Source organism: Allobosea sp. BH3 (assembly GCF_025499465.1).
Lineage (GTDB): Bacteria > Pseudomonadota > Alphaproteobacteria > Rhizobiales > Beijerinckiaceae > Allobosea.
Map to the genome: position 1 here is coordinate 165900 of NZ_JAIMCA010000001.1, position 448235 is coordinate 614134.

General features: G+C 66.3%; 429 protein-coding genes, 3 tRNA genes and 1 pseudogene (2 of these 433 cut by a window edge). 213 read left to right on the top strand and 220 right to left on the bottom strand.

What is annotated here, in order from left to right; all coding sequences use genetic code 11:
- From BoBH3_RS00815 to BoBH3_RS00845, 7 genes are all read right to left on the bottom strand, one after another.
- Positions 1–283 carry the 5' portion of a TRAP transporter small permease gene (locus BoBH3_RS00815; protein WP_262328853.1) on the bottom strand. It extends 218 nt beyond the left edge of the window, so only the first 283 of its 501 coding nucleotides appear in the window; the start codon lies at positions 281–283; its stop codon lies off the left edge, out of view.
- 153 nt (positions 284–436) lie between these two features.
- Positions 437–1429 carry a sialic acid TRAP transporter substrate-binding protein SiaP gene (locus BoBH3_RS00820; protein WP_262328854.1) on the bottom strand — a complete coding sequence of 331 codons (993 nt, stop codon included), beginning with the start codon at positions 1427–1429 and terminating at the stop codon, positions 437–439.
- A gap of 106 nt (positions 1430–1535) precedes the next feature.
- Complete coding sequence (locus tag BoBH3_RS00825) at positions 1536–2213, bottom strand: GntR family transcriptional regulator (RefSeq protein WP_262328855.1); 678 nt, start codon at positions 2211–2213, stop codon at positions 1536–1538.
- A 21-nt stretch (positions 2214–2234) separates the two neighbouring features.
- Complete coding sequence (locus BoBH3_RS00830; protein WP_262328856.1) at positions 2235–3131, bottom strand: dihydrodipicolinate synthase family protein; 897 nt, start codon at positions 3129–3131, stop codon at positions 2235–2237.
- Positions 3132–3219: 88 nt separating this feature from the next.
- Positions 3220–4038, bottom strand: coding sequence for a carbohydrate ABC transporter permease (locus BoBH3_RS00835; protein WP_262328857.1), 819 nt, complete (start codon positions 4036–4038; stop codon positions 3220–3222).
- Complete coding sequence (locus BoBH3_RS00840; protein WP_262328858.1) at positions 4038–4964, bottom strand: carbohydrate ABC transporter permease; 927 nt, start codon at positions 4962–4964, stop codon at positions 4038–4040. Before BoBH3_RS00840 ends, BoBH3_RS00835 begins: the two co-directional genes overlap by 1 nt.
- Positions 4965–5112: 148 nt before the next feature.
- The gene (locus BoBH3_RS00845) at positions 5113–6450 is read right to left on the bottom strand and encodes an ABC transporter substrate-binding protein (protein ID WP_262328859.1); all 1338 of its coding nucleotides are present in this window, start codon (positions 6448–6450) and stop codon (positions 5113–5115) included.
- Positions 6451–6662: 212 nt separating this feature from the next.
- On the opposite strand from BoBH3_RS00845, the gene BoBH3_RS00850 reads away from it, so the two are divergent.
- Together BoBH3_RS00850 and BoBH3_RS00855 are read left to right on the top strand one after the other, a co-directional pair.
- Positions 6663–7538 (top strand): amidohydrolase family protein, encoded by an 876-nt coding sequence (locus BoBH3_RS00850; RefSeq protein WP_262328860.1) that lies wholly within the window; start codon positions 6663–6665, stop codon positions 7536–7538.
- On the top strand, positions 7532–7987 hold the full coding sequence (locus BoBH3_RS00855) for an RbsD/FucU family protein (protein ID WP_262328861.1): 456 nt from the start codon (positions 7532–7534) through the stop codon (positions 7985–7987). The genes BoBH3_RS00850 and BoBH3_RS00855 overlap by 7 nt, the downstream gene beginning before the upstream one ends.
- 10 nt (positions 7988–7997) lie before the next feature.
- On the opposite strand, the gene BoBH3_RS00860 is transcribed toward BoBH3_RS00855, so the two are convergent.
- Both BoBH3_RS00860 and BoBH3_RS00865 read right to left on the bottom strand, forming a co-directional pair.
- Positions 7998–8258: a hypothetical protein gene (locus BoBH3_RS00860; RefSeq protein WP_262328862.1), complete on the bottom strand. Its 261-nt coding sequence runs from the start codon at positions 8256–8258 to the stop codon at positions 7998–8000.
- A gap of 86 nt (positions 8259–8344) precedes the next feature.
- Positions 8345–9274 carry a hypothetical protein gene (locus tag BoBH3_RS00865; protein ID WP_262328863.1) on the bottom strand — a complete coding sequence of 310 codons (930 nt, stop codon included), beginning with the start codon at positions 9272–9274 and terminating at the stop codon, positions 8345–8347.
- Positions 9275–9633: 359 nt separating this feature from the next.
- Between BoBH3_RS00865 and BoBH3_RS00870 the strand changes: the two genes are divergently transcribed.
- The gene (locus tag BoBH3_RS00870) at positions 9634–9879 is read left to right on the top strand and encodes a hypothetical protein (protein WP_262328864.1); all 246 of its coding nucleotides are present in this window, start codon (positions 9634–9636) and stop codon (positions 9877–9879) included.
- Between the two features lie 745 nt (positions 9880–10624).
- On the opposite strand, the gene BoBH3_RS00875 is transcribed toward BoBH3_RS00870, so the two are convergent.
- Positions 10625–10999, bottom strand: a complete 375-nt coding sequence (locus tag BoBH3_RS00875; protein WP_262328865.1) for an endonuclease domain-containing protein — start codon at positions 10997–10999, stop codon at positions 10625–10627.
- A gap of 350 nt (positions 11000–11349) precedes the next feature.
- Here BoBH3_RS00875 and BoBH3_RS00880 point away from each other — a divergent pair, with 350 nt between their 5' ends.
- The 6 genes from BoBH3_RS00880 (at position 11350) to bla (ending at position 17016) form a co-directional block, all read left to right on the top strand.
- Positions 11350–11985 (top strand): DUF5343 domain-containing protein, encoded by a 636-nt coding sequence (locus BoBH3_RS00880; RefSeq protein WP_262328866.1) that lies wholly within the window; start codon positions 11350–11352, stop codon positions 11983–11985.
- A gap of 31 nt (positions 11986–12016) precedes the next feature.
- Positions 12017–12571: a Swt1 family HEPN domain-containing protein gene (locus BoBH3_RS00885; protein WP_262328867.1), complete on the top strand. Its 555-nt coding sequence runs from the start codon at positions 12017–12019 to the stop codon at positions 12569–12571.
- 117 nt (positions 12572–12688) lie between these two features.
- On the top strand, positions 12689–13867 hold the full coding sequence (locus BoBH3_RS00890; RefSeq protein WP_262328868.1) for a phosphoserine transaminase: 1179 nt from the start codon (positions 12689–12691) through the stop codon (positions 13865–13867).
- Between the two features lie 168 nt (positions 13868–14035).
- On the top strand, positions 14036–15625 hold the full coding sequence (gene serA, locus BoBH3_RS00895; RefSeq protein WP_262328869.1) for a phosphoglycerate dehydrogenase: 1590 nt from the start codon (positions 14036–14038) through the stop codon (positions 15623–15625).
- An 8-nt stretch (positions 15626–15633) separates the two neighbouring features.
- A complete protein-coding gene (locus BoBH3_RS00900; RefSeq protein ID WP_262328870.1) occupies positions 15634–15912 on the top strand; it encodes a DUF1902 domain-containing protein in 279 nt (92 codons plus the stop codon).
- 105 nt (positions 15913–16017) lie between these two features.
- Positions 16018–17016 carry a class A beta-lactamase gene (bla, locus tag BoBH3_RS00905; protein WP_262328871.1) on the top strand — a complete coding sequence of 333 codons (999 nt, stop codon included), beginning with the start codon at positions 16018–16020 and terminating at the stop codon, positions 17014–17016.
- A gap of 136 nt (positions 17017–17152) precedes the next feature.
- Here the strand turns inward: bla and BoBH3_RS00910 are convergent, their stop codons facing one another.
- Entirely contained in the window at positions 17153–18076 is a 924-nt protein-coding gene (locus BoBH3_RS00910) for a DMT family transporter (protein ID WP_262328872.1), read from the bottom strand.
- A gap of 115 nt (positions 18077–18191) precedes the next feature.
- On the opposite strand from BoBH3_RS00910, the gene BoBH3_RS00915 reads away from it, so the two are divergent.
- Positions 18192–19073 carry a type 1 glutamine amidotransferase gene (locus BoBH3_RS00915; RefSeq protein WP_262328873.1) on the top strand — a complete coding sequence of 294 codons (882 nt, stop codon included), beginning with the start codon at positions 18192–18194 and terminating at the stop codon, positions 19071–19073.
- 25 nt (positions 19074–19098) lie between these two features.
- Here the strand turns inward: BoBH3_RS00915 and BoBH3_RS00920 are convergent, their stop codons facing one another.
- The gene (locus tag BoBH3_RS00920; protein WP_262328874.1) at positions 19099–20298 is read right to left on the bottom strand and encodes a hypothetical protein; all 1200 of its coding nucleotides are present in this window, start codon (positions 20296–20298) and stop codon (positions 19099–19101) included.
- 262 nt (positions 20299–20560) lie between these two features.
- On the opposite strand from BoBH3_RS00920, the gene BoBH3_RS00925 reads away from it, so the two are divergent.
- The 8 genes from BoBH3_RS00925 to BoBH3_RS00960 all read left to right on the top strand — a co-directional run bounded on the left by BoBH3_RS00925 (position 20561) and on the right by BoBH3_RS00960 (position 24683).
- Complete coding sequence (locus tag BoBH3_RS00925) at positions 20561–20770, top strand: cold-shock protein (RefSeq protein WP_262328875.1); 210 nt, start codon at positions 20561–20563, stop codon at positions 20768–20770.
- Between the two features lie 150 nt (positions 20771–20920).
- The gene (gene rpsU, locus BoBH3_RS00930; protein ID WP_262328876.1) at positions 20921–21184 is read left to right on the top strand and encodes a 30S ribosomal protein S21; all 264 of its coding nucleotides are present in this window, start codon (positions 20921–20923) and stop codon (positions 21182–21184) included.
- Positions 21185–21202: 18 nt separating this feature from the next.
- Complete coding sequence (locus tag BoBH3_RS00935; protein ID WP_262328877.1) at positions 21203–21574, top strand: DUF6481 family protein; 372 nt, start codon at positions 21203–21205, stop codon at positions 21572–21574.
- Positions 21575–21611: 37 nt separating this feature from the next.
- Entirely contained in the window at positions 21612–21875 is a 264-nt protein-coding gene (locus tag BoBH3_RS00940; protein WP_262328878.1) for a hypothetical protein, read from the top strand.
- A gap of 21 nt (positions 21876–21896) precedes the next feature.
- A complete protein-coding gene (locus BoBH3_RS00945; RefSeq protein ID WP_262328879.1) occupies positions 21897–22154 on the top strand; it encodes a hypothetical protein in 258 nt (85 codons plus the stop codon).
- Positions 22155–22429: 275 nt separating this feature from the next.
- Positions 22430–22588 (top strand): hypothetical protein, encoded by a 159-nt coding sequence (locus BoBH3_RS00950; RefSeq protein ID WP_262328880.1) that lies wholly within the window; start codon positions 22430–22432, stop codon positions 22586–22588.
- A 10-nt stretch (positions 22589–22598) separates the two neighbouring features.
- Entirely contained in the window at positions 22599–22811 is a 213-nt protein-coding gene (locus tag BoBH3_RS00955; protein ID WP_262328881.1) for a DUF4167 domain-containing protein, read from the top strand.
- 150 nt (positions 22812–22961) lie between these two features.
- The gene (locus BoBH3_RS00960) at positions 22962–24683 is read left to right on the top strand and encodes a mucoidy inhibitor MuiA family protein (protein WP_262328882.1); all 1722 of its coding nucleotides are present in this window, start codon (positions 22962–22964) and stop codon (positions 24681–24683) included.
- A gap of 128 nt (positions 24684–24811) precedes the next feature.
- On the opposite strand, the gene BoBH3_RS00965 is transcribed toward BoBH3_RS00960, so the two are convergent.
- Both BoBH3_RS00965 and BoBH3_RS00970 read right to left on the bottom strand, forming a co-directional pair.
- Positions 24812–25390 carry a tyrosine phosphatase family protein gene (locus tag BoBH3_RS00965; RefSeq protein WP_262328883.1) on the bottom strand — a complete coding sequence of 193 codons (579 nt, stop codon included), beginning with the start codon at positions 25388–25390 and terminating at the stop codon, positions 24812–24814.
- A 138-nt stretch (positions 25391–25528) separates the two neighbouring features.
- Entirely contained in the window at positions 25529–26740 is a 1212-nt protein-coding gene (locus BoBH3_RS00970; protein WP_262328884.1) for a M20 aminoacylase family protein, read from the bottom strand.
- A gap of 293 nt (positions 26741–27033) precedes the next feature.
- Here BoBH3_RS00970 and BoBH3_RS00975 point away from each other — a divergent pair, with 293 nt between their 5' ends.
- A complete protein-coding gene (locus BoBH3_RS00975) occupies positions 27034–28326 on the top strand; it encodes an adenylosuccinate synthase (protein WP_262328885.1) in 1293 nt (430 codons plus the stop codon).
- Positions 28327–28397: 71 nt separating this feature from the next.
- Positions 28398–29645 carry a histidine kinase gene (locus BoBH3_RS00980; protein ID WP_262328886.1) on the top strand — a complete coding sequence of 416 codons (1248 nt, stop codon included), beginning with the start codon at positions 28398–28400 and terminating at the stop codon, positions 29643–29645.
- Here BoBH3_RS00980 and BoBH3_RS00985 read toward each other — a convergent pair whose 3' ends face one another.
- Positions 29646–30593 carry a polyprenyl synthetase family protein gene (locus BoBH3_RS00985; RefSeq protein ID WP_262328887.1) on the bottom strand — a complete coding sequence of 316 codons (948 nt, stop codon included), beginning with the start codon at positions 30591–30593 and terminating at the stop codon, positions 29646–29648.
- Between the two features lie 71 nt (positions 30594–30664).
- On the opposite strand from BoBH3_RS00985, the gene mtgA reads away from it, so the two are divergent.
- Both mtgA and rpmF read left to right on the top strand, forming a co-directional pair.
- Positions 30665–31372, top strand: a complete 708-nt coding sequence (mtgA, locus tag BoBH3_RS00990; protein ID WP_262328888.1) for a monofunctional biosynthetic peptidoglycan transglycosylase — start codon at positions 30665–30667, stop codon at positions 31370–31372.
- Between the two features lie 177 nt (positions 31373–31549).
- Positions 31550–31735, top strand: coding sequence for a 50S ribosomal protein L32 (gene rpmF, locus BoBH3_RS00995; protein WP_262328889.1), 186 nt, complete (start codon positions 31550–31552; stop codon positions 31733–31735).
- A 131-nt stretch (positions 31736–31866) separates the two neighbouring features.
- Here rpmF and BoBH3_RS01000 read toward each other — a convergent pair whose 3' ends face one another.
- Entirely contained in the window at positions 31867–32058 is a 192-nt protein-coding gene (locus BoBH3_RS01000; protein WP_262328890.1) for a hypothetical protein, read from the bottom strand.
- Positions 32059–32224: 166 nt separating this feature from the next.
- Between BoBH3_RS01000 and BoBH3_RS01005 the strand changes: the two genes are divergently transcribed.
- Positions 32225–33916: an EAL domain-containing protein gene (locus tag BoBH3_RS01005; protein ID WP_262328891.1), complete on the top strand. Its 1692-nt coding sequence runs from the start codon at positions 32225–32227 to the stop codon at positions 33914–33916.
- Between the two features lie 187 nt (positions 33917–34103).
- Positions 34104–35336: a GGDEF domain-containing protein gene (locus tag BoBH3_RS01010; protein ID WP_262328892.1), complete on the top strand. Its 1233-nt coding sequence runs from the start codon at positions 34104–34106 to the stop codon at positions 35334–35336.
- Positions 35337–35465: 129 nt separating this feature from the next.
- Here the strand turns inward: BoBH3_RS01010 and phaR are convergent, their stop codons facing one another.
- A complete protein-coding gene (gene phaR / locus BoBH3_RS01015) occupies positions 35466–36074 on the bottom strand; it encodes a polyhydroxyalkanoate synthesis repressor PhaR (RefSeq protein ID WP_262328893.1) in 609 nt (202 codons plus the stop codon).
- Positions 36075–36383: 309 nt separating this feature from the next.
- On the opposite strand from phaR, the gene BoBH3_RS01020 reads away from it, so the two are divergent.
- Both BoBH3_RS01020 and phbB read left to right on the top strand, forming a co-directional pair.
- On the top strand, positions 36384–37562 hold the full coding sequence (locus BoBH3_RS01020; RefSeq protein WP_262328894.1) for an acetyl-CoA C-acetyltransferase: 1179 nt from the start codon (positions 36384–36386) through the stop codon (positions 37560–37562).
- Positions 37563–37725: 163 nt separating this feature from the next.
- Positions 37726–38448, top strand: coding sequence for an acetoacetyl-CoA reductase (phbB, locus tag BoBH3_RS01025; protein ID WP_262328895.1), 723 nt, complete (start codon positions 37726–37728; stop codon positions 38446–38448).
- 42 nt (positions 38449–38490) lie between these two features.
- Here phbB and BoBH3_RS01030 read toward each other — a convergent pair whose 3' ends face one another.
- The gene (locus BoBH3_RS01030) at positions 38491–39729 is read right to left on the bottom strand and encodes an MFS transporter (protein WP_262328896.1); all 1239 of its coding nucleotides are present in this window, start codon (positions 39727–39729) and stop codon (positions 38491–38493) included.
- 172 nt (positions 39730–39901) lie between these two features.
- Complete coding sequence (locus BoBH3_RS01035) at positions 39902–41101, bottom strand: MFS transporter (RefSeq protein WP_262328897.1); 1200 nt, start codon at positions 41099–41101, stop codon at positions 39902–39904.
- A gap of 265 nt (positions 41102–41366) precedes the next feature.
- On the opposite strand from BoBH3_RS01035, the gene yddG reads away from it, so the two are divergent.
- Positions 41367–42224 carry an aromatic amino acid exporter YddG gene (gene yddG, locus BoBH3_RS01040; RefSeq protein WP_262328898.1) on the top strand — a complete coding sequence of 286 codons (858 nt, stop codon included), beginning with the start codon at positions 41367–41369 and terminating at the stop codon, positions 42222–42224.
- Positions 42225–42267: 43 nt separating this feature from the next.
- Here yddG and BoBH3_RS01045 read toward each other — a convergent pair whose 3' ends face one another.
- From BoBH3_RS01045 to argH, 4 genes are all read right to left on the bottom strand, one after another.
- Positions 42268–45003 (bottom strand): TIGR02302 family protein, encoded by a 2736-nt coding sequence (locus tag BoBH3_RS01045; protein WP_262328899.1) that lies wholly within the window; start codon positions 45001–45003, stop codon positions 42268–42270.
- Between the two features lie 227 nt (positions 45004–45230).
- Positions 45231–46520 (bottom strand): diaminopimelate decarboxylase, encoded by a 1290-nt coding sequence (gene lysA, locus BoBH3_RS01050; RefSeq protein WP_262328900.1) that lies wholly within the window; start codon positions 46518–46520, stop codon positions 45231–45233.
- A 131-nt stretch (positions 46521–46651) separates the two neighbouring features.
- On the bottom strand, positions 46652–46915 hold the full coding sequence (gene lptM, locus BoBH3_RS01055) for an LPS translocon maturation chaperone LptM (protein ID WP_262328901.1): 264 nt from the start codon (positions 46913–46915) through the stop codon (positions 46652–46654).
- Between the two features lie 150 nt (positions 46916–47065).
- Positions 47066–48448 (bottom strand): argininosuccinate lyase, encoded by a 1383-nt coding sequence (argH, locus tag BoBH3_RS01060; protein WP_262328902.1) that lies wholly within the window; start codon positions 48446–48448, stop codon positions 47066–47068.
- Positions 48449–48478: 30 nt separating this feature from the next.
- Between argH and tlpA the strand changes: the two genes are divergently transcribed.
- Entirely contained in the window at positions 48479–49105 is a 627-nt protein-coding gene (tlpA, locus tag BoBH3_RS01065) for a thiol:disulfide interchange protein TlpA (RefSeq protein ID WP_262328903.1), read from the top strand.
- A 105-nt stretch (positions 49106–49210) separates the two neighbouring features.
- Positions 49211–49459 (top strand): DUF1272 domain-containing protein, encoded by a 249-nt coding sequence (locus BoBH3_RS01070; RefSeq protein WP_262328904.1) that lies wholly within the window; start codon positions 49211–49213, stop codon positions 49457–49459.
- 31 nt (positions 49460–49490) lie between these two features.
- Here the strand turns inward: BoBH3_RS01070 and grxD are convergent, their stop codons facing one another.
- The 7 genes from grxD to galU all read right to left on the bottom strand — a co-directional run bounded on the left by grxD (position 49491) and on the right by galU (position 54897).
- Positions 49491–49826 (bottom strand): Grx4 family monothiol glutaredoxin, encoded by a 336-nt coding sequence (gene grxD / locus BoBH3_RS01075; RefSeq protein ID WP_262328905.1) that lies wholly within the window; start codon positions 49824–49826, stop codon positions 49491–49493.
- Between the two features lie 47 nt (positions 49827–49873).
- Positions 49874–50110 (bottom strand): BolA/IbaG family iron-sulfur metabolism protein, encoded by a 237-nt coding sequence (locus BoBH3_RS01080; RefSeq protein ID WP_113254903.1) that lies wholly within the window; start codon positions 50108–50110, stop codon positions 49874–49876.
- Between the two features lie 12 nt (positions 50111–50122).
- Positions 50123–52333: a phosphoribosylformylglycinamidine synthase subunit PurL gene (gene purL / locus BoBH3_RS01085; protein WP_262328906.1), complete on the bottom strand. Its 2211-nt coding sequence runs from the start codon at positions 52331–52333 to the stop codon at positions 50123–50125.
- 95 nt (positions 52334–52428) lie between these two features.
- A complete protein-coding gene (locus BoBH3_RS01090) occupies positions 52429–52866 on the bottom strand; it encodes an acyl-CoA thioesterase (RefSeq protein ID WP_262328907.1) in 438 nt (145 codons plus the stop codon).
- Positions 52859–53110: a hypothetical protein gene (locus tag BoBH3_RS01095; RefSeq protein ID WP_262328908.1), complete on the bottom strand. Its 252-nt coding sequence runs from the start codon at positions 53108–53110 to the stop codon at positions 52859–52861. The genes BoBH3_RS01090 and BoBH3_RS01095 overlap by 8 nt, the downstream gene beginning before the upstream one ends.
- Positions 53107–53988 carry a methyltransferase domain-containing protein gene (locus BoBH3_RS01100; RefSeq protein WP_262328909.1) on the bottom strand — a complete coding sequence of 294 codons (882 nt, stop codon included), beginning with the start codon at positions 53986–53988 and terminating at the stop codon, positions 53107–53109. The genes BoBH3_RS01095 and BoBH3_RS01100 overlap by 4 nt, the downstream gene beginning before the upstream one ends.
- 27 nt (positions 53989–54015) lie before the next feature.
- Positions 54016–54897: a UTP--glucose-1-phosphate uridylyltransferase GalU gene (gene galU, locus BoBH3_RS01105; RefSeq protein WP_262328910.1), complete on the bottom strand. Its 882-nt coding sequence runs from the start codon at positions 54895–54897 to the stop codon at positions 54016–54018.
- Between the two features lie 173 nt (positions 54898–55070).
- Between galU and galE the strand changes: the two genes are divergently transcribed.
- Complete coding sequence (gene galE / locus BoBH3_RS01110; protein WP_262328911.1) at positions 55071–56060, top strand: UDP-glucose 4-epimerase GalE; 990 nt, start codon at positions 55071–55073, stop codon at positions 56058–56060.
- 225 nt (positions 56061–56285) lie between these two features.
- Here the strand turns inward: galE and rnk are convergent, their stop codons facing one another.
- Positions 56286–56714, bottom strand: a complete 429-nt coding sequence (gene rnk, locus BoBH3_RS01115; RefSeq protein WP_262328912.1) for a nucleoside diphosphate kinase regulator — start codon at positions 56712–56714, stop codon at positions 56286–56288.
- 338 nt (positions 56715–57052) lie between these two features.
- Here rnk and BoBH3_RS01120 point away from each other — a divergent pair, with 338 nt between their 5' ends.
- Both BoBH3_RS01120 and BoBH3_RS01125 read left to right on the top strand, forming a co-directional pair.
- Entirely contained in the window at positions 57053–58300 is a 1248-nt protein-coding gene (locus tag BoBH3_RS01120; protein ID WP_262328913.1) for a lytic murein transglycosylase, read from the top strand.
- 58 nt (positions 58301–58358) lie between these two features.
- Positions 58359–59639 carry an SGNH/GDSL hydrolase family protein gene (locus BoBH3_RS01125; protein WP_262328914.1) on the top strand — a complete coding sequence of 427 codons (1281 nt, stop codon included), beginning with the start codon at positions 58359–58361 and terminating at the stop codon, positions 59637–59639.
- Between the two features lie 7 nt (positions 59640–59646).
- Here the strand turns inward: BoBH3_RS01125 and BoBH3_RS01130 are convergent, their stop codons facing one another.
- From BoBH3_RS01130 to gltB, 4 genes are all read right to left on the bottom strand, one after another.
- Positions 59647–60672, bottom strand: coding sequence for a helix-turn-helix domain-containing protein (locus tag BoBH3_RS01130; protein ID WP_262328915.1), 1026 nt, complete (start codon positions 60670–60672; stop codon positions 59647–59649).
- 241 nt (positions 60673–60913) lie between these two features.
- Positions 60914–62428, bottom strand: a complete 1515-nt coding sequence (locus tag BoBH3_RS01135) for an ATP-binding cassette domain-containing protein (RefSeq protein ID WP_262328916.1) — start codon at positions 62426–62428, stop codon at positions 60914–60916.
- Between the two features lie 253 nt (positions 62429–62681).
- Entirely contained in the window at positions 62682–64106 is a 1425-nt protein-coding gene (locus BoBH3_RS01140) for a glutamate synthase subunit beta (RefSeq protein WP_262328917.1), read from the bottom strand.
- A gap of 110 nt (positions 64107–64216) precedes the next feature.
- Positions 64217–68959: a glutamate synthase large subunit gene (gene gltB, locus BoBH3_RS01145; RefSeq protein ID WP_262328918.1), complete on the bottom strand. Its 4743-nt coding sequence runs from the start codon at positions 68957–68959 to the stop codon at positions 64217–64219.
- 642 nt (positions 68960–69601) lie between these two features.
- On the opposite strand from gltB, the gene BoBH3_RS01150 reads away from it, so the two are divergent.
- Both BoBH3_RS01150 and BoBH3_RS01155 read left to right on the top strand, forming a co-directional pair.
- Complete coding sequence (locus BoBH3_RS01150) at positions 69602–70657, top strand: threonine aldolase family protein (RefSeq protein WP_262328919.1); 1056 nt, start codon at positions 69602–69604, stop codon at positions 70655–70657.
- A gap of 93 nt (positions 70658–70750) precedes the next feature.
- On the top strand, positions 70751–71533 hold the full coding sequence (locus tag BoBH3_RS01155; RefSeq protein WP_262328920.1) for a hypothetical protein: 783 nt from the start codon (positions 70751–70753) through the stop codon (positions 71531–71533).
- A 190-nt stretch (positions 71534–71723) separates the two neighbouring features.
- On the opposite strand, the gene BoBH3_RS01160 is transcribed toward BoBH3_RS01155, so the two are convergent.
- Positions 71724–72185, bottom strand: coding sequence for an Hsp20 family protein (locus BoBH3_RS01160; protein WP_262328921.1), 462 nt, complete (start codon positions 72183–72185; stop codon positions 71724–71726).
- Between the two features lie 198 nt (positions 72186–72383).
- On the opposite strand from BoBH3_RS01160, the gene BoBH3_RS01165 reads away from it, so the two are divergent.
- On the top strand, positions 72384–73439 hold the full coding sequence (locus BoBH3_RS01165; RefSeq protein WP_262328922.1) for an alpha/beta hydrolase: 1056 nt from the start codon (positions 72384–72386) through the stop codon (positions 73437–73439).
- Here BoBH3_RS01165 and hisN read toward each other — a convergent pair.
- On the bottom strand, positions 73344–74126 hold the full coding sequence (hisN, locus tag BoBH3_RS01170; RefSeq protein WP_262328923.1) for a histidinol-phosphatase: 783 nt from the start codon (positions 74124–74126) through the stop codon (positions 73344–73346). The genes BoBH3_RS01165 and hisN overlap by 96 nt on opposite strands.
- A gap of 371 nt (positions 74127–74497) precedes the next feature.
- A complete protein-coding gene (locus tag BoBH3_RS01175; RefSeq protein ID WP_410050552.1) occupies positions 74498–75418 on the bottom strand; it encodes an N-formylglutamate amidohydrolase in 921 nt (306 codons plus the stop codon).
- Between the two features lie 197 nt (positions 75419–75615).
- On the opposite strand from BoBH3_RS01175, the gene cpdR reads away from it, so the two are divergent.
- Positions 75616–75975, top strand: a complete 360-nt coding sequence (gene cpdR / locus BoBH3_RS01180; protein ID WP_112579544.1) for a cell cycle two-component system response regulator CpdR — start codon at positions 75616–75618, stop codon at positions 75973–75975.
- Between the two features lie 122 nt (positions 75976–76097).
- Positions 76098–76172, top strand: a tRNA-Val gene (locus tag BoBH3_RS01185).
- Positions 76173–76310: 138 nt separating this feature from the next.
- Here the strand turns inward: BoBH3_RS01185 and BoBH3_RS01190 are convergent.
- Both BoBH3_RS01190 and BoBH3_RS01195 read right to left on the bottom strand, forming a co-directional pair.
- Positions 76311–78521 carry a putative bifunctional diguanylate cyclase/phosphodiesterase gene (locus BoBH3_RS01190; RefSeq protein WP_262328925.1) on the bottom strand — a complete coding sequence of 737 codons (2211 nt, stop codon included), beginning with the start codon at positions 78519–78521 and terminating at the stop codon, positions 76311–76313.
- 325 nt (positions 78522–78846) lie between these two features.
- Positions 78847–79755, bottom strand: a complete 909-nt coding sequence (locus BoBH3_RS01195) for a LysR family transcriptional regulator (RefSeq protein ID WP_262328926.1) — start codon at positions 79753–79755, stop codon at positions 78847–78849.
- A 109-nt stretch (positions 79756–79864) separates the two neighbouring features.
- Here BoBH3_RS01195 and BoBH3_RS01200 point away from each other — a divergent pair, with 109 nt between their 5' ends.
- The 14 genes from BoBH3_RS01200 (at position 79865) to BoBH3_RS01265 (ending at position 94926) form a co-directional block, all read left to right on the top strand.
- Positions 79865–80845 carry a dihydrodipicolinate synthase family protein gene (locus BoBH3_RS01200; RefSeq protein WP_262328927.1) on the top strand — a complete coding sequence of 327 codons (981 nt, stop codon included), beginning with the start codon at positions 79865–79867 and terminating at the stop codon, positions 80843–80845.
- 32 nt (positions 80846–80877) lie between these two features.
- Entirely contained in the window at positions 80878–81429 is a 552-nt protein-coding gene (locus BoBH3_RS01205) for a 3-hydroxyanthranilate 3,4-dioxygenase (protein ID WP_262328928.1), read from the top strand.
- 214 nt (positions 81430–81643) lie between these two features.
- Positions 81644–82807 carry an ABC transporter substrate-binding protein gene (locus tag BoBH3_RS01210; RefSeq protein WP_262328929.1) on the top strand — a complete coding sequence of 388 codons (1164 nt, stop codon included), beginning with the start codon at positions 81644–81646 and terminating at the stop codon, positions 82805–82807.
- Between the two features lie 166 nt (positions 82808–82973).
- A complete protein-coding gene (locus tag BoBH3_RS01215; protein WP_262328930.1) occupies positions 82974–83888 on the top strand; it encodes a branched-chain amino acid ABC transporter permease in 915 nt (304 codons plus the stop codon).
- On the top strand, positions 83881–84906 hold the full coding sequence (locus BoBH3_RS01220; RefSeq protein WP_262328931.1) for a branched-chain amino acid ABC transporter permease: 1026 nt from the start codon (positions 83881–83883) through the stop codon (positions 84904–84906). The genes BoBH3_RS01215 and BoBH3_RS01220 overlap by 8 nt, the downstream gene beginning before the upstream one ends.
- 11 nt (positions 84907–84917) lie before the next feature.
- Positions 84918–85670, top strand: coding sequence for an ABC transporter ATP-binding protein (locus BoBH3_RS01225; protein ID WP_262329646.1), 753 nt, complete (start codon positions 84918–84920; stop codon positions 85668–85670).
- Complete coding sequence (locus tag BoBH3_RS01230; RefSeq protein WP_262328932.1) at positions 85670–86371, top strand: ABC transporter ATP-binding protein; 702 nt, start codon at positions 85670–85672, stop codon at positions 86369–86371. The genes BoBH3_RS01225 and BoBH3_RS01230 overlap by 1 nt, the downstream gene beginning before the upstream one ends.
- Positions 86358–87467, top strand: coding sequence for an alpha/beta hydrolase (locus BoBH3_RS01235; RefSeq protein ID WP_262328933.1), 1110 nt, complete (start codon positions 86358–86360; stop codon positions 87465–87467). The genes BoBH3_RS01230 and BoBH3_RS01235 overlap by 14 nt, the downstream gene beginning before the upstream one ends.
- 147 nt (positions 87468–87614) lie before the next feature.
- Positions 87615–89048 (top strand): NAD-dependent succinate-semialdehyde dehydrogenase, encoded by a 1434-nt coding sequence (locus tag BoBH3_RS01240; protein ID WP_262328934.1) that lies wholly within the window; start codon positions 87615–87617, stop codon positions 89046–89048.
- A 62-nt stretch (positions 89049–89110) separates the two neighbouring features.
- Positions 89111–89794, top strand: a complete 684-nt coding sequence (locus BoBH3_RS01245; RefSeq protein ID WP_262328935.1) for a cysteine hydrolase — start codon at positions 89111–89113, stop codon at positions 89792–89794.
- 151 nt (positions 89795–89945) lie between these two features.
- Entirely contained in the window at positions 89946–91394 is a 1449-nt protein-coding gene (locus tag BoBH3_RS01250; protein ID WP_262328936.1) for an efflux transporter outer membrane subunit, read from the top strand.
- A complete protein-coding gene (locus BoBH3_RS01255) occupies positions 91391–92599 on the top strand; it encodes an efflux RND transporter periplasmic adaptor subunit (protein ID WP_262328937.1) in 1209 nt (402 codons plus the stop codon). The genes BoBH3_RS01250 and BoBH3_RS01255 overlap by 4 nt, the downstream gene beginning before the upstream one ends.
- Before the next feature lie 2 nt (positions 92600–92601).
- Positions 92602–94557 (top strand): MacB family efflux pump subunit, encoded by a 1956-nt coding sequence (locus tag BoBH3_RS01260; protein WP_262328938.1) that lies wholly within the window; start codon positions 92602–92604, stop codon positions 94555–94557.
- Positions 94558–94686: 129 nt separating this feature from the next.
- Positions 94687–94926 (top strand): DUF2934 domain-containing protein, encoded by a 240-nt coding sequence (locus tag BoBH3_RS01265; protein ID WP_262328939.1) that lies wholly within the window; start codon positions 94687–94689, stop codon positions 94924–94926.
- Positions 94927–94951: 25 nt separating this feature from the next.
- Here BoBH3_RS01265 and BoBH3_RS01270 read toward each other — a convergent pair whose 3' ends face one another.
- The 14 genes from BoBH3_RS01270 to BoBH3_RS01335 all read right to left on the bottom strand — a co-directional run bounded on the left by BoBH3_RS01270 (position 94952) and on the right by BoBH3_RS01335 (position 113184).
- Positions 94952–95275 (bottom strand): hypothetical protein, encoded by a 324-nt coding sequence (locus tag BoBH3_RS01270; protein ID WP_262328940.1) that lies wholly within the window; start codon positions 95273–95275, stop codon positions 94952–94954.
- A gap of 88 nt (positions 95276–95363) precedes the next feature.
- The gene (locus tag BoBH3_RS01275) at positions 95364–96227 is read right to left on the bottom strand and encodes a glycosyltransferase family 2 protein (RefSeq protein ID WP_262328941.1); all 864 of its coding nucleotides are present in this window, start codon (positions 96225–96227) and stop codon (positions 95364–95366) included.
- A 20-nt stretch (positions 96228–96247) separates the two neighbouring features.
- Positions 96248–97705, bottom strand: coding sequence for a polysaccharide pyruvyl transferase family protein (locus BoBH3_RS01280; RefSeq protein ID WP_262328942.1), 1458 nt, complete (start codon positions 97703–97705; stop codon positions 96248–96250).
- A complete protein-coding gene (locus tag BoBH3_RS01285; RefSeq protein ID WP_262328943.1) occupies positions 97702–98892 on the bottom strand; it encodes a hypothetical protein in 1191 nt (396 codons plus the stop codon). The genes BoBH3_RS01280 and BoBH3_RS01285 overlap by 4 nt, the downstream gene beginning before the upstream one ends.
- Complete coding sequence (locus BoBH3_RS01290; protein ID WP_262328944.1) at positions 98889–100070, bottom strand: polysaccharide pyruvyl transferase family protein; 1182 nt, start codon at positions 100068–100070, stop codon at positions 98889–98891. The genes BoBH3_RS01285 and BoBH3_RS01290 overlap by 4 nt, the downstream gene beginning before the upstream one ends.
- A 26-nt stretch (positions 100071–100096) precedes the next feature.
- On the bottom strand, positions 100097–101401 hold the full coding sequence (locus BoBH3_RS01295) for a glycosyltransferase family 4 protein (protein ID WP_262328945.1): 1305 nt from the start codon (positions 101399–101401) through the stop codon (positions 100097–100099).
- A 3-nt stretch (positions 101402–101404) separates the two neighbouring features.
- The gene (locus BoBH3_RS01300; protein WP_262328946.1) at positions 101405–103591 is read right to left on the bottom strand and encodes a glycosyltransferase family 2 protein; all 2187 of its coding nucleotides are present in this window, start codon (positions 103589–103591) and stop codon (positions 101405–101407) included.
- A gap of 4 nt (positions 103592–103595) precedes the next feature.
- Positions 103596–104345, bottom strand: coding sequence for a hypothetical protein (locus tag BoBH3_RS01305; protein ID WP_262328947.1), 750 nt, complete (start codon positions 104343–104345; stop codon positions 103596–103598).
- On the bottom strand, positions 104342–105589 hold the full coding sequence (locus BoBH3_RS01310) for a glycosyltransferase family 4 protein (protein ID WP_262328948.1): 1248 nt from the start codon (positions 105587–105589) through the stop codon (positions 104342–104344). Before BoBH3_RS01310 ends, BoBH3_RS01305 begins: the two co-directional genes overlap by 4 nt.
- On the bottom strand, positions 105586–106440 hold the full coding sequence (locus tag BoBH3_RS01315; protein ID WP_262328949.1) for a class I SAM-dependent methyltransferase: 855 nt from the start codon (positions 106438–106440) through the stop codon (positions 105586–105588). The genes BoBH3_RS01310 and BoBH3_RS01315 overlap by 4 nt, the downstream gene beginning before the upstream one ends.
- Positions 106437–108743 (bottom strand): glycosyltransferase, encoded by a 2307-nt coding sequence (locus BoBH3_RS01320; protein WP_262328950.1) that lies wholly within the window; start codon positions 108741–108743, stop codon positions 106437–106439. Before BoBH3_RS01320 ends, BoBH3_RS01315 begins: the two co-directional genes overlap by 4 nt.
- Before the next feature lie 214 nt (positions 108744–108957).
- Complete coding sequence (locus BoBH3_RS01325; protein ID WP_262329647.1) at positions 108958–109752, bottom strand: calcium-binding protein; 795 nt, start codon at positions 109750–109752, stop codon at positions 108958–108960.
- Positions 109753–110050: 298 nt separating this feature from the next.
- Positions 110051–111406, bottom strand: a complete 1356-nt coding sequence (locus BoBH3_RS01330; RefSeq protein WP_262328951.1) for an HlyD family type I secretion periplasmic adaptor subunit — start codon at positions 111404–111406, stop codon at positions 110051–110053.
- Complete coding sequence (locus BoBH3_RS01335) at positions 111403–113184, bottom strand: type I secretion system permease/ATPase (protein WP_262328952.1); 1782 nt, start codon at positions 113182–113184, stop codon at positions 111403–111405. Before BoBH3_RS01335 ends, BoBH3_RS01330 begins: the two co-directional genes overlap by 4 nt.
- 320 nt (positions 113185–113504) lie before the next feature.
- Here BoBH3_RS01335 and BoBH3_RS01340 point away from each other — a divergent pair, with 320 nt between their 5' ends.
- Together BoBH3_RS01340 and BoBH3_RS01345 are read left to right on the top strand one after the other, a co-directional pair.
- The gene (locus BoBH3_RS01340; protein ID WP_262328953.1) at positions 113505–114119 is read left to right on the top strand and encodes a MarR family transcriptional regulator; all 615 of its coding nucleotides are present in this window, start codon (positions 113505–113507) and stop codon (positions 114117–114119) included.
- Positions 114068–115291, top strand: coding sequence for a glycosyltransferase (locus tag BoBH3_RS01345; RefSeq protein WP_262328954.1), 1224 nt, complete (start codon positions 114068–114070; stop codon positions 115289–115291). The genes BoBH3_RS01340 and BoBH3_RS01345 overlap by 52 nt, the downstream gene beginning before the upstream one ends.
- 29 nt (positions 115292–115320) lie before the next feature.
- On the opposite strand, the gene BoBH3_RS01350 is transcribed toward BoBH3_RS01345, so the two are convergent.
- Together BoBH3_RS01350 and BoBH3_RS01355 are read right to left on the bottom strand one after the other, a co-directional pair.
- A complete protein-coding gene (locus tag BoBH3_RS01350; protein WP_262328955.1) occupies positions 115321–116511 on the bottom strand; it encodes an OmpA family protein in 1191 nt (396 codons plus the stop codon).
- Between the two features lie 78 nt (positions 116512–116589).
- The gene (locus BoBH3_RS01355) at positions 116590–118080 is read right to left on the bottom strand and encodes a caspase family protein (RefSeq protein ID WP_262328956.1); all 1491 of its coding nucleotides are present in this window, start codon (positions 118078–118080) and stop codon (positions 116590–116592) included.
- A gap of 154 nt (positions 118081–118234) precedes the next feature.
- Between BoBH3_RS01355 and BoBH3_RS01360 the strand changes: the two genes are divergently transcribed.
- The 3 genes from BoBH3_RS01360 (at position 118235) to BoBH3_RS01370 (ending at position 121780) form a co-directional block, all read left to right on the top strand.
- Positions 118235–119518 carry a DUF4399 domain-containing protein gene (locus BoBH3_RS01360; RefSeq protein ID WP_262328957.1) on the top strand — a complete coding sequence of 428 codons (1284 nt, stop codon included), beginning with the start codon at positions 118235–118237 and terminating at the stop codon, positions 119516–119518.
- 53 nt (positions 119519–119571) lie between these two features.
- The gene (locus tag BoBH3_RS01365; protein ID WP_262328958.1) at positions 119572–119988 is read left to right on the top strand and encodes a DUF4399 domain-containing protein; all 417 of its coding nucleotides are present in this window, start codon (positions 119572–119574) and stop codon (positions 119986–119988) included.
- A 70-nt stretch (positions 119989–120058) separates the two neighbouring features.
- A complete protein-coding gene (locus BoBH3_RS01370; RefSeq protein WP_262328959.1) occupies positions 120059–121780 on the top strand; it encodes an SUMF1/EgtB/PvdO family nonheme iron enzyme in 1722 nt (573 codons plus the stop codon).
- 140 nt (positions 121781–121920) lie between these two features.
- Here the strand turns inward: BoBH3_RS01370 and BoBH3_RS01375 are convergent, their stop codons facing one another.
- The 7 genes from BoBH3_RS01375 to BoBH3_RS01405 all read right to left on the bottom strand — a co-directional run bounded on the left by BoBH3_RS01375 (position 121921) and on the right by BoBH3_RS01405 (position 129999).
- Positions 121921–122220 carry a hypothetical protein gene (locus tag BoBH3_RS01375; RefSeq protein ID WP_262328960.1) on the bottom strand — a complete coding sequence of 100 codons (300 nt, stop codon included), beginning with the start codon at positions 122218–122220 and terminating at the stop codon, positions 121921–121923.
- Between the two features lie 314 nt (positions 122221–122534).
- On the bottom strand, positions 122535–125057 hold the full coding sequence (gene ligD, locus BoBH3_RS01380; protein ID WP_262328961.1) for a DNA ligase D: 2523 nt from the start codon (positions 125055–125057) through the stop codon (positions 122535–122537).
- Positions 125058–125088: 31 nt separating this feature from the next.
- Positions 125089–125949, bottom strand: coding sequence for a non-homologous end joining protein Ku (gene ku, locus BoBH3_RS01385; protein WP_262328962.1), 861 nt, complete (start codon positions 125947–125949; stop codon positions 125089–125091).
- A gap of 117 nt (positions 125950–126066) precedes the next feature.
- A complete protein-coding gene (locus BoBH3_RS01390) occupies positions 126067–127473 on the bottom strand; it encodes an AtzE family amidohydrolase (RefSeq protein ID WP_262328963.1) in 1407 nt (468 codons plus the stop codon).
- A complete protein-coding gene (locus BoBH3_RS01395; RefSeq protein WP_262328964.1) occupies positions 127470–127688 on the bottom strand; it encodes a DUF4089 domain-containing protein in 219 nt (72 codons plus the stop codon). The genes BoBH3_RS01390 and BoBH3_RS01395 overlap by 4 nt, the downstream gene beginning before the upstream one ends.
- Entirely contained in the window at positions 127685–129295 is a 1611-nt protein-coding gene (locus tag BoBH3_RS01400) for a regulator (RefSeq protein ID WP_262328965.1), read from the bottom strand. The genes BoBH3_RS01395 and BoBH3_RS01400 overlap by 4 nt, the downstream gene beginning before the upstream one ends.
- 17 nt (positions 129296–129312) lie before the next feature.
- Positions 129313–129999 carry a cysteine hydrolase family protein gene (locus tag BoBH3_RS01405; RefSeq protein WP_262328966.1) on the bottom strand — a complete coding sequence of 229 codons (687 nt, stop codon included), beginning with the start codon at positions 129997–129999 and terminating at the stop codon, positions 129313–129315.
- Between the two features lie 325 nt (positions 130000–130324).
- Here BoBH3_RS01405 and atzF point away from each other — a divergent pair, with 325 nt between their 5' ends.
- Positions 130325–132130 carry an allophanate hydrolase gene (atzF, locus tag BoBH3_RS01410; protein WP_262328967.1) on the top strand — a complete coding sequence of 602 codons (1806 nt, stop codon included), beginning with the start codon at positions 130325–130327 and terminating at the stop codon, positions 132128–132130.
- Here atzF and BoBH3_RS01415 read toward each other — a convergent pair.
- The 6 genes from BoBH3_RS01415 to BoBH3_RS01440 form a co-directional block, all read right to left on the bottom strand.
- Positions 132112–132822: a GntR family transcriptional regulator gene (locus BoBH3_RS01415; protein WP_262328968.1), complete on the bottom strand. Its 711-nt coding sequence runs from the start codon at positions 132820–132822 to the stop codon at positions 132112–132114. The two genes, atzF and BoBH3_RS01415, sit on opposite strands and share 19 nt — an antisense overlap.
- Positions 132823–132881: 59 nt before the next feature.
- A complete protein-coding gene (hpxZ, locus tag BoBH3_RS01420) occupies positions 132882–133277 on the bottom strand; it encodes an oxalurate catabolism protein HpxZ (protein WP_262328969.1) in 396 nt (131 codons plus the stop codon).
- 155 nt (positions 133278–133432) lie between these two features.
- Positions 133433–135136, bottom strand: coding sequence for a dipeptide ABC transporter ATP-binding protein (locus BoBH3_RS01425; RefSeq protein ID WP_262328970.1), 1704 nt, complete (start codon positions 135134–135136; stop codon positions 133433–133435).
- Between the two features lie 2 nt (positions 135137–135138).
- The gene (locus tag BoBH3_RS01430; protein WP_262329648.1) at positions 135139–136044 is read right to left on the bottom strand and encodes an ABC transporter permease; all 906 of its coding nucleotides are present in this window, start codon (positions 136042–136044) and stop codon (positions 135139–135141) included.
- Between the two features lie 14 nt (positions 136045–136058).
- Positions 136059–137072 (bottom strand): ABC transporter permease, encoded by a 1014-nt coding sequence (locus BoBH3_RS01435; RefSeq protein ID WP_262328971.1) that lies wholly within the window; start codon positions 137070–137072, stop codon positions 136059–136061.
- Positions 137073–137208: 136 nt separating this feature from the next.
- A complete protein-coding gene (locus tag BoBH3_RS01440) occupies positions 137209–138798 on the bottom strand; it encodes an ABC transporter substrate-binding protein (RefSeq protein WP_262328972.1) in 1590 nt (529 codons plus the stop codon).
- Positions 138799–139152: 354 nt separating this feature from the next.
- Between BoBH3_RS01440 and BoBH3_RS01445 the strand changes: the two genes are divergently transcribed.
- Positions 139153–139539 (top strand): hypothetical protein, encoded by a 387-nt coding sequence (locus BoBH3_RS01445; RefSeq protein ID WP_262328973.1) that lies wholly within the window; start codon positions 139153–139155, stop codon positions 139537–139539.
- Positions 139540–139557: 18 nt separating this feature from the next.
- Here BoBH3_RS01445 and BoBH3_RS01450 read toward each other — a convergent pair whose 3' ends face one another.
- From BoBH3_RS01450 to BoBH3_RS01460, 3 genes are read right to left on the bottom strand one after another with little or no spacing between them, the layout of a single operon-like run.
- Positions 139558–140184, bottom strand: coding sequence for an Isoquinoline 1-oxidoreductase subunit (locus BoBH3_RS01450; RefSeq protein WP_262328974.1), 627 nt, complete (start codon positions 140182–140184; stop codon positions 139558–139560).
- Positions 140184–142364, bottom strand: a complete 2181-nt coding sequence (locus BoBH3_RS01455; RefSeq protein WP_262328975.1) for a xanthine dehydrogenase family protein molybdopterin-binding subunit — start codon at positions 142362–142364, stop codon at positions 140184–140186. Before BoBH3_RS01455 ends, BoBH3_RS01450 begins: the two co-directional genes overlap by 1 nt.
- A gap of 2 nt (positions 142365–142366) precedes the next feature.
- Complete coding sequence (locus tag BoBH3_RS01460) at positions 142367–142825, bottom strand: (2Fe-2S)-binding protein (protein WP_262328976.1); 459 nt, start codon at positions 142823–142825, stop codon at positions 142367–142369.
- Between the two features lie 200 nt (positions 142826–143025).
- Here BoBH3_RS01460 and BoBH3_RS01465 point away from each other — a divergent pair, with 200 nt between their 5' ends.
- Positions 143026–143646 (top strand): TetR/AcrR family transcriptional regulator, encoded by a 621-nt coding sequence (locus tag BoBH3_RS01465; RefSeq protein WP_262328977.1) that lies wholly within the window; start codon positions 143026–143028, stop codon positions 143644–143646.
- Positions 143647–143693: 47 nt separating this feature from the next.
- Here the strand turns inward: BoBH3_RS01465 and BoBH3_RS01470 are convergent, their stop codons facing one another.
- The gene (locus BoBH3_RS01470; RefSeq protein WP_262328978.1) at positions 143694–145244 is read right to left on the bottom strand and encodes a bifunctional aminoglycoside phosphotransferase/ATP-binding protein; all 1551 of its coding nucleotides are present in this window, start codon (positions 145242–145244) and stop codon (positions 143694–143696) included.
- A 175-nt stretch (positions 145245–145419) separates the two neighbouring features.
- On the opposite strand from BoBH3_RS01470, the gene BoBH3_RS01475 reads away from it, so the two are divergent.
- Entirely contained in the window at positions 145420–145584 is a 165-nt protein-coding gene (locus BoBH3_RS01475) for a hypothetical protein (protein ID WP_262328979.1), read from the top strand.
- A gap of 41 nt (positions 145585–145625) precedes the next feature.
- Here BoBH3_RS01475 and BoBH3_RS01480 read toward each other — a convergent pair whose 3' ends face one another.
- The 3 genes from BoBH3_RS01480 to BoBH3_RS01490 form a co-directional block, all read right to left on the bottom strand.
- Entirely contained in the window at positions 145626–147164 is a 1539-nt protein-coding gene (locus BoBH3_RS01480; protein WP_262328980.1) for an ABC transporter substrate-binding protein, read from the bottom strand.
- Positions 147165–147233: 69 nt separating this feature from the next.
- Positions 147234–148112, bottom strand: a complete 879-nt coding sequence (locus BoBH3_RS01485) for an ABC transporter permease (RefSeq protein WP_262329649.1) — start codon at positions 148110–148112, stop codon at positions 147234–147236.
- Between the two features lie 13 nt (positions 148113–148125).
- Entirely contained in the window at positions 148126–149067 is a 942-nt protein-coding gene (locus BoBH3_RS01490) for an ABC transporter permease (protein ID WP_262328981.1), read from the bottom strand.
- A 196-nt stretch (positions 149068–149263) separates the two neighbouring features.
- On the opposite strand from BoBH3_RS01490, the gene BoBH3_RS01495 reads away from it, so the two are divergent.
- The 10 genes from BoBH3_RS01495 to BoBH3_RS01540 all read left to right on the top strand — a co-directional run bounded on the left by BoBH3_RS01495 (position 149264) and on the right by BoBH3_RS01540 (position 157051).
- Positions 149264–150310, top strand: coding sequence for a LacI family DNA-binding transcriptional regulator (locus BoBH3_RS01495; protein WP_262328982.1), 1047 nt, complete (start codon positions 149264–149266; stop codon positions 150308–150310).
- Complete coding sequence (locus BoBH3_RS01500) at positions 150300–151706, top strand: amidase (protein WP_262328983.1); 1407 nt, start codon at positions 150300–150302, stop codon at positions 151704–151706. Before BoBH3_RS01495 ends, BoBH3_RS01500 begins: the two co-directional genes overlap by 11 nt.
- 99 nt (positions 151707–151805) lie before the next feature.
- Positions 151806–152123 carry a hypothetical protein gene (locus BoBH3_RS01505; RefSeq protein WP_262328984.1) on the top strand — a complete coding sequence of 106 codons (318 nt, stop codon included), beginning with the start codon at positions 151806–151808 and terminating at the stop codon, positions 152121–152123.
- A gap of 45 nt (positions 152124–152168) precedes the next feature.
- Positions 152169–152423 (top strand): DUF982 domain-containing protein, encoded by a 255-nt coding sequence (locus tag BoBH3_RS01510; RefSeq protein WP_262328985.1) that lies wholly within the window; start codon positions 152169–152171, stop codon positions 152421–152423.
- Between the two features lie 222 nt (positions 152424–152645).
- Positions 152646–153941: a bifunctional sulfur transferase/dioxygenase Blh gene (gene blh / locus BoBH3_RS01515; protein ID WP_262328986.1), complete on the top strand. Its 1296-nt coding sequence runs from the start codon at positions 152646–152648 to the stop codon at positions 153939–153941.
- A complete protein-coding gene (gene bigR, locus BoBH3_RS01520) occupies positions 153941–154273 on the top strand; it encodes a sulfite-sensing transcriptional repressor BigR (protein ID WP_262328987.1) in 333 nt (110 codons plus the stop codon). The genes blh and bigR overlap by 1 nt, the downstream gene beginning before the upstream one ends.
- Positions 154270–154677 (top strand): YeeE/YedE family protein, encoded by a 408-nt coding sequence (locus BoBH3_RS01525; protein WP_262328988.1) that lies wholly within the window; start codon positions 154270–154272, stop codon positions 154675–154677. Before bigR ends, BoBH3_RS01525 begins: the two co-directional genes overlap by 4 nt.
- Positions 154674–155117 (top strand): YeeE/YedE family protein, encoded by a 444-nt coding sequence (locus tag BoBH3_RS01530; RefSeq protein WP_262328989.1) that lies wholly within the window; start codon positions 154674–154676, stop codon positions 155115–155117. Before BoBH3_RS01525 ends, BoBH3_RS01530 begins: the two co-directional genes overlap by 4 nt.
- Positions 155114–155884: a sulfite exporter TauE/SafE family protein gene (locus BoBH3_RS01535; RefSeq protein ID WP_262328990.1), complete on the top strand. Its 771-nt coding sequence runs from the start codon at positions 155114–155116 to the stop codon at positions 155882–155884. Before BoBH3_RS01530 ends, BoBH3_RS01535 begins: the two co-directional genes overlap by 4 nt.
- Positions 155885–156388: 504 nt before the next feature.
- Complete coding sequence (locus BoBH3_RS01540) at positions 156389–157051, top strand: hypothetical protein (RefSeq protein ID WP_262328991.1); 663 nt, start codon at positions 156389–156391, stop codon at positions 157049–157051.
- A 39-nt stretch (positions 157052–157090) separates the two neighbouring features.
- Here BoBH3_RS01540 and BoBH3_RS01545 read toward each other — a convergent pair whose 3' ends face one another.
- The 8 genes from BoBH3_RS01545 to BoBH3_RS01580 all read right to left on the bottom strand — a co-directional run bounded on the left by BoBH3_RS01545 (position 157091) and on the right by BoBH3_RS01580 (position 167075).
- Positions 157091–158731, bottom strand: coding sequence for a hypothetical protein (locus tag BoBH3_RS01545; RefSeq protein ID WP_262328992.1), 1641 nt, complete (start codon positions 158729–158731; stop codon positions 157091–157093).
- A 142-nt stretch (positions 158732–158873) separates the two neighbouring features.
- Positions 158874–159380: a hypothetical protein gene (locus BoBH3_RS01550; RefSeq protein ID WP_262328993.1), complete on the bottom strand. Its 507-nt coding sequence runs from the start codon at positions 159378–159380 to the stop codon at positions 158874–158876.
- Positions 159381–159705: 325 nt separating this feature from the next.
- Complete coding sequence (locus BoBH3_RS01555; RefSeq protein WP_262328994.1) at positions 159706–160788, bottom strand: hypothetical protein; 1083 nt, start codon at positions 160786–160788, stop codon at positions 159706–159708.
- A 1-nt stretch (position 160789) separates the two neighbouring features.
- On the bottom strand, positions 160790–162328 hold the full coding sequence (locus BoBH3_RS01560) for an AMP-binding protein (protein ID WP_410050536.1): 1539 nt from the start codon (positions 162326–162328) through the stop codon (positions 160790–160792).
- Positions 162325–164091 carry an ABC transporter permease subunit gene (locus tag BoBH3_RS01565; RefSeq protein ID WP_262328996.1) on the bottom strand — a complete coding sequence of 589 codons (1767 nt, stop codon included), beginning with the start codon at positions 164089–164091 and terminating at the stop codon, positions 162325–162327. Before BoBH3_RS01565 ends, BoBH3_RS01560 begins: the two co-directional genes overlap by 4 nt.
- Positions 164088–165164, bottom strand: coding sequence for an ABC transporter ATP-binding protein (locus BoBH3_RS01570; RefSeq protein WP_262328997.1), 1077 nt, complete (start codon positions 165162–165164; stop codon positions 164088–164090). Before BoBH3_RS01570 ends, BoBH3_RS01565 begins: the two co-directional genes overlap by 4 nt.
- Positions 165165–165187: 23 nt before the next feature.
- On the bottom strand, positions 165188–166249 hold the full coding sequence (locus BoBH3_RS01575; RefSeq protein WP_262328998.1) for an ABC transporter substrate-binding protein: 1062 nt from the start codon (positions 166247–166249) through the stop codon (positions 165188–165190).
- Positions 166250–166301: 52 nt separating this feature from the next.
- A complete protein-coding gene (locus tag BoBH3_RS01580) occupies positions 166302–167075 on the bottom strand; it encodes an enoyl-CoA hydratase/isomerase family protein (RefSeq protein ID WP_262328999.1) in 774 nt (257 codons plus the stop codon).
- A gap of 121 nt (positions 167076–167196) precedes the next feature.
- On the opposite strand from BoBH3_RS01580, the gene BoBH3_RS01585 reads away from it, so the two are divergent.
- The 4 genes from BoBH3_RS01585 (at position 167197) to BoBH3_RS01600 (ending at position 170926) form a co-directional block, all read left to right on the top strand.
- Positions 167197–168021, top strand: coding sequence for an IclR family transcriptional regulator (locus BoBH3_RS01585; RefSeq protein ID WP_262329000.1), 825 nt, complete (start codon positions 167197–167199; stop codon positions 168019–168021).
- A gap of 88 nt (positions 168022–168109) precedes the next feature.
- Positions 168110–168418 (top strand): (2Fe-2S)-binding protein, encoded by a 309-nt coding sequence (locus BoBH3_RS01590; protein WP_262329001.1) that lies wholly within the window; start codon positions 168110–168112, stop codon positions 168416–168418.
- Positions 168411–169775, top strand: a complete 1365-nt coding sequence (locus tag BoBH3_RS01595) for an FAD/NAD(P)-dependent oxidoreductase (RefSeq protein WP_262329002.1) — start codon at positions 168411–168413, stop codon at positions 169773–169775. Before BoBH3_RS01590 ends, BoBH3_RS01595 begins: the two co-directional genes overlap by 8 nt.
- The gene (locus BoBH3_RS01600; RefSeq protein WP_262329003.1) at positions 169772–170926 is read left to right on the top strand and encodes an NAD(P)/FAD-dependent oxidoreductase; all 1155 of its coding nucleotides are present in this window, start codon (positions 169772–169774) and stop codon (positions 170924–170926) included. Before BoBH3_RS01595 ends, BoBH3_RS01600 begins: the two co-directional genes overlap by 4 nt.
- Positions 170927–170956: 30 nt before the next feature.
- On the opposite strand, the gene BoBH3_RS01605 is transcribed toward BoBH3_RS01600, so the two are convergent.
- On the bottom strand, positions 170957–171805 hold the full coding sequence (locus BoBH3_RS01605; protein WP_262329004.1) for a hypothetical protein: 849 nt from the start codon (positions 171803–171805) through the stop codon (positions 170957–170959).
- 78 nt (positions 171806–171883) lie between these two features.
- Between BoBH3_RS01605 and BoBH3_RS01610 the strand changes: the two genes are divergently transcribed.
- Positions 171884–172042, top strand: coding sequence for a hypothetical protein (locus tag BoBH3_RS01610; protein ID WP_262329005.1), 159 nt, complete (start codon positions 171884–171886; stop codon positions 172040–172042).
- 897 nt (positions 172043–172939) lie between these two features.
- Here the strand turns inward: BoBH3_RS01610 and BoBH3_RS01615 are convergent.
- Entirely contained in the window at positions 172940–173698 is a 759-nt protein-coding gene (locus tag BoBH3_RS01615) for a siderophore-interacting protein (protein WP_262329006.1), read from the bottom strand.
- A 180-nt stretch (positions 173699–173878) separates the two neighbouring features.
- Here BoBH3_RS01615 and BoBH3_RS01620 point away from each other — a divergent pair, with 180 nt between their 5' ends.
- The 7 genes from BoBH3_RS01620 to BoBH3_RS01650 all read left to right on the top strand — a co-directional run bounded on the left by BoBH3_RS01620 (position 173879) and on the right by BoBH3_RS01650 (position 181657).
- Positions 173879–174370, top strand: coding sequence for an RNA polymerase sigma factor (locus BoBH3_RS01620; RefSeq protein ID WP_262329007.1), 492 nt, complete (start codon positions 173879–173881; stop codon positions 174368–174370).
- A 29-nt stretch (positions 174371–174399) separates the two neighbouring features.
- Positions 174400–175392, top strand: coding sequence for a FecR family protein (locus BoBH3_RS01625; RefSeq protein ID WP_262329008.1), 993 nt, complete (start codon positions 174400–174402; stop codon positions 175390–175392).
- A 124-nt stretch (positions 175393–175516) separates the two neighbouring features.
- On the top strand, positions 175517–177934 hold the full coding sequence (locus BoBH3_RS01630) for a TonB-dependent receptor (RefSeq protein WP_262329009.1): 2418 nt from the start codon (positions 175517–175519) through the stop codon (positions 177932–177934).
- Between the two features lie 63 nt (positions 177935–177997).
- A complete protein-coding gene (locus BoBH3_RS01635) occupies positions 177998–178864 on the top strand; it encodes an ABC transporter substrate-binding protein (protein ID WP_262329010.1) in 867 nt (288 codons plus the stop codon).
- The gene (locus BoBH3_RS01640; protein ID WP_262329011.1) at positions 178861–179847 is read left to right on the top strand and encodes a FecCD family ABC transporter permease; all 987 of its coding nucleotides are present in this window, start codon (positions 178861–178863) and stop codon (positions 179845–179847) included. Before BoBH3_RS01635 ends, BoBH3_RS01640 begins: the two co-directional genes overlap by 4 nt.
- Before the next feature lie 17 nt (positions 179848–179864).
- Positions 179865–180854: a FecCD family ABC transporter permease gene (locus BoBH3_RS01645; protein ID WP_262329012.1), complete on the top strand. Its 990-nt coding sequence runs from the start codon at positions 179865–179867 to the stop codon at positions 180852–180854.
- Between the two features lie 56 nt (positions 180855–180910).
- On the top strand, positions 180911–181657 hold the full coding sequence (locus tag BoBH3_RS01650; RefSeq protein ID WP_262329650.1) for an ABC transporter ATP-binding protein: 747 nt from the start codon (positions 180911–180913) through the stop codon (positions 181655–181657).
- 568 nt (positions 181658–182225) lie between these two features.
- Here the strand turns inward: BoBH3_RS01650 and BoBH3_RS01655 are convergent.
- On the bottom strand, positions 182226–182912 hold the full coding sequence (locus BoBH3_RS01655) for a GntR family transcriptional regulator (protein ID WP_262329013.1): 687 nt from the start codon (positions 182910–182912) through the stop codon (positions 182226–182228).
- Positions 182913–183173: 261 nt separating this feature from the next.
- Between BoBH3_RS01655 and BoBH3_RS01660 the strand changes: the two genes are divergently transcribed.
- The 6 genes from BoBH3_RS01660 to BoBH3_RS01685 all read left to right on the top strand — a co-directional run bounded on the left by BoBH3_RS01660 (position 183174) and on the right by BoBH3_RS01685 (position 190930).
- The gene (locus tag BoBH3_RS01660) at positions 183174–184556 is read left to right on the top strand and encodes an aminotransferase class III-fold pyridoxal phosphate-dependent enzyme (protein WP_262329014.1); all 1383 of its coding nucleotides are present in this window, start codon (positions 183174–183176) and stop codon (positions 184554–184556) included.
- Positions 184557–184684: 128 nt separating this feature from the next.
- Positions 184685–185626 carry an aminotransferase class IV gene (locus BoBH3_RS01665; protein WP_262329015.1) on the top strand — a complete coding sequence of 314 codons (942 nt, stop codon included), beginning with the start codon at positions 184685–184687 and terminating at the stop codon, positions 185624–185626.
- A gap of 50 nt (positions 185627–185676) precedes the next feature.
- Entirely contained in the window at positions 185677–186723 is a 1047-nt protein-coding gene (locus tag BoBH3_RS01670; protein WP_262329016.1) for an amino acid ABC transporter substrate-binding protein, read from the top strand.
- Between the two features lie 10 nt (positions 186724–186733).
- On the top strand, positions 186734–187885 hold the full coding sequence (locus BoBH3_RS01675; RefSeq protein ID WP_262329017.1) for an amino acid ABC transporter permease: 1152 nt from the start codon (positions 186734–186736) through the stop codon (positions 187883–187885).
- 8 nt (positions 187886–187893) lie between these two features.
- On the top strand, positions 187894–189012 hold the full coding sequence (locus BoBH3_RS01680; RefSeq protein ID WP_262329018.1) for an amino acid ABC transporter permease: 1119 nt from the start codon (positions 187894–187896) through the stop codon (positions 189010–189012).
- 427 nt (positions 189013–189439) lie between these two features.
- Positions 189440–190930 (top strand): ABC transporter substrate-binding protein, encoded by a 1491-nt coding sequence (locus BoBH3_RS01685; protein ID WP_262329019.1) that lies wholly within the window; start codon positions 189440–189442, stop codon positions 190928–190930.
- A gap of 286 nt (positions 190931–191216) precedes the next feature.
- On the opposite strand, the gene BoBH3_RS01690 is transcribed toward BoBH3_RS01685, so the two are convergent.
- From BoBH3_RS01690 to BoBH3_RS01700, 3 genes are all read right to left on the bottom strand, one after another.
- Positions 191217–191534, bottom strand: a complete 318-nt coding sequence (locus tag BoBH3_RS01690) for a hypothetical protein (protein ID WP_262329020.1) — start codon at positions 191532–191534, stop codon at positions 191217–191219.
- 88 nt (positions 191535–191622) lie between these two features.
- Positions 191623–192006 (bottom strand): hypothetical protein, encoded by a 384-nt coding sequence (locus BoBH3_RS01695; RefSeq protein WP_262329021.1) that lies wholly within the window; start codon positions 192004–192006, stop codon positions 191623–191625.
- Complete coding sequence (locus tag BoBH3_RS01700) at positions 191955–192539, bottom strand: hypothetical protein (RefSeq protein ID WP_262329022.1); 585 nt, start codon at positions 192537–192539, stop codon at positions 191955–191957. Before BoBH3_RS01700 ends, BoBH3_RS01695 begins: the two co-directional genes overlap by 52 nt.
- Before the next feature lie 625 nt (positions 192540–193164).
- Here BoBH3_RS01700 and BoBH3_RS01705 point away from each other — a divergent pair.
- Both BoBH3_RS01705 and BoBH3_RS01710 read left to right on the top strand, forming a co-directional pair.
- Entirely contained in the window at positions 193165–193668 is a 504-nt protein-coding gene (locus tag BoBH3_RS01705) for a helix-turn-helix domain-containing protein (RefSeq protein WP_262329023.1), read from the top strand.
- Between the two features lie 251 nt (positions 193669–193919).
- Positions 193920–195227, top strand: coding sequence for an adenylate/guanylate cyclase domain-containing protein (locus BoBH3_RS01710; RefSeq protein ID WP_262329024.1), 1308 nt, complete (start codon positions 193920–193922; stop codon positions 195225–195227).
- Positions 195228–195462: 235 nt separating this feature from the next.
- Here the strand turns inward: BoBH3_RS01710 and BoBH3_RS01715 are convergent, their stop codons facing one another.
- The 5 genes from BoBH3_RS01715 to BoBH3_RS01735 are packed head-to-tail and all read right to left on the bottom strand — an operon-like array spanning position 195463 to position 200657.
- On the bottom strand, positions 195463–196290 hold the full coding sequence (locus BoBH3_RS01715) for an ABC transporter permease (protein ID WP_262329025.1): 828 nt from the start codon (positions 196288–196290) through the stop codon (positions 195463–195465).
- Positions 196287–197150 carry an ABC transporter permease gene (locus tag BoBH3_RS01720; RefSeq protein ID WP_262329026.1) on the bottom strand — a complete coding sequence of 288 codons (864 nt, stop codon included), beginning with the start codon at positions 197148–197150 and terminating at the stop codon, positions 196287–196289. Before BoBH3_RS01720 ends, BoBH3_RS01715 begins: the two co-directional genes overlap by 4 nt.
- A 1-nt stretch (position 197151) precedes the next feature.
- On the bottom strand, positions 197152–198279 hold the full coding sequence (locus tag BoBH3_RS01725; RefSeq protein ID WP_262329027.1) for an ABC transporter ATP-binding protein: 1128 nt from the start codon (positions 198277–198279) through the stop codon (positions 197152–197154).
- Positions 198240–199313 carry an ABC transporter substrate-binding protein gene (locus BoBH3_RS01730; protein WP_262329028.1) on the bottom strand — a complete coding sequence of 358 codons (1074 nt, stop codon included), beginning with the start codon at positions 199311–199313 and terminating at the stop codon, positions 198240–198242. Before BoBH3_RS01730 ends, BoBH3_RS01725 begins: the two co-directional genes overlap by 40 nt.
- Positions 199314–199361: 48 nt before the next feature.
- Positions 199362–200657: an NAD(P)/FAD-dependent oxidoreductase gene (locus BoBH3_RS01735; RefSeq protein WP_262329029.1), complete on the bottom strand. Its 1296-nt coding sequence runs from the start codon at positions 200655–200657 to the stop codon at positions 199362–199364.
- Between the two features lie 123 nt (positions 200658–200780).
- On the opposite strand from BoBH3_RS01735, the gene BoBH3_RS01740 reads away from it, so the two are divergent.
- Complete coding sequence (locus tag BoBH3_RS01740; RefSeq protein ID WP_262329030.1) at positions 200781–201563, top strand: FadR/GntR family transcriptional regulator; 783 nt, start codon at positions 200781–200783, stop codon at positions 201561–201563.
- Positions 201564–201932: 369 nt separating this feature from the next.
- Here the strand turns inward: BoBH3_RS01740 and BoBH3_RS01745 are convergent.
- Positions 201933–202022, bottom strand: a tRNA-Ser gene (locus BoBH3_RS01745).
- Between the two features lie 297 nt (positions 202023–202319).
- Between BoBH3_RS01745 and rplU the strand changes: the two genes are divergently transcribed.
- The 4 genes from rplU (at position 202320) to BoBH3_RS01765 (ending at position 205186) form a co-directional block, all read left to right on the top strand.
- A complete protein-coding gene (gene rplU / locus BoBH3_RS01750; protein ID WP_262329031.1) occupies positions 202320–202805 on the top strand; it encodes a 50S ribosomal protein L21 in 486 nt (161 codons plus the stop codon).
- Between the two features lie 169 nt (positions 202806–202974).
- Positions 202975–203241: a 50S ribosomal protein L27 gene (rpmA, locus tag BoBH3_RS01755; RefSeq protein WP_262329032.1), complete on the top strand. Its 267-nt coding sequence runs from the start codon at positions 202975–202977 to the stop codon at positions 203239–203241.
- A 153-nt stretch (positions 203242–203394) separates the two neighbouring features.
- The gene (locus BoBH3_RS01760) at positions 203395–204075 is read left to right on the top strand and encodes a GNAT family N-acetyltransferase (protein WP_262329033.1); all 681 of its coding nucleotides are present in this window, start codon (positions 203395–203397) and stop codon (positions 204073–204075) included.
- A gap of 193 nt (positions 204076–204268) precedes the next feature.
- Positions 204269–205186 (top strand): GGDEF domain-containing protein, encoded by a 918-nt coding sequence (locus BoBH3_RS01765; RefSeq protein ID WP_262329034.1) that lies wholly within the window; start codon positions 204269–204271, stop codon positions 205184–205186.
- Positions 205187–205253: 67 nt separating this feature from the next.
- Here BoBH3_RS01765 and denD read toward each other — a convergent pair whose 3' ends face one another.
- The 6 genes from denD to BoBH3_RS01795 all read right to left on the bottom strand — a co-directional run bounded on the left by denD (position 205254) and on the right by BoBH3_RS01795 (position 211466).
- A complete protein-coding gene (gene denD, locus BoBH3_RS01770) occupies positions 205254–206237 on the bottom strand; it encodes a D-erythronate dehydrogenase (protein ID WP_262329035.1) in 984 nt (327 codons plus the stop codon).
- 31 nt (positions 206238–206268) lie between these two features.
- Positions 206269–207015, bottom strand: coding sequence for an SDR family oxidoreductase (locus BoBH3_RS01775; RefSeq protein WP_262329036.1), 747 nt, complete (start codon positions 207013–207015; stop codon positions 206269–206271).
- 14 nt (positions 207016–207029) lie between these two features.
- Entirely contained in the window at positions 207030–208160 is a 1131-nt protein-coding gene (locus tag BoBH3_RS01780) for a GNAT family N-acetyltransferase (RefSeq protein ID WP_262329037.1), read from the bottom strand.
- Positions 208157–208483: a hypothetical protein gene (locus BoBH3_RS01785; protein WP_262329038.1), complete on the bottom strand. Its 327-nt coding sequence runs from the start codon at positions 208481–208483 to the stop codon at positions 208157–208159. The genes BoBH3_RS01780 and BoBH3_RS01785 overlap by 4 nt, the downstream gene beginning before the upstream one ends.
- Positions 208480–209319: an isocitrate lyase/PEP mutase family protein gene (locus tag BoBH3_RS01790; protein ID WP_262329039.1), complete on the bottom strand. Its 840-nt coding sequence runs from the start codon at positions 209317–209319 to the stop codon at positions 208480–208482. The genes BoBH3_RS01785 and BoBH3_RS01790 overlap by 4 nt, the downstream gene beginning before the upstream one ends.
- A gap of 326 nt (positions 209320–209645) precedes the next feature.
- Entirely contained in the window at positions 209646–211466 is a 1821-nt protein-coding gene (locus BoBH3_RS01795; RefSeq protein WP_262329040.1) for an IlvD/Edd family dehydratase, read from the bottom strand.
- A 264-nt stretch (positions 211467–211730) separates the two neighbouring features.
- Here BoBH3_RS01795 and BoBH3_RS01800 point away from each other — a divergent pair, with 264 nt between their 5' ends.
- The 3 genes from BoBH3_RS01800 to BoBH3_RS01810 are packed head-to-tail and all read left to right on the top strand — an operon-like array spanning position 211731 to position 213633.
- Complete coding sequence (locus BoBH3_RS01800; protein WP_262329041.1) at positions 211731–212915, top strand: pyridoxal phosphate-dependent aminotransferase; 1185 nt, start codon at positions 211731–211733, stop codon at positions 212913–212915.
- A gap of 2 nt (positions 212916–212917) precedes the next feature.
- On the top strand, positions 212918–213268 hold the full coding sequence (locus BoBH3_RS01805; RefSeq protein WP_262329042.1) for an NIPSNAP family protein: 351 nt from the start codon (positions 212918–212920) through the stop codon (positions 213266–213268).
- Between the two features lie 35 nt (positions 213269–213303).
- On the top strand, positions 213304–213633 hold the full coding sequence (locus BoBH3_RS01810) for an SMR family transporter (protein WP_262329043.1): 330 nt from the start codon (positions 213304–213306) through the stop codon (positions 213631–213633).
- Positions 213634–213742: 109 nt separating this feature from the next.
- Here the strand turns inward: BoBH3_RS01810 and BoBH3_RS01815 are convergent, their stop codons facing one another.
- Complete coding sequence (locus BoBH3_RS01815) at positions 213743–214552, bottom strand: DUF3108 domain-containing protein (RefSeq protein ID WP_262329044.1); 810 nt, start codon at positions 214550–214552, stop codon at positions 213743–213745.
- 320 nt (positions 214553–214872) lie between these two features.
- On the opposite strand from BoBH3_RS01815, the gene rpmB reads away from it, so the two are divergent.
- On the top strand, positions 214873–215160 hold the full coding sequence (gene rpmB, locus BoBH3_RS01820) for a 50S ribosomal protein L28 (protein ID WP_262329045.1): 288 nt from the start codon (positions 214873–214875) through the stop codon (positions 215158–215160).
- A gap of 164 nt (positions 215161–215324) precedes the next feature.
- Here the strand turns inward: rpmB and BoBH3_RS01825 are convergent, their stop codons facing one another.
- The 11 genes from BoBH3_RS01825 to BoBH3_RS01875 all read right to left on the bottom strand — a co-directional run bounded on the left by BoBH3_RS01825 (position 215325) and on the right by BoBH3_RS01875 (position 228253).
- Positions 215325–216314 carry an esterase-like activity of phytase family protein gene (locus BoBH3_RS01825; RefSeq protein ID WP_262329046.1) on the bottom strand — a complete coding sequence of 330 codons (990 nt, stop codon included), beginning with the start codon at positions 216312–216314 and terminating at the stop codon, positions 215325–215327.
- Positions 216314–218209 carry a cobaltochelatase subunit CobT gene (cobT, locus tag BoBH3_RS01830; protein ID WP_262329047.1) on the bottom strand — a complete coding sequence of 632 codons (1896 nt, stop codon included), beginning with the start codon at positions 218207–218209 and terminating at the stop codon, positions 216314–216316. The genes BoBH3_RS01825 and cobT overlap by 1 nt, the downstream gene beginning before the upstream one ends.
- A complete protein-coding gene (locus tag BoBH3_RS01835; protein WP_262329048.1) occupies positions 218206–218622 on the bottom strand; it encodes a GNAT family N-acetyltransferase in 417 nt (138 codons plus the stop codon). Before BoBH3_RS01835 ends, cobT begins: the two co-directional genes overlap by 4 nt.
- An 8-nt stretch (positions 218623–218630) precedes the next feature.
- Positions 218631–218981 carry a GFA family protein gene (locus BoBH3_RS01840; protein WP_262329049.1) on the bottom strand — a complete coding sequence of 117 codons (351 nt, stop codon included), beginning with the start codon at positions 218979–218981 and terminating at the stop codon, positions 218631–218633.
- Positions 218982–218995: 14 nt separating this feature from the next.
- Positions 218996–219982, bottom strand: a complete 987-nt coding sequence (gene cobS, locus BoBH3_RS01845; RefSeq protein WP_410050537.1) for a cobaltochelatase subunit CobS — start codon at positions 219980–219982, stop codon at positions 218996–218998.
- A gap of 165 nt (positions 219983–220147) precedes the next feature.
- Positions 220148–221293, bottom strand: a complete 1146-nt coding sequence (locus BoBH3_RS01850; RefSeq protein ID WP_262329051.1) for a glycosyltransferase family protein — start codon at positions 221291–221293, stop codon at positions 220148–220150.
- Positions 221290–222543 (bottom strand): glycosyltransferase family 4 protein, encoded by a 1254-nt coding sequence (locus BoBH3_RS01855; RefSeq protein ID WP_262329052.1) that lies wholly within the window; start codon positions 222541–222543, stop codon positions 221290–221292. Before BoBH3_RS01855 ends, BoBH3_RS01850 begins: the two co-directional genes overlap by 4 nt.
- Positions 222540–223202, bottom strand: coding sequence for a class I SAM-dependent methyltransferase (locus BoBH3_RS01860; protein WP_262329053.1), 663 nt, complete (start codon positions 223200–223202; stop codon positions 222540–222542). Before BoBH3_RS01860 ends, BoBH3_RS01855 begins: the two co-directional genes overlap by 4 nt.
- Before the next feature lie 63 nt (positions 223203–223265).
- A complete protein-coding gene (locus tag BoBH3_RS01865) occupies positions 223266–225041 on the bottom strand; it encodes an adenylate/guanylate cyclase domain-containing protein (RefSeq protein ID WP_262329054.1) in 1776 nt (591 codons plus the stop codon).
- Between the two features lie 13 nt (positions 225042–225054).
- Positions 225055–225504, bottom strand: coding sequence for a Crp/Fnr family transcriptional regulator (locus BoBH3_RS01870; RefSeq protein WP_262329055.1), 450 nt, complete (start codon positions 225502–225504; stop codon positions 225055–225057).
- 13 nt (positions 225505–225517) lie between these two features.
- Positions 225518–228253, bottom strand: coding sequence for an ABC transporter ATP-binding protein/permease (locus tag BoBH3_RS01875; protein ID WP_262329056.1), 2736 nt, complete (start codon positions 228251–228253; stop codon positions 225518–225520).
- 264 nt (positions 228254–228517) lie between these two features.
- Here BoBH3_RS01875 and BoBH3_RS01880 point away from each other — a divergent pair, with 264 nt between their 5' ends.
- From BoBH3_RS01880 to BoBH3_RS01950, 15 genes are all read left to right on the top strand, one after another.
- On the top strand, positions 228518–230395 hold the full coding sequence (locus BoBH3_RS01880; RefSeq protein ID WP_262329057.1) for an ABC transporter ATP-binding protein: 1878 nt from the start codon (positions 228518–228520) through the stop codon (positions 230393–230395).
- Complete coding sequence (locus BoBH3_RS01885) at positions 230392–232347, top strand: ABC transporter substrate-binding protein (RefSeq protein ID WP_262329058.1); 1956 nt, start codon at positions 230392–230394, stop codon at positions 232345–232347. Before BoBH3_RS01880 ends, BoBH3_RS01885 begins: the two co-directional genes overlap by 4 nt.
- 39 nt (positions 232348–232386) lie before the next feature.
- Positions 232387–233352: an ABC transporter permease gene (locus BoBH3_RS01890; RefSeq protein ID WP_410050553.1), complete on the top strand. Its 966-nt coding sequence runs from the start codon at positions 232387–232389 to the stop codon at positions 233350–233352.
- Positions 233349–234536 carry an ABC transporter permease gene (locus tag BoBH3_RS01895; RefSeq protein ID WP_262329060.1) on the top strand — a complete coding sequence of 396 codons (1188 nt, stop codon included), beginning with the start codon at positions 233349–233351 and terminating at the stop codon, positions 234534–234536. The genes BoBH3_RS01890 and BoBH3_RS01895 overlap by 4 nt, the downstream gene beginning before the upstream one ends.
- Before the next feature lie 18 nt (positions 234537–234554).
- Positions 234555–235697 carry a glycosyltransferase family 4 protein gene (locus BoBH3_RS01900; RefSeq protein WP_262329061.1) on the top strand — a complete coding sequence of 381 codons (1143 nt, stop codon included), beginning with the start codon at positions 234555–234557 and terminating at the stop codon, positions 235695–235697.
- Positions 235694–236473, top strand: coding sequence for a polysaccharide deacetylase family protein (locus BoBH3_RS01905; protein ID WP_262329062.1), 780 nt, complete (start codon positions 235694–235696; stop codon positions 236471–236473). The genes BoBH3_RS01900 and BoBH3_RS01905 overlap by 4 nt, the downstream gene beginning before the upstream one ends.
- A gap of 130 nt (positions 236474–236603) precedes the next feature.
- Positions 236604–237884 (top strand): glycosyltransferase family protein, encoded by a 1281-nt coding sequence (locus BoBH3_RS01910; protein WP_262329063.1) that lies wholly within the window; start codon positions 236604–236606, stop codon positions 237882–237884.
- Between the two features lie 73 nt (positions 237885–237957).
- The gene (locus BoBH3_RS01915; RefSeq protein ID WP_262329064.1) at positions 237958–238146 is read left to right on the top strand and encodes a twin transmembrane helix small protein; all 189 of its coding nucleotides are present in this window, start codon (positions 237958–237960) and stop codon (positions 238144–238146) included.
- 240 nt (positions 238147–238386) lie between these two features.
- Positions 238387–238998, top strand: coding sequence for an acyloxyacyl hydrolase (locus BoBH3_RS01920; protein ID WP_262329065.1), 612 nt, complete (start codon positions 238387–238389; stop codon positions 238996–238998).
- Positions 238999–239056: 58 nt separating this feature from the next.
- Positions 239057–239638 carry a cob(I)yrinic acid a,c-diamide adenosyltransferase gene (locus BoBH3_RS01925; protein ID WP_262329066.1) on the top strand — a complete coding sequence of 194 codons (582 nt, stop codon included), beginning with the start codon at positions 239057–239059 and terminating at the stop codon, positions 239636–239638.
- Positions 239639–239646: 8 nt separating this feature from the next.
- Positions 239647–240345 carry a rhomboid family intramembrane serine protease gene (locus tag BoBH3_RS01930; RefSeq protein WP_262329067.1) on the top strand — a complete coding sequence of 233 codons (699 nt, stop codon included), beginning with the start codon at positions 239647–239649 and terminating at the stop codon, positions 240343–240345.
- A gap of 166 nt (positions 240346–240511) precedes the next feature.
- Complete coding sequence (locus BoBH3_RS01935) at positions 240512–241258, top strand: electron transfer flavoprotein subunit beta/FixA family protein (protein WP_262329068.1); 747 nt, start codon at positions 240512–240514, stop codon at positions 241256–241258.
- On the top strand, positions 241258–242202 hold the full coding sequence (locus tag BoBH3_RS01940; protein WP_262329069.1) for an electron transfer flavoprotein subunit alpha/FixB family protein: 945 nt from the start codon (positions 241258–241260) through the stop codon (positions 242200–242202). The genes BoBH3_RS01935 and BoBH3_RS01940 overlap by 1 nt, the downstream gene beginning before the upstream one ends.
- Before the next feature lie 84 nt (positions 242203–242286).
- Entirely contained in the window at positions 242287–243171 is an 885-nt protein-coding gene (locus BoBH3_RS01945) for a 3-hydroxybutyryl-CoA dehydrogenase (protein WP_262329070.1), read from the top strand.
- 232 nt (positions 243172–243403) lie between these two features.
- A complete protein-coding gene (locus BoBH3_RS01950; protein ID WP_262329071.1) occupies positions 243404–243961 on the top strand; it encodes an HNH endonuclease in 558 nt (185 codons plus the stop codon).
- Between the two features lie 3 nt (positions 243962–243964).
- Here the strand turns inward: BoBH3_RS01950 and BoBH3_RS01955 are convergent, their stop codons facing one another.
- Both BoBH3_RS01955 and BoBH3_RS01960 read right to left on the bottom strand, forming a co-directional pair.
- Positions 243965–244486, bottom strand: coding sequence for a disulfide bond formation protein B (locus BoBH3_RS01955; protein WP_262329072.1), 522 nt, complete (start codon positions 244484–244486; stop codon positions 243965–243967).
- Positions 244487–244496: 10 nt separating this feature from the next.
- Complete coding sequence (locus BoBH3_RS01960; protein WP_262329073.1) at positions 244497–245108, bottom strand: YqaA family protein; 612 nt, start codon at positions 245106–245108, stop codon at positions 244497–244499.
- Positions 245109–245300: 192 nt separating this feature from the next.
- On the opposite strand from BoBH3_RS01960, the gene BoBH3_RS01965 reads away from it, so the two are divergent.
- A tRNA-Leu gene (locus tag BoBH3_RS01965) sits at positions 245301–245385 on the top strand.
- A 174-nt stretch (positions 245386–245559) separates the two neighbouring features.
- Here BoBH3_RS01965 and BoBH3_RS01970 read toward each other — a convergent pair.
- The 8 genes from BoBH3_RS01970 to msuE are packed head-to-tail and all read right to left on the bottom strand — an operon-like array spanning position 245560 to position 253416.
- Positions 245560–247143 carry a copper resistance CopC/CopD family protein gene (locus tag BoBH3_RS01970; RefSeq protein WP_262329074.1) on the bottom strand — a complete coding sequence of 528 codons (1584 nt, stop codon included), beginning with the start codon at positions 247141–247143 and terminating at the stop codon, positions 245560–245562.
- An 11-nt stretch (positions 247144–247154) separates the two neighbouring features.
- A complete protein-coding gene (locus BoBH3_RS01975; protein ID WP_262329075.1) occupies positions 247155–247676 on the bottom strand; it encodes a YcnI family copper-binding membrane protein in 522 nt (173 codons plus the stop codon).
- Positions 247677–247707: 31 nt separating this feature from the next.
- A complete protein-coding gene (locus BoBH3_RS01980; RefSeq protein ID WP_262329076.1) occupies positions 247708–248508 on the bottom strand; it encodes an ABC transporter ATP-binding protein in 801 nt (266 codons plus the stop codon).
- Positions 248502–249506: an ABC transporter permease gene (locus tag BoBH3_RS01985; RefSeq protein WP_262329077.1), complete on the bottom strand. Its 1005-nt coding sequence runs from the start codon at positions 249504–249506 to the stop codon at positions 248502–248504. The genes BoBH3_RS01980 and BoBH3_RS01985 overlap by 7 nt, the downstream gene beginning before the upstream one ends.
- An 11-nt stretch (positions 249507–249517) precedes the next feature.
- Complete coding sequence (locus tag BoBH3_RS01990; protein ID WP_262329078.1) at positions 249518–250558, bottom strand: ABC transporter substrate-binding protein; 1041 nt, start codon at positions 250556–250558, stop codon at positions 249518–249520.
- 38 nt (positions 250559–250596) lie between these two features.
- The gene (locus BoBH3_RS01995) at positions 250597–251682 is read right to left on the bottom strand and encodes an LLM class flavin-dependent oxidoreductase (RefSeq protein ID WP_262329079.1); all 1086 of its coding nucleotides are present in this window, start codon (positions 251680–251682) and stop codon (positions 250597–250599) included.
- Positions 251679–252839 carry an acyl-CoA dehydrogenase family protein gene (locus BoBH3_RS02000; RefSeq protein ID WP_262329080.1) on the bottom strand — a complete coding sequence of 387 codons (1161 nt, stop codon included), beginning with the start codon at positions 252837–252839 and terminating at the stop codon, positions 251679–251681. Before BoBH3_RS02000 ends, BoBH3_RS01995 begins: the two co-directional genes overlap by 4 nt.
- A 10-nt stretch (positions 252840–252849) precedes the next feature.
- Positions 252850–253416: an FMN reductase gene (gene msuE, locus BoBH3_RS02005; protein ID WP_262329081.1), complete on the bottom strand. Its 567-nt coding sequence runs from the start codon at positions 253414–253416 to the stop codon at positions 252850–252852.
- 427 nt (positions 253417–253843) lie between these two features.
- On the opposite strand from msuE, the gene BoBH3_RS02010 reads away from it, so the two are divergent.
- The 8 genes from BoBH3_RS02010 (at position 253844) to BoBH3_RS02045 (ending at position 260604) form a co-directional block, all read left to right on the top strand.
- On the top strand, positions 253844–254374 hold the full coding sequence (locus tag BoBH3_RS02010) for a cupin domain-containing protein (RefSeq protein ID WP_262329082.1): 531 nt from the start codon (positions 253844–253846) through the stop codon (positions 254372–254374).
- A 36-nt stretch (positions 254375–254410) separates the two neighbouring features.
- Positions 254411–254992, top strand: coding sequence for a HupE/UreJ family protein (locus BoBH3_RS02015; protein WP_262329083.1), 582 nt, complete (start codon positions 254411–254413; stop codon positions 254990–254992).
- A gap of 313 nt (positions 254993–255305) precedes the next feature.
- Entirely contained in the window at positions 255306–255980 is a 675-nt protein-coding gene (locus BoBH3_RS02020; protein ID WP_262329084.1) for a peroxiredoxin-like family protein, read from the top strand.
- 44 nt (positions 255981–256024) lie between these two features.
- Positions 256025–257002 (top strand): ABC transporter substrate-binding protein, encoded by a 978-nt coding sequence (locus BoBH3_RS02025; protein ID WP_262329085.1) that lies wholly within the window; start codon positions 256025–256027, stop codon positions 257000–257002.
- A complete protein-coding gene (locus BoBH3_RS02030; RefSeq protein WP_262329086.1) occupies positions 256999–257913 on the top strand; it encodes an ABC transporter permease subunit in 915 nt (304 codons plus the stop codon). Before BoBH3_RS02025 ends, BoBH3_RS02030 begins: the two co-directional genes overlap by 4 nt.
- A 2-nt stretch (positions 257914–257915) precedes the next feature.
- A complete protein-coding gene (locus BoBH3_RS02035) occupies positions 257916–258653 on the top strand; it encodes an ABC transporter ATP-binding protein (protein WP_262329087.1) in 738 nt (245 codons plus the stop codon).
- Positions 258650–260263: an FAD-dependent oxidoreductase gene (locus BoBH3_RS02040; protein ID WP_262329088.1), complete on the top strand. Its 1614-nt coding sequence runs from the start codon at positions 258650–258652 to the stop codon at positions 260261–260263. Before BoBH3_RS02035 ends, BoBH3_RS02040 begins: the two co-directional genes overlap by 4 nt.
- Positions 260260–260604, top strand: a complete 345-nt coding sequence (locus tag BoBH3_RS02045) for a 4Fe-4S dicluster domain-containing protein (protein WP_262329089.1) — start codon at positions 260260–260262, stop codon at positions 260602–260604. Before BoBH3_RS02040 ends, BoBH3_RS02045 begins: the two co-directional genes overlap by 4 nt.
- Before the next feature lie 176 nt (positions 260605–260780).
- Here the strand turns inward: BoBH3_RS02045 and BoBH3_RS02050 are convergent, their stop codons facing one another.
- Positions 260781–262349, bottom strand: a complete 1569-nt coding sequence (locus BoBH3_RS02050) for a winged helix-turn-helix domain-containing tetratricopeptide repeat protein (RefSeq protein WP_262329090.1) — start codon at positions 262347–262349, stop codon at positions 260781–260783.
- Positions 262350–262635: 286 nt separating this feature from the next.
- Between BoBH3_RS02050 and BoBH3_RS02055 the strand changes: the two genes are divergently transcribed.
- The 3 genes from BoBH3_RS02055 to BoBH3_RS02065 all read left to right on the top strand — a co-directional run bounded on the left by BoBH3_RS02055 (position 262636) and on the right by BoBH3_RS02065 (position 266212).
- Entirely contained in the window at positions 262636–263391 is a 756-nt protein-coding gene (locus BoBH3_RS02055) for an SDR family oxidoreductase (protein WP_262329091.1), read from the top strand.
- Positions 263361–263879: a hypothetical protein gene (locus tag BoBH3_RS02060; protein ID WP_316045075.1), complete on the top strand. Its 519-nt coding sequence runs from the start codon at positions 263361–263363 to the stop codon at positions 263877–263879. Before BoBH3_RS02055 ends, BoBH3_RS02060 begins: the two co-directional genes overlap by 31 nt.
- Before the next feature lie 314 nt (positions 263880–264193).
- Entirely contained in the window at positions 264194–266212 is a 2019-nt protein-coding gene (locus BoBH3_RS02065; RefSeq protein ID WP_262329092.1) for a putative bifunctional diguanylate cyclase/phosphodiesterase, read from the top strand.
- Positions 266213–266463: 251 nt separating this feature from the next.
- Here the strand turns inward: BoBH3_RS02065 and BoBH3_RS02070 are convergent, their stop codons facing one another.
- Positions 266464–267366 carry a LysR family transcriptional regulator gene (locus BoBH3_RS02070; RefSeq protein WP_262329093.1) on the bottom strand — a complete coding sequence of 301 codons (903 nt, stop codon included), beginning with the start codon at positions 267364–267366 and terminating at the stop codon, positions 266464–266466.
- 127 nt (positions 267367–267493) lie between these two features.
- Here BoBH3_RS02070 and BoBH3_RS02075 point away from each other — a divergent pair, with 127 nt between their 5' ends.
- From BoBH3_RS02075 to BoBH3_RS02085, 3 genes are read left to right on the top strand one after another with little or no spacing between them, the layout of a single operon-like run.
- Positions 267494–268216, top strand: coding sequence for an SDR family oxidoreductase (locus BoBH3_RS02075; RefSeq protein WP_262329094.1), 723 nt, complete (start codon positions 267494–267496; stop codon positions 268214–268216).
- 35 nt (positions 268217–268251) lie between these two features.
- Positions 268252–268563, top strand: a complete 312-nt coding sequence (locus tag BoBH3_RS02080) for an Atu4866 domain-containing protein (RefSeq protein ID WP_262329652.1) — start codon at positions 268252–268254, stop codon at positions 268561–268563.
- A 2-nt stretch (positions 268564–268565) separates the two neighbouring features.
- Entirely contained in the window at positions 268566–269171 is a 606-nt protein-coding gene (locus BoBH3_RS02085; protein ID WP_262329095.1) for a nuclear transport factor 2 family protein, read from the top strand.
- Between the two features lie 403 nt (positions 269172–269574).
- On the opposite strand, the gene BoBH3_RS02090 is transcribed toward BoBH3_RS02085, so the two are convergent.
- Genes BoBH3_RS02090 through BoBH3_RS02125 form a run of 8 tightly spaced genes read right to left on the bottom strand, consistent with a single transcriptional unit; the run spans position 269575 to position 276466 of the window.
- Positions 269575–270387 carry a polysaccharide deacetylase family protein gene (locus BoBH3_RS02090; protein WP_262329096.1) on the bottom strand — a complete coding sequence of 271 codons (813 nt, stop codon included), beginning with the start codon at positions 270385–270387 and terminating at the stop codon, positions 269575–269577.
- 27 nt (positions 270388–270414) lie between these two features.
- On the bottom strand, positions 270415–271170 hold the full coding sequence (locus tag BoBH3_RS02095; protein WP_262329097.1) for an SDR family NAD(P)-dependent oxidoreductase: 756 nt from the start codon (positions 271168–271170) through the stop codon (positions 270415–270417).
- Positions 271163–271939 (bottom strand): SDR family NAD(P)-dependent oxidoreductase, encoded by a 777-nt coding sequence (locus BoBH3_RS02100; RefSeq protein ID WP_262329098.1) that lies wholly within the window; start codon positions 271937–271939, stop codon positions 271163–271165. The genes BoBH3_RS02095 and BoBH3_RS02100 overlap by 8 nt, the downstream gene beginning before the upstream one ends.
- Positions 271940–271984: 45 nt before the next feature.
- A complete protein-coding gene (locus tag BoBH3_RS02105) occupies positions 271985–272701 on the bottom strand; it encodes an ABC transporter ATP-binding protein (RefSeq protein WP_262329099.1) in 717 nt (238 codons plus the stop codon).
- Positions 272688–273473 (bottom strand): ABC transporter ATP-binding protein, encoded by a 786-nt coding sequence (locus BoBH3_RS02110; RefSeq protein WP_262329100.1) that lies wholly within the window; start codon positions 273471–273473, stop codon positions 272688–272690. The genes BoBH3_RS02105 and BoBH3_RS02110 overlap by 14 nt, the downstream gene beginning before the upstream one ends.
- Entirely contained in the window at positions 273470–274402 is a 933-nt protein-coding gene (locus BoBH3_RS02115) for a branched-chain amino acid ABC transporter permease (protein WP_262329101.1), read from the bottom strand. The genes BoBH3_RS02110 and BoBH3_RS02115 overlap by 4 nt, the downstream gene beginning before the upstream one ends.
- A complete protein-coding gene (locus BoBH3_RS02120) occupies positions 274399–275289 on the bottom strand; it encodes a branched-chain amino acid ABC transporter permease (protein WP_262329102.1) in 891 nt (296 codons plus the stop codon). The genes BoBH3_RS02115 and BoBH3_RS02120 overlap by 4 nt, the downstream gene beginning before the upstream one ends.
- 25 nt (positions 275290–275314) lie before the next feature.
- Entirely contained in the window at positions 275315–276466 is a 1152-nt protein-coding gene (locus BoBH3_RS02125) for an ABC transporter substrate-binding protein (RefSeq protein ID WP_262329103.1), read from the bottom strand.
- A gap of 254 nt (positions 276467–276720) precedes the next feature.
- Here BoBH3_RS02125 and BoBH3_RS02130 point away from each other — a divergent pair, with 254 nt between their 5' ends.
- Positions 276721–279114 carry a penicillin acylase family protein gene (locus BoBH3_RS02130; RefSeq protein ID WP_262329104.1) on the top strand — a complete coding sequence of 798 codons (2394 nt, stop codon included), beginning with the start codon at positions 276721–276723 and terminating at the stop codon, positions 279112–279114.
- 16 nt (positions 279115–279130) lie between these two features.
- Here BoBH3_RS02130 and BoBH3_RS02135 read toward each other — a convergent pair whose 3' ends face one another.
- The 9 genes from BoBH3_RS02135 to BoBH3_RS02175 all read right to left on the bottom strand — a co-directional run bounded on the left by BoBH3_RS02135 (position 279131) and on the right by BoBH3_RS02175 (position 287899).
- Positions 279131–279910 carry an IclR family transcriptional regulator gene (locus tag BoBH3_RS02135; RefSeq protein WP_262329105.1) on the bottom strand — a complete coding sequence of 260 codons (780 nt, stop codon included), beginning with the start codon at positions 279908–279910 and terminating at the stop codon, positions 279131–279133.
- Positions 279911–280038: 128 nt separating this feature from the next.
- Complete coding sequence (locus BoBH3_RS02140) at positions 280039–281301, bottom strand: NAD(P)/FAD-dependent oxidoreductase (RefSeq protein ID WP_262329106.1); 1263 nt, start codon at positions 281299–281301, stop codon at positions 280039–280041.
- 81 nt (positions 281302–281382) lie between these two features.
- Positions 281383–281706 (bottom strand): 2Fe-2S iron-sulfur cluster-binding protein, encoded by a 324-nt coding sequence (locus tag BoBH3_RS02145; RefSeq protein WP_262329107.1) that lies wholly within the window; start codon positions 281704–281706, stop codon positions 281383–281385.
- A 35-nt stretch (positions 281707–281741) separates the two neighbouring features.
- Positions 281742–282965 (bottom strand): cytochrome P450, encoded by a 1224-nt coding sequence (locus BoBH3_RS02150; RefSeq protein ID WP_262329108.1) that lies wholly within the window; start codon positions 282963–282965, stop codon positions 281742–281744.
- Positions 282966–283206: 241 nt separating this feature from the next.
- Complete coding sequence (locus BoBH3_RS02155) at positions 283207–284172, bottom strand: ABC transporter substrate-binding protein (protein WP_262329109.1); 966 nt, start codon at positions 284170–284172, stop codon at positions 283207–283209.
- 269 nt (positions 284173–284441) lie between these two features.
- On the bottom strand, positions 284442–285218 hold the full coding sequence (locus BoBH3_RS02160) for an ABC transporter permease (protein WP_262329110.1): 777 nt from the start codon (positions 285216–285218) through the stop codon (positions 284442–284444).
- Positions 285215–285958 carry an ABC transporter permease gene (locus BoBH3_RS02165; RefSeq protein ID WP_262329111.1) on the bottom strand — a complete coding sequence of 248 codons (744 nt, stop codon included), beginning with the start codon at positions 285956–285958 and terminating at the stop codon, positions 285215–285217. The genes BoBH3_RS02160 and BoBH3_RS02165 overlap by 4 nt, the downstream gene beginning before the upstream one ends.
- A complete protein-coding gene (locus BoBH3_RS02170) occupies positions 285951–286751 on the bottom strand; it encodes an ABC transporter ATP-binding protein (protein WP_262329112.1) in 801 nt (266 codons plus the stop codon). The genes BoBH3_RS02165 and BoBH3_RS02170 overlap by 8 nt, the downstream gene beginning before the upstream one ends.
- Complete coding sequence (locus tag BoBH3_RS02175; RefSeq protein WP_262329113.1) at positions 286748–287899, bottom strand: Gfo/Idh/MocA family protein; 1152 nt, start codon at positions 287897–287899, stop codon at positions 286748–286750. The genes BoBH3_RS02170 and BoBH3_RS02175 overlap by 4 nt, the downstream gene beginning before the upstream one ends.
- 221 nt (positions 287900–288120) lie before the next feature.
- Here BoBH3_RS02175 and BoBH3_RS02180 point away from each other — a divergent pair, with 221 nt between their 5' ends.
- From BoBH3_RS02180 to BoBH3_RS02190, 3 genes are read left to right on the top strand one after another with little or no spacing between them, the layout of a single operon-like run.
- Complete coding sequence (locus BoBH3_RS02180; protein WP_262329114.1) at positions 288121–288825, top strand: GntR family transcriptional regulator; 705 nt, start codon at positions 288121–288123, stop codon at positions 288823–288825.
- A gap of 42 nt (positions 288826–288867) precedes the next feature.
- Entirely contained in the window at positions 288868–290109 is a 1242-nt protein-coding gene (locus BoBH3_RS02185) for an LVIVD repeat-containing protein (RefSeq protein ID WP_262329115.1), read from the top strand.
- Between the two features lie 6 nt (positions 290110–290115).
- On the top strand, positions 290116–291135 hold the full coding sequence (locus BoBH3_RS02190; protein ID WP_262329116.1) for a CobW family GTP-binding protein: 1020 nt from the start codon (positions 290116–290118) through the stop codon (positions 291133–291135).
- 190 nt (positions 291136–291325) lie between these two features.
- Here the strand turns inward: BoBH3_RS02190 and BoBH3_RS02195 are convergent, their stop codons facing one another.
- The 8 genes from BoBH3_RS02195 to BoBH3_RS02230 form a co-directional block, all read right to left on the bottom strand.
- Entirely contained in the window at positions 291326–292393 is a 1068-nt protein-coding gene (locus BoBH3_RS02195) for a hypothetical protein (RefSeq protein WP_262329117.1), read from the bottom strand.
- Between the two features lie 151 nt (positions 292394–292544).
- Positions 292545–293357, bottom strand: a complete 813-nt coding sequence (locus BoBH3_RS02200; protein ID WP_262329118.1) for an ABC transporter permease — start codon at positions 293355–293357, stop codon at positions 292545–292547.
- A 1-nt stretch (position 293358) separates the two neighbouring features.
- Positions 293359–294258 (bottom strand): ABC transporter permease, encoded by a 900-nt coding sequence (locus BoBH3_RS02205; RefSeq protein WP_262329119.1) that lies wholly within the window; start codon positions 294256–294258, stop codon positions 293359–293361.
- Positions 294255–295394, bottom strand: a complete 1140-nt coding sequence (locus tag BoBH3_RS02210; protein WP_262329120.1) for an ABC transporter ATP-binding protein — start codon at positions 295392–295394, stop codon at positions 294255–294257. Before BoBH3_RS02210 ends, BoBH3_RS02205 begins: the two co-directional genes overlap by 4 nt.
- On the bottom strand, positions 295391–296443 hold the full coding sequence (locus tag BoBH3_RS02215; protein WP_262329121.1) for an ABC transporter substrate-binding protein: 1053 nt from the start codon (positions 296441–296443) through the stop codon (positions 295391–295393). The genes BoBH3_RS02210 and BoBH3_RS02215 overlap by 4 nt, the downstream gene beginning before the upstream one ends.
- Positions 296444–296650: 207 nt before the next feature.
- The gene (locus tag BoBH3_RS02220) at positions 296651–297949 is read right to left on the bottom strand and encodes an NAD(P)/FAD-dependent oxidoreductase (RefSeq protein ID WP_262329122.1); all 1299 of its coding nucleotides are present in this window, start codon (positions 297947–297949) and stop codon (positions 296651–296653) included.
- Between the two features lie 21 nt (positions 297950–297970).
- A complete protein-coding gene (locus tag BoBH3_RS02225; protein ID WP_262329123.1) occupies positions 297971–299464 on the bottom strand; it encodes an aldehyde dehydrogenase family protein in 1494 nt (497 codons plus the stop codon).
- Complete coding sequence (locus BoBH3_RS02230) at positions 299461–300567, bottom strand: mandelate racemase/muconate lactonizing enzyme family protein (protein WP_262329124.1); 1107 nt, start codon at positions 300565–300567, stop codon at positions 299461–299463. Before BoBH3_RS02230 ends, BoBH3_RS02225 begins: the two co-directional genes overlap by 4 nt.
- A 143-nt stretch (positions 300568–300710) precedes the next feature.
- Here BoBH3_RS02230 and pdxR point away from each other — a divergent pair, with 143 nt between their 5' ends.
- From pdxR to BoBH3_RS02245, 3 genes are all read left to right on the top strand, one after another.
- The gene (pdxR, locus tag BoBH3_RS02235; RefSeq protein WP_262329125.1) at positions 300711–302252 is read left to right on the top strand and encodes a MocR-like pyridoxine biosynthesis transcription factor PdxR; all 1542 of its coding nucleotides are present in this window, start codon (positions 300711–300713) and stop codon (positions 302250–302252) included.
- Between the two features lie 52 nt (positions 302253–302304).
- Positions 302305–303936, top strand: coding sequence for a GMC family oxidoreductase (locus tag BoBH3_RS02240; RefSeq protein WP_262329126.1), 1632 nt, complete (start codon positions 302305–302307; stop codon positions 303934–303936).
- 353 nt (positions 303937–304289) lie between these two features.
- Positions 304290–304799: a L,D-transpeptidase gene (locus BoBH3_RS02245; RefSeq protein ID WP_262329653.1), complete on the top strand. Its 510-nt coding sequence runs from the start codon at positions 304290–304292 to the stop codon at positions 304797–304799.
- A gap of 46 nt (positions 304800–304845) precedes the next feature.
- Here BoBH3_RS02245 and BoBH3_RS02250 read toward each other — a convergent pair whose 3' ends face one another.
- The 3 genes from BoBH3_RS02250 to BoBH3_RS02260 all read right to left on the bottom strand — a co-directional run bounded on the left by BoBH3_RS02250 (position 304846) and on the right by BoBH3_RS02260 (position 307844).
- Positions 304846–305523 (bottom strand): DUF2459 domain-containing protein, encoded by a 678-nt coding sequence (locus tag BoBH3_RS02250; protein WP_262329127.1) that lies wholly within the window; start codon positions 305521–305523, stop codon positions 304846–304848.
- 495 nt (positions 305524–306018) lie between these two features.
- Entirely contained in the window at positions 306019–306621 is a 603-nt protein-coding gene (locus BoBH3_RS02255; RefSeq protein WP_262329128.1) for a protein-S-isoprenylcysteine O-methyltransferase, read from the bottom strand.
- Positions 306618–307844: a hypothetical protein gene (locus BoBH3_RS02260; protein ID WP_262329129.1), complete on the bottom strand. Its 1227-nt coding sequence runs from the start codon at positions 307842–307844 to the stop codon at positions 306618–306620. Before BoBH3_RS02260 ends, BoBH3_RS02255 begins: the two co-directional genes overlap by 4 nt.
- Positions 307845–308293: 449 nt before the next feature.
- Here BoBH3_RS02260 and BoBH3_RS02265 point away from each other — a divergent pair, with 449 nt between their 5' ends.
- Genes BoBH3_RS02265 through phnX form a run of 3 tightly spaced genes read left to right on the top strand, consistent with a single transcriptional unit; the run spans position 308294 to position 310972 of the window.
- The gene (locus BoBH3_RS02265; RefSeq protein ID WP_262329130.1) at positions 308294–309043 is read left to right on the top strand and encodes an SDR family oxidoreductase; all 750 of its coding nucleotides are present in this window, start codon (positions 308294–308296) and stop codon (positions 309041–309043) included.
- Positions 309043–310167, top strand: coding sequence for a TIGR03364 family FAD-dependent oxidoreductase (locus tag BoBH3_RS02270; RefSeq protein WP_262329131.1), 1125 nt, complete (start codon positions 309043–309045; stop codon positions 310165–310167). The genes BoBH3_RS02265 and BoBH3_RS02270 overlap by 1 nt, the downstream gene beginning before the upstream one ends.
- 19 nt (positions 310168–310186) lie before the next feature.
- Positions 310187–310972, top strand: a complete 786-nt coding sequence (gene phnX / locus BoBH3_RS02275; protein WP_262329132.1) for a phosphonoacetaldehyde hydrolase — start codon at positions 310187–310189, stop codon at positions 310970–310972.
- Between the two features lie 15 nt (positions 310973–310987).
- Here phnX and BoBH3_RS02280 read toward each other — a convergent pair whose 3' ends face one another.
- On the bottom strand, positions 310988–311293 hold the full coding sequence (locus BoBH3_RS02280; protein WP_262329133.1) for a hypothetical protein: 306 nt from the start codon (positions 311291–311293) through the stop codon (positions 310988–310990).
- A 150-nt stretch (positions 311294–311443) separates the two neighbouring features.
- Between BoBH3_RS02280 and BoBH3_RS02285 the strand changes: the two genes are divergently transcribed.
- Complete coding sequence (locus BoBH3_RS02285) at positions 311444–312187, top strand: aspartate/glutamate racemase family protein (protein ID WP_262329134.1); 744 nt, start codon at positions 311444–311446, stop codon at positions 312185–312187.
- Between the two features lie 50 nt (positions 312188–312237).
- On the opposite strand, the gene BoBH3_RS02290 is transcribed toward BoBH3_RS02285, so the two are convergent.
- Positions 312238–313149, bottom strand: a complete 912-nt coding sequence (locus BoBH3_RS02290) for an NAD(P)-dependent oxidoreductase (RefSeq protein WP_262329135.1) — start codon at positions 313147–313149, stop codon at positions 312238–312240.
- Positions 313150–313301: 152 nt separating this feature from the next.
- Between BoBH3_RS02290 and BoBH3_RS02295 the strand changes: the two genes are divergently transcribed.
- A complete protein-coding gene (locus BoBH3_RS02295) occupies positions 313302–314330 on the top strand; it encodes a LacI family DNA-binding transcriptional regulator (RefSeq protein ID WP_262329136.1) in 1029 nt (342 codons plus the stop codon).
- Between the two features lie 7 nt (positions 314331–314337).
- Here the strand turns inward: BoBH3_RS02295 and BoBH3_RS02300 are convergent, their stop codons facing one another.
- From BoBH3_RS02300 to BoBH3_RS02320, 5 genes are all read right to left on the bottom strand, one after another.
- The gene (locus tag BoBH3_RS02300) at positions 314338–315243 is read right to left on the bottom strand and encodes an NAD(P)-dependent oxidoreductase (protein ID WP_262329137.1); all 906 of its coding nucleotides are present in this window, start codon (positions 315241–315243) and stop codon (positions 314338–314340) included.
- 76 nt (positions 315244–315319) lie between these two features.
- Entirely contained in the window at positions 315320–316222 is a 903-nt protein-coding gene (locus BoBH3_RS02305; protein ID WP_262329138.1) for a carbohydrate ABC transporter permease, read from the bottom strand.
- Positions 316215–317171, bottom strand: a complete 957-nt coding sequence (locus tag BoBH3_RS02310; protein ID WP_262329139.1) for a carbohydrate ABC transporter permease — start codon at positions 317169–317171, stop codon at positions 316215–316217. Before BoBH3_RS02310 ends, BoBH3_RS02305 begins: the two co-directional genes overlap by 8 nt.
- A gap of 68 nt (positions 317172–317239) precedes the next feature.
- On the bottom strand, positions 317240–318541 hold the full coding sequence (locus BoBH3_RS02315) for an ABC transporter substrate-binding protein (RefSeq protein WP_262329140.1): 1302 nt from the start codon (positions 318539–318541) through the stop codon (positions 317240–317242).
- Positions 318542–318647: 106 nt separating this feature from the next.
- A complete protein-coding gene (locus BoBH3_RS02320) occupies positions 318648–319700 on the bottom strand; it encodes an ABC transporter ATP-binding protein (protein WP_262329141.1) in 1053 nt (350 codons plus the stop codon).
- A gap of 229 nt (positions 319701–319929) precedes the next feature.
- On the opposite strand from BoBH3_RS02320, the gene BoBH3_RS02325 reads away from it, so the two are divergent.
- From BoBH3_RS02325 to BoBH3_RS02355, 7 genes are all read left to right on the top strand, one after another.
- A complete protein-coding gene (locus BoBH3_RS02325; protein WP_262329142.1) occupies positions 319930–320706 on the top strand; it encodes a FadR/GntR family transcriptional regulator in 777 nt (258 codons plus the stop codon).
- 146 nt (positions 320707–320852) lie between these two features.
- Positions 320853–321827 carry a 2-hydroxyacid dehydrogenase gene (locus tag BoBH3_RS02330; RefSeq protein WP_410050538.1) on the top strand — a complete coding sequence of 325 codons (975 nt, stop codon included), beginning with the start codon at positions 320853–320855 and terminating at the stop codon, positions 321825–321827.
- Positions 321824–322609 (top strand): protease inhibitor Inh/omp19 family protein, encoded by a 786-nt coding sequence (locus BoBH3_RS02335; protein ID WP_262329143.1) that lies wholly within the window; start codon positions 321824–321826, stop codon positions 322607–322609. The genes BoBH3_RS02330 and BoBH3_RS02335 overlap by 4 nt, the downstream gene beginning before the upstream one ends.
- Before the next feature lie 176 nt (positions 322610–322785).
- Entirely contained in the window at positions 322786–323670 is an 885-nt protein-coding gene (locus BoBH3_RS02340; RefSeq protein WP_262329144.1) for a tellurite resistance TerB family protein, read from the top strand.
- Positions 323671–323901: 231 nt separating this feature from the next.
- The gene (locus tag BoBH3_RS02345) at positions 323902–324792 is read left to right on the top strand and encodes a UbiA family prenyltransferase (RefSeq protein WP_262329145.1); all 891 of its coding nucleotides are present in this window, start codon (positions 323902–323904) and stop codon (positions 324790–324792) included.
- Positions 324789–326114, top strand: a complete 1326-nt coding sequence (locus tag BoBH3_RS02350; protein WP_262329146.1) for an FAD-binding oxidoreductase — start codon at positions 324789–324791, stop codon at positions 326112–326114. Before BoBH3_RS02345 ends, BoBH3_RS02350 begins: the two co-directional genes overlap by 4 nt.
- A gap of 106 nt (positions 326115–326220) precedes the next feature.
- Positions 326221–326520: a hypothetical protein gene (locus BoBH3_RS02355; protein WP_262329147.1), complete on the top strand. Its 300-nt coding sequence runs from the start codon at positions 326221–326223 to the stop codon at positions 326518–326520.
- Between the two features lie 126 nt (positions 326521–326646).
- On the opposite strand, the gene BoBH3_RS02360 is transcribed toward BoBH3_RS02355, so the two are convergent.
- From BoBH3_RS02360 to BoBH3_RS02375, 4 genes are read right to left on the bottom strand one after another with little or no spacing between them, the layout of a single operon-like run.
- On the bottom strand, positions 326647–328095 hold the full coding sequence (locus BoBH3_RS02360; RefSeq protein WP_262329148.1) for an aspartate aminotransferase family protein: 1449 nt from the start codon (positions 328093–328095) through the stop codon (positions 326647–326649).
- Complete coding sequence (locus BoBH3_RS02365; RefSeq protein ID WP_262329149.1) at positions 328092–329096, bottom strand: NAD-dependent epimerase/dehydratase family protein; 1005 nt, start codon at positions 329094–329096, stop codon at positions 328092–328094. The genes BoBH3_RS02360 and BoBH3_RS02365 overlap by 4 nt, the downstream gene beginning before the upstream one ends.
- A gap of 4 nt (positions 329097–329100) precedes the next feature.
- Complete coding sequence (locus BoBH3_RS02370; RefSeq protein WP_262329150.1) at positions 329101–329226, bottom strand: hypothetical protein; 126 nt, start codon at positions 329224–329226, stop codon at positions 329101–329103.
- A gap of 9 nt (positions 329227–329235) precedes the next feature.
- Positions 329236–329604 carry an EamA family transporter gene (locus BoBH3_RS02375; protein WP_262329151.1) on the bottom strand — a complete coding sequence of 123 codons (369 nt, stop codon included), beginning with the start codon at positions 329602–329604 and terminating at the stop codon, positions 329236–329238.
- Positions 329605–329830: 226 nt separating this feature from the next.
- Here BoBH3_RS02375 and BoBH3_RS02380 point away from each other — a divergent pair, with 226 nt between their 5' ends.
- From BoBH3_RS02380 to BoBH3_RS02390, 3 genes are all read left to right on the top strand, one after another.
- Positions 329831–330451: a hypothetical protein gene (locus BoBH3_RS02380; RefSeq protein WP_262329152.1), complete on the top strand. Its 621-nt coding sequence runs from the start codon at positions 329831–329833 to the stop codon at positions 330449–330451.
- Positions 330452–330720: 269 nt separating this feature from the next.
- Positions 330721–331689 carry an ABC transporter ATP-binding protein gene (locus BoBH3_RS02385; RefSeq protein WP_262329655.1) on the top strand — a complete coding sequence of 323 codons (969 nt, stop codon included), beginning with the start codon at positions 330721–330723 and terminating at the stop codon, positions 331687–331689.
- 5 nt (positions 331690–331694) lie between these two features.
- A complete protein-coding gene (locus BoBH3_RS02390; protein WP_410050554.1) occupies positions 331695–332462 on the top strand; it encodes an ABC transporter permease in 768 nt (255 codons plus the stop codon).
- A 21-nt stretch (positions 332463–332483) separates the two neighbouring features.
- Here BoBH3_RS02390 and BoBH3_RS02395 read toward each other — a convergent pair whose 3' ends face one another.
- Positions 332484–333332 (bottom strand): class I SAM-dependent methyltransferase, encoded by an 849-nt coding sequence (locus tag BoBH3_RS02395; RefSeq protein WP_262329154.1) that lies wholly within the window; start codon positions 333330–333332, stop codon positions 332484–332486.
- A gap of 26 nt (positions 333333–333358) precedes the next feature.
- Positions 333359–334729 carry an APC family permease gene (locus BoBH3_RS02400; protein ID WP_262329155.1) on the bottom strand — a complete coding sequence of 457 codons (1371 nt, stop codon included), beginning with the start codon at positions 334727–334729 and terminating at the stop codon, positions 333359–333361.
- A gap of 203 nt (positions 334730–334932) precedes the next feature.
- Between BoBH3_RS02400 and BoBH3_RS02405 the strand changes: the two genes are divergently transcribed.
- Entirely contained in the window at positions 334933–336555 is a 1623-nt protein-coding gene (locus BoBH3_RS02405; RefSeq protein ID WP_262329156.1) for a peptide chain release factor 3, read from the top strand.
- Between the two features lie 157 nt (positions 336556–336712).
- Complete coding sequence (locus BoBH3_RS02410; protein ID WP_262329656.1) at positions 336713–337399, top strand: OmpW/AlkL family protein; 687 nt, start codon at positions 336713–336715, stop codon at positions 337397–337399.
- 77 nt (positions 337400–337476) lie between these two features.
- On the opposite strand, the gene BoBH3_RS02415 is transcribed toward BoBH3_RS02410, so the two are convergent.
- A complete protein-coding gene (locus BoBH3_RS02415; protein WP_262329157.1) occupies positions 337477–337950 on the bottom strand; it encodes an Lrp/AsnC family transcriptional regulator in 474 nt (157 codons plus the stop codon).
- Between the two features lie 185 nt (positions 337951–338135).
- On the opposite strand from BoBH3_RS02415, the gene BoBH3_RS02420 reads away from it, so the two are divergent.
- Positions 338136–338708, top strand: a complete 573-nt coding sequence (locus BoBH3_RS02420; RefSeq protein ID WP_262329158.1) for a cysteine dioxygenase — start codon at positions 338136–338138, stop codon at positions 338706–338708.
- 65 nt (positions 338709–338773) lie between these two features.
- Positions 338774–339364: a glycoside hydrolase family 19 protein gene (locus BoBH3_RS02425; RefSeq protein ID WP_262329159.1), complete on the top strand. Its 591-nt coding sequence runs from the start codon at positions 338774–338776 to the stop codon at positions 339362–339364.
- A gap of 80 nt (positions 339365–339444) precedes the next feature.
- Here BoBH3_RS02425 and BoBH3_RS02430 read toward each other — a convergent pair whose 3' ends face one another.
- A complete protein-coding gene (locus BoBH3_RS02430) occupies positions 339445–340599 on the bottom strand; it encodes a trans-sulfuration enzyme family protein (RefSeq protein ID WP_262329160.1) in 1155 nt (384 codons plus the stop codon).
- Positions 340600–340737: 138 nt separating this feature from the next.
- Here BoBH3_RS02430 and BoBH3_RS02435 point away from each other — a divergent pair, with 138 nt between their 5' ends.
- Together BoBH3_RS02435 and BoBH3_RS02440 are read left to right on the top strand one after the other, a co-directional pair.
- Entirely contained in the window at positions 340738–341202 is a 465-nt protein-coding gene (locus tag BoBH3_RS02435; protein ID WP_262329161.1) for an Lrp/AsnC family transcriptional regulator, read from the top strand.
- Positions 341203–341318: 116 nt separating this feature from the next.
- Positions 341319–341828 (top strand): TspO/MBR family protein, encoded by a 510-nt coding sequence (locus BoBH3_RS02440; protein WP_262329162.1) that lies wholly within the window; start codon positions 341319–341321, stop codon positions 341826–341828.
- A 105-nt stretch (positions 341829–341933) separates the two neighbouring features.
- Here BoBH3_RS02440 and BoBH3_RS02445 read toward each other — a convergent pair whose 3' ends face one another.
- From BoBH3_RS02445 to BoBH3_RS02455, 3 genes are all read right to left on the bottom strand, one after another.
- Complete coding sequence (locus BoBH3_RS02445) at positions 341934–342308, bottom strand: response regulator (RefSeq protein ID WP_262329163.1); 375 nt, start codon at positions 342306–342308, stop codon at positions 341934–341936.
- Between the two features lie 97 nt (positions 342309–342405).
- Positions 342406–342963 carry a hypoxanthine phosphoribosyltransferase gene (hpt, locus tag BoBH3_RS02450; protein WP_262329164.1) on the bottom strand — a complete coding sequence of 186 codons (558 nt, stop codon included), beginning with the start codon at positions 342961–342963 and terminating at the stop codon, positions 342406–342408.
- Between the two features lie 58 nt (positions 342964–343021).
- A complete protein-coding gene (locus tag BoBH3_RS02455; protein ID WP_262329165.1) occupies positions 343022–343891 on the bottom strand; it encodes an MJ0042-type zinc finger domain-containing protein in 870 nt (289 codons plus the stop codon).
- A gap of 164 nt (positions 343892–344055) precedes the next feature.
- Between BoBH3_RS02455 and ftsE the strand changes: the two genes are divergently transcribed.
- The 5 genes from ftsE to BoBH3_RS02480 all read left to right on the top strand — a co-directional run bounded on the left by ftsE (position 344056) and on the right by BoBH3_RS02480 (position 347946).
- The gene (gene ftsE / locus BoBH3_RS02460; protein ID WP_262329166.1) at positions 344056–344715 is read left to right on the top strand and encodes a cell division ATP-binding protein FtsE; all 660 of its coding nucleotides are present in this window, start codon (positions 344056–344058) and stop codon (positions 344713–344715) included.
- Positions 344702–345664 carry a cell division protein FtsX gene (locus tag BoBH3_RS02465; RefSeq protein ID WP_262329167.1) on the top strand — a complete coding sequence of 321 codons (963 nt, stop codon included), beginning with the start codon at positions 344702–344704 and terminating at the stop codon, positions 345662–345664. Before ftsE ends, BoBH3_RS02465 begins: the two co-directional genes overlap by 14 nt.
- A gap of 106 nt (positions 345665–345770) precedes the next feature.
- Complete coding sequence (locus BoBH3_RS02470) at positions 345771–346571, top strand: YdcF family protein (RefSeq protein ID WP_262329168.1); 801 nt, start codon at positions 345771–345773, stop codon at positions 346569–346571.
- 114 nt (positions 346572–346685) lie between these two features.
- On the top strand, positions 346686–347447 hold the full coding sequence (locus BoBH3_RS02475; protein WP_262329169.1) for a lysophospholipid acyltransferase family protein: 762 nt from the start codon (positions 346686–346688) through the stop codon (positions 347445–347447).
- Between the two features lie 106 nt (positions 347448–347553).
- Entirely contained in the window at positions 347554–347946 is a 393-nt protein-coding gene (locus tag BoBH3_RS02480) for a hypothetical protein (RefSeq protein WP_262329170.1), read from the top strand.
- Between the two features lie 6 nt (positions 347947–347952).
- Here the strand turns inward: BoBH3_RS02480 and BoBH3_RS02485 are convergent, their stop codons facing one another.
- Positions 347953–348522: a gamma-glutamylcyclotransferase gene (locus BoBH3_RS02485; protein ID WP_262329171.1), complete on the bottom strand. Its 570-nt coding sequence runs from the start codon at positions 348520–348522 to the stop codon at positions 347953–347955.
- Between the two features lie 149 nt (positions 348523–348671).
- Between BoBH3_RS02485 and BoBH3_RS02490 the strand changes: the two genes are divergently transcribed.
- Positions 348672–349712 (top strand): DUF2125 domain-containing protein, encoded by a 1041-nt coding sequence (locus BoBH3_RS02490; RefSeq protein ID WP_262329172.1) that lies wholly within the window; start codon positions 348672–348674, stop codon positions 349710–349712.
- 105 nt (positions 349713–349817) lie between these two features.
- Here the strand turns inward: BoBH3_RS02490 and rpoH are convergent, their stop codons facing one another.
- The 4 genes from rpoH to BoBH3_RS02510 all read right to left on the bottom strand — a co-directional run bounded on the left by rpoH (position 349818) and on the right by BoBH3_RS02510 (position 355589).
- Complete coding sequence (gene rpoH / locus BoBH3_RS02495; RefSeq protein ID WP_262329173.1) at positions 349818–350714, bottom strand: RNA polymerase sigma factor RpoH; 897 nt, start codon at positions 350712–350714, stop codon at positions 349818–349820.
- 219 nt (positions 350715–350933) lie between these two features.
- Positions 350934–351959, bottom strand: coding sequence for an RluA family pseudouridine synthase (locus BoBH3_RS02500; protein WP_262329174.1), 1026 nt, complete (start codon positions 351957–351959; stop codon positions 350934–350936).
- Between the two features lie 50 nt (positions 351960–352009).
- Positions 352010–353707 (bottom strand): heme biosynthesis protein HemY, encoded by a 1698-nt coding sequence (locus BoBH3_RS02505; RefSeq protein ID WP_262329175.1) that lies wholly within the window; start codon positions 353705–353707, stop codon positions 352010–352012.
- Positions 353708–353720: 13 nt separating this feature from the next.
- Complete coding sequence (locus BoBH3_RS02510) at positions 353721–355589, bottom strand: uroporphyrinogen-III synthase (protein WP_262329176.1); 1869 nt, start codon at positions 355587–355589, stop codon at positions 353721–353723.
- Between the two features lie 277 nt (positions 355590–355866).
- Here BoBH3_RS02510 and tsaD point away from each other — a divergent pair, with 277 nt between their 5' ends.
- From tsaD to BoBH3_RS02540, 6 genes are all read left to right on the top strand, one after another.
- Complete coding sequence (gene tsaD, locus BoBH3_RS02515; protein WP_262329177.1) at positions 355867–356937, top strand: tRNA (adenosine(37)-N6)-threonylcarbamoyltransferase complex transferase subunit TsaD; 1071 nt, start codon at positions 355867–355869, stop codon at positions 356935–356937.
- Between the two features lie 5 nt (positions 356938–356942).
- Positions 356943–357932, top strand: a complete 990-nt coding sequence (locus tag BoBH3_RS02520) for an NAD(P)H-dependent glycerol-3-phosphate dehydrogenase (RefSeq protein WP_262329657.1) — start codon at positions 356943–356945, stop codon at positions 357930–357932.
- Between the two features lie 9 nt (positions 357933–357941).
- Positions 357942–358259, top strand: a complete 318-nt coding sequence (locus BoBH3_RS02525) for a hypothetical protein (protein WP_262329178.1) — start codon at positions 357942–357944, stop codon at positions 358257–358259.
- Positions 358259–358666, top strand: a complete 408-nt coding sequence (locus BoBH3_RS02530; RefSeq protein WP_262329179.1) for an EVE domain-containing protein — start codon at positions 358259–358261, stop codon at positions 358664–358666. Before BoBH3_RS02525 ends, BoBH3_RS02530 begins: the two co-directional genes overlap by 1 nt.
- A gap of 137 nt (positions 358667–358803) precedes the next feature.
- Entirely contained in the window at positions 358804–360756 is a 1953-nt protein-coding gene (gene acs, locus BoBH3_RS02535; protein WP_262329180.1) for an acetate--CoA ligase, read from the top strand.
- Between the two features lie 229 nt (positions 360757–360985).
- Positions 360986–361705 (top strand): AprI/Inh family metalloprotease inhibitor, encoded by a 720-nt coding sequence (locus BoBH3_RS02540; protein WP_410050539.1) that lies wholly within the window; start codon positions 360986–360988, stop codon positions 361703–361705.
- 168 nt (positions 361706–361873) lie between these two features.
- On the opposite strand, the gene BoBH3_RS02545 is transcribed toward BoBH3_RS02540, so the two are convergent.
- Positions 361874–362488, bottom strand: coding sequence for a GNAT family N-acetyltransferase (locus BoBH3_RS02545; protein WP_262329181.1), 615 nt, complete (start codon positions 362486–362488; stop codon positions 361874–361876).
- A gap of 325 nt (positions 362489–362813) precedes the next feature.
- Between BoBH3_RS02545 and BoBH3_RS24470 the strand changes: the two genes are divergently transcribed.
- Together BoBH3_RS24470 and BoBH3_RS02560 are read left to right on the top strand one after the other, a co-directional pair.
- Positions 362814–363494, top strand: coding sequence for a cold-shock protein (locus tag BoBH3_RS24470; protein ID WP_316045076.1), 681 nt, complete (start codon positions 362814–362816; stop codon positions 363492–363494).
- 118 nt (positions 363495–363612) lie between these two features.
- On the top strand, positions 363613–363774 hold the full coding sequence (locus BoBH3_RS02560; RefSeq protein WP_262329182.1) for a hypothetical protein: 162 nt from the start codon (positions 363613–363615) through the stop codon (positions 363772–363774).
- A 31-nt stretch (positions 363775–363805) separates the two neighbouring features.
- Here the strand turns inward: BoBH3_RS02560 and bfr are convergent, their stop codons facing one another.
- The 5 genes from bfr to BoBH3_RS02585 form a co-directional block, all read right to left on the bottom strand.
- On the bottom strand, positions 363806–364300 hold the full coding sequence (gene bfr / locus BoBH3_RS02565; protein WP_262329183.1) for a bacterioferritin: 495 nt from the start codon (positions 364298–364300) through the stop codon (positions 363806–363808).
- Positions 364301–364405: 105 nt separating this feature from the next.
- The gene (locus BoBH3_RS02570; protein ID WP_262329184.1) at positions 364406–364702 is read right to left on the bottom strand and encodes a (2Fe-2S)-binding protein; all 297 of its coding nucleotides are present in this window, start codon (positions 364700–364702) and stop codon (positions 364406–364408) included.
- Positions 364699–365232 carry an iron response transcriptional regulator IrrA gene (gene irrA, locus BoBH3_RS02575; RefSeq protein WP_262329185.1) on the bottom strand — a complete coding sequence of 178 codons (534 nt, stop codon included), beginning with the start codon at positions 365230–365232 and terminating at the stop codon, positions 364699–364701. The genes BoBH3_RS02570 and irrA overlap by 4 nt, the downstream gene beginning before the upstream one ends.
- Before the next feature lie 184 nt (positions 365233–365416).
- Positions 365417–367003 carry a DHA2 family efflux MFS transporter permease subunit gene (locus BoBH3_RS02580; RefSeq protein ID WP_410050540.1) on the bottom strand — a complete coding sequence of 529 codons (1587 nt, stop codon included), beginning with the start codon at positions 367001–367003 and terminating at the stop codon, positions 365417–365419.
- Positions 367004–367024: 21 nt separating this feature from the next.
- Positions 367025–368251, bottom strand: a complete 1227-nt coding sequence (locus BoBH3_RS02585) for an HlyD family secretion protein (protein WP_262329186.1) — start codon at positions 368249–368251, stop codon at positions 367025–367027.
- 148 nt (positions 368252–368399) lie between these two features.
- Between BoBH3_RS02585 and BoBH3_RS02590 the strand changes: the two genes are divergently transcribed.
- Positions 368400–369068, top strand: a complete 669-nt coding sequence (locus tag BoBH3_RS02590) for a TetR/AcrR family transcriptional regulator (RefSeq protein ID WP_262329187.1) — start codon at positions 368400–368402, stop codon at positions 369066–369068.
- 63 nt (positions 369069–369131) lie between these two features.
- Here BoBH3_RS02590 and BoBH3_RS02595 read toward each other — a convergent pair whose 3' ends face one another.
- Entirely contained in the window at positions 369132–370061 is a 930-nt protein-coding gene (locus BoBH3_RS02595) for a DMT family transporter (RefSeq protein ID WP_262329188.1), read from the bottom strand.
- Positions 370062–370384: 323 nt separating this feature from the next.
- Positions 370385–371419, bottom strand: coding sequence for an aspartate-semialdehyde dehydrogenase (locus BoBH3_RS02600; protein WP_262329189.1), 1035 nt, complete (start codon positions 371417–371419; stop codon positions 370385–370387).
- Positions 371420–371866: 447 nt separating this feature from the next.
- On the opposite strand from BoBH3_RS02600, the gene BoBH3_RS02605 reads away from it, so the two are divergent.
- Positions 371867–372979, top strand: a complete 1113-nt coding sequence (locus BoBH3_RS02605) for a hypothetical protein (RefSeq protein ID WP_262329190.1) — start codon at positions 371867–371869, stop codon at positions 372977–372979.
- Between the two features lie 116 nt (positions 372980–373095).
- Positions 373096–373401 (top strand): hypothetical protein, encoded by a 306-nt coding sequence (locus BoBH3_RS02610; protein ID WP_262329191.1) that lies wholly within the window; start codon positions 373096–373098, stop codon positions 373399–373401.
- A 140-nt stretch (positions 373402–373541) separates the two neighbouring features.
- On the opposite strand, the gene BoBH3_RS02615 is transcribed toward BoBH3_RS02610, so the two are convergent.
- The gene (locus BoBH3_RS02615) at positions 373542–375941 is read right to left on the bottom strand and encodes a transketolase-like TK C-terminal-containing protein (protein ID WP_262329192.1); all 2400 of its coding nucleotides are present in this window, start codon (positions 375939–375941) and stop codon (positions 373542–373544) included.
- A 432-nt stretch (positions 375942–376373) separates the two neighbouring features.
- On the opposite strand from BoBH3_RS02615, the gene BoBH3_RS02620 reads away from it, so the two are divergent.
- Together BoBH3_RS02620 and BoBH3_RS02625 are read left to right on the top strand one after the other, a co-directional pair.
- Entirely contained in the window at positions 376374–377795 is a 1422-nt protein-coding gene (locus tag BoBH3_RS02620) for a M20 family metallopeptidase (protein ID WP_262329193.1), read from the top strand.
- Between the two features lie 40 nt (positions 377796–377835).
- Positions 377836–379080, top strand: a complete 1245-nt coding sequence (locus BoBH3_RS02625) for a Zn-dependent hydrolase (RefSeq protein ID WP_262329194.1) — start codon at positions 377836–377838, stop codon at positions 379078–379080.
- Positions 379081–379090: 10 nt separating this feature from the next.
- Here BoBH3_RS02625 and BoBH3_RS02630 read toward each other — a convergent pair whose 3' ends face one another.
- The 6 genes from BoBH3_RS02630 to BoBH3_RS02655 form a co-directional block, all read right to left on the bottom strand.
- Positions 379091–379402 carry a DUF6522 family protein gene (locus BoBH3_RS02630; RefSeq protein ID WP_262329195.1) on the bottom strand — a complete coding sequence of 104 codons (312 nt, stop codon included), beginning with the start codon at positions 379400–379402 and terminating at the stop codon, positions 379091–379093.
- Positions 379403–379428: 26 nt separating this feature from the next.
- Positions 379429–380562, bottom strand: a complete 1134-nt coding sequence (locus BoBH3_RS02635) for an AGE family epimerase/isomerase (protein WP_262329196.1) — start codon at positions 380560–380562, stop codon at positions 379429–379431.
- 70 nt (positions 380563–380632) lie between these two features.
- Positions 380633–381451 (bottom strand): transporter substrate-binding domain-containing protein, encoded by an 819-nt coding sequence (locus tag BoBH3_RS02640; protein WP_262329197.1) that lies wholly within the window; start codon positions 381449–381451, stop codon positions 380633–380635.
- 45 nt (positions 381452–381496) lie between these two features.
- Positions 381497–382147 carry an amino acid ABC transporter permease gene (locus tag BoBH3_RS02645; protein ID WP_262329198.1) on the bottom strand — a complete coding sequence of 217 codons (651 nt, stop codon included), beginning with the start codon at positions 382145–382147 and terminating at the stop codon, positions 381497–381499.
- A gap of 9 nt (positions 382148–382156) precedes the next feature.
- The gene (locus tag BoBH3_RS02650; protein WP_262329661.1) at positions 382157–382828 is read right to left on the bottom strand and encodes an amino acid ABC transporter permease; all 672 of its coding nucleotides are present in this window, start codon (positions 382826–382828) and stop codon (positions 382157–382159) included.
- 297 nt (positions 382829–383125) lie between these two features.
- Positions 383126–384058, bottom strand: coding sequence for a LysR family transcriptional regulator (locus BoBH3_RS02655; protein WP_410050541.1), 933 nt, complete (start codon positions 384056–384058; stop codon positions 383126–383128).
- Positions 384059–384145: 87 nt separating this feature from the next.
- Between BoBH3_RS02655 and BoBH3_RS02660 the strand changes: the two genes are divergently transcribed.
- A complete protein-coding gene (locus tag BoBH3_RS02660) occupies positions 384146–385456 on the top strand; it encodes an aspartate aminotransferase family protein (RefSeq protein WP_262329200.1) in 1311 nt (436 codons plus the stop codon).
- A 65-nt stretch (positions 385457–385521) separates the two neighbouring features.
- On the opposite strand, the gene katG is transcribed toward BoBH3_RS02660, so the two are convergent.
- Positions 385522–387702 carry a catalase/peroxidase HPI gene (gene katG / locus BoBH3_RS02665; RefSeq protein WP_262329201.1) on the bottom strand — a complete coding sequence of 727 codons (2181 nt, stop codon included), beginning with the start codon at positions 387700–387702 and terminating at the stop codon, positions 385522–385524.
- 153 nt (positions 387703–387855) lie between these two features.
- On the opposite strand from katG, the gene BoBH3_RS02670 reads away from it, so the two are divergent.
- Positions 387856–388791, top strand: coding sequence for a hydrogen peroxide-inducible genes activator (locus BoBH3_RS02670; protein WP_262329202.1), 936 nt, complete (start codon positions 387856–387858; stop codon positions 388789–388791).
- Between the two features lie 592 nt (positions 388792–389383).
- Here the strand turns inward: BoBH3_RS02670 and BoBH3_RS02675 are convergent.
- Positions 389384–389647 (bottom strand): DksA/TraR family C4-type zinc finger protein, encoded by a 264-nt coding sequence (locus BoBH3_RS02675; RefSeq protein WP_262329203.1) that lies wholly within the window; start codon positions 389645–389647, stop codon positions 389384–389386.
- A 202-nt stretch (positions 389648–389849) separates the two neighbouring features.
- Here BoBH3_RS02675 and BoBH3_RS02680 point away from each other — a divergent pair, with 202 nt between their 5' ends.
- The 7 genes from BoBH3_RS02680 (at position 389850) to fabI (ending at position 396440) form a co-directional block, all read left to right on the top strand.
- Entirely contained in the window at positions 389850–390098 is a 249-nt protein-coding gene (locus tag BoBH3_RS02680) for a hypothetical protein (RefSeq protein WP_410050542.1), read from the top strand.
- 189 nt (positions 390099–390287) lie between these two features.
- A complete protein-coding gene (locus BoBH3_RS02685; RefSeq protein WP_262329204.1) occupies positions 390288–390551 on the top strand; it encodes a hypothetical protein in 264 nt (87 codons plus the stop codon).
- Positions 390552–390594: 43 nt separating this feature from the next.
- Positions 390595–390966, top strand: coding sequence for a SpoIIAA family protein (locus BoBH3_RS02690; RefSeq protein ID WP_262329205.1), 372 nt, complete (start codon positions 390595–390597; stop codon positions 390964–390966).
- 295 nt (positions 390967–391261) lie between these two features.
- Positions 391262–393466 (top strand): DUF3141 domain-containing protein, encoded by a 2205-nt coding sequence (locus BoBH3_RS02695; RefSeq protein WP_262329206.1) that lies wholly within the window; start codon positions 391262–391264, stop codon positions 393464–393466.
- 1 nt (position 393467) lies between these two features.
- Entirely contained in the window at positions 393468–394445 is a 978-nt protein-coding gene (locus tag BoBH3_RS02700; RefSeq protein ID WP_262329207.1) for a phosphate acetyltransferase, read from the top strand.
- A gap of 14 nt (positions 394446–394459) precedes the next feature.
- Complete coding sequence (locus tag BoBH3_RS02705) at positions 394460–395641, top strand: acetate/propionate family kinase (RefSeq protein WP_262329663.1); 1182 nt, start codon at positions 394460–394462, stop codon at positions 395639–395641.
- A gap of 13 nt (positions 395642–395654) precedes the next feature.
- The gene (gene fabI / locus BoBH3_RS02710; protein WP_262329208.1) at positions 395655–396440 is read left to right on the top strand and encodes an enoyl-ACP reductase FabI; all 786 of its coding nucleotides are present in this window, start codon (positions 395655–395657) and stop codon (positions 396438–396440) included.
- Positions 396441–396535: 95 nt separating this feature from the next.
- Here fabI and BoBH3_RS02715 read toward each other — a convergent pair whose 3' ends face one another.
- The 5 genes from BoBH3_RS02715 to BoBH3_RS02735 form a co-directional block, all read right to left on the bottom strand.
- Positions 396536–397702 carry a mandelate racemase/muconate lactonizing enzyme family protein gene (locus BoBH3_RS02715; protein ID WP_262329209.1) on the bottom strand — a complete coding sequence of 389 codons (1167 nt, stop codon included), beginning with the start codon at positions 397700–397702 and terminating at the stop codon, positions 396536–396538.
- Between the two features lie 86 nt (positions 397703–397788).
- The gene (locus BoBH3_RS02720; protein ID WP_316045077.1) at positions 397789–398553 is read right to left on the bottom strand and encodes an amino acid ABC transporter ATP-binding protein; all 765 of its coding nucleotides are present in this window, start codon (positions 398551–398553) and stop codon (positions 397789–397791) included.
- Positions 398543–399211: a GntR family transcriptional regulator gene (locus tag BoBH3_RS02725; protein ID WP_262329210.1), complete on the bottom strand. Its 669-nt coding sequence runs from the start codon at positions 399209–399211 to the stop codon at positions 398543–398545. Before BoBH3_RS02725 ends, BoBH3_RS02720 begins: the two co-directional genes overlap by 11 nt.
- Before the next feature lie 31 nt (positions 399212–399242).
- Positions 399243–399941, bottom strand: coding sequence for an amino acid ABC transporter permease (locus BoBH3_RS02730; RefSeq protein ID WP_262329211.1), 699 nt, complete (start codon positions 399939–399941; stop codon positions 399243–399245).
- 40 nt (positions 399942–399981) lie between these two features.
- The gene (locus tag BoBH3_RS02735; RefSeq protein WP_262329212.1) at positions 399982–400812 is read right to left on the bottom strand and encodes a transporter substrate-binding domain-containing protein; all 831 of its coding nucleotides are present in this window, start codon (positions 400810–400812) and stop codon (positions 399982–399984) included.
- A 373-nt stretch (positions 400813–401185) separates the two neighbouring features.
- Between BoBH3_RS02735 and BoBH3_RS02740 the strand changes: the two genes are divergently transcribed.
- From BoBH3_RS02740 to BoBH3_RS02765, 6 genes are all read left to right on the top strand, one after another.
- Positions 401186–402166 (top strand): LysR family transcriptional regulator, encoded by a 981-nt coding sequence (locus tag BoBH3_RS02740; RefSeq protein ID WP_262329213.1) that lies wholly within the window; start codon positions 401186–401188, stop codon positions 402164–402166.
- Between the two features lie 149 nt (positions 402167–402315).
- Positions 402316–403380, top strand: coding sequence for a TRAP transporter substrate-binding protein (locus tag BoBH3_RS02745; RefSeq protein ID WP_262329214.1), 1065 nt, complete (start codon positions 402316–402318; stop codon positions 403378–403380).
- Complete coding sequence (locus tag BoBH3_RS02750; RefSeq protein WP_262329215.1) at positions 403377–404015, top strand: TRAP transporter small permease subunit; 639 nt, start codon at positions 403377–403379, stop codon at positions 404013–404015. Before BoBH3_RS02745 ends, BoBH3_RS02750 begins: the two co-directional genes overlap by 4 nt.
- Entirely contained in the window at positions 404012–405370 is a 1359-nt protein-coding gene (locus BoBH3_RS02755; protein WP_262329216.1) for a TRAP transporter large permease, read from the top strand. Before BoBH3_RS02750 ends, BoBH3_RS02755 begins: the two co-directional genes overlap by 4 nt.
- 47 nt (positions 405371–405417) lie before the next feature.
- Positions 405418–407469: a hydantoinase/oxoprolinase family protein gene (locus tag BoBH3_RS02760; protein WP_262329217.1), complete on the top strand. Its 2052-nt coding sequence runs from the start codon at positions 405418–405420 to the stop codon at positions 407467–407469.
- Positions 407470–407481: 12 nt separating this feature from the next.
- The gene (locus tag BoBH3_RS02765) at positions 407482–409140 is read left to right on the top strand and encodes a hydantoinase B/oxoprolinase family protein (protein ID WP_262329218.1); all 1659 of its coding nucleotides are present in this window, start codon (positions 407482–407484) and stop codon (positions 409138–409140) included.
- 75 nt (positions 409141–409215) lie between these two features.
- Here BoBH3_RS02765 and BoBH3_RS02770 read toward each other — a convergent pair.
- Together BoBH3_RS02770 and BoBH3_RS02775 are read right to left on the bottom strand one after the other, a co-directional pair.
- Positions 409216–409866, bottom strand: a pseudogene (locus tag BoBH3_RS02770) (ABC transporter substrate-binding protein); the annotation flags it as partial.
- Between the two features lie 28 nt (positions 409867–409894).
- The gene (locus BoBH3_RS02775; RefSeq protein ID WP_262329219.1) at positions 409895–410146 is read right to left on the bottom strand and encodes a hypothetical protein; all 252 of its coding nucleotides are present in this window, start codon (positions 410144–410146) and stop codon (positions 409895–409897) included.
- A 155-nt stretch (positions 410147–410301) separates the two neighbouring features.
- Here BoBH3_RS02775 and BoBH3_RS02780 point away from each other — a divergent pair, with 155 nt between their 5' ends.
- From BoBH3_RS02780 to BoBH3_RS02825, 10 genes are all read left to right on the top strand, one after another.
- Positions 410302–411918 (top strand): sensor histidine kinase, encoded by a 1617-nt coding sequence (locus BoBH3_RS02780; protein ID WP_262329220.1) that lies wholly within the window; start codon positions 410302–410304, stop codon positions 411916–411918.
- A complete protein-coding gene (locus BoBH3_RS02785) occupies positions 411915–412547 on the top strand; it encodes a response regulator transcription factor (protein ID WP_262329221.1) in 633 nt (210 codons plus the stop codon). The genes BoBH3_RS02780 and BoBH3_RS02785 overlap by 4 nt, the downstream gene beginning before the upstream one ends.
- Positions 412548–412630: 83 nt before the next feature.
- Complete coding sequence (locus tag BoBH3_RS02790; RefSeq protein ID WP_262329222.1) at positions 412631–413047, top strand: response regulator transcription factor; 417 nt, start codon at positions 412631–412633, stop codon at positions 413045–413047.
- 54 nt (positions 413048–413101) lie between these two features.
- The gene (locus BoBH3_RS02795) at positions 413102–413755 is read left to right on the top strand and encodes a hydrolase (RefSeq protein WP_262329223.1); all 654 of its coding nucleotides are present in this window, start codon (positions 413102–413104) and stop codon (positions 413753–413755) included.
- Positions 413756–413821: 66 nt separating this feature from the next.
- Positions 413822–414658: an alpha/beta fold hydrolase gene (locus tag BoBH3_RS02800; protein WP_262329224.1), complete on the top strand. Its 837-nt coding sequence runs from the start codon at positions 413822–413824 to the stop codon at positions 414656–414658.
- A 336-nt stretch (positions 414659–414994) separates the two neighbouring features.
- Complete coding sequence (locus BoBH3_RS02805) at positions 414995–415273, top strand: XapX domain-containing protein (protein WP_262329225.1); 279 nt, start codon at positions 414995–414997, stop codon at positions 415271–415273.
- Entirely contained in the window at positions 415270–417243 is a 1974-nt protein-coding gene (locus BoBH3_RS02810; protein WP_410050543.1) for an amidohydrolase, read from the top strand. The genes BoBH3_RS02805 and BoBH3_RS02810 overlap by 4 nt, the downstream gene beginning before the upstream one ends.
- Positions 417244–417245: 2 nt before the next feature.
- Positions 417246–417686, top strand: a complete 441-nt coding sequence (locus tag BoBH3_RS02815; RefSeq protein ID WP_262329226.1) for a DoxX family protein — start codon at positions 417246–417248, stop codon at positions 417684–417686.
- A complete protein-coding gene (locus BoBH3_RS02820; RefSeq protein WP_262329227.1) occupies positions 417686–419314 on the top strand; it encodes an MFS transporter in 1629 nt (542 codons plus the stop codon). Before BoBH3_RS02815 ends, BoBH3_RS02820 begins: the two co-directional genes overlap by 1 nt.
- Entirely contained in the window at positions 419311–420693 is a 1383-nt protein-coding gene (locus BoBH3_RS02825) for an alginate export family protein (RefSeq protein ID WP_262329228.1), read from the top strand. The genes BoBH3_RS02820 and BoBH3_RS02825 overlap by 4 nt, the downstream gene beginning before the upstream one ends.
- Positions 420694–420871: 178 nt before the next feature.
- Here BoBH3_RS02825 and BoBH3_RS02830 read toward each other — a convergent pair whose 3' ends face one another.
- Positions 420872–421786: a LysR family transcriptional regulator gene (locus tag BoBH3_RS02830; RefSeq protein WP_262329229.1), complete on the bottom strand. Its 915-nt coding sequence runs from the start codon at positions 421784–421786 to the stop codon at positions 420872–420874.
- A 135-nt stretch (positions 421787–421921) separates the two neighbouring features.
- Here BoBH3_RS02830 and BoBH3_RS02835 point away from each other — a divergent pair, with 135 nt between their 5' ends.
- Both BoBH3_RS02835 and BoBH3_RS02840 read left to right on the top strand, forming a co-directional pair.
- A complete protein-coding gene (locus tag BoBH3_RS02835; protein WP_262329230.1) occupies positions 421922–422890 on the top strand; it encodes an MBL fold metallo-hydrolase in 969 nt (322 codons plus the stop codon).
- A 212-nt stretch (positions 422891–423102) separates the two neighbouring features.
- A complete protein-coding gene (locus tag BoBH3_RS02840) occupies positions 423103–423780 on the top strand; it encodes an isochorismatase family protein (RefSeq protein WP_262329231.1) in 678 nt (225 codons plus the stop codon).
- Between the two features lie 301 nt (positions 423781–424081).
- Here BoBH3_RS02840 and BoBH3_RS02845 read toward each other — a convergent pair whose 3' ends face one another.
- The 6 genes from BoBH3_RS02845 to BoBH3_RS02870 form a co-directional block, all read right to left on the bottom strand.
- Entirely contained in the window at positions 424082–425275 is a 1194-nt protein-coding gene (locus BoBH3_RS02845) for a M14 family metallopeptidase (RefSeq protein ID WP_262329232.1), read from the bottom strand.
- Positions 425276–425471: 196 nt separating this feature from the next.
- On the bottom strand, positions 425472–425909 hold the full coding sequence (locus BoBH3_RS02850) for a RidA family protein (protein ID WP_262329233.1): 438 nt from the start codon (positions 425907–425909) through the stop codon (positions 425472–425474).
- A gap of 41 nt (positions 425910–425950) precedes the next feature.
- Positions 425951–426790 (bottom strand): ABC transporter permease, encoded by an 840-nt coding sequence (locus tag BoBH3_RS02855; protein WP_262329234.1) that lies wholly within the window; start codon positions 426788–426790, stop codon positions 425951–425953.
- The gene (locus tag BoBH3_RS02860; protein WP_262329235.1) at positions 426790–427602 is read right to left on the bottom strand and encodes an ABC transporter ATP-binding protein; all 813 of its coding nucleotides are present in this window, start codon (positions 427600–427602) and stop codon (positions 426790–426792) included. The genes BoBH3_RS02855 and BoBH3_RS02860 overlap by 1 nt, the downstream gene beginning before the upstream one ends.
- A 12-nt stretch (positions 427603–427614) precedes the next feature.
- The gene (locus BoBH3_RS02865; RefSeq protein WP_262329236.1) at positions 427615–428664 is read right to left on the bottom strand and encodes an ABC transporter substrate-binding protein; all 1050 of its coding nucleotides are present in this window, start codon (positions 428662–428664) and stop codon (positions 427615–427617) included.
- A 153-nt stretch (positions 428665–428817) separates the two neighbouring features.
- Positions 428818–430389: an MFS transporter gene (locus BoBH3_RS02870; RefSeq protein ID WP_262329237.1), complete on the bottom strand. Its 1572-nt coding sequence runs from the start codon at positions 430387–430389 to the stop codon at positions 428818–428820.
- 105 nt (positions 430390–430494) lie between these two features.
- Between BoBH3_RS02870 and BoBH3_RS02875 the strand changes: the two genes are divergently transcribed.
- The 4 genes from BoBH3_RS02875 (at position 430495) to BoBH3_RS02890 (ending at position 433865) form a co-directional block, all read left to right on the top strand.
- Complete coding sequence (locus BoBH3_RS02875) at positions 430495–431520, top strand: LacI family DNA-binding transcriptional regulator (protein WP_262329238.1); 1026 nt, start codon at positions 430495–430497, stop codon at positions 431518–431520.
- Positions 431521–431812: 292 nt separating this feature from the next.
- Positions 431813–432097 (top strand): c-type cytochrome, encoded by a 285-nt coding sequence (locus BoBH3_RS02880; RefSeq protein WP_262329239.1) that lies wholly within the window; start codon positions 431813–431815, stop codon positions 432095–432097.
- 17 nt (positions 432098–432114) lie between these two features.
- Complete coding sequence (locus BoBH3_RS02885; RefSeq protein WP_262329240.1) at positions 432115–433392, top strand: NAD(P)/FAD-dependent oxidoreductase; 1278 nt, start codon at positions 432115–432117, stop codon at positions 433390–433392.
- An 80-nt stretch (positions 433393–433472) separates the two neighbouring features.
- Positions 433473–433865: a c-type cytochrome gene (locus tag BoBH3_RS02890; protein ID WP_262329666.1), complete on the top strand. Its 393-nt coding sequence runs from the start codon at positions 433473–433475 to the stop codon at positions 433863–433865.
- A 7-nt stretch (positions 433866–433872) separates the two neighbouring features.
- Here the strand turns inward: BoBH3_RS02890 and soxA are convergent, their stop codons facing one another.
- The 8 genes from soxA to BoBH3_RS02930 form a co-directional block, all read right to left on the bottom strand.
- Complete coding sequence (gene soxA, locus BoBH3_RS02895) at positions 433873–434628, bottom strand: sulfur oxidation c-type cytochrome SoxA (protein ID WP_262329241.1); 756 nt, start codon at positions 434626–434628, stop codon at positions 433873–433875.
- 8 nt (positions 434629–434636) lie between these two features.
- Positions 434637–434957 carry a thiosulfate oxidation carrier complex protein SoxZ gene (gene soxZ, locus BoBH3_RS02900; RefSeq protein ID WP_262329242.1) on the bottom strand — a complete coding sequence of 107 codons (321 nt, stop codon included), beginning with the start codon at positions 434955–434957 and terminating at the stop codon, positions 434637–434639.
- Positions 434958–434960: 3 nt separating this feature from the next.
- Entirely contained in the window at positions 434961–435443 is a 483-nt protein-coding gene (locus BoBH3_RS02905) for a thiosulfate oxidation carrier protein SoxY (RefSeq protein WP_262329243.1), read from the bottom strand.
- On the bottom strand, positions 435406–435870 hold the full coding sequence (soxX, locus tag BoBH3_RS02910; RefSeq protein ID WP_262329244.1) for a sulfur oxidation c-type cytochrome SoxX: 465 nt from the start codon (positions 435868–435870) through the stop codon (positions 435406–435408). The genes BoBH3_RS02905 and soxX overlap by 38 nt, the downstream gene beginning before the upstream one ends.
- Positions 435848–438031 carry a xanthine dehydrogenase family protein molybdopterin-binding subunit gene (locus tag BoBH3_RS02915; RefSeq protein ID WP_262329245.1) on the bottom strand — a complete coding sequence of 728 codons (2184 nt, stop codon included), beginning with the start codon at positions 438029–438031 and terminating at the stop codon, positions 435848–435850. Before BoBH3_RS02915 ends, soxX begins: the two co-directional genes overlap by 23 nt.
- A 12-nt stretch (positions 438032–438043) precedes the next feature.
- A complete protein-coding gene (locus tag BoBH3_RS02920) occupies positions 438044–438511 on the bottom strand; it encodes a (2Fe-2S)-binding protein (protein ID WP_262329246.1) in 468 nt (155 codons plus the stop codon).
- A 414-nt stretch (positions 438512–438925) separates the two neighbouring features.
- A complete protein-coding gene (locus tag BoBH3_RS02925) occupies positions 438926–440281 on the bottom strand; it encodes an MFS transporter (RefSeq protein WP_262329247.1) in 1356 nt (451 codons plus the stop codon).
- 7 nt (positions 440282–440288) lie between these two features.
- Positions 440289–440567, bottom strand: coding sequence for a metal-sensing transcriptional repressor (locus BoBH3_RS02930; RefSeq protein WP_262329248.1), 279 nt, complete (start codon positions 440565–440567; stop codon positions 440289–440291).
- Between the two features lie 127 nt (positions 440568–440694).
- Here BoBH3_RS02930 and BoBH3_RS02935 point away from each other — a divergent pair, with 127 nt between their 5' ends.
- From BoBH3_RS02935 to BoBH3_RS02945, 3 genes are all read left to right on the top strand, one after another.
- Positions 440695–441054, top strand: a complete 360-nt coding sequence (locus BoBH3_RS02935) for a hypothetical protein (protein ID WP_262329249.1) — start codon at positions 440695–440697, stop codon at positions 441052–441054.
- A gap of 120 nt (positions 441055–441174) precedes the next feature.
- Positions 441175–441828 (top strand): HupE/UreJ family protein, encoded by a 654-nt coding sequence (locus BoBH3_RS02940; protein ID WP_316045082.1) that lies wholly within the window; start codon positions 441175–441177, stop codon positions 441826–441828.
- A 17-nt stretch (positions 441829–441845) separates the two neighbouring features.
- Positions 441846–442517: a transmembrane anchor protein gene (locus BoBH3_RS02945; RefSeq protein ID WP_262329251.1), complete on the top strand. Its 672-nt coding sequence runs from the start codon at positions 441846–441848 to the stop codon at positions 442515–442517.
- A gap of 314 nt (positions 442518–442831) precedes the next feature.
- On the opposite strand, the gene BoBH3_RS02950 is transcribed toward BoBH3_RS02945, so the two are convergent.
- The 4 genes from BoBH3_RS02950 to BoBH3_RS02965 form a co-directional block, all read right to left on the bottom strand.
- On the bottom strand, positions 442832–443305 hold the full coding sequence (locus BoBH3_RS02950; protein ID WP_262329252.1) for a nuclear transport factor 2 family protein: 474 nt from the start codon (positions 443303–443305) through the stop codon (positions 442832–442834).
- A gap of 126 nt (positions 443306–443431) precedes the next feature.
- Complete coding sequence (locus BoBH3_RS02955) at positions 443432–444421, bottom strand: saccharopine dehydrogenase family protein (protein ID WP_262329253.1); 990 nt, start codon at positions 444419–444421, stop codon at positions 443432–443434.
- Positions 444418–444819 (bottom strand): VOC family protein, encoded by a 402-nt coding sequence (locus BoBH3_RS02960; protein WP_262329254.1) that lies wholly within the window; start codon positions 444817–444819, stop codon positions 444418–444420. Before BoBH3_RS02960 ends, BoBH3_RS02955 begins: the two co-directional genes overlap by 4 nt.
- Before the next feature lie 11 nt (positions 444820–444830).
- A complete protein-coding gene (locus BoBH3_RS02965) occupies positions 444831–445574 on the bottom strand; it encodes an SDR family NAD(P)-dependent oxidoreductase (RefSeq protein ID WP_262329255.1) in 744 nt (247 codons plus the stop codon).
- A 135-nt stretch (positions 445575–445709) separates the two neighbouring features.
- Between BoBH3_RS02965 and BoBH3_RS02970 the strand changes: the two genes are divergently transcribed.
- The 3 genes from BoBH3_RS02970 to BoBH3_RS02980 all read left to right on the top strand — a co-directional run.
- The gene (locus BoBH3_RS02970; protein ID WP_262329256.1) at positions 445710–446597 is read left to right on the top strand and encodes an AraC family transcriptional regulator; all 888 of its coding nucleotides are present in this window, start codon (positions 445710–445712) and stop codon (positions 446595–446597) included.
- 494 nt (positions 446598–447091) lie between these two features.
- Positions 447092–448123, top strand: a complete 1032-nt coding sequence (locus tag BoBH3_RS02975) for an alpha/beta hydrolase (RefSeq protein ID WP_262329667.1) — start codon at positions 447092–447094, stop codon at positions 448121–448123.
- A gap of 55 nt (positions 448124–448178) precedes the next feature.
- On the top strand, positions 448179–448235 hold the 5' end (the start) of the coding sequence (locus tag BoBH3_RS02980; RefSeq protein WP_262329257.1) for an alpha/beta hydrolase. The gene runs 1014 nt beyond the window's last position; the window shows 57 of its 1071 coding nt (coding positions 1–57); the start codon lies at positions 448179–448181; its stop codon lies off the right edge, out of view.

The window sequence follows — 448235 nt, forward strand, 5'->3', positions numbered from 1 at the left end:
CCGCGCCCTGAAGCAGCACTTCGAGGCCGTGGCGGGCGCTCTTCGGCAGCATGTCGGCGAAGAAGGTGATGCGGATATGGACGCGCCGCCGCGAGGCGATGACCCAGCCCAGCGCCGCCGTCCAGACGAGCAGGTAGCGCGAAAGCTCGTCGGTCCAGATCAGCGGGTCGTCATAGGCCCGGGTGATCACCCCGAGCATGACGGCGGTGAGCATCGCGAGCAGGACCACGACGGCGAGCGCATCGATGGCGCGGTCGCAGAATCGGACGAGGCGATCAAGCATAAGTATGTTCCGCAAACGGGAGAGGCGGTTGCCGCGGGCACGGCGTGAGGGCGAAGAGGCTCTTCATGCTCGGGCGCGACCCGAGCATCTCGTCGGCGAGATTCTCGGGTCTCCCTGCGGTCGCCCGAGAATGACAGCGCGCCAGCGTCAGTCTCAGAGCGACTGGATGCGCTCCCAGAGGCCCTTGCCCCATTTGCTCTCGAACTTGGCCGGCAGCGACGCCAGCACCGGCTTCCGGAAGCTTTCGAGATCAGGCGTGATCACCGTCATGCCGGCCTTGCCGAGCGTATCGGCGAGCCCGCTCTCCTGGGTGATGATCTCCTTGTCCTGCCAGGCGGCCGAGGCGTCGACTGCGGCCTTGACCGCGGCCTGGTCAGCGGCGGAGAGCTTCTTCCAGGCCGCCTCGTTCACGATGACGAGCCGCGGCGTGATAATGTGGGCGCTGAGGATCAGGTATTTCTGCACCTCGCCGAGCTTTGCCGAGGCGATGGTCGGCAGCGGATTCTCCTGCCCGTCCACCGCGCCTTGCGACAGGGCGAGATAAAGCTCGGAGAAATTCAGCGGCGTCGGCCGCGCGCCCCAGGCTTCCGCCATGGCCTTGAAGGTGTCGACCTCCGGCACGCGCAGCTTGAAGCCCTTCATGTCCTCGGCGGAGCGGATCTCCTTCTTGCCGCTGGTGATGTGGCGCACGCCGTAATAGTTGACGCCGATCACGCGCATGCCGCGCTTCTCGACGAGCGCCTTGTTGAGTTCGTCCATCAACGGCGAGGAGAGTGCCCGCGTCATATGCGCCGGGTCGCGCCAGATATAGGGCGCCTCGATGATCGAGAGCTGCGGCACGAACTGCCCGAGCTGCGCCGCCCCCTCCGTCACCATCGTCAGCGCGCCGGAGGCCACAGCCTCGACCATGTCGCGCGAGGAACCGAGCTGCCCGCCGGGAAAGCTCTGGACCTCGATGCGCCCGCCCGTCTTCTCCTTCAGCTCGGCCGCAGCCCGGACTGCCGCCTGCGGCGAGGGATGCGTCACCGGCTGTCCGTCCGCCCAGCGCAGCACCGTCGCTTGCGCCCGCGCGATGGCCGGCATGAACACGGCCGTGCCGAGGGCCGCTGAGCCTTGGATGAAATCTCGCTTCGTCAGTCTCGTCATGATCGTTTCCCTCCCGTTGCGGCCGGTTATTCCGGCTCGTCATGCTGCGGTATTGCTGCGCGAAATCGCGATTCTTATTGCTCTTGCCTCTCGATAATATCGCTTCTCAGTATTGCATCGCCCGTGTGCGGGCATTGCCGATATGGGCGGCCATCGCTTCGGCGGCGCGCGCGGCGTCGCGAGACTCTATGGCGTCGATGATGGCGAGATGGTCCCGCATCACCGGCACGATGATGCTGTTGTGAATGCGCGTCTCGTATTGCCGGATCAGCCTGATCTTGAGCCAGGTCACGCGAAAGGCCTGGCTGACGATGTCGTTGTCGAGGTGATCGATGATCGCCTCGTGCATCAGCCGGTCGACATCCTCCGCGTCCTCGATCAGGCGCTCGTCACCGCCCGCCTCGGCACGCGCGACGATCGCCTCGTGCCGCGCCCGCTGCTCGGCGATCTCCTCGTCGGTGGCATTCTGGGCATAGAGCGCGGTCGCCTCCTTCTCGAGGAAGAGGCGGAACTGGAAGGCGTTGCGGATCAGGTCGAGGTCGACATGGGCGACCTGCATGCCGCGCTGCGGCACGGTCTTGATCAGCCCCTCCGCTTCCAGTCGCGGAATCAGCTCGCGGATGGCGCCGAGCGGGAAGCCCGTCATCGCGACGAGCTCGCGCTGGGTGACGAACTGGCCGGGCTTGATCTCGCGCGCCAGCAGCCGCTCGGTGAAGGAGGCATAGGCACGCTCCCTCAGCTTCAGCGGCTCGCCTTCGCGCGGTTCCTGCTCCGGCTGGCTCACATCCCCTCCTTCAGGCCGTTGTCAGGCGGCCTTGGCTTGCGTGATCGAATCGAAGGCAGCAAAGAGCTGCTTCCGCGTCGCCTCGTCTAGCGCCTCCAGCGGCGCGCGCATCGCGCCATAGCCGGTGTCGCCATGGATATGGCCGGTCAGCGCCTTGACGGCCGCCATCACCGGGTAGGAGCAGATCTCGTCGACCAGCGCGTTCACGACCGCGCTGTCCTTGCCCTCATAGACCATCGGCCGCAGCAGTTCCGGCACCAGATTGGCGACGCCGCAGATCGAGCCCTGCGCGCCGTTGCGCACCGCCTTGGCGAGCTGGCGCTCGTCCCCGACGAGGATGGCGAGTTCGCCATGCGCCTTCAGCAGCGCCTCGGTGTTGGCGTAGCTGCCGGAGGAATCCTTCACGCCGATGACGAGGCCGGGGAAGGCCGTCTTCAGCCGCTGCACCAGCCCGACGCTGATGTCGACCGCCGTCACCGACGGGATGTGGTAGAGCACGACATTGCGTGCGGCAGCGCCCAGCTTCTCGAAGAACTGCGCAAACCAGGCATAGAGCCCTTCGTCGCTGACACCCTTGAAGTAGAAGGGCGGCGCGACCAGCAACCCCTTGGCGCCCGCATCGAGCGCAAGCCGCGCCTGCTCCACCGCCTCGTGCAGCGAGGCGGCTGCGATGCCGGCATAGATCTGCTTGGCCGGATCGACCCCCGCCCCGATCAGGGCGCCCATCATCGCCCCGCGCGCCGGCAAGCCCAACGCCGCGCCCTCGCCCGTCGTGCCGAACAGCGTGACCGAGTCGCAGCCCCGCGAGAGGACATGGCGCGCATGATGGACGAGGCGATGGAGATCGACGCTGCCGCCGGGCCGCATCGGGGTCGTGATCGCGCAGGAGAGGCCGAAGCGGTTCTGATCGAGAGCCATGGTGAGCACTTTCAGGGCTGAACGGTGACTGACATGTTAGAATGAGGATAGAGATACCCGCAAGCGGAACGCCCGCATTTCAGGAGAATTAGCCGTCCTTCAGGCCTCCGGCCGAGAGCCCGGCAACGATCTGGCGCTGTGCGATGACGGTGACCAGCAGCACCGGCAGCGTCACCAGCAGCGCCGCCGCGGCCAGCGGCCCCCAGGAGATCTGCTCGAAGGTCAGCGAATTGTAGACGGCCGAGGGCAGCGTTCGGCTCGCCTTGCCGCCGAGCACCACCGAGAAGATGAAGTTGTTCCAGGAGAAGATGAAGGCGAGGATGCCGCCGACCACGATCCCCGGCTTGGCCAGCGGCAGCGCGACATGGCGGAACGCCTGCCAGCTCGTGGCGCCGTCGATGCGCGAAGCGTCCTCGAGCTCCATGGGAATGTTCTCGAAATACCCGATCATGATCCAGACGATGATCGGGATCGTGATGACGAGATGGGTGATGACGAGCGCCGTAATGGAGCCCACCAGCCCTGTGATCTGAAACAGCAGGAAGAGCGGGATCAGGTAGGACAGCGCCGGCGTCATCCGCGCCACCAGGATCAGGATCGCGAATTTGTGCGCCTTGCCGCGTGCGATGCCATAGCCCGCCGGCACGCCGACCAGCAGGCCGAGCAGCACGGCGCCGCCGGTGACGAGGATCGAGTTCCAGAGATAGAGCCCGAAATTGTTCTGCGCGAACACGTCGACATAGTTCTTCAGCGTCGGCGGATCGGGGATGAAGACCGGCGGGAAGGCGGTGTTGTCGAGCTCGTTCTTCAGCGAGAGCGAGATCATCCAGAGGAAGACCAGCACCGCGGGCGAAACCAGCACGAAGACCGAGGCCCAGAAGCCGAGCTTTTTGAGCATGCGGGTCATCACGCGTTCCACTTCGACTTCTGCCGGGCATAGAGCAGCAGCAGCGAGAGCATGATGATGATGACGAAGAAGATCACCACGACGGCCGAGGCGTAACCAATCTTGTAGAACTGGAAGGCCTGCAGATAGAGGAAGATGTTGAGCGTCTCCGACGCCGTGCCCGGCCCGCCCTGCGTGATCACGAAGATCGTGTCGAAGGCCTTCAGCGCATCGATGGTGCGGATCACGATCGCCACCATGATGAAGGGCCAGACCAGCGGCAGCGTGATGTGCCGGAACATGTGCCAGTCATTGGCGCCGTCGATCAGCGCCGATTCATAGGGTTCGCGCGGCAGCCCGGCGAGGCCACCGAGCACGATCAGCATGACCAGCGGCGTCCAGTGCCAGACCTCGACCATGACGAGCGTCGGGATCACCGTGCCGGGATCGTAGACCCAGGCCGAAGGGCCGATGCCGACGAGCGAGAGCAGGTAGTTCAGCACGCCGAGCTGCGGATGGAACATCATCGTCCAGACCAGCGCGACCGCCACCGGCGTCGCCATCATCGGCATGACGAAGATCGTGCGCAGCAGCCCGCGGAACGGGAATTCGCGATGGAACACCAGCGCCGCCGCCGTGCCAAAGACAATGGGGAGCACCACTGCCAGGATGGTGAAATAGGCTGTGTGCCCCATCGACTCGATGAAGCGCCGGTCCTTCACGATCTCCGCGAAGTTGCCCAGGCCGACGAACTCGACGTCGCCGCCGATCTTCCAGTCGTGACCGGACATGTAGAGCGTGAACAGCCAGGGGAAGACGATCACCGCCGCGATCACCAGCACGGCCGGCAGCGAGAACAGCCAATAGCGCGGCGTGAAATCCTGCGAAACCGCAGGAGCCACGGGCGCCTTGGTGGATATGCTGGCAGGTAGGGTCGTGCTGGTCATTTGCTGCGCTTCACTGGAAACCCGCCGTCATGCTCGCCCTTGTGGCGAGCATCCACGTCTTGAACTCAGCCCTCCGGCCAGCAAAGACATGGATGGCCGGGACGAGCCCGACCATGACGCCCTTTGCCGAAGGCCGAGGTCCTTGCCCTCAGCCCTGCTCGCTCTTCGCCAGCACCGGCGCGAAGGTCTCGGTCGCCTTCTTCAGCTCGGTTGCCACATCGGCGCCACCGATCGCATTGGTCAGCCCCACGCCGAAGACGTCGCGGAACTCGGTGACCGGCACGATCTGCGGCAGGCCCGCCCGCGCGATCTTGGCCGAGCCCAGCAGGCACTCGAAATACTGCTTGCCGAACTTCGAACTCGCGATCGTCTCGGTGTCGAGATAGGCCGAGGAGCGGCCCGGCGCGCCCGCGCCGGCCTTGAGCATGGCGATCTGGTTCTTCTTGTTGGTCATGAACTGGATGTAGAGCCAGGCCGCCTCCTTCTTGGAGGAGCCGCGCGAGATGCCCATGCCGTCGGCGAACATGCCGGCATGATGCGCTTTCGGCCCCGGCGGCGTGATGCCGTAACCGACCTTGCCGACGATGCGGGACTTGCTCGGGTCCTCCAGCGGCGTGGCGAAGCCGATACCGTCAAGCCACATGGCAGCTCGGCCCTGCATAAATGTGGTCTGGCACTCGTTCCAGTTGAAGCCGACAGCGCCCTGCGGGCCGGTGTCCTTGTTGAGCTTCTTGTAGAGCTCGCCCGCCCAGATCGCCTCGGGCGTATCGGTAAGCAGCTTGCCCTCCGGCGAGGTCGTCTCCATGCCCTGGCCGAGCAGCAGCGAGGTCCACACCGGCACGTTGGCATTCTTCAGCCCGCGCGAGACGAAGCCGGCGATGCCCTTGGCCGGATCGTGCAGCTTCGCCGCGACGCTCGCCATCTCCTCCATCGTCTTCGGGAAGGCCACGCCCTTCGCCTCGAAGAGCTCCTTGTTGTAGTAGACCATCCAGTAATCGACGAAGAACGGGATCGTATCGAGCGAGCCGTCGGCCTGCCGCGCATAGGCGACCGGGCCAGCGCCGAAATCGGCGAAGTCGAACTCTGGCGCCGTCAGCGAGGCGTTCTTGATGTAGGGGTCGAGGTTCTCGAACCACTTGCCCTTCGCCGCCATGCGCTTCTGCACATGCAGCGAGATGCCGCTCACGTCGAAGCTTGGCTTGCCCGAGGCGAACTCGATCACCGCCTTCTGGCGCTGCTGCTGCTCCGGCACCTGCTCGGCCGAGACCTTGATGCCGGTCAGCTCGGTGAATTCCTTCTCGGCCTGCTGCATCAGGTCCGAACGCGGGTTCTTGACGAGCAGCACGTCGATCGACTGGCCGGCGAAGCGCTTCCAGTTGAAGGCGGCCTGCGCGCGCGCCTCGCCTAGCACGAACGGCGAGGCGATTGCGGCCGCAGCGCCACCGAGCAGCACGCGACGGGTCGGCTTGAGAATCTGATCGGTCATCGGCGTCCTCCCCAGGACATTGCATCGAAAGACGGGGCCAATCGGCCACGGATCTCTTGCCCTTTGCGGGCTTTGGTCGCACGGGTTTGCTCCCGCGATCGAGCCGGACGCTAATCCGCTTTCAAGCCGGTTGCAAGCTAACATGTTGGGGTGCACATAGTGTCTTCACGACCAGCCGGACCGCCCCCTCAGACCTCGCGCGAGAGCCCGCCGTGAAGAGCCCGCCCCGCATCGATTCCCACCAGCATCTCTGGCAGCTCGCCCGCGGCGACTATGGCTGGCTGACGCCCGTGCTCGCCCCCCTCTACCGCGACTTCGGCCCCGACGACCTGAGCCCCCTCCTCGCCCAGAACGACATCGCATCCACCATCCTCGTCCAGGCCGCGCCGACCGAGGCCGAGACGCGCTTCCTGCTCGAAACCGCCGCCGCCACGCCCTTCGTCGCCGGCGTCGTCGGCTGGGCCGATTTCGAGGCGCCGGACGCCGCGGATCGCATCGCCGCGCTGGCAGCCGACCCGCTGCTCGTCGGCTTGCGCCCCATGGTGCAGGACATTCCCGATCCGGACTGGCTCGCCCGGCCCGATCTCGCCCCCGCCTTTGCCGCGCTTGAACGCCACGGCCTCGTCTTCGACGCGCTGGTGAAGCCGCCGCAGATCCCGGCGCTGCTCAGGCTGCTCGACCGCGAAACCGAGCTTCCCGTCGTCATCGACCACGGCGCCAAGCCGGACCTCACCACGGCCGACCTCAATATTTGGCGCGACAGCATCGCGGCGCTGGCCGCCCGGCCGAACACGTCTTGCAAGCTCTCCGGCCTCGTCACCGAGGCCGCCGCCGGCTGGACCGACGCGACGCTCTCGCCGGTCGTCATCCACCTCCTCGCCTGCTTCGGGCCGCAGCGCCTGCTCTGGGGCAGCGACTGGCCCGTGGTGACGCTGCGCGCCTCCTACGAGCGCTGGTTCGAGACGGCCCGCAACCTCACCGCAACGCTCTCCGAGAGCGACCGCGCCGCGATCTTCGGCGGCAATGCCGCCCGCATCTACCTTTCCAAGAGGGGCAGAAGCCCCGCAGCAGGAAAACCGCCATGCTGAAGAACCTCGACACCGTGCTCTCGGCCGACCTGCTCTGGGTGCTCGCCGCGATGGGCCATGGCGACGACCTCGCCCTCGTCGACGCCAACCACCCGGCCGAAACGATCGCGCGCGCCACCACAAGCGGCCGGCTGATCCGCCTGCCGGGGCTGACGCTGGAGCGCGCCGCCCGCGCCATCCTCTCCGTGCTGCCGATCGACGATTTCGAGCCCGATCCGCTGCGGCGCATGGAGGTGGTAGGCGATCCCGCGGCAGTGCCGCCGGTGCAGCGCGCCGTGCAGGCCGAGATCGACGCCGCGCTCGGCCGCCCGACCAAGCTGGCGAGCATCGACCGCTTCGCCTTTTACGACGCCGCCAAGGCGTCTTTCGCGGTCGTGCAGGCCGGCGATCCGCGCCCCTATGGCTGCTTCCTGCTGCGCAAGGGCGTCATCGCCGGCGAGCCGGGCTGAGGCCTTAGCCTCACGCCCCCTTGGCCACGGCCTGCTTCAACCGCGCGACGGCCTCCGCCGCTCCGGACTTCACCGAGACGTCCAGCGTCTCGCCTTCGCGCTCGATCAGCGCGATCAGCGTCTCGGCGGTGATCTCCTCCCGCGCCACGGTGAGCTTCAGCACCGCATTGGCGAGGATGTTGGGCCAGAACGCCGCCCCGCCCTTGGCCAGCCCCTTGGCCTTGCGGCCCTCGAATTCACGGGTGAGCTGTTCGGGGGTCTTCTTGGCCATCAGGTCGGCTCCGTGGATCGCATCTGTCGACGCGGCTTAACCCATCTGCCACCGGTCTCAAACCGCCGGCGCGCAGACAGCGCCGCCTACTTCGCCGTCTGCTTGCGGAATTTCGCCGCGCACTCGATGTAATAATCCCGCCGCACGCGGGGCGGCTTTGAAGCGCGGTGCATATAGAAGTCCCCCGGATTGGCGTATCCCGCCTGCTTCTCCAGGTTCTGGAACAGCAGCAGCCGCTCCCGCTTGGTGAGCTTCTTTCCGTAGTCGATGCCCTTGAGCAGGCCGACGATATAGGCCGCTTGAAAATTCTTCCGCTGCTCCGGGTAGACCGAATTGTAGTCCTTGGAATTATCCGTGAACTGCTCCCGGATGAACGTGATCTTCTCGCCAGCCGCGCCGAGCACAATGCCCTGCGTGATGCCGCTCAGCGCCTTGTCCTTCTTGATCTCGTTGAGCGCGCCCAGATGCGGGCCGCCCAGCGCCAACCCCACCCCGACGATCGCCAGCGCGGGCCCCAGAAGATCCAGCGCCAGCCCGACGGCGCCGAGCTCCACCGCGCCGATCGCGAGCCCGGTCATCAGGAAGTCGGACACGTTCAGCGCGAAGCCGAGATAGTCATAGATCGCGCCGGACTGGTCGGCCGCCTGCAGCGCCTTGCCGAGATCGGTGCCGCTGCCGACATTCTCGTTGAACTCGTCGATGCCGTCCTTGAAGACGATGGGCTTGGGCGTCGGCCGATAGATCCGCCCCGGCTTGTCGCTGGAGCTGAATTCGTAGTTGCGCCGGTCCTTCGTCTCCTTCGTGCAGCCGACATTCCGCTGCAGATACCAGTTCACCTCATCGGGATTGTTCGTCTGGAAATTGAACCAGACCAGATACTCGACATTGATGAACCACCTGGCAGCCAGCGACTTCCAGCTTTCGCCATCCTTGACGTCGTGGGCGATGCCGCCCGGGGGGATATATCCCTTCGGCAGGGGGTGAGGACCGCCTCTGGGAGGCTTCGCGATGGCCATGGCACGGCATCCGTTATGGTTGCGATACGGCGTCTCAAGGCTAAGGCAGGCTTGGGCCCTCGGAAGTGATCCAGCGCACCGTCATCGCGGCGGCAGCGTGCAGCAGGGCAGGCAAGCACTCAGTTGGATTGTTCTACTCCGCTGCCCCCCTGTGACGCATCGTTCGAACCGAGGAGCGAAGGGCCTCGGCGCAGCGGCGCGGCGACGGATAACGCCAACCCCTGACTGCCCCCTCTCCGCCCGAACTGCCCTGCCCACACAGCGGGGCCGCGACAATCGCATTTGCATGGGGCCGCGACGCAGGGCAGGAGCGCCGCTCGAGGCAGGCCTGCGATGCGGCTGCCCATCAGGACCAGACGATGCCCCGCCCTTTCCGCGCCCTCCTCGCCCGCATGCTCCTCGCCGTCTGCGCTGTGCTCCTCCTCGCCGCCCCGGCCGCCGCCCGCATCACCGACCGGGAGCTGAGCTGCGCCGACTGGCTGAAATCCGGCGCGCACCGCAAGAGCGAATACGCCGCCCCTGTCGCGAACAAGATCAGGGCCTTCTGCGCCGCCAATCCGAAGATGAAGGCGATCGACGCCGAGATGACGATGACGGGGGATTGAGGGGCGGGAACCACAACGCCTCTTTCCTTCTCCCGGATGGGAGAAGGTGGCGCGGAGCGCCGGATGAGGGAGTGCCCTTGCTGCAGAAGGCGCAGCGGCGGCCGGCTTGCCCTGACAATCAGCGGCAGTCCCTCATCCCTGCCCTTCTCCCACACGGGAGAAGGGTTCCCCGCGTTTCCCGCGCACGCCCAAACCCCGCCCGCGCTTCCACGCGGCGGCTGTGATCGAGGGGCAGCGGAGCGCCGCGAGGCGCGGTGGATATAGAGCCGCTTCCATTGAGCCAGGAAACGGCGCGGATGGATTGAGCCACCATCCGCACGCCCCGTGGCGCTCCGCTTCCGGCGTTCTTAAGTCTCCGGGCCGCGCTTATACGGCTGGGCAGATCAGGAGATGCGGGCTTGGACGCCAGTTCGGCTCATCGCCTCGTCGCGTCCTCGCTTACGCAATCCGTCACCGGCCGAGCCTTCCAGCGAGCTCCTCGCACAGGGGCCGTAGTACCCCCAGGGCGGTGCCCCGAAGCCTCCCGAGTCTGGCTTGTGAGTCCAGCCGCAGGCGCCGCCCTCGCCCCCACCAACGGCACACCTCCGGATGGCTGCCCCTCGGGGATGAGGTGGGGTGAGGATAAGCGGGTGAGAACGGGCGGGGATAAATTTCGCGCCACCTTTGTCGGCAGGCGCGGGAAACCCCTCTCCCGAATGGGAGAGGGGTAGGGGTGAGGGCCTGCGGTTGCAGATGAGGGCGCGACCTATCCGCCGATCGCCTTGCGAATAGCGGCGATGACGGCATCCCTGTCATCCACGACATCCGCGTTACTGAAGCGCACGACCCTGAACCCGTGCCGCTCAATCTCCGCCGTCCGTGCCTCATCATAGCCCGCCTCCCAACCATGCTGGCGGCCATCGATCTCGACGATCAGCTTTCGATCGATACAGATGAAATCCACCGTGTATCCGAGCAAGGGGACCTGCCGACGGAACTTCAGCCCGTCGAGCCGGCGGTTTCGCAGCAGCGACCACAGCACGTCTTCCGGCTCGGTTGCGCGCTGCCGGAGTTGTCGGGCGAATTGGCACCGCTCGCTTGTCATCGGGAGGATGTCGAGCGCGCTTGCCTTTGTGATCAACGGCGGTCCCTCACCCCTGCCCCTCTCCCATCCGGGAGAGGGGTTCCCCGCGCACCGTCGGCTTCAGCCCGGCATTGGCGAGGATGTTGGCCAGTACGTCGCCCCGCCCTTGGCCTTAGGGCCATCGAGCTCACGGGCGAGGTGTTTGGGGTTTCGCCCGGCGTGGAGATTATCCGTGGATCGCCGATGAACTAATTGGATCAGGCGCCCAGCCTCATCCAAAGTTGGGCCACGGCCATAGTACCAACTAGAACCAAAGCGGCAGGAACATGCCCCGTTATAGACGGCTTGCAGAATCGGGGATATCGCGTAGGTTTAATCGAATTTTAAGTGACAATATTGGGGTTCAGATGGCGCAACTTCCGTACGTAACCTCTCCAGGTAATATCGATAAAGCCTTGAACGGCATTAAATCTGCGGCTGTTCCAGATCGCGTAAGCTTGGATTTCGTAAAAACGATACTGAAAATCCCCGGCGGCTCCGGCGATCAGATGACTAGTTATTTGAAGAAAATTGGATTTGTTAATCCAGACGGCACCCCAAGCGACGCGTATAAAAAATTTAGAAACCCCAGCTTATCGGGGGAAGCCGTAGCATCAGTCATAAAAATTGGATACGCGCCTCTGTATGTTAGAAACGAATACATGCATGAACTAAATGACTCCGCGTTAATCGGATTGATAACGGAAGAAACCGGCCAACCACACGATTCAAATACAGTAAAATTGACTTTTACATGCATTAAACATCTCAAATTTTTCGCAGACTTCAAGAAGAAAGATGTCGCACTGGACCTCCCACAACGCGAAACGGATGTGCAGCCGCTTACCCCGCCGCCTGCTTCAGCGGGTAGGCAACAAGGTACAATTGGGCTAAATTTGGGATACACAATAAATCTAAATCTACCCGCCACGTCCGATCCAGAAGTATTCGATGCTATATTTAAAAGTCTGAAAAGCCACCTTTTGAGCAGCGACGATGCCTAAACGACCTGACGGGTTGATCCGAGCCTTTGGCATGTCAGGCCTGCAGATAGCATCTGGCATGTCGCGCATTGAAAAACAATTCGGAATCGAACTTGGGCACCTCCCAAAAAAAGAAAGAAGTAGAAAAACGACTGAATATGAGCAGTTTGAGGCCTCATTGCGCACAGAATCATTACGCATGTCAGAGTTCTATGAAATATTCTATTGCCTGGAAAACTCAATACGACGCCTAGTCGCTGATATAATTCTGGAGTCCGAGGGCCCCTCTTGGTGGGAAAGTAGCAGAATTGACGAGAAACGCATCAAGGAACCTGTGGCTCAGAGACGAAAGAAAGAAATAGATTCCGGAATAACGCCAAGATCAGACAAATTAATTGACTACACTACATTCGGAGAATTATCACAAATTATAACTGATAACTGGGATTTATTCGAAACGGTCTTTAATTCAAAGGTGGCAGTAAGCAACATATCAAACCAACTTAATCTTTTGAGAGGACCTATTGCGCATTGCAATCCGACCGACGAATTGGAGCAAGAGCGATTAAATCTTGCAGTGAGATCGTGGTTCCGAATTATGTCTTGAGCACCGCGAGCTTGCCGAGCTAACGCCGCTTGACTCCCCACCCCTCCCCATCCTACCCCCATCGACGGGACACGCCCCCCCAACGGGGCGCGCCCATCTGTAAGGATGGAGACATCGATGGCGAATACCGCACCGAGCACGCGCCCGCGCGTGCCTAATTTCTCGTCCGGCCCCTGCGCCAAGCGCCCCGGCTGGAACCTCAAAGCCCTCTCAGACGCCCCGCTCGGCCGCTCGCATCGCGCCAAGATCGGCAAGGACAAGCTCAAGCTCGCGATCGACCTGACGCGCGAGGTTCTGCAGGCCCCGGCCGATTACCGCATCGGCATCGTGCCGGCCTCCGACACCGGCGCCGTCGAGATGGCGCTGTGGTCTCTGCTCGGCGCCCGCGGCGTCGACATGCTCAGCTGGGAGAGCTTCGGCGCCGGCTGGGTCACCGATGTCGTCAAGCAGCTCAAGCTGGCCGATGTCCGCACTTTTGAGGCGCCCTATGGCGAGCTGCCGAACCTGAAGAAGGTCGACACCAAGAACCGCGACGTCGTCTTCACCTGGAACGGCACCACCTCCGGCGTGCGCGTCGTCGACGCCAGCTGGATCGCGGATGACCGCGAGGGGCTGACCATCTGCGACGCCACCTCGGCTGCCTTCGCCCAGCGCCTCGATTGGCAGAAGCTCGATGTCGTCACCTTCTCCTGGCAGAAGGTGCTCGGCGGCGAGGCTGCGCATGGCATGATCGTGCTCTCGCCCCGCGCGGTTGAGCGGCTCCTCACCTACAAGCCGGCCTGGCCGCTGCCGAAGATCTTCCGCATGACCTCGGGCGGCAAGCTGATCGAGGGCATCTTCTCGGGCGAGACGATCAACACGCCCTCCATGCTCGCGGTCGAGGATTATATCGACGCGCTGAACTGGGCGAAGAAGGTCGGCGGGCTCGACGGGCTGGTGAAGCGCGCCGACGGCAATGCCCGCGCCATCGCCAAATTCGTGAAAGAGAACGACTGGATCGACTTCCTGGCCGTGAAGCCGAAGACGCGCTCCAACACGAGCGTGTGTCTGAAGTTCACCGACCCGGCCGTCACCGCCCTGCCAGCGGACGCGCAGGCGGCCTTCGCCAAGCAGGTCGCCTCGATCATCGAGAAGGCCGGCGCGGGCTACGACCTCGGCCATTACCGCGACGCCCCTCCCGGCCTGCGCATCTGGTGCGGCGCGACCGTCCAGTCGCGCGACGTCAAGGCGCTGCTGCCCTGGATCGAATACGCCTTCGCCGAAGCCAAGGCGGGGCTCGGCAAGAAGGCGGCCTGATCAGGCCGTCATGGTCGGGCTTGACCCGACCATCTCTTTCAAGAAGAGGCGCCACTTTGCGCCTTCGCGTCCCGAGATGGCCGGGTCAAGCCCGGCCATGACGCCCTTTCCCTCAGATATGCGCGCCAGACCGCTCCCCGTGCAGCGCGGCGCAGCCGGAGCCATCCCATGACCAAGCCCCGCGTCCTCATCTCCGACGCCCTCTCCCCCGCCGCCGTGCAGATCTTCAAGGATCGCGGCATCGACGTGACGTTCGATCCCAACCTCGGCAAGGACAAGGACAAGCTCGCCGCCATCATCGGCGAGTATGACGGCCTCGCCATCCGCTCCGCCACCAAGGCCACCGCCAAGCTGCTGGAGCAGGCGACGAAGCTGAAGGTCATCGGCCGCGCCGGCATCGGCGTCGACAATGTCGAGATCCCCGCCGCGACCTCGCGCGGCGTGATCGTGATGAACACGCCCTTCGGCAACTCGATCACCACCGCCGAGCATGCCATCGCCATGATGTTCGCGCTCGCCCGCCAGATCCCGGCCGCCGACCTCTCCACCCAGGCCGGCAAGTGGGAGAAGAACCGCTTCATGGGCGTCGAGATCACGGCCAAGACGCTCGGCCTGATCGGCGCCGGCAATATCGGCTCCATCGTCGCCGAGCGCGCCATCGGCCTGAAGATGCGCGTCATCGCCTTCGACCCCTATCTCTCGGCCGAGCGCGCCGTGCAGCTGGGCGTGGAGAAGGTCGAGCTCGACGATCTGCTGAAGCGCGCCGATTTCATCACGCTGCACGTCCCGATGACCGAGAAGACGAAGAACATCCTCTCGGCCGAGAACCTCGCCAAGACCAAGAAGGGCGTGCGCATCATCAACTGCGCCCGCGGCGGCCTCGTCGACGAGCAGGCGCTGGCGGACCTCATCAAGTCCGGCCATGTCGCGGGCGCCGCCTTCGACGTGTTCTCGGTGGAGCCGGCGGAAACAAACCCGCTCTTCGGGCTTGAGAACGTGGTCTGCACGCCGCATCTCGGCGCCTCCACCAACGAGGCGCAGGAGAATGTCGCGCTGCAGGTCGCCGAGCAGATGAGCGACTACCTGCTCAAGGGCGCGATCACCAACGCGGTCAACTTCCCCTCGATCTCGGCCGAGGAAGCGCCCCGCATCAAGCCCTTCGTCGATCTCGCGGAGAAGCTCGGCTCCTTCCTCGGCCAGCTCACCGAGGCGCCGGTCAAGGGCATCCGCATCGAATATGAGGGCGCGGTCGCGAGCCTGAACCTCAAGGCGATCTCGGCCGCCGCGATCACCGGCGTGCTGCGCCCCTTCCTGCCCGAGATCAACATGGTCAATTCGGCCATGGTGGCGAAGGAGAAGGGCATCGTCGTCGAGGAGCTGACCCGCGATGTCGCCGGCAACCTCGAAAGCGTCATCCGCATCGTCGTCGAGGCCGAGGACATGCCGCGCCACGCCTCCGGCACGGTATTCCAGGACGGCAAGCCGCGCATCGTCGAGATCCGCGACATCGCGGTCGATGCCGAGTTCGCGCCGCATATGCTCTATGTCCGCAACGCAGACAAGCCGGGCTTCATCGGCGCCTTCGGCTCGCTGCTGGGCGAGGCTGGCGTCAATGTCGCGACTTTTTCGCTCGGCCGCGACAAGCCGGGCGGCGACGCGATCTGCTACGTCTCCATTGACGAGCCGATCTCGGACGAGCTACTGGCCCGCATCCACGAGATCCCGATGGTCAAGCGGGCTCGGCGTTTGAGGTTCTGACTCCGAAAATGCGTTTCAACACCCTGCGCTCCATCGTCGCCTCCCGCCCGGAGGCGCCGCTGGAGCCGATCAAGTTCGAGGTCCGCCGCGATGAAGCAGCGGACCTCTGGTACGCGGTCGACACCGGCGACCTCGGCATCGTCACGGAAGCCAACACGCTCGAAGAGCTGCGCGAGCGGCTGCAGCAGGCCCTGCCCGAATGCTTCGGCATCGAGGGCTGCCCGGTCGAGCTCGAGCTGTGCGAAGCGGAGGACGAAGCGGGCCCGGAACAGATCGCAGCCGACTGACCCGGGAGCGCTCTCCGGAGCCGGGGCGGGCGCACATCGCCAAGCCGCCCCATCCCTGCCGCAATGCCCGCGTTCCTCTCGGCTCCCTGCCGGAGAGAGCCGTCCATGCCTGCCCGCCTTTGCCTCGCCACCGCCTTCGCCTGCCTCGCCGCCCTGCCCGCCTACGCCGACTGGGACCGTGCGAAACTCGATCAGGGCATCGCCGCCATCGAGCAGAAGTCAAAGGGCCGGCTCGGCGTCGCGCTCCTCGATCTGAAGGATCGCCAGCAATGGTCCCATCGCGGGGCTGAGACCTTCCCGATGCAGAGCGTCTTCAAGCTGCCGCTGGCGGTCGCGGTGCTGCAGGCGGTCGAAGCCGGCAAGTTCAAGCTGGACCAGAAGATCACCGTCACCCGCCGGGACCTCTCGCTCTTCCACAGCCCGCTCGCCAAGGCCTTCAAGGGCGAGCGCAACGAGTATCCGCTGCGCGAGCTGATCCGCCTCGTCGCCGGCGAAAGCGACAACACCGCCGCCGACCTGCTGATGCGCGAGATCGGCGGCCCGCAGGTGGTCACGAAGATGCTGCGCGACGGCGGCATCACCGGCATCTCGGTCGACCGCTATGAGCGCCAGTTCCAGCCCGAGATCTACGGCCTTAAGGGCTTTAGCTGGGACGAGATCGCTGACGAGCAGAAGTTGCGCGCCGATCTGAAGGCGCTTGACCCGCAAAAGCGCATCGCTGCGCTCTCCCAGGCGCTAAAGGACAAGCGCGACGCCGCGACGCCCGAAGCCAGCGCGCTCTTCCTCGAAGGCTGGGCGAAGGGCAACTGGCTGCGCGACCCGGCGCACACAGCCTTCCTCGACAGGATCATCACCGAGACAAAGATCGGCGCCGATCGCATCAAGGCCGGCCTGCCGGAAGGCTCCCGTCTCGCCCATCGCACAGGCGCCGGTCTGACGACGGACGGCATCAACCACGCCACCAATGATATCGGCATCGTCACGCTGCCGAACGGACGCCGCTTCGTCATCGCAATCTATCTGACCGGCTCGCGTGCCGGCGCCCCCGAGCGCGAGGCGGTTCACGCCGCGATGGCCAGGCTTGCGGTCTCGGCGCTGCGCTGATCGCCGTCCCGACAACAGGCGCCACGCGTCATGCTCGCCCTTGTGGCGAGCATCCACGTCTTGAACACGGCCTTCGACCGGCGAAGACGTGGATGGTCGGGACAAGCCCGACCATGACGGACAGGCTCGCCGAGTCCTACCGCCGCCCGAGCCGCTCGGCGATGAAGATGCCGCCGAGCACCAGCGCCAGCGCAACGGCGTGGTAGAGGCCGAAGGGCTCGCCGAGGATCAGCACGGCAAGGATCGGCGCGAAGACCGGCACGAGGTTGACGAACACGCCCGCCCGGCCCGGCCCGATCAGCTCGATCGCCCGCATGAAGGAGAGCTGTGACATAATCGAGGGGCCGATCACGGTGAAGGCGAGAATAGCCCAGCCGGCGAGCGTCGGCATATGGAAGCGGCCGAACGCGATCTCGGCCGCCAGCAGCGGCAGCGAGGACAGGCAGGCGAAGGCGGCGGCGATTGTGAAGAAGACGAGTTGCGGCATCGGCGGCCGGTTGCGGACCGCGACGGTGAAGCCCGCATAGAAGAAGCAGGCGAGGATCATCAGCAGGTCGCCGGGGACGAAGCGCAGCGTCGCGAGCACATCGATATCGCCGCGGCTCGCGGTCACGGCCACGCCGAGCAGGGTGACCAGTACGCCGAGCGCCTGCATCGCGCCGATCGGCGTGCGATAGGCGATGAAGGCGCCAAGCAGCACGAAGATCGGGATCGAGCCCTGCAGAATGCCGAGGTTGATCGCCGAGGTGGAATAGGCCGCGACATACATCAGCGTATTGAAGGCGGTGAAGCCGGTGATGCCGAGCAGGGCGATATAGACCCAATGTGCCTTGATCTGGGGAAGATTTTCCGCGATCTGCCGCCGCAGCAGGATGGGCATGATCAGGCACACGCCGATCCAGCGGAATGCGGTCAGCGCCATCGGCGTGATGTTGTCGACGGCGAGCCGGCTGGCAACGGCGTTGCCGCCCCAGATCAGCGTCGTCACGATCATCAGCAGGTAGGCGTTGTTCCAAGCCGCCCGCGGCCAGCTCAGCGTCGAAGTCCGGTCTGGGTCCACGTTTCCGCCCTGTCGCGAGGAAGGGGCCATGCAATAGCCTTGCGCGGCGCCTGTCTCATATGACATTGCGCGCACACCCGCCCGTCGCCCGACGCATCCCGAACGGAAACGCCCGATGATCGAGACCCCCTCCCGCCCGCTGCGCCTGCTCTTCGTCGACGGCAACATCCGCGAGCAACGCGACGGGCTGAAGGCGGCCTATGGCCAGGCTTTCGGGGAATCCTACGCGGCCGAGATCGCGGCCTTCGCGCCCGACATCGTCTCCGACATCTGCCTGCCGGCCGACGAGGGCGCCAATCTGCCCGACGGAGCGGGGCTCGAATCCTACGACGGCATCTTCCTCACCGGCTCGACGCTCCACATCTACGAGCCCGACCCGGCCGTGACCCGGCAGGTCGAGCTGATGCGAGCGATCTATGCCAGCGGCACGCCCTGCTTCGGCTCCTGCTGGGGCATCCAGATCGGTTCGGTCGCGGCGGGCGGCACCGTCACCACCAATCCGAAGGGCCGCGAGGTCGGCTTTGCCCGCCGGATCGCGCCGACCGAGGCCGGCCGCAACCACCCGCTGCTGAAGAGCCGCCCGGCCGCCTACGACGCGCCGGCGATCCATCTCGACGCCGTCGCCCTGCCCCCGCATGGCACGACCATCCTCGCCTCCAACGCCTATGCCCAGATCCAGGCCGCCGAGATCAAGCACGATGGCGGCTGCTTCTGGGGCGTGCAGTACCATCCCGAATTCCCGCTGAAGCAGGTCGCCTCCATCCTCGGCCGCATGGTGCCGACACTGATCGCGGAAGGCTTCCGCAAGGACGAGGTCTCGGCGGAGGCCTGGCTGGAGGATCTGCGAGTGCTCGACGCCGAGCCAGGGCGGCAGGACCTTGCCTGGGCGCATGGCCTCGACCGCGAGGTGCTGGAGACCGAGCGCCGCGTCACGGAACTCCGCAACTTCGTCGAGCACCGGGTGAAGCCCCACGCCAGCGAGCGCGGCCGGGCCTGAGGCGCGGCGTCAGAGCCGGCCCTGGTCAGGCGCTCCTGGGCAAGCCGGCTGCCGCGAGCAGCCGCTTCTGGCGCGGCGACACGTCGAGGGGGCTCCATTGGAAATGCAGGCGGTGGACATAGATCCACCCCAGCTTCATCGGGGTGTGCCGGCGCAGCCGCGATAGCCACGGCGTCGCGTCATGGTCAGTCACCACGCTGCCGCCGCCCATCATCGAATAATATCGCCCGAGCGTGCGGCCATACTGTGCATTGTCCCGCTGCGCGCTCGGCAGGGTCAGCGCGTAGGCGCGATCGACATGGTCGAAGACCTTCGTCCCCGGATTGCGCAGCCAATGGCCGACCTCATGCGCCGCAGCGATCTGGCCGGTCTGGCCGCTGACGCCGCGGGCGCGTCCGGCCGTAAAGCGGTTGAACGCGAAGAGCACGCTTTCATCCGTGATGCGCGTCATGCGGTCCCGGAACGTGTCGCCCGGATTGGCGAGGTGGGCGACCTCGATGATGGCATGAGCGTCCGCGCCGGGCGGTTGCAAGTCGACCTCGAGCACGCCTGCGACATGCGCCGGCATGCGCGGATTGCCGATCAAAAGCCTGAAGTCGGCATCGCTCAGGCTGTCGCCGCTTTCGACGGGGAGGAACACCATCTGGTTGTTCCATGAGTTCTGCACCGTGTGCTTGAAGCGCGAAGTGAAGGCCCGCCATTCGCTGGCGAGCCAACTGCGGCAGGGCACGGGGTTGCTGCTCGCATCAAGCACGCTGCCTCGTTTGATGGCGGCCTCGTTGGCCGCCAGATGCGAGGGCGGCATCGGCCCCGTCGGCGCGCCCGGCAGCTTGGAGGAATGCCCCGCTCGGGCCCAGGCCGTAGAGGGATCGAGGGGAATGAGCGTGACCTTCAGCCTGATGCGCAGCTGCGCAGCCTGTCCGGGCCCGCCAGGATCGAAGAATGAATCGTAATTCGGCTCGAGGATGGAAGCACGGATCGCCATTCGATCACCTGTCGTCCTGAACAAGCACACCAGAGCGGAAAGGCTCCCCGCCCAGGCAGGGCCGTATGCTCCCAGGGCAGCAGCCGGCCACGGGCACCGCCCGAGAAACTGGCCAGCCGCACCGGCATCGTCTGTGACGGCCCGCACAGAGGAACTCGGCTCGGGGATGCAGCTTGAGCATCGGCGATCCAGCGGTTTCCCGGCTCGGGCGCTGAAGCCTCCTTTGAATACAGGACGCAACGGTCGAACGCCGGAGGTATCGAGCGCAAATCGCGTAAACGCGCCTGCTGGCGCACTACAAATTCCAGAAAGTCTTTCTTCCGTTTCCCGCGATCATCCGCGAAGTTTGACAAAGTCCTGTACGACGCCCATATTGACCTGATCGATACAGGCCGAACGAATTGGCCCGCGCATCAACGCGCATTGCTGACGAAATTCCTGCTCACATCGAAACACGCGCGGCGTCCGCTGCGTGTGGAGGCTCGCTTTACAGGAGGTCAGCATGGCCAGCGGCACAGTCAAATGGTTCAACCCCGAGAAGGGCTTCGGCTTCATCCAGCCCGACGATGGCGGGCAGGACGCTTTCGTTCATATCAGCGCCGTCGAGCGCGCCGGCATGCGCACTCTCACGGAAGGCCAGAAGCTTTCCTATGAGCTGGTGCAGGACAAGCGCTCCGGAAAAACCTCCGCCGACAATCTTCAGGCGGAGTGAGCCGAGACACCGCCCGGCGAGGCGATCGAGATCAGGGCGACCGTGGATGTAGCGGCGCCCGGTTTCGCTTGAACGCCGGACGGTCACGGAGGGTCGGGCACAACCCGGCCCTTTTTCTTTCAGAGCGTCTCGAAGAAACAGGGATTCCGAATGCAGGTTCTCGTCCGCGATAACAATGTCGACCAGGCGCTTCGCGTTCTCAAGAAGAAGCTCCAGCGCGAAGGCGTGTTTCGCGAAATGAAGATGCGCCGCTCCTATGAGAAGCCGTCCGAGCGGCGTGCTCGCGAAAAGGCGGAGGCCATCCGACGCAGCCGCAAGATGGCGCGCAAGCAGGCCCAGCGCGAAGGCTTGCTCCCCGCGCCGAAGCGTGTCGAGCGGCCGGCCCGGCCGCCCCGTCCCGCAGCGCTGGCCTGATAAGCCGGAGGACCGCGCTTGAACGTCAGCCCGCAGAGCTTCCCGGATCGCCGAGCTGCCTCGGCCCATGACCGGAAGGCCCTGCTGGAGCGGTTCAAGGCGCGGCCCAGGCTCGACGATCCCGCCGTGATCGAATGCCGGGCGGAGCGGGAGGCTCTGGCCAGTGTCCGCTCCCGGCGGGAATTCGAGAAGGCAGGCATCCGCGCCGAGGCACAGCGCCCCGCGGCAGTGGAGCAGGCCCGGGTCTTGGCCGAAAGGCACCTTCAGAAGCTCGCCCGCGAGGCGGCCCTGAAGGCCGGGCAAGCCCGCACGGAGGCCGAGCGCATGCGCCAGGTGAGGCTGGAATCCGCTCGCTACATGCAGATGCGTTCCAGTCGCAAGAAAAGCTGAAGATCCGGCAGGTGGTCCGGGTCGAGGAGTTCCGTCCATGTCGACCAAGCCAACCTCGTCGCCCGAAGCCTTGCTGAGAGTACAGAGCAAGGCGGCCCTGGCGCAGCAGCGCCGCGTCGAGGCCGAAACCGCGCTCGAAGCGGCGCGTGCCGAGCAGGTTGCCGTCAGGGAGCGGACGGCCCGGCTACGGGCCCTGCGGCTGGCGAAGGAGGCGGCTGACGAAGCCGCGGCGCTGGCGGAGAAGAAGGCGCCGCGGACCGCCGCGAAGCGCGTCAGCAAAAAGGTCTCCAGCGCCCGCTAGAACCGGCAAGGAGGAGACATCATGGATACGACCGTGCGGCCGGCCCTGACCAACCGATGGGGCGTAACCGACCTCCTGGAACGTTCCGTCTGCGCGATCGTCTGCGATCCGGATCGCCAGTTCTGGATCGTCATGACCGCCGACGAGCTTCCGCGCATGCAGGATGTGCGGCGCGGCCCGTTCAAGGTGGTCGAGGCCGCGATGGAGGCCATCGAGAAGAACCTGCACGGCCCCTGCAGGCACGGCATCGCCGTGGCGCCCGCGGATTATTTTCCCTGAGGCGATGGCGACAGGCGGCAGGGCAACCTCAATCCGCCACAATCAGCCGTTAGTAACGACGCATCGACCGATATATTCGGCTGGCCAGATCGGCTCCATGAGCCCTTGTCGCGCACAAGCGACCGGCCCGAACTCCGTTTCAATCGACATTCGATGGCCGCTCTGCGGCCCCATCGTCGCGGCATCCCGCCCGACGATTCACATGAGCGCATGGCTGCAGCATCGCCCCGCATGTCGGGACGACGATGGCGCCAGCCTGCGATTTCGGAATCTGCATGAAGAACAAGACACAGCATCAACAGGCGAAGGCACAGTGGGACGACGCCGCCGCGCGCCGGGCACTACCGCCCAAATCGCCGCCGAACTGGGCACCGCAGCCCTGCGGACTGTCCCGCGAGGAACTCCGCGAGATCGTCGCCGAGATGATGGGATGAGGAGACCGCGATGGACCGGACCAGACCTCGCCTGACGGCCGGCCGCTCGGCCCGGCCCGGAGGGCACCCGCCCACCCGCCCCGCAACCTCCGATATGCGGGCGCGCTGCGAGCATTACATGCGCCTCGCACAGGCCCAGGAGGCCGCGGGCGACCGCATCGAGGCCGAGCGCTGCTACCAGCAGGCCGACCACTACCGTCGCCTGATCAACGAGGCCGCCTGACGCGCTGCGTCGCAGCTTCGTCATGATACCCCTCCCGCGAATGCAGGACGTAACGTCATCCGCATTCCGGCCCAATTCGGCCTTGGACCCGTCGAAATCGGCAGGACCTTATCACGGCCTCGCTCACGCGATTTGGAGGGGACGATTTCGATGAAGAGCCATCTTGCCGCCGCGGCGCTGATCCTGGCGCCCGGCCTCGCCGCGGCCGCCGAGACCGAGCTGTCGAGCCGCATCGACCGCGTCACGGTCTATCCCGATGGAGCCGTGGTGACGCGGCTCGGCAAGGCCGAGCTGATGCAGGGCGCCTCGCAGATCGTGCTGCGCGGCCTCCCGTCGGCGATCGACCCCGCCTCGATCCGTGTCGAGGCCAAGGGTGGCGGCAGCTTCGCCGTCGGCGCCGTCGATGTGCGCGCAACCCCTGGGGAGGCAAAGCCCGTGCTCGACGCAGCCATGGAAGAGAAGCTCAAGGTACTGCGCGAGGACAAGGACAAGCTCGAAGGCGGCATCGCCGCGATCGAGGCCAAGCGCGCCACCATCGAGCGCTTTGCGCAGACCGGCCCCGACAAGCTCGGTCCCGACGGCAAGGCACTGCCCGTCACCGACTGGCCGGCGGTGTTCGACGCGATCGGCACCGCGCTGGTCAAGGTGCAGGACGAGCTACGCGGCCAACGCAACCGCCTCGCCGATGTCGAGGCGGAGATCGCCGCGCTGGAGCGCGCCCGTCCGCAGCCCGGCCGCCCCGGCGCGCCCAAGCGCGACGTCGCCATCGCCGTTGAGGCGCCGCAGCCCGTCGCAGCCGAATTCACCGTGAGCTACCGCGTCTCCGGTGCGAACTGGACGCCGAACTACGAAGCGAAGCTCACGACTGTCACCGACAAGCCCGAGATCGCGCTGACGCGCCGCGCGGAGATTCGCCAGCGCACCGGCGAAAGCTGGGACGATGTCGCGCTGACCCTCTCGACGACGCGCTCAGCCGGCGGCACCCGCGCGCCCGAGCTCCAGCCGATGCAGGTCGCCTTCTTCGAGCCGCCCTCCGTCTATGAAAGCCGCCCGCGCACCACTGCGGCGCCCGCCCCGATGGTGGCGGCACGCGCCAAGGCGGAAGCGGAGGCCGACGCCGTGGCACAGATGAAGGCACAGGAATCGCAGCGCGCGGCCCGCCCGGCCGAGGTCCAGGTCGCCCAGATCGAGGCCGGCGCCTATCAGGCGAACTTCCAGGTGCCCGGCCGCGCCTCGATCCCGCAGGACGGCTCGGCCAAGACCGTGGTGCTGACGCAGCGCAAGGCGGAAGCCACGCTCGCCGCCCGCACCGTGCCGGAGCTGGAGCAGAAGGCCTTTCTGGAAGCGGGCTTCACCCATGAGGAGGAGGCCCCGCTCCTGCCCGGCCGCGTCGCCCTGCATCGCGACGGCACCTATATCGGCATGGGCCAGTTCGGGCTGGTCGCACCCGGCGACAAGGTCGAGCTCGGCTTCGGCGCCGACGACCGCATCAAGGTGACCTTCGCGCCCGTCCGCCGCCGCGAGAACGAGCCGGGCTGGCTCGGCCAGAGCCGCACCGACCTGCGCGAGTTCCGCACCGTGGTGAAGAGCCTGCATGCCCGGCCGGTCAAGGTCACGGTGCTGCAGCGCATGCCCTTCTCGGAGAACAGCGCGATCACGGTCGAGACCATTGCCGCCCAGACCACGCCGCCGACCGAGAAGCAGCTCGGCGACAAGCGCGGCGTCTCCGCCTGGACCTTCGACCTTGCTTCGGGCGCGGAGAAGGAGATCAAGCTGGCCTATCGTATCAAATGGCCGGGCGACCGGGAGCTCACCTTCGAGCAGCAGCCGCTGCCGGGCCCCTCGCCCGTGCCGCTGCCGATGCCGCGGTGAGCGAAGCTCCTGCCGTCATTCTCGGGCGAAGCGCAGCGCAGAAGCGAGAATCTCGGCCCGGAGGAGGTATAGGAGCCTCCGTCTGCAAGAGATGCCCGGGTCAAGCCCGGGCATGACGCTCAATGGCGTCAGAGCGCCATCTCGAGTTCGCGCTTGCGGCCGAGATCGTTCATCCAGACGCGGAATTTCGGCTGCGCCTCGATCTGGTGGGCGTAGTGGCGGCGCAGCGCTTCGGTCAGCCGGCCTTGCCAGCCGAGCTGCGCGTCTGCGAAGCCGATCATCACCGAATTGGGCCAGGCCTGCGGGCGGATCTCCCGCAGGCGGGCGAAGAGCGCGTCCTCGCCCTCGGCCGGATCGGCCTGCGCCATCAGGGCCATCATCGCCGCGGTCGAGCGCGAGATGCCCATATGGCAATGCACCAGCAGATGGCCGGCCTTGCGCCCGGTTGCCGTCTCCCGCAGCCCCTCGCCGAAGCGCAGGATCTCTTCGACATGCCCCGCCGCCGGCATGATCTGGCCGGGCCGCGGATCGATGATGTCGTGGAAGCGCAGCGTGACGCGATGATGCTCGCCATAGGCACCGAAAGCATCGAGCTCGGCCCTGTCGGGGTCGAGCACCGAGAGCACATGCGTGACTTCGCGTGCGCTGTTGCCCGGCAGCTCGTCGATGCCGCAGATGGTCAGGGTCGAGATGGCGAGGGTCTTCATGGGTTCTCGTTCCAGCTACCAGCCGTCATGCTCGGGCTTGCCCCGAGCATCTCAAGCAGAAGAAAGCTCCTGAGCCTCACCGGCGGGAGATTCTCGGGTCGCCGCTCCGCGGCGTCCGAGAATGACGCTTCCTCTTCCTCACTCCGCCGCGATGGCCTGCCAGCCCTGCCCGAGCTCCTGCTCGACGAGGCCGATCCAGTAGCGCGCGCCGGTCGGGATGATCGCGTCGTTGAAGTCGTAGAGCGGCGTGTGCAGGCCGACGAAGGAGCCGTCCGGATTGACGCCGTTGCCGATGCGCATGAAGGCGCCCGGACGCACCAGCATCATCTCGGCGAAGTCCTCGCCGCCCGTGCCGGGGCGCAGCTGGCCGTTGACATGCTCAGCGCCAACCGCAGACGAAGCCGCCGCGACCGCGACCCTGACCTGCTCGGCCTCGTTCACCAGCGGGCTGGTGCCGCGGTGATAATAGGCTTCCGCCTTGCAGCCCCAGGCCAACGCCGTGGCGGAAGCGAGCTCGGCGATGCGCCGCTCCACAATGTCGCGGACCTCCTGCGAATAGGTGCGCGCCGTGCCGCCGATGACGAGCTCGGAGGGAATGACGTTCGAGGCGTTGACGTCGCCGCCATGGATATAGCCGACGCTGATCACGGCCGTGTCGAGCGGCGCGACGTTGCGGCCGACGATGCCCTGCAGCCCCAGCACGAAATGCGCCTGCGCATAGGTGATGTCGGTGGAGCGGTGCGGCTGCGAGCCGCCATGGCCGCCGACGCCATGGAAGGTGACCTTCCAGGAATCCGCCGCCGCGAGGAACGGCCCGACAGTGGTGCCGAAGGAGCCCGTCGGCATGCCGGGCGTGTTGTGCAGCCCGTAGATGGCGTCGCAGGGGAAGCGGTCGAACAGGCCATCGGCGAGCATGGCGTTCGCGCCGCCGCGGCCTTCCTCGGCCGGCTGGAAGATCAGGTTGACGGTGCCGGCGAAGTCGCGGTTCTCGGCGAGATACTTCGCCGCGGTGAGCAGCATGGTGGTGTGGCCATCATGGCCGCAGGCATGCATCCGGCCGTGGTTCTTGGAGGAATAGGGAAGGTTGGTCGTCTCCTCCAGCGCCAGGCAGTCCATGTCGGCGCGAAAGCCGACGGCCCGGTCGCCGGGCTTGTTGCCGCGGATCACGCCGACGACGCCGGTCTGCCCGACATTCTCGGTGACCTCGACGCCCCATTCGCGCAGCTTGTCAGCGACGAGCTTGGCGGTGCGGTGCTCTTCCAAACCGAGTTCGGGATGGGCGTGGATGTCGCGGCGGATCGCCGTGAACTCCGCGTGGTGCCGGTCGAGCCAGTCGTCGAGCTTCGTCATGATCGGTGCGTTCCCCTTGTTCTGGCGCCGGCAAGCACGATCCCTGCCATGGCGCTCAATCTACCCCTTACGCCCGATTGTGGCAGCATCACTGCGCCGATCCTGCAGACCGGCCATGCTCCGCCCGTTTGCCGGCGCGCGCCCCGCTTTCCCTAGGGAAAACTTGACCTAGCGGCCGCATTGGCCCATGAGGGCTTGCAAGGACCTGCCCCGAACCCCGGCCTTTGCGTCGGGGTTCTGCATTTGCGCGGGCGCTTGCGCCAAAACGCGAAACAAGCAGGGACACCTCGCTCATGGCGAATGTTGTGGTGGTCGGCGCCCAGTGGGGCGACGAGGGCAAGGGCAAGATCGTCGACTGGCTGTCCAGCCAGGCCGATGTGGTGGTGCGCTTTCAGGGCGGGCACAATGCCGGCCATACCCTCGTCATCGACGGCGTCACCTACAAGCTCTCGCTGCTGCCGTCGGGCATCGTGCGCCCGGGCAAGCTCTCGGTCATCGGCAACGGCGTCGTCGTCGACCCCTGGCACCTTGTCGAGGAGATCGCCAAGCTGCGCGCCCAGGGCGTCGCGATCACGCCGGACAATTTGCGCATCGCCGACAATGCGACGCTGATCCTGCCGCTGCATCGCGAGCTCGACCATTTCCGCGAGACCTCGAATGCCGGCATGAAGATCGGCACGACCAAGCGCGGCATCGGCCCGGCCTATGAGGACAAGGTGGGCCGCCGCGCCATCCGCGTCATCGACCTGAAGGACGAGGCCCTGCTCGAGGCCAAGATCGAGCGCCTCCTCGCCCATCACAACGCTTTGCGCCGTGGCCTCGGCATCGGCGAGGTCGACGCCAGGGACCTGCTCGGGCAGCTCAAGGCGATCGCTTCCGAGGTGCTGCCCTATGCCACGTCGGTCTGGGCGCTGCTCGACGCCGAGCGCCGCGCCGGCCGCCGCATCCTGTTCGAGGGGGCGCAGGGCGCGCTGCTCGACGTCGACCACGGCACCTATCCCTTCGTGACGTCGTCAAACATCGTCGCCGGCCAGGCCGCGACCGGCTCCGGAATGGGCCCCTCGGCGGTCGGCTATGTGCTCGGCATCGCCAAGGCCTATACGACCCGCGTCGGCGAAGGCCCCTTCCCGACCGAGCTCTTCGACGAGATCGGCGAGCTGATCGGCACCAAGGGCAAGGAATTCGGCGTCGTCACCGGCCGCAAGCGCCGCTGCGGCTGGTTCGACGCCTGCCTCGTGCGCCAGACGGTGAAGACCTCCGGCATCGACGGCATCGCGCTGACCAAGCTCGACATCCTCGACGGCTTCGACGAGATCAAGGTCTGCACCGGCTACAAGCTCGACGGGCAGGTGCTGGAGCATCTGCCGGCCGGTCAGAGCGACCAGGCCCGCGTCGAGCCGATCTACGAGACGATTCCCGGCTGGGAAGGCTCGACCGCGAATGCCCGGTCATGGGCCGATCTGCCGGCGCAGGCGATCAAATATGTCCGCCGCATCGAGGAATTGATCGGCGCCACCGTCGCCGTACTCTCGACCAGCCCGGAGCGTGACGACACCATCCTCGTCCATAATCCGTTCGAAGGATGACGCCGACGATCGGGGGATGCCCCTGACCTTCGAGGGTTGACGCAAGCCGCCATCAGCGACAAGTGAGGCCAATGGCCGACTTCCATCCGATCCTGGCGCGTGCCGTTGCCGGGCTGTCAGACAACTCCCCCGAGGCACGCCGCGCGATCTATGAGCGAGCGAGGGCGGCGCTGCTCGCGCAGCTTCGCGGCCTCGACCCGCCGCTCAGCGAGGCCGAGATCATGCGCGAGCGCCTGGCGCTCGACGAGGCGGTCGCGCGGATCGAAGCGGATTACGAGGAAGAGCCCGATCTTCAGCCGGTCGCGGGTGGGCCGATGATCCGCCCGGCAGAGCCCGTCTCGGCTCCCGCCTGGCAACCCGAGCCGAGGAAGCAGCCGGAATTCGCCCCGCTGCCGCCCGCCGCCGGGGAAGAGGACCATGGCGAGCCCCTGCCGGAGCCGATCGAGCCTCAGGCGGCCCGGCCCCGCCTGCTGCCGCCGCGCGAATCGCGCGTCAATCCCAGCCACATCCGCTCGGCCGTGGTCGGCATCGTCGTGGCTGTCGCGGTCGCGGCGATCGCGGCCACCGCGATCTATGTCCACAAGCTGAGGCCGCAGGAGGCCGCGCGCCAGAACGGCGAGACGACGGCTCAGGGCCAGCAGCCCGCCCAGCCCGAGAGCGGTGGCAAGATCACCGACCGCATCGGCGAATCCGGAACGCCTCCGCAGAACCGCCCCGGCGGCAACACGGCTGGCCTCTCGCCCGGGATTCCGGTGCCGCAGCCCGGCGGCGAGATCGCCGTCGCCCAGCGCGCCATCCTCTATACCGAGTCGCCCGACAATCCGCAGCAGCCGCAGGCCGTCACCGGCCGTGTCTTCTGGCGCCTCGACAGCGAGAGCGCCGGCCAGGGCCGCCCGGTCGAAACCATCGTGCGCGCGACGATCGAGATCCCGGATGCCGGCATGAATCTCGACTTCACCATTCGCCGCAACACCGACAGCGCCTTCCCCGCCTCGCACATCATCGGCCTGCGCTTCACCATCTCCGGCGACCCGGCGACACAGGCGATCAAGGAAATCGGCGTGCCGCAGTTCAAGACCGAGGAAGGCGAGCGCGGCGCGCCGCTCTCGGCGATCAATTCGGCGCTCGGCGACAATCTCTTCGTCGCAGCCCTGTCCAATGTGCCCGTGGAGGTCGAGCGCAACATCGACCTGATCCTGAACCGGAACTGGATCGACGTGCCCGTCCGCTTCGCCTCGGGCCGGCGCGGCATCATCACCTTCGAGAAGGGCATCTCGGGCGGCCAGACCCTGGCCGATGCCTTCGGCCGCTGGCGGTAGCTAGCTCTTCCGCTGCGCCGCGAACCGCGCCGCAGCCCTGAGCACGTCGGCCTCCGAGCCGAAGCCGGAGAGCGCCGTCACGGCCTCCCCGCTCAGCCTGTCGCGCTCGCGTTTGGCGCCATCCAGGCCGAGTGCGCCGATCAGCGTCCCCTTGCCCTTGTCGGCATCCTTGGCCGTGGCCTTGCCCATCTGCGCCGCATCCGACTCGACGTCCAGAATGTCGTCAGCGATCTGGAAGGTCGCGCCCAGCGCCCGGCCGTAACGGCCGAGCCCAGCGAGCGCCGCCGCATCCGCACCGCCGAGCCGGGCGCCGATCTCGACGCTCGCCGCCAGCAGCGCGCCGGTCTTCATCGCCTGAAGCTGGCGGATCGCGGCCTCCGACAGCGCGTCGCGCGGCTCCTCGAAGCGCCCTTCCGCCGCCAGGTCCAGCATCTGCCCGCCGACCATGCCGCCAAGCCCCGAGGCACGCGCGAGGCACGCCACCACGGCTGCCCGGACCGCGCCGTCGGGATGCGTCGCCTCGTCGGCGAGCACCGCGAAAGCCAGCGTCAGCAGCGCGTCGCCCGCGAGGATCGCCGTCGCCTCGTCGAAGGCTTTGTGCACCGTCGGCCGGCCGCGGCGCAGGTCGTCGTCGTCCATGGCGGGCAGATCGTCATGGACCAGAGAGTAGCAATGCAGCAGCTCGACGGCTGCGCCCGCCCGCAGCGCCTGCTCCGGCGGCACGCCGAAGAGCAGCGCCGTCTCCACCGTCAGGAACGGCCGCAGGCGCTTGCCGCCGCCGAGAGCGCCGTGCCGCATTGCCGCGACCAGACGCGGCGGGCGAACGATCTCGCCGGGCTCTGTTGCGTTCGAGAGCAGCGTGTCGAGCAGCCGCTCGATCGCCTCGGCCGTCTGCACGAGGCGCTGGCCGAGATCGCTCTCGCCGGCGGATGACGATGGGGAACTCATGGAGGGATCTCGCGTTCGCTGCCGGACGGGGCCTTGCCGGAGCTTTGTCACACCGTCAAGGTGCGGGGACCATGGTGAGCGTTTCGACGGAACGACAGGTGCGAGGCAACCCGCTGGGCCGGTTTCTGGGATTTTGCGTCCGGCTTGCCTTCTGGCTTCTGCTCGCCCTCCTGGCGGCGATCCTCCTCTATCGCTTCGTGCCCGTGCCCTCGACACTCATGCTAGGCCGCTGGCTGACCTTGCAGCCTGTGGAGCGCGAATGGGTGCCGCTCGAACAGGTCTCTCCCCATCTGATCCGCGCCGTCATCGCCTCGGAGGACCAACGCTTCTGCAGCCACAACGGTGTCGACTGGATCGAGCTCAGCGCCGTGCTGGAGGATGAGGACGGGCCGAGCCGCGGCGCCTCGACGCTGACCATGCAGACCGCCAAGAACGTCTTCCTCTGGCCCGGCCGCTCCTATGTCCGCAAGGGGTTGGAGATCCCGTTGGCGCTGGCGATCGACCTCGCCTGGGGCAAGCAGCGCACCATGGAGGTCTATCTCAACGTCGCAGAATGGGGCGAAGGGCTGTTCGGGGCCGAGGCCGCCGCGCAGCGTTACTTCGGCAAGCCTGCGTCGAAGCTCACCCCGGCCGAGGCCGCGCGGCTTGCCGGCGCGCTGCCGAACCCGCTGCTGCGCAACCCGGCGCGGCCAAACCGGGCCCTGCAATCGGCCGCCGGCCGCTCGCTGCGCCGCCTCGGCCAGTTGGGGCCGCTGGGCGACTGCGCGGTGCCGGACTGATTGGCCGGACGGACTGGCCGGGATGTTTCACCGCTTTGGGGAAGAAATCCGGATTCGGTACTAGCCATCCCGCGCCCGAGCGTGTATGGGCAACGCCTCACGAGATTGATCCGTCGCCGTGACGGAGGCGTGGCTTTGAAGCCAGCGCATCCTGACGGCGGCACGATGGAGAGTACCATGGCCGTTCCGAAGAGAAAGACGTCGCCGTCGAAGCGTGGCATGCGCCGCTCGGCCGACGCGCTGAAGCAGCCCACCTATATCGAAGACAAGAACTCCGGCGAGCTGCGCCGTCCGCACCATGTCGACCTGAAGACCGGCATGTATCGCGGCCGCCAGGTCCTGAAGGTCAAGACCGACGCCTGAGCCCAATCGGCTCAAGCACGAAGACGACGGGAACCGGCCGCGAGGCCGGTTTTTCTTTGGGCGCGCCAACGCCCCTCATCCGTTCCGGGCTCCTTGCTGCATAAAGCCCCGGAATGACGGCGTGGCGCCGCTCAAGACCGCGCTGCCGCCTCCGCGATCAATCGCGCCGCTGTCAGATACCTCCCGGCGGCGGCCTGCGGCGTCGCCCGCCCCTGCCGTGCGAAGGGGCCGATCTCGGCCCGTGCCGCAGCGGCCTGCAACAGCAGGAGGGCCGACGCGCTCGCGCTGCGCGCGCTCCCCTCGCTTCCGACAGCTTCGGACATGTCCCGCTCCGACACGAATGGCCTGTGACGGAAGGGAAGGCTGCAAACCGGCGGCCAGCCTTAACGGCGCGTTAAGCAAGCCGACGTATCGTTTCGAGGCACTCCCATCACCCGACGGGGCGAAGAAGCTGCCAAGCCAAAGCGCAGCGTCCAACGAGGCCGCACGATGCCCAGCCCATCGATCTTCCGGTTCCAGAACGGCAGCCCGGTCGATCCCCGCAGCGTCCTCTCGTCGATCGGAGAGGTGGTCTATGGCTGGGACATCCAGGCCGACGCCCTGAGCTGGGGGCCGAACGTCGGCGAAGTGCTCGGTCCCATTCCGGAACAGACGCTGGCGCGCGGCCTCTCCTTCGCCGGGCTGGTCGAGCCCGGCAGCGGCCCGAGCCGTTACGACGCGATCTTCTGCTCCAGCGAAGCCGACCAGGGCGACGGCGTGGTCTACCGCACCCGCTACGCGCTCGAACTCGCCGGCCGCAAGATGTGGGCGGAAGACACCGGCCGCTGGTTCGCCGGCACCGATGGCCGCCCAGCCAGCGCGCGCGGCGTGCTGCGCATCGAGCGCGCGGCGAGGCCCGAGGAACTGTCACAGCCCGGCAGCGAGCTCTGCGACCGCTCCGCACTGGTCGAGCGCATCGAGCTGGCCCTCAAGGAGCATCTGCCGGCGGAGCGGCCGGTCGTGGTCCTCGTCGCCGCGATCGACGAACTCGCCCGCCTCAATGACGATTTCGGCCATGAGGCCACCGACGAGATCATCGACACCGTCCATGAGCGGCTGCGCTCGGTGACGCGCCGGCGCGACCATCTCGTCCGCTATGCCGGCAACAGCTTCGCCATCCTGCTGGTCGGCTGCCCGCAGGACCAGATCGAATCGGCGGCCCGCCGCTTCATCAAGGTCGTCGCCCATTCCGCCATCGAGACGGCGCGCGGCATCGCTCTGGTGCGGCTGCGCGTCGGCGCCGCCAGCTCGCCCGAGCTCGGCCACCGCGGCCCCGAGGTCCTGACGGCCGCCGAGGGCGCGCTCGCCAGCGCGCGCGCCGGCGCCGCCGACGGCGCGGTCGTCGCCAAGCCCCGGATTCGGCGCGCCGCCGGCGAGGACCCGGTCGGCTTCGACGTGCAGGCCATCGCCGCGCTGAACGAGCGCCGCGTGCGCCTCGCCCTCCAACCGATCGTGCGGACGACGAATCGCGAGATCGCCTTCCACGAGGCACTGCTGCGCGTCGGCCAGGGTGAGGCCGGCCTCTATTTCGCCTCGGCCGAACTCATCCCGATGCTGGAGCGGCGCGGGCTGGTGCGGCTCTTCGACCATCGCGTGCTCGAACTCGCCATGGAAATGCTGAAGGCCGATCCGAGGCTGGTGCTCTCGATCAACGTCTCTCCGCGCTCGCTCGGCGACCCCGAATGGTTCGATGCCTTCCACGCCTGCACCGAGATGGCCGGCGACAAGGCCAATCGCCTGATCGTCGAGATCACCGAGACGGCGACGATCGAGAACCCCGCCCGCGTGGCGAAGCTGCTTGGCCGGATCAAGGAACAGGGCGCGCGCATCGCCATCGACGATTTCGGCGCCGGGCATTCCTCTTTGCGGCACCTGCGCGCCTTCCCGGTCGACATCCTGAAGATCGACGGCGCCTTCACGCAGAACCTGCGGCGCTCCACCGATGACCGCTTCTATGTCCGCACGCTGGTCGATCTCGCCGGCCATCTCGGCGTCGAGACGGTGGCGGAATGGGTCGATGACGAGCTTCAGGCCGGCATGCTGCGCGACTGGGGCGTCACCTATCTGCAGGGCCACCTCGTCGGACGCGCAGAACTACACGAGCCCAACCGGCCGGCACGCATAAAGGCAGCCACCGGCTGACACAGCGCTGAGCTGGGCATATTGCGTCATGAGAACGATTAGTGCGGTGTCTGACACCGTGCTGCGGTCGCAGAGCACCGGCTGCGGGCTCTTGGGGTTCTGCCAAAATGCGCGGTAACCCCGCGTTCATTCGCGTTTGCTGATCTCTCGAAGAGATTCTCCCCAGGCGAATGGCAACGCGATCAGCATGACTCGACCTTCATTCGAATCTATCCGCGAGCAGGGCCGGCTCGAGGCGCTGCAACGCTACGACGTACTCGATACGCCGGAGGAAGAGGGCTTCGACCGCATCATCCGCCTCGTCCGGCATCTGATGAGAGTCCCGATGGCGACGGTGACCTTCGTCGACGGACATCGCCAGTGGTTCAAAGCACGCCAGGGCTTGGAGGCTTGCGAGGGCGAACGCCGCCACGCCTTTTGCGACATCACCATCCGGCAGGCCGCCACCCTGATCGTGCCGGACACGCATCTCGACAGCCGCCTCGCCGATAACCCTCTCGTCACCGGCGCCCCGCATCTGCGATTTTATGCCGGCGTGCCGCTGATCACCGGCGACGGCCACGCCATCGGCACGCTCTGCGCACTTGATACTGTGCCCCATCATCCGTTGCCAGATGAGATCGCGGCCATGACGGATCTCGCGCAGGTCACGATGGACCAGCTTGAGTTGCGCCAGGTTGCTCTCACCGATCTGATGACAGGCGCGCTCTCGCGGCGCGCCTTCCGGGACGAACTGGCCCGCATGCTCGGCCTTGCCAAACGTCATCAGCACGAGTTGAGCCTGATCGCCTTCGATCTCGATCACTTCAAGGCGGTCAACGACACGCATGGTCATCAGGCCGGGGATCGGGTCCTCGCCGAAAGCGTAGCGGCATGCCGCCGGCAGTTGCGCCAGAGCGATCTGATCGGCCGGCTGGGTGGAGAGGAATTCGCGGTTCTCTTGCCGCTGACTGGCCGACAGGCTGCGCTCGGCGTTGCGGAGAAGTTGCGTCAGGCGATCGCCGCCCTCAGCTTCGAGGGGGCCGGCGGCGGCCTGTTCTCCGTCACCGCCAGCCTTGGTCTCGCAGCGCTCGATGGCGACAGCACAGACCCCGAGAACCTGCTGCGCGCGGCCGACGAGGCTCTCTATGCCGCCAAGGCCACCGGCCGCGATCGCTGCGTCGCCAGCCAGCTAGGCACCGGCAGCGGAGGCATGGCAGGCAAGCGCGTGCTGAAGGCCGGCAGGATCGTCTTCAACGCTGGCCAGTCCGTGATCGATTGCACGGTACGGCGCCTGTCGGAGCGGGGTGCCAGCCTGGCCGTTACCAGCACGGCCGACGTGCCCAGCCGCTTCAAGCTCGCGATCGAGGCCGACTCGTTTTCGCGGCTCTGCGAGACCACACGCAAGGCGGGATCGGAGATCGAGGTCGCCTTCGCATAAGCACTGCAGCAGCCGAGACGCCGGCGTTTCGGCCCAGCCGATGCCCCCGACCGCACCAGCGCCCTGTTGCCCAACGAAAAGCCGCGCCCCCGTTTCGCGAGGGCGCGGCTCAAAATCGATAGAAAGGGCTCACCGCCCGCGCGACAGCTTGTCCAGCCGCTCGCGCATCTCGTTGAGTTCGCGCTTGAGGTCGCTGAGCTCGGCGCCGCTCGATTCCCCGGCCGGCTTGGCAGGGGCGGGCTCGGGCACGGTGCCACCGGCCTTCGCTGCAGCCGCGAACGGATTGAACAGGCGGAAGGCCTCGGTGAACATCTGCATGTTCGCGCGGGTCTGCGCCTGGATGGCATCGAGCGGGTTGCCGCCGAAGCTCTGCCCGCCGAACGCCTTGGCCATCTGCTCGCGGAACTTGCTCTGCTCCTGCGTGAAATTCTCCATCGAGAATTCGAGGTAGCGCGGCACCACCGCCTGCATGCTGTCGCCGTAGAACCGGATGAGCTGGCGCAGGAAGGCGATCGGCAGCATGTTCTGCCCGTCCTTGGCTTCCTCGTCGAAGATGATCTGGGCCAGGACGGAGCGGGTGATATCCTCGCCCGACTTCGCGTCATAGACCACGAAATCTTCGCCCGATCTCACGAGGCCGGCGAGATCTTCCAACGTGACGTAAGAGCTGGTGCCCGTATGGTAGAGACGCCGGTTGGCGTATTTCTTGATGACGGTCGGTTCTTTGTCGTTGGCCATCAGGTCCTGCTGCGTTTCATCCGCGGCCACCGGTAAACTCGGCATGCTCTACGGATCGACCTCCCCACGGGTCTTCACCCAGCGTCGACGATAGCCTGTCGGTGCTGCACTGCAAGCTCTTTGCGTGGGCGGTGCAAAAAATCGCCGCAGCATGGTTGATCTGGCTCATTGCGGCGGCCATGGCCGGGCGCTCTTGTCGGATTGACCTTCCGTCCGGCTTGACGCCGCAGCATGAGGCTTCGAAGGTGGCGGCGAAGGCGCACCCGGCGGGAGCGGCGTGCGTCATAACGACAAGCAAGGAACCCTCTCATGGCAGATACGGATATCGTGATCGTCGGCGCGGCCCGCACGGCGGTCGGCGCCTTCAACGGCGCTTTTGCCAACACTCCCGCCCACGAGCTGGGCGCCGCCGCGATCAAGGAGGCGCTGAAGCGCGCCAAGGTCGACCCCGCCGATGTCGACGAGGTCATCATGGGTCAGATCCTGACCGCCGGCCAGGGCCAGAACCCGGCCCGCCAGGCGGCGATGGCCGCCGGTATCCCGCAGGAGAAGACGGCCTGGGGCCTCAACCAGCTCTGCGGCTCGGGCCTGCGCACCGTCGCCATCGGCCTGCAGCAGATCGCCAATGGCGACGCCGACATCATCGTCGCCGGCGGCATGGAGTCGATGTCGATGTCGCAGCATGCGTCCCATCTGCGCAACGGCACCAAGATGGGCGACACCAAGTTCATCGACACCATGATCAAGGACGGCCTCTGGGACGCCTTCCACGGCTATCACATGGGCACCACGGCCGAGAACGTCGCGACCAAATGGCAAATCAGCCGTGAGGAGCAGGACGCCTTCGCCGCCAAGTCGCAGAACAAGGCCGAGGCCGCGCAGAAGGCCGGCAGGTTCAAGGACGAGATCGTTCCCTTCACCGTCTCGACCCGCAAGGGCGACATCGTCGTCGACACGGACGAATATCCCCGCCACGGCGCGACGGTGGAGGGCATGGCGAAGCTCAAGCCCGCCTTCTCCAAGGACGGCACGGTGACCGCCGGCAACGCCTCGGGCATCAATGACGGCGCCGCCGCGCTCGTCATCATGACCGCCAAGGAGGCGGCGAAGCGCGGTCTTAAGCCGCTGGCGACCATCAAGGCCTGGGCAACCGCGGGCGTCGACCCCGCGATCATGGGCTCGGGCCCGATCCCCGCGACCCGCAAGGCACTGGAGAAGGCCGGCTGGAAGGTCGGCGACCTCGACCTCGTCGAGGCCAACGAGGCCTTTGCGGCGCAGGCCATCGCGGTCAACAAGGACCTCGGCTGGAACACCGACATCGTCAACGTCAATGGCGGCGCCATCGCCATCGGCCATCCGATCGGTGCTTCCGGCGCGCGCGTCCTCGTGACGCTGCTGCACGAGATGGCCAAGCGCGACGCCAAGAAGGGCCTCGCCACGCTCTGCATCGGCGGCGGCATGGGCGTCGCCATGGCGATCGAGCGCTGAGTCACCCGCCGGCCGCTGCTCATTCTGACGCGGCACAAGGCCGGCCGGCCCCCGATCGGGCCAGTCTCAAGGGAGCGGACGCACCTTCTCGTCCGCTCCCGAATCGTCTCAACAATAAGGCGGCGAGCCGCCGGGGAACGAAACGACCAAGGGGAGAGCGACGATGACGAAGGTGGCGCTGGTTACGGGAGGTACGCGCGGCATCGGCGCGGCGATCTGCAAGGCCCTGCAGGAAGCGGGCTACAAGGTCGCCGCCAGCTATGCCGGCAATGACGAGGCTGCCGCGAAGTTCAAGGCCGAGACGGGCATCCCGGTCTACAAATGGGATGTCGGCGACTACGACGCCTGCGCTGCCGGCATCGCCCAGGTCGAGGCCGAGAACGGCCCCGTCGAAATTCTCGTCAACAATGCCGGCATCACGAAGGACGGGTTCTTCCACAAGATGAGCAAGGACCAGTGGTCCGCCGTCATCCGCACCAATCTCGATTCGCTGTTCAACATGACCCGCCCGGTGATCGAAGGCATGCGCGGGCGCGGCTTCGGCCGTATCATCGTGATCTCCTCGATCAACGGCCAGAAGGGCCAGATGGGCCAGGTGAACTATTCCGCCGCCAAGGCCGGCGACATCGGCTTCGTTAAGGCGCTGGCGCAGGAGAACGCCAACAAGGGCATCACGGTCAACGCGATCACGCCCGGCTATATCGGCACGGACATGGTCTCCGCCATGCCCGAGGAGGCGCTAAAGCGCGTCGTCGCCGGCATTCCGGCCGGCCGGCTCGGCAAGCCCGAGGAGATCGCCGCCATGGTGGTGTTCCTCGCATCCGAGCACGGCGCCTTCGCCACCGGCGCGACCTTCGCCGTCAATGGCGGGCAGTACATGGCCTGAGCGGTCACGCCGCCCGAACACGGGCGGCGGCCTTCCCCGCGGTCAGGCCATGACAGGGCGCGGTGTCCCGTTCGCGGCGGTTGCCTCCGGCTCCTGCGTGATCGGCGCATTGAGCGGCGCGATGATGTCGAAGGGCCGCTCGACCTTCTCCGGCGCCTCCCGCATCCGGATCCGCAGACCCGCGAACCCCGCCAGCGTGAGCGCGATGGCGGCCATGAAATAGAGCAGCCCGTCGATGTCGAAGCGCGCCATGATGCCGGCGCCGACCAGCGGCCCCAGCGCCGATCCGAAGCCGCTGACGAGGATCAGCCGCCCGCTCACCGCCACCACCCGGTCGGCCGGCATGCGGTCGAGCGCATGCGCGACGCAGACCGGATAGAGCGTCGACATGAAGCCGCCGAGCAGCGCCGCGACGGGGAGCACCGCCCAGAGCGAACGCGGCATCGCGACCAATACGACGACGGCGGCGGCGAAGCCGATCGCCAGCCCCGCCAGCACGAGCCGGCGGTCCTGGCGGTCCGACAGGCGTCCGACCGGAACCTGGAAGGCCAGCCCGCCCAGCACCGCGACGAGCATGAACAGCGCGATGGTTTGCTGCGAGACGCCGTTGCTCAGCATCCAGGCCGGCACCAGCGCGTAGAAGGCGCTGGTGATGACGCCGCTGATCACGCAGCCCGCCACCGAGATCGGCGCCTGGCGGCTAAGCTCGCCATAGGGCAGCGAAGCCTCCGGCGCGAGCCCCGGCGCCTCGGCCCGCGTCGTGCTGACCATCACCAGCGCAAGCGCAAAGAGCCCGATGACGACGTGGAACGGACCGCCCGACTGGATCGTCAGCCACGCAATCGCGAGCTGGCCTATCGCCAGCGCCAGGAAGGTGCCGACCATATAGGTCGAGAACACGCGCCCGCGCTGGTCCGGCAGTGCCTTGGAGTTCAGCCAGCTTTCGGTCGTGACGAAGAGCCCGACGCAGCCGATGCCGATGACCACCCGGCAGGCCGCCCAGGCGAGCGGCGTCGCCAGCAAAGCCATCGCCGCCGTCGCGACGACGACGAGACCCGCGAAGGCGGTATAGGCGCGGATATGGCCGATGCGCTGGATCACGCCGCCGCAAGCGACGGCGCCGATGGTAAAGCCGACGAAATAGGCGCTGAGCACGATGCCCGTCGCGGCCGGTCCGAAATCCTCGATCGTCAGCCGCAGCGAGAGGAAGGTGTTGAAGAAGCCATTGGCGAGCTGCACCAGGCTGGTCGCGGCAATAAGCGTCCCGATCTGTACGAGCATCGGCCAATCCCTGCGGCAACGGCCATGAACGCTCGCACCGGATTGGTGCGGTGCGGCAGGCCAACAAGGGGCCCAACGCGGCGACAGGCGCTTATGATCCCGGGCAAGGCTCGGCAGGCATGATGGCCAGAGCATGACGACGCGGCGTCGTCATGCCCGATACGCGCGAAAGCTAGCGCGTGGTCTTAGGCAGCAGGAAGGTCAGCAGGCCCAATGCCGGCAGCCATGAGCAGAGCTTGAACACGGCGACGATGCCGATCCAATCCGCCAGCGCGCCGATACCCGCCGCCGCCACCCCGCCGAGCCCGAAGGAGAGCCCGTAGAACAGCCCGCCGACAAGGCCGACCCGGTGCGGCACGAGGTCGATCGCGTAGATCAGGATGGCCGAGAAAGCGCTCGACATGATGAAGCTGACGACCACGCTGAGTACGCCTGTCCAGAATAGGTCGGCATGGGGCAGCAGCAGCGCGAAGGGCAGCGAGCCCAGGATCGACAGCCAGATCACGCGGTCGCGGCCGATCCGGTCACCGATCATGCCGCCGACGATCACGCCGATCGCGCCGACGACGAGATAGAGGAACAGCATGATCTGCGAGAGCTGGATCTCGATGCCGAAGCGCGTGATCAGGAAGAAGGTGTAGTAGGAGGTGAAGGCCGCCGTGTAGCCGTTCTTGGAGATCAGCAGCACGACCAGAACGGCCATCGCCAGCAGCACGCGCCCGCGCGGCAGGCCGTGGCTCGCGCTCTCCTCGACATGGTCCTTCGAGGCCTTCTGGTCGCGCCGCAGCGCCGAGTAGCGCGCGCCGAGCCAGCCCATCACCAGCATCGCCACCAGCACGACGACGGAAAACCAGGACAGGCTCTCCTGCCCGCGCGGCATGACGATCGCCGCCGCCAGCAGCGGCCCGATCGAATAACCGATATGGCCGCCGACCTGGAACACGCCCTGCGCCAGGCCCTGACGGCCGGCCGCGGCATGGCGCGCCATCCGCGTCGCCTCCGGGTGGAACACGGCCGAGCCGAGCCCGATCAGACCGGCCGCGAGCAGGACCATGGCATAGCTATGGGCGAAGGAGAGCATCAGCAGGCCCGCCAGCGTCGAGCACATGCCGGCGACCATCGCATAGGGCCAGGGCCTGCGATCGGTCACGAAACCGAGCAGCGGCTGCAGCAGCGATGACGTCACCTGGAAGGCGAGCGTGATCAGCCCGATCTGCACGAAATCGAGCTGATAGTTCTCCTTGAAGAGCGGATAGAGCGCCGGGATCATCGACTGGACGAGGTCGTTCAGCAGATGCGCGAGGCTGAGCGCCGCCAGAACCGGCATCAGCGGGCGGCGAGCAGCAGCGGATGGCAGCGGGATCGTGGTCATAAATCAGGCAATGGGCCGCTCTGCGCCGGCGGTCAACAGGGCCGCACGGCGCCCGGAGCATGGCGCCCATGGCCGCTGTGCCGAGCTGCGCTGCAGCATGCCATGGCGTCATGCTCGAGCTTGCCCCAGCATCTCGTAAACCAGCGACCTCCGGTCATGATTCTCGGGTCAAGCCTGAGAATGACGCCGGGAGACCCGCCCCGCGCTATCGGCAAGCCCCGCGAAACCTGCTATCGCCGCCGGTCTCGAAGCCCGGCTTCTCCCAATGACATCCCGCACAGCGACATTCATCGGCTTCGGCGCCATCCTGCTCTGGTCCACGCTCGCCCTGTTCACGGCGATGACCGGGCGCGTGCCGCCGCTGCAGCTCGTCGTCATGACCTTCGCGATCGGCGGGCTGCTGATCCTGACCATCGCCATCCTGCGCGGCCAGGTTTCCCGTATCAGGCCGACGCCAGCCTCCTTCGCGCTGGGGTTCTACGGCCTCTTCGGCGATACGGCGTTGTACTACGCTGCGGTCAAGACGGCCCCGGCCGCCGAGGCAAACCTGATCCACTATCTCTGGCCGCTCCTGATCGTGCTCTTCGCTGCGTTGTTGCCCGGCGGCAAGCTGAAGCCGCGCCATCTCATCGGCGCGCTGATCGGCCTCCTCGCCACGGCTCTGCTGGTCTCGGGCGGGCTCGGCGCGGGAGGCGGGCTCGCGCTCGGGCATGTACTGGCGATCCTCGGCGCCTTCGTCTGGGCGAGCTATTCGGTGATGTCTCGCCGCTTCGCCACGGTGCCGTCCGAGAGCCTCGGCATTACCGTGCTCGGCTGCGCCCTGCCGGCGCTCGCGCTGCATCTCGTCTTCGAGACCACGCTCTGGTCGTTGACGGCGACAGAATGGACGGGCGTGCTAGGCCTCGGCCTCGGCTCGATGGGTCTCGCCTTCGCGGTCTGGGATATCGGCATGAAGAAGGGCGACGTCGCCCTGCTCGGCGTCGCCTCCTATGCCGCGCCGGTGCTCTCGACGCTGACGCTGGTGATCTTCGGCTATGCCCAGGCGAGCTGGCTGCTCGCGGCATCCTGCACGCTGATCGTAATCGGGGCTCTGGTGGCGAGTTGGGGCGGACGGAAGGGCTGAGCGGGCGTCATGCTCGGGCTTGACCCGAGAATGACGCCAGCCCTCAGTTCCGCCGGAGCAGCCGCTCCAGATATTCCAGCTCCTCGGTCGGCCGCAGCGGATCGCTGAGGCGCTGGCGCAGCTCCTCGAGGATGCGCCGCGCCCGCTGCGTCGCGCTCTCATCGGCGCCGGGCACCCGCACGCGGCCATCGGCCCAGTCGCGCTGACGCTGGGGCCGGCCAAGCGGGTCTTCGCTGCCGCGCTGCTGTGCGGAAGGACGGCCGGCGGGGCGCCCATCGGGCTCGCCATAGGCTCCCTCGGTGCCGTCGCCCTCTCCGGGCTGGCCCTGCATCTGCTGAGCGAGGTTCTGGCCGCCGCGGCGCAGAGCCTCGAGCGCGCGGCCCTGCGCATCGAGCGCGCCTTCGCCCTGCCCCTGGCCGAGCTGCCCTTCGGCCTCGCGCATCGCGTCCTCGGCCTCGTCGAGCTCGCCGCTCTGCGGCGCGCCCATGCCGCGCATCCGCCGTTGCAGCTCCTGCAGCCGCTCGCGCAGGGCCTGCTGGCGGTCCGAAAGGCCGCCCTGGCCGTTCTGGCCCTGCATGCCCTCGCCGCCTTCGCCGTCCTCACCCTGCTCGCCGGGCTGCTGGCCCGGTTGCTGACCGCGCTGTCCCTGCTGTCCGCGTTGCCCCTGCTGGCCTTGCTGACCCTGCTGGCGCTGGCCCGGCCGCGCCTGTTGCTGCTGGCCCGGCCGCTGGCCACGCTGGGTCTGGCCCTGCCGGCGCTGCTCGTTCTGATAGGTCTCGTCGCGCAGGTTCTGCTGGTCGCGCGTCATCCGGTCGAGATCGCCCAGAGCCTGGTTCATCTGGTTCTGGCGCTGGTCGCCGCGCTGGCCGGGCTTCGCCATCTGCAGATTGTTGAGCATCCGGTTGAGCTCTTCCATCAGGCGCTGCGCCTCGGCCATGTCGCCGCGCTTGGACAGCTCCTCAATGCGATCGAGCATGTTCTGTAGGTCGCGCGGCGTCACCGTCCGGAAATTCTCCGGAAGCTGCGACATCTGGTTCTGGTCGCCGTTCTGCTGCTGCCGCTGCATCTGCTCGGCGAGCTGACGCATGAAATTGTCCATCGCCCGCCGCATCTCCTCGGTGAGCTTCTTGATCTCCTCCTCGGAGGCGCCGCGCTCCAGCGCCTGCTGGAGGTTCTCCTGCGCCTGCCGGAGCGCCCGCTCGGCATCGGACATGTCGCCGTCCTCAAGCTGCAGGGCCATCGCCCACATCAGCTCGGAAACCTCGCGCAACTCGTCGTCGCTGCCGGACCTGCGCAGCCGCTCGGACAGCATCCGCATGCCGAGATAGACACCCGTCTCCTTCATGAAGAACTCGGGTTCGATCATCAGCGCGTCCATCGCAAGCTGCACCCGCGAGCGGTCGTCGACATTCATCACGAGCTTGCGCCGCTGCTCGACGAGCGCCTTGGCCAGCGGCTTGATGAAGGTGCGCTGCGGCAGCACGACCTCGACCGGCTCGCTGCGGCCCTCCTGCCCGGCTTCGTCCTTGGCGATCAGCACCATACGGACCTTGGCGCCGGCCCAGGGATGGGCCGAGAAATCGACATTGCTCTTCATCTCCTCCTCGGCGCCGGAGGACGGCGGCACGGCGAGATTCTGCTTCGGCGGCTCGACCAGAGAGCGTCCATTGCCGCCATCCGGCCGCGAGACCGTCGCTTCGACGGAGGTGATCCCGTAATCGTCCTTGGCGCGGTAGGTCAGGCTGAGCGCCCCGGTCTGCGCGCCGGTAACGGGCTTCGGCGGATCGGCGAAGCGGATCTGCGGCGGCTGGTCCGCGATGGCAACGATGTTGAGCGTGGTGCCCGGCGCGCCGCTGCCGGTGAGCCTCAGCGTGCCATTGCCGGCGAGCGTATAGCGCTTCTCCAGCACGGCCTGCTGCGGATTGGCGGGCTGTGCCGGCCTCGCGGGAGCCGCGTTCTGCGCCGCACCGTTCTGGCCCTGCGCGTCCTTCGCATCGGGCTGCACCGGATCGAGACGGCCCGTCGTCGCGACGTCCATCCTGGTCTTGCCGGCGATGCGGACGACGATCACCGACTTCTCGGGGGCGCTGAGGTTCGGGCTCGTGAGCTTGGCGAAATCGATCAGGATCGGCGGCAGCCGCGTATAGGCGGGTGGGTCGATCCAGGCGTCGATTCGGGTCGAGGGCGCGATGCCGGGCGGCCCCTTCCAGTCGAAGGCGGCGGAGAGGCGCTGCGTTGCCTCGGGGCCGGCGACAAAGAGGGCCGTGATGGCGGCGAGCAGCGGAACGGCCCGGAGCGCGCGGCGATCGCGCACGGCCATCAGCGGCTGCGGCAGCGCGATGCTGAGGCCAGCGACCTGCCGGCTCTGCCGCTCGACATGCAGCTTCCACAGCGCCTGCGAGACCGGATCGGCCGAACCGACGGCGAGGCTGTCCCCCAAGGTCGAGGCCGGGCGATGCCCGCCCGGGAAGGACCGGTCGAGACGGGCCAGCGCGTCGCGATGCGTCGGCAGCACGAGGCGGGCGACATGCCAGAGGCTGCCGGCGAGCACCACAGCGAAGACGAGCACGCCGGCGATCCGCCCATACCAGGGCAGATGCGTCCAGAGCCCGAACCACGAAACGGCGAAGAAGCTGAGCACGACCGCGAGCGGCAGCCACAGCCGCGGCCACAGCCGCTCCCAGCCGAGCGAGAGGCGCGAGGCCACCGCAAGGCGGGACAGCCGCTTGCGGATGCCATCGATCGTATCGGGCGCCCTGCGGCGCTCTGCCTCGCTCATACCATCGCTCCGGGCAGCCCCCACCTTCCGAGATCATCCAGAAGGGTCAAGCTAACACGGGAATGTGGCATTGCCAGCGCGAAGACGCCGCGGTGCACAACGCTCCGGTTTTCGTGAACGGCAGATGCCGTCATGCTCGGGCTTGACCCGAGCATCTCGCAAACCAATGCCTTCTCGCCTCGAGATTCTCGGGTCTCCCTTCGGTCGCCCGAGAATGACGGCTCTGCTCAGCCGAACCAGCCCGGCAGCCTGTCCGCCCCGATCAGTTCCTCGTAGCTCTGGCGCGGGCGCGTCACGGCATAGGCATCGCCCTTGACCATGACCTCGGCGACCAGCAGGCGCTGGTTGTAGGTCGAGGACATCGAGGCACCGTAGGCGCCCGCCGTCATCAGCGCGATCAGATCGTCCTGCTTCAGCTTCGGCAGGATGCGGCCGGTGGTGAAGGTGTCGCCCGATTCGCAGATCGGCCCGACCACGTCATAGGCGACGGTCGCGGCGTCGGAGGCCGTCTCCGTCACGGGCCAGATCTCGTGATAGGCCTCATACATCGCCGGACGCATCAGGTCGTTCATCGCGGCGTCGACGACCAGGAACTGCTTGGTCGGGCGCGGATTGAGATGCAGCACCCGCGTCAGCAGGAGGCCGGCATTCCCGACGATCAGCCGCCCCGGTTCGAAGCCGAGTTCGACGTCGAGCCCCTTCGTCACCCGCCCGACCATCTCGGCATAGGCCTCGATCAGACCCGGCCCGTAGTCGAATTCCTTGGGGATATCGTAGGGGATGCCGAGCCCGCCGCCGAGATCGAGGCGCTCGACGCCGTGCCCTTCGCCCTTCAGCTCGCCGACGAGCCCGACCATCTTGGCATAGGCCGCCTCGAAGGCGTCTATCTCTTGGATCTGGCTGCCGATGTGCACGGCGAGCCCCATGATCCGCACGCCCGGCATGTTGGCGGCCCGCGCATAGAGCCGGTGGACCTCCTCGAAGGAGACACCGAACTTGTTCTCGGAGGAGCCGGTGGTGATCTTGGCATGGCCGCCGGCGCCGATGTCCGGATTGACGCGGAACACGGCCTCCTGCCGCTTGCCGAGCGAGGCGGAGACCTTCGAGAGCAGGTCGAGCTCGCTCTCGCTCTCGATATTGACCTGGTAGATCCCGGCCTCGACAGCGAAGCGCAGTTCCTGCTCACTCTTGCCGACGCCGGAAAAGACGATCTTCTCAGGCGGGATGCCGGCGGCGAGCGCCTTGCGCACCTCGCCCTCCGAAACCGTGTCGATGCCGGCCCCGAGCGCCCCCAGCGTCTTGAGCACGCCGAGATTGCCATTCGCCTTCATGGCATAGAAGACATGGGCCTTGCCTGCCGGCGCGGCCTTCTTCACCGCCGCCGCGAAGAGCTGGTAGTGCCGCTCGATCGTCGCCGTCGAATAGACATAGACCGGCGTGCCGACCTCGGCCGCGATGCGCTTGAGATCGACGCCCTCGGCATGAAGCGAGCCGTCGCGATAGGCGAAATGATGCATGGTTTCAGCTCGCAGTGATAATGGCCGCGCCCGCCGTCATTCTCGGGCGAAGCGCAGCGGAGACCCGAGAATCTCGTTCAGGCGGTGCTCGGGTCAAGCCCGAGCATGACGCGTGCGATCGACGGTGAGGATCACATCAACGGGTCGAGCAGGAAGGGCTTTTCCGGCACGGTGATCGCCCTGCTGGCCTTGGCGGGCTTTGCCAGCACCGAAGCCGAGTTCAGCGAGGCCGGATCGTTCTCCTTCGCGCCGATCTGGTCATCGGGCAGGTCGATCGCGCCGGTTGCGTTCGGCGGGGGCTCCAGCGGTCCTTTGCGCCCGCAGGCGCCGAGCGCAACGGCAAGCAGGCCGACGACCAGCAAGGTGCGGCCGAGTTTCAGGCGGGAATCAGGCACGAAAACGAACCCTCGAACGAAGCGTGGCGGGACCTTAGCGGAGGATGCGGCGGAGCGCGAGGCTCCCTGACGCGTCATTCTCGGGCAAGCGCAGCGCCGACCCGAGAATCTCTTGCAGGAGATGCCCGGGTCAGGCCCGAGCATGACGCCCTATTTCGCGAGCTGCTTGAGCCAGCGCCGCGCCTGCTTGCGGACATTGGCCGGGGCTGTGCCACCGTAGCTGACGCGGCTCTTCACCGACTGGTCGACGCCAAGCACGGCGAAGACGGCTTCGGTGATCTTCGGCTCCACCGCCTGCATCTCGGCAAGCGAGAGCTTCTCCAGCCCGACCTTCTTCTCCGATGCGATGCCGACCAGCCGGCCGGTGACGTGATGCGCGTCGCGGAACGGCATCTTGAGGACCCGCACCAGCCAGTCGGCGAGGTCGGTCGCGGTGGCATAGCCGAGGCCGGCTGCCTTCTTCATCACCTTGAGGTCGGGCTGCAGGTCACGAACCATGCCGGCGGTGGCGGCAAGGCAAAGCGAGAGGGTCTGAAGCGCGTCGAACGTGCCTTCCTTGTCCTCCTGCATGTCCTTGGAATAGGTCAGCGGCAGGCCCTTCATCATGGTCAGCATCGCCTGCAGCGCGCCGAAGACGCGCCCGGCCTTGCCGCGCACCAGCTCGGCCGCATCGGGATTGCGCTTCTGCGGCATGATCGAGGAGCCGGTCGAAAAGGCGTCCGAGAGCTTGACGAAGCCGAATTGCGGCGTCGCCCAGAGCACGATCTCCTCGGCCAGCCGCGAGAGGTGCATGGCGCAGATCGAGGCGGTCGAAAGCGTCTCCAGCACGAAATCTCGGTCCGAAACCGAATCGAGCGAGTTCGCCGTCGGCCGGTCGAAGCCGAGCGCCTTCGCCGTCATGTGCCGGTCGATCGGGAAGGAGGTGCCGGCGAGCGCGGCCGCGCCCAGCGGGCATTCGTTCAGGCGGGCGCGGGCGTCGCGGATGCGGCCCCGGTCGCGACCGAGCATCTCGACATAGGCAAGCAGGTGATGACCGAAGGTGACGGGCTGCGCCGATTGGAGATGGGTGAAGCCCGGCATCACGGCACCGGCATAGGTGTCGGCCTTCTCGGCCAGAGCGAGCTGGAGATCGGCCATCTGCGCGTCCAGCTCGTCGAGCGTATCGCGAACCCAAAGCCGCATATCGGTCGCGACCTGGTCGTTGCGCGAGCGGGCGGTGTGCAGCCGACCGGCGGCAAGGCCGATCTTGTCCTTGAGGTTCGACTCGACATTCATGTGCACGTCTTCGAGCGCGCGCGAGAACGTGAAGGACCCGCCCTCGATCTCGCCCTCGACCTGCCTGAGTCCGGCGATGATCGTCGCGACATCGTCCTTCGTCAGGATGCCCGTTTCGGCCAGCATCGCGGCATGGGCGAGCGAGCCGCGGATATCCTGTCGCCACAGCTTCTTGTCGAAATCGATGGAGGCGTTGATCTCCTCCATGATGACGTCGGGACCTGTGGCGAAACGCCCACCCCACATGCGATTGCTCACGACGGTCTTTCCTGCTTTTGAGGACGCACGATGACGTCTGGAAAAAAGATCGGACTGGCCCTCGGGGTCGTGGCGGCGCTCGGCCTCGCTGGCGTTGCGGCCTTCTACTCCGTGATGGGCGATGCCGGCAACGGATCATGCAGCGCGGCCGCCAAGACCGCCGCGCGCATGGCGCCGCTCGTGAAGGGCGAGGTGGCGGCTGTCGAGATTCGCAAGCGCCCGCAGGCGGCGCCGGAGCTCGCCTTCACCGGGCCGGACGGGCAGCCGATGACGCTCGCCTCCCTCAAGGGCAAGACCCTGCTCGTCAATCTCTGGGCGACCTGGTGCGCGCCCTGCCTGAAGGAGATGCCGTCGCTCGACGCGCTGCAGAAGGAGATGGGCGGGCCGGATTTCGCGGTGGTCGCGATCAACATCGACACACGCAATCTCGACAAGCCCAAGACCTGGCTCGCCGACAACAAGGTTACGGCCCTGCCCTATTATGCTGACCCGCAGGCCGGCGTGTTCCAGGCGCTGCGCGCGGCCCACAAGGTCGAGGGCATGCCGGTGAGCCTGATCGTCGACAAGTCCGGCTGCGAGCTCGGCATCATCCAGGGCCCGGCCGACTGGGCCAGCGCCGATTCGAAGGCGCTGATGGCGGCGGCGATCGGCCGCTGAGAATGCGGCACCGGGCGATCAGCGCCTATGATCCCGCACATCAGGAAAATACGTTAGGCGGGAAGCCGATCTGACAGCATCCTGCGCAGGGAGGATCGACCAGCCATGCTTCAACTGCGCCCGAACTGTGAATGCTGCGATCGCGATTTGCCGCCGGATGCGCGCGACGCCCTGATCTGCAGCTTCGAATGCACCTTCTGCGCCGATTGCGCGGACCAGCGCTTCAAAGGCGCCTGCCCCAATTGCGGCGGCGAACTCGTGCGGCGGCCGATCCGCCCTGCGGACAAGCTCGCAAAAAACCCGCCCCTTGCGGAGCGGGTTCGAAAGCCTCATCCGGAATGCGCAGCCGCCTGACGGAACGTCTTGCGGCCGGCAAGCCTGAGCCTCAGCTCGCCTGCTTCACCACGATGCCCTTCTCCTCGAAGAGCTGCTGCAGCTCGCCGGCCTGGAACATCTCGCGGGTGATGTCGCAGCCGCCGACGAACTCGCCCTTGACGTAGAGCTGCGGGATCGTCGGCCAGTTGGAATAGGCCTTGATGCCCTCGCGGATCTCCTGATCCTCCAGCACGTTCACGCCCTTGAAGGGCACGCCGACATAGTTGAGGATCTGCACGACCTGGCCGGAGAAGCCGCACATCGGAAACTGCGGCGTGCCCTTCATGAAGAGCACGACGTCCTCGGACTTCACCTCCGCATCGATGCGGGCATTCACGTCGCTCATGGTCAAATCTCCCAGGGCGGGTTCAAGGCCCGCAGGATGGATATCGTCTAATCTTGGGGAACGCTCGTCGTGAGCGCAAGGGCGTGCAGCACGCCGCCCATGTTCCCCTGGAGCGCGGCATAGACCATCTGGTGCTGCTGCACGCGGGTCTTGCCCTTGAAGGCGGCCGAAGTGACGGTCGCGGCATAGTGGTCGCCGTCGCCGGCCAGATCCTTGATCTCGACCGCCGCATCCGGCAGCGCCGCCTTGATCATCCGCTCGATCTCGTGAGCGTCCATCGCCATGGTCTTGTCTCCTCAGGCTGCCTTGCCGGCCATGTAGGACGGCAGCCAGTCTTCATGGATCTTGCGCAGCTCGGCGATGGCCAGCGCCGGCTCGCCCGGCAGGACGAGCGCCGCGCCGCCGGTGCGGCCGAGCTTCAGCGCCGGCACGCCGGCAGCCTTGGCCTCGGCCAGCACCGCATCGGCCTGAGCGGCCGGCACCGTGACGAGATAGCGCGCCTGATCCTCGCCGAAGAGCGCGGCATGGGCCGGGCCGGCGGGCAGCGTCTCGATGGTGGCGCCGATGCCCTTGGCCATCGCCATCTCGGCGAGAGCGACGGCGAGCCCGCCATCAGACAGGTCATGGCAGGTGGTGACGCGGCCAGCGGTGATCAGCCCGCGCACGAGATCGCCGTTGCGGCGCTCGATGGCGAGATCGACCGGCGGAGGAGCGCCCTCCTCACGGCCGCAGACCGTGGCGAGATAGGCGCTCTGGCCGAGCCATCCCTGCGTATCGCCGATCAGGATGATCGCTTCGCCCTCGGCCTTGAAGGCCACGGTCGCATGCTTCGTGACATCGGCCATGACGCCGACGCCGCCGATGGTCGGGGTCGGCAGGATCGAGACGCCGTTGGTCTCGTTATAAAGCGAGACGTTGCCGGAGACGACCGGGAAGTCGAGCGCCTTGCAGGCCTCGCCGATGCCGCGGACACAGCCGACAAGCTGGCCCATGACTTCCGGCTTCTCGGGATTGCCGAAGTTGAGGTTATCGGTGATCGCGAGCGGGGTCGCGCCCACGGCCGTGAGGTTGCGCCAGGCCTCGGCCACAGCCTGCTTGCCGCCCTCGAACGGGTCGGCCTCGCAATAGCGCGGCGTCACGTCGGCGGTCATGGCGAGGCCCTTCGGCCCGTCCTCGATGCGGATCACGCCGGCGTCGCCGCCGGGCGTCACCGCCGAATTGCCGAGGATTAGCGTGTCATACTGCTCCCAGATCCAGCGCTTCGAGGACAGGTCCGGCGAGCCGATCAGCGTCTTCAGCGCCTCGGCATTGCCGCAGGGCGGCGCCACGTTCTCGGCCGCGATGCGCTGCTGCAGCGGAGTCTCGATCCAGGGCCGATCATATTCCGGAGCCTCGTCGCCGAGCTCCTTGATCGGCAGGTCGGCCATCGTCTCGCCCTGGTGCTTCACGACGAAGCGCAGCGTGTCGGTGGTGTGGCCGATGACGGCGAAGTCGAGCCCCCATTTCTTGAAGATCGCCTCGGCGGCGTCCTCATGGCCGGGCTTGATCACCATGAGCATGCGCTCCTGGCTCTCCGACAGCATCATCTCATAGGCGCTCATGCCCTCTTCGCGGCACGGCACCTTGTCGAGGTCGAGCTCGACGCCGAGATCGCCCTTGGCGCCCATCTCGACGGCCGAGCAGGTGAGGCCCGCCGCGCCCATGTCCTGGATCGCATCGACATGGCCGGCGGCCATGATCTCGAGGCAGGCTTCGAGCAGCAGCTTCTCGGCGAAGGGGTCACCGACCTGCACGGTCGGGCGCTTCTCCTCCGACTTGTCGTCGAATTCGGCCGAGGCCATGGTCGCGCCATGGATGCCGTCGCGGCCGGTCTTTGAGCCGAGATAGACGATCGCCTTACCGACGCCGCTCGCCTTGGCGTAGAAGATCTCGTCGGCCTTCGCGATGCCGACAGCCATCGCGTTGACGAGGATGTTGCCGTCATACCGCGTGTGGAAGCCGGTGGCGCCGCCGACATTCGGCACGCCGAAGGAATTGCCGTAGCCACCGATGCCGGCGACAACACCCGAGACGAGATGGCGGGTCTTCGGGTGATCAGGATCACCAAAGCGCAGCGCGTCGAGCACCGCGATCGGCCGCGCGCCCATGGTGAAGACGTCGCGCAGGATGCCGCCCACGCCCGTCGTCGCGCCCTGATAGGGCTCGATGAAGGACGGATGGTTGTGGCTCTCCATCTTGAAGACGATGGCCGTGCCGTCGCCAATGTCGATGACGCCGGCATTCTCGCCCGGCCCCTGGATCACCCAGGGGGCCTTGGTCGGCAGGGTTTTCAAGTGGATTTTGGACGATTTGTAGGAGCAGTGCTCGTTCCACATCGCCGAGACGATGCCGAGCTCCGTGATCGTCGGCTCACGGCCGATCAGATGCAGGAAGCGCTGATATTCGTCGGGCTTCAGGCCGTGCTCGGCGACGAGCTGCGGGGTGATCTTGGTGTCGTTCGGAATCACGGGCTCGGGGTTCCTGGCGGTCCGGCGAGGGGGATGGAGGCGACATAGCTTGCCTGCGCCCGCGATACAACGCATTCCCGCCCTGCGCGCCGCCCTCAGCCCTGGATGGAAGCCAGCGCTGCCCTCAACGCCTCCGGAATCGGCACGGGCCTTTGCTCCGCGCGCTGCACATAGACATGGGTGAAGCGGCCCTGCGCTGCGGCCTGGTCGCCGCCCTGCCGGAAGATGCCGATGCGATAGGTGACGGAGCTGTTGCCGAGCCGCTCGACCGCGATGCCCGCCTCGACTGTCTCGGGGAATGCCACGCTTTCGAAATAGGTGCAGCCCGTCTCGACCACGAGCCCGACGATCTCGCTCGTCGCCGGATCGAGAAAGCCGTTCTCGATCAGCCAGGCATTCACCGCCGTGTCGAACCAGCCATAATAGACGACGTTGTTGACATGGCCGAAGATGTCGTTGTCGTGCCAGCGCGTCGGGATGTCGCGGAAGACGCGGAAATCGCCGCGCGTCAGGCGGGCAGTACGTTCAACCATCACGACCTTCACTGGCATCGGGCGGCAACGGCTTCGGGATTTGATCGGGTTTTGGAAAGCCGTCCAGAATCCCTCTGATCGTGCCGATCAACATACAGGCGGCAACCGACACCGTCACGAAGGCGACAAGCACCCCGATGGGATTACGGTCTTTGAAAACATAGAGCAGCGCGACAATCACCCCTACGGTGCCGAGCTCAACCGCCAGCTCTAAGCGTAACGAGAACGGCCGTCTTAGCTTCATCGCCCTGCCTTTTCCCCCGCCCCCTTCTCCGGCACGCCCAGCGCATCGGCCAGCCGGGCCTTGGCAGACCCCGGGCGCAGCGGCTTCTGCTGGCTTTCATGCGGCGACCAGCCCGAGACCCAGACGAACTCGAAGGTGGCAGGCAGCCGCCCATCGGGGTCGGCGAAGCGCTCGGCATAGAGCGCCGCGGCCCGCAGCAGCGTCTCGCGCCGCAACGGAGCCTTGCGCCGCGCCACCAGCGCATTGGCCCAGCCCATCGCCTTGAGGTCACGGAACAGGCCGAAGGCATCACGGTAACGCACCGTCACGACCTCGCTGTCCACGACGGGCAATGCGAAGCCGGCACGTTGCAGCAAACTGCCGAGATCGCGCAGATCGGCAAAAGGCGCGACACGCGGGCTGACGCCGCCGGTCGTCTCGCTTTCGGCTTCGAGCAGGGCCTGCCGCAGCTCCTGCAGCGTGCGTCCGCCGAGCAGACAGCCCATGAACAGCCCGTCCGGCCGAAGCGCCCGCCTGATCTGGACGAACGCGCCCGGCAGGTCGTTGACGCCATGCAAAGCAAGCAGCGAGACGGCGAGATCGAGCGAGTCGGCCGCTAGCGGCAAGGCTTCCAGATCGCCGACAAGATCGGCACCAGTACCCTCCGCTTCGGCCATGCGCAGGGCCGCCTTGGCCTTGGCTGCGATGACAGGGAGGGCGACCGGCAGCGGCGTGCCGAGATCGGCAGCCAGCACGAATTCGCGCAGCACGGCACTGAGGCGCTCTTCCAGATCGCCCGCCGCGCGTTGCAGCAGGAAATCGGGATAATCCCCGGCGACCGCGCGCTTGAGCCGCGAACGGCCGAGCGTGCGGTCGAAGACCAGGCTCTGATCGCTCAACCGCGTCTCCTTGACGCTATGTCCGACTCAGCGCTCCAGCAGGCGCTCGATCTCGGCGCGAAGGTCCGGGCCAAGATCGTCACGGTCGAGCGCATAAGCGATGTTCGCCGTGAGGAAGCCGATCTTCGAGCCGGTGTCGTAGATTTCGCCGTCGAAGCGCACGGCATGGAACGGCTCCTGCCGCGACAGCGCGATCATCGAATCGGTGAGCTGGATCTCGCCGCCGGCGCCCTTCTCCTGATGGGCGAGCAGGTTGAAGATCGTCGGCTGCAGGATGTAGCGGCCGGTGATGTGAAGATTGGACGGAGCCGTGCCCCGCGCCGGCTTCTCGACCATCTTGGTGATCTTCGAGACCTTGGCGTTGACGTCCTGGACGCCGACGATGCCGTATTGGTGCGTCTGGTCCTCAGGCACCGGGGCCACGGCGATATGGTTGCCGCCATGCTGCTTGAAGGCGTCGATCATCTCGGCGAGGCAGCCCTTGCTGCCCATGCTGTAGTGCAGCATGTCGGGCAGCAGCAGCGCGAAGGGCTCGTCGCCGACGATCTCGCGCGCGCACCAGACCGCATGGCCAAGACCGAGCGGCGCCTGCTGGCGGGTGAAGCTGGTCGCGCCGGCCACCGGAAGATCGGCCTTCAGCGCCTCGAGTTCCTTGACCTTGTTGCGCTTCGCCAGCGTGTCGTCGAGCTCGTAGGACATGTCGAAATGGTCTTCGATCACCGCCTTGTTGCGGCCGGTGACGAAAATGAAATGCTCGATGCCGGCGGCCCGCGCCTCGTCCACCACATGCTGCACGACCGGGCGGTCGACGATGGTGAGCATCTCCTTCGGGATCGCCTTGGTCGCGGGCAGGAAGCGTGTGCCGAGTCCGGCGACGGGGAGAACGGCCTTGCGGATGCGATTCGTCATGAAAAATCCATTGGGCACGGTAGCCTGTGTCGCAGGCAGGCAGTGGCGGGCGTCGCCGGTACGATTGTCATCGAAACCGGCGCAAGGAAGTTATTAGCTGACAAGCCTTGAAAACCCGTCAACGATTCTCGGGAATAAGCAGGCTTCCCGACAAAGATGAGGCAAGGATCACGATGGCGGTATTGGTTTCCGGCGGGGCCGGCTACATCGGCAGCCACATGGTGCTCGAGCTGCTCGATCGGGGCGAGAAGGTCGTGGTGCTCGACAACCTCTCCACCGGCTTCTGGTGGGCGGTGCCGCCCGAGGCGGTCTTCGTCCAGGGCGATGTCGGCGACCAGGAACTGGTCGAGAAGATCATCGCCGAGCACGGGGTGACGGAGCTGGCGCATTTCGCGGCCCGGATCGTGGTCCCTGAATCGGTCAGCGATCCTTTGGGCTATTATTTCAACAACACCGTGAAGACGCGCGCGCTGATCGAGAGCGCCGTGCGCGGCGGCGTGAAGCACGTCATCTTCTCCTCCACCGCGGCGGTCTATGGCGAGCCGGACGTCTCGCCGGTGCCGGAGGAGATCACCCTCAACCCGATCAATCCCTATGGCCGCTCCAAGCTGATGAGCGAGTGGATGCTGCAGGATGCGGCGAAGGCGCACGGCTTCACCTATGTCGCGCTGCGCTATTTCAACGTCGCCGGCGCCGATCCGAAGCTGCGCTCCGGCCAGTCCTCGCCGAACGCGACCCATCTCATCAAGGTGGCGAGCCAGGCGGCGCTGGGCCAGCGCGATGGCCTCACCGTCTTCGGCACCGACTATGCGACGCCGGACGGCACCTGCGTGCGGGACTATATCCACGTCACCGACCTCGCCCGCGCCCATCTCTCCGCGCTCGATCATCTCCGCAGCGGCGGAGCCAGCACGACGCTGAACTGCGGCTATGGCCGCGGCTATTCGGTGAAGCAGGTCGTCGAGGTGGTGAAGAAGGTGTCGGGTATCGATTTCCCGGTGACCCTCGCCGGCCGGCGCGCCGGCGATCCGGGCTCGCTGGTCGCCAAGGCGGACCGCATCCGCGAGCTGGGCTGGCAGCCGGAGCACGACGACCTCGAGGAGATCGTCGGGCAGGCACTCGCCTGGGAAGAAAAGCTCAGGATGCGGAACGCCTCGACCTGATGGAGTCGCGGCGGGGCCACTGACGCATTGCGAGCACCGCTCTGCATAGCGACTACGGCTTCAAGTCTTGAGCACAACGGGACCACGCTCGTCATTGCGAGCCCCCGGGTCTTGCCTTCGGCAAGCCCGAGGACAGGCTCCGCGAAGCAATCCAGGGGCGGCAGAGCTCCACGTCCCCCTGGATTGCCTCGTCGCTGACGCTCCTCGCAATGACGGCGCGAGGCGTCAGAGGCTCACCGCCTCCCCGGCCGGCTCGCCCACCGCGATCACGGTCAGGCGCCTGACCTCGCCGGAGCGCGTCGTCCAGTCGATCGAGCGCTCCGCGGCCATGCCGATCAGGGCGACGCCGATCGGCGTCATCACCGAGACGCGGTTCTTCTCGATATCGGCGTCCTGCGGCCAGACCAGCGTGACGGCGGTCTCCCGTCCCGTGCTTTCGTCGCGATAGACGATCTCGCTGCCGATGCGGGCGTGGTCCGCCGAAACGCGGGAGCCCGGCAGGATGCGGGCACGGTCGAGCTCATGGGTCAGCTCGGCTGCGAGGTCCGGCATGGTGTTCGCCGCCCCGGCGGCGATCCGGCTCAACATGGCGTGATCGGCGGCGGTGACGGTGATGGCGGGACGCGACGGCGTCCGAGTGGTGGCGATGGCCATTGCTTGATCTTTCGTCGAAAGGCCCGAACACGGCCGGCGGACGCGCCGCGGCAGCCGTCAGGCAGGGGCCTGAATGGTGTTCTGCGAAGGTGAAGGCGCTCCCCGAGCCGGAGGCGCCAAGCGCGACAGGCCCGGGGCTAGAAGCCCGCGATGACGTTGCCCGAGCGGTGCAGACCGCGGCAGAAGGACAAGGCGCTGTGCATCGGACAAGCCTCGGGCAATGGCTCGGGCTTGTCAATCACAGCCCATTCTAGCGGCTCCCGGCAGATTTAACCTTGGGTTAACCTTGTTCGGGCGCTTTGGAGATGCTTCCATCAAACCCTCTTCCGGGAGATTCCATGCGCCTGTCCGTCGTCACAGCCTCGATCCTGATCGGCCTCGCGCCCGCGCTGGCGCAGACAACCGGCTCGATCAATGTGACGGGCGCCCATGCCCGGACCGCACAGCCTGCCGGCACATCGGCGACGCCGGCGAGCGCCTCCTTCGACATCTTCGTGCAGCGGCTCTGGCCGCTCGCCCAGGCCCGCGGCATCTCGCGCGCGACTTTCGACCTCGCCTTCCGCGGCGTGACGCCCGATCCCTCCATCGTCGCGCTGACAAAGAAGCAGGCCGAGTTCAGCGCACCGATCTGGAGCTATCTGCAGAGCGCCGTCGGCGGCGGACGCATCGACCGCGGCCGCGAGGCGGCAGAGCAGCACGCCGCTGTTCTGGCCCAGGTCGAGTCACGCTATGGCGTGCCAAAGGAGATCGTCCTCGGCGTCTGGGGCATGGAAACCAATTACGGCTCCTTCAAGGGCGGCAAGGATGTCATCCGCTCGCTCGCGACGCTGGCCTCGATCGGTTATCGCGGCGACTTCTTCCGCGATGAGCTGCTGACCGCGCTGGAGCTGATCCAGAAGGGCCATGCCGAACGCGACGAGCTCAAGGGCTCCTGGGCGGGCGCCATGGGCCACACCCAGTTCATGCCGTCGAGCTACATGAAATATGCCGTCGACTGGACCGGTGACGGCCATGCCGACATCTGGACCTCGACCAGCGACGCCATCGCCTCCACCGCCAACTACCTCAAGGGCTATGGCTGGGTGCAGGGCCTGCCCTGGGGCATGGAAGTGACCCTGCCGGCAGGCTTCGACCATCGCCTGAACAAGGCGGGCTTTGCCGCCTTCAGCGCCGCTGGCGTGCGCCGCGCCGATGGCCGCGGCCTGCCCTCCTCCGGCGAGGGCCGGCTGTTCTATCCCGCAGGCCATACCGGCCCGGTGATGCTGCTGACGGCCAATTTCGACGTCATCAAGAAATACAACTCCTCCGATGCCTATGCGCTCGCCGTCGGCCATCTCGGAGACCGCATCATGGGCCGCTCCGCCATCCAGGGAGCCTGGCCGGTCAAGGCCGCCCGCCTCGACATGGCCGGAACCAAGGACCTCCAGCGCCGGCTGAAGGCGCTTGGCCTTTACGACCATGATGCCGACGGCCGCATCGGCACGGGCACACGCGAGGCCGTGCGCCGCTACCAAATCAGCGCCGGCGAGATCGCCGACGGCTACCCGACGCCAGCCCTGCTGACCCGGCTGCGCGCCAAGCGCTGACTTGTCGGGCCATCCGCCCTATACTGTCCGCGAGACTAGCCGCCGATCGGATGGGCCGATGCGTCTGCGTTCGCTCGCCATGGTTTTCTGTGCCGCCTGCCTGCTGCTGGTCACCAGCGGGCCGGCCTCGCTCGCCCAGTGGTACTGGCAGCAGCAGCCTCAGCAGCGGCAGCAGTGGTCGCAGCGACCGCCACCACCGCCGCAGCAGCGAGTTCAGCAGCAGCAGGGCGGCCTGTTCCAGTTCCTGTTCGGGCAGACGCCGCAGCAGCCGCGCGTCTATCAGCAGCCTCGCCAGCGCGTCGTCGCCCCGCCGCCGGTGCGCCGCCGGCAGGCGCCGGTCATCGTCCGCGACGATCCCGTCGTGCCGAAGGTCGATGTCGCGCACCATGTCCTGGTGATCGGGGACTCGCTCGGCAATCTCCTCGCCGACGGGCTGGACGATGCCCTCGAGGACCGGCCCGATGTCGAGGTCGTCCATAAGGCAAAAGCCGATTCCGGCCTCGTCCGCAGTGACTTCTACGACTGGCCGAAGGCCGTCTCCGAGATTCTGGCCGGTGACCAGAAGATCAGCGCCGGCGTCATGCTGATCGGCCTCAACGATCGACAGCCGCTGCGCGAGGGCGACACCGTCCATGAGCCGCTGAGCCCGCGCTGGCTCGAACTCTACCGGGAGCGCATCGACGCCATCGCGGGAGCCTTCGCCGCCCGCCGCATCCCGTTCATCTGGGTCGGCGCGCCACCGGTGCAGAACGCGCGGCTCTCGGCCGATTTCGTCACCTTCAACGATCTCTATCGCCAACGCGTCGAGAAGGCCGGTGGGCAATATGTCGACCTTTGGGATGGATTCGTCGATGCGGAGAACCGCTACACCGCGTCGGGGCCGGACGTCTCCGGCCAGCCGATGCGGCTGCGCCTCGGCGACGGCATTCATTTCACCGCGGCGGGCGCGCGCAAGGCCGCGCATTTCGTCGATCTCGTGATCCGCCGCATCATCGAGGCCGCGCCGCAGGGCAGCGTCATCGCGCTCCCTGCCCCCTCAGAGAGTGGCGCGCCCCCTGCCGCGCAACAGGGCAGCATCGAGCGCATGATCGACCTGATGGTCGCCGGCGTGCAGCCGGTGATCGGGCTCAGCCCCGCCCTGCAGGCCCGCCCGCTGGCCGGGCCGATCCAGCCGCTGACGGGAGGTCAGGCGCCCGCACTGGGGCAACCGCTGCTCGCCTCGATCGGCGAAGCGCGGGGACGCGGCGAGGCCGCCGCCCCGCTCGAACGCGCCTTCGGCCAGGGCATCGCGCCCGATCCGGTTCCCGGCCGGCTGGACGACTATCGCTGGCCGCGGTGAGACTCCGTCAGCTCCGCGCGATCTGGCCCAGCAGGTCACGCAGGCTGCACAGTTCGGGAGCGTGGCGCACGATCCCCTGGAAGGTCTTCGTCGGGACGCCCGTGAGCGCCGCGTGCATGACGTCCTTGGGCGTCAGGCCGAATTCCTTCTTGAAGGAGCGGCTGAAGCTCGATGGGTCCGGGAAGCCCAATCCCTCAGCGATGGCCGCGACCGAGCGGAAGCCGGCATTGTTCGACAGTTCGGTGAAGCAACGCTTCAGCCGCCGTCTCTGGATATAATTCTTCACGCCGCCTTCGCTTTCGAGCAGGCGATAAAGCTGCGAGCGCGACATCGCGGCTTCGCGGCACAGGAAATCGGGTCCCAGCGCGCTGCGATGCAGATTGCTGTCGACGATCCGCCGGACAGCCTCCTTGCGCGTCGCAGCCAGCGGGGCAGCTCCGAGAGCGTCGTGGTCCGGAGAAGGCGCGAGGCAGGCGAGCATCATGCCGCGGACCGCGTTCCGCAACCCTGGCAGGTCGGTCTCCGAGAAATCCGAGGCGCTGCGGGCCAGCAGGGCGAGGAACTCGGCCAGGAGCTTTCCCATCGCATCGCTCAGCGGGCGGCCCTCCGCCGCCTCGAACACGCCCGACAGTTCGGGAAAGCCATCTCGCGGCAGATAGAGCTGCAGCCGCTCATCCTCCTCCCGCAGGCTGACGATCGGCCGGCCGAACGATGCGACGAAAGGCGTGTTCGCCGGCACGTCGATCGAACCCTGCCCGCCGGTTTCACCGAAGGTCCGCTGGTGACCAATGGCAAGACCCCAGTGATCGACGGGGTTGCGCCGCACGAGGCTTGGCGTGCGCAGCGCGCGCAGCTTCGGCGCCCGGACCCGGCTCAGGCCGAAGCCGCCGAGATTCCAGGTCTGGCTGGTCGCAGCGAAACCTTGCCGCGGATCGTCGACCTCGACGTCGAAGACGCTGTCGAACCAGCCGCGCCAAGCATCGAGCTGCTCCGCTTTCGGAACACCCGCGGTCGTGAATATCGTCGGCGTCATATGACTGAACGGAAACTGAAGAGATGCGCCGCATGCATCCCACTCCGACACCGGCGTCAAGTATTTATTTGTATCCGCCGAAGGTTTGCAAAATTTTGATGCAATTCGCCTTGCCGATTCCGCTGTGATGACAACAGCGGCATTTCCCTTTTCCTCAGGGGCAGCACCAGCGAAATCCCGTAGGGTCATCGGACGGCTCCCCAGCCGGCGGTAGCCCGGCTGGGGAGCCGTCCGCGGCGATTCAGGCCGACATCAGCCTGTCGAAAACCGGCGCGGGGTCATCGATCTCGACCAGCCGCCTGTCGGCGATAACCCAGAACCGGGTTGCAGCCGCGAGGACGAAAGCGCGATCATGGCTGACCATCAGGCATGCCGCGCCCTGCTCGACGAGTTCCCGCTCCAGCATGTCCTGCCCCTCGATGTCGAGATGGTTGGTCGGTTCGTCGAGAAGGTAGAAGTTCGGCTGGGCCAGCCGCAGCAGCAACATGGCCAGCCGCGCCCTCTGTCCGCCAGAAAGCCGCGAGATCGGCGCGGCCTGGAGCTGGGCCTCGATACCGGCGCCCGCGAGCAGCGTGCGCGCCAGCTGGTCTCCGATATCGCTTGCACCCTTGACCGCATTCCATGGCGTCGGCCAGGCATCGAGCTGCGACAGCCCCTGGTCGGAGTGCCCGGCCTTCAGGCTCGCCGCCACCCGGATGTCCGGATCGGCTCCGTCGCATGCGGCCCTCAATCGCGCGACGAGGCGCGTCTTGCCGCTGCCGTTGGGCCCCAGCAGCGCGACACGATCGCCCTTCTCGATCCAGAGCGGGCCAGTGCGGAACAGCGGCCTTCCATCGAGGGCGGCGATCACCGTCTCCTTGATCGAGATCAGGGCCTTGGCGTGGGTCCCGCTGTCGGCGAGCCGGATCGCACCGGCCGAATGCTCCTTATGTGCCGGCCTGGCGCTCTCCTCCAGCTTGTCGGCGCGCTCCGACAATTGCCTGGTCTTGACCACGAGAAGGTCCGAGCCGGAATTGATGCCGATATTCTTGAGCTTGGCAGCCTGCTGTCGCAGCGCCCGGACCTTGCGCATGTCGTTCTCGAACTGACGACCGCGCGCCATATCGCGCTCCTCGAGCGCGTCGAGCGCGCGCGAATATGGCAATGCGAAATCAGCGCTATCCGCCGGCCGCAGGAACAGCGTGCGCGTGCTGAAATCGTCGAGAAAAGCACGATCGTGGCTCGCTGCGACCACCGCGCAGTCGCGCGGCAGGGCGGCGAGGAACCGCTCCAGCACGCCGATCCGTTCGAGATCGAGATGGTTGGTCGGTTCGTCGAGAAGCAGCAGATCCGGCTCGACGACCGCCGCGCGCGCCAGCAGCATCGTTCGCTGCCAGCCGCCCGATAGCGCTGCGACGGGACGATCACGCAGGCTCTCATCGACGGCCAGATCGTCCAGCAGGACGTCGACCCGCCAGCCCTCGCTCTCGGCCGTCTCCGCATCGAGCGCGCTGCACACGGCCTCGAACAGGCTCATCGGCAAAAGCGACGCGGGTGGATCCTGCGGCACGAATGCCGTGACGAGGCCACGCGCCCGCGTGATGGCGCCGGAGGTCGCATCGCCTTCGCCTGCGAGGATTCGCAACAACGACGACTTGCCGCGGCCATTGGCGGCAACGAGTCCGAGCCGGTCGCCCTTGGCGATGGAGAGGTGGAGCCCCGCGAAGAGCGGGGCGCTACGGACGAGCGAAAGGTCTTTGACGGCGATCAGGGACATCGAGATCTCATGAAGTCAGGCATGCGCGCAGGAACGCGCCGAAAAGGCTGACGATGAGACGGCGATGCGCTCCCGGTCAGCCCCGCGAAGTGAAGCGCGGGGCGCAGACAGGTCCGCGGGTGCGGCAATGGAAGCGGCGGCGCGGCGCCTGCTTCCCCTTCTGGTTAGAGTTCATGATCCGCAGCATAGCGATGTGGCGGCCGGTGAACAGACCGTCTCCGGCATGAGGGACGCGAGCGCGGCGCGGATCCCGTTACACCGGCAGGATGGTCGAGCCCATCAGCTCCTTGTCGATGGCATGCGCGGCCTGGCGGCCCTCGCGGATCGCCCAGACGACGAGCGACTGGCCGCGGCGCATATCGCCGGCGACATAGACCTTGTCGACGCTGGTCCTGTAGTCGCGGTCGTTGGCAACGACGTTGGCGCGCTTGTCCACGCCCACGCCTGACTGCGCGATCATGCCTTCGATCAACGAGCCGGCGAAGCCGATGGCGAGGAAGCAGAGGTCGGCCTGCAGAACGAACTCGGTGCCGGGAATCGGCTTGCGCTTCTCGTCGACGCGCACGCACTTCACGCCGGTCAGCCGCCCGTTGCGGCCTTCCAGCCCCAGCGTCGCCGCCTGGAACTCGCGCTCGGCGCCCTCGGCCTGCGAGGAGGAGGTCCGGAACTTCGTTGGCCAATAGGGCCAGACGGTCAGCTTGTCCTCGAGTTGCGGCGCCATCGGCCGGATGTCGAGCTGCGTTACCGAGAGCGCGCCCTGCCGGAAGGCCGTGCCGACGCAGTCCGACGCAGTGTCGCCGCCGCCGACGACCACGACATGCTTGCCCGATGCGAGAATCGGCGCCTCGCCGGAGACGTCCTCCCCGCCGACGCGCTTGTTCTGCTGGGTCAGGTAGGGCATCGCGTAATGCACGCCGGCGAGATTGGTGTCCGGCAGGCCGGGATCGCGCGGCGCCTCGGCCCCGCCCGTCATCAGGACCGCGTCATGCTCGGCCGTGAGCGTGGCGAAGGGCAGCGTGACGCCGACATTGACGTTGTAGTGAAAGATGACGCCTTCCGCCTCCATCTGCTTCACGCGGCGGTCGATGTGCTTCTTCTCCATCTTGAAGTCGGGGATGCCGTAGCGCAGCAGGCCGCCCGCACGCGCCTCGCGCTCATAGACATGCACGTCGTGCCCGACGCGCGCGAGCTGCTGGGCCGCCGCCATGCCCGCCGGGCCGGAGCCGACGATGGCGATGCGCTTGCCGGTGCGCTTGCCCGGGATCTCGGGCGCGATCCAGCCTTCCTGCCAGCCCTTGTCGGCGATGGCCTGCTCGATCGTCTTGATGGTGACCGGCATGTTCTCGAGATTCAGCGTGCAGGCCTCCTCGCAGGGCGCGGGGCAGATGCGGCCGGTGAATTCCGGGAAGTTATTGGTGGAGTGGAGGTTGCGCAGCGCATCCTCCCAGCCGCCGGAATAGACCAGCTCGTTCCAGTCCGGGATCTGGTTGTGTACCGGGCAGCCGGTCGGGCCGTGGCAGAACGGAATGCCGCAATCCATGCAGCGCGCCGCCTGCTTCTTGATATCCCGCTCCTCGAGGGGAAGCGTGAACTCGCGGAAATGCCGGATACGATCCCCGGCGAGCTGGTACTTTTGCTCCTGCCGGTCGTATTCGAGAAAGCCTGTAACCTTGCCCATGCCGTTTCTCTCGCCGTCCTGCCCGGGCCTTAGCCCGGCCGCCCCGCTGCCGGGGTGCCTGTCTTATTAGGTTCACCGGGGCCTTTCCGGCCCCGGCGGGTGGCGTATCCTTATTCAGCCGCCTGCAAGGTGCGGGCCTGCTCCATCTCGCGCAGCGCGCGGCGGTATTCGACCGGCATCACCTTGACGAACTTGGTGCGATAATCCGCCCAGTTGTCGAGGATCGTGCGAGCGCGCTGCGAGCCGGTATAGGTGAAGTGGTTCGTCAGCATCTGCATCAGGCGCTCGTCGTCATGGCCGGACATGTTGGTCATGTCGATGCGGCCCTTGGTTTCGAGGTCTCCGCCGTGATGGTGCAGGCGCTCCATCAGGTCTTCCTCCTCCTCGACGGGCTCCAGATCGACCATCGAGAGGTTGCAGCGCGATTTGAACGTGCCTTCCTCATCCAGCACATAGGCGATGCCGCCCGACATGCCGGCCGCGAAGTTGCGGCCCGTCGGGCCGATCACCGCGACCACGCCGCCGGTCATGTATTCGCAGCCATGGTCGCCCGTGCCTTCCACCACCGCGATGGCGCCGGAATTGCGCACCGCGAAGCGCTCGCCGGCAATGCCGCGGAAATAGGCCTCGCCGGCAATCGCGCCGTAGAGCACGGTGTTGCCGACGATGATCGAGCGCTCCGGCACAGCCTTCGCCGCCGGGTCCGGCTTCACGATCAGCTTGCCGCCGGAGAGGCCCTTGCCGACATAGTCATTGGCCTGGCCGGTCAGCTCCACCGTCACGCCCGCGGCCAGGAAGGCCGCGAAGCTCTGGCCGGACGTGCCCTTCAGCTTGACCGTGATGGTGTCCTCCGGCAGGCCGGCATGGCCGTACTTCTTGGCCACTGCGCCGGAGAGCATCGCACCCGTCGAACGATCGACATTGCAGATCGGCTCCTCGATCACGACCGGCGCGCCGGTCTCGATCGCGCCCTCGGCTGCGGCGATCAGCTTGCGGTCCAGCACGGTGTCGATCGGGTGCTTCTGCAATTCGACATGGCGAATGGCGATGCCGGGCAGCTCGACTTTGTGGAAGAGCTTGCTGAAATCGAGCCCCTTCGCCTTCCAGTGGGCGACGGCCTCGCGCTTGTCGAGCAGGTCCGAGCGGCCGACGAGTTCCTCGATCTTCGTGAAGCCCATCTCCGCCATGATCTGGCGGACATCCTCGGCCACGAAGAAGAAGTAGTTCACGATATGCTCGGGCAGGCCCTTGAAGCGCTTGCGCAGCACCGGATCCTGCGTCGCGACGCCGACCGGGCAGGTGTTGAGATGGCACTTGCGCATCATGATGCAGCCGGCCGCGATCAGCGGCGCGGTCGAGAAGCCGAACTCGTCGGCGCCCAGCAGCGCGCCGATGATGACGTCCCGCCCGGTGCGCAGGCCGCCATCGACCTGCAGCGCCACGCGCCCGCGCAGATGGTTCAGAACCAGCGTCTGCTGCGTCTCAGCCAGCCCGATCTCCCAGGGGGAGCCGGCATGCTTCAGTGAAGTGAGCGGGCTCGCGCCCGTGCCGCCCTCGAAGCCCGAGATGGTGATGTGGTCGGCGCGTGACTTGGCGACGCCAGCCGCCACCGTGCCGACGCCGATCTCGGAAACAAGCTTCACCGAGACATCCGCCGAAGGATTCACGTTCTTCAGGTCGAAGATCAGCTGCGCCAGATCTTCGATCGAATAGATGTCGTGATGCGGCGGCGGCGAGATCAGGCCGACGCCCGGCGTCGAATGCCGGGTCCGTGCGATCTTGGCATCGACCTTGTGGCCGGGCAGCTGGCCGCCCTCGCCGGGCTTGGCGCCCTGTGCGACCTTGATCTGCATCACGTCCGAGTTGACGAGATATTCAGCCGTCACGCCGAAGCGGCCCGATGCGATCTGCTTGATCGCCGAGCGCTTCGAGCGGCCGTCCGGCAGCGGCTTGAAGCGGATCGACTCCTCACCGCCCTCGCCCGTGTTCGACTTGCCGCCGATCTGGTTCATCGCAATGGCGAGCGTCTCATGCGCCTCGCGCGAGATCGAGCCGAAGGACATCGCGCCGGTGGCGAAGCGCTTCACGATCTCGGCTGCAGGCTCGACGCTTTCCAGCGGCACGGGCTGGCGCCCATCGTCAGTCGCCATCTTGACCTTGAACAGGCCGCGGATGGTGCTGAGCCGCTCGGCGTCGTCGTTCACCTGACTGGCGAACTCCTCGTAGCGCTCCTTCGCGTTGAGGCGCACCGCATGCTGCAGCGAGGCGACCACGTCCGGCTTCCAGACATGGTCCTCGCCACGGACGCGGTACATGTACTCGCCGCCGATATCGAGGCTGTTGCGATAGATCGGCGAGTCGCCGAAGGCGTCGCGGTGGCGCCGCAGGCTCTCCTCGGCGATCTCGTCGAGGCCCACGCCTTCGATCGCCGTGCCGGTGCCGAAGAAGTATTCGTCGACGAAGGCGCTCTTCAGCCCGACCGCGTCGAAGATCTGCGCGCCGCAATAGGACTGGTAGGTCGAGATGCCCATCTTGGACATGACCTTGAGCACGCCCTTGCCGACCGACTTGATGTAGCGCTTCACCACCTCGTCCGCGTCGACCTCCTCCGGGAAGGCGCCCTGTGCATGCTGGTCGAGGAGGGTGTCGAAGGCGAGATAGGGGTTGATCGCCTCCGCGCCGTAGCCGGCAAGGCAGCAGAAATGATGGATCTCGCGCGGCTCGCCGGATTCGACGACGAGGCCGACCGAGGTGCGCAGGCCCTTGCGGATCAGGTGATGATGCACCGCCGCCGTCGCTAGCAGCGCCGGGATCGGGATACGATCCGAGCCCACCTGCCGGTCCGACAGGATGATGATGTTGTAGCCGCCATGAACCGCGGCCTCGGCGCGCTCGCAAAGCCGCGCCACAGCGCCTTCCATACCGGCTGCGCCCTCGCGCGCCGGATAGGTGAAGTCGATGGTCTTGGTGTCGAACCGATCCTCGTAATGGCCGATGCAGCGGATCTTCTCGAGATCGTCATTGGTCAGGATCGGCGTGCGAACCTCCAGGCGCTTGCGGCGAGAGGTGCCTTCGAGGTCGAGGATGTTCGGCCGCGGCCCGATGAAGGAGAGCAGGCTCATCACCAGCTCCTCGCGGATCGGGTCGATCGGCGGGTTCGTCACCTGCGCGAAGTTCTGCTTGAAATAGGTGTAGAGCAGCTTCGACTTGTAGGAGAGCGCCGAGATCGGCGTGTCGGTGCCCATGGAGCCTACGGCCTCCTGGCCGGTGACCGCCATCGGCGCCATCAGCAGGCGGACATCCTCGGTGGTGTAGCCGAAGGCCTGCTGGCGATCGAGCAGGGGCACGTCGGTGCGCGAGGCCCGCGCCTCGACCGGCGGCAGGTCCTCAAGCACGATCTGCGTGCGCTTCAGCCAGTCCTTATAGGGGTTGGCGAGGCACAAGGACGTCTTGATCTCGTCGTCGCCGATGATGCGGCCCTCTTCGAGATCGATCAGCAGCATCTTGCCCGGCTGAAGGCGCCACTTCTCGACGATCTTCTCCTCCGGGATCGGCAGGACGCCGAACTCGGAAGCGAGCACGACGAGCCCGTCATCGGTGACGAGATAGCGCGCCGGACGCAGGCCGTTGCGGTCCAGCGTCGCGCCGATCTGACGCCCGTCGGTGAAGGCGATCGCCGCCGGCCCGTCCCAGGGCTCCATGAGCGCGGCATGATACTCGTAGAAGGCGCGCCGCTCCTCGTTCATCAGCGGGTTGCCGTTCCACGCCTCGGGCACGAGCATCATCATGGCATGGGTCAGCGAGTAGCCGCCCTGCACCAGGAATTCGAGCGCGTTGTCGAAGCAGGCGGTATCCGACTGCCCCTCATAGGAAATCGGCCAGAGCTTCGAGATGTCCGAGCCGAAGAGCTCGGAATCGACGCTCGCCTGCCGCGCCGCCATCCAGTTGACGTTGCCGCGCAGCGTGTTGATCTCGCCGTTATGCGCCACCATCCGATAGGGATGGGCGAGCCGCCAGGACGGGAAGGTGTTGGTGGCGAAGCGCTGGTGGACGAGGGCGAGCGCGCTCTCGAAGCGCTCGTCCTGCAGGTCCTTGAAGTACGAGCCGAGCTGGTTCACCAGCACCATGCCCTTGTAGACGATGGTGCGGCAGGACATCGAGACGGGGTAATACTCCGCCGTCTTGCGCTCCTGATGCTTGTAGACCTTGTTCGAGACGGACTTGCGCAGGACATAGACCTGCCGCTCGAACTCGTCCTCGTCCGCGATGTCGTCCGGGCGGCCGACGAAGAGCTGGCGATGCACCGGCTCGGTCTCCAGCACCGCCTTGCCAAGGTCGGAATTGTCGACGGGCACGTCGCGCCAGCCGAGGAAGACGAGCCCCTCCTCCTCGACGGTCTGCGCGATGATGTCCTCGCACATGGCGCGGGCCGCAGGGTCCCGCGGCATGAAGAACTGGCCGATGGCGTAGGCGCCGGGCTCCGGCAGCTCGATGCCGAGCTTGGCCGTCTCTTCCTTGAAGAAGCGATGCGGGATCTGGGTGAGGATGCCGCAGCCGTCGCCGAGCTTCGGATCAGCCCCGACCGCGCCGCGATGATCGATATTGTGCAGGATCTGCAGGCCCTGTTGCACGATGGCGTGGCTCTTGCGGTTCTTCATGTCGGCGATGAAGCCGACGCCGCAGGAATCCTTCTCGTTGGCGGGGTCATAGAGACCCTGACGGACCGGCAAGGCCGGATCGCGCACGGCCGGAAACCGCTCGAAGCTCGGAACGTGCTCGAAGCTCGGGACTTGCTCGAAGCCCGGGACTCGCTCGAAGCCCTTGGCCCCGCTCGCCTTGCTCGCTGCGCTCATCGTCAAACCCCGCTTGCCGGAACCCGCTGGCGTGACGCCGGCAGGCAGACCCACAGAAATCCATCTTTCAGCCTGATGGCGAAGCTCGCAACCCTCTCCGCGCCGGCCCGCGCGCCGGCCTTCACGGGCCGGCAGCAAGGATCGGGCCGAAACGGGTCGGCCGTTCTTCGTCGGAGGCTTGCCTGCGCTTTGGTTTCCACCGCGCCCGCGTCCTCCGCAGGCGCCTCGGGCTCGCTATCGCCCGGTCGCGCCTGTCTCAGGCCGTCGTTTTACGGACGGCGCACGTACGGTTGGCTTTGGCATCTGCAGCCCGGCCCCTCGTCATGTTCGCCTCCGTTGCGACGGCGCTCCCCAAAGCCTATGCGGGCTTCCGGGCGGCGCGATGAAAAATGGGACAGCAACACTGTCCTATCTCGATGAATTTGCCAGAATTCCAATCTGCGCACAAGCGGCGATTTGGAACGATGGCGAAATTTTATTGCAAAATGAAATCTCCGCTGGACATATCAGGAATGAAAGCAGGAGTCCGACAGCACGCTTCTTGTTTTCACGCCGGCGGTGCTTCCGACCCGGCGCGGCGCGCAGCCCCCGGTCGCATATCCGTCGCTTGGCAGCGAGGCGCCCCTCGCCTAACCGTGCGGCATGGACTTCTTCAGCGACAACACCGTCGGCGCCAGCCCCCGCGTCATGGCCGCCATCGCCGCCGCCAATGACGGCTCGCTTCTCTCCTATGGCAAGGACGATTGGACCCGCCGCGTCGAGGAGCGTTTCGCCGCCCTTTTCGAGCATGAGGTCGCGGTCTTCATGGTGCTGACGGGCACCGCGGCGAACTCGCTGGCGCTGGCCAGCATCGTCCGCCCCTGGGGCGCGATCCTTGCCCATCAGGAGGCCCATGTCTGCGAGGACGAATGCGGCGCGCCCGAATTCTTCAGCGATGGCGCCAAGCTGATCGAATTGCCGGGCGTCGGCGCCAAGGTGACGCCGGAAGCCGTCACCGCAACGCTCTCCCGCATGCATGCCGGCAGCGTCCACCAGGTCCAGCCCCAGGCGATGACCATCACCCAGGCAACCGAATGCGGCACGATCTATACCCCGGCCGAGATCGCCGCGCTGAAGCAGGCGGCCGCCTCGCGTGACCTCAGGCTGCATATGGACGGCGCCCGCTTCGCCAATGCGCTGGTGACGCTCGGCTGCACCCCGGCCGAGATGACCTGGAAGGCGGGCGTCGACGTCCTCTCCTTCGGCGGCACCAAGAACGGCGCGCTCGCGGCCGAGGCCGTGATCTTCTTCGATCCCACCCAGGCCGAGGAGATGCAGTGGCGCCGCAAGCGCGCCGGCCAGACCCTCTCGAAGGGTCGCCTGCTCGGCGCCCAGTTCGAGGGGCTGCTCGCCGACGACCACTGGCTCGACCTCGCCCGCCATGCGAATACGCAGGCGAAGCGGCTGGCCGATGCGGTGGCCAAGGGCTCGCAGGCCCGCCTCGCCTGGCCCTGCCAGGCGAACGAGGTCTTCCTTGTCCTGCCCCAGACCCTGCAGCAGCGCCTGAAGGCGGCGGGCATCGGCTATCATGAATGGTCGGTCCGCTCGCTCCCGCCGGAGGCTCCGCTCAAGGACGGCGAAATCGTGGGCCGCTTCGTGATGTCCTTCGCGACGAAGCCCGGGGATGTCGAGAAACTGATCGTTACGATCGCGGACTGAATCGGCGGCTTCCCTCCCGATTCCAGCCCCACACCTGCCGTATTCCCTAAGAAGACTGTCTAAGGCGACAGTTGAACTTCGAGGAAGGACGGCATGACGGACCATGCGACCGCGGGCCAGCGCACCGCGCTGATGGGCCTGCTGGTGGCCGGGGCGCTCGCCGCCACGGCCGGCAGCGCCAACGCCCAATATTACAGCTACTTCGACGAGGGCGATCCCTTTCCGCCCTATCGCGAGTTTCGCCAGCGCGACTACGGCTACCGCTACGCACCGCCACCGCCCTCCGTGAGGGTTGCGCCCAACGACGCGGGCCGCCACTTCGCCGCCCGCAATTACGGCCTCGCCCGGATCGACCGCTCGGTCGACCGGGGCAATATCCGCATCGTCGATGGCGTGGCATCGGACGGACGGCATCTGCGCGTGATCGTGGATGCCTATAGCGGCGACCTCTTGCGGCGCATCACCCTGCCCGGCGAACCCCGGCCCGCGCCACGCGTCGCCCGCGTCGATCCGCGCGAGGAGCATGCGCCGCCGCGCCCGAATCTCGTCCCGCAGCCGCCGGAAAGGCCGGCCGAGCTGAAGCCGCCGGCCGAGGCCAGCGCCCCCACCACGACCGCGCCGCCGCCAGCCGCGAAGCCGCCCGAGCCTTCACCCGGCCCAGCCGATCCCCGGACCGGCGCCGACAAACCGAAGCTGGTCAACCCGGACGATGTCCGCGGCATCGAGGAAGGCGAGCGCAAGCCACCTATCGCCGCCGCGCAGCCCGCTGTCCCCGCTCCGGCGCCGGCTCCGATCGAACAGCCCGCCCCGGCGGCGCCCACTCCCGTGACACCGGCGCCGGACGTGACGATCGCCCCGGTCGCGCCGCTGGAGTAGCTGTCAGAGAGCGTCATTCTCGGGCGGAGCGCAGCGCAGACCCGAGAATCTAAGGTCGGAAGAGCCCGAGAGCCTCCTTCGTCACGAGAGGCTCGGGTCGAGCCCGAGCATGACGCAGCCGAACGCACGCAACGAAAAAGGGCTCCCCTTTCGGGGAGCCCTCGTCGTCTCTGGCTTAAGCCTTCGCGGATTACGCGGCGACCTTGGCCTCCAGCACCTTGGCCGCGCCGGCGCCGATCGGAATCTGGCGCGGCTTCTTGGCCTCCGGGATCTCGCGGACGAGGTCGATATGGAGCAGGCCGTTCTCAAGGCTGGCGCCCGTCACCTGCACATAGTCCGCAAGCTGGAAGCGACGCTCGAAGGCGCGCGCTGCAATGCCCTGATGCAGGACCTCGCGCTTCTCGCCGTTCTCGGAGAGCTGCTTGTCGCCCTTGACGGAGAGCGTGTTCTCCTTCGCCTCGATGGCGAGGTCACCCTCACCGAAGCCCGCGACCGCGATGGTGATGCGGTAGGCGTTCTCGGAAGTCCGCTCGATATTGTAGGGCGGATAGGTCGGCGCGGAATCGTTGCTCGTCGCCTGGTCGAGGATCGAGAACAGGCGGTCGAAGCCAACGGTCGAGCGATAGAGGGGGGAAAGATCGAAATGACGCATGATGTGTCCTCCTGAGGAAGCGACAGTCTCATCAGCCCGCCTCGCCTGAGCGCGGGCCTGGTTTCGGTTTGCGCACCCGGTTCCGGCCTGCGCAGAAATGATCTGGGGAGGCGTTCCGGCTTTTCAAGAGCCCTTGGCAAAGGGCATAACAGGGGCCGAGTTCGTCCGGCGGCTGCAAGCCGCGACGCGGAGCCTGCCTTGTCGGAAGCTGCCCTCTTTCACGATCCCGACTATCCCGTGCCGGGCCATGGCAAGACCTGGTTCGCCACGACGCGGGACGGCGCCTCGCTGCGCTTCGCGAGCTGGCACCCGACCGTGCGACCCGTGCAGGGCACCATCGTGGTCGTGCAAGGCCGGGCCGAATTCATCGAGCGCTACAGCGAGACGATCGCCGAGCTGCGCCGCCGCGGCTTCCACGTGCTCACCTTCGACTGGCGTGGCCAGGGCGGCTCGCAACGTTTCGTCGGGCGCGGACGCAAGGGCCATGTCGGGCGGCTCAGGCATTATGAGGAGGATCTCGCCCTCGCCATGGCGGAGATGCAGGCCAAATTCCCGCCGCCCTATTTCGTCCTGGCCCATTCGATGGGCGCGGCGCTCTGCCTCGATGCGGCCCGCCGCGACGCGCTGCCGGTCTCTCGCCTCGTCGCCATGGCGCCGATGCTGGGGCTGACCCTCATCGAGCGACCGCAGGCAGCCAGCCGCCTGGCGAGCGTGCTGTACTGGCTCGGCTTCGGCCGCTCCTTCGTACCGGGCGGCGGCGACACCGCCATCGCGACCAAGCCCTTCGAGGGCAACCGACTGACCAGCGATCCCGCCCGCTACGCCCGCAACGCCGCGCTCTCGGCCGCCGCGCGCCATCTCAGCATCGGCGACCCGACCATCGGCTGGGTGCGGGCCGCCTTCCGGCTTATGGCGCGGCTCTCGACGCCCTCGGCCGCGCTGGAGGTCAAGGTGCCGACGCTCGTCATCGCGGCCGGGCAGGACCCGGTGGTTTCAACACCGGCGATCGAGCGCTTCGCCGCGCGGCTGAAGACAGGCGCGGCGCTCGTCCTGCCGATGGCGCGTCACGAGATCCTGATGGAGAACGACGCCATCCGCGCCCGCTTCTGGGCCGCCTTCGACGCCTTCATCCCCGGCGAGGACCAGGGCGCTTCCAGCTCACCCCGCGAGCAGGCTGAGGGCGGCCTCATGCAGCGCCTTGCTGCCGGCCGCGACGACCCGGCCACCGCCGGCGGCGCTGCCACCGTCCCATGAGGTAACGACCCCGCCCGCGCCCTCGATGATCGGGATCAGCGCGACGATGTCGTAGGGCTTGAGACCGCTCTCGATGACGAGGTCGACATGGCCGGCGGCCAGCATGCAATAGGCATAGCAGTCGCAGCCATAGCGCGAGAGCCTCACCTGGCTCTCGACACGGCCGAACGCGTCGGCCTCCTCGCCCGCGAACAGGGCCGGCGACGTCGTCATCAGCGTCGCCGACGCCAGCGACGTCACAGGGCGGGTGCGCAACCTGCGCGGTCCGCCCGGCCCCTCGTAGCGCGCCTGCCGCCCATCGCCGGAATAGCGCTCGCCCGAGAAGGGCTGGTGCATCATGCCGTAAACCGGCACTCCTTTGCGCGTCAGCCCGATCAGCGTGCCCCAGACCGGAATGCCGGAGATGAAGGCGCGCGTTCCGTCGATCGGATCCAGCACCCAGACATATTCGGCCTCGATGTTCTCGTTCCCGAATTCCTCGCCGAGCACGCCATGGGCCGGGAACTGCCGCTTGATGAGATGGCGCATCACCGTTTCGCCGGCACGATCCGCCTCGGTCACCGGGTCGAAGACCCCGCCCTGCGACTTGTCCTCGGTGGCGTGATGCGCGCGGAAGAAGGGCAGAATCGCCTGCCCCGACTGCGACGCCAGCTCCGCGACGAAAGCGCCGAAATCGACTGCGCCCATGAACATCTCTCCATTTTGCTGCTGCGCAGCATGAACGCCGTCACATCAAGGAGTTGAGAATCACCCGAACTCCACGGATCTACGAAATTTCCCGGAAAAGTTGAATAAGCGGGGCCTCGCCATGCGCAGAATGCATGCCCACCCCGACTTATGCCATTTCCGCTTGCGTTTTGCAGTGCACCCTCATATTGTGCATTGCGAAGGCGAGATGATCTCAAACCTTCGTTGCCCTCCTTGGGCGTTTCCTCCCTAGACTTGGGCCGCCACGCTTGTGTGCGGCCCTTTTTTCTTGTCCGCGCCACGCCTTGCGGCGCGGCCGCGATTCGCTCCGGGTTATGCCTGCAGCCTGGCCCGCGGCCAATGGCGGCGCGCTATTCGGCCGCCTCGCTCCATTCGTCGAGCCAGCCGCTCCAGCGCGCGAAGCACTCCGCCATGGCGCTGCTGATCGCCTGCTCGATCGCGCCGAAGCCGGCATGCGGCTCCAGCGTCGTCTCGCTCATGTAGAGGGCGCGGTTCACCTCGATCTGCAGCGCGTGCACGCCGGCGGCGGGGGCCCCGTAATGCTCCGTGATGAAGCCCCCCGCATAGGGCCGGTTGCGGGTGACGCTGAAGCCCAGCCGCGTGAAAGCCTGCTCGGCGATGTCGATGATGTAGCCCGACGCGCTGGTGCCGAAGCGGTCACCCAGGATGATGTCGGACTTCGCCAGCCCATCCCGATCGAGCCCGGCCGAAGGCATGGAATGGGCATCGACCAGGATGCAGGTGCCGAAGCTGGCATGGGTTCGCTGGACGAGGCCGCGCAACCCGGCATGGTAGGGTCTGTAGAGCTCGTCGATCCGGGCGAGCCCTTCATGGATCGGGATACGGCCGAAATAAATCTCCTGCGCGTCGCCGACGATGCGCGGGATGGTGCCGAGCCCGCCGGCGACCCGCATCGAGCGCGTATTGGCGAAGGGCGGCAGCCTCCCCTCGAACATGCGCGGATCGAGCTCGTAGGGCTCGCGGTTGACGTCGAGATAGGCGCGCGGAAACTCCGCCACCAGCAGCGGCGCGCCCAGCGCCACGCTCTGCGAGAAGAGCTTGTCGACGAAGGCATCCTCCGAGCGCCGGAGGCTGCGCAGAGGCAACCGCGCGCCCTCGACGAAGCCGCGCGGATAGCGCCTGCCCGCATGCGGCACGTCGACCACCACCGGCACGAGCTGGAGCGCCGGCTGATAGAGGCTGAACGGCCGCTCGATCTCGGCGACGACATCGTCGGGCGCAGGCGGAAACGGGGCGGAGGAGAAGGTCATCTGCGGCGAGAAAAGCACACAAATCCGGCTTGTTGAAGCGATGTCACGGGGAGTTGCGATTCGCGCATTGCGTTCACGCGTTGTTTACCACGATGGCGCCTTATAGAACGGCACGGTTCCCACTGCGCTGACGGGTCTTTACTCAGCCCCTCGAGGCGCAAAGAAACGCAGGCCTCACGGACGGACATAACAGGCCCATGACGAAGATACTGCTCGCGGAAGACGACAACGACATGCGTCGCTTCCTGGTCAAAGCCCTGCAGAACGCAGGCTACGACGTCGCCTCGTTCGACAATGGCCTGTCGGCCTATAATCGCCTGCGCGAGGAGCCTTTCGAGCTCCTGCTCACCGACATCGTCATGCCGGAGATGGACGGCATCGAGCTGGCGCGCCGCGCCACCGAGCTCGACCCGGACATCAAGGTGATGTTCATCACCGGCTTCGCCGCCGTGGCGCTCAACCCCGATTCGCAGGCTCCCAAGGATGCCAAGGTGCTCTCCAAGCCCTTCCATCTGCGCGAGCTCGTCAACGAGGTCGAGAAGCTTCTCGCCGCCTGACGATTTTATCCGGCAAACGCCTTGCAAGCCGCGAAGCGAGCCGTTATAGCCCCCTCACCTCGCAGCGTGACCGCGGCCCTTGCGGCCAGGACACGCTTCCGAAGCCGCCTCGATGCGGCAACGGGCGCGTAGCTCAGCGGGAGAGCACTACGTTGACATCGTAGGGGTCACAGGTTCGATCCCTGTCGCGCCCACCATACAAGCCCTTGAAATACAGGGACGAAAGGCCGCCCCATCCGGGCGGCCTTTTTGCTTTCGGAAGCGCGACGCCCCTGCGCGGGCCGAGTCGTTCGTCCTCATTCCCGACACGCCGATGCGGCCTGCCCCCCCGCTCTTCAGGCCGTCGCGCGCCGGACCGCGGACCTGTTCAGCTCTTCGACGATGGCGGCGTCCCGGGCGCTTGGCTTGGGCGCGCCATGGAGGAACCCCTGCACTTCCGTGCAGCCTTCCTTGCGCATCCGCCGCAGCTGCGCTTCGGTCTCGACGCCCTCGGCCACGGTGGTCACGCCCAGGCGCTTGCCGATCTGGGCCACGGCCCTGACGACGGCGGCGCAGTCCGGCCGGCGGAGCGCGTCGCGCACGAAGCTGCCGTCGATCTTGATCTTGTCGAAGGGAAAGGCCCTCAGATGGGCCAGTGACGAATAGCCGGTTCCGAAATCGTCGAGCGCGACACGCACGCCCAACCCCCGCAACTGCCGCAGATCCGCGATGGCGTCGCGCTCGTCCTCGAGCAGGGCGGTTTCGGTCACCTCGACCTCGAGCCGGCTCGGCGACAGACCGGAGCTGACGAGAGCGGCGAGCACCACGGAGGGGATCGTGCCCTTGCCGAGCTGAACCGCCGAAATGTTCACCGCCACGCGGACGTCGTCCTGCCATTCGAGGGCGTCGCGGCAGGCGCGGTTGAGCACGAACTCGCCAAGCAGGTCGATCAAGCCGCTCTGCTCCGCGACGGGGATGAACTCGCGTGGCGAAATCCAGCCATGCTCAGGGTGATGCCAGCGCACCAGCGCCTCGCGGGCCGTTATCCTGTTCGTCTGGACGTCCACGATCGGCTGGTAGAAGACGAACAGGCCTTCATTGGCCTGAAGTGCGGCGTGCAGCCTGGCCTCGAGGCGCACGCGCTCCTGGACCCGCGCCTCCATCTCTTCCGAGAACAGCCTGTAGGTGCCCTTGCCGGCGGCCTTGGCGGCATAGAGCGCCATATCCGCCCGGGCCAGCAGCGCTTCCCCGGAAACTCCGTGCATCGGCGTCAGCGCGATGCCGACCGAGGCGCCGATCTGGACCTGATGCACATGCTCCAGCGCGTAGGGCGCCGAAATCGCCTTGATGATTCGGGCGGCGAGTTGCTCGGCAGCGGCTGCGCCATCGCAGGGGGCCAGGACCGCGAACTCGTCGCCGCCGAGCCTGCCGATCATCATCTCATCATCGTCGCACACCTCGCACAGGCGCTGGGCGACCTTCCGCAACAGCTCGTCGCCGACGCGATGGCCCTTGCTGTCGTTGACGAGCTTGAAGCCGTCGAGATCGATGAACAGCACCTCGACCGGATTGCCCGGGATGGCGATCCGCTCCTCCAGCCTCTCGCGGAAGGTGATGCGGTTGGCGAGGCCGGTGAGCGCGTCGTAATGGGCAAGCTGGCGAATGCGCGCCTGGATCTCGACCTCCTTGGTCACGATCGCCCAGCTCAGCATCGGGCCAAGATAGCTGCCGTCGGCGCCCATCACCGCCGAGACCTTCAACTCGATCACTTCCGACCCAAGCGTGATGCGCGCATTGTGGGGCAAGTTGGCCGGATCGCTCAGAAGCCGGCGCTGGTGCTCCGGGTGCTTGTGGAACACGTCGATGCACGTGCCCACCAGCTCGTCGGCCTTGATCGGCAGCAGGTGCTCGATGCTCCTCATCAAGGTCTTGGACGTCTCGTTGGCGTAGTTGATGCGGAAGGTTTCCGGCTCCACCGTCATGACGGCGACGGGCATGTCGTCGATCATGTGCAGGAGGCGGGCCTGCGCTTCCTCCTTGCGGCGCGCCTCGGTCCGCGCATTCACCATCCGCGCGAAATCGCGGTAGTTGATCGACAGGATCGCCAGCATGGCGATGGAGACCAGCGCGATGTTGATCGCGATGGCAATGAATGTCGGCTCGCCGGTCGATGCGAAGAAGGCGATGAAGGCGCCGTTGACGATGACGGTCACCATCAGCGCGGCCGAGCGCAGATGCATCAGGCAGAAGATGCAGGCGATCACCGTGATCGCCATGTAGAAGGCCACATGCGATCGGCTGTAGGCATCGCCGTAAGGGAAGAGCAGCAGCGACCAGCCGGTGAAGGCAACGGCGATGACGATCGCCAGACGGTTGGTGCGGAGCAGCGCGCGATGCGCTTCCTGCGGCGAAGGGTCGACATCTCGCAGCTTCCACCAATAGACGACGCGCGTCACCGCGACGAGCGTAAAGAGAAGCGGAATCCCGACCGTCATCCAGAGCGGCGCGTCATGCAGATGGGTGGCGGCCAAAGCCCATGTGCTGGTCAACAGGATGGGATACATCATCGGCATTTGCCGAGAGAACGCGCGATACTGCTCTCTGAGAAGCTCAGGGTTGCTCTGCGAGACCGCAAAAAGACCAAAAATTCTGTCAGATATCATCGACATACTGATCTTCAAAGCTTCCGACATCGCGAGACGGCGCTGGTGTCCCCGAAGAAAGAGAGATTTTTACCTCTCGTAGCCAGGCTATTGATATAGCATCGTTTCCGAGCGCCTATCTTAATAGGCACCATGCCCTTGCGATAAGGGGCAATATTTTAAAATGAATTAAGGGTAGAAGCGGACTTCCAAGGTGTGAACGCTGTTCGGCACCGCCTGCAGCGACTGTTCATCCCGCTTCGCTCGGCGCAAGCTGGCGCACGAACCGGCGCAGCAGCGTCTCGAAGGCCGAAAGCGCCGGCGACACCGACCGCCCGCTGGGGCGGATCATGACGATGTCACGCGCGATCGAGGGCTCGGCCAGCGGCCGCGACAGCACCGAGGCCGGCGCCACCGCGCGTGCATAGGTCGGCAGCACCGCGATGCCGAGCCCGGCCTCGACCAGCGCGAGTGCCGTGGTGATCTGCGCCACCTCAAAGGCCGGCTTCAGTATGATCTGCGCGCTCTCGTAGCCGACCTCGACGAGCAGGCGGATGCCGCTGTCGCGCGTCAGCGTGACCAGTGGCTCCTCGGCGAGATCGCCCCAGCGCACCGTCTGCAGCGCGGCAAAGCGACTGCCGCTGGCGCAGAACAGCATCAGGCTGTCGCGGGCCAGCGGCAGCCGCTCGATATTGTCTTCCAGCGCCGAAAACGTGCCCACGCCGCAATCGGCCTTGCCGAAGCGCACGGCCTCGACGACGAGATCGTTGCGCGCATCGATGATCGAGACCTGCAGCCCGGGATGACGCTCCTGCAGCGCCACGATGGCCGGCGGCATGATCACGGCGGCCAGTAGCGGCGGCACCGCCACGACGATCCGCCCGCGTCGGCGCTCGGCCAGCCCATTGGCGTTCTGAACCGCCGTGTCGAGGTCCTGCACGATCTTCAGCGCCGCGCCATGGAATTCGCGCCCGCCCTCGGTCAGCTCGACCCGGCGCGTCGTGCGGTCCAGCACACGGATGCCGAGCTCCCTTTCCAGCTCCCTGACGAGCTGTGAGAGCGCCGGTTGCGCCATATGCAGCCGCTCGGCCGCCTTGGTGAAGGTGCCCTGCTCGGCAACGGCGAGGAAGGCTTGCATCTGGCGCAGCGTGACCGCCATGGACGTCCCGATTTATAAGGAGAGCTTCCGAATTCATACGAATGTTATGAGTTGCCGTATAGCCCGGCTCTCATCATCCTGATCGCAGCCAAATGCGAGGGTCAGGGCCATGAAATACGCCAGGAAGGACGCCAAGGCCTATGCCCGCGCCCATATGAAGGGCATCTGGGCGGCGGCGCTGACCCCCTTCGCGAGCGACCTCGCCATCGACGCGGACGGCTTCCGCGGCAATATCCGCCACTGGCTGGACGATCTGAAGATCGACGGGCTGTTCATCGCCGGCAAGCAGGGCGAGTTCTTCTCGATGTCGGTCGAGGAGCGCAAGCGCTCCTTCGAGCTGGCGGTCGAGGCCTCGGCCGGGCGCGGCCAGACCATCATGTCCTGCTCCGACCAGAACATGGACGTGGTGATCGATCTGGCCCGCCACGCCCAGAAGATCGGCGCCGATTACATCGTCGTCCACGCACCGATCCTGCATTTCTTCAAGGCGCAGGACGAGACGGTCTACGAATATTACCGGACCATCGCCGAGAAGGTCGATATCGGCATCGCGCTCTGGAGCCACCCGGATTCGGGCTACCTGCTCTCGCCGCAGCTCTGCAACCGGCTCGCCGACATCGAGAACGTCGTCGCGATCAAATACAGCGTGCCACGGCCGATGTATGCGGAGCTGACAAGGCTCGCCTCCGATCGCATCCTGGTCAGCACCGCCTCCGAGGAAGAATGGCTCGACAACATCCTCGAGCTCGGCTGGCAGCTCTATCTCTGTTCCTCGCCGCCCTATCTGCTCCAGACCGCGAATGACCTGCGCATGCGCGAATACACCGACCTCGCCTTCGCGGGCCAGGCCGAGAAGGCCCGCGCCGTCCGCGACAGCCTGAACCCGGTGCGCGAGGCGCTGCGCGGTACGCGTCCGGCCGAGAAGCCGCATGCCCACCAGAAATACTGGCAGGATCTGCTCGGCCAGACCGGCGGGCGCGTCCGGCCGCCGATGCTTGAGCTGACCGAGGCCGAGAAGGCCGCGACGCGGGCCGCTTTCGAGGCCTGCGGGCTGAAAGCCGGCGCAGCGCCGCTCGCCAAGGCCGGCTGATCGATCACTAAAGACAACGGGAGAGGTGGATCATGGCGACCGAAGGACGGCTGAAGGCCTTCAACTTCAAGAAGTGGATCGACGAGCACGAACACCTGCTCAAGCCGCCGGTCGGCAACAAGAAGGTGTTCGACGATGGCGAGATGACGGTGATGGTGGTCGGCGGGCCGAACCAGCGCGCCGATTTCCATGACGACCCGGTGGAAGAGTTCTTCTACCAGCTCAAGGGCGACATGATGCTGAAGGTCGTCGACAACGGGAAGCACTACGACGTGACGATCCGCGAGGGCGAGGTCTTCCTGCTGCCGCCGCATGTGCGCCACTCGCCGCAGCGCCCCCAGGAAGGCTCGATCGGGCTCGTGGTCGAGCCGGCGCGCCATGGCGATCAGGTCGATGGCTTCGAGTGGTATTGCTTCGAATGCAACGAGCTGGTGCACCGCATCGAGCTCAAGGTGAAGGACCTCGTCAAGGACCTGCCGCCGCTCTACGAGGCCTTCTTCTCGGACGAGAAGGCCCGCACCTGCAAGCATTGCGGCGCCCTCCACCCTGGCAAGAAGCCGCCTGCGGGCTGGGTTGCCCTCTGAAGGCGCCGCGCCGAAAGGCGGACTTCTCTTTTCTTGTGAGGCGGTGCTGAAATGATGAGCAGCACCGCCTTGCATCCGGAAGAAAGCGCAGCAATCCTGCGGCCTCTTCCGGGGCGGCGTCCGGATCCGAATAAGAACACGCATAAGCGCGGCGGCGCAGAAACGCCGCGTCGAACCATTTCAGAGGCAAGAACGGAACGACTGGAGTCCATCAATGAAACTGCGCGGATTGCTCCTCGGCATCGCGGCGACGCTGGCGGCCTCGACCGCCTTCGCCCAGGCGCCGGTCAAGATCGGCATGATCACCACGCTCTCAGGTCCCGGCGGCTATCTCGGCCAGGACATCCGCGACGCCTTCAAGCTCGCGATCGACATGGAAGGCGGCAAGCTCGGCGGCGTCCCCGTCGAGCTGATGGTCGAGGATGACGGCCTCAAGCCCGGCCAGGGCAAGCAGATCGCCGAGAAGATGCTGAAGACCGACGGCATCAAGATCATGACCGGCATCGTCTTCTCGAACGTCGCCGGCGCCACCGTGCCGGACATCGTCGATTCCGGCGCGCTCTATGTCAGCCCCAACGCCGCACCGTCGAACTTCGCCGGCAAGGAGTGCAACGAGAATTATTTCGTCGTGTCATGGCAGAACGACAGCCTGCATGAGAGCGCCGGGCAGCACGCGACCAATCTCGGCTACAAGAAGGCCTTCATCCTCGCCCCGAACTACCAGGCCGGCAAGGACGCGCTGACGGGCTTCAAGCGACTGTTCAAGGGCGAGGTCGTCGGCGAGGTCTATACCCGTCTCGACCAGACCGACTTCGCCCCCGAAATGGCGCAGATCCGCTCGGCCAATCCGGACGTCGTCTTCCAGTTCCATCCGGGCGGCCTCGGCATCGCCTTCATGCGCCAGTACCAGCAGGCCGGCCTGCTCGGTAAGGTGCCGATGGTCCTGGCCGCGCCCTCGGCCGACGCGACCACGCTGAAGGCGGTCGGCGACGCCGCGCTCGGCGTCGACGTCACCAGCCACTGGAACACGGACTTCGACAACCCGGCCAACAAGAAGTTCGTGGAGGCCTGGACCAAGGCCTACAACCGGACGCCGACCTACTACGCCAGCCAGGGCTACGACACGGCGCTCGCCATCGCCTCCGCCCTCAAGGCCACCGGCGGCAAGACCGACGTCGCTGCGCTCCGCACGGCCCTCGCCAAGGCTGATTTCCAGTCGGTGCGCGGCGCCTTCAAATTCGGCAAGAACCAGCACCCGGTGCAGGACTGGTACGCGCTCAAGACCGAGAAGGGTCCGGACGGCGCGCCGATCCTCAAGACCGTCGGCAAGGTCCTGAGCAACCACGGCGACGTCTACGCCAAGGACTGCAAGCTCTGAAGCGGCCGACGCCGGTTCACAGCCACACTTTACGACGCATCCGTCATGGTCGGGCTTGTCCCGACCATCCATGTCTTCGCTGGTCGAAGGCCGTGTTCAAGACGTGGATGCTCGCCACAAGGGCGAGAATGACGATGGTGCCTTCGTCCCAAACCAGCATGCGGCAATGACGCTCGTTCTCGAACAATTGCTCAACGGCCTGCAGTTCGGCGTGATGCTGTTCCTGCTCGCTGCCGGGCTCACCCTGATCTTCGGCATCATGGGCGTGATCAACCTCGCCCATGGCTCGCTCTACATGGTCGGCGCCTACGCCTCGGCCTTCGTCGCGGCGCAGACCGGCTCGGTGTGGCTCGCGCTGCTGGGGGGCCTCGCGGCTGCCGCCATCATCGGCATGGTGATGGAGCTCGTCGTGCTGCGCAGGCTCTATGCGCGCGACCATCTCGACCAGGTGCTGGCGACCTTCGCCCTGATCCTGATCTTCAACCAGAGCGTGACCCTTCTCTTCGGCCGCCAGCCGCTCTTCGTCTCGGTGCCGCCGGCCCTCAACGGCTCGGTCCAGCTCCTGCCCGGGCTGACTTACCCGGTCTATCGCCTCGCCATCATCGCGGTCGGCCTTCTGGTGGCGCTCGGCCTTTATTTGCTCATCAACCGCACCCGCATCGGCATGCTGGTGCGCGCCGGCGCGACCCATCGCGAGATGGTCCGCGCGCTCGGCGTCGATATCCGCCTGCTCTACACCGCCGTCTTCGGGCTCGGCGCCCTGCTCGCGGGCCTCGCCGGGCTCATGGCCGGGCCGATCCTCGCCGTGCAGGTCGGCATGGGCGAGCAGATCCTGATCATGACCTTCGTGGTGGTCGTCATCGGCGGCGTCGGCTCGATCCGCGGCGCCTTCTTCGGCGCGCTGATCGTCGGGCTCGTCGACACGAGCTTACGCGCCTTCATGCCCGGCCTGCTGCGGCAGGTTATGGCCGGCCCGGAGGCCGATGCGCTCGGCGCCGGCCTCGCCTCGATGGGAATCTATCTGCTGATGGCGATCGTGCTGCTCGTGCGGCCCAAGGGACTTTTCCCCGCCCATGTCTGACAACGCCATTCCCCGGACGCGCGCCGCGACGCCCGCGCTGGGCCGCGCCATCGGGTTGCTCCTGCTCGCCGCCGCGCTCATCGCCCTGCCCTTCATCGTCAAGGCTATCGGCCAGCCGGCCCTGGTGCCGCTGGCGACGCGCGTGCTGATCTACGCCATCGCCGCCGCCAGCCTGAACCTCGCGCTCGGCTTCGGTGGCATGGTCTCGTTCGGCCACGCCGCCTTCTTCGGCATTGGCGGCTATGCCGTCGGCATCCTCTACCGGACCTTCGCGGATGACGCGCTTTTCCTCGGCTTCATCCCCGGCACGGATCAGCTCCTGATCACGCTGCCTGCCGCGATCCTCGTCGCGGGGCTCTTCGCCTGCATCATCGGCGCGCTGAGCCTGCGCACGAGCGGCGTGCAGTTCATCATGATCACGCTCGCCTTCGCGCAAATGCTGTTCTTCTTCTTCGTCTCGCTGAAGGCCTATGGCGGCGATGACGGCATGACGATCCGCCGCCGCAACGCACTCTTTGATCTCAACACGCGCGACGACGTGACCTTCTATTTCATCTGCCTCGCCCTCACCGCGCTGGTCTTCCTCGTGCTCTGGCGCATTGTGGGCTCGCGCTTCGGCATGGTGCTGGCCGGCATCCGCCAGAACGAGCGGCGCATGGCCGCGATCGGCATCGCGCCCTATCGCTACAAGCTCGCCGCCTTCGTCATTTCGGGCATGGGCGCCGGCCTCGCGGGCGCGCTGATGGCGAACTACCTGCGCTTCGTCAGCCCGGACATGCTGCACTGGACCAAGTCGGGCGAACTGATGATCATGGTCATCCTCGGCGGCGTCGGCACGCTGCTCGGCCCGCTGCTCGGCGCCGGCGCCCTCGTCATCCTCGAGACGGTGCTGACGGGCTGGACCGAGCACTGGCAGATCGTGCTCGGGCCGATCCTGCTGCTGGTCGTGCTCTTCACGCAGGGCGGACTGAGCGGGTTGCTGGCCCGGCTCGGCCTCGGCGGCAGGAGCGCGCCATGACAGAGCGCACCATGACCGGGACGCTGCTGTCCGTGCGCGGCCTGCGCAAACGCTTCGGCGGGCTCATCGCCACCGACGGCGTCGATCTCGACGTGCTCGATGGCGAGATCCATGCCCTGATCGGCCCCAACGGCGCCGGCAAGACTACGCTGATCACCCAGCTCTTCGGCGAACTGACCCATGACGAGGGCGCGATCAGCCTGGAGGGCGAGGAGATCGGCGGGCTGACCACGGTGCAGCGCGTGCGCCGCGGCCTCGGACGCACCTTCCAGATCAACCAGCTCCTGCCCGACTTCACCATGCTCGACAATGTCGCGCTCGCCGTGCAGGCGCATGAGGGGCACAGCTTCCGCTTCTTCGCCAACGCCCGTCGCGACGAAGGCCTGCGCGCCCGCGCCCGCCAGCATCTCGCCACGGCGGGCCTGAGCCACCGCGCCGAGGTCAAGGTCGCCGACCTCTCCCATGGCGAGCAGAAGCAGCTCGAATTCGCCATCGCGCTCGCCAGCGAGCCACGCCTGCTACTGCTCGATGAGCCGATGGCCGGCCTAGGCCATGCCGAGAGCGAGCAGATGGTCGCGATGCTGTTGGCGCTGAAGGGCCGCGTCACCATGCTGCTGGTCGAGCACGATATGGACGCCGTCTTCGCGCTGGCGGACCGCATCTCCGTGCTGGTCTATGGCCGCGTCATCGCGACCGGCACCGCCGCCGAGATTCGCGACAACCCGGAGGTTCGCACCGCCTATCTCGGCGAGGGAGACGCCTGATGCTGAGCGTGCGCAGCCTGCAATCGGCCTATGGCAGGAGCCAGGTCCTGTTCGATGTCGCGCTCGACATCGCGGAGGGCGAGGTCGTGACGCTGCTCGGCCGCAACGGCATGGGCAAGACCACGACCGTCCGCTCGATCATGGGGCTGCTCGCACCGAAAGGCGGGGAGATCAGCTTCGAGGGCCGGGCCGTGGCCGGCATCGCGCCCGAGAAGATCGCCCGCTGCGGCATCGGCCTGGTGCCGGAAGGCCGGCAGGTCTTCCCGACGCTGAGCGTACGCGAGAACCTCGTCGCCACCGCCTCCAACCGGCTGAAGCGCTCCTCGCCCTGGACGCTAAGCCAAGTCTACGCACTCTTTCCCCGCCTCGAGGAGCGCGCCGGCCAGTCCGCCCGTACCCTCTCCGGTGGCGAGCAGCAGATGCTCGCGGTCGGCCGCGCCCTGATGACCAACCCCAAGCTCCTCATCCTCGACGAAGCGACCGAGGGGCTGGCGCCCGTCATCCGCGCAGAGATCTGGGGCTGCATCGAGGCACTGAAGGCGCAGGGCCAGTCGATCCTGCTGATCGACAAGAACATCAACGTGCTGAAGCGCATCGCCGACCGGCACTACATCATCGAGAAGGGCCGCACGGTCTGGTCGGGGTCGAGCGCCGATCTCGCGGAGAATGCGGAGCTGGTGCATCGCTATGTCGGAGTCTGAGATTGTCGCCCACAGCGCCGCGGGCGATCCCGTCGAGGCCCTGCGCGATGCGTTGAGCGACATACTCGCCGGGTTGATCGCCGCCGGTTGCGGCCCACATCATCTTCGGGAGATGCTCTGGGAGACCGACAGCCCTGAGGCTTTCAATCTCTCGCGCCACACGGTCGAGCTTGCCTATCGAGAGGTCTTCGCCGGCTTCCGCCCGCCGATCGCGCTCAAGCCGGCGGCAGAGCCCGGCCTCACGATCCGCGCCCGCCATGCCGCCGCGCAGCCGCTGCCGGACGTCACCGTCGACGGCTACCCCCTGCGCGAGCTCGGCCGGCAATACAGCCCCCGCCTGCAGGCCGACATGAAGGCACTGTTCCGGCAATGGAGCCGCGACGGCGCAGCGTTCCAGGCCGACCATGCCGGGCTCGATCTCGCCTATGGCCCAAGCCGTTTCGAGACGCTTGATCTCTACCGCCCCGCGGGCAAGGCACGCGCACCGATCCTCGTCTTCATCCATGGCGGTTACTGGCAGGCCTCCGACAAGCTGCAGCACGCCCAGTTCTCGCAGGGCCTGCTCGATGCCGGCTATGCCGTCGCCATGCCGAATTACGGGCTGGCTCCCGAGACCCCGTTGGAAGCGAGCCTCGCCCAGAGCGTCGCAGCGCTGAACTTTCTCGTCCGCGAGGCGGACGCGCTCGGCCTCGATGCCACGCGCCTGCATCTCTCCGGCCATTCGGCGGGCGGCCATCTCGCAGCCATGGTTCTCTGCGCGGACGAAGCACCGCCGATCGCCTCGGCCCTGCTCCTCTCCGGCCTCTATGACCTGAAGCCGCTCGGGCACCTTCCGCTCGGCCGCCTGCTCGGCCTCGACAACGAGGCCCGCGCCACCCGCCTCAGCCCCATCGCCCGGCCGCGCCCACCGGCCACACGCATCGCGCTCGCGGTCGGCGAGGCCGAGAGCGACGCCTTCAAGGCACAGTCGGCTGCATTGGCCGCGACCTGGCAGACACCAGCACCACTCATCTGCCCGGGCCACCATTTCAGCATGCTCGAAGGGCTGAACGGCGGGGCGCTGCTGAAGCTGGCGTTACGGACGGCCGAGGGCTGATCGAATTCAAGCTCGGACAGCGCGGCGAGCCCTTGCGACCCATAATAAAAACAATCTGAATTTATCTGATTTATCCAGCTAGATCGCAGAATGCGCCGCCTCCTATCGTCAGCCTGAAACACGGCGAAGCCGAGCCCCGAGGCCTTCATGACGACCTACCCCGATCTCAAGCTCTATATCGGCGGCGCCTGGCGGAAGACGGCCGAGGAGCAGCCCGTGCTGAACCCGGCGGACGAGAGCATCATCGGCGCGGTTCCACTCGCCTCCCATGCCGATCTTGACGACGCGCTCGCCGCCGCCGCCGAGGGCTTCAAGGTCTGGAGCCGCACCGCCCCCCGCACCCGCGCCGAGATCATGCTGAAGGCCGCCGCCCTGATGCGCGAGCGGGCCGAGGAGATCGCTCACTCCATCACGCTGGAGCACGGCAAGCCGCTGGCGCAGGCGCGCCTCGAGGTGGTTCGCGGCGCCGAGTTCTTCGAATGGGATGCGGGCGAGGGACAGCGCGCCTATGGCCGCATCGTCCCGAGCGAGCCCGGCATCCGCTATCTCGTGATGCATCAGCCGGTCGGGACGGTCGCCGCCTTCTCGCCCTGGAACTTCCCGATGAGTCAGCCTTGCCGCAAGATCGCGGGCGCGCTCGCCGCCGGCTGCTCGATCATCATCAAGGCCGCAGAGGAAACGCCTGCCGGCGCGCTCCACATCGCCCGCGCCCTGCACGATGCCGGCGTGCCGCCCGGCGTCTTCAACCTCGTCTTCGGCGTGCCGGCGAAAATCTCCGAGTACCTGATCCCCAAGGCGCAGACCCGCCTCGTCGCCTTCACCGGCTCGACCGCGGTGGGCAAGCATCTCTCGGAACTCGCGGCACGACACATGACGCCGGTGCTGATGGAGCTCGGGGGCCATGCCCCGGTCATCGTCTGCGACGATGTAGACCCCGTCGCAGCGGCCCACCTCTCGGCCACCCGAAAGGTCCGCAACGCAGGCCAGGTCTGCACTTCACCGACCCGCTTCTTCGTCCAGCAGGACATCTACGAGCAGTTCACGCGGGCCTTCGTCGAGAAGGCCCGGGCCGTGACGGTGGGAAACGGGCTCGACGCAAACACCGAGATGGGCCCCGTCGCCAATCACCGTCGCATCGAGGCGCTGGAAGCGCTGACTTCAGATGCACGGGCCCGAGGCGGGCGCGTGCTGACCGGCGGCGAGCGCATCGGCAATCGCGGCTATTTCTTCCCTCCGACCGTTCTGACCGACTTGCCGGACGATGCCCGCGCTCTGCGCGAGGAGCCTTTCGGCCCGATGGCGATCATCAACCCGGTCCGCTCCGTCGAGGAGGCGATCGAGAAGGCCAATTCGCTGCCCTTCGGGCTCGCGGCCTACGCATTCACCCATTCGGCCGCCCGTGCCGACCTGCTGGCGGAGAGCATCGAGGCCGGCAATGTCTCGATCAACACGCTGGAGGCCTCTGTCGCAGAGGTGCCCTTCGGCGGCGTCAAGGACAGCGGCTATGGCCGCGAGGGCGGCGCCGAGGGCCTGCACCACTACATGACTGTGAAGACCCTGTCTCACCGTATGGTCATTTGAGGCACGCCGGGCGAGCCTGCTCGGCGACACCGGTTGCGGTTCGGGTGAACGAGGATACGGCGATGCATGGCGTAACGATCAGGCAGGAGATCATCGACCGGGTGATGGCGCGGCGCGGCCGGCTGCATCCGTTCGACAGCCTCGATCCCGCCCGTAGCGCGCTCATCGTCATCGACATGCAGAATACGTTCTGCGAACCCGGTGCCCCGGCCGAGGTCGCCGCCTCACGCGGCATCGTGGCCCCCATCAACAAGCTCGCCGCTGCGCTGCGGCCGCTGGGCGTGCCGGTGATGTGGGTGCTTCATGCCAACAACCAGAGCGCCGGGCGATCCGACTGGGAGCTGTTCTTCAACGGCTTCGTCGCCAATGAAGTCCGCGCGCGGACGATCGAAAGCCTCGGAGCGGAACGCCAGAGCGTCTGGAAGGAGCTCGAAGTCGATCCTGCCGACAGGATCGTGTTGAAGAACCGCTATAGCGCCATGATCGCCGGCTCCTCGCAGCTGGAACGCATCCTGCGCAGCATGGGTATCGACACGCTGCTCATCGCAGGGACCAAGACGAATATCTGCTGCGAGTCGACATTGCGCGACGCCATGATGCTCGATTTCAGAGGGGTCATGGTCGAGGATTGCTGCGCGGCGCTGTCCGACGACGAGCATCGCTCGGCGCTCGAGAACGTCATCCAGCAATTCGGAGACGTGATGACCAGTGACGAGGTCGTCGCACGCATGCGCGCCGCGACATGACGGACCCTGTCTGACAGATCGGTAATCTGATAGCCATCTCCCGGCCATTCTGCCAAGGGCAGAGTTCGACGACTGGCTATAGGGACTGAATCTTGCGTATGGATGCGGCTGAGAGGTGCCGGGCACGGGTTTTCCCGGCATTCTGGCCGCGATGATTCGCTCCGCAACCATGGCCGCGTTGGCGCTGGGCCTCGGCGCCTGCGCCGTGGGGCCGGACTATGTGCCGCCCGCGCTCGAACTGCCGCAGCGCTGGAGCGCTGCATCAAGCGGACCCAAGGCAGCCAAACCGTCCGAATGGTGGCGCGGTTTCCGCGACCCCACCCTCAACGCGCTGATCGACGAGGCCATCGCCGGCAATCTCGATGTCGCGCAGGCCAAGGCGCGTATCCGCGAGGCCCGGGCCACCCGCGAGCAGGCCGTTGGCGCTCTTTTCCCGCAGGTCGACGGCGGCGCGACCGCCACCCGCTCCCGTTCCCAGATCGTGACGCGCAACAGCTTCCGCGCCGGCTTCGACGCCTCCTGGGAGATCGACCTCTTCGGCGCGCGTGATCGCGCCGTCGAGGCCGCGACCTACGGCACTGACGCAGCCTTCGACAATCTCGATACCGCGATGCTGACGCTGATCGGCGACGTCGCCTCCACCTATGTCGAGGCGCGTGGGCTGCAGGCCCGCATCGCGCTCGCCCGCTCAACGGCACGCACCCAGCGCGAGACCGAGGAGCTGACCCGCACGCGCTTCCGTGCCGGCGACATCTCCGCCATCGATACCTCCCGCGCGACCGCCCAGGCAGCCAGCACCGAGGCGCAGATTCCGGCGCTGGAAGCCTCGCTCGCCCAAGCCCAGCATCGGCTGGCCGTGCTGGCCGGCCGGCCGCCCGCCGCCATGGCGCGCTTCTTCGCCCGCGCCGCCGCCGTGCCGGCCACGCCCGCCCCGCCGCGCGCCGGCATCCCGGCCGATGTGCTGCGCCGCCGGCCGGATGTGCGCTCCGCCGAGCGCCAGCTCGCCCAGGCGACGGCCCAGATCGGGCAGGCGGAGGCCAACCGCTATCCTTCGATCTCGCTGACCGGCAGCATTTCGACCTCGGCTCTGAAGCTGGGCGACCTCGCCAAGAACAGCGCCATCGGCTGGTCCTTCGGCCCGACACTGAGCGTGCCGATCTTCAACGGCGGCGAACTGGCCGCCGCGGTCGATGCCGCGCGCGCCAGCCGCGACCAGCAGGATGCGGCGCTTCGCCTGGCAGTTCTGACCGCGCTTCAGGATGTCGAGGACGGACTGGTCGGCCTGCGCCAGGAGCGCCTCAGGATCGCGAGCCTCACTGAGGCCGCCACCGCTTCGAAAGAGGCAGAGCGGCTCTCACGCGCGCTCTACACCTCCGGCAATGCGAGCTTCCTCGACGTGCTGGAGGCGCAGCGCACGAGCTACTCCGCCGAGCAATCGCTGATCGACAGCCGCGTCACGCTCGCCACCCAGTTCATCGCGCTCAACAAGGCGCTCGGCGGCGGCTGGCTCAAGCCCGTCAATGTCGAGGTGCCGGCCGTCGTCGACGGGCAGACCGGCCCGCGCCTGCGCATCCTTCCCGTGGAGGCCCCGCAACCATGAGGCTGCGCCGCCTTGTCCTGCCCGTCATGATCCTCGCCGCAGCCGGCGGCGGCTACTACTGGTGGCAGTCGCGCCAGCAGGCGCAGACGGAGACCGTCGCCCTGCCGAGCGTCGAGGCCACGACCGGTAATGTCGAGGAGGCGGTGCTGGCCTCCGGCTCGCTCGAGCCGATCCGGCAGGTCAATGTCGGCGCTCAGGCCACGGGCCGAATTATCTCGCTCAAGGTCAAGCTCGGCGACAATGTGAAGGCGGGCGACCTCGTCGCCGAGATCGACGGCATCCCGCAGCAGAACGCGCTGCGCTCGGCCGAGGCCGACCTGACCGCGCTCAGGGCCCAGCGCGCCGAACGCACTGCCAGCCTGGCCTATGCGGAATCCGTGCTCGTCCGGCAGAGGCAGATGGTCGGCCAGAACGCCGTCTCGCGTGACGCCTACGAAAACGCCGAGATGACCGTGAACACCACCCGCGCCCAGATCGAGTCGCTCGACGCGCAGATCGTCTCGAGCCAGGTCAAGGTCGAGAACGCCCGCACCAATCTCGGCTACACCAAGATCACCGCCCCCAGCGCCGGCACCGTGCTCGCCCTCGTCGCGCAGGAGGGCCAGACGGTGAACGCGACGCAGACCGCCCCTACCATCGTGGTGCTCGGCGACGTCTCGACCATGACGGTCAAGGCCAAGATCTCGGAGGCAGACGTACTGCGCGTGAAGGCCGGGCAGGAGGTCTATTTCAGCGTGCTCGGCGCGCCGGACCAGCGCTTCCCAGGCAAGATCTCCTTCGTCGAGCCTGCCCCCGACACGCTGAAGACTCAGAACACCACCAGTTCCTCGACTGCGAGCAGTTCCTCCTCCTCGTCCAGCACCAGCGCCGTCTACTACAACGCCCTCTTCGAGGTGCCGAACCCGGAAGGGCGGCTCATGACCTCGATGACGGCCCAGGTCACGGTGATCGTCGGCCGGGCGCAGAACGTCGTCACCATCCCCTCGACCGCCATCCGCCGCCGCGGCCCCAATACCTTCGTCGACGTGCTGGACGCCGACGGCAAGCCGACGTCGCGCCGCGTCACGGTCGGCCTCGACAACAAGATCGTGGCGGAGATCAAGGACGGGCTGAAGGCCGGGGAGCGCGTCGTCACCACCCGCGCCTCCGGCGGCCCCGACGCCACGCGCGCCCCGCGTGCGCGCCGGTCTCCGTTCGGATTCTGACGGTGGGCGTTCCGCTCATCCGGCTCAGCGGCGTCAGGCGCGATTTCGGCGAGGGCGAGGCTGCGGTCGCAGCGCTGGACGGCGCCGATCTCGTCATCGAGGCCGGCGAGATGGTCGCCATCGTCGGGCAATCGGGCTCCGGCAAATCGACGCTGATGAACATCATCGGCTGCCTCGACCGGCCGACCGGCGGCAGCTACGAGATCGACGGCCGCCCGACGCGGGAGCTCGAGCCGGACGAGCTGGCGCGGCTCCGGCGCGAATATTTCGGCTTTGTCTTCCAGCGCTACCACCTGCTCTCGGAGCTGACGGCACTCGCCAATGTCGAGGTGCCGGCGATCTATGCCGGCATCCCGCCGGGCCCGCGCCAGAGCCGGGCCGCGCTGCTGCTGGAGCGGCTCGGCCTCGGCCCGCGCATGACGCACCGACCCTCCGAGCTTTCCGGCGGCCAGCAGCAGCGCGTCTCGGTTGCCCGCGCCCTGATGAACGGCGCGCGCGTGCTGCTCGCCGACGAGCCGACCGGCGCCCTCGACCGCAAGAGCGGCGAGGAGATGCTCGCCCTGATCGAGGAGCTCAACCGCGAGGGCCACACCGTCATCCTCGTCACCCACGACATGAACGTGGCGGCGAAGGCCCGCCGCATCATCGAACTCAGCGACGGCCGGATCATCGCCGATCGGGTGACAGCGCCGCCTTCGGAGAAGGTCCCGCCGCCCTCCCCGGTCCCGCCGCCGCCGTCCGGCCGGCTGCGCGCGGCCTTCGGGCGGCTCAAAGAGGCCTTCGGCATGGCGGTGCGCGCCATGACCGCACACAAGCTGCGTACCACGCTGACCATGCTCGGCATCGTCATCGGCATCGCCGCCGTGGTCAGCGTCGTCGCGCTTGGCGAGGGGGCGAGGCAGCGTGTGCTGCAGAACATCTCGGGCCTCGGCACCAACACGCTGGAGATCTTCCCCGGCGCCGGCTTCGGCGACACCCGCTCCACCAGGGTGCGCACGCTGACCGTGCTCGATGCACAGGTCCTCGCAGGTCAGCCCTATGCCGCGAGCGTAACGCCGACCGTGACGACGAGCAGCACAATCCGCCTCGGCAACGTCGAGGCGAACGCCCTCGTGAATGGCGTCGGCGAAAGCTATTTCGACGTGCGCGGCAGCGTGCTCCTGCGCGGCTCCTTCTTCGATGCCAATGACATTCGCGCGCTGGCGCAGGACGTGGTGATCGACGAGAACGCTCAGGGCGTTCTCTTCCCACAGGGCACGGTGAACCCGATCGGCACGGTGATCCTCGTCGGTTCGGTGCCCTGCCGCATCGTCGGCGTGATGCGCCAGCAGCAGGGCGGTTTCGGCGGCAGCCAGAATCCGCAGGTCTTCCTGCCCTACACCACCGTGCAGGGCCGCTTCCTGGGCGATCTCTCGCTGCGCAGCATCATGTTGCGCATCGACGATGAGACGCCGATGGCGGCAGCGCAGGAGGCGGTGACGGAGCTCCTCACCCACCGCCATCGCGCCAAGGACTTTTTCATTTTCAATCAGGATGAGATCCGCAACGCCATCACCAGCACGACGCAGACCATGACGCTGATGATCTCGTCGATCGCGGTCATCTCGCTTCTGGTCGGCGGCATCGGCGTGATGAACATCATGCTGGTCTCGGTGATCGAACGCACCGGCGAAATCGGCCTGCGCATGGCGGTCGGCGCACGACGCAGCGACATCATGCAGCAATTCCTGATCGAGGCCTCGCTGGTCTGCTTCATCGGCGGCGGGCTCGGCATCCTGCTGGCGCTGGCGGTCGGCTTCGCCTTCGAGGTCTCGGGCTCACAGATGAGCTTCATCTACTCGGGCGAGGCCTTCGCCGTCGCCATCGCCTGCTCGACGCTGATCGGCCTGACATTCGGCTTCCTGCCGGCCCGCAACGCCGCAAAGCTCGACCCTGTCACGGCATTGGCGCGGGATTAAGATTTAAGCGGAACACCTCGCCCCTTCGCCGGTTGATATCTTTGCACGGCAGAGCCGTGGCCTCTCCGAAACCGGGTGCCCGTAGCGCCAGCATGATCATGGCCGCGGGCACGATCATGGAGGCTGAACATGCAGCAGCGGGATATGCTGGACGAGAAGTCCCAGCGCGAGATCAGGAAGATCGCCCATGAGTTGTGGGAAAAGGACGGCCGGCCCGAGGGGCGCGACCGCGAGCACTGGGATGCCGCCAAGGAGCTCTGGGCCTATCGCAGCCACAACCACGTCCTGCCCGACGATACCGAGGGCAGGGACGGCAGACGCCAACAGGCTGCAGATACTGGCACCAAGATGAGAACGCCGCAGCACTGAATCCGCGCGTCACGCCCTGACGGCGTCAGGGGCAGACATAGCCGCCCGGATCGGGCAAGCAGCGCGCGCCCGTGGGCAACACGAGCGCGCCATTGGCGTCGCGCGCGACATAATCGCCATTCGGAAGGGTGAATCCGCCGCGGGCATCTGTGGGAACGCGCGTCCCATCGGGAAGAACGAGTTCGTTGCCGTCGCGCACGATCCGCTTGCCCGGTGCGATCTGCGTCGCCGGCATGGACTGCGGCGGCGGAGCCGGGGGCACCTCCATCGACAGCCTGCCGCAGCCGGCCAGCAGTGTGCCCGCCATCAGCAGCCCAGCCACACCCGCGGTTTTCGCGATTCGGTTCATGCGCGCATTTTTGCAGTGCCGGAGCCGAACACGCAACCCTGATGAAGAAGTTAGCCGGCTCACGCCCAAAAACCCCCTCGGAATCCACCTAGAACAGCGCGCGGAAGCTCTCGGGTAGGCGGAACACCTCGCGACCTGCGATATCGAGCGGGGCGACGTACATCGTCCCGACATCGCCGCCTCTCTCTGAGGGTCGGACGCGGTCGAGGAACGTCTGGCAATGCTGCTCGATCGCCCCGTCCTCCCAATCCGTTCGCTCCAGATCGCCGAAGGAGCGATAGAGGTTGACCAGCGCGAGATCGCTGCTGCGCTGGTGGTGGCCCTGATCCGCCTGGGCGAAATCGAGGCCGCGGGTCAGCGCCTGCCGGCGCATGCGCTCGCCAAGATCGGCATATTTGAGGTGGAAGAGGTAGCCGCCGTTGAAATGTGGCGGCTGGTTGGCGTGGTGGAAGCCGCCGCCCCAGCGGATCGGCTTGCGCACGACCAGCGTCTTGCACATCGGCGAAACAAAGCGGACATGGCCCCGCTGCTGCAGGACGTCCTGCCCGTCCAGCAGGACGGCATTCTCTTCCCCCAGCATCGTCATGACGTTGAATCCGACGCAGGTCGAGTACTCGAAGTCAGTACCGTCGAGCCAGTCGCCGAAGCTGGCGAAGCGGCGCGGATCGTGGCTGACGAACTCGTCGCAATCGGAATAGATCACCGTCTCATAGAGCTCGAGCAGTGCCGAGACGAATTTCGAGACGAAGCGCGCGCGCTCCTGGTCGTCCAGCGCCGAGCGCGGATAGCGCACCACGCTGACGCCCTCGAGCGCCTCCCGAACCTCCTCGTCGCTATCGTGGTCGACGACATAGAGGTTCTCCCGGCCGACGAGCCGGGCGTAATAATCGATCCAGCGCGAGACGTAGAACGCCTCGTTGTACTGCATCGTCACCACGGCAACCTTTTTCATGCGCAGGCCTTTCCCGGCAGCTACATCCGGTGCGGCACGCCGTTGCGGTCGAGGAAGCCTCTCATCCGGTCGTAGGAGGCGGCATAGGACGTCGCGAGCCCCTTGAGCGCGGTCTCCTTGTAGACCGCGCGCCAGCCGCCCTCGGCCAGCGCCGACTCCGGCACGACGGGTATCTTCAGCGTCTCGGCCAGTTCCTGGCTGCGCGTGTCATAGGCGACGAGCACGCCTGGCACGCCATGGGCAACCGCCGGCAGCACGCCATGGACGCGATAGCCGACCGCAAGATCGAGCCCCTGTGAGAAGTGGTCGTAATGCTCGACATCGAAGAAGGAGAAGAGCTGCTTCTCGTAGATGCGCCGCATCGCGGCATCGTCCGGCCCATTCCACCAGCCGGTATGGACGAACTCGGCGACCGCCTTCTCCTTGGCAGCCTCGTCGCGCAGGAAGAAGGCTTTCTCCTCCTGCTCGCCATGGGAGGACATCACCATCTCGCTTTGGCTGTCGACCTTCAGCAACGCCGCGCGCTGGTTGCGCAGATAAGCCTCAGGGTCGGCCGTATAGCTCCTGTCGGCCTCGCGACGCAGGCTGAACGCGACCTTGCGGATGTCACGCTGGTCCGGCACGCGGATATGGAGATCGCGGTTGCGGGTGCGGAAGATCGAGGGGCAGCCGACCACCTCGACATTGCCGATGCCGTTGCGCCGGAGCGTCTCGGCGCTGAAGGCGCCTCGCACGCCGATAGCGGCCGAGCGATCCGCCACGATCTGCCAGAAGCGCTTCGAACTCTCCGACAACTCGATGTCGCGATTCTGGCTCGCCTGCGCCCCGACGCCGATGGCGTAGACCGGCAGCTTCACCTTCTCCAGAACCTCGATAGCCCGGAACCACTCCATCTTCTCGTGGATGAAGTTCGAGCCGCGCACGAAGACGAAGTCGAACTCCTCGGCATAGCGCGCGATATCGGCGTCGGTGGGGTTCATGATCTTCATCGGCTCGAGATGCGCGTAGCGCAGCAGCTTGAGCGTCGAGTCGAAGACGATCATGTCGCCGATGTTGAAGTAGTCGGAGAGCAGCTTCTCCATCGGCGCGCGATACCAGCGCACCTTGTCGTGCTCATAGACCTCGCCGGCCGGATAGATCACCAGCGCGCGCAGGTTCCGCGCGGTCGCGACCGGGCGCAGCAGCGAGCCCGGCGCCAGCGCTCCCGTGCGCGCATCGGCGACCGCGATCGCACGCAGCCGCCCCTCCGGCAGCGCCGGCAGCGGGATCGCGATCTCGGCGACTGTCGCATCCCCCTCGATCAGGCTGCCGGGATGGATCGTGGCGTAATCCTGCCCGTCGATCAGCAGTTGCAGGGAGGGCCAGCCGGCGCCCGCCTCGCGGACGACCAGCACGACGACCTCCTGCGTGGTGGCGCGCAGGATCTTCATGGGCTGCACCGCCTGCCCGGCGGAGAATTGATGCAAGGGCGCGTTCATGGCGTCTCTTTCACGATACGGAGCTTGATCCGGACGAGGTCGCGCTGTGGGCCCATCTTGCAGTCGGCCACATGCATCTTCGTCATGAAGAGGTAAGGCTCGTCGCCGGTCGTCTCGAAGTTGCGGGAGGGCGAGCCCGGGTCGGCGACGGCGCCGTAGGAGTAGCGCACGCTGTCGCCGCAATCCTTGCTCCACATCGTCGGATGGGTGAGCAGGGTCTGCAGCGGCGACCAGTCGATCAGGTCCTTCGACCAGCTATAGGCGACGCGGCCGCCTTCGATGCCCTGCTTCGGATCCGGCCCGAGATGGAAGATCGCGAGCCAGAGCCCGCTCGCCTCATGCCGTGTGACCGAACCCACCACCGTCGGCATCACCTTGAGCGGCTGGCAGGGCTGCGCCTGGGCCGTGTCCTCGCGATAGGGGTCCACGGCGCGGATGGTGAAGTCCTTGCCATCGAAAGCGCGCCAGCCCTGCGGATCCTTGATGTCGGTCGTCCGATAGAGGCAGGTGCCGCCCTTCTGACCTTCACCGCCGGTCGTCGCGATCAGCGCATACCAGGCGCCGTCCTTCTCGACGATGTTGGAAGGGTTGAAGAAGCCGCGATGCCGCCCCTGCCCCACATCCTGCTTGAAGGTCGGCGCGGCGACCAGAACCGGCGGTTCGTCAGAGGTGAAGCTGCGGCCGCCGTCGCGCGAGCGGGCTTCCGTCACGACATTGTACCAGCAGCTCATGCCGTCCTTGAAGCGGCAGGCGCCGGGATGCCGGTCGGCATGATACTCATGATGCATCAGCGCGAAGACATCGCGGCCGTTCGGCGTCCAGGTCGCAGCGATCCAGCTCATGTCGCTGAACTCGCTCGGCTCCGGGCTATTCTTGGCCTCGAAGGAGATCGAGCAGGTCGTGGCGATCCGGTCGAGCGCCGCACCGATCAGCGGCCGGTTCCGGTGGTGGCTGGCAAAGGCCACGACCTCGCCCTTGTCGTCCCGGAAGGCACGCAGCGGCGCATCCGGGATGTGCCATTCCTCGCAGCGCTCCTTCGACCAGGCGTAGACGGTTTCCTCCTGCGCGGCGGGCGCCAGCTCCAGCCGATAGCCCGGCTTCTTCGCCGCGGCCGCGAAGGTGGCCGACAGCAGCAGCGTCGCGAGAAGCGACGCTGCGCCGACCCAGCTCCTGCGGGCCACCCTCATGCCACCTTCCGCGCCGGCTCCGCCGCCGCGCGGCCCGCCATCTTGTTGTCGACGCGGTTTTCGACGAGGAAGTCCCGCATCTGCCCGTAGACGCGGGCATAGGCTGCGTTGAAGCGGTCGAAGCGGGACTGCTCCCAGTAATCTTCCAGTCGGAAATCCTGGCCGCCGAAGACGTCGACGCTCGGGATCTGGAAGGTGTCCGCGAACTCCACCGTGCGGCTGTCATAGGTGAAGTAGATCGAGGGCGTGCCGTTGGCGAGCGCCATCAGGTTGCCGTGCAGCCGATAGCCGAGCACGAGGTCGAGCCCGCGCACCAGCCGCTCATATTCCGCGACCACGTCGGAATAGAACATGCGGCTCTGGTAAAGGCCCTCGACCTGCTCATCGAGATACCAGTCGCGCGCCCAGGCGTTGTCGCGCAAAGCCGCCATGGCCTGCGCCTTCTGCTCGGGTGTTCCGAGCGCGAGCTTCTTTTCCTCGACTTCGCCCTGCGACATCAGCGTGACCTCGAAGCGGTCCGCCATCGCCTTCACCAGCGAGCGGTGGAAGGTGAGATAGCGCTTGATGTCCTGCGCATAGGTCTTGGACACCTCGCGCCGCAGCGTCACGCCCGCCGTCTTCACCTGCTCAAGCGGCGGCAGGCGGATGGCGAGGTCGGGATTGTTGTTCCGGAACGCGGTCGGGCAGCCGATGATGCGGACATTGCGGATGCCGAGATCGTTCAGCACCTCGGCCGAGTAGGTGCCGCGCACGCCGAGCGAGGCGGTGGAATCCGAGATCAGCTTCAGGACCGTCTTGGTCTCCTCGCTGAGCTCCAGCTTGCCGCTGACCGGCGCCTGCGCACCGATGCCGAAGGCGATGACCGGCAGCTTCAACCGGCGCAGCACATCGGCCGCCTTCGACCAGTTCATCTGCGCGTGGATATAGTTCGAGCCGCGCAGGAAGACGTAGTCGTACTCGGCGTTGAGCCGGTCGATCATGGCCGGATCGATATGGGCGATCGGCAGCTCGTCGAGCTTCTCGAAATTGAGCAGCTTCAGCGAGGAATCGAAGACGAAGGCGTCGCCGATGTTGTGGTAGTGGTCGATATGGCTGGCGAGATCGGCGTAGCGATACCAGCGCACATTGTCGTGGTCATAGACCTCCCCGGAGGGGCTGATGACGAGGATGCGGGCCATAGTCTGGTCTCCCCTGTTGTTATGGTTCAGGCGCTCATCGCCGCGGCGTCGCGCCGTGCCGGCTGAGCTTGTCGGCGTTCGGCGATCAGCCGGCGGTAGAGTTCGAGATGGGTCTGTGCGCATTCGACATGGCTCATCGGGCGCTTGATGCCGTCACGCAGCCGGTCCCATAGCTTTGGCTCGGTCAGCGCCCTGACCATGCAGTCGACGAGATCCTCCGGGCTGCCGGAGCGGAAATGCAGCCCATCGACCTCGTCGGTGATCTTCTCGGCCATGCCGCCGAGATTGCTCGCCAGGATCGGCCTGCCGTGGAAGAAGGCCTCCTGGATCACGATCGGCGAGTTCTCCCACCAGACCGAGGGCATCACCACCCAGTCCACGGAGCGCATGAGGTTCGGCATCTCGTGGTTCTGGAAGGCGCCGCAGAAGCGCACCCGGCGCCCTGCCCGCTCGACCAGTTCCGCGAACTTGTCCTGATAGGCCTGAGGCTGGCGCTCGAGATTGCCGCCATAGACCAGCAGGATCGAATCCTCGCCCCAGACAGAATCGGGAATGCGCGTCACCGCGTCGATCAGCACGTCGGCGCCCTTGTAGGGCGTCAACTGGCCGAAATAGGCGAAGCGCGAGCGCCGTGCCTTGGCGTCCGGCAGCGGCCGCGGCGGAGCGGCCTCGGCCACGTCGATGCCGTTCTCGATCATCGAGAAGCGCTCGGCGCTCAAGCCCCAGTCGACATAGCGACTGGTGAGGAAATGGCTCGGCGAGACAAAATGATCTGCCAGCCCCAGCATGCCGCGCACGAAGGTCTCGCGCGCGAGGAAACGCGCCGGCGAAATGTCCGGGAAGCAGCCGTTGCAATCGGTCGGCGAGGCCCGGTAGCAGAGCTTGAAGGCGCCGGTCTTCACCATCTGGCCGTGGTGGTGACAGATCGAGAGATACTCATGGAAGGTCACGACGATCCGCGCCTCCGGCAGCGCGTCGCGCACCGTGAAGAGGCATTCCAGGCCGAGCCCGATGAAATGGTGGAAATGCACCACGTCGGGCTTCAGGTCCTGCAACACGCGCAGGAAGTCGCGGTCGATCTCCTCCGTCGCGCGGTTCGAGATCAGGAAGTGGTCGTATTCCTCGGCGTAGTAGAGCAGCTCGCCGCCGCGCTGGCGCAGGCTCATCAGCGCCGTCCCGGCATGGCGCTGCGTCGGCGCACCGACGCGGGCGAGGTAGTGGGTGTCGATGCCCTCGCAGGCCTGCAACCCCTTGTGCAGGTTGTATGAGGCGACTTCGGCCCCGCCCAGCGAGAGCGACGGATGGCCATGGGATATGACGAGAACGCGCATTCCTCAGCCCTTCATGTTGGAAATGGCGAGCGCCCAGCGCCGGTCGAAGCTGGTCCGGTCGGCGAATTGCGCAAGCGCAGCGACGGGAGCGGCAGCCGCCTCCCCGTCATCGACCGCGTAGACCTCGACCTCCGGCACCCAGATCGAGGGCGCGCCCTGCATCCTGAGCTTGAGGCAAAGGTCGAGCCCCTTTTCGGCGGTCGTGAAGTAGTTGCGTGCGAAGCCGCCGGCCTCGATGAAGGCCGCGCGCGAGAGCACGCAGCATTCGCTGGCGCCGGCCGCGACTTCCATCGGCCCGAGATTGCCGATCGCATCGAGTGGATAGCCGACGAAACGATTGGCGATGCGCCGGTTCTGCCCCTCGCCTTCCAGCCAGGCACCTGCCCAGCGGATGGAATTGTCCTCGAAGAGGAGCGTCGGGCTGGCTACGCATTGGCCACCACGAGCGCGATAGGCCCGCTCCAGGCGGCCGAGCCAACCCGGCATGCGGATCTGCGTCACACCGGACAGCAGCGCCACGGTCTGGAAGCGGCAGGCCCTGACGCCCGCCTCCATCGCATCGCAGGCATCCTCGACGCCTTCGACAGCGACGAGCCTGACCGACAGCCGATAGAAGCGAGCGAGCCGCCGCGCCTCTGCCCCGACCCGGTCGAAGCTCTCGGATGGCGCGGCCAGCACGATCGGCAATGGCCGGACCTCCGGGTCCATCGCCAGCAAGGCGAAGAGTGCCGAGAGCTCGCGGGGCCGATGGTCGAGGCCGATAACGAGGCCCAGCGGGGCCTCCGCCTCGAAGGCGCCGACATCGACGGTTTCGGCCGCTCGCGGTGGCGCGATCTCCGCCGCCTGCAACGCCGGCGCGATCTGACGCTCGACGACGGCGCTCGCGGTCGCCGAGCGCGGATCGAGCAGGCCGAGGATACGCTCGAGGCTGCGCCGCGCCTGGCCACGATTGGCTTCGAGCGGCAGGAACGCAGGCCCCGTGCCCTGAACATCGAAGGTGAGGTAAAGCGGCTGGCCGGCCTCCGGCACGAGCTTCGGTGCGAAAACAATGAAGCCATGGCTGTTCCGGCGCGACGCCAGAGCCGGGCCGAAACGCGGATCCTCCATGAAGGCCGCGGTCACGTCCGGCCGCTGCACCCGCGTCCAGAGGCGGTCAATGGCGCAGGATTGGCTGCCACTGCGCAGCGTCACCGCATCGACCTTGCGCTCGGGATCGAACAGCCAGCCAATGATCAGCACGCCGGTATCGTCGACGATGGTCGCGGCGTCAATGCCGGCGCGCACCGGCTCATTCAGCAGACAGACCGTGTCGCGCCCGTCGAAACGCTGCGAGGCGCGGCGCAGCTTGTCGCTGGTCGCCTGCGGGGCGCTGCCGCGCTTCAGCCCGTCGCGCAGATGCCCCGGAACCGTGATCGGCTCCAGCAGCACATAGCGCTCGTAGACCTCCAGCGCCCGCCAACCGTCGCTGCCGCGGAAATAGAGGCGCTCAAGCTCGCTCGGATGCTGGGCACGGCAATCCTCGAGCAGGCCGAAAAAGCCGCGCGCGCCCTCGCCGAGATCGTCCCGCTCGAAGGTCCCGGCTTCGAGATGGGCCGATGAGAGCCCGCCATGGGCGATCAGCAGGCTGACGCGCCCGGCGGCGAAATGGGAAGTCCAGCCCTGCAGGAAGATGCCGTCGCCATCGAGCGAGCCCATCACCTCGACGAAGCCGCCCGGTCGCGCCACCGTCTGCAGCAGCATCGACACGGCCCGCAGCCGCCGCGGATTCGGCGCGCCGCTGAGCAGCACTTCGAGCAGCCCGTCGACCACGCTCGGGAAGGCCTGCCCTGCCTCCTCGGCGAGTTCCGACAGGAAGGCCTGCAACGGCAGCGGCTTGGGCGCGAGAATGAGCCGGAGCGGCCGGCCGGGGCGCCCGATCAGCAGCGCACCACTGCCGGCTCTGTCAGCCGAGGGCGCGGGCGCGAGGCACAGGAATCCCGTTGCGACGGAAGCCTCGGCTCCCGCTCGGCGCCAGCTCAGCACCATCGTCTGGGCGCGGTTGCGCGGATTGCCGTCGACCGCGACCGGCACCTTGGCCGGGATGGCGTCGCAGGCGCTCATGATCAGGATCGCGTTCTCGCCGAGCGGCGTCCAGGCCACGGTCGGCGCAGGGCTGATCGCCGTCATCTCCGGAACGATGACCTGGCTCATGTCGCTAGCTCCACAGCGTCACGGCGAGCGTGACGAAGGACATCGCCGCCGCGAGCCCGGAGAGGAAACCGAGGATGAGCGTCACCTGCCTGAGCGGGGCGCGCGCCTCCTTGCGCATCAGGACGAGCCGCTCGTCGAAGGCGCGCAGCGTGCCGTCGAAACGAAGCTGGAAGACGTCGAGCTCTCCGAGACGCCGCGCGATCTCGCTCGTCTGCTCGGCATCCATCTTCGCCGCCTCGGCGAGGGCATGATTGTCCTCCAGCCGCGCGGCGATCCGGTCGAGCTTCTCGCTGAGTTCCTTCTGCGCCAGCTGGCCGCGTCGATTGAGCGCGATCAGCACCTCGACCTTGTCGAAGAAGCGCGCGAGCGGCACCGCGATCGCCGCCTCCGCCGCGAGCTCGTCCGCCGCCGGCAGGCGCAGCTCGAGTTCCGCGCCGGTCTCCGGCGAGACACCGATGACCGTGAGCCGGCCGCGGGCCGCCAGCAGCGCCTCGTCGAGCTCCATGGAAAAGGCGTGCCGGCCGTCGCCGATGCCATTGCGGCGCAGGTCGATGCGGCTCTGATCCGCTTTGGTCTCGCCGACGAGCTCGCCGTCGCGATAGAGCTTCACCGCCATAGCCTGGTCGGGACGCGTCTCGTCCCAGATCCAGCCATGCAGGCGGCTGCCGTCGATGGCATCGACGCGGCCGTTCAGCCGAGACGGATTGACGTTCGGCAGGCGGATTGCAGTTTCCTGCTGTTGGGCTGTCGTCATGCGGCCTCCCTGAGCCTGAGGCTATCGAAGAGGGTGAGATGCCGGCCGGCGCATTCCGCCAGCGACGGCTGTTCGGCGATGCCATGGACGAGGCGCTGCCAGAGCCCGGCCTCGTCCATGGCGCGACGCATCGCGCGGGCGAGCGCGGCGGGGTCGCCCGGCCGGACATGCAGCCCATCGACCTCGTCGCGGACCATCTCGGCCATGCCGCCGATATTGCTGACGATCAGCGGGCGGCGATGCTGGAAGGCTTCCTGGATGACCAGCGGCGCGTTTTCCCACCAGATCGAGGGCATCACCACCCAATCGACCTCCGCCATCAGCGCCGGCACATCCTCGCGGGAATAGGGGCCGCTATGGCTGACATGGCCGCTGGCTGTCGCGAGCGCAGCGTCGAGCGCCGTGGTGAAGCTCTCGGCCTGGAACGGCGCGCCGCCATGGATGCGCAGCGAGAAATCCTCCTCGCCGGAGGCCGCGAGCAGCTTAGCCGCCTGCAGCAGCGGCAGCACGCCCTTCCACGGGTTGAGATTGCCGAAATAGCCGAAGCGGCCGCGCCGACCGCTCGCCGGCCGGTGAGCCACCGCCTCCCGCGCCGGGCGGGCGTTTGAGATGACCTCGATCCTCTCCGCCGGGAGGCCCCAGTCGACATAGCGCTGGCGCAGGAACCGGCTCGGCGAGACGAAACGATCGACCACCGCCAGATGCGTCTTCAGGAAGCGCTCGCGCAGCAGGAAGCGGTCCGAGCCGATCTCGGGGAAGCAGCCATGGCAGGCGCCGGGCGAGGCACCCGTGCAGCGCTGTCGGTCGCCCGGCCGCACCATCAGCCCGTCATGATGGCAGATCGAATAGTAGTCGTGCAGCGTCATCACGATCGAGACGTCCGGCAGGAGCCGGCGCGCCAGCGTCAGGAACTCGGCGCCGATCAGCACGAGATGATGGATATGGATCACATCCGGCCGGAACTCGGACAGCAGCGTCCCGAGATCCTGCAGCGTGCCGTAATGATCGATCTGGCTGAGATGGAAGCGGTCGAAATGCCCGCTCCAGAGCAGCACGTCGTCGCCCGCCGCTTGCAGCGCCGTGCCCGGATGGGGCTGGCGATGGATCGCATTGGTCGCACCGAGAAAGAGCACCTCGCAGCCCTGCTCGCGATAGGCGCCCGCGAGATCATGCGCGAAGATCTCGGTGCCGCCGGGATGCAGCTCAGGATGATTATGGGCAACGACGAGGATGCGGCGCGTCATCGGGCGCCCCCCGGCTTCACGGCCAGCAGCACGTCCTGATAGTGCGCCGCGCTGATGCCGCGCCAATGGCCCGGACGCAGCGCCTCGACGGCAAGTCCGGCCTCGGTCGCCTGCTCCAGCAGGAAGGTGGAGTCGATGCCGGCCGCGGCGAGCGGCGCCTCGTCGATGGCATACCAACCCGGCCCGTCCTGCCAGCGCTTGAAGGAAAGACGCTCCTGCCCGGTCTTCTGATCGATGGCGAAGGCGGTGAGGAAGAGCCGTCCGCCCGGCGCGAGCAGGCGCGAAGCCTCCTGCAGATAGACGACGAGCTCATCCGGCGGCAGATGCGTCGCCACCGAGGTCATGGTGATGAAATCGAAGCTGCCATTGGCGAAACCGAAGCGGACTTCGATGCCGGGCAGCGAACCCTGCGGATTGTAGAGCGGGTGCGCGATGTCGAGCCGCTGGAAGCGGAAACGCGGATAGGCCGGCGTGATGGTCTGGGCGCACCAGAGGATGCCGTCCATCACGGGGTCGACGCCATCATAGCTGCCACGCGCGGGATCCAGATACTGCGTCAGCGGCACCGCCATGCGGCCGATGCCGCAGCCGATGTCGAAGACGCGCTCATGCCGCTGCAGCCGCCCGATGCGGACGAAATGGCCGAGGAACTCGGCGCCGATCGCGCGATAGTCGCCATCGCCGACGAAGATCGAATCCGGGGGCGGATGCGGCATGAATCGGTTGGTCTGGACCGCCGCAAGGAGCCAGTCGAAATCCGGCCCCGGCGGCGCGAGCGGCGGGGGCGCCGGCACGGGCTGCGGTGCGGCCTGTCTCGGGGCTGTCATGTCGATGGCCGTCATGGCGCTCATGCCGCGGTCGCCCTTCCGAAGTTGAAGCGGGGAATGGGGTTGGCCTCCTCGGACGCGGGCGCTTCCAGCGCCGGCTCCGTCGCAGCGGAGGTCTCGAAAGCCAGCATCAGCGCGTCGATCTGGGCATCCCAGCGCTTCGTCTGCAGCCAGGAATTATGCTGGGAGGCGGCACCGCGCATGTAATCCGCGCTGCGAGAGATCGATTGCCGTTCGAGATGATAGAGCGAAACCTCCGGCGCGTAGATGATGCCGAAGCCCGCACGCCGGACCTTGAGGCAGAGGTCACTGTCCTCGTAGTCGCCGATCACATAGGTCTCGTCGAAGCCGCCGAGATCGTGGAACAGCGCGCGCGGCATCACGATGCAGGCGCCCGTGACGCCCGGCACCGGCCGCTCGACATTGGCCGGCGCATAGCTGGAAGGCATGCCCTTGAAGTAATGATGGTTGAGCCAGGTGCCTTTACTGTCGCGCTTGAAGAACAGCCCGGCATGCTGCAGCGAGCCATCGTCATAAACGAGCTTGGGACCGACGGCGCCGACGCGACCGCGTCTGTCCAACCTCGCGATCAACGCACCGAGCCAGCCATTCTCGGACGGGATCACGTCCGAATTGACCATCGCCAGAACCAGTCCGCGTGCCTGCCGCGCGCCAGCATTGCAGGCAGCCGAGAAGCCGCCATTGCGGCGCATCACCGCCAGCCGCATCGGCAGTCCGTAGGCGAGATAGAGCCCGCCAAGCAGATGCGCGACCTCGGCCGCGTGCTCGGGGGAATCGAGCACATAGATCAGCTCGGCATTCTCGACGAACCACGGGTCGCCGGCGAAGGCCGCGACCTGCACCCGCAGAAAATCGTAGACGCGGTAGAGCGGGATCACGACCGAGACTTTCGGTCGCGCGGGCCTGCGCCCATAATCCTTTACCTCGGGCTCGGAGCGGTTCTCGCGCAGCTCTTCCTGGCAGGCGGCCAGCACCGGGGCGAGCGTCGTCTCCAGCATCTGGGCGGTGAGATACTGCGGCGGGATCGCCGAGAGCGCCCGCGCCCGGATGGTGGACGCGTCGGCCGGCTGAACGCCGGGGCGCAGCGTCAGCGTCGTGCCGGATTTGAGCCTGATCTCGCAGCGCGGCTGCAGCACCGGGGCGCCGGCCGCGTAGTCCGGCGCGAGCGCCGCGAAGCCCGTGGCGGCCCGCGTCTCGCCGTCCTCGCCCGTGGGCAGTCGTACAGGGAAGCGCTGCAGCCTGGCCAGCATCGGCACGGGCTCGCCCTGCCCCCGGTGCAGCAGCACTTCCTCCAGCAGATCATCGGGATCACGCAGCCACCCACCGATCAGCAGGCCGGCGCGATTGCACAGCGCCATGTCGAGTTCCGCGGCCGGGAGATCGTCCTTGCGGCGCACATGCTGGACCGCGAGCGGCACGCGCCGTTGCATCTCGATAGCCAACAGGCGGCCCTGGTCGGACAGGCTCGCGAGCTGTTCGACGAGCCAGTTGCGCAGACCGTCGCGACTCGCGGCCTTGCCCGCCCACCAGCGGCCAAGCGAAGGCGCGCCCTGCCGTCCCGGCAGCGTACGAAGGACGAGCCCGCGCTCGCCCTGCAGGATCAGGAGGCCGCCGCCGCGCGCCGGCGGCGCGTCCAATACGACATGAAGCTCGCGTTTGCCGCTGCGGTCCGCCTGGCCGAGCCTTGCCGGCGCATTCAGGCGAGACAGGCCCGCCGCATCGAGGCGCGTGGCTGCACGAAAGGAGCCGAAATCGGCAGGAGCGATGGTCTCGAACAGCCAGCGGCCTTCGACGAGGGCCGCCGCCGGCTGCATCGCGCCCGGCTTCGGGAAGAGCGCCAGCAGGAACTGGCGCAGAAACGAGAGATAGCTCGGAATGGCGCCGAGTCCGAACAGGGGCGGCCACGAGCCCAGCAGCGCATTCGCCAGCGTCAGCCGCGCCTCGGGCGCCAGCTCCCGCAGAATCTCGGTCGGATCCGCCGCGCCGTGAACGAGGGTCGGGTCAAAGCTCGCCGTGACGTTGCCCTGCGGAGCATGCTCCGCCAGTGCCGCCGTGATCATGTCCCCCGAGGAACGGAAGGCGACGGCGAGCCGCTCGCGCCCGTCGCGCAATCGCAGCGAAACCGAAGCCGCCGCGAGGCGACGCCCGCCGCCGGTCAGCGCGATCGAAGGCTTGCCGAAGGGCGAGGCCTCCAGCGTCCAGCACAGCAGGAAGACCGAGCCGCCGAGGCGGTGCAGCTCGAGCTGGGCCGGCGGCTGCTGGGCAGAGGCGGCGGCCGCCATGGTGGCGGGGGCGGGTGCGAACATCCGTATTCCTTCGGGCGTTGTCTGCGGACGATCCCGCTTCGCGGGCGTCCTTCCGGCATTTCGAAGGAGTGGCGCCGGCCGATAGCGGGCCGGCGCCCCCTGGCGCGCGCTCGACGGGTGGGCGGGGGATGAGCGCACCCCAAGGGTCTTGGCTTTCGGCCTGCTCCACCCTCCGGCCGCTTGCGGCGCGGCGGATGGAGCCGGCTTAGAGCGATCAGGCCACCGTGAAGTAGCTGTTCGGATCGGCCTGGATGTCTTCGGCCGTCACGCCGACGAGGGTCAGCGTGTCGCCATTGCCGAGATCCACGACCGCGTTGCCGCCGACGTTGGACGCACGCGCGGCGACGTCCTCGGCCGAGGCCACGCCCGTGCCGTTGATGTCGGACGAGATCTGCAGCAGGTCCGAGCCCGCCTCGAAATCGAGCACGACGTCGTTGCCGCCGCCACCGGTGAAGACGAAGGTGTCGGCGCCGCCGCCACCCTGCAGGATGTCGTCGCCAGCGCCACCGAAGAGCATGTCATCGCCCGCGCCGCCCTGGAGGACATCGGCTCCGGCGCCGCCCTGAAGGATGTCGGCACCGTCGCCGCCCTGCAGGATGTCGTCGCCAGCGCCGCCCTGGAGGATGTCATCACCCGGGCCACCCTGGAGGATGTCGTTACCCTCGCCGCCGATGAGGATGTCATCCCCGGCATTGCCGCGCAGGATGTCGTCACCGAGGCCGCCGGTCAGGACATCGTTGCCCTCGCCGCCGAACAGGGCGTCGTCACCCTCATCGCCGGAGAGCACATCGTCGCCCAGCCCGCCGAACAGGGCGTCGTCGCCTTCGCCACCGAAGAGGGCATCGTTGCCCCCATCGCCATAGAGGAGATCGTCACCCTCCTCGCCGAACAGCGAATCGACCTGATCGCCACCGCGGACGATGTCGTCCCCCGCGCCGGCGAGAATCACGTCACTGAAGCGACTTCCAATCAAAAAGTCGTCGAATGCACTTCCTTCGATTGTCGCCATGAACACCTCCTTGCGATCTGATGAACCCGGAGCCCTCCGACGGCGCAGCCGCGGAATCAAAAATCCAGGAACGGTTCCGACAGCATTACAGAGAATGATGCCGCTCGACATCGCTAGAATTACTCAGTTAGTGCGGCGCAGCAAGATATTTATTGTGATGATTTTGCGATGCAACACAATTTAGTCTTTATTTCAAAAGGCTATTCTATTGATATTCGGACGAATGTATTTTCAAAATCGAAGTATTGGATCAAACGGTGCGATCTCACCGCAAACGACGCGCTACCGACGGGCTTCCTCAATCCTCGCGGAAGGCGCGGTTGAAGCTGTCGGTGAACGGGGCGAGGAGATAGTCGACCGCCCGGCGCGCGCCATTGACGATCATGACCTCGGCCGTCATGCCGGCATGGAGCGTGACCTTGTAATCGCGCAGGCTCGCCGGATCGATCTCGGCGCGCACCACGAAATAGGGAATGCCCGTCTTCTCGTCGACGAGCTGGTCCGGCGCGACATAGGTCACCTTCGCCTCCAGCGGAGGCAGCAGCCTGGTGTTGAAGGCGGTGAGCCGCACACGCGTGCCGGCGCCGACCCGCACCACGTCGATGTCGCGCGGATCGACTTTCGCCTCGACCACCAGCGGCTCGTTCTCCGGCACGATGTCGAGGATCGCCTCGCCCGCCGCGATCACGCTTCCGGCGGTCCTCATCCGGATATTGGCGACGATGCCCTCCTGCGGCGAGACGACGACGAGTCGGCGCAGGACATCCTGCGCCTGCACGATGCGCTCGCGAACTTCGGAGAGCATGAGCTGCGATTCCTGGATGTCGCCCGCGATCTCGCTCTGCCGCTCCAGGCCGATCGACAGGATCTCCAGATTGGCGGCAGCGACGGACTGTTCGGCCTTGGCCTTGCGCGCGGCGAACTCCCCGGCCCGGCCGGACAATTCGCTCTGCTTGGTCTGCAGCTCGACGAGCTGGCTGCGCTTGGCGTAGCGCTTCTCGTAGAGGTCGGCGAGGATTTTGACCTCGTCGTCGATCAGCGAGCGCTGCCGCTGTGTGGCCTCGATCTGTGCCGCCAGCGCGTCGGACTCCGCCTTGTTCTGCTCGATGACGTGCTGCTGGATCTGGACCTTCCCGCCCTGAACCTCGGCGCGGGACTTGAACAGCGTGCGCTCCGCACGCAGTACGGCGCGCACGATCGCCGTCTCGCCCCGCTCGATATCGTCAGGAAAATCGACCTCCTTCGCGCTGGACTGCTCGGCCCAGAGGCGAGCCAGCTTCGCCTCGAGTCCGACGCGCTTGGCCTGAAGCTGCTGAAGCTCGGCGCGGGCGCGCGCATCTTCCAGCTGCAGGAGCGGCTCGTCCTTGGCGACGCGCTCGCCCTCGGCCTTCAACAGCGTCTTGAGGATACCGCCCTCGAGATGGCTGACGGTCTTGCGCTTGCTGTCGACCGCAATGGTGCCGCTGGCCACCGCCGCATTGTCGAGCCGGGCCGTGACCGCCCAGGCGCCGAAGCCGCCGAAGCCGACGCCGATCGCCGCGACACCCGCCAGCACCAGGCTGCGCAGGCTCGGAGTCCGCTCCTCCTGCTCCATCGGCTCGTGCAGGACGACGAGCGCCTGCTCCGGTCGCTTGATGAGGGAACGCCCGGTCATGCGGCACCTCCGCGAAGCTGCGCCGCAGCGGACATGGGCTTGCCTCCGGTCGACCCGGCCGCCTCGGCAGCCGCCGGCTCGATCTCGACCCGCCCGCTCGGCGTGATCATCCCTGCGATCGCCGCACGCGGCCCGAATTGCTGGACGCGGCCATCGCGCAGCACGAGAAGCTTGTCGACGACCTGCATCACCGAAGGCCGATGCGCGATCAGCACCACGATCGCCCCGGTCTCGCGGGCCGCCGCGACGGCGCGAATCAGGCTCTGCTCGCCCTCGGCATCGAGATTGGCGTTCGGCTCGTCGAGGACGATCAGGCGCGGCATGCCATAAAGCGCCCGCGCCAAGCCGATGCGCTGCCTCTGCCCGCCCGAGAGCTTGAAGTCGCCGTCATTGACATTGGTGTCGTAGCCGAGCGGCAGCCGGCCGATCAGCTCGTGCACGCCGGCGATGCGCGCCGCTTCCAGGATGGCGTGGGGATCGGGGTCCCGCATGCGGGCGATGTTCTCAGCGATGGTGCCGTTCAGCAGCGAGACCGATTGCGGCAGGTAACCGACCATCGCGCCGAAGGAGCCGCGCTCCCACAGGAAGGTGCTGTGGCCATCGAGATAGACGCCGCCGACATTGGGCTTGAGGACACCGACGAGCAGCCGCGCCAGTGTCGACTTGCCCGCGCCCGAGGGGCCGACGACGCCGAGCACATCGCCGGGCTCCAGAGAGAACGAGACGCTCTTGATGACGGTCTGCTCCTGGCCCGGCGGCGCGAAGACCACCCGGTCCACCACGAGGTCGCCCTGACAGGGTGGCGTCGGCACGGTCTGGCGCTGGGAGCTCCGGGCGAGCACGAGCTCGCGCACACGCTTCCAGGCGGTGGCGGCCAGGATCCACTGCCGCCAGTCGCCGATCATCGAATCGAACGGCGCGAGCAGGCGCCCGAGCAGGATGCTCGCCGCCATCAGCGAGCCGGCAGACACCTCGTTGCGGATGATCAGCACTGCGCCGGTCGAGTAGACGGCAAGCTGCATCGTCATGCGCGAGGAACGCGTCAGCGCCGCAATGAACTTGCCGCGGCGCGTGCCCATGTCGAGTTGCTCGATCATCGCGAGCTGCTGCCCGCGCCAGCGCCGCGCCAGCGCCGGCAGCATACCCATGGCCTCGATCGTCTCGGCATGGCGCAGGCTCGCGCCGACCTCGTTGATGCTGGCGACGCCGGCCTCGTTGGCCTCCTTCAAGACACGCCGGGTCAGCATGTCCGAGAGCGCACCGAGGAGCAGCAGGATGATCAACGAGACGACACCGACGAGCCCATAGACCGGGTGCAGCGCGAAGAGGACCGCCAGGAAGATCGGCGACCAGGCCGCCTCGAGCGGCGTCGCGATGGCGGAGCTCGCGATGAAATAGCGGATGTCGTTGAGGTCCCGGATCGCCTGCGTCGCCTGGCCGGAACCCTGTTCGAGCGAGGCACTGACCGCAGCCTGAAGGGCCGGCAGGTTGAGCCGGCGCGCGAAGATGCTCGCCATGGTCTGGAAGGTCAGGGAGCGGATGAACTCGATCGTGCCATAGAGCGCCAGCGCCCCCAGCCCGATGACGAGCAGCATCGTCAGCGTGTCCAGGCTGTGGCTGACGATGACCCTGTCCTGCACCTGCATCATGAACAGCGGAACCGTCAGCAGCAGCAGGTTCACGCACAGGCTGAGGAAAGCCGCGTAGCCGAGGCCGCCGACGAAAGATCGCTGCAGATCCCGGATCAATACGTCGGACGCAGGCTTAACTGCCTTCATTCAGGCCTCCGAGGGTGAGATCGCTTGCGTAGGAGGTGCCGTAACGGCACCAAAAACCTGTACGCACTGGCATGAAGAAGGTGACATATCTGGAGTGTCAAGATTATGACAGATTAGAATGATAGATCACTTCTTCGGATCGAAGCAAATGAGGCAGAAATATGAGCTATTTTGAATTTCGAAACAATTCTAGATAATTTGGGGATTGCTACAATCTTATACATGAGTCAATTTTGTTGGCATGTGCTTTGCCTATAGGCTCAATGTAGAGAAGGGTATCAGGGGTGATTTGGCTAATTTTCGACCAGGCGGGGTAGAGGATGCACTTCAAATTGCATGGCGGCGAGCAATTCACAGGCGAATCCCTGAATGGCCATCATCGAGCCAATGGAGCCGGCGAGATCGACGACACCCCGGATCGAAGGGTCTCGCCGTTCGATCTGGCGCGCGTGATCGAACGGGTGAGCCGGCGCTTTCTGGACTATCTGCGGCTCGAACTCGGGAAGCTCGGCATCGACGACATCTCACCGTCCCAGGTGATGGTCCTGCTCACGATCGGGCAGGGCGAGATCGCGGTCCGGGACCTCCTGGACCGCGGACATTATGGCGGCTCCAACGCGTCCTATAACCTCAAGCAGCTCGTCGAGAGCGGCTATCTGGAGCGCAGCGCGTCGCCGCGGGATCGCCGGCTGGCGCGCATCTCGCTCTCCCTCAAGGGCCAGATGCTCTGCGAGAAGCTGCGCCTGCTCGACGAGACGAGCCACTTCGGCCCCCGCGCCGAAAACGGCCATGAGGCCGATCTGCTGACGACGCACGACACGCTGCGTCGGCTCGAACTCTGGTGGAACGATTCGCTGCGCTACGGCGGGATCGTGGTTGCATCATGCATGTCCTATTCGTTCATCGCGCAGGATCTGGTCAATTCGCTGCTCTGATCGGGGGCCTCGTCGCCCAGGGTGACGAGGTCACGTTGATCACCGAGCGTCCGGCGCCGGAACAGCCGGGGGTGCGGCAGCTCGCCTATGCGGTGGCCGAACCTTCGACGCAGCATCCGGCGCTGGCCGCGACCGACTATCACCTGCGCACGGCCGAAGCCGTCGCGCGCCAGATGGCGCAGCTGCGCACCAGCGATCCGCCCGACGTCGTGCTCGGGCATATCGGCTGGGGCGGGCTCACCTTCGCGCGCGATGCGCTGCCCGACGCCGCACTGATCGGCTACTGCGAATATTACTATCGCAGCGTCGGCTCCGACCTGGATTTCGGCCTTTCCGCGCCGGTGCCCGATGCCGAGCGCCAGCGCATCCGCATGCGCAATGCCGCGCAGCTTCTCGCGCTCGACACGCTCGACGCGGCCTATGCCCCGACGCATTGGCAGCGCCAGCAATATCCTCCGCCTTACCGCCCGCGCATTGCGGTCTGCCATGACGGAATCGATACCGATTTCTGCCGCCCCGACCCGCAGGCGAGCTTCACCCTGCCCGACGGCCGCAGGCTCACCCCGCGCTCACCCGTCATCACCTTCGCGGCGCGCGATCTCGACCCCTATCGCGGCTATCCGCAGTTCATGCGGGCGGCAGCCATCCTTGCGGCGCGCCATCCGGAGCTGATCTTCGTTGCGGTCGGCGGGGACGGGCCAGGCTATGGTCGCCCGCGGGAGGACGGGCGCGGCTGGCGCGAAGCCATGTTGGCCGAGACCGGCTTCGGCGAGGCCGGGCTGGCGGATCGCCTCGTCCATATTCCCTGGCTCGCCCATGACGACCTGATTCGCCTGTTCCAGGTCTCGGCCGCCCATGTCTATCTCAGCGTGCCCTTCGTGCTGTCCTGGTCGATGCTGGAGGCGATGGCATGCGGCTGCCTCATCGTCGGCTCGGATACGGCACCGGTCAGGGAGGTGATTCGCGATGGGCTCAATGGGCTGCTCGCACCCTTCCATGACGAGGCCGCACTGGCGCGCCGGATCGAGGAAGCCTATCGCCATGGCCCGCGCCTTCGCTCCCTCCGTGAGGCCGCGCGGGAGACCGTGATGGCCAACTACGACAGCGCCCGCTGCGTCGACCGACAGATGAGCTGGATCGCCCGGCTGGGTTATCGGGAGAACGCGGCCTAGGCAGGGCGTCCGTTAGGACGCGCGGCGCTCTAGCAGCCGATCACCTTAAACTCCACGCGTCGGTCGAGCGCGTCGCTGGCGTCGTCCTTGCCGGTTCCGACGAGGTTCTCCTTGAAGCCCCGGCCGGTCGCGAGCATGCGGCCGCGGTTCTCCGGAGCGCCGATCAGCAGCAGGTCCATGATGAACTGCGCCCGCAGCACCGAGAGCCGCTCATTCACATGAGGCAGGCCGGTGCGCGAGGTGTGGCCGACGATCTCCATGCAGGAGCCTTTCTGCCGGGCGCGCGTGGCGATCTGGCTGAGCCACATCGGATAGGGCTCGGTGATCTGCGCATTGTCGATGAATTGCGTCGTGCCGGGCTTGAACAGCAGCTTCACCATCAGCTCGTTGTTCTGCAGCCCGTACTCGACGAGGTCGCCGAAGGCGTCGACCGTATCGTCGCGGCGGCTGAGCTTGCTGGCGGCGAGATAGGTGCCGATCCTGACGCGGTGCTGCTCGCCGCCGGGCAGCTTCCGGGCGGCTCGGTAAAACGCCAGCGCTTCGCGGAAATGGCTGCTCTCATAGGCAAGGATGCCGTCATTGATGAGCGCCGCCGCGGTCAGTCGCTCGACATAGACCGGGTCGAGCGCTTCCCCCAGCTTCGTGCCCTGGCAGGTCTTGATGTAAGCATCCGTGGAGGCATCCTTCGACCAGAGCGGCGAGTCCCGGTAGTAGAGCGTCGGCGTCGCGTCGACGCCCTCGATCTGCGCCCGTGCCACGCCCTTGGAGACGACGCTGTTCGACTTCAGATCAGCCAGTGTGAGGCAGATGCGGTAGGCGTCGCGGGCCCCATCCGCCACGCCCTGGTTGTTCACGGCCGTGAAGGTGCCGACCAGCACTACGGGCTTCCGCGACAGCGCCTCGCTGTCGAAGGGCAGAACGGTGAAGCGCGGATAGGATGAACGGACGATCTCCATCAGCCGCTGCTGCATCGAGCGCGTCGCGGTCGACTGCGCGCCGGAGGCCGCGTCGATCAACGGGTCGATCACGATCTCGACCTGCTCGCCCTGGACCGCCGCCTTGCTGAACAGGTCGTCCGCCGCCTTCTTGAGGGCTTCCGCGAAGGGGACGGGCGTCGGCGGCGCCGGCTGCTGCGCTTCCGCAACGCCGCCGCCGGCCAGCAGGCCGAGCGCAACCAGGGTGCCCATGAGCATGCCGCCGGGGCGGAAAAAGATCGCCATGCCTCACCTCTCCATTCCGGAAGCCGCCGTCCGTTCAGGCCGACGCCGCGCTTCCCTGATCCAACGACGGTGCCGCCTTCAGCGGCAAGACTGCAATTGCTCGCGAGCCGCGGCGGTCAGGTCCCCGAGCTGCGCGCGCACCAGAAGCTCGGCGCATTCGGCCGCAAGCCTTGCCTTCGCCTGCGCGCTGGCCGGAGCCGGGCGAGGCTCAGGGTGCGGGCGCGCTGTCTCAACAACGGGAGCGTTCGGCATCGCCGACCTGTCGATCTGCGGCAAAGCCACGAGGCCGAGCCTGGCCGCCATGGCCTGCTCGACCGTTTGCCGCTCCTCGGCGAGACGCCGTTTCTCGGTCTCGATCGCGGCAAGCTCGGTCTCGCGCCGGGCGAGTTCGTCGGCGAGCCGGGCACGTTCCGCCTTGTCCTCGGCGCGGGGCTGTCGGGCGGTCGGCGCGATCGCCAGCGACGGAGCACGCCCCGGGACCGGCGCAGGCGCAGGCGCCACGGCGGCGGCAGTGGGCGCTGCGCTGTTGTCCTTGCGTGCGAGATCGTCGGCCGCCTGGCGGCGGCCCTGCTCGGCCCGCTCGAGGCGCTCGATCAGCGCCCGCTCACGATCCGCGAATTCGCGGGCGAGCCGATCGCGCTCGCCGAGCTCCTGCGAGCGTCGCTCGATCAGGTCGAGCCGGGTGCGCGCATCGATGGTGAAGAAGCTGGCGGGATAACGCTGGATGAAGTCCTTGAGAGCCGCCGGTTCGTCGCTGGCCCTGATGCGGCCCCAGACATCGGCGTCAGTCTCCTCGCGGTTGAGATAGAAATCGCCGAGCAGGGAGAGCGAGAGCTCCGGCGTCTGTTTGCCGGAGGTCTCGTCATAGACGCTCTTCTGGACACGGCGGAACAGCGCCGCCACTTCGAGCCCGGGCTGGGCGATCTCACGCACCAGAGCGGCGGTGAAGGGGCTGTTGCGGCCGGCCCCATCGGCGGCGACGTCATTCGCCTGCGTCGCATAGGCGATAACCATGCCTTGCGCCCGCTGGACCGGCGCGAGGCCGGAGCCGACGGAGAAGCCGCGCGTCGCCTGCCGCTTGGCCAGCAGGCCGACGAAAGGGTTGTTGCGGCAGGCGTCGAGCACCATGATCTTGACGCCCTTGGCGTAGCTCAGTGCCGTGACGACATCGTTGAGACGCGTCGTCTCGTACTGGACGCCGACCTCGTCTTCGACCCGCGCCTCGACCGGAACGAGATAGTTCTCGCCGTTGAACTGGAAGCCGTGGCCCGCATAATAGAACATCGCCGCATCGGCATCCTGCGCCAGCCGGGCGAAACGCGTCAGCGCGCTGTCCATGCCGCGTTTGTCGAGGTCGACGCCGTCCACCACCTCGAAGCCGACCCTGCGCAGCGCCACGACCATGTCGCGCGCATCGTTGACGGTGTTCGGAAGCGCGGGGGCATGGCGATAGCTGGAATTGCCGATGACGAGCGCGACTCGACGCTCTGGCGCCGGAGCCGCTACGGCCGTGGCCAGGCTCGACAGCATCAGCATGATCAGCCCGCAAAGTCTGGCGACGACGATCATGAGCCCCTTCTTCCCAACGTCATGTTAGCGCATGACCATGCTTAGCTCCAGAACAAACGCGATTCCGTGCATTATAGCAGGCGGCGTTTTGCTTGAAGCCCGGCGATTGCACTGGTAGCGTCCAGCATATCGTCTCGTCAAAGGGGGCACGCAGATGGTCAAGGCGGCGCTTCGCTTCGTGCCGGCGATGCTGATGAGGGCGCGCCTGGCTGCGATCCTGACGGCGTGCCTGCCGGCAGCGTTGGCGCTCGTTGTGGCCGGTGTCGCCTCCGCGCAGCAACGCACCCCGGCGCCGCGCACTGCCAAGCTCTCCTTCGTCGGCCTTGCCGACAATGCGCGCGTACCAGGCAAATTCATGGTGCGCTTCGCGATCACGGAGATGGAGGTCGTTCCGGCGGGTCAGGTTGGGCGCAATGTCGGCCACCACCACCTCCTGATCGACACCGAGCTGCCGCCGCTCGATCAGCCGATTCCGGCCGATTTCAACCACATCCATTTCGGCAGCGGCCAGACAGAAGCCGAGATCGCGCTCACGCCGGGCAAGCACACGCTCCAGCTTCTCTTCGCCGATCACAATCATGTGCCTCACAACCCGCCCGTGATGTCCGAGCGCATCACCGTCGAGGTCGCGGCAGACCCGGCGGATAATCCGCGCTCCGCCGCCGCGCCGGGCGCGAAGGTCTTCTTCATCGATCTCGCAGACGGCGCCACCATCACCTCCCGGGCGAAGATCCGCTTTGGCATCGAAGGCATCGGCATCAGCCCGGCCGGGACGGTGAGTGCCAATGGCGGGCATCACCATCTGCTCGTCGACACCGAGCTGCCGCCGCTCGACCGCGAGATCCCCAGCGACTTCAACCACCTGCATTTCGGCCGCGGGCAGACGGAAACCGAGATCAGCCTGCCGCCGGGCGAGCACACGCTGCAGCTCCTGCTGGGTGACCACGACCATGTCCCGCACGATCCTCCGGTGATGTCCGAGCGCATCCGGGTGCGCGTCGTGGCGGCGCAGGGCGATGCGGCTGCGCCGGCGCCCGCCACCACGGCCCGCACGCGCCAAGCTTCTCCGAACGATGCCACCGTCTACTTCATCTATCCGAAGGATGGCGACACGATCTTCCCGAGCTCGACGATCCGCTTCGGCCTGCGCAACATGGGCGTGGCGCCGGCCGGCATCGCCAAGCCCAATACCGGCCACCACCATCTGCTCGTCGACGTGCCGACACCGGCGCTCGATGAGCCCATCCCCGCCGATCTCAACCACATCCATCTCGGCGGCGGCCAGACGGAGCAGCGCATCACCCTGCCGCCCGGGCAGCACACCTTCCAGCTGCTGCTGGCCGACGAAAACCACGTGCCGCACGATCCACCGGTCATGTCGGAGCGCATCACGGTCACCGTGATGCCGGGCGGACGCAAAGCGAGGAGGGGCCGGTGACATCCTTCCCCGAGACATTCTCCGGCATCGCATCCAGGCGGAGCCTGCCGCTCATGCTCGCAGCCCTCGTGACCTGCGTCGCGGCCTCATCCGAAGCCATAGCGCAGACCGCCGGGCGCCAGAGGGCTCCGGCCGGCGCGCTGGTCTATTTTCACTACCCGCTCGACGGGTTGCGCGTGCCGGAGCGCTTCACCGTCCGCATCGGACTGCGCAACATGGGCGTGGCGCCCGCAGGCGTCGATCAGGCGCAGACGGGCCATCACCACCTGTTGATCGACACCGACCCCGGCCCGCCGGACCAGCCGATTCCGGCCGATTACAACAATATCCACCTCGGCAATGGTCAGACGGAGGTCGTCGTCACCTTGCCCAGGGGAAAGCACACGCTTCAGTTACTAGTTGGCGATCACAATCACATTCCGCACAATCCGCCCGTGATGTCGCCGAAGATCACCGTCTACGTCCGCTGAGTTCGTAGCAACCGAGACAAGATGATGCGCGCGGGAGGGAAGCGCGTCTCAGGAGGAGACGATCCGTAGCATGGCCTGGTTGCTGTCCCTCGTGCTTGCTGTCGCGCTGCAGGCGCTTCTTCCCATGTCGGCTTCCGCACAGCAGGCGGCGGAACCGGGGCGCGTTGCGCTGGTCATCGCCAACGGCTCCTATCCCGAGGCCGGAATTCCCGGCGCGCTGACGGATGGCCGCGCCGTCGCATCTGCCCTGCGCGACGGCGGCTTCGACGTGGTTGCGGTGGAGGACGCTGACCGGGCCGCATTGCTGCGGGCCCTCGCCACCTTCACCGGCAAGCTCCGCCGCGGCGCCGAAGCCATCGTCTTCTATTCCGGCCACGCCGTGCAGCAGCGCGGCCGCAATTTCCTGGTGCCCCTGCCGCCGCAGAATGCGGAGCAGGATACCATCGATCTCGACGCGCTGATCGATGCGCTGATCCTCGCCCGGCCGGTCAGCTCCTTCGTCTTCATCGACGCCAGCCGCAACAATCCCTGGCAACCCGCCGGCAAAGGGCTCCTGGCCGTCGAACCGCTGGAGCGGATCGCGGTGATGTTCTCCGCCGCGCCGGGCAGGACGGTGACGGATAGCGGCGCGCGTGCAAGCCAGACCGTCGAGGAATGGCTGAAGGCGATCCGCACGCCGAACCTCGACATGGGGGCAGCCGCCAAGCGCACGCAGGACGCTGTCGCCCGTCTGACCCGCCGCGCCCAGCTGCCCTGGCTCTCTTCCGATCCGCCGGCGGGGCTCGTCGTCACGCGGCCCGTCGCCGTCGCGCAGAACAACCGCGCGGTGATCCCGCCACTCGAAGGCACGAGCGCGCCGCCCGACGCCTATGAGCTGGCCTTCTGGGAGACGATCCGCAACAGCGAGAGCGCAGCCGAGTACAAGGCTTATCTCGACGCCTATCCGAACGGCCGCTTCGCAGCGCTCGCCCGCGCCCGTGAGCAGCTTTACCGCGGCAAGCCGCCCGCCCCCGCTGCATCCGCTGCCGTCGCGCCGCCTGCTCCGCCCCCCGCGGCCGCGGCCCCGGCCGCACCCGTGGCGGCCGGCCCGCAGCGCGACTGCACCGGCTGCCCGGAGCTTGCGGCAATCCCGGCCGGCACCTTCCAGATGGGCTCCAACGATCTCTACGAATTCGAGAAGCCGGTGCATCCTGTCACGGTGAAGGCCTTCCTCCTCGGCACGCGCGAGGTGAGCTACGAGGAGTGGGACCTCTGCGTCGACCAGGGCGGGTGCAACCACCGGCCGGACGATCGCGGCCTCGGTCGCGGCAAGCGCCCGGTCACCGACATCCACTGGAACGACGCCAACGCCTATCTGAGCTGGCTTTCGGCGCGGACCGGCAAGCGCTATCGCCTGCCCACCGAGAGCGAGTGGGAATACGCCGCGCGCGCCGGAACGGCCACCACCTATGCCTGGGGCCAGACGATGGTGAAGGAGCGGGCGAACTGCAACGGCTGCAACGACCAGCCTCGCCGCAGCGCCATTGCCGTCGGCCAGTTCCCGCCCAACAGCTTCGGGCTCTACGACATGGCTGGCAACGCCGCGGAATGGGTCGCGGATTGCTGGAGCGAGAGCTATCGGAGCACCCCGCGGGACGGCAGCGCCTACACCGTTCCGGCCTGCCGCGAGCGCGTGCTGCGCGGCGGCTCCTTCAACAACGACCCGCGCTACCTGCGCTCGGCCGCCCGCTTCAAATACGACGCCGACGTCCGCTTCTATACCAACGGATTCCGCGTCGCGCGGGAGCCTTGAAGCCGCCAAATCGTCGGATGCCCGCCGTCATGCTCGGGCTCGCCCCGAGCATCTCTTGCCGAAGCTGGCTGGAGTGCCTTTCCGTCCAGACATTCTCGGATCTGCGCTTCGCTACGCCCGAGCGTTACGAGGCATCCGCCTCAGGCGGCGTCATGATCCCGTGTCGCCTGCTCTTCGGCGAATTGCAGGCGCGTCTCGGCCGTGTTGGGCAGGTTCCGCCGCGACAGCCAGTCTAGGAACCTGGCCGGCCGGATCGTGACAATCTGCAGGGCGCGGCCGCGTGCGAGCCAGGTGTTGACGACGGACATCGCATCACGATGCCAGATGTCATAATCGGACGGCATCGCATTGCGGTCGTCAGCGAGTTCCCAAAGCTTCGCGAAGTCCTCGCGCTCGTACCAGGGAATGGCGACGGTATAGGCTTCGACTGTGGGTTTCATCGCCAAGCCGATCTTCCGCGCCGCGCGGATTCGAGATTGTCGGCCGTCTCGTGAAAAGCCAGCCTGACGCCAGTAGCGCCCATCTCGCTCGCCATTGTCAACTCAGGCGAAATGCCGATGCCGACGACCGAATCTCCGGCAGAGCGCCGCTCGGATGCGGCGGCATCAGGAGGACGACGCCCGCAACGATGGCGACAGCGCCGATCACGGCAAGCCACAACCAGAAGTCGAGCGGCGGGCGTTTTCTACGACGGTCCATGATCTAGCAATGCGGCGTTCCCGGCGAAGTTCCGTCGCCGGCGGCCGCAGACACGTCACCGCGACGCCCCTTTCGTCAGAGCTCGGGCTGGCTCGAAGAAGCCGCGCCATTCCTCGGGCAACGCCAGCCTTTCGGCATCACCGACCTTTATGCCGTTCGGCGCGATGCGATCGAGGTCGGCCCAAGCGATCGGGCATGCGATCGACGCGCCCTCCCGTGCCCGCGTCGAGAATGGCGCAATGGCGGTCGCGCCACGCCCGTTGCGCAGATAGTCGATGAAGATGCGTCCGCGCCGCGCCTTCTTCGATAGCGTGGCGGTGTAGAGCTTGGGCTCGGCCTGGGCCATCGCCTTCGCGAAATCGCGAGCGAAATCCTTGACGCGCTCCCAGCCCGCCTTCGGCTTGAGCGGCAGGACGACATGATAGCCTTTCCCGCCGGAGACCTTGAGCAGGCTCTCGAAGCCGAGCTCCTTCAGATGCGCCCTCACGGTAAGCGCGGCCTCCCGGACGCGCTCCAGCGGCACCCCTTCATCGGGATCGAGGTCGAAGATGATCTGGTCCGGCGTCTCGACGGCGGCGACGGTCGCACCCCAGAGATGGATTTCGACGGTCCCCAGTTGCACCAGCGCCGCGAGCCCGTCGAAATCATGGATGTGGATCAGTTCCTCGCCGTCGGTGTCCTTCGTCCGCCGCACGGCCTCGGGCGTGCCCGGCCCGGCATGCTTCTGGAAAAATCGCTGCCCCTCGATGCCGTCCGGGGCGCGCACAAGGCTCAGCGGCCGGTCGATGACGAAGGGTTGCATCAGCGGCCAGACGCGCTCGTAATACGCCAGCAGCCCCTGCTTGCTCAGGCCGACATCCGGCCAGAGGACCTTGTCCGGGTTGCTCAGCTTCACGCTCGTCTTCACCGCGACCACCTTCCTTGCCTGGGAAGGGCCAGCCTTCGCCTTCCGCTCCGGCTCGGGCTTCGCGCCCGCCTCGGCGACAACCTCGCGCGCCGGCTTGTCCTCGCGCAGGCCCAGGAAGGAAGCATGGCGCAAGGTCTTCGATGCCGTCCAGGCGCGAAACTCGACTTCGGCAAGGAGTTCCGGCTTCACCCAGACCACGCCGCGCTCGCGGCCGGCCTTGCCCGCGAAGGGCGAGACATCGCTCTTCAGCGCGTCGAGCTTCTTCTTGAGCGCGGCTGCAGATCTGGCGTTGAAGCCGGTGCCGACACGTCCAGCCGGTTGGAGTTCGCCATCCTCGTAATAGCCGGCGACGATCGAGCGCAGCGTTCTCCCCGCGGCCGCCGAAGGGACATAGCCGGCGATCACGAACTCCTGCCGCTGCGTGCATTTCGACTTGATCCAGCTCCGCCCGCGTCCGCTGCGATAGGGCGCATCCGCCCGTTTCGAAATGACGCCCTCCAGCCCCATGCGGCAGGCATGGCTCAACATGGTCTGGCCAGGCTCGATGAAATGCTCGCTGTAGCGCAGGGGCCCCTCCGCCGGCACGGTCTGCAGCAGCGCCTCCAGCCGTTCCTTGCGGGCGATCAGCGGCTCGGACCTCAGATCCTCGCCGTCGAGATGCAGCAGGTCGAAGGCGAAATAGACCAGGCCGCTCGCCTTTCCCTCCGAGAGCGCCTCCTGCAGCGCGGAGAACGATGAAATACCCGCCTCGCCCAGCACCACGACCTCGCCATCGACCAGCGCGGTCTCGCAGGGCAGCGCGGCGAGCGCCGCGGCGAGCCCCTTGCCGAAGCGCGCCGTCCAGTCGAGGCCCGAGCGGGTGAGCAGCTTCACCGCGCCGTGGTCGATGCGGGCCTGCAGCCGGTAGCCGTCGAACTTGACCTCGTGCAGCCAGCCCTCCCCGACCGGCGGCTTCGCTTCGAGCGTGGCGAGGCAGGGCTCGACGAAGCCCGGCAGCGCCGGGGCCTCCGCCTGCCGCCTCGCCTTTCGCGGGAGCGCGACGGCAGACCCGGCCCGCTTGGGCGGCTTGGTCGTGGCCCAGACTTTGCCATTGGCCTCGTCAGTTCCGATCGCCTCGACGGAGAGGCCGGACTTCACCGAGTCCGGCTCCGCTTCGAGGATATCCTCATCCGTGCGGGCGAATTCATCCTCGGACTTGATCAACAGCCAATTGTCGCGCTTCTCCCCCCGGCGCGGCTTCAGCCGGATCAGGTGCCAGCTTCCATGAAGCTTGTGGCCCTCCAGCGTAAAGGCGATGTGGCCCTTCTTCATGCCTGCGACGGGGTCTCCCTCCGGCTGCCAGCGGCCCTCGTCCCAGATGATGACGGAGCCGGCCCCGTACTGCCCGGCCGGAATCGTTCCCTCGAAGCCGCCATACTCGATCGGGTGATCTTCGACATGGACCGCGAGCCGCTTCTCCGCCGGGTCGAGGCTCGGCCCCCGCGTCACCGCCCAGGACCAGAGGACGCCGCCATGCTCGAGCCTCAGATCGTAATGCAGGCGCCTGGCGGCATGCTTGTGAATGACGAAGGCGCCCGCACCTGCCTTCGCCGCTCGGCGTCCCTGCGCGCCCTTCGGCTCGCGCGTACGGGTGAAGTCGCGCTTGGCGCGGTAGAGATCGAGCGTCGACATCCGCGATCCTCTCGAATGCGATCAGCGCCGTTCAGGCGCGCTTGCGAGCCTTGCTGGGTGCACGCTTCGCCGCCGCTGATTTCGACTTCTTTCCTGATGGTTCGTCGGAACCGCCCTCCCCGGCGAGACTCTTCTTCAACGCGTCGAACAGATTCACCACATTGGCCGGCCGCTCGGCCGCCTGGACCACAGGCGGCTTGCGCCCCTTCCGCTTGGCCTGGATCAGTTCCAGTAGGGCGTCCTCATAGCGATCGTCGAAATTGGAGGGATCGAAGGCGGCCTGCTTCTTCTCGATGATGTGCGTGGCGAGCTCGATCAATTCCGGATCGCTCTTCCGCTTGCCGAGCCCATCGAAGACCTCCTCCGGCTTGCGGACGGTCTTGTCGTATCGCAGCGTCGTCAGCAGCAGCCCTTCCTCGAAGGGTTCGATCATGACCGGCCGCTCGCGCCGATAAAGCACGATGCGCGCGATGCCGGCCTTCTTCTGCCGCGCCATCGCCTCCCGGATCACGGCGAAGGCCTCCTCCGAGACCTCGTCGGCCGGCGTCACGTAATAGGGCGTATCGAAATAGATCTGCGGGATTTCCGCCCGGTCCACGAAGCTTTCGATCGAGAGCGTATGCGAGGACTCGATCTGGACCGACTCGATCTCGTCCTCTTCGATCAGCAGATATTCGTCGTCGCCGATCTCGTAGCCCTTGACCTCGTCCTCGTCCTGAACGGGCTTGCCGGTGGCACTGTCCACATATTGCCGGCGCACCGTGTTGCCGGTCTTGCGGTTGATGATGCGGAACGAGACCTTCTCACTTTGACTGGTGGCGCCCGTCAGTTCGACGGCGCAGGCGACAAGCGAGAGCTTGAGATAGCCCTTCCAGGCCGGACGCGGCGCCATCACGCCAGCCCTCCGGCATGACGGATGCAGAACCTGCAGCTGCTTCCGCGATCGATCATCGCCCTTCTCCTGTCGTTCAGACCGAAGAACGGCGATGCGGGCGGAGGGTTCCGGCCCTTACGCGATCGAAGCAGGCCCCTTCGGTTCTGCGGCCGTCGAGACACCTGCCGACTGCAGGGCATAGGCCGCCCGGAGGCACAGATCCTCGCGCCAGGGCGGGGCGATGAGCTGCACGCCGATCGGCAGGGCCCCGCCGGCGACGGGCGCCAGCGCGACGGGCAGGCCGATGCAGGAGATCGGCTGGGTGAACAGCCCGAGGCTCGGCCGCAGCGGCAGCGTCTCGCCCCTGATCTCCAGCGTCTTCTGCCCGATCAGCGGGGCGGGACAGGGCGTTGCGGGCGCGACGATCAGGTCGACATCCGCGAAGAGCTTCATCATCTCGTCGTGGAACCAGCGCCGCGCGCGCTGGGCCTGGACATACCAACCCGCCGGCAGCATGGCGCCCGCGAGGAAGCGGTCGCGCGTATCGGGGTCGAAATCGTCTGGCCGCTCGCGCAGCCGCTCGAGATGGAAGGCGGAGCTCTCGCTGTTGGTGATGAGGAAGGCAGCGGCGCGCGCGATCGCGGCGCCCGCGATGTCGCACTTGTCTTTCGCGCCGAGCGCCTGCGCGACGGCGGCGACCGCGGCCGTCGCCTCGGGCATGCCCTCCGTCTCGAAATAGCCGCCGGCAACGACGATGCGCAGATCGGCGATCCCGTCCTGCAGCCGCGCCAGCACAGGCTCGACCGGCCGCTGCGCGCAGGCATGGTCCTCTGCATCCGGCCCCTGCATCAGGTCATAGGCCAAAGCGAGATCGGTGACGTTGCGCGCGAAGGGGCCGAGATGATCGAGCGAATCGCAGAAAGGGAAGCTGCGCGTGCGCGGCAGCCGGCCATAGGTGGGCTTGAGCCCGAAGACACCGCAGAGCGAGCCCGGCACGCGGATCGAGCCATTGGTGTCGGAGCCGAGCGAGATCGGAGCCATCCCCGCCGCCGTCGCAGCGCCGGAGCCGGAAGACGAGCCGCCGGCCATGCGCGCGAGGTCGTGCGGATTGCGGCAGGGGCCGTCATGAGCGTTCTCGCCCGTGAAGTCGTAGGCGTATTCGCCCATGTTGAGCCCGCCCAGCAGCACCGCGCCGGCCGCGCCCAGCCGCTCGATCAGGATGGCGTCGCGGGCGGATGGCGGCCGCTCGCGGTTGATCTTAGAGCCGGCTCGCGTCGGCAGCCCGGCAATGTCGAACAGGTTCTTGGCCGCGAAGGGCACGCCGGCCAGCGGCCCAAGCGGCCGGCCGGCGGCGCGCTCCCGGTCGATGTGCTGCGCCTGCTCACGCGCCCAATCGGCGGTGACGTCGGTAAAGGCGTTGATGCTCGGGTTCAACGCAGCGATACGGGCAAGGAAGGCCTCGGTCACCGCCTCCGCGCTCACCTCCCCGCCGATCACCCGGCTCGCCAGCACATGGGCCGGCGCAAAGACGTCGATGCTCACGAGGCGTCGCCCCCGGCACCGCCCGGCCGGAACACCGGCGCGAGATCGAGGGCGGCATCGTCGAGCGGGCAGGTCGCGGCAATCTGCGCCATGCGCTGGGCGATGGCGAGGAACTGCATTACGCCCGGCCTCTGCTCGGCCGTGATCGTCAGGCCGAGCAGAGGCGCCATCGCGTCTAGATGGCGCTGGGGGTCGAAATCGGCGGCTCCACTCATTCGGCCGGCTCCAATTTGGCGTGCGGCTCCGTGGTCATGGTCTTCGTCGCCGGGTCCAGCGCGAGCGTGCGGGCGCAGTAGTAGAGGAAGCCCGCGACCATCGCGTAGGCCAGGCTGATCGAAGGCGTGACGCCGAGCCCCTTGCCGATCCCGATCGCCTCGCCATGCATCAGACCGAAATAGGTGAGGACAGCTCCTGCAGCCGCAAAGGCAGCCGCCTTCGCGAACTCCTTCTCGATGACGAAGACCGCAATCGCGCCGAGCACGAGGCCGGAGAGGATCGCCCCGCCGCCCATCAGCTCGAGCCCGTGATAAAGCACGCCCATATTGGCCATCTTGTCGATGCCGACCGCGGCGGCATTCGTGCCGGCGGCGCCCAGCGCGCCGTCGATCAACACCTTGGCCCAGGCTGCGAGATGCGGCGTGATGGCGAGCACGATCGCCGGGGCATGGCTCGTCGGCGTGGTCTGGAAAGCCTGCGCCCCGATCAGCATGCCGATATAAAGAAGGATCGGCGAGATCGCGACGATGGGCACCAGCGCCAGCAGCAGCGCCACGATGCCGAACCAGCACAACACAATCACCATCAGCCCCGTAGCAGCTGAATAGCCGATCCGCCCGCCCATCGCCTTCCAGCCGGGATGGCCGATATAGACCGCGTTGATGAAGGGGTTGCCCATCAGGCAGCCGATCAGGCTGACGACGCCGTCTGCGGTCAGCACCCGCGTCGTCGGGTAGTGGTCGCCGGCCGCTTCCGCGCTCTCGACATTGTCCATGGCTTCGACGAGATCGTAGATGCCGAACGGGATGGCGGTGACGAGAATGACCCCGAGATAGCTGAAGCCGGAGAAGACGTGGTCTACCGCCGGCAGCGGCAACGAAAAGCCGAAATTGCTGAAGGCCGCGCCGAGCTTGGCGACCGAGAGCCCGCCGACATCCAGCCCGAACAACGTCGAGCCCCAGGCGATGACCATGCCGAAGGCGATGGCGACGAGCCCTGCCGGAATGCCCTTGGGATAGCGCAGCCCGCCGAACCAGCTCACCAGGATGATCGCAAGGCAGGTCAGGCCGATGGCGGGCGTCAGGAAGATCTCCAGCGCCGGGCGCATCGAGATGAAGGCGATGGAGACGCCGGCCAGCGTGCCGAGGAGCGCTGCGCGCGGCGTGATGTGGCGGATATAGGGGGCGATGAAGCCGCCGATCATCAGGATGAAGCTCTGGAAGAACACCCAGACGAGGCCCGCCTCCCAGCCCTTGATCGGATCGCCCGTCGCGCTTGCGATCGGCAGCATGATGACGAAGGTGACGACGAACATGTGCGGCACGCTGATGCCGGAGGGCAGCGCGCAGACGTCGCTGCGTCCGGTCGCCTTCGCCAGCTTGTAGGCGAGCCAGGCATAATAGCCGGTGGAAAGCGCCATCATCAGCCCGAGTGCCGGCAGGATGCGTCCAAACACGATGTCCGATGGCATCTTGAGGACGAACTGGAGCAGGCCGGTCAGAACCAGCAGATTGACCAGGATATTCGTGCCGAAGCCGAACAGGGCGTTCCAGTCCCCCGGCGTCCAGAGCTTCGGTGAGGTCGTCGTCACAGCACCCGTCGCCATATCCCCCTCCTTCGTTGTCAGGCTGCGCGCTCGGCGGCGGAGAGCGCCGCGAGAACTTCGCCCGTCGTGGAAACCCAGCCGAAGATGCCGCCCTGAGCCGCGATCATGCGCAGGCCCACCGCGTGGAACTCCGGAAAGTAGGAAGCGCAGGCATCGCTGAGCACGAGGCAGCGATAGCCCCGGTCATTCGCCTCCCGCACCGTGGTGTGGACGCAGACCTCGGTGGTGACGCCCGCCACCAGCAACGTGTCGATGCCGCGGTTGCGCAGCATCAGGTCGAGATCGGTCTGGTAGAACGCGCCCTTGCCAGGCTTGTCGAGCACCGGCTCGCCATGGATGGGCGCTAGCTCGGCAATGATCTCGTGGCCGGGCTCGCCGCGCACGAGGATGCGCCCCATCGGCCCGCAGGCGCCGATGCGCTTGTCCGGCGGGCCGCGCAGCACCTTGGCCGGCGGCGCATCGGTGAGGTCCGGCCGATGCCCCTCGCGAGTATGGATCACGAGCAGCCCTGCCGCCCGCGCACCTTCCAGCATGGCGCGGCATGGACCCACGGCGCTGCGCAGCCGTGAGACGTCGTTGCCCAGCGCAGCGCCGAAGCCGCCGGGCTCCAGGAAGTCCCGCTGCATGTCGATAATGACGAGCGCCGTGCGCGCGAAATCGATCTCGAACGGAAAAGGCTCGGCTGGAATTGGCGACCGGCTCATGATCCGCACTCCCCTTCGCGGGCGAACGGAACGAGCTTTGCAAAGCATGTGCCTGACAGCCTGCCGGAACGGAAAGCGCTCGGCCCGAAATCGTTAAGATGCGAGTAAGAAACTGAAACAACTCATGAATCAGACAGAAGCGACATCGCGAATTTGGCTGATGGAACGCCTGGTCCGAATGCAAGGGGGCTGCTGGCGGAATTGCTTGCATAATCTTTGTATGCAATCCGCGATCAATTGCCGATCTGGTAGGCAAAATATCGAAGTGCCTTGCTGAGTCGCAGATTCGTCGCCAGCCTGTCCCAAAGCCCAGTTGGAGAACCCCGTGCCGACCCTCGCTAGCATCCTCGCCGACCATCTCTCCGGCCACACGGCGATCACTGAGACGGTGGCAGCCTGCTATGCCCGCCTGCGCGCCCATGGCGACGAGGCGATCTTCATTGCGCTTCGCCCCGAGGCCGAGGTCCTGTCGGAAGCCGAGCGCCTGCAGCGGGAAGGGCCGCAGGGGCGCCGTCTCTGGGGCGTCCCCGTAGCGGTAAAGGACAATATCGATGTCGCCGGCCTGCCGACCACCGCAGCCTGCCCGGCCTTTGCCTATGAACCGGCGGCCGACTCCAGCGTCGTCGCGCGGCTGAAACGCGAAGGCGCGCTCGTCATCGGCAAGACCAATCTCGACCAGTTCGCCACGGGGCTGAACGGCACGCGCTCGCCCTATGGCACGCCGCGCAACGCGATGCGCGCCGATCTCGTGCCGGGCGGTTCCAGCTCCGGCTCGGCGAGCGCGGTGGCGGCCGGCATCGTCCCGGTCGCGCTCGGCACGGACACGGCGGGCTCAGGCCGCGTACCGGCGGGCCTGCAGAACATCGTCGGCCTGAAGCCGAGCCTCGGGCTGATCCCGAATGCCGGCGTGGTGCCCGCCTGCCGCACGCTCGACAGCGTCTCCGTCTTCGCGCTGACGGTCGAGGATGCCTGGGCCGTGCTGGAGGCCGTCGCGGGCCTCGACGCGGCCGACGCGTTTTCGCGCCCCCTCCCCCTCGGCCGCCCGGGCGCCAGCCCGCCGCGCATCCGGCTCGGCGTCCCGCGGCCGGAAGATCGCGACTTCGCCGGCGACAAGGCCGCAGAGGCAAGTTACGAGGCCGCGCTCGAACGCGCGGTGCAGCTCGGCGCCCAGATCATCCCGCTCGACTTCTCGCCCTTCTACGAAATCGCGAAGCTGCTCTATGACGGCCCCTGGGTAGCGGAGCGCTGGCTGGCGATCCGCGATCTCCATGATCGCGATCCCGAGGCGATCCTGCCCGTAATCCGGCAGATCATCGCCGGCAAGCCGCTGCCGGATGCCGCCGCCGCCTTCGCCGCGCGCTATCGGCTGGCGGAGCTGGCGCTGGCGACCAAGGCCGCGATGAAGGCGGTCGACGCGTTGATGGTGCCGACCGCGCCACGCCCCGCGACGCTCTCCGAAATGGCCGCGGACCCCATCGGCGCGAATTCCATGCTCGGCCGCTACACCAATTTCGTGAACCTGCTCGATCTTTGCGCGCTGGCGCTGCCGGCGAGCCTCGCTGCGGACGGCACGGCAGCCGGCATCACCCTGATCGCGCCGGCCGGACAGGATGCGGCGCTTGCCGGTTTCGGCCGCGCGCTCCATGCAGCCGCTGGCCTGCCGCTCGGCGCAACCGGGCTCACCATGCCGGAGGCGCCGGACTGGCCGGCCGCCGCGAAGCCGGGCGAGATCGAGATCGCCGTGGTCGGGGCGCATCTCTCCGGGATGCCTCTCAACGGTGAACTGACGGCACTGGGCGGCAGCTTCGTCCGGGCGACGACGACGACGCCCGACTACAAGCTCTACGCGCTGCCGGGCGGGCCCCCGGCAAGGCCGGGGCTGGTGCGCGTTGCTGCGGATGGCGCAGCCATCGCGCTCGAAGTCTGGTCGCTTCCCGCCGAAGGCTTCGGCCGTTTCGTCTCCGGCATTCCGTCGCCGCTCGGCATCGGCACGCTCGCGCTCGCCGACGGAACGAAGGTCAAGGGCTTTCTCTGCGAGGCAATCGCGACCGAAGGTGCCCGCGATGTTACGGACTTCGGCGGCTGGCGGGCCTTCGTCGCGTCGCAGGCGCCTCAGCGCGCTTCGGCGTAGGAGTGGAAGGCGGCGCGGACGATGTCGATATGGGCGCGCATCGCGTCCGCCGCCGCATGCCGGTCGCCGCGCAGGATCGCCTGGACGATCAGGTCATGCTCCTGCCATGAGCCGCCGAGCCGGCCCGTCGTGCGGAACTGCGCGCGGCGGAAGGGCGCGACGCGACGCCGTGTCATCAGCGTGAGCTCCGCCAGATAACCGTTATGCGTGCCGTCGTAGATCGCGGTGTGGAAGGCCTCGTTGCACTCATGGTAGCGCAGCGGATCGCCCTCCCGGACGAGTCCGCGCAGCTCGTCGTGGATCGCTTCCAGCGCCCGCCGCTCCAGCGCCGTCATGTTGCGAGCGGAAAGCCCCGCGCAGAGCGCCTCCAGCTCCGCCATCGCCTCGAACATGTCGTCGAGCTGCACCGGCGTCGGCAGCGCCACGACCGCGCCGCGATGCGGCCTGACCTGCACGAGCCCGGATGCCGAGAGCTGGCGGATCGCCTCCCGAACCGGTGTGCGCGAGACACCGAAACGCTGAGCGAGCTCCTGCTCGTCCAGAGGCTGTCCGGGCGCGAGCGCACCGGAGACGATCTCATCGGCGAGCTGCAGACGCAGGCTCTCGGTGCGCGTGCGCGACTCCGTCTTGGCCGGCGCCGCGGCCCCGGGAAGCGCCGCCTTGACGACGGTCTGTATTGCACTGCGCGGCATGGCGGTCGGTCGCAAAATCGTGGGCTCGTCACCTGGTCCAGCCGGCGGACCCCGTTCGATCATGAGGCGCCGACAGGCTCGGGGATCAAGCTGACATGGGCAGCGACGACGCGCCAGCCCTCGGGAAATTTCACCCAGCTCTGGCTCTGCCGGCCGACCTTGCCGGGCTGGCTCTCGCGGCGGAACAGCGTGTTCGCTGTGGCGAAGCTGTCGCCATAGCTGGTGATCCAGGTGCGCTCAAGCGCCCGCGTCAGCCCCGCCGGCGAGCGCGCCGAGCGGAAGGCCGCGATCTCGACATAGCCATACAAGTTCTCGCCCGCGCCATAGCGCAGCGTTTCCGGCGCATTGCGGAACAGCCGGTCGAGCGTTTCGACATCGTTCGTGACCAGCGCCTCCTCATATTCGGCGAAGGCAGCCTCGACTTCCGCCAGCACGGCGGGATCGTTGATCTTCATTCTGTCTTCTCCGGCCCCCTCGTCATTCCGGGGCTCGCGCAGCGAGAACCCGGAACCCACGACGGGGTGAGCGATGGCGGCAGGACAGGGTTGGCGCCCCTGCCCGTGGATTCCGGGCTCTTCGCTTCGCGAAGCCCCCGAATGACGGAGGATCACTACAAGGGCGGATGCGGGATCGCATTGAGCAGTTCCTTCGTATACTCCGCTCGCGGCGCGCCGAGCACCTCCTCGGCCGTGCCTTGCTCGACGATTTGACCGGTCTTCATCACGATCACCCGGTCGCAGAGCAGGCGCACGACATTGAGATCATGCGAGACGAAGATGTAGCTCATGCCGAGCCGCTGCTTCAGCTCCTCGAGCAGGTTGAGCACCACCGCCTGCACCGAGACATCGAGCGCCGCGGTCGGCTCGTCCAGGATGACAAGATCGGGGTCGAGCGCGATGGCGCGCGCGATGCCGACACGCGCCTTCTGCCCGCCGGAAAGCTGGTGCGGGAAACGGTCGATCAGCTCGATGGGCAGGCCGACGAGCTGCGCCAGCTCCTCGCAACGCGCCCGAAGCGCATCGCGGCCGCGGATCTTGCCCATGCGCAGGATCGGATCGACGATCGCCCGCTCGGCAGTGAACCGCGGATTGAGGCTGTCGGTTGGGTCCTGGAACACCATCTGGATGCGGCGCCGGAAGGCCGAGGTGGCGAACTGCCTCGCCGGAATCGCGCCGATGTCCTGCCCGTCGAAGACGATGCGCCCGGAGGTCGGATCGAGCAGGCGGTTGACCATCATCGAGGTCGTCGACTTGCCGCAGCCGGATTCGCCGACGAGCCCCAATGTCTCGCCGCGCCGGACCGTGAAGCCTATGCCGTCGACGGCGCGGAAGGCAGGCTTCTCGGGCTCGCCCTTGCCGATCAGTTTAGCAAGGAAAGAGCCGGTGACCGGCCGGGGATATTCCTTGACGAGGTTCTCGACGATAAGCAGCGGGGGCTCGCTGGCGGTCGCGAGCGCCGCGGCGGTCTTGGCAGGCGCCGACCGCTTCGGCTGGTCGTCGGGCAGCAGATCGGTCAGGCTCGATCCCACCCGCGGCGTCGCCTTCATCAGCTTGCGCGTATAGGGGTGCTGCGGGTTGCGGAAGATTTCCTTGGCATCGGCCGTCTCCACGACGCGGCCCTTCTCCATCACCACGACCTTGTCGCAGTAGGCGGCGGCGAGACCGAGATCATGGGTGATCAGGATCGTCGACATGCCGCGTTCGCGCGTAAGCTCCACGATCAGGTCCATCACCGCCTTCTGGGTGGTGACGTCGAGGCCCGTCGTCGGCTCGTCCGCGATCAGCAACTGCGGCTGGCAGGCGAGCGCGAGCGCGATGACGACACGCTGGCACATGCCGCCCGAGAGTTCGAACGGATAGGCGTCATAGCGCTCCTGCGGCCGGGCGATCTTGACCTTCTCCAGCGCCTCGATCGCCTTCTCGCGCGCCGTCGCCCGCGTCGCCTGGACATGCTGGAGCAGCACGTCCTCGATCTGCTTGCCCACCTTGCGGATCGGGTTCAGCGCGGCGCGCGGGTTCTGGAAGATCATCGAGATCTCGCGTCCGCGCAGATCCCGCATCTGCGCTTCGGAGGCGGCGACGAGATCGACGCCGGAGAACGAGATCGAACCCTCCGCGACCTTGCCCGCGCGATCGAGGATGCGGACCACGGCATAGGAGGTCACGGACTTGCCGGAGCCGGATTCGCCGACGATAGCGACTGTCTGGCCCTTGCCGACGCTGACGTCGATCGCCTTGACCGCCTGCACCGTGCCGCGGCGCGTGGCGAATTCAACGGTGAGGTTGCGGATGTCGAGAAGCGGGGGGCTGCTCATCCTCAGTTCCTCCGCTGCGGGTCGACGAGGTCGCGCACGCCATCGCCGAGCAGGTTGAAGCAGAACACCGCCGTCATCAGCGCGAGCCCCGGAAAGAATGCGACCCACCATTCGCCGGAAACAATGAAGCTCGCCCCCTCCGCGACCATGATGCCCCACTCCGGCGTCGGCGGGCGGACACCTAGGCCGATGAAGGAGAGCCCCGCCGCGTTGAGGATGGCGTAGCCCATCGTCAGCGACATCTGCACGGCCATGATCGGCATGATGTTCGGGACGATCTGCGTCAGCAGCAGCCGCCACTCCGAATTGCCCGAGAGCCGCGCCGCCTGCACGAAGCCGGCATCGCGGCGCACATTCGCCTCGGCGCGGGCGACGCGGGCGTAGAGCGGGAAATTGATGATCGCTGTGGCGATGACGATGTTGGTCACCGTGTTGCCGAGCGCGGCCACGATGCCCATCGCCAGCACGAAGAGCGGGAAGGCCATGATCGTATCGGCGATGCGTCCGACCACCGTATCGACCCAGCCGCCGAAGAATCCGGCCATGACCCCGGCGAGCCCGCCGAGCAAGAAGACGAGGGCGACCGATGCGACCGCAATCGAGAAATCGAGCCGCGTCGCCACGATGACGCGGCTGAAGATGTCGCGGCCGAGCTGGTCGGTGCCGAACCAGTGCGCCGCACTCGGGCCATGCAGCGCCACGCTCGTATTCGAGGCCAGCGGATCATAGGGCACGATCCAGGGTCCGAAGACGGCCGCCAGCAGGATCAGCGCGAACAGCGCGAAGGCGAAGCCGGTGACCGGGTTCTCCGCGACGATGTGGCGGGCATGGGCGATGAGCGAGGTCGAGGGCGGCGCCTCAAAACGCAGGGGCTGCGCACCATCGGCAGCAACGGGTGGCTGGCTCATGTCGTTCATCGGCATCAGCCCTCCAGCCTGACGCGCGGATCGATCACGCCGTAGAGGATGTCGATCATCAGGTTCAGCGCGACGTAAAGGATCGCCATGGTCAGGACGAAGCCCTGGATCGGCGCATAGTCCGAGGCGAGCAGGGCTTCGACCGCATAGGAGCCGACGCCCGGCCAGGCGAAGACCTTCTCGACCAGCACATTGGCGCCGAGCAGGAACGAGAAGACCATGCCGAGCGTGGTCACCACCGGCAGCATCGCGTTCCGGAAGGCATAGGTTCCGATGACCTTGCCGCCGGAGAGGCCGCTGGCCCGCGCGGTACGGACGAAATCGGCGCCGAGTACCGCCAGCATCGAGGCGCGCGTCATGCGCGTGATCGGTGCGAGCGAGAAGATCGCCAGCGTCAGCGCCGGCAGCAGGATCTGGGTGAACGCCGCGCGGAAAGTGTCGAGGTCTCGTGCGATCAGCGAATCGATCAACACGAAGCCGGTGACGCGCGGCGGCTCCGAGAAGAACACATCGATCCGCCCGAGCGGCGCCGGCGCCCATCCGAGGATGAAATAGAAGACATAGACCAGCAGCAGCCCGGTGAAGAACACCGGCAGCGAGACGCCCGCCGTCGCCACGATGCGGCAGAGATGGTCGATCCAGGAGCCTTGCTTGACCGCCGCCAGCACCCCGAGCGGCAGCGCGATCGCCATCGAGAGCAACAGCCCGAAAAGAGTCAGTTCGCCCGAGGCCGGCAGGCGCTGCGCGAGATCAGCCGTGACGGGCTGGCCCGTGGTGAGCGACGTGCCGAGATCGCCCTTCACCAGCGCCATGACATAGGAGACGAACTGCACCGGCAGCGGCTGGTCGAGACCGAGCTCGCTGCGGATCTGCGCGATGGCCTCGTTCGAGGCCGCCGGCCCCGCGAAGTAAGCCGCCGTATCGCCCGGCAGCACGCGCGTCAGCAGGAAAGTGACGATGATGACCCCAATCACCGACGGGATCGTCGTCTTAAGCCGGGCGGCGATCATGCGAAGCATGGCGGGTTTCCCTTGGAGCTCGACGCCGTCATTCTCGGGCAAAGCGGAGCGCAGACCCTGGAATCTCTGTCAGGAGACGCTCGGGTCGAGCCCGAGCATGATGGGCGGGCGCCGGAGCGCCCGCCCGCAAAGGCGATTACGCCTTGGTCAGGTAGCGGAAGTCCGGCTCGCGGCAGGGCTGGAACTGGTAGCCGCCGATGCTCTTCTGCAGCGCGACGTCATGCGTCGGCTGGTTGATCGGCACCATCGGCACCTCGGCATTCACCAGCTTGATGAAGTCGACGACATTGGCGTCGTAGGAGGCCTTGTCCGGCGCGAAGCGGGCGGCGTCGACGAGCTTGTCCAGCGCCGGGTTCTGGTAGGCGGCGATGTTGAAGATCGAATTGTTGCCGTGCATCGTCCAGAACAGGTAGTAATCGGGATAGTCGAGCCAGCCCGCGAAGCGGTTGAGCACCATCGGGTTGGTCTTCTTGGCGATCTCGGTGCGGAAATTGGCGCCAGGAACCTTGTTGATCTCGACCGTGATCCCGATCGTCGCCAGCGCTTCCTTCATCAGCACGGCCATCGGCTCGGCGACGGTCGCGTTGCCTGCGTCGAAGTAGAGCGTCGTCGAGAACGGGCCACCGGCCGCATCGACCAGTGCCTTCGCCTTGGCGACATCGGAGCTGTAGGGGAAGGGCTGCGGCCAGGCGACCTTCGGCGTCGTGCCGCCGTCCATCGAGACGCCGCGGCCGAACAGCGCCGCCTGCTTGATCTTCTCATAGGGCATCACCCAGGCCACGGCCTGGCGCAGGCGCACATCCTTGAACGGGCCGACCTGCGTGTTGAGATAGCAGCCCCAGACGCCGTTCGGGATCGGCACGCCGACGACGTTGATCTTGCCGCCGTCGAGCAGGTCCTTGAAGTCCTTCGGCGGCAGCCCGTAGGACACGTCGGCATCCCCGCGCTCGATCAGGGCGCGGCGGGTCGAGGGCGAGGCGATGTCGCGCGCGATGATGCGGCGCAGCTGCGGCAGCTTTCCGCAGGCCCAGGCATCGTTGCGGACATAGATCGTCTCGACGCCGGGCTTCCAGCTCTCGACCTTGTAGGCGCCCGAGCCGGCGATGTTGTTCTTGAGATACTCCTTGGCGTGCGGATCACCACCGGAATTCGCGATCGCCAGCTCGGAATCGAACACGAAGGGGATGGTCACGGCCAGGTTCGGCAACGTCATCTTGTCCTTGCGGACGAAGTCGACGCGGAAGGTCTTGTCGTCGACGACGACGAACTGCTCGGGCTTCTCCAGCGAGCCGGCATTCATCTGCGTCGTGGCGAAGCCGCCGATCGTGCAGGCGCGGTCGAGAGACCACTTCACGTCCTTCGCCGTGACCGGGCGGCCCGAATGGAACTTGGCGTCGCGCAGCTTGAAGGTGCAGCTCATGCCGTCGGAGGCGACCTGCCAGCTTTCCGCCAGCTCGCCCTCGAGCTCGCCCATCGCGATCGTGTTGCCGCCGCCGCCCGGGATCGGCACCGGCTTGAAGCGCAGCAGCCGGTCATAGCAGTTCAGCGCGACACCGTTCACCGGCTGCGAGGAGCCGATGCCCTGCATGTCCAGGCTGTTGGGGCCGTATTCCTGCACCAGCAGCAGCGTCTCGTTGCGGGTGGGAGCCTGCGCGCCGGCGCGGCCGGTCATCAGGAACGGGGCGGCGAGCCCTCCGGCAATGGCGGTGCGACGCGTGATGGCCATGATGCTCTCCCGAGATTGCCGGCACCGATCGACGGGCCGGACGCTAACATTCGGAAGGCTCAATGCAGGGACCGTGCCGACCCGCAGCTCACCGGGCGGACGTCGGATGTCGGCGCTTTTAGATCATTTTTGGCCGGCGCTACGCCCGGGTTGGGCAAAAGGCGCACATCGACATTGCATACAACATCGCAAAATATGATTAAATTATAGGCAAGATTAATCTCATGGCAGTTTGAGAGGAGGCGTACTTTCCCGTCACTCCGACAGCCGGCTGCCCCTGATCGACAACGGCACCGAAAAAACCGAAACTCCTATCGACCGCCGCGTAAAGGCCTGACCGCCCGTGAGCTTCGGATGCTGAAACTCTGCCTCGCCTCGGCTCTCCTGCCCCTGCTGTCGAGCTTCGCCGCGGCAACCGAGCTGACCGGCCGCTACGGCTTCCTAGGCGAATGGGAAATCGAGGCTTCGCTGACCGAACGACCGGCCGAGGGCCGGGGCCGCGAATTCGCAGGCGACCTGACGATGCGGCACACGGCGGTCTGCGGGCCGGGCGAGAAGCCGGTCAAGGCCGGGAACATCACGCTCGCGGTCAGGCGGGATCGCTATTCCGCGAAGCTGCGGTTGGAAGATGCCGAATGCCGGTTCGACGGCACGCTCTCCGACGAGAAGGTCGTCTTCATCAAATGCGGAGGGGAGCAGTCGATCCCCATCCGCCTCTGGTGGAAGGACGGCGCGAAGTAAGCGCCGCCTTGAGGACGCTTACGAAGCCGGGCAGGCAGCGCCTGTATCGGCCCAGGCCTGCATCAGCGCGCCGAACTCGGCCGCCGTGCCCGGCGCAGGCTGGCGCCCCTTGCCCGGTTTCCAGCCCCAGAGCACCAGCGTGTCGGTCGTGACATGCTTCACCAGCGCGGCGAGGTCGCGGCTGCCGTTGCGGTTCTGGTCCTTGAGCTGCTCGCAGATCTGGGCGACCGTCTTGCCCTCCCAGGCCATCGAGGCCGGCGCGAGCGCCCAGTGCCCGTCACCCGGAATGCCGGCGGGATCGTAGTTCTGCTTGCCATGGCAGGTCGTGCAATGGAGGCCCGGCGCGCCGTGCCCGTCCTTGCCGCGCACCACCAGCGGCTCGTGCGGCTTGCGGATGTCGCCCTGGCGCGGCCGGTCCGACACCGGATGGCAGTTCATGCAGCGCGGATGCGTCAGCACCTTGCCCATCTCGTTGAACAGCGCGACCGAGCGGTCGCGCTGGTTGGCGATGTTGGAGAAGCTCGCGGCGGGACGCAGAGTCGCCCCGCCCGGCTGGGCCTGGTTTGCGCTCTGAGCCAGCGTCAGCGCCGTGCCGGCAAGGCAGAGCGCGAGGCCTGCAGCGGCGGAGAGAAGGAGGGGCCGCATCAGACGGTCCCTCCCTTGACCGGCAGCTGCCGCGGGCGGCCATGGCCGAGCGCGGCGAGCGCATTGGCGACTGCGGGCCCGATCGGCGGCACGCCCGGCTCACCCACGCCGGTCGGCGAGGCGGTGGAGGCAATGATCTTCACCTCCACCTCCGGCATCTCGTGGATGCGCAGCGAGCGGTATTCGTGGAAATTGGTCTGGACCGGCCGGCCCTGGTCGAGCGTGATCTCGCCATAGAGCGCATGCCCCAGCCCGAAGCCGATGCCGCCTTCCATCTGCGCCCTGATGATGTCCGGGTTGACCGCGACGCCGCAATCGACCGCGCACCAGACCTTGTGGACCTTGGGCTCGCCATCGGGGCCCATCGAGACCTCGGCGATCTGCGCCACGAAGGACGAGAAGCTCTCGACCACCGCCACGCCACGCGCCCGCCCGTCGACCGGGCCGGCGCCCTTCCAGTTCGCCATCTCGCCGACCGCACGCAACACGGCGGCGGCCCGCGCATGCTTGTCGCCCATCATGGCGAGCCGCCCCTGCAGCGGGTCCTGCCCCGCCGCCTGCAGCAATTCGTCGATGAAGCACTCGACGGCATAGCCGGTATGGGTGTGCCCGACCGAGCGCCACCACAAGGTCGGCACGCCGACCTTGGGATTGTGGACCTCGCAGCGGAAGTCCGGCACCTCGTAGAAGATCTCGTTCGCACCCTCGACCGAGGTGGCGTCGATGCCGTTCTTCACCACCATCGCCTCGAAGGGCGTGCCGAGGAAGAAGGACTGGCCGACGATGTGGTTGGCCCACGCGACGATCTTGCCGTCCTTCACCGCGCCGCGCAGGCGATGGACGAAGAGTGGCCGATAGTAACCGCCGGCCAGATCGTCCTCGCGGGTCCAGACTACCTTGACCGGCCGGTTCGGGCCGATGGCCTTGGCAACCATCGCAAGTTCCGCCGCCAGATGCTGGCTGACCTGCGCGCGCCGCCCGAAGCTGCCGCCGGCCATCATCGTCTCCAGCGAGACCTTCTCCGGCGGCAGGCCGAGGATGGTGGCGATGGTCTGGTGCTCCGTGGTCTGGAACTGGCTGCCGAAGCGGGCGAGCGCCTGCTGCCCGTCCCATTCCAGATAGCCGTCGAGCGGCTCCATCGGCGCATGCGCCAGATAGGGGAAGACGAACTCTGCCTCGATCACCTTGTCAGCCTTGGCGAGCACGGCTTCCGCATCGCCGTGGGTGCCGGCCACGGTGCCCGGCTGGCGGGCGAGCTTGCGATACTCGGCGATCAGCTCGGCGCTGCCGCGCTTTTCGGCCGCGCTCTCGTCCCAGGTCACCTTCAGCACCTCGCGCCCCTTGAGCGCCGGCCACATGCCATTGGCATAGACCGCGACGCCGGTGCCGATCTGCTTGACGTCGACCACGCCCTTGATCTTGAGGGTCTCGGCCGCGTCGAAGCTCGCGACCTTACCGCCGAACCGCGGCGGACGCGCCACGACGACCGTCAGCATGTTCGGCGCGTGTATATCGATCGTGAACTGCGCCTTGCCGCGTGACTTGTCAGCGCTGTCGAGGCGCGTCACCGCACCTTCCTTGCCGATCAGCTTGTAGGCCGAGGCCGGCTTCAGCGGCGGATTTTCCGGCACTGGCTGCTTCGCGGCCGCCTCTGCGAATTCGCCGAACGAGCCCTTCTTGCCGGAGCTGTGACCAATGACGCCGTCGGAGACGGTGATCTCGCTTGCCGGCACTTTCCAGGCGCTGGCCGCAGCCTGCACCAGCATGACGCGCGCCGCCGCACCGGCCTTGCGCATCTGCTCCCAGCTATTGGCGATGGCGGTCGAGCCGCCTGTGCCCTGCACGCCGAAGGCGAGGTTGGCGTAGAGCTTGACGTCGGCCGGTGAATGCTCCGCCCGCATCTGGCTCCAGGCGGCATCCATCTCTTCGGCCGCGAGCGTCGCCAGCCCGGTGAAGGGCCCCTGCCCGAACTCGATATGCTTGACCAGTACGGTCACGGTGGAGTCGGGCGCCACGCGGATGAAGGCGTTCGGCGCGAAGGTCGCGTTGCCGCCGGGCCGGTAGGCCGCGCCGGCGCCGGACTGCGCCTTGGCGGCACGCGGCAGGTGGAAGCCGATGACGAGGGCGCCTGCGCCGGCCAGCAGGGAGCGGCGCGAAAGCTTCGGATCATGCACGGTCATGGTCAGATCTCCAGCGCGCGGGCCGCGTCATGGATCGCGGCGCGGATGCGGACGTAAGTGGCGCAGCGGCAGATGTTGCCGTTCATCGCGAGATCGATGTCGCGGTCGGTCGGCTTCCGGTTTTCCTTCAGCAGAGCGATGGCGCTCATCACCTGACCGGACTGGCAATAGCCGCATTGCGGCACGTCGCGCGCGATCCAGGCTGCCTGCACGGCCTCCGCCTCCTTGCCCGCGAGGCCCTCGATCGTGGTGATGTCGCTGCCGTCCACCGCCGAGACGGGCGTGACACAGGAGCGCACGGGCTGCCCGTCTACATAGACGGTGCAGGCCCCGCACTGCGCGACGCCGCAACCGAACTTGGTGCCGGTGAGGCCGAGATTGTCGCGGATCGCCCAGAGCAGAGGCGTATCGTCGTCGACATCGACGTTTTGCGAGGTTCCGTTGACTTTGAGAGAGACCATGGCCGCCTCCGATGCTGGCATGACGCAGCGCGGCACAATGGTGCGGATCGAGGCTTAACCTCGCAGGCCCGATCTGACATACCAGATGGCGGGCGATGGATCCGTAGCCCTGGGTCGCGCGACTGGACTAGTTAGACGATTTGAGTCTAACTAGGATGGTCGCGCGCAGTTTGGATTTTGTCAAGACTGCTGAAGCCGCAATGCAGGACGAACGCGAAAGTTCCGGTCCCGATTCTGTCGACGAGGCCAATGCCCGCGTCGACCAGATCGCTGATTCAGCGCTGCGCCTCTTCGCCCGCTACGGCTACAAGCGCAGCTCGATGGACGACATCGCTAAGGAGGCTGGGCTCGCCAAGGCGACCCTCTATCTCCACTTCAAGGGCAAGGACGATGTCTTCCGTGCGATGCTGCGCCTGCTCGCCCGCCGCGTCGAAGCACGTTGCCGTGAGGTCGTCGCGGCGAAGGGGACTTTCGCGGATCGGCTCGGCGCGCTGCTCCTGGCCCATCATGGCCAGGCCTATGCCAGCTTCGGCACGGGCGAGCATCTCGTCGAACTGAAGGCGGTAATGAACACCGTCGCCGCGGATGAATTGCAGGTCTTCGAGAGGATTTTCTTCGACTTCGCGCATGAGCTGCTGAAACAGGCCGAGGCCAGTGGCGAGGCCGCTCCCTCACGCATGCCCATCGGCGCGAAGGACTGGATCGCCGGCATGATGTTCGCGTCGGCCGGCGCCAAGCTCGGCACCCCGCCGACGAGCGAGGAATATGCGCGCCGGCTCAAGGCCATCGCCTCGGTCTTTGCCGCCGCCGTAACGCCTTAGCGGCGCCCGGCGATTCAGCCGGCGGCTCTTGCCCTGCTGCGTGCCGATTACACGGAAGGCACCAGGACCCGCCGATCCGCCGGCCTGCCGATGGCGGCAAGGGCAGCAGTCACGACGAGGCCTGGCTCCATTCGGCTGGGCAGCCGCGTCCAATCGCTCGGGTCGCCCTGCCGCGCCAACTGGCTTCTGACGATATCCGGCGTGGCATCCGATGGGTCGCCCCGGCGCGCGGAGACACGCTCCACCAGCACCTGCTCCGGGGCCTCTAGCCAGAGCCCCCGGAACGGCACCCCGGCAGCCAGCGCCACGGCCTCGATCCGTTCGCGCTCGGAACGGCGGTCGAACACGGCGTCGGCAATGGCGGCATGCCCCTGCGCCAGCGCATTCCCGGCGATCACCGCCATCTCGGCATAGGTCCGGCCCGAGACCTCGTCGCTGTAGCCCTCTTGCGGCAACCGGGTCTCGGGAGAGACGCCGCAGAGCCGCTTGCGGATGCGGTCGCTCGCGGCGATACGCGCCCCCGGTGCGGGGCCGAGAGCCGGCGCTATGGCCGCCGCGACCGTCGACTTCCCGGAGCCGGAATAGCCGCCGACCGCGACGAGCATCGGCCGCCGGGCCGCCAGAAGATCATGCGCGAGCCTGAGATAGGCCTGCGCCTCCGCGACACGCTCGAGCTCCGGCCGCCCGCTATCCGCCGCCGTGACATGGGCGCGCACGACCGCACGGATCGCCATGAAGAACGGCAGCAGACGTAAGCCCGCCTCATCGCCGGTCGCGTCGAGGTAGCGGTTGAACAGAATGTTCGCGAGGGCGGCAAGCCCGCGACGCCAGAGGTCCATCAGCACGAAGGCGAGATCGTAGAGGATGTCCGTCGTCGCGAGATCTTCGTCGAACTCAAGGCAGTCGAAGAGCAGCGGCTTTCCGTCGATCCGGCAGATGTTGCGCAGGTGCAGGTCGCCATGGCCGCGCCGGACCTTCCCGTCGCGGGCGCGCCGGTCCAGCAGCTCGGCATGCCGGGCAAGTGTCGCCCGGCACACCGCATTGATATGCTCGACATCCTCCACAGGCAGGAGGTCCGCGGCGGCAAAGGCACGCTCGTTGACGTCGAGAACGCGCTCGACGCGCCCCGCACCATGCGCGTCCGTCGAGACGGCTGCGACGCCGTGCAGCTCGGCCAGCGCCGCGGCGAGCCCGGCCATGTCGGCCGGCGTCAGGCGCTGCAGCTGCGCCTGCTTGTCGAACAGTTGCTCGTCGTCGAAGCGTTGCATCTCCAGCGCCGCATCGACGAGTTCACCCTCGCCATTGAGGGCTAGGCTGCCGTTGTGTCCACGCGTGATGCGATGGACCGCTCGATAGATCTGCGGTGCCGTCCGGCGGTTGAGCTTCAGTTCGCGCTCGCACATCGCCAGCCGCAGCTCCGGCGTCGAGAGATCGATATAGGGCAGCCTGACCGCGCGCTTGAGCTTGAGCGCACGCGCGCCCAGCAGGAGAACGGTGGAGATATGCGTCGAGACGATCTTCGCCGTCTCTCGCTCGGCGCCAAAGGCCTGCGGCGAGCCAAGAAAGCAGATGGTCTCGTTCTGATCGCTGGCCTGCATGAAGGCTCGCTCCCATCTCTGCCTCTACTCATCGGCATAACGCGGATGATGTCCTTGATTTCCATCAAGGCGCCCTGATCCAGGCAGAATCTCGACTTTGCCGGCCGCCAATCGACCTGTGCAGCGCAGCATGCGGCGCGATGGACGCTCAAACCGCCGAAGCGTAGCAGCGCGCATGGTGCCGCGCTCGAGAGATGGCTTTGCCGATGCGGCAAGGACCATGTGCCGCGCGCGTGTCGGCCCGCCGCTGCATCTTTCGGTTCTCCGGAAGAACCTCGAAAAATTCGCTCACTGCGATGTCTTCGTCGAAGGATTGAAAAAGGCCGGCGTGCCCGAATAACGAGCGACGCCGGCCTCCCCCCAGCACGGCTTCTAGCGGTATCAGCGGGCTTTCGAGACGTTCCAGTAGACCGGGAGGCCGGGCGAAAGCAGCCCGTTGAGGCTCGTCTGCTGGCCACGCACGAGCCAGAACTGCCCGACGGGAACATAAGGCACCGTCTCGACCGCACGCTCCTGGATCTTCCGCGCGATCGCCTTGCGGCCCTCCAGATCGGGCGTCATCGTGAACTCGGCGCGCAGCTTCTCGATCGTCTCGTCGCAGGGCCAGCCGAACCACGCGTTTTCGCAGTTCGAGCGCAGCCCGAGATGGCCGACCGGCTCGGTCATGTCCGGCGCTGCCGGCCCCGACGCGAAGGTCGACCAGCCACCCTGCTCAACCGGGTTCTTGCTGGTGCGCCGGCTCGACAGCGTGCCCCAGTCCATCGCCTGGTAATCGACATTGAGGCCGGCGTCGCGCAGCAGCTGCGAAACGACGAGGGTCTGCGGGCTGAGCGCCGTCTCGGTGGCGTCGAGCACGACGATCTTCTCACCCTTGTAGCCGCTCTCCGCGATCAGCTTCTTGGCTGCCGCCACATCCGGCTTCGGCCAGGACGCGTCGGTGAAATAGGGCGAGTCGCACATGTAGAAGGACGGGCAGACGGTGTAGAGCGTCTTGTCGTCGACATAGGCGCGCACCGCCTGTTCCTGATCGACGAGCTTCAGGATCGCCTGGCGCAGCTTCACGTTGTTGAAGGGCGGCTGCGACTGGTTCATCCGGAAGACGCCCTGCAGCGCGGAGAGCTTCGAGACCTTGATCTTCGCATTGCCCTTCACCAGCGAGATCATGTCCGGCGGCATCTCCTCGAAGATGTCGATCTCGCCGGCCTGCAGCGCGTTCAGCGCCGTCTGCGCGTCGGGCATGATCAGCCATTCGACACGGTCGACATTCGCGACCTTGGCGCCCGCGAGACCGTCCGGCGCTTCCTTGCGCGGCTGATAGGTCGGCGCCTTGGCGTAGACGATCTTCGAGCCCGGCGACCATTGCTCCCTGACCAGCATGAAGGGGCCGGAGCCGGTCGCATCAGTGATGTTCTGGTTCGAGGGCGTGGCGGCGATGCGCGCCGGCATGATGACCGGCAGCATCGAGCTCGGTTTGCCGAGCGCATCGAGCACGAGGCCCCAGCGATCCTTGAGCACGAGCGTGATCGTCTTGGGGTCGGTCGCCGTCAGCGAGGCGGTATGGGCCGTGAGCTGCTGGCCGAGGCCGTCGCGCTCGCCCCAGCGCTTCAGCGACGCGACCACGTCCGCGCTCGTCACCGGCGTGTTGTCATGGAACTTCAGCCCATCACGGAGCACGAAGGTCCAGGTCAGCCCGTCCGGCGAGGTGGTGTAGCTCTCCACCATCTGCGGCTTGATCAGGCCCTTGGCGTCCTGCGCGAAGAGCGTGTCGTAGACCATGTAGGCGTGGTTGCGGACCATGTAGTCCGAAGTCGTCATCGGATCGAGCGTGCGCAAATCGCCGAAGGGGCGCACCTTCAGCACGGTCTGCGCGGCGGCAGGCAGTGCTGCCAGCGACAGCGCAAGACCGGCGGCCAGAGCCATTCGTCTCGTCAGTTTTCTCATTCTTCCCTCCCTGTGACTGTCTCGCGATTCTTGTTCTTGTTGCCGGTTTCAGACACGCAGCTTGCGGGCGAGCCGGGGATCGATGGCGTCGCGCAGTGCGTCGCCTAGAACATTGACGGTCAGCACCAGCATCGCCAGCGCCACGCCAGGAAAGGCGATCATCCAGGGCGCGCGCTGCATGAAGGGCCGCGCCTCGGCCAGCATGTTGCCCCAGCTCGGGATCGTCGGCGGCGTGCCTGCGCCGAGGAAGGACAGGATCGATTCCACGATCATCGCCGAGGCGAAGACATAGGTCGCCTGCACGATCACGGGCGCAGCCGCATTGGGCAGGATGTGGCGCAGCAGCATCCGCGCCAGCCCCGTGCCGTTGGTGATCGCCGCCTCGACATAGGTCTGCTCGCGCAGCACCAGCACGGAGGAGCGCACGACGCGGGCCATGCGTGGGATTTCGGCGATGCTGATCGCGATCACCACGTTCTGGACGCTCGACCCGAACAGCGACATCAGCGCGATGGCGAGCAGGATGCCGGGGATCGCCATCAGCCCATCCATGATCCGCATCACCGTGCCGTCGAGCCAGCGCACATAACCGGCGACGAGGCCGATCAGCAGGCCGAACGAAACGCTCAGCACCGTGACGAGCGCGCCGATCGTCAGCGAGATGCGGGTGCCGTTCAGCGTGCGCGACAGGGTGGAGCGGCCGAGCTGATCGGTGCCGAACCAGTGCTCGCTGCCTGGCGGCCGCAGGCGCTGGATCGGGTTCACCCGCACCGGGTCCGGCAGGATGAAAGGCGCGATCAATGCGACGAAAGTGAAGGCCGCCAGAACCGCAAGGCCGATGAGGATCGTCGGGTTGGCCCGCAGGAAACCGCGCAGGATCTCGAAGAGGCCAGGCGTCTTCCGCGCGACGGAGCCGGTCACGGTCATCGTCACGGCGCCCTCAATAGCGGATGCGCGGATCGAACAGCACGTAGCTGAGATCGACCAGCAGGTTGACGGTGACGTAGACGAGCGAGAAGACGAGGATGAGCCCCTGCACCACGGGATAGTCCCGCCGCAGGATGGCGTCCGTCGTCAGCCGGCCGAGGCCCGGGATGTTGAACACCGTCTCGGTCACCACCACGCCGCCGAGCAGCGCGGCGATGCCGACGCCGACGACGGTGACGACCGGAATCGCGCAGTTCTTCAGCGCATGGCGCAGCACGACGCGCCCGGGCTTCATGCCCTTGGCGTGGGCGGTGCGGACATAGTCCTCCGACAGCACCTCCAGCAGGCTCGCCCGCGTGACCCGCGCCAGCAGCGCCGCGTAGAGCATGGCGAGCGCGAGCCCCGGAAGAATAAGGCTGTTCAGGCAGGGCAGCAGCCCCTGCGAGAGCGGCACATAGCCCTGCGTCGGGAACCAGCCGAGCGACAGCGCGAAGACATAGACCAGCAGGAAAGCGACGACGAAGACCGGGGACGAGAAGCCGACCATGGCGAAGGCCATCACGGCCCGGTCCGTCCGGCTGCCGGCCTTGAGCGCGCTGAGCGTTCCGAGCGGCAGCGCGATGGCGAGCGCCATCAGGATCGCGACCAGCGCCAGCATCGCCGTCGGCTCGATGCGCATGCCGATCAGCCGCGTCACCTCCATGTCGGAGAAGACCGAACGGCCGAGATCGCCCTGCGCGAGCTGCCCCGCCCAGGCCAGCAGTTGCTGCGCCAGCGGCCTGTCGAAGCCGAGCTGGGTACGGATTGCCGCGATCTGCTGCGTCGTGGCCTGGTCGCCCGCGATCAGGATCGCCGGATCGCCAGGCGTCAGCCGCAGCAGGAAAAATACGAAGAGGCCGACGAAGGCCAGCACCGGAACGGTCGCGGCCAGCCGGCGCAGCACATAGGAGATCATGGCAGCGCGCGGGCGCCCGCGGCGAAAAGATGCACGCCCATCATCTGGTTTCCCCACTCGTTTTTGTAACGTTTCAATCAGGCTCTCACAGACCGATTGAAGTGGCAAGCGGCTTTATTCGCGACACTGAGGCTTGCGGAATGCGATCCGATCCGCAAAGCTTAGAAAAAATTTGAACCGTTTCACCGAGGGATGGATGGCGACGATTCGGGACGTGGCGCGCTTGGCCGATGTATCCGTGGCGACAGTTTCGAACGTGCTCAACAGTGCCGATCGTGTCAGCCCGGAGCTTGCGGCGCGGGTTCGCGCCGCGATGGAGAAGCTGAGCTTCACGCCCCATGCCGGGGCGCGCTCGCTGCGCAAGCGCTCGAGCGGATTGATCGGCCTCGTCGTCGGCGACATCACCAACCCCTTCTTCTCCGATCTGTTCGAGGCCGTGGAGGATGCCGCCGCGGCCTGCGGCTATCTGGTGCTGCTGTGCAATTCGAACGAGCGCAGCGAACGCGAGGAAGCGCATCTGCGCATGCTGCGCACGCAGCGCATCGACGGGCTGATCCTCGCCCCGACCGGCGCCGTCTCGATGAACCGCGCCTCGCTGCTGGCGCAGCTCGAAGTACCGGTCGTGCTGGTCGACCGCGCCATGGAAGGGCTCGGTTACGATGCGGTCGTCCTCGACAACCGGCGGGCAGGCTTCGAGGCGACGCAGCAGCTGATCGCCTGCGGCCACCGCCGGATCGGCCTCGTCAACGGACCGGACGTGCTGCGCACCGCGGCCGAGCGTCTCGCCGGCTACCGCGAGGCGCTGCTGGCCGCGGGGCTGTCCTTCGATCCGGCGCTCGTCCGCGATGCCGGCTTCCGCCAGCAGCCGGCCGAGCAGGCGATGGCAGAGCTTCTGGCACTGCCGGAGCCGCCGACTGCAATCTTCGCCACCAACAACCTGATGACGATCGGCGTCGCGAAGGCTGTGGCCGATCGAGGGCTCGCCTGTCCGCAGGACATCTCGCTGATCGGCATCGACGACCTCCCTTGGGCCGCGGCGGTCTCGCCCCAGCTCAGCGCCATCGCCCAGCCTGTCCGCGCCATGGGCGAGGCCGCGCTCGCACTCCTGATCCGCCGGCTTGCCGGCACCCTGAGCGGCCCCGGAACGACCATCGTCATGGAGCCACGCCTCGTCATTCGCCGCTCCTGCGGCGCACCTGCCCAAGAACTGTCTGCCGCCGGAAAGCCCGCCCATGTCGACTGAATTGACGAAGCTCGGCGCGCTCGCCGTGCGCGATCTCCTCATCTCCGGGGAGGTCAGCTCGGCCGAACTGGTCGAGGCCGCCGCAGCCCGCCTCGCCGTTGTCGAGCCTGAGCTCAATGCCGTGCCGACGCTCTGTCTCGACCGGGCGCGGGAACAGGCCCGCACGGCCGATGCGGCGCGCCGGGCGGGGCGCACGAGCCTGCTTGGCGGGCTCCCCATCGTCGTCAAGGACAACAACGACGTCGAAGGCGTGCGCAACACCGGCGGCACCGCGATCTTCCGCGACCGCATTTCGACCGAGTCGGACCGCACCGTGGCGCTGATGGAAGCCAACGGCGCGATCACGCTCGGCAAGTCGAACCTGTCCGAGCTCGGCGGCGCGCAGACCACCAACAGCGTCCATGGCGCGACGCGCAACCCTTACGACCGGCGTCTGACCTGCGGCGGCTCATCGGGCGGCGCTGCAGTCGCGCTCGCGACCGGCGAGGCCTGGCTCGCCCATGGCAACGATTATGGCGGCAGCCTGCGCATCCCGGCGGCGTTCTGCAATGTGACGGGCCTACGGCCGACGCCGGGCCGCGTGCCACGCAAGCGGCTCTCCGACCCCTTCGACACCATCGCCGTCGAGGGGCCGATGGCACGCGACGTCGCCGACCTGGCCCTCTTCTTCGACGCGATGACCGGCTACGACCCCGGCGACATCCTGACCGCGCCGACCGGCGAACCGCCCTTCCTCGAAGCCGCGCTGGCGCCCCTCAAGCCTGCGAAGGTCGCCATCTCGGCCGCTCTCGGCCTCCTGCCGGTCGAGGCGCCGATCCGGCTCGCTCTCGAGGACCTCTCCGCCATGCTGGGCAGGGCGGGCGTCGCGGTGGCGCACGGATCGCCGGACGTCACCGGCGCGATGGACGCCTTCCGCGTGCTGCGGGGCGAAGGATTCTACGCGAATTTCGAGCCGCTCTTCGACACGCATCGCGAGCTGTTCCCGGCTCCTGTCCTGGCCGACCTGCTGCGTGGCCGCGACCAGCCGGGCCACGCCATCGTCACGGCCAATCGCCAGCGCAGCGAACTCTACCGCCGGGCGGTCGATTTCCTCGATCAGCACGACTTCCTGATCTGCCCGGCGACGCAGGCGATGCCGTTTGCCGTGGAGACGCTGTTCCCGACATCCCTCGCGGGTCAGCCGATGCAGGATTATGTCGACTGGATCTCGATCACGGCGATCTGGTCACTGACGGGCCTGCCCGCCATCGCCATCCCCATTGGCTTCTCCCGCGACGGCCTGCCGATCGGCGTCCAGATCCTGTCCCATGCCCGGCGCGAGGCTGATCTCTTCCGGCTGGCCGCCTGGATCGAGCGGGAGCTGGCACTGCCGAAGACACCGATCGACCCACGATGATGTTATGCCTCGCCGGGATGTCGGGTTCGATCACCTCTGGACCGATGGGCTGGAGCGGTTAAGTTTCGCTGATCGGGACCAAAGGGGTGGGGGCAGACGATGCGCCAATGGGCGTGGGCGACGATCTGTATTGCGGCACTGCCGATAGGTGCCAGCGGCGCCGAGCCGCAGAAAGGTGAATTCCTCCAAGACTACATCACCTGCGAGCTCTGGTTGAAGCGCCAGGCGATCGACGCCGAGATGCACGCGACGATCGGGCGCTGGGTCGTCGACGCCTTGCGCCAGCACTCTCCGTCCCGGTTGGGGAGGTTCGGCGACGCAGACATCGTCGCAGCCGTCGAACGGCATTGCGAGGCACAACCCAAGCATACTCTTACGGTCGCCACCTTCCTGGCCGGGCTGCGGCTGCCGGAATAAGACCGCTCCATCGGAACGATCGGGGGCGGCTCGCGTATTTACGCCATGCCCCTGCATTGGTTCACGCCTCCCGTCTATGTCGAAACCGAACGACCCGGCGAGCGCTATGCCGTGACCAATATCGAGCGTGCGGCCGAGTTCCTGCTGTTGTGGCGCAAGCATTGCCCCGGCGATGAGTGGCATAGAGCGGTCCAGGCCTGCATGGCGGCCATCAAGGGCCAGGGCTCGGTCGATGAGGCGCGGGAGACCTTCGGCACCGCAGCACGCGCTTGCGGGCGATCCGTCACAGAACCCGTCTGAATCGCCCGTCGCTGGCGGGCCAGCCGGGCGTCGGCGCTAAGCTTGCGCGAACAACGCGCGAAAATCTGGAAATGGGGCGCGCAACCCGCATTCGCATGCAAGCGGCGTGAACTCCCCTCCGCTGAAAGAGGCGCGTTCCGGCACGTCGCAAGAGCAACTTGCAATCAATCAATATACATTATATTAAATCGTATATTGATTGACACCGAGAGGATGCTCGCGATGACCGCCGTGAAGATCGACCACCGGCTGACGGTCGCCAGCCAGCCCAGGCAGGAGGCGCTCGCCACGCTGGCGGCTGCCGGTTTCGCCACTATCATCAACAACCGGCCCGACGGCGAGGAGCCGGGGCAGCCCGGCAGCGCTGCCGAGAAGGCAGCGCTGGAGCGGGCCGGCCTTGACTATCGCTTCATCCCCGTGACGGCGGCGACGATCACCGAGGCCGATATCCGCGCCTTTCAGGAGGCGGTGTCCGGGGCCAAAGGACCCGTCTACGCCCATTGCCGCAGCGGCACGCGCTCAGTGACCCTGTACGTGCTGGGCGAAGTGCTGGCGGGGCGGATGAACCCCGGCGAGATCGACGCCTTCGGCCGCGCGCACGGCTTCGATCTGTCGGGCGCGGTGCAGTGGCTCGCCCGCAACGCCGCCCGGGCGCCGCAGGTGAAGGGCTTCTACGAGCCGCGCAGCGGCAGCATCCAGTATGTCGTCGCCGATCCGAAGACGAGGCGCTGCGCGATCATCGATCCAGTCCTTGATTTCGATGAGAAGTCCGGGGCGACCGCTACCCATCAGGCCGACGAGATCCTCGCCTATGTGGCGCGCGAGGGGCTGACGGTCGAATGGATACTCGACACCCATCCTCATGCCGATCATTTCTCGGCCGCTCACTATTTCAAGCAGAAGACAGGCGCTCCGACGGCCATCGGCGCGCGCGTCACGGATGTTCAGAAGCTCTGGCAGGGCTTCTACAACTGGCCGGAACTGGCGACCGACGGCTCGCAATGGGACCGGCTCTTCGCCGAGGGCGACAGCTTCAAGGTGGGCGAGCTCTCCGGGCGAGTGATGTTCTCGCCCGGCCACACCCTTGCCTCCGTGACCTATGTCATCGGCGATGCGGCATTCGTGCACGACACGATCTTCACGCCGGATTCCGGCACGGCGCGGGCCGATTTTCCGGGCGGCAGCGCCAAGGCCCTGTGGGCGTCGATCCAGGCAATCCTGGCTTTGCCGGACGATACGCGCCTCTTCACCGGGCACGATTACGAGCCCGGCGGGCGCGCCGCCAAATGGGAGAGCACGGTGGGCGAGCAGAAGCGCGCGAACCCGCACCTCGCCGGCATGACGGAAGAACGCTTCGTCGCGCTGCGGGAGGCGCGCGACCGCACCCTGCCGATGCCGAAGCTGATCCTGCACGCGCTGCAGGTCAACATCCGCGGCGGCCGGCTGCCGGAGCCCGAAGCCAACGGCAAGCGCTATCTCAAATTCCCGCTCGATGCGCTCGTGGGGGCCGCGTGGTGATGGACGCCAAGACGACTCACACCATGCCGCCGGCGGAGATGGAGGCGCGTGCCGGCGAGGTCGCGGCCCTGCTCAAGACCTTGTCGCATCCGGCGCGTCTCAGACTCGCCTGCACGCTCGCCGAGGGCGAATACGCCGTCGGTGAGCTCGAGGAGCGGCTCGGCATCCGCCAGCCGACACTGTCGCAGCAGCTCGGCGCGCTTCGGGAAGCCGGCGTCGTCACGACACGCCGAGAGGCCAAGCAGATCTTCTATCGCCTGAGCGAGGAGAAGGCCGCGCGCCTGATCGAAGCCCTCTACGCGATCTTCTGCGAACCGGAGCAACACCCATGAGTGCCTACTGGCCTTCCCTGATCGGCGGCATGCTGCTCGGCCTCTCGGCCGTTGCGCTGCTGCTGCTCAACGGACGGATCGCCGGCATCAGCGGCATCGTCGGCCGCTTGCTCGGCGGCGGGCAGATCCCCCTGAACGCAGCTTTCGTCATCGGGCTGATGAGCGGCCCGCCGCTCTACGCGCTGGCCTTCGGAAGTTTTCCGCCCGTCACGATCGCCGCCTCCTGGCCCCTCGTCCTCGTGGCCGGGCTCGCCGTCGGAATCGGCACGCGCATGGGCTCGGGCTGCACCTCCGGCCACGGCATCCTCGGCCTCGCCCGCTTTTCGAAACGCTCGTTCGCCGCGACTGCGACCTTCCTCCTCGCGGGGGTCGCCGCAGCGACCTTGATGGAGTTCCTGCGGTGAACCGTCTCGCACCCTTGCGTATCGGCGTTGCGCTCCTCGCCGGCGCGCTCTTCGGCTTCGGCCTGTCGCTCTCCGGAATGCTGGATCCGGCCCGCGTCCTCGGCTTCCTAAATCTCGCCAGCGGGCATTGGGACCCGAGCCTGGCCTTCGTGCTCGGTGGAGCGGTGCTCATCGCGCTACCGGGCGTCATGCTGCAGAAGCGGCTGCAGCGCCCCGTGCTCGACGACAGCTTCCACCTGCCGGAAAAGACCGACATCGATGGGCGGCTGGTGGCAGGATCGGCACTGTTCGGAATCGGATGGGGGCTCGCCGGCTTTTGCCCCGGTCCCGCCGTCTCGGCCCTGTCGATGGGACTAGCCCCGGTCCTACTGTTCGTCGCAGCGATGGCGGCCGGGATGATGCTGCACGACCGCGTGATCGCAGGGATGCTTCCGCGATGACCACAACCCTTTTGCCCGCGCTCACATCCGGCAGCCTCGTTGGCTTCAGCCTCGGCCTGGTCGGCGGTGGTGGCTCGATCCTGGCGACGCCGCTGCTCCTTTATGTCGTCGGCGTCGCCAGCCCGCATGTCGCGATCGGCACCAGCGCGCTGGCGGTCTCGATCAACGCCTATGCCAACCTGCTCGCCCACGCCCGGAAGGGCCATGTCCGCTGGCTCTGTGCGGCCGTCTTCGCAGCGGTGGGCACGCTCGGCGCGCTTCTGGGCTCCAGTCTCGGCCTCGTCGTTGACGGAACGCGCCTTCTCCTGCTCTTCGGCGCGCTGATGGTCGTCGTCGGTCTGCTGATGCTGCGGCCGCGCGGCGTCGGGCGCGGCGAGGATCGGCCGGTCGATCGGCGCATGTGCGCGCTCACTGCCGCCGCAGCGCTGGCGACAAGCGGGGCCTCCGGCTTTTTCGGCATCGGCGGCGGCTTCCTGATCGTGCCGGCGCTGATCTTCGCCACCGGCATGCCGATGATCAATGCCATCGGCTCCTCGCTGCTCGCGGTGGGAACCTTCGGGCTGGCGACGGCCCTGAACTATGCCCGCAGTGGCCAGGTCGACTGGGTCATCGCGGCGCAGTTCATCTCGGGCGGCATCCTGGGCGGCATTCTCGGGATGCTGCTGGCCACCCGCCTCTCAACAGGCAAGGCCACATTGAACCGCGTCTTCACAGCCCTCATCCTGACGGTCGCGGCCTATGTGATTTTCAAGAACGCGGTCCACTAGCGCCTCAGCAAGGCCAGCTATCTCGGCACTCTGGCGCAGAGAACAGGCGTCAAGTATCTTATGATGCCTCATCTGCGCCGCCCATTGCCGCTGGACTGCAGGGAGCCGTCGAGTTTCAGGGCGCCTCTCTGACGGACCAAGACAACGGGGGGTGGCGCAGGGCGGCGGGCATACCGGCAATGTCGTCGTGGGAACCGATCTCGCAAGCATGAGACTCCCCGCGAAATAGGAGCAAACACTCGGTTCGAGCGGCCAACGATACAAAAAATGGGGGATTCGATGCCGTCCTGGACGCATATTGCTACGCTTTGCGGAGCGATCGCCCTCGCCTTTCCGGTCGTTGCAGCCGATTTACCGACGGCCTCGCAGACACGACCTGCCCCTCCCGCTTTTCTGCCGGAATGGACCTTTCGGGTGACGCCCTATGGCTGGCTGACCTCGCTCAACGGGTCGCAAACGGTCCGTGGCCGCGGCGCGAATGTGAATGCGAGCTTCATCGACATCATGGACAGCACCATCGGCGAGGGCGGCTCGCTCGTGGCGCTGATGCTCGACATGGAGGCACGTAACGGCCGCCTCGCGCTGTTTGCCGATATCATCGGCGAGAAGATCACCATCGAGCGGTCCGCGCTCAGGGCCAGGGCCGTTGCGCCCGGAGTCGCTGGCGCGGTTGGTGCCGCTGCGGACCTTCAATTCCAGATGGCGATCGTCGAGGCCGGGGCGGCCTACGAAGTCGGGACGATCGGGACCGTTGCGTTCGATGTGCTGGCCGGGGCGCGATACTGGTATCAAAAGATGGATCTGGGCATCGATCTCGCCGGCACGGTCGATCTCGGAGACCTCGCCATCGGTCGCGGAAGGGCGATTGCCCGTTCGGGATCTGTCGACTGGATCGACGCCTTTGCGGGCGTGCGGGCGCGGGTGTCGCTGGCCCCCAATCATCATCTGGAACTGCGCGGCGATCTCGGCGCGGGCGGCAGCCGGTTCACCTGGCAGGCCTTGGCGGCCTATGCCTACGACTTCAAGACCACGAACGGCGTAACCTATTCTGCCGTCATCGGGTACAAGGCGCTCTACGTCGACTACGTCCAGGGCTCAGGCCGCTCGCGCTATGAGTTCGACATGCTGCAGCACGGACCCGTGATCGGGATGAGCGTGCGCTTCTGATCGCCGGGGTCCGCGCCACCCGATTGCGATAGGTCGTTTTTAGCGCGACTTGACGATCTCAAAGCCACTCTGCGCACGCCGCAGCAATTCCGTGCGCGAGCGCGGGCCTGCGAGAGCGTAGCACAAGGACGGTTCAGCCATCTTGCCGGTGATATCAAACTCCGGCCGCTCGAAAATCGCATTCACACGGCATCCGATGCCGACATCGTATCGGCAGTGGAAGCCGTCTGCGGTCTTCTCGCAAGCGTGGAGCACCACGTCGTTGAGAGACAGCCTGACCGTGGGAGGCGTGACCACCCGATCGGTCCCGCCCAGGACTCCCTTCATGTAGTCGTCGAGCCAATCCATGTGCTTCCGTTCCACGGAATTCATGCTGGCAGCGAAGGTGCAGCGAAAGAACACTTCCGGAATCTTCAGGTCGCGGTTGTCGGAGCAGCGGAAGCGTGAGGAGAGGTCCGCCTTCAATGCGGCGATGATGTCGCTCTCGCGCGGAGGCCGGATGGCCTCCGCCGCCGCGATGTCGGTGCGGGCAGCGGCGAGTTGTTCGGCGGAGGCGAGGTCGTGGCGCGCCACCACCTCGATGACGTCGGCGCAACCGAATTCGAAAAGGTCGTCGAGCCTGCGCTGCGAGCGATGAATCTTGATGGCTGCGTAGAGCGGCATCTGCTCTCCTGCACGGCACTGCGACAGCGCTGCGAGCCATGCCTCGCGGAAGGCGGGCGTGCCTTGGGCCTGCCCCGTGCAACTGGCCAGTTCCTTCACACGGTCTTGGCTGTTGCGCGCACAGGTCGCGTCCGAGCCCAGTCCGCGGGCAAGGAAAATCTTGTCGACATTGGCGCAATCGAGGGCCGGGTATCGGCGCCAACTCGGAGCCTGCAAGGGGAAGTTGCGGTTGACCAGCCCCCTGAATGCGCCGGCAAAGGCCTCGCAGCTTGCGTATTCCTGCGCGAAGCTCGTGACCGTAGCTTTCCATCGACCGAGGGCCGCCAGCCCGGAATAGCATTCGGGCGCCTTGACCGGATCGATGGCCTGGTAGGCGAATTCACAAGCCTTGATCAACGCAGGGTTCGCGAAGCGTCCCGGCTGCCTCGAAGAGCCCCCGATCTTCGGAGCGTAGCGCTCCTTATCGGCACAATCGCTACGAGCGCCGGGCGTCGGAAGGGCATCGCAGTCCGGCGGGCTGGTGCTGTCGTCATCACGCCCGCGTGCAGCGCCCTTCGGCTCGAGGCCGGGTTTCGACGAAGGCTGTAACTGAACTGTGTCGACTCGCCCCTTGTAAGCAAGGTCGATCGCGCCGCAGCGCACATTGTCGATCGACCCCGAAAGGCGTTGCCCGTCGGGCGAACGACGGACCTTGAAGGCGAGCGGGGGATATCCCCTCGCCTGCACCATCCACCGTCCCGGCGACACAAGAAACTCACCGGTCGGCGATGTCTGGGCCGTCACGACGAACCGTCCGATCGGCGGGCCGGCATTGCTGGGGCCGAGGAACGAGAACTCGCCCCGGACGCGCCCGTCAGCCTCATCCGCGAAAATGACTGTGGCGCTCCGCGGCAGCCCGTTGCAGACGAATTCTCCGCTCCATTCGCCGAGCAGTGCGCGGCCGTCGTCCGCTGCAACAGCGGAGGGGCCCGGTGCGAACGCCGCAACTGCCAAGGCGATGATCCATGTTGCACGCATCGATCACTCCGGGTCCGAGGTCGTTGCAGTCAGGGCCTTTCAGCGATGGCGGCTTGCGGCACGCCCTTCAGACAAATCCGGCCGGACGAGCGCCGGCGCGCTTCTCCGATCGCGACAGCAGGCAAACCTCGTCTACCTGCCGTCACAGGCGACAAACGCGGCGCATCAATTGCGCGGCCTCCTCAGCCCCTCTCAGGTTGAACTCGGCCAGTTTTCTTCCTGCGCGATCGGAGATCGTCAGCAGCCCGCCGGTCTCAAAGGCGTTCAGGAACTCCGGCGATAGAGGCTGCTCGCTCGGCCAGGAATCTCCCGGCGCCTCATATTTCATTCTCGTCTTGAAGGTCTGGGTGCCGAAGCCACCCGTGACCGCGAAGACCATCGTCATCCGGCGGCCATCGACGCGGGGCAAACCGGGGGGATTCAGCAGCGTCATCCAGAGGCCGGGGCTGAGAAGGGCGGTAGCACAAGCGCCGCTCAAACGGGCCGGACCCGCTATGGCACGCGCCTCGATGCTGACTCCATGCGGATTGGTATCGATCTTTGCCGTCCATACCGGGCTTGCGGCCTGGGCCAGCACGAAGCGTGTCTCGGCAGCGCTGACCCGGTCGGTCATCGCCATAGCGGAGCCAGCCAGGAACAGAAGCGCCATCGCAGAGCGCGAGCATTGACGAGCGAAGAGGGCATTGGCTCGGGCGAATGTCTGCGTTTCGGAGCATCGTGACAATGCTCTGGCGCCGCACCAAATCGACCTCGCCTCCACGGCGCTCATCGCAGCCTCCAGCGTCGTCGCATTCTCCAACGAACGAGGCGGGATGGCCTCCGACCTCAGTCAAGGTAGGCAAGCCCAGGTACATTACCTTGCGTTATGCGCGAACATCAAGGAGCGGCGAAGCCATCGATCCTGCGCAGCAGCCGGCATGCCCGGGACGCGTCGGCGAAGGATCGCGGATATCGGCGCGATCAGACATCACCGATCAGGGTCGCCCCATCAGCTCCGAGCGCAGTTCAAGCAACTGCTCGCAGACGGCTTCCAGCTCGCCCGCAGCGAAGCCCGCTCTCAGGCTCGGCCGATACTGCCCCATCTTCTCCAGCAGCACACCGGTGAAGGCGATGTGGCCATCCGGCGCGACAACCATTCCGTTCGCGGCTTCGAAGGAGGCGTTCCAGGAGACGGCCTCCTCCTGCGAGACGCCGTCCGGCAGGTCCAGCGCCAGCTCTCCGCCCGAAAGCCGCACCGGATAGCCGCCCGGCAGGCCGTTCGGTCCGGGCACGTGTCCGCGCCACTCGCGTCCGAGCGCCATGGCCAGCAGCATGGGAACGCCGCTCGCCCCGGAAATCTCGATCACCGGCTCCGGCGTCAGCTGGATATCGGCGAAGGTCCCGAAGACATCCGCGACCTCCTCGCCATCGATCCAGACGCGCGGCGCCCGCCCTTCACGCTCCTGTGGCCGTTTCCGCCAGGCTGCGAGGTTCTGATAATGCGCGAGAACCTTGACCTCGGCCCCCGCCGGCGTCGCGGCCGAGCCGCCAAAGACGTTCGACAGGATCGCGACGTTGCCCATGCCGCAGGCGACCTTGTGGCCGAGCGCCATGATGATGCCGTTGACGACATCCGGGAAACCGCAGTTGACCAGGGTTACGGGCCGGCCGCGCCGGGTGATGGCGGCGGCGACGCGCGAAGACAGCAGGGCCTGGAACACGGCGGTGGCGCTCAGGCCGCCTTCGGCGACAAGGCGCGTCCAGGCGTTGCCGCTCTGAGCGATGACCTGCGACGTCTGGATCGAGGCGGCCTGGGCCACGACCTTCGGATCGGTAGCCTCCAGCATGCCGTCCGAGGCACCCGGCAACAGCAGATCGACGCTGTGGGTCGTGAAGCGTGCCGGAGTACCGAAGAGCCGGGCACGAGCGTTGGCAGCCGTGCGCAGCCAGTCGAGCCGCTGCGCGTTCCGGCCGGCGATGACGACCGAGACAGGGGCCGGCGCGGTCGCCGCGATGTCGAAGGCGATGCGGGCGGCAAAGCCGCCGGTGCCCGAGATCAGGATGTCGCAGCCGCTCATCTCAGCGCCCTCCGCCCGCCATGCGATCCCAGCAGTCGTCCAGTCGCGGCGAGAGCTTATGCTTCATGATCCTCTGGCTCGCCGTTCGTTCGAACTCGTCGACGACGGCGATGTAGCGAGGGTTCTGATAGGGCGCGAGCCGGCTGCCCAGCCACGATGACAGCAGGACGGGATCGACCGAAGCGCCGTCCCGCGCCTTCACGAAGAGCTTGATGTCCTGCTCGCCGACATCGGCTGCGACGCCGATCATCGCGCAATCCTCGATCGCCTCATGCTCGGCCGCGACGTGCTCGACCTCCCAGGCCGAGACGTTCTCGCCCTTGCAGCGCACGCTGTCCGTCATGCGGCCGTGGAAATAGAGATTGCCCTCGGCGTCGTAGGAGCCGAGGTCCCCGGTATGCATCGCACCGACACGCAGCGCCCTCGCCGTCGCCTCGGGATTATCGAGATAGCCGGGGAAGATCGCGCCCGGCAGGCTGGTGTCGATCACGATCTCGCCGCGCTCGCCCACCGGCACGTCCGAGCCGTCAGGAGCGAGAAGCCTGACCTCGAACCAGGGCATCGGCCGGCCGACCGAGCCTACGGTGCCGCTGTCGTTGAAGGTCGTGATGCTGGAGGCCTCGGTCATGCCGTAGCATTCGCGGATCTCGACGCCGAAGCGATCGCGGAACTGCGGCCAGATGTCCGGCGGACAGCCGCCGCCCCAGGCGATGCGCACGCCATGCTCCCGGTCCAGCGGCGAAGGCGGCTGCTTCAGCAGGATCTGCAGGATGCCGCCGAGATAGTGGATATGGCTCGCGCCCTCGGTCTTGACCTGGCTCCAGAAGCGGCTCGCGCTGAACCGATCGACCATCGCGAGCGTGACGTCGCGGATCATCGGCAGCGGCAGGAGCTGGGCGCCGCCGATGTGATAGAGCGGCTCCCAGACGAAGAGTACCTCGCCGGCGCGGGCGGCCGAGACCAACGCCACGCCCTCGGCGGCAAGCCGCAGCATGCGGTGGGAGACCAGGACGCCCTTCGGCCGCCCGGTCGTCCCGGAGGTGTACATCACGGCGAAGATATCGTCCGGCGCCGGCACCCGCTCGGAGAAGCTCGCGGTTCCGGCCAGGATCGCATCAAGCGCGCCACCGGCCTCATGGATCAGCAGCGGCGCCCCGCCTTCCGGCATAGCCCCAGCAATCTCCGGCGCGAGGTCGACATCCACGACCACGAGCTTCGGATCGGGATGGGTCAGCAGATAGCGCAGCCCGTCGCCGCGCTGCTGCGCATTGACGGGGACCCAGGCGATGCCCGCGCGAGCCAGACCGAACACGACGGCGATGGCCGCCACCGAGTTGCGCATCATCACCGCGACGCGATCGCCGGGCTTCAACCCGCGCTCGCGCAGATGCGCTGCGAAGGCAGCCGCGCGCCGATCGAGCTCGCCATAGCTCAGAGGTTCGCCGCAGAAGCGCGCATAGATGCAATCGGGTTCGGTCCGGGCGCGCGCGGTCAGGAGCTCGACGAAACCGTCGGCGAAATCAGGGGTCATGACTGTCATGTGGAGTGCGAGGAGGAGCGGAACCGTTCGGCCAGAAGCAGCATCACCGTGACGACCACCAGCACGACCACCGAAACGGCGGCCAGCGTCGGGTTCAGTTGCAGAATCATGTCGTCCCACATCTGCTTCGGCAGTGTGGTCTTGATGCCGCCGCTGACGAAGATGGCGATCGTCAGTTCATCGAAGGAGGTGATGAAGGCAAACAGGAAGGCGGCCACGAGACCGCCCTGCACGAGCGGGATGGTGACGCCGGTCAGAGTGCGGATGCGGTTGGCGCCCAGCGTCGCCGCCGCCTGGTCGAGCCTCTGGTCATAGGTCTTCAGCACGGCCGCGATGGTGACCAGCGTGAAGGGGATGGCCAGCACCGTATGGCCGATGATGAGGCCGAGATCGGTGGCGATCAGCCCGATGCGGGCGAAGAGATAGAACAGGCCGACGGCGATCACGATGCGCGGCACGATCATCGGTGCGAGGAAGAAGGCGAAGATCACCCCGCTCCAGCGCGTCCGGCTGTTGGCGAGCGCCAGCGCCGCGAAGCCTCCGATCGCCGTCGCCAGTAGCGCCGTCGCGAAGGCCACGCCGAAGGAGCGAAATGTCGCCTGGATCCAGAGCGGCGAGTCGAAATAGGTCCGGAACCAAGAGAGGCTGTAGCCCGGCGGCGGGAATTCGAGGAACTGCGAGGAGGTGAAGGCCAGCGGGATGACGAGCAGCGTCGGCAGCACCAGGAAGCCGATCACGATCCAGCAGAACACCGGCAGCAGGCTCGCGCAGATCCGTTTGCCGAGGATCGCGTTGGCTGCGCCGGACAGCTTCGCGGCCGCCGCGGCGACAACGCCGAGCACGGCGAGGCCGAGATCGCGCAGACGGCCCTTGCTGCTCTGGGCGGAGCCGCCGGCGATCGTCGAGATGCCGAAGAGCCGGTCATAGGCCCAGCAGGAGATCAGCGCGGCTGCCAGCATCATCGCCGCGAGCGCGCCTGCGAAGGACCAGTTCAGCAGTTCCTGGACCTGCACGATGATGAGCTGCGCCAGCATCGTCTGCTGCCGGCCGCCCAGGAAGGCCGGGACGATGAAGAAGCCGAGCGACGAGATAAAGACCAGCAGCCCCGCCGCCGCCACGCCCGGCAAGGACAGCTTGAAATAGACCAGCCAGAAAGCCCGCGCCGGCGAGGCGCCGAGCGTCTGCGCGGCCTGCACCAACCGGCGGTCGATGCCGGTCATCACCGGGAGCATGGTCATCACGGCAAGCGGAACCATGGCGTGAACCATGCCGACCATGACGCCGAACTCGTTGTGCAGCAGGGGCAGCGGCTGGTCGACGAGGCCGGAGCCCGTCGCCAGCGAGTTGATGATGCCGCTGCGCCCGAGCACGATCATCCAGGCGAAGGTCTTGACGAGATAGCTCGTCCAGAACGGCACCATGACGAAGAGCAGCATCCGGCCGCGAAAGAAGTCCGGCATCCGGGCGACCCAATAGGCCAGCGGATAGCCGATCATAAGCGACCAGAACGCCGTCCATCCTGCGATGCGGAAGGTGATGCCGAGGACGCGGACATAGACGTCCGTCGCCGCGATGCGCTGATAGGTGCCAACCGAGAACGCGCCGGTCTCATTGTCGACGACGCTCAGGCCCAGGAGCTGCGCGACCGGCCAGGCGAAGAACACGGCAAGGAACAGCAGGCCGGGAACGGCAAGCCAGAGCGCTCCGAAGCGAAGCCTCGGGCGCGATGCGCCGGCCGCTGGCGTCGCCGTCACCGCGCTCATGCGACCAGCACCGCCTTGTCGCGGGCCCAGCCGGCGACGATGATCTCGTCGATCCGGGGAACCGCCTCGTCCGGCCCCAGCCGCAGCACGAGCGGGGTCCCGTCAGCGAGCGTCGCGATGACGCGCGTTTCCGATCCGGCATAGACGATCTCGCTGACCTTGCCGGAGATGGCATTGCCGTCGCGCGCGCCAATGTGGAGGTGCTCAGGCCGGACAACGAGCGCGTTCTCCGCCTGCTCGGGGGCCGCGCCGGCCGGCAGGTTGAAGCGGCCATGCGCAGTCTCGATCGCGCCGTTGCCGTCCCAGCGGCCGCGGAAGATGTTGGAGATGCCGATGAAATCCGCCGCGAAGGCGGTCCGCGGCTTCTCGTAGATCTCGCGCGGCGCGCCCAGTTGCTCGATTTTGGCGTGGTTCATCAGGCAGATGCGGTCGGACATCGCGAGCGCCTCCTCCTGGTCGTGGGTGACGTAGACGATGGTGGCGCCGCTCTCGCGATGCAGCCGCTTGATCTCGATCTGCATGTGCTCGCGCAGCTTCTTGTCGAGGGCGCCGAGCGGCTCGTCCATCAGGATGATCGAGGGCTGGTAGACGAAGCAGCGCGCCAGGGCGACGCGCTGCTGCTGGCCGCCCGAAAGCTCGCGCGGAAAGCGGTTCGCGAGATGGCCGAGATGCACCATCTCGAGCGTGGCAGTGACGCGGCTTTCGATCTCGGAGGCCGGGCGCCCCCGCATCTTGAGCGGAAACGAGATGTTCTCTGCGACAGTGAGATGCGGAAAGAGCGCGTAATGCTGGAAGACGAGGCCGATGTCGCGCTGATGCACGGGCATGTTCGACTGGTCACGCCCGTCGATCACCACCCTGCCCTCACTCGCCTCGACGAGCCCGCAGATGAGCTGCAGCAAGGTCGTCTTGCCGGAGCCCGAAGGCCCCAGCAAGGTCAGGAATTCGCCTTCGGCGACGCTGAGCGAGCTCGGCTCGAGGGCTGTGGTCGCGCCATAGCGCTTGCCAAGTCCTTCGATGACAAGCTTGCCCTCGACGACGAGCTTGGCCGGTTTGGGTGCGGTTGCTGTCATTCCGGCGCTCGTCGCCATCGGCATCAGGTCAGGAGCCAGGCGTTGAAACGCTCGGTCACCTTGGCGCGGTTGGCGCTCCACCAATCCTCGTTGGCGATCGCCATCAGCTTCAGGTTCTCCGGCGAGGTCGGCAGCACCTTGGCGCGCTCGGCGGGAATGGTCTGGTAGGCGTCGAGATTGGTCGGGCCATAGGCCAGCACCTCGGTGAAGATCGCCTGCTGCTTCGGGTCCGAGCAGAAGCGCACGAACTGGCGGGCGACATCGGCCTTCGGGCCGCCCTTCGGAAGGGCCCAGCCTTCGATCGAATAGAGCCCCTGGTTCCAGACGATCTTAGCCGGCGCACCGCCATCGATAGCCGCCTGCAGGCGCGCATTCCAACCCGGCAGCATGTCGACTTCGCCGCTCTGCAGCAGCTGGGTCGACTGCGCGCCGCCCGTCCACCAAACGGCGACATGCGGCTTGATCTTGTCAAGAACCTTGAAGGCGCGGTCGACGTCGAGCGGATAGAGCTTGTCGAGCGGCACGCCGTCGGCGAGCAGCGCCTGCTCGATCGTGTCGATGGGGTTCTTGCGCAGTGCGCGGCGGCCCGGGAACTTCTCGACGTTGAAGAAGTCCGTCCAGCTCGCCGGAGCGTTCTTCACCTTGTCGGTCCGATAGGCGAAGACGGTCGAATACACGTCCGTGCCCATGAACTCGGGCGAGATCGCCTGCGGCATCAGCTTCGGCACATCGGCATGCGAGAAGCCGATAGGATCGAGCAGCCCCTGCCCCTTCAGGATGTCGCGCGCAGACAACGTCAGCGTGCAGACGTCCCAGGTGTAGGACTTGGTCTCGACCATCGCCTTGAACTGGGCGGTCGGCTCGGCCTCGCGGGCGACGTTGACGACCTTGTTGCCGGTCGCCTTCTCGAAGGGATCGTAGAACGCCTTGCGGAAGGCGGGGCCGAACGGCCCGCCGGGGTCGGCCACGGTGATCTGGGTGGCCGCGCCGGCGCGGCCGATGAAGGCCGGCATCGCCAGCGCTGCGGACGCACCGCCCGCAAGCTGGAGCAGCCGCCTGCGGCTGGTCTCGAACGTCTTCGTCATCACACTCTCCCTTGCTGCGGTTTTCCGCGATTTCCCCGGGTGAACTCGAAATTCAGGCGCTTTTCCTGGCGGCCCGCTTGGCGAGGAACTCCTCCATCATGCGGGCGGGTTCGCCGGTGGCGTAGGCCTCGCGCTGGTTCCGGATGCCGGCGGCCAGGCACTCGCGGAAGCTCGCCTCGGTGACCTCGCGGAACCGCGCCTTGTTCAGGCGCATCGCGACAGGCGGCTTGCCGGCGAGTTCGGTGGCGAGATCGAGCGAAGCCTTCATCACCTCTTCCCGCGGCACGATCCGGTTGATCAGGCCGATGCGGAAGCACTCCTCGGCTTCCATCATCCGCCCCGTCAGGGTCAGGTCGATGGTGCGGGCGATGCCGATCATCTCGCGCATGATCCAGGGGCCGGTCACCGAGGCGATGCCGGAATTGATCTCCGGCTGGCCCATGGTGACGCCGTCATGGCCGATGCGCAGGTCGCAGAGCAGCGAGACCTGGAAAGCCGACCCCGCGGCGACGCCGTTCAGCGCGGCGATGATCGGCTTCGAGAGCGAGCGGATGCGGTCGTAGAGGCGCTCCCATTCACCCATCCAGACCTCGGCGCGATCGGCGTCGAAGGTCTTGGTCTCGTTGAGGTCCTGGCCGGCGCCGAAGGCGCGCTCGCCCGCCCCGGTGAGGATGATGGCGCGCACCGCCTCATTCGCCTCGAGTTCGTCCAGGGCTTCGACCAGACGCGCCCGCATGGGCGCGTTCCAGGCGTTCAGCTTGTCGGGGCGGTTCAGCGTCAGGATGCCGACCGGGCCGCGGATCTCACTGAGAACGGAATCCTTCACGCCTGTCTCCTGTTGATGTTTTATCGCTATGAGATAATTCTTATTGTATTCTCGACATGGGCCATTCGCCTTGTCAAGTTGCAGTGCGCCAGCCATTCAGACGGTGAGGAGACAGCCACCGATGTCGATGTCCGAGACACCCCCGCGCAGCCGCCGCCGCGCCGCGCCGGAGGAGGCGCAACAGACGCGCAAGGAAGACGCGCTGATGGTGAATTCGGTCGAGAAGGCTTTCCGCGTGCTTTCGGCCTTCGGCCGACAGCACCAGACGCTCAGCCTCTCGCAGGTCGCATCCGAGACCGGCATGGACATCAGCTCGGCCCAGCGCTTCACACACACGCTCAACAAGCTCGGCTACCTGCGCAAGGATGCGCAGACGAAGCGCTTCGAACTGACCGCGCGGACGCTCGACCTCGGCTATCACTTCGTGCGCAGCAGTCGCCTGGTCGACCGGGCGATGCCCTACCTGATGCATCTCAGCAAGGAGACCGAGGAGACCATCAACCTGACGGTGCGCGACGGCACGGAGATCATCTTCGTCTCGCGCTTCCTCAGCCGGAACGTCCTCAACACGGACGTCATCATCGGCACGCGCATGCCGGTCTATTGCACGGCCCCCGGCATCGCCATGCTGTCCCGCCTGCCGGAGGACGAGGCGATGGCGGTCATCGATGCCAGCGACCTCAAGCCCTACACCGCATCGACGGTCTGGCAGCGCGACGCCCTGCGGGAAAAGATCCGCCAAGCGGCCGCGCAGGGCTACGCGACAGCGTTCGAGGAGGTCTATCTCAGCGACGCCTCCATCGCAGCGCCGATCCTCGACCATCGCGGACAGCCCGAGGCGGCCGTCAACATCGCGGTGTCCTGCTCGCGCTACAGCCGCGAGGAGGTCGTTTCCCGCTTTTCCTCCCTGGTCGTCGCCACCGCACACGCCGTCTCTCGGATCTGAAACCACGCAGCCGGCTTGACAGGGCACGGGCGCCTTCTATCAATATTCGAACAATTCTATTGCATTGAAATAAAATGAGGCTCCAAGGATGGGCGGAGGCAGCGCTCAGTTGTTTCGCGTCGCGAAGCGCGACGGCGCACGCGTCACGCTCACCCTCGATGGCGAAACGATCGACGCGACCGCAGGGGACAGCGTGCTTGCCGCGCTGCTGAGCCATGGCTCGGTTCTGCGCCGGCTTGAATTCGGCGGCGAGCCGCGTGCGGGCTTCTGCCTGATGGGCGCCTGTCAGGATTGCTGGGTCTGGAGCGATGCCGGCGGCCGGATCCGCGCCTGCACGACGCCGGTGGCGAACGGAATGCGGCTCTTCACCGAAGCTCAGGTGCAGACACTTGGCTGAGATCGTCATCGTCGGCGCCGGGCCTGCAGGCATCGCGGCGGCAGAGGTTCTCGTCGCCCGCGGACAGCGCGTCATCCTGCTCGACGAGACGATGCAGGCCGGCGGACAGGGCTACCGGCGGCCGTCACCCGGTCTCGCCATCGACATGCCGCGCCTCATGGGAAGCGAGGCAGGCAAATATGCGCGGCTGCATGCCCGCTTTGAACGCCTGCGTCCGCAATTGGACTACCGGCCCGGCACCCTGGTCTGGGCGATGGACGGCGACCGGTTGCATGTCCTCGCCGACGGTCGCGCCGGGACCGTCCGGTTCGACATGCTGATGCTCGCCACAGGCGCGATGGACCGCATCGCGCCGCTGCCGGGCTGGACCCTGCCGGGGGTCTTCACGCTCGGCGGCGCACAGGTCGTGCTCAAGGACCAGGGCTGCCTGATCGGCCGGCGCGTCGCCTTTCTCGGCTCCTCGCCGCTGTTGACGCTCGCCGCCAAGCAGTATCGGGCGATGGGCGGCGAGGTCGTCGTCATCGCCGACACGACGCCCCTGGCCGCCAAGATCGCGGCCTCGCCAGCACTGCTCCGCGCACCGCGCACCTTGCTGCGCGGCCTCGCCTACACGGCGCAGGCCATGCTGGCCGGCACGCCGCTGCTGAACGGCGTCACGCCGGTCGCCGTCGCGGGAGACGAGCGCGTCGAGGCGCTGGTCCTGCGCGATGCCTCCGGCCGCGAGCGTCGCTTCGCCTGCGATGCCGTGGCGCTCGGCTACGGGCTGAAGCCGGAGACTCAGCTTGCCGACCTGGCTGGCGCCGAATTCGCTTATGACAGCGACTTCCGCCTGTTCCTGCCGAAGGCGGACGCGTTCGGCAGGGTTCGCCGCGGCCTTTATCTCGCCGGCGATGGAGCCCGCATCGGCGGAGCCGACGCGGCAGAGGCAAGCGGCGCGCTCGCCGCCCATGCCGTGCTGGCCGATCTCGGCCTACAGCAAGAGATCGCTGCGATCCGGCCTCTCGCACGCAGGGTCCAGCGGCTGCGAGGCTTCCAGCGCGGGCTGGCGCGCGCCTTCGCCTGGCCGTCGCGACAGATCGGGGAACTGCCGGACGAGACCGTGCTCTGCCGCTGCGAGCGGGTCACGGTCGGAGAGGTTCGCGGGGCCATGACGAAAGGCCTCGGCCCGGTCGAAGTCAATCGCGTCAAGGCGATGACCCGCTGCGGCATGGGCCGCTGCCAGGGGCGTGTCTGCGGGCCGGCCCTGCAGGAGGTGGTGGCCGCTGCCGCCGGTCATGACGTCGCGAAGGGCGGCCGTCTGCGTGGGCAGGCCCCGGTCAAGCCGATAGCCCTCGCCGCCGCCGAGGAAACGCCGTGAGCGCCGCGACGACCGATGTTGCGATCGTCGGCGGTGGGCTGATCGGCGCCTGGACGGCGTTCTTCCTGGCGCGGCGCGGCCAGCGCGTGACCCTGATCGAAAAGGGCGTGGTCGGGGCACAGTCGAGCGGCGTGAATTTCGGCAATCTGCGGCTGCAGGGCCGCTATCCGGCACAATATCCGCTGTCGCTGCGCGCTCAGGCGCTGTGGGAGGAACTCGAAGCGCTGATCGGCGAGGACTGCGAATTCGAACAGACCGGACATCTTTATCTCGCCTATCACGAGGAGGAGAGCGGCAAGCTCGAAGGCTATGCCAAGGTCTCCGAGTCCTATGGCCTGAACATCGAGCGCGTCGGCCCTGCCGAACTCCGGCGTCGCTGGCCATGGCTTGGCGAGCGCACCGTCGCGGCGACCTTCTCGGCGCGGGATGCAACCGCCAATCCGCGACTGGTGACGCCGGCCGTGGCTCGGGCCGCGCTGGCCCGCGGCGTCGAGGTTCGGGAAAACATGCGCGTCGACGAAGTCGCCCGCCAGGGCGAGGGCTTCCTGCTGACGATGGCGGACGGTTCGCGGCTGAGCTGCGGCTCGCTGGTCAACTGCGCGGGCGCCTGGGCGCTGGAGATCGCCGAACGCTTCGGAGAGACCGCGCCGGTCTTTCCGGCCGGGCCACCGCAATTCGTCACCGAGCCCGTGCCTTACCAGATCGAACCTTCCGTTCAGGCGATCGACGGTTCAGTGATCTTCCGCCAGATCCCGCGCGGCAACATCATCCTGGCCGGCTATCCCCGGACGGCAGCCGACCCGGTCATGAACCGCGCGCCGGTGCCGCCCGGCAAGACGCTGGCGGCGATGCGGGCGCTGGCGCGCGTCGCGCCCATGCTGGCGCATTGCCATGTCATCCGCGTCTGGTCCGGCATCGAAGCCTATCTGCCGGACATGATCCCCGTCATCGGCCCGAGCCTGACGCAACCCGGCCTCTTCCACGCCTTCGGCTTCTGCGGCCACGGTTTCCAGATCGGCCCCGGCGTCGGCCTCTGCCTCAGCGAGATGATTCTCGACGGCGCCACGCCGACGCCGCTCGACGCCTTCTCGATCGGCCGGTTCCAGGGCGAAGCAACGATCAGCGAGAAATTCCGCAAGGAGTTCGATTGAGCGGCAGGCGGCGTATCTCTCCGGAACCCGTCAATCGAACTTGATGGCCGGCCCGATGATGGCGTCAGTCGATGAGTGGATCGCCCATGCCAGCTTGTCGATGAACTCGAACTCGAACAGAGCTTCCGGATCTTCGCCGAAGTGATAGCGAGTGTTCCGCAGGAAGGCGAAGCCCTTGTCCCGCAGTTGGTCTTTCCACGACGGCTTCTGTGTTCCAGCATAAGCATACCCGATGTCGACGGCATAATTCTCGGTCGCTTCGGCGAGCTTGAATATATCGCCCAGCTTCAGCATCCCGGCCGCATCGCCCATGCCCTGGAGGCGGAAGCTCGACACGCGGTTCTTGGAGTTGGCGTCGAGTTCGGCTTCCGTCCAGCGCATGACACCGGCGGCGACGCCGCGGGCGAAGCCTTCCTTGATGAACTTCACCTGGATGTTCTGGAGCGCCGCCTTCGCCGCCGCGCGGTCAGCGAATTTGAGGATGACGTCCGGAATCATGGAGGCGATGCTGGCCGCCGAGAACGCTCCCTTCAGCCCTGCCTTGAACATCGCGCCTCGCGTCGGGGCGCCAGTCGCCGGCGAGATCGAGACCTTTGGCTTGGTCGCTTTCCCGCCGCCGTGCACCGCGACATGCATCCTGGGCTTAAGCGCGACCGGTTCGAAACGCATCGCATTGACCCCCTGCAACCGCATTCTGGCGATGTCCCTGGTGTTCTGGCTCAGAAGGACGGGATTTCTGATATTCCTGACCTGTGCGCTGGCGCGGACATGGGCCACCATCTTGGCATCCCCGGGCCCGAGCCCTGCGGCGGCGGCCTGGTCGGTCCACGCACGGACCTGGGCGAGAGGGACCTTCGCGGTCAAGGTGTCGACCTCCATGCCGAAGCGCTGGAGGAAGGCCTGACGGTTCGCCAGGTTCCGCGCACCCTGCGGCGAGTGGAGAAACTCGGTCTCGACATGCTTGGGAAGAAGCATCTTGAAGCCGTCCCTATGCATGCGGGCCAGCTCGTCGGCGCCGCCCCTGAGCGCGCCGGACTCGATGTCGATGAGAAGGCTGGTGTCGAACCAAACAACGGTACTCACGGCGAAAACCCTCCTGATTACAACCGGCTTTGAGGCATGTCGGCGTCAGGCCGCCCTGCAGTCGTCAATCTCGAGGGCTTCGCGGGGCACGCTCAGACGCGCAAGTCGCAGTCCTTTGTCGCGGCTGAGGGACGATGCGTTCAAAAGCTTCGTCGGAAATGCTCGGTCGGGGCCTCCGCATCGCAGACGCCATCAGGCGGATGAATCCCCACCGGGATGCGCTGCTATGCGACGGCGACAGGAGCGAATAACCGCAATGCCCGGGAACCGGCACCCGAAGCTGAGTCGGTCACGACATCTTTCCTGTCGTATCCCAAGCCCTGCTTCCGGCGCATTCATTGCGCACCACTCGGGCGTCGGCAAACTCTGGATTTGCCTAGCCTCTGTGGAAAATCAGTCCCTTGGCGGGATGATGGCGGAGAGGGAGCCCGTCGAACTGCATTTCGCCGCAGGTCGAAAAAGATCGGTTCAGGGCAAAAATGTAGCCGTTGGTTACACGTTCCGAGCGAAATGGAGTTGGCGATCCAAACCCGAGGCATTGTGGCGGTGAAAGAACGGACAATCGCAGAAAGGACCATTGTAACGATGATCGCTGCAAGCAGTCCGCATATGAACTGGCCGATAAGGTAGCCCATGATATCCGATCCCCAGCCCACGCAACCTTAGCGCGAATGTTGCCGGGGTGAAGGGAGCTGAAGGTCGCGAAGCGGGAAGGAGCGCTCATCGAGGCCGGTCCAGTAACGTCCGCTTCCCGACAGGGTGCCAATGTCCGCAGTTGGCGCGGTTCTAACGTTCGGACATGCGCGGGCCACCGCTCCTCAAGGATTTTGATCTACCGAGGCGGCGAGACTTAATTCTTCCCCGGTACCTTTCCGAGGCGAGGACATGAGTGCGCTCAGTCGATGGAGTCCGCGGTCATCGCTCGACGCCTCAGTCTTTGGCCCGGCTCCAGTATGAAACCAGCTTCTGCCTGTCGGCGAAACAGCCGAGGGACTCCGCCTGGCTGCGCAATGCGCGCACGACGCTCTTTTCGGCCGCCACCCAGAGATAGCCGCCATCCATCTCCGTCGAGAGCGTGGGAAGGACGTCAAGGAGCTTGCTTTGTGCGGGGCGGCCGGCTTCACCGCATAGCCAGACGACCGGTGCACAGGGGCCTGTGACCAACTCCTGTCGGTCTGCCTCGTCGTCGATCTCGATGAAAATACGGCTCTCGATATCCGCCGGGCAGGTTTCGAGAATGCGGGCGATGGCCGGCAGCCCTGTCGCATCCCCGATCAGCACCTGCCAGCGCAGATCCGGCGGAGGCTTATAGAGACCGCGCGGATTGTTGATGACGATCCGGTCGCCCGCCCGCGCGCCGCAGGCCCAGTCGCTGGCGCGGCCGCCGGCATGGACGACGAGGTCGATGTCGAGTTCACACCGGGCCTGGTCGAAGCGACGCACCGTATAGGTCGAGTAGTGGACGCGATGGCGCTCCGCCGGAAAGATCCAGCGGCCGTCGCCATCAATCTCCGGCAGGACGAGTTCACCAGTCTCGGGATCGGGAAAGAACAGCCGGACATACTCGTCCGCGATGCCGGTCGAGCGGAAGGCTGAAAGGCCCTCGCCGTTGAAGGTGAGCCGGACCATCCCCCGCGTCAGCTGCTGCCGTCGGAGAACCGTCGCCTCGTGGAAGGGCCGTGCCGTCATTTCCCTGCCGCCTGCCGAAATTCAGTGGTCGCGAGCGGGCTTGTTTCATGGCGGGCACTGCAGCACAAGCTTCTTAAGCTTTGATTTGTTTAGATTATTTCTAAAATTGCGGCGTTGTGAGTGCGCTCCCGGGCTGTTATGCGAGATCAGCGTGCCTATCCATCCGGAGCCCAAAGGGTCATGTCGACGCGTATCGAAGATGTCGGCGACCTCTATGCCACGGAGCAGCGCCGACTCGAGCGCCGGGCCGCACGGCGCGTCGGCGCCGCTCATGCCGCCGACGTGGTGCAGGATGTCTTCGTTGCGCTCTGGACGCGGGCGCGCGGCCATGTCGGGAACCCGTCCGCCTATCTGACCCGCGCCATCGACTACGCGGCGATCAGCCATGTCCGTGCCGAGCGCCGGCGCGCGAGCCTTCCCCAGCGGATCACCGAAGAACAGTACGCCGCGCCCGCGGTCTTGCCGGATCAGGTGGTCGCCGCCCGCCAGGACACGGCATTATTGGCTCGGACCATCGCGGCGTTGCCGGAGCGCACCCGCCACGTCTTCCTCCTTAACCGCATGCATGATTGCAGCTATGACGAGATCGCGGCCGGACTCGGGCTGTCCTACAGCACGGTCGAAAGAGAGATCGCCCGCGCGTTGCTGGCCTGTCGCAACGCACTGCGCTAGCAAGGCCGGGCGAAAGCCCGGATCGGGAGATGACGGTCGAAGACGAGGCGAAACCCGAGGAACAGCTGGAGAAGCAGGCAATCGCCTGGTTCACCCGCATGAACGGGCGCCCTTCCCCTGCAGAACGTGCCGACTTCGAAACCTGGCTTGGCGCTTCGGATGCTCATGCCCGGCAGTACCGCGCGGTCGAGGCAACCTGGACCGACCTTGGCGCGCTCGCGGGCGCACTGGACCGTGAACAGTCGGCATCCTTGACCGCCGCGCTCGACCGCGTGAGGCAGGCAAAGCGCGCTCGACGGCGAGGGAGCGTGGCGGCCGGGGTGGCTCTGAGCCTTGCCCTGCTGCTGGGCACCGGCTGGCTCTGGCTCGAGCGTCCACACCTGCTGCAGGATTGGCGGGCCGATCTCGCGACAGCCCGCGGCGAGCAGAGGACGATTGCTCTGGCTGACGGTTCGACGGTGCAACTCGATGCCGACACGGCGATCGCGATCGAATTCACACCCCGCTCGCGGCAGGTCAGGCTGCTGCGGGGCACGGCCTTCTTCGAGGTGGTGCGCAGCGAAAGGCCGTTCGTCGTGGCCGCGCAGGAGGGCGAGGCGATGGTTCTCGGCACCAGCTTCGAAGTCGCGACGCGCGAAGATGGTGCGGTAGCGGTCACCTTGGTCGGGGGCAGCCTCGAGGTTCGCCTTCCGGCGAGCCGTCAGGCCGAGATCCTCAAGCCCGGCGAGAGCGTCGCCTACGATGCTGCCGGCCTCGGCAGGGTCCAGGCGGTCGATGCCGCCGCAGCCGCCTCGTGGCGCGCGGGGCGGGTGGTTTTTGACGATATCCCGCTCGAGACCGTGCTGCAGAGGATCGGGCGATATCGCCATGGCCGCATCGTGCTGCTCAGCCCATCGCTTGGTCAGCGCCGGGTCACCGGCAATCTCAGCCTGCGCGATACCGATGCAGCGCTTGCCGCCCTGCAGTCCTCGGTCGGCTTCAGCCTCTCCTCCCTCGGCCGGGTCACTTTCGTCAGCCCCTGACGGCCCTCCCCGGCCCTCAACAAAAAATGCGCGAGGCTTGAGGGTGAAGCCGCGGCCCGGACGACAAGAGGGTAGAGGCCGGGCCGAAGACCGGCTCGCCTCGCTGTTCGGGAAGGGCTGAGTTATGAGCAAGGCAAGGCTGGGTGGGGCGACGATTCTGCTCGCGACGACGTTCCTGGCCACGGGGTTCGGCACAACCGGCTGGCAGCCCGCCATCGCGCAGTCGCAGACGCTCTATCGCTTCGATATCCAGGCCAAGCCTATCCGGGCGGCCATGAACGACATCGCCCGGGTTACGGGCATCGATGTCGCCTTCGCGGAAACGCCGGCCGCCTCACGCATCGGCCGGCCGGTCAGAGGCTCGATGAGCACCGCCCAGGCCGTCGCGGCCTTGCTCGACGGCTCAGGACTGTCCTATCGCTTCAGCAATGCCACCACGGTCCAGATCCTGGATCCGGCACGCGCTTCGGCCACGACGGGGGCGAGCGCAGGCGCGATCGAGCTCGAGACGATCGACGTCATCGGCTCGGGCGTGCCGGGTCTCGCGCCGGCCTATGCGGGCGGCCAGGTTGCGACCGGCGGCCAGCTCGGGGTGCTCGGGCAGCGCTCGGTAATGGATACGCCGTTTTCGGTGACGAACTACACTGCGAAACTGATCCAGGATCAGGCGGCGCAGTCGGTGGCCGACGTCGTGAAGAACGACTCCTCGATCCGCAACGTCGAGCCCACGAATGTCGGGAATGCGAACTATTTCGTCATTCGCGGCATCCAGATCGGCAATGCCGCGGTCGGTTTCGGCGGCCTCTTCGGCATCGCGCCCAACGCGCAGTCGACATTGGCCGGCATCGAGCGCGTCGAGATCCTGAAGGGCCCCGGCGCCTTCCTCGGCGGGCTTTCGCCGAGCGGCGTCGGCGGCGTGATCAATCTGGTGCCGAAGCGTGCCGGCGACGAGCCTTTGACCCGGTTCACGACCACCTGGATCAGCAATTCGCAGTTCGGCGGGCATCTCGACGTCGGCCGTCGCTTCGGCGACCGCAAGGAGTTCGGCGTTCGCGCAAACCTGCTTTACCGCGATGGCGGCACGCCGATCAGCCAGCAGTCGCAATTGCTCGCCAACGGCACGATCGGCCTCGACTACCGGAACGACGATCTGCGCATCTCGTTCGATGGCGGCTACCAGGTCCTCAATACGGACCGCATGAACAACACGGTGACGCCATTGGCGGGCGAGATGATCCCGCGGCCGATCAAGCCGAACAAGAGCTATGTCTCGCCCTGGAACTACAGCAAGTTCGCCGATAGCTACGGTATGCTGCAGGCTGAATACGACGTCACCAAGGACGTGACGGTCTATGCCAAGGGCGGCATCAGCCACATGGACTGGGACCAGGCCGTCGAAGCCGGCACGGGGCTGCGCCGCAACGGCAACTTCACCGCCAACGGCGCCCGCTATCTGATCGACATCAACCGCTATTCCGCCGAGACCGGCATCCGCGGCAGGTTCAACACAGGTCCGTTCGAGCATGAGGTCGTGATTTCGGCCAACACCTTCTACCAGGCCCGCGCGTCGGGCCTGCCGGCGACGATCTCAGTGACGCCATCGAATATCTACAACCCGACTTTCTCTGCGAATCCCGTCCTGCCGCCGGCACGACGCTACCGCCAGAACGACAACACCTTCTCCAGCTTCTCGATCTCTGACACGATCTCGACGCTCGACAAGCGGGTGCAACTGACGCTCGGCCTGCGCAAGCAGTTCGTCGACATCAACAACTACACCCTGGCGACCGGCGTGCTCGCCTCTCGCAACGAGAGCGACGCGCTGACCCCCATCGCCGCGATCGTGGTCAAGCCGTGGCAGAACGTCTCGGTCTATGCGAGCTACATCGAAGGGCTGACGGCCGGAACCGTGGTCGGCAACACCTTCGTCAATGCCGGGCAGGTGCTTCCGCCCTTCGTCACGAAACAATACGAGGCGGGCGTCAAGGTCGACTGGGGCAAGCTGATGACCTCGGTCGCCTTCTTCCACTCGACGCAGGCCTCGGGCATCGCCAACACGGCGACCAACACCTTCAACGACAATGGCGAGACGCGCTATCAGGGCGTCGAGTTCAGCGTTGCCGGCGAGGTGGTCCAGGGCCTGCGCGCACTCGGCGGCGTCACCCTGCTCGACGCCGAGATGACCAAAACCGCCAACAGCACCTTCGACGGCAAGACCGCGCCGGGCGCGCCGCGCACCCAGGCCAATCTCGGCCTCGAATGGGATCCGGATTTCGTGCCGAACCTGACCTTGTTCGGACGGGTCAACTATACCGGGTCCAACTACGTCGATGCAGCCAATCTGCAGAAGCTCAAGGCCTGGACGACAGTCGATCTCGGCGCCCGCTACCGGATCGAGCGCCCGGGTGCCAAGCCGATCACGCTGCAGGCCAATGTGACCAACCTGTTCAACAAGGGCTACTGGACCACCTATCCCGGGTTCAGTCTGCTGTACCCGAGCGAGCCACGCACGGTCTCGCTGTCCTCGACCTTCGAGTTTTGAGCTCAGGTCGGCGTGTCCGCATCACCTTCAAGACGCGGTTTCGCAGCGGGCGGAGCGGCCATCATGGCCGGCTCCGCCTTCGGCGTTTCGGCGGCGCGGGCGGCAGGTACGCCGATCGCCGGAAACACGATCCCGTCCGCCCCCCGGCGCGTCGTGGCAGTCGATTCCCGCATCAGCCTGGAGATGGCGCTGGCGCTGGAGCTGCCGCTCGTCGGCTACAGCCACAGCAGGGCCCGGCCCTGGGTTCCCGTTCCCGCCGAGGTGCCGTTCCTGGCGGCTCCGCCCGATCCGGAACAGATCCTGGCGCTGGCGCCTGACCTCATCCTCTGCCCCGACACGGCGCCGCAATCCGAATGGTGGCCGCTCGAGAAGATGCGGCGCATAGCGCCAGTGCTGACCAGCGATCACCGCAGCCACTGGCGCGACAACATCGAGCGCCTTGCGGCTGCGCTCGGTCGCTCTGGATTGCTGGCGCCGCTCCTGGCGGAGCACGCCGGGCGGATCGACACCATCCGTCGACGCCACGCCCAAGCGATCTCGGCCCACCTCGTCGTCGCGGCGAGTTACGATCCGCTCAAGCGGCGCCTCAATGTGCGCAGCGGCGGCACGGGCTACGGTTTCGTCATGCCCGCGCAGGTCCTGACGGATTTGCGCGGACATGCGGTCGGCGCCGATAAATTGGGATTCTATGGCGAGGTGGCGCTCGAATCCTTCGGCAGCGTGCTCGGAGATGTCGACGGTATCCTGCTGATCGACATGGGTGGCAGCGCGCTGGCGGCGCTGGCGCGCGAGCCGCTGTGGCAGCGCCTTCCGGCGGTCTCGGCCGGCCGGGTCGAGATCGTGGCCGGCAACTGCGTCTTCGGCTCATTCTATACGGCGCGCTATCTCGCCTATGCTTGGGAGGCGCTGTTCACGCGGCTGAACTCATGACGCGACGGTTGCTGGCCGTGGCGATCGGGCTGCTAGTGCTGGGTTGCGCCTGCCTCGCAGCGCTGCTGCTCGGCGCGAGGACACTGAGCCTCGATGACTTGCTGGCGACGATGCGAGGCGAGCAGAGCGAAGCCGCCATCATCATCCTGCAACTTCGCCTGCCGCGGCTGCTGGTAGGGTTGTCGGTCGGGGCGGCGCTCGGGCTTGCAGGGGCCATCATCCAATTGATCACGCGCAATCCGCTGGGCGATCCCGGCCTGCTCGGCATCAATGCGGGGGCGAGCCTTGCGGTCCTGCTCGCAGCGGCTTGTTTCGAGGCGGTTGAACCGCGCCTGATCATCGCGCTCGCGGCCGCGGGTGCGGCTCTGGCGGCGGTCGCGGTTCAGGCGCTGGCGGGCAGGCAAGGTGGCGAGGCTGGCCCGATCCGCCTGGTTCTGGCCGGCGTTGCGGTCACCGCGTTCTGCATCGGCATCGGCCAGGCTATCGCGCTCTCGGATCCGGACAGGCTTGATCTCGCACGGAACTGGCGGGTGGGCTCACTATCGGGCGATGGCGGGACGATCCTGCCCGGCATATTGGCCGCAATCGGGGTCGGCGGGGTGCTGGCCCTGCTGCTTGCGCCGGGGCTCGACCTGCTCGCGCTTGGCGAAGAACGGGCCACCACACTCGGCGCTGCCATCGCCCCGATCCGGATCGGGGCTTTGCTGGCTGTGGTTCTTCTGGCAGGCGGAGCGGTGGCTGCGGCCGGCCCGATCGCCTTCGTCGGGCTGGCGGCACCCCATATCGCGCGGCGCCTCGGCGAAACGGCGGCGCGGACGCTGCTGCCATTGGCAGCGCTGATCGGCGCCAGCCTCGTTCTCGTGGCGGATGTGATCGGCCGGATTGCCGCGCCACCGGCGGAAATCCCGGTCGGCATCGTCGCGGGTGTGCTCGGCGCACCGCTTCTGTTGCTGCTGGCGCGGCACAGGAGGAACCTCGCGTGACCCCGGATCGCGGATCGATGTCGGCGCGCAGCCTGGCCTGTCATCTCGGCCTCGCCATCGGCTGCCTCGGGCTCGCCATCGCCGCACTCGGTCTCGGCAGGACCGCTTTCGCTCCTGCGGCGATCTTGCAGGCGCTGGCCGGCGAGAGCCCGGCTGCAACTCGTCTCGTCGTCGTCGAATGGCGTCTGCCGCGTGTCGCGGCCGCTCTCTGCGCCGGAGCGGCGCTGGGCATGGCCGGCGCATTGTTCCAGACCCTGCTCCGTAATCCGCTCGGCAGCCCGGACGTCATCGGCTGCGATGCCGGCGCTTTCTTCGGCGCAATCCTGGCCCTGCTCGCGGGCGGCTCCGTTGCGGTCGTGGCCGCAGGAGCCTTCAGCGGTGGGCTCGCTGCCGGCCTCCTCGTCTATGTAGCCGCCGGCTCCGCCCGCACCGCACCGTCGCGGCTGATCTTGATCGGCATCGCCGTCGGCGCTGGCCTCAGCGCGCTCAATGACTGGCTGATCATGGTCGCGCCGCTCGACACCGCTCTCGTCGCGGCCAGCTGGAGACAGGGCGCGCTCGCCGGGGTCGATCCGGCGCGGCTCGTCCTGGGAATAGCTCTGCTGGCCCCACTCCTGTTGCTGGGACTTGCCGGCTCGCGCAGCCTGCGCACGCTGGAACTCGGCGACGACAAGGCTCTTTCCCTCGGCGAGCCTGCGGGACGGTCGCGGTTGCGGCTGGGGCTGCTCGGGCTTGGCCTCACCGCGACAGCGACCCTGATCGCAGGCCCTGTCGGCTTCGTCGCATTGATCGCGCCGCAGGCCGCGCGGCGCCTGCTCGGCTCCCCCGGCCTGCCGCTGACAGCCTCGGCCCTGTTCGGCGCGCTGTTCCTGCTGGCGAGCGACTGCGTGGCCCGCCTTGCATTCGCGCCGCGGGTCTTGCCTGTCGGCGCAGTGACAGCTTGCCTCGGCGGCATCTGTTTCGTGCTGCTTCTGCTTGGGATTCGACGCCGGGAGGCTACACCGTGACCTCTACAAAGCGTCTGGAGGTGCAGGGTGTTTGGGTACGGCGCGGCGCGCGAGACATCTTGCGCGGCCTCGACATCGCCTTTCCGGCCGGCAGCTTCACGATCATCGTCGGCCCCAACGCCTGCGGGAAATCCACCCTGCTACGCAGTCTTGCCCGTCTTCAGGACACCATCCGCGGCACCGTGCTGCTCGAGGGCCGGCCGATCGCATCGTTCGGGCATCGCGAGCGGGCGCGGCTGCTCGGTGTCCTGCCGCAATCGTCAGAAGCGCCCGAAGGCGTCACGGTGGCGGATCTCGTCGCTCGAGGACGCCATCCCCATACGAGCCTGCTCAGGCCACGTTCATCGACGGACTATGCGGCCGTTCGCTCAGCGATGGAGCTCGCAGGTGTGGCCGAGCTCGCCGACAGGCGCCTCGGCGAGCTTTCCGGCGGTCAACGACAGAAGGCCTGGATCGCCATGGCCCTGGCGCAGGAGACCGAACTCCTGTTGCTCGACGAGCCGACGACATACCTTGATATCGCGCATCAGATCGAGATCATGGAGCTCTGCCGGCGGTTGCATAGAGCCGGGCGCACGATCGTGGCCGTGCTGCACGATCTGAACCATGCCTGCCGGTACGCGGGCCGGATCGTGGCGATGCGCGATGGCGAGATCCTGGCACAGGGACCACCCCAGGACGTCGTGACTGCGGAACTGGTCGAGGCCGTCTTCGGGATTGCCTGCACGATAATCGCGGACCCGGTCACAGGGGCACCCATGGTCGTGCCGGGCAGACGGGAAAACGGCGCAGCCGCCGTTTGACCCGACCGCCTGCGCAGCGAATGCCCGCGCCCCGAGACCATTTTCTCGTCTAGCCTAACCGCGGCTGAGAATGTCCGATTTCAGGCAAGGAGCCAGTGTCCGCTTGTGGCGCTCCGCTGCCTCGGCCCAGTTCGATACGCCACAGCAAATACCGGAGGTCAACTTCAGATCGGTCCGCGGCAGAACGATCTGGATCAGCTTGACCTCCCGGGCGTGCTCACGGTGGCCGGCGTGTCCTGTTAGGTCGGATTAACCTAACCGACTGTCCAAAGAACTGGCAGCAGGTCGCAGCCCGCAGTTTGATCGCCGTCGCATGTGCGATTGTCAGGTCGCCCGCTATCGCCGCCCGGGAGCGAGCTACGTGTGAGCCCAGCCTACCTCAGTGCGCTTTCTCGTGAGTTCTTTCGCGATCGCTGGGGCCAGATCGGTCCGCCCCGCATAGGCTTAAGGCCCCTAGCAGACGCATTCTCGGAGATGAGTGCGGGCAGGCTGACCTGCATCGCGAGCTCAAACCGAGCCCGTCATCGATAAAAGCCAAAGCTGCTGGTTGAAATGGAGGGCTATGCGGTCACTCCAGTTTCCAGCCGAGCCGGGCATAGAGGTAACGCTGATAGGTCAGGATATCGACGCGACGCAGGTCTCGGACGCGGCCGGGGTCGCGCGTGCGGACCGCCAGCGCGAGTTCCTCCATGATATGCGTCGAGAACTCCATGAAGACGGGCTCATCCGGGACATCAGCGCTCAGGGCCAGCGCTATGATCGGTGCGTTGCGCACCCGCAGCCGCCGGATCAGTGCCGCCAGCATGGGCGAGCCGCAGCGCTCGGCAATGAAGAAGGACCAATCCTGGAAGGCGAGCATGTGCTCGCTGACATTGCCTCCACGATAGGCGCGGCGGACCGCTTCCGTGAGACCTTGCAGCGAATGGAAATCCGCCTCCGGCGCATGCTGAGCGAAAAGCGCCGCGGCCTCGCCCTCAGTCAGCGAGCGCAGCAGCCAGATGCCATCGCAGACTGTCCGGTCAAGCGGCGGCACCTGGATCACGCGCGCCGGCGTGATCTCGAGAGCTTCCTCCGCCACCAGAGAGGATACGGCGTCGCGAACGGGCTGCATGCTGGTGCCGAATCCCGTCGCTAGCGAGCGCAGCGAGAGCTTGGCCCCGGGATAGAGTTCGCCGGCGAGCATCCTCTGGCAAAGCGATTCATACACCTGAACCGACAGGGTGCTGGCGCTCTTTGCGCCATCTCTCTCGATCAAGCCCCGCCCTCCAGTTCCAACTCGGGATCAGCTTCTGCCGGAGGATGTCGCAGGCGAGGCCAAACTGTCACGAAAAGGGCTCTCCTTCTTAGGCTGACGTCATGTGATCACAGACGGCCTGCAGCGCAGCGAACATAAAACAGGCTCTGCATAAATCGCGCCCAATCATCGCATATTTTATCACCCTACGCGCGATTGACGGCTTTCGTCATTGCCATATAGTCGCCCCCTGTCAACTGTGATCACAGGTAGGTGCATGTCATGAACATCGCCGCACGCCTTTCCAACCGTCACTCCGACATGCTCCTGCTGCCCTTTTCGAACCTGAAGAAGCTGCGCGAGGATCGACCGCTGGTCTTCACGCGCGGCAAGGGCGTCTTCACATATGACGAGGACGGCAAGGACTATATCGAGGCCGTCTCGACCTTCTATTGCGTCGGCCTCGGCTTCAGCGACGATGAGCTGATCGAGGCCGCGATCACGCAGCTTCGCGCCCTGCCGATGTACCCTTCGGGCATTCACAGGACGGTGCCCGTCGTCATGGAGCTCGCCGAACGCCTGACCCGCGCCGTGCCGATCCCGAATGCTCATGTCATGTTCGCGACGACGGGCTCCGAAGCGAATGACCAGCTCGTCAAATTCACCTGGTACGCCAACCGCGTGGCCGGTGAACCGAAGCGGCGCAAGCTGATTTCGCGGCGCGCGAGCTATCATGGCGGGACCATCTTCACCACGGCGCTGGGCGGCGGCGGCCCCGTTCAGGAGGCGTTCGGCATCCCGACCGACGACGTCATCCACGTCACGCATCCGACCTGGCCAGTGGGCGCCCTGCCCGGCGAGACAGAGGATGAATACGCCGACCGCCTTGTCGCCGAGATCCACGACGCCATTGAAGAGGCCGGACCGGAGACCGTTGCGGCCTTCATCGCTGAACCGCTTTCCGTCTCCTCCGGCATGTTCCCGCCTCCGCGCGGCTATTTCCAGAAGATCAAGGCGCTGCTCGACGGCTACGGCATCCGGATGTACTCCGACGAGGTCGTGACCGGCTTCGGCCGTACCGGCGCGATGTGGGGCTGCCAGAGCTTCGATTTCCAGCCGGACTGTCTCAGCACAGCCAAGCAGCTGTCCGGCGCCTACCAGCCGATCTCGGCCGTGGTGATGTCGGACGAATTCTACAGTCGGCTGGAGGCCGGGTCGGAGGCGGCCGGCATCTTCAATCACGGTTCGACCTATGGCGCGCATCCCGTCGCCGCCGCGGTGGCGCTGAAGGTGCTCGACATTTTCGAGCGGCGCGACATTCTCGGCCATATCGGCTCCGTTTCGCCCGTCTTCGCGAGGGGGCTCAAGGCGCTCGAAGACCACCCGCTCGTCACGACCACCCGCGCCTTCGGCCTCGCCGGTGCGATCCAGGTCGCGCTGCCGGGCGCGGGCGACGGTGCCGATGCCGCGCCTTCGCTGGTGCCAGGTGGTATTGCGACGCAGGTCTACGACGCAGCGCTCGCCGCCGGAGTGGTCCTGCGACCGCTCAAGGGCTGTCTCGTGCTGTCGCCCCCGCTGATCATCACCGAAGCGGAGCTCGACGAGATGTTCCGCCGTATACGCGTCGGCCTCGACGCCGTACTCTCCGAGCTGCCGCCCGGCTGACCATCGCTGCCGTGTCCGGACGCGGATGCGGCGCGAATCTTGCCTGACATGACCACCGGCCCTCGGCGTGCGACCGAGGGATGCCGCTGGCTGACCGTGATCCTAAAACCGCGACGAAGGGGTCCAGGATGAACGTCACCGCATCGATTCCGTCATCGACAGACGCCGCCCGATGGGCGAGCGGCGCAGCCTTCATCGACGGCGCCTATATGCCGATCGCCGAGGCCCGCATCCCGATCACCGACTGGGGCTTCCGCCGCTCGGACGTGACCTATGACGTCGTCAGCGTCTGGGACGGGGCCTTCTTCAGGCTCGACGATCATCTCAAGCGCTTCCGCGCCTCGATGGAGTCGATGCGACTGATCCCCGCCGAAAGCGACGAGGATATCCGCGCCATCCTGCATCGGCTCGTCTCGCTTGCAGGGCTGCGAGAAGCCTATGTCGCCATGGACTGCCTGCGCGGCCGCCCCCTCCCCGGCACGCAATACCACCCCAAGAATGCCCGGCCCTATCTCAGCGCCTACGCGATTCCTTATGTCTGGCTGATGAAGCCGGAAGTGATCGAGCGCGGCGCTCATATGATCGTCGCCTCGACCCCGCGCATTCCCGAGGCTTCGGTCAACGCCCGCGCCAAGAACTTCCACTGGGCCGACATGACGGCGGCCCTGTTCGAAGCGGATGAGAAGGGTGCGGACAACCCGATCCTGCTCGATGCCGCCGGCAACGTCACGGAGGGTCCGGGCTACAACGTCTTCTGCATCACCGATGGCATTGTATCGACGCCGGACCGCAATGTGCTGGGCGGTATCACGCGCCTCTCCGTCATCGAGCTCTGCGCCGAGCTCGGCCTGCCCTGCGAGGTCCGGGACGTCCCGCTCGAAGAGCTACGCAACGCCGATGAGATCCTCGTCTCCTCGACCGCAGGCGGCCCGATCGGGGTCAGCCGCCTCGATGGGCGCATTCTCAATAACGATCGCCCCGGCCCCGTCACCCAGAAGCTGCGCGAGACCTACTGGGCCAAGCGCAAGTCCGGCTGGCACGCCGAGCCGGTTCGATACGAAGCAGCCTGACCGTTTCCTCCAGCCCCGAGCCGCCTGACCGCAGAAGAAGGATCGTCACCGTGACCAGATCAGACCGGACCCTCTTCAGAACCATTCTGTCCGCCCTTGGCGCCGCCCTGCTTGGCACTGCCGCCTCCGCCCAGACACTGCCGGCCCCGGGGCCGACGGTGGAAGCCATCAAGAAGCGCGGCGAGCTCGTCTGTGGCGTCGACAGCGGCATTCCGGGCTTCGCCTATCAGGACTCCAGCGGCGCCTGGAAGGGTTTCGACGTCGACTACTGCCAGGCACTGGCCGCGGCGGTGCTGGGTGACCCGAAGAAGGTCAAGTATGTCGGCACGACCGCCAAGGTGCGCTTCACGGTGCTGCAGTCGGGCGAGATCGACGTGCTGATCCGCGACTCGACGTTGACCTTCTCGCGCGACATCGGGCTCGGCCTGACCGAGGTCGGCGTCAATTTCTACGCCGGTCAGGGCTTCATGGTCCGCAAGAGCCTGAATGTGAAGACCGCGGCCGAGCTGAACGGCGCGACCATATGTATGCTGACCGGCGCGACGCTCGAACTCAACATCGCGGACTTCGCCCGCTCGAAGGGCACGAAGATCGACTCGCTGCTCTTCGAGAAATCCGAGGAAGCTTTCGCCGCTGCGGAAGCGGGCCGTTGTGACGGCTATTCGGACGATACGGGCTCGCTCGCCGCGGCCCGCTCCACCATGAAGGTGCCGAACGACTGGATCATCATGCCCGAGGTCATCTCGAAGGAGCCACTCGGCATCCACACGCGCGATGGCGACTATCGCTGGTCCGACATCGTCTTCTGGGTCGACACAGCACTCAAGACGGCCGAGGAGTTCGGCATCACCAAGGCCAATGTCGATGAGAAGAAGAAGTCCGAGGATCCGTTCGTGCGCCGCCTGCTCGGGCTGGAGGGCGATTTCGGCAAGCAGCTCGGCATCGACAATGAAGGCTTCTACAAGGCCATCAAGGCCGTCGGGAGCTACGGCGAGATCTACGACGCCCATTTCGGGCCCAAGGCGCTCGGCCTGCCGCGCGGCCTGAACAATCTCTGGTCGCAGGGCGGCCTGCACTATCCGCTGCCGTTCCGGTGAGATCAGCGGCATGGCTCGGATGAAGACCACGTCCGGCAACGCCGCGCTCTGGCCCATGAAACCCGCTCACGCCCTGCTCTGGCAGGGCGTGGTGGTGGCTTGCGCGCTCACCGTCCTGATCTGGTTCGGACACAATGCGGCGAGCCACCTCGCCCGTCGCAGCATGGAGCTGGACTTCAGCTTCCTGTGGCGCCCGGCCGGCTTCGCCATGCCATTCCAGATCACCACCTTCAAGCCGACCGACAGCTACGCCATGGCGCTAGTCGCGGCCTTCTCGAACACGCTGCTCGTCTCCGCGCTCGGCGTGGTTACGGCGACCATTCTTGGCCTCGCACTCGGGGTGATGCGGCTTTCGAACAGCTGGCTGATGCGCAACGCCTCGGGCGCCCTCGTCGAGCTGGTCCGCAATACGCCGCAGCTCCTGCAGATCGTGTTCTGGTATGTCGGCGTGCTGCAACTGCTGCCTCAGGCCCGCCAGAGCCTGTCACTGGGCGGACTGTTCCATCTCAACATCCGCGGCCTGTTCGTGCCATATCCGCTGGCGGGGGATTGGACGACGATACTCGCCCTGCTGCTGGCGCTAAGCCTCGTCTTGGTGCCGCTGCTGCGCCGCTTCCTGCCGATGCGGCGGCGGGGCACGCGCTGGCTCTGGCTGGTGCCGGCCGTGTTGCTCGTAGTCCTCGTCGAGAGCCTTTCGGGCTGGAGCGTACCGGCGCTCAAGGGCTTCAACTTCGCAGGCGGCATGGTGATGCCGCCGGAACTGGTAGCGCTCTGGGCGGGACTCTCGCTCTACAGCGCCGCCTTCATCGCCGAGATCGTCAGGGGCTCGGTCGAAGGTGTCGCCAAGGGCCAGCGTGAGGCCGCCTACAGCCTCGGTTTGAGGCCCTGGCCGACGCTCCGGCTCGTCGTGCTGCCCCAGGCGCTGCGGGTGATGATCCCGCAGATGACCAACCAATATCTCAACCTCATCAAGAGCTCCTCGCTCGGCGCGGCCATCGCCTATCCGGAGATCGTCCAGATCTTCGCAGGAACTGTGCTCAACCAGTCCGGCCGGGCGATCGAGGTGATGGTCATCCTCATGGGCGTCTTCCTATCGGTCAATCTCCTGGCCTCAGCGGGGCTCGCCCGGCTGAACGCCCGGTTCGCGCTTAAGGAACGCTAGGAGCAGCGATGTCCAGCACCGACGCCGCCCCTGTTGCCGCCGCTGTCCCCAGGGAACCCAGCCCTCAGCTCGTCTCGGCGACGGCCATCATTCGCCGCTGGGTCCAGACGAACCTCTTCGGCTCCATGCGCGCGGGGCTGGTGACGCTGCTCACGGTAGCGTTGCTCGTCGTGCTGGTGCCGCCGCTGTTTCGCTGGCTCGTCACCGATGCCGTCTTCCACGGCCAGAGCCGCGCGGTCTGCGGCGCGGGCGCCTGCTGGGCCTTCGTCACCGACCGCATCGACATGTTCCTCTATGGCCGCTACCCCGCGCCCGAGCGCTGGCGCGTCAAGCTCGCCGGTCTCGTGCTGGCGACCTTCGTCATCGCCGCCGCCTGGCCGCGAAACCCTCGTCAGCCGCTTTGCATCCTGCTGCTGGTGACGCTGTGCCCGCTTATCGCGAGTACGCTGCTGCTCGGCGGCGTCTTCGGCCTGCCCTTCGTCCCGACCGACCAGTGGGGCGGCCTCTCGCTGAACATTCTCCTGACCTACGCGACGATCGTCATCGCGCTGCCGCTGGGGATCATTCTCGCGCTGGGCCGGCGTTCGAGCCTGCCCGCCATCAGCTGGCTATGCACCGGATTCATCGAGCTGCTTCGCGGTGTGCCGCTGCTCGCGGTGCTGTTCATGGCGATGGTGATGCTGCCAATGTTCCTGCCAGAAGGCACAGGCTTCGACCGGTTGCTGCGCGCTATCGTTGGGCTATCGCTCTTCGTCGCGGCTTATCTCGCCGAGATCGTCAGGGCCGGCGTGCAGGGCATCGACAAGGGGCAGTACGAGGCTTCAGCCTCGCTCGGGCTGAGCTACTGGAACGCACACCGCCTCATCGTGCTGCCGCAGGCCTTCCGACTGACCGTTCCCGGCATCGTCAACACCGTGATCGACCTGTTCAAGGACACCACGCTCGTCTCGATCATCGGCTTGTTCGATTTGCTCGGCATCATCGGCCAAGCGCTCAAAGACCCGAACTGGCTGGGGCTTGGTCGCGAGGGCTACGTCTTCGCCGCGATCGTCTTCTTCATCTGCTGCTATGCCATGTCGCTCTACAGCCGCAGCATCGAGCGCCGCATCGCGCAAGCTCGGCACTAGGCGTCAATGAAGAGATGCAATCGTCAAGTGCGATAGCTGGTCTCTGCTATGGATGCGTCGCGAACCGGGATCTGGTGAAGCCCCGCAAGTGGTGGTCCTGCTCGGCAATCCCATAGGTCTGTTGCCTATCTCATGAAAAAAGTAGGGAGAACGATGGGCCTTTTGCGCGGCCGCCGTCAGGTTCTCACCTCCGCGCCTGTGCAGTAGCATGAGGTCCAGCTCTCGCAATTTGGCCAAAGCGCTGTTTTCGCGAGCGAATTGTTCTCCTTTGGCCGATCAGAAGAGAATTGTGAGACGACCGCGATGGCCTATCATTTGCTCAGCTTGATCGGATGGCTCGGCTGACGTTTGCGAGCGCGATGGTTCTAATGAGCGATTCGCGCCAAGACTTAAGTTGCTGTCCCCGCGGCAAACGGAAGGAAGAGTGATGCGCAAATCGTTCCCCTGGCTCATTGCCGCCGCTATCGCCGTAGCGACACCCGCCATCGCCGGCGCAGATCGCTTCGTCGTCGATCTCGCAGCCGAGCCCTCCACACTCGACCCTCAGCTCCAGTGGAATCCCGACAGCTACTACGTCTACCGCAACATCTTCGACAACCTTGTCACCCGCGACGACAAAGGCGAGATCGTCCCGCAGCTAGCCACGGCGTGGCGCAACGTGTCCGACACGGAGGTTGTCTTCGCGCTCCGGCCCGACGTGACCTTCCACGACGGTTCGAAGCTTACGGCGGATGATGTCGCGTTCAGCATCGAGCGCGTCACCGACAAGAGCTTCGCCAGCCCGCAGCGTGGCCAGTTCAACAAGATTGTGCAGGCCGTCCCGCTTTCCCCGACAGAGATTAAACTCATCACAGATGGGCCCTATCCGGCCCTGCTCGCACAGCTCGTCAAGCTCTCCATCGTCCCCAAGAAGGTCATCGAGGCGGTGGGCAAGGATGCCTTCAACCTAAAGCCAGTCGGGAGCGGGCCTTACAAGTTCGAGGCTTGGCAGCGCGGCGTCGCCGTGACGCTGAGCCGCAACGATACTTATTGGGGAACCAAAGGGCCGTTTCCGGTCGCGCTTTTCCGTGCGGTGCCGGACAGCGCAACGCGTCTCGCCAATCTGCAGGCCGGCGCCTCCGATCTCGTGGTCGGCCTCGACAGCGACCAACTCGCCCAGCTCAAGAGTTCACAACGCGCCAAGCCGCTTACGACGCTGACCGAGCGGCTCGCCTATCTACGTCTGAACCCAAACCGCGCTCCCTTCGACAATCCCAAGATTCGTGAGGCGATTGCCCGAGCCGTCGACAAGCAGGGGATCATTGACGGCATCCTCGGCGGACAGGAGAAGCCGATCGCGCAGATGTTGACGCCCGCACATTTCGGCTGGGCCGAGGGTATCGCAGGCCTGGCCTACGATCCGGCCCGTGCGAAGGTGCTCATTGCCGAGGCGGGCTCTGCCGGCAAAGCTGCTATCTCGCTCACGACCGCGCCCTTCTTCGATCAGCGTGTCGTCCAGGCGATCCAGCAGCAGCTGCGCGATGTTGGGCTCGACGTATCGATTGAGCTAATCGATACACCAAGCTTCTTGCAGCGCACCCAGCGCGGCCCCGTCGAAGCCCCGGTCCTGGCGATCAGCCGCTCGTCGTGCGCCTGTCAGGATGCGGACGGCGCGCTGTACGAGCTCTTCCATGCCGGCAGTGGTTGGACGATCGTCGAGAACAAGGAGGTTGACGGCCTGCTCGACCGCGCACGCTCCGCCCTCGACCCGGCGGCGCGGCTGGCCGACTACCGCAAGGTGCACGAGATCATCGCCACCTCGCTTCCGGTCGTTCCGCTTTACCAAACCGTCGCCGGATATGGCGCGGCCAAGTCTGTGCAGTTCACGCCAACGCCGAACGAGAGCCTGTTCCTGAACCGGATTCGTTGGATCGACTGAAGACGTTACGACATAAATGTGCGCCCCGACAGCCGGCTCTGTGCACCACGAATGTCCGCTTCTCGCCCTGACCCTATGTCCGGAACTGGCGCTTGGGAGATGTTGGGAAGGTCTGCTCATCGGCGCGCGAGCTAAAACAGAATGACCGCTTCTGAACAGCGCGGCGCGCAACGCGCGTCCGATAACAACACACTGCGCGAGGAGTCGAGGCGCCACATCCTCCTGACGTGCATTAGCATGCCCCGTATTCCTGTGGAATAAGCTCGCGGCCGCCCGCCGGCAGGCGCTACTCCGGGAGACGCTGGCTGGCTAAAAACGTGGCTACCGTCAGCGTTTGCTCCGGCTGCGCTTCACAATGGCGCTGAACAGCTACAACGATGTCATCGTCGGCATAGCTGGCGAGACGCGAGGGCGAATGCCCTCGCATCGCATCGACCACCCATCTCCCGATCGTATCGCGCAGCAACATATCGGTCGCATCGTGCTTCATCCAAAGTTGGTACGTCAGGTAGTCCTGAAGGAAGTCGCCCTTGCGCGGCTGGGCTCCCCCGATGCCGATCGGAAAAACGGCAAAGCAAAACGCCACAATCCCCCACCGGCGCATTGTCCCATCCTATTGCGTCAGCCAGGAGGGCTGTACCTTGAGTAAAGAATTCGCTTCGAGAGGCGCGCGCGTGGCAGTGACGCGACCTTCAATGGCTGTCTGCTGGCTTCTTTCCCGAAGGGGTGCCGTCCGGGTTCATGCCGTAGCGGCGATAGAGCGCCTGCTCGTCCCGCTTCAGCTGAGCGTCCATGCGCGCGTCGGCACTCCTCGCCAACGCGTTTCGAGCCGCAAGCGCGACAGGCGCTTTGGCAAAGCTGGATGTTCCCGTGGGATCGGCGGATGCAGCTATGGTGCTCGCGCCTTGAGCAGCTCCAAAGGCAGTCGATTCCATATTGAGCTGCCCTTCCAAAGCTCGGGTTTCGTCAGAAAAATTCACTCCTTGAAAATTCGAAGAAGGACTCTGGCATGCACTCATAAACGTCACCGCAAGTGATGCGAGAGTGATGCGGATGATCGACTTTTCATAAAACATGATCTTGTAAATTCCTTGGAGATATATTGCGCGGGCAGGTCAGGAGTCTCGTAGTAACAAGCGACGCTAAATTCACTTTGACCTTTCGCTGCCAGGCCGGCTGCCGGAGCCAGAGCGCGAGCGGCCAACGCACCGCCTGGGCCGGCAAAACCAACCGCGGTCATTGCGCCGCTTGTCGCCATGTTTGCCGCCTGAGTTGCTCGAATATGCGTCTGAAGCTGATCGATGCACGATTGTGCAGAGGCATAGCCCCTTGCGCGTTCCTTATCTTCCGGCGTGGCATCAGGACGGCTGGCTGCCATCTCGGCCGCGACCTGTCGGCTGGCCATATCCGCGCGCAACGCACTCATCCGGACGTCGCTGCTGCAGCCTGCAGCCAGTAGGCAGAACGCGATGCTGGAGAGCCATCTGACCTTCATGACTGCAGCAATCCGGTTCGGGTCCCGGCGGCGCAGATGACGGCGAACCGCGCAGGCAATTTGGCTGCAGTCAGGATCTGGCTGCTGCATAAGAACTCCAACTGCGTTCGGCACGGCAAAGCTCCGACAACGACAGACGCGGCTCGCGCCCACAGGACGAAGGCAGTTCTGCCGTCTGGCGCCTGGCCCGCCACTGGTTTCGAATTTCCACAAGCCAACCGAGCGCTAGCTTTCGGGCGGCGAGAGCACGCTTCGCGAACGAAAACGAACGTGACCGAGCAATAGCGATCCGCGCCGGAAGGCCGAAGAGGCAATTAGCTACAATTCTTCGGCTATTTTCTGCGCTCGCCTGCGCCACACGGAGTGATGATTTTCTCCTCGGCGGAAGGCTCCAATCCAGCTGCTGCGTTAGGTCTCGTTCGCTTCGTCGCAGCTCGAAAGAACTGCGTGCGTGGCCAGATGGCTCGACTTAAGCGGGGGCTAATCACCGTGCGCAGTTCGGCTACAGGATCCCGCCCGCGGCGCTCGCCGTGGCGAGTGAGGGGCCTTCTGCTACCGCCGGGCCTGCGCCTTGGAGCCATGGCGGACATGCCCCCAGACCGTACCCAACGCGAATTTTTGCTTTTCGTGCTCGGCTGCCGTTAGTGTTGCAAGGCTTGAAAAACGCGCAGCGGGTTTCCGGTCATTCAGCGGAAAACAAGAATAAATACTAGGATTACTGCAATTGGAATTTGTTTAGATGAACAATAACGGCCATCCGATATCATCAAATGGCACTCTCGATTCCGCGCTTCTGATCAATAACCACGACAAAGTCGATCTCGATCCTGAGCAACGCGCCTTGTTGGCGTCCGATGTGTCTTGGCTTGAGTACAGGGCCGAATTTCGTCGGCAGATGATAAAAGATGGTTTTCTAAAGCATCGTTGGCGCAGCATATTCGAAGCGGATATGATTTTTACTTTGATCGGGCACAAATGGCTTGAGGGCGAAATATTGACGGTGAAGCAGGTCGCGACTTATTTCGAATCCTTCACCAGCGATGTTACGATTACGCGCCATATCGACGATATGGTCGCTGCCGGAACCCTGGTCCGAACACCGGATTCAAAAGATCGCCGACGCTTGCTGCTGATACCCACGCAGCGGCTTTTTGAGATCGGGCGGATCTTCCTAAAGGCCCGCCAGGAAATCGCCCGCAAGCATGGTTTCGTCTACGATCCCTCACGATCGGGCGCAAGATGACAGGCCTCGGAGCGACCTATCGGTAACTTGGGAGAGGATGCTCCCACCGCAAGCGATGGTTCGCTATCTTCCGGCAGCCAATGCGTAACGAACGTTTGCTTTTGGCAAAGGGCAAACTTCGCCTTCTCGCGCTGCGTACCCCTGCGCCTCTTCATGGTCTCAATTGATTAGGGCTGAGCGTGAAGCGATTGACCTGCGAGGTCGAGCGGGATCACTTTCACGAACCGCCTGAGAATGATCGGGAGGCCGGGATGCAACCTGAGACGTGTTACGCACGGAGCGGCGAGGTCCGCATCGCGTATCAAATTCTGGGAAACGGACCGATCGATCTCGTTTTCGTGCCCGGATTTATCTCGAATCTCGACCACTACTGGGACGAACCGACACTGGCGCACTTCCTCATGCGTCTCGGGAGCTTCAGCCGTCTGATCCTCTTCGATAAGCGCGGCACGGGCCTGTCGGACAGGGTCGGGACCCTGCCCACTCTCGAGGAAAGGATGGACGACGTTCGTGCCGTCATGGATGCAGCTGGAAGCAAGCGGGCCGCACTTTTCGGGGTGTCTGAAGGAGGCGCGATGAGCTTGCTGTTTGCGGCGACTTATCCAGAACGGTGCGCCGCTTTGGCCCTCTATGGCACCTATGCCCACTTCTTCTCGTATGTTCTTCCGCCCGAGCGGTTTGAGGCATTCGTTGCCCGGATCGACGAGCGCTGGGGCTCGGGTGCAAGCCTCGAAGCCTTTGCGCCGAGCAAAGTAGGCGACCGGCGCTTCACTGCTTGGTGGGCTCGCTTTGAGCGACTAGGCGCTAGTCCAACGGCCGTGATCTCTTTGATGCGGATGAATACCGAGATCGATGTGCGTCATGTTCTTCCCGCTATCCGCACGCCGACCCTAATTCTGCATCGTGTCGGCGACACGCGTGTAAACGTCGAGGGTGGGAGGAACATTGCCCGCGGGGTCAGTGGATCCCAATACGTCGAATTGCCGGGAAATGACCATGTGCTCTGGGCCGGCGATGTCGATGCTGCGACGAACGCCATCGAAGAGTTTCTGACGGGTTCGCGATCTCACTTCGAAAGCGACCGCGTTCTAACGACAGTCCTCTTCACCGACATTGTCGATTCCACTCGGCGCATTACGGAGCTGGGCGATCATGCCTGGAAGGGCCTGCTGGAGCGGCACGATCATATCGTTCGCCAAGAGCTGGTTCGCTATCGGGGGCGCGAGGTGAAAACGCTCGGAGACGGCTTTGTCGCGACGTTCGATGGCCCGGCTCGTGCAGTGCGTTGCGCAAGCGCGATCACCGATGGCGTCCGATCGCTCGGGTTGGACGTGCGCAGTGGCATGCACACCGGGGAGATCGAGATCAAGGGCGATGACATTGCGGGAATCGCTGTGAATACAGCGGCGAGAGTATCATCGCTTGCAGGTCCGGGCGAAGTGCTCGTGTCGAGCACCGTTCGGGATCTGGTCGCGGGTTCCGGCATCGGGTTTGCAGAACTCGGCTTCCGCTCCCTGAAAGGGCTTCAAGAAAAAGTCCGCGTTTTTCGCGTAGCTTAAGCCGGTTCGCAGCCATTCGACGCGCCGGCAGATATGAAAATTTTGGGGAACGCCCGTCGAGCCTAGGCCCCGGGCACGAAGCGAACGCGTAGCCAAGTCGATGCAGGCGTGAGGAAATTTCGAGATTCACGCCGAGCCTGCGAGCCAATCCACCAAAAATATGGGGGAGTTGGAACGACGGTACATCGAACATGCGGCGGAGCCCTTTGCTTCGGCGAGTCGATATCCTTCGTAACTATCTGCGCGCGCCCGATCCCGGCATGACGATGTCGAGACCCGTCACCTTCCGCATGGCGACGACGAAACCGGCCGACAGCAGCAGCACGATCGTGGAAATTGCGAGCACGGTGGGGTCGTAGTCGAACTGAAGCGTCTGGAAGATCTCGATCGGCAATGGTGCCGTGCCGCCGCTGACCAGGAAGACGCTGACCGGCACGTCGCCGAAGGACACGATGAAGGCGAAGAAGAAGCCGGAGAACAATCCGGGCTTCAGCGCCGGGACGGTGATACGCCGGAACACCCGCCATTCCGTGGCGCCGGCTATGCGCGCGGCGTTCTCGTTGCGGTCGAGATCGGCGGTGATGACGGAGCCGACCGCACCCAGGGCGTAGGGAATGCAGAAGAAGAGATGGGCGATCACGAGGCCCCCGAAGCGGCCGACGAGATCCAGACCCGTCGCCTCCGCCACGACATTGTAGAATTGCAGGAAGACCACACCGGTGACCACGAAGGGGATCTGCAGCGGCAGGTTGAACCAGGTGGTCAGCCAGGCGTTGCCCCGGGCCGAACCGCGGGCGATGCCGAGAGCGGCCAGCGTGCCGAGCAGCGTCGAGAGCGAGGCCGCCGAGAACGCGAGCACGAAGCTCAGCGTCAGCGACAGCCAATATTTCTGCGGGATCGCCAGATACCAACGCAGTGACAGGCTCTCGGGCGGAAAGCGGATATAGGCCGAGGCGCTGCCATCGAGCGAGGCGGCAGCGATGACCAGGAGCGGCGCGACCATAAACAGGTAAGTCGCGCTGGCGATGGCGCCGAGAAGGAGGCGGCTGGCGCGTCCGCTCATGCCGTTGCTCTCCGCATGCGGGACGCGCCGGTCGGCGAGCGCCGCAGCGTCGCGACCCCGACATTGATGCCGAAGACACCCAGCGAGAGCAGGACGGCGAGCGCGGCCGCGACCGGATAGTCGACGTCCAGCACGATCTTGCGCTGGATCAGCACCGGCACGGTCAGCACATTGCCGCCCCCGAGCAGCACCGCGGAAGTGAAGGCGCCCATGTTCATGTTGAAGGCGATCAGCCCCGCCGTGATCATACCGTTGAAAGACAGCGGCAGCAGGACGCGGCGCATCAGCCGCCAGTCGCTCGCGCCGCCGACTGCGGCCGCCTCTTCCAGCGAGCGCGGGATGGTCTGGATCACGCCGAAGAGCAGCATTACGAGCAGCGGCAGGCTGTATTGGACGAGGCCGACGGCAACCGCGAACTCATTGTGCAGCATTGAGGCCGAGGAGCCCGTGAGCGAGCGAAGCAGGGTGGCGATCGGCCCCTGCGATCCCATCAGCACGGTCAACCCCAGCACCTTGACGATGATGCTGACGAAGGCGGTGATCAGCAGGAGCACGATCAACCCGCGCACGAAGCTCGAACGGCTGCGCGCCAACACATAGGCGGTCGGATAGGCGATGCACAGGCCGATGAGCGCAGCGACGGCCGAGAGCCGCGTCGTGCGCCAGAAGACGCCGAGATAGAACGGGTCGGTCAGGATGTCGGCATAGTTGCGCAGCGACGGCGTGTCGCCGACCAGACCCATGCCGAGATTTTCATAGAAGCTCTGCCGCAGAAAGAAGAACAGCGGCAGAACGAACAGGACGAGCGAGACCAGCAGAGCCGCCAGCAGCGCCAGATCGTAGGAGCGACGATTGCCCATCTCAGCCGGTGCGCGCGCTGGCAGGGAAGCAGGTAACGTCGCCCTGCGCGAAGCCGAGCGTCAGCCTGCCGTCCTCGGGCAGCGTGGCGAGGTCGGCCCGCCCGGCCTTGAGGATGATCTCGTCCCGGCCGTCCAGCTCGAGCATGACGTCGACGCTGTCACCGAGGAAGCTGCGGCGCAGGACGCGCGCCTCCACCGCGTTGTCGAGGTCGGCCCGGCCGGCACGCAGATTCTCGGGCCGCACGACGCAGATCACCTTGTCCTTGGCGGCGACCTCCGCAGGAACAGCGGTGCGGATCAGGGCCCCACCGTCGAGCCTGATCTGCGCCTCGCCGCCCTCCAGCCGTTCGACCACCCCCTGGAACTTGTTCGAGCGGCCGATGAAATCGGCGATGAACAGGCTGGCCGGGCGATTGTAGAGCGCCTCGGCCGTGCCCGCCTGCTCGATGACGCCGCCATTCATCACCACGATTCTGTCGGCCAGCATCATCGCCTCCTGCTGGTCATGGGTGACGAAGATGGTGGTGATGCCGACGCTGCGCTGGATACGAGCGAATTCGCGCTGCATCTCCTCACGCAGCTTCTGGTCGAGCGCGCCGAGCGGCTCGTCCATCAGCAGCACGGCCGGCTCATAGGCCAGCGCGCGGGCGAGCGCCACGCGCTGCTGCTGGCCGCCCGAGAGCTCAGAAGGATAGCGCCCGGCCAGATGTTCCATGTGGATCATCGCCAGCATCGCCTCCACCCGGGCGGTGCGCTGCGCCGCCGGCACGCGCCTCTCCTCCAGGCCGAAGGCGATATTGCCGGAGACCGTCATGTTGGGGAACAGCGCATAGTCCTGGAAGACCATGCCGAGATTGCGCAGGCGCGGCGGCTTGCGGTTCACAACCTCGGCGCCCATGCGGATCTCGCCGGCGCTCGGCTCGATGAAGCCCGCGATCATCCGGAGCGTCGTGGTCTTGCCGCAGCCGGAGGGGCCGAGAAGGACGACGAGCTCGCCCTCCTCGATCGCGAGGTCGACGCCGCGCACGACATCGACCTGCCCGTATCGCTTCACCACCTTGTCGAGCGTGACGCTGGTCATCTTGTCGATCAGCCGCGCGCGATGTCCCGCGCCCAGGCGTTGCGCCATTCCGCGAGCTTCACCTTGGCGAAATCGACGACGAAGAGGTTGTCGAGTTCGGCGTCGCCGAGCATCAGCACGCCCTTGTTCTCGGGATCGTCGACCATGCCCTTGATGGCAGCCCGGCTGATGGGGAGGACACCCGTCGCCTTCGCATGGGCGAGCTGGGTCTCCGGGTCGAGATAGGCGTTCACGAAAGTCTCGGCCAGCGCCTCGTTCTTGGTGCCGCGCACGATGTGGTGCAACACCGGCCAGAGCGAGCCCTTCTTGCTGCCGAAGCTCGGATAGCTGATCGAGAGCGGCACCTTGTTGCGGCGCAACCGCACGACGAAGCCGGCATGCCACGGCGCTGCCCAGACCTCACCCGCCGCCATCTTGGTCGAGAGCTCGGTCGAGGCCGAGTAGAAATAGGCCGGCTTGATCTTGTTGACGAGCGGGATCGCCTTCAGCAGGTCGGCCTCGGACGCGCCCGCCTCATAGGCGAGGCCGGCGACGGCGTTCCAGTGCTGGGTGTGGGTGATGTCCGGGAAGGCAACCTTGCCGGCGAGCCTCGGATTGCCGAGGTCGCTATAGGTCTTGGGCGGCTCGAGCCCCAGTTCCTTGAACTTCTCGTGGTTGTAGACGATGCCGTCCATGCTGCCGAGCGTCATCACGTAGTTCTTCGCCTTGGCAAAGTCGGGCAGCGCCTTGGCGTTCGGCAGCTTGTCGTAGTTAAGGTCCGCGACGAAGCGGTCGGCCGCCATCAGCTGCACCAGCTCGAGCCCGCTCTCCATCGTGTCGAAGGGCAGGTTGCCGCCGCGAGCGGCGACGAGCTTGGCGAGGTTGCCTTGCGGGGTGTCGACGACATAGTCGACGCTGCCGCCGGCCTTGCGGACGCTCTCTCCGACGAGCTTGTCCAGCGAGTCGCGCCAGGAGCCGCCCCAGGTTGCGACCTTGATCGCGCCCGCAGCTTGCGCCCGCGCGAGCTCGGCCGGGCCGACCGCGGCGAAAGCTCCGGCCGCGAGCAGCAGGCTGCGGCGGTCTATCCGATTCAACCTGTCCATGATTCCGTTCTCCCCTGTATTGTTGACGGACGGTTCGGGCGCCGCGACCTAGAGGGCCTTCTTGGCGCTGTGGACGATGCCCTCGGCGAAGCGCGAGAGCCGGAAGGGCGAGAGGTCGATCGAGGGACGGCCATCGGCGATCCATTCGCTGAGCTGCTTGCCGAGCGAAGGCCCCAGCGCAAAGCCATGGCCGCTGAAGCCCGCTGCGATGAACAGGCCTGACACCGACGCAGAACGATCGATGATCGGGATCGCATCAGGCGTAAGGTCGAGCCGCCCGGCCCAGCTCTTCTCGAGCCCGACGCCGCCGAGATGCGGGAAGAGTTCGTTGAGGCGCGTGAGATTGTGCGCGACCTTGCGACTGTTGACAGCGGGTTCAGGTAACGCCTGCACCGAAGCCTCGCGGCTGAGCTTCGCCCGGAGCTGATGGATGAAATCCGGGCCGATGGTCAGCCGCATCAACCGCCAGTTGAGGCGGTAGGCCGGCAGGAAATGGCGCATGCTGCGCAGTGAATCGATGGTGAGTTCGTAGTCGACGCCAACGCCGCGATAGCCGTTGCCGATGACGAAGCTGCCGTCGCCGCGCGGGCGGAAGGCAACGCGCGGCGTCCACATCGCGACCTGCGTGAAGGGCGCGCTGGACAGTGTCTGGCCGACGGAGGACTTCACGATCTGGATCGGCAGTTCGAGCCCAAGCTGGGACGCCAGAGCCGGAGCGCCGATGCCATTGGCAAGCAGAACGACCGGAGCCTTCCAGGTGCCTGCCCTGGTGACGACCCCGCTGACCGAGCCCGCGCTCGTTTCGACGGCCAGAACCGGCGTGTTCTCGTGAATGGCGGCGCCGGCCGCCTTTGCGGCAGCCGCGATGGTCCGGGTCGCGAGAGCCGGCTCACCATGGGCGTCGGCGGCCGTGTAGAGCGCACTGCGCCATTGGCCGGAGAATTCCGGCACGATTTCGCGGATTCCCGCAGCATTCAGAATGCGGCTGTTGAGCCCATATTTCGCGGCCGTCTCATGACCGGCAACGACGACGCGCTCCTCATCGGCTTCCGTCTCGGCCGGAACCAGAATGCCGCCGCGGGTAAAGCCGGTGGCAGGCTGGCCGTGCAGCGCAGTCAGTTCGGTCCATAGGCCGTTGGCCTCCGCCGCGAGCGGCACCTCGGCCTCGTGGCGGCCCTGCTGCCGGATGAAGCCCCAGGCGCGGCTCGACTGTTCCGAAGCGATCGCTCCGCGCTCGAACACCGCGACCTTGACGCCACGCTGGGCGAGCCGCAGCGCCGTCGCCGCCCCCATGATGCCGCCACCGACAATCGCTACGTCAACCGAATTCGCGCCACCAGACATCGGCATTCCAGACTGAACCATTTAGACCATTCTAATTCTGCACGGCTCGAACTGGCTTGCAAGAACCGTTTTTCAGTCTAGATTTGATGGTGACTTGGGCTGATTGGTGCAAAAAGGGGCAGCATGACGGCGACGGATGGATCTGCCATGCCGGGAATTTGGACGACGCTGAACACGGTCGGAGTCGACAAGCGTCAGATCACCGCCGCAATAGAGGCTGCGATTCGAGACGGAAGCCTTCCGGCTGGCGAGCGGCTGCCGACGGAGCGCGCCATTGCCGATGCGTCAGGGCTTGCCCGCAATACGGTGCGCGATGCGCTGGCGCGGCTGGTCGATCGCGGCCTAATCGCGCGCCAGGTCGGGCGTGGCACATTTGTCGTTGGACCGGCCACAGCCACAACGGCTGGGCAGGGTGGGGTGATCGGGGCCGAGTTCGGCAAGGTCGTCCCGTCTCCGCGGGAACTCGTCGAATTTCGCAGCGAATGCGAACCGGTGCTCGCCTCGCTGATTGTCATGAACGCCTCTGACAGCGAGTTGGCGGAAATCGAAGGGCTTGCGCTGGCAGGGCGCCGCGCGACACTCTGGCAGGATTGCGAGGCCGTCGATTCCGAGTTCCACGGGGCCCTTTACGCGGCCACTCGCAACCCGGTTTTCCAGGAGATCGGCCGCTACATGGTTGCGGCCCGGCGCAGTCAGGCGTGGCTCTCGCTGAAACAGCAGACCTTCAATCTCGATCGCTGGCAACGATACCAGACCGAGCACGAGCAGATCATTGCGCTGCTTCTGCGCCGCGACGCGCGTACGGCGCAGGATGCGCTAAGAGCACATCTCGGCCGGGTTCAGGGCTGGGTCGCCGACCGCTCAGATGTCGATCTGGGGCGCGGTGACGTCGGAACTACGGGATGACGGCGATAGAAAACGCTCGCCGGCAACAAGCCAGCGAACTTCGGGCTTCCCTTGTCCTGACTCTGCTGAGCTAAGCCAGCAGGGCACTGCATCTCCAGAGTCGGGTGCGTACGGTAGCAGGCTGCGGCTATAGGGCTCGGTTAGGAGCTCAACGACCGAAGATCTGCAACGGCAGCCAAGTCCGCTTCCGGACAGTGGCCCAATGTCTGGAATTGGCGCGAATCGGAGGCGCCTTGCTCGATGAACCATCGGAACCTCGCGCCAACAAGGGATTTGCGAGCGGGAAGAGATGTTGGGGTGATCGTTGGGGCTTCGAGCGCACGAAACGCCTGATTCTTCAACAAAATCAAACGCCTAGAGCAGGAAAAATGGCGGACAGGGAGGGATTTGAACCCCCGATACCCTTGCAGGTATGCCGCATTTCGAGTGCGGTGCATTCAACCACTCTGCCACCTGTCCGCGGTCGCTCTCGGTCGAAGCAGGCTGCCTACTACACAAGCCGCCGCCGGGAAACAAGCACCTGGCGTGCAGAAATCCACCCTCGCCCCTGCGCTTTCGCTTGACCTCCCAGGAGAGCGCGACTATCGAGCACCGTCCGGCGCGGGGAAACCCGCGCCCGATCTCTTTTGGCCTGTGCGATGCGTCGCAGTCCGACGAGAGCAAACCGAACACGCAACCGACTGCCAAAAAGCCGTCCCGCATGCGCGCCCCGAGAAGGGTAGCCATGACAGGGCGGGGCCGAACATGGAGGATAAAATGTTCGCAGTCATCAAGACCGGCGGGAAGCAGTTCCGCGTCGCCACCAACGACAAGATCACCGTTGCCAAGATCGAGGGCAACCCGGGCGACACCGTCGCTCTCGATACCGTGCTGCTCCTCACTGAAGGCGAGAAGACCACGCTGGACGCCAAGGCGCTCTCGCAGATCACGGTCGCCGCCGAGATCGTCGAGCAGGCCCGTGGCGAGAAGGTCATCGCCTTCAAGAAGCGCCGCCGCCAGAATTCCAAGCGCAAGCGCGGCTTCCGCGCCGAGCTGACCGTCATTCGCATCACCGACATCCTCACCGGCGGCAAGAAGCCGGAGATGAAGAAGGGCGCCGTCGCCGCCGATGCGGTCGCGGAAAAGGCCGCCAAGCCGGCGAAGGTCGCCAAGGCCGCGAAGGCTGAGGCCGCCGACGAGGCCGCTGCGCCGAAGAAGGCCGCGGCCAAGAAGGCTGCGAAGGACGAGGCCTCCGAGGCCTGAGACCGGGCAACCGGCGTCGATATTCGCGCCGCGGCACGACCCCGGAGGGCCTAGCCCTCCGCCTGTCGCTCCTGACAGGATCGTGCTGCGGCATTTCGTATCCGAAGCGGGTGGCTTTCGCCGTCGTTTCGGGTTAGAGAGACACAACAGTTTTTCGAGGTAGGGCGTTATGGCTCACAAAAAGGCAGGCGGCTCGTCCCGCAACGGTCGCGACTCTGAAAGCAAGCGTCTGGGCGTGAAGCGCTTCGGCGACCAGGTCGTTGTCCCCGGCAACATCATTATTCGTCAGCGCGGCACGAAGTGGCATGCCGGCGCGAACGTTGGCATGGGCAAAGACCATACCCTCTTTGCGACGACGAATGGCCGAGTCCGATTCACGACGAAACTCGGCCGAGCTTTCGTGAACGTAGTGCCGGCCCAAGAGGCCGCAGAGTAAAAGGCGGATAGGGAAATCTCTCGATCCGCCGGTTCCATCGAACCGAACGGATCAAGGGTAAAAGGCCCGAAACGGGTCTCCCGAAGGTCAGCGAAGGGGAGATGGGATCGAAGTCCCAGCTCCCTTTTTTCGTTTGCGCCGACGGAGAGACAGATGTTCCCCGAATTGACCCGCGACGATGTCTTCCGGCTCGAGACCCGGCGTCTCTGGCTGCGCTGGCCCCGCATGGCCGACACTGCTGCCATCCTCCGCCTCGCGGGCGAGAAGGCCGTGGCGGAGATGACGGCATCGATCCCGCACCCTTACCCGACCCAGGCGGCCGAGCCCTTCATCTTCGCGACCCGCAAGGGCAATGCGCTGGGCGAGCATCTCGTGCTGGCGATCACACCGCGTTCCAAGCCGAACGAGCTGATCGGCATGATCGGTGCTCACAAGCAGGCATCGGGCACGCCGTTCATCGGCTACTGGCTCGGTACGCCGCACTGGAACAAGGGCTACGCAACCGAGGCCGTCCAGGGGCTGATCGACACGATGTTCTCGCTCGTCGACGTGCCGGCGATCGAGGCCGACACCCGCGTCATCAACCCGGCCTCGCGGCGGGTGCTGGAGAAGTCCGGCTTCCGGCCGGAAGGCTCCTTCCTGAAGTCGCTGCCGGCGCGCGGCGGACTGTTCCCCTGCGAGCAGTTCCGGCTCGACCGCTCGACCTGGGCGGCGCTCAAGAGCTGGAGCAGCAGCGGCTGGAAGCCGATGTCGGACAGTGACGAGCCCGCGGAAACGCTGGCCGAAGCTGATGTGCGCGTTCAGCAGGCGCAGGGCGAGCCCTGCCCAGCCTGAATTCTGCCTTCAGCCACGAGGTTTGGGCGAGAAAGCGCCCCCTTGAGGTCCATGGCGAGGAATAGCGGCCTGTGCCGTCATTCCTCGCCCAGACGCCCGGCCAAGACTCGTTAAAATGCGAACGAAACCGCTTACCTTCACTAGAATGGCGGCTGCTAGCCATTTTACGATCTGAAGGAAGCGGAATGGAACTGTGAGAAACCTGCCTAAAACGATCCGAACGTATCTAAGCTCTTCTTTGCTAACTCAGGCTTTCGCCGGCTGCTTTGTCGCTACGCACGTCCCGATCATCGCGGTCATTGCCTATGTAGCCTCCGGAGCGGACATCAGCGCACAGGCGCTCCTCGTCATCACACTTCTGGCTACGATCGTCGGAACCGCATTCGCCTTCATCATCATGCGGCATCTGCTGCTGCCGGTCGGTGACCTGGCTCGTGGCCTCCACAGTTACAGAGTGGAGGGCAGGGTCCCTCACCTCCCCAAAACGCGAGATAACGATGTCGGCCGGTTGACCGACGAAGTCCGCGCGCTGATCGACACACTCGAAGACAAGCTGGCCCGCCTGAAACGGCAGGCCTTCTCCGATACCCTCACCGGGCTCGGTAACCGTCGCTGGCTTGCGGAAGTCGTCGGTTCGGAGGTCATGCGCGCACGGCGCGAGCAGCGGCCGCTCTCGGTCGTCGTCTTCGACCTCGACCACTTCAAGCGCATCAACGACGATTTTGGCCATGATGCCGGCGATGAGGTTCTGGTCGCCATAGCCGAGACCGCCCGACGCGTCCTGCGGCCTTACGACCTGATCGGGCGGTTAGGCGGCGAGGAATTCTGCGCCTTCCTGCCCACGACGACCCTCAAGGACGCCGTTGCCATCGCCGAGAGGCTGCGTGAAGCGATCTCTGCGCTGCGGATCGACGCGCTGCGCGGACGCAGCGTCACAGCCAGTTTCGGCGTCCATGAAGCCGATCTGGTGCGCGAGCAGTTCAGGGACATGCTGCGCATCGCCGACCAGCATCTCTACCAGGCGAAGCGGGCCGGGCGAAATCAGGTGCATACCCTGCAGGCCCGCCCCTCCGTGCTGCGGGCAGGATCGTCCGAGCACAGCCAGCCCTGACGCCCCGGCATCAGGGAGCATACAGGCATGTGAAAAGGGCGGCCTTCTCGGGCCGCCCTCAGACGTCTCACTTCACGAACGTGCCTTGCAGCTCGTCCTCGATATGCACGCGGACGATCTCCTCGAAGTTCGCCTCGGCCTTGAAGCCCAGAGCGAGCGCGCGCTGCGGATTGAAGTTGCGCGGCCAGCCGGCGACGATCCCATCGATCACCGGATCGATCTCCCGCTTGATCCGCTTCACCACGTTTTCGCCCGCGACCTTGCGCAGCGTCTCGATCTGCTCTGCGACGGTGCAGGAATAGCCCGGCATGGTCAGCGCCCGGCGCGGGCCGATCTTGGCCGTATCCATCGTCGCGGCATGGATCAGGAAGCCCACGGCCGAACGTGGGCTGGCATGCCAGTGGCGCACCTGGTCGGAGACTGGCAGCACCGCCTCCTCGCCGTTCAGCGGCTCGCGGATGATGTTGGAGAAGAAGCCGGAAGCCGCCTTATTCGGCTTGCCGGGGCGCACGCAGATCGTCGGCAGGCGGATGCCGACGCCGTCGAAGAAGCCGCGTCGCGAATAGTCGCAGAGCAGGAGCTCGCCGATCGCCTTCTGCGTGCCGTAGCTCGTCAGCGGCGTCGTGAAGAACTCGTCCTCGATCTTGTCGTGGAAGGGCGCCCCGAACACGGCCACCGACGAGGTAAAGACGACGCGTGGCTTGTAGCCGTCTCCGGCCTGGCGGATCGCCTCGAAAAGATACCGCGAGCCATCGAGGTTGATGCGGTAGCCCTTGTCGAAATCCGCCTCCGCCTCGCCGGAGACGACCGCTGCGAGATGGACGATCAGCTCCGGACGGGAGGCGATCAGCTTCTCCGCCTCTCCCGGAAGCGAGATGTCGGAGACGACCGTATCGAAGGCGAAGGGCGCCGCCGGCGGGGCGGAGGCCGCCACCACGTCCTGCGCCGTCACGCGGGTGACCGGCTTTCCGCCGAGCCCGCCGTCACGAGCCAGCCGCTCGATGAATTTGCGCCCGACCATGCCGGCGCCGCCGAGAACGAGAATGTGCATCTGTTCTGTCCTGAAACTCGCCGCTTCGCGCTCAGAGCGCGAAGCCGCCATCCGCGAGATGGATCTGGCCGGTGGTGTAGCTCGCCTCGTCGGAAGCGAGATAGACCGCGAGCCAAGCGATCTCTTCGGCCGTGCCGAGCCGGGCCATGGGCTGGCGGTCGATGAAGGCCTGGCGCGCCGCGGCCTCAGTCGTGCCGGTGGAAGCGGCGAGGTCCTTGATGCGCTGGTCGAGCGAAGGCGACTGGATCGTGCCTGGGCAGATCGCGTTGGAGCGGATGCCCTGCTTGATGAAGTCGGCCGCCACGGCCTTGGTCAGGCCGATCACCGCCGCCTTGGTCGTGCCATAGGCATAGCGGTTCGGGATACCGCGCACCGAGCCCGCGCCCGAGGCGATGTTGACGATTGAGCCCTTGCCCTGCTTCAGCATGCCGGGAACGAAGGCCTGGATCGTGCGGTGCATCGAGGTGACGTTGAGGTCGAAGGAGAAGTCCCAGGCCTTGTCGTCGGTGTTCAGCACCGTGCCGTGATGCACGAAGCCGGCGGCGTTGACGAGGATGTCGATGGTGCCGACCTTCTCGGCGAAGGCGTTGACGGCCTTGGTCGAGAGCACGTCGAGCTTGCGCTTCTTCGCCTTCGCGATGCCTTCCAGCAGCGCGACGTCCTTGTCGGTCGCCCAGACGGTGGCGCCTTCGGCCACGAAGGCTTCGGCGATGGCCCGCCCGATCCCCTGCCCTGCGGCGGTGACGACCGCGACCTTGCCCTTCAAACGTCCAGCCATGCTCGTTTCCTCTTTCAACCGGCTTTTGCGATAGGCTTGCGCATATGGGTCAGCCGCCGGTCGGCCATGTCCTCATGATGCGTGATGGCGAAGCCGAGGCGCTCGTACCAGCCGATGCGCTGGGTCAGCTTCGCGTGGGTGTAGAGATGGACGGAGTCGTAGCCGAGCGCCCGCGCACGCTCATCGGCGAAGGCCATCAGCGTCGAGCCCAGCCTGCGGCCGGCCGCCTCGGGCGAAACCGCGACGCTCCAGACGGTGAAGTCGTCAGGCTCGATTTCCAGCACGAGGGCGGCCGTAAGTCCCTTGCCGTCCTCAGCCAGCCAGACCTCGTGCTCGGCGACGACCTGCACATAGTCCGCGATGCGCGGCAGCGAGGGTACGCCGATAATGCTTTCGTTCGGCGTATAGGCGGCATTCTTAAGCGAGAGGATCGCAGGAATATCGGCGAGCCCGGCCCGGCGCAGCGGCAATTCGCCCGCCATGCCGGCGATCTGGTTGAAGGCGCCGAGCGAGAGCTTCTGACGGCCCGCCTCGTCGAAATTGCCGGGCGCGAGCCAGCGGCGGAAGGCCTGGGCCCTGACCGGCCACTCGCTGTCGAGGATCGAGAACCAGGCAGTGTCGCGGTTCTCATCCTTCACCACCATGTGCTGGCGGAACAACCCCTCATACTGGAAGCCGAAGCGCCGCGCCGCCGCCTTCGAAGGCTCGTTGCGGTTGTTGCACTTCCATTCGTAACGACGATAGCCGAGCGAGAAGCCGTATTCGCCGACGAGATAGATCGCCTCCGTCGCCGCCCGCGTGCGCTGCAGGGAGGGCGAATAGGTGATCCAGCCGACCTCGAAGACGCCATGCGCCGGCCTGATCTCCATGATCCAGAGATGCCCCTTGGCCTTGCCGTCGACATTGTCGATCACGGCGAGCGGCACGATGCCGGCCTGGGAGACCATGGACTGCAGAAGCTTGCCGTATTCCTCCTTGGTCTTCGGAGGCATGGCCGGAAGCCAGTCCCAGACCGTGTCCTGCCCGGCATTGGCTTCCCAGATGTCGTCGAGATGGCGCGCGACGTCGAGCGGCTCCAGCCGGCAATATTGCCCTTCCAGCACCTTTGCGGGCGGAAATGGCGGCGCCTTCCAGTTGAGCGTCATGACTTGTCCTTACCCCGCCAGCTCGTGAAATCCTGCCTGATGTCCCAGCCGGAGCCGAGCTCGGCCGCGATCGTCTGCACCAGCGCATGGCCTTCCGCTTCCCAGGCCAGCCGGTCCACTTCGTTGGCGAAGTCCGAGGATGCCGCATCGTCCTCGTCATAGATCGCGTCGAAGGCATCCATCCAGGCTTCGAGGCGGTCTCCGACCTCGTCCGACAGCCCGAGATCCTCCGCATCGACAGCCTTGCGTCGCCCCTTCGCATCGATTTGCCAGAGGCCGCTCAGGCCAAGCCATTCCGGTGCGATGAGGAGCGCGCCGCTCACGAGCGCGCCTCCAGGTCCTTGCGGAAGAACGGGTTGAGCGGCGCCGAAGGGCCGTTGCCGGCGAAGCCCTTGAAGCTCCCCTCCTCCGCGATCAGCCGCGTCGCCTCGATGAAGGCGGCCCAGGCCGCCCGCGCCAGCGCGCCGCCGATCGAGATGCGCCGCGCGCCCGCCGCTGCGATATCGTCGACAGTGAGCCCGAAATCGCCATAGACCAGCGCATTCACCGGCCGGCCGCCGGCCGCCGCGACGATGGTGCGGATATCCTCGGCCGTCTTCGGCCCCGGCGCATAGAGCACATCGGCACCGGCGTCGGCATAGGCCTCGATCCGGCGCACCGCCTCCTTCAGCGGCTCGGGATGACCGGTCAGGAAGCACTCGGCCCGCGCCGTCAGCAGCACGCCGGAGCCCGTCTCGTCGATCGCCTTGCGGGCGGCCTTCACCCGCTCCACCGACAGTTCGAACGCATAGAGCGGATCGGCCTCGCGCCCAGTCGCATCTTCGATCGAAAGGCCCGCAACGCCCGTCGCGACGCAGAGCTTGACGTTGGCGGCAACGCCATCCGGCGTGTCGGCATAGCCGTTCTCGAAATCGGCATTGACCGGCAGATCCGGCACCGCCTTCACCATCTCGGCGATATGGGCGAGCATCATGTCGCGCGGCACGTCTTGGTCGGCCCGGCCCTCCGTGAAGGCGAAACCCGCGCTCGTCGTCGCCAGCGCCTTGAAGCCCTGCCCGCGCAGCCAGCGCGCCGAGCCGAGATCCCAGGGGTTCGGCATGACGAAGCAGCCGGCCTCATGCAGCTTGCGGAAGCTCTCGATCTGAGGGGAATAGCTCATTTTAATCGTTTCAAGGCGAGCAGAGCGGCGGACCGGCATAGTGTCGGGCCCAGGAGTGTTTGTCAGCCCCGAAGTCGCGCGCCGACTGGAAGGGGGCGATGCGCGTTGGGAATGCCATGTCCAAGCATGGGAACCGCGACGCTTTCCCTTCTCTCGGATGGGAGAAGGTGGCGCGGAGCGCCGGATGAGGGCCTGCCCTTTCCGCAGAAGGCGCAACGGCTCCGTTGCGTCTCAACGATCAGCGGCGGTCCCTCGCCCCTGCCCCTCTCCCACCCGGGAGAGGGGTCCCCGCGCGTACCCCCACGCGAGAGCGCTGGTTGCGCCGCTCAGTGGTTGTCGCGCGGCACGCCGAACTTCTTGTGGATTTTCTGGTACTTGACCGCCGGCTTGAGGACCATGCCCTCGGAGAGCTCGCCCACGATCTTGCGCTGAATCTCCTGCCAGGGCGTCTGGCTCTTGGGGTACTTGTAGCCACCGCCCGCCTTGAACGCGGCCCTGCGTTCAGCCAGTTCCTTGTCCGAGATCAGGATGTCGGCGGTCCGCTTCTTCAGGTCGATGCGCACTTTGTCGCCGGTCTTGAGCAGCGCGAGTCCGCCGCCCGTCGCCGCTTCCGGCGAGGCGTTCAGGATCGAAGGCGAGCCCGAGGTTCCGGACTGGCGCCCATCGCCGACGCAGGCGAGCGCGGTGACACCCTTCTTGATGAGGTAATCCGGCGGCCGCATGTTCACCACCTCTGCCGCGCCCGGATAGCCGATCGGCCCGACGCCGCGGATGAACAGGACGCAGTGCTCGTCGATAGCCAGCGCCGGATCGTCGATGCGGTGGTGATAATCCTCCGGCCCGTCGAAGACGATGGCGCGGCCCTCGAACGCCATCGGGTCCTTCGGGTTCTCGAGGTAGCGCTTGCGGAATTCCGGCGTGATCACGCTGGTCTTCATGATGGCCGAGTCGAACAGGTTGCCGGAAAGGTTGAGGAACCCGGCCTCCTTCTTCATCGGCTCGTCATAGCTCTTGATGACGTTGCGGTTGATCGCGAAGAAGCCCTTGCAGTTCTCTTCATGGGTGCGGCCATTGGCGGTGATCGCCGGCTTGAGCTTGCCCTTCTCGAGCAGCTCCGCGATCACGGCGGGCAGACCGCCGGCGCGGTAATAGTCCTCGCCGAGATATTCGCCAGCCGGCTGCATGTTGACCAGCAGCGGCGTGTCGTAGCCGATCTTCGTCCAGTCCTCGTTGTCGAGCGGAACGCCGATATGCTTGGCGATGGCGTTGACGTGGATCGGCGCGTTGGTCGAGCCGCCGATCGCCGAATTGATGACGATGGTGTTCTCGAACGCCTCGCGCGTCAGGATCTTCGACGGGATCAGGTTCTCCCAGACCATCTCGACGATGCGCTTGCCGGTGAGATAGGCCATCTCGTAGCGGTCGCGATAGGGGGCCGGGATCGCCGCCGCGCCCGGCAGCGTCATGCCCATGGCCTCGGCCAGTGCATTCATCGTCGAGGCCGTACCCATGGTGTTGCAGTGGCCAGCCGACGGCGCCGAGGAGGCGACGAGGTCGACGAAGCCGCGATAGTCGATCTCGCCGGCTGCCATCATCTGGCGCGCCTTCCAGACGATCGTGCCCGAGCCCGTGCGCTCGCCGCGGAAATCGCCGTTCAGCATCGGCCCGCCCGGCAGAGCGATGGCCGGGATGTCGACGGTCGCGGCGGCCATGATCTGGGCCGGGGTGGTCTTGTCGCAGCCGGTGGTCAGCACCACGCCGTCGAGCGGGTAGCCGTAGAGGATCTCGACCAGCGAGAGGTACTGCAGGTTGCGGTCGAGCGAGGCGGTCGGCCGCTTGCAGGTCTCCTGGATCGGATGGATCGGGAACTCGAAGGGCACGCCGCCCATCTCGCGGATGCCGTCGCGAATGCGCGGCGCGAGCTCAAGGTGATGGCGGTTGCAGGGCGCGATGTCGGAGCCGGTCTGGGCGATGCCGATGATAGGCCGGCCGGACTGCAGCTCCTCGCGGGAGAGGCCGAAATTCATCGTGCGCTCGATATAGAGCGCGGTCATGTCGGCATTGGCCGGATTGTCGAACCAGGCCTTCGAACGAAGTTGCTCCGGCTTGATGCGCCGGCCGGACTTCTTACCGGGGGTCTTGGCCATCCTTGCTTCCTCTCCCTGCGCCGACTTCGGAACGAGCCGACGACGCCTTCTTCTTTAAAACGATTTGACAATTATCCGGTCCCTCTCGGCGTCCCGCAAGAGGCTCAGCGGTGATAAATCATACTATTTTCATGCGCTGTCTGCATGGCTCCGCGGGCAGCGTAAGGCAGCCTGCGACTTGCGCCCGGCGCCGCTTTGCGGCCAAGACTAGCGCCAAGGCCGCTCGCCAAGCTGGCCGCTGGAAACGATAACCCGAGGCCTGTCATGACCCTCCAAGTCGTCCCCTCCTTCGCCCGCATCGGCGAGGAAAACGCCTTCGCCGTGCTGGCGCGCGCGACCGAGCTGCAGCGGCAGGGCAAGGACATCATCAATCTCGGCATCGGCCAGCCCGATTTCGCCACGCCCGACCACATCGTCGAGGCCGCCGTGAAGGCGCTGCGCGACGGGCATCACGGCTACACCCCGGCCAACGGCATCCTGCCGCTGCGAGAGGCGGTGGCGGCCGACCTTCACAAGCGCTTCAAGGTCGAGGTCTCGCCGGAGAGCGTGATGATCGTGCCGGGCGGCAAGGTCACCATGTTCATGGCGATCCTGATGTTCGGCGAGCCCGGTGCCGAGATCATGTATCCCGACCCCGGCTTCCCCATCTATCGCTCGATGATCGAATATACGGGCGCGACCCCGATCCCGGTGCCGATCCGCGAGGAGAACGGCTTCGCCTTCTCGGCCGAGGAGACGCTGTCTCTGATCACGCCGAAGACGCGGCTCCTCATCGTCAATTCGCCCGCCAACCCGACAGGCGGCGTCACGCCAAAGAGCGAGGTCGACAAGCTTGTCGCGGGCCTCGCCAATTTCCCGGACGTGGCCATCATGTCGGACGAGATCTACGACCAGATGCTCTATGACGGCGAAGAGCATGTCTGCCTGCTGACCTATCCCGAGATCCGCGACCGGCTGATCCTGCTCAACGGCTGGTCGAAGACCTATGCGATGACGGGCTGGCGCATGGGCTATTCGGTCTGGCCGAAGCCCCTCTACGACAATGCCCGCAAGCTCGCGGTGAATTCGCATTCCTGTGTCAACGCCCCGGCGCAATGGGCCGGCCTCGCTGCCCTGACCGGACCACAAGACGCGGTCGCATCGATGCTGGCCGAATTCGACCGTCGCCTGAAGGCCGTTGTGAAGGGGCTGAACGGCTTGCCCAACATCTCCTGCATTGTGCCCAAGGGAGCATTCTACGCCTTTCCGAACGTCTCGAAGACCGGCTGGAAGGCGAAGAAGCTCGCCTCGGCGCTGCTGGAGGAAGCCGGCGTCGCGACCATCGGCGGCCCCGATTTCGGGGTCCACGGCGAGGGCTATATCCGCCTCTCCTACGCCAACTCGCTGGAGAACATCGAGAAGGCGCTGGAGCGGATAAGGACCTTCCTCGAACAGGCCAAGGCCGCCTGAGCATGATCACATGCTATCTGCGCTACATCATCGACCCCTATCAGCTTCCCGCCTTCGAAGCGTATGGCAAGCTCTGGATCAGGCTCGTCGAGAAGTTCGGCGGGGAGCATCACGGCTACTTCATGCCGTCGGAAGGAACCTCCAACGTCGCACTGGCGATGTTCAGCTTTCCGTCGCTGGCAGCCTATGAGGACTACCGCAAACGCGCGGCAACCGATCCGGAATGTCAGGCAGCCATCGCGATGAACGACAAGGATCGCTTCATCGTCAGCTATGAACGCTCGTTCTTCCGGCCTGTTTTCGAGGACGACCGGGGCGTGCGTCCCCTTCCAAGAACGCTGGACGACCGCTGAATCCGGCCGGATCCGTAGCGCCAAGGCAGGACCGTATGGGCTATCTTTACCTGGCCGTCGCCATCGTCAGCGAGGTCATCGGCACCTCGGCGTTGAAGGCCTCGAACGAGTTCACGCGGCCGGTGCCGTCGCTGATCACGGTCGTGGCCTTCGCCTGCGCCTTTTATTGCCTGTCCATAACGCTGCGGACGATCCCCGTCGGCATCGCCTATGCCATCTGGTCGGGCGTCGGCATCGTGCTGATCAGCCTGATCGCGCTCGTGCTCTTCGGGCAGAAGCTCGATCTGCCTGCGGTGATCGGCATGGGGCTGATCGTCGCCGGCGTGCTCGTCATCAACCTGTTCTCCAGGTCGGCGGCGCATTGAGAAACGCCGTCACTCACGCGAGCGAAGCGTAGACCCGAGAATCTCTGGACGAGATAGCACTGGTTAGCGGGATGCTCGGGTCAAGCCCGAGCATGACGGCTCGCGCAGTTCAGCGCCGGGCGGTCGCCGTCACACCGGGATCGACCTTGAAGCTCGAGGCCTCGATTACCGCCGTGCCGATCATGGTCTTCACCGAGATGCGGACCGGCACCATCATGTCGGTGCCTGCGACCGGCGCGAGCCAGGCGGTGATGTCGCGGTTTTCGGCCATGAACTTGGTGCTTGGCCTCAGCGCCCGGTGGCCGGCGATCGGCACATAGCGCGCCTGGCAGATCGAGACCGGGCCCTTATAGCCATCGAGTTCGACCTGGCGCGTGCCGGCGCTGCTAAGCTTGATGTCGTAACGGGCAGCCCCGTCGAAGATCGGCAGCGTGCGGTTGCAGGCGGCGTCCTTGCCCTTGCCACTGACAGGCATCAGGAAGGCGCTGAGCGGGTCGAGGACATTGCGCTGGTGGCTGCCGTTGAGCGGCACACGATCCGGCTTCGCATCGATCGGCGGCTCGATATCGACGGCCGCGACATCGCCGCCGGCCAGCGCCATCCGCACGGTCCGGCTCTCGCTGGTGCTGGCGGAACTGACGGCGAAGCTCTTCGGCGTGAGCCTGCCGCCGATGAGCGTGCCAGTCGCCACGCCTGAACCACGCCCGCCTGTCACGCCGCCGACAAGCCCCGTGAGCTTGGCCGCCATGTCGAGCTTGTAGCCGCTCCCGTCGATGCCGCCGGAGAGGCTCGCCTCGCCCAGCGAGATACCCAGCAGCGAAACATCATAACGCGCATCGAGCGACGCGGCGCCCGCCGTCCCGATCAGGGAGGCTGTAAGAAAGAGACCTGCCAGAGGCGATGCGACGGCGGGTTTCATCGATCTCCTCCGGAACGGCACGACCCCGCGCCCCATACGAATTGGGGCAACAGGAATCCTGTACGAGATGCACTCTGATTCGGTCCGAATCGTGACCTGCCGACCGGCAGCACGAAGCGGTAGCGGGTCAGAGCATCGGACCGCGATCTTTACACCCCGTTAACGCTGACGCCTATGTGAATAGGCAGCGGAGTTTTCCTTGACGCGGCCGGTGGCCTTGGCTATGGAACCCCGACTTCAATTTGACTTCCGGTGCTCGCCGGCACGTCGCGTGTCGGTTTTTTTGTTTGAGCCAGCCGGGGACGCAAGGAACGATTGCCATGGCCCGCCGTTGCGAACTGACCGGGAAAGCCACCCAGACCGGCCACCTCGTCAGCCACTCGAACCGCAAGACGAAGACCGTCTTCCGCCCGAACCTCGTGAACGTCACGCTGCAGTCGGACGCGCTGGGCCGTTCGGTGCGCCTGCGCGTTTCGGCCAACGCCCTGCGTTCGGTCGAGCATCGCGGCGGCCTCGACGCCTTCCTGCTCAAGGCTGCGGCCGGCGACCTCTCGGTCGGCGCGCTCACGCTGAAGCGCGACCTCGAGAAGAAGCTCGCCGCCAACTGAGCGGGCTGCCCTTCCGGGACTGAACGGAGCGGCCGCAAGGCCGCTTTTTTCGTTTGCGGATCAAGGCGTCATTCTCGGGCGAAGCGCAGCGTAGACCCGAGAATCTCGGGACGAGAATGCACTGGTTTCCGAGATGCTCGGGTCAAGCCCGAGCATGACGCCCCTCACAGCAACTCGAATTCCAGCAGCAGTGTCCGCTGCAGGAACGAGAAATTGTCATCGGAGATCAGGGTCAGGATCGTGCGTCCTTGCTCCAGGTGAACTGACAACCCCTCCATATTATCGATCTCGCTGCCGAGATCGGCCTCGATCAGAGAGGGGCCGTCGAGAACCGCGCCCGGCCTGAGATCGCGCCCGGCGATTCGGCGAATGCGCATGCCGACGCCGCGCAGGGGCTTGTACCAGCGTTCCAGCAGCAGCATGTCGCCCGAAGGCAGGAAGGCGAGATCGGTGATGTCGTAGCCGTCATGGCGAGCGACATTGAACAGCCCTAGCTGGGGGCCGGTCAGGATGAAGCCGAGCGTCGGCTCGTTTTCTTCGCCGGAACGTTCCGCGACCGCGACGAGTGCGCCCTTGAGCGGACCGACCGGTACGACGCTAAGCGCTTCCAGCCCGCGATTGCGCGGCAGGCGCTTCGCCTCGTGCGGCACCGGCACCGGTCGCGCCCGCGCATTCATCCCCTGGGCGGCCCAGTCGAAGCGCACGACCTCGTGCCTGCGCTCAATCCCGACATAGGCGATGCCATCGACGATGCAGAGGCTTTCGGTGTCGTAGAGCCCCGAGCGCGCCAGCGGGCGCCCCGAGGCCCCGAGGAGCGCCCCCATCTCGACCTCTTCGAGAGCGGCCGGCCGGCCGCCTTGCCGTGCGAGCCTGCCCGTCAGCCAGTCGCCACGGTCGCTGACCGCCACGATGTCGCCACCCGAGCGCGCGAGCCCGGAGAAGCCACCAAAGCGCGGATGGTTCGACGAGAGGACCAGCCCGCCCTGGAACTGAAGCGCGCCGAAGCGGCGCTTCTCCGGGCTGCGCGGCTCGAAGGCTGTGATGGGCCGCGCCGAAACCGATACAGGATAGCGGGTCTGCTCGACCGCAGCCGCGTCTCGCGGGAACGCGAGAGCGCCTAGACCGGCGAGGGCAGCGCGGCGCGTGAGGCGCATCAGTGCAGGCGGCGCGAGGCGGCCCCCCCGGCAGCAGCCCCGTCCTCCTCGAACAGTTCCGCCAGCTTCTCGGTCATCACGCCGCCGAGTTCTTCCGCATCCACGATGGTGACGGCGCGGCGATAATAGCGCGTCACGTCGTGACCGATGCCGATGGCGATGAGCTCGACCGGCGAGCGCGTCTCGATCTCGGCGATGATGTGCCGCAGATGCCGCTCGAGGTAATTGCCGGCATTGACCGAAAGCGTCGAATCGTCGACCGGCGCGCCGTCGGAGATCACCATCAGGATCTTGCGCTGCTCGGGCCGCCCCAGCAGGCGCTTATGCGCCCAGTCCAGCGCCTCGCCGTCGATGTTCTCCTTGAGCAGCCCTTCGCGCATCATCAGCCCGAGATTCTTTCGTGCCCGCCGCCAGGGCGCGTCGGCCGACTTGTAGATGATGTGGCGCAGGTCGTTGAGGCGGCCGGGATTGACCGGCTTGCCGGATTGCAGCCAGGACTCGCGCGCCAGCCCACCCTTCCAGGCACGGGTGGTGAAGCCCAGGAGCTCGACCTTGACGCCGCAGCGCTCCAGCGTCCGGGCCAGGATATCGGCGCAGGTAGCGGCGACTGTGATCGGCCTTCCGCGCATCGAGCCCGAATTGTCGATCAGCAGCGTCACCACCGTATCGCGGAAGTTCACATCCGATTCCTGCCGGAAGGACAGCGGCTGGTACGGGTCTATGATGACGCGGGTCAGGCGGGCGGGGTCGAGCGCCCCCTCCTCCAGGTCGAACTGCCAGGAGCGGTTCTGCTGAGCCATCAGCCGCCGTTGCAGCCGGTTGGCGAGACGCGCGACGACGCCCTGCAAATTCGCGAGCTGCTTGTCGAGATAGGCGCGCAGCCGGGTCAGCTCCTCGGCGTCGCAAAGCTCCTCGGCTGTGACGATCTCGTCGAACTTGGTCGTATAGGCCTTGTAGTCGGTCTGCGGACGCTCGTTGCCGCGGCCCTCGCGCGGGCGCGGCGCCTCGCCGGCCTCTTCCGATTCGGAGCTTTCGTCTTCCTCGTCCCAGTCGCCGGCCGGAGCGTCGCTGGCCTCGGAGGCGCCCTCCTGCAGCTCCTCGGTCGCATCCTCGCTGACTTCGACCTCGGAGCGGTCCGAACCGCTCTCCTGCTCGGCCTCGCCTTCCTGCTGCTGCTGATCCTCGGAGGACTGGTCCTGATTGTCCTCGTCCTCGTCGGATTCGTCGCCCTGCGCGGACTGGTCGGCCATGTCGAGCGCGGCCAGCAGGTCGCGCACGGTGCGAGCAAATCCACGCTGGTCCTCGATCGTCTTCGACAACCGGTCGAGATCGTCGCCGGCCTTGGCCTCGATCTGCTCGCGCCAGAGTTCGACGATCTTCTCGGCAGCCTTGGGCGGCCTCAGGCCTGTCAGGCGCTCGCGCACCATCAGCGCCAGCGCATCCTCCAGCGGCGCGTCGGCGCGGTCGGTGATCTCTTCATAGCGCCCGCCGCGATGGTAGCGGTCCTCCAGCATCGCGGTGATGTTGCCCGCCATGCCGGACATCCGCCGCGAGCCGATCGATTCGACGCGCGCCTGCTCGACGGCGTCAAAGACGGCCCGCGCCGCGTCGCCCTCGGGCGCCGCGCGGCGATGGATCGTCGCGTCGTGGCAGGCAAGGCGCAGAGCCATCGAATCGGCATGGCCACGCAGGATCGCGACATCGCCGGCCGCAAGCTTGCGCGGCGGCTCGGGCAGGCGCGCCCGCTCGCCGACCAGCGAGGGCTTGTCGGCGGCGAAGACGATTTCCATTTCGGGCTTGCGCGCGATCGCCTTCATGGCGCCCGAGATCGCCCGCTTCAGCGGCTCGGCCGGGGCTTCCTTCGGCGTTCCGGGCTTGCGGTTGGAGATGCTCATAGCGCCTTCGTGAAGTAGTGCATCGTTTCACCCGCCACCGGATAGTCCTCCATCCGGCCGCATTCGCGGTAGCCGAGGCGCGGGTAGAACTCCGGCGCCTGGATGCTCATCGTCCCGAGATAGACGCCCTTGGCGCCGTGCTCCCGGGCCTCCTGCTCGGCCCTCGCCACGAGCGCCTCGCCGAAGCCGGCGCCGCGATGGGCAGCGTCGATCCAGAGCAGGTCGACATAGAGCCACTCCCATTTCAGCTCGCCGACGAGACCGCCGACGATCCTGCCGTCGTCGTCACGCAGGCTGATCGCGAGCGGCTTGGTGTTGCGCGGACCGACCTTCGCCTCGTTATGCGCGCTCAGGCCACGCAGAACCGCAGCGCGCGTCTCGTCCTGCCCGGGCTCGACCGCGATCGCAACCATCACCGCTCCTAGCGCGACCGTCCGTCGAAGGTGCCGGGAGAAAGCTCCGTCGGCTCGACGCCCTCGAGGCAGCGCACATTGACCGCGACCATCGGCGTGCCGTCCGGGCCATTGGCCTTGGCGAAGGCCTCGATCCCGCAGGTCTCACAGAACAGATGCTGGATCTTCTGCGTGTGGAAGCGGTACTCGGTCAGCGCGTCCTCGCCCTTGGTCAGCGAGAAGACGGCGGCGGGCGAGAAGGTCAGGATGGAGCCGCGGCGCTGGCAATAGGAGCAGTTGCACGTCATCGTGCGCCCGAGATCGGCCTCGACCTCGAACGCGACCCGCCCGCAATGGCAACTGCCCTCGTAGCGCGCCATGGCCCGCCTTCCCGTCAGCTCAGAACGACATTCGCCGCGCTCTCCGGCAACTCCTTGCCGAAGGAGCGCTGGAAGAACTCGGCCACCAGCGTGCGCTCCATCTCGTCGCACTTGTTCAGGAAGGTGACGCGGAAGGCGAAGCCGATATCGCCGAAGATCGCCGCGTTCTCGGCCCAGGTGATGACCGTGCGCGGGCTCATCACGGTCGAGAGGTCGCCATTCATGAAGGCGTTGCGGGTGAGATCGGCGACGCGGACCATCTTGTTGACGATGTCCTTGCCGTCCGGCGCCTTCTGGTAGTGCTTCGACTTGGCGAGAACGATCTCGACCTCGTTGTCGTGCGGCAGGTAGTTCAGCGTGGTGACGATCGACCAGCGATCCATCTGACCCTGATTGATCTGCTGCGTGCCGTGATAGAGGCCAGAGGTGTCGCCGAGGCCGACCGTGTTGGCGGTGGCGAACATGCGGAAGGCGGGGTGCGGGCGGATGACGCGCTTCTGGTCGAGGAGCGTCAGCTTGCCGGACTGCTCGAGCACGCGCTGGATCACGAACATCACGTCCGGGCGGCCGGCATCATATTCGTCGAAGACGAGCGCGATGTTGTTCTGCAGCGCCCAGGGCAGGATGCCATCCTGGAACTCGGTGACCTGCTTGCCTTCCTTGAGCACGATCGCATCCTTGCCGACGAGATCGAGGCGCGAGACGTGGCTGTCGAGGTTGACGCGGACACAGGGCCAGTTCAGCCGGGCCGCTACCTGCTCGATATGGGTCGACTTGCCGGTGCCGTGATAGCCCGAGATCATGACGCGGCGGTTATGCGCGAAGCCGGCGAGGATCGCGAGCGTCGTGTCGCGGTCGAAGCGGTAGTCCGGATCGAGATCCGGCACATGCGGATCGGTCGCGGAATAGGCCGGCACCTCGAGGTCCGAATCGATCCCGAAGGTCTGCCGCACCGAAAGCTTCATGTCGGGCAGGCCGGGCACGTTCGTCGTCGTCATCATCGTGTCTCCAGGCACGGGGCCATAAACGGCATTCTGCCGTTGCCCAGAGCCGACCAGGGAGGGAGGCGGATCGTCCCTCATTAGATCGAAAGGGCGGATGCGGCAATTCGCAAAGCTGCACCCTGGCCCACGCAAAGGGCATGCCGGCTCAGTGTCCCCCGCGCCTCACGCCCGTCTGCCGAGAAGGTCCCGCACCATTGCGGCGGCATTGCGCGCGCCGTCCAGCGCGAGGCCCGGGGCTGAGGGAATCCGTCCGATCGAGGCCGCGACCGCCGCCGTGAGCGCGACCGGCGTCACGGCTTGCGAACCCGAGAGCCGCAGGCAGAGCGCGAGCCCGGACTGCTCCATCGCCTCCGCGCGGATGGCCTGCTCGGTTTCGTTCCCGTCATCGAACGGCACCACGATGGCCGGCCGGCCGGCAGCGACGAGATCGAGCACCGTATTATAGCCGGCCTGGCTGATCGAGAGCGCGCAGCCTGCCAGCAGTGCCGGGAAATCCGGCCTGGCTCGCTCGACCGCGACATGGGCAGGCGCATCGGCCACCAGCCTCTGGAAGGCATTTTCCGCCACGCCGCGCCCGACGAGGATGCGCCAGCGCCAATCGACCGAGCCGAGGCGGGCCGCCGCGATAGCGACCCTGAAAAGCGGCAACGCCGCCGCAGAGCCACCACCGGATACGAAGATCTCTCCATTCTCGACAGCAGCACCAGGAGCCGATGTTTCCGCCAGATAGCCTGTATAGCGAAGCTTGGCCGCGAGCCCCTCCTCCACTGGCCATGAACGGTCAAGCGGCAGGAAGCTCTCATCGCCATGCACCAGAACGGCGTCGAACAGGCGCGCGATCCGCTCGTTCGCTTCAACGATGCGGCGGGGGCGCGGCCTCACCAACACGTCCCGCACCGAGGACAGCACCAGCGCCTTCGGATTAGCCGCCTTTGCCGCGGCGATCAGCGCCAGGAACTCGCCCGCCATCTGCCGGCGCCCGAAGGGAAAATGCTCGGTGACGACGACATCGGGCTTCAACTCCGCCGCCAACGCCTCCAGCAGCGCAATGCGCTCGGCCATGCGCTCGGCCGTGGCGGGCTGCCCGTGCTCGTCGAGCAAGTTGCGGAAATCGACGCCCTCCGTCCTCACCGGCGGCAACTGGACGAAAGCGAAGGGCTCGCGGTCCATCGCCCTCAACGGCATGCCACCGCTCACCAACGTTACCGAAAAGCCGTCCGCCGCCAGCGCCCGCGCGAGATTGGCGGCCCGCACCAGATGGCCGGAGCCGAGCAAATGCGTCACCGCGATGAGCGCGCGCCTGCTCATGCCGCCCCACCGCCGGCCGAGGCTCGTAACAATGCGGCGATGCGGTCCAGCCCGGCGGCGGCCGAGAAGGAGGCGTTGAGCCGTTCGAAGGCAGCTTTGCCGAGCGCGGCCCGCCTCTCCGGCGAGCGCGCGAGCTCCGCCAGCGCGGCAGCAAGCGCATCGGGATCGCCCGGCGGCACCAACAGCCCCTCGACACCCGGGCGCACGAATTCGGGAATGCCGGCGAAATCGGTCGCGACGATGGGCAGGCCCTGGCTCGCCGCCTCCATCACCACATTGGGCAAACCGTCGCGGTCGCCATTGCCGGCCTGCTTCGAGGGCAGCACGAAGAGATCAGCGTCCCGGAGCGCGGCAACGACATCGTCCTGCGCCTTCGGCCCGGCCCAGACGACCCGGTCGGAGAGGCCGAGCGCCTGCGCGCTCTCCTGAAGCGCCTTCAGCATCTCGCCGCCGCCGATATGGGTCAGCCGCCAATGCGAGTTGCAGGGCAGCCGCGACAGGGCCTCCAGCAGGTCGTCGAAGCCTTTCTTCGCCACCGCCCTCCCGATGGTGACGAAGCGCACCGGGTCAGCCGGATCGGAACCGTCCCGCAACGAGCGCGGGCCAGGCGCCGGAAAGCGCGCGAGGTCGAGCCCGTGATAGACCAGCGCCACCTGGCCCGGCCGGTCCGACAGCCGCTCGAGCTCGCGATGCCCGTCCACGGTGCAGGTCACGCCCCAGGCAGCATCAGCGATCTTCTCGCGCCGCTCCCAATCCGGCGTCGTCCAGATGTCCTTGGCATGAGCTGAAAACGACCAGCTCAGGCCCCGCAACAGCGCGGCATAGCGGATGACCGAGGCCGGCGTGTGCAGGTAGTGGACATGCAGATGCCCAATGTCCCGCGGCAATTCGCGCGCCAACACGCAGGCCTGGCCCAGGCGCCGCAAGCGGTTGCGCGTGCGGTCGCGGACGAGATCTCGCAGGAAGACCGGCAGCAGCCTGGCGATGCCCGGCTTCGCCAGCGCCGCAAGCATACCGCGCCACACCCGCCCCGGCTCGTCCCGCAGATATTCCGGGAGGTAGCGCAACGGCGCGGTGATCTGCCCATGCATCAGATGCCTCGCGCCATCCGTCGGGTGTCGCAGCGACCAAATCTCGAAGGAAAGCCCGCGCTGCTGCAACCCGAGCAGCTCCTGCGCGATGAAGGTCTCCGACAGGCGCGGATAGCCCTTCATCGCCACGGCGATGCGCGGCTGGGGCTTGTCGCTCATCGACGGCCGATCAGCATGAAGCGCGTATAGTTCTTCGTCGGCCGCGCCCCGGTGAACCAGACCTCCGAAAGCCCGGCCTGCTCGCGAAAGGCATCGAGCGAGGGCACGCAGCTGCGGTGGTCAGGCTCACGGAAATAGTCGTTCGACTGTAACACCAGCGGCAGCCCCTTGGGCAGCGTCGCGACCCATCCCGGAACATCGTCGAGGTGCTCGCAGCTCGTATTGATGACGAGCCCCGGCGCGGGCGACTGCGCAGCGAAATCCAGCGCCATCATGTCGGCGGTCATCGCGCGGAAGCGCCCGGCTGCGACATGGCGATGATTCAGCGTCTCCGCGACCGACGCGCAGGTAGCGTCGATATCGAGGCTCACAACCTCGGAAATCGACAGGCGCGGATCGTCGAGCAGCAGCGCCCCGAGCACGCCATACCAGGCGCCGAGCACCCAGACCGGGCCCCCCGGCTTCGGAAAGCTCTCGGCCAGCGCCTCGACCAGCCATTGCTTCGAGGCGATCTGCTTGTGGTTGCAGGCGATCGAGAGGTCCGGCGGCGCGCCCTTGCCGTAAAGGCGCGCCACATCGGCGACGATGCGGTTGCCCGAGAGCGTCGCCATACCGCGCAGCAGGTCGTGGAAGGACTCGATCGGCGGCTCGGGCGTCATGGTTCCGTGGCGGTCGGCAAAAAACTCGCGGACCATAGGCAGCGTCGCGGCCAAAGGCCAGCCTCACGCACCACCCTCGGGCTTCGGCTGCTCGGCCTGCGCCTCGGGCGGCACCGGGGCCGGCATCGCCGCCATCGCCGCATCCTCGCGCTTGCGCCGCGCCAGTTCGGGCGCGCTGGCAAACCCGAAAGCGGCCAGCGGCTTCTCGCGCCCTTTGATCGCGATCTTGAGCGCCGTCGTCCCGGCATAGCTGCGGCCTGTGGTTCGGATCGTGTCCTCGGAGACCACGACATCGGCCAGCACCCGCCGAGTCGCCGATTCGAGCTGGCTCGCGATCATCACGGTCTCGCCCACCGTGATCTCGCGCCGTCCGAGATTGTCGTTCTCCACCGCCCCGGTAATCGCCTCGCCAGTATGGATGCCGATGCCGATCCTGAGCGGTAGCGGTAGCGCCGGGCCGAATTCGCGGTTGAGCGCCTCGACCGCCCGTACGATGTCGGCAGCCGCGCTGATCGCCGCCTGCGCTCCGCGCGCCTGCGGCCCCTCCAGGCCGAACACCGCCATGAAGCCGTCGCCGTAGAAGGCGTCGATGCGCCCGTCATGCGCCGCGATCGCCTGGCCCATCTCGTCGAAGAAGCGGTTGATCAGCCCGATCAGTTCGCGGGGCAACTGCCGCGATGAAAGCGCAGAGAAGGCCCGCAGGTCGGCGATCAACACCGTCAGGCCCCGCTTGCCAATAGCCTCGTCCGGCTCGAAGCTCTGCACGCCGCCGGCCCTCAGCCGCGAGGCCAGCAGGATCTGCACCTGCACGTCGTCGCGCGGCCGGATCTGGCAGGCCAGCCGGACACCTTCCGGTGCCGAAATCCGCTTCAGCAGCCTCGCCTCGTTCATGCCCGGCGGCGCCAGCTTGTCGTTGCCGTCCATCACCAGGACGCGGCAGGTGGCGCAACGCGCCCGGCCGCCGCAGAGTGCGGCGTGGGGAATGCCGAAGCGCCGGAACATTTCCAGCACTGTCGGGCCCGGCGCGAGCCGCCGCGTGCCATGGCCGACGAAGCGCACCGTGATCTGACGTGTCGTCCGCACGCGCACCTCACGGATGCCGATGAAGAGCAGAAAGGCTCCGACCAACCCGTAGAAAGCGCCTTTCGCCGCCATCACGTCCCGGTCGAACATCAGGTTCTGCGCCTCGCTGGCGACTTCCGGCGGCATCCCCATGCGCTGAGCCTCGCGGGAGGCGACCGCAAAGCCGATCAGCGCGAGCAGCGGGATCAGCACGGCGGCCAGCAGGAACGGATCGCGCCAGTGGCGATAGCTGTCCCGGGAGCGCAGCATGAAGTGGATGCCGAGGATGCCGTGGCTCCAGACAAGCAGCAGGAGCAGCGATTGCATCAGCGCCCGGTTGGGCCAGAGCCGGAGCAGCACGGCGCGATAGCTCTCGTCCAGGCCAAAATACATCCCCAGCACCCGCGTGGCGATGATGTGGTCGACGAGCAGAAGCGGGATGGCGAGGCCGATCGCAATCTGAAGCATCTCGCGCAGCGGCATCTTGAAGGTGCGACGCTGCGCCACGCGCAGCAGTGCGAAGATCGGGTGGATGATGAGAGCGCCGTACAGCACGATCGTGCCCGGCCGCGAATGCCAGACGTTGTAGCGCCAGTTCTGGACGCTCTCCATCGCCTCGACGCCGAAGATGCCGACGGCATGGTTCAGGAAATGGGTCGTGGCGAAGATCAGCAGGATCACGCCGGAGATGAGGCGGACGTCGCGACTCCACGACGAGACCTGCTCCATCCCTGAGGCCATCCCCGCGCGCCTGGCGCCGGTCGTCTGGAGGCTCATGCGCGTCCCGGCTTCATGAGAACGCTTCCTCTTCGTGCAGCACCGTGCTGACCAGGCGGTAGAGGCGGCCGGCCAGGTCGCGGCAGACGGCGAGGCCGAATTCCGGTACGGTATGAAGCAGCTCGAAGAACAGGTCCTTCGGAATCCGCAGCGCCGACACCGGGCTCTTGGCCTTGACGTCGCCGAGGAAGCGATGGCCGCTCAGCAGCGAGACGTCGCCGATGATGCTGCCGCTCTCCTTCTGGAAGCGCAGCAGCTCGCTGCCGCGCTGGCGGGAGAATTCCACATCGCCGCTCAGTATGACAAAGACGCCCTCTGACCCGTCCGACTCGCTGATTATGGTCTCGCCCGGCTCGAAATGCAGCCTCTCGCCCATCAGGGCCACGAGCTTCAGCCGTGGCGCCGGCATGCCCTGGAACAAGGGAAGGGACTTCAGACAGACCAGATCGGTCTCGAGAGTCATGTCATGCCTCCTTTCACCGGGCGTCGGCCAGAGTGGCCGGCGGATCCAGCTGAACGGAGATGTCGCCCGCGTCGTTTGCAGCCGCGGGCCCCGTCTCCGCCTGGACGGTGCCGGTCGGGCCATGGAAGGCGACCCGCAACGGCACGTCCTCTACTAAATTAGCATCTCCCAGCAGAAGAAACAGGGTTCCGTCGGCACAATATTCACGCAGCCGATGCATGATCCGTTCCGGCTCCTCAGAGATCGCCAGCAAGGACGTGAGGTCGAGCACCGCGATCTGCGGCGCCTTGACCAGCGCCTGCACCAACGGAACGGCCTGCCGCAGCCGGGCGGGCAGATAGCGCCCGCGTATGCCGCTCTCGGTGTCGAGGCCGAGCCGGTAGAGCGCTTCGCCCAGCCCCGAGCGCTCCAACGCTCGCAGCACGATTTCCTCGACCTTGCGGCTGGCGTCCGGGATGCCGTAGCCGATGCGCCCGAACATCAGGTTGTCGCGCACGCTGGCGCCGAGCATCACCTTGTCCGGGTCATAGAAATCGACATCGCCGGCGGCGTCGGCCGGCAGGTGGCGATGAAAGCTCGCGCGCGCCCGCAGGATGCGCCGCTCCAGCCGCTCGTCGATCAGGTTCAACCTGTGCTTGGGCTCGCAATAGCCCAGCGCCAGCGCGACCAGGTCCCGCTCCGTCTCCTGGTCGAGCGGGCCGCGCATATCCTGCTTGGCGAGGATCTCGGCAAGCGCGTTCAGCCGCTCGAAATCGAAATGCTCGCCGAAGGAATAGCGCTCGAACAGCGCATGGCCCTGCGGCAGGCCGGCAAAAATCTCGACCACCGTCGCGACGATGCGCCCGCCCATCTCCGCCAGCGGCTCGACCAGCGCCTCGGCCTTGAGGATCGAATGGGCATAGGGCTCGAAGAGCAGTGTCGCATTGGCGAAGCGCGCCGTGGTCCGCGTGCCGAAGATCAGGTTTTCGGCCACCGTCGCATTGCGATTATAGCGGTCGAGCATGAAGGGCTCGATCAACCCGCCCTGCTTGTCTCGCTTGAGCTCGGCGGCGACAACGCCTCTGGCGGTAATGAGGCGCTCCTTGGCCTCGTCACTGACAGGCGGCATCACCTTGCCGCCGAGGCCGAGCTCGTAGACGTCCCGCGTACAGCCGAGCACGTCGAGCAGTTCGTGGATCCTCTGGGCAAGTCCGGGGCCGTCGCCCACGCCGATGCCTTCATAGTCCGTCCAGTCCGCCTCGAAGGGGAACGGCGAGTTGCCCGAGCGCAGCGACTCGATCAGGCGCCGCTGATCGCCGGCGGAGGCCTTTCCCGCACGCTTCAGATCCGGCCGGCGCCGCCGCAGCGGCAACAGGATGTTGTCACGCATCGTGCCGGCGATGATCTCGGCCTCGTCGCCCGCATAGCCGATGATGTGGCTGGCCCGTTCCACCGACATGCCGGAAAGCGCCTCCCCGTCGATCAGCACGCGGCCGGCATAATTGGTCGCCTGCCGGCCCAGGATGCGCCCGAGCACCTCCTGTCCGCCGCCATGCGGCCCGATCAGTGCCGCGACGCCCGGGCGCGCCAGGCTGAGGGAAAGCGGCGTCAGCAGCGGCTGGCCCCGGTTGTCGAGCATCTGGACGGCCTCGAGCCGGATCTCTCCCGTCGGGGCCAAGGGTGTGCAGCCATTCTCCTCGTGGAGGATCAGTGTGTCTCCGCCGTCGAACTGCGAGATGACCTGATCGTACTTGATCGTCACATCGTTGCGCTGCTGGTCCCAGTCGATCAGCTCCTTGATCGGCGGGGGCAGGTCGCGATAGGCGGCGATGACCGCGACGAGCTGGCCGATGTCGAGCCGGCCCTGCAGGGCGAAGTAGCCGCCGATGGCGTAGAAGAAGAACGGCGTGATCTGGGCCAGCAGGTTGTTGAGGAACTTGACCGCGAACTTCCGCTTGTAGAGCGCGTAGCGGATGTCGAAGAGCCGCCCGAGCCTGCCCGAGATATCGGACTGGAGATAGGCCGTCGCGCCATGGCCCTGGATCATCGGCCCGGCATCGACGATTTCGCCGATGCGCCCGGCGAGCTGGCGAGAAGCGATCTGCCGCTCACGGCCGAGCCTGAGCTGCTCGCGGCGGAGGATCGGGATGATGACCGCCTGCGCCAGCACGATCAGCAGCGCGACCGAGCCGAGCCAGACGCTCTGCGCCATGATGAAGACGAGCGCCGTCAGCGCCTGGCTGAGCAGGAAGACCGGCTGGATGAAGGCATCTCCGACGAAGCCGCCGATCGGCTCGACCTCGTCCTTGATCATGCTGGCGACCTCGGCCGGCTTGACCGAGCGGATCTCCTCCGGCCTGAAGCGCATGAGCTGGCTGAACAGGTCGTAGCGCATGCGCCTGAGCATCCGCTCGCCGAGGATGCCCTTGCGCAGGTTGATGACGTATTTGAAGGCGCCGTTGATCAGGACGAGCAGCAGGAAATAGCTCGAGAGTCCCATCAGCAGGCCGAGTTGCCCCACCTGGATGCCCTCGGAAAGCTGATGGCTGCCGCCGCCCAGCCAGGAAGGCAGCGAGATCGTGAAGTCCAGCAGCGTCGCCGTTGTCCGGCCGTCCTTGAAGGCATTGCCCTGGATGGCGTCGTTCACGATCCGTTTGGGCACGTCGAAGGACGCCCAGTTGAACGGAATCGAGACAAGGATGATCAGCAGAACGACGATCTGCTCCGCCCGGCTCTTCTGCCAGATGTAACGGAAGAGATTGGGCTCCAAAGGCGACCCCGCAACGAAGCGCCGGCAGGCGCTGCCTCATCGGAGCCTGCCCGGCTCCGAAGCGACCATATGTGGTGAGGTTGTCTCAGGTTGCAATGCAGTCCGCTCCCCACCCTGCCTCGCGTCGCTCCCCTGTCATCCGCGCCGTGCAGCTTCCCGCCGCATGGGCCAGCCGGTCGAATTCCGTTGGCAAGACGGAACTTTCGACGTCTAGTGGCGTCGGGACAATGCGGACGGTTCAGAGGGGCGGCGTCAGACAGGGTCATGGATATCCTGCGCATCAGTGATCTGCGTATCGGTTTCACCGTTCACGGATTGGCCCGCGAGGTGGTGAAGGGCGTGAGCCTGCGCGTTCCGGCCGGCAAGACCGTGGCGCTCGTCGGCGAATCGGGCTCCGGCAAGTCGGTGATCTCCCAGGCGATCATGGGGCTGCTGCCGCGCGCCGGCGCTGTCACCGATGGCGAGATCCTGTTCCGCGATCCGCTCTCGCCACGCAGCGTCGTCGACATCGCCGCCCTGCCGCCGGAAGGGGAAGGCATCCGCGAATTGCGTGGTGGCCGCATCGGCATGATCTTTCAGGAGCCGATGTCCTCGCTCTCGCCGGTTCACACCATCGGCAACCAGATCGAGGAGGCGCTGCTCCTGCACCGGCCGATGCCGAAGGCGAGCGCGCGCGGGCTGATCGAGGCCATGCTGAAGCGCGTCGGCTTCAAGAATCCGCAGCGCGCCTTCGATATGTACGCCTTCGAGCTGTCTGGCGGCCTGCGCCAGCGCGCCATGCTCGCCATGGCGCTGATCTGCCAGCCGGCGCTCCTCATCGCCGACGAGCCGACCACGGCTCTCGATGTCACGATCCAGGCGCAGGTGCTCGACCTGATGCGGGAGCTCCAGGCCGAGATGGGCATGGCGATCCTGCTCATCACCCACGATCTCGGCGTCGTCGCCAACATGGCCGACGAGGTGGTGGTGATCTTCCACGGCGAGATCATGGAGCGCGGCCCGGTCGAGGACATCTTCCGCCACCCCCGCCATCCCTATCTCAAGGCGCTGCTCAACGCCTCGCCGCATTTCGACATGCAGGAGGGCGAACGCCTCGTTGCCCTGCGCGAGGCGCGACCGCGGCCCGTGGCCACGGCACCAGCCCCGAAGCCCACGGCCGACGCCGCTCCGCTGCTCGCCGTCCGCAACCTCCAGAAGACCTATGTCACCGGCTCGCGCGGCTTCTTTGGCAAGGGCTCGCTGACGACGATCAAGGCTGTCGACAATGTGAGTTTCGACATCCGGCGCGGCGAATGCCTCGGCCTGGTCGGCGAGAGCGGTTGCGGCAAGACGACGGTCAGCAAGATCATCATGCGCGCCATCACGGCCAATGCCGGCGAGGTGATCTTCGACGACGGACGAGAGCGCGTCGACGTGCTCGGGCTGGAAGGGGAGGCGCTGCGCGCCTTCCGGCCACGCATCCAGATGATCTTCCAGGACCCGGTCTCATCGCTTTCGCCGCGCATGACGGTCATGAACATCCTGCGCGAGCCGCTGACCATCCACGACCGCGGCGAGACGGCGGAGCAGACTGACCGCGTCAAGGCGCTGATGCAGGATGTCGGGCTCGATACCCGCTTCCTGAACCGCTATCCGCATTCCTTCTCGGGCGGGCAGCGCCAGCGCATCGGCATCGCGCGGGCGCTCGCGCTCGATCCCGACTTGATCATCTGCGACGAGCCGGTCTCGGCACTCGACGTCTCGGTGCAGGCGCAGATCCTCAATCTCCTCAAGGACCTGCAGGCCGAGCGGGGGCTGACCTTCCTGTTCATCTCCCACAATCTCGCCGTGGTGAACTACATGGCAGACCGCATCGCCGTGATGGCCAATGGCCGCATTGTCGAGCTGGCGCCACGCCACACGCTCTTCACCCGCCCGGTGCATCCCTACACCAAGGCGCTGCTGCGTTCGGTCCCCTTCGCCGATCTCGACCGCAAGCTCGACTTCAAGCTCGCTGCTCCGGGTGGCGCCTCGGACGACAGCCATTGGGGCGAAGCCTTCAGGACAGGCCAGGATGCCTCGGCGCTGACGCATCTGCCCCTCGGCGACGGTCACTATGTGCTGGCACGGCCCAATGCGGATGTCCGGGAGATGGTGCCATGACCCGAGCATCGCGCCCGACGCGCCGCACGGCGCTGCTGCTGGGCACCGCCGCTCTCGCCGGGGCCGCCCTGCCGCGCAGGGCTGCCGCGCAGGCGAAGGCCGCTGCCGCAATCGACAGCCCGTTCTTCAAGGACAGCATCGGCTCGGGAGCGCTGCCGCCCGTTGCCGAAAGGCTTCCCTCCGCCCCCCGCATCGTCGAACTCGCCAAGCTCGACCGCGTGCCCGGCCATCACGGCGGCAATATGCGCATGCTCATGGGCGACCAGCGCGACATCCGCATGATGACGCTCTACGGCTACACCCGGCTGGTGGTCTATGATGACCAGCTCGAGCTGGTGCCGGACGTGCTGGAGAGCTTCGAGGTCGAAGAGGGCCGGATCTTCACCTTGCGGCTTCGCCCGGGCCATCGCTGGTCGGACGGCTCTCCCCTCACCACCGAGGATTTCCGCTACTGGTGGGAGGACATCGCCAACAACAAGCGCCTCTCGCCCGGCGGGCCGCCGCAGGCCTTGTTCTCGGGCGGCAACGTCCCCTTCTTCGAGGTACTGAGCGAAACCGAGGTACGTTATACTTGGGAGACGCCCAATCCGGTCTTCCTGCCGGCCCTGGCGGGCGCCCAACCGACCTACATCTTCATGCCCTCGCGCTACCTCAAGCAGTTCCACGAGCGGCACGCTCCCAAGCATGAGCTGGCGAAGCGCGTGAAGGAGAACCGCGTGCGCGACTGGGGCGCGCTGCATGAGCGTCTCTCGCGCATGTACCGGCCGGAGAACCCGAGCCTGCCGACGCTTGACCCCTGGCGCAACACGACCCCGCTGCCTGCGGAGCAGTTCGTCTTCGAGCGCAACCCCTATTTCCACAGGGTCGACGAGAACGGCCGGCAGCTGCCCTATGTCGACCAGGTCACCATGACGATCGGCACGAGTTCGCTGATCCCCGCCAAGACGGCCGCGGGCGAATCCGACCTCCAGTCCCGCTACCTGCGCTTCGACAATTACACCTTCCTGAAGGAAGCCTCGAAGCGGATGAACTTCGACGTGAAGCTGTGGAAGCGTGCGGAGGGCGCCTATTTCGCGCTGATGCCGAACCTGAATGCGATCGACCCCGTCTGGCGCGACCTGAACCGGGATGTTCGCTACCGCCGCGCCATCTCGGTCGCGATCAACCGCGCGGATGTGAACAAGGTCATCTTCTTCGGGCTGGCGCGTGAGAGCGGCAACACGGCCCTCCCGGAAAGCCCCCTCTTCGACGAGCGCCTGGCCAAGCTCTGGGCCCAGCACGACCCGGCGCTGGCGAACCGGCTACTCGACGAAATCGGGCTGACGAAGCGCGACGATGATGGGGTGCGCCTGCTCTCCGATGGGCGCAGGCTGGAATTTACAATCGAGACGGCCGGCGAGAACACCGAGGAAACCGACATCCTCGACCTGCTCAAGCAGGACTTCTTCCATGTCGGCATCAAGATCTACCCGCGTTCGACCCAGCGCGACGTCTTCCGCCGCCGCATCCTCGCCGGGCAGACGGTGATGTCCGCCTGGGCCGGCATGGACAATGCGCTGGTGACGGCGGACATGGAGCCCGATGCGCTCGCCCCCACCTCCAGCGCCCAGTTCCAGTGGCCGCGCTGGGGCCAGTTCTTCGAGAGCAACGGGCGCGAGGGCGAACGGCCCGCTCTGCACGAAGCGAACAAGCTCATCCGCCTCTACGAGGAATGGCGCGTCAGCTCGACACGCGCGCAGCGCCGCAGGATCTGGCAGGAGATGCTCACGATCAACGCCGAGGAGGTCTTCACCATCGGCGTCATCAACAGCACGCTACAGCCGATCGTCGTCTCGCACGACCTGCGCAACATGCCTGACAAAGGCCTTTACAGCTTCGAGCCCGGCGCCTTCATCGGTCGCTACATGCCGGACACGTTCTGGTTCGACCGGGCCGAGACGAAGAAGAGCTGAATCGTGCTCATCCGCTACATCCTCAAGCGTATCCTGATCATGATCCCGACGCTGGTGGTGACCAGCGCGCTGATTTTCACGGTGATCAACCTACCGGAAGGCGACTATTTCGAGACGCTCGCGGCCGAAATGCAGGCGCAGGGCGAGAAGGCTGATATGAGCCGCATCGAGTTCCTGAAGCAGGAATACGGCTTCGACAGGCCCCCGGTCGAACGCTACTTCTGGTGGGTCGCCGGCCTCCTGCAGGGCGACATGGGCTATTCATTCGAGTATCAGCGGCCCGTCAGGGAGATCGTCGGAGATCGCCTGCTGCTGACCATGATCGTCTCCTTCGCCACCATCGTCTTCACCTGGATCGTCGCGTTCCCGATCGGCATCTATTCCGCCACGCACCAGTACAGCTGGGGTGACTACGGGCTCACCTTCCTCGGGCTGATCGGCCTCGCCGTGCCGCACTTCCTGCTGGCGCTGGTGTTCATGTACTTCGCCAATATCTGGTTCGGCATCTCGATCGGCGGCCTCGTCGATCCGCAATATCTCAACCAGCCGATGAGCTGGGCCAAGTTCAGATCGCTGCTGGAGCACCTCTGGATCCCGGTCATCATCATCGGCGCCGGCGGCACGGCCGGCATGATCCGCGCGCTGCGCGCCAATCTGCTCGACGAGTTGCAGAAGCAGTATTACGTCACCGCCCGCGCCAAGGGGCTCCCACCCGGCAAGGCGCTGCGGAAGTACCCCCTGCGCATGTCGCTCAACTTCTTCATCTCTGATATCGGCGACATCCTGCCCTCCATCGTCTCGGGTGCCGAGGTCGTCGCCATCGTGCTTTCACTGCAGACGACAGGGCCGCTGCTGATCCGGGCGTTGCAGAGCCAGGACATGTATCTTGCCGGCTCCTTCCTGATGTTCCTGTCCTTCCTGACCGTGATCGGCGTGCTGATCTCGGACATCGCGCTCGCGCTGCTCGACCCGCGCATCCGCCTGCAGGGAGCGGCGACCAAGTGACCGCCGACGCCCTCAAGCATCTGCCGCCCGACGGCGCCCCCCTGCCCCATGCGGCATCGAATGCGCCCTTCGAGCCCTATGCCACCGAGGCGATGACGGCCGAGCAGGAGCGCGTCTATCTCGCCTCGCAATGGCAGCTGATGTGGTGGAAGTTCCGCAAGCACAAGCTTGCCGTCATCTCCGCCTTCGTGATCGTCGCGATCTACGCCATGGCGGCCTTCGCCGAGTTCCTCGCGCCCTATCACTATACGACACGCAACACGGACTTCATCCGCGCCCCGGGCCAGAGCGTCCATCTCTTCCATGAGGGCAGCTTCATCGGGCCCTTCGTCTATCCGTATACGATGCGGCTCAACATGGAGAACCTGAAACGCGAATACGAAGTCGACCGCACCAACCCGCAGAGGCTGCGCTTCTTCTGCCGTGGCGACCGCTACGAGTTCTGGGGCTTCATTCCCGGCGACCGTCACCTCGTCTGCCCGCCGGAAGGCGGCACCTTCTTCTTCCTCGGCTCGGACCGGCTCGGCCGGGATGTGCTCTCGCGCATTCTCTATGGCGGGCGCATCTCGCTCTCGATCGGCCTGCTGGGTGTCTCCGTCTCCTTCGTGCTCGGCGTCATCATCGGCGGCATCGCCGGCTATTACGGCGGCAAGATCGATCTCTTGATCCAGCGCATCATCGAGATCGTGCAGTCGCTGCCGCACATCCCGCTCTGGCTGGCCCTGGCCTCGATCATGCCTGCTTCCTGGAGCCCGCTCCTGGTCTATTTCGGCATCACCATCATCCTCGGCCTGATGGACTGGACGGGCCTCGCCCGCTCCGTCCGCTCCAAGCTGCTCTCGCTGCGCGAGGAGGACTATGTCGTCGCCGCCCAGCTCATGGGGGCGAAGCCCGCCCGCATCATCGGCCTGCATCTGGTGCCGGGATTCATGAGCCATCTCATCGCCTCGGCCACGATCACCATTCCAAAGACCATCCTGGGCGAGACGGCACTCTCCTTCCTGGGTCTCGGTCTGCGCCCCCCGATCACGAGCTGGGGCGTGATGCTGAACGAGGCGCAGAACATCAATGTGGTGGCGCTCTATCCATGGCTGCTTTATCCGGTCGTGCCCGTGATCGTGATCATCCTCGCCTTCAACTTCCTCGGCGACGGCCTGCGCGACGCAGCCGATCCCTATCGCTGATTTCTCGACCCCATTCCCTTGCACATCGCTTTCCATACCCCGCTCAATCAATTCGACGACGGCGGCGTCTCGGGTGACCGGCGGATGGCCCGCCAACTCGTCACGGCGCTGGAATCGCTCGGGCACAGCGTCGAGCCTGTGCGGTCGGAACGCGGTTATCTGCGCAGCGCCGACGCCGAGACACTCTCCCGCCACCAGCAGGAAGCTGCCCGGCTGGGCGAGGAGCTCCTGGCCGGCTATCGCACCGGCAGCCGGCCCCGGCCGAATCTCTGGTTCACCTACCACAACTACTATCGCGCGCCGGACCTCGTCGGCCCCGGCATCGCGGAAGCCCTGGGCATCCCCTATGTCACCGCCGAGGCCAGCGATGCAGAGAAACGCGCCACCGGCGAATGGGCCATCCATACGGCAATCGTCCGGCGCGGACTTGCCGCGGGCGACGTCCATTTCTATTTCACCGACCGCGACCGCGAGGGCCTCGAGCCCTGGCGCAAAGAGGGCACGGCCCTGCTGGAGCTGCCGCCCTTCATCACGATCGAAGACGATCTGCCGCGCCGTCGCGGCCATGCCGGCTCGCCGCGCCTGATCACCATCGCGATGATGCGGGAGGGCGCCAAGCTGAAAAGCTACCTGCACCTCGCCCGCGTTCTCGACCGCATCCGCCAAGAGGACTGGCATCTGACCATCATCGGAGACGGCAGCCAGCGCGGGGCGGTGGAGGCGGCCTTCGCCACACTCCCGCCTGAACGCATCGCCTGGCTCGGCCAGATGGAACGCAAGCGGGCGCTGGAGCAGCTCGCCGACCATGATGTCTTCGTCTGGCCGGGCGTGCGCGAGGCCTATGGAATGGTCTATCTCGAAGCGCAGGCGGTCGGGCTGCCGGTCGTCGCCTTTGACAGCGGCGGCATCTCCGCGATCGTCAAGGCTGGCGAGACCGCCCTCCTCTGCCCCGAGAGCGATGAGGCGGCCTTCGCCGAGGCGGTGACTGCCCTCTTGCGCGACCAGCTCCGCCGCGAGCGCATGGGCGAGGCGGCGCGCCGGTTCGTGCTAGGCGAGCGCTCGACGTCCAGCGCCGCAGCGCATCTGGCGAGCGGGCTCGCCATCGCTTGCCGCCACCGCTCCAACAAGCTGAAGGCCGCGGCCGGGCGGGCTGCTTCGTGACCGACGATCCTTGGCAGGCATTGCACAACGAACTCGACCGCTGGAGCCAGAACGGCAGGCAGCTCAGGCTATGGCTGCGGGACGACGACACCGTCGCCCCGAGTCCTGCTCTCTCCCGCCTGTCCGACCTCGCCGAACGCTTCGACGCCCCCGTTCTGCTTGCGGTCATCCCGCTGCTGGCGGAACCGGCTCTCGCTCCGGCCTTGCGCGATATGCCGCTGCTGCGGCCCTGCCAGCACGGCACCTGGCACCGCAATCATACCGCGGCCGAAGGGAAGAAATCGGAATTCGGCTCCGACCGTGAACCATCCGTCGTCGATGCCGAGATCGCGCTCGGTCGCCAACGGCTTACGGAACTGCTCGGCCCCGCGATCCTGCCCATCTTCGTGCCGCCCTGGAACCGGATCGACCCCGGCCATGCCGCGCGCCTGCCGGCGGCCGGCTTCGATGGGCTCTCCTGCTTTCGCGGCTACCGCCTGGGGGCCGACGGCGGCCCTCGTCTCATCAACACCCATGTCGACGTGATGGATTGGCAGGGCGGGCGCATCGGCCGCCGTCCGGACGCGCTCCTGGCGGAGATCGTCGCCCGGCTGGCCGCAGAGCGCGACGCCAGCCGGACGCTCGACACCCATCTCGGCCTGCTGCTGCACCATCGCGACCATGACGAGACGGTCTGGGCCTTTCTGTCCGCCTTTCTCGGCACCGTCAGCGCCCATCCGGCCGCACGCCTCGTCGATCCGGGCGCTCTGCTGAACGACGCCCCTTTCCCAGCGTAAGAACCAGCCACATGAACAAGCCGACGGACTTGGATAGCGCCGGGCGCCGGGCTATAAATCAGCAGCGCTGGTTGTTGCGGCGTTCGTCCTCGCCACGAGGTCGTTTGGCGTTTGTGGAGGGCGGCGTCCAATGATTGCCAACGTCGTCGACCTGATCGGAGCCGAACGGGCGCCGCGCAGCCCCCATGCTCCGCGCGTCCTGATCTACAGCCACGATACCTTCGGCCTGGGCCATATCCGCCGCTGCCGCGCCATCGCCAACGCGCTGATCGCGAGCTTCCCGCATATCTCCATCATCATCGTTTCGGGCTCTTCGGTCATCTCGAGCTTTCAGTTCGGCGACGGCATCGACTATGTCCGCATTCCCGGCATCGAGAAGCAGGGTGACGGCCGCTACGAGCCGCACCACCTCAATCTCGATCTCGGCGACACGCTGCGTCTGCGCACCGACCTCATCAAGCAGACCGTGCTCTCCTTCGATCCCGACGTGGTGATCGTCGACAAGGAGCCCATCGGCCTGCGCGGCGAGCTGAAGCCCTCGCTCGACATCCTGCGCCGGCGCGGTGCCCGCATCGTGCTCGGCCTGCGCGACGTGCTCGACGAGCCGGCGGTGCTGCTGGATGAATGGCGCCACAGTGGCGCCCTCGACGCACTCGACACCTTCTACGACGACATTTTCGTCTATGGGCTGGAGGACATCTACCAGCCGCTCATCGGCCTGCCCGAGCAGCATCGCTTCGCCGAGAAGACCCGCTATCTCGGCTATCTGAAGCGCGCGGTGCCGAGCCCGATGCCGCCCAACCGCTATCCGCGAATCGCCAAGCAGCCCTTCATTCTGGTGACGCCCGGCGGCGGCGGCGACGGGGCCGGCGTGATCGACTGGGTGATCTCGGCCTACGAAGCCGACCCGACGATCGAGCTGCCCGCCCTCATCGTCTTCGGCCCCTTCATGTCGCGCGAGAAGCGCAAGGACTTCGCGGAACGCATCGCGCGCATCCCGAAGCTGGAAGGTCTCGGCTTTGAGCCGCGCCTCGAACTGCTGATGAACCGCGCCCACTGCGTCGTCGCCATGGGCGGCTACAACACCTTTTGCGAGATCCTCTCCTTCGACAAACCGGCGCTGGTCATCCCGCGCGTCCGGCCCCGCCTCGAACAGGCGATCCGCGCCCGGCGCGCCGAGGAGCTCGGGCTGATCGGCATGCTCTACGATCCCTCCGAAACCGGCGAAGGCGAGCGCGACCCGCTGGTCATGGCCGCAGCCCTTCGCGCCCTGCCGAAGCGCCCCCCACCGTCCCAGGCCTTCATGCCCGATCTGCTGGACGGCCTGCCCGCCATCAGCCGGGCGCTGGCGGACGACCTGTCGACGCCGGTTCGCGGCCGCGCGCTGGCGCAGACCGCCGCGACGAGCTGACGCGGGTCACCCGAGACACCTTTCGCATGGCAGTGCTGGTCAAGCCCCGGCCACCGCTTTAGAGGCTGCGCCCATGACCCTGTCCAACACGCTCGTCTCCGTCGCGGTCGGCGCCGTCGCTGTCGTCCTGCTGCTCGGCCTGGTCAACATGCTGCGCGGGGGCAGCGCCAACACCTCGCAGAAGCTGATGCGGCTGCGCGTCATCCTGCAGTTCCTCGCCATCATCTGCATCGTCATCGTGCTTTGGTGGCGCAACGGCTGAAACACCGCCCCGAAGGCGGCAATTCCGCCTCGACAAGGCTGATGATCGATCAGCTGTCCCCGCTATCCAGTGACCTCTCTCCAGGGGCGGGCTGCGACACCGAATGCCTCTTGCGAAATCCTCCGGATCGCGAGATTAAGGTATCGTTAATGAAATCAGGGCCGGCCCGCGCCGTCATATTCCAAACATGACTCCGTGCGCTTGACTGCCCCGTCCCCGCTCCCACACCGCCGAAGGCCTATGGTTCGCGTCGCGTTGCTGCTCCTTGCCGGTTGCCTGGTCGCTTCTTCCGCGTCTGCACAGACGCGGTCGCTCTCCAGCCAACCGCTCCCCAGCAACGTCTCGAGCTACGCCCCGGCGAGCGAGCTGCCAGCCCCGGCCTGGGAAGCCCGCATCGGCGCCGGCCTTGCCAATCCCGGCGGCCGCGAAGGAGGGCTTGCGAATATCGGGGCGGAGATCATCTCGCCGCGCCTCATCCAACCGACGGACCGGATCGCCGCGGCCTTCATCCCGCGCTTCAACCTGGGCAGCAGCCTGAACGTCAATGGCACGCGCTACGCCTATGCGGGCGCGACCTGGACCTTCGACGTCACCCGGGACATTTTCGTCGAAGCGAGCCTCGCCGCCGCGTTGAACGACGGCAAGACCGGCTTTGTCGTCCCGCAGGACCGCCTGAATCTCAGCTGCAACAGCGGCACACGCGAGGCCGCAGCCGTCGGCGTCCGCCTGTCCGACCGCTGGAGCCTCGTCACCACGCTCGAGCATTTCAGCTCCGCCGGCTGCGCCAACGGCAATGGCAACTCCAGTCGCGGCCCCGCCAACATCGGCGCAAGGCTCGGCTACACGTTCTAAGTCCCTTTCCGGGCGTCTTCGCACTTCCGTCCGCCCCGGCGCACGCTATAAGCGTGACATGGTCAAGCTCAATCGCATCTACACGCGCACTGGCGACGCCGGCACGACCGGGCTGACGACCGGCTCGCGCCGGGCGAAGCACGACCTCCGGGTCACCGCCTATGGCACGGTCGACGAGACCAATGCCTGCGTCGGACTGGCGCGCCTGCATGCGGCGGCCGAGGATGCCGACATCGAGGCCATGCTCGGGCGGATCAGCAACGACCTCTTCGATCTCGGCGCCGATCTCTCGACCCCCGAAACCAGCGAGCCTCTTGCCTTCGAGCCGCTGCGGATCGTCCAGGCCCAGGTCGACCGGCTCGAGGCCGAGATCGACCAGATGAACGAAAGCCTTAGCCCCCTGCGCTCCTTCGTGCTGCCCGGTGGCACGCCGGCCGCGACCCATCTGCATCTCGCCCGCACCGTCAGCCGCAGGGCAGAGCGCCTGATGACGGAGCTCGCCGCGACAGAGGGTGAAACGGTCGGTGCGGCCGCACTGAAATACATCAACCGCCTCTCGGACCTGCTGTTCGTCGCTTCCCGCTTCCTCAACGCGAAGGCGGGCGGCGACGTGCTCTGGGTGCCGGGCGGCAATCGCTGAGGCGCGCCGTGTTCGTCCCCCTGCATGACGGCGTGCCGCTGCGCTTCATGCGGACCCCCTATGTGACCTATGGGTTGATCGCCGCCAGCGTCGCCATCTATCTCGCGCTCTGGTTCCAGCCGCAGCAGGACGGCCGACTCGCCGTCATGGCCGGCTTCGGAATGATCCCCTCCGTGCTGTTCGGCACGGCGCAATTGCCCGAGGGCCTCCTTCACCTGCCCCCCTGGCTGACCCTGTTCAGCAACATCCTGCTGCATGCCAATGTCGCGCATCTGCTCGGCAACATGCTTTTCCTCTGGGTCTTCGGCGACAATGTCGAGGATGCAATGGGTCATGCACGCTTCTTCGTCTTCTTCTTCCTCTGCGGGCTCGGCGGATCGGTCATCCATGCCGGCATGTATCCGGGATCGGAGCAGCCGCTGATCGGCGCCTCAGGCGCGATCTCTGGCGTCATCGCCTCCTATCTGATGCTCTACCCGCAGGTGCGGATCTGGGGCGTTGCCTTCAATTGGATCCCCATCCACGTTCCCGCGCTCTATGCGCTCGGCGGCTGGATCCTGCTGCAGGCGGGGTCGGCCCTGTTCCAGACGGACGGCAATGTCGGCTGGTGGGCCCATCTGGGCGGGCTTGCCACGGGCGCGGCGCTGACACCGCTCTTCATCCACCGCGATGTGCCGCTCTTCGGCCGCAAGCCCGCTCGTGGCTGAGGTCGGACCGTGCGCTTTTGCCTCTCCGTCCTGCCTTCTGACGCGTTGACAAGCGCGAAGGGCCATCGTTACGGTCCCGACGCATTCCGATGGCCGCGATGCCGCCATTCCTGCCGTCTTCGACGGCGCGGCGCGAGGCGCATCTCTTCTGAACGGTGATCTGACGATGAAGATCTTGGTGCCCGTGAAGCGGGTGGTCGACTACAATGTGAAGATCCGCGTGAAGGCGGACGGTTCGGGCGTCGAGCTCGCCAATGTGAAGATGTCGATGAACCCCTTCGACGAGATCGCCGTCGAAGAGGCGCTGCGGCTCAAGGAAGCGGGCAAGGCGACCGAAGTCATCGTCGTCTCGATCGGCCCGGCGCAGGCGGCGGAGACGATCCGCACGGGTCTTGCGATGGGCGCCGACCGCGGCATCCTGGTCAAGGTCGATGGCACGGTTGAGCCGCTCGCGGTCGCCAAGCTCCTGAAGAAGGTCGTCGAGCAGGAAAGCCCCGGCCTCGTCATCCTCGGCAAGCAGGCGATCGACGACGATTGCAACCAGACCGGCCAGATGCTCGCAGCGCTGCTGGGCTGGCCGCAGGGCACGTTTGCATCGAAGGTCGCGCTCGCCGCGGATAGCGTCGATGTCACCCGCGAGGTCGATGGCGGCCTGCAGACGGTGGCGCTCAAGCTGCCCGCGATCGTCACCACCGACCTGCGCCTGAACGAGCCGCGCTACGCTTCGCTGCCCAACATCATGAAGGCGAAGAAAAAGCCGCTCGACGAGACCACCGCCGAGACGCTCGGCGTCGACGTTGCCCCGCGCCTGAAGGTACTGAAGACGACCGAGCCGGCCGGCCGCTCCGCCGGCATCAAGGTGGCGAGCGCCGCCGAACTCGTCTCCAAGCTCAAGACTGCCGGGGTGATCTGATGACCACGCTCCTGATCGCCGAACACGACAGCACCTCGCTGAAGGACGCCACCGCCAAGGCCCTGACCGCCGCTCAGGCGCTGGGCGCGCCCGTCCACATCCTCGTCGCCGGCCAGGGCGCCAAGGCTGCCGCCGATGCGGCCGCCAAGCTCGCCGGCGTCGAGAAAGTGCTGCTGGCGGACGACGCGGCCTATGGCCACGCGCTCGCCGAGCCGCTTTCGGGCCTGATCGTCAAGCTTGCCGCCGGCTACGATGCCGTCATCGCGCCCTCGACCACCACCGGCAAGAACGTTCTGCCGCGCGTCGCCGCCCTGCTCGACGTGATGCAGGTCTCGGACGTCACCAAGGTCGTCTCGCCAGACACCTTCGAGCGCCCGGTCTATGCCGGCAACGCCATCCAGACCGTGCAGTCCGGCGAGGCGAAGAAGCTCCTCACCATCCGCACGGCCTCCTTCCCGGCTGCCGCCGAGGGCGGTTCGGCCCCGGTCGAGAGCGTCAGTGCTGCCGAGAACCCCGGCTCCTCCAGCTTCAAGGGTGAGGAAGTCGCGAAGTCCGATCGTCCCGAACTCGCCTCGGCCAAGATCATCATCTCGGGTGGCCGCGCGCTGGCTTCGGCCGAGAACTTCACCAAGGTGATCGAGCCTGTCGCCGACAAGCTCGGTGCTGCCATGGGTGCCTCGCGCGCAGCGGTCGATGCCGGCTACGCCCCCAACGACTGGCAGGTCGGCCAGACCGGTAAGGTGGTCGCGCCCGAGCTCTACATTGCGGTCGGCATTTCCGGCGCGATCCAGCATCTGGCGGGCATGAAGGACTCCAAGGTCATCGTCGCGATCAACAAGGACGAGGAGGCGCCGATCTTCCAGGTCGCCGATTACGGCCTCGTCGGCGATCTCTTCACGATCCTGCCGGAGCTCGAGCAAGAGCTCGCTAAGGCCGGCAAGTAAGCGACGGACCGCATTCCGGGCCGCCTCCAGGGCGGCCCGTTCCGCTCCTGCGGGAGCACGACAGAGATTATCCGGGATCAGACCATGGCGGACCACGCGATCAAGACGATCGGCATCATCGGGGCAGGCCAGATGGGCAACGGCATCGCCCATGTCGCGGCGGTAGCGGGCTTCGACATCAGGCTGCACGACCTCGCCGAGGATCGGATCAAGGCGGCTCTGGCCACCATCGACGGCAACATGGCCCGCCAGGTCTCCAAGGGCGCGCTCGCCGATGAAGAGCGCCGCGCGGCCGTCGGTAGGATTCTGCCGGCTGTCGATCTCGCCGATCTTGGCGCCTGCGATCTCGTGATCGAGGCCGCGACCGAGAACGAGGAGATCAAGCGCAAGATCTTCACCGCCGTCTGCCCACATCTGAGGCCCGATGCCATCCTGGCCTCCAACACCTCCTCGATCTCGATCACCCGGCTCGCCGCCGCAACGGACCGGCCCGAGCATTTCATCGGTATCCATTTCATGAACCCGGTGCCGCTGATGCAGCTCGTCGAGCTGATTCGCGGCATCGCGACCGACGACGGCACCTTCGAGCGCGCCAAGGACCTCGTCGACAAGCTGCACAAGACCGTCTCGGTCTCCGAGGACTTCCCGGCCTTCATCGTCAACCGCATCCTGCTGCCGATGATCAACGAGGCCGTCTATACCCTCTATGAGGGCGTCGGCTCCGTCGATGCGATCGACACCGCGATGCGGCTGGGCGCCAACCACCCGATGGGCCCGCTCCAGCTCGCCGATTTCATCGGCCTCGACACCTGTCTCTCGGTGATGCAGGTGCTTCATGACGGACTGGCCGATTCGAAGTACCGCCCCTGCCCGCTGCTGGTGAAATATGTCGAGGCTGGCTGGCTCGGCCGCAAGACCAAGCGGGGCTTCTACGATTATCGCGGCGAGAAGCCCGTTCCCACGCGTTGACGTTTTCACGCCGTTTTCGGGCGAGCGAAACGTAAATCCGGGCATCCGGGGCCCCGACGACGGTGGTTTCCACGATGCTCGGGCCCAGCCCGGGCATCACGGCAGGCACTCGGACGCCCGCTTGCTTTTCCCCGCTCTTCACATTCCTGTCGTCTCGCGCTTACATTCATCATCCGGCGGGATTCGTCCCGCCCGATGAAGCGGAGGTGCGACGAGTTTGACGGCGCATGTGATGCATCCGATGGCGTCGCCGGATAGTTGTCCGGCCCTCGTCCTGAACGCCGATTTCCGGCCGCTCAGTTACTATCCCTTGTCTCTCTGGAGCTGGCAGGACGCGATCAAGGCGGTCTTCATGGATCGCGTCAACATCGTCTCCGAATACGACACCGTCGTCCGCAGCCCCAGCTTCGACATGCGGCTGCCCTCCGTCGTCTCGTTGAAGTGCTATATCAAGCCCTCGCGGACGCCGGCCTTCACCCGCTTCAACGTCTTCCTGCGTGACCGATTCGCCTGCCAGTATTGCGGCGAGCGCGACGAACTGACGTTCGATCACGTCGTCCCGCGTTCAAAGGGCGGCATGACCACCTGGGAGAACGTCGTCGCCGCCTGTTCGCCCTGCAACCTGCGCAAGGGCGACAAGATGCCGGCCTCGGTCGAGATGTTCCCGGCGCAGAAGCCCTACGCACCGACGGTCAACGACCTGCACCGCAACGGCAAGCTCTTCCCGCCGAACTATCTCCACGAGAGCTGGCTCGACTATCTCTACTGGGATTCGGAACTGGAGCCGTAAGGCTCAAGCCTTCCGGGTCAGCCCGTAAGCTGCGAGCAGGAACAGCCCGGCGGAAGCCACGGCGTTCCAGCCGGCCAGCGACAGGCCGAGGAAGCGCCAGGCCGCCTCCGAGCAGGCGACAATGCGTGTCGTCTGCAGCGCCTTCATGAAATCCTGCACCCCGGCCGCAGCAGCCCCTGCCCCACCGCCGCAATCGTTCGGCCCGATGAACCAGCCCCATTCGACCCCGGCGTGGTAGACTCCGAGCCCGGTGCTCCAGGCCATCAGAACGGCCAGGCCCAGCAGCACGATCCATTGCAGCAGCGACGAGCGCGCCAGCACCAGGCCGGCCAATGCCAGGCCGATGGCGGCATAATGCGGCACGCGCTGCTCGAGGCAGAGCTTGCAGGGCGTGAGATGGATGACGAGCTCGAAGAACCAGGCGCCGCCGATCAGCGCGAGGCTCGCAAGGCCGATCAGCGCGATCAGCCTCTGCCTGCTGAGCAACGACTTCGGGGCAGAGCTGGCGAAGGCGGAAGCGGACATGGCTCGAGGCTCAGCAGGAGAACAGCTGGCCAGACCCTGCGATGAGCTTGAGGCCGAAATAAAGCAGGATCAGCACTGCCGCCCCCAGCACCGCGATCACTTTCAGGCGACGCTCGATGAAATGGCGGATGGCAGGGCCGTAGTTCCGTAGAAGCAGGGCCAGCGCGAAGAAGCGCGCGCCGCGCGCCAGCACGCAGGAGATGACGAAAAAAGTCAGGCCGATATGGACGGCGCCCGCCAGGATCGTCACCACCTTGATCGGCGGCAGATGCGCCAGACCCGAGGTCGTGAGCAGGATCAGCGTCGTGTCCGGCCCCGCACAGGCCCGCATCTGCTCGAAGGCGCCCAGCTTGCCGTAGAAGGCCAGTACCGGCTTCGCCAGCGCCTCGAAGGCGTAGTAGCCGAGCGCATAGCCGGCAATGCCGCCAAGCACGGAAAACAGCGTCGCCACGAAGGCGAAGCGCCAGGCCCGATCGGGCCGCGCCAGCGCCATCGGCACGAACAGCACATCGGCGGGGATCAGGAAGACGGAGCTCTCGACGAAGGCGACGATCGCGAGCCACAACTCCGCGCGCGGCCGGGCAGCGAGCGACAGGGTCCATTCATAGAGGCGCTTCAGCATGGCGCGCTCTAGAGCATGGCCCAGGCGAGGACGCAACGTCAGGCAGGTGCGTCTGGTTGAAAACGGAGCCGGCCCGCCTGGAGGATTCCGATGCCGAATGACAACGGGTCTCCTCGCATTCAGGATGGCACAGGGCTGATCTGCCGATTGACCGCCCTTGGCCGATCGCTATAGTCCGGCCGCCCGCAAGGGGCCCCTGTGGCGGAATTGGTAGACGCGCTCGACTCAAAATCGAGTTCCGCAAGGAGTGCTGGTTCGATCCCGGCCAGGGGCACCAAAGGCTCGTTCGCCGGCCAAATCGCTGCGTTGTCAGTTGAGCCGGGCGACCTTTCTCAGTGCCGTTCGCAGCTCGTCTGAAAGATCGTAGCGCCCCCAGCTAAACGGCCGCCAATGGCCCTTTGCAGACGTCGGGAGCGTCCGCTTTCTGCAATCTTGCTCGCGCGGCGAGCCGTCATGCCGGATCGAGCGTCAGCATGTCGCGCAGGCTCGCCTGGCGATAGTCATCGACCAGCACGTCCAGCCGGACGATCCAGATGCCATCCATGGGCAGGAACATGTCGAGAGGGGCGAATGCTCCCGAACCGTTTCGCGCGACGATCTTGCGGAAGGGCCCCAGGCCGAACGAGGGTTTCTCGACCGTCACGATCAGCTCCTTGGGGTTGATCCGAGCCGATCCGCGGCGGATCTCCTCGACGAACAGCCGGACCTTGCCGACCCGCGGCGGCCCCACGCGAAGCCGGGCGCTGAATTCCCCTTCGGCCAGCGAAAGCACGACATCGGGCATGGGCGCCGGTAGCGCGCGCGGCGGCACTGTGAAGCGCCAGAGGCCGACTGCGCCCAGGATTGCGAAGGACAGGACGGTCTCTGCCGTCACTGAGGTGGCCAGCCGGCGGCGTGCCGCTGAGTGGCCGGCAAGGGCTGTCGGCGTCAGCATCCTGTTGAAGCATGCAAGGGCCAGCACGCCCGCGAGCAGGCCGAGCTTGATCAGGAAGACCTGCCCATAGGCACTCTGCCAGAGCGCCGGGAGCGAGCCCAATTGGACGAGCGCGAGAGCAAGGCCCGATCCGAGCAGGATGGCGAGACCATAGGGGATAAACTCGCTGAAACGCCGCAGCGGAATGTCGAGCGCGTCCGGGCTCCTGCGCGAGAGGGAGGCGAGCGGTGGCAGAGCGCCGAGCCAGAGCGTCATCGCGGTCGCGTGCAGGAAAACGGCCGGCTGCATCAGCCAGCGGGGGGAAGCGAGCGCCGCGTGACCGCTCGCGGCAAAGGCGGCGCCCGACAGGCCGAGGGCTGTGAGCACGAAGGCTCTTGAGCGGGTGGCAACGCCGAAGCCGGCCGTCGCAAAGCCCAGCGCGACCAGAACTGCGCTCGTCCCCTGCGGCGTGCGCGAGAGCCCGGTCCACCAGATCGCCGGATCACCGAGGCGGGCGAGGTCCGCCCCGGCCAGGTCGAGGCCCTGAAGCCCGATGCTCGCCACCGCGCCCAATATGCCGACTGCGAGGAAACCGGCGCCGATCGCGCGCAGCCTGCCCGGCCATCGCCCGCCCGCGAGCAGCAGCACGAAGGCGGCGCTGCCGATCCCGAAGGCGGTTCCGCCGGCTACGGCAAGTCTCGCCAGCCAGAGCGCCCAGGCGACGGGCCGCGCGGTTCCGGACTCCGTGCCCGGCTCCGCCGAGACATGGCCGACCGAGAAGACGACCGCTCCGCCGATCGGATGTCCATCCTCCGAGACCGCGCGCCAGGACAGCACATGCGTGCCCTGCAGCGTGCTCCGTGGCAGCGCGAGCCGATGCGAGACGAGCCGGTCGGGCTGGGCCGCAGCGTCCCTGTGGCTTCCATCCGGCGCGGTCAGGCGCAGCGCCGTCAGCTCGGTCGCCTCGTCGAAGGTCAGGACGATCTCGCCGGGTGCCGCGTCGAGCAGCAGGCCGTCGGCAGGTTCGGACGAGATGAGCGAGCCGTGAGCACCTGCTTCACCAACCGGCAGCCATGTGAGGAACAGCGCCAGCAGGGCGATGCTGGCGCTCCGGAAGCGCATGGTGCCCGCAATCAGGACGGCTGGCCGATCAGCCGAAACGAAGGCGCAGGCGATTTGAGCGAGGCCGGCGCATTGCCGTCGGACGGGATCTCGATCCAGCGCTGGACCTTGTCTCCGCATTCCTGAACGATCGGGACATAGACCGGGCCAAGCGGCGCGGTCTTGGCCGTCGAGACCCAGAGCACGAACTCGTCGTAGCTGGCATCCCCGAGCACGCCTGTCCAGGAAACCTCCTGCGGCGCCGTCGCATCATCGTGTCCGTGCCCGCCGCCGGCAGCCGCGCCCTTGGCCGTCACCACATCGAGCGTCCAGCCGGGCTTCGGCTGCGGCTTTGCCGAGCGGAAGGCCTCGGGGATGCGCGCGCGCAGCTTGGTCGTCGCGGCGCCGGAGCAGCCATGGGGCACCCGCAGCACGAGCTTGAAGGAGGCGCCGGCGACGGCCTCCCTGTTCTCGAGGGTGACATGGGCGCTGGCCGCCGAGAGCGGCAGCAGCAACGCGACAGGGAGCAGGGCAAGGCGCGTCAGCGCGGTCATCAGCATATCTCCTTGGATCGGATGGGGCCGCTCACCAGCTCTTGGCGAGGCCGAGATGGCCGAGCGCTTCGCGGCGAAGCTCTGCCAGGCGCGGATCGCCGCGATGGCGGGGATAGGGCAGGTCGACATCGATCGTCGCGACGATCCGGGCCGGACGTGGGCCGAACACGATCACGCGCTGGCTCAGGAACAGGGCTTCCTCGACATCGTGGGTGACGAGCAGCGCGGTCAGCCCCGTGCGACGCCAGATCGCGACCAGCTCTTCCTGCATCGCGAGGCGCGTCAGCGAGTCGAGCTTGCCCAGCGGCTCGTCCAGCAGCAGCAGCCGCGGATCGTTCACCAGCGCCCGCGCCAGCGAGACGCGCTGCGCCATGCCGCCGGAAAGCTGATGCGGATACGCTGACGAGAAGCCGTCCAGCCCGACGGTGCGGATGACCTCGTCGATCCGCGCGCCGTCCGCCTTGGCGGTGCCGCGGGCCTCGGGCCCGAGCGCGACGTTGTCGCGCACGCTTCGCCAGGGAAACAGCGTCGGATCCTGGAAGACGAGGATACGCGACGGGTCCGGACGCCCGACCGGAAGATCGTCGACGAGGAGCTGCCCCTCGGACGGATGGTCGAGCCCCGCCAGCAGCCGCAGCAGTGTCGACTTCCCGCAGCCAGAGGGGCCGATCAGCGCCGTGAACGAGCCGGGCTCCACCGAGAAGCTCACCTGGTCGAGGACGGGCAGCGGCTTTCCGTCAAGGACGAAGCGATGCGAGACATCCCGGATGTCGATGCCGAAGCCGGAAGCCGTCTCGGCCTCCGGGCGGCGCAGGGCGGCAGCGGCTACCATCTGACCATCCCCTTCTGCCAGGAGAGCAGCCGGTCGCGGACCCGGAACAGCACCGTGATCAACGTCGAGCAGGCGAGCGCCATCACCAGCAGCGCGGCGTAGAGATTGGCATAGGCGCCCCAGCCCTGAGCCCAGCTCAGATACCAGCCGAGCCCGGACTTCACGCCCAGCATCTCCGCGACGACCAGCACGGCGAAGGAGGAACCGAGCCCCATGAACAGGCCGACGAAGAGATGCGGGAGCGCCGCCGGCACCGCGACCTTGAGGATCAGAAAGCGCTCGCTGGCGCCGAGCGTACGGGCGATGTCGTAATAGTCGCGGTTGACGCTGGCGATGCCCGACCATGTCAGCACCGCGACCGGGAAAGCGCTGGCTAGCGCGATCACGAAGACGCTGGCGCTGGCGCTCGTCGGGAAGACGAAGAAGATGATAGGCAGCCAGGCGGTCGCCGGCACCGGGCCGATCAGCCTCAGGACCGGGTGGATCCAGTAGCCGGCACGGCGCCACCATCCCATGGCGAGGCCGATCGAGAAGCCGGCGAGCGCCCCGAAGAAGAAGCCGCGCACCAGCAGCCAGCCTGAAGCGCCCAGGCTGTCGAGCAGACGCGGCCAATCGTCGACATAGACCTCGACGAGCGCCTGCGGTGAGGGAAAGAAGGGCAGTGGCAGGCGGCCCGTCTTGGCGGTCACGACCTCCCAGAGGCCGAGGAAGAGCCCGAGCGCGATCGCCCAGGGACCGGCATTGCGCAACCGCTGCCCGATCCGGCCCGGCGCGCCGCTGACGGCCCCGACGAGCAGGACCGCGGCGACGGCCGCGCAGATCCAGGCGAAGGCGTCGCCATAGGGCAAGGGGATGACCTCCCGCCACAGCACCGTCAGCGCCGCCACGCCCAGCCAGACGGCTGCGCCGACGAGGCCCGTTCCCCACCAGGCAGCGAACGGCCAGCGGATTCCGCTGGTCGCCCCCTCCCGTTCGAATGCGATTCCGGCGCCGCTCATGCGCTTTCCCCTCAGGCCGAGAATACGTCGGCATAGACCTTCTCGGCGAAGGTCTTCGGATCGGTGGATGCCTTGAAGACGCGCACCGCGCGCAGCTCCTCGGCGTAGAGCGCGAGCTCGCGCTTCAGCTCGTTGCCGACGGGCCGGTGGTTATGCGTCTGGCCCTTGAGGATGCCGATGATGTCCTCGGGCGTGACGTGCTTCGGCGCGAAGCGGGCGAAGGAGTGGCCGGCATCTTCCGGCTTGGCCACGGTCCAGTCATGCGCTTCCAGAACGGCCCGGTTCAGCGCCGTGGCGATCTTCGGGTCGTCGCGCACCAGGCTGCCGCGCACGCCGATGATGCAGCAGACGCGATTTTCGAAGCCGTGGTCGAGATTGGACGCGATCTGCACCCAGCCGCCGCGCTTCAACCAGAGATAGGCGTTGGGATCGCCGTCGGCGACGGCATGGACCTCGCCCTTCTCGGCCGCGATCGGCAGGGCGGCGATCGGATATTGCCGCCATTCGACGTCGCGGACCGGATCGAGCCCTTCCTTGTGGAGCAGGATGGAGAAGAAGTGCTTGCCCGGGCTGTTGAGGTCGGTGATGCCGATGGTCTTGCCCTTGAGGTCCGCGAGCGTGCGCAGATTCGTGGATTCCAGCGCGACGAGCCGCGAGCAGCCGCCGTGGGAACCGGCCGTGATCTTGACATCGAAGCCGGCTTCCAGCGCCTTGAGCCAGCGCAGCGCCATGCCGACGCCGGCATCCGCCTTGCCGGTGGCGAGCGCTTCCAGCAGGTTCTCCGTTGGGCCGCCGAAGTCGATCAGCTCCACGTCCAGCCCGTATTTTTCGTAGAGCCCCTTGTCCTTGGCGAGATAGACCGGCGACAGGCAGGGCGCGACGGAGTTGGTCGCGAATTTGATCTTGGTCAGCTTGCCCGCCGCGGGCTGGGCCCGGCTTTGGCCCGCGGCCAGGGCGCCGAGCGGGAGGGCAAGGCCGCCGAGGGCTGCCCCGCGAAGAAGCGTGCGCCTGTCGAGTCCGTGGCGATCTGTTTCGGTGGCTGCTTCGGTCATGGCTGGTCGCTCCGGTCTATGATCGTTCGGGAAAGGCTTCAGGCGACGGCGCGCTGCGCTTCGCGGGCAGCGACGAGGGCGCGCACGCGCGGGATCAGCTCCTGGCCGTACTGGACCGCGTCGGTGACCGGATCGAAGCCGCGGATCAGGATGCTGGTGACGCCGAGGTCGTAGTAGTCGAGGATCGCGTCGGCGACCTGGTCTGGCGTGCCGACGAGCGAGGTGGAGTTGCCCCGCGCGCCGGTCAGCGCCGCAAGCCCGGTCCAGAGCCGCTTGTCCAGGCGTGTGCCCTTGGCGGCCGCCTCCAGCAGCCGGCGCGAACCCTCGTTCTCCGGCCCTGCCGGCTTGCGCACGAAGCCGGTCTTCTCGATCCGCGCCTTCGCGGCTTCGAGGATGGCGTCGGCCTTCGCCCAAGCCTGCTCTTCCGTGTCGGCCAGGATCGGCCGCAGCGACAGGCTGAAGCGTGGCTTGCGCCCATGGGCAGCGGCGGCGTTGCGCACCCGGGCGATGAGTTCGCGCACCTGATCATGGGTCTCGCCCCACAGCGCGTAAATGTCGGCATGCCGGCCGGCGACCTTGATCGCGGCCTCGGAGGCGCCGCCGAAATAGACCGGGATCGAGCCCGAGAACGGCTTCACCTCCGAGAAGGCGCGGCGCAGCTTGTAGTAGGTGCCGTCATGGTCGAAGGGCTCGGGGCTCGTCCATTCGCGCCGGACGATGTCGAGATACTCGCTGGCGCGGGCATAGCGCTCGTCCTTGGTGAGGTGGTCGCCATCCTGCGCCAGCTCAGCATCGTCGCCGCCCGTGATGATATGGACCGCGACGCGCCCCTCCGTGATGTGGTCGAGCGTGGCGAGCTGGCGGGCGGCGATCGTCGGCGTCGTGAAGCCGGGGCGATGCGCGATCATCAGCTTGAGGTCGCGGGTCACCGAGGCGACATGCTGGCCGACCAGGATGCTCTCGGGCGAGGTCGAGTGGAAGGCCAGCAGGACGCGGTCGAAGCCGCCATATTCCTGCGCCTTCGCGAGCGTCTCGATATAGTTGAGGTCGACGACGGGGCCTGAACGGACGACCGTTTCCGAGGCGCGGAAATTGCCGACGAAGCCGATGAATTCGATGCTCATTGTGCTGCACCTTTCGTGTCGGGTGTGAGAGCGATGCGGCCTGCCTGCTGACGGGCGCTGTCTTCCTGGGGGGAGTGGATGCGTCCGCAGAGGACGTTGCGGTAATGCCGCTCCAGCGGATTGGAGCGGCTGACGCCGTGATTGCCGCTGAGCTTCAGCGCGATCTCGGTGGCGGCGATGGCGTTCTCGGTGACGGTGAGCTTGATCAGCGCGGCTTCGCTGGCGGAGAGGTATTCGCCGGCATCCGCCTCGGCTGCCACGGAGCGCAGCAACCGGCGATTGACGGCGAGCTTCTCCTCGATCTCCCCGACCGCTTGCTGGATGCGCGGCAGGCTCGCGAGCGTATCGCCGAGATTGCTCGGCCGGCGCGCGTTCAGGAAACCGGTCAGCCAGTTGCGGGCAGCGCGCGCCACCCCGTCGTAGATGGCCGGCACCAGCAGCGCATGGAGCACCGCCTGCGCGCCCTCTGGTGGCCCCCATCCCTGTGGCAGGCGGATATCCGCTGCATGATCGGCCGGAACCTCGACCCCGTCGAAGACGACGTCGTCGCTCGCCGTGGCGCGCATGCCGAGCTGGTCCCAGCTCGGCTCGATGCGGATGCCCCGGGCGGCCATCGGCACGAGGAAGCCGCCGACACGCGGCTCATCCTCGTCGGTGCGCGCCCAGACCCAGGCCCAGCTCAATCCCGCCGCGCCGGTAGAATAGATCTTCCGGCCGGAGATGCGCCAGCCATCCGCGGTCCGTGCGGCGGTCGTGGCCGGCAGCCCGCCGCGCAGTGGTGTGCCGAGATCGGGCTCGACCCGCAGCGCATTGATCAGCGCGCCGTCCTCGACGGCGCTCGCGACGACCTTCTCGACCAGATGCGACGGGGCGCGGCTGCGCAACAACGTCCTGAGATGGATGTACTGCATCGACAGGATGAGAGCCGTGGACGGCTCCGCCTCGGCGATCGCCCCGATGACCTGATAGACATCGAGAAAGCCGGCATCCCTTCCCCCGAGTGTCCTCGGCGCGGTCAGTGCGCTGAGCCCGGCACGATGCACCCGCGCGATGTTCTCGGCAGGGAAGGCGCCCGAGCGGTCAAGTGCGGCTGCGTTCTCCGCGATCTCCGCAGCCACCAGCCTGGCGCGTTCGAGCAGGGTCGGAACGGGGTTCACCGCAGCCGCCTCATTCCGCCGCAAGGAGTCGTGCGGTGCTTCCCGCTTCCGGCAGCAGGCGCCCGGCCTCCACGATGCTCTGGTCGATGCGCTGCCGGACCTGCGCGGACACGATGCGCCCCTCCTCGAAGTCGCGATCGGTTGCGTAGATTCCGGTCGGGGCGGTATGCGCGGCGAAGAAGCCGAACAGTGGCCGCAACTGGTGCTCGATGATCAGCGCGTGGCGGTCGCTGCCGCCCGTCGCCGTCAGGATGATCGGCTTGCCCGCCAGAGTGGTCGGATCGAGCAGGTCGATCAGATGCTTGAACAGTCCAGTATAACTGCCCTTGTAGGTCGGCGAGCCGATGACGAGCAGATCCGCTGCCAGGATCGCGTCGACGACGGCCCGCGCACCGGCGCCCAGCTCGTCGAGCCGGCGCGCCGAGCCCAGCGAGGGGGCCAGATCCTCGAGATCGTGCACGGTCGGTTCAAGCAGGAGCCGGTCGGCCGCCGCCACGGTTACCGCCTCGACGAGGGACCGCGTCCGCGAAGGCCGCGCAAGGTTTCCCGAGAATCCCGCGATCGTTCGCAGAGCCATTCCGTCACCTCCAGCACGAGCGCACCGTCTGCGGCGCGCCGTCGAAACACAGCCCGATCGGTGCCGTTTTCGACCCCTTAATGCGACGCTGTATCGTTCGTTATGTCAAACAGAATGTTCTTTTAAAGATATGGCACGACGAAGGAAGCTGTGCTGTTCCGGGTGGCGCCGATGGCATGGGCATCTAGGGATGCCGGGTATTCGGAGATCACCGATCTGAGTGTTTTAGAATATCTTTGTTCTCAGAATGCGAGGTAGAGTAATTAAATTTGCAGAATATCTGATCTGTAGCCGATAAGGTTCGTTTTCGGCCAATCTACAGATCGTGCCACCCAGTTGGTAATAGTAAAGTCCGGACATTCTTCTCAAAGCGTCCTGACATGATATGCAAAGGGCAGCGGATAAGCATTCAATTCAGGAGAACGCCATGGGCGCCGAGGACCATCACCATCATCACCACCATGGCGAGGCGCGCACTCATGACCCGGCCCCCGCCGAGCCCCGCTGGAAATATGACGGCGTGCGCGTAATCGAGGGCGACCAGCTCGATCCCAACACGGCGCAGACGCCCGGCATGTTCCGTCAGGCCGCGATCAACCACGCCCGCGTCGGCGCCCAGAAGATCTGGGCCGGCACGGTGGCGATCGAGCCAGATGCGAAGACGGGCGTCCATCATCATGGCCCGCTCGAAAGCGTGATCTATGTCGTACGTGGCCGCGCAAGGCTGCGCTGGGGCGAAAGGCTCGAATTTGTCGCGGAGGCGGGTCCGGGCGATTTCATCTACGTCCCACCCTACGTCCCGCATCAGGAGATCAACGCCAAGCCGGATGAGACGCTCGAATGTGTCCTGGTCCGTTCGGACAACGAGGCCGTGGTCGTGAACATCACCGATGTCGATCCGATCGAGAAGCCGGAATCCGTTTATTGGATCGATCCGATCCATCGTCATCCGGGCTGAACTGATCCGCTGAATGTCCTGAATGCAGAGGCTGCCATGAAGAGACTGACCCTCGCCCTGTTCCTGAGCGTCGTGGCCGCGAGCCCCGCCTTCGCCCATCTCAACCCGGCCGAGCACGGTTCCTTCGTCGCCGGCTTCTCGCATCCGCTCTTCGGCGCTGACCACATTCTGGCGATGGTCGGCGTCGGCCTCTGGGCCTTCCTCGTCGGCGGCCGAGCCGTCTGGGCGATCCCCACCGCCTTCGTCGCCACGATGATGCTCGGCTGCGCCGCGGCGCTTGCCGGCATCGGCCTGCCCTTCGTCGAGCCGGTGATCGGGGCCTCTGTGGTGGTGCTCGGCTTGCTGGCACTGATCGCGCTGCAGGTGCCGACGCCGGTCGGCATGGCGGTCGTCGGCTTCTTCGCCCTGTTCCATGGCTATGCCCATGGCGGCGAGCTCGGCGAGGCGACGAGCGCCCCCTTCATGATCGGCTTCGCGCTGGCGACGGGCCTGCTGCATGCGGTCGGTGTCGGCATCGGCTTTGCCGGCAATGCGCTCTCGCATCGTGGGCGGATCGCGGCGCGCATCGCCGGCGGGCTGACAGCACTGGGCGGGCTCTGGCTGGTGGCGGGAGCCTGAGCCGCATAAGCGCGCATGGGCCTTGCGCGCTCCCGCTGCAATCTAGGCGACTGATCCATCTCGGCCTGGAAGTTGAAACGGCCGATTTCGGCCAGTGCTTGTCAGTTGACGCGGTGGGTAGATTCCAATTTATCCGACATCGGACGCTTGGGAAAGCTTATATGTAGTAGAATACCGCTGATCTAATATTCCGCGATTCCATGTAGATCAGGATTATAATTCTTTTCGAGAACCGAAATACATAATTAAATTCTATTGACGACCTCAGACTATATGTCGAACATGATCGAATTCTAATCTAGAGATCATGGCAATGTCGTCGCTCAACGAGAAATTCCGGCAACTCGAAGCCGAGCGTGAAACGAGCTGGTCGCCTGAAGCGCTGCGGATCAATCGCGAGCAGCGCCAGAGGCTGGTGGCCGAGCTCGGCGACAGGGGCCGGGTGCAGGTCGGCGACGCGATCGGCCAGGCGGCGCTGATCGATGTGACTGACGGAGCCGTTGCGCTGGATCGGCTTCATGCTGACGGGCCGCTGGTGCTGATCTTCTTTCGCTTCGCCGGCTGCCCCGCCTGCAATATCGCCCTGCCGCATTATGACAGGGAGCTGGCGCCGGGTGTGCGCGCCCGCGGAGCGCGGCTGGTCGCGGTCAGCCCACAGGTCCCGGAGCGGCTTGTCGAGATCCGGGAGCGGCACGGGCTCTCCTTCGCAGTCGCTTCCGACCCGGGCAACGCGCTCGCGGCGCGCCTCGGCGTCACCTACGAATATGACGGGGCCTCGCGTGCAGCCGCCACCGCGGCAGGCAGGCCGATCGGCGACGTGACCGGGACCGGCACATGGGAACTGCCCATGCCGTCTGTGCTGGTCATCGACCGCGAGGGCATCGTCCGCTTCGCCGAGATCAGCCCGGGCTGGATGGACCGTACGGAGGCAGGAGCGATCCTGTCGGCGCTCGATGCGCTTGCGTCCCGAGCCCGCCAGGTCGCCTGACCCAACATCCCCGCATTGCCGACGATTTTTCAGGAGCACCGGACATGACGCTCATCACCCGCCGATCCTTCACGCTCGCCCTCGGCGCCGCTGGCGTCCTCGCTCCGGCCGTCGTGCGCGGCGCCTCGCCGGATCTTTCCAAGGTCACGTTGCGTATCGGGGATCAGGTCGGCCAGCATCGCAGCAAGTTGCAAGCGGCAGGCCTGCTCGCCGACGTGCCCTACAAGATCGAGTGGTCGGCCTATCCCGCCGCCGTTCACCTTCACGAGGCGCTGAAGGCGGAGGCGATCGACATCGGCGCCGCCAATGATTCACCCACCGTCAGCGCCATCGCCGGCGGCTCAAAGATCGCGGTCGTCGCGGCCTGGGGCAATGGCGGCAAGGGCACGCGGCTCTATGTCCCGAAGGGCAGCACAGCCCGGTCTGTGGTGGATCTCAAGGGCAAGACCATCTCGCCGACCACGCGCGGCAGCGTCGCGCATTTCCTCGTCGTCGGGGAATTGCGCAAGGCCGGCTTGAGCGAAAGCGACGTGAAGCTCGCCTTCCTGAACCCTGTCGATGCCGGCGCCGCCTTCGCCGCCGGCAGCATCGACGCCTGGGCGACCTGGGGCATCTACGGCGCCCGCATCCGCAGCACGCTCGGCGCCCGCGTCCTGTCCGATGGCGAGGACGTCAATTCAGGCCTCTTCGTCTTCAGCGCAACCCGCAGTGCCCTGCAGGACCCCGCAAAGGTAGCGGCCATCGCCGATTATGCCGACCGGATCGAGCGCAGCTATCGCTGGAGCCGCGAGAAGAAGGCGGATCATATCGCCTGGTACAAGGCTTACGCCAAGCAGGACGAGGGGACGGCGCTCGCCGTCTATGAGGACGATGTGCCCTATCGCCGGCTGAAGATCGACGAAGATTTTGCCGGCCGTCTCAAGAAGACCTTCGACACCTGGACCTCGGTCGGCGTGCTGAATGGCGAGCTCGATTTCCGCGACTATCTCTATCGCGATCTCGCGGTCGGAGCCGGATCGTGACGAGCGGAGTTGCCACCCTTTCCCGCGAGGCGCCGTCGCCGACGCTCGGCCGCGCCGTACCGAGGCTGCGGGCGGAGGCCCACCCGCATGCCTCGGTGACGGACGCGCCGGAACTCGTCCTGGTTCAGCCGGAGGCGGAGAAGCGGCGCGGCCTGCCGCGGCCGCTGCGCCGGGCGATCGGGCCGGTGCTGCTGGTTGCGATCTGGCATGTGCTGTCAGTGACGGACGTTCTGTCGCCGACAGTGCTTGCCGGCCCGGCCACCGTGCTTTCGAGCGCAGCTTCGCTTTGGGCGACGGGCGAGTTGCAGGCGGCGATCCTGGCCTCGCTTGGCCGCGCCGCTTCGGGCCTTGCGATTGGCGGCACCATCGGCGTGACGCTCGCCGTGATCTCGGGTTTGTTCCGGCTCGGCGAGGACCTGATCGATTCCACCATGCAGATGCTGCGCACGGTGCCGAACATCGCCCTGATCCCGCTCTTCATCATCTGGCTCGGCATCGGCGAGGCGCCGAAGGTCGCGCTGATCGCGCTGGCGACGGCCTTCCCGCTCTATCTCAACGTCTATGCCGGCATCCGCAACGTCGACCAGACGCTGGTCGAGGCGGCGCGCACGCTAGGGCTCTCGCGGCCGGCGATGATCCGGCACGTCATCCTGCCCGGAGCCTTGCCCAATGCGCTGGTCGGCCTGCGCTACTCGCTCGGCGTCGCCTGGCTGGCGCTTGTCTTCGGCGAGCAGGTCAACGCCACGGCCGGCGTCGGCTACCTGATGAACAATGCCCGCGAGTTCTTCCAGACGGACGTGATCGTCGTCTGCCTCGTCGTCTACGCGTTACTCGGCCTGATCGTCGACTTCATCGTCCGGCTGCTTGAGCGGGTGCTGCTTGCCTGGCGCCCCGCCTTTTCCGGAGCCTAATCATGAACGGCCGCGACAGTCACGATCTTGCCGTCCGCGTCCGCGGGCTGACCCGCCGCTTCGGCGAGCGGGCGGTCATCGACACGCTCGATCTCGATATCCGAAAAGGCGAGTTCGTGGCGTTGATCGGCGCGAGCGGCTGCGGCAAGAGCACGCTGCTGAGGATCCTCGCCGATCTCGACCATGGCATCACGGGCGAGGTCCGCGTGCCGCAGCGGCGCGCCGTGGCCTTTCAGGCCCCGCGGCTGATGCCGTGGAAGCCCGTCTGGCGCAATGTCACGCTCGGGCTGCCGGGCGGCGACCAGCGCCGACGCGCCGAAGCGGCGCTGGCCGAGGTCGGTCTCTCGCATCGTTCCGATGTTTGGCCGAAGGTCCTCTCCGGCGGCGAGGCGCAGCGCACCTCGCTTGCCCGCGCGCTCGTCCGCGACCCCGATCTGCTCCTGCTGGACGAGCCCTTCGGTGCGCTCGACGCGCTGACGCGGATCAAGGCGCAGCATCTGGTCGCGGAGCTTTGGCAGCGCCGGCGTTGCGCTGTGCTGCTCGTCACCCATGATGTCGAGGAGGCGCTGCTGCTCGCCGACCGCGTGCTGGTTATGCGCGAGGGCGTCATCGCCCGCAGCATCCCCGTCACGCTGGAGCGGCCGCGTCGACTGGACAACCCCGTCTTCGCCGCGCTGCGGGGCGAACTGCTCGACCTGCTCGGCGTCAGCGATGACGTCGCGGGCCGGAGGGCGGCATGAGTCGCGCCGACTGGGGCGAGGAAGAAGGGCTCGTCGCCGATGTGCTGGTGATCGGCGGCGGCATGGCAGGCGCCTGGGCGGCAACAGCGGCGGCGCGCGAAGGTGCCCATGTCGTCCTGGTCGAGAAGGGCTATTGCGGCACGAGCGGCGCTACGGCCGCGGCTGGCCCCGGCCATTGGTGGGCCCCGCCCGATCCACCCGAGGCGCGTGCCAACGCGATCGCCCAGCGCCAGCGTATCGCCTTCGGGCTCGGCGAGCCCGACTGGATGCGGCGTGTGCTCGACGAGACCTGGCGCCTCCTGCCGACGCTGGCGCAATACTACGAGTTTCCAAAAGACGATCAGGGCAAGGTGCGAAACTACCGCGCCCTGCGCGGCCCCGAATATATGCGCGCGCTGCGCCAGCAGATCGTCGATCTCGGCGTCGTGGTCCTCGACCATTCTCCAGCGCTCGAGCTGCTCGCCCATGCCGATGGCGCGATCGGCGGCGCCGCCGGTATTCGCACCCAGCGGGGCGGCTCTCGCTGGCGTATCGCCGCCGGGGCCGTCATCCTGGCCGCGGGCGGCACGAGCTTCCGTTCCCATCTGCTCGGCTCGCGCAACAACACCGGCGACGGCTACCTGATGGCGGCCGAGGCCGGTGCCGAGCTCTCGGGCATGGAGTTCACGGCTGCCTACACGGTCGCGCCGCAACACTCGACCATGACGCGGACGATGTCCTACGCCTTCGCTGATTACTTCGACGCCGATGGCCGCCAGATCGATGCGCCGTTCGGGCCCGATCAGACCGAGCGGCTGGCGCAGGCGTTGCTCGCAGGCCCGGTCTACTGCTCGCTGGCGCGTCTTCCCGAGGATGTGCAGCGCCATTTGCCGACGATCTCACCGAACGTGATGCTGCCCTTCGCGCGCTGGGGCATCGACCCGTTTCGGGAGCGCTTCGAGGTGACCCTCCACACCGATGGCACGATCCGCGGCATCGGCGGCGTCAGGGTCCGGAGCGAGGATTGCGGCGCCGGGATACCGGGCCTCTACGTTGCCGGGGATACGGCGAGCCGCGAGCTCGTGGCCGGTGCGAGCTCGGGCGGCGGTAACGTCAACTCCGCCTGGGCGCTCTCGTCCGGCACCTGGGCCGGGCGGGCCGCCGCCCGCAGGGCGCGCCGGGTTCCGGCCAGTTTCGGCGGGCTGAAGGCGCTTGGTGGCGCGGGGCTACGTCCCTCCGGGAGAGCGAGACCCGCCAGCGCTGCCGAGGCCGTCGCCGCCGTGCAGGCCGAGATGCACCCTTACGACAAGAACCTGTTCCGTACCGGCAAGGGCCTGGCGGCCTCGCGCCGCGCGCTGGATGCCGTCTGGTCCGATCTCGCAGCACATGCCGGAGGCGAAGGCGGAACCGCCGCGCTTGCTCTGCGCGAGGCCGCCGCTCTCGTCGCCTCCGCCCGCTGGTCGGTCGCCACGGCAGAAGCCCGCACCGAGACGCGCGGGATGCATCGACGGCTGGACCATCCCGCGCTCGACGCCGATCTCACGGTGAGGCTGATCGCCAGCGGGTTCGATACGGTCACGGTTCGACCGGAAGCCATCGCCGTCCCGAGCCCCTTCGAAAGCGTCGCATGATCGAACTCATTGTCGCCGAGCGTTGCACGGCCTGTGACCGTTGCGTCGAGGTCTGCCCGTCGAACGTCTTCGAGCCAACGGCGGCCGGCCCGCCGGTGATCGCAAGGCCTGACGATTGCCAGACCTGCTTCATGTGCGAACTCTATTGCACCGCCGATGCACTTTATGTCGGCCCCAACGCCGACCATGCCGAGTCAGCGGACCAGCTGGTCGTTCTGGCATCGGGCCTACTCGGCCAATACCGACGCGACTCGGGCTGGGACGAGTGGCGGGACCGCTATCCGAACGAGCAATGGCTCATGGAAACAGTCTTCCGGAGGGCGGCGGAGGATGCTCGATAATTTGTCGGGAGGTGCAGTGGGGGCAGCTTCGACCGATATTCATCGAGAGCACGCTGCAACCGGTCAACGCCCGGTTTGCGCCAGTAGGCAAACGTCCCCAGCTGGCGCGACGCTGACGGGTAGGCGGCATGTACGCGCGGTGGTTGAGTTGGGGTAGATGGCGGCTGACAGGCACTTCACTCCGGCAGCCCGGCTTTTTTCAAGCCCTCTGCAAAAGTGGCGAAATCTTCCGGCCGGTGGATCGGCAGCCAGTCCTTCATGTTCGAGATGCGCAGTGCCGGATCGAGCTGGCGCAGATGTTCCACGGCCCGCTGCGCTGGCTCCATCCGGCCGGCCAGCGCATGGCTCGCCGCGATGATGCAGCCCACCATCAGAAAGCTCGGCAGGTTGGTGAACGCCTTCTCGGCCCATGACGAGGCGACATCGAAGCGCCCGGCAAACAGATGCGCCACCGCCATTCCCGCCTGCATGCGATACATCTCTGGATCCAGCGGGCTGAGGCGCATGGCCTGGGCGAAATGCGCGATCGCCGCCTCCGTCTCGCCGTGCCAGACCCGCAGATAGCCGCCGAGGAACCAGGCGGCGGCCAAGTTTGGATTGAGCACGACGGCCCGGTCGAGCAAGGCGATGCCGGCGTCGAGGTCACCAGTGAGATGGGCGAGCGCATGGCCGCCCCTGGTCAGCGCCACGGCATCATCTCGGCCCAGCTCGATGGCCCTGCGGGCCAGCCGGGCGCCTTCGGCGGTCTCCTGTGCGCGATCGGTCATCCAGCCATTGACCCCGCGCCAGAAATGGCACCAGGCCGCCATGCCATAGGCCGAGGCGTAGTCCGGATCGAGCACAATGGCTTGATCGAGCAGCCGCAGCGCCTCGCCGATGGCTGCCCTGTTGCCCTGCTGCAGGTTCGCGATCCCGCGCAGGTAACAGTCATAGGCGTTGAGGCTCGTGGTGGGCGCCCGCTGCGCGCGTTCGATCTCGGCGCGCTCCAGCTGCGGTGCCACCGCGCCGACGACGCTCGCGGCGACTTGGTCCTGCAGTTCGAAGATGTCGTCGAGAGTGCCCTCGAAACGCTCGGCCCAGAGATGCGCGCCGGTCGTCGCATCGATCAATTGCCCGGTGATACGGACGAGGTTTGCGGCCTTGCGCACGCTGCCTTCGAGTATGTAGCCGACGCCGAGTTCGCGGCCGACCTGCTTCACGTCCACTGCCTGGCTCCTGTAGGTGAAGCTCGAATTGCGCGCGATGACGAAGAGCCAGCGAAGGCGTGATAGGGCAGTGATGATGTCCTCGACGACGCCATCAGCGAAGTAATCCGGCTCCGGATCGCCGCTCAGGTTCTGGAACGGCAGCACGGCGATGGAGGGCTTGTCGGGAAGAGCCAGCTGCGGTGCTGACGCGGCAGGCTCGGGCTTCGGCATGTAGCTGCCGGCCGGCGGCGTTTCCTCGACTTCGGCGACGAACCGGAAGCCCTTGCGGGCGATCGTCCGGATCAGCCGCTGCTCGTCGCCGCTATCGCCGACGGCCTTGCGCACAGCGTTGATATGACTGGTGAGCGTCGACTCGGAGACGATCCGGCCACCCCAGACCGCATCAAGCAAGTCATCCTTGCTCACGACGCGCTCGCGGTTGCGCAGGAGATGGGCGAGGAGGTCGAACACTTGCGGCCCGATCGCGATCGCCTCGCCGCCCCGCGTCAGCTCCCGCCGGTCGGGATCGAACACATGACCTTCGAACAGAAATGGCACGCCAGCGCTCCACGACCCGATGGCGGTTTGAGGCCTCCGATGCGGCTGCACGGGCCTGCCAACGAGGTAGGCCGTTGATAGCATGGCGGCCAGATCGGGGCACCACTGCCGGGGCGGCCTCTGATCAAGGAGAACCCAGCGGGACTGCGGAGCTTTTGGAGGCTCCGCCAAGGGAAATTCAACCGGGGTTCAAGGTTGCCGCAAGGTCTTTCGGCGGACGGGCAGGCATTCTCCTTTCATCGGAGCGCGATGATGCGGCCCGGTGGTCAGACAAAAGGAGAGAGCCATGAAGATCGTGGTCATCGGAGGCAGCGGCCTCATCGGAACTTATCTCGTCGGCAGGCTTCGCCAGGCCGGACATGAAGTCCTGGCGGCGTCGCCCAACTCGGGCGTCAACACCATCACCCGCGAGGGGCTGGCCGAAGCGCTCTCAGGCGCTCAGGTCGTCGTGGACGTCGCGAACTCACCGTCCTTCGAGGACAAGGCCGTGCTTGAATTCTTCGAAACATCGGGCCGCAACCTGCTTGCCGCAGAAGCAGCCGCTGGCGTGCGGCATCACATCGCGCTGTCGGTAGTCGGCACCGAGCGCAATCCCGATAGCGGCTACCTCCGTGCCAAGCTGGCCCAGGAGACCCTGATCAAGGCGTCGGGCATTCCGTACACGATCCTGCGGGCGACGCAGTTCTTCGAATTCGTCGATGCCATCGTCCAGTCGAGCGCCGATGGCGACGTGTTCCGCCTGTCGCCGGCGCTGTTCCAGCCGATCGCCGCGGCCGATGTCGCGGCCGTGCTGGCGGATATCTCGGTCGGCGCGCCGCTCAACGGCACCGTCGAGGTGGCCGGGCCCGAGCCGATCCCGATGGATGCGATCGCCCGGCAGTTCCTGACCGTCAAGGGAGACCGGCGCCAGGTGATCGCCGATGTGCGTGCCCGCTATTTCGGCGCCGAACTGAACGACAGGTCACTGACGCCCGGCGACAACCCCCGCCTTGGGCCAACCCGCTTCGGGGAGTGGCTCAGCGCGTCGCAGGCGCGGGCCTGAGCACGAGGATCGACGGCCACTCGCCCCAACGCGGAAGGATCCGAACCATGACCATCATCCATGACAACCGGACCATTGCGGCGGCAGTCGTCGCAATGGTGGCCTTTAACGCCATCTTCCTTTCGGCGAACGGCCTCTTCATGCTGGTCAATCCGCTGGCATGGTATGATCTGGTGCCGGGCGTGACCGATACCGGCTTCTTCAACCAGCATTTCATCCGCGACATCGGGATGATCCAGCTCTTCCTCGGCGCAGCCTTCGGTCTCGGCATGGCTATGCCCGAGCGTCGCGTCGGGCTCTGGGCCGCCGCGACCTTGTGGCTGAGCGCGCACGCGCTATTCCATTTCTGGGAGGTCGCGGTCGGCATTTGCTCGCCCGCGGTCATACCCAGGGATTTCCCGGCGGTGACCCTGCCGGCGATCCTTGGGATCGTGCTGACGTTCTGGGCGATCCGCCGTTCTTCCGCGGAAAAGACCGCCTCAGCCTGAGATCAGATTTATACACACCATCGTCGAAGTTTAACTAAGCGGGGACGATCTGAATGACCGGTATCGGGCGATAGCCCAACGTCCGCTTGTGGCGCTTTCGGTCCGGTGACTGTCGGTCAGGATTTTTGAGCAGATCGAAAGACAACTGGCCCGCCGGGCCTCGCCAATGGACGCCAATCCCGGCAGCTACCAGACCGAGGATTTTCAAGGTTTGTAAAAGCGACGGCCATAGCCTGATCGACGCTGGTGGCGCGAGGGACCGACGTTTGATCACTGACTGCATGAATCGATCGTTCCCAGTAGACAGCGTTCTCTTGAACGCTGTCTTGGAACATGTGGATCAGGGAATCCTGATGGTCGATGCCAACGGCTATGTCGCGGTCTGCAACCAGCGCGCGATCGATCTGCTCGGCTTGCCCTCCGATCTGATGCGGTCGAACCCCTCGTTCGAGGCGGTCAAACGTTGGCAGATGGAGCAAGGTGAATTTGGCGCCGTCACTGAACAGCTGCTCCGCGCGATCAAGTACGAAGGCATAAATGTCGAAATCCTGGACTACGAGCGCCTGCGACCGGACGGAACGGTGCTCGAAGTTCGAACAAACCGCCTCCCTAACGGCGGAATGGTGCGCACCTTCACCGATATCACTGTGCGCAAGGCGGCCGAGAACGCGATCCGGGTAAGCGAAGAACGCCTGCGCCTCGCCTTGCAGGCCAGCAGAATGGCTGCCTGGGAGCTCGACCTTGAGACAGAGTGGGTCAATCGCTCCGAGAATTCGATGGCGTTAATGGGAATTTCTTCGGGGCCGTCATCCGATTTCGTCGACCGGGTGCATGCGGAAGACCGGGAGCGCGTCACCAACTTCCGGCGCACCGTGATGTTGGAAGGGAGCGGAACGGCCGAGGTGCGCTATCTGCTGCCGACCGGCGCGCAAACATGGCTTGCCTTGCGGGCTGAGCGAAAGGACGAAAAGCGTCTCATTGGGCTCAGCTTCGACATCGCAGACCGCAAGGCGGCAGAGAGCGCCATTTGGCAAACAGCCAACCATGATCCTCTGACCGGCCTGGCTAACCGGGCACTCTTCCAGGTCCGCCTTACTGAGGCACTGGAGAATGCGGAGACCTCAGGGTCGGGTGTGGGCCTGCTGCTGCTCGACCTCGACGACTTCAAAGATGTCAACGATACGCTCGGTCATGCGGTTGGCGATCTCCTCCTCCAAGAGGCTGCCCTGCGCCTCAGGAGCTTTGCCATGGAAGCCGATACGGTGGCGCGGCTCGGCGGCGACGAGTTTGCCATCATCGTCGCGAACATTTCCGCGACGGGTGAAGCGATTGCTCGCGCGAGCGAGATTGTGGAAGCTCTCCACGCTCCGTTTCAGCACGAGGGCCGGGCCCTCTCCACCACGGTCAGCATCGGGTTAGCGATATTCCCGGAGCACCATCGGGATTCAGCCGAGTTGATGAAGGACGCCGACATAGCGCTCTACCGCGCCAAAGAGCAGGGGCGGAGCCAAGCGGTTGTGTATACGAGTGCCGCCCGCGAGACGATGGAACATCGTGTTACGATCGCACGCGATGTGCGTGCGGGGATCGCGGCTCGGCAGTTCGTGCCGTTCTACCAGCCGAAGGTATCGCTCGTGACGGGCAGCATTGTCGGCTTCGAGGCCCTGGCGCGCTGGAAGCATCCGTCAATGGGCCTCCTCACGCCCGCCTATTTCGGCTCGATGTTTGCCGAGCAGGCTATTTCGCTTGCGCTAGGGGAGCAGATGATCCGCCAGGTTGCTGGCGACATTCGATCATGGATCGATCAGGGGCTCGAATGCGGTCGCGTAGCCGTCAATTTGTCATCCGCAGAGATCTCGGATCCGCACGTCGCAAGCAGAATCCTCGGCATCCTGGAGGAGGCTGATGTGCCCACGGCCCATTTCGAGGTTGAAGTAACAGAAACGGCCTTCCTGGGGCGCCGAACCGCGACGGCTTCCTCAATCCTGAACGAGCTCCACGAGGCAGGTGTCTCCATCGCTCTCGACGATTTCGGCACAGGGTTCGCCTCGCTGCTCCACCTCAAGCAGTTCCCGGTGGATCACATTAAGATCGACCAGAGTTTCGTTCGGAACCTAATCAGTGATGACAGCGACGCGGCGATTGTTGCCGCGATTGTGAGTCTCGGTCACGCAATGAGAATGCGGATAACGGCAGAAGGGGTCGAAACCACAGAACAGGCAGCCCGCCTTCGCGAGGCAGGATGCGACTCGGCACAGGGCTATCTCTATGCAATGCCTTTGGAGGAGGCGAGGGTGCCCTCGACAATTCGGGATTGGCCACTGCCGATCTAAGCGGAGCGTTGCCGCGGCTCAGTTGGTAAGCACGGCTACCATGATCAATGGAATTGCGGCGCGCCGGCATGTCCGGAACTGGCGCAATTCAACTGGGGGACCGATGGTCTCGGATCGCGCTCGACCGTCATCCGGCACAACGTTCAGTGTGAGCAGCGATGCCGAAGGTGCCGAGTGTTGGCTGAACGCAACGCTTCTCTCGCGAACTCGGCGAGAACGGCCATGGCGGCTGATCCCAAGCCTTCTCTTCATCAAACCAGGCGTTTGCGATTGCTGCTGACGTAATCGATGAGGGCTCGCAGCTTCGGGGCCATATTCGAGCGATTTGGATAGTAGAGGAAGAAGCCTGGAAAAAAGGGGCAATATGGTTCCAGAACGCGAACGAGCTGGCCCTGCTCGATGAAAGGCCTGAAGGATTCCTCCATCCCAATGGTGATGCCTCTGCCGGCAACGGCCATCCTGATCATCAACGCCATGTCGTTGGTGGTAAATCCGGGCTTCACATCGACGGCAAAGTCCCGGCCGGCTTCGGAAAATTCCCACCGATAGGGAGCAGCCTGCGGCGCAGGGCGCCACCCGATGCAGCAGTGCAAGGGCAACTCGTTTGGATGGCTCGGCGCGTCCCGACCGGCGAGATAGGACGACGCGCAGACGGTAATCTGCCTCTGATCGTCCGAGACGGGTATCGCGATCATGTCCTGCTGGATCACCTCTCCCAATCTCACGCCTGCATCGTAACCGTGCGCGACGATGTCGATCTCGTCGTCCGTCACCAGCACATCGAGCTGCACGTCGGGACAGGCCTCCGCAAACCCCGCCAGCAACGGACCCGACAGGAACCCTTCGGCGATCGACGAGACCGCGAGCCGCAACTGCCCGCGCGGCCCCGAGCCGAGATGATGGGTGGCCGCCGTCGCCGCGCGGATGTCCGCCAGGGACTGCGCGACATCTGCGTAAAGTCGCTCACCGGCTTCCGTCAGTCCGACGCTTCGGGTGGTGCGGTGGACCAGTGCGATCCCGATCTCGTTTTCCAGCCGCCTGATGGTTTGGCTGACGGCTGAGCGCGAAACGCCGAGGCGGTCAGCCGCCGCCCGGAAATTCCGGCCCTCTGCGACGAGGGCGAATGTTGCCAGTGCATTGAGATCGAGCGCCATTGGTAAGTATGTCTAACCATAGCGTCGCCCTGTGGCCAGCTACCTGCGACGCTCGCCGGCACTCATTATCTCGTCCACGGGATCCGCATCTCGAAGCGGATCGAACCAAAGGCTCTGGAGCGGGACCATGGACAAGACTGTATTGATCACAGGTGCCTCGAGCGGCATCGGCGTTGGCATCGCCCGCGAGCTAGCAACCGCCGGCGCCCGTCTCATGCTCGGCGCCCGCCGCACGGACCGGCTCGACGCCCTGGCGACCGAACTCAGGCAGCTCGGTGCGGAGGTCGAGTATCGTGGCCTCGACGTTACCCGTCGAGACGATGTCGCAGCCTTCGCCGAAGCGGCGCGTGCGCGGTTCGGCCAGATCGACGTCATCGTCAATAATGCTGGCGTCATGCCGCTCTCGCTCATGGCCTCGCTCAAGGTCGACGAGTGGGACCGCATGGTGGACGTCAACATCAAGGGCGTTCTGTACGGGATCGCGGCGGTTCTCCCCGAGATGACGTCTCGCGGCGCGGGCCACGTCGTCAACATCGCATCGATCGGCGCGCTGAGCGTCTCGCCGACGGCGGCCGTCTACTGCGCCACCAAATACGCTGTTCGCGCGATCTCGGACGGGCTGCGCCAGGAACGGGCCGATATCAGGGTGACCTGCATCCATCCCGGCGTGGTCGAGAGCGAGCTCGCCGGCACGATTACCGATCCCGTGGCGGTCGACGCCATGAAGGCCTACCGGGCGATCGCGCTCCAGCCCGACGCCATCGGAAGGGCGGTGCGCTACGCGCTGGAGCAGCCCGAAGACGTCGACGTCAACGAGATCGTCGTTCGCCCGACGAAGGCACCTCACTGATGCGGGCCGCGGGTCTCACGCTGACAGCCGGCTTCATGGCGGCTTACGCAACTCTCCCCTCGGCAGAAACGACAATGCAGCAGGCAAATCATCCTTTTGTCGGCATGTGGGTCACCGCCGACAACACGGTCCGCCACGAACTCTTGCCCAACGGCCGCTACGTCGAAGCCCGTGGCAACCGCGAGGGTGCCTATCGCGGACGCTATGTCGTGACCGGCACCCACATTGAGTACTGGGACGACACGGGCTTCACCGCCGATGGCGACTTCGTCGAGCCCAACACCCTGCATCACGGCGGCATGGTTCTGCACCGGCGCCAGCGGCCGTCGACGCCGACCTCTCCCTGATCTTGCCGACCGTCTCGGCGGTTCCTGTCTTGGTGGCGGGCCGCTTCTTTTTCCCTTTTCGCAGAAGGAGAATCTCGATGACACTCAATACATTGCACCGGCGTGTGGCGAATGCCGCGCTCTATGGTGGGCTGATTGGGTTTGCCGCCCTGACGGTCGTTCCGATGGTCGCGACGCCGGCGCACGCCGACGCATCCGCCACGGCACGCAACGAGACGATCGTCCGCGATGCGTTTCAGCGTTGGGCTGCCGGGGAGAATGTGTTCCAGCATCTCCTGGCGCCAGACATCGTCTGGACGATTCCGGGCTCAAGCTCCGTCGCTCGTACCTATCGCGGCATGAACGATTTCGTCGAGAATGCGTCCGTGCCGCTGGTCAGCCGCCTTGCAACGCCGCTTGTCCCTCAGGTCCAGCGTATCTGGGCGGTCGAGGACCGCGTCATGATCCGTTTCAACGCGGCCGCGACGACGACCGGCGGGCACCCCTATCGCAACCAGTTCGTCTGGTTCTTCCGGATGAAGGACGGAAAGGTCGCGGAAGCCGAGGCGTTCCTCGACCTCGCTGCCTATGAACAGGTCGTCGCCAACAATACGCCGCGGGCGAAATAAGGACCCTCGCGCCGCGGAGCCCGCGGAAAGCCGCCGCTTGTATTGGGCGCGGTCACGCGCTCATCCGAGCCTCTCGAATTGGTCGTGTGCCCGCTTTCCGGTAACGTCCCAATGTCCCCTCCTGGCGCTTGCGGAACCTACCGGCCGCTTTTGGAGGTGATACTTGCTGACAAAAGACACCACCCACGCCAACCTGATCGACCGGCGCCGATAAGGACCGCACTAGCGCGCTCCGATCCAATTCTACCAATCACGTGAGTAATTTCGCGATCGCAACGCTACTTACTCGCAGCGCCGCAGATTCGGCTGACGTCGATCGCCCGAGCGGGCTCAGCGCATCTAAGTGCTGGCGCCCGCTTTCGATAAACATCGTTGCCTCAGCCAAGCCGGAGAGGAACCGGCTCTATTCGTGAGCGCTCGACCAAGCTTCGGCGACTTCGGTACCGGTCGCGAACCAGACGCCCGGGAAGGTCCGGATAAATGCGATCAGTTCGCGGATCAGCGCGATGCGGCTCGGGCGCCCGCCGAACTGCGGGTGGAAGATGATGTCGTAGAGCCCGCCCCAGCGGTAGATTTCCTGGAACTCCGCCTTGTAGATCGCGAGCAGGTGCTCATTGGTGCAGATCGTGCGCGGCGTCTTGGCCGAGAACATCGCATAGGGTGCGTCATCCAGGCTCCAGTGCCAGGGCAGTTCGATCGGCCCCTTGGAACCGTCCTCCAGCACATGGCGATAGGGGTTGATGTCATCCATCAACGAGGAATCGTAGAGGAAGCCGTGCTTCTGCAGCAGCTTGAACAGGCCGGACGAGACCTCGCCGGCCGGCGAGCGATAGCCCTTCGGCACGACGCCGACGGTACGCTTGAGGGCTTCGAGCCCCTTCTCCATCTCCTCGATCTCGCCCTCGGGGTCACCGCTGACCCATTTGTGCGAATAGGAGTGGTGGCCGACCTCGTGGCCGTCCTTGAGGATCATCTCGACGCGGTCGGTGTGGTTCTCCGCCGTCCAGCCCGGCACGAAGAAGGTCGCCTTGATCTCCTCATCGCGCAGCGTGTCGAGGATCTTGGGCACGCCGACCTTGGCGCCGTAGCGGCCCTGGCTCAGCACACCGGGGCGCACCGCGTTCTCGGGGTCACGCGAGGTCCAGAGGGTCTCGGCATCGAAGTCGAAGGTCAGCATCACGGCGCAGCGCGCACCGTTGGGCCATTTAACGCTCATGTCGTGCATCGTGGCATCCTCACGTGTTCAGATCTTGCCGTGGCGGGCAGCGAGATAGCCGCCGTCGACCGGCAGCACCACGCCGGTGACAAAGGAAGCGTCCTCCGACGCCAGGAAGGCGACCGGTCCAGCGATATCGGCGGGCTCGCCCATACGTTCGAGCGGGATCGGGTCGACCACGACCCGCATGTAGAACGGGTTCTCGCGATGGGCGACGGTCATCGGCGTCTGGATTACACCCGGCGCCACCGCATTGACCCGGATGCCGGAAGGGCCGAGCTCGCCGGACAGCTGCCGGGTGAACTGCGCCACGCCGGCCTTGGCCACCGCATAGGCGGTCGTGCCCGGATAGCCCGTCAGCCCGAAGGTCGAGGATATGTTGACGATCCGGCCGCCCGGCTGCGGCAGATGCGGGACGATGGCGCGCGTCACCCGCAGCACCGCCGAGAGGTCGGTGTCGATGATGCGGTCGATCAGCGCGTCGTCTGAATCGAGCAGTTTCTTCGAGCCGCCGATGCCGGCGTTGTTGACGAGGATGTCGATGCGGCCGAAGGCAGCAATGGCCGCCTGAGCGATCGCCTCGCCTGCTCCACGCGCGGTGACATCGCAGGTGAAGGCTGCCTGGCCGAGGCGCTTCGCGGTCTGCTCCACCTCGGGGATGAGGTCGACGAGCAGCACGCTTGCCCCATCGGCGGCGAAGCGCGCCGCGATGCCTTCGCCGATGCCGCGCGCGGCGCCGGTAACGATGACGACTTCCCCGGCGAAACGGGTCGGATCAGGCAAGGCGACCTCCATCGACAGGCAGCGCGACGCCGGTGGTGAAGCCAGCGTCGTCGCTGAGGAGATACATCACGGCGCCGGCGACCTCGTCCGGCGTACCGAAGCGGTTCATCGGGTGGCGCGATTTCTGGAAGGCGGCGCGCGCGGCCTGCGCTGCCGCGTCGCCAGCCTGCGCGATGGAGCGGTCGCTCATCGGGCTGTCGATCGTGCCGGGGCAGACGCAGTTGAAACGGATATTCTCGGTGGCGTGGTTGAGCGCGAGGCTCTTCGTCAGCAGCGTGACCGCGCCCTTGCTGGCGGAATAGACCGAAAGCACGGGCGACCCCTGCAGACCGGCCGTCGAGGAGAACAAAACGACGGAGCCGCGCCCGAACTCGCGCATCTGCGGGACGAAGGCCTTAGCCGTCAGCCAGCAGCCCTTGACGTTGACGTCGAAGACGAGGTCCCACTCGTCCTCTGTCACCTCGATCGCGATCTTGGAGGGCCCGACGAGTCCTGCGGCCGCAACCAGAAGCTCGACCGGACCGAGCTCGGCAAGCGCCATGGCCGCAGCCCTTTCGAGGTCGGCGGCCGAGGTCACGTTGCCGGTGACGCTGATCGAGCCGGGGCAAAGAGCAGCCGTCTCGGCGAGGCCCCCGGGATCGCGGTCGAAGAGCAGGAGCTTCGCGCCTTCCCGCGCCAGCGCCTTGGCGCTGGCGCGCCCGAGCGCGCCGGCCGCGCCCGTTATCGCCGCGACGCGGCCTTCGAACCGTCCGGTTCCCTGGGTGCCCATGATCGTGACCTCGCAGATGGCGGCGGGAGCGGTGTTGCCTCGCGGCTAGTGCTCGCTTCCGCCGAGGTAGAATTCCTGGAGTTCTTCCATGGCGACGCCGTCGCCGACTTCGCGCTCATAGGCGATGCGCCCGCCCCGGATGACGTAGATGTGGTCGGCGATATCGAGCGCCATGCCGACATTCTGCTCGACGAGAAGGAGTGTCAGGCCGAGATCGCGCAAGCCGAGGATCGCCTCGGCAATCTCCTCGACGATGCGCGGGGCGAGCGCAGCTGAAGGCTCGTCGAGCAGCAGCACGCTGGGGCGTGCCATCAGCGAACGGCCGATCGAAAGCATCTGGCGCTCGCCGCCGGAAAGCATGCCGGCATTGACCTTTCGGCGCTCGCGCAGGCGCTTGAAGCGAATGTATACGGCCTCGAGGTCATGGGCGATGCCGGCGCGGTCCGAGCGGCGGTGATAGGCGCCCATCAGCAGGTTCTCCTCGACGCTCATCGCGGCGAAGACCTCCTTGCCCTGCGGCACCATGGAAAGCCCGAGCGCCGAGCGCCTTTCGGCCGGCACGTCGTTGATGACCTCGCCGTTGAGCTCGACCGTGCCTTCCTGCACGTCGACGAGGCCGACGGTCGCCTTCAGGGTCGTCGACTTGCCAGTGCCGTTGCCGCCCAGCAAGGCGACGAGGCCGCCGGTCGGGACCGTGAGGCTGACCCCGTGCAGGATGCGGGTGCGGCCGTAGCCGGCGACAATGTTCTCAAGCCTGAGCACGGCGCTTCCACCCCGATCCGATATAGGCCTCCACCACGACCGGGTCCTTCACCACCACATCCGGCGCGCCCTCGGCGATCTTCTTGCCGGAATCGAGCACGACGACGCGGTCACACAGGTCCCGCACCACGCGCATCACGTGCTCGACGAGCAGGATGGAGATGCCGAACTCGTCGCGCAGGCGGCGGATCAGGGCGATCAGCTTGTCGACATTGGGCGGCGAGAGGCCGGCAGCCGGCTCGTCGAGCACGAGCAGCGTCGGCTCGCTCATCAGCCCGCGCGCGATCTCTACCATGCGCTGCTGGCCGATCGACATAGCGGTGACGGGACGGTCTGCGAACTCCTGCAGGTCGAACCAGGCGAGCAGCTCGCGCGCCTTAACGCGAGCCCGGGCGTCTTCTGCCCGGGAATCGGCGCGGCCGAAAAAGGAATCGACCACGCTCGTCTTCATGCGCATGTGGTTGGCGAGGACGAGGTTCTCCTCGACGCTGAGCGACTGGAACAGCCGCAGCATCTGGAAGGACCGGGCCATGCCGGCACGAGCCCGCCTGTGCAGCGCCATGCGCGCGATGTCGGCGCCGTTGAACGAGAGCGAGCCCTCGTCGGCCATCATCTCGCCGGTGACGAGGTTGACCATGGTCGATTTGCCGGAGCCGTTCGGGCCGATCAGCCCGAGGATCTGCCCTTTCTCGACCGCAAGGTCGACCGCATCGACCGCCACCACCCCGCCGAAGCGCTTGGTGATGCCCCTGGCCTCGATGATAGCGCTCATCGGGCAGCCCTCTTGCGCAGCCGGCCGATGACACCTTCCGGCATCAGCGTGATGGCGAGGACGAGCAGGACGCCGTAGATCAGCATCTTGTATTCGGCGAACTTGCCGAGAAGCTCCGGCACCAGCACGAGGAAGACCGCGCCGAGGATCGGGCCAATGAATGTGCCGCGCCCGCCGAGCACCATCATCGCCACCACGGTAGCGGAGATCCAGATCGTGTAGTCGTCCGGGGTGACGCCGCGCAAGGCATGCGCCGTCAGGACGCCAGCCACGCCGGCGAGCGCGGCCGAAGCGACGAAGGCGGACAGCTTGCCGCGGGTCGTGTCGATGCCGACGGCGGCGGCCAGCGTCTCGTCGTCGCGTATAGCGATCCATTCGGAGCCAATCCGGGAATGGGCGAGGCGCCAGGCGACGAGCAGGCAGATCACCGAGACCGCCAAAGTCAGCCAGTAATAGGAACGCAGCGAGCCCATCTCGATGGTGACGAAGCCGAGGTTCAGCGGCGCGGGATTGGCGAGGCTCAGGCCCACCTGCCCGCCGGTGAAGCTCGTCCATTGCGAAATCGTCAGGTAGACGATCGTCTGGAAGGCGATGGTGACGATGGCAAGGAAATGCCCTTTGAGCCGCAGCGCCGGAATGCCCAGCAGCAGCCCGAACAGCCCTGCGACGAGCGCGCCCGCCGGCAGGTTGAGCCAGATCGGGCTGCCCATGTCGCGGTTCAGAATCGCCGCCGTATAGGCGCCGAGACCGTAGAAGGCGCCGGTTGCGAAGGAGAACTGGCCGCAATAGCCGGCGACGAGATCGAGCCCGACAGCGAGGATGATGAAGAACAGCATCATCATCAGCACATTGGTCTCGTAGCCGCCCAGGAAGAACGGCGCGAAGGCGAGCGCGAGCGCGATACCGAGGCCGGTGAGATAGGGCTTCATGAGCGCTCGGCCACCTTGCCGAAGAGGCCCTGCGGCCTGAACAGCAGCATCAGGATGACGATGACGAAGCCGACGATGTCGCGCATGCCGTTGGCGAGATAGGCCGAGGTCAGCGACTCGGTGATGCCGAGCAGTAGGCCGGCGACTGCCGCACCCGCGACATTGCCCATGCCGCCGAGGATGACGACCGTGAAGGCCTTCAGCGCGATCATGTTGCCGACGACCGGATAGACGAAGAAGATCGAGGACATCAGCATGCCGGCGATGCCGGCGAGTCCCGCCCCGACCATGAAGGTCACCACCGCGACCGACTGGATGCGGACGCCACAGAGCCGCGCCACGGTGGGGTGCTGGGCCATGGCGCGTAGGCTGCGGCCTGTCCAGGTATATTTCAGGATGACATAGAGCACACCGATCAGGATCACCATGGTGAGCGGGATCAGCGTGCGCTGCTGCGGCAGGAAGACGGGCCCGAAATCGGTCGGGATCGAAGCCAGGATCGGGATCTTCGAGACGTCGAGGTTGAGCCGCTGCGGTTGCGGCCCCATCACCACCAATGCGGCGTTCTGCAGCGCGACCGCGAGCCCGAAGGAGGAGATGATCGAGTTCGTCGCGTCATGGCTCTTGAGGGGCTTGTGCAGGATCGCCTCGGCCAGCAGGCCGATGACCGCGGCGGCAAGCAGCACCACCGCGATCGCGGCGAACACCGGCAGCTTGAGCACCGTGATCGCGAGAATGCCGACATAGCCGCCGATCATGTAGAACTCGCCATGAGCGAAGTTCACCACGCCGAGGATGCCGAAGATCAGCGTCAGGCCAACGGCGACGAGCACATAGGTCGAGCCCGTCACGACGCCGTTGGCGACGTATTGAAGAAACAGATCCATGATCTTGTCCGGATGGAGGGCGGGCTCAGATGTCGAGCCGGCGCTTACCGTCCTTGATGACCGCGATGAAGTTCGGGAACTTGACGCTGCCCTTTTCGTCGAAGGCAGCGGTCGCACCCGCCGGCCCCTGCACGATCGGGAAGTCCTTCATCCCGCTCTTCAGCATCTTCTGGATCTCGAGGCCGTCCGACTTGCCAACGCGGCGCAGCGCCTCGATTGCGATGTTCGTCGAGTCGTAACCGAGCGAGGAGAAGGTATTGGCGTCGAAGTCGTGCTTCTTGCGCCAGCGCTCGGCGAAGGCCTTGCCGACCGGGTTGGGCGTTGAGGCCTCGAACAGGCTGGCGACCGCGAAGCCTTCGGAAGCAGGACCCGCAAGCTTGATGAAGTCATCCGAGAGCATGGAGCCTGAGCCGACGAACTGGGCCCTCAGACCGATCTCGGCCGCCTGGCGCAGGATGTTGGCGCCGTCGCCGGCCCAACCACCGATATAGACCGCCTCCGGACGCAGGCTGCGCAGACGCGTAAGCATCGACGAAAAGTCCTGCTCGCCCGCGTTGAACCCGTCTTTCGAGACGATCTGCCCGCCGACGCCGTTGACGACGCGCGTCACCTGCTCGGCCAGCGTGACGCCGTAATTGGTGTTGTCATGGATGATCGAGACCTTGGTCTTCTTGAACTTCTCGACGATCGCCTTCGCGGTATCCTCGCCTTGGGCGTTGCTGTCGGGCCAGGAGCGGAAGAACCACGGATCGCCGGCCGTGTTCTGGTCAGTGGCGCCGGCGCCGGTCGAGCCGCCGGAAAGCATCGGGATCTTGTATTCGGCCGCAACCTTCGAGGCCGCGATGGCGACCGCCGAGGCGTAGGTGCCGATGATGAAGGGCACCTTCTCGCGCTCGATCAGGCGGCGCACTGCGGTGACGCCCTTGGTCGAGTTGCTCTCGTCATCCTCGAGCACGAGTTCGATCTTGCGGCCGAGGACGCCGCCCTTCTCGTTCCACTCGGCGACCGCGAACTGGAGACCCTGAACGATCTGGCGGCCTTCGATGCTCGCCGGGCCGGAGAAGGGCAGCATGCCGCCGATCTTCAGCGGCTCGCCGCTCTGCGCCCGAACGATGGCGGGCGCTGCAACCGTGGCACCCATGGCAGCGAGGATTTGACGGCGGGACAACAGCGTCATGGGGAACCTCTCGAGCGCAGATCGTATCGGGCATCGATACTTCTATATCGATAGTGATCCGGCTGCGACGAGGCTGTCAAATGGCGAATGAGTTCGGCACGTAGAAAATTTTTCAACTTTGCTCAAATTGCAGGCAACGAAAGCCGGGCTTGCAAAGGCTCCTTTCGACCCTCCATAAAGGAGTAAATCGAGACGATCGTATCGTTTAACGATACGCCCACAGCCGCGTCGGATCGGACGGCAAGGAACAGCGCATGACCCAGCACAGCGAGCCCGTCCGCCATGAAGAGATTCCGGTCGAGGGACTGACGGAAGCTGCCGAAATCCTCGTCGACCGCTGGGGAATCCCGCATCTGCGCGCCGGCAACAAGACCGACCTCTTCTTCCTTCAGGGCTTCAACGCGGCGCGCGACCGGCTCTGGCAGATCGACATCTGGCGCAAGCGCGGCCTCGGCCTTCTGGCCCGCGACTTCGGGGCCGGCTATCTCGCCCAAGACCGCGCCTGCCGCGCCTTCCTTTATCGGGGGGACATGGATTGCGAATGGGCGAGCTATGGCGAGGATACGCAGGAGATCGCGACGGCCTTCGTAGCCGGCATTAATGCCTATATCGCACTGACCGAACGCGAGCCCGAGCGCCTTCCGCCCGAATTCGGCATCCTCGGCACCCGGCCCGAGCGCTGGGCGCCGGAAGACGTCGTGCGGATCCGCAGCCATGCACTGACCCGCAACGCACTCTCCGAGGTGCTGAGGGCGCAGGTCGCGCCGCGTGCGGGCGACCACAACGACTTGCTGCGCAAGTTCCTGGAGCCGGCGCACCGGCCGCAGGCGGCCGACGGCATCGACCCGGCGACGATCCCGCTCGCGGTGCTCGACCTGTTCAAGCTCGCCACCGCGCCCGTCACCTTCGAGGGCGAGCGGCTTGCGGCGCCGCTCGATCAGGCGGGTGCCTGGACCAAGATCAACGACCTGCAGTCCGTGGTGATGGATTCCGAGTGGACCGGCTCGAACAACTGGGCCGTCGCGCCTCATCGCACCGGGACCGGGCGCGCCATGATGGCCTCCGATCCGCATCGCAACCATTCCGTGCCGGCGCTGCGCTACATCGTCCACCTGACCGCCCCGGGCATCGACGCGATCGGCGCCGGCGAGCCTTGCGTGCCCGGCATCTCGGTCGGCCATAACGACAGGATCGCCTTCTCGCAGACGATTTTCGGGTCCGATCAGGAAGACATCTACGTCTATGAGCTCGACCCGGCCGATCACGGCCGCTACCGCTTCGGTGATGGCTGGAGGACCTTCGAGGCCCGCGAAGAGCGCTTCGAAGTGAAGGGAGCGCCCGAGCAAACCGCGATGCAGCTCTATTCCCATCACGGGCCCCTGCTGCACGTCGATGCCGCGCGCAACAGGGCCTACGGCATCAGGTCGATCTGGTTCGAGCCGGGGTCCTCGGCCTATCTCGCGGGGCTGCGCTCAATGCGGGCCGGTGACCTCGACCAATTCCGCGATGCGATCGCCCGCTTTGCGACCCCCTCGCTCAACCATCTCTACGCCGATGTCGACGGCACGATCGCCTGGCTTCCTTTCGGCATGACGCCGAAGCGCCGCAACTGGGACGGACTGCTGCCGGCCCCGGGCGACGGGCGCTTCGAGTGGGACGGCTTCCTCGCGCTCGACGAGATGCCTTCGAAGGTCAATCCGCCCGAAGGCTTCGTCTTCTCGGCCAACGAAGCCAACTTGCCCGCCGACTGGGACGGCAAGGACGTCGAGATCGGCTATGAATGGCTGGAGAAGAGCCGGGCGCTGCGTATCCACCAGGTTCTGAGCGGCGATGGGAAGCACGGCATCGCTGCGGGCGCCGCACTGCAGACCGACGTCTTTTCCTGGCCAGCCCTGCGCCTGCGCCCGCTGGTCGAGGCCCTGGCGCCGGCGACGGAGAGCGCGGCGAAGGCGCGAGACCTGCTGATCGCCTGGGACTGCGAACTGCATGTCGATTCAGCGGCCGGCGCGCTGAGCGAGCTCTGGTTCACCCACCATCTGAAGCCCACCCTGTTCGCGCTGCTCGTGCCGGACGCGAAGCTGCGGGCACTGCTGGCGCCGGGCGATGTCGAGGGCATCCTGACGATACTGGAGCAACCAGACCGGCGCTTCGGCGAGGCGCCCACGGCGGCGCGCGACGCCCTCCTGCTGGCGACGCTCGCCAGTGCCTGGGATGATGCTGCCAAGCGTCTGGGCGCCGATCCTGCCGCCTGGAACTGGGGCAAGCTGCACCACGGCTTTTTCGAGCACGCGGTTTCGCCGGTGGCAGGTTCCGCTCGCTCCGCTCTCGATGTCGGGCCGCTGCCCAAGGGTGGCAGCGCCTCGACCGTCATGCATGCCGCTTATCGGGCGCAGGATTTCAGGGTGACGATGGGTGCATCGGTGCGTCTGCTGATGGATGTCGGCAACTGGGACGAAAGCCTGTGTATCAACGCGCCCGGTCAGTCCGGCGACAGCCGGTCACCGCACTACCGGGATCTTTCGACACTCTGGGCCAGGGGCGAGTATGTGCCCCTGCTCTACTCGCGCACGGCCGTGGACGCCGCCGCGGGACAGCGGATCGTGCTGCGCCCCGCCGGCAAGAGCGAGTTGCTCGACGCCGCGGAATGATGTTCGCCGATGTGGCTTAGGCGCCGCTGAGCGCGCGCGCCGCCTCGACCGCGAGCGGCGCGAGCCGCTGGCGGAAATCGTCGATCGACCATTCGCTGAGCGAACCGGCGATATGCACCGCGCCGATCGGCTTGCCGTCCATGTCGAGCACCGGGGCAGCGAGCACGACCTCGCCGATCAGCGCCTCCTCGGCGTGGTGCGAATAGGAGTTGGCGCGCGCCTCGCGGATCTTCTCCCAGATCTGCGGAATCTCCGTCAGCGTCTTCGGCGTCAGCGGGATGCGCTCCGACCGGGCCAGGATGTCGTCCACCTGCGCATCGGGCAAATGCGCCAGGCAGGCCCGGCCACCCGAGGACGCGAAAGTAGGGATGCGACGGCCCGGCAGCGTCGCATAGAAGGTCTCCCGCTTGCTCTGCAGGCGGATCGCATAGATCGTGCTGGTGTCGTCGAACAGGCTCAGATCGACCCGCTCGCCGGTGCGCTTGCGCAACTCGTTCAGCATCGGCGTGGCCCGCTCGATGAGCGGGTTCGAGCGCAGATAGTCGAAGGAACGATCGAGCAGCCGCTTGCCGAGCGTCAGGCCGCCGCCTTCGCCCTTTTCGAGATAACCCCGCGCCAGCAGCGTCTGGCCGATGCGCTGGGCCGCGCTCTTGTTGAGACCCGATGCCGCCGCGATCTCGCCGAGCGACTTCGACCGGGGATTCTGTGCGAAGGCCTCAAGTACATCGAGAGCGCGCGCCACCGATTGCAGGAACAGGCGCTCGTCGATACCGGCGATCGGGACGGTCTTTTTCATGGGCTCGGAGCAGGCTCTGGCAGGGGGCGTCGCCGAAGGCGATGCGGTCACGCCGCCCTCACCTCGCCCAGTGGCACATGCCCCGTCACTAGTACAATACGCACATATTGCAAAGCGATACTCTAGTCTCAGGCCGGAACGGCTGCAGCGAGAGCCTTCAGGTCGAAGCCGGCAGCCTCGGCCTCGCCGAAGCCTAATGGCCTGGGCTTTGCCAGAATTCGCCGCACCAGCATGTTGTCGGCCGGCCGGTTGACCGATTCCGCGCCGACGAACAGCCCGTCCCGGAACGCCAGCAGCGACAGCCGGCGCTCCTCGCGCGAGCCAATCTCGACCAACCGGTCGGTCTGCGCGACGAGCCCGGCCATCTGCAGCTTGTGGCTGCCCTGATCCGACCAGAACCACGGCACCGCGCGATAGGGCTGAGACCGGCCGGCGAGCCGCGCCGCAACCGAGCGGCCCTGGTCGATGGCGTTCTGCACCGACTCGACGCGAATGCGTGCGCCGGAGAACGAGCTCGGATGGCTCGCACAGTCACCGATCGCGGAGATCGCCAGGTCCTGCGTCTGCAGCAATTCGTCGACCACGATGCCGTTATCGACCGCGAGCCCCGCCTGCGCCGCGAGATCGTCGTTGGCGACGCCGCCGATGCCCATCAGGACGAGATCGGCCGGCAGCAGCCGGCCGTCATCGAGACGCCCCCCCGTGACCTTGCCAGCATCGTCCTCGATGGCAGCAAGCCGCGCGCCGAAATGCATGGCGATGCCGGCTTCCGCGTGCCACTGCCGGAACAGCTCCGACATCGTCGGCGTCACGGAGCGCGCCATCGGCCGATCGGCGGCCTCGATGACACTGACGGCGAGCCCGGCCTTGGCGGCGACGGAGGCGAATTCCAGACCAATGAACCCAGCGCCGACGACCACCGCGCTGCGCGCCTGCCCGATCCGCCGAGCGAGCGCGGCCGCATCGGCCATGCTGCGCAGATACATGACGCCGTCGAGCGCGGCGCCAGGGCCGCTCCAGAGCCGCGCGCGCGAGCCTGTCGCCAGCACGAGATGGCCGTATCCCACGCGCCGGCCGTCGGAGAGGGCGAGTTCCTGCCGCACCCGATCGATCGTGGTCGCTCGCGCGTCGCACAGAACCTCGACTCGCAACTCGTCGAGCAGGCTGCGCGGCCGCAGGACAAGGCTTTCGGCAGATATCGTCCCCTGGAGATAGCCCTTAGAGAGCGGCGGGCGCTGATAGGGCAGCGTCGGCTCATCTCCGACTATCAGAATGGAGCCGCCGAACGCCTCCTCACGGAGAGAGAGCGCCGCCTGCAGCCCGGCCTGTCCGGCGCCGAGGATCAGGACGTCGGCGCGGCTACCAGCCGCGATCTTGGCCAATTCCGACATAGGTCTTCTAACTTCGCCCCACTTCAGCGCATCTTCTTTACGCGAACCGGTATCAACTTCGCTCGAAAATGCTCCCGCCGTTCAAATCTGCGCCTCGGGCAGTTCGAGCACCAGCCCGTCGAGCGCCTCGCTGACCGGTATCTGGCAAGACAGACGGGAATTGTCGCGCCGTTCCGTGGCGGTGGCGTCGAGGAGTTCGTCCTCGGCCGCGCTGATCGGTGGCAGGCGGTCGAGCCATTCCGGTTCGACGAAGACATGGCAGGTCGCGCAGGTCATCGAGCCGCCGCACTCCCCCAGGATCCCGGCAACCTGGCGCCCCACGGCCGCATGCATGACGGTCTCGGCGCCGCCTGCATCGAAGGCGATGCGCTCGCCATCGGGGCGAACGAAGGTGATCATCGGCATGGCCTGTTCCTGAAACTTGTCGGGCGCCGCAGCCGTCAGGCCGCCTTGACCGCGAGTGGCAGCGTCGCAAGGCTGCGGAGGTTGTTGTTGAGCGCGCGGGTCGGCTCGCCGGTCAGTTCCAGAGCTGAGACGCGCGAGACCAGCGCCTTGAGCAGGACCTCGCCTTCGAGCCGGGCGATCATCTGGCCGATGCACATATGCACGCCGTTTCCGAGCGCGAGATGGCCCATGGTCTGCCGCGTGACGTCGAAGCGATCAGGGTTCTCCCAACGCTCCGGGTCGCGATTGGCCGAGGCCAGGATGATCAGGATCTTGGAATCAAATGGCACGGTGACGCCGTCGATCTCGACCTCGCGCATCGTCTGCCGGCAGACGTTCTGGATCGGCGTCTCAAGGCGCATCGCCTCCTCGAGCGCGCCGCGCACGCGGCTCGGGTCGTCGCGCAGCAGCTGCCACTGCGCGGGATCCTTGGCGAGATACCAGAGCGCCGCCGAGATCATGCTGGACGTCGTGTCGAGGCCGCCGCGCAGGAAGGAGCGCACCAGTAGCGGCGCGACGTCTTGCTCGATCTCGCCGGCGTCGGCCGCCTGGAAGATCTTCTCGCCGAAGCCCCCCGGCACCATCGCCTCGCGCTTCATGCTGTCGAGATACCAGTCCCAGATCAGATCGGCCTTGCGCTGTGTCGCCTCATAGCGCTCGTTCTTCGGCCCCTGGCCATCGAAATTGAGGGCGCCCAGCAGGAACAGGTTCTCGCGGCGCTCAGGGGAATCCGCCAGACCCAGCGCGGCCGGAAAGGTGGTCGCGACGAAGGTTTCTGAGAAGTCCCGCACGCCGCAGAAGGAGCGCTGGGTGACGATCTCGTCAGCAAGGCGCTCGGCCTCGGCCTCGAAATCCTGGCGCCATTGCCGGATTACGGCGGGCGAGAGGATGCGCTGCAGCGCGGTGCGGACCTTAGTATGCTGCGGCGGGTCGACCTCGACGATCGGGCTGCCGGGCCGCCAGGCGCCCGGCTTGCGGATGTCGCCAAGCCCCGAGCCGCCGGTAGAGGAGAAAGTCTCCCAATCCTTGAGGGCAGGCATGATGTCCTTATGCCTGCCCATGGCATAGACGCCGTATTGCTGCAGCCAGCCAACGGGCCCTGCCGCCCGCAGTGCAGCGTGCATTTCGAACGGGCTTTCAAGCACCGCATCCGCATAGGGATCGATATCGAGGGCCGGCGCGGTCCGCCCGGCGATATCAGCAGAAGCGAGATCGGACATGAAATGCTCCTTCTCGACGCCTCCGCGGCTCTTTATCCGCAGACGTATCGTCAGACAATACGATAATATCGAGAATGATGTGGCCGCCAATCCGCACTGTCAATCGCGCATCGCGTCGAGAGCGCCCAAATTCGGAGCGTGGCTTGCACAGCGGGCAGCAGCCGCCGAGAGCGAGCCGTCGTGAAGTGACGGCTCGCTCCGAGGCGATCTGGAGGCGACCCCTGTGCGGGCCCAGATCACCTCAACCGGCAACGGCCGCCCGCTTGGCCGCCTCGGCGACGTAGCTCGTGTCGGCATAGCTCGCGACCTCGATACGCTTGGCGAGGAAGCCGAGATCATTGGTGATATCGATGGTCTTCTGGATGCCCTCGATGTCCGGCACCATGTTCGGGTCGCGGTAGTAGTCGTCCTTGGTCAGCAGGTAGCCGATCGATTCCGGGGTGCGCTTCGATTCAGCTGCGATGATGCGCAGCGCCTCGGTCTTGTTCGCCGGGTCCGACAGCCAGCGCAGGGCGCGGATGTAGTCTTCCAGCATGTCGACCACCGCCGCGCGATTGGCGGTCAGAAAGGCGGTGCGGGCGGCAAGGAAGTTGTAGACCGTCGGCCCCATCGCGTCGAAGGAGGTGAACAGCCCGCGATACTTGCCTTCCTTGACGAGCTGTTCCGCCATCGGCATCTGGATCGTCGTGGCGTCGATCTTGTCGTCCTCGATCATCGGCAGCATGTTCGAGAAGGTGACCTCGACGAAGGACACGTCGCGCTTCTCGTCCATCTTGTGCTTGCGCAGCATGGCGACGATGCTGGTGTAGCTCGCCGAGCCGATGCCGTTGACGCCGATCTTCTTGCCCTTGAGATCGGTGACGTCCTTGATCCCCGAATTGGCCTTCACATAGAGCGTCTGCGAGCGATAGCCGCCACGCCCGTCCTGCAGGCTGTCGGCGATGACCTTGATGTCGACGCGGGCGTTGGTGATCGCCAGCGCCAGCGCGGTCGGCGCAAAAACGCCGACGTCGATCTGGCTCGCGGCGAAGGCCGTGATCATCGGCGTGCTGGCCGAGAAATTCTGCGGCTCGGCGATGTAGGACTTGCCGTGGTGCTTCAGCACCGGCGTCTTGAAGATCGCCGGGACGAGATGGGTCGGCATCGTCGACCAGGCGAACCTGATCTTCACGGGCTCGGCTGCGCGCGCACCGTGGATGGCAGGCATCGCAAGGGCGCCCCCGACGAAAAGTCTCCGCGTGAGTTCGGTCATATCGCTGTTTCCCTCGTTCCAAATGGTCGCGTCTTGTTGGCAACACATGATCCGCCGCTTGAACGGCTTGTCGTTTTCGTCGGCCGGAGCCGGATCCGATCAGGTTGAATCAACCTGATCGGTGAATCCGTCTCTCACTATTTGATAGAGAACGCGTGATCCGATCGGACTGCTACGCAGTCTGATCGGCGCGTGCTCTAGAGCGCTGGGGCTCCGCTCCGACGTCAGGCAGTCGCTCCGGCCCTCCCTTCCGAGTGCCAGCACAGAAGCCGACGCCGGCCGAAGGCGACGCCGCGGATGAGGACGGTGCCGACGAATGCAATCTCGACGACGCCGGCGAAGAGGCCGGGGGAGTCAGCGTAGCGCTGCGCGTCGAGCAGCTGGCCGCCGAGCCCGCCGACGCCGGTCAGCATCTCGCTCACCAGCGTTGCGATCATGGCCGTCGGCAGCGCGATCTGAAGGCCTGTCAGGATCTGCGGCGTCGCCGCCGGCAGGATGATCTCGCGCATCAACTCGCCCGGCTTCGATCCGAGCGAGCGCGCGGCCCAGAGCAGCTGCTTGTCGACGCCGCTCGCGCCGGCATGGCTGTTGATGGCGATGATAAAGAAGGGTGAGAGCGCCGTGATCGCCACCACGGATGCGTCGTTGAGGCCGAGCCAGAGCACGATGATCGGCAGGAAGGCGATCTTCGGCGTCGGGAAGCCGACCGAGACGATGGGATCGAAGAACCAGCGCATGGCACCGGACACCGCCATCACTATGCCGAGCGAGACGCCGAGCACCGCGGCGATGCTGAAGCCGCTGAGCGCGCGCGCCGTCGTCAGCGCCATGGCCGAGGCGAGGCTGCCGCTCAGCAGATCCTCCCAGATGCGGCCAATCACTACCGAAAAGGCCGGCAGCAGGAACGGCGTCAGCAGCCCGGAGCGCGCCACACCCTCCCACATTGCGATGAGCACGAGGACGGGAGCGAGCGATACGGCGAAAGAGCGAAGCCCCGTCATGTCCGCCACCTCAGCAGATGGCCGGAGAGCCGGCGGAAGCAACGATCGGCGAGGAAGCCGAGCAGCATCACCGTGAAGGTGCAGGCGAACATCTTGGGGTACTGGCTGCCATCGCCATAGATGCGGATCAGAAAGCCGATGCCCTCGTTGGATATCAGCAACTCCGAGGAGACGAGCAGCACGAAGGTCAGCGCCAGCGCGGTGCGCACGCCTGCGAGGATGTCCGGGATCGCCGCCATCACGGCGACATCACGCAGCCGCGCCCAGCCATTCGCGCCCAGGCTCGCCGCCGACCAGATAAGCGTACGCTCGACGCCACGAACGCCGTTGAAGGTCGCGGTGCTGATCGGCAGGAAGCAACCGAGAAAGATCAGGAAGACCTTCGACGAGTCGCCGATGCCGAACCAGATGATCGTCAGTGGGATCAGGGCCGATTTCGGCAGCGGATAGAACAGCTGGACAATCGGGCCGATCGTCAGATTGACGCTACGCCAGGTCGCCATCGAGGTGCCCAGCGCGATGCCAAGCACGAGAGCCGCCGAAAGCCCGGCAAGCCCGCGCAGCACCGAGGCGACGATGTTGCGGTAATAATCCGGATCGGCCAGCAGATCGCCCCAAGCGGCGAGAATCGTCGAGAGTGGCGGCAGTGCATATTGCGAGACCACGCCGCTGCGCGAGACCAGCTCCCAGAGCAAGGCGAGGATCGCGAGCGGCGCGTAGGTCGCGGCGAACCTAGCCATGCGAGGCTCCGATCTCCGCCTTCACCTGGTTCCAGATGTATTCGACCGTATCGTCGAAGCGCTTGCCGCCGGCGAACTCACCACCCTTCTCGAAATCAGTGTCGACGATCTCCTTGATCCGGCCCGGGCGCTTCGTCATCAGCACGACCCGCTGCGACAGATAGACGGCCTCGCGAACGTCGTGGGTGACGAAGAGCACCGTCTTGCCCGTGCTGCGCCAGATCTCCAGCAGCTGCTCCTGCATGATGCTGCGCGTCTGCGCGTCGAGCGCGCCGAAGGGCTCGTCCATCAGCAGGATCGAGGGGTCGACGGCCAGCGTCCGCGCAATCGCCGCGCGCTGGCGCATGCCGCCCGAGAGCTGCGAGGGGAAGCTGTCCTCGAAGCCGGCGAGCCCCACCTCCCGGATAAGCCGCGCAGCGCGCTCGAGCCGCTCAGCCTTCGGAACACGCTGTTTCTCCATGCCGTAGAGCACGTTCTGCTGCACGGTCTTCCAGGGGAACAGGGCGAATTGCTGGAAGACCACGCCGCGATCAGGCCCCGGCCCCGCAAGCGGACGCCCCTCGACTATGATCGAGCCCTGGTTGAAGGGCACGAAGCCGCCGACGATGTAGAGCAGCGTGGACTTGCCGCAGCCGGAAGGACCCAGGATCGAGACGAACTCGCCCTTCGCAATCGACAGCTCGATGCCATCGAGCGCGCGGACCTTCTGCTGGCCGGCCGTCTCGTATTCGAAATTGAGCCCGGAGATCTCGATGGCCGCCTCGGCGGCAGCCGTAGCGGGCAAGCCGTTCACGACGACAGCTCCGGCAGGTCGACCCAGCGCCGCTCGGCATGGCTGCGGTAGCAGGCATCGACCAGCTGAAGCGCCCTCGCCCCGGAAATGAGTGGCGAAGGGAAAGGCGAGCCGTCCTGCACATGGCGCAGGAACAGCTCCCAGCCCATGCGATAGCTGTTGAGGTAGGGGTCCATCGAGGGGACCTCCTGCCATTTGGCGAGGTGGTCGTTGTCCTGGAATACATCGACATCCCAGCGCGGGCGCGGCGTCGCGGCGAGCGGCTGGAGAAAGCAGCGATGCAGCGTCGCATAGGCCGAGCCGTCGGTGCCGTCCACCTGGATCGTCAGCATGTCCTCGCGCCGCACGCGGGTAACCCAGGAGCTGGCGATCTGCACTGTCACGCCGCCATCGAGCTCGACCGTAGCGAAGGCCTCATCCTCGACATCGACGTCGTAAGGCTCGCCGCGCTCGTCGATGCGCCGCGGAATCCGCGTCGCCATGCGACAGGACACCGAGGTCATCGTCCCGAACAGCGTCTCGACGATGTAGCGCCAGTGCGGAAACATATCGAGGACGAGCCCGCCGCCCTCTGCCCGCTTGTAGTTCCAGCTCGAGCGCTGCGAGGGATGCAGCGCGCCGTCGAAGATCCACCAGCCGAAATCGAGCCGCACCGTCAGCATGCGGCCGAGCGCCCCGCTCTCGATCACCTTGCGTAGCTTCTGCAGCCCCGGCAGGTAGATCTTGTCCTGGACCACGCCGTTCCGGACGCCGGCGGCCTGCGCCCCCCGCGCGATCGCCAGCGCCTCATCACGATCGCCCGCGATCGGCTTCTCCAGATAGACGTGCTTGCCGGCCGCTATCGCCGCCAGCGCCCGCTCCCTGCGCCCCACGGTGGCGCTGACGTCGAAATAGATCTCGTTGCGCGCATCGGCGAGGCAGGCCTCGCTGTCCGTGCTCCATTCCAGCCCGCCATGTGCCACGGAAAGCTGCTTCAGCTTGTCCGGGTTGCGCCCGAGCAGCACCGGCTCCGGCATCAGCACCACGCCACCCTGGCAGCGAACGCCTCCCTCGCGCCGTATGGCAAGTAGCGAGCGGACGAGATGCTGGTTCGTTCCCAGCCGCCCGGTCACGCCATTCATGATGATGCGCAAATTCCGCGTGCTCACTGCCCTGCCCGTCCGCTCAATCTCGTCGACCGCACGAGGCCGGCCCAAGGCAGCCTCGCTCGACCTCAGCCACGTTCGCCCGCCGCGGCGGAGTTCCGAAGAACCTGTCCACCGCGGCATGGGCCGCTCTTCCCAAGCAAACTACCAACTGCTAACAGTTGCGTGTCGAACGAATTAGGACCCTTTACGCGATGGCGCGTCAAGCCTCGAGATTGCACAGCGTGCTCGAAGTTCCGTCAGTCGCCTTCTCGCCGGTCGCTGGCGAGACGCTGCCGGAGCTCGCTGCAGCGCAGATTTACCGGGCCATCATCGAAGGCCGGCAGCCGCCCGGCAGCCGGCTCTCGGAGGCTTCGATCGCCCGCGCCATGCAATTGTCGCGCGGCCCGATCCGCGAGGGTCTGCGCCTGCTGGAGCGGAAGGGCCTGTGCGAGTTCCGCGTCCGGCGCGGCTTCTTCGTCAAGATGCTGACGCCTCCCGGCATCGACGACCTCTTCGGGGTCCGGTTCGCGATGGAGCGCATGGGCATCGAGCAGGGCTTGCGGCGCGGCAGCGACGAGGCGCTGCGTTCGCTGGTCGCCTGGCGCGAGCGGCTGATGCGGGCTGACAAGCTCGGCCCGCCGCAGAGCCCTGCGACGCTGGTCGAGGAGGATCTCGCGCTTCACGGGCTGATCGTCGCGCTTTCCGGCAATTCGTCGCTCGTCGCCGCCTTCGAGGTCGTGCTGGCCGAGACGCGCCTCGCTCTCTCGCTCGTCAACCTGAAGCTCGGCCGCCTGGCACGCGTCGTTTCACACCATGGCGACCTGATCGATGCCCTGCTGGCGCGTGACGAAGCCCGGGCGCTGGCCGAGCTCGAAGGCCATCTCAATCGCAGCCGCGACCGCATCCTCAGCAAGATCGACGCGATAGATCCTGCCGAGGCGTCGTGATCGCCTCCCCTTTCCGCCAAGACCGCTGCCCGGAGCAACCGCATGACCGCCGACCCGTTCGCCAGCTCGGGCCAGATCTGGAACTTCAAATTTCTCTCGCACAATCAGCTCAATGGCTTCGGCGGCATGGGCGAAGGCATGTCGATCCAGATCGCCAAGGACGGGCGGCGGATCATGTGGCTCGCGCATGAGAGCGCGCCGAAGAATTTCACCGGCGTCGACGTCACCGATCCGCGCAATCCGAAGATTGTTGCACAGACCGATCTGCCGCACGGGCAGATGCGCTCCAACTCGCTGGAGGTCGTCGGCGACATCATGGCCGTCGCCTACCAGACGCTGAAGCCCGGCATGCAGCCGGCAGGCTTCGAGCTGTTCGACATCTCCGTACCCGAGAGCCCGCGCTCGATCAGCTTCTTCGATGCGTCGGGTCCGCGCTCGCGCGGCGTCCACCAGCTCTGGTTCGTCGATGGCCGCTACATCCACATGGCGGCCGGCGCGGCCGATTTCCTGCCGCGCAACCAGAAGGACGACCAGTGCTACCGCATCATCGACATCGGCAACCTCACGGCGCCGCGCGAGGTCGGCCGCTGGTGGATTCCCGGCATCGCCGAGGGTGACGCCGAGCCGCCGATTCCGCGGCACATTCCGCCGGCGGCGGAGGATGTCGGATTTCGCGCCCACAATACCAACGTCTATCCGCAGCGGCCGGACCGGGCCTATCTCGGCTATATCGACGGCGGCATGATCATCCTCGACATCGCCGACATGTCGCGGCCCAAGATGGTCTCGCGCTGGGACAACTCTCCCCCTTTCAAGGGCTTCACCCATACGGTGCTGCCGCTGTTCGACCGGGACCTCTTCATCGTCACCGACGAGGCCGTGCGCGAGGACGGCTCGGACCTGCCGAAGCTGACATGGATCGTAGACGGTCGCGACGAGACCAACCCCGTCCCGATCTCCACCCTCCCCGCCCCCGCGGCCGATCTCTTCGGCCGCTCCGACCGGCGCATCGGCGTGCACAACCTGCATGAGAACGTGCCGCTGCCGACCTCGTGGCAGTCGGACCAGGTAGTGATCGGCACCTTCTTCGGCGCCGGCCTGCGCGCCTTCGACATCGCCAATCCCTACCAGCCGCGCGAGATCGCGAGCTTCGTGCCGCCGGCGCCAGCGCTCTCGGACAAGGATTCGATCTCGCTCAACGACGTTTTCGTCGACGAGCGCGGCATCGTCTACACGGTCGATCGCTTCAGCGGCGGCCTCTATACGCTCGAAATGGAGTTCTGAGGCGCGATGCCGGCCGGCTCGGCCCAAGCGCCTTTCGGGCGGCCGGCGCGGGACGAGGGTGCGGGGCGCGTCCCCGTCTTCGTCGTCACGGGCTTTCTCGGTGCCGGCAAAACGACGCTGATCCGCTCCCTCCTCGACACGGCGGACGGCGAGGGCACGGCCGTCGTCGTAAACGAGTTCGGTGAGATCGGCATCGACCAGGACCTGCTGCGCAGCAGCACCGAGGCGACGGTCCTGCTCGGTAATGGCTGTGTCTGCTGCAGCATGCGCAGCGACCTTCAGGAGACACTCCGGCAGCTCTGGATCGAGCGCTCGCGCGGCGCGATCCCGGCCTTTCGCCGGGTCGTGGTCGAGACGACCGGCCTCGCCGACCCCGGGCCGATCCTGCAGACCTTCCTGACCGACCGGGCGCTCGGCGCGGAATTCTACCTGCGCAAGCTGATCTGCGTTGCGGCGCTGCCCGCGCTCGAAGAGACGCTTGCGGGCATGCCCGAGGCTGGGCGGCAACTCGCCTTGGCCGACTGCGTCGTCACCACCAAGGCCGACCTCGCCGCCCCTGACGAGGCCGAGAGCGCGATCGAGGCCACCCGCTCGGTCAATCCGCATGCACAGCTGCTGTCCGCGGCGCATGGCGAGCTCGCGCCGGAACTCTTTCTCGCATCGGCCTTGCCCGCCCGCCGCAGCGGGTTCCGAGCGGAGAGTACGGACGGTCACCTAGGCCAGATCACGAGCTTCGCCATAACGCTCAAGGAGCCGATGGAGTGGCAGGCCTTCGCGGCGGCGCTCGATCTGATCAGGAAGCTGCGCGGAGCCGACCTGCTGCGTCTGAAGGGGCTTGTCGACGTGCAGGGCAGGCCGGGGCCCGTCGTGATCCAGATCGTCGGGCACTTCGCGCACCCGCCGGTCGAACTCACCGCATGGCCGGAGGGCGAGCGTTCCTCGCGGCTCGTGGCCATCACGCGCGGCATCGCACAAAGCGATCTGCTCTCGCTGCTCGATGCTGTACATCGCCTGGGGGTTCGCTAGGCGCTGGAAGTCTTTTTCCTCACCTCGGTTCATACGCTTCGACGAGATCTGCTGACGAGCGTCTGCATACTGAGCCAAGATTAAGGCAGGTCGGCAGCTCGCTCCAGGCATTCCTGGAAATCCCGCCGCAAACGTTGTCAATTCCGAACGCATCTCAAAATGGCGGGCACCGGACATCAAAGCCTGGCAGCTATTTGGGCGGGGTCCTGTGCTGCATGGCCAGAAGCGTGCTCAACTGCGCGATCACCATCTCCATCCTCGAAAAATTCGAGTTGAGCTTCAGCTTGTCGACCATGGCCGGATTGTCGAGGATCATTCCAGCAGGATAAATTTGGAAGTTGTTCCAGATAGCCCGAAGCCCATGCCGGTCAGACAGGGCTCTCTCGACGAAATTCTTCCATGCATCTTTCGGGTCGCCCGGAGCGGCGCGATTTGTCCCGCGATTCACGTTGGCACCGCTCCAGTTCCAGTTCGTCAGAAAATGCGCGCGCGTAGGCGTCGTCGGGATGCCGCTCCATTGAAATTCAAGCGTCCCCTCGCCAAACGGAATCCGTGGCGTGACCGGAAGTCGGAAGCTCTTGAACAGTTCCTGCGCCTCCAGATCAGTATCCCCCTGATAGGCGGCTGGATCGAATACGCCGGCTCCATACACTGACTTCCCCTCGAAGATCAGCTTTCCGCCGAAGCGCCTGATTCCTTCGCGAATGATCTTGGACATTTCCTTTGTCGCAGAATGTCCGTACGCGGCATCGGTGTCGGGGTGCTTTTCATGGCCAAGTTTAATATGCGGGTATGCTTCCCAGAAGGCTTGCCTGCCGGATTTATCGGGATCAAATTTTGGTTTCTTGCCTTTCTTGTCGAATTCCATGGCGAGATGAATAAATTCCGCAATATTGAGCTTCCTATTCCGGAACAGGTCGTTATCCATGCCATAATACATGTCCATCATCTGATACCCTCCCTGGATCAGTGATGCCGTGCGCGGGCCGGGATCGTAGAACTTGAATGAGCGTCCCGCTATCCGCGAATAATGCCTGGCATGCAGCTGAGTCTGGTGCGTCCAATGCGCAGCCGCACGCGCGACGGGATTGCCCCGCCCGCCGTAATGCATCGCCTCCGGGCCAACCGTGCCGTAAATGAAGACGCTTTCGCGAAATTGCGATCTGACCGCTGCCTTTGCATAGACCTTGCTGTCTCCATGCGGCGAGTATTTCACATTGTTGAGAGCGTAGGCGAAGCGTTCCTCAAAGTTGGCCATATTCCATCTCCACGCTCTCTATACATTCGATTATCCACGGACTCCGTAGCGATATCGTCATCTGAATAGATGTCAGCGCTGCGAAACGCCACGAGAACGGCGGCCAGATCGTTCGTCTCGGCAGTGCAATCTTAAGATCTGGCCTCCACGATCAATCGCCTTTTCCGAACATCTGCGAAATCGCCAGCAGCAACGATGTCATCACGATCATGATGGTCGAGATCGCGGCGATGGTCGGGTCGATCTGGTCGCGAAGCGCCAGGAACATCATGCGCGTCAGCGTCGCGTTGTCGCCGCCGGAGACGAAGAGCGCCACCACCACCTCGTCGAAGGAGGTCAGGAAGGAGAGCACGGCGGAGGTGACGATGGCGAAGCCGATCTGCGGCGCCGTCACCATGAGGAAGGCCTGCGTCCGCGTCGCGCCGAGGCTGCGCGCGACCCGCTCCTGATCCATGTCGAAGCTCTTCAGCGCCGAGCCGACGATCATCATCACGATCGGGACGGCCAAGGTCGCATGTGCCAGCACGATGCCGAGGAAGGAATTGACCATCCTGAGCTGCACATAGGCATAGAACAGCGCGACGCCGACGAGGATGACCGGGACGATGGTGGGGGTCAGCAGAACCAGGATCGCGAGCCCGGCGAAGCGCAGCCGCGAGGCATGTAGGCCATAGGCCGCCAGCGTTCCCAGCGGGGTGGCGAGCAGCGCCGTGCAGAAGCCGGCCTTGAAGGAGGTGGCGGTCGCCGCCATCCAGGTCGATGACGAGAAATAGGCCTCGTACCAGCGCAACGACCATTCCCGCGGCGGAAACTCCAGATATTGCGACTGGGAGAACGACATCGGGATCACGATCAGCGTGGGCACGGCAAGAAAGGCGAGAATCAGCGCGCCGAGCCCATAGAGCCACAGCCGGGAGCGGTGGCTGATCTGCGTGTCGCTGGCGGGGCGGTCGAGCCAGCCCATCTCAGTGCCCGGCCCCGAACAGCCCGGTGCCGCGCGACAGCCGCGCGGCGAGAACGAGCACGACGAGCGTGATCGCCAGCAGCACGACGCCGAGCGCGCTGGCAGCACCCCAGTTGAAGAAGAGTTCGATGTCGTTGGCGATCCGGTTCGAGACCATCGTCACCTTGCCGCCGCCCAGCATGGCCGGCGTCACGTAGAAGCCGAGGCAGAGCACGAAGACGAGCGCGGAGCCCGCCGCCAGCCCCGGCAGGGAGAGCGGGAAGAACACGGTCCAGAAGCCATGAACCGGCGTCGAGCCGAGGCTCGCCGCCGCGCGCAGGAGATTGCCGTCGATCCCGCGCATCGTGCCGTAGAGCGGCAGCACCATGAAAGGCAGCATGATGTGGACCATGCCGATCAGCGTGCCGCCCACATTGTGCACGAGCTGCAGCGGCTCGCTCCACAGGCCGAGCTTGATGCCCCAGCTGTTGATCAGCCCGCTGCGCTGGAGCAGCACGAGCCAAGCGTAGGTCCGCACGAGCAGCGACGTCCAGAACGGCAGGAGCACCGCGATCATGCAAAGATTGGCGGCCCGCCGCGGCAGCTGCGAGAGGAAATAGGCCAGCGGATAACCCAGCAGGATGCAGATGAGCGTGGTGACGAAGCTGATCTCGAAGGTTGTCCGGAAGGTCCGGCCATAGGACGGTTCGGCCAGCATGCGCCTGTAATGTTCCAGGCTGGGGGCGCCGGCGTCGTCCAGGAAGGACAGGCCGAAGAGCCAGCCGACCGGGACGATCATCGTCACAGCGACCAGCAGCAGCGCCGGCGCCGCGAGGCCGGCAAGGCCAGCGCGCTCCAGCCATTGGTCGCGCCGCAACGCGGCTGCATGAAGGTCGTCGGCGAGGTCGGCGGCTGCCGTCATGGCGCGCCCTCCGCATCGCCAGCGAGCAGGACCGTGTCCGCGATCGCGATTCCGATCCGCACAGGCGCGCCGATGGCGGGCATCGCGACCTCGCCGCTGCGCGTCGTCTGCCGCAGCGTGATGGGGCTGCCGTCGCCCAGTACCGCCTGCAGCAGCAGCGTGTCGCCCTGATAGATCGCGCCGGTGACGCGAGCCTCGAAGACGTTCATCTCCTCGCCCTCGCCCGGCCCCAGCAGCCGCAGCCGCTCGGGTCGCAACGCCAGCGTGCAGGGCCCTGCGCTGGCCGGCATATGGCGCGCCCGGACGATGGAGCCCGCGGCCCGGCACTCCCCGTCCAGAATCTCGGCATCGAGGAAGGAGGATTCGCCGATGAACTCGGCGACGAACCGGCTGCCGGGCTCGTCATAGATTGCGCGGGGCGTGTCGATGCGCGCGATCCGGCCCTTGTCCAGGATGGCGATGCGATCCGACATCGTCAGAGCCTCGCGCTGGTCGTGCGTAACGTAGACGGTCGTGGTGCCGAGGCGCTCGTGGAGCTGACGCAGCTCGATCTGCATGCGCTCCCGCAACTGCTTGTCGAGCGCCGAGAGCGGCTCGTCCATCAGGATGATCCGGGGCTCGAAGACGATGGCACGCGCCAGCGCGACGCGCTGGCGCTGGCCGCCGGACAGCTGGTCGATCCCGCGTCCACCGAAGCCGCCGAGCTGGAACATCTCCAGCGCAGCCTCGACGCGGCGGGCGATCTCGTTGGCCGGAACGCGCCGCAACCGCAGCGGGAAGCCGACATTGCGAGCCACATCCATATGCGGGAACAGCGCATAGTTCTGGAAGACCATGCCGATCTCGCGCCTGTGTGGCGCGAGCCGGACGACCTCCCGCTCGCCGAAGCGGATGCTGCCGCTGTCCGGCCGCAGGAAGCCGGCGATCGCCATCAGCAGCGTCGTCTTGCCCGAGCCGGACGGGCCGAGCAGGGTCAGGAATTCGCCGGGTCTGACGTCGAGATCGATCTCGTTCAGCACCGGAACGGCGCCGTAGGCCTTGCTCAGCCGCCTGATCGTGATCGGCAGCGCCGTCTCTGACGCCGCTGCCGCGACGGCCGCATCCCGCGGCCGTGACTGGTCGTCGGCTCCCCTCATTCAGTGAGCATGTTCTGGTAGGCGGCCGACGCCGGCGCTTCGAACTTGATGTACCAGTCCAGATCGATCGGAAGCTGCTTGCTCGCATTGTCGGGATGGGACGGAAGCGTCTTGGCGTAGGCCGCATCGATCGCGCCGCCGTCATAGGCCTTCTTGTTGGTCGGGCCGTAGGTGATGTATTTCGTGAATTCGGCCTGATATTGCGGCTTGCTGATCTCTGCGATGAACTTCATCGCCAGATCCTTGTTGGGCGCGCCCTTGGCCACGGCGAAGCAATCGTAGTCGAGCAGCCCCTGATTGAAAGTGTAGGCGACCTTGGCGCCGTCCTTGGCCGCGACGTCGAAGCGGCCGTTCCAGCCGGTGACCATGTCGACCTCGCCGTCCTTCATCAGCTGGGCATGCTGCGCTCCGGAGCTCCACCAGACGGCGATATGCGGCTTCAGCTCGCGGATCTTCTTGATCGCGCGGTCGATCCCGCCGGGCTGCGACAGCACCTCGTAGACCTTTTCGGGCGGCACGCCGTCGGCCATCAGCGCCGGCTCCAGCGCGCCGGCCACGCCCTTGCGATAGGAGCGCTTGCCCGGGAACTTCTTCACGTCCCAGAAATCGGCCCAGCTCTGCGGCCCGTTCTGGCCATAGGTCTTGGTGTTCCAGGCCATGACTGTCGAGAAGACGTCGCCGCCGACGCAGTAATCCTGCGCCGTTCCGGGCAGGAAGCTCGACGTGTCGATGACCTTGTAGTCGAGCTTCTCGAGGATGCCTTCCGCACCGGCGCGCGCCGCGCTGCCGGAGCCGCTGGCGACCACGTCCCAGGTCACGGCGCCGGCCTTCACCTTGAGGCGCAGATCCGCGATGCTGCTGTAGGTCTCCTCCTTGATCTTGATGCCCAGCGCCTTGGCGGCGGGCTGGAAGAGCGCCTTGCTCTGCCCGTCCTGATAGGAGCCGCCGAAGGAGACGACAGTCAGCTCCTGCGCAAGGGCGGGGGCTGCACTCGACAGGCCCATGACCAGGGCAAGCGTAATTGATGGCAAGGTTGGCTGGCGCGGCATGTCAGTTCTCCCGATGCGGACGGTGCGTTCCCCTGGCGATATCAGTGCGCGACCTTGAGACCGGTCCGCGCGCTCCTCGCCTCATGCAGAGTTTGATGGAATTGGTCTGGCCATAAGGTCCACTCTGAGATTTCCGGGCGACCAATCCGGCGGAACCGGATCATCGGCCTTGTCCGAAAACCGCGCTCCACTTTTCGGGCCGATGATCTAGCGCGCCAGTCGGTCGCGCCAGCGGTAGTAGAAGATCGAGGGCGCGAGGAACCATGGATTGCCATTGTAGAGCGGGCGCGTCTGGAACGGCACGCTGTCGAAGGCGGTCTTCCCCTCGGCGAGGCCCAGCGCCTGCTGGCCGAGGCGCATGCCCAGATAGCTCGCCATGCCGACGCCGGAGCCGCAATAGCCCATGGCGTAATGCATGCCGTCATGGCTTCCGATATGCGCGAGCTCGTCGAAGGTGTAGGCGACGAGGCCGCACCAGGAATGGCTGATTCTGGCTTTCGCCAGCTCGGGGAAGATGCCGCTCATGGCGGCGTGGAGCAGCGGTCCGCTGCGGCGGGGATCGGTTTCGCTCAGGGAAACCCGGCCGCCGAACAGGATGCGCCGGCGATCCGGCGAGGCGCGGTAATAATAGACCACCTTGCGCGTGTCGCTGACGATGCGGTTGCGCGGAATCAGCCGGTCGACCAGCGCCGGTTCGAGTTCCTCCGTCGCGATGACATAGCTGCCGATCGGGATGACGCGGCGGCGCAGCCAACTGGTCGCCGGGCCGGTATAGCCATTGGTGGCGATGACGACATCCCGCGCACGAATCGTTCCGCGCGGTGTCTCGACCAGGAATTCTCCGCCAGTGCGGGTGATCTGCTGCGCCGGGCAGAACGGAACGATCTCGGCGCCGGCGGCCACCGCGCGCGCCATCAGGCCCTGATGGTAACGTGCCGGATCGACCGAGGCATGGCTCTCATAGACCACCCCGCCATGATAGAGATCGGAGCCGATCTCCGCGCGCTGCTCGCTGCGCGGCACGACATGGCAGGCGACTTCGAGCCCCTTCGGTTGATCGGCGACGCTGCGGGCGAGTTCCTCGTATCTGCCGGGCGAATGCGCGGCGTGGAAGCGGCCGACGACGGCGAAATCGCAGTCGATACCTTCATCGCGCACGAAATCGCCGAAGAAGCGCAGCGAATTCCGCCCCTCCTGCAGGATCGCGAAGGCTCGCTCTCGGCCGTGGCGGCGCGCGAGATCCGCGAAGCCGGGCTTCACGCTGGTCGATATCTGGCCGCCATTGCGGGTGCTGCAGCCGAAGCCAGCTGCCTCGGCATCGAGGATGACGGTATGGCGGCCGGCGCGCGCCGTCTGGAGCGCAGCATGCAAGCCGGTATAGCCGGAGCCGACCACCACGACGTCAGCCTGCTTCGGCGGCTCGGACAGCGGCAAGTTGGGCCGGGGCACCGCGTCCCACCAATAGGGAGCGGCCTTGAAGTCATTGGCGAACAGCTCGCTCGGCATATCTGGCGTCATCCCCCCGGATCAGATCCTGGCTACCACACTTTTGAGCTTGCTGTAGCTGCGCAAGCCCGCCATGCCCTTGGCGCGGCCGAAGCCGGATTTTCGGTTGCCGCCGAAGGGCATCGCGACGCCGCCGGCGAAGAACTCGTTGATGTAGACTTGGCCGGCATCGACCGCGCGTGCGAAGCGCCAGGCCCGGGCGTGGTCGCGCGTATAGATGCCAGCCACGAGCGCATAGGAGGTGGCGTTTGCCGCCGTGACCGCGGCCTCGAAATCGGGAACGACCTGGACCGTCAGCACCGGGCCGAAGATCTCCTCCTGCACCAGCGGATCATCCGCACCGCGCGCGAGCGCGATGGTCGGCCGGTAGAACCAGCCGCCGCCGCACGCCTCCGGCGGCACGATGCCGCCCCCGGTCAGGATGCGGTTGCCGGCGGCGCGCGCCCGCTCGACATGGTCTGCCACCCGCGCCAGTTGGGCCGGTGAGTTGATGGGGCCGATGCCCGCGTCGCTCAGGCCATGGCCCGGCCGCAGGGCCTCAGCGCCCGCGACGAGGCGGTCGAGCAGGGGCTGCGCAATCGCCTCCTCGACGATCAGCCGCGAGCCGGCCGAGCAGATCTGGCCGGCATTCTCGAAGATCGCTTCCATCACGCCCGCGAAGGCGGCGTCGAGATCGCAATCGGCCATCACCACCACCGGGGACTTGCCGCCGAGCTCGAGCGCGAGCCTCGTGACATGCTCAGCCGCCGCCCGCATCACCCTCTGCCCCGTGGCGACCGACCCGGTGAAGGTGATGTGGTCGATGCCGGGATGGGCGACCAGCGCGGCGCCCGCCTCGGCGCCCGTGCCAGCAACGACGTTGAGGACGCCTTCGGGCAGGCCGGCCTCGTGCAGCAGCTCCGCCAGCATCAGCGTGGTGAAGGGCGTCTGCTCGGCCGGCTTGACCACGAGCGTGCAGCCCACCGCGAGCGCAGGCGCGATGCCGCGCGCCGCCGTCGAGAGCGGATAGTTCCAGGGCACGATCTGGGCGGCGACGCCGACCGGCTCCTCGATCGTCAGGCCGACATGGTCGGGGCCGAGCGGCATGCTGTCGCCATGCAGCTTGTCGGCGGCCCCGGCATAATAGGCGAAGGCCCGCACGACGCCGGAGACATCGCCCTCGGCCTCGGCAAGCCGTTTGCCCGAATCCAGAGTTTCGACCACGGCGAAACGGGCGGCGCGTTCGGCGATCAGCTGGCTCGCCCGCATCAGGATCTCGCCGCGGGCTGCCGGGCTCAGGCCAGCCCACGGACCTGACAGGGCGGCACGAGCGGCCTCCACAGCGCGGTCGACATCCTCGGCATCGCCGGCCGCCACGCTGGCGAAGGCGACGCCCCGGCCCGGATCGAAGCTCTCCATCCGCCGTCCGGAGGCCGAAGCGACGAAGCGTCCGGCGATGAAATGCCCGTCCGGCAGGCCGGAAAGCGTGCCCGTCCTCAGCGCTTCCTCGACGAGCCGCGCGCGCTCGGCGCTCACGCGCTCACCTCGGTGACGTGGTATTCTGCCCGCTCAAGCCAGGAGGGCTCGATCTCCACGCCCCAGCCCGGTCCGTCGGGAATGGCGACCATGCCGTCGCGCGCTTGCGGCGGGTTGCGCAGCAATCCCTGCTCCCAGGGATAGTAGTCCGGCCCCTCGATCGAGAATTCGACATAGGGGCCGGCATTGGCGAGCGCACCCATGACATGCAGGGTGAACACCGTCACGAGAGACTGGTTGGCCGAATGCGGCGTCACCGGCAGGCCGGCTTCGGCCGCCCAGCGCGCCACCGTCAGCATGCGCCCGACGCCGCCGATATAGCAGATGTCGGGCTGCACGACGTCCACCACGCGCCCGTCGATCATGGCGCGCCAGACCGCGAGGTCGCAGTCCTGCTCGCCGCCGGTCACGTCGAGAGCCAGCGCCTCGCGCACCTCGCGCGTCCAGGCATGCTCCCAATACGGACAGGGCTCCTCGAAATGGACGATCCCGTGGTCCTGCAGCTGTTGTCCGACGGCAATGGCCTTGGCCGGCGAGTAGCAGCTATTGGCATCGACCAGCAGGGTCGCCTCGTCCCCGAGCGCGGCCCTGATCCCGGGCACGATCGCCTCGGTGCGTCCGGGCCATTCGTCCTGGTCCCGCCCGCATTCGCGCCCGACACGGAACTTGAAGGCGCGATAGCCATGGGCGTCGCGCAGGCGCAGGAAGCGCTCGGCCTCGGCCTCAGGCGTGATCTCGCCACGCTTCATGCTGGAGGCATAGACCGGGAAGGGGCGCGGCACGCCGCCCAGCATCTCGCAGACGCTCTTGCGCTCGATCCGCCCGCGCAGGTCCCACAGCGCGGTATCGAGCCCCGTCACGGCGCGGCAGAGATAGGAGCCGGGGAATTTGTGCTCACGCTCGCAGATCGTAGCCACGAGCTCGTCGATGGCGAAGGCATCGGCGCCGACCGCCCAACGCGCGACCTGCCGATGGAAGACGGTCGCCGTGATGTCCGCATTATAGGGCGAGAACTGCCCCCAACCCTGGCTCCCATCCTCACATGTCGCCCGAACGAACCCGACATCCTGGGTCGAGAAACTTTCGAGCCGGGTGATCTTCATCGCTGTCGCCGCCAAATCCGTGATCGCCGCCGGCCGGGAACGCCCTTGGCTCAGGCTCGAAACAGGGACTTGAATTGGTCTGACCCCAAGGTCCATTCTGGCCAAAGCGGCAGTCCAATCCCAAAGCGAGCTGAACAGGCCCCATGGTCAAACGCGAAGAGGGAGCGCTGCTCCAGTCGATCGTCCTCGACCGCGAGGGAGCGCATGGGCTCAGCGTGCAGATCTGCGCCGGGCTGAGGGAGCTTATTCTCGGCGGGGCGCTCAAGGTGGGCGAGCGGCTGCCGGCCACACGCACGCTGGCCCAGGAGTTCGGCGTCGCCCGCACGACCATCGTCGAGAGCTTCGAGCGGCTGGCGGCCGAGGGACTGATCGAGACCCGCGTGGGGTCGGGCACCTATGTCAGCGCCGCGCTTGCGAACGAGCGCCCGGCTCCGGCCGCCGCTGCCATCGCCGTGCCCACCGCGCGCGTCAAGCTGGCGCAGGCGATGGACGCTGCCGCGAAGCTGTTCGGCACGCGGCTGCCGCATCAGCCGCGTGTCTTCACCACGGCGATGCCCGCCTTCGATGCCTTTCCGATGGCGCAGTGGGCCCGGCTTTCCGGCAAGCACTGGCGCAAGGCGCGCCATCAGGTGCTCGGCTATCCCGATCCGCATGGCGAGCCGGTGCTGCGCCAGGCCATCGCCTCCCATCTGCGGCTCAACCGCGGCATCGCCTGCGAATGGCAGCAGGTCTTCGTCGTGGCGGGGGCTCAGCAGGCTTTCCAGCTCATCGCCGCGACGCTCCTCGATCCGGGCGACAAGGTCTGGTTCGAGGATCCCGGTGCGATCGGCGCGCGCAACAGTCTGATCCAGTCCGGGGCCGAGTTGGTGCCGGTCCCGGTCGACGAAGCCGGCCTCGTAGTCGAGGAAGGGCTGCGCCGCGCGCCCGAATTCAGGCTCGCCTTCGTGACGCCCGCACATCAGCAGCCGCTCGGCGCCAAGATGAGCCTGGAGCGCCGGCTGGCATTGCTGGAAGCGGCCGAGACCAGCGGAGCCTGGATCATCGAGGACGACTGGGACGGCGAATTCTCTTTCCAGGGCGCGCCCATGGCCACCTTGACGAGCATCGATCGCGGTGGCCGCGTCATCTATGTCGGGACCTTCTCGAAGACCCTTTTCCCTTCGCTGCGCCTCGGCTTCCTCGTTGCTCCACCGCATCTCGCGGAGCAGATCAGCATCTGCCTCGACGCGTTTTCGCCCGGCGTGCCGACGGCGCTGCAGGGCATCGTCGCCGACTTCATCGTCGAAGGGCATTTCGCCACCCATGTCCGCCGCATGCGCAAGCTCTACCAGGAGCGCTATCAGGCGCTCGAGGCGGCGGCGCAGGAGCATCTCGTCCCGGATCTGCAGATCGTGCCGACGCAGACCGGCATGCACACCATCGCCTTTCCGAGGGCGGGCCTGGACGCCGTCGCCATCACGCGGGCAGCGGCCCGGCGCGGGGTGACGGTCGCGCCGATCAGCCGCTTCAGCCTCGAGCCGGTGGCGCGGGACGGGCTCGTCCTCGGCTTCAGCGGCTTCACGCCTGCGGAAATCCGCGCCGGCGTGCTCGACCTCCGCCGCAGCATCGACGACCTCGCAGAAGGCGGCGACTGGACTGGCGCTTCGGCGGGAATGGCCCTTAGCGGGCAGTCCGTTTCTTCTTAGGCGTAGGATGGCAAGCCCGCGGAGGGCTTTGCACCAGAAGCGGGCGGATGTCTTGACGGAATGGGATGTCATCATCGTCGGCGCGGGATCGGCCGGCTGCGTACTGGCCGGGCAACTCGCCGAGGCGGGAAGCGGCTCGATCCTGGTGATCGAGGCCGGGCCGCGCGATCGCAGCCCGTGGATCCATCTGCCGATCGGCTACGGAAAGACCTTCTATCATCCTCGCCTGAACTGGATGTATCGGACGACGGCTCAGAGCGAGCTCGACGGCCGGGAAATCTACCAGCCGCGCGGCAAGGTGGTCGGCGGTTCGAGCTCGATCAATGCGATGGTGTATGCGCGCGGCCAGCAGGAGGACTTCGACGAATGGGAGCGGCTCGGCAATCCGGGCTGGGGCTGGGCGGAGGTGCTCGCAGCCTACCGCCGCATGGAGGATCATGCGCTCGGAACCTCTCCCTGGCACGGCGCAGGCGGCCCGCTCCACGTCACCGACATTGAGGCCCAGGCCCATCCGCTGACGGCCCTTTTCGTGAAAGCCGCGGGAGAGGCGGGGCTCGCCTTCAACCCCGATCTGAACGGGGCGACCAGCGCCGGCGCGGGCTACTACCAGATCACCACGCGCGGCGGCCGGCGCGAATCCTCGGCACGGGCCTTCCTGCATCCGGCCCGCCGGCGCGGGCGCGTCAAGCTGGAAACCGAAGCACTCGTCACGCGTATCCTGTTCGAAGGACGCCGCGCTGTCGGCCTCGAGGTCCGGCGCGGCGGCGAAACCCTGCTTTACCGGGCACGCCGGGAGATCGTCCTGGCCGGTGGCGCCTTCAACACGCCACAGCTTCTTCAGCTCTCGGGCATCGGCCCGGCCAATTTGCTGACGCGCCATGGCATCACGCCGCTGCAAGACCTGCCGGCCGTCGGCCGCAACCTGCAGGACCATCTCTGCTATGATCATGTCTACCGCTCGAAGCTGCCGAGCCTGAACGGCGCGCTGCTCTCCTGGCCGGGCCGCATCGGGATGGCGCTGAACTACCTGCTGGGCCGGCGCGGGCCGCTGTCGCTCAGCGTCAACCAGGGCGGTGGCTTCTTCCGCACCCGGCCGGAGCTCCCACGCCCGGACATGCAGCTCTATTTCTCGCCGTTGAGCTATGAACGCGCCCTCCCGGGCGTGCGCGCGCTGATGAAGCCCGACCCCTTTGCCGGCTTCAGCCTCAGCGTCTCACCATGCCGGCCGCTGAGCCGCGGCCATGTCGCGATCCGCTCGCCCGATCCCCACGCGCCGCCGGAGATCTCGCCGAACTACCTGGCCGAGCCGGAGGATGTCCGCGTGCTCATGGCTGGCGCGCGCTTCCTGCACCGCCTGGCCGCGACACCGACATTCGCATCCCTGATCGAAGCCGAAATCCGACCCGGCCCGGACGCTGTCGACGAGGAGCGGCACCTCACCGCCATCCGCCAGAACGCCTATTCGGTCTTCCACCCTTGCGGAACCTGCCGGATGGGGCCCGATCCGCGTAGTGCGGTGGTCGACGCCCGTCTTCGCGTCCACGGTATCGAGAACCTGCGCATAGCGGACGCCTCGATCTTCCCGACGATCCCGTCGGGGAACATCAATGCTCCGGCCATGATGGTGGGGCAGCGCGCAGCCGAACTGATGCGGGACTCAACCCGGGAAGCATCCGCTTCCTGACGTCCAGTGAGGATCCGCAGCGGCGCGGCATGAGCAGCATGCCCCGAACTCACGGCCCACCGACTGGCTCTACCTCGGAATAGCCGCGAAGCCATCGCCCGCCCTCGCACCAGCGACAACCTTGCCGCCTACCCCTGCCGCAATGGCCATCGACGCATCTCAACCGAAATCGCAGGCGGCAAAGCCGGGCCGCCCAGCGCTTAAACTGGCCACTTGAACAGTAGAAGCGCCCAAGGATATGTTTCAGGCAGTTCCCTTTCCCGGCTCTGGAGAATGGTGCCGGGAATGTAACGAAGTTGGATCGTTAGCCTGATCGGAAGTGTGTGTGGTTCTGACGGCGCAGGGTGGTCGAGATGCAATATGGTCCGGCGTTTGTGTTGACGATATTGTTGGCGGCCCCGCTGGCTGCAACTCCCGCGAGCGCCAGAGAGATCGTTTCTTATACGGGCAAGGAAGAACCAGGATCGATCGTGATCCGGACGAAGGACCGGCGGCTATACTTGGTTCTGGAGGATCGGACCGCCATTCGCTATCGGGTCGCGGTCGGCCGGTCATCGAAGCAGTGGCTCGGAACCGTTCAGATCGAAGGCAAGCACGTTGAGCCGGCCTGGTCCCCGCCCGAGGAAATCAAGCTGGACAACCCGAAGCTTCCGGACGTGATACCCGGCGGCTCCCCGCGAAACCCCATGGGCGCGCGCGCGATGACGCTTTCCGGCGGCGGGCAATACGCGATCCATGGCACGAACAGACCGGAATCGATCGGAACCTTCGCGTCCTACGGCTGCTTTCGCATGCTGAACGAGGACATCATCGATCTGTTCGGGCGCGTCTCGGTCGGAACACCGGTCATCGTGCTTCGATAAGCGGTCGCGATGCGCCCTTTGAGGGCGTCGCTACGGTGCGAGCGGCTCAGTCGTCCGTATGCGACGAGAAATCCACATCATAGGCCCTGCCGGCATTGATGGCGCGAAGGCTTGATATGTAATCAGCCGGATATTGCACCGTATCGGTCGGCGCCCTCATGCCCATATATCTGGCTACTTCGCCAACCCAGCGATTGCAGTTGTTCAGAACCGCATGCCACATCGTGGGCGTGCGTTGTTTACGCTTGATGAAAGCGGAAACACGCCGGTACTGGGCCTCGTCCAGCAACACACGGAAGCGATTGGAAATATACTGGTCTTCCATGTCGCCATCGCTGGGCCCGGTCTCTGCCGGAACTGGCACGACGTGCCCGACCGACCAGAGCTGAGGCCCATCGCCGGCAGGATGCAGTCCGGCGACCTGGTCAGCCGTGACCTGCCCGACCTCGCCCCTTGCGTTGAGGCGGCCATGCACCAGGAACGTGTGACCGTAGCTCAGAGCGTAGCGCGAGCGGAACTCGACAAAATATTGCGGCCGTTCGCGGGAGTAATGAAGCGGCCTTGCTGTGGCGGACGCTCGCGTCGATGAATGGGGCTGATAACCGGTATCGGGACCGACGGGATCGCGCGCGAGGACCGAACTATGCCCGAATGTCAGGAGCATGCCGGTCAGGCCGAAACCCAGGATCCAAGAGCGCATCGGAGGGTTTATCACAAACCGCATCTTAGGCCTCCCGATCAAACCTCGACGGTCAGATTGCAGAGGTCCACAATCCGAGCGTCGTATCTGCAAGTCTCGGTGAGAAAGCGGTCGAGTAATCGACCGCTTTCTTTATTGGCGATACTAACCCTTGGTTACGATGGGCGCAGCAACGGGAGGCGGAGCTTTGCCCTTCCCCTTGCCGATGGACGCGCACCCGCCGACGCCAATGAGTGCAACAGATACGGCCAACACTACGATCTTTTTCATCGGTTCGCCCTCGGTTGAACAAGCCCATTTTAAGGTCAGCGCAATCTTGATCCTAGTGCAATTGCGCCACACCGTGCCGATCAATTTTCTATGAAGACCGTCGACTGGCACAATGTCGATCATCTCAGATGCGATGTGTCATTTCAATCGACAAAAGGCCCTTTGGTTCCATCCTTGCGAGTTATGGTTGCCGAACAAAATGAACACGACCTGGGCAGCGAGCCCGGCGGCTTTTACCTTTCTGCTTCGTCAGCGCGGGGAAAGAACTTTACCCACGCGCGGGATAACGCGGCCAGTTCGGTCGATGTAGTCTCGGTATTGGTCTCCGAACGCCTCGCTCATAAGCTTTTCTTCTTCCCCGACACGAAAGAAATAAAGCGTCCCGAATCCGATGAGACCTGCAGGCCCCGCAATCCAGTTTGGAAGAAGCAGGGCTTGCGCTATGGCCCAAAGCCAGAAGGCCGAATACATCGGATGGCGCACATAGGTGTATATACCGCTCGTCACCAGCTTGTGGCTCTCGCGCAGATCCAATGAAACAGACCAATTCCGACCCAGAGCCCGATGGGTCAGGTAAAACAGGAGCAATGCCGCTGCTGCGACGACGGCCCCGGCCCAGGCCAGCGACGGCTGAAACGTGTACTTTGCGAATCGCGGAAAGCCGAATGCCACATAGGCGAACGGCAGTATTCCCAGGCCCGTCAGGGAAATACTCAGCAGGACACGTTCCCTGATACCGCGCGCCGACCGGGAAACAGGCGTTCGACGCGCTCTCCGCTCATGCGGAATGCGGATCACGTACCAGCCGATCGCTAGAATCACATAGATCGCCTTCGCGATAGCAGGAGTCATGGCTTCGCCGCTCCGACGGCCCTGTAGCCTTCCGGGGTACCCGCCTGATCGAGCAACTGCCCCTCTGCTCCGAACAAATCCATAGCCCCTCTCTCGGACCGCGCGCTGTGTTCCGCGGAAATCGGCCCGCAGGTCGCCATGAAGTAGTCATACGGAGCGCGGCGATCGTTCCCCCGTACGAACTGACAGTGCATCTTGTACCAGTTCCTGCGGATTCGCGGATAGCGCTCCGGGGCGATCATCCGCCGAATGCTGACATTGCGAACGAGCGGTGATTCGGCAGGTGGCAGGCCCAGATGCGGCAACAGCTCGGCACCGTAGAAATTCATCACGTCGGAACGGGCCCTGTAGTCCACCCAGAGCACCTTTGGATTCGCGCTGACACGCTCGATTGCGGCACGAAACCCGCGAGCGGCGCGATGCAGACCGATCTTGAGAATGGAAGAGCCCACCGAAAGGAATACGAGCTTGCGCCCTGCCCCGCGTGGCTGCGCAGCGAGCTCCATGGCGCGATCGATCAGGTCGATGGCAAGCACCGCCCCCAGACTGTGGCCGACGACCAGGATCTCGTCCGCGCTTCCCATCCGGCCATCGTCTGCGACAGCGGCGGCAACACGCTGCAGGCGATCGCTCAAGGCATCATTGCCGCGCCGGATATATTCGCGCGCGAAAATCCAGTCCTCCAGCAAGAAGCCGAGATACACCCAGCGATCAGCGGCATACAACAACGGCAACGCCGTGATGAAGAATGCCACGACGGCCGCAATGGCGCTTCCAGCCAATTTCAGAATCAAAATGGCGGATCCGACCGATACGGCAACGATCGAGAACAGCATCAGGAAGGGGTAGATAAAGAACATGGCATAGCGCCAGCTGGTGCGCAGATAAGCCGCGAAAGCTCCTGAAATCAGAAAATCGAAAAATGCGACCAGGCCAAGTCCCAGGCGGCTCCATGCGGAGCGCACGCCCGAGTCGAGGATCACGTCGTCCCACCGAACGAGATGCATCTCGGTTTCGGTCCGCCAATTGGGGCCCGAGGCCGACACATGCCATGTCGCGAGATCACGATCGACGGTGAGTTCGGAAACTGACGTGCGCACACCCCAGGCGCGTTCAAAACGTCGCAACTCTCTGGCAAAACGTTCGAACACCGCCGATGGCGGCGCCGGATCGTAACCGGCGATATGAAACACGCGACGTCTGAGCACTCGAGTTTCGGTCATTCCTGTCATCTCGCCAGCCCCATGGATGTCTGGCTCAGTCCTTGTCTGAGGCGGGGATCATCCCTTGGAATGCAAAGCTATAGCTCATCGCGCAACCGATGGGCCCGAGGGCTCAGGCTCGCTCGACGAAGAAAGTCATCACATCAGATCTTTGACCAAGGCGCCGGCTCATATCTTCTTGTGTAGGCAACGTCACGCTTGGCATTGAGGCCAACCCGATAGTGATCCGGTTCGCGGGGTCCGGGCCAGCGCAATTTGAGCCCTTCCCCAATTTTGTAGCTGCCCTGTCGACCGGATCCCACCTGCTGTCGACGCGATCTGGAGCCAGCCACGACAATTCGGTGGGGCCAGAGAAACGCAGGCGCTTCATCGGCTTGTCATCGGGGCCGGTCTTCCTGCAATGCTCAGGTCGCGAGCCTCGCTTCGGGGCCATTGCGAGGTCCACGACTATGACGAAGACGGTCCTGATCTCCGGCGCCACCGCCGGCTTCGGAGCTGCCATGGCACGACGCTTCGCGTCGGCGGGCTGGCGCGTCGTCGGCACCGGCCGCCGCGCCGAGCGGCTGGCCGAGCTGAAGACCGAGCTGGGTGACCTCTTCGAGCCCGCCGCTTTCGACATCACGGACGAGGCGGCGATGACGGCAGCGCTGGACGCACTGCCGGCACAGTTCAGGGCCGTCGACGTGCTCGTCAACAATGCCGGCCTCGCGCTGGGCACCAAGCCCGCGCCGCAGACCAACCTCTCCGACTGGCAAACGATGATCGACACCAACGTGTCCGGGCTGGTGACGCTGACTCATCACCTCCTGCCGGGGCTGATCGAGCGCAAGGGCGCCATCGTCAATATCGCCTCGGTCGCATCGAACTGGCCCTATGCCGGCGGCAACGTCTACGGCGCCACCAAGGCCTTCGTGCAGCAATTCTCGCTCGGCCTGCGCTCGGACCTGCACGGCAAGGGCGTGCGCGTCACCTCGATCGAGCCCGGCCTCTGCGAGAGCGAATTCACGCTGGTGCGCACGGGCGGCGACCAGGCCGCCTATGACAACCTCTACAAGGGCGCCAATGCGCTGCAGCCGCAGGATATCGCCGACACGATCTTCTGGGTCGCGACGCTGCCGCCGCACATCAACATCAACAGCCTCGAACTGATGCCGGTGAGCCAGTCCTTTGCCGGCTTCCAAGTCCACCGCGAGGCGTGATGGCAGCCTACGATCTCGCCATCGTCGGCGCCGGTATCCTCGGCCTGGGTCACGCGCTTGCAGCAGCGCGGCGCGGCAAGCGCATCGTCGTGATCGACCGCGACGCCCAGGCCAATGGCGCGTCCGTCCGCAATTTCGGATTCGTGACCGTGACGGGCCAGGGCGCAGGCGATTGCTGGGAGCTGGCACGGCGCGCCCGCGATGTCTGGAAGGAGATCGCAGGGCCGGCGGGAATCGACATCCTCCAACGAGGGCTCGTGCTCGCCGCCCGTCTGCCGGAGTCGGAGGCGGTGATCGACGCCTTCCTGAAGACAGGGATGGGCGAAGGCTGCGAGAAGCTGACCGCCGCACAGGCGCAACGCTTCGTGCCCTGCCTCAAGGCCGAGGCGGCGCCCGTCGCGCTCTACTCGCCGCATGAGGTCAGGGTCGAGTCACGCAGCGCCGTGCCGCTGGTCGCGCGCTATCTCGCCGAGCAGCACGACGTCGTCTTCCGCCGCTCGACCAGCGTCGTCGCCGTCGAGGCGCCACGGCTGATCACGGCGGATGGCGAGGTCATCGAAGCTGAAGCCGTCATCATCTGCCCGGGCGATGATTACACCAGCCTCTTCCCCGAGCGCATCGCCGCCTATGGCGTGACCCGCTGCAAGCTGCAGATGCTGCGCGTCACCCCGGCCCAGCCGATACCATTCCAGACTGCCGTGATGTCCGATCTCGGCCTCGGGCGTTATCTCGGTTACTCCGAATTGCCGGAGGCCACGCCGCTGAAGCGCCGGCTCGATGTCGAGATGGCGGCGGAGCGCGAGAACGGCATCCACCTCATCGTCACCCAGTCTGCGGACGGCTCGCTCGTCGTCGGCGACAGCCACCATTATGCGACGACACCCGATCCCTTCGGCGCGCAAGAGGTCGACGAACTCATCCTCCGCGAGCTCGACGCGGTGCTGGATCTGCCGGGCCGGACGGTCAGCGAGCGTTGGATTGGCACCTATGCCTCTGCCTATGGGCGCTGGCGGTTCACGGACAAGCCGTCGGATTCGGTGCGGATCGTCATCGTCACCGCCGGCTGCGGCGCCTCGACCGCCTTCGGCATCGGCGAGGAAACCATCGACGAACTCTACGGATGAGCGACAGGGAAAACGGGCGATGAGCAGGTTCAAGGCCGTCGTGTTCGACTGGGCCGGCACGGTGATCGATTTCGGCTCCTTCGCGCCGATGGGCGCCTTCGTCGAAACCTTCGCCAAGTTCGGCGTGGCCACGACGATCGCCGATGCGCGCAAGCCGATGGGCCTGCCCAAACGCTCCCACATCGCCGCGATGCTGGCCGAGCCCCATATCGCCGAAAGTTGGCGGCAGGCTCAAGGCGCGCTGCCCGGCGAAGCCGCGATCGACGAGGTCTACGCGCTCTTCGTGCCGCTCAACGAGGAGGTCGTCGCCGACTATTGCACCCTCATCCCCGGCACGCTCGAAGCCGTCCGCTATTGCCGCGAGCGCAGCATGAAGATCGGCTCGACCACCGGCTATACCCGCTCGATCATGCAGCGTGTGCTGCCGCTTGCCGCCGCGCAGGGCTATGAGCCTGATAACCTGATCTGCGCCGACGACCTGCCCTTCGGCCGGCCCACGCCGATCGGCATGTATAAATGCTTCCTCGACCTGATGGTCTGGCCTGCCTCGGCGGTGATCAAGGTCGACGACACAGAGCCCGGCATCGCCGAGGGCGTCGCAGCCGGCTGCGTCACGGTGGGGCTCACCCTCTCGGGTAACGAGGCCGGGCTGACGCCCGACCAGCTCGCCGCCCTCCCCAATGCCGAGCGGCAGGCACTGCATGCGCGCGTCGCCGAAAAGCTGCTCGCCGCCGGCGCCGACCATGTGATCGGCACAGTGGCGGAGCTGCCGGCGCTGATCGAACGCCTGGAGGGCGTGGCCTGAAAGGCTGAGCGGGCATTATCCGCGCCCGAAGCGCCGGCGCAGCCGCACCCAGCCTTCTGCCGACCAGACCGTGAAGCGCGCCACCGGCCGGCGCAGCGCCGGAATGTCGCTGGCGAGCAGCAGCAGACCGATCGGCAGCATCCAGAGACCCAGAACGGGCAGGATCGAGAAGACGCCGCCCAGCACCAGCAGCAAGCCCACGGGCAGTCTGAGCCAGCGCGCGCGGGGATGGCGCAACCGACGCAGCCCCTTGCCGAACCAGAGCGGCACCTCCTGCTCGAAGCGCCGGAAGGCCTGCCTCAATTCCTGCCTGCCGCTCATCGCCCTGCTCTGCCCGATCCGCTTGCTGCTCACGCCCCCGCGACGCTCTTGCACTGGAAAGCGCGCCCATTCATGGCATGGTGATGGTCGCGTCGCGATCTTGGCGCCGCCCACTCGTCAGATTTTCGGCCGACCGGCCACGGAGCCCTCTTGCGTATTCTCGTCATCAATCCGAACACAATGCCCGAGATGACGGCGCTGGTCGCGCGCGTGATCCAGCCTCATCTGCCGCCCGAGACGACGCTCGTGCCCGTGACCGGGCGCTTCGGCGCGCAATATGTCGCCAGCCGCAGCGCCAGCGCCATCGCCGCCCATGCGGCGCTCGATGCCTTCGCCGAGCATGGCGAGGGCTGTGACGGGGTTTATCTTGCCTGCTTCGGCGATCCGGGCCTGCTCGCGCTGAAGGAGATCGCCCGCGTCCCGGTGGTCGGCATGGCCGAGGCGAGCAGCCGGCTCGCCGCGGCCAAGGCCGGGCGCTTCTCCATGGTCACCGGCGGTGAGCGCTGGGGGCCGATGCTGCGGGAATTCGTCAGCGCGATCGGTTTCGGGGAGAACCTCGCCGCCGTCGAGACGGTCGCACCCACCGGCGCCGACATCGCCCGCGACCCGGAAGGCTCCATCGCCATGCTGGCGGAAGCCTGCCGCCGCACCGCCGCGCGCGACGGCGCGGGCGCCGTCATCCTTGGCGGCGCCGGCCTCGCCGGGCTCGCGGCCAAGGTGCAGCCGCATGTCGAGGTGCCGGTGATCTGCTCGGCCGAGGCTGGCATCCGCATCCTGCTCGACGCGCTCGGAAAGCCCTCAGAGAAACCGGAGAGCGGCGATCTCTCCCTGCCCGCGCCGGTCCCTAGCACAGGGCTGTCGGACAAGCTTTCCCGCCTGCTGGCGCAGCCCTGAGCGGCACGGCGTCATGCTCGGGTCGAGCCCGAGCATGACGGAGAGCCGGGTTACTTCTTGCCGGCCAGCGACGTGCCGTTGAGCCCGGCGATCCAGTCGGAGAGCATCGGCACGTAATCCTCGCCCTTGCCGCTCGCCACCGCCGCCGCGAAGCTGTTCTTCACCGCATTGCCGATTGGGTTGGCGACGCCGACATCGTTGGCGACGCTCTCCAGATAGCGCACATCCTTGAGCGCGTTGCTCAGGGTGAACTTGTGGGCATCACGGTCGCGCTCGAGCACGTACTTCATGAAGGTCTGGTAGAAGCCGCAATCCATCCGGCTGCCGCGCAGCACGCTGTCGAAGGTCTGTGGCGTAATCCCGATCTTCTGGCCGAGCGTCAGCGCTTCCGCGTAGATCGCCGCATACCCCATCGAGAGGAAGTTGTTGAGCAGCTTCATCTTGTGGCCGTCGCCGACCGGGCCGAGATGAACGATCTTCTGTGCCCAGGTCTCGCAAACCGGCTTGATGCGGGCGAAAACCTCCGGCGAAGCGCCGACCATCGCCGAGAGCTGGCCGAGAGCGGCCTGAGCCGGCGTGCCACCGAGCGGCGCGTCCGCAAGATGCAGCCCCTTGGCCTCGAGCTCCGCCGCGATCCGAACCGTGACGGTCGGGTCCGAGGTCGAGCAGTCGACCACGATGGTGCCGGGCTTGGCGCCGGCGATGATGCCGTTCTCGCCATTCACCACGGCCTCGACCTGGGGCGAGCCCGTCACGCACAGGAAGATGATGCTGGAGCGGGCAGCCAGTTCCTTCGGCGTCTTTGCTTCGCTCGCGCCGGCCGCGACGAGTTCCTCCACCGGCTTGCGATTGCGGTGGCCCATCACGGTGAGCGGGTAGCCCTTGCCGACGATGTTGCTCGCCATGCCCTGCCCCATCAGGCCGACCCCGATGAAACCCACGGACTCTTTGGTTGCAGTCATCTTCAAATTCTCCCGCTGATATGGTTGATGTGAAGCTGGAATGAGATGAAACGGCCGGGCTCACCGTTATTTGCCGGCCCCCCGCTCACTGTGGACGAGATATGACTGCCGAGGGGCCGCCCGAGACCAGACGGACCAGAAGCCCGAGCCCCGTGGGTCCCTCCGGCCGCAGCCGCGTCACCCTGCAGATTATCGCCGACCATCTCTCGGTCTCGACCGCAACGGTTTCGCTGGCGCTGCGCGGCTCGCCGCTGGTGGCGGAGGCGACGCGGACGCGCGTCCGCGATATCGCGCGGGAGATGGGCTACAGCTACAACCGCAGCGCCGCCTCCCTGCGCACCGATCGGACCAACATCATCGGCGTCGGCTTTCACGACATCACCAATCCCTATTTCGCCGAACTGCTAGCGTCGATCGAGGAAACGGCCGGCCACCATGGTCGCTCGATCCTGCTCGGCACCTATGTCGAGGATCTCGAGAGGCAGCAGCGTGTGCTCTCCACCCTCGCCGAATACCGGCCGGACGGCATGATCCTCTGTTCGGCGGGCGGCAGCACCGTGCAGAGCATCGCGCCGCTGGTCGATGCAGGCGTGCCGATCGTCCAGCTGTCCCGCGAAATCCCGGACGTCGACCTCGATTTCGTCGGCGCGGATGACCACCACGGCACAACCCAGGCCATGGAGCATCTGATCGGCCTGGGTCATCGGCGCATCGCGTTTCTCTGCGCGAGCACGATCATCTCGACCGGGCGCAACCGCTATGCCGGCTATCGAGACACCTTGGCCCGTCACGGCCTGCCCTTCGATCCCGCGCTCGTGCATTCCGATTATGGCACCCGCGAAGCCGGGCTGACGGGCGTGCAGAAGGTGCTCGACGCCGCCGATCCGCCGACCGCTGCCGTGTGCATGAACGATCTCGCCGCCTTCGGCGCCATGCTCGGTCTGCGCCATCGCGGGTTGGAGGCAGGCCGAGACTTCTCCATTGTCGGCTGCGACGACGTGAAGGAGGCGGCGCAATGGTTCCCGGCGCTGACCACCATCCATAATTTCCAGAACCAGCTCGGCGCGAAATCGGCCGAGTTCCTGCTCAGGCGCATCGCAGACCCGGGCGCGCCGCAGCAGCGCCTGCTGCTGACGCCCGCTCTCGTCGTCAGGGGTACGACGGCACCGCCGAGGCGCTGACGCAGCCTCAGGCATCGTTCGCAGGCTTGGCATTAAGGGCGCGATAGGCCCGCACCACCTGGGAATCGTCGCGCCCGCCATGGCCCAAACCGGAGGCTGCCAGGAACATCTGGTGCGCCGCCGCCGCCAGCGGGAGCGCCGCCTTCGCCGCGCGTCCCGCGTCGAGCACGATGCCGAGATCCTTGACGAAGATGTCGACCGCACTCGAGACATGCGGATCCGCTTCCTGCATGCGCGGCCCGCGATCCTTCAGCATCCAGGAGGACGCGGCCGAACCGCCCATGATCTCGAAGAGCAGGGCGCCATCGATGCCCGCCTTCTCCGCCAGAGAAAGCGCCTCGGCCGCCACTGCGATATGGACGCCGCAAAGCAGCTGGTTGACGGTCTTCACCGTCGCGCCCTGCCCCGCCTTCTCACCGACATGGAAGACCTTGTCGCCGAGCGCATCGAGCACCGGCTTCACCCGCGCGAGGCTCTCGCTCGGCGCGCCGACCATGATCGTCAGCGACGCATTGCGGGCCCCAGCGACGCCGCCGGATACCGGTGCGTCGATGAAATGCCGGCCGGTCTTCGTCACCTGCGCCGCGATGGCCTCGGCCTCGCCCGGCGGGCAGGTCGCCATCAGGATCACCGTCGCGGCCGGGGCCAGCGCATCGAGCGCCCCGGCCTCGAACAGCACTGCGCGCGCCTGAGCCGCATTGACCACCATCAGCACCAGCGCATCCGCCCCCTTGGCGGCCTCTTGCGCACTCGCGGCTTCATGGCCGCCGGCTGCTACGAGCGCCTCACGCGCCGCAGACCGCATGTCGAAGCCGGTGACGCGGAACTGCTTCCGGACCAGGTTCTCGGCCATCGGCGCGCCCATGGCGCCGAGCCCGACGAAGGCAACGGTGGAGATCGGCTTTTCAGACATGGGACGAGGCTCTCCCGAAACGAGAACGGGCACGGCTTTCGCCATGCCCTCCTGCGAGGTCAGCGCCGCAGTTCGATCACTCCTTCACCGCGCCTGTCAGCGAAGCGACGTAATAATCGACGAAGAAGGAGTACAGGAGCGCGACGGGGATCGAGCCGAGCAGAGCGCCGGCCATCAGCGAGCCCCAATGATAGACGTCGCCCTCGACGAGCTGGGTCAGCACCGCGACCGGCACCGTCTTCTTCTCCGCCGACTGGATGAAGGCGAGCGCATAGATGAACTCGTTCCAGGACAGCGTGAAGGCGAAGATGCCGGCCGAGATCAGGCCCGGCATGGCGAGCGGCAGCGTGATCTGCCAGAGCGTCTGCAGCCGCGTCGCCCCGTCGATCATCGCACACTCTTCGAGCTCGTAGGGGATAGACTTGAAGTAGCCGATGAGCAGCCAGGTGCAGAACGGGATCAGGAAGGTTGGATAGGTCAGGATCAGCGCCATCGGCGAGTCGAACAGGCCGAGTTGGAAGATCAGCGTCGCCATGGGGATGAACAGGATGGACGGCGGCACCAGATAGGCGAGATAGATGCCCAAGCCCACATATTGCGAGCCCCTGAACTTCAGCCTCTGGATCGCATAGGCGGCGAGCACGCTGGAGAACAGCGAGAGTGCCGTCGCGACCGTCGCGACCATCATCGTGGTCCAGAGCCACTGCGGGTAGTCGGTCTGGAAGAGGAGCTTGTTGATGTTCTCCAGGGTCGGCGAGGACACCCAGAACGGGTTGTGGTTCTTGTAGTCGAGCAGCTCGGCGTTCGGTTTGATCGCCGTGATCGCCATCCAGTAGAACGGGAACAGCAGCACGAGCACGAAGATCGACAGCGGCAGATAGAGCGTGAGGAACCGCCGGGGCCCCGACGACCAGTCGATGACGCCGGTGCTTTCCTTGTCCGTCAGATGCGGGCGGGAGCTGAGAGTCTGGTCAGTCATTGTCTTCTCCCTGCTGCCACTTGCGCCGCGACAGGCCGTAATAGCTGAAGAGGGTCGCCATCACGAGGAACGGGATCATCGCCACCGCGATCGCCGCGCCTTCGCCGAGCTGGCCACCCGGAATGCCGCGCTGGAAGGCCAGCGTCGCCATCAGATGGGTCGAGTTCACCGGGCCGCCGCGGGTGATGGCGTAGACGAGCTGGAAATCGGTGAAGGTGAACAGCACCGAGAAGGTCAGCACCACCGCCAGGATCGGCATCAGCATCGGGAACGTCACATGCCGGAAGCGCTGCCAGGCATTGGCACCGTCGAGCATCGCCGCCTCGTAGAGCGAGGGCGAGATCGTCTGCAGGCCCGCCAGCAGACTGATCGCGACGAAGGGAATGCCGCGCCAGATGTTCGCCGCGATCAGCGACCAGCGCGCGTTCCAGGGCTCCCCGAGGAAGTCGATATAGGTGTCGCGCCAGCCCAGCACGTCGACCAGCACATAGGAGATGATCGAGAACTGCGGATCGTAGATCCACCAGAAGGCGATCGCCGAGAGCACCGTCGGCACGATCCAGGGGATCAGGATGATCGCGCGCAGCATCGATTTGAACGGCAGATGGTTGTTCAGCAGCAGCGCAAGCCAGAGGCCCAGCGCGAACTTACCGAGCGTCGCCACGCCCGTGTAGAGCAGCGTATTCCAGACCGAGGTGATGAACACCCTGTCGTGCCAGAGCGACTCGAAGTTCTCCAGGCCGATGAAAGAGCCGGCCCGACCGATGCGCGTATCGGTGAAGGCGAGCCAGATGCCCAGGCCCAGCGGATAGCTGAGGAAGACCGTCAGCAGGCCGAGCGCCGGCAGCAGGCAGATGAAGATCAGGAAGGGCTTGTAGTCGAACAGCCTGACCAGCCAGCTCTGATCCAGCTTGTAGGCGGTTCGCGTTTCAACAGCGGCAACAGCCATGGCGCACTCTCTTCTTGCACCGGCATCTCCCCGGCCGCCGACCATGGACGGCGGCCGGGGAGCGCTGGTCAGGTCCGGTAATAGCGCTTGGCGCGGCGTTCAGCCTCGCGGGCGGCCTCTTCGGGCGTCGCCTGGCCGGCGCAGACGGAAGCAACCATCTGGACGGTGACGTACTCGGCCGCGACCGTGCCGGCAGCCTCGTTGATCGCGCCCTTGTAGCCGCTCCACAGCGCACGCTCCCAGGTGTCACGATAGACCAAGATCTTCGGATCGACCGACCAGACCTTGCTCTCGGCGAAGCCCTTCAGCGGCTGCGCCCAGTAGCCGTAGCAGCCGGTCAGCCACTTGTCGTACTGCTCCTTCTCCATCATGAAGCGGAGATATTCCTTGGCCGCGTTCGGGAACTTGGTGTGCTTGAACACCATGGCATTGATCACCAGCGCCGGCTCCGACGGACGGCCGAGCGGGCCCACCGGCATGGTGGCGTGGTTCAGGTCCTTGCCGATCGCCGCGGTCTTCTCGTCCTTCGAGTTCTTGATCGAGAAGTAGAGCGAAACGCCGTTCTGGGTCAGGCCGATTTCACCGGCCGACAGCGCCTTGTTGTTGCTGATGTCGAGCCACGACAAGGTCCCGGGGATGAAGGTCTCGTACAGCGCCTTGGCGTATTTCAGCGCCTCGACGGTCTCCTTCGAGTTGATCGCGACCTTGTTGTTCTCGTCGACCATGTAGCCGCCATGGGTCCAGACGAGCCAGTTGCAGAAGGCATTACCGTCGCCGACAGCGTTGCCGAGCGCAAAGCCGGCCGGGTGCCCGGTTTCCTTGAGCTTGCGGCAGAGCCGCAGGAAGCCGTCGAGATCTTTCGGGAAGGTGTCGAAGCCGGCTTCCTTGACCCATGATTCACGATAGACCGCCGGCGCGCCGGAGGCGCCCATCGGGATCGAGATCCACTGGTTGGTCTTGTCCTTCTTGCCGTATTTCTCGGCGATCGGATACCAGCCGCCATACTTCTTGCCGAGATCCTCGGCGATCGGCGTCAGGTCGACCAGCTTGTCGGAGAAGATGTGCGGATCATCGGCCCAGCCGACGACGACGTCCGGGCCGGCGCCGGTGTTGGCGGTCACGGCCGTCTGCGGACGCAAATCTTCCCAGCCGGCATAATCGACGCGCACCTGCACGCCGGTCGCCTTGGTGAAGGCCTCGGTGTTCTCGTTGAAAATCGTCTGGTCGGGATCGACGAACTTGGTCGGGCGCAGCACGCGCAGCGTCGCGCCCTTTTCGATGTTGGCCTGCGCGATGCTCGGCATCGGCAGCGTCGCGCCCGCGGCGAGGCCGGCCGAACCGAGCAGGACGTCACGTCTCGAAATCGTCATGGATGTCTCCTCCGTTGAATGTGCGGCGACCTGCATAGGATCGTCGTCACGGCGTTTCCCTGTTTACGAAAACGCCGCCAGCCCTCTGGGCCCGGCGGCGTCGGCGTCAGATGCGCTTGCCTGTCGCAGCGTCGAAGAGATGGGTCACGGCGGTGTCCGGCGTGATCCGGATCGTTTCGCCGGGCTTGGCGGTGATGCGCTCGCGGAACACGCAGGTGAGGTTCTGCCCTCCGCAGCGGACCACGACCTGCGTCTCCGAGCCCATCGGCTCGACCACCACAACCTCGGCCTGGAGCCCGTTCGGGTCGAGCTTGATATGCTCGGGGCGGATGCCGAACACGGCGGCCTTGCCGTTGGAATCCGCGGGGTGACTGCCGATCGGCCAGATCGTGCCGCCTTCGGTTTCGAAGCCGGCGGCGGTGATCGTGCCCTTGAGCAGGTTCATCGAGGGCGAGCCGATGAAGGCCGCCACGAACAGGTTGGCCGGCCGGTCATAGAGATCGAGCGGGGCGCCCATCTGCTCCACGATGCCGTCATGCATCACCACGATCTTGTCGGCCATGGTCATGGCCTCGATCTGGTCGTGCGTCACATAGACCGTCGTGGTCTTGAGGCGCTGGTGCAGTTCCTTGATCTCGGAGCGCATCTGCACGCGCAGCTTGGCGTCGAGATTCGAGAGCGGCTCGTCGAACAGGAACACCTGCGGATCGCGCACGATGGCGCGGCCCATGGCGACGCGCTGGCGCTGGCCGCCCGAGAGCTGCCGGGGAAAGCGCTCCAGCAGGTTGGTGAGTCCGAGAATCTGCGCGGCCTTCGAGACGCGCTCGTCGATCTCGCTCTTGGGCGCCTTCCTCAGCTTCATCGAGAAGGCCATGTTGTCGGCGACCGTCATATGCGGATAGAGCGCATAATTCTGGAACACCATGGCGATGTCGCGCTCCTTCGGAGGCACGTCGTTCACCACGCGCGGGCCGATGCGGATTTCGCCGCCCGAGATGTTCTCGAGGCCCGCGATCATGCGCAGCAACGTCGACTTCCCGCAGCCCGATGGGCCGACCAGGATGACGAATTCGCCGTCGTCGATGTCGATGTCGACGCCGTGGATGACCTGCGTCGACCCATAGGCCTTGCGGACATCGGCGATCTGGACTGAAGCCATGCCGTCCTTCCCTGTTTCCATTCCCGTGCCGCCACCGTTTGCCGGCAGTCAGCTATTCTTATTCGATTTCTATGACCGAATGACGGGCTGGTCCATCATCACAACGGTTGTGTCCAGCCTCATGTTGGATAAAGTCATACGAATAGAAGCAAGCGTGTCAAGCGCTGCGATCGTCTCCGCCATGCCGCGGAAGCAGGCGGTTACAAAGCCCGAGGGAGGGGCATGATCGATGCGCGTACGCGATTTCTCGCGTCCGACGACGCTCAATCCCGACCGGCTGTTTGGCCAGGTGGCGCAAAAGCTTGCCGTCGCCATCATTACGGGGCGCGTCAGGGCCGGCGAACTGCTGCCGAACGAGGACGATCTGCGCTCCGACATCTCGGTTTCGCGCACCGCATATCGCGAAGCCGTGAAGATCCTCACCGCCAAGGGGCTGGTCGAAGCACGGCCCAAGAGCGGCACCCGCGCGGCGCCGCGCGATCGCTGGAACCTCCTCGATCCCGATGTGCTGTCCTGGCAGTTCGAGGCTGATCCAAATGAGAAATTCATTCGCGATCTCTTCGAGTTACGCCGTTTCGTCGAGCCCAGCGCCGCCCGCCTGGCAGCGCAGCGGCGCACCTCCGCCGACATCGCCCGCATCGAGGCGGCCTATCGCGGCATGGTCGACAACACGCCCTATGCCGAAGCCACGATCCGCGCCGACCTTGCCTTCCACGAGGCGATCTTCACCGCCGCCCAGAACGCCGCGCTCCAATGCCTGGCCAGCGCCGTCATCGCCACGCTGCAATGGTCGCTGCTGCTCAAGACCGGCGACAATGCATCCTATGTCGAATCCCTGCCCGACCACGAGCATGTCCTGCTCGCCATCATCGACCGTGACGGGGACCTCGCCTCGGCCCGGATGGCCGGCCTGGTGATCGACAGCCTGAACACGACCCTGGCTTCGCTGGGGACGCATTACGCCACCGAAACCGGAAAGATCACCCGAATAAAGCATACTAAATAGGCGGATCCGCATTTCCTTCCAAAGCGGAAGCGGATACCGCTCATGCAGCGGCGGGCCTACAAGGCCCTCTCTGGCCGCGTAATGTTCATTTTAATCGATTCACATGCTGCGAAGCAACGCCAATCCCAACTGACGGACAGCCCGAGATGCCAGCTCCCAACGCCCCCGAGATCATCATGACCGGCCCGATGATGGCCTATGTTACGGATCAGCTGAAGGCGCGCTTCGTCGTCCATGAGCTGTGGAACGCGCCGGACAAGGCCGCCCTGCTCGCCGAGGTGGCCGGCCGTGTGCGCGGCGTCGCTGCCGGCGGCGGCCATAATCGGGTCGACGGCGCGCTCTTCGATGCGCTACCCAAACTGGAGATGGTCGCGAGCTTCGGCGTCGGCTACGACCACATCGACGCCGCCGAGGCCGGCCGGCGCGGCGTCACCGTCTCGAATACGCCCGACGTGCTGACCGACGAGGTCGCGGATCTCGCGCTTGGCCTGCTGATCGCGACCGTCCGTCAGCTTCCGCAGGTCGACCGCTATCTGCGCGAAGGCAAGTGGCTCAAGGCCGCCTATCCGCTCACCACCTCGTTGCGCGGCCGCACGGTCGGCATCGTTGGCCTCGGCCGTATCGGCAAGGCGGTGGCAAAGCGGGTCGAGGCCTTCGGCCTGCCGGTCGTCTATCACGGCCGCACGCGCCAGGACGACGTGCCCTACCGCTTCTACCCCTCGCTGGTCGAGATGGCGTCTGACGTCGACACGCTGATCTCGGTTGCGCCGGGTGGCGCCTCGACCCATCACATCATCAATGCCGAGGTGCTGAAGGCGCTGGGCCCTAACGGCATCCTGGTCAATGTCGGCCGCGGCACCGTCGTCGACGAGCAGGCGCTGATCAAGGCCCTGCAGGACAAGACGATTCTCTCCGCCGGTCTCGACGTCTTCGAAGACGAGCCCCGCGTGCCGGCCGAGCTGATCGCCATCGAACATGCGGTGCTGCTGCCCCATGTCGGCTCGGCGTCCGTCTACACCCGCCAGCAGATGGGCCAGCTCGTCGTGGACAACCTGGCTTCGTGGTTCGAAGGCAAGGGCCCTCTGTCGCCCGTGCCGGAGACCCCTTGGAAGAAGGCGTGATCCGCGGGCTCCTGCCCTTACTCCTCCTCGGCGCCGGCCTGTTGCCGGCCGCCGCACAGACGGCTCCGCCACCGCGCGGAGCCGACAAGGTGCCCGAGACGCTGCGGCCATGGCTCGGCGCCTGGGACCTTGAGCTTTCCGATGCACCGCGCGGCTGCACTGTCACGCTGGGCGCCGAGCCGGCGGGCGAGGCGCGCGAGCTGCGTTTCCCAGCCACCTGCCGCCGCGCCCTGCCGATCCTCGACAAGGCCGTCGCGTGGGGGCTGTCGCCAGGCGGCCGGCCACGCCTGCTCGATGCGGGCGGCAAGGAGCTCGTCGGCTTCCCCAGCGGATCGCGCGAGGCCGGCCTGGATGGCAGAGGCGTCGACGGCAAGACCTATCGCCTGCTCTCGAAGGCCCATCCGCGCATCGCTTCTGCCCGACAGCAGGACCCGGTGGCAGCCGCCCGCCGCCCCACCGCCATCGACCCGGCGACCGCGCTGGCGCCCGCCAGCCTCCCCGGTCGCTATGTGCTGATGCGCCAAGTGAATCGGGAAGCCTGCCGCCTCGTCCTCTCTGCCGCGCCCACTTCGACTGACGGCCGCGCTCCGGCCGCTTTCGATGGCGCCTGCGAGGATGTGGGGCTGACGATCTTCGATCCGGCCGGCTGGCGCTATGAAGGTGGGCGGCTCACCCTCTTCGCGCGCCGCGGCCACCTGGTTGAGCTCGTCTTCGAGAACGGCCAGTGGCGCAAGGATCCCGCCGTCGGCGCTCCCCTGCTGATGCGCAAGCTCGCACCCTGACAGCCCCTTGAGCCTGCCAGCCCCTTGAGTAGGGCGCAGGCCATGCCGATATCGGTGCGGTACAACCGCGCGACGACGTCGCGTCGCACTCCCTTCAAGATTTCGATCTTGGTTATGCTTCTTTCATGCCGCTGGTCGCGATGGCGAGCAGCGCCTTGCCGCGATGGAGACCCAATATGTTCAACGCCAAGTCCCTGCTCGATGCCCTGATCAGCGCCGGAAGCCAGGCAGGCTCCCAGGTGGGACAGAAGGGCGGGCTCGGCGGCATGCTGGGCGGACTGGCGGAACAGGCCCAGCGTTCCGGCGGCATCGGCGGCCTCGCAGGGCAGATCCTGACCCAGGCCACGCAGGGTGTGGGCGACGCCGCGCGCCAGACCGGCGTGCAGCAGGGCGCAAGCGACGCGCTCGGCCGCATGACGGGTGGCAAGTCGCCCGATCAGTTGCTCGGGCAGGCCAAAGGCATGTTCAACAGCAATCCGGCCTTGGCGACAGCGGTGCTCGGCGGCCTCGGCGCCCTGGTCTTCGGCACCAGCTCCGGGCGCGCCATCGCCGGCTCCGCGGCCAAGCTCGGCGGCCTCGCACTGATCGGCGGCCTCGCCTACAAGGCCTACCAGAACCATCTGGCCGGCAAGCCCCTGCTCGAAATGAAGCAGCAGGACGTTCTGCCCGCTCCGGCCGGCACCGGCTTCGAGCCGCAGGCGGCGAGCGACGCCGCGGCGCTGACCTTCATCCGCGCGATGATCGCGGCCGCGGCCGCAGACGGCCATATCGATGATCAGGAGCGCGCCGCCATCCTCGGCGGGTTGAGGGAAGCCGGCCTCGACGGGGAAGCCCAGGAATGGCTTGCGAAGGAGCTGGCCCAGCCGGCCTCGATCGACGCTCTGGTCGAAGCGGCGGAAAGCCCCCAGCTCGCTACCCAGATCTATGCGGCGGCGCGCATCGCCATCAATCCCGACAACCAGGCCGAGAAGGACTTCCTGGCGGGGCTCGCCGGCTCGCTCGGCCTCGATGCCGAGCTCGTCGCCAATATCGACGCAGCCGCTGGCGCGGCCAAGGTCTGAACCCGCGTACCGGAGCCCCCGAACGAGGGGAATGGAGCATGATGGCATCCGCGGTTTCGCGGAGCCTGGAAGCCGCTCGTTAAGCTTGCGGCGAATTCCTTGCCCGTTTCGACGCCATATGCACCGGCGCTTAGGGTTTCACGCCCGATAAACCCCGCGCCGGTGAGACCGGCTGTCCGCGTTCGGCGCCTTCAGGCGCCGTCGCAAGCTGCTGGGGGCATGGAGCGGGATATGTCGGCGACCGCGATGATCAGGGCGATGCGGCCGCATCACTGGCTCAAGAACGGCCTGGTCTTTATTCCGATCCTGCTGAACCACGACGTCTTCGATCCGGCAGCACTCTGGCACGGCCTCATTGCCTTCATCGCCTTCAGCCTGATCGCCTCCGCGGTCTACCTTCTCAACGACATCAAGGATGTCGAGGCGGATCGGCGCCACCCGACGAAGTGCAAGCGCCCGCTCGCGGCAGGAGAGATCACGACGAGGCAGGCCTATGCGGCCGTGCCGATCCTGCTCGCGGCAGCCTTCGCCACGGTCCCGCTCGTGCCGGAGCCGCGGATCTTCCTGCTCTCGCTGCTCGCCTATCTCGTCCTCGCGCTCGCCTATCTGCTGGTGCTGAAGCGCAAGCTCCTTGTCGACGTGCTCGGCCTCGCGACCATGCACACGCTGCGCATCCTGGCCGGCAACGCCGCAGCGGCAATCCCCGTTTCTTCCTGGCTGCTCGCCTTCTCCATGTTCCTGTTCCTCAGCCTCGCGCTCGTGAAGCGCTATGCGGAGCTCAGGATCACGCAGGACCATTCCGGGCTAAAGAGCGCCGGTCGCGGCTACCATGCCGAGGACATCGAGGCACTCTCCCAGCTCGGCATGGCCTCCGGCTGCACCTGCGCACTCATCATGGCGCTCTATATCGACAGCGCCGCGGTCAAGCAGCTCTACCGCCACCCCGAATTGATCTGGCTGGTCTGCCCGATCATCCTCTACCAGATGGCGCGTATCTGGTTCCTGGCGCGCCGCGGGGATATGCCCGACGATCCGCTCGTCTTCATGATCCGCGACTGGCGCAGCCAGCTCATGGGCCTCGTGGTGGTGGTCATCATGGTCGCGGCCTCAGTCCTGCCGTGACCGCCGGGCCGGAACATCTGCGCCAAGGCTATCGCTCCTGGGGCGGGCTCGTCGCCCGCGACAGCGAGATTGTGCCCGCCCGCGACTGGATCGACCGCCCTGCCGGCCACCGCCGCCCCGCGCTCGCCTATGGCAACGGCCGCTCCTATGGCGATTCCTGCCTCAATGACGGCGGGACGCTGATCGACACGAGCGACCTCGCGGAGGTTCACGCCTTCGACCGAGACACCGGCCTCCTGACCTGTGACGCCGGCGTGATGCTCGACCGGCTGCTCGAGCTTGTCGTGCCGGCAGGCTGGTTTCCGCCGGTGACGCCGGGTACCGCCTTCGTCACCATCGGCGGAGCCATCGCCAACGATGTGCATGGCAAGAACCATCATGGCGCCGGCACCTTCGGCTGCCATATCCGCGCTCTCGAGCTGATCCGCTCCGATGGGGAACGCCTGATCTGCGCGCCCGACCTGAACGCCGATCTCTTCGCCGCGACGATCGGCGGCTTCGGCCTGACGGGGCTTGTGACGCAGGTGACGCTGCAGCTCATGCCCATACAGTCGGCGCAGATGCTGCAGGAGGTCGTACATTTCGACCACCTCGACCGCTTCTTCGAGATCGCCGCCGAATCCGACGCCACCCATGACTACACGGTCGCCTGGATCGACTCGCTGGCAAGCGGCGCCCGTCTCGGCCGCGGCGTGTTCTTCCGCGCCAACCATGCGCCGGCATCGTTCGATCCGCCGCCGCGCGCCGGGCGCAGCCTGCCTTTCCCCCTGAGGCCGCCTTTCCCATTGATCAACCGCGCGACGCTCAGTGCCTTCAACTGGCTCTACCGCAACGCCCAGCCCGGCAGCCCGGCCCCCCGTCGCATCCCCTACCGCCCCTTTTTCTATCCGCTCGACCGCATCCGCGACTGGAACCGTGCCTATGGGCCGAAGGGCCTGCGCCAGTTCCAGTGCGTCGTCCCGATGGCGAACGCCCGCGACGCGGTCGCCGAGATGCTGCGCCGGACGCTGGCTGCGGGCGAGGCCTCCTTCCTGACGGTGCTCAAGATCTTCGGGACGCGCCCCTCGCCGGGGATGATGTCCTTCCCGATCCCCGGTGCGACGCTGACCCTCGACTTCCCCAATCGCGGCGAGCGCACCGCCCGGCTGTTGGCCGAGCTCGACAGCATCGCCATCGCCGCGGGCGGGCGCATCAATCCCTACAAGGACGCCCGCATGCCGGCCGCGACCTTCGAGGCCTCCTTCCCGCACTGGCGCGACTTCGCGCGCCATGTCGACCCCGGCTTCTCCTCGGATTTCTGGCGCCGCGTCAGCGCCGGCTAGAGCATGCTGAAAATTCCCGATCTGCTTTGAACCTCCCTCCCGCTCCTCGCGACCAATGAGCATGGAGGGCGAGCCGTTCGCTCTCGAACAGTCGGGAGAGACGAACATGACGACGCTGCGCAAGACCGTTACCGCCGCTCTGGCTGTCGCGACCCTCGCCACCACCCTGATCGCTTCCGGCGCCGAGGCGCGTCCTCGCTGGGGTTACGGCTACGGCTACGGCGGCTGGGGCGTCGGAGCCGGCGTGGTCGGCGCGCTCGCCGCCGGCGCGATCATCGCCTCGGCCACCCGCCCTGCCTATGGCTACGGCTACTATGCCCGCCCCGTCCGCTCCTGCGACCTGGTCGAGCGGATGGACCGCTGGGGCAACATCGTCGGCTACCGCCGCGTCTGCGGCTACTACTGAGCTTCCCTGGACGACCCTTCGAGACCCAAGACTCAAAAAAGGCCGGCGCAAGCCGGCCTCTTTTTTTGGTCCACGACGCTTCACGTCATTGCGAGAAGCGAAGCGACGAAGCAATGACGGCTCGGTTCAGCCCTTCGCGGCGGCGACCTTGCGCAGATAGCTGGTGACGATGCCGGTGACACCGCGCGAGAGCACGTCATCCAGCGCCGCGATGAACTCATCGCACTGTTCGCGCGTGACGATCAGCGGCGGCTCGAGCCGGATGACGTTGCGGTTGTATTCGGTGAAGGCGACGAGCACGTCGTGCTCCTTCAGCAGCAGCGCCCCGACGAAGCCGCAGAGCGAGCCCTTCAGCTTGTCGTCGAGCAGCGCGACCATATGCTTCACGCCGAAGGGCATGGTCTCGCTGATGTCCTGGAATTCGACGCCGAGCATCAACCCGCGCCCGCGGATCTCCTTGAGCAGGGTCGGGTATTTGACCCGCAGTTCATTGAGCCGTTCGATCAGATAGTCGCCCTGGCGCTTCGCATTGCCGATCAGATCCTCGTCATAGAGGACGTTGAGGGCCTCGATCGCCGAGACGCAGGCCTCGCCCATGCCACCGAACGTCGCCTGCGCATGGATCAGCGCGTTCTTCGGCTTGCCATAGGCCTTCATGTAGATTTCGCGCCGCGCGATCATGGCGCCGACAGCGGCCTTCGACCCTCCGAGCGCCTTGGCCAGCGCCGTCACGTCCGGCACCACGCCGTCGCGTTCGAAGGCGAAGAACTGGCCGGTGCGGCCGAGCCCGCATTGCACCTCGTCGGCGACCCAGAGCACGCCATGCTTGTCGCAGAGCGCACGCAACTCGCGCCAGAAACCCTCCGGCGCCTCGACGATGCCGCCGCCGCCCTGGATCGTCTCCATCACGACGATGCCGATCGACGGATCGCTCTCCAGTGCCTGCCGCACGGCCTCGATGTCGCCGAAGGGCACCTTGACCCGGTTCTCGACCAGCTTGAACTGCGACTGGTAGAGCGTCGAATCCGTGACCGAGAGCACGCCCTTGGTCTTGCCGTGGAAGGAATTCGCTGCGTGCAGGATCTTCGACTTGGCCGGTCCTTGCGCCTGCTCGGCGACCTTCAGCGCCGCCTCCATCGCTTCCGAGCCGGACGAGCCGAGGAAGACCATGTCGAGATCGCCCGGCGCGATTGTGGCGAGGTTCTTTGCCAGCGCGGCCGCGTATTGCGACATGAACGCCATGCAGATCTCGTGGCGGTTCTCGTCCTGGAACTTCTGCCGCGCGGCGATGATGCGCGGATGATTATGCCCGAAGGCGACCGAGCAGAAGCCGCCGAAGAAATCGAGGATCTTGCGGCCATCCTTGGTGATGTAATGCATGCCCTCGGCGTGATCGACGAGGATCTTGTCGAAGCCGAGCAGCTTCAGGAAATGCAGCTGGCCGGGGTTGATATGCGCAGCGAAGAGCTCCTTCACCTGCGCGGCGTCGAGCTGCTTGGCGGCTTCCACACTGATGAGCTGCGGCCGGGCGGGGGTCATGGGCGCATCCTCGGGCTTGAAGGCGGGCATGCTCATGCAGCGAGGCTCCTCTCGGCTGGCTTCTGGCCATCCTTGGCCTTGCGGTACTCGGTATAGGCGGCGAGCAGCATGTCCTCGTCGCGATGTTGCGGCTTCCAGCCGAGCTGGCGCTTCGCCTTCGACGTATCGAGGATGCAAATCTCGTCGGCGATCTTGTACTGCTCCGGATCCATGATCGGCATGTTGATCGCGTCGAGCGCATCGAGGGTGAGCTTCACCAGCGGCGCGGGCGTCGGCAGCAGGATCGATTTCGAGCCGGCATGCTTGATCAGGTCGCCGAGCAACTTCTTCACCGGCGGCGGATCGTCGGAACCCAGATTATAGGCCTCGTTCGGGAAACCCGCCTTCCAGGCGGCGACGCAGGCGCTGGCGCAGTCGAAGACCGAGATGAACTGGTAGGGGTTGTTGCCCCCACCGATCATCGGCACCGGCAGGTTCATGTCGATGAGCTTGAACAGCTTGACCAGGATGCCCAGCCGCCCCGGCCCGATGATCAGCCGCGGGCGGAAGATCGGGATACTGAAGCCCTTCGCCCGGTACTCGTCGGCGAGGCGCTCGGTCGCGAGCTTGCTCTCGCCATATTCGCCCAGCGGCTTCGCCGGATGCGTCTCGTCCTGCGGCACGGTGACCGAATGGCCGTAGATCATGTCGGTGGTGAAATGGACGAGCCGGTTCGCGCCCCTCTTCTCCATCCAATGCAGGATGTTCTGGGTGCCGTGATAATTCACCGGCCAGAAGAATTCGTGCCGCTCCGCCCGCGTCACGATCGGCGAGAGCATCTTGGCCGAGAGATTGTAGACCACGTCCTGAGGCGAGAGCGGGAGGGCCTCGACGCTTTCGGGCCGCGTCACATCGGCGTTGACGAAGGGCACCGTGGCGTAATGCGGATGGTCGCTCTTCTGGATGTCTGCGACCAGGACGTCCTCGCCCATGGCCACAAGATCAGCCGCCAGGCGCGAGCCGACAAAGCCGTCGCCGCCGATGATGATATGCTTCACCGTCTCAGCCCCTCGGATCGACCGGCAGGCGCGGGCGCTGGTTGCGCACCGGCACAGGGATGGGCCGCGGCGCAGCCGGCGGCTCCAGCAGGGCTCCGAGGCGCAGGAACAAGCGTACGATCAGGTCCATGGTTCCCTCTCAGCTTTGTGCGATGAAGACGGTGCCGAGGACGATCAGGCCGATGCCGGCGACGCGCGTCAGGCTCAGGTCCTCGTTGAAGACGAAATAGGCATAGGCCGCGACTACGACATAGGCGAGGCTCAGGAACGGGTAGGCGTAGCTGATCTGCACCTTGGAGAGCACGATCAGATGCGAGGCCATGCTGATGACGAAGGTGCACAGTCCCGCGAAGACGAACGGATTGAAGACGACGCGGAAGACCGTGCCGATCAGCCCGTCGTTCGCGACGTCGAAGGAGCCGATGCCTGTCATGCCGCGTTTGAGCATGAGCTGGGCGGCGGCGTTGGTCAGCACCGTGAACAGGATCAGGGGTATATAGCTCGTCATCGTGGCGCAGGCCGCTCCGCATCGCTTGGCGCTGTCGAGATGCAGCGGAAAATACTTCAAATGCCTTAGGGAACGGGAGCCGATTGATCCTAGCGTTAAGGGGAAGCTGCTTCGATTGCCGAAAGCCGGACCCAGCCGACGCTGCCACAGTTCGACGTGAGACGCGCTAGGATCGTCCGAGCAGCTCAGCCCTCATCCTGAGGAGGCCCGCTAGGGACTTCGGACCATGCCCCTCCCCAATCGCGTCAGGCCGGACGGCACCCTCTTCACGGACGAGGCGCGCGGCACGATGTACGGCAATCGCGGCGGCCGCTTCCATGATCCCGCGAGCCATGCCGTGCCCTTGCGCATCCAGGCGACGCGCCAGTGGCTCTGCTGCCTGCTGTCCTTCAAGGGGCGCCGGCGCAAGGTCTGGGGACGCGGCTACACCGAGCTGTTCTTCTGCGACGAGGTGACGGCGCTCGCCGCCGGTCACCGTCCCTGCATGGAATGCCGCCGCCGCGATGCGCTGGCCTATCGCGATGCGCTGGTGAAGGGGTTAGGGCTTGCCGAAGCGCCCCTGTTCCCGGAGATCGACCGCATCCTCGATGGCGAGCGTCGCGACGGGCGGGCAAAGCGCACGCACCTATTACCGGCCGAACAGCTTCCGGACGGCGCGATGGTGCTGTCCGGCGCAGGCTTCCTCGCGCTGCGCGGGGACGGCGCCCTGCTCTGGTCCCCGGCCGGCTACATCGCCCGCCGCGAGCGGCCTGCCGGCATGGCGACCGTACTCACGCCGCCCGCCACGCTGGCAGCACTGGCGCAGGGCTACCTGCCGCTCTGGCATGCGAGCGCAGCCGACCTTTAGGAACCTTCCTTCATCCGAAAGCGTTGCCGCAGCATCATCATTGCAACGAGGGGCTGCTCATGCGCTCGATCCTTCTCTGGCTTGTCGGTGTTCCGATCCCGATCATCATCCTGTTGTGGTTCTTCATGAAATAAGGTGACGAAGAAGGCCGGGCCAGCGCCCGGCCTTCGCATATAAGAGAGCTTCCCGCCGCAGGCTGACAGGCAGCCATGCTTTTCCGGCACGTCCCCGCCATCGCAACTCGTGCCGAGCTGGCCTATATGCCGTCCATGTCCTCCTCTCCGACCTCTCCCCCGACAACCGAACCGATCATCGCGGTCTCCGGCCTGTCGAAGACCTATGCGAGTGGCTTCAGTGCGCTGAAGTCGATCGATCTCGCCATCAACCGGGGCGAGATCTTCGCCCTGCTCGGCCCCAACGGGGCCGGCAAGACCACGCTGATCAGCATCATCTGCGGACTGGTGCGGCCCAGCACGGGCACGGTGCTCGCAGACGGCCACGATATTCTCGGCGACTACCGGGCGGCGCGTGCGGCCATCGGCCTCGTGCCGCAGGAGCTGACCACCGACGCCTTCGAGACCGTCCGCGCCACGGTGAGCTTCAGCCGCGGCCTCTTCGGCAAGCCGAAGGATCCCGCCCTGATCGAGCGCATCCTCAAGGAGCTCTCGCTCTGGGACAAGAAGGACACGCAGATTCGCCGCCTTTCCGGCGGCATGAAGCGGCGCGTGATGATCGCCAAGGCGCTGGCACACGAGCCGCGCATCCTCTTCCTCGACGAGCCGACCGCGGGCGTCGATGTCGAGCTCAGGCAGGATATGTGGCAGATGGTGCGCCGGCTCAGGGACGAGGGCGTCACCATCATCCTGACCACGCACTACATCGAGGAAGCCGAGGAGATGGCCGACCGCGTCGGCGTCATCTCGCGCGGCGAGATCATCCTCGTCGAGGAGAAGGCCGAGCTGATGCGCAAGCTCGGCAAGAAGGAGTTGACCCTTCAGCTCCAGCAGCCGCTGGCGGCGCTGCCCGAGACCCTTACCGATTTCGGCCTCAAGCTTTCCGCCGATGGCGACGAGATCACCTACTCTTACGACACCCAGGCTGAGCGCACCGGCATCACGGCGCTGCTGCAGGCCCTCTCCGAAGCCGGCATCCGCTTCCGCGATCTCAGCACCAGCCAGAGCTCGCTGGAGGATATCTTCGTCAGCCTGGTGAGAGAGCGCACGAGGGAGCAGCCATGACTGCCATGAGCTTCAACCCGCACGCCATCGCCGCGATCTATCGCTTCGAGATGGCGCGCACCTGGCGCACGCCGCTGCAGAGCATCGTCTCGCCCGTGCTCTCCACTTCGCTTTACTTCATCGTCTTCGGCGGCGCGATCGGCTCGCGCATGCAGTCGGTCGAGGGCGTGCCCTACGGCGCCTTCATCGTGCCGGGGCTGATCATGCTCTCGCTCCTGACGCAGAGCATCGCCAACGCCTCCTTCGCGATCTATTTCCCGAAGTTCACCGGCACGATCTACGAGCTGCTCTCGGCGCCGGTGGCGTGGTGGGAGGTGGTGATCGCCTATGTCGGGGCGGCTGCCACGAAATCGATCCTGCTCGGCCTCATCATCCTGGCGACGGCGACCTTCTTCGTGCCGCTCAGGATCGAGCACCCCTGGATGATGCTGCTCTTCCTCGTGCTGACGGCGACGACCTTCAGCCTGTTCGGCTTCATCATCGGCATCTGGGCGGACGGATTCGAGAAGCTGCAGGTCATCCCGCTGCTGATCGTGACGCCGCTCGCCTTCCTCGGCGGCTCCTTCTACTCGATCTCGATGCTGCCGCCCTTCTGGCAGACGGTGACGCTGTTCAATCCGGTCGTCTACCTGATCAGCGGCTTCCGCTGGAGCTTCTTTGGCATCGCCGATGTCAGCCTCGGCCTCAGCCTGGGCATGACCCTGTTCTTCCTGGCGGCCTGCATCGCCGCAGTCGGCTGGATCTTCCACACGGGCTACCGGCTCAAGAACTGAGCCGGTAGCCCGCTTTCGGCACTAGCTGCTGGAGCGCGTCGCCTGCCAGTCCTGGCTCGCGCCGGAACCTTCGCTGCGCCCCGTCATGCGGTCGTTCTCGACGCGGGCGGTATAGCGCTGCCCGCCGGCCATGAAGCTGATCTCGGTGCCCTTCATCTTCGCTTCCGTGATCGAGTGCTCCTTGCCGCCGCGCGTCAGCGAGCCGGCAAGCATCTGGAAGTTCTGGCTCAGCTTCAGCTCGCCATCGCCGAGCCGCCAGGTGCCGGCGACCTTGGCGGGCACGACCCAGTGATAAGCCCGGCAATAGGTCGAGCAGTTGTCAGCGACGTTGATCGTCTCGTCCGGCTGCCAGTCTTCCATCATGAAGGTGTTGGAGACGACGCGCGTGCCCGGCTTCATGTTCAGGATCGTCGGGCGCAGCCGCATGTTGAGCTCCGGCAGCAGGAACAGCGTCAGCACCGTCGCCTCGCTGAAATCCGTCTCGAAGATGTCGCCCTGAACGAAGCGCGCCTTGTCACTGACGCCTTCGGCCTCGGCAGCACGGCGCGAAAGCGTGACCATGTCGGGATTGTATTCGACGCCGAGCGCCCTGACGCCACGCTTGGCCGCCGTAATGACCGTCCGGCCGTCGCCCGAGCCGAGATCTATGACGTAGTCCTGCGGTGTGACGCGAACGGTATCGAGCATGCGGTCGACCAGCGTCTGCTGCGTCGGCACCCAGACGACGTCCTTGCCCGCCTGGCCGGAGCGCGGGACATAGTCCGGAACCGTGCTGGGATCTTTCGTCGCCTGGACCGGCTGGGCGTAACCAGGCGCGGCTCCAACCCATGCGATGGCGCAGGCGGTCGCGAGAATGCGAAGGGTCTTCATTCTGTCTCTCCCTGTCTGACGGTCGATCATTCGGCGGCGGCCGGGGCCGCGGCAGGCGCTGGTTGAGGAACGGCTTCCGGCCGGCGCCGGAACAGCAGGAGCGGAAGCCCGGCCAGCACCACGGCAAGGCCAACCAGGGCGCCACGGCCGGTATAGGCGAGGCTGGCGTGCAGCATGTAGAGGCAGCCGAGGCAGAACAGGATCGGCGTCACCGGATAGAGCGGCACGCGAAAGGGCAGTTCCCGCCCGGGCTCGCGCCAGCGCAGGATCGGCAGCGCCGCGCCAACCAGCAGCAGGAACGCCCAGAACACCGGCGCGCTGTAGTCGACCATCGACTGGAAGCCGTCCCGGCTCGCCGCTCCGAACACGACGAGCAGCAGCGCCACGAGGCCTTGCAGGATCAGCCCGTTGGCCGGTGCCCGGCCCCTCTGGTCCCAGTCACCGACGCGCGGCAGCAGCGTCATGTCGCGGGCCATGGCATAATAGACCCGTGCGCCGGTGAAGATCGTTGCGTTCAGCGTGGAAAGCGCCGCCGCCACGATGGCGAGGCTGACGATCTTCGCGCCGGTCTCGCCCGCGACCAGCCGCATCATGTCGGCGGCCACGGCCTGGGAGCTGCGCAGGTTGTCCAGCCCGAGGATGGCCAGGAAGGCGAGGTTGGCGAGCACGTAGAGTGCCACCAGAACGGCGGTGCCAATGGCGAGGACGCGCGCCATGTTGCGCGCCGGGTCCTTCAGTTCCCCGGAAAGATAGGCCGCCTCGTTCCAGCCGCCATACGTCAACAAGACGAAGACCGTGGCGAGCCCGAGCGCAGCCTCCGGGGCCGCCGTCGTCGCAGCCGCAGCGGCGGGCTGCGGCGCGCCGCCCCAGACCAGGCCGATCACGATGATCGCACCGAGCGCGCCGATCTCGACGAAGGTCATCGCGATCTGCATCGTCTTGCTCTGGACGGTGCCGATCACGTTGAGCGCCGTCAGCGCCACGATCGAGACCGCTGCATAGATCGCCGTGCTGTAAGGTCCGATCGGCAGCACCTGTGCCGCGTAATCGCCCAGCACGAAGGCGACGGCGGCGATCGCACCCGTCTGGATCACCGCGCCCCGCGCCCAGCCGAACAGCATCGCCACCGGCCTGCCATAGGCTCGCGACAGGAAGTGATACTCGCCGCCGGCATGGGGATGGGCGGCAGCAAGCTCGGCATAGCAGAGGGCGCCGATCAGCGTGGCGATGCCGCCCGCAACCCAGACACCGATGAAGGCGATTTCGCTGCCGACATTGGCGGCGATCAGCGAGGGCGTCTTGAAGATGCCGATGCCGACGACGATGCCGACCATGATCGTGACGGCGTCGAACACCGATAAAGTCGGTTGCGGTTCGCCCGAAGCGGCGGATGCCATGCCAGTCCCCTTATTATTGGTCGCCATCGCGATGCGCAGGATGCTGCAGAGAATGTGACCGGATGCCGGGTTGTTCCGGTCACGAAAGCTCTGGAAATTCTCACGGAACCGTGAGCGCCAGCACGCCCGCCCGCCTTTCAGAACCCCGGCGAGGCGCTCTCGCCGATTGACTTCGCCCGGCTCATCCTGTCTTCACACCGGCCATGACCGATCTTTCGACCAGTACGGCACCGGCCGCAGATGCTGCGCCGCATGCGCGCCGGCGCACCTTCGCCATCATCTCGCACCCGGACGCGGGCAAGACGACGCTGACCGAGAAGCTGCTCTATTTCGGCGGCGCGATCCAGCTCGCCGGCGAGGTGCGCGCCAAGCAGGGCCGCCGCCAGACCTCTTCGGACTGGATGAAGATCGAACGCCAGCGCGGCATCTCGGTCGTCACCTCGGTGATGACCTTCGAATATGGCGGCCACGTCTTCAACCTGCTCGACACGCCAGGCCACGAAGACTTCTCGGAGGATACGTACCGGACTCTGACCGCGGTCGACAGCGCAGTCATGGTGATCGACGCCGCCAAGGGCATCGAGGAGCGCACCAAGAAGCTCTTCGAGGTCTGCCGCCTGCGCGACATCCCGATCGTCACCTTCATCAACAAGGTCGACCGCGAGACGCGCGATCCGTTCGACCTGATCAACGAGATCGAGACGACGCTGGCGCTGGACGTGGCGCCGATGACCTGGCCGGTCGGACGCGGCCGCGAATTCGTCGGCACCTACGATCTCAAGGCGAACACCTTCCGCCGCAACCAGAAGGGCGACGAGAACGCCGAGGACAAGCGCGTCAACGGCTGGGACGACCCCTTCTTCGACGAGGCGCTCCCGAATGGCGATGTCGAAACCTGGCGCGAGGAGGTCTTCCTCGCCAGCGAGGGCCTGAAGCCGTTCGACCTGCAGGCCTTCCGCGAGGGACACCTGACGCCGCTGTATTGGGGCGCGGCGCTGCGCGACTACGGCGTGCGCGACCTGATCGATGCGCTCGGGACCTATGCCCCCAGCCCGCGTGCCCAGCTCGCCGACAAGCGCCCGATCGAGGCGGGCGAGCCGAAGATGACCGGCTTCGTCTTCAAGATTCAGGCGAACATGGACCCGAACCATCGCGACCGCATCGCCTTCATGCGCGTCTGCTCGGGCAAGCTGACGCGCGGCATGAAAGCGAAGCTGGTCCGCACCGGCAAGCCGATGCCGCTCAATGCGCCGCAGTTTTTCTTCGCACGCGATCGCTCGATCGCGGAGGAAGCCTTCGCGGGTGACATCGTCGGCCTGCCCAACCACGGCACGCTGCGCATCGGCGACACGCTGACCGAGGGTGAGGACATCGTCTTCAAGGGCGTGCCGAGCTTCGCCCCGGAAATCCTCCGCCGCGTCAAGCTCAAGGACGCGATGAAGGCCAAGAAGCTGCGCGAGGCGCTGCAGCAGATGGCCGAAGAGGGCGTCGTCCAGATCTTCCTGCCGCATGACGGCGCGCCCGCCATCGTCGGCGTCGTCGGCGCGCTCCAGCTCGACGTGCTCAAGGAGCGCATGGACGCGGAGTATTCGCTGCCGGTCGACTTCGAGCCCTGCCAGTTCGCCCTCGCCCGCTGGGTCTCGTCCGAAGACAAGGTCGCGCTCGAGAAATTCGTCGGAGCCAAGCCCTCCGCCATGGCCGACGATCTCGACGGCGACCCGGTCTTCATGGCCTCCTCGCAGTTCACGCTGAAATACGACGCCGAGCGCGCGCCCGACGTCACGTTCTCGGACGTGAAGGACTACCAGAAGGTCGCAAAGGGCTGAGGCGGTAACTGTGGCCTGAAAGTGACAGGCCGCCGCCGGCTCGTCCCCGATTGATCCGCATCAATTCGCGGCCCGCGAAACGGGCGCTCATGGAGGCATGAATCGCAGACGCCAACCGGGCGCCCGCGCTTCGCTACTCCGGGGGCTGCCGCCTATGATGTCTCGTTCGATCCGCCTTTCCCTTGCCACCGCGCTGCTCGGCGCCACGGCCCTCACCGGCGCACAGGCCGGCGACCTGCCCTCGAAGAAGGCCGCGCCCTTCGTTCCTGCGCTCGAGAGCTGGAGCCCGTGGATGGTCCGCGGCCGCGCCCTCTTCGTCATGCCGCAGGAAGAGGCCAACCTGAAGCTCGGCGGCGTGCCGGTCGTCGGCGGCAAAGTCGACATCTCGAACTCGGTCGTGCCCGAGCTCGACATCACCTACTTCTTCACGAAGAACATCGCCGCCGAACTCATCCTCGGCGTCACGCCGCACAACGTGAAGGGCGCGGGCTCGCTGGCGGGCGCGCGCATCGGTTCAGCCTGGCTGCTGCCGCCGACCCTGATGCTGCAGTATCACTTCACCGATTTCGGCGCCTTCAAGCCCTATGTCGGCGCCGGCGTGAACTACACCGTCTTCTTCAACGAGAAGGCCAAGGGCGGCTTCACCGATTTCGACCTGAAGGATTCCTTCGGCTTCGCCCTCCAGGCCGGCTTCGACTACATGATCGACAAGCACTGGGGCTTCAACTTCGACGTGAAGAAGATCTTCCTGGAGCCGAAGGTGAAGGTGAACAACGGGCTGGTCGCCGGCAAGGTCAAGATCGACCCGTGGCTGATCGGCGCCGGCGTGACCTATCGCTTCTGAGCCGGAATTCGACTGGGGCGGCGGAGAGGGGAGCGGCTTGCCGCTCCCCTCTTTCGTTCAGGAGGCCCTGCCGCCGCTCATGAGCCGGCGAAGCCGAGCGGGATCGCCGTCGTCGACTTCAACTCCTCCATCGCGAACATCGAGGTGACGTCGCTCAAGTCGATGCGCGAGATCAGCTTCTTGTACAGCGCGTCGTAGGCGGCGATGTCGGAGACACAGGCCTTGAGCAGATAATCGATCTCGCCGCTCATCCGGTAGAAATCGACGATCTCCGGCAGATCGTTCACCGCAGCGTGGAAGCGCTCCAGCCATTCCATCGAATGCCGCGCCGTCTTGACCGCGATGAAGACGGTGACACCCGCCTTGAGCTTCTCGCGGTCGAGCAGCGCCACGCGCTTGCGGATATGCCCGCTCACTTCCAGCTTCTGAACGCGCCGCCAGCACGGCGTCGGCGAGAGGCCTACCGCCTCCGCGAGTTCGGCCAGCGGCAGGCTCGCATCCTCCTGCAGTTGCGCCAGGATGCGCAGATCGAAAGCGTCGAGCTTGCTCATCATACCCCCAGACCGATTTAGAATCTGAATATCGCTGCGGCACCACTCACGGCAATAATTTTCTCCATTTTCCGAAAAAACGAGTTTGATTTTCCAACAACCGCGCAGGTAGCCGAATAACTCGCAAACCGATTCCAGCCGCTGACGCTATCCTTTTCCGATCGGAATCGGGACTGGGACGAGCTATGCAGGGACTTCTGGGCGAGAAGCGGCGTGAAGCCGTGCTGCGCAACCTGCGCACCGATGAAGGCACGCTCTCGCAGGATTACCTGGCGGCTGCACGCAGCGTCCTGCGCGAGCTCGTGGCGGTTCCGGACCTGGTCCAGTCGCTGCCGCTATCGCGCAGGCCCGGCTGCTATGCGCGCAACCTGCTCGCCGGCGATGACGAGGTCAGCGTCTGGGCGATGGTTTGGGGCGAAGACTCGGCCACCTCGATCCACGACCACCATTGCTCCTGTTGCTTCGGCGTCCTCTCCGGCACCGTCACCGAGACCTGGTATCGCGCCATCGACGCGACCCGCGCCGTGCCGACCGGCGAGCAACGGCGGGAGGCGGGCTATGTCGCCTGCATGCTACCCTCGGGCCCGAACATCCACCGCATGCGGAATTTCGGACCGGGCGACGCGATCTCGATCCACATCTACGGCTTCGACCACCGGCTGCATGCCTCATCGATTGAGACCGAATACACAGCCGTCAGCGAATGGAGCCTCCCGCCCCAGCCGGTTCGCGAATCGGCGCTCCACGTCGGGGGATAATCTCCCGCACTTTTCCCCGCCAAGCGCACGCCGTCGATGATGCTGCCCTTTCGGGGGACATCATCATGTCGATGCGCGGCGTTGCAGATTTCATCGGGCTCGGCGCCTCGTCGTCGCCTGACCTATCCGTCACCTCCGAATTGCTGTTGCGCTTGGCGCCCTCGGCCAACCCGGCGATCCTTGCTGGCATCGCCCGGGGCTTCGACCGGCTGGCGCAGGAGCACGAGATCGAGACGCGGCTTCGCCTCTGCCATTTCCTGGCGCAGGCGGCCCATGAGACAGACGGCTTCCGGACGCTGGAGGAATATGGCGGCGCGGCGTATTTCCTCCGCTACGAGGGCCGGCGCGATCTCGGCAACACCCAGGCCGGCGACGGCCTGCGCTATCATGGCCGCGGCATCTTCCAGCTCACCGGCCGCGCCAATTACCGCCGCCTCAGTGAGATCCTCGGCATCGATCTCGAAGCCGATCCCGAGCGCGCGAAGGAACCGGAGATCTCGCTCGCTGTCGCCTTCGCCTACTGGACCGAGCGCGAGATCAACCCCGCCGCCGACGCCGACGACCTCGCGCAGGTGACGAAGCTGATCAACGGCGGCCGCAACGGGCTGGCCGAGCGGACGCGCTATCTCGAGCGGGCGAAGGGGCTTTGGGTCTAAGCAGCCGACAAGGGTGAGGGAACCCTCTCCCTCCGGGAGAGGGTTCCCCGCGCTTTTGTCTTGGGGCGCCTAGGCTGGAATTAGCGGTGCCCCGCCTTCAACGCCTGATCCAGATCCCCATAGAGATCCTCGACATCCTCGATGCCCGTCGAGAGGCGCAGCAGATCCGTCGGGCAGGGCGAGCCTGCGCCTTCGATCGAGGCGCGGTGCTCGATCAGGCTCTCGACGCCGCCGAGCGAGGTCGCGCGCTTGTAGAGCCCGACATGGGCCGCGGCCTTGATCGCCGCGGCCTCACCGCCGGTGACCTGCACCGAGAGCATGTAGCCGAAGCCGTTCTCCATCTGGCGGGCTGCGATGTCGTGGCCCGGATGCTGCGGCAGGCCGGGATAGAGTACACGCGCCACCAGCGGATGCGCCGAGAGGCGCTGCGCCAGCTCCATCGCCGAAGCCGACTGGCGCTCCTGCCGGACATGCAGCGTCCGCAGGCCCCGCATCAGCAGATAGGTTTCGAACGGGCCAAGGATGCCGCCCTGCCCTTTCCGTACTGTCTTGACGCGGTTCCAGAATTCATCGTCCTCGCGTGCGCAGAGCACGCCTGCCACGACATCGGAATGGCCGTTCAGCACCTTCGTCGCCGCATGCATCACGATGTCGGCGCCGAGCGTCAGCGGGCGGGTATGGACCGGCGAGGCGCAGGTCGAGTCGACCGCCAGCTTGGCGCCGGCCTTGTGCGCGATCTCCGCCGCCGCGGCTATATCGGTAATGGTCCAGAGCGGGTTGGACGGCGTCTCGGCCCAGACGAGCTTGGTCACGCCCGGCTTGACCGCCGCCTTGAGTGCAGCGAGGTCGTCGGTCTCGACGAAATCGATTTTCAACCCCCAGCGCGTCGCCTCGGTCAGCAGCCAGGCGCGCAGGGCCCAGTACATCACCTTGGAAGCGACGACATGGTCGCCTGGCGAAAGCGCCTGGAACACTGCCGTCGCTGCCGCCATGCCCGAGCCGAACAACAGCGCACCGGCCTTGGCCTCTTCCAGCATGGCGAGCACGCTCTCGCATTCGCGCACGGTCTCGTTATCAGGCCGGCCATAGATGAAGCCGGAGGAATAGCCGTTGTCCTCGTCGCGGATATAGGTCGTCGAGATGTGGATCGGCGGCACGACGCCACGCGTCTGCGGGTCGATCTTGCCCATGGCCTGCGCGGCAAGGCTGCGGGGCTTCCAGCTCTTCGTGCTCATCGTCTTTCGGTCCCGTCGTCCTGCGGCTGCGAATTGAAGGCCGTACCCGGCCAATGGAAGACATCCTAGCGACCGGCAGAAATTTTAGTTGGCGTTTTTCATCGATGAGCGACTATTTCGGTCATCCAGGAACGCAGTATGACGAAAACCACCGACCTCGATCGTTTCGACCACGCGCTGCTGGCAGAGATGCAGCGCGACAACCAGACTCCGGCCCGCATTCTGGCGGAGCGAGTCGGGCTGTCGCAGAGCGCCGTCCTGCGCCGCCTGCGGCGGCTGCGGGCGGAAAAGGTCATCACGGCCGATATCTCGATCGTGTCTCCCGCCGTGCTCGGCGTGCCCGTCACCATTCATGTGCTGGTCTCGCTCGTTCGGGGTTCGCAGCTCGCCGACGAGTTCGCGCGCAGGCTGGGCTCCCGGCCGGAAATCCGCCAGGCATCCTATGTGACCGGGGGCGCGGATTTCGTCCTCCACCTCCAGGTCGAGAGCATGGAAGCCTATGCCGCCTTCGCCCGCGAAGTCTTCCACGACGATCCCAACGTCGCGTCGTTCTATACCTATGTGGCGATGCGCGAAGTCGTTGGGCCGACACAGAGGGACTGAGCGCAGTTGCCTGCATCTCGCCCTCGGCGGATCGGAAAAAGTTCCATGACCACGAAGCATGTCGGCGACCACCTGATGGCCTTGTCTCCCGCGCGAGCCCGACTCATTTTCAAGGCATGAGTACGCTTCCGGGACTGTCCACCGAACGCCGCACGCCGCTTTGGGCCGCTCTGCTCATCGCGGCTCTTCCCGTCATCGCGGCCTCCCTGCTGGGCAGCGCGGCAACCGTCCCCCAGATCCCCGGCTGGTATGCAGGGCTGGCGAAGCCGCCGTTCAATCCGCCGAACTGGATCTTCGCGCCCGTCTGGACGGCGCTCTATGCGATGATGGCGCTGGCGGTGTTCCGCATCCTGCGCCTGCCGATCGGCATACCCGGGCGCCGCCGTGCCCTGCTGGCCTATCACCTGCAGCTTCTGCTGAACCTCGCCTGGTCGTTCGCCTTCTTCGGCGCCAACAGCCCGCTGGCCGGCCTCGCGGTCATCCTGCCTTTGCTGGCGGCGATCCTCGCCACGATCGCGACCTTCAGGCCGCTTGACCGGCTCGCGGCAAACCTGTTCTGGCCCTATCTCGCCTGGGTCGGCTTCGCCACCCTGCTCAACGCCTCGATCTGGTGGCTGAACCGCTAAGATATCAGACCGAAAAGTGGATTCCACTTTTCGGATGAATCTGATGCCAAACAAAAATCCAGATCGCCACTTCGCATCCGACAGGACGCGCGGCGATCTGCGGGCTCAGCCGATCGAGCGCTCGATCACCTTCATCACCGTCGCGCGCAGATCGGCGATGGTGAAGGGCTTGGTCATGACCTCCGCAACGATCGCCTCCAGGCTCTTGGCCCGCTCGCGCTGCTCGGCATAGCCCGTCATCAGCATGATCGTTAGCTCCGGAAACTGCGCCTTGGCGGCGAGCGCCAGCGCGATGCCGTCCATCAGCGGCATGCGGATGTCGGTCAGCAGCAGGTCGAAGCGGCCCTGCTCGGCAATCAGGATGTCGAGTGCCTCGGCGCCGTCGGCGGCGGTGAGGCAGCTATGGCCGTCCATGCCGAGGCCGCGCGCCACCAGCACGCGCAGCGGCTCCTCGTCATCGACGACCAGGATACGGGACATCGCAGCTCCTCAGATCACGTCGCATTTTGACGACATCGTCAAAATGCGGAGCATTGCTCTATGCGAAAAACCGGTTCCCACTTTTTCGCGCAATGCTCTAGATGCCGGGCAGGCCGGCCTGGTCATCGGTCTCGACCACGCCGACGAAGGGCAGCTGCCGATAGGAGTGGGCCACATCCATTCCGTAACCGACCACGAAATAATCCGGGCATTCGAAACCGACATAATCCGGGTGGATGTTGACGGCGCGCTTGCCCGGCTTCTCCAGCAGCACCGCGCTCCAGACCCGCGCGGCGCCGCGCGCCGCCAGCAGATCCTTGGCGAAGGCCAGCGTGCGGCCGGATTCGAGGATGTCGTCGACCAGCAGCACGTCGCGGTCGCGCACCTCGCTCTGCACGTCGCGCAGGATCTCGACCTGGCCCGAGGACACGGTGGCCGCGCGATAGCTGGACAGGTGCACGAACTCGACCTGCGGCGCGAGGCCAGCGCGATGCATGGCCCGGATCAGGTCGGCAGCGAACATGAAGCTGCCCTTCAGCACGGCGACGACGAGCAGATCCTTCGGGTTGCTGGCCGCGATGGCCTGCGCCATCTCCTCGTTGCGCCGCGCGATCGCGGCCTCGTCGTAAAGAACCCTGATACGCCGTTCCGGCATGGCATCTCCGTCTCGCACTGGCGGCCCCGCTTCGTCGGAGCCGAGCCTCCCGGCCGCGTCAATTCACGCGGGCGATATTGGCGGCTGTCGCGACGGAAGTGAAGCGGACGCGCACGGACTGGCCTTTCTCCGGTGGAGAAGCCAGCCTCGCGCGGAAACGAACCAGCTCGGCCGGCTCCAGGCTGGGCCGCGGCGGCTGCGTCGTCCAGCTGTAGAGCGTCGCCCCGGTGGCGTCGGTCACCGCCACCTCGATCAGCGGCACCTCGGTCTTGCGCTTGGTGATGTTGGTGACGTCGCCTTCGACGACGAGGAAGCGCCCCTGGCCGTCCTCGACGAGCCCACTCTCAACCGAGCTCAGGCTCAAGCCCCTGACGTTGACGGGCAGGCCCGCCAGCGCGAACACATCGGCCAACTGCGGCGCCATCCGCACCGCCGCGTTGCGCTGCCAGACCAGGATGCCGAGCAGGGCAAGCCCGGCGAGCGCCGCGGCGGCCGGCTGCGCAGCGCCCCAACGGCCGAAGGTCATTTTTTTGGCAATGGGTGGCTTGCGCGGGGACGGCTTGCGACGCCCGGCCGGCGCGGTGACGAAGGGGACGGGCTCCGCCTCGACGGCATCTTCGCTCCCGCCACCGCTCTCGCTTTCGATCGTTGTATCGACGTCCACTTCCGCCTCCGCGGCGGCGATCCGCGCATCGGCCTCGGCAGCGAGGGCCGTGATCTCCGCATCGATCGCGGCGGCGCGTTCCAGCTCCTCCTCGAGCAGGGCCTGCGTCTCCGCGGCGCTGGGCGCCGCGGGAAACGCCTCCGCTTCCGGCATGACGTGCCAGGCGGTCTTGCAGCTCGCGCAACGCACCTTGCGCCCGTCCGGCCCGATCTTGGCCGCATCGAGTTCGTATTGGCTGGCGCAGGAGGGGCAGACGATCAGCATGGTGCCGGAGCTGGGGTAGGGAGACGGCCTCAGCCATTGAGCCGCGTTATGGTTAACGCCTCGTGAAGAAACTTGGGGCAAGCTCTCGCGGCCCCGATCTTTCTGCCGCGTTGCCGTGTAGGATCGGGCGCGGATTCGCGGATCGGAAGGACGAGGAAGACCGCTTGGTTCGGTTCGAAAATGTCGGCCTGCGTTACGGCATGGGCCCGGAGGTGCTGAAGGACATCAACTTCAGCATCGCGCCGCGCTCGTTCCAGTATCTCACCGGCCCCTCGGGCGCCGGCAAGACGACGCTGATGCGCCTGATTCTGATGGCTCTGAAGCCCACGCGCGGCCTCGTCAGCCTGTTCGGGCAGGATGTTTCGCGCCTCGACAGCCCGACGCTGACCGCCTTCCGGCGCCGCATGGGCGTCGTCTTCCAGGATTTCCGCCTGCTCGATCACCTGACCGTCTACGAGAATGTCGCTCTGCCGTTGCGCGTGCTCGGTAAGGAGGAGGCCAGCTATCGCGCCGAGGTCGTCGAGCTGTTGCGCTGGGTCGGGCTCGGCGAGCGCATGCATGCGGTGCCACCCGTGCTCTCCGGCGGCGAGAAGCAGCGTGCCGCCATCGCGCGTGCCCTGATCGGCCGCCCGGAGCTGCTGCTCGCCGACGAGCCGACCGGCAATGTCGACCCCGGCCTCGGCCGCCGCCTGCTCCGGCTGTTCATGGAGCTGCAGCAGCTCGGCACCGCAGTGGTCATCGCCACGCACGATCTCAACCTGATGGACATCTACGACGCGCCACGCCTCGTACTGGCCGACGGGCATCTCCATGTCGACGACTGAGATCGGCTATCACGAGCAGGAGCGCGTAGAGCGCAGACTGCCCGCCAACCTGCGGCGCGACCAGCCGCTCGTCCCGGTGGATAGCGTCGCCGGCAAGGCGCTGATGGCCGTGATCGCGATCCTGACCTTCCTCGCCGCCCTGAGCGCCGGCGCCGCGGTCCTCGCCGCCCGCGCCTCGGACCAGTGGCGCGGCGCCGTCTCCAACGAAATGACCATCCAGATCCGCCCCGATTCGCGCCGCGACGTCGAGAAGGACGTGGCGCGCGCCGTCGCGATGGCGCAGACGCTGGAAGGCGTCGAGGGCGTGCGAGCGGTCCCGAAGGCGGAATCGGACAAGCTGCTCGAGCCCTGGCTCGGCACCGGGCTCGACCTCGTCGAGCTGCCGGTTCCGCGCCTGATCGTCCTCCGGCTGAAGGCGGGCGAAAGTCCCGATCTCGCGGCCTTCGGCCCGCTGCTGCGCCGCGAGGTGCCGACCGCGATCCTAGACGACCACCGACTCTGGGTGCGGCGTCTCTCAGCCATGGCCGGCACCATCGTCATCTCCGGCTTTTCCATCGTCATGCTGATCCTGACGACGACCGCGCTCGCGGTCGCCTTCGCCACGCGCGGTGCCATGGCCGGCAGCCGGGACAGCGTCGAGGTGCTGCATCTCGTCGGCGCCGATGACGACTTCATCGCCCGCGAATTCCAGAGCCGCTTCATCCGGCTGGGACTGAAGGGCGGAGCGGCCGGCGGGCTCGCTGCCATCATAGCCATCGCAGTGCTGGGGTTCATCGCCTCGCGCTGGAGCACGGCCCCGGAGGCGGAGCAACTCCAGGCGCTGTTCGGTGCCTTCGAGATCGGCTGGGCGGGTTATGCGGCGGTCGTAATGGTCGCCGTAGTCGTGGCGGCGATCGCGGGCCTCGTCTCGCGCGTCACCGTCCGTCGCTATCTCGGGGCGCTGGCGTGAGCGCCGCGCCCTCGCCGGCGAGCGGCGTTTACGCTTGTGGCGCGAGAGGGCATCGCCCTGCCGTGGTTATGCCCGATTGGCGGGTTATCCCGGGGCTGTCATGGCCATGACCGGTAGCAGAAACGCCCATCTCGCGATGGCGCCGAGCGAAACCACGGCCCGACGCACGGAGCCTGCCGTACGCACCTCCCCGCTGCGGCTCCTGGCCCTGGCGGCCGTGGCTCTCGCCTGCGTGGGAACCCTTCTGCTCGCCCTCGGCTATATCCGCTTCGCCGCGGCGATCGACGCGCGGGAACCTGCGAGCACGCCGCGCACGGACGCTATCGTCGTCGTCACCGGCGGCGCCCAGCGTATCGGCGATGCGATCGGCCTGCTCGGCGCCGACCGCGGCGCGCGGCTTCTGATCAGCGGCGTCAACGAGCGAACCGGTCGCGAGGAACTCGCCAAGCTCAACCCGGCCGCGCGCGACCTTCTGGCCTGTTGCGTCGATCTCGACTACCGGGCCCGCAACACCATCGGCAATGCCATCGAAGCGCGGCGCTGGGTACGCCAGCACGGCTTCCGCTCGCTTCTGGTCGTCACATCGAATTACCACATGCCCCGCACGCTGGCGGAATTCGCCCATGCCATGCCGAAGATCTCCCTCGTCGTGCATCCGGTGGTGACCGACCATGTCGACACCGCCGGCTGGTGGAGCCACTGGGGAACGGTCAAGGTGCTCGTGCCGGAGTATGTGAAATACCTGGCCGCAAGGCTGCGCAGCCTCATCGAGAGCGATCCCGAAACCTCCCGTCTCTCCGTCATCGTCGGCGGCCGCAAGCCGGTTTCGGCGAAGCCCGCCGAACTGCTCGGCCCGGCGGCCGAGAAGCGTTCCCGCCTCATCGATCGACCGCATCACGAAGGCTGACGCGGCCTCCCGGCCGAAGCGCCGGTTGAACCGCATGGGCCCGCTTTGAGAACGGCTCCCACTTTTCGGGCCGCCGCGCTTGACCCCGGCCTCGTCTCGGGCTCATTGCGCAGAATGCTCGTCCTGCGCTCCCTCGCCTTCAACATCCTGTTCTATGGCGTTCTCATCCTCTGGCTGATCTTCGGCGTCCTGCCCTCGCTGGTGCTGCCGAGGCGCGTGTTGCTGGCGGTCGCATTGGCCTGGGCCAGCACCTCGCTCTGGCTGCTGCGCGTTGTCGCCGGCACGCGCTGCGAGATCAGCGGCCTCGAGAACATTCCCGAGGGCGGGCTGATGGTCGCGGCCAAGCACCAGTCCTTCCTCGAGACCTTCGCGCTCGTCACCATCTTCCGGAACCCGGTCTTCATCCTGAAGCGCGAGCTGACCTGGATTCCGCTCTTCGGCTGGGCGTTGAGCAAGATGCGCATGATCCCGGTCAACCGCGGCGCACGGGCAAGAGCGCTCTCCCACGTCACCCGCCGCGCGAAGGTCGAGCTCGGCCAGAATGGCCGTCAGCTCCTGATCTTCCCGGAAGGCACCCGGCGCCCGCCGGGCGCTCCACCGGCCTACAAGTTCGGCGTCGCCCATATCTATGCTGAGCTCGGCGTGCCCTGCGTACCTGTTGCGCTCAATACCGGGCTCTATTGGCCGCGCCGCAAATTCCTGCGCCGGCCGGGCACGGTCCATATCGAGATCCTGCCGCCGATCCCGCCCGGGCTGGACAAGGTGTCCTTCCAGCACAGGCTGCAGGAGACGATAGAGACCGCCAGCGACCGCCTTCTCGCCGAAGGCCGCGCCGAACTTGCCGCGCGCGGCATCGACCCGCTCGCCAACTCCTGACAGGCCCTGACAGCAGTCAGCATCTCAAGCCCCGACACCGTCTCGGCCGACGCTTGACTTATCCCCATGTCGTTCCCATTTTGTTCCTATCTCAGGAGGAACGGACATGGCCGCTCTCGCCTACAATCACATTGCCGATCTCTTCGACGAGCCGCCGGTCGCGCGCGAACTGCCGATGCGCAGCACCGCCAGCCTCAGCGAGCGCCGCTTCACCGCCTGGCGCGGTCGCTCCGGGCGGCGCTACGTCGCCTCGGTCTTCGCGGCGGACGACACCCATGCGCTCGGCTTCACCGATGCCGTACTGCTCGCGGTCTCGCCCGAGCGGCGCATCATCGCGGCCCGGGACTCCGGCCCCTTCGGCGTCGAGGCGGCGCTCTCCCGCTGGCAGCGCGCCATCGCGGCGGCCGGCGCCTGCGAGATCCATGTGCATCTGCTGGCCGAGGACGGGATGAGCCGCCGCGCCGCCCTGCTCGACCTGATGCCGCAGATGGACTCGTGAACCGGACTAGCCGCTCAGTGGCGGATGCGGCGCGCCGAGCCCCGGCGCGAGTTCCTGCGCCAGACAGGCCAGGACGGGATCGTAGATGCCCATCTTGCGCAGGTGCTCATGTGTCTGCAGCACGTAATCCGGGTTCTCGCCAGAGCTGCCGCGCCCGCTTCGGACCAGTCTGAGCAGGTCCGTCGGCGGCAGCTTGCCGGCGTATTGCAGATGCCGGCGGTCGGCGACATAGACCAGCCCGCGCACCTGCCGCCCATCCTCCAGCTTCAGCGGAACCTGGCGCTCGATATAGACCGAGGTCGCCTGCTCGCGCGCCCTCAGATAGGCGACGGTCTCGATCGCCTCGGCGGCCGCGACACGGAAGGCGAGCCCCCGGCAGACTCCGCCCCGGTCGAGTCCGAGCACGAGGCCGGGCCGCTCCGGCGTGCCGCGATGGACATGCGAGAAGATGCACAGCGAGCGGTGGTAGCCGTGCAGGCGCCCCTGCACGCTCTCCTCGAACGGAAAGCCCGGCCGCCAGATCAGCGAGCCATAGCCGAAGACCCATAGATCCGTCGCGCCGAATTCCTTGGTCATCGCCTTCCCATGATCTGGCCATACTGGCGCCCGCCGGATTGGCGAGCTATAGCATCGGACCGAAAACTGGAATCGGATTTTCGGACAAATCCGATGCTGAAACAAACGGTTAGACCGCTGCCCGCCTCCGTGCAAGGAATGCCTGCCGCATGACCGCTCCTCTCCCGACGCGCCGCCACAGCCGCTTCTGGCTCTACGGCCCCTTCCTGATGCTCGTCGTGCTGGCCGCGGGCTGGTCCGCCTTCTGGTTTTACGCCCGCGGACGCGCCGCGGAAGCGATTGACGCCGCGCTGGCGCGCGAGGTCACGCGCGGCCGGACCTGGACCTGCGCGGACCGCACCATCACCGGCTTTCCCTTCCGCATCGAGCTGCGCTGCAGCGCGCTAGGGCTGACCTCGACGCGTTGGGGCGATGCCGTGCGCGTCGAGACCGGCCCCGCGCTCGCCGTCGGCCAGATCTATTCGCCAGGCCTCGTCATCTTCGAAGTGTCGAGCCCAGCCCGCGCAACGCTGCCGGAAGGCCGCAATCTCGAGATCACCTGGAAGAGCCTGGAGGCCAGCCTCGGATGGCGTCATCCTGAGCGCTTCGCGCTCGTCGCCAGCGAGGCAAACGGAACGCTGACGACGCCCGGAGCCAATCCCGAGACCTGGCGCGCCGCCACGCTGGAAGCGCATCTGCGCCATAATCCGACGCGGCCCCCGGCCGACCAGGCCGTTGACATCGCGCTGACGGCCAAGGGCACGGTGCTGCCGGTGATCGACGCTCTGCTCGGAACCACCGATACCGGCGATATCGACCTCCAGGCGACGGTGACACAGGCCGAGAATTTCCGCCGGGGCTTCAATCCGGACACGCTCGAAGGCTGGCGCAATGCCAATGGCACGCTCGAGCTGACCCGCATCGTCTCGACCAAGGGCAAGGCGCGCGTCGAGGGCAGCGGCGAGCTGGTGCTCGATCCGATGCATCGCGTCGCCGGCGATCTCAGGCTCGCGGCGGCCGGCATCGAGCAGATCGGCGGGCTGCGCATCGGCAACCTGCTCGGCGGCCTGGGCGGGCTCCTCGGCGGAGGACGCGGCAACGCTGCCGCAGCCCCCGGCCTGACAACCCTGCCGACGGTCGTGCTGCGCGACGGCCGCGTCTTCATCGGCCCGTTCCGCCTGCCGGTCCAGCCGCTGCAGCCGCTTTACTGAGCAGCGCTCAGGAGCCGTCATGCTCGGGCTCGACCCGAGAATGACGCGGAAATGAAAAAAGGGGCGCCGAAGCGCCCCTTTGAATACTCCGAACCCGTGACTGGCTTACGCCGCGGGCAGCGCCGCACGCGGCGCCTCGATGCGGGTGATCGCCTTCTTCACGGCGTCCTGTACCTTCTCGAAGGCGCGGACCTCGATCTGGCGGACGCGCTCGCGCGACACGCCGAACTCTTCGGAAAGCTGTTCGAGCGTGATCGGGTCATCAGCGAGGCGACGCGCTTCAAAGATGCGCCGCTCGCGCGGGTTCAGCACGCTCAGCGCCTCGCGCAGCGCGGTGTGTCGGTTGTCGGCTTCCTCCGAATCGGCGAGGCGGCGCTCCTGGCTTTCGCTGTCGTCGACGAGCCAGTCCTGCCATTCGCCGTCGCCATCCTCGCGCAGCGGCGTGTTGAGCGAGGCGTCGCCACCGAGGCGGCGGTTCATGTCGACCACGTCCTGCTCGTTGACGCCGAGCTTGGTCGCGATCTGCTTGACCTGGTCGGGGCGCAGATCGCCCTCGCCCAGCGCCGAGATCTTGCTCTTGGCCTTGCGCAGGTTGAAGAACAGCTTCTTCTGGTTGGCCGTGGTTCCCATCTTGACCAGCGACCAGGAGCGCAGGATGTATTCCTGGATCGAGGCCTTGATCCACCACATCGCATAGGTAGCCAGCCTGAAGCCCTTCTCGGGCTCGAACCGCTTGACCGCCTGCATCAGGCCGACATTGCCTTCCGACACGACTTCGCCGATCGGCAAGCCGTAGCCGCGATAACCCATGGCGATCTTGGCGACGAGCCGCAGATGCGAGGTGACGAGCTTGTGCGCCGCGTCGCGGTCGCCATGCTCGCGCCAGCGCTTGGCCAGCATGTATTCCTCGCTCGGTTCCAGCATCGGGAACTTGCGGATTTCGTCGAGATAACGTGAAAGCCCGCCTTCGGCGGACAGGACGGGCAGCGAAGCACTCGCCATGCTCGTTCTCCTCATAGAGGCCCCCGCTTTGCGGCAGGCCCTCCGCGCGATCAACCTTCGCGCAGGCTCCGGACCCTGCAAAGCGATCCAACGCATGAAACCGGCTCGCGGTTCGGCTGGATGCCTCGCATGCGGCGCCCCCTTGGCCATCCGCATCCGAATAGCCCCAGTATATGCGAACTCAACCCGGCGGAAAGGTGGCAAAGACGCCGGATTCGCTCACAGCCTCGCGAGCGTTGCTTGCAGATCTGCAAAATCCTGCGGCGGCTCGGACTCGAACAGCATCTCCTCGCCGGTGCGCGGATGCTCGAAACCGAGCACCGCCGCATGCAGCGCCTGCCGGCCTAGGCCAGTGAGCGCCGCCTGCGCGTCCGGCGGCAGTCTTGCGGCTTTCGTGGCGAAACCGGAGCCGTAGAGTGCATCGCCGAGCAGCGGATGGCCGATATGGCTCATATGCACGCGGATCTGATGCGTGCGGCCGGTCTCCAGCCGGCACTCGATCAGGCTCGCCAGCGCCTCCGCCTCGCCCACGCCCTTGAACAGGGGCGGATAGCGTTCGAGCAGGGTGATATGGGTGATCGCCTCGCGACCGCGCCCTTCCTTCACCACCATCATCTTCTCGCGGTTGCGGCTCGACCGTTCGATCGGCGCATCGATCGTGCCCTCGCGCAGGCGCGGCGCACCCCAGACGATGGCGAGATAGGCGCGCTGCAGCGGGCCGGTGCGGCCATGATCCGCGAACTGCTTGGCGAGTTTCTGATGCGCCCGATCGTTCTTCGCGACGACCAGCAGCCCGCTCGTATCCTTGTCGAGCCGATGCACGATGCCCGGCCGCCGGACACCGCCAATGCCGGAAAGGCTCTCGCCGCAATGGGCGATCAGCGCATTGACCAGCGTGCCGTCCTCATGGCCGCCGGCCGGATGGACGACGAGCCCCGCAGGCTTGTCGATGACGATCAGGTCGTCGTCCTCATGGACCACGGTGAGCGGGATATCCTGCCCCACAGGGTCGGCGGGCTTGGCAGCCGGCATCACCAGAGCGAGCGTGTCGCCCTCGACCACCTTGCGGCTTCCGTCGCTGACGACAGCGCCGTTGAGGTGCACGCCGCCTTCCTTGATGACCTGCTGCAGCCGCGCCCGCGAAATCTCGCCCGCCAGCAGCGCCAGCGCCTTGTCGAGGCGCAGGCCCGCCTGCTCGGGCCCGACAGCGAGCGTTGTTCCATTCTGATCGATATTGGAGTCCATCGCGCCGCTATAAGGCGCATGGCCGCCGGCCGCACGCCTTTTCCGCTGGCTCAGCTAAACAGCCGGAAGGTCTTCTTCGGTTCCGGCGGCGGCTCGTCTTCCGGGCCCGGATCGTCGGGCGCATGGGAAACCGGGAAGATCACCGGCTTGGGCGATGCCTTCGGCGTCTCTTTGGGTGAAGCCGCGTCGCCCGAAGGTTTCGATTCCACGGGCTTCGCCTCGACAGGTTTGGCCTCGACCGCCATAGCCTCGACCACCGGGGCGGGCTTGAGCTCCGTCTTCGGATCCTCGTGTGGCGGCGGCTCGGGCACCGCGGCGGCGGCCGGTTCTGCTGTCGGCTGCGGCGCAGGCGGCGCGACGGCTTCCGGCTCGATCGTCGTCACGGCCTCGGCCCTGGCCTCGATCAGCTTGGGCGCGTCGTCGAGATCGGCCAGTACATCGTCGAGCATCGGGGCCTGGCTGCTCAGTGTTGCTGGCGGAACCGTCCAGACGAAGGCGTCGAGCCTGCCTGTGATCGGCGAGACGGGCATCCAGTGGTCGGAGACCAGCCCGTCCGCGACCCAGGCCGCGTCGCGCGGCGCCCGCGTCGCCCGCGCCAGCCATTCGCGCACGCGGCCGGCGGAACCGTGTTCGGCCTCCTCCAGCTCCGCCATCAGCAGGCAGGCACGCACTGAGGCTCCGCCCGCCAGCAGGGGCTTCAGCCCGTCGCGCGCCTTCTGGAATTCGCGGGCCTGGATCGCCGCCCCGGCCAGCGCCAGCACGCTCTCCGGATCGGAGGGCCGCAGCTTCGTCAGGGTCTGCGCGCGAGCCAGACGGTCGAGCGCGGAGTCGCCGGTGCGCGCATCGAGATAGGCGGCCGCGATATCGGGATGAGGCGCTTCCTTCCAGGCCGCTTCGAGCAGCTTGGACGCCTTGCGGACGTCGCCGCGTTCCGAGAGCATCCGCCCGGCCAGCGCCACGGCAGGCGTCAGCGAGGGCGAGAGCTTCACGGCTTCCAGCGCCGCCGCCAGCGCCTTCTCCGGCTCGCTGTCGCGCGCCTGCAACGCCTCGGCGGCGAGCAGCACCGCGCGCTGGCGCCGCGCCTCGGGCTTATCGGCTAGCCTGAGCGCCGCGCGCCGTTCGACGGCGGTGCGGGCGGCATGCCAGTCCCCGGCATTGACGTGGAAATCGAGCAGCGCGTCATTCGCCCAGGCGAGCGAGGGTGAGCGGCGCACGGCGTCGTCCGCAAAGGCGCGCGCGCCTTGCATGTCGCCGCGGCGCTTCGCCTCGACGAAGAGGCCGCGCAGGCCGAGCACCCGCGTCTCGGATTTGTCGAGCATCGCCTTGAAGGCGGCCTCGGCCTGGCCCCGGTCGCCTGAGAGCTGCGCGGTCTGCGCCTCCAGCAGCAGCGTCAGCGGCTCGCCCGGCGCGAAGCGGCGCGCCTCCCCGGTGTAGCGCCCCGCCGCGACAGGATCGCCTGCGCCGATCGCGACCATGCCGCGCGAGACGGCCTCGAAGCCCCGCGCCCGGCGCCGCGCCCGCGAGGACAGGCTGAAGGCGGAAGGCAGGCCGAAGACGAAGCGCACGATCGCCCAGACCAGCAGGAACAGGAAGGCGAGCACGACGACGCCGATCGCGGCGATCGCGACGCTGGTGTCGATGCGGTAGCCCTGCCAGAGCACCGAGACTTCGCCGGGCCGGTCGGCGAGCCAGACGGCGCCGAAGGCAAGGCAGGCAAAGACGGCGAGATAGACGAGAACGCGAACCATGAACCCCTCTCCGTCAGCCCGCCGCGCCGAGCGCCGCGACCGCATCCTGCGCGATCTTGGCGATCGCCGCATCCGCCGCCGCACGCCTTTGCAGATCGGTGCCGAAATCCGCACTGGCACGCCGCGCCGGCTCCGGCAATTGTCCCCATAGCGCGGCCGCCCGCACCATGTCGCCGGCGGCGATGGCGGCTTCGAGCCGGACAGGCAGCGTCGCGGGGTCGTTCGAGCCATTGTCGCCGACCGGGCGGACGGTGACGATCCGGCTCGTGAGGCCGATCAGCTTCTCCGTCCAGCTCTCGGAAGCCGGCATCACCTCGCGCTGGAACGTCGCGCCGTATTTGCGGAAACCCGCGAGCAGCGTCTCGCGCGTCGGCGCCCCGGAAGACGCTACGGCCGTCAGCGCCGAGACCTCGGCCGGTGCGACGCCGAGCTTGGTCAGCGCCGGAACCTCACCGGCGAAGGGGCGCCCGGCCGCGAGCGCCTGCCGTACCCGCTCGGCCAGCACGATGCGGGCCGCCGCCGTCGCTTCCGGGCTCAGCGAGGCCGAGCTCTTCGCCTGCGTCTCGACCGCACCGACCCTGCCGCTCACCTGATCGAGCCGCTGACCGAGCGCCGCGACCGCGGCCTCGGCGCGCTGGGCCTGCGCCGCGAGAGCGCTCGTGTCGGTCGCCGGGGCATTGGCCAGCCCCGCGATCCTGCTGGTAACCCCCTGGACGTCGGAGCCGGCCTTGGCCGCGGCCTCTGCAGCACCAGTCGCCTTGCGGTCGGTCGCTGCGGCGCTCGTCTGCACGGCATCGATTCGGTTGCGCAGCTCGACGATCTGCTCGACGCTCACCGTCGGAGCGTCCTGGTTCAGGCCCAGGAAGACGAGCCCCGCCCCGACCACACCGCCGGCCAGCCCCGCCACGGCCACGGCGAGCCAGGGCATACGCGCCGGTGCAATGCGCTCGGCCGGCGCGGAAGCCGGCGCGACGGGCGGAGGCGTAAACTCCTCGGGCAGTGCCTCGGTCGGCGCGACAGCCTCCGGCGGATGCGCCTCGACGGCGGCATCCGCCTGCACTGCGACAGGCTCCGACTCCTCCGGAATGGCTTCGGCGGTCAGCTCGATGGTGGGCGGCGTGCGCTTCAAGCTGCCGCGCGGCTTCGTAGCCGGCTTGGCAGACGCGGCATCACGCGCCAAAACCTGCTCCAGCGCCGAAAGCATCGCCGCCTCCTCGGGATATTCGGCGACGAGCACCGTGCTGGCCCCCGACGCGATCAGCGGCGAGGCAACGTCGGCCGAGAGCGTGACATGTGTCAGCTCCATCGCCGCATCCACCACACCGGCGGCCTGCGCCAATGCGATGAAGGTGCGCGCCCCTCGCGCCGAATAATGCAGCGCCGCATCCACCTTGCCGAGCCGCAGCGCGGCAATCGCATCCTCGGGCAGGGCGGAAACCGGCTCGGCCGCATAGGCCGTCCACAGCGCGACGTCATAGCCTGCGGCCTTGAGCCGCTCGGAGACATCCTCCTTGCGATCGCGCGCCGCGATCATCAGCAGCTTCGCCGGGGCCGGCAGCGTCCGGCCAATCAGGTCGATCAGGTCGTTGCGGTCCCCATCGGCGCTGCGGGCATCGTCCAGCCCCGCCTCGCGGACCTTGGCGGCCGTGCGCGCACCGACGGTGAAGACCGGCAGGTCGCGCCAGTCGGCCGGCCCTTCCGCCAGCATCGGCACGGCATTGCCGCTGGTCAGCACGATCGCGTCGAAGCTTCCTTCAGGCGCGATGTCCGACAGCCGCACGACCTTGAAGAGCGGCGCGACCATGGGCTCGAAGCCGTGATCGGCCACAATGCGGGCCGTCCGTTCGGCATCGGGCTCGGGACGAAAGACGAAGACGCGCATTCAATGCTCCTGACGGCACCGGCAACGATCACAGAACGATCCGCGAAGCATGCGGTATCCCGCGATCATGCCGCATTGAGGCGGAACAATGATTCTGCGCACGCCCTCTCCCCTTTTTTGTCGTTGCGGCCCTCGGACCGGGCGTTCAGCCAGCACCCCGAGATAGGCCCATTGGCCTTGCGAGCTTCTGCGCACTATACGAAGGAATTGCCGGCGGGACAGTGCCGGAACCCGGCAATCGTCCCACCGCCCCTTCCGCGAGGTTAATCGAGCGATCATGCGTGTCCTGGGGATCGAGACGACCTGCGACGAAACCGCGGCCGCGATCGTCTCGATCGAGCGCTCGGGCGAGCACAAGATCCTGTCGAACGAGGTCCTGAGCCAGATCGCCGCACATGCCGCCTATGGCGGAGTCGTGCCGGAGATCGCGGCGCGCGCCCATGTCGAGGCGATCGACCGCATCATCGCCCGTGCCTTTTCGGATGCCGGCCTGAAGCCCGGAGACATCGACGCGGTGGCAGCGGCCGCAGGGCCAGGCCTCGTCGGCGGCGTCATGGTCGGCCTCACCGCGGGCAAGGCGATCGCGCTCGCGACCGGCAGGCCCTTCATCGCGGTCAACCATCTCGAGGCCCATGCGCTGACCGCGCGGCTGACCGACGATCTCGCCTTCCCCTATCTCCTGCTGCTGGTCTCGGGCGGACACACCCAGCTCCTCGCCGTGCGCGGCGTCGGCGACTATCTCAAGCTCGGCGGCACCATCGACGATGCCGTCGGCGAGGCCTTCGACAAGATCGCCAAGATGCTCACCTTGCCCTATCCCGGCGGCCCCTCGGTCGAGCGCGAGGCGGCGAAGGGCGATCCCGAACGCTTCGATTTTCCCCGGCCGATGCAGGGCCGGCCGAACCCGGACTTCTCGCTCTCCGGCCTCAAGACCGCCGTGCGGCTCGTGGCCGAGCGGATCGCGCCGCTCTCCGAAAACGACGTCGCCGATCTCTGCGCCTCCTTCCAGGCGGCGGTCGTCGACGTCATGGTCGACCGGACCCGCGCCGGCCTGCGCGCCTGCCGCGAGGCCGGGATCGCGCCGTCGACTCTCGTCGTCGCCGGCGGTGTCGCGGCCAATCAGGCGATCTGCCGTGGCCTCGGCCGCTTGGCTACCGAGGCCGGCCTGCCGATGGTGGCTCCGCCATTGGTGCTCTGCGGCGACAATGGCGCGATGATCGCCTGGGCCGGGATCGAGCGGCTGCGGCTGGGCATGGTCGACGACATGGGCGCGGTCGCCCGCCCGCGCTGGCCACTGGACGAACTCTCGGCCCAGTCGCGTTCAGATAATCCCAAGACCGTCGCATGAGCAGCATGCCGGACGATGCACGCATCGGCGTCGTCGGCGCCGGCGCCTATGGCACGGCGCTGGCCCTCGCCGCCAGCAGGGCCGGGCGCAACGTTCGGCTCTGGGCTCGCGATGGCGAGGCTGTCGCCGCCATCAAGCGCACGCGGCAAACGCCGCGCCTGCCCGGCATCGCGCTGCCCGAGACCATCAGCGCCACCGCACATCTCGCCGATCTCGCCGATTGCGACGCTCTCATCATCGCCGTCCCGACCCAGAGCCTGCGCACCGCCTGCGAAGCCCTGCGCAAGACGCTGCCGCCGGACGCGCCGGTGGTCTCGGCCGCCAAGGGCATCGAACAGGCGAGCGGTCTGTTTCCGACCGAGATCATAGCCGAAACCCTGCCGGGAGCTCCGGCCGCCATCCTCTCGGGCCCCAGCTTCGCAGCCGATATCGGGCGAGGACTGCCAACCGCCGTGACACTCGCGGCTCGCGACCCGGCTCTGGCACAAGGGCTTGCCGAAGCGCTGAGTTCGCCGGCCTTTCGCATCTATCACTCCGATGACCCGCGCGGCGTCGAGATCGGCGGCGCGGCCAAGAACGTGCTCGCCATCGCCGCCGGCATCGCCATCGGGCTGGGCTTCGGCGAGAGCGCCCGCGCCGCGCTGGTCGCGCGCGGCTTCGCGGAGCTGCGCCGCTTCGGAGAGGCATTCGGCGCGGAACCCGAGACGCTGATGGGGCTTTCGGGGCTGGGCGACGTCGTATTGAGCTGCGCTTCGGCGCAGTCGCGCAACTTCTCCTACGGGCTGGCGCTCGGCCAGGGCAAGACGCCGATGGAAGCAGCCGGCAACGCTTTGGCGGAAGGCGCCTTCACTGCGCCGGTACTGGCCGCCATGGCGAAAGACAAGGGCATCGAGACGCCGATCGCCGAGGCGGTGGCCGGGATCATTGCCGGACAAACCGGCGTCCGGGAGGCGGTCGCGGCGCTGCTGGCCCGGCCGATCCGGGCCGAACGATAGGAGCGGGAGATGGCGGAAGACTGGACCAAGCGCGTCGCGCGCGGCATCGCGGAAGTCCGCAAGACGACCGGCTCGGAGCTCGTCGCCGAGAGCGAGCCCGTGCCGCTGGCGGGGCGAATCGCGAGCCCCGTCATCCAGCATCGCAAGCGCCGGGCCGAGGGCACGCATCGCTTCGTGCTAATCCTGCCCTTCGGCGAGGGCGAGGTCCGCGTCGAGCTCGACGCCAAGGATTACGCGGCGCTGACGCGCGAGATGGTGCGGTTCTGGAACGAACAGGGCGCGGCGGCCTCGCAGCCGCCGGCGCCGCTCAAGGAGGACGAGGCCTGATGGCTCACTGGCTGATCAAATCCGAACCCTCGGTCTGGTCCTGGGATGACCAGGTCAAGGCCGGGGCGAAGGGCACCCATTGGGATGGCGTGAAGAATCATACCGCCAAGCTCAACCTGATCGCGATGAAGCAGGGTGACCAGGTCTTCTTCTACCATTCCAACGAAGGGCTCGAGGTCGTCGGCATCGTCGAGGTCATCAAGGAGTCCTACAACTGGATCCCCGGCGAGCCCTGGGTGCTGGTCGATTTCAAGGCCGTGAAGCCGCTCCCGAAGCCCGTGTCGCTGGCCGCCGTCAAGGCCGAGCCGAAGCTCGCCGGGATGTCCCTCGTCACCTCGTTCAGGCTCTCCGTGCAGCCCGTGACGGACGCGGAGTGGGACATGGTCTGCAGGATGGGCGGACTTTAGTATTGCCACGAAAGTGCGAGCGCGAAGCGCTTGCCGCGCGGCGCTCGCTCCCTATGATGCGCCGAATTCCAAGGAAGCGACGCCCGGCCTCCCGGGCAAGCGCAATACAGACGGCCCAAGTCTGGGGAGACGCCCGAATGACCGAGATCATCTACGACGTGCCCGCCGCCTGGGCGAAGAAGGCATGGGCAAACGAGGCCAAGTACAAGAAGCTCTATACGGCCTCCGTCAAGGATCCCGACAAGTTCTGGGCCGAGCAGGGCCAGCGCATCGACTGGTTCAAGCCCTACACCAAGGTCAGGAACGTCAGCTACAAGCCGGGCAAGGTCTCGATCAAATGGTATGAGGACGGCACCACCAACGTCGCCCATAACTGCATCGACCGCCATCTTGCGACGCGCGCCAAGCAGACAGCCATCATCTGGGAGGGCGACAACCCCTCCGAGTCGCGGAAGATCACCTACGGCGAGCTCTATACGGAAGTCTGCAAGTTCGCGAACGTCCTGAAGGCAAACGGCGTCAAGAAGGGTGACCGCGTCACCATCTACCTGCCGATGATCCCGGAAGCGGCCTATGCCATGCTCGCCTGCGCGCGCATCGGCGCGGTCCACTCCGTCGTCTTCGGCGGCTTCTCCCCGGATTCGCTGGCGAGCCGCATCGAGGATTCCGATTCGAAGATCGTCGTCACCGCCGATGAGGGCCTGCGCGGCGGCCGCGCCGTCCCGCTCAAGAAGAATGTCGACGCGGCGGACGGCAAGGTGAAGGGCGGCATCGGCACCGTCATCGTCGTCAAGCGCACCGGCGGCAATGTCACGATGAAGGAAGGTCGCGACGTCTGGTATCACGACGAGGCGGCCAAGGCCTCGGGCCATTGCCCGCCCGCCGAGATGAAGGCGGAGGACCCGCTCTTCCTGCTCTACACCTCGGGTTCGACCGGCAAGCCGAAGGGCGTGCTGCACACCACCGCCGGCTATCTCGTCTACACCTCGATCACCCATCAATACGTCTTCGACTACCATGACGGGGACATTTACTGGTGCACCGCCGACGTGGGTTGGGTGACGGGCCACAGCTACATCCTCTACGGGCCGCTCGCGAATGGCGCGACCACGCTGATGTTCGAGGGCATCCCGACCTATCCGACGATCTCCCGCTTCTGGGAGGTGATCGACAAGCACAAGGTCAACATCTTCTACACGGCGCCGACCGCGATCCGCTCGCTGATGGGCGCGGGCGAGGAGCCGGTGAAGAAGACCAAGCGCAAGTCGCTGCGGCTGCTCGGCTCGGTCGGCGAGCCGATCAATCCGGAAGCCTGGGAGTGGTATCACCGCGTCGTCGGCGACCGCCGCTGCCCGATCGTCGACACCTGGTGGCAGACCGAGACCGGCGGCATCCTGATCTCGCCGCTGCCGGGCGCCACTCCGCTCAAGCCCGGCTCCGCCACGCGGCCCTTCTTCGGCGTCAAGCCCGAGATCGTCGACGCCGAGGGCAAGGTCCTGACCGGCGCCTGCGAGGGCAACCTCGTCCTCGCCGATAGCTGGCCCGGCCAGATGCGCACGGTCTATGGCGACCACGAGCGCTTCATGGAGACCTATTTCTCCACCTACCCGAACAAGTACTTCACCGGGGACGGCTGCCGCCGCGATGCCGACGGCTATTACTGGATCACCGGCCGCGTCGACGACGTCATCAATGTCTCCGGCCACCGCATGGGCACCGCCGAGGTCGAATCCGCGCTGGTCGCGCATCCGTCGGTCTCGGAAGCGGCCGTCGTCGGCTATCCGCACGACATCAAGGGCCAGGGCATCTACGCCTATGTCACCCTGATGACCGGCGAGAAGCCGAGCGAGGATCTGCGCAAGGAGCTCGTTTCCTATGTCCGCAACGAGATCGGCCCGATCGCCTCTCCGGATCTGATCCAGTTCGCGCCGGGCCTGCCCAAGACCCGCTCCGGCAAGATCATGCGCCGCATCCTGCGCAAGATCGCCGAAGATGAATTCGGCGCGCTCGGCGACACCTCGACGCTCGCCGACCCTGCCGTCGTCGACGACCTGATCGAGAACCGCCAGAACAAGCGCAAGGCGGGCTGAGGAAATCCCGCCAAGGCGAGTCCAGTGAAGCAGTCCGGGCCAGCGCCGCGCGCGCCCATGCCCGAACTGCTTCGTCGCTTTGCGCTTTGTGATGTCGTCAGCGGTACAACGCAGCCACGCACGCCGGAAAACGCTCCGGCAGGGGCTTGAATCATACTCATGCCGCGTTCAGGAAGTTCCTGTGATAAGGACGCACCCATTCGGCTGACCTGATCGGAACCCCCGCCGCATGACGACGATGAAGACCGCGACGCCCACACGCTTGGGCAAGGCGCTCGCCCTGCTGCCTCTGCTGGCGTTGACCGCCTGCGCCGGCTCCCAGCGTTTCACCGGCTCGCTGATGAATCCGCCCTATTACGGCCAGCCGGCGCCGCCCTCGGCGCCGCCGATCGTCTCCGCGCCGGTCCAGTCCGAACCGCTGCCGCCGCCCGGCGGCTATCCGGCCGGCGCCGCCCCCCAAGCCGGTTACCCCTCGGCGTCTGCGGGCGCAGCCCCGGGCCTGCCGCCACCTCAGGACCCGTTCTTCGATCCGAATGCCGGCGCGCCGCCCCAGGGCCAGGCCATGCCTCCGGCCGGCCAGCCTGGGCAAGCGCCGGGTTTGCGCGGCAGCGACAACAATCAGGTCGCCGGCCTCGGCGCCGCACCTGCGGCGCCCCGCCCCACCTCGAGCCGCGACAGCGTGGTCGGCAGCTGGAACGCGCGTGAGGCGACCGGTGGCTCCTGCCGCGTTCAGCTCTCGAGCGCCCCGACGCTCGACCTCTACCGCGCCAGCTCCTCGGGCTGCGCCAACAAGGACCTGCAGCGGATTACGGCCTGGGATTATCGCGACGGCGAGGTCTATCTCTACCAGCAGGGCGGCACGGTCGCCGCGCGTCTGCGTGCCACGAGCGGCAGTGCGCTGGACGGCGCCGTCACCAAGTCCGGCGCCGCGCTCTCGCTCAATCGCTGAAACGAGCCGTCATTCCGGGGCAGGCCAAAGGCCTGAACCCGGAACCCACGACCGGGTGAGCGGACGGGGTTCGCTTCGGGCGTGCGTGGGAAGAAGCAGACGACGCGCGGCAGCCAGCCGTCGGTTCCGGGTTCGACGGCTCCCGCCGCCCCGGAATGACAAAGGGCTTCAAGCCCCCCAGGCCCTCGCCAGCAAGGTCGTCGGCCAGAAGCTCTTCTGGATCGAAAGCGCCATCGTCGCGAAGCCGGTGGCGTTGTCGAGCGCCTCGTCCAGGATGGTGAAGGGCGTCGGACCGCCGGTCGCGATCACGCCCTCGATATCGGCATAGCCCCCGACGAGATCGGCCTCGAACTTCGCCGCGAGCCGGCGCATCGGCGCGTTCCCCGGCAGGCAGGCCATGTAGAGCGTGCGGACGCCGCGGTTGCGCGCCGCCGTGATCAGTCGCCCGAACAGGTCCGAACCGATGCCGCGACGGCGCCAGTCGGTCTCGACGCTGAAGGCGGCCTCGCCGGTCTGCGCGACGATGTCATCGAGCCCGCGCAGCTCCGCCGCGCCGCGAACGACATCGTCCTCGACATAGGCGTAGACCAAGCCGCCGACGCCGAAGGTCGTCGTCGCGTAATTTTCCAGAAACGCGTCATTCACCGCCGTGCCGAAGCGCTGGTGGCGGGTCGTCGCATCCAAGCGGAGCAGGTGCTCCTTGAAGAGTTCGCGCTCCGTCGGCCACAACCGCCGGACGACGCCGTTGCCGGTCTTCTTGCCGGCAGATTTTGATCGAGCCAATTGTCATCTCCCGAACAGCGCATCTGTCGCGCTGCCGACCAGGAGGCGAATCTTCCCTAGCTCGCCCCTGACATCGTGCAGGATGATCGCGATTGCAAGATGCCCAGCTGCGGCATTTTCGCCGGGTCAGCACGGGAATCAGGTCGGAATGATGAATACCCATGCAACACAAGCATGTCATATCGATTAAACAGGCTGGGGATGGCGTAGAAAAAGGCGCTGTAACACCCTAAAATCTTATGAGATAATTTCGCTCAGACCCCGATGACGGCGCGCCCGGCATGAGCTAGGTTGTGTGCTCCCGGTCACTCAGTATTGAAGCTCCATGTTCGATCGTCGCAAGCCTCCCTCCGCCCAGCCTTTCGTCACGCACGAAAATATCGAAGCCAAGGTTAAGTGGTTCGACCCCGAGAAGGGGTTTGGTTTCGCATCGCCGTCCGATGGTTCGGGCGACGTTTTCCTGCATGTTTCGGCAATCGGTCCGCTTGACCAGCAGGACCTGCAACCCGGAGCCACGATCATCGCCGATCTCGGCGAGGGACGTCGCGGCCTTCAGGTCGTCGCCGTCCATGAGATCGACGCCTCGACCGCATCGCAGACGGCGCCGGCCCCGCGCGGCGGCGGCTTCTCGTCCCGCCCGCCTCGCGATGATTTTGGCGGCGGCTATGGCGACCGGGATCGCGGCGGCTTCGGTGACCGCGGCGGCTTCGGTGGCGGTGATCGCGGCGGCTTCGGCGGCGGCGACCGTGGCCCTCGCGGTGGCGGCGGCTTCCAGGACCGTGACAGCGGCCCGGTCGAAGGCCCCTTCGACGGCGCCGTGAAGTTCTTCAATTCGGATCGCGGCTTCGGCTTCATTGCGCCGGACAAGGGCGGGCCGGATGTCTTCCTGCATGTCTCGTCACTGAGCCGCAGCGGCCTCCAGCCGCCGATGGACGGGCAGCGCGTGCGCTTCTCGATCCGCGCCGGCCGCAAGGGCCCGGAAGCAGCGGATGTCAGCTTCATCTGACGCTGCTTCCCTCTCGGAAACGCAAAGGCCCGCCAATGGCGGGCCTTTTTGTTTGTCCGGTGCCTTGCCTCGTCATTCCGGGGCAGGCCGGGCCTGACGCGACATCCCTGGAGACGCCATGGCTCCGATGATGATGGCTCCGATGCCCGTCATGCTCGTCCTTGTGGCGAGCATCCACGCCTTGAACGCTGCCCTTGAACCGCGCGAAGACGTGGATGGTCGGGACAAGCCCGACCATGACTGCAAGCGTCGCGCCCTGGGGCTCCGGTTTCTTGGCTGACGCAAGGCGCAGATAACGACGCGCCTGCCGCTCAATGGCCGTGGTCGTCGCCTTCCAGGCCGCCGATATGCTTCTGGGTGTAGAGTTCCAGGCCGACGCGGCCGATCAGGTCCAGCTGCGTCTCGAGGAAGTCGATATGGCCTTCCTCATCCTTCATCAGCGCCTTGAACAGGTCCTCGGAGGGGTAGTCGCCAACCTCGCGGCAATACCGGGCGGCCTCCTGATAAAGCGCGCGGGCTTCGATCTCGGCCTTGAGGTCGCATTCGATGACCTCCTTGACGTTCTCGCCGATGCGCAGCTGGTCGAGCGTCTGCAGGTTCGGGAAGCCCTCGAGGAAGAGGATGCGGTCGACGAAGCGGTCGGCATGGACCATCTCCTCGATCGACTCCTTCTTCCAGGTCTTGGCCATATCCTTGAGGCCCCAGTTATCGAGCATCCGGTAGTGGAGCCAATACTGGTTGATGGCGGTGAGCTCGGAACGCAGCCCCTTGTTGAGATACTCGATGACCTTCTTGTCGCCCTTCATGGCGTGGACTCCGCGCTCTACATTAGAATGATCCTAATGTAGTTCGGCGGGAGAGAGAAGGAAAGAGGGAAAACTTCGTCTTCGCGCCCTAATCGGCGCAGGCGATCAGGCTGCGACGTCGACCGGGGTGACGATGCCGTCGAGCATGCGCTCAACCGTGGCCTGGACGGAGACATGCACCGCGCATTCGATGTCGCGGCTGGCGCAGCTGCCGCACTGAGTCGCGCAGGCGGCACGCGCTTCTGCAAGGATCGCACGGACTTCCCGCGCGCAACGTCCGCAATCCGGGCTGCAGCCGAGGCAATCGTAAGCCTCGCCCGCAGTACGCGGACCGCTGCCGTCAGGGGCGACAGTGCCCTTGATCTGACCGCAGGAAAGGACGTTGCAGGAGCAGACGATCACGCGTGGTGGCCCACCACCCGCTTGGTCTCGATAACCTCGCCATCGGCGCGGCGCACCCGCACGATGACCTCGACCGACGAGATCTCCATGCCTTCCGGGGCCTCGGGCAGGCCGGAGACGAGAATGGTCGAGCCGGGGATGTCGGTGACCGTCTCGTCGTCCTCATTGTAGAAATGGTGATGCTCCGACACGTTGGTGTCGAAGAACGTCTTGGGGCCCGAAACCGAAACCTGACGGAGCAGCCCGGCTTCGGAAAACTGGCGCAGCGTGTTGTAGACGGTCGCGAGCGAGAGCGGCTCGCGGGCGCGCAGAGCCTCTTCATAAAGCATCTCGGCGCTGACATGCCGGTCGCCCTTGGCGAAGAGCAGCCAACCCAGCGCCATGCGCTGCCGCGTCGGACGCAGGCCCGCCGTCCGCAGCCGCGCCTTCACAGCGCTGATCGGGCAGGAGCCCGGGCTCTTCTGCGGCCACGGAATATGATCGCTCGCCACCGGCTGGTGATCCCGATCCTTGCTCGTCAGAACGCTCATTCGCTACGCCTTCCAGATGCCGGCACGCGGCAACATGTAGTTTAGAAAGGATCTAAACTACTGATATTGTTATCATATTTGCCGATACCGCTACCGAATGTCAATCATTCCCCCCTCGCCGCGCCCCGCGACCCACAGCCGCATCATCCGCGAAGGGCAGAACGTTGGCCGCCGGGGCGTGGGCTCAGTGCCCGCCGCCGGCACCGGCGGGCGGCTTGCCAGGCTTGCTCATGAACAGCGCGAGGAGGACGAGCGAGGCGAAGATCACGGTCAGCCCGAGGAAGATGTCGCCGAAGGCCATGACGAGGGCCTGCTTGTGGATGCGTTGGTTGATCAGCGCCAGCGCCATGTTCTGGGCCGCATCGCCGAAATCGGTGAATCGCTGCGCGGTATTGGCGATCGCCTCCTCCGCCACCTGCCGCCCGGCCGCGACCCTCTCGTGCAGCCGCGTGATATGCAGGTCCGTGCGGGAGTTCAGCATGGTGTTGATGACGGCGAGCCCGACCGCGCCGCCGAGATTGCGGGTGAGGTTGTAGAGGCCCGAGGCGTTCTTGAGCTGATGCGGCGGTAGCGAGCCCAGCGCGATGTTGTTGACGGGCACCATGCACAGCATCAGCGAGCAGCCACGCAGGATCTGCGGGATGAGCAGCTCGTAGAAATCCCATTCGGAGGTGATGAAGGAGGCCCACCAGGTGCCGAGCGCGAAGCCCGCCGATCCGATCATCATCATCACGCGCGGGTCGAGCTTGGCGGAGAGGCGGCCGGCGATCGGCGCGGTGAGGAACATGCACAGGCCGGTGACGAACATCGTCTCGCCGATCATCAGCGCGTCATAGCCACGAATGCGCCCCAGATAGACCGGGTAGAGATAGGTCAGCCCGTAGAGGCCGATGCCCATGCAGAACGAGAACAGCGAGCCGAAGGCGAAGTTGCGGTTCCGGAAGGCGTAGAGATCGACCAGCGGCTCGTCGCGGGTCAGCGCGCGCCAGAAGAAGAGCACCGCGCCGGCGAGCATCACGCCTGTGAAGAACACAATCTCATGGCTCTCGAACCAGTCGAGCCGCGTCCCCTCCTCCAGCACATATTCCAGGCTGCCGAGGAAGGCCGCCATGCTGGCGAGCCCCAGCCAGTCGAAGCGCTTCAGCAGGTCGCGCTGCGGCTTGTCGAAATCGATAAGCGTCCAGGCGGCGATGGTGACGCCGATGCCCGGCACGACATTGACGAGGAAGAGCCAGTGCCAGGAGAAGGCATGGCTGAGATAGCCGCCAACCGTCGGGCCGATCGTAGGCGCCAGCGTTGCGACGAGGCCGATCAGCGGAGAGACGATCGGCCGCTTCGAGGGCGGAAAGATCGAGAAGGCCGCGGCGAAGACGCCGGGGATCATGCCGCCGCCGATGAAACCCTGCACGGCGCGCCACAGGATCATCTCGTTGATCGAGGTCGAGAATGCGCAGAGCACGGAGGCGACGGTGAAGCCCGCAGCCGCGATCGAGAAAAAGACGCGCGTCGACAGCGCCCGGCTGAGATAGCCGGAGAGCGGGATCATGATCACTTCCGCGATCAGATACGCCGTCTGCACCCACGCGATCTCGTCGGACGACGCCGAAAGACCCGCCTGGATCTCCGCCAGCGAGGCCGAGACGATCTGGATGTCCAGGATCGCCATGAACATGCCGAAGACCATCGCCAGGAAGGCGAAGATCCGCCGCATCGGAATGGCGTCCGCCGCCGGCGCCGCAGCGGCCGGCGCGTTCAGGGTCGCGGTGGCCATGGCGGCCTCCTCGGAAGGGGTTTAGCGCTGGTTTGCCGGGCGCGGATCGATCGCGACGACGACCGACATGCCCGGCCGCAGCACATGCTTGCCGGTCGATTCGCGGTCGAGCGCGATCCGGACCGGCACGCGCTGCACGATCTTGGTGAAATTGCCGGTTGCGTTGTCGGGCGGCAGCAGCGTGAAAACGGAGCCCGTGCCGCCGGCGATGCCGCTGACCGTGCCGTGGAAGACCTGGCCCGGCAGCGCATCGACGGTGATCTTCGCCTTGTCGCCGATCTTCAGCGGCCCGATCTGCGTCTCCTTGAAATTGGCGTCGACATAGACCTGATCGAGCGGGACGACCGACATCAGCCGCTTGCCGGCACTGACGAGGTCGCCGATCTGGAGATTGGTGTTGGCGACGATGCCGTCGATCGGCGCGGCGATCTTGGTGAAGGAGAGGTCGCGCTCCGCCTTCTGCTCGGCGACCTTGAGCTCGTCGATCTGGCGGGCCGCCTCGACGCGCTGGGCTTCCAGCACCTTGATATTGGCCTGCGCCTGCACGACGCCGGCCTTGGCGCTCGCGACCGAGGCGGCGGCCTGGTCGCGCGCAGCGATCGCGGCATCGAGCGTGGCCTGCGAACCGTAGGACTTGGCGGCGAGGCTGTTGGCGCGCTCGTAATCGGCGCTGGTGCGCGTCACGGCCGCCTCGGCGGAATTCTGCTGCGCCTGTGCCTGGGCCTGCGCAGCGCGGGCAGCCTCGACCTGGCTGTCGATGCGCGCCAGCGTCGCCTGCGCCGTCGCGGTCTTGGCGCGGGCGCTGTCGAGCGCGATCCGCCAATCGCCATCGTCGAGCGAAGCGAGCGGCTGACCAGCCTTGATCTCCTGGTTCTGCACCACCGAGACGGTGGCGATATTGGCGGCGAGCTTGGCTGAGATCGTCGCCATCTCGGCGCCGACATAAGCGTCGTCGGTCGAGATGATGAAGCGGCCATTGCGCCACCAATCCAGCCCGTACCAGAGGCTGGCTCCCACCACGGCCGCGCCCACGACCATCAGCGCACCGCGCTTCAGCGGGCCGCGGTTGGGCTTGGCCTTGTCGGCCGCAGCCTCGGGACGAGCTTCCGCGCCCAGCGGGGCGCGCGCTTCGGGAGCCGTGACCGGTTCGGCGGGAGCGGGAGGGACGGTTTCGCCCCTGGTGGGCTCGGCGACATCGACGAGCTTGAGGCGGTCGCGGCGCGGCTCGGAAATGGTTTCAGCAGACATCTTGCGTCCTGCACATCAATTCGAACCGACTGGTTCGATTGCGCTTGAAATAGCGCGGTCGATAATGCATATCAAGTCAAATCGAACTGATTGGTTCGATTCTTTTTTGATCGCTGCAGCGGTGGGGCCGCCCCTCGCGGAAGATGAGATGACAGAAAGCCCTGAAGCCATCGTGAAGAAGGACGCGCGCAACCGCCGCGTCGCCGGTGCCGATCCCGACAAGCGCAGGCAGATCCTCGACGGGGCACTCCACGTCTTCACCGCGCGCGGCTTCGATGCCGCGAGCATGAACGACATCGCCGCCGCGGCGAACGTCTCGAAGGGCACGCTCTACGTCTATTTCGAGGACAAGGAGCATCTCTTCGTCGCGCTGATCGAGCGCGAGCGCGAGGCGCAGAAGCGCGGCGCCTTCGAAGCCCTGAACCACGATTCCGACCCGGTCCGGGCGCTGAGCAATTTCGGGCAGTGCCTCGTGGGCATGCTCAACAACGAGTTCGCTGTCAGCGCGCATCGCGTCGTCATCGGCGTCGCCGAACGCATGCCCGATCTCGGCCGCAGCTTCTACGAGAATGGCCCGGCCCAGGGCTCGAAGCTCATCGCCCGCTATCTCGACCGCATGGTCGCCGAGGGCAAGCTCGCAATCGACGATACCCGTCTCGCGGCCGTGCAGTTCATCGATCTCTGCCAGGCGACGCTGATGCGTCCGCGCCTGTTCAATGCGATCCGCTCTGCGCCGAGCGAGGAGGAGATCCAGCGCATCGTCGCCTCCGCCATCGAGATGTTCATGGCGCGCTACGGCGTGAAGCCGACGCGATAGGAGGTCGTCGCCCTCCCTCAGCCCTCATCCTGAGGAGCGCCGCAAGCTGGAGATGGAACAGTGTTAGCCGGCGGTTACGCGCTGCGCCCTGAGCCGCTCGCGATGGGCGGTATAGAGGCCCGATGCCGCGATGATCACCGCCCCGACATAGGTCCAGAGATCCGGCAGCGCCGCCCAGAGGAGGTAGCCGCTCACAGTCGCCCAAAGCAGCTGGATATAGGAGAAGGGCGCCAGCAGCGACGCGCCGGCGAAGCGGAAGGCCACGATCACCAGCCAGTGGCCCGCGGTCGAGACAGCCCCGATAAAGAGCCCGATCAACGCGATCTCCAGTGTCGGCTCGACCCAGTGCAGCGGCAGCAGCAACGTTGTCAGCAGGGCGCCGAAGAGGGTGGAATAGGTTACCGTGGCGATGGGGTTCTCCGTGCCGCTCATCAACCGGGTTATGATGAGCGAGAAGGCCCAGCTCAGCGCCGAGGCTATCGGCAGCAGCGAGGCCAGCTGAAACCCCGCCCCGCCGGGCCGCACCACGATCACCACGCCGACCAGCCCGACGATCGTCGCCAGCCAGCGGCGCCAGCCCACGCTTTCGCCGAGCAGCGGGATCGACAGCGCCGTGACGAAGAGCGGTGCGACGAAGCTCGTCGCGGTCGCATCGGCGATCGGAAGGTATTTCAGCGAGGAGACGAACAGGATCGACGAGCCGATCAGGCCGATGCCCCGCAGCAGATGCAGGCCCGCGCGCCGGGTCCGCAGCGTCGTGGAGCGCCCCTGCCAGGCAATGATCGCCAGCAGGAACACCGCCGAGGTCGCATAGCGCAGCCAGACGATGTGCAGCGCCGGCACGTCCGCCGCGAGATATTTCGACGCCGCGTCCCCCGCCGAGAGGAAGATCGTGGCCAGCAGCATGATGCCGATGCCGAGCAGCCCGTTGTCGCGCCTAAGCGAGGTGACGGGAGCAGCGGGCTCGGGGCCGGGCGTGAGGGATTGCGGCAAGGGCTTTGAGAAAGGCTGCGGAAAGGCGCGGCGGGAAGATCGTCAGCAGCACTCTAATCGGTTCAACTGGTGCTTCGCTGTGCAAAGAAGACAGGCGCTCCATGCGCCGGCCGACCTGTCTCGTTCGGCACCCGCCGACTTTTCAGAAGGCCGCGTCATCCCGGACGCAGCGAAGCGGAGATCCGGGATCCATCGTAGGGCGATGGCACTCTACGATGGATCCCGGGTCGAGCCCGGGATGACGGCGTGGTTCCTTCGCTCAAGAGAAAAGGCGGGCCTCTCGGCCCGCCCCTCGACAGTCATTCAATCGCGTTGATCGCCGCTCAGGCGGCCTGCTTGCGCGGCTGGATCAGCTTGCGGTTGACCAGCACCTCCGCGATCTGGATCGCGTTCAGCGCGGCGCCCTTGCGCAGATTGTCGGAGACGCACCAGAAGGCCAGGCCGTTCTCCACGGTCGCGTCCTCGCGGATGCGCGAGATATAGGTCGCATCCTCGCCGGCGGCCTCGTGCGGGGTGATGTAGCCACCGGGCTCGTGCTTGTCGATCACGAGGATGCCAGGCGCGCTCCGCAGCACTTCGCGCGCCTCGTCGGCGGTGATCGGCTTCTCGCACTCGATGTTGACCGACTCGGAATGGCCGATGAAGACCGGCACGCGCACGCAGGTCGCGGTCAGCTTGATCTTCGGATCGAGGATCTTCTTGGTCTCGACCATCATCTTCCACTCTTCCTTGGTAAAGCCGTCCTCCATGAAGACGTCGATATGCGGGATGAGGTTGAAGGAGATCCGCTTCGGGAACTTCTTGGTCTCGACTTCGCCGGCCGAGAACACGGCGCGCGTCTGGTTGAAGAGCTCGTCCATGCCCTCCTTGCCGGCGCCGGAAACGGACTGGTAGGTCGAGACGACGACGCGCTTGATGCCGAACTTGTCATGCAGCGGCTTCAGCGCCACGACGAGCTGCGCAGTCGAGCAGTTCGGGTTGGCGATGATGTTCATCTTGGTGAAGCCGGCAGCGGCGGCGGCATTCACCTCCGGCACGATCAGCGGAACGTCGGGATGCATGCGGAAGGCCGAGGAGTTGTCGATCACGACGCAGCCCTGCGCACCGATCTTCGGCGACCAGGTCTTCGAGATCTCGCCGCCCGCCGACATCAGGCAGATATCGGTATCGGAGAAGTCGTAATGCTCGAGCGCCTTCACCTTCAGCGTCCTGTCGCCGAAGGAAACCTCGGTGCCGATGGAGCGGGTGGAGGCCAGCGCCACCACTTCTCCGATGGGGAAGGCACGCTCGGCGAGAATGTCCAGCATCTCGCGGCCCACATTGCCGGTTGCGCCGACGACTGCGACCTTGAAGCTCATTGGTTTGATCCTTTGCGGATGAATTCGGTTCGGGTCTCCCTTTGGGAGCCGCCCCGCCCGTCTCGGGCAGGTCCGGCGATCTACCCCCGCCGGGGGGAGATGGACCCGGAACCGAGGCGAAGCGTCAGCGCGACGTACCGGCTTTGCCGGTCGTCGTTTTGGTCGTCGTGCTTTTCGTCGTCTGACGGAGCGTCACGGAACCGATCCTGAAACTTCGCATGTGGCGCCCATCGGGCACCGTGCAATCTCAGAACACCCACGGCGGAAAAAAGTCAATCTCCCTGCGGTTTTCGCTCCAGCCTCGCTCCATTAACCCTGCTTCTTGACCGGTTGTTCACGCTGCCGGCCGATTGCCCGGCTCCGGTAACCGGCCGGCGATACTCCATGCCCAACCTGCGCCCCGGATGGGAAGCTGTGCCGCCGTCGCGCGGCGCGGGGAGTAACGGGTTGCGTTTGCGTTCGGACCAGGCGGTATCACGGCTTCAGGACGGGTTGCACTGGTTGCGGCCTCGGCTCGCCATGGCCGCAACGCGCAGTGGCGTCGCCTGCCGGCGCCTCGGCATGCGGGCCGCCCGCACGGACATCGTGCCGTTCCTGATCACGACGGCCGATCTCGTCGAGTCGAGCCTCATCCGTTTCTCGAAGCTGCTGCGCCGTCTCGTTCCGCGCCGAGGCCTCGGCCTCACCGGCGCGCTGGCCTGGCGAGGCGCCGCCGCGCTCTGCGGCATCGGCCTCACGGCCATCCTGATCACCGGCCTGTCCGCGAAGGACGAGGAGCCGGCCCAGCTCGCGGCCCTGCGATTCACGCCGCCCTCCGGCTCGGACGCGCCGCAGCACCGCCCGCAGTTCTCTGCCGCAGCGGATGGCTGGATGCCGGTGGCCCGCCCCATCGCGATCTTCAGCCTCGAATCGCCCGAACTCGGCCGCGAGCCACCGAGCTTCGAGGCCCGTCGGAAACAGGAGGGCAGCGAGCGCGAGGACCTGATGAGCTTCGGCGGCTTCCCCGAAGCCGGGCCGCATCTCTCCCTCCACCTGCGTACCGGTGCGCCCACGGCCGCAGGCTCCGCCTCCTTCACCATCGGCCTCGTGCACGAGGCGGCCCGGCGCGGCCTCGCTGTCGAGCGCAGCAGCATGCCGGCCGCGATCGAGACGCGCTTCGGGCCGCTCGATACCGCCGATGTCGTGCTCGGGGACGGTTCCACGAGCCGCTCCTGCGTTGCCTTCCGCACCGCGCCTGGCGCAACAGCCTTCGCGATGAGCGGCTGGTGGTGCGCCGGAACCAAGCCCAGCGACCGCCGGCAGCTCACCTGCCTCGTCGACAGGCTCGATCTCGCCCATGCTGCGGCCGATGCCGAGCTGCGTTCGGCTTTCGCCCGCAGCGAGCTGAAGCGCCAGACGGATTGCGCGCCTCAGCGGCTTTCAGCGTCGGGCCGCAAGGCCTCCTGGCTCGATGTGGATGGCAATGTGCCCGCACTACGGATGAAGACCGCCAACTCGGAGCCGATCAAGATCCCCCCGGAGCGGCCCAAGCGCCGCACCAAGCCCCCTCGCGAGCTTTGACCCAAAGGAAGGCTCGTCGCCTTCTAACAAAGTTGTTAACGTTGATGCGCTAGCCTAGTCGCTGGTCTTAGGATGCTTACATGGAGTGGGTGCGTCCACTCCCGGAGATTGCCGCCATGATGCAGTTCAAGCGTGTTGCCGCCGTCCTCGCCCTCGCCGTGGCGGCCTCGACCGTCCTGGCGACGATCGCCGAAGCCCAGAGCCGCCGCGGACCGCTGCGCGTCACGGTCCAGAAGCGCAGCTACTTCGACGCTGGCAACGTCGTGCCGGTCGGCTCATTGAACCGCTATGCCAACCAGCACAGCTTCGCCTCGCCGGTCTATGTCAACACGGGCGATCTCTATGGCGAAGGCACCCTGCCCGGCCGCATCGGCGCCGGCACGAACCCCTTCGCCAATACGTTCGCATCGCCGCGTTTCTGAAGGGCGCTTGCCATCCCGTGCGCGCCGCAGCGTGAAACGCTGCTGCGCAGACACGGGACCGTGCTCCAGAAAGGCGCCTTCTCGTCATGCGATCCCGCAGCGGCACAACGGCCGCAGCGCCTGCGGGATGACACCTCCGACTACGGCAAAGCCTTCAGATAACGCACCGGCCGCCCGGGTGACGCAGCATTCGCGGCGTGAACGATCGCATTCGCGTCGATCCCGAAATGGCGGTAGAGATCGGCCACCGTGCCGGTCTGGCCGAAATGCTCGACGCCGAGCGCCTTCTGCCGGTGGCCATGCACGCTGCCGAGCCAGGCCAGCGTCGCCGGATGCCCGTCCAGCACCGACACGATGCCGCAATCGCGCGAGAGATCGCCGAGCAGCCGTTCGATATGGCTCGTAGCCTGATGGTTGCCGCGCTGGCGCGCCCGCTCCGCCGCCTGCCAGCCGGCATTGAGCCGGTCGGCCGAGGTGATGGCGAGCAGCCCGACATCGCGCCGGTCCTCCCCCAATAGCCCCACAGCCTCGATCGCCTCGGCTGCGACTGCGCCCGTATAGGCGATGACCACAGAGGCGTTCGGGCCGGGCTTCCTGAGCCAATAGGCGCCGTCGATGATGTCGCGCTCCAGCTCCGGCGTCATGGCGCGGTTCGGCTGCTCGACCTGCCGGGTCGAGAGGCGCAGATAGACCGAGCCGCCCGTCTCGTCGCGCAGCCACGTCCGCTCGTCCGGGTCGCCTTCGCCGTCGCGCTGCATGTAGTCGAAGGACCAGCGCATCATCACCGCGAGTTCGTCGACGAAGGCCGGCTCGAAGGCGCAGAGCCCGTCCTGGCTCATGCCGATCAGCGGCGTCGCGATCGACTGATGCGCGCCGCCCTCGGGAGCCAGCGTCACGCCGGACGGCGTCGCCACCACCATGAAGCGCGCATCCTGGTAGCAGGCATAGTTCAGCGCATCGAGCCCGCGCGAGATGAAGGGGTCGTAGAGCGTGCCGATCGGGATCAGCCGTTCGCCGAAGATCGAATGCGAGAGGCCGAGCGCCGAAAGATTGATGAACAGGTTCATCTCGGCGATGCCGAGTTCGATATGCTGCCCCTGCGGGGAGAACTCCCATTTCTGCATAGAAGGGATGCGCTCGTCCTTGAACGTGTCGGCCATCGAGGCACGCGCGAAAAGACCGCGCCGGTTCACCCATGGCCCGAGATTGGTCGAGACGGTGACGTCCGGCGCCGTCGTCACGATGCGGTCGGCGAGGGGCCCGCCGGCCTTGGCGAGTTCGTCCAGAACCTTGCCGAAGCCCATCTGCGTCGACATCGTCGCCTGGATGCCGGCTTCGAGCTTGGCCGGGACAGGTAGCTTCGCGGCGCTGAGGCGGCGGCGCCCCTGCGCGAAGAACGGCACGGTATCGAGGAAGGCGCGCAGTTCGCCCTCGCCCATGCCCAACCCCTCGAACAGATCCCACTCATGCCCGGCGCGGATGCCGTTCGCCTTGCGGAAGCCGTCGAGCTGCTCCTTGGTCATCAGCCCGGCATGGTTGTCCTTGTGGCCGGCGAGCGGCAGGCCGAAGCCCTTCACCGTATAGGCGAGGAAGCAGACCGGCCGGTCGTGGTCGATCGACTCGAAGGCCTCCAGCAGCGACGGCAGGTCGTGGCCGCCGAGATTGCACATCAGCTTCGAAAGCTCGGCGTCGGAACGGCTCTCGATCAGCTTCGTCACCGGCCCCTGGTCGCCGAGATCGTCCATGAGGCGCTTGCGCCACGCCGCACCGCCCTGGAAGGTCAGCGCCGAATAGAGTTGGTTCGGGCAGGAATCGATCCAGGCTTTCAGCCGCTCGCCGCCCTTCTCCTTGAACGCGGCCTGCTGCAGCGAGCCGTATTTCAGCGTCACGACATCCCAGCCGAAATTGCGGAACATCGTCTCGAAGCGGTCGTAGAGCCCTTCGCGGATCACTGCGTCGAGCGATTGGCGGTTGTAGTCGATCACCCACCAGGTGTTGCGAACGCCGTGCTTCCAGCCCTCCATCAGGGCCTCGAAGATATTGCCCTCGTCGAGCTCGGCATCGCCGATCAACGAGACCATGCGCCCTTCCGGGCGGTCCTTCGCCCAGCCATGCGCCTTCACATAATCCTGCGTCAGCGAGGAGAAGAGCGTCTGCGCGACGCCCAGCCCCACCGAGCCGGTCGAGAAATCGACGTCGTCGATGTCCTTGGTGCGGGAGGGGTAGCTCTGCGCGCCCTTGTAGCCGCGGAAATTCTCCAGCTTCTCGCGCGTCTGCAACCCCATCAGGTAGTTGATGGCGTGGAAGATCGGCGAGGCATGCGGCTTCACCGCCACCCGGTCCTGCGGCTTCAGCGCGGCCATGTAGAGAGCGGTCATGATCGTGGCGAGGGACGCGGACGAGGCCTGATGCCCGCCGACCTTCATGCCGTCATCGCTCGGGCGGATATGGTTGGCGTTGTGGATCGTCCATGAAGCGAGCCAGAGGATTTTTCTTTCCAGCTCGGCGAGAAACGGCAGGCGCGGATCTGTCGTTGTCATGATGTTTTGTCCGTACTCCCCAGTACGGCAGATCATGCACTGGACGCCTTGGCAGGACGAACCAAATTTTCGCGACCACGCGCCCTGCTTTGGCGGTTTCCGCTATGGAACTTCGTCAAGGTGCGCGAAACCACCAAATAGTCCAGGAGTTCTCTCGTTGGAATTGATAACGCTGAGAAGCGGCGCGTGAATGCAGGGTGTCATCCCGTGCGCGCTGCGGCATGGAATGCCGCTGCGCTGACACGGGACCGTCTGCAGAAAAAGGCGCCTTCTCGTCGTACGATCCGTGTCTGCGCAGCAGCGTTACCCGCTGCAACGCGCACGGGATGACAAGCGGCTCCCCCGCGCACCCCGCTTGTGAGCGACCACCGCCCCATGCCAGAAACCCAGCACGGAATCGGGCCGAACGAGCCGAGCAGGAGGAGCCTTCCCATGAGCAACAGCAAGGAGGTCTGGCGCCTCATCGACGAGAAGAGCCCGGCCTATTTCGCGCTGTCGGACCGCATCTGGCACACGCCCGAGCTGAACTATCAGGAGGTTCGCTCCGCCGCCGAGCACCGCGCCATGCTGGAAAGCGAGGGCTTCCGCGTCGAGACCGGCATCGCCGGCCTGCCCACCGCCGTGATCGGCGAGGCCGGCGAAGGCGGCCCGGTCATCGCGATCATGGGCGAATACGACGCGCTGCCGGGATTGAGCCAGGAGGCAGGCGTCGCGTCCGAGAGCCCGGTCGCGAAAGGCGGCAACGGCCATGGCTGCGGCCACAACATGCTGGGCTCCGCCTCGCTTCTGGCCGCTACGGCCGTGAAGGATTATCTCGCCGCCAACGGAATCAAGGGCCGCGTGCGCTATTACGGCTGCCCCGCCGAGGAAGGCGGCTCGGCCAAGGGCTTCATGGTCCGGGCCGGCGCCTTCGACGATGTCGACATCGCGCTGTGCTGGCACCCGGCCTCGTTCAGCGGCGTCAACCGGGCCTTCTCGCTGGCCTGCGTCGAGATCGAATACACCTTCAACGGCCGCGCCTCGCATGCCGCCGCCGCGCCTCATCTCGGCCGTTCGGCGCTCGACGCCGTCGAGCTGATGCATATCGGCGTCAATTACATGCGCGAGCACATGCCTTCGACGGCGCGCGTGCATTACGCGATCATCAATGCCGGCGGCATCGCTCCCAATGTCGTGCAGGCCACGGCCACCACGCGCCAGCTGATCCGCGCCGCCACGCTCAGCGAGATGTGGGACCTCGTCGCCCGCGTGAAGAAGATCGCCGAGGGCGCGGCGCTGATGAGCGAGACGACGGTTTCTGTCAGGCAGCTCTCGGGCGACGCCAACCTCGTCGCCAATCGCCCGCTCGAAGAAGCCATGCACGCCAATCTGCAGGCGCTCGGCGGCCCGGGCTTCGACGCCGCGGACCACGAATTCGCCGCGAAATTCCAGAAGACGCTGAGCCCGCAGGATATCGCCGCCGCCTATGGCCGCTTCGACCTGACGCCAAAGCCGGGCGAGGCGCTGAGCGACGAGATCTATCCGCTCGGCGCCGGCAACGACACCTCCGTCGGCTCGACCGATGTCGGCACGGTGAGCTGGGTCGTGCCCACGGTCCAGTGCCGCACCGCGTGCTATGCGGTCGGCACCCCCGGCCATTCCTGGCAGCTTGTCGCGCAGGGGCTGGCTCCGGCGGCGCATAAGGGTCTGGCGCTCGCGGCCAAGGCCATGGCGGGTGTCGCCTCGGATGTGCTCGGCGACCCCGCTCTGCTCAAGGCGGCCAAGGACGAATTCGCGGCGTTCCGCGCCCGCAACCCCTTCGCCAATCCGATCACCGACGATGTCGAGCCCCCGCTCGACATGGCAGCGCACTGATCACGACACGTCCTTCGACCGCCGCCAAGAGGATCCGCCGATGCCCCTGCCCGCCTCCGCCCGCATCGACATCGAGCGCTTCTGGACGACGATCGAGCGCTCCGCCGAGATCGGGGCCGGGCGCCCCGGCGGTCTCTCGCGGCTCGCGCTCGGCGATGCCGACAAGGCGATGCGGGATATCTTCGTCGGCTGGTGCAAGGAGGCCGGCCTCGCCTTGCGCGTCGACGCCATCGGCAACATCTTCGCCCGGCGCCCCGGCATGGACGACAGCCTGCCGCCGGTGGTGATGGGCAGCCATCTCGACACGCAGATCAATGGCGGGCGCTTCGATGGCATCGCCGGCGTGCTCGGCGGGCTCGAGGTGATCCGCACGCTCGATGCGCTCGGCCACCGCACGCGCCGCCCGCTCGAGCTGGTCAACTGGACCAATGAGGAGGGCGCCCGCTTCTCGCCCCCGATGGTCGGCGCCGGCTGCTTCACCGGCGTCTACACGCTCGACTGGGCGCGCGAGCGCCGCGACGACGACGGCATCTCGATGGGCGAGGAGCTGGAGCGCATTGGCTACGCCGGGGAGGCGCAGGCCGCCCCGCCCCAGCTCGACGCCTATTTCGAGTTCCATATCGAGCAGGGGCCGATGCTCGACCGCGAGGGCTTCGAGGTCGGCGTCGTCACGGGCGGCTATGCCAGCACGGGCATGATCGTCGAGTTCCGCGGCGAGACGGCCCATACCGGCCCCTGGCCGATGGAGAAGCGCCGCAACGCGCTCGCCGCCGGCGCGCGGCTGCTGACCGCGGTCGACGATCTCGGCTGGCAATTCGCCGGCACGGGCGGCAAGGCGACGGCGGCAAGGCTCGTCGCCTGGCCGAACAAGCCCGGCATCATCGCCGACTGGGCGCAGGCCACCTGCGATGTCCGCCATGCGGACCCGGAAGCCGCCGCCGTGATGGCCGAGCGGATGCTGCGCGCGGCGCATGAGGCAGCGGCGCGGGCCAATTGCAGCGTCGAGATTCTCGACACCTGGCGCTGGGGCGGCAAGGTCTTCGACGAGGCGATGATCGGGCTCGTCCGCGACACGTCCCTCGGCCTCGGCTATCGCACGCGCGATATCCTGAGCCAGGCTGGCCACGATGCCTATTTCCTCGCCCGCCACACGCCAAGCGCAATGATCTTCGCGCCCTGCAAGGACGGCATCACCCACAACAACAACGAACTCTGCACGCGCGAGGATCTGGAGCCCGGCCTCAACGTGCTGCTGCGGGCCGTGGTCGCGCGGGCGGATCGGTAAGCCGGCGCGCTCAGCTCCGGCCGGCGCTACGCGGCGGCTGGGCCGGCACGAAATCGACCCGCTCATCGATCAGCGCGCCGTCATCCGACACCACCGCAAGCCAGAGCCGATTGCCGCAGATCACCGAGAGCCGCCAGCGTCCTTGATCCTCGCCCTCGCCGCGCTCGACGCGGCTGGTGACAAGGCCGCGCCGTTGCATGTCGCGCCATTCCCCGGCCGACCAGCCGAAGCGCGCAGCGATCCTGTCGGCGTCGATGATGAAGCTCCCGCCAACATCGCGCTGGACCGGGAACCCGGCCGGATCGGCTTGCTCTTGTACCATTCCCGATGTCCCGCCTACGCGGCGATCTAAGGGCGGACCCGCAGCGTCTCCGCCAGACACAGGAAGAGATGATAGAGGACGCGGGAGGGCAGCGCTATCGGCAGCGGCTGACCGTCCGGCCCAAGCTGGTTGTGCCAGTGCCCGGACGGCACATCGACGAAGTGCCCGAAGAGTAGCTCGACATGGCGCTGCAGCAGCGCGCCGGCCTCGGCGTCGCCGAGGAATTCGAGCCGCGCACCAAGCGCCTTGATGAACTCGGTCTGCGGCCAGAGGAGCTTGGTCGGCTGCACCACCGTGCCATCGACCTCGATCCCGTCGAGCACGAGCGGCGGATGCCCGGGCCGCGCATCGAGGCCCTTCGACAGGCCGAAGCGATAGAGCCCTTCCGCCAGATCGACAGCCTTCGCCCATCCGGTCAGGCGGTGATGATGATGCAGCAGCCAGACCCATTCGAACTGGTGGCCGGGTTCGCGCAGCCGGCCGGGAGCCCCGGCGACCGGTTGCCACGCCCCGTCGAAGAACTCGCCGAGCGTCCCGTTGCCATCGATGAATCGCTCGGCAGAAAGCCGCACGATCCGATCCGCCGCATCGATCCAGCGCTCCCCGCCGGTCACGTCCGCGAGCGCGTGGAAAGCCTCGAGCAGATGCATATGCGGGTTCTGCCGGCGCGGCAGCGCGCCGAGATCATCCTCGGCATAGCCGCCGGCCGGATGGGCGAGATCGCGCTCGATCAGGTCCATCGTCGCATCGGCGAGCTGGAGCGCGGCCTTCTCGCCGGTCGCGGCGTGGTAATGCGCGCTGGCAAAGAGCACGAAGGCGAGGTCGTAGAGATCCCGCCGCGGCACGCTCGCCGAGCCGTCAGGACGGAAGCGCTTCGGCACGAAGCCGTTGATCTCGTGGGTCTTGAGCAGCAGCGAGAAGCCGTGCCGCGCGGCATACAGCGCCGCTTCGCTTCCGCTCAGGCGCCCCGCATGAGCAAAGGTATAGGCGAGCCGTGCCGTGGCGAGCGCGCTGCGATCGGGCGCCGGGACGGCGCTGCCGTCCGTCCGGAATTCCTCGACATAGCCACCCGCCTTGCGCTCGACGGCCCGCTCGATCCAGGCCGGGATCAGCGTCTCATCGGTCCAGCGTCTCAAACCCGCAGGCGTAAGATCGAGCATCAGGCAAAACCATATCGGGCAAATGCAAATACGCCCGGCTGGAAAGCCGGGCGCATCGGTTTCGTCAGGCTCAGAACTGCGGCATGGGCGGCAGCTTGGTCAGCGGGATGCCGAACCAGGCCTGGTTGATCTTCGACAGATCGCCGCTCTTCTCGATATCGGCGATGAACTTGTTGACGTACTCCGCCAGCGCCGTGTCGGACTTGCGGAAGGCGATGCCGTTCGCCTGCTCGCGCAGCGTCAGCTTCGGCTCCAGGTTGAGCTGCGGGTAGTCCTTGGTCAGCTGGGCGAGAACGACGTTGCTCGCGCCGATGGCCTGGACCTGGCCGGAAATCAGCGCCTGCAGGGCGGTGGCGTCGTCATCATAGCGCTTCAGCGGCGTGCCGGCCGGCGCGACGGCTGTCAGCGCAGTGTCCTGCGTCGAGGCGCGGGCGACGCTGATCCCCGACAGCGACTTCATATCCTCCGGTGCCTTGACCGCCGCACTCTTGGGCGCCAGCAGGTAGATCGTGATCGCGCTGTAGGGGTTTGAGAACAGCACCTGCTTGGAGCGCTCGGCCGTGATGCCGAAGGTCGCGATCAGCGCGTCGATCTTGTTGGTGAGCAGATACGGGATGCGGTTCGGGCCGGTCACCGGCACGAGCTCGAGCTGCACGCCGAGCGCCTTGGCAAGCAGCTTCGCCACGTCGGCGTCGTAGCCGGCCGGCTGCTGCTGCGCATCGGTGCCGCCGAAGGGCGGGAAATCGGTCATGACGCCGACCGTGATCTTGCCTTTGGCCTTGATCTCTTCGGGCGTGGCGGCCTGGGCAGGGGCGAGCGATGCGGCGGCAAGGCCGCCGAAAACAAGCGCGCCAAGGCCGCGCCGGCAGATCGACTTGAACAGGGACATGAGACGTTCTCCTCTGAAGACAGGCCGGTGTTGCGTCGTTCCGCGCTATCGGGCGGCGACGAGGAGCTTCTGCTCCATCCTTTTGCTGTAGGCCGAGAGCGGCCGACAGATGACATAGTAGACCAGCGCGACCAGCGCGAAGATCGTGAAGGGCCGGAAGGTGGCGTTGTTGATCACCTGCGCGGCACGCGTCAGCTCCACGAAGCCGATGATCGAGGCGAGCGAGGTGCCCTTGATGAGCTGCACCAGGAAGCCGATCGTCGGCGGGATCGCGAGCTTGATCGCCTGCGGCGCGATGACGAGCGCCATCTTCGGCCAGAAGCGCAGTCCGAGCGCTGTCGCAGCCTCCCATTGCCCGCGCGGCACCACCTCGATGGAACCCCGCCAGATCTCGCCGAGGAAGGCGCTGGCATGGAGCGACAGGCCGAGCGCCGCCGCGGTCCAGGGATCGACCGACCAGCCGAACAACCCCGGCACGAAGAAGGCGAGGAAGAGCTGCATCAGCAGCGGCGTGCCCTGGAAGAGCTTGATGTAGCCGGTGGCCGCCAGCCGCAGCCACTTGAACTCGCTGGTGCGGGCAAGCGCCACCAGAACGCCGCCGATCGACCCGCCGATGAAGGCGACGAGCGAGAGCAGCAGCGTCCAGCGCGCCGCCATGATGATGAAGAGGAGATCGCTCGATCCGAGTGCGCGCATCTGTTCCTCCTACCGGCTCGGTGCCTTGCGCAGGAAGGTGCGCTCGATGGCTGCGAAGACCGTCCAGAAGAAGACGGAGAGGGCGAGATACATGCAGGTGACGACGAAATAGACCTCGAAGCTGCGGAAGGTGCGCGACTGGATGTCGCCCGCCACCGCGGTCAGCTCGCTCGCAGCGATCGCCGAGCAGACGCTGGTGTTCAGCATCAGCAGGATGAACTGGCTGGTCAGCGACGGATAGATCGCCTGGATCGCGGGCTTCAGGATGATCAGGCGGAAGATCTGCAGGGGCCTCAGGCCGAGCGCCTTGCCCGCCTCGATCTGCCCCTTCTGGATGCTCTCGATGCCGGCGCGGATGATCTCGATGCCATAGGCGACGACGTTCACGACCAGCGCCAGCAAAGCAGCGGCGTCGGAGGACATCCGCAACCCCGTCGCCGGCAGGCCGAAATAGATGACGAAGATCTGGATGAGAAAGGGCGTGTTGCGGATCAGCTCGATATACTCGTCGATGATCCAGCGCAGCCATTTCGGCCCGGAGGTCTTGCCGAGGGCGCCCGCGATCGAAAGCACCATGCCGATCGCCATCGCCAGCGCCGAGAGCACCAGCGTATTGACGAGGCCCTGCAGCAGCTCCGGCCAGGCGGCGAAGACATCCGCGAAATCGAACTCGTAATTCATCCGGCCTGCCTGTCGCGGGCGGCCGAGGCGGAACCGCCCGTCATGCGCCTTCTCCGATACGTGCCACCCGTCCGGCATGCCCCGGCTTCTCGTTCCCGCCGCTAGAACACGACAATTGGCCTGACAGCAACCCCTTGGGCGCATTTGACGCGCGCGCAGCATGAACGAATCATTCTGAAGGCGGCGCAAATGGCTCTGCGATGCCGGGTTCGATGCGAAAATGCATTTTTCAGAGGCATTTCGCTGCGATGGGAGACAGTTGCTCGCAACACCGCCGCGCACCGGATGCAACTGCTCCTAAAGCCCCGGCAGAACAGCCTCTGCCCCTGCGCGCTCCGAGCGCAGCGTGGGCAGCACGGCGCGGATGTGGCTCCCCAGCGCCTTCGCCGCCGACGAGGGCTTGAGTTCCGCAAATTCGAGCGCGATGCCGATCGTCGGCAGGGTCGGCAGCCCGGCCGCGACGATGTGAAGATCGGGCGGAACCGCCATTCGGGTCAGCACGCTGATGGCGTGGCCGGAGCGGGCGATGGCGATCAGCCCGGCGAGGCTGTTGCTGGCGAAGGCGACCCGGTAGCGCCGGTTGACCGCCTCCATCGCGTCGCAGGCCGCGCGATAGTCGAGCGTCACCGGCGCCGAAAGGGCCAGAGGCAGGCTGTCCTGCGCGAGAATCGCTGGCTCCGGCTCGCTCGCGACCCAGACGAAGCTCTCCCGCCGGATCACTTCGTTGCCCTCCGGGTCAGGCACCGAGACCAGCGCCATGTCGATCTGCCGCCGGTGCAGCAGCGGCCGCAGCTCGGACGAGGGCGCGCAGACCATGCGCAGTTCGACGTCCGGATGTGCCGCCAGGAAGCCCCGCAGCAGATCGGGCAGGAAGGCGATGGAATAATCCTCGGGGCAACCGAGGCTGACCGAGCCCTTGAGACCCGCCCCGCCCATATCGGCCAGGATCTCGTCATGCCGCGCCAAGAGCGACTCGGCATGGGCGAGCAGCTTTTCGCCCGCCACGGTCAGCCGCACCCCCGAGCCGCTGCGATGCAGCAGCGCCTGGCCCAGCGCCTCCTCGAGCCGCTGCATCTGCATGCTCAGCGCCGACTGCGTCCGCCCGACCTGCAGCGAGGCGAGGCTGATCGAGCCCGAACGCGCGACCACCGCGAAATTCCTGAGCAAAGCGAGATCGAGAAGTTGTCGCACGCCATCAATCCAATCAATATCCGATTGAAGGAATATCAATTTGCCTTGATGGGCAAGCGTCGCTAGCCGTTGCAGCCTCGGCCCGAAAACTGCAAGGCGCTCATCGGGCCGTTCTGGAGGATCCCGATGTCGCTCAACGCCGATCCCACCTTCTGGGCTTCCGCCAACAAGCACCTGACGCGCTATGGGCCCGCCTTCGAGACGATCATCGTCGAGCGGGCCGAGGGCAGCTTCGTCTACGACGCCGATGGCCGCGGCATCCTCGATTTCACCTCGGGCCAGATGAGCTGCGTGCTCGGCCACACCCATCCCGACATCGTTTCGACCGTGGACCGGCAGATGGGCTCCGTCGCCCATCTCTTCAGCGGCATGCTCTCGCGCCCGGTCGTCGAACTGGCCGAGCGCCTCGCCGCGCTGGCGCCGGGCCTCGACCGCGTGCAGCTGCTCTCCACCGGCGGCGAATCCAACGAGGCCGCCATCCGCATGGCGAAGCTCGTCACCGGCGGGCATGAGATCGTCGCCTTCGCGCAGAGCTGGCACGGCATGACCGGCGGCGCAGCCTCCGCGACCTACAGCGCCGGCCGGCGCGGCTACGGCCCTGCCGCCGCGGGCTCCTTCGTCATCCCCGCACCGAACTCCTACCGCCCGCGCTTCACCAAGCCCGACGGCTCCAACGACTGGCAGGCCGAGCTCGACGACGCCTTCGAGCTGGTCGACCGGCAGTCGACCGGCAATCTCGCCGCCTTCATCGCCGAGCCGATCCTATCGAGCGGCGGCATCCTGGAGCTGCCGCTGGGCTATCTCGCGGCGCTGAAGCGCAAATGCGAGGAGCGCGGCATGCTGCTGATCCTCGACGAGGCGCAGACGGGCATTGCCCGCACCGGGGACATGTTCGCCTTCCAGCGCGACGGCGTCACGCCCGACATCATGACGCTGTCGAAGACGCTCGGTGCCGGCCTGCCGCTCGCCGCCGTGATGGCCTCGGCCGAGATCGAGGAGAAGGCCCATGAGAAGGGCTACCTGTTCTACACCACCCATGTCTCCGATCCGCTGCCGGCCGCCGTCGGCGTGACGGTGCTCGACGTGGTCGCGCGCGACAATCTGGTCGAGCAGGCGGTCAAGAGCGGCGAGCGGCTGAAGCAGGGCCTCATCTCGCTGCAGCAGAAATACGAATGCGTCGGCGACGTGCGCGGCCGCGGCCTGCTGCTCGGCCTCGAGATCGTCACCGACCGCCAGACCAAGGCACCGGGCTTCGAGCTGGGCGCGCAGGTTATGGAAGAGGCCATGCGCCGGGGCTTGAGCATGAACATCGTCAAGCTACCGGGCATGGGCGGCGTCTTCCGCATCGCCCCGCCGCTGACCGTCTCGGACGCCGAGATCGACACCGGCCTGAAGATCATGTCGGAAGCGATCGACTACGCCTCCAGCCGGCACTGAGCGAGCAGACAAAAAAAGGCCGGCCGCCACCTTCTTAGGTAGCGGCCGGCTTTCTCATTTGAGGATCAGCCCTGCAGGTCGAAGCGGTCGAGGTTCATCACCTTCGTCCAGGCCGCGACGAAGTCCTTCACGAACTTCTCCTTGGCGTCGGCGCTGGCATAGACCTCGGCGAGCGCGCGCAGGATCGAGTTCGAGCCGAAGACGAGGTCGGCGCGGGTGCCGGTCCACTTCGCGACCCCGGTCTTGCGATCGGTGCCCTCATAGACATCCTTGGCCTCGGAGATCGCCTTCCACTGCGTGCCCATGTCGAGCAGGTTGACGAAGAAGTCGTTCGTCAGCGCGCCCGGCCGCTGGGTGAGGATGCCGTGCTTCGAGCCGTCGACATTGATGTCGATGGCGCGCAGGCCCCCGATCAGCACCGTCAGTTCCGGCGCCGTAAGGCTGAGCAGCTGCGCCTTGTCGATCAGCGCCACCTCGGCATGCACCTTCGAGCCCGCCTGCTGGTAGTTGCGGAAGCCGTCGACAACGGGCTCCAGCCACTTGAAGGAGGCGACGTCGGTCTGCTCCTGCTTGGCGTCGGTACGGCCTGCCGAGAACGGCACCGTCACATCATGGCCGGCAGCCTTCGCCGCCTGCTCGACGCCGGCATTGCCGGCGAGCACGATCAGGTCCGCGAGCGAGACCTTCTTGTCGCCGTCCGCTTCCTTGTTGAACTGGCGGCGGATGCCCTCCAGCACCTCGATCACCCTGGCGAGCTGCGCCGGCTGGTTGGCCTGCCAGTCCTTCTGGGGTGCAAGGCGAATGCGCGCACCATTGGCGCCGCCGCGCTTGTCGCCACCGCGGAAGGTCGAGGCAGAGGCCCAGGCCGTCCCGACGAGTTCGGAGACGGAGAGCCCCGAAGCGACGATCTTCGCCTTGAGGGCAGCCGCATCCGCCGCGTCGATCAGGTCATGGTCGACCGCCGGCACCACGTCCTGCCAGATCAGCTCTTCCTTCGGCACTTCCGGGCCGAGATAGCGCGAGCGCGGGCCGAGATCGCGATGCGTCAGCTTGAACCAGGCGCGAGCGAAGGCTTCGGCGAAGGCCTGCGGATTTTCGAGGAAGCGGCGTGAGATCTTCTCATAGGCCGGGTCGAGACGCAGCGACAGATCCGTCGTCAGCATCGTCGGCTTGTGCTTCTTGGCGGGGTTATGCGCATCCGGGATCACGTCCTCGGCGTCCTTGGCCTCCCACTGGATGGCGCCGCCGGGGCTGCGGGTCTGCACCCATTCATACTTGAACAGGTTCTCGAAGAAGAAGTTGCTCCACTGCGCCGGGGTCTGCGTCCAGGTCACCTCCAGGCCGCTGCCGACAGCGTCCCCGCCATGGCCTGTGCCGAAATTGGAGGCCCAGCCGAGGCCCTGCGCCTCCAGCTCCGCCGCTTCCGGGTCCGCGCCCTTGTGGGATTCGGGCGCCGCGCCATGGGTCTTGCCGAAGGTGTGGCCGCCTGCGATCAGCGCCACCGTCTCTTCGTCGTCCATCGCCATGCGGCCGAAGGTCTCGCGGATGAAATGCGCCGCGGAGATCGGATCGCCGTTGCTGCCCGGACCTTCCGGGTTGACGTAGATCAGGCCCATCTCGGTGGCGCTGAGCGGCGCGTCGAACTTGTCGAGCGGGCGATGCGTCAGCCAGCCGGTCTCCGAACCCCAGCTCACATCATTGTCGGGCTCCCAGCTGTCCGCGCGGCCGGCCGCGAAGCCGAAGGTGCGGAAGCCCATGGTCTCCAGCGCGACGTTGCCGGTGAGGATGAACAGGTCGGCCCAGGAGATCTGCTGACCGTATTTCTGCTTGATCGGCCAGAGCAGGCGGCGCGACTTGTCGATGTTGACGTTGTCCGGCCAGCTGTTGAGCGGGGCGAAGCGCTGCTGCCCGCGGCCGCCGCCGCCTCGGCCGTCGGCCAAGCGATAGGTGCCGGCCGAGTGCCAGGCCATGCGGATCATCTGCGGGCCGTAATGGCCGAAATCGGCCGGCCACCAGTCCTGCGAGTCGGTCATCAGCTTGCGCAGGTCGTTCTTCAGCGCCTGGTAGTCGAGCTTCCCGAACTCCTTGCGGTAGTCGAAAGCCTGGCCCAGCGGATCGGACTTCGAGGAATGCTGATTCAGGAGCTCGACAGGCAGCTGGCTCGGCCACCAGTCGCGGTTCTGCCGGGGGCCGCCGCCATGGGCGACGGGGCACTTGCCCGCGCTCTCCTCGGTCTTCGCGTTCATGACTGTCTCCGATCCTGATCAGGCTGTTTCCGACGTCAGGGGATCGGCCACGCAATGGCGGTCGTCGGCTCGTCCCCCTCCTGGCGCGACTCTTACCAAAGAGATTTCATTATATTAATTCCGATTTTCTGATTGGCTCGATAAGCTGGAATTATGACAAACCTGACACTGAAGCAGCTCCGCTACTTCGAGGCGCTGGCCCGGCACGGTCATTTCGGGCGCGCGGCGGAGGCCTGCGCGATCTCCCAGCCGGCCTTGTCGATGCAGATCAAGGCCTTCGAGGAAGAGCTCGGCGGCGATCTCTTCGAGCGCGGCGGGCGCCAGGTCCGGCTGACGGGCTTCGGCGAGGAGGTCGCGCAGCGGATCGGCGGCATCGTGCGCTCCATCGAGGAGCTGGAGGATTACGCACGCGCCTCACGCGACGGACGGGTCGGGCGGCTGCGCATCGGTGTCATTCCCACCGTCGCGCCCTATCTGCTGCCGGAGCTGATCGGCACCTTGAGCCGCCTCTATGACGGGGTCGACATCCATGTCCGTGAGACGCAGACGCCGAAACTGCTCCAGGAATTGCACGAGGGCCGGCTCGACCTCGCGATCATCGCCCTGCCCGTTTCCGAACCCGCCCTGACCGAGGTCCCGCTGTTCACGGAAAACTTCGTCCTCGTCCGGCCGCAGGAGGACGCGGGCAAGCCGGTGCCGAGCCGAGAGGCGCTCCGCGAGATGAAGCTGCTGCTGCTGGAGGAAGGACACTGCTTCCGCGAGCAGGCGCTGTCGTTCTGCAACGGCAGCACGCGCACCGTCCAGCCGCGCGACATGCTGGACGCAAGCTCGCTCTCCACCCTCGTCCAGATGGTCAATGCCGGCATGGGCGTCACGCTGCTGCCGGAAATGGCGCTCCCGATCGAGACCCGCTCCGCTGCGGTCTGCATCGCCCGCTTCGAGGAGCCCGAGCCATCCAGGACCATCGGCATGGTCTGGCGCAAGACGAGCCCCCTCGCCAAGCAGCTTCTCCAGGTCGCGGACGTGGTGGGTGCATCAGCCCGAGGCCGGTGGCAGAGCCGCGAGACTGGATCGCCGGACCAGGGCTGAACGCGTTCGGCCCGCTGGCCGTCATGAAGGCCGAGCCACCGACCCGCGGGAACGGCCCAGCGCCGATCGATCAGCAGCATTGACCGGTTGTCCACATGCCAGGACCCGGGCAAGCCGTTGCCGTTCGGTAAAGTTTTAGTTAATTCAGGCCCAGAAACTTAACCCTGTGCCGGTTGCGTCATGTTCGAGGCAGTGTTCATCGCGGTGCTGATGGTCTCCACGGCGGGGCTCGCCTGGGCCATAGCCGATTATTCGCACCAGCCGCTGGTGTTCTGACGAGAAGACCGGCCTCGTAGATATCGAAGCGATGACGCCGCTGCGGGTCGCTTGGATCGGGCCGTCATCGGCATCCTCGTCGATGCGGCGCCAACTGTGCTGCCGGACCGCGATCCCGCCCGTTCCTGCCAACCTAACGCTCTCGTAACCTCGGCGCCACCGCCCGATGAGCCGGAACGGCCTAAGCGGGGTTCCTCACTCCGGAATGGGCCCGCGCAACGTGGCACTCGGAGCGGGGCGAGCGCTGGTCGCACGCGGAGAGGGAGCGCTCCGTTGGGAGGCGGGTCGTTCCCTCTCCACCCCGCTGTAGCCGTGGTCAGCGGAGTTGGCTGTCCTTGCTGCCCCGTCGATTATAGCTACTCGCAGCGGCAGGGCGATCATGGCCGGCCTGGCAATGCACGCAGAGGCGCGCGCCCGGCATGGCTCGCCGGCGGGCTTCCGGAATCTCTTCACCGCAGTCATTGCAATGGACCCCGCCCGGACCGGTCGGCAGCCGTGCGCGGGCGAGCCTGACGGCATCCGTTATCGAGTCGTCGATCTGATCTTGGACAGCTCCGTCCGGAGCCCAGCCACTGGCCATGAGGCACCTCTTCACGACTCGGAAGATGGGGTCTCGCCGCCAGCTCCGCCAGCTGCTGCATACTGTCCTCAAGAACAGTAGCGCAGCGCCCCTCTTCAGGCGTCATCTGCCGAAGCGATCCGTGAGCGCGAGGCAGGCTTGGCCAGCGGCCTTGCACTTCACCGAGAAGTTGCGGGCGAAGACGTGTTCGACGGAGGAGAAAATGAAGCTCCTGTTGGCGTCCCTTGCTACTGCGATGAGCATGGCAGGCACGGGCGATGTTCAAGCCGTCGTCTACTGCCAATATGTCGGCTATCCGGTCGGCTGTATCGCGCGACCGGGTGTGGTGCTGCACCCTCGGCCTGTCGCGCGTGCGGTCGCGACCCCGGGTGTCGGGGCGCCGGGCGTCGGAGTGCGCCCCGGAACGCCCATGAACCGAGGTGGCCCGGTCAACCGCGCCGGCCGCCGCTGACGCGATGGCGTTCCGCACTGGCCGGTCCTGACGAAACGTCGAAAGCTGCGCGGCCGCATGGCGGCCAGGAGCGATTTTCGCGAACTGGGGTGCCCCCTCGCTTCTAGGCGCCGAATGCTGGCTGGGTTGGCGTTGAAGCGCGGATCGGTCTCTCCGCCTCCCGTTCCGGCACTTATAGGAGGTTGTCCCATGTGGGTGCTGATGTACGTCTTCTCATACTCCGTCAGTCCGATCGCCACGAGCGACCGGGCCGAATGGCGGCTGCTGCCGACCGTGATCTTTCAGGAATTTACCAGCGAGGACAGATGCCAGTCGGCGAAGGCGAAGCTGGAGGGCAGCCTGAAGGACGCCGGAACGCGGCTCAAAAGCGCTCTCGACGAACTCAAGCTCATCGGCACTGCCGGCCCCAAGGATATCATCGTCGCATACAACGTCGAATGCCTCCCGAAATAGGTCGGCGTCGCTCGCACTGACCGCCACAGCAGAGGGAGCAACAATGCTGCAGATCAATCTTCTTGAAGACGAGGGAATCGTAACGCTGGCGCCTCACGGCCCCCTTGAGAAGGCGGACTTCGAACGGCTCTCCGGCATCGTCGATCCCCACATCTCGGCGAAAGGCTCGCTCAAAGGCGTGATGCTCGATGCGGCTGCCTTTCCGGGCTGGGAGGATGTCGGTGCCCTGATCTCCCATCTCAAATTCGTGATGGGCCACCATGACAAGGTGGCGCGGGTCGCCGTCGTTTCGGACAGCGAAATCCTGAAGCTCGCGCCTCATGTCGCGAAGCACTTTGTCGCGGCCGATATCCGACGATTTCCGTCAGGCGAGAAGGACCACGCGCTGGCCTGGCTGAAGGGAGAGCCGGCCTAGGGATTTTCGCGGGTGCGATGACTTCGAGAGCGATGCGGCTTGAAGGCATTTTTGCCGCCGCAACCTGTCCCTAAGGACAATACGCCGAAACCGCTCGTTGTGGTGGTGTGGTCCGCGTATGCGGTGGAGATGCCCGACAGAGGCAGCACCACGCGACGGGGAAACGCGCGCTGGGCGGCGAATGAACAGCGACGCGGCTTTGGGCTGCGCTCAAGCATCGTGTCTGATGGATCGCAGGATCCCCCGCAGCGACGTCGAACATCAAATCCAACCTGAAGCGGTTCGGAGTGCGGCCATGGCCAAAGATCCCACCGATGCCTTCGCCGACGCACTCGCCTATGCAACCGATGCCGGGCAGCGTCTCGTCCTGATGTTGGACGCTTTGAGGCAGCGCGCCATCCAGTACGAGGAGCACGTCTCTCAGCCAGCCCCGCATGTGCTCGACTATGAGGCCGAGCTGATCTGCGACGGGCGCGGCCTACCCAAGCCGGTCAATTATGTCCTGGTGCGGATCGTGCCGCCTCAAGGCATGCTCATCGATCCAACCAGGCGCCCCTTCGTCGTCGTCGATCCGCGCGCCGGCCACGGGCCAGGCATCGGCGGCTTCAAGGCCGACAGCGAGATCGGTGTGGCCATGAAGGCCGGACATCCCTGCTATTTCGTCGGTTTCCTGCCTGACGCGGTTGCCGGGCAGACCATCGAACATGTGGCTCTTGCCGAGGCGACCTTCCTGGAAATGGTCATTGCGCGGCATCCGGAGGCGGACGGCAAGCCCTGCGTCATCGGAAACTGCCAGGCGGGCTGGGCCGTCATGATCCTGGCCGCGCTCAGGCCGGAACTCTTCGGGCCGATCATCCTCGCCGGCTCGCCCTTGTCCTACTGGGCCGGCGTCAAAGGCCAGAACCCGATGCGGTACACCGGCGGCCTGCTGGGCGGGAGCTGGCTGACCGCCCTGACGAGCGATCTCGGCGCGGGAACCTTCGACGGCGCGTGGCTCGTCCAGAACTTCGAGAACCAGAACCCGGCCAATACGCTCTGGAGCAAGCAATACAACCTGTATTCGAAGATCGACACGGAGTTGGAGCGCTATCTCGGCTTCGAGAAATGGTGGGGCGGGCATGTCACGCTGAACGCGGAGGAAATCCAGTTCATCGTCGACGAGCTCTTCATCGGCAACCGCCTGGCCTGCGGCGAGATCAGGGCCTCCGACGGCACGGCCATCGACCTCCGCAATATCCGCTCGCCGATCGTGGTGTTCTGCTCGAAGGGCGACAACATCACCCCGCCGCAACAGGCGCTGGACTGGATCCTCGACCTCTATGGCAGCGTCGACGAGATTCGCTCCTACGGGCAGACGATCGTCTACGCCATTCACGACAAGATCGGGCATCTCGGCATCTTCGTCTCGGCCGGGGTCGCGCGGAAGGAACATGACGAGTTCGCCTCCAACATCGACTTCATCGACGTCCTGCCGCCGGGGCTCTACGAGGCGGTCTTCGAGCCCAAAGCCGGAGCCGACGCCAATCCTGATCTGGTCACCGGCGAATGGGTGATGCGCTGCGAGGCGCGGACGCTCGACGACATCCGCGCGCTTGGCGGCAACGACCTCGACGACGAACGCCGCTTCGCGACCGCCGCCCGTGTCTCCGAGATCAACCTGTCGCTCTACCGCGCGCTCGTCCAGCCATGGATCAAGGCGACCGCTAACCCGGTCGTCGCAAAGGCGATGCAGGCCATGCATCCGCTGCGCCTGCAATACGAGATGTTCGGGCCGAAGAACCCGTTCCTGTCCTGGCTGGACGCCGCCGTGTCCGGGGTTCGCCAGAAACGTCAGCCCGTGGCCGGCGACAACGTCTTTCTGAACGCCCAGGAAGCTGCCTCCGCGCAGATCGTCAATGCCCTCGACAACTGGCGCCAGCTGGTCGAGCAGATGTCCGAGCAGGCGTTCCGCAGCATCTACGGCGCGCCCTTGCTGCAATCGGCCGTCGGCATCGACACGAGTTCGGAGCGTCGCCCTCGCAGCGCCCCGAAGAGCCGGCTGCACGCCGAACTGCTGGCGAAGCGGATCGACGAATTGCGCGCCGGCATGGCGGCAGGGGGCGTGCTCCACGCCAGCGTCAGGGCACTTCTTTATGTCGGCATGGCGCGGGAAAGCGCGGATGAACGCAGTTTCGAGGCGATCCGGCGGCTTCGCGAGCAGGGCGATTCCGCTCGCCGCCTGACGCTGAGCGAGTTCAAGTCGCTGGCGCGCGAACAGTTCTTCATGCTGCTGATCGACCAGGAAGAGGCGCTGAGGACGCTTCCCGGCCTGCTACCCCCGGATCAGGAGGAACGCACCGCCGCATTCGAGCTCGTTCAACAGGTCGCGACGGCACGCGGTCCGCTGTCGGGGGACCCGGCGGGTCGTCTCGACGAAATCCGACGCCTGTTCGAGCTTGCTGCGCCGGTGGGCTCGAATCCGCCCGGAAAGTTGCGCATCGTCACACGGCAGAGGGCCTAGCATGCACGCGGCCGACGACAGGTCATCCACTGCAGGCCCCGGGCAGCCGGGCTCCAAATACGAAAGGCTGATCGCGGCGGCCCGGAGCGACGCGCCGGCCGTGACGATCGTCGCGCACCCCTGTGATGCGACCTCCCTGCGCGGCGCGCTCGAGGCGCGCGATGAGGGCCTGATCACGCCGATTCTGGTGGGGCCGCGGTCCAGGATCCTGGAAGTCGCCAAGGCCGAGGGGCTGGATCTGGACGGCATCGAGATCGTCGATGCGCCCCACAGCCATGCCGCGGCAGCCCAGGCCGTGAAACTCATTCGGGAAGGGCGCGGCGAACTGCTGATGAAGGGCAGCCTGCATACCGACGAGCTGATGCGGGAGGTCGCCGCCTCCGCGACCGGGCTGCGCACGGAGAGGCGCATCAGCCATGTCTTCATCATGGATGTGCCCGGCCATGCCGAGACGCTGTTCATCACGGATGCCGCGATCAACATCTTCCCCGACGTCGACGCCAAGCGGGACATTGTCCAGAACGCCATCGATCTCTGGACAGGCATCGGCCTCGGCGTGCCGCGCGTCGCGATCCTGTCTGCCGTCGAGACCGTGACAACCAAGATCCCTTCCACGATGGAGGCCGCGGCGCTCTGCAAGATGGCCGATCGCGGCCAGATCACCGGTGCCCTGGTCGATGGCCCGCTGGCCTTCGACAACGCCATATCGCCGGAAGCAGCGGCCATTAAGGGCATCGAGTCGCCGGTGGCGGGGCATGCGCAGATCCTGGTCGTCCCCGATCTCGAGGCCGGCAACATGCTCGCCAAGAATCTGACCTTCCTCTCGCATGCCGACGCCGCCGGCATAGTGCTGGGAGCGCGCGTGCCGATCGTGCTGACATCGCGGGCCGACTCGGTGCGCACGCGACTGGCGTCATGCGCCGTGGCCGCGCTCTACGCCGCCGCCCGGCGAGGGACATCCTCGGTGGCGGCGGTCTAGGGCCTGTATTCATGATGGATGCGATCCTCGTGGTGAACGCTGGCTCGTCGAGCCTGAAGTTCCAGATCTTCAGCGTCTTCCAGGGAACGTTGACGCGCCAGGTGCGCGGGCAGCTCGACGGCATCGGGCAGCGGCCGCGCCTGCGCGCTTCCGACGCCAAGGGCTCGCCCCTGATCGAGATGACCTTCCAGCGCGAGGAGGTGCCGGACCTCCCGGCCGCGATCGACAGGACGCGAAACTGGCTGCGCAGCCTGGAGGGGTTCAGCCTCCTGGCGATCGGCCACCGCGTCGTGCATGGCGGGCCAGACTATGCCGCGCCGACCGTCATAGACCACGCGCTACTCGACAAGCTGGCGACCTATGCCGAGCTGGCGCCATTGCACCAACCCAACAATCTCCTGCCGATCCGGCTCGCGATGGACATCAACCCGGATGTGCCCCAGATCGCCTGCTTCGACACGGCCTTCCACCGCAACCATCCGCAACTGGCGGATTGCTATGCGCTTCCGCTGGCCTTTCACGCCGAGGGCATACGGCGTTACGGCTTCCACGGGCTGTCATACGAATTTGTCGCCGGGCGTCTACGCGAGCTGATGCCCGAACGAGCCGCCGGCCGCGTGATCATCGCCCATCTCGGAAGCGGCGCCTCGATGTGCGCCTTGCTGAACGGACGGAGCATGGAGAGCACGATGGGCTTCACCGCGCTCGATGGCCTGCCGATGGGAACGCGCCCCGGGCAGCTCGACCCCGGTGTCGTGCTGCACCTGATCATGCAGAAGGGAATGTCGGCGGAGGCCGTCTCGAAGCTGCTCTATCACGAGGCGGGCTTGAAGGGACTGTCCGGAATCTCAAACGACATGCGCGATCTGCTCGCGAGCAAGGATCCTCGCGCCGCCTTCGCGATCGACCATTTCGTCTATCGCTGCGCCCTCAATATCGGCTTGCTGGCGGCGGCGGTCGGCGGGCTCGACGCCTTGGTCTTTACCGCGGGCATTGGAGAGAACGCCCCCGAACTGCGGGAGCGGATCGTTCGCCGCATGGCGTGGCTGGGAGCGGAGCTCGATCCGGAAGCCAACCAGGCCGGCTCGCTCCTGATCTCGACGCCTGCCAGCCAGGTCGGCCTCTACGTCGTTCCGACGGACGAGGAATTGATGATCGCGGGCCATACCCTGAGACTGATCACCGCCACTCCCTGAGCCGAGGCCGCCAATGACCATTCCAACCGTCAAAGCGAAATTGCTGGAAGGCAAGAAGGGCCTGATCGTCGGGATCGCCAACGAGCATTCGATCGCCTGGGGCTGCGCGCGCGCCTTCCGCGCCTTCGGCGCCGAACTGGCCGTGACCTATCTCAACGAGAAGGCGCGCCCCTATGTCGAACCGCTCGCCCGCGAGCTCGAAGCACCGATCGTGCTACCTATGGACGTCGTTCAACCGGGGCAGATGGAAGCCGTGTTCGAGCGGATCGCGCAGAGCTGGGGCGAGCTCGATTTCGTTATCCATTCCATTGCCTTCGCGCCGCGCGACACCCTGGCCGGCCGCGTCGTCGACGCCCCGCTGGAAGGCTTCCTGAAGACGATGGAGGTCTCGTGCTGGTCCTTCATCCGGATGGCTCAGCTGGCCGAGCCCCTGATGAAGAACGGCGGGACGCTTTTCACCATGACTTATTACGGCTCGCAGATGGTGGTGGAGAACTACAACATCATGGGCGTGGCGAAGGCCGCGCTCGAATCCGCCGTCCGCTACATGGCCGCCGAGCTGGGGCCGAAGGGCATTCGTGTACACGCGATCTCACCCGGCCCCCTGGCGACGCGCGCCGCCTCGGGAATCCCCGAGTTCGATGCCCTGCTGGACAAGGCCAAGCGAAAGGCGCCGGCGCGGGAGCTGGTCTCGATCGAGGATGTCGGCACCGCGACGGCGTTTCTCGCGCATGATGCGGCCCGGCTCATGACCGGCCAGGTCCTTTATATCGATGGGGGCTATCACATCATCGATTGAGCCCGGGGCGAGCGGCGTCCATTAGGCTGCAATGTCAGCAGTGAGCGCATCTCGTGCCCGCACAGCCCGAATTGCCGTGCGGGCTTAGAAGCGAATTATGCATCCGCCTGGAAATCAAAACAGCGGAACGGAGCGATCGCTTCGACATCGATCTGCGCGCCGATCCCGGGCTCGGTCGGGACGGCGAGGCGGCCGTTCACGACCGCCTTTTCCGGCGGGTTGGCGAGCACCTGCACATAGTCGTTGGCATCGGGGAAGTACGGGTAGGTCTCCAGCGGCATACCGATCGCGGAGGCGGCCCAGACCTGCACCGTTGCGGCCGTGCAAAGCGAGCTGGCGCAGTTGTGGGGCGAGACGCGAGCATTGTAGCTCTCAGCCATCGCCGCGATCTGGATGGCCTCGAAGATGCCGCCGCAATTGCCGACATCGGGCATGACGATGTCGACGCCGCCGGTCTCCAGCAGGTTGCGGAAGCCCTGCCGCGTATAGACCCGCTCTCCGGCGGCGATCGGGATCGGCCAGCGGCCCGCCAGATTGCGCAGTCCCTGCAGGTTGAAGGGGTCGAGCGGCTCCTCGACCCAGGTGACGTCGAGTTCGGTGCAGACATCCATGAAGCGGATCAACTGATCGTTGTTCAGGCCGCCGCTGAGATCGAACATCAGTCCGATGTCGGGGCCGACGACCTTGCGCAGATTGCGCACGCGCTCGATCGCACGCTTGAACGCTTCGGTGCTCAGCGCGCGGCGCTGGACGTGCCGCAGCGTTCCGCCCTCCTGCCGCGTCGCGAGCGGATAGCACTTCAGGATGGTATAGCCGTCCTTCAGCGGGCGCTCCGCCGCCTTGGCCCATTCCAGCGCGTCGTCATGCGAGCTGTTCCAGCCATTCGCATAGACTTCGAGCGAGGGCTCGAACTTGGCGCCGAAAAGCTCGTAGACCGGCACGCCGAGGGACTGCGCCTTGATGTCCCAAAGCGCCTGGTCGATGGCGCTGAGGGCTGCGAAGACGATGGCGCCGCCGCCCTTGGTCCAGAACGAGTTGTCGTAGATCTCATGCCAGATGTTGCGCGGAAAGGTGGCGTCGGCACCGACGACCTTGTGCGCCAGGTCGCTCAGCATGCCGGCCGCGGCGTTCGCCCCGAGGCCATAGGCCACGGCGGCCTCGCCATAGCCCTTGAGCCCGTCCTTGGTCGAAAGCTCGACCAGCACGGGGTGCAGCCCGCCGCCGCGGATGTTGAATACGCGCATATTGTCGATCGTGAGCAAGGGGGTGTCCTTTCCGCTCGAGGCAAAAGCCCTCCCTCAGCGCCGTTGCACAGGGCGCCGCGGGCATTCCGCCGGATGTGAAAATGTCATTGGGTGAGGATGCGTTTCAGGAACAGCGCGAGCCGCTCGGACGAAGGCGAATGGAACAGCTGCTGGGGCGGCCCGACCTCCGCGATGGCGCCCTGATCCATGAACACCATCCGGTCAGCGACCTTCTGCGCGAAGCCCATCTCATGCGTCACGCAGACCATGGTCATGCCGGATGCCGCCAGTTCGATCATCGTATCGAGCACTTCCGAGATCATTTCCGGATCAAGGGCCGAAGTCGGCTCGTCGAAGAGCATGATCCGCGGTTGCATGCACAGCGCCCGGGCGATTGCCGCGCGCTGCTGCTGCCCGCCCGAGAGCTGCGCCGGATACTTGTGCGCGTGCTCGGCGATATGGACGCGCCGCAGATAGTCCATGCTGCGCTCCTCGGCATCCTTCTTCGACAGGCCGCGCGCCTCCATCGGCGCCAGCATGCAGTTTTCCTTGATGGTCAGATGAGGGAACAGGTTGAACGACTGGAACACCATGCCGACCTCCCGCCGCACCTGGGACAGCGTCTTCGGGCCGAGCTGAACGCCCTCGACGTTGATCTGCCCGCCCTGATGCGGCTCCAGCCCGTTGATGCAGCGGATCAGGGTCGATTTGCCCGAGCCGGACGGTCCGCAGATCACGACCTTCTCGCCCTTGCCGACCGACAGGGACACATCCTTGAGGACGTGCATGGCGCCGAACCATTTGTTTAACCCGGCGAGCGCGATCACCGCCTCTGCACCCGGAATCGCCGTGGCAGTCTCAGCCTGCATCGGTGGCCACCATCGCGAGCACGCGCTCGCCCTCGCTCAAGACGTGGTGTTCGCTGTGCCCTGCCGCGGCTTCACCCTCGCCGGCCAGGATCGCGTCGACGATCGGCGAGTGATGGCTGATGGCGACGGACAGGTTCGGCGCGGACGCGTAGGTCGAGTTGATGAACAGCCGGACCTGCTGCTCGACCGTCATATACTGGTCGAGCAGCCGGCGATTGCCCGAGAGCTCGACGATGGTCCGGTGCAGCGCGAAGTCCTGATCCACCGCGGCAGCGACGTCTGCGCGCTCGCAGGCGGCAAAGAACACATCCCGCGCACTCGTCAGGCGCGCTCTGCCTTCATCGCTGATCCGCTCGGTCGCCAGTTTCGCCGCCAGCCGTTCCAGGCTGCTTCGCAGAGTGTAGATCTCCCAGAGATCCTGCCGGTCGATGGTCGCGACGGCCCAGCCCGTATAGGGGGTCAGAACCACGAGGCGATCGCGGCTGAGCTGGTGCAGCGCGGTCCGGACCGTCCCCCGCGAAACGGCGAACTGGTCGGCCAGCGCCGCCTCAGTCAGCCTCTCGCCGGGCTTCAGCTCTCCGGCGAGAATGGACTCCTTCAGCGCCTCTGTTGCCAGTTGCTCCGCGGGCTGTCGCTTGAGTGCGGTCAGGCTCATCATATCGTGCTTTCTTCGGTTCCAAGCGATCAGCTTACGCCGCTGCCAGATCATAGAGATCACGCCGACCCTTGGCGAAACGGCGTTCGAGCGCACGCTGGATAAAGCCGTAGCCGACGGCGAGGATCAGGTACCAGATAGCCACCACGGCAATGACCTCGAAATACTTGAAGTTGGCGCTGAACAGATTTGTGCCGGTGGCGAAGATTTCCGGGATCGCGATGGTGAAGAGCAGCGAGGTGTTCTTGAGGAGGTTCACCGCCTGATTGCCCGTCGGCGGGATCGCGATGCGGATCGCCTGGGGCAGGATGACCTTCATCATCATGGATCGGTAGCTCAGGCTGAGCGCCTGAGACGCCTCACGCTGGCCCCGGTCGACGGACTGAATGCCCGACCGAACGATCTCGGTCATGTAGGCACCTTCGTTGACGCCGAGCGCGATGATGCCGGCCGCATAGGCAGACAGGTTTATCGCACCTCCGGTGAGGGCCGGCAGGCCGTTGTACCAGAACACGATCTGAACCAGCACCGGCACGCCGCGTATGGTGGTCACATAGAGCCGCACCAGCCTCTGCAGCAGCGGCACCGGTGAGTTCAGGACGATCCCGCCGATCGTCCCGATCAGGACGCCGATCACCATGGCCGTCGCGGCCACGGCGATGACGATGGCGACAGGCTCGAAGAAGCGCGTCGAGAACAACAGGCTGAGGAAGTAGTCGAGATCGAAGCGCATCCGGGCTTTCCGCGTTTGTGGAGGTCGTGCCTCAGTTCGCCTAGCGGATATCGCCGTCGGCGAGATTCCAGCGCTTCAGGATCTCGTCATAGGCGCCTGCGCTCATGGCTGCCTTCACGCCCGCCGCGACAGCGTCCTGCGTGGCGGTCTCGTTCTTGCGGATGACGATGCCGTTGCGGTTGCGCTCGGTGTTCGGCCCCTTGCCGCTCAGCACAGGGCTCGCCTCGACGAAATCCTTCGGGCGCTGCTGGATCAGGAAGGCCGCGACGGGCCAGTCGACATAGGCGACGTTGACCGTGCCCTTGCCGACTTCGTTCAGCGCTTCGCTCTGGTTGCTGAAGACCTTGAGTGTCATCGGCTTGCCAGCCGGGCAATCGCCCTTGACCCGCTCCAGCGCGGCCATCTGGGTGGAGCCGGCGACGATGCTCGCGGCCTGGCCGCAGACGTCGCTCTCGGTCTTGAACGTCAGGCCGCTGTCCTTCTGCGTGACGAGGCGCAGCCCGCCGACGAAGACCGGCACGAAATCGAACATCTCCTTGCGCGGCTCGGTAATGCCGATCTGCGAGGCGATGACGTCGAACTTCTTCGCGATCAGCCCTGGAAACAGGCCCTGGAAAGTGAGGTTCACGATCTTGGTCTTCAGGCACATCTTCTCGGCCACTGCCGTGATGAATTCCGGATCGAAGCCGGACGGCGTGTCGTCCTTCATGAAGCCCATCGGCGGCGCCGTCAGCGAAGTGCCGACCGTGAGATAGCCGGCCTCGACGAGGTTGGGGGGCGCGGGCAGGCATTGCGCTTGGGCCGGGACGGCCGCCAGGCCGGCAGCCGCACCACAGACGACGAGCATCGTGTTCAGGAATTTGAAGCGCATCACAAAACATCCCCTTCGTTTTCTGTCATGGTCGATTGTCGACAATCGACCATGACAGATTTGTCGCTTCGTGTGGTGATGTCAATCCCCACCAGCTAGGCGCCGTGGAGCCCGGTCATCGCTGGCCGCCTTCGACGTCCTCTGCGCGAGCGCATCAATGCGGCGGGCAACGTATGGACGGCCTCCTTCGCATCGCCATGAACGGCCGGAGACTGCTCGGCCATAGCGTTATCCAATTCGGCAGCGGCACGGTTGATGCTTGCCGAACTGCGAATAGCGACGCCGGCTCATCGCAGGTCTCGCTGGTCCCCGGTCGCTGCGTTGTTCCTAGGTCTTCGGGGCGAATGATTGTGTTTCGGCGACGGAGTGGCGCTTGAACGATCTGAAATGCCTGGAGACATTCGTGTGGGTGGCGCGGCTCGGCGGGTTCCGCGCTGCCGCCGCGCAGCTCCACACGACGCAGCCGTCGATCTCAGCCCGGATCGACCAGCTAGAGCAGCATTTCGGCGTCGTGTTATTCGGCCCGCCGCAGAAGCGCAGCACGCTGACCCGCGAAGGCACTGTCCTGCTCGAATACGCCGAGCGCATCCTCGCGACAATGACGGAGGCCCGGACCGTCGTCTCGCGGGCTGATGCCGTGCGCGGTGTGCTCAGACTCGGCGTGGCGGAGACGCTGGTGCACAGCCTGATGCCGCGGCTGATCGAGGTCATCAACACGAGCTATCCCGAGCTCGTGGTGGATATGATCGTCGACACCACCAATGTCCTGACCGAGCATCTGCTGCGCGGGCAGATCGATGTCGGCATGCAGGTCGGCCCGATCGCCGATCCGCGCGCGGTCAACGAACGCCTTTGCCATCTGCCGCTCGGCTGGGTGGCGAGCCCGGAGCTGCCGCTCGGCGAGGAGCCGCTGACGCTGATGCGTCTCTCGGAATGGCCGATCATCAGTTTCTCCCATGGCAGCCCGCTTGCCGAAGAGATTAAGCGTGCACTCGGGGGCGAGGGGCGCGAACAGGTGCGCCTCTGGGGCAGCGCTTCGCTGACGATCATGATCCGCATGGCGCTCGACGGGATGGGAAGCTGCATCCTGCCGCTGGCTCTGGTGCGCGAGGATATCGCGCGCGGCCGGCTGCGCAGGCTCTCGGTCGAGGGGGTGACCCTGCCGCCCAACGGCTTCCAGATCTCGTATCTGCGCAGGCCCAACAACTTCCTCGCGGCGCTGGTCGCGAGGCATGCCTGCCAGATCGGCAGAACGCTGGAAGATGAGGCGCGGTCTGATCAGAAATCCCGATCGGCGCGATCCAAAAACACAATTCGACAGGCGGCCGTCGATCGCCTTCAATTTCAGGCCTGAGAGCCGGCAGACAAAGGTCTGCTGCACGAAAAATGGACCGGGAGTTTCTAAAGAGAACGATAGAAGCCGCCGATCACGGCGGACGTTGGGGGAAACAGCCGCAACGCGAGGGCCACCAAGGGGAACACGAACAACCGAGGCTCAAAGCGATGATCAAGAGCATTATGGCCGGCACAACGCTGCTCGCAGCGATGGCCGCATCCGGCATCGCGTCCGCGCAGGCGCCGATTCCGAAGCAGACGATTTCTGCGGTCACCCAGCCGGTGCCGACCAACCCCCAGTTTACGCTCGTCGACGTCCCCCTGCTGCGCGAGGGCCTTCCCAAAGGTTCGAACGGGCAGATCACCGTCCAGCTCAGCTCGCATAGCGAGCGCAATCTCGGCGGCGCCGAGATCGTTCGCCTCGTCCGCTCCGGCCAGGTCGACATCGGCGCCGGCACGCTCTCCACGCTCTCTGGCGACGTGCCGCTGCTCGACGGCGTCGACCTCTCGGGCCTGAGCCCCGACATCGGCATGGCGAAGAAGATCGCCGAGGCGATGCTGCCGATCGTCAACAAGGATCTCGAGCGCTTCAACACCCGTCTCGTGGTGCTCTATCCCTTCCCGGCGCAGGTGCTTTTCTGCCGCCAGCCCTTCACTACGCTTTCCGACCTCAAGGGCCGCAAGATCCGCACCTTCGGCAATTCGCTGGTCGATCTCGTGCAGACGATCGGCGCCCAGCCGGTCTCGATCGGCTTCCCCGAGGTTTACAGCGCGCTCGAGCGCGGCGTCGTCGACTGCGCCGTCACCGGTACGGGCTCGGGTGCGGCGGCCCGCTGGCCGGAAGTGTCGAGCCATATCTCCGACCTGCCTCTCTCCTGGGCGGTAGCCGGCTACATGGTCAACCTGGCTTGGTGGAACAAGCTCGACGCCGGCACCAAGGCGCTGCTGGAGAAGACCTTCGCGCAGATGACCGACGAGCTCTGGAAGCTCGGCGACGCCGCGACTCGCGATGGCATCGACTGCAACATCGGCAACAAGGATGCCTGCAAGATCCATTCGCTGTCGGCCAAGCCGATGACTGAGGTCAAGGCGACGGACGCGGACAAGGCTCTCGTGCGCCAGATCATGCAGAGCACCGTCCTGCCCGGCTTCGTGAAGCGTTGCGGCGCGCGTTGCGGCGAGGTCTACAACCAGGTCATCGCGCCGATCGCCAAGGTGGAGTTCAAGCCTTGAGCGCAGCAGCCGGAGCCTCGGCTCCGGCTGCACTGCGGTTCGCCCGGGCCTTGCGCAGGGCGATAGACCGTGCGGCAGCCGGAATGGCCTATGTCGCGGGCTGGAACTATGTGGCCTGCGCCCTCTTCATCACCGCCGATATCGTCGGCCGCTCGGTCTTCGGCGTCTCCAGCGCCGCGACCGTCGAGATCAGCGGCTACATGCTGGCCTGCGGCATCTCCTGGTCGCTGGCGCATACGCTGGCCGAGCGGGCGCATATCCGGGTCGACGTCCTGATCAACCGGATGCCGCTCAGGCCCCGCGCCCTGCTTCACCTCTTCGCCCTGCTGCTGCTCGGCCTCTTCGCCGCCTTCCTCGCCTGGGCGGGATGGCAACTGCTGGATGAGTCTCTGATGTTCGACGCGCACGATAACAGCGCCCTGCACATTCCGATGGCCCTGCCGCAGGGCATCTGGGCCTTCGGGCTCGGCGCCTTCCTGGTCATGATCGCAGCGCTGGTGCTGGAGGCCGCGCTCGGTCTGTTCTGCGGCCGCTACGACGAGATCGCCGCGCTGCTCGGTTCGCGCAGCATCGACGACGAGGCCGAGGAAGCGCTCGAAGCCGTCGCCATGGCCCGGCAGGAGACGCGCGCATGATTGCCGTCGTCTTCCTGCTCGCCCTGCTCGGCGTCGTCGTCTTCGCCGCCGGCGCACAGGCCCTACCGGTGGCCGAGATCCTGGCGCTGGTCGCGATCTTCACCGTGTTCTTCGGCGCCGGCGTCCATGTCGCCGCCGTGCTCGGCATCCTCGCGGCGCTGACCGGGCTGATGTTCTCCGACAGGCCGTTCTGGGCCTTCGCCGGCCAGACCTTCTGGGGCCCGTCCAGCAATTTCGTGCTGATCGCGGTGCCGCTCTTCCTGCTGATGGGCGAAATCCTGCTGAGGGCCGGCCTCTCCGAACGGCTCTACAAGGCGCTGAACGTCTGGCTGAACCGCCTGCCGGGCGGCCTGCTGCACACCAACATCGCCGCCTGCGCCCTGTTCTCGGCGATCTCCGGCTCATCGGTCGCCACCGCGGCGACCATGGGTTCGGTGGCGCTGCCTTATTTCGAGGGGACGAAGTACAACCAGCGCATGGTGCTGGGCTCGCTCGCCGCCGGCGGCGCGATGGGCAACCTGATCCCGCCCGGCATCACCTTCATCGTCTACGGCCTCATCACCGAGACCTCGGTCGGTGCGCTTTACATCGCGGCGATCATCCCCAGCGTGATCGTCACGGCCTTCTTCATCGCGATCATCGTGATGCATGGCCTGCGCAACCCGATGGAGAAGCCTGCACCGCTGCCCCTCATGGTCAAGATCAAGGCGCTGCGGGATTTGGTGCCGACGCTGATCCTGATCGTGCTCGTCCTTGGCTCGATCTATGCCGGCTATGCGACGCCGACCGAAGCTGCGGCGCTGGGCGTGGTCGGGGCTGCCTTCTTCGCGCTGATCGAGCGCCGGCTCTCCTTCGCCATGCTGCACGCCTCGGCGCTGACGACGGCGCGCAACACGGCACTGCTCGGCCTGATCATCATGGGCGCCTATCTGCTCAACTACGTGCTGACGCTGATCAACGTGCCGCAGGCCGTCGCCGAGATGATCTCGCATCTGCCGGTGCCGCCCTGGGCGATCATGCTCGCGATCATCGGCATGTATTTCGCCCTCGGCACCTTCATGGAGGGCTTCTCCATGATCATCACCACGGTGCCGGTGGTGTTCCCGATCGTCACCGGCCTCGGCTACGACGCGATCTGGTTCGGCGTGATCGTGACCATGCTGGTCGAGATCGCGCAGATCAGCCCGCCCGACGGCACGGTGATGTACGTCCTGCAGGGCATGCGCCCGAAGGGCGGGCCGATCACCGACGTCTTCGCCGGCGTGATGCCCTTCCTCCTCGCCTATCTCCTGGCCGTCGGCGTGCTGCTGCTCTGGCCCCAGCTCGTGCTCTGGCTGCCCGCGCTGATGCGCTGAGCAGCCGGTCCTTCCCAACCTCATCCCTGATCATGACCGGAGTTCCCGTGACTTCCGCCCCCTTCATCCGTATCGGCATCGATATCGGCGGCACCTTCACCGACCTGCAGATCCTCAACGAGGTCACCGGCGCGCTATCGAGCCTCAAGACGCCGACGACGCCGGAAGACCCCTCTATCGGCCTCCTTACCGGGCTCAAGGAAGCCGGCGAGCGCTATGGCTTCTCGCTGGCCGACATTCGCCTGCTGCTGCACGGCACCACCATCGCGACCAACGCCGTGCTGGAGCGCAAGCTCGCCCGCGGTGTGCTGCTGACGACTGCCGGCTTCGAGGACGTGCTGGAGATCGGCCGGCATAACCGGCGCGACATCTACAGCGCCCGCCAGAAGCGCCAGGAGCCGCTGATCGGGCGCGACCGACGCTTCGGCGTCCCCGAGCGCATTAAGGGCGACGGCAGCATCGAGACGCCGCTCGACACCGCCCTGCTCGAACCATTGGCGGAAAAGATCGCGGCGGCCGAGCCGGGCGCCATCGCGGTCGTGCTGCTGAACGCCTATCGCAACGATGTCCATGAGAAGGCGCTCGCCGACTGGCTGGCACAGCGCTTCCCTGCGATCCCGGTCTCGCTCTCCTCGGATATCAGCCCCGAGATCCGCGAATTCGAGCGCAGCTCGACGACGGTGCTCAACGCGGTGCTTCTGCCGGTGGTCGGCACCTATCTCGACAGGCTGAAGACGAGGCTGGCCGAGGCCGGCGTCGCGGCCCGCCTGCTGCTCGTGCAGTCCAATGGCGGCGTCTGCAGCGCCGATGTCGCGAAGCGCCAGCCGGCGCGCCTCCTGCTCTCCGGCCCGTCCGGCGGCGCGCTCGCGACGCTGCGCATGGCAGAGGCGCTGGAGCGCCCGAACCTGCTCGGCGTCGACATGGGCGGTACCAGCTTCGACGTCTGCGTGGTGCGCGAGGGCGCGGTCACACAGATGACCCAGGGCGAGATCGACGAATTGCCCGTCCGCCTGCCGATGATCGAGATCAGGACCATCGGCTCGGGCGGCGGTTCGATCGCCTCGATCGACGAGGCCGGACGGCTACGCGTCGGCCCGCGCAGTGCCGGCGCGCGGCCGGGTCCGGTCAGCTACGGACGCGGCGGCACGGAGCCGACCGTCACCGACGCCAACCTCGTCATGGGCCGGCTCGACCCCCGCTACTTCCTCGGCGGCGCGATGAAGCTCGACCTGGACGGATCGCGCGCCGCCATCACGGCTAAGGTCGGCAAGCCGCTCGGCCTCTCGATGGAGGAGGCAGTCGACGGCATGATGACCGTCACCAACACCAGCCTTGCCGCCGCCGCGCGCCTCAGCCTGTTCGAGAAGGGGCTCGATCCACGTGACTTCAGCCTCGTCTCCTTCGGTGGCGCCGGCGGCCTGCACGCGATCCCCGTCGCGGAGGAGCTCGGCGTTTCGGAGGTGATCTTCCCCGCCGATGCCTCGACCTTCTCCGCCTATGGCATCCTGCATTCCGATATCGTCCACGATCTCGCCCGCAGCCGGGTGATGCCGGCGACAGACGCCAGCCTGCCGCATGTGGCGACCATGCTCTCGGAGCTCAGGGCCCAGGGCAAAGCCCTGCTCGACGAGGACGGCGTGCCGGCAGAGAAGCGGCGCTATCTGATATCGGCCGACCTGCGCTATCGCGGCCAGGCTTCCGAACTCGTCGTGCCCTGGACCGAAGCGGAAGCTACCTCGGAAGCGCTCGCCCGCGTCATTGCCGATTTCCACAAGGGCCACGCCCAGCGCTTCTCCTATTCGGACACGAAGGCGGCAGTGGAGCTCGTGGCGCTGCGGCTCGCTGCGGTCGGCGTGCTATCGACCGGCACGGCAATCGCCACCGCGGTGGTCGCCAGCGGCAAGCCGGAGCCGATGGAGGCCCGGCCGGTATTGCTCGACGGCGCCTTCAGCGACGTGCCCGTCTACCGGCGTCCGGCGCTGGCCGGCGAGATCGCCGGGCCGGCACTGGTCGAGGAGGAATACACCACGATCCTGCTGACGGCCGGCTGGGTCTGTGCGCCCGGCTCGATGGGCGCGCTGATCGCCCGCAAGATCTGAGCGAGACGAACCATGACCGCCATGACCAGAACCGCCGCTGCGAAGCCCGAGCTTGGCCCCGTCACCCTCGAAGTGCTGCGCAACGCCTTCACCGCCACCGCCAACGAGATGGACGTCACCGTCTGGCGCACCAGCCGCTCGACCATCGTGCGCGAGATGCTCGACTATTCGACCGCGGTGTTCGATCGCGACGGCTACAATGTCGCGCAATCGGCCCGCATCCCCGGCCATCTCAACTCGATGAGCGCGGGCCTGCGTACCATCGTCGCGGAGTTCCTGCCGCTCGATCAGTGGCAGGAGGGCGACGTCGTCATCACCAACGACCCCTATTGCGGCGGCCAGCATATCCCCGACATTCTGGCCTACCGGCCGGTCTTCGCCGAGGGCAAGCGCATCGCCATCGTCGGAACGCTCTGCCACCATCTCGACATGGGCGGCATGGCGGCCGGTTCCTACGCCGCCAGCGCCACCGAGATCTTCCAGGAAGGCCTGCGTATCCCGCCGCTGAAGCTCCTGCGCGGCGGCGTCATGAACGACGACGTGCTCGCCATGATGCTGCAGAACGTGCGCCGGCCCGACATGCTGATGGGCGATCTGCAAGCGCAGCTCGCCTCGCTCGCCGTCGGCCACGGCACGATGCTGCGCCTCGCGACACGCTTCGGTGCCGACACGATCATCGAGGCCTGCACGCGGCTGCTCGACGGCTCGGAGCGCGCCATGCGGGCGATGATTGGGCGCATCCCCGACGGGCGCTACAGCTTCGAAGACTTCCTCGACGACGATGGCATCCTGCCCGATCCTATCCGCATCCATGCCGAGATCGAGGTGAAGGGCGAGGAAATGGTCGTGGACCTCTCCGGCTGCGGCAAGCAGGCGACAGGGCCGATCAACGCGACCGTCGCCTCCTCCGGCTCGGCCGTCTACTACGCTGTGATGGCAATCGCCGACAAGGAGATCCCCGCCAATGCCGGCTGCTACCGGCCGGTTTCGCTGATCGTGCCGGAAGGGCTGATCGTCAATCCGCGGCATCCCGCCCCGGTCGCCAACCGCGTCGCAGTCGGCCACCGGCTGGCGACGACGATGTTCGGCGCGCTGCATCAGGCCGTACCCGGCCGCGTTCCGGCGGCCTATTACGGCGTCTCCTATGTCTGCTCCTTCCAGACCATCGGCGAGCAGGGTGAGCGCGGCGTGCTGGTCGAGATCGAGATCGGTGGCACCGGCGCCTATGACGATCAGGACGGGCTCAACGCCTTCTCCTACGGCATGCACAACAATGCCTCGATCCCGATCGAGATGATCGAGGCCGACGTGCCGCTGACCGTCACCGCTTACGGGCTGATCGACGGCTCGGGCGGCGCCGGCCGTCACCGCGGCGGACTCGGCCTCTTCCGCGAATGGCGCGTCGACAGCGCGGCCGCAGTGTTCACTGCCAATCTCGAGCGCTTCAAGTTCAAGCCGTATGGGCTGGAAGGCGGAGAACCGGGCCGCGAGGGCCATCTCTACCTCATCCGCAACGGCGAGCGGCAGGCGCTCGGCTCCAAGATCAACAACCTGCCGCTGTTGAAGGGCGACATCATCCGGCTCGAAACCTCGGGCGGTGGCGGCTACGGCCCGGCGGCGGAGCGGCTGCCGGCGGCCATTGGGAAAGACCGCCTCTGCCGCTATGCCTGATTGGCCTCGGAAGGCGTTCCCGACAAACGCGGCGGAAGCTGAGGCTCCGGCGTTCCGATGCTCGGTGCTCGCGCCTCAGCCTGCTTCGAGGTCTGTCCAGTAGCCGGCGCGATACCGGATCGGCAGGAAGTGTTCATGCAGATCGCGCAAAGTCGCGTCCGGATCCAAGGTGGCGAAGAGTTCCGGATGCAGCCAGCGGGCGATCCGCTGGAGCGCGACGAACTGGTATGGGCTGTTGTAGAACTGGTGCCAGATCGCGTGCACGCGCCGCTCGGCCACGGCCTTGCCATGGACGAAGGCCGGGCGTTGGGTGAGCGCGGCCAGCTTGCGCCGGGCCTCCGGCAAGTCGGCTCCCGGGCCGAGGCCGACCCATCCCCCGCCCGGCGCGAGAGCGTTCCAGTTGCCGCCGGTGACGATGACCACGTCTGGGTCGCGGGCGATGATCGTTTCGGAGTTGATCGTGCCGAACGTGCCGGGCAACAGGTCGGAGCCAAGATTGCGGCCGCCCGCCATCTCGACCATCAGGCCGAAATTCTCCCTTCCGAAGCTCATGCAGCAGCCATCAGAGTATCCCGGAATGCGATCCAGCATCACGAGGGGACGCTTCAGGTCTGGCATCGCCGCAATTGGCGTCGTCACGCGCGCGATCTGATCATTGCGGAAGGCGATGAACCGTTCAGCAACATCCTCACGCCCAAACAATTGCCCCAACATGCGAAGTGAAGGCTCGGTGTTGGCTCCTAAGCCTCCGACGCTAGCGGAGTTTCGCGATCCCGATACCGTCGAGTTTGGCGCGGTCCTTGATTGATTCTTCGCTACGAGTCATCGCTTTCGCAATCGCCTTCAAGGCCATGCCCTTTCCAGCAAGCAATTTCAGCTTCTGGAGCTCCTCAGAGGTCCAGGGTTGGCGGTGCCGTTCAAATCGCTCGGTCACAATCCGCTCCTGCTTTGCGCTCAGACTTGAGGAGCGATCTATAGCAGCAATAGCGATGAAATTGACCGACATGTGCCGAGGTCAACCACCGGGTCGCGCCAAAGCCGACCTCAGCTAGCGAGCTTGAAGCGGACATTCACACACTGCGGTCCTTTCGACCCATTGCGGCTTTGCCCACGCGAAGGCTAACTGGTCGTGCGCAATATTGCGGTGCGATGGAAAGAGCCATGACGCCGTCGAGCGATCTGTCGGCAGGCGAACCTTTATTGCTGCTGTCAAACACTGCACGTCGGCAGGTTCAGTTCTGGCTGGCTGGTTCGATGCTGGCCATTTCGGTCCTGGTGCTGGTGCTGATTGCCCCTTACGCAGGCCACTCACTGACCAATTTGGTCGTCGTTTTACCCGCTTACGCAGCAGCTGTGCTGGTGATCGAACTGGTCACTTCGACCTTGCTTCTCGCGCTCTTCTACGTCCAGCGCTCTCGCGCGATTCTTGTTCTAGCGGCCGGTTATCTGTTTTCAGGAACACTGGTCGCGCCATGGGTTCTGACCTTTCCGGGCGTTTTCTCATCACTGGGGATCGATGAGGGCATCCAGAGCGCGGCGGCCTTCGCTGCTTTGAAGCGCCTGGGCTTTCCGTTGTTCATCTTGGCCTATGCCGTATTGCCCGACCGCCAACTCGCGCGTCGCTGGGTCACCTTCTGGATAACGGCAGCGGTGGCGTCGGTGCTTGCCTTCATCGCCATGGCCTCCTGGCTGATCCTGGCCGATGACAGCGGGCTGCGCCTGTCAAGCGCGTTCATGACGGATGCGTTCACACCCGGACTGCTCTGGCGCGCCATTCCTGCGCTCGCGATCGCGCTCTACCTTGCCGGAATCGTCGCTCTGGCGGCCAGGCGCCGCACGATTCTCGACCTTTGGCTGGTCGTCGTCCTCGGTACGCTCCTGATCGAAATCATTCAGATTTCGTATTTGGGGGCGGGCGTGCGCATGAGCCTCGGCTGGTGGGCGGGGCGCCTCTACGGCCTGATCTCGGCAAGCATCATCCTCGTCGTGATGCTGTCGGAGACGATCGCGGTCTATGCTCGCCTCTCGCGCGCCACGGCCGCCGAACGGCGTGCGCGCCAGAACCGGCTGACCGCAATGGAAGCCTTGTCGGCGACGATCGCCCATGAGGTCAACCAGCCGCTGGGCAGTATGGTCACCAATGCCAATGCGGGCCTGCGTTGGCTCGACAAGCCCCAGCCTGCCCTCGATGAAGCCAGAGCGGCGATGCGGCGGATCGTCGAGGAGGGCCACCGGGCCAATAAGGTGGTGTCGAGCATCCGAACGATGTTTATGAAAGGCACGCGCGAGCGTACGCCGCTCGACTTGAACCTCTTGATCGAACAGGTGGTGAAGCAGGCCGGCCCCGAAGCCCGGCTGGGACACGGCGCTGTCACGTTGGATCTGGATTGCCAAGCGCCTTTCGTGATCGGCAACGCTATCCAGCTGCAACAGGTGGTCGCCAACTTGATCGACAACGCCCTCGAGGCGATGCGACCCGTCCCGGCTCGGCAACGCCGCCTTCGCATCGCCACGAGAGCAAGCGAGCATAACGAGGTCGTCGTCAGCATCGAGGATACGGGGCCTGGACTGGACCCCGCGACCCTGGACCGGATATTCGAGCCGTTCTTCACGACCAAGGCTGACGGCATGGGAATGGGGCTGATGTTCTGCCGATCCACGATCGAGGCGCATGGGGGGCGGCTGTGGACTTCGCCCCATACGCCGCAGGGTGCGGTGTTCGCCTTCTCGCTGCCGACCACACTTCAATCCTTGATGGCGCAGGAGGACAGCGCGTGAGTTCGGAGGTCGCGCTCGTCTTCGTCTTGGACGACAACCCGGCCATGCGTGCCTCGGTCGAAAGCCTGCTGCGTTCGGTCGGCCACGCTGTCGCGTCGTTCCATTCGGCGCAGGATTTCCTGGCGGCCGACCCTCATGATGGGCCGGCGTGCCTCATCCTCGACGTCAGGCTCCCCGGAGCGAGCGGGCTGGAGTTCCAGCGCGAGCTGACGCGCCAGGGGCGCAGCGTTCCCGTGATTTTCATCACCGGTCATGGGGACGTCCAGATGTCGGTCGCAGCCATGAAGGCCGGCGCGATCGAATTCCTGACCAAGCCGTTCCGCGACCAGGATTTGCTCGATGCGGTCCATAAGGGCCTCGCATTGGATGTCGATCGGCGCCGCCGGCTGAAGGAGATCGACGCGCTCCGGGCGCGTTACGAGAGCCTGACGCCGCGGGAGCGGGAGATCCTGCCGCTGGTGGCGAGTGGCCTGATGAACAAGCAGATCGCCGCGTCTCTGCAACTGAGCGAGATCACGATCAAGGTTCACCGCGCCCAGGTCATGCAGAAGCTGCAGGCAGCTTCCCTGGCCGATCTCGTGCGCCTGTCGGACAGGATCGCGGAGGCCGTTACCGGCACTGCCGGATAGGCAGGCGATGCTTGAGTATAATTGCTGCCAACCTGTGCCCTCCCCGATGATCGGGGGTCAGCAATAGCGCGGCAGCAGGAAGCATGACGAAGCCAGAGGGCGCGCTGATCGCCATCATCGATGACGATGCGGCGGCGCGGGATGCCGTCAGCAGTCTCGTCTCGGCCATGGGCTACCGGACTTTCGCCTGCGACAGCGCCGCGACGTTTCTGTCGTCCGTGCTGCGGCCTGTGACGCGATGCGCGATAGCGGATGTTCGCATGCCGGGCATGGGCGGCCTCGATCTGTACCGCTCCCTGACGCTATCGGCTCAGCGTCTTCCGATGATCCTGATGACGGCGTTTCCCGACGAGACGACGCGGGCGGCTGCCCTGGGGGCCGGGGTGAGTGGATATTTCACAAAACCGTTCGATCCAGAGGCCCTGCTGGCCTGCCTTCGCGAAGCCGTGCGAGCCGGGGCAGCTATACGAAAGCTGAGCGCGACCGACCCTACCGGATAATTGCGCCGACCGGCGGCCGCCACCTACCCCTAGAGCTCAATCAGGAGAACTCAGATGGTTCAGGCGACGGCGACCCCAGGCAAGGGGCTTCTGGCTCCTCGCGATCACACGCTGATCATGATCGACTTCCAATCGCAGATGGCTTTCGCGACGAAATCGATCGATGCCGTCACGCTGCGCAACAACGCCGCGCTGGTCTCGCAGGCCGCCGCCGGCTTCGGCGTTGCGACCATCCTGACCACCGTCGCCGTGAGCAGCTTCTCCGGGCCGATGTTCGAGGAGATCACCTCGGCCTTTCCAGGCCAGGCGCTGCTCGACCGGACTTCGATGAACACTTGGGAAGATGCGGCAGTCATCGCCCGCGTCAACGAGATCGGCAAGCCACGCATCGTGCTGGCGGGACTCTGGACCGGAGTCTGCATCGTGGGGCCGGCGCTGTCGGCGATCGATCAAGGCTTCGAGGTCTATGTCATCGCCGATGCCTGCGGCGACGTCTCCGACGAGGCGCATGAACGGGCGATGCAGCGCATGATCCAGGCCGGCGCGCGGCCGATGACATCGCTGCAATACCTGCTCGAACTGCAGCGCGACTGGGCGCGGACCGAGACCTACGAGATGACGACCGGCATCGCAAAGAAGGTCGGCGGCGCCTACGGCCTCGGCATCACCTACGCCAAGACGATGTTCGGCGCCTCCGAAGGGCACTGACCAGCAGCCACCGATCCCCGCCGGCCCGACCGGCTCCAGACGCCCCGAATGCAGCGGATAGCCATCATGCCCACGGTCACCACCAAAGACGGCGTCTCCATCTTCTTCAAGGACTGGGGTCCGAAGGACGCTCAGCCCATCGTCTTCCACCATGGCTGGCCCCTGTCCTCGGACGACTGGGACACGCAGATGCTGTTCTTTCTCCAGAACGGTTATCGCGTCGTGGCGCATGACCGACGCGGCCACGGTCGCTCGGCGCAGGTCAGCGATGGCCATGATATGGATCACTATGCAGCTGACGCCTTCGCCGTGGTCGAGCATCTCGACCTCAGGAACGCCGTCCACATCGGCCACTCGACCGGTGGCGGCGAGGTCGCTCGCTATGTCGCCAAACACGGGCAGCCGGCGGGCCGCGTGGCCAAGGCGGTGCTGGTCAGCGCCGTACCGCCGCTGATGCTCAAGACCGCCTCGAACGTGGACGGCGTGCCGCTCGAAGTCTTTGACGGCTTCCGGAAGGGCACGGCCGAAATGCGGGCGCAGCTGTTTCTGGATGTCGCTGCGGGCCCGTTCTACGGCTTCAACCGCGGCGGTGCGAACATCTCTCAGGGCGTGATTCAAAACTGGTGGCGCCAGGGTATGATGGGCAGCGCCAAGGCCCATTACGACGGCATCAAGGCCTTCTCCGAGACCGACCAGAGCGAGGACCTGAAGGCGATCACGGTGCCGACGCTGGTCCTGCATGGCGACGACGATCAGGTTGTCCCGATCGCCAATGCCGCGCTGAAGTCCATCAAGCTGCTCAAGAACGGCACGCTGAAGGTCTACCCGGGCTATCCGCACGGCATGCTGACCACCCATGCCGAGGTGATCAATCCCGACCTGCTCGCCTTCATCAAGGGCTGAGATGCGGCACGCACCAGACGATCATCGGAAGGAGCAATCATGACAGCTGTGACGATTGTCCTCGTTCATGGCGCGTGGGCGGACGCATCGAGCTGGCGGCATGGCTCGATCGACAAAACTGGTGCGTCCTCTCGGCGGAGGAGCGGGCCGTCAGCGTCGAACAGCAGCAGTAACGGGCCTTGCGGCTGAAAGCGCGGACGACCGCGTTGAAGGCGAGCCACATGTCCCTCCTGTCCATGCCGGAGGCCGTCGCCGGCGTCATCGCCGAAGCGGCCTCGGCAGCGTCCGGCAGCCAGGCGGCTCGTGCCTGATGCCTCTGCATAAAGGCTTGTGACCATGAAACCCTATCTGCTCGCGTTGGGCGCCGGTCTGATCGTCGGCGTCGTCTACAGCCTGCTCAATGTGCGCTCGCCGGCCCCGCCGGTGATCGCGCTGATCGGCCTGCTGGGAATCCTGGCGGGCGAGCAGATCGTCCCGATCGCCAAGCGCATGGTCGGGGGCGAGGGTCTCAGTCTAGGCTGGCTCAAAAGCGAATGCGGAGACCACCTGTTCGGCGCCCTGCCGGCACGGGATCGCAAGGAGACCGAGGCGGGGCCCGGCCGGACCGCCTCATGACGAACCCGACACGTCGCGACACGGCGCTCGGCGGCGCGGCCGGCGCGCTCGCCACGTTGATCGGTGGTACGTCATCAGCCCAGAATTCAGGCTCGGGAGCCCGCGCGATGATCGCAGACCTCATTCTCGTCAACGGCCGCTTCACCACGCTCGACCGCGGCAATCCCAACCCGGAAGCCCTGGCGATCGCAGACGGCCGCTTTCTCGGCATCGGCACGCGCGCCGAGATGCAGGCGCTCGCCGGCCCCGAAACCAAGGTCATGGATCTCGGCGGCCGCCGTGTCGTGCCTGGGCTGATCGACAGCCACATGCACATCATCCGCGGCGGGCTGAACTACAACATGGAGCTGCGCTGGGACGGCGTGCGCTCGCTCGGCCGGGCCATGGAGATGCTGCGCGCGCAGGTCGCGGTGACGCCGCCACCGCAATGGGTCCGCGTCGTCGGCGGCTTCACCGAGCACCAGTTCGCCGAAAAGCGACTGCCGACGCTGGACGAGATCAACGCGATCGCCCCCGAGACGCCGGTCTTCATCCTGCACCTCTACGATCGTGCGCTGCTGAACGGCGCAGCCCTGCGTGCAGCCGGCTATACCAGGGACACGCCCAATCCGCCCGGTGGCGAGATCATCAGGGACAAGGACGGCGATCCCACCGGCCTTCTGCTCGCCAAGCCCAACGCCACCATCCTCTATGCGACGCTGGCCAAGGGGCCGAAACTGCCGCCGGAATATCAGCTCAACTCGACGCGCCACTTCATGCGGGAGATGAACCGGCTCGGCGTCACCTCGATCATCGACGCCGGCGGCGGCTACCAGAACTATCCCGACGACTACGCCATCATCGAGAAGCTACATGCAGACGGCGAGCTGACGCTCCGGCTCGCCTACAACCTGTTCACGCAGAAGCCGAAGGAGGAGCTTTCCGACTTCTCCGGCTGGGCCAAGCAGGTCAAGCCCGGCCAGGGCGACGATCTCTACCGTCATAACGGCGCCGGCGAGATGCTGGTCTATTCCGCCGCCGACTTCGAGGATTTCAAGGTCGAGCGGCCCGAGATGCCGCCATCGATGGAGGCCGAGCTCGAGCCGGTCGTGCGGCTGCTGGCGGAGCAGCGCTGGCCCTGGCGCCTTCACGCCACCTATGACGAGACGATCAGCCGCGCGCTCGACGTCTTCGAAAAGGTCAACCGCGACGTGCCGCTCGAAGGCCTGCACTGGTTCTTCGACCATTGCGAAACCATCAGCGACCGCAACATCGACCGGATCGCTGCGTTGGGCGGCGGCATCGCCGTGCAGCACCGCATGGCCTTTCAGGGGGAGGATTTCGTCGAACGCTACGGCGCCAAGGCGGCCGAGCGCAGCCCCCCGGTCGCCCGGATGTTGGAAGCCGGCGTCAAGGTCGGTGCGGGTACCGACGCGACGCGGGTCGCGAGCTACAACCCCTGGGTTTCGCTGGCCTGGCTCGTCACAGGCCGGACGCTGGGCGGGCTGAAGCTCTATCCGCAGCGCAATTTGCTCGACCGCGAGAGCGCGCTGCGCCTCTGGACGGAAGCGAACACCTGGTTCTCGACCGAGGAGGGCAAGAAGGGCCAGCTCAAAACCGGCCAGCTCGCCGACCTCGTCGTGCTCGACCGCGACTACATGAGCGTGCCCGAGGACGAGATCCAGGACATCGAGAGCGTCCTGACCCTGCTTGGCGGTAAAATCGTCTTCGGCGCGGGCGATTTCGCGCCGCTGAGCCCCCCGCTGCCGCCCGCCATGCCCGACTGGTCGCCGGTCCGCACCTTCGGCGGCTACCAGCAGCGCGCGGCGGTCAAGGACGACCGCAAATATGCGCTGATGGCGGCTTGCGGTTGTGACAGCGCCTGCGGTGTCCACGGGCATGGTCATAACGCGGCGCTCGGCACACAAGCGCCCGCCCGCGACGAAGCCGCTTTCTGGGGCGCGCTCGGCTGCTCCTGCTGGGCGTTCTGACGGTGGCGAACTCCGCTCACGCCGTCACGCATTTCGCCGCCCGCTTCGCGACACCGGCCGTCCGATGGCTCGCCTTGCTCGGCCTCTGCGCCGCGTATCTGCAGGGTGGCCTCAACAAGGCGACCGACTTCCCGAGCGCCATCGCCGAGATGCAGCATTTCGGCCTTTCGCCGGAGCGGCCTTTGGCGGTTGCGGTGATCGCGCTGGAACTCGTCGCCTCGGCGATGATCCTCTCCGGCATCGGCCGCTGGCTCGGTGCGCTGGCGCTAGCCGCCTTCACCGTCATGGCGACGTTCGTGGCGCTGCGTTTCTGGGAGATGGCGCCGCCCGCACGCTTCATGGCGGCCAACAGCTTTTTCGAGCATCTGGGCCTCGTCGGCGGCTTCCTGCTCGTCGCCTGGCATGATCTGCGCGAGCGCGCGGTGCGATCGGAGCAGCCGTAATGAGCGATGCCACTCCCAAGGCCGCCGTTCCGGAAGCCGGCGCCTTCTCGCCACTGAAGCAGCCGGTCTTCGCCGTGCTCTGGGCCGCCACCGTGCTCGGCAACACCGGCAGCTTCATGCGCGACGTCGCCAGCGCCTGGCTGGTGACGGATCTCTCCGCTTCGCCGGCGGCGATCTCCCTGGTCCAGGCTGCCGGCACGCTACCTGTCTTCCTGCTCGCCATCCCCGCCGGCGTGCTCTCCGACATCCTCGACCGCCGCAAATTCCTAATCGCGATCCAGCTCCTGCTGGCCGCCGTCAGCATCTGCCTGATGGCACTGTCACATCTCGGGCTTCTGACCGTCAGCGCGATCGTCGCCCTGACCTTCGTCGGCGGCATCGGGGCAGCCCTGATGGGGCCGACCTGGCAGGCGATCGTGCCCGAGCTCGTGCCCCGGCCGGATGTGAAGAACGCTGTGGCGCTTAACTCGCTCGGCATCAACATCGCCCGCTCGATCGGCCCCGCTGCGGGCGGCCTGCTGCTGGCTGCGTTCGGTGCGGCCGTCACCTACGGCGCCGATGTTCTAAGCTATGTGTTCGTGATCGCGGCGCTGATCTGGTGGCCCCGCGCGCCGGGCGCCGACGACGCCTTGTCGGAGCGTTTCGCCGGCGCCTTCCGCGCTGGGTTGCGATACACGCGGGCGAGTCGCGAATTGCATGTCGTGCTGCTGCGCACGGCCGTCTTTTTCGCCTGCGCCAGCGCAGTCTGGGCACTTCTGCCGCTGGTCGGTCGCAACCTGCTCGGCGGCGATGCACGCTTCTACGGCATCATGCTCGGCTGCGTTGGAGCTGGCGCGATCGGCGGCGCTCTGGTGCTGCCGGCCCTGCGCAAACGGATGGACGCCGACCAGCTGCTGCTGGGCGTCGCGATCGGCACCTCGCTCGTCATGGCGGCGCTCGCGCTCTCTCCGCCCAAGCCCGTGGCGCTGGCTACCCTGCTGCTGCTCGGCGCCGCCTGGATCGTCGCCTTGACGACGCTGAACGGCGCTGCGCAGGCGATTCTGCCAAACTGGGTCCGCGGACGGGCGCTTGCCGTCTATCTAACCGTCTTCAACGGCGCGATGACGGCAGGCAGCCTGTGCTGGGGCCTCGTCGCGCAGGAATTCGGCGTGCCGGCCACTCTGCTCTTGGGTGCCGGCTGCCTTCTGGTCGCTGGCGTGCTGTTCCACCGCGTCAAGCTTCCCCAGGGCGTGGCAGACCTCGTTGCCTCCAACCACTGGCCGGAGCCGCTGACGGCCGAACCTGTGGACCATGATCGCGGCCCCGTCCTGATCCTGATCGAATACCGCGTCGCCAAACCGGACCGGCCGGCGTTTCTCGCCGCACTGAACCGGCTCTCGGCGGAGCGCCGCCGCGACGGCGCCTATAGCTGGGGCGTCACCGAGGACGCAGCCGACCCCGAGGGCATTGTAGAGTGGTTCATGGTCGAGTCCTGGGCCGAGCACCTGCGCCAGCACAAGCGCGTGTCGAAGGCCGATGCCGACCTGCAGCACGATACGATCCGGTTCCACATCGGCCCCGAGAGGCCGGTCGTGCGTCACTTCCTGACCATCGATCCGAGAAAGCCGACGCCGGGCCAGACGGCGTGAGGCTGCTCCTAGGCGCCATTGCCGGCGGGTTGGGCTGGCTGGGCACCACCGGCGCGGCACTCTCCCAGGCGAACACGAACTGCGATCCGGACGGTAGAACCGGCGCCACCGTTTGCACGGAAACGAAGGTCGACCCTTTCGCGGCGCTGAAGGACATTCCGTTGTCGCCTGACGGATGGGTTACCCTGAGCCTCGGCGGGCAATTGCGAATCCGTCCGGAATTCTCCCGGCAGCCGGTCTTCGGGCTGGCGGCACCCGCCCACAACAACGGTCTGTTGGTCCGGTCCTTCCTCTCTGCCGACCTGAAATTGGGTCCTCATCTTCGCGGCTTCGTCGAATTCGTTAGCGGCCAGGCTCCGATCTGGGCGGTCACACCGCCGGGCACCCAGCTCGATCGGCTGGATTTCCTGCAGGGCTATGGCGAGCTGAGCCTGCCCATCGCGAGCAGCGCCGTCATGATCCGAGGCGGGCGCCAGGAGATGAGCTTCGGGTCGTCACGGCTCGTCTCGGTTCGTGAAAGCCCGAATGTGCGTCGCGCCTTCGACGGCATCCGCGCGGCCTGGATCGCCGATTCCGACCGGCGCATCGATGCGTTCCTCGTCCGGCCGGTGGTGCCTATGGCCGGCCTGTTCGACGACCGGTCCGACCCCACGCAGGCTTTTTGGGGCCTGTATGCGACCACGCCCGTCCCCGGCGTCGCCGGGCTGAAGGCCGATCTCTATTATCTCGGCCTCACGCGCGAGAATGCGCGCTTTGCCCAAGGCTCGGCCGATGAACGCCGCCACACGCTTGGCAGCCGGCTTTTCGGCAAGACGTCTGGTTTCGACTGGAATGTCGAGGGCGCGGTCCAGTTTGGCAGTTTCGGCCAGGCGGATATCCGCGCCTGGACCGCGTCTGCGGAGCTCGGCTACAGCTTTTCGCAATTGCCCTTCTCGCCCCGGATCGGACTCAACGCGGACGCGATCAGCGGGGATGGCAATCTGCGCGATGGTAGGCTCGGCACATTCAATCCGCTTTTCCCTAAGCTGCCGTATTTCTCCGAGGCGAACCTCGTCGGGCCGGCGAACCTGCTCGACATTCAGCCGAACATCACGCTGACCCTGTTGCCGAAGATCAAATTGACCGTCGGCTGGAACCCTCTCTGGAAGCAGAACAAGGCCGACGCCTTCTACGGGCCGGCCGCAACACCGGTTGCCCGGACGGCCGGCGGAGCAGGACGTTACATCGGTCAGCAAACATCGGCGACGCTAGAATGGGTCTTGGCCGAGCATGTCACGCTGGGCGGAACATTCGTCAGCTATAGACCCGGCGAGCGCATTAGGCAGGCGGGCGGAGTTGCCGGTTCCTTTGCCGCAGGTTGGGCGACTATAACCTTCTAAGCTCGCTTGACGCGCGAATTGCCGTGACCACGCGGTGGCCGGCGGGATGCGCCATCTGCGGATATTGGAGCCTTGCCCGGACGCGGACTTTCCCACGCCGGCTTGGGAGTCGCTGCCGGCACGTAGCGCCAGAACTGCGCTTGGGCATCCTTGTTTCACTTCTGCCGGGGATGAAGCTTCATGCAGAGGCGCTATGGAGCCCTGCCAGTCGGGAGCGAATTCTCGGCACGGCCCAGTCGAGGAAGCACCTTACCTTCAGCGGCAGCGGTCCTGCGCCAGGATAGACGAAATTGACCGGCAGAGGCTCCGGCGCGAATTCGGCCAGGAGAACCTGCAGCCGGCCGGACCGCAACTCATCGTCGACCTGATAGGACAGAACGCGGATGATCCCGAGACCGGCGATAGCCGCCTGAATGGCTGCTTCCGTCGTATTGACGGCGAGCCTTTGGCGCGGCTCGACGGCAAAGGCCACGTTATCCCCGCGGTACCGCCACTCCGGCGCCGTGGCGAAGCCCTGGAAGCTGATTCCGTCATGCTGCGCGAGATCGTCCGGAGATCCCGGCACGCCGCGCCTGGCGAGATAGCCCGGGCTGGCGCAAATGACGCGTCTTACAGCTCCGACGCGGGTCGCTATCAGTGCGCTGTCGGCCAGGTGACCGATCCGCAGCGCAACATCAATATGCTCTTCCACGAGGCTGATCTGACGGTCGGCCAGCATGAGGCGCAGGCTGATCTCGGGCTGGCCCTCCAGGAAGCTCAGCGCGACCGGCATCAGGTACATCTGCCCGAAGGCGACCGGCGCAGTGACATGCAGTGCGCCGCGCGGTGCAAGATACTCACCCGTGGCCTCCCGCTCAGCCTCCTCCACCTGCCCCAGTATCCGTCGGGCGGCGGCGACGTATGCGCGGCCTGCGTCGGTGAGCAAAAGTCCTCGGCTGGTGCGAACCAGAAGCCGGGTGCCCAGATGGCGTTCCAGCTCCGCCACTTTGCGGCTGACCGTAGGCAGCGGGATGTGCAGGCGTCGCGCACCAGCGGAGATGCTGCCCGCATCGACCACGGCCAACAGAACCGACATGGCGTCAAAGCGATCCATCTTACCTTCCAGAATCCGAGAGGTTGGCTCCCATTAGCACGGAGTACTCCAGCGCAGACGGCTAGCCTAACGTCAGGGCGAGGCTGTGGGGGCTCTTGCCGAACTTCCCGAAGGCCCCCATCGCACGGAGACACCATGGCCCCCATCTCCCGCCGCTCCTTCGCGACCGGCTTTCCGCTTGGCATTCTGGGGGGCGGTGCTCTCCCCTTCACCGCTTCGACGCCGAGCGTCGCACAGGCTCCTTCCGCGGTCGGCGTTACGCCGCTCGCACAGATCAGGGTCGGCCGCTTCACCGTGACTGCGCTGACCGATGGCTATGCGGACATGCCCTACACGTTCTTCCCCGGCCGTACCCCCACCGAGGTGGAGCAGGCGGCGACTGCGCAATTCGTGGCGCGTTCCAGCGGTGTCCGGTTCGTCTTCAACCAATATCTGATCGACGATGGCGAGCGCAAAATCCTGCTCGATACCGGCCCGGCCGGATCGATCGGCCAGACGGGGGCACTGCCGCAGGCGTTTGCCGCGCTCGGGCTGCGTCGCGATCAGATCGACGCCGTGATCGTGACCCATATGCACCAGGACCATATGGGCGGCCTGATCGCTGGCGGGCAGAACAACTTCCCGAATGCCGATGTCTATATCGACCGCCGCGACGTCAGCCACTGGACGGACCCGGCGAAGCAGAATGGTGCGCCCGACTACCTCCAGACCAGTTTCAAGATGGCGACGGATGTCGTGCGCCTCTGCCCCCGCCTGCAGGCGATCGATGGCCCACGCGAGATTGCTCGTGGCATCTCCATCGTCGACCTGACCGGACATACTCCAGGCCATATCGGCGTGCGGATCGAGGATGCCGGGCGGAGCCTGATCATGGTCTCAGACATGATCTTCCCCGTCGTGCACCCGAGCGCGACGGACGTGAACTTCCTGTTCGAGCAGGACCGCGCTGCGGCCAAAGCAATGCGGGATCGATTTTTTCCGCTCGCCGCGGCCGAAGGCGCGCTGATCGCCGCGACGCACATGCCCTTCCCGGGGCTTGGACGCATCGTCACCGACCGCGGGAAAATGCGCTGGGACGTCGCGGACTGGGCCTTGCAGAGCTGAACGGTGCCGGCGAGACTGGCGCCTGCAGCCGCGGCGCTGGGGAGACTGCATGCATCACCGACATCTGGTGATTGCATCGACGGTCACCCTCGGCGATGCGCGCCGCGCGGACTTCTCATAATCCCATAAAATATTGTTTTAATTGTCAAACCAGGATGCTCGGGGTCGCGGATGGACGCAGCTCCGGCTCAAGGATGGATCGGAACGCAACCATGGAACGGGCATTCACGAAATCAAGCGTTCTGCCGACGGGCGGGGGCGCGGCTCTCATCGACCCGGCGGACACGCTGGTGCTGCTGCTCGATCATCAGTCTGGACTGTTCCAGACCGTCAAGGATATCCCCGTCGCGGATCTACGCCGCAATGTCGAGATGATCGCGAGGTTGTGCACGCTCCTGAATATCCCGGTGATCACGACCGCCTCGGAGCCGGCGGGCACGAATGGTCCGCTCATGCCCGAAATCCATCAGCTTGCCCCGCACGCCGTCTATGTTCCGCGCAAGGGCGAGGTGAACGCCTGGGACAATGCGGACTTCGTGGCCCAAGTCGAGTCGACGGGCCGAAAGACGCTCGTCATGGCCGGTGTCTGGACCAGCGTTTGCGTCATGTTTCCCGCCCTCGATGCACGCGTTGCGGGCTACGATGTCTATGCGGTGCTTGATGCCTCCGGCGATCCTAGCGAGATGGCATCTCGCATATCGCTCGCCCGCTTCGTGCAAGGTGGTGTTAAACCGACATCGACAAATGCGCTCTTGTCCGAACTGCCCCGGACCTGGGCCCGGCCGGAGGCGGCCCAACTGGCTCAGCTCTATGCCCTCGCAGCACCCAATTATGCCGCGGTGATCGAGAGTTATCAGAGGGCCCAGGAAGCCGCCCTAAAGCCTGATTAGCAAATCGTCGGGAGGGTTCGGCATAGGCCGACGTCGGTTATTTCAGAGGGGCAATGCCTCCAGCCGACGCTATTTGAAGAGCGTGGCTCTTTCCCAGAGAGTGGACATCCGTAGGGTGTCCGAATGCCCCCGCAATATGCGTATCGGCGCAGCCCCGCATTGGCTGCCGCGCCTGCGGCAAAGCAAATGACCTGCGAGATCGGGCAGAGCTCGTGGCCGACTGGCACCCAGCCTGACCCGTCGGTCGGATCGGTCTGAGCAATTGGCCTGGCGCCGATTGGGCATGCCGGGGCGGATCAAGCTATTCGGGATATTGCTCCGCTTTGTCCGGCGCCGCCTGCTGAAAGAGGATGAACAACAACGGATTGCCAGGTTCGGACATCGCGTCGCTCCGTTGACCCGCGACCTCTCCAGCCACACCGCTCACATATTCCGCCACCACTTCGCCGAAGCTGTTGCGCTGGACCGCCACCTTCTGCCCGGCTGAGACCTTGTCGTTGAGCTTCACAAGATGCTCGACCATTCCGCCTTCGGTCGCGAGTATCGGAAAAGAACTGTTGCCCACGAAAACGGTCACGTCCTTTCCCGTCCGGCCGATCGGCCCGGGCACGATGCCGTGGTGCTTCAACACATTCATCGTCCCTTCAACGAACAGTGACACCATCTCGTGGCTCAGCACGCGGGCAGCACCGATCTCCGGCGTAAACGCGGGGATGCCTACGTCCATGAATGCGTTGTGCAGGACGCCCGGATACACGTGATTGTCGAAGATCTGGCCGACGGGATAGAGTTCCACCATCGCCTTTACCTCCGGCACGTCCATGCCGGCGATGTTGAACGCCGTGACCTCGAAGCCGGTCGTGCCCGTATGGAAGTCGATGGCTGCGTCGGCATTGGGCCGCAGCAGCCGGTTGAACAGAAGTCCGGCATGCCGGCTGGGAGCCGTGAGGCCGTTCTCGTTGCCGGGCCATTCCCGGTTCATGTCGATCAGGTCGATTCCGCGGCCCGAATTCGGCCATCGGCGCTGCATGCCCTCAATTGCGGGTCCCGAAATATCGGTGACAGCCGTCACGGTGCCAGACATTTCAGTGGGTTCGAGCTGGTTCATGACCGTTTGCACTGTATGAACGGAGCTCATCTCATCGCCATGAACGCCGCTGGTCAGGACGATACGCTTGCCCGGCTTCGCGCCCTTGGCGACCGTCACCGAGACATACCAGTGCTGCCCGCTGGGCATTTGCACGCCCTGAAAGTACAGCAGGTGTTTCCTGCCGGGCTCAAGGTCATTGACGTCAAGCGCGCTGACGACGCGCTTTCCCCGGATCGTGTCGCCGGTATAGACCGTACCTGAGGCTGGCGCTGCGGAGGGCGATACCACAGGCTGCGCATTCGCGGGCCGGTCGGCGATGGCGAGTGCGGCGGACACTCCGGCCGTTGCAATCGAAGCTGTCAAAAAGTTGCGACGGTCGAGATGAGCTGTCGGTTCTGTCGACATGAGGCAGGCCCCTTTCGGCTGATGGCCAACCATGCGGTTGCGCGAGGTGGTTCCGCAAGCCCGCCGCGGCGGTTATCGCGGGCCTCCCCCGCGGCAGATCGAGCGCCCTCGTTCGCGCTCGACCATCTGTTCACTTGGCCGGAATGGCCGCGACGATTGTCCTTCCGATGGAGTGCTAGAATCCGAGAGCCGCGGCTCAGGACTCTTTCGCCGGCACGGCTACGATCATGTCGAGCTCGACGCGGGCGCCGGGTGAGCTCAACGAGTTGATGCAGACCATCGTGCTGGCCGGGCGCCAGTCGCCGAAATAGGGGCGCATCGCGGCATGCATCCCATCGGCATCGCGCATGTCGGTGAGATACTTCGTGACCTTAACCACGTCCTTCCAGCTGGCGCCGACGGTCTCGAGGATCGACTTGATCGTCTCCATCGCGTTGCGGGTCTGCACGGCGATGTCGTTGGAGTGGTCGTGCTCAGAATCGATATGCGGGTGATTGTGGTAGAGCGGCGAGGCTGTCGCACCTGAGATGTACATCAGGTTGCAGGCGCCGACGATGTGGATGGCCGGCGCGTAGGGCATCATGTGAGCCTTGTCGGGCTCGGGCTGAACGACCTTGAGGTGAGCTGCGGACATGGCGATCTCCTGAGACGAGGTGAGAAGCGGGCAGAGCGGTGTCAGCTGGTGCGCCAGAGGCCGAGGCGCGCGTCGATCAGATCCTGGCCCTTGGTGATCAGGATGCCGAGCACGGCCAGCACCAGCAGCACGGCGAAGACGAGTTCGGTGTCGAGCAACTGCCCGGCGACGAAAAGGCGCGCGCCGAGCCCATCCTTGGCGACGACCATCTCGGCCGCGACGACGAGGATGATGGAAATGCCGAGGCCGATGCGGATGCCGGCGAAGATCGAGGGCACCGCGCTCGGGATCAGCACGCGCAGCACGATCTGGCGCAGATTGGCGCCGAGATCGCGCGCGGCCAGCACCAGCCCCTGCTCGCATTGCTGGACGCCGACGACCGTGTTGATGACGATCGGGAAGAAGGCGCCCATGAAGCTGATCGTCAGCATGAAGGGGCCACCGGTGCCGAGCCAGATGACCAGCAGCGGGATCAGCGTGACTTTCGGCAACGGGTAGAGCGCGGCGATCAGGATGTCGGCCATCGCCTTGACCGGCTTCGACACCGCCATCCAGACGCCGAGCAGGACCCCGGTGACGAGCGCGATGAAGAAGCCAGCGAAGATGCGGTAGAGCGTGAAGCCAAGGTCTGTCGAAAGGCCGCCTTCTCGGATATTCTGCCAGAGCACCGCGACGACGCCGGTGGGCCGCGGCAAATAGAGCGGCGATATCCGCGCCTGGATGACGACGAATTCCCAGACCGCCAGCAAGGCCAGCAGGAAGCCCCACCCGATAAGACGCTGATCGTCGAGTGCGGCACGCAGCGTCCAGCGACGCGAGTTCGCGGCAGCGGTGGTTGCCGCAGATGGTGCGGAACCTGCCAGATCCGTTTCGCCCGCCATCACTGCGTCCCGCCTTCGTTCGTCATGGCGCGAATGACTTCATCCCTGAGCAGATCGTAGATCTCCTCGAACAGCGCCGCCGCCTCGGGTCGCTTCAGGTCGGCCAAGGTGCGCGGCTTGGGCATGGTGACCTCGATCTCGCGCGCGATCCGGCCGGGCCGAGCCGTCATGACGAAGATCGTGTCGGCAAGGAGGATGGCTTCCTCGATCGAATGCGTGATCAGGAGCACCGTGGCACCGGTCTCCTCGACGATTCCTGCGACCTGCTCCTGCAGCACGAGGCGAGTCTGGGCATCGAGTGCACCGAAAGGCTCATCGAGCAGCAGCACCTCGGGCTTCATCACCAGGGCTCGGGCGATGCCGACGCGCTGGCGCATGCCGCCGGAAAGCTGGCGCGGATATTTGCTCTCGAACCCCTTGAGATCGACCTTGGCCAGGGCCTCGCGGGCACGCTCATGGCGCTCGGCCTTGGCCATGCCACCCATCTCGAGGCCGAAGGCGACATTGTCGAGCACGGTCAGCCAGGGAAACAGGTTGAAGCCCTGCCAGACCGTCGCCATCGGTGGTCGCGGTGCCGACTGGCCGGAGCGCCGGTCGACGAAGCGGATCTCGCCCGCGCTCGGGTCGAGAAAGCCGCGGGCGAGCTGCAGCATGGTGCTCTTGCCGCAGCCGCTCGGGCCGATGATGGCGGTGACCTTGCCCGCAGTGATGGCGCAGCGCATCCGGTCGAGCGCGACGGTCGGCTGCCCGGCCTTGGACGGCCAGGCGAGGCGCACATCCTCGAAACGGATGTCGACGACGGGAGAGGTCACCGCGGCGCTCCCTTAGATGAAGGGGTTCGCGGATTTCAGGGCGGCAGCAGCCTCCTGCGCGATGCTGAGGTCGAGCAGGGTTTCCTGCTTGGGCACCGGCCCGCCGATCAGCTTCATCGTGTCGACCCAGAAGGTCGCCTGCCGCATCACGCTCGCGGTATCCGGCATCCCGTCGTTGTCGTAGCCGGTCCAGCGCGGTGCCGCCTTCTCGATCAGCGGGGCGGGAACCTTCGTCGCATCCGAGATGATCTTGATGATCTCGGGGTCCTTCTTCTGCGCGCCCTCGGTGAAGAGGCGGGCGGCGTGGATGTGAGCCATGGCGAAGGCGACGGCGGCCTTGCGATTGCTCTCCATGAACTTGGTCGGCATGGCCCAGCAGGCGAGCTGGCAGCCGGGCTCGATTTCGTAGCCGGCGCCGATCAGCTTGCCGACATTGTTGGCCTCGGCGAGGAACGCCAGCGGGACGGGGCACTGAGCGGCGTCGGTGACGCCGGTGCCGAGGCTTTTGATGATGTCGGGATAGGTCAGGCCGGCGGAATAGGTCGCGCCGGTGCGCGGATCGAGCCCGGCCTTTTCCAGACCGCGGGCGAGCAGATACTGGTCGATGCCGCCCGGCGCCTGCAGGGAGAACTTGGCTCCCTTCAGCAGCGCGAATTTGTCGATGCCGGTGACGCCGGCCTCGTACATCTTGTTCGAGACGAGAATGCTCATCGAGCCGGCGCCGACCTTCTCGCTGCCGCGGTCGAGGAAGAGCTTGTAATTCGCGCCCTTCGAGACCGCGTTGACGAGGCCGGCATTGATCGTCGCCACCGTGGCGTCGAGCTCGCCGGCAACGAGGGCCGGGATGGCGAGCGCGCCATCGGCGAAGGTTCGCATCTCGATATCGAGCCCGACCTTCTGGAACAGGCCCTTGGCCTGCGCGATGAAGAACGGGCCGGACGAGATCAGCGGCACGACGCCGATCCGCATCTTGGTGCCGGCCTGGGCCCGCAGGACGCCGGGCATGGCAATGGCGGCGGCCGCAGCCGAGCCGGTGACGATAACCTGTCTGCGCGTGATCATGCCGGACCCCTATCTTGTTTCTGCAATCGATTGCTCAACAATCAAGAAGCATGCCAGACGCCCAGATGGATCACAGGTCCAATTTGGGGGTGCGATGCCGGGCTGCTGCTCAAATGGCTGGCGCGCTTTGCCCTTGGATTGCGCAGCAGCCCGTCAAGCGGCAGGCAGCGCGACGTCGGGAGGCGCCGACAGCAAGTCCAGTAATTCTGCCTCGCGCACGGCATCGCCGGAGAGTTGGCGGGCAGCGCTGCGCTTCAGCGCAGCGGCATCGTCATATGCGATGCGTTCGACGAGAGCGTCGCCCGTGTGCGCACTGCTCCAGTGCCGCGCGCCGCTGCGCAGCCGCGTCGCACGCAGCCGATCGAGGGCTTTCATCGCGGCATCCACCGCTCCCGGCTTTGGCGTGTAGCGGATTTCGACGAGGACCGGGCCAGTCGGCGCGATCGCTGCCGTGGCCTGCAGGATTATGGAAGCCGCCAGCTTCTCCGGCGCCCCGGCGGCGATCTTCAGGTGTCGCCAGGCGAAGGGCGTCGCGATGGCGAGCCCGCTCGCCGCGATCCAGAATGCCGCGGCCATGCCGAAATGATCGGCGAGAAGGCCGGTCAGGAAGCTGCCGAGCGCAAGCGAGCCGAAGACGGCGATGAGATAGATCGCCGTGCCGCGCGCCCGAATCCACGGTGTCAGCCGCAACTGCGCGGCGAGGTGGACGGAGGAGAAGCAGAGCAGCCAGCAGAAACCGAGCACGATATGCAGGAACGCGAAAGCCAAGGCCGTCGGCGCCAGTGGCGCCAGGGCGAGGGCAACCGAAGCAGCGAGCCCGGCGCCGAACATGATCGCGTCGAGGTCGAAGCGGCTGCGCAGCGCCTTCAACGACTGGGCCGCAAGGACGGCGCCGAGACCGACGCAGCCCACCATGATGCCGAGCATCATGCTCGAGCCGCCGAACCAATCGCGGACGACCACCGGCGCGAGCGCCCAGAACGAAGCCGCGAACAGGAAGAAGCAGACGGCGCGCAATGAAACGACCTGCAGTCCCGGTTCGTGCCGCACATAGGCGAGGCCGCCCCGGATGGCCGAAGCGAGGCTCTCCGTCATGGCGGCAACCGGGCGACGAGGGGCCAACATGACAAAGGCAAAGCCGACGGCGAGATAGAGCAGCGCGTTGAACAGGAAGGCGGCCGGCGGCCCGGAGAGAAAGAGCAGCAGGCCGGAGAGCAGCGGGCCTGTCGAGCGGGCGATATTGATCCCGAGGCTGTTCAGCGCGAGCGCGCCCGGCAAGCGCTCGCCACTGACGAGTTCCGGCGTCATCGCCTGCCAGGCCGGTGTGAAGGCGGCGTTGCAGCAGCCATTGACGAAGGACGCGAAGAGCAGCAGGGGCACGCTCAGCATGCCGGATGCGCTGGCAGCCGCCGCCGCCAGCGACAGGGCCGACAACACGAAGGCGGCGGCCTGGGCGAGGCGCCTGCGCTCGACCATGTCCGCAAGTGCGCCCGCAGGCAGGGCCAGCAGGAAGAAGGGCAGGGCAGAGGCCGTCTGGGCCAGCGCGACGATGCTGCGGCTGTCGGTCTGCTGCGAGATGATCCAGGCCGCGCCGACGTCATGGATCAGCAGGCCGCTTTGCAGAGCTACCATCGCGGCCCAGAGCGGAAGGAAGACGCGCCGATAATCCGTGCTCGCGTTGCGTTCGCCGCCCGACGTCGCCGGACGGCCCAGTTCCACGCTCATTCCATGCCCCTCTGCTGATTTTGGCGTCGATGCAAGGTTTGTGCAATCGAATGCCAAGTGCTATCGCTAGGCCAGCGCAACGACATTGGCAACGAGAGGATCCGCGTGAGCCGCAGGCCGAAACTGAGCGATGTCGCGGCTGCCGCCGATGTCCACCAGTCGACGGCGTCGCGGGCGCTCGATCCAGCTTTGGCGGGGCGCCTCTCGCCGGAAGTGGTGGAGCGTGTGCGCCGCGCTGCCGACCAGCTCGGCTACAGCCGCAACGCCATTGCCGCGAGCCTGCGCATGCAGCGCAGCCGCATGATCGGCGTCATCGTTCCGGACCTGACCAATACGATGTTTCCGCCGATGTTCAGGGGTATCGAGGATCGCCTGAGCTCTGACGGCTACAGCGCGATCCTGGCGAATTCCGATTTTCGGCCTGCCAAGGAAAAGGCCATCATCGCGACCTATCTCGACCGCCGGCTCGATGGCCTGATCCTGGCGTCGGCTCATATCGAGGATGCGGAGCAACTCGACGAACTTGCGCGTCGCGTACCCATCGTCCTGCTGAACCGCGAAATCGAGTGCGCCTCCGTCAGTGCCGTCGTTGGCGACGATCGCGAAGGCGTGACGATGATGTTCGCGCATCTGTCTGGCCTCGGCCATCACCGCATAGCCCATATCGCTGGCCCGCAGGATACCTCGACGGGCGTCGCGCGGCGGGAGGCCTTCATGGCCGCTGCCCGAGAGCATGCCGGCGAGGTCGACAGCCGGCTGATCGTTGCGGCGGAGACCTTTTCCGAGCAGGAGGGCTATCGCTGTGGCCGCCACCTGCTTGAGGCCGGAGGGCAGCCGACGGCCATTCTCGCAGCCAATGACTGGCTCGCTATCGGCTGTCTGACGGCCATCGAAGAGGCAGGCTTCAGCTGCCCGACCGACATCTCCGTGAGCGGATTCAACGACATGCCATTCGCGGATCGGATGCGGCCACCGCTGACGACGATCCGCATTCCGCACTACCGCATGGGCTTCGAGGCGGCTGAGCGTTTGCTGGATCTCGTCGCAACGCCGACGTTGCAGGCATCCAGAACCGTCATGCCTCCGAGCCTGATTATTCGCGGCTCAACGGCGGCCGTCCGTTTCCCTTGAGAGCTCCGATGGCTTGCGCATCGCCGGCGAAAATGGCGGTGCACCCACCGCCGCAACGCGCCATGAGCCGACATTGGGCACCGTTCGGAAAGCAGACATTTCGCGCTGACGTGATCGTGACGTGCCCTTGATCGAAATGTGTCGAATGACGGTCTAGCTCCCGAGGGGCGCTTCTGAAACTCTGCCACGAATGCCGAAGCAGAACGTCTCCGACCGCGACAGCGCACATCTTGCTGACAGGCATGGCCAGCCTCGCGCGCGGCGTTTTCTGTGCGCCCTGTGTACAGGATGCGTGACGCTGATGTTCTGGTGGGGGCGGGCAGAAGCGGCCGGGAATGAAGTGCTCGGGCGCCATCTCTCGGCTGAATGCACGGCTTGCCATCAGCTTTCGGGGAAGAGCGTCACCGGAATCCCTCCGATCGTCGGCTGGCCGGAAGACCAGTTCACCGCCGTGCTGGCCTCATATGGGCGCAAGGAGCGCGGTGGCCAGGTCATGCAAGCCATCGCCGCGAAACTCAGCCATGGCGATATGACGGCGCTCGCGGCCTATTTCGGCGCGCTCTCGCCGAAGCCCTGAGATTACGGAGGCTGCCGATGACACAGACGCGTCGTCATCTCGTTGCCGGCTCCGGGGCCATTCTCGCCGCCGCCTCACTGTGCATGCCTGCGGTTCTCGGACAGGCAAAGGCCCGAGTCGTCGTGGTCGGCGGCGGGCCGGGCGGCGCGACTGCGGCCAAATACATCGCCCGCGACGGTGGCGGCGCGATTGCGGTGACGCTGGTCGAGGAAAACGAGACCTATCAGAGCTGTTTCCACTCCAATCTCTATGTCGGCGGCTTCAAGAGCTATGAGCAGCTTCTGCATCGCTATGATGCGCTGACGGCGACCTATGGCATCACGCTCGCGCGCCAGCGCGCCGTCCGGATCGATCGCGACACGAAGGCGGTCCTGCTCGCCGATGGCACGCGCCTGCCTTACGACCGCCTCGTGCTCTCGCCGGGCATCGACCTGAAATACGATTCCGTGCCCGGCTGGTCGCAAGACGCCGAGGAGGCGATGCCGCATGGCTGGAAGCCGGGCCGGCAGACGCAGCTGATCAGGCAGAAGCTCGAGGCGGTGCCCGATGGCGGCACCATCGTCATGATCGCACCGCCCAATCCCTACCGCTGCCCGCCCGGCCCCTATGAACGCGCCTCGATGTTTGCCCATGTCCTCAGGACGACAGGCCGGACCAAGGCACGGGTGGTGATCCTCGACCCCAAGGACAGCTTCTCCAAGCAGGGCGTCTTCATGCCGGACTGGGAAAAGCGCTACGGGTCGATGATCGAATGGCTGGCGCCGCGCGTGCATGACGGCATCAAGTCGGTCGATCCGGCCAAAGGCACGGTCGTCACCGGCTTCGAGACCTATGAGAATTGCGCCTTCGTCAACGTCATCCCGGCCCAGATGGCAGGCGCTATTGCGCGCGAGGCGGGGCTGGCGCCGGCCGGCGGCTATTGCGCCATCGACCCGGCGACGATGAAATCGACCGCCGACCCGGCGGTCTTCGTGCTCGGCGATGCCTGCATCGCCGGCGACATGCCCAAATCGGCCTTCTCGGCCAACAATCAGGCCAAGGTCGCGGCGATGGTCGTCTGCTCCGAACTGGCGGGTGGCCCGGCCTTTCCGACGCGCTACTTCAACACCTGCTGGAGCCTCGTCGCCCCCGACGACGCGATCAAGGTCGGTGGGCGCTACGAGCCGCGCGACGGGCGCATCGCCGCGACCGAAACCTTCATCTCGCAACCAGGCGAAAGCGACGAGGTCCGTCGTCAGACACAGGCCGAGAACATGGCCTGGTACGACGCGATCAGCGCCGACATCTTCACCTGAACGCCCCGCGCTCACCGGATGACGCGCCAGCGCGGCCGGTTCGGTTTTTCGAATTACTCGCATTGGAGACCAGACAGATGATGAAGACGATCGCCGCAACCGCTGCCCTGCTGGCTTCGGCCTGTCTCGGCGCGGCCTCGGCCAGCGCCCAGGACGTTGCCGCCGGCGAGAAATCCTTCGCCAAATGCCGCGCCTGCCATCAGGTCGGCGAAACCGCGAAGAACGTGATTGGCCCGGCGCTCAACGGCCTCTTCGGCCGCCAGTCCGGCACGGTCGAGGGCTACAGCTATTCCCCGGCCAACAAGAGTGCCGGCATAACCTGGGACGATGCCAGCTTCGCCGACTACATCAGGGATCCACGGGCAAAGATGCCTGGCACCAAGATGGTCTTCGCCGGCATCAAGAACGACAAGGAGATTGTCGACCTGGCCGCCTATCTCAAGCAGTTCGCCGCCGACGGCAAGAGAATGTGAGGGCGCGTCACCGGCGCATCGCCGGCGTCTCGCCGGGCAGCCCCTTCGCCCGCCCGGCGAGATAGAGTTCCAGAGCCAGGTATTCGGGCGAGCCATAGTCGAACTGCGACGCCCTGACGCCGAGCGAGCAGGCCCGCAGCCGCCGGTGCAGCGAGCCGACGCTGTTCCATTCGAGGCGATAGGCCGGATAGCCGGTGCCGGCGCCATAGCTGATCGTGTCGCCGCGCAGCTTCTGCCCGACCAGCCCGTCATGGCACTGCTTGCAGGAGAGGTTGAGCTGCCCCTGCCGACGCTCGTAGAAGGCCTTGCCCGCCTCGTAATAGGCCTGCGCCGGCCCATCCGTGCGCACGCTCATCGGCTGGCCGCGCGAGAGCGAGGCGAGATAGGTGGTGAGCGACAGGAGCTCCGCGCTCTCGTAGCCGAAGGCCGGCTGCTGCTGGCGCTCGACGCGACATTGCTCGATCCTGCCCTCGAGATTGAGCAGCTTGCCGCTGGCCCCATCGACCTGCGGATAGCGCACGGCCGCGCCGCGCAGGCTCGTCGCCGGGTCGGCATGGCAGCCGAGGCAGGCCTGCCCGGTCGCAGGCTTCTGCGCGAAAAGCTCCTTGCCCTGGTCGACCCAGAACCAGGCGGGGTTGCGGTTCGGATCGTCCTGCTGGCGCCGCATCTCCGGCGACAGGAAACTGCTGCCCGACGCGATCTCCTCGGCGCCCGCCGGGGCGAGAGCGACGAAAAGGCCGATGAGGAGCAGGGGCAGCCGCAAGGCGTTCCTCAGATCACGGTCAGGCGCGCCGTGCGCGTATAGGTCGCGCCGCCATCCTCGCGCCATTCGAAGACGATGTCGCCGGTCTCGACCGCCCGCGTGCTGAAAGAGACGAAAGGGTTGGCGGCGACGCCCGTATGCATGTCGATGCGGAAGATCTCCGCCCCCGCATAGGTCGCGGTCATCCGGTTCAGGATCTTGCGGGGCACGGTGCCGCCCTTGCCGTCGGACTGGCCGCCGCGATCCATCGGATGGCGCATGAGCACCTTGACCTCGACCGTCTCGCCGACCTTCGCTTGGGGCGGCAGGGTGATGCGGGCATTGAACATCGCTCAGCCTCCGTCGATGCAGGCGCTCAGGGTGACGACGACCGGAGCGGTCGCGACCGCATAGCGGCCATCGCTATGGGCGACCACGGCTGCCACCGTCTGCGACTGGGCGAGGCGCAAGGTGGTGGCGACCAGCGCCCGGCCGGAGCGCGGCGAGAGATGGATGCGGGCCATGTCGGGAAACGGGTTCTTCTCGGCGATCAGATGGATCCAGCGCACATGTGCGGCCTCGGTCATCGGGCTGTCGACGGCGATGCGGACATCGACGGAGTTGCCGTTCTCGACCAGAGCAGGGATCTCCAGCGTCAGCCCGCCCGCGGCTGGCGCGACGCCGTCGGTGACGCGGCGCACGAGATCGTCAAGTGTCTCGGCCCGGGCCGGGCCGGCCAAGGTGGGCAGGACCAGCCCGGCCGCCGCAAGCGCCACGACGTCCCGGCGGCTGGGGGCCTCACTGCGCTTTGAGCGAGGCGAGATAGGAAACGACATCCTCGATCTCCTGTGCCGAGAGGGCGGGCTGGCCGCGATAGGCCGGCGCCACGTCTCGCATGTTCTCGATGCGGAAATAGGGTGGCATCACCGTTTCCGGGTTCAGCCGCGACATGTCGACCAGCCGCAACCGGATCTGTCCGGTGTCGAGCCGCGCGCCCACGCCCCGCAACGGCGGCCCGATCGAGCCCTGAAAGGGTTCGGCCGGATCGTCGCCGTGATGGCAGATCAGGCAGTTGCCGCGCTCGCGATCCCTGACGAGCGCCGCGCCGCGCGCGACATTGCCGATCTTTCCGCCAAGCGGGGCGGTAATGGTGTCCGCGACGACGCGATAGGATTCGAGAGCGCCGGCCTGCGTTGCCAGCAGGGCGAGGACGATCGTCCCCGCCCTGCTGGCAAAGCGCTCACGCCTTCTTGAGGTCGGCATTCTTCAATGGCAGCGAGCGGATGCGCTTGCCCGTGGCAGCGAAGATGGCGTTGAGCACGGCCGGCGCCGCCACCGCGATCGTCGGCTCGCCGACGCCGCCCCAGAAGCCGCCGGACGGCACCAGCACCGTCTCGACCTTCGGCATCGCCTCGAGGCGCATCACCTCATAGGTGTCGAAGTTCTCCTGCTCGACGCGCCCGCCCTTGATGGTGATCTCGCCATAGAGCGCCGCCGACAGGCCATAGACGAAGGAGCCCTCGACCTGCCGTTCGATCTGCGCCGGGTTGACCGCATGGCCGGGGTCGGTCGCCGCGACGATGCGGTGGATCGTCAGCTTGCCGTCATCCGCCACGGATACCTCGGCGACCGCAGCGACATAGGAGCCGAAGCCCATGGTCTGGCAGATGCCGCGGAACACACCGGCCGGCAGCGGCTTGCCCCAGCCGGCGCGCTCGGCCGCTGCGTTGAGCACGGCGAGATGCTTGGGATGGTTCTTCATCAGCGAACGGCGCAGTTCCAGCGGATCCTTGCCCGTCTCATGCGCGATCTCGTCGATGAAGCTCTCGAGATAGACGGCATTCTGGTTGAGGTTGACGCCACGCCAGAAGCCCGGCGGCACATGCGGGTTGCGCATGGCATGGTCGATCAGCAGGTTCGGGAAGGAGTAGCCGATCGAGGCTTCGGGGCCGGGCGCATTGAGGCCCTGGAAAACGGCCGGGTCGCGCCCGTTCTGGATGTTCTGCGGGAAGATGCCGGCGACGATCGACTGGCCCGAGATGCGCATGTGCAGCCCGGTGATGGTGCCGTCCTTGTCGAGCGCGGCCTTGAGCTTGCACTGCGTCACCGGATGGAAGCGCCCGTGCAGCATGTCCTCCTCGCGCGACCAGATCAGCTTCACCGGCGTGCCGGGGATCTGCTTGGCAATCTCGACGACCTGCCGCACCCAGTCATGAACCGCGCCGCGCCGGCCGAAGCCGCCGCCGAGGTCGATCTTGTAGGCCTCGCACTTCGCCAGCGGCAGACCCGACGCCTCGGCCGTGGCTGCCAGCGCCGCCTCGCCATTCTGCGTCGGCGTCCAGACCTCGCATTTCTCCGGCGTGTAGAGCGCCGTCGCGTTCATCGTCTCCATGCAGGCATGGTTCTGGAACGGGTAGCTGTAGCTCGCCTCGATGACGCGTGCGGCACCCGCCAGCGCCGTCTTGGCGTCGCCGTTCTGGTTGCCGACCACGGCCTCCGGCGCATCGAGCCCTTCCTTAAGCCAGGCGGCGATGCTCTCGCTCGACACCTGCGCATGGGGGCCTTCATCCCATTCGATCGGCAGGGCATCGAGCGCGGTCTTGGCCTGCCACCAGGTCTCCGCCACCACCGAGACGGCGCTGTCGCCGACCGGCAGGACGTGCCTGACGCCCGGCATGTCCTTGACCTTGGCGGCGTCGAAGCTCTTCACCTTGCCGCCGAAGACAGGGCAGTCCTTGATCGCGGCGTTGAGCATCCCCGGCAGCTTGAAGTCCATGCCGTAGATCTTCTTGCCGTTGGTCTTGTCCGCGGTGTCGAGCCGCGGCAGCGCCTTGCCGGCAATCGTCCAGTCCTTCGGGTCCTTGAGCGGAACGTCCTTGGGCGCCTCGAGCTTGGCAGCGGCAAGCGCGACCTCGCCATAGCGCAGCGAGCGACCCGATGCCTTGTGGGTGATGAGGCTCTTGTCGGCACTGCATTCCGCTGCCGGCACCTTCCACTGGTTCGCCGCCGCTTGGATCAGCATCATGCGCGCGGCGGCGCCGCCCTTGCGGACATAGTCGTGCGATTCACGGATGCCGCGGCTGCCGCCTGTCGAGAAATTGCCCCAGATCCGGTTGCGGGCAACGTTCTGGCCCGGCGTCGGATATTCGGTCGTCACCTTAGCCCAGTCGCAGTTGAGCTCCTCGGCCACCAGCTGGGCGAGGCCGGTGAGCACGCCCTGGCCCATTTCCGAGCGGGCGATGCGGATCACCACCTTGTCGTCAGGGTGGACGACGACCCACGCATTGATCTCGGGCACACCTGCCTGCTGGGCGAGCGCGGGGATCGAGAAGCCGAAGGAGAAGGCCCCCGCAGTTGCGGCAGAGCCTGCGAGAATGTGGCGACGGGACGGGCGGAATTCGCGAGACTGTGTCGAGACGGTCATGATCGCTCCCCCTCAACCGCGGCCAAGCTGGCCGCCGGCAGCGACATCGAGGATCGCGGCCTTGACCCGAACATAGGTGCCGCAGCGGCAGATATTGGTCATCTCGCTGGCGATATCGGCGTCGGTCGGCTTCGGATTGGCCTGCAGCAGTGCCGCCGCCGTCATGATCATGCCGCTCTGGCAGAAGCCGCATTGCGGCACGTCGTGCTTGATCCAGGCCTGTTGGACCGGATGCGTCCCATCGGGCGAGAGCCCCTCGATGGTGACGATCTTCTGCTCCTCGGTCACCGCGCTGACCGGCAGCGCGCAGGAGCGGGTAGCGACCCCGTCGATATGCACGGTGCAGGCCCCGCACTGCGCGACGCCACAGCCATATTTCGTACCCGTCAGGCCGATCTGCTCACGAATGACCCAGAGCAAAGGCGTGTCGCCGTCGACCGTGACGTCGAGCGTCCGGCCGTTCACATTCAGCTTCGTCACCGCAAACCCTCCCGGTTCGGTTCAGTCAGGACAGCGAGAGAGCCCACGCGCCTCGCCGGAAGCTCCGGCACGCCCGCAAGGCGCGCCGGACCATTTTGAACTGGAACGGATTGAAACTCAGACGCGGCGCGCCGCCAATGGGCTCGATCGGCCGATCACGTTTCGTTATCACCCGAAAAAACCGTCCATATCCCACCGGAAGCCGTCGATTTAGGTGAACTTCACGACTTTTGACACGCAACGCGGCACCGGAAAGCGCCTGATCGCCAATGAGCGATTCACGGACATGTGACCGCTTGTTCTACGGCGAAGCCAGCGGAGTCGAGCGAGCGCCGGACGCTGGTTCGGGTGCAGTGCGCCAAAAGCTGACCTTGAGACGCCGCCCGAGAGCGGACGTCCGGGACGAGCCATCCTTCACCCGGCTCGAGACGGCCAGCTCGGGTGGAGGTCGTCGATGACGATCGTGTGCGAATGCCGTCCCGTGTGCTCGGCCATATGGGGATGGTTGGGCGAAAGTTCGGGGTGGTCGTGCGGGAGAGCGTCGGCACTGCCGGCCGGCCAGAGCCTCGTGGCGCCGACGACGGCGAGCAACGTCGCCGCCCCGAACAGAGCAGCGAGCGTTGCCAGCGGCAGGGTGGCACCGAGCCAGCCCGCGAGCGGATAGGTCACGAGCCAGCAGGCATGCGACAGCGCGAACTGCGCGGCGAACACGGTGGGGCGATCCTCCGCATGAGCGGAGCGGCGCAAGAGTCGCCCCGAAGGCGTCTGCGTGGCCGAATAGCCGATCCCGAGCAGCGCCCAGGTTACGAGCAGCGCGGCCCAGCCAGCAGTGGACGCAGCCGGGGCGAAAGCCCATCCCTTGACTGAGAGCAGGAGCGCGAAGCCGCCGAGTACGGTGGCCAGGAAAGACGCCGCTGTCAGCATCACGGTCCGGTCGGCGTAGCGTTCCAGGATGCGAGGCAGGGTCAGGGCCGAAAGCATCGAGCCGCCGCCGAAGCAGGCGAGCGCCAGCGCGACCGCGTTGTCGTCGAAACCGAGACGGCCCTTCACGATCACGACCGTGTTGACGATGACCAGTGCGCCGCCCATCGCCACGGCCATGTTGAGCGCCAGCAGGCCGCGCAGCCGAGGCGTCGCCAGGTAGATGCGCGTTCCCCGGGTCGTCTTATCGTAGATGCCGCCATCGCGCGGCTTCGCCGGCGAGACCGGCAGCGTCACCGACAGAACCAGCGCGGCCGAAACGAGGAACCCGACGACGGTTCCGGCGAACAGCCAGTGGAAGTTGATGACGGTCAGCAGCGCGGCCGCGAGCATGGGACTGACGATGCTTTCGAGATCATAGGCCAGGCGGGAAAGCGACAGGGCCCGCGTGTAGTCCTCCTCTTCCGGGAGCACATCGGGGATGGTCGCCTGGAAGGTCGGGGTAAACGCGGCCGATGCCGACTGAAGCACGAACACCGCGAGATAGACCTGCCAGGTCTCGGTGATGAACGGCAGCAAGAGCGCGATGGCCGCGCGGACAAGGTCCATCGCTATCAGGAAGGCACGGCGCGGGAGCTGGGCGGCGAAAGCCCCGACGATCGGAGCGACCGTGACATAGGCTACCATCTTGATCGCGAGCGCAGTGCCGAGCACGGCGCCCGCATTCGGTCCGGCGATGTCGAAGGCGAGCAGGCCGAGCGCGACGGTCAGGAGGCCAGTGCCGATGAGCGCGATGATCTGCGCGCCGAACAGACGACCGTAGATCTTGTGGGACAGAACCTGGAGCATCGCGGCCTCAGAGGAACTTGGTGATCTGCTTGAACTCGTCGATCGGCTGGCGCCGCTCGGCCGGGAGGTCGCCGACGACCTCGTCGAGGCAATGATCGAGATGGTCCTGCACCAATGTCCGCTTGGCCGAGGCGATGGCGCTTTCGACCGCCTGGAGTTGCGTGGCGATGTCGAGACATGGGCGTCCCGCCTCGATCATGTCGACGACCTTGGCGAGATGGCCGCCGGCGCGTTTCAGGCGCTTGATGATGGCGGGATGACTATTGTGGACATGCGGTTCGCTCATCCCTGGCCTATATCCCCCTAGGGGGGATAAGGGAAGCCGCAGACGCTTCGATCCGCCTCGTCAAACTTTCGTTAAGAACAGCGCCACAGTCTCAAGCCGCATGAACCGCCGCAGCGCAGCCCATCTCTTGAAGCTCGTCGTCGCCCTTGCGGTGACGGTCGGGATGCTGCTGTCCGCGGTCCACGTCACGACGAGCCACAATCCTGCCGTGCTGGCCCAGGCTGAGGCCGAACGGCACGCCGAACTCGCGATGGAGATCGCCGAGCATGGGCACGCGCATTTCGATGGCGACGAGTCCGAACAGCTTCCGGGGCATCTGCACGGGCACAACTCGGCAGATCATATTCATGACGCGGCCAACGTGGTCCCGGGGCATGCGATGCGCCTGCCGTCACCCATCCGCGTAACTCTCCCAAGAACTCACGACAGCGCTGGGCCTGGCCTGCGCCACTGCCTCGAGCGGCCACCGAGACCCGTCATCGCCTGATCGCGCGCCGCATTCACGCGGCGTTCCCCTCACGACGACATTCTCGGAATTTCCATGACACGTTCCTCACGCGAGGGGCGCCGCAAGCTGCGCGCGCTGTTCCTCGTCCTGTTGGCCGCGATGTTCGGGCTCATCGGCCTGAATGCGGCGCTCGCCCATGCCGTTGCCGAAGGCGACAAGGGCTATATCCAGGAGATCACCGGCATCCATCTGCTGCCCTTCGTCTATCTCGGGGCGAAGCACATGGTCACCGGCTATGACCACATCCTGTTCCTGTTCGGGGTGATCTTCTTCCTCTACCGGCTGAACCACATCGCGCTCTATGTCAGCCTGTTCGCGATCGGCCATTCGACGACCATGCTGCTCGGCGTCTATTTCAACGTCGGGATCAACAGCTTCATCATCGACGCGATCATCGGCCTGTCGGTGGTCTACAAGGCGCTCGACAACATGGGCGCCTATCAGCGCTGGTTCGGCTTCCAGCCGAACACCAAGGTAGCGACGCTGATCTTCGGCCTGTTCCACGGCTTTGGCCTGTCGACGAAGATCCTCGAATACAACATCTCGCCGGACGGGCTCGTGCCGAACCTCATCGCCTTCAATATCGGCGTGGAACTCGGGCAACTCACCGCGCTCGCCATGATCCTCATCGCCATGGGTTTCTGGCGCCGCACCGCCGGATTCTGGCGCCACGCCTACACCGCCAATGTCTGGATGCTCACCGCGGGCTTCGTGCTCGTTGGCTATCAGCTGACCGGCTTCTTCGTCTCCTGATCCAAGGACCTCATCCCATGTACAACACCGACATCCCGACCCGCGCCGAGTTGCCGACCACCAGGCAGCTCCTGCGCTCGACCGCCATCGCCTTCGTCGCCGCCGTCGGCATCCTCATCACCATCGTGCTCCCGGCCGAATACGCCATCGACCCCACGGGTATCGGCCGGGCGCTCCAGCTCACCGAGATGGGCGAGATCAAGACCCAGCTCGCCCAGGAGGCCGAGGCCGACCGGATCCGCGACGAGCAGGCGCCCGCCGCCCCCGCGACGCCGGCTCCCGCCATGCCTGCGCCGGATCAGCGCTCCAGCCTGCTCGGATCCGTAGTCGCCGAACTCTTCATCGGTCAGGCCAGGGCGCAGGCCGCTTCCCGCTCGGACGAGACCGTGATCACGCTCAAGCCCGGCGAGGGCATCGAGTACAAGCTGACCATGAAGGCCGGCGGCAAGGTGAACTTCTCCTGGGCGGCCGAGGGCGGCGTCGTGAATTACGACATGCACGGCGTCCCGACCTCGGGCAGCAAGGAGAAGAGCTACAAGCAGGGCCGCGGCGTCGCCAGCGACGAAGGCGTCCTCACCGCGGAGGGCGACGGCGGCCAGGGCTGGTTCTTCCGGAACCGCGGCAAGGCGGACGTGACGGTCCGGTTGAAGACCACCGGCGCCTATACCGAGATCAAGCGCATGGTCTGAGCCGATGGAGGGCGGCGCAACCGCGCCGCTCTCCTACGCACCACTTCCGGACATCGGAGTGATGCCCGAAAGCGGACATGCGCGCTTACGACCTAGGCTTTGACAGACGATCGGCATTTGGAAACGATCGCCTGCATGAGGCGGCGTGAAATGGGCTCGACCGCAAGCGGCAACCTCAAAGGATCGCTGATCTCCGAGGTTGAGGGGCTTGGCGCGTGATCGGTCGCCTCGAAGATGACGCGTAGCGCACACCTCCATGGCAGGGCATGCCTTGGCGAGCCGGCTGCGAAGCGCAGCTAGCCTATCAGGTAGAGCTAAACCTCCGACATGACGGTCACGTCGCCGTCACGCCAGATGTTGTCGACCGTGTTGCGCGTGATGATCCAGTGATCGCCCTGTCTCGCCAGTTCCACGTCGTATCGATTCTTCATCAGGTAGTGATGCGTGGGGTCTTTCACCGGAACGTGCTGCGCCTCGACGAGAGCATCGAGGCGGGCGAGGTCGCCGTCGATGGTCACCAACGGATTGCTCACAGAATGGCTCGTGTCGAGTTGGGCGAGCGAGCCTGACAAGGCCGCGATGATGTTCGTCCGGCCTTCGATCACAGGGTAGTCGAACCCTGCCTTGGCAGCGGCGGGCCGGAAATCGGACACCGCGTCCTCGGCGAGCGAGGACGCGAGCAGGTCCCAGTCGCGCCGATCGATGCCGGCCGCGAAGCGGTACAGGGCCTCGACCACAGCGAGCTTGTCGGCGGCACTCGTTTGGGAAGCGGATGTGGTAGTCGACATGGTGTCTCCTGGACTGGTTCATTTGTGACCTGAGTGAGGGCGCTCGGACGATGGGCGTCGGGTTGTGTCCAACGCTGAATCGGCCTGAAGGGGTTCGCTCCGACGGCTTGCCCGAGCTTCTCCTGTTCAAGTCGGGAGGTCGGTGATGGTCGTGTCGGCGATCGTCTCGGCGAAGCCTGCACCGAACAGTCCGGCGGGTGTTTGGAAGCCCGAGCGGGCCTCGCCGTCGATGACACGCCGCGCGGCCTCGGCGGCGGCCAGGGCGGTGAAGCTGTAGCCGTTGACGGTGTCGAGGATGGAGCGAACCACGTTCCCGTCGGTACCCGTCACCTCGACCGCAGCCTGGTAGCGGTTGGCCTTCCGATGCTCCGCATCCGGGCCTGCAGCTAATGCCTTCAGGTCTCCCTGCGCGAAAGCGCCACCGGACACGTGAACGAAGGTCTCGACATCTTGCGCTCCGGTGGTGCGCCCGATCGTGATCAGGTCCGGCAGCGTCAGGGGAAAGCAATCCACTTCGCCCAGGCCGAAGTCGAAGGGTCGGGTCGCGGAAGAGCCACGGCTCTGAAGCTGGCCGCCGCGTCGGGCAAGCGTCTCGATCATGACGTTCTCGGTAGCGCTGATCGCAGACCCGCGTGACATCGAACCTGTGACGTGGAGGGCGATCCTGATCGTCCGCGCCATGTCTATACGGGCGACGGCGTGGCTCGCCAGCGAGCCCAGCATCGCGACGCTGCCACCGCTGCCGGGCAGCAGCATGACACCCGCCGCTATTGCATCCGCATCCAGCTTCTCCGCCAGCAGATAGCTGTCGAGTTCGGCGGCGATGTCGAGATAATGGACACCTGCGGCGATGGCGGCGCGCATCAAAGGCTCGGCCGTTCGCATGAACGGTCCGGCGCAGTTCAGCAGGACATCGATGCCCTGCAGGGCCGCTGCGACGGCGATCGGATCATCGGCCGGGAACACGCGACTCGGCAGGCCGAGGCTTGCCGCAAGCTCTGATAGAGGAGCTTCCGAGCGCCCGGCGAGAATGATTTTCAGCCCGGCCGCCTTAGCGTGCTCAGCCACCATGCTGCCGGTGTAGCCGGCCGCACCATGGATCATCAGGACCTTCATGGCCGGTGCTGCCAATCCTTGTAGACGAACTCCAGGCTGTATCCGTCCGGGTCCAGAATGTTCGCAGCGTAGTAGCGGGGATCGTAGTAAAGGCGGGCTGCCGGCGCGCCGTTGTCGGTCGCGCCTGCGGCCATGGCGGCGGCGTAGGCCGCATCGACCTCCGCCTGACCGTTCGCGACGAAGCCGATATGGGCAGCGCGGCCTTCGACCACGCCTTCCCGCAGCCAGAAGAAGATCCTCCCGTCGCAGCCGAAGCCCTTTAGGTCGGGATGTCCTGGCGGACCGTCGGCGCCGTCGTAATCGACCCGGTCGACGATGCCGAGCGGTGCCAGCGCGGCCGTGTAGAAAGCGATGGATCGCGTCAGGTCGCTGACGGAGATGAAGATGTGGTCGAGCATGCTGCTTCCAATCAGATGATGTAGCCGCCGCCGACTTCGACGTTCTGGGCGTTGATCCAGGCGCTCTCTTCCGACAGCAGGCTGGCGACGACGCGGCCGACATCGTCGGGCTCGCCGACACGGCCGAGCGCGGTCTGGGCCGACAGCATCGCCTCGAATTCGTCGTTGAGCCCGCCGCCGAGCTCCGTCCGGATGGCGCCCGGCGCGATCGAGTTGGCGCGGATGCCGCGTTCGCCGAACTCCTTGGCCATATAGCGCGTCAGGACTTCGAGCCCACCCTTGAACGAGGCGTAGGGGGCGACGCCAGCGGTGGCGACGCGGGTCGTGGCACTGGTCAGGTTCAGGATGGCCCCGCCATCGGCCATCAGCGGCAACAGGGTCTGGGTCAGGAAGAACGGCCCCTTGAGGTGGACATTGAACAGCCCGTCGAACTGCGCTTCACTGACCGTCGTGATTGGCTCGAACAGGCCATAGCCGGCGTTGTTCACGAGATAGTCGAAGTTCTTCCGGCCCCAGACCCGTCCGAGGGTCTCGGTAACCTGATCGCGGAAGACCGAGAAGGACGCGCTCTTCCCGACATCCAGTGCGAGCGCAGCGGCCTTGCCGCCAGCCTTCTCGATCTCGGCAACTGCGGCCTCGGCGCCGGCGGGATGACTGTTATAGGTCAGCACGACGCCCATGCCTCGGCTGGCGCATTGCAGCGCGGCGCTGCGACCCAGGCCGCGGCTACCGCCGGTGATGATGACGATCTTCATGGTGTGGCTCCCGTCTCTTCGGTGACTAAAGAGATAGGCCTCCGCCGCGCCGCAGGCGTTACGTGATCCTGCCCCAGTCTTGCCTGATCCTGCTTTCCGCTTGTGGTGCGCAGCGCGAACGCGCAGGGATGGGAGATGGAAACAGCCCTCGAAGAACTGCGTCGCCTGGCCGCCCACGCCGAAAATAGGCGGACGGAAACGGGCATTCCGCGCCTCGCCATGGTGCAGGGGAAAATCCCCGAGCACGACCTGGCGGCCGTGTACGAACCGATGATCAACCTGATTCTGCGCGGGTCGAAATCGATGACCGTCGGCGACCGGACCCTTCACTATGATCCGGCCACCTATTTCGTCATGTCGGTCGAACTGCCCGCCGTCGGCAGCGTCCATCCGGCGGTGACCGGCGAGCCCTATCTGGCGGTCAGCCTGACGCTCGATCCAAAAATCATCGCCGAGCTGCTGGCGTCCGCTCCGGCTGCTGCCGGGCGCGAAAGCAGCCAGGGTTTCTCAGTCGCCCCGGTCACGCCCGAGCTGCTCGGTGGCTGGGTCCGACTGCTGCGCCTGATGGAGCATCCCGACGACATCCCTGTCCTAGCTCCGGCCTATGAACGCGAGATCCTGTATCGCGTGCTGCAAGGGCCGCAGGGCTGGATGCTGCGCGACATCGCCACGCCCGAAACCGCCCTGTCGCGCATCCACGCCGCCATTCTCTGGATCCGCGAGAACTTCACCCAGCCTTTGCGGATCGAGTCGCTCGCGGACAGGGTCGCCATGAGCGTTTCGGCCTTTCACCGCCAGTTCAAGGCGGTGACCAATATGAGCCCGCTCCAGTTCCAAAAGACTATCCGGCTCATGCATGCGCGCCGGCTCATGGTCACCGAGGCGCTCAGTGCGGCCTCGGTCTCGATCCGCGTCGGCTATGAAAGCCCGTCCCAGTTCAGCCGCGAATACAGCCGCCTGTTCGGCCAGTCGCCGGTGCGAGACACGGCGGATCTCGCTGGTGCCTGGAGAAGCGCGCGTTAGTTCGGTCAGCGCCAAATAACTGACGTCGCCACCTATCCCGAGAGCGGAAGCCCGCGGTTCTGACGCGAGATATCGACTCCAGACCTCCTAGGTTAGCGGAGTTTGGCGATACCGATGCCGTCGAGCTTTGCGCGATCCTTGATGGACTCTGCGCTACGGATCATTGCTTTCGCAATCGCCTTCAGGGCCATGCCCTGCCCAGCAAGCAATTTCAGTAGCAGCAACGCGATGAAATTGACCGACTGGTATCTAGGTCAACCACCGGGTCGCGCCAGTTGCGGACATTGACGCCATGCCCAAAAGCGGACCGCAGGAGTGCGCCACTCTCCATCGTATTAATTAGACATACTTATCAGACCTATTGGATTTAGATATCTAATCGAAGAGTGGCGAGGTGACTAAGTTCCTCACGAGCTGATCCAGCGAACGAGGGGTGAATGCCTGCCATCGACACCAGAATTCTCATCGCGCCCTTCCTTCTTGCGGGGGGCTTGATGGGTTCAACACCGGCGTTCGCTCAAGAGGCGGCCAAGCCCGGCCTTTTGACGATCCAGACACAAGGCAGCTTCGCTGTCGGCGGGACGGTGGCGAAAACCCCCGGGACTTTCGACAACAACAAGCCAACTGTCGAAGGGCAGAGCCTGCATGGCGATCACCTCTACGCCTTCTACCAGGTCCCCCAGAATCCCAAGGCGCTGCCCGTCGTCATGCTGCACGGCGCCTTCCAGTCGGCGCGCAGCTGGGAGACGACCTCGGATGGGCGCGAGGGCTTCCAGACCCTCTTCCTGCGTCGCGGTTTCCCGGTCTATCTCGTCGATCAGCCGCGCCGCGGGCGCGCCGGCAACAGCACGGTCGGGGCGACGATCGATCCCACCCCCTATGACCAGCTCTTCTTCGATCAGTTCCGGCTCGGCAAATGGCCGAACTACTTCGATAACGTGCAGTTCGATCGCAAGCCCGAGACGTTGGAACAGTTCTTCCGCTCGGTCACGCCGAATACCGGGCCATACGATGCCGCCGTCATTTCCGATGCGATGGCGGCGCTGCTCGCCAAGACCGGTCCTGCGATCCTGTTCACGCATTCCCAAGGTGGCGGCCCGGGCTGGCTGACAGCGATCAAGAACGCCAACGTCAAGGCAATCGTCGCGTTCGAACCGGGCAGCGGCTTCATCTTCCCGGAAGGCGAGCTGCCCCCGGCCATGCCGAGCGCTGCCGGGACTCTGTCGCCCGAGGCAGTGCCGCTGGCGGATTTCCAGAAACTCACCCGCATCCCGATCGTCATCTATTACGGCGACAATTTCCCGGTCGAGCCGACAACGGAGCGCGGGCAGGACAACTGGCGCGTCCGGCTGGCGATGGCCAAGCTCTGGGTCGCAGCCGTGAACCGGCACGGCGGGGATGCGCGCCTCGTGCACCTTCCCGAGATCGGCATACGCGGCAACACGCACTTCCCCTTCTCCGACCTGAACAACATCGAGATCGCAGACCTGGTCTCGAAGTTCCTCGCCGAGAAGAAGGTCGACTGAGGCCGGAGGCGCATCGCGCCCGGTCCGAAGCACTCAATTCGAAAGGATGACCATGATGAACCGTAGAACCGTCCTGACGACGGCCGTCGCTGCCGCTGCAGGCTTTGCAGCC

Bases quoted from the DNA above. Each gene is read 5' to 3' on its own strand.
- BoBH3_RS02430 (WP_262329160.1), bottom strand. From the start codon at position 340,599: ATGAGCACGAAGAGCTGGAAGCCCCGCAGCCTTGCCGCGCAGGCCATG.
- BoBH3_RS01465 (WP_262328977.1), top strand. From the start codon at position 143,026: ATGCAGGACGAACGCGAAAGTTCCGGTCCCGATTCTGTCGACGAGGCC.
- BoBH3_RS01795 (WP_262329040.1), bottom strand. From the start codon at position 211,466: ATGGCCAAGACCCCCGGTAAGAAGTCCGGCCGGCGCATCAAGCCGGAG.
- BoBH3_RS01435 (WP_262328971.1), bottom strand. From the start codon at position 137,072: ATGCTTCGCATGATCGCCGCCCGGCTTAAGACGACGATCCCGTCGGTG.
- BoBH3_RS01665 (WP_262329015.1), top strand. From the start codon at position 184,685: ATGAACGTCACCGCATCGATTCCGTCATCGACAGACGCCGCCCGATGG.
- BoBH3_RS02200 (WP_262329118.1), bottom strand. From the start codon at position 293,357: ATGGGCTGGCTCGACCGCCCCGCCAGCGACACGCAGATCAGCCACCGC.
- BoBH3_RS01310 (WP_262328948.1), bottom strand. From the start codon at position 105,589: ATGACGCGCCGCATCCTCGTCGTTGCCCATAATCATCCTGAGCTGCAT.
- BoBH3_RS02955 (WP_262329253.1), bottom strand. From the start codon at position 444,421: ATGAAGGTCCTGATGATCCATGGTGCGGCCGGCTACACCGGCAGCATG.
- BoBH3_RS01780 (WP_262329037.1), bottom strand. From the start codon at position 208,160: ATGACGCTCAACTGGAAGGCGCCGCCATTTCCGCCCGCAAAGGTGCTG.
- BoBH3_RS01315 (WP_262328949.1), bottom strand. From the start codon at position 106,440: ATGAGCGCCATGACGGCCATCGACATGACAGCCCCGAGACAGGCCGCA.
- rpmB (WP_262329045.1), top strand. From the start codon at position 214,873: ATGGCCCGCCGTTGCGAACTGACCGGGAAAGCCACCCAGACCGGCCAC.
- BoBH3_RS02615 (WP_262329192.1), bottom strand. From the start codon at position 375,941: ATGACAACGACAGATCCGCGCCTGCCGTTTCTCGCCGAGCTGGAAAGA.
- BoBH3_RS01725 (WP_262329027.1), bottom strand. From the start codon at position 198,279: ATGGCGCAACGCCTGGGCGCGGGACATCGCGCGCGGCTGATCGACAAG.
- BoBH3_RS02525 (WP_262329178.1), top strand. From the start codon at position 357,942: ATGGCGGAAGACTGGACCAAGCGCGTCGCGCGCGGCATCGCGGAAGTC.
- serA (WP_262328869.1), top strand. From the start codon at position 14,036: ATGACCAAGCCCCGCGTCCTCATCTCCGACGCCCTCTCCCCCGCCGCC.
- BoBH3_RS01230 (WP_262328932.1), top strand. From the start codon at position 85,670: ATGCTGAGCGTGCGCAGCCTGCAATCGGCCTATGGCAGGAGCCAGGTC.
- BoBH3_RS02145 (WP_262329107.1), bottom strand. From the start codon at position 281,706: ATGCCGATGATCACCTTCGTTCGCCCCGATGGCGAGCGCATCGCCTTC.
- BoBH3_RS01815 (WP_262329044.1), bottom strand. From the start codon at position 214,552: ATGAAACCCGCCGTCGCATCGCCTCTGGCAGGTCTCTTTCTTACAGCC.
- phnX (WP_262329132.1), top strand. From the start codon at position 310,187: ATGAGCAGGTTCAAGGCCGTCGTGTTCGACTGGGCCGGCACGGTGATC.
- BoBH3_RS00950 (WP_262328880.1), top strand. From the start codon at position 22,430: ATGAAGAACAAGACACAGCATCAACAGGCGAAGGCACAGTGGGACGAC.
- BoBH3_RS02160 (WP_262329110.1), bottom strand. From the start codon at position 285,218: ATGACGGGGCTTCGCTCTTTCGCCGTATCGCTCGCTCCCGTCCTCGTG.
- BoBH3_RS02560 (WP_262329182.1), top strand. From the start codon at position 363,613: ATGGCTCCGATGATGATGGCTCCGATGCCCGTCATGCTCGTCCTTGTG.
- BoBH3_RS01300 (WP_262328946.1), bottom strand. From the start codon at position 103,591: ATGAGCCAGGTCATCGTTCCGGAGATGACGGCGATCAGCCCTGCGCCG.
- BoBH3_RS01080 (WP_113254903.1), bottom strand. From the start codon at position 50,110: ATGGCGATGGACGCTCACGAGATCGAGCGGATGATCAAGGCGGCGCTG.
- BoBH3_RS01360 (WP_262328957.1), top strand. From the start codon at position 118,235: ATGGTCAAGGCGGCGCTTCGCTTCGTGCCGGCGATGCTGATGAGGGCG.
- BoBH3_RS00945 (WP_262328879.1), top strand. From the start codon at position 21,897: ATGGATACGACCGTGCGGCCGGCCCTGACCAACCGATGGGGCGTAACC.
- BoBH3_RS02185 (WP_262329115.1), top strand. From the start codon at position 288,868: ATGACCGCCGACCCGTTCGCCAGCTCGGGCCAGATCTGGAACTTCAAA.
- BoBH3_RS02540 (WP_410050539.1), top strand. From the start codon at position 360,986: ATGACGACGATGAAGACCGCGACGCCCACACGCTTGGGCAAGGCGCTC.
- BoBH3_RS01175 (WP_410050552.1), bottom strand. From the start codon at position 75,418: ATGACCTTCTCCTCCGCCCCGTTTCCGCCTGCGCCCGACGATGTCGTC.
- BoBH3_RS02340 (WP_262329144.1), top strand. From the start codon at position 322,786: ATGTTCAACGCCAAGTCCCTGCTCGATGCCCTGATCAGCGCCGGAAGC.
- BoBH3_RS01070 (WP_262328904.1), top strand. From the start codon at position 49,211: ATGCTTCAACTGCGCCCGAACTGTGAATGCTGCGATCGCGATTTGCCG.
- BoBH3_RS01480 (WP_262328980.1), bottom strand. From the start codon at position 147,164: ATGGCTCTGGCCGCCGGTCTTGCGCTGTCGCTGGCAGCACTGCCTGCC.
- BoBH3_RS02420 (WP_262329158.1), top strand. From the start codon at position 338,136: ATGCAGGGACTTCTGGGCGAGAAGCGGCGTGAAGCCGTGCTGCGCAAC.
- tlpA (WP_262328903.1), top strand. From the start codon at position 48,479: ATGACGTCTGGAAAAAAGATCGGACTGGCCCTCGGGGTCGTGGCGGCG.
- BoBH3_RS01685 (WP_262329019.1), top strand. From the start codon at position 189,440: ATGCGCAAATCGTTCCCCTGGCTCATTGCCGCCGCTATCGCCGTAGCG.
- BoBH3_RS02640 (WP_262329197.1), bottom strand. From the start codon at position 381,451: ATGTCCCTGTTCAAGTCGATCTGCCGGCGCGGCCTTGGCGCGCTTGTT.
- BoBH3_RS01565 (WP_262328996.1), bottom strand. From the start codon at position 164,091: ATGAGCGCGGTGACGGCGACGCCAGCGGCCGGCGCATCGCGCCCGAGG.
- BoBH3_RS02475 (WP_262329169.1), top strand. From the start codon at position 346,686: ATGCTCGTCCTGCGCTCCCTCGCCTTCAACATCCTGTTCTATGGCGTT.
- ligD (WP_262328961.1), bottom strand. From the start codon at position 125,057: ATGTCGACGCTCGATCTCTACCGCGCCAAGCGCGACTTCACCCGTACG.
- BoBH3_RS02405 (WP_262329156.1), top strand. From the start codon at position 334,933: ATGACCGATCTTTCGACCAGTACGGCACCGGCCGCAGATGCTGCGCCG.
- BoBH3_RS01620 (WP_262329007.1), top strand. From the start codon at position 173,879: ATGTCGACGCGTATCGAAGATGTCGGCGACCTCTATGCCACGGAGCAG.
- BoBH3_RS01775 (WP_262329036.1), bottom strand. From the start codon at position 207,015: ATGGCTGGACGTTTGAAGGGCAAGGTCGCGGTCGTCACCGCCGCAGGG.
- BoBH3_RS02820 (WP_262329227.1), top strand. From the start codon at position 417,686: ATGAGCGATGCCACTCCCAAGGCCGCCGTTCCGGAAGCCGGCGCCTTC.
- BoBH3_RS02015 (WP_262329083.1), top strand. From the start codon at position 254,411: ATGAAGAGACTGACCCTCGCCCTGTTCCTGAGCGTCGTGGCCGCGAGC.
- BoBH3_RS01280 (WP_262328942.1), bottom strand. From the start codon at position 97,705: ATGAACGCGCCCTTGCATCAATTCTCCGCCGGGCAGGCGGTGCAGCCC.
- BoBH3_RS01490 (WP_262328981.1), bottom strand. From the start codon at position 149,067: ATGATCTCCTATGTGCTGCGCCGGCTGGCCGCGACCGTTCCGGTGCTG.
- rnk (WP_262328912.1), bottom strand. From the start codon at position 56,714: ATGGCCATCGCCACCACTCGGACGCCGTCGCGTCCCGCCATCACCGTC.
- BoBH3_RS02265 (WP_262329130.1), top strand. From the start codon at position 308,294: ATGACGAAGACGGTCCTGATCTCCGGCGCCACCGCCGGCTTCGGAGCT.
- BoBH3_RS01540 (WP_262328991.1), top strand. From the start codon at position 156,389: ATGGACAGCACCATCGGCGAGGGCGGCTCGCTCGTGGCGCTGATGCTC.
- BoBH3_RS01550 (WP_262328993.1), bottom strand. From the start codon at position 159,380: ATGGCGCTTCTGTTCCTGGCTGGCTCCGCTATGGCGATGACCGACCGG.
- BoBH3_RS01130 (WP_262328915.1), bottom strand. From the start codon at position 60,672: ATGACGCCGACGATATTCACGACCGCGGGTGTTCCGAAAGCGGAGCAG.
- BoBH3_RS02130 (WP_262329104.1), top strand. From the start codon at position 276,721: ATGACCCAGCACAGCGAGCCCGTCCGCCATGAAGAGATTCCGGTCGAG.
- BoBH3_RS02290 (WP_262329135.1), bottom strand. From the start codon at position 313,149: ATGACTGCAACCAAAGAGTCCGTGGGTTTCATCGGGGTCGGCCTGATG.
- BoBH3_RS01740 (WP_262329030.1), top strand. From the start codon at position 200,781: ATGACGGCGACGGATGGATCTGCCATGCCGGGAATTTGGACGACGCTG.
- BoBH3_RS00975 (WP_262328885.1), top strand. From the start codon at position 27,034: ATGGCGAATGTTGTGGTGGTCGGCGCCCAGTGGGGCGACGAGGGCAAG.
- BoBH3_RS01345 (WP_262328954.1), top strand. From the start codon at position 114,068: ATGCATGTCCTATTCGTTCATCGCGCAGGATCTGGTCAATTCGCTGCT.
- rpoH (WP_262329173.1), bottom strand. From the start codon at position 350,714: ATGGCGAGTGCTTCGCTGCCCGTCCTGTCCGCCGAAGGCGGGCTTTCA.
- BoBH3_RS02940 (WP_316045082.1), top strand. From the start codon at position 441,175: ATGTTCGGGCTCATCGGCCTGAATGCGGCGCTCGCCCATGCCGTTGCC.
- BoBH3_RS01635 (WP_262329010.1), top strand. From the start codon at position 177,998: ATGGCCGGCTCCGCCTTCGGCGTTTCGGCGGCGCGGGCGGCAGGTACG.
- BoBH3_RS00915 (WP_262328873.1), top strand. From the start codon at position 18,192: ATGATCGAGACCCCCTCCCGCCCGCTGCGCCTGCTCTTCGTCGACGGC.
- BoBH3_RS01220 (WP_262328931.1), top strand. From the start codon at position 83,881: ATGTCTGACAACGCCATTCCCCGGACGCGCGCCGCGACGCCCGCGCTG.
- BoBH3_RS01630 (WP_262329009.1), top strand. From the start codon at position 175,517: ATGAGCAAGGCAAGGCTGGGTGGGGCGACGATTCTGCTCGCGACGACG.
- BoBH3_RS01835 (WP_262329048.1), bottom strand. From the start codon at position 218,622: ATGGTTGCGATCGCGGTCGAGCCCGGGCAGGACGAGACGCGCGCTGCG.
- fabI (WP_262329208.1), top strand. From the start codon at position 395,655: ATGACCATTCCAACCGTCAAAGCGAAATTGCTGGAAGGCAAGAAGGGC.
- BoBH3_RS00865 (WP_262328863.1), bottom strand. From the start codon at position 9,274: ATGGCCATCGCGAAGCCTCCCAGAGGCGGTCCTCACCCCCTGCCGAAG.
- BoBH3_RS02020 (WP_262329084.1), top strand. From the start codon at position 255,306: ATGTCGTCGCTCAACGAGAAATTCCGGCAACTCGAAGCCGAGCGTGAA.
- BoBH3_RS02260 (WP_262329129.1), bottom strand. From the start codon at position 307,844: ATGACCGAAACTCGAGTGCTCAGACGTCGCGTGTTTCATATCGCCGGT.
- galE (WP_262328911.1), top strand. From the start codon at position 55,071: ATGGCGGTATTGGTTTCCGGCGGGGCCGGCTACATCGGCAGCCACATG.
- BoBH3_RS01525 (WP_262328988.1), top strand. From the start codon at position 154,270: ATGAGTGCCTACTGGCCTTCCCTGATCGGCGGCATGCTGCTCGGCCTC.
- BoBH3_RS02965 (WP_262329255.1), bottom strand. From the start codon at position 445,574: ATGAAGATCGTCATCATCACCGGCGGTAGCCGCGGCCTGGGTCGCAGC.
- BoBH3_RS02960 (WP_262329254.1), bottom strand. From the start codon at position 444,819: ATGCTCGACCACATCTTCATCTCCGTCAGCGACCTGACGCGATCCATC.
- lysA (WP_262328900.1), bottom strand. From the start codon at position 46,520: ATGCATCATTTCGCCTATCGCGACGGCTCGCTTCATGCCGAGGGCGTC.
- BoBH3_RS01030 (WP_262328896.1), bottom strand. From the start codon at position 39,729: ATGCTCGTACAGATCGGGACGCTTATTGCCGCGACCAGCCTGGTGCAG.
- BoBH3_RS01195 (WP_262328926.1), bottom strand. From the start codon at position 79,755: ATGGCGGTCACGCTGCGCCAGATGCAAGCCTTCCTCGCCGTTGCCGAG.
- BoBH3_RS01505 (WP_262328984.1), top strand. From the start codon at position 151,806: ATGCGCCAATGGGCGTGGGCGACGATCTGTATTGCGGCACTGCCGATA.
- BoBH3_RS01035 (WP_262328897.1), bottom strand. From the start codon at position 41,101: ATGACCACGATCCCGCTGCCATCCGCTGCTGCTCGCCGCCCGCTGATG.
- BoBH3_RS01935 (WP_262329068.1), top strand. From the start codon at position 240,512: ATGAAGATCTTGGTGCCCGTGAAGCGGGTGGTCGACTACAATGTGAAG.
- BoBH3_RS02970 (WP_262329256.1), top strand. From the start codon at position 445,710: ATGGAAACAGCCCTCGAAGAACTGCGTCGCCTGGCCGCCCACGCCGAA.
- cpdR (WP_112579544.1), top strand. From the start codon at position 75,616: ATGACGAAGATACTGCTCGCGGAAGACGACAACGACATGCGTCGCTTC.
- BoBH3_RS02080 (WP_262329652.1), top strand. From the start codon at position 268,252: ATGGCGGCTTACGCAACTCTCCCCTCGGCAGAAACGACAATGCAGCAG.
- BoBH3_RS02905 (WP_262329243.1), bottom strand. From the start codon at position 435,443: ATGTCGTTTCCTATCTCGCCTCGCTCAAAGCGCAGTGAGGCCCCCAGC.
- BoBH3_RS01535 (WP_262328990.1), top strand. From the start codon at position 155,114: ATGACCACAACCCTTTTGCCCGCGCTCACATCCGGCAGCCTCGTTGGC.
- BoBH3_RS01395 (WP_262328964.1), bottom strand. From the start codon at position 127,688: ATGAGTGGAGCCGCCGATTTCGACCCCCAGCGCCATCTAGACGCGATG.
- BoBH3_RS02585 (WP_262329186.1), bottom strand. From the start codon at position 368,251: ATGTCTGCTGAAACCATTTCCGAGCCGCGCCGCGACCGCCTCAAGCTC.
- BoBH3_RS00860 (WP_262328862.1), bottom strand. From the start codon at position 8,258: ATGGCCAAGAAGACCCCCGAACAGCTCACCCGTGAATTCGAGGGCCGC.
- BoBH3_RS02415 (WP_262329157.1), bottom strand. From the start codon at position 337,950: ATGAGCAAGCTCGACGCTTTCGATCTGCGCATCCTGGCGCAACTGCAG.
- BoBH3_RS01940 (WP_262329069.1), top strand. From the start codon at position 241,258: ATGACCACGCTCCTGATCGCCGAACACGACAGCACCTCGCTGAAGGAC.
- BoBH3_RS01450 (WP_262328974.1), bottom strand. From the start codon at position 140,184: ATGCGGCCCCTCCTTCTCTCCGCCGCTGCAGGCCTCGCGCTCTGCCTT.
- BoBH3_RS01615 (WP_262329006.1), bottom strand. From the start codon at position 173,698: ATGACGGCACGGCCCTTCCACGAGGCGACGGTTCTCCGACGGCAGCAG.
- BoBH3_RS02630 (WP_262329195.1), bottom strand. From the start codon at position 379,402: ATGGTACAAGAGCAAGCCGATCCGGCCGGGTTCCCGGTCCAGCGCGAT.
- BoBH3_RS02390 (WP_410050554.1), top strand. From the start codon at position 331,695: ATGAGCTTCAACCCGCACGCCATCGCCGCGATCTATCGCTTCGAGATG.
- BoBH3_RS02700 (WP_262329207.1), top strand. From the start codon at position 393,468: ATGCACGCGGCCGACGACAGGTCATCCACTGCAGGCCCCGGGCAGCCG.
- BoBH3_RS02950 (WP_262329252.1), bottom strand. From the start codon at position 443,305: ATGTCGACTACCACATCCGCTTCCCAAACGAGTGCCGCCGACAAGCTC.
- BoBH3_RS02370 (WP_262329150.1), bottom strand. From the start codon at position 329,226: ATGGACCTGATCGTACGCTTGTTCCTGCGCCTCGGAGCCCTGCTGGAG.
- BoBH3_RS02305 (WP_262329138.1), bottom strand. From the start codon at position 316,222: ATGACTGACCAGACTCTCAGCTCCCGCCCGCATCTGACGGACAAGGAA.
- BoBH3_RS02805 (WP_262329225.1), top strand. From the start codon at position 414,995: ATGAAACCCTATCTGCTCGCGTTGGGCGCCGGTCTGATCGTCGGCGTC.
- BoBH3_RS02480 (WP_262329170.1), top strand. From the start codon at position 347,554: ATGGCCGCTCTCGCCTACAATCACATTGCCGATCTCTTCGACGAGCCG.
- rpsU (WP_262328876.1), top strand. From the start codon at position 20,921: ATGCAGGTTCTCGTCCGCGATAACAATGTCGACCAGGCGCTTCGCGTT.
- BoBH3_RS02380 (WP_262329152.1), top strand. From the start codon at position 329,831: ATGCCCCTCCCCAATCGCGTCAGGCCGGACGGCACCCTCTTCACGGAC.
- BoBH3_RS02440 (WP_262329162.1), top strand. From the start codon at position 341,319: ATGAGTACGCTTCCGGGACTGTCCACCGAACGCCGCACGCCGCTTTGG.
- galU (WP_262328910.1), bottom strand. From the start codon at position 54,897: ATGACGAATCGCATCCGCAAGGCCGTTCTCCCCGTCGCCGGACTCGGC.
- BoBH3_RS01290 (WP_262328944.1), bottom strand. From the start codon at position 100,070: ATGGCCCGCATCCTCGTCATCAGCCCCTCCGGGGAGGTCTATGACCAC.
- BoBH3_RS02220 (WP_262329122.1), bottom strand. From the start codon at position 297,949: ATGCCGAGCGAGCTGTTCGCCAATGACTTCAAGGCCGCTCCCTATTGG.
- BoBH3_RS02250 (WP_262329127.1), bottom strand. From the start codon at position 305,523: ATGCGGTTTGTGATAAACCCTCCGATGCGCTCTTGGATCCTGGGTTTC.
- BoBH3_RS00820 (WP_262328854.1), bottom strand. From the start codon at position 1,429: ATGACGAGACTGACGAAGCGAGATTTCATCCAAGGCTCAGCGGCCCTC.
- cobT (WP_262329047.1), bottom strand. From the start codon at position 218,209: ATGAGCATCTCCAACCGCAAGCCCGGAACGCCGAAGGAAGCCCCGGCC.
- BoBH3_RS02155 (WP_262329109.1), bottom strand. From the start codon at position 284,172: ATGCCTGCCATCCACGGTGCGCGCGCAGCCGAGCCCGTGAAGATCAGG.
- BoBH3_RS01825 (WP_262329046.1), bottom strand. From the start codon at position 216,314: ATGCGCCTCACGCGCCGCGCTGCCCTCGCCGGTCTAGGCGCTCTCGCG.
- BoBH3_RS01680 (WP_262329018.1), top strand. From the start codon at position 187,894: ATGTCCAGCACCGACGCCGCCCCTGTTGCCGCCGCTGTCCCCAGGGAA.
- BoBH3_RS02310 (WP_262329139.1), bottom strand. From the start codon at position 317,171: ATGGCTGTTGCCGCTGTTGAAACGCGAACCGCCTACAAGCTGGATCAG.
- BoBH3_RS02045 (WP_262329089.1), top strand. From the start codon at position 260,260: ATGATCGAACTCATTGTCGCCGAGCGTTGCACGGCCTGTGACCGTTGC.
- BoBH3_RS02695 (WP_262329206.1), top strand. From the start codon at position 391,262: ATGGCCAAAGATCCCACCGATGCCTTCGCCGACGCACTCGCCTATGCA.
- BoBH3_RS01430 (WP_262329648.1), bottom strand. From the start codon at position 136,044: ATGAGCCAGCCACCCGTTGCTGCCGATGGTGCGCAGCCCCTGCGTTTT.
- BoBH3_RS01870 (WP_262329055.1), bottom strand. From the start codon at position 225,504: ATGACTCTCGAGACCGATCTGGTCTGTCTGAAGTCCCTTCCCTTGTTC.
- soxX (WP_262329244.1), bottom strand. From the start codon at position 435,870: ATGCCGACCTCAAGAAGGCGTGAGCGCTTTGCCAGCAGGGCGGGGACG.
- BoBH3_RS02195 (WP_262329117.1), bottom strand. From the start codon at position 292,393: ATGGCCAACTTTGAGGAACGCTTCGCCTACGCTCTCAACAATGTGAAA.
- BoBH3_RS02355 (WP_262329147.1), top strand. From the start codon at position 326,221: ATGACGACGCTGCGCAAGACCGTTACCGCCGCTCTGGCTGTCGCGACC.
- rplU (WP_262329031.1), top strand. From the start codon at position 202,320: ATGTTCGCAGTCATCAAGACCGGCGGGAAGCAGTTCCGCGTCGCCACC.
- BoBH3_RS02625 (WP_262329194.1), top strand. From the start codon at position 377,836: ATGCCCCTGCCCGCCTCCGCCCGCATCGACATCGAGCGCTTCTGGACG.
- BoBH3_RS02865 (WP_262329236.1), bottom strand. From the start codon at position 428,664: ATGATCACGCGCAGACAGGTTATCGTCACCGGCTCGGCTGCGGCCGCC.
- BoBH3_RS01605 (WP_262329004.1), bottom strand. From the start codon at position 171,805: ATGGAGGTCGACACCTTGACCGCGAAGGTCCCTCTCGCCCAGGTCCGT.
- BoBH3_RS01950 (WP_262329071.1), top strand. From the start codon at position 243,404: ATGCATCCGATGGCGTCGCCGGATAGTTGTCCGGCCCTCGTCCTGAAC.
- BoBH3_RS02890 (WP_262329666.1), top strand. From the start codon at position 433,473: ATGAAGACGATCGCCGCAACCGCTGCCCTGCTGGCTTCGGCCTGTCTC.
- BoBH3_RS01995 (WP_262329079.1), bottom strand. From the start codon at position 251,682: ATGAGCATCGAATTCATCGGCTTCGTCGGCAATTTCCGCGCCTCGGAA.
- BoBH3_RS02930 (WP_262329248.1), bottom strand. From the start codon at position 440,567: ATGAGCGAACCGCATGTCCACAATAGTCATCCCGCCATCATCAAGCGC.
- BoBH3_RS02530 (WP_262329179.1), top strand. From the start codon at position 358,259: ATGGCTCACTGGCTGATCAAATCCGAACCCTCGGTCTGGTCCTGGGAT.
- BoBH3_RS01800 (WP_262329041.1), top strand. From the start codon at position 211,731: ATGACCCTCCAAGTCGTCCCCTCCTTCGCCCGCATCGGCGAGGAAAAC.
- BoBH3_RS02360 (WP_262329148.1), bottom strand. From the start codon at position 328,095: ATGAGCATGCCCGCCTTCAAGCCCGAGGATGCGCCCATGACCCCCGCC.
- BoBH3_RS01140 (WP_262328917.1), bottom strand. From the start codon at position 64,106: ATGGGCAAGGTTACAGGCTTTCTCGAATACGACCGGCAGGAGCAAAAG.
- rpmA (WP_262329032.1), top strand. From the start codon at position 202,975: ATGGCTCACAAAAAGGCAGGCGGCTCGTCCCGCAACGGTCGCGACTCT.
- BoBH3_RS02255 (WP_262329128.1), bottom strand. From the start codon at position 306,621: ATGACTCCTGCTATCGCGAAGGCGATCTATGTGATTCTAGCGATCGGC.
- BoBH3_RS02660 (WP_262329200.1), top strand. From the start codon at position 384,146: ATGTCGCTCAACGCCGATCCCACCTTCTGGGCTTCCGCCAACAAGCAC.
- BoBH3_RS02685 (WP_262329204.1), top strand. From the start codon at position 390,288: ATGTGGGTGCTGATGTACGTCTTCTCATACTCCGTCAGTCCGATCGCC.
- BoBH3_RS02745 (WP_262329214.1), top strand. From the start codon at position 402,316: ATGATCAAGAGCATTATGGCCGGCACAACGCTGCTCGCAGCGATGGCC.
- bigR (WP_262328987.1), top strand. From the start codon at position 153,941: ATGGACGCCAAGACGACTCACACCATGCCGCCGGCGGAGATGGAGGCG.
- BoBH3_RS02375 (WP_262329151.1), bottom strand. From the start codon at position 329,604: ATGACGAGCTATATACCCCTGATCCTGTTCACGGTGCTGACCAACGCC.
- bfr (WP_262329183.1), bottom strand. From the start codon at position 364,300: ATGAAGGGCGACAAGAAGGTCATCGAGTATCTCAACAAGGGGCTGCGT.
- BoBH3_RS01425 (WP_262328970.1), bottom strand. From the start codon at position 135,136: ATGAGCAGCCCCCCGCTTCTCGACATCCGCAACCTCACCGTTGAATTC.
- BoBH3_RS02395 (WP_262329154.1), bottom strand. From the start codon at position 333,332: ATGAAGACCCTTCGCATTCTCGCGACCGCCTGCGCCATCGCATGGGTT.
- yddG (WP_262328898.1), top strand. From the start codon at position 41,367: ATGACATCCCGCACAGCGACATTCATCGGCTTCGGCGCCATCCTGCTC.
- BoBH3_RS01370 (WP_262328959.1), top strand. From the start codon at position 120,059: ATGGCCTGGTTGCTGTCCCTCGTGCTTGCTGTCGCGCTGCAGGCGCTT.
- BoBH3_RS00970 (WP_262328884.1), bottom strand. From the start codon at position 26,740: ATGACGAAGCTCGACGACTGGCTCGACCGGCACCACGCGGAGTTCACG.
- BoBH3_RS02400 (WP_262329155.1), bottom strand. From the start codon at position 334,729: ATGGCATCCGCCGCTTCGGGCGAACCGCAACCGACTTTATCGGTGTTC.
- mtgA (WP_262328888.1), top strand. From the start codon at position 30,665: ATGGTGAGCGTTTCGACGGAACGACAGGTGCGAGGCAACCCGCTGGGC.
- BoBH3_RS02590 (WP_262329187.1), top strand. From the start codon at position 368,400: ATGACAGAAAGCCCTGAAGCCATCGTGAAGAAGGACGCGCGCAACCGC.
- BoBH3_RS00900 (WP_262328870.1), top strand. From the start codon at position 15,634: ATGCGTTTCAACACCCTGCGCTCCATCGTCGCCTCCCGCCCGGAGGCG.
- BoBH3_RS01265 (WP_262328939.1), top strand. From the start codon at position 94,687: ATGCAGCAGCGGGATATGCTGGACGAGAAGTCCCAGCGCGAGATCAGG.
- BoBH3_RS01575 (WP_262328998.1), bottom strand. From the start codon at position 166,249: ATGACGAAGACGTTCGAGACCAGCCGCAGGCGGCTGCTCCAGCTTGCG.
- tsaD (WP_262329177.1), top strand. From the start codon at position 355,867: ATGCGTGTCCTGGGGATCGAGACGACCTGCGACGAAACCGCGGCCGCG.
- irrA (WP_262329185.1), bottom strand. From the start codon at position 365,232: ATGAGCGTTCTGACGAGCAAGGATCGGGATCACCAGCCGGTGGCGAGC.
- BoBH3_RS01735 (WP_262329029.1), bottom strand. From the start codon at position 200,657: ATGTCTGGTGGCGCGAATTCGGTTGACGTAGCGATTGTCGGTGGCGGC.
- BoBH3_RS01640 (WP_262329011.1), top strand. From the start codon at position 178,861: ATGACGCGACGGTTGCTGGCCGTGGCGATCGGGCTGCTAGTGCTGGGT.
- BoBH3_RS01810 (WP_262329043.1), top strand. From the start codon at position 213,304: ATGGGCTATCTTTACCTGGCCGTCGCCATCGTCAGCGAGGTCATCGGC.
- BoBH3_RS02425 (WP_262329159.1), top strand. From the start codon at position 338,774: ATGTCGATGCGCGGCGTTGCAGATTTCATCGGGCTCGGCGCCTCGTCG.
- BoBH3_RS02755 (WP_262329216.1), top strand. From the start codon at position 404,012: ATGATTGCCGTCGTCTTCCTGCTCGCCCTGCTCGGCGTCGTCGTCTTC.
- BoBH3_RS01625 (WP_262329008.1), top strand. From the start codon at position 174,400: ATGACGGTCGAAGACGAGGCGAAACCCGAGGAACAGCTGGAGAAGCAG.
- BoBH3_RS01840 (WP_262329049.1), bottom strand. From the start codon at position 218,981: ATGGCGCGCTACGAGGGCAGTTGCCATTGCGGGCGGGTCGCGTTCGAG.
- BoBH3_RS02650 (WP_262329661.1), bottom strand. From the start codon at position 382,828: ATGAATTACGAGTTCGATTTCGCGGATGTCTTCGCCGCCTGGCCGGAG.
- BoBH3_RS00870 (WP_262328864.1), top strand. From the start codon at position 9,634: ATGCCCCGCCCTTTCCGCGCCCTCCTCGCCCGCATGCTCCTCGCCGTC.
- BoBH3_RS01095 (WP_262328908.1), bottom strand. From the start codon at position 53,110: ATGAAGCTAAGACGGCCGTTCTCGTTACGCTTAGAGCTGGCGGTTGAG.
- BoBH3_RS02790 (WP_262329222.1), top strand. From the start codon at position 412,631: ATGACGAAGCCAGAGGGCGCGCTGATCGCCATCATCGATGACGATGCG.
- BoBH3_RS01400 (WP_262328965.1), bottom strand. From the start codon at position 129,295: ATGGCGACGGGTGCTGTGACGACGACCTCACCGAAGCTCTGGACGCCG.
- BoBH3_RS01925 (WP_262329066.1), top strand. From the start codon at position 239,057: ATGGTCAAGCTCAATCGCATCTACACGCGCACTGGCGACGCCGGCACG.
- BoBH3_RS02690 (WP_262329205.1), top strand. From the start codon at position 390,595: ATGCTGCAGATCAATCTTCTTGAAGACGAGGGAATCGTAACGCTGGCG.
- BoBH3_RS02205 (WP_262329119.1), bottom strand. From the start codon at position 294,258: ATGACGGCAGCCGCCGACCTCGCCGACGACCTTCATGCAGCCGCGTTG.
- BoBH3_RS01955 (WP_262329072.1), bottom strand. From the start codon at position 244,486: ATGTCCGCTTCCGCCTTCGCCAGCTCTGCCCCGAAGTCGTTGCTCAGC.
- BoBH3_RS01275 (WP_262328941.1), bottom strand. From the start codon at position 96,227: ATGAAAAAGGTTGCCGTGGTGACGATGCAGTACAACGAGGCGTTCTAC.
- BoBH3_RS02280 (WP_262329133.1), bottom strand. From the start codon at position 311,293: ATGAGCGGCAGGCAGGAATTGAGGCAGGCCTTCCGGCGCTTCGAGCAG.
- gltB (WP_262328918.1), bottom strand. From the start codon at position 68,959: ATGAGCGCAGCGAGCAAGGCGAGCGGGGCCAAGGGCTTCGAGCGAGTC.
- BoBH3_RS02490 (WP_262329172.1), top strand. From the start codon at position 348,672: ATGACCGCTCCTCTCCCGACGCGCCGCCACAGCCGCTTCTGGCTCTAC.
- BoBH3_RS01985 (WP_262329077.1), bottom strand. From the start codon at position 249,506: ATGAGCGGCGCCGGAATCGCATTCGAACGGGAGGGGGCGACCAGCGGA.
- BoBH3_RS01190 (WP_262328925.1), bottom strand. From the start codon at position 78,521: ATGATGTATCCCATCCTGTTGACCAGCACATGGGCTTTGGCCGCCACC.
- BoBH3_RS02055 (WP_262329091.1), top strand. From the start codon at position 262,636: ATGAAGATCGTGGTCATCGGAGGCAGCGGCCTCATCGGAACTTATCTC.
- BoBH3_RS01945 (WP_262329070.1), top strand. From the start codon at position 242,287: ATGGCGGACCACGCGATCAAGACGATCGGCATCATCGGGGCAGGCCAG.
- grxD (WP_262328905.1), bottom strand. From the start codon at position 49,826: ATGAGCGACGTGAATGCCCGCATCGATGCGGAGGTGAAGTCCGAGGAC.
- BoBH3_RS02035 (WP_262329087.1), top strand. From the start codon at position 257,916: ATGAACGGCCGCGACAGTCACGATCTTGCCGTCCGCGTCCGCGGGCTG.
- BoBH3_RS01960 (WP_262329073.1), bottom strand. From the start codon at position 245,108: ATGCTGAAGCGCCTCTATGAATGGACCCTGTCGCTCGCTGCCCGGCCG.
- BoBH3_RS02915 (WP_262329245.1), bottom strand. From the start codon at position 438,031: ATGACCGTCTCGACACAGTCTCGCGAATTCCGCCCGTCCCGTCGCCAC.
- BoBH3_RS02445 (WP_262329163.1), bottom strand. From the start codon at position 342,308: ATGTCCCGTATCCTGGTCGTCGATGACGAGGAGCCGCTGCGCGTGCTG.
- BoBH3_RS01045 (WP_262328899.1), bottom strand. From the start codon at position 45,003: ATGAGCGAGGCAGAGCGCCGCAGGGCGCCCGATACGATCGATGGCATC.
- BoBH3_RS01710 (WP_262329024.1), top strand. From the start codon at position 193,920: ATGCAACCTGAGACGTGTTACGCACGGAGCGGCGAGGTCCGCATCGCG.
- BoBH3_RS01150 (WP_262328919.1), top strand. From the start codon at position 69,602: ATGGACTTCTTCAGCGACAACACCGTCGGCGCCAGCCCCCGCGTCATG.
- BoBH3_RS02735 (WP_262329212.1), bottom strand. From the start codon at position 400,812: ATGCGCTTCAAATTCCTGAACACGATGCTCGTCGTCTGTGGTGCGGCT.
- soxZ (WP_262329242.1), bottom strand. From the start codon at position 434,957: ATGTTCAATGCCCGCATCACCCTGCCGCCCCAAGCGAAGGTCGGCGAG.
- BoBH3_RS01855 (WP_262329052.1), bottom strand. From the start codon at position 222,543: ATGAGCGACAAGCCCCAGCCGCGCATCGCCGTGGCGATGAAGGGCTAT.
- BoBH3_RS00925 (WP_262328875.1), top strand. From the start codon at position 20,561: ATGGCCAGCGGCACAGTCAAATGGTTCAACCCCGAGAAGGGCTTCGGC.
- BoBH3_RS01570 (WP_262328997.1), bottom strand. From the start codon at position 165,164: ATGACAGCAACCGCACCCAAACCGGCCAAGCTCGTCGTCGAGGGCAAG.
- BoBH3_RS01120 (WP_262328913.1), top strand. From the start codon at position 57,053: ATGCGCCTGTCCGTCGTCACAGCCTCGATCCTGATCGGCCTCGCGCCC.
- BoBH3_RS01365 (WP_262328958.1), top strand. From the start codon at position 119,572: ATGCTCGCAGCCCTCGTGACCTGCGTCGCGGCCTCATCCGAAGCCATA.
- BoBH3_RS01375 (WP_262328960.1), bottom strand. From the start codon at position 122,220: ATGAAACCCACAGTCGAAGCCTATACCGTCGCCATTCCCTGGTACGAG.
- ku (WP_262328962.1), bottom strand. From the start codon at position 125,949: ATGGCGCCGCGTCCGGCCTGGAAGGGCTATCTCAAGCTCTCGCTTGTC.
- BoBH3_RS01865 (WP_262329054.1), bottom strand. From the start codon at position 225,041: ATGAGCCTCCAGACGACCGGCGCCAGGCGCGCGGGGATGGCCTCAGGG.
- BoBH3_RS02800 (WP_262329224.1), top strand. From the start codon at position 413,822: ATGCCCACGGTCACCACCAAAGACGGCGTCTCCATCTTCTTCAAGGAC.
- BoBH3_RS01850 (WP_262329051.1), bottom strand. From the start codon at position 221,293: ATGAGCAGGCGCGCGCTCATCGCGGTGACGCATTTGCTCGGCTCCGGC.
- hpxZ (WP_262328969.1), bottom strand. From the start codon at position 133,277: ATGAAGATCAACGATCCCGCCGTGCTGGCGGAAGTCGAGGCTGCCTTC.
- denD (WP_262329035.1), bottom strand. From the start codon at position 206,237: ATGCACATTCTCGTTCTCGGCGGCGCCGGCATGGTCGGGCGCAAATTC.
- BoBH3_RS02975 (WP_262329667.1), top strand. From the start codon at position 447,092: ATGGGTTCAACACCGGCGTTCGCTCAAGAGGCGGCCAAGCCCGGCCTT.
- BoBH3_RS01235 (WP_262328933.1), top strand. From the start codon at position 86,358: ATGTCGGAGTCTGAGATTGTCGCCCACAGCGCCGCGGGCGATCCCGTC.
- BoBH3_RS02325 (WP_262329142.1), top strand. From the start codon at position 319,930: ATGCGCGTACGCGATTTCTCGCGTCCGACGACGCTCAATCCCGACCGG.
- BoBH3_RS02230 (WP_262329124.1), bottom strand. From the start codon at position 300,567: ATGAAGATCACCCGGCTCGAAAGTTTCTCGACCCAGGATGTCGGGTTC.
- BoBH3_RS01320 (WP_262328950.1), bottom strand. From the start codon at position 108,743: ATGTTCGCACCCGCCCCCGCCACCATGGCGGCCGCCGCCTCTGCCCAG.
- BoBH3_RS01305 (WP_262328947.1), bottom strand. From the start codon at position 104,345: ATGACGACAGCCCAACAGCAGGAAACTGCAATCCGCCTGCCGAACGTC.
- katG (WP_262329201.1), bottom strand. From the start codon at position 387,702: ATGAACGCGAAGACCGAGGAGAGCGCGGGCAAGTGCCCCGTCGCCCAT.
- BoBH3_RS02810 (WP_410050543.1), top strand. From the start codon at position 415,270: ATGACGAACCCGACACGTCGCGACACGGCGCTCGGCGGCGCGGCCGGC.
- BoBH3_RS01325 (WP_262329647.1), bottom strand. From the start codon at position 109,752: ATGGCGACAATCGAAGGAAGTGCATTCGACGACTTTTTGATTGGAAGT.
- BoBH3_RS02645 (WP_262329198.1), bottom strand. From the start codon at position 382,147: ATGCGCGCACTCGGATCGAGCGATCTCCTCTTCATCATCATGGCGGCG.
- BoBH3_RS02300 (WP_262329137.1), bottom strand. From the start codon at position 315,243: ATGTCTGAAAAGCCGATCTCCACCGTTGCCTTCGTCGGGCTCGGCGCC.
- BoBH3_RS02835 (WP_262329230.1), top strand. From the start codon at position 421,922: ATGGCCCCCATCTCCCGCCGCTCCTTCGCGACCGGCTTTCCGCTTGGC.
- BoBH3_RS02110 (WP_262329100.1), bottom strand. From the start codon at position 273,473: ATGAGCGCTATCATCGAGGCCAGGGGCATCACCAAGCGCTTCGGCGGG.
- BoBH3_RS02070 (WP_262329093.1), bottom strand. From the start codon at position 267,366: ATGGCGCTCGATCTCAATGCACTGGCAACATTCGCCCTCGTCGCAGAG.
- BoBH3_RS02925 (WP_262329247.1), bottom strand. From the start codon at position 440,281: ATGCTCCAGGTTCTGTCCCACAAGATCTACGGTCGTCTGTTCGGCGCG.
- BoBH3_RS01760 (WP_262329033.1), top strand. From the start codon at position 203,395: ATGTTCCCCGAATTGACCCGCGACGATGTCTTCCGGCTCGAGACCCGG.
- BoBH3_RS02850 (WP_262329233.1), bottom strand. From the start codon at position 425,909: ATGTCCGCAGCTCACCTCAAGGTCGTTCAGCCCGAGCCCGACAAGGCT.
- msuE (WP_262329081.1), bottom strand. From the start codon at position 253,416: ATGGCTCTGCGAACGATCGCGGGATTCTCGGGAAACCTTGCGCGGCCT.
- BoBH3_RS00830 (WP_262328856.1), bottom strand. From the start codon at position 3,131: ATGGCTCTCGATCAGAACCGCTTCGGCCTCTCCTGCGCGATCACGACC.
- BoBH3_RS02435 (WP_262329161.1), top strand. From the start codon at position 340,738: ATGACGAAAACCACCGACCTCGATCGTTTCGACCACGCGCTGCTGGCA.
- BoBH3_RS01455 (WP_262328975.1), bottom strand. From the start codon at position 142,364: ATGACCGTGCATGATCCGAAGCTTTCGCGCCGCTCCCTGCTGGCCGGC.
- BoBH3_RS02315 (WP_262329140.1), bottom strand. From the start codon at position 318,541: ATGACGATTTCGAGACGTGACGTCCTGCTCGGTTCGGCCGGCCTCGCC.
- BoBH3_RS01555 (WP_262328994.1), bottom strand. From the start codon at position 160,788: ATGAGCGGCTGCGACATCCTGATCTCGGGCACCGGCGGCTTTGCCGCC.
- BoBH3_RS02510 (WP_262329176.1), bottom strand. From the start codon at position 355,589: ATGCGCGTCTTCGTCTTTCGTCCCGAGCCCGATGCCGAACGGACGGCC.
- phaR (WP_262328893.1), bottom strand. From the start codon at position 36,074: ATGGCCAACGACAAAGAACCGACCGTCATCAAGAAATACGCCAACCGG.
- BoBH3_RS02040 (WP_262329088.1), top strand. From the start codon at position 258,650: ATGAGTCGCGCCGACTGGGGCGAGGAAGAAGGGCTCGTCGCCGATGTG.
- BoBH3_RS01585 (WP_262329000.1), top strand. From the start codon at position 167,197: ATGTCGATGTCCGAGACACCCCCGCGCAGCCGCCGCCGCGCCGCGCCG.
- BoBH3_RS01720 (WP_262329026.1), bottom strand. From the start codon at position 197,150: ATGGGCAATCGTCGCTCCTACGATCTGGCGCTGCTGGCGGCTCTGCTG.
- BoBH3_RS01510 (WP_262328985.1), top strand. From the start codon at position 152,169: ATGCCCCTGCATTGGTTCACGCCTCCCGTCTATGTCGAAACCGAACGA.
- BoBH3_RS02840 (WP_262329231.1), top strand. From the start codon at position 423,103: ATGGAACGGGCATTCACGAAATCAAGCGTTCTGCCGACGGGCGGGGGC.
- BoBH3_RS02635 (WP_262329196.1), bottom strand. From the start codon at position 380,562: ATGCTCGATCTTACGCCTGCGGGTTTGAGACGCTGGACCGATGAGACG.
- pdxR (WP_262329125.1), top strand. From the start codon at position 300,711: ATGGTCAAACGCGAAGAGGGAGCGCTGCTCCAGTCGATCGTCCTCGAC.
- BoBH3_RS00965 (WP_262328883.1), bottom strand. From the start codon at position 25,390: ATGAAGACCCTCGCCATCTCGACCCTGACCATCTGCGGCATCGACGAG.
- BoBH3_RS01355 (WP_262328956.1), bottom strand. From the start codon at position 118,080: ATGATCGTCGTCGCCAGACTTTGCGGGCTGATCATGCTGATGCTGTCG.
- BoBH3_RS02210 (WP_262329120.1), bottom strand. From the start codon at position 295,394: ATGAGGGGAGCCGACGACCAGTCACGGCCGCGGGATGCGGCCGTCGCG.
- BoBH3_RS02455 (WP_262329165.1), bottom strand. From the start codon at position 343,891: ATGCTGATCGTCTGCCCCTCCTGCGCCAGCCAATACGAACTCGATGCG.
- BoBH3_RS01200 (WP_262328927.1), top strand. From the start codon at position 79,865: ATGAAATACGCCAGGAAGGACGCCAAGGCCTATGCCCGCGCCCATATG.
- BoBH3_RS01675 (WP_262329017.1), top strand. From the start codon at position 186,734: ATGGCTCGGATGAAGACCACGTCCGGCAACGCCGCGCTCTGGCCCATG.
- BoBH3_RS02150 (WP_262329108.1), bottom strand. From the start codon at position 282,965: ATGTCCGATCTCGCTTCTGCTGATATCGCCGGGCGGACCGCGCCGGCC.
- BoBH3_RS02830 (WP_262329229.1), bottom strand. From the start codon at position 421,786: ATGGATCGCTTTGACGCCATGTCGGTTCTGTTGGCCGTGGTCGATGCG.
- BoBH3_RS01205 (WP_262328928.1), top strand. From the start codon at position 80,878: ATGGCGACCGAAGGACGGCTGAAGGCCTTCAACTTCAAGAAGTGGATC.
- BoBH3_RS01000 (WP_262328890.1), bottom strand. From the start codon at position 32,058: ATGTCCGAAGCTGTCGGAAGCGAGGGGAGCGCGCGCAGCGCGAGCGCG.
- BoBH3_RS01335 (WP_262328952.1), bottom strand. From the start codon at position 113,184: ATGAAGGCAGTTAAGCCTGCGTCCGACGTATTGATCCGGGATCTGCAG.
- BoBH3_RS02270 (WP_262329131.1), top strand. From the start codon at position 309,043: ATGGCAGCCTACGATCTCGCCATCGTCGGCGCCGGTATCCTCGGCCTG.
- BoBH3_RS01210 (WP_262328929.1), top strand. From the start codon at position 81,644: ATGAAACTGCGCGGATTGCTCCTCGGCATCGCGGCGACGCTGGCGGCC.
- BoBH3_RS01485 (WP_262329649.1), bottom strand. From the start codon at position 148,112: ATGACCGTGACCGGCTCCGTCGCGCGGAAGACGCCTGGCCTCTTCGAG.
- BoBH3_RS01590 (WP_262329001.1), top strand. From the start codon at position 168,110: ATGGGCGGAGGCAGCGCTCAGTTGTTTCGCGTCGCGAAGCGCGACGGC.
- BoBH3_RS02765 (WP_262329218.1), top strand. From the start codon at position 407,482: ATGACCGCCATGACCAGAACCGCCGCTGCGAAGCCCGAGCTTGGCCCC.
- BoBH3_RS01690 (WP_262329020.1), bottom strand. From the start codon at position 191,534: ATGCGCCGGTGGGGGATTGTGGCGTTTTGCTTTGCCGTTTTTCCGATC.
- BoBH3_RS02580 (WP_410050540.1), bottom strand. From the start codon at position 367,003: ATGGCCACCGCGACCCTGAACGCGCCGGCCGCTGCGGCGCCGGCGGCG.
- BoBH3_RS01545 (WP_262328992.1), bottom strand. From the start codon at position 158,731: ATGCGTGCAACATGGATCATCGCCTTGGCAGTTGCGGCGTTCGCACCG.
- BoBH3_RS01270 (WP_262328940.1), bottom strand. From the start codon at position 95,275: ATGAACCGAATCGCGAAAACCGCGGGTGTGGCTGGGCTGCTGATGGCG.
- BoBH3_RS02120 (WP_262329102.1), bottom strand. From the start codon at position 275,289: ATGGATCTGTTTCTTCAATACGTCGCCAACGGCGTCGTGACGGGCTCG.
- cobS (WP_410050537.1), bottom strand. From the start codon at position 219,982: ATGATGACGACGACGAACGTGCCCGGCCTGCCCGACATGAAGCTTTCG.
- BoBH3_RS02720 (WP_316045077.1), bottom strand. From the start codon at position 398,553: ATGCAGGCTGAGACTGCCACGGCGATTCCGGGTGCAGAGGCGGTGATC.
- BoBH3_RS02245 (WP_262329653.1), top strand. From the start codon at position 304,290: ATGCAATATGGTCCGGCGTTTGTGTTGACGATATTGTTGGCGGCCCCG.
- BoBH3_RS02505 (WP_262329175.1), bottom strand. From the start codon at position 353,707: ATGGTTCGCGTTCTCGTCTATCTCGCCGTCTTTGCCTGCCTTGCCTTC.
- BoBH3_RS01250 (WP_262328936.1), top strand. From the start codon at position 89,946: ATGATTCGCTCCGCAACCATGGCCGCGTTGGCGCTGGGCCTCGGCGCC.
- hisN (WP_262328923.1), bottom strand. From the start codon at position 74,126: ATGGGCGCAGTCGATTTCGGCGCTTTCGTCGCGGAGCTGGCGTCGCAG.
- BoBH3_RS01090 (WP_262328907.1), bottom strand. From the start codon at position 52,866: ATGGTTGAACGTACTGCCCGCCTGACGCGCGGCGATTTCCGCGTCTTC.
- rpmF (WP_262328889.1), top strand. From the start codon at position 31,550: ATGGCCGTTCCGAAGAGAAAGACGTCGCCGTCGAAGCGTGGCATGCGC.
- BoBH3_RS01860 (WP_262329053.1), bottom strand. From the start codon at position 223,202: ATGACGCCCGAGCCGCCGATCGAGTCCTTCCACGACCTGCTGCGCGGT.
- BoBH3_RS01470 (WP_262328978.1), bottom strand. From the start codon at position 145,244: ATGCAGGCCAGCGATCAGAACGAGACCATCTGCTTTCTTGGCTCGCCG.
- BoBH3_RS24470 (WP_316045076.1), top strand. From the start codon at position 362,814: ATGTTCGATCGTCGCAAGCCTCCCTCCGCCCAGCCTTTCGTCACGCAC.
- BoBH3_RS00845 (WP_262328859.1), bottom strand. From the start codon at position 6,450: ATGACCGATCAGATTCTCAAGCCGACCCGTCGCGTGCTGCTCGGTGGC.
- BoBH3_RS02855 (WP_262329234.1), bottom strand. From the start codon at position 426,790: ATGGCGGGCGAAACGGATCTGGCAGGTTCCGCACCATCTGCGGCAACC.
- BoBH3_RS00855 (WP_262328861.1), top strand. From the start codon at position 7,532: ATGCTGAAGAACCTCGACACCGTGCTCTCGGCCGACCTGCTCTGGGTG.
- BoBH3_RS01460 (WP_262328976.1), bottom strand. From the start codon at position 142,825: ATGGTCTCTCTCAAAGTCAACGGAACCTCGCAAAACGTCGATGTCGAC.
- BoBH3_RS00980 (WP_262328886.1), top strand. From the start codon at position 28,398: ATGGCCGACTTCCATCCGATCCTGGCGCGTGCCGTTGCCGGGCTGTCA.
- BoBH3_RS01405 (WP_262328966.1), bottom strand. From the start codon at position 129,999: ATGAGCCGGTCGCCAATTCCAGCCGAGCCTTTTCCGTTCGAGATCGAT.
- BoBH3_RS01010 (WP_262328892.1), top strand. From the start codon at position 34,104: ATGACTCGACCTTCATTCGAATCTATCCGCGAGCAGGGCCGGCTCGAG.
- BoBH3_RS00885 (WP_262328867.1), top strand. From the start codon at position 12,017: ATGTCAGGCCTGCAGATAGCATCTGGCATGTCGCGCATTGAAAAACAA.
- BoBH3_RS02140 (WP_262329106.1), bottom strand. From the start codon at position 281,301: ATGTCGGAATTGGCCAAGATCGCGGCTGGTAGCCGCGCCGACGTCCTG.
- BoBH3_RS02485 (WP_262329171.1), bottom strand. From the start codon at position 348,522: ATGACCAAGGAATTCGGCGCGACGGATCTATGGGTCTTCGGCTATGGC.
- BoBH3_RS02190 (WP_262329116.1), top strand. From the start codon at position 290,116: ATGCCGGCCGGCTCGGCCCAAGCGCCTTTCGGGCGGCCGGCGCGGGAC.
- BoBH3_RS01445 (WP_262328973.1), top strand. From the start codon at position 139,153: ATGCTGAAACTCTGCCTCGCCTCGGCTCTCCTGCCCCTGCTGTCGAGC.
- BoBH3_RS01005 (WP_262328891.1), top strand. From the start codon at position 32,225: ATGCCCAGCCCATCGATCTTCCGGTTCCAGAACGGCAGCCCGGTCGAT.
- BoBH3_RS00880 (WP_262328866.1), top strand. From the start codon at position 11,350: ATGGCGCAACTTCCGTACGTAACCTCTCCAGGTAATATCGATAAAGCC.
- BoBH3_RS01885 (WP_262329058.1), top strand. From the start codon at position 230,392: ATGACCCGAGCATCGCGCCCGACGCGCCGCACGGCGCTGCTGCTGGGC.
- BoBH3_RS01715 (WP_262329025.1), bottom strand. From the start codon at position 196,290: ATGAGCGGACGCGCCAGCCGCCTCCTTCTCGGCGCCATCGCCAGCGCG.
- BoBH3_RS02675 (WP_262329203.1), bottom strand. From the start codon at position 389,647: ATGGCCAGTGGCTGGGCTCCGGACGGAGCTGTCCAAGATCAGATCGAC.
- BoBH3_RS01695 (WP_262329021.1), bottom strand. From the start codon at position 192,006: ATGTTTTATGAAAAGTCGATCATCCGCATCACTCTCGCATCACTTGCG.
- BoBH3_RS00835 (WP_262328857.1), bottom strand. From the start codon at position 4,038: ATGACCCGCATGCTCAAAAAGCTCGGCTTCTGGGCCTCGGTCTTCGTG.
- BoBH3_RS01880 (WP_262329057.1), top strand. From the start codon at position 228,518: ATGGATATCCTGCGCATCAGTGATCTGCGTATCGGTTTCACCGTTCAC.
- phbB (WP_262328895.1), top strand. From the start codon at position 37,726: ATGACGAAGGTGGCGCTGGTTACGGGAGGTACGCGCGGCATCGGCGCG.
- BoBH3_RS01160 (WP_262328921.1), bottom strand. From the start codon at position 72,185: ATGCGTCATTTCGATCTTTCCCCCCTCTATCGCTCGACCGTTGGCTTC.
- BoBH3_RS00985 (WP_262328887.1), bottom strand. From the start codon at position 30,593: ATGAGTTCCCCATCGTCATCCGCCGGCGAGAGCGATCTCGGCCAGCGC.
- BoBH3_RS02705 (WP_262329663.1), top strand. From the start codon at position 394,460: ATGGATGCGATCCTCGTGGTGAACGCTGGCTCGTCGAGCCTGAAGTTC.
- BoBH3_RS01255 (WP_262328937.1), top strand. From the start codon at position 91,391: ATGAGGCTGCGCCGCCTTGTCCTGCCCGTCATGATCCTCGCCGCAGCC.
- acs (WP_262329180.1), top strand. From the start codon at position 358,804: ATGACCGAGATCATCTACGACGTGCCCGCCGCCTGGGCGAAGAAGGCA.
- hpt (WP_262329164.1), bottom strand. From the start codon at position 342,963: ATGCCGGAACGGCGTATCAGGGTTCTTTACGACGAGGCCGCGATCGCG.
- BoBH3_RS02945 (WP_262329251.1), top strand. From the start codon at position 441,846: ATGTACAACACCGACATCCCGACCCGCGCCGAGTTGCCGACCACCAGG.
- BoBH3_RS01135 (WP_262328916.1), bottom strand. From the start codon at position 62,428: ATGTCCCTGATCGCCGTCAAAGACCTTTCGCTCGTCCGTAGCGCCCCG.
- BoBH3_RS02620 (WP_262329193.1), top strand. From the start codon at position 376,374: ATGAGCAACAGCAAGGAGGTCTGGCGCCTCATCGACGAGAAGAGCCCG.
- BoBH3_RS01215 (WP_262328930.1), top strand. From the start codon at position 82,974: ATGACGCTCGTTCTCGAACAATTGCTCAACGGCCTGCAGTTCGGCGTG.
- BoBH3_RS02115 (WP_262329101.1), bottom strand. From the start codon at position 274,402: ATGAAGCCCTATCTCACCGGCCTCGGTATCGCGCTCGCGCTCGCCTTC.
- BoBH3_RS02385 (WP_262329655.1), top strand. From the start codon at position 330,721: ATGTCCTCCTCTCCGACCTCTCCCCCGACAACCGAACCGATCATCGCG.
- BoBH3_RS00940 (WP_262328878.1), top strand. From the start codon at position 21,612: ATGTCGACCAAGCCAACCTCGTCGCCCGAAGCCTTGCTGAGAGTACAG.
- BoBH3_RS02075 (WP_262329094.1), top strand. From the start codon at position 267,494: ATGGACAAGACTGTATTGATCACAGGTGCCTCGAGCGGCATCGGCGTT.
- BoBH3_RS00890 (WP_262328868.1), top strand. From the start codon at position 12,689: ATGGCGAATACCGCACCGAGCACGCGCCCGCGCGTGCCTAATTTCTCG.
- BoBH3_RS01475 (WP_262328979.1), top strand. From the start codon at position 145,420: ATGGTGCCGCGCTCGAGAGATGGCTTTGCCGATGCGGCAAGGACCATG.
- BoBH3_RS01125 (WP_262328914.1), top strand. From the start codon at position 58,359: ATGCGTCTGCGTTCGCTCGCCATGGTTTTCTGTGCCGCCTGCCTGCTG.
- BoBH3_RS01245 (WP_262328935.1), top strand. From the start codon at position 89,111: ATGCATGGCGTAACGATCAGGCAGGAGATCATCGACCGGGTGATGGCG.
- BoBH3_RS02670 (WP_262329202.1), top strand. From the start codon at position 387,856: ATGACAAACCTGACACTGAAGCAGCTCCGCTACTTCGAGGCGCTGGCC.
- BoBH3_RS01730 (WP_262329028.1), bottom strand. From the start codon at position 199,313: ATGGACAGGTTGAATCGGATAGACCGCCGCAGCCTGCTGCTCGCGGCC.
- BoBH3_RS01495 (WP_262328982.1), top strand. From the start codon at position 149,264: ATGGCGACGATTCGGGACGTGGCGCGCTTGGCCGATGTATCCGTGGCG.
- BoBH3_RS01975 (WP_262329075.1), bottom strand. From the start codon at position 247,676: ATGACCGCGCTGACGCGCCTTGCCCTGCTCCCTGTCGCGTTGCTGCTG.
- BoBH3_RS01705 (WP_262329023.1), top strand. From the start codon at position 193,165: ATGAACAATAACGGCCATCCGATATCATCAAATGGCACTCTCGATTCC.
- BoBH3_RS02780 (WP_262329220.1), top strand. From the start codon at position 410,302: ATGACGCCGTCGAGCGATCTGTCGGCAGGCGAACCTTTATTGCTGCTG.
- BoBH3_RS01915 (WP_262329064.1), top strand. From the start codon at position 237,958: ATGACCCTGTCCAACACGCTCGTCTCCGTCGCGGTCGGCGCCGTCGCT.
- BoBH3_RS02010 (WP_262329082.1), top strand. From the start codon at position 253,844: ATGGGCGCCGAGGACCATCACCATCATCACCACCATGGCGAGGCGCGC.
- BoBH3_RS02600 (WP_262329189.1), bottom strand. From the start codon at position 371,419: ATGAGCTTCAAGGTCGCAGTCGTCGGCGCAACCGGCAATGTGGGCCGC.
- BoBH3_RS01890 (WP_410050553.1), top strand. From the start codon at position 232,387: ATGATCCCGACGCTGGTGGTGACCAGCGCGCTGATTTTCACGGTGATC.
- BoBH3_RS00840 (WP_262328858.1), bottom strand. From the start codon at position 4,964: ATGACCAGCACGACCCTACCTGCCAGCATATCCACCAAGGCGCCCGTG.
- BoBH3_RS01910 (WP_262329063.1), top strand. From the start codon at position 236,604: ATGATTGCCAACGTCGTCGACCTGATCGGAGCCGAACGGGCGCCGCGC.
- BoBH3_RS02165 (WP_262329111.1), bottom strand. From the start codon at position 285,958: ATGGCTAGGTTCGCCGCGACCTACGCGCCGCTCGCGATCCTCGCCTTG.
- BoBH3_RS01805 (WP_262329042.1), top strand. From the start codon at position 212,918: ATGATCACATGCTATCTGCGCTACATCATCGACCCCTATCAGCTTCCC.
- BoBH3_RS02500 (WP_262329174.1), bottom strand. From the start codon at position 351,959: ATGGACTCCAATATCGATCAGAATGGAACAACGCTCGCTGTCGGGCCC.
- BoBH3_RS01020 (WP_262328894.1), top strand. From the start codon at position 36,384: ATGGCAGATACGGATATCGTGATCGTCGGCGCGGCCCGCACGGCGGTC.
- BoBH3_RS02410 (WP_262329656.1), top strand. From the start codon at position 336,713: ATGTCTCGTTCGATCCGCCTTTCCCTTGCCACCGCGCTGCTCGGCGCC.
- BoBH3_RS01500 (WP_262328983.1), top strand. From the start codon at position 150,300: ATGTCGACTGAATTGACGAAGCTCGGCGCGCTCGCCGTGCGCGATCTC.
- BoBH3_RS01660 (WP_262329014.1), top strand. From the start codon at position 183,174: ATGAACATCGCCGCACGCCTTTCCAACCGTCACTCCGACATGCTCCTG.
- BoBH3_RS01285 (WP_262328943.1), bottom strand. From the start codon at position 98,892: ATGAGGGTGGCCCGCAGGAGCTGGGTCGGCGCAGCGTCGCTTCTCGCG.
- BoBH3_RS01330 (WP_262328951.1), bottom strand. From the start codon at position 111,406: ATGACCGGGCGTTCCCTCATCAAGCGACCGGAGCAGGCGCTCGTCGTC.
- BoBH3_RS02795 (WP_262329223.1), top strand. From the start codon at position 413,102: ATGGTTCAGGCGACGGCGACCCCAGGCAAGGGGCTTCTGGCTCCTCGC.
- BoBH3_RS01415 (WP_262328968.1), bottom strand. From the start codon at position 132,822: ATGCCGCGCAGTGCAATACAGACCGTCGTCAAGGCGGCGCTTCCCGGG.
- BoBH3_RS02470 (WP_262329168.1), top strand. From the start codon at position 345,771: ATGACCGGTAGCAGAAACGCCCATCTCGCGATGGCGCCGAGCGAAACC.
- BoBH3_RS01645 (WP_262329012.1), top strand. From the start codon at position 179,865: ATGTCGGCGCGCAGCCTGGCCTGTCATCTCGGCCTCGCCATCGGCTGC.
- bla (WP_262328871.1), top strand. From the start codon at position 16,018: ATGCCTGCCCGCCTTTGCCTCGCCACCGCCTTCGCCTGCCTCGCCGCC.
- blh (WP_262328986.1), top strand. From the start codon at position 152,646: ATGACCGCCGTGAAGATCGACCACCGGCTGACGGTCGCCAGCCAGCCC.
- BoBH3_RS02215 (WP_262329121.1), bottom strand. From the start codon at position 296,443: ATGCCGCGCCAGCCAACCTTGCCATCAATTACGCTTGCCCTGGTCATG.
- BoBH3_RS02870 (WP_262329237.1), bottom strand. From the start codon at position 430,389: ATGAGCGTGGAACTGGGCCGTCCGGCGACGTCGGGCGGCGAACGCAAC.
- BoBH3_RS02345 (WP_262329145.1), top strand. From the start codon at position 323,902: ATGTCGGCGACCGCGATGATCAGGGCGATGCGGCCGCATCACTGGCTC.
- BoBH3_RS01970 (WP_262329074.1), bottom strand. From the start codon at position 247,143: ATGCGCTTCCGGAGCGCCAGCATCGCCCTGCTGGCGCTGTTCCTCACA.
- BoBH3_RS02090 (WP_262329096.1), bottom strand. From the start codon at position 270,387: ATGAGCGTTAAATGGCCCAACGGTGCGCGCTGCGCCGTGATGCTGACC.
- BoBH3_RS02465 (WP_262329167.1), top strand. From the start codon at position 344,702: ATGTCGACGACTGAGATCGGCTATCACGAGCAGGAGCGCGTAGAGCGC.
- BoBH3_RS02775 (WP_262329219.1), bottom strand. From the start codon at position 410,146: ATGTCGGTCAATTTCATCGCTATTGCTGCTATAGATCGCTCCTCAAGT.
- BoBH3_RS02100 (WP_262329098.1), bottom strand. From the start codon at position 271,939: ATGGGCACCCAGGGAACCGGACGGTTCGAAGGCCGCGTCGCGGCGATA.
- BoBH3_RS01295 (WP_262328945.1), bottom strand. From the start codon at position 101,401: ATGCGCGTTCTCGTCATATCCCATGGCCATCCGTCGCTCTCGCTGGGC.
- BoBH3_RS02135 (WP_262329105.1), bottom strand. From the start codon at position 279,910: ATGAAAAAGACCGTCCCGATCGCCGGTATCGACGAGCGCCTGTTCCTG.
- BoBH3_RS01225 (WP_262329646.1), top strand. From the start codon at position 84,918: ATGACCGGGACGCTGCTGTCCGTGCGCGGCCTGCGCAAACGCTTCGGC.
- BoBH3_RS02680 (WP_410050542.1), top strand. From the start codon at position 389,850: ATGAAGCTCCTGTTGGCGTCCCTTGCTACTGCGATGAGCATGGCAGGC.
- BoBH3_RS02885 (WP_262329240.1), top strand. From the start codon at position 432,115: ATGACACAGACGCGTCGTCATCTCGTTGCCGGCTCCGGGGCCATTCTC.
- BoBH3_RS02320 (WP_262329141.1), bottom strand. From the start codon at position 319,700: ATGGCTTCAGTCCAGATCGCCGATGTCCGCAAGGCCTATGGGTCGACG.
- BoBH3_RS02610 (WP_262329191.1), top strand. From the start codon at position 373,096: ATGATGCAGTTCAAGCGTGTTGCCGCCGTCCTCGCCCTCGCCGTGGCG.
- BoBH3_RS02520 (WP_262329657.1), top strand. From the start codon at position 356,943: ATGCCGGACGATGCACGCATCGGCGTCGTCGGCGCCGGCGCCTATGGC.
- BoBH3_RS00955 (WP_262328881.1), top strand. From the start codon at position 22,599: ATGGACCGGACCAGACCTCGCCTGACGGCCGGCCGCTCGGCCCGGCCC.
- BoBH3_RS01440 (WP_262328972.1), bottom strand. From the start codon at position 138,798: ATGGCCATCACGCGTCGCACCGCCATTGCCGGAGGGCTCGCCGCCCCG.
- BoBH3_RS01790 (WP_262329039.1), bottom strand. From the start codon at position 209,319: ATGAGCTATTCCCCTCAGATCGAGAGCTTCCGCAAGCTGCATGAGGCC.
- BoBH3_RS01920 (WP_262329065.1), top strand. From the start codon at position 238,387: ATGGTTCGCGTCGCGTTGCTGCTCCTTGCCGGTTGCCTGGTCGCTTCT.
- BoBH3_RS01560 (WP_410050536.1), bottom strand. From the start codon at position 162,328: ATGACAGTCATGACCCCTGATTTCGCCGACGGTTTCGTCGAGCTCCTG.
- BoBH3_RS01350 (WP_262328955.1), bottom strand. From the start codon at position 116,511: ATGGCGATCTTTTTCCGCCCCGGCGGCATGCTCATGGGCACCCTGGTT.
- BoBH3_RS01240 (WP_262328934.1), top strand. From the start codon at position 87,615: ATGACGACCTACCCCGATCTCAAGCTCTATATCGGCGGCGCCTGGCGG.
- BoBH3_RS02725 (WP_262329210.1), bottom strand. From the start codon at position 399,211: ATGATGAGCCTGACCGCACTCAAGCGACAGCCCGCGGAGCAACTGGCA.
- BoBH3_RS02025 (WP_262329085.1), top strand. From the start codon at position 256,025: ATGACGCTCATCACCCGCCGATCCTTCACGCTCGCCCTCGGCGCCGCT.
- BoBH3_RS02125 (WP_262329103.1), bottom strand. From the start codon at position 276,466: ATGACGCTGTTGTCCCGCCGTCAAATCCTCGCTGCCATGGGTGCCACG.
- BoBH3_RS01340 (WP_262328953.1), top strand. From the start codon at position 113,505: ATGCACTTCAAATTGCATGGCGGCGAGCAATTCACAGGCGAATCCCTG.
- BoBH3_RS01155 (WP_262328920.1), top strand. From the start codon at position 70,751: ATGACGGACCATGCGACCGCGGGCCAGCGCACCGCGCTGATGGGCCTG.
- BoBH3_RS01980 (WP_262329076.1), bottom strand. From the start codon at position 248,508: ATGGTAGCCGCTGCCGCCCTGCGCCGCCCGGAGGCCGAGACGGCTTCC.
- BoBH3_RS02330 (WP_410050538.1), top strand. From the start codon at position 320,853: ATGCCAGCTCCCAACGCCCCCGAGATCATCATGACCGGCCCGATGATG.
- BoBH3_RS02845 (WP_262329232.1), bottom strand. From the start codon at position 425,275: ATGTCGACAGAACCGACAGCTCATCTCGACCGTCGCAACTTTTTGACA.
- BoBH3_RS02730 (WP_262329211.1), bottom strand. From the start codon at position 399,941: ATGCGCTTCGATCTCGACTACTTCCTCAGCCTGTTGTTCTCGACGCGC.
- BoBH3_RS00960 (WP_262328882.1), top strand. From the start codon at position 22,962: ATGAAGAGCCATCTTGCCGCCGCGGCGCTGATCCTGGCGCCCGGCCTC.
- BoBH3_RS01990 (WP_262329078.1), bottom strand. From the start codon at position 250,558: ATGACCGAAGCAGCCACCGAAACAGATCGCCACGGACTCGACAGGCGC.
- BoBH3_RS01610 (WP_262329005.1), top strand. From the start codon at position 171,884: ATGCTTGGGAAGAAGCATCTTGAAGCCGTCCCTATGCATGCGGGCCAG.